Annotated in this window: 414 protein-coding genes, 2 tRNA genes, 3 pseudogenes and 1 riboswitch (2 of these 420 only partly in view); of the genes and pseudogenes, 254 read left to right on the top strand and 165 right to left on the bottom strand. The window is 71.8% G+C overall.

The window, feature by feature from the left end; translation table 11 throughout:
* Positions 1 to 83, top strand: the final stretch of a protein-coding gene (gene guaA / locus OG956_RS13700) for a glutamine-hydrolyzing GMP synthase (RefSeq protein WP_330338266.1). Its footprint begins 1,498 nt before the window's first position; the window shows 83 of its 1,581 coding nt (coding positions 1,499–1,581); its start codon lies off the left edge, out of view; its stop codon occupies positions 81 to 83.
* Positions 84 to 100: 17 nt separating this feature from the next.
* Here the strand turns inward: guaA and OG956_RS13695 are convergent, their stop codons facing one another.
* On the bottom strand, positions 101 to 574 hold the full coding sequence (locus OG956_RS13695; RefSeq protein WP_330338265.1) for a pyridoxamine 5'-phosphate oxidase family protein: 474 nt from the start codon (positions 572 to 574) through the stop codon (positions 101 to 103).
* Between the two features lie 139 nt (positions 575 to 713).
* Between OG956_RS13695 and OG956_RS13690 the strand changes: the two genes are divergently transcribed.
* The 3 genes from OG956_RS13690 to OG956_RS13680 all read left to right on the top strand — a co-directional run bounded on the left by OG956_RS13690 (position 714) and on the right by OG956_RS13680 (position 3,885).
* Positions 714 to 1,508, top strand: coding sequence for a class II aldolase/adducin family protein (locus OG956_RS13690; protein WP_330338264.1), 795 nt, complete (start codon positions 714 to 716; stop codon positions 1,506 to 1,508).
* Positions 1,509 to 1,874: 366 nt separating this feature from the next.
* Positions 1,875 to 3,152, top strand: coding sequence for a hypothetical protein (locus tag OG956_RS13685; RefSeq protein WP_330338263.1), 1,278 nt, complete (start codon positions 1,875 to 1,877; stop codon positions 3,150 to 3,152).
* Positions 3,153 to 3,360: 208 nt separating this feature from the next.
* Positions 3,361 to 3,885, top strand: a complete 525-nt coding sequence (locus tag OG956_RS13680; RefSeq protein WP_330338262.1) for a DoxX family membrane protein — start codon at positions 3,361 to 3,363, stop codon at positions 3,883 to 3,885.
* Between the two features lie 363 nt (positions 3,886 to 4,248).
* Here OG956_RS13680 and OG956_RS13675 read toward each other — a convergent pair whose 3' ends face one another.
* Positions 4,249 to 4,458, bottom strand: a complete 210-nt coding sequence (locus OG956_RS13675) for a hypothetical protein (protein ID WP_330338261.1) — start codon at positions 4,456 to 4,458, stop codon at positions 4,249 to 4,251.
* Positions 4,445 to 5,923, bottom strand: coding sequence for a PspC domain-containing protein (locus tag OG956_RS13670; RefSeq protein WP_330338260.1), 1,479 nt, complete (start codon positions 5,921 to 5,923; stop codon positions 4,445 to 4,447). Before OG956_RS13670 ends, OG956_RS13675 begins: the two co-directional genes overlap by 14 nt.
* Positions 5,924 to 6,097: 174 nt before the next feature.
* On the opposite strand from OG956_RS13670, the gene OG956_RS13665 reads away from it, so the two are divergent.
* Positions 6,098 to 7,420, top strand: coding sequence for an ATP-binding protein (locus OG956_RS13665; RefSeq protein ID WP_443065558.1), 1,323 nt, complete (start codon positions 6,098 to 6,100; stop codon positions 7,418 to 7,420).
* Entirely contained in the window at positions 7,417 to 8,160 is a 744-nt protein-coding gene (locus OG956_RS13660; protein WP_330338258.1) for a response regulator transcription factor, read from the top strand. The genes OG956_RS13665 and OG956_RS13660 overlap by 4 nt, the downstream gene beginning before the upstream one ends.
* Positions 8,161 to 8,188: 28 nt before the next feature.
* Here the strand turns inward: OG956_RS13660 and OG956_RS13655 are convergent, their stop codons facing one another.
* Positions 8,189 to 9,256 carry a C40 family peptidase gene (locus OG956_RS13655; protein WP_330338257.1) on the bottom strand — a complete coding sequence of 356 codons (1,068 nt, stop codon included), beginning with the start codon at positions 9,254 to 9,256 and terminating at the stop codon, positions 8,189 to 8,191.
* A 428-nt stretch (positions 9,257 to 9,684) separates the two neighbouring features.
* On the opposite strand from OG956_RS13655, the gene OG956_RS13650 reads away from it, so the two are divergent.
* A complete protein-coding gene (locus OG956_RS13650) occupies positions 9,685 to 10,038 on the top strand; it encodes a hypothetical protein (protein ID WP_330338256.1) in 354 nt (117 codons plus the stop codon).
* Here OG956_RS13650 and OG956_RS13645 read toward each other — a convergent pair.
* The gene (locus tag OG956_RS13645) at positions 10,016 to 11,005 is read right to left on the bottom strand and encodes a tellurite resistance/C4-dicarboxylate transporter family protein (RefSeq protein WP_330338255.1); all 990 of its coding nucleotides are present in this window, start codon (positions 11,003 to 11,005) and stop codon (positions 10,016 to 10,018) included. The two genes, OG956_RS13650 and OG956_RS13645, sit on opposite strands and share 23 nt — an antisense overlap.
* Positions 11,006 to 11,318: 313 nt before the next feature.
* Positions 11,319 to 12,464, bottom strand: coding sequence for a C40 family peptidase (locus OG956_RS13640; protein ID WP_330338254.1), 1,146 nt, complete (start codon positions 12,462 to 12,464; stop codon positions 11,319 to 11,321).
* 7 nt (positions 12,465 to 12,471) lie between these two features.
* A riboswitch (cyclic di-AMP (ydaO/yuaA leader) is annotated at positions 12,472 to 12,640 on the bottom strand.
* A 210-nt stretch (positions 12,641 to 12,850) separates the two neighbouring features.
* Here OG956_RS13640 and pcrA point away from each other — a divergent pair.
* The gene (gene pcrA / locus OG956_RS13635) at positions 12,851 to 15,331 is read left to right on the top strand and encodes a DNA helicase PcrA (protein ID WP_330338253.1); all 2,481 of its coding nucleotides are present in this window, start codon (positions 12,851 to 12,853) and stop codon (positions 15,329 to 15,331) included.
* Between the two features lie 59 nt (positions 15,332 to 15,390).
* Here pcrA and OG956_RS13630 read toward each other — a convergent pair whose 3' ends face one another.
* Positions 15,391 to 16,914: a M23 family metallopeptidase gene (locus tag OG956_RS13630; protein WP_330338252.1), complete on the bottom strand. Its 1,524-nt coding sequence runs from the start codon at positions 16,912 to 16,914 to the stop codon at positions 15,391 to 15,393.
* A 239-nt stretch (positions 16,915 to 17,153) separates the two neighbouring features.
* Positions 17,154 to 18,005 carry an esterase/lipase family protein gene (locus OG956_RS13625; protein WP_330338251.1) on the bottom strand — a complete coding sequence of 284 codons (852 nt, stop codon included), beginning with the start codon at positions 18,003 to 18,005 and terminating at the stop codon, positions 17,154 to 17,156.
* Positions 18,006 to 18,229: 224 nt separating this feature from the next.
* Here OG956_RS13625 and OG956_RS13620 point away from each other — a divergent pair, with 224 nt between their 5' ends.
* The gene (locus OG956_RS13620) at positions 18,230 to 18,652 is read left to right on the top strand and encodes a cobalamin B12-binding domain-containing protein (RefSeq protein ID WP_330338250.1); all 423 of its coding nucleotides are present in this window, start codon (positions 18,230 to 18,232) and stop codon (positions 18,650 to 18,652) included.
* Between the two features lie 320 nt (positions 18,653 to 18,972).
* Here OG956_RS13620 and OG956_RS13615 read toward each other — a convergent pair whose 3' ends face one another.
* Positions 18,973 to 20,634, bottom strand: a complete 1,662-nt coding sequence (locus OG956_RS13615) for a DUF5691 domain-containing protein (protein WP_330338249.1) — start codon at positions 20,632 to 20,634, stop codon at positions 18,973 to 18,975.
* A 285-nt stretch (positions 20,635 to 20,919) separates the two neighbouring features.
* Positions 20,920 to 22,278 (bottom strand): SWIM zinc finger family protein, encoded by a 1,359-nt coding sequence (locus OG956_RS13610; RefSeq protein WP_330338248.1) that lies wholly within the window; start codon positions 22,276 to 22,278, stop codon positions 20,920 to 20,922.
* Between the two features lie 132 nt (positions 22,279 to 22,410).
* Here OG956_RS13610 and OG956_RS13605 point away from each other — a divergent pair, with 132 nt between their 5' ends.
* The 8 genes from OG956_RS13605 (at position 22,411) to OG956_RS13570 (ending at position 36,003) form a co-directional block, all read left to right on the top strand.
* Positions 22,411 to 23,529 (top strand): ATP-binding protein, encoded by a 1,119-nt coding sequence (locus OG956_RS13605; RefSeq protein ID WP_330338247.1) that lies wholly within the window; start codon positions 22,411 to 22,413, stop codon positions 23,527 to 23,529.
* Positions 23,526 to 26,468 (top strand): DUF5682 family protein, encoded by a 2,943-nt coding sequence (locus tag OG956_RS13600; RefSeq protein ID WP_330338246.1) that lies wholly within the window; start codon positions 23,526 to 23,528, stop codon positions 26,466 to 26,468. Before OG956_RS13605 ends, OG956_RS13600 begins: the two co-directional genes overlap by 4 nt.
* 19 nt (positions 26,469 to 26,487) lie before the next feature.
* Entirely contained in the window at positions 26,488 to 27,651 is a 1,164-nt protein-coding gene (locus tag OG956_RS13595; RefSeq protein ID WP_330342830.1) for a VWA domain-containing protein, read from the top strand.
* Positions 27,652 to 27,768: 117 nt separating this feature from the next.
* Positions 27,769 to 28,797, top strand: a complete 1,029-nt coding sequence (locus OG956_RS13590) for a hypothetical protein (RefSeq protein ID WP_330338245.1) — start codon at positions 27,769 to 27,771, stop codon at positions 28,795 to 28,797.
* Positions 28,798 to 29,068: 271 nt separating this feature from the next.
* The gene (locus OG956_RS13585) at positions 29,069 to 31,192 is read left to right on the top strand and encodes a hypothetical protein (protein ID WP_330338244.1); all 2,124 of its coding nucleotides are present in this window, start codon (positions 29,069 to 29,071) and stop codon (positions 31,190 to 31,192) included.
* A gap of 424 nt (positions 31,193 to 31,616) precedes the next feature.
* A complete protein-coding gene (gene sucC / locus OG956_RS13580) occupies positions 31,617 to 32,795 on the top strand; it encodes an ADP-forming succinate--CoA ligase subunit beta (RefSeq protein WP_330338243.1) in 1,179 nt (392 codons plus the stop codon).
* Positions 32,796 to 32,822: 27 nt separating this feature from the next.
* The gene (gene sucD / locus OG956_RS13575) at positions 32,823 to 33,707 is read left to right on the top strand and encodes a succinate--CoA ligase subunit alpha (protein ID WP_330338242.1); all 885 of its coding nucleotides are present in this window, start codon (positions 32,823 to 32,825) and stop codon (positions 33,705 to 33,707) included.
* A gap of 352 nt (positions 33,708 to 34,059) precedes the next feature.
* Entirely contained in the window at positions 34,060 to 36,003 is a 1,944-nt protein-coding gene (locus tag OG956_RS13570; RefSeq protein ID WP_330338241.1) for a cell division protein PerM, read from the top strand.
* A 67-nt stretch (positions 36,004 to 36,070) separates the two neighbouring features.
* Here the strand turns inward: OG956_RS13570 and OG956_RS13565 are convergent, their stop codons facing one another.
* Positions 36,071 to 37,015: a hypothetical protein gene (locus tag OG956_RS13565; protein WP_330338240.1), complete on the bottom strand. Its 945-nt coding sequence runs from the start codon at positions 37,013 to 37,015 to the stop codon at positions 36,071 to 36,073.
* Positions 37,016 to 37,319: 304 nt separating this feature from the next.
* Here OG956_RS13565 and purN point away from each other — a divergent pair, with 304 nt between their 5' ends.
* Both purN and purH read left to right on the top strand, forming a co-directional pair.
* A complete protein-coding gene (gene purN, locus OG956_RS13560) occupies positions 37,320 to 37,958 on the top strand; it encodes a phosphoribosylglycinamide formyltransferase (RefSeq protein WP_330338239.1) in 639 nt (212 codons plus the stop codon).
* A complete protein-coding gene (purH, locus tag OG956_RS13555) occupies positions 37,955 to 39,523 on the top strand; it encodes a bifunctional phosphoribosylaminoimidazolecarboxamide formyltransferase/IMP cyclohydrolase (RefSeq protein ID WP_330338238.1) in 1,569 nt (522 codons plus the stop codon). The genes purN and purH overlap by 4 nt, the downstream gene beginning before the upstream one ends.
* 74 nt (positions 39,524 to 39,597) lie before the next feature.
* On the opposite strand, the gene OG956_RS13550 is transcribed toward purH, so the two are convergent.
* From OG956_RS13550 to OG956_RS13535, 4 genes are all read right to left on the bottom strand, one after another.
* The gene (locus OG956_RS13550) at positions 39,598 to 40,077 is read right to left on the bottom strand and encodes a hypothetical protein (protein WP_330338237.1); all 480 of its coding nucleotides are present in this window, start codon (positions 40,075 to 40,077) and stop codon (positions 39,598 to 39,600) included.
* Between the two features lie 124 nt (positions 40,078 to 40,201).
* Positions 40,202 to 41,734 (bottom strand): protein kinase domain-containing protein, encoded by a 1,533-nt coding sequence (locus OG956_RS13545; RefSeq protein WP_330338236.1) that lies wholly within the window; start codon positions 41,732 to 41,734, stop codon positions 40,202 to 40,204.
* Positions 41,731 to 42,477 (bottom strand): FHA domain-containing protein, encoded by a 747-nt coding sequence (locus OG956_RS13540; RefSeq protein ID WP_330338235.1) that lies wholly within the window; start codon positions 42,475 to 42,477, stop codon positions 41,731 to 41,733. The genes OG956_RS13545 and OG956_RS13540 overlap by 4 nt, the downstream gene beginning before the upstream one ends.
* A 149-nt stretch (positions 42,478 to 42,626) precedes the next feature.
* On the bottom strand, positions 42,627 to 43,229 hold the full coding sequence (locus OG956_RS13535) for an RDD family protein (RefSeq protein WP_330338234.1): 603 nt from the start codon (positions 43,227 to 43,229) through the stop codon (positions 42,627 to 42,629).
* Between the two features lie 250 nt (positions 43,230 to 43,479).
* On the opposite strand from OG956_RS13535, the gene OG956_RS13530 reads away from it, so the two are divergent.
* From OG956_RS13530 to OG956_RS13515, 4 genes are all read left to right on the top strand, one after another.
* Positions 43,480 to 44,334: a bifunctional methylenetetrahydrofolate dehydrogenase/methenyltetrahydrofolate cyclohydrolase gene (locus OG956_RS13530; protein WP_330338233.1), complete on the top strand. Its 855-nt coding sequence runs from the start codon at positions 43,480 to 43,482 to the stop codon at positions 44,332 to 44,334.
* On the top strand, positions 44,324 to 44,788 hold the full coding sequence (locus OG956_RS13525; RefSeq protein ID WP_330338232.1) for a DUF3017 domain-containing protein: 465 nt from the start codon (positions 44,324 to 44,326) through the stop codon (positions 44,786 to 44,788). The genes OG956_RS13530 and OG956_RS13525 overlap by 11 nt, the downstream gene beginning before the upstream one ends.
* A gap of 376 nt (positions 44,789 to 45,164) precedes the next feature.
* A complete protein-coding gene (locus tag OG956_RS13520; protein ID WP_330338231.1) occupies positions 45,165 to 46,514 on the top strand; it encodes a helix-turn-helix domain-containing protein in 1,350 nt (449 codons plus the stop codon).
* A gap of 475 nt (positions 46,515 to 46,989) precedes the next feature.
* A complete protein-coding gene (locus tag OG956_RS13515; RefSeq protein ID WP_330338230.1) occupies positions 46,990 to 47,979 on the top strand; it encodes a malate dehydrogenase in 990 nt (329 codons plus the stop codon).
* Here the strand turns inward: OG956_RS13515 and OG956_RS13510 are convergent.
* On the bottom strand, positions 47,976 to 49,427 hold the full coding sequence (locus OG956_RS13510) for an MFS transporter (protein WP_330338229.1): 1,452 nt from the start codon (positions 49,425 to 49,427) through the stop codon (positions 47,976 to 47,978). The genes OG956_RS13515 and OG956_RS13510 overlap by 4 nt on opposite strands.
* A gap of 127 nt (positions 49,428 to 49,554) precedes the next feature.
* Here OG956_RS13510 and OG956_RS13505 point away from each other — a divergent pair, with 127 nt between their 5' ends.
* The gene (locus tag OG956_RS13505) at positions 49,555 to 50,487 is read left to right on the top strand and encodes a LysR family transcriptional regulator (protein ID WP_330338228.1); all 933 of its coding nucleotides are present in this window, start codon (positions 49,555 to 49,557) and stop codon (positions 50,485 to 50,487) included.
* A gap of 23 nt (positions 50,488 to 50,510) precedes the next feature.
* Here the strand turns inward: OG956_RS13505 and OG956_RS13500 are convergent, their stop codons facing one another.
* Positions 50,511 to 51,170 carry a DUF2637 domain-containing protein gene (locus OG956_RS13500; protein ID WP_330338227.1) on the bottom strand — a complete coding sequence of 220 codons (660 nt, stop codon included), beginning with the start codon at positions 51,168 to 51,170 and terminating at the stop codon, positions 50,511 to 50,513.
* Positions 51,171 to 51,646: 476 nt separating this feature from the next.
* On the opposite strand from OG956_RS13500, the gene OG956_RS13495 reads away from it, so the two are divergent.
* From OG956_RS13495 to OG956_RS13475, 5 genes are read left to right on the top strand one after another with little or no spacing between them, the layout of a single operon-like run.
* Positions 51,647 to 53,167 carry an aldehyde dehydrogenase family protein gene (locus tag OG956_RS13495; RefSeq protein ID WP_330338226.1) on the top strand — a complete coding sequence of 507 codons (1,521 nt, stop codon included), beginning with the start codon at positions 51,647 to 51,649 and terminating at the stop codon, positions 53,165 to 53,167.
* Positions 53,168 to 53,216: 49 nt separating this feature from the next.
* A complete protein-coding gene (locus OG956_RS13490; protein WP_330338225.1) occupies positions 53,217 to 54,749 on the top strand; it encodes a GMC family oxidoreductase in 1,533 nt (510 codons plus the stop codon).
* Positions 54,746 to 55,843 (top strand): quaternary amine ABC transporter ATP-binding protein, encoded by a 1,098-nt coding sequence (locus OG956_RS13485; RefSeq protein ID WP_330338224.1) that lies wholly within the window; start codon positions 54,746 to 54,748, stop codon positions 55,841 to 55,843. Before OG956_RS13490 ends, OG956_RS13485 begins: the two co-directional genes overlap by 4 nt.
* Positions 55,843 to 57,789, top strand: a complete 1,947-nt coding sequence (locus OG956_RS13480) for an ABC transporter permease (RefSeq protein ID WP_330338223.1) — start codon at positions 55,843 to 55,845, stop codon at positions 57,787 to 57,789. The genes OG956_RS13485 and OG956_RS13480 overlap by 1 nt, the downstream gene beginning before the upstream one ends.
* A gap of 1 nt (position 57,790) precedes the next feature.
* A complete protein-coding gene (locus tag OG956_RS13475; RefSeq protein WP_330338222.1) occupies positions 57,791 to 58,747 on the top strand; it encodes an ABC transporter substrate-binding protein in 957 nt (318 codons plus the stop codon).
* Between the two features lie 6 nt (positions 58,748 to 58,753).
* On the opposite strand, the gene OG956_RS13470 is transcribed toward OG956_RS13475, so the two are convergent.
* Positions 58,754 to 59,476, bottom strand: a complete 723-nt coding sequence (locus OG956_RS13470; protein ID WP_330338221.1) for an isocitrate lyase/PEP mutase family protein — start codon at positions 59,474 to 59,476, stop codon at positions 58,754 to 58,756.
* A gap of 46 nt (positions 59,477 to 59,522) precedes the next feature.
* A complete protein-coding gene (locus OG956_RS13465; protein WP_330338220.1) occupies positions 59,523 to 60,023 on the bottom strand; it encodes a carboxymuconolactone decarboxylase family protein in 501 nt (166 codons plus the stop codon).
* Positions 60,024 to 60,069: 46 nt separating this feature from the next.
* On the opposite strand from OG956_RS13465, the gene pdxR reads away from it, so the two are divergent.
* Positions 60,070 to 61,491, top strand: coding sequence for a MocR-like pyridoxine biosynthesis transcription factor PdxR (gene pdxR / locus OG956_RS13460; RefSeq protein WP_330338219.1), 1,422 nt, complete (start codon positions 60,070 to 60,072; stop codon positions 61,489 to 61,491).
* 27 nt (positions 61,492 to 61,518) lie between these two features.
* On the opposite strand, the gene OG956_RS13455 is transcribed toward pdxR, so the two are convergent.
* Both OG956_RS13455 and rocD read right to left on the bottom strand, forming a co-directional pair.
* A complete protein-coding gene (locus OG956_RS13455; protein WP_330342829.1) occupies positions 61,519 to 62,346 on the bottom strand; it encodes a DMT family transporter in 828 nt (275 codons plus the stop codon).
* Positions 62,347 to 62,433: 87 nt separating this feature from the next.
* Entirely contained in the window at positions 62,434 to 63,687 is a 1,254-nt protein-coding gene (gene rocD / locus OG956_RS13450) for an ornithine--oxo-acid transaminase (RefSeq protein WP_443065557.1), read from the bottom strand.
* A 235-nt stretch (positions 63,688 to 63,922) separates the two neighbouring features.
* Here rocD and OG956_RS13445 point away from each other — a divergent pair, with 235 nt between their 5' ends.
* Complete coding sequence (locus OG956_RS13445; RefSeq protein ID WP_330338217.1) at positions 63,923 to 65,368, top strand: glycine hydroxymethyltransferase; 1,446 nt, start codon at positions 63,923 to 63,925, stop codon at positions 65,366 to 65,368.
* Between the two features lie 36 nt (positions 65,369 to 65,404).
* Here the strand turns inward: OG956_RS13445 and OG956_RS13440 are convergent, their stop codons facing one another.
* Positions 65,405 to 66,070, bottom strand: a complete 666-nt coding sequence (locus OG956_RS13440; protein WP_330338216.1) for a hypothetical protein — start codon at positions 66,068 to 66,070, stop codon at positions 65,405 to 65,407.
* 181 nt (positions 66,071 to 66,251) lie between these two features.
* Between OG956_RS13440 and trpS the strand changes: the two genes are divergently transcribed.
* Both trpS and OG956_RS13430 read left to right on the top strand, forming a co-directional pair.
* Positions 66,252 to 67,319 (top strand): tryptophan--tRNA ligase, encoded by a 1,068-nt coding sequence (gene trpS, locus OG956_RS13435; RefSeq protein ID WP_330338215.1) that lies wholly within the window; start codon positions 66,252 to 66,254, stop codon positions 67,317 to 67,319.
* A 182-nt stretch (positions 67,320 to 67,501) separates the two neighbouring features.
* A complete protein-coding gene (locus OG956_RS13430; RefSeq protein ID WP_330338214.1) occupies positions 67,502 to 68,071 on the top strand; it encodes a 2'-5' RNA ligase family protein in 570 nt (189 codons plus the stop codon).
* Positions 68,072 to 68,093: 22 nt separating this feature from the next.
* Here the strand turns inward: OG956_RS13430 and OG956_RS13425 are convergent, their stop codons facing one another.
* Positions 68,094 to 68,828, bottom strand: coding sequence for a decaprenylphospho-beta-D-erythro-pentofuranosid-2-ulose 2-reductase (locus OG956_RS13425; protein ID WP_330338213.1), 735 nt, complete (start codon positions 68,826 to 68,828; stop codon positions 68,094 to 68,096).
* A gap of 148 nt (positions 68,829 to 68,976) precedes the next feature.
* Between OG956_RS13425 and OG956_RS13420 the strand changes: the two genes are divergently transcribed.
* Positions 68,977 to 69,903 carry a YihY/virulence factor BrkB family protein gene (locus OG956_RS13420; RefSeq protein ID WP_330338212.1) on the top strand — a complete coding sequence of 309 codons (927 nt, stop codon included), beginning with the start codon at positions 68,977 to 68,979 and terminating at the stop codon, positions 69,901 to 69,903.
* On the opposite strand, the gene OG956_RS13415 is transcribed toward OG956_RS13420, so the two are convergent.
* Positions 69,851 to 71,065, bottom strand: coding sequence for a D-alanyl-D-alanine carboxypeptidase family protein (locus tag OG956_RS13415; protein ID WP_330338211.1), 1,215 nt, complete (start codon positions 71,063 to 71,065; stop codon positions 69,851 to 69,853). The genes OG956_RS13420 and OG956_RS13415 overlap by 53 nt on opposite strands.
* Before the next feature lie 91 nt (positions 71,066 to 71,156).
* On the opposite strand from OG956_RS13415, the gene OG956_RS13410 reads away from it, so the two are divergent.
* Together OG956_RS13410 and OG956_RS13405 are read left to right on the top strand one after the other, a co-directional pair.
* A complete protein-coding gene (locus OG956_RS13410) occupies positions 71,157 to 71,396 on the top strand; it encodes an SCO4848 family membrane protein (RefSeq protein ID WP_330338210.1) in 240 nt (79 codons plus the stop codon).
* Between the two features lie 252 nt (positions 71,397 to 71,648).
* Entirely contained in the window at positions 71,649 to 73,193 is a 1,545-nt protein-coding gene (locus tag OG956_RS13405) for an ABC transporter substrate-binding protein (RefSeq protein WP_330338209.1), read from the top strand.
* Here the strand turns inward: OG956_RS13405 and OG956_RS13400 are convergent, their stop codons facing one another.
* The 8 genes from OG956_RS13400 to OG956_RS13365 form a co-directional block, all read right to left on the bottom strand.
* Positions 73,194 to 73,802, bottom strand: coding sequence for a Uma2 family endonuclease (locus tag OG956_RS13400; RefSeq protein ID WP_330338208.1), 609 nt, complete (start codon positions 73,800 to 73,802; stop codon positions 73,194 to 73,196).
* Between the two features lie 90 nt (positions 73,803 to 73,892).
* Positions 73,893 to 74,639, bottom strand: a complete 747-nt coding sequence (locus tag OG956_RS13395) for a TetR/AcrR family transcriptional regulator (protein WP_330338207.1) — start codon at positions 74,637 to 74,639, stop codon at positions 73,893 to 73,895.
* A gap of 39 nt (positions 74,640 to 74,678) precedes the next feature.
* Positions 74,679 to 75,089 (bottom strand): VOC family protein, encoded by a 411-nt coding sequence (locus OG956_RS13390; RefSeq protein ID WP_330338206.1) that lies wholly within the window; start codon positions 75,087 to 75,089, stop codon positions 74,679 to 74,681.
* Positions 75,090 to 75,192: 103 nt separating this feature from the next.
* The gene (locus OG956_RS13385) at positions 75,193 to 75,972 is read right to left on the bottom strand and encodes a succinate dehydrogenase iron-sulfur subunit (RefSeq protein WP_330338205.1); all 780 of its coding nucleotides are present in this window, start codon (positions 75,970 to 75,972) and stop codon (positions 75,193 to 75,195) included.
* Complete coding sequence (gene sdhA / locus OG956_RS13380; RefSeq protein WP_330338204.1) at positions 75,972 to 77,726, bottom strand: succinate dehydrogenase flavoprotein subunit; 1,755 nt, start codon at positions 77,724 to 77,726, stop codon at positions 75,972 to 75,974. Before sdhA ends, OG956_RS13385 begins: the two co-directional genes overlap by 1 nt.
* 19 nt (positions 77,727 to 77,745) lie before the next feature.
* Complete coding sequence (locus OG956_RS13375; RefSeq protein ID WP_330338203.1) at positions 77,746 to 78,228, bottom strand: succinate dehydrogenase hydrophobic membrane anchor subunit; 483 nt, start codon at positions 78,226 to 78,228, stop codon at positions 77,746 to 77,748.
* 5 nt (positions 78,229 to 78,233) lie between these two features.
* The gene (gene sdhC / locus OG956_RS13370) at positions 78,234 to 78,614 is read right to left on the bottom strand and encodes a succinate dehydrogenase, cytochrome b556 subunit (protein ID WP_330338202.1); all 381 of its coding nucleotides are present in this window, start codon (positions 78,612 to 78,614) and stop codon (positions 78,234 to 78,236) included.
* A gap of 124 nt (positions 78,615 to 78,738) precedes the next feature.
* The gene (locus OG956_RS13365) at positions 78,739 to 79,293 is read right to left on the bottom strand and encodes a 2-oxo-4-hydroxy-4-carboxy-5-ureidoimidazoline decarboxylase (protein ID WP_330338201.1); all 555 of its coding nucleotides are present in this window, start codon (positions 79,291 to 79,293) and stop codon (positions 78,739 to 78,741) included.
* A 155-nt stretch (positions 79,294 to 79,448) separates the two neighbouring features.
* On the opposite strand from OG956_RS13365, the gene OG956_RS13360 reads away from it, so the two are divergent.
* From OG956_RS13360 to OG956_RS13350, 3 genes are all read left to right on the top strand, one after another.
* Positions 79,449 to 81,101 (top strand): beta-N-acetylhexosaminidase, encoded by a 1,653-nt coding sequence (locus OG956_RS13360; RefSeq protein ID WP_330338200.1) that lies wholly within the window; start codon positions 79,449 to 79,451, stop codon positions 81,099 to 81,101.
* A 90-nt stretch (positions 81,102 to 81,191) separates the two neighbouring features.
* Positions 81,192 to 81,755, top strand: coding sequence for a hypothetical protein (locus OG956_RS13355; RefSeq protein WP_330338199.1), 564 nt, complete (start codon positions 81,192 to 81,194; stop codon positions 81,753 to 81,755).
* Positions 81,756 to 81,917: 162 nt separating this feature from the next.
* Positions 81,918 to 82,304, top strand: coding sequence for a hypothetical protein (locus OG956_RS13350; RefSeq protein WP_330338198.1), 387 nt, complete (start codon positions 81,918 to 81,920; stop codon positions 82,302 to 82,304).
* Between the two features lie 116 nt (positions 82,305 to 82,420).
* On the opposite strand, the gene OG956_RS13345 is transcribed toward OG956_RS13350, so the two are convergent.
* Positions 82,421 to 85,033: an FG-GAP-like repeat-containing protein gene (locus tag OG956_RS13345; protein WP_330338197.1), complete on the bottom strand. Its 2,613-nt coding sequence runs from the start codon at positions 85,031 to 85,033 to the stop codon at positions 82,421 to 82,423.
* Positions 85,034 to 85,425: 392 nt separating this feature from the next.
* Here OG956_RS13345 and OG956_RS13340 point away from each other — a divergent pair, with 392 nt between their 5' ends.
* The 4 genes from OG956_RS13340 to OG956_RS13325 all read left to right on the top strand — a co-directional run bounded on the left by OG956_RS13340 (position 85,426) and on the right by OG956_RS13325 (position 89,111).
* Positions 85,426 to 86,067: an RNA polymerase sigma factor gene (locus tag OG956_RS13340; protein WP_330338196.1), complete on the top strand. Its 642-nt coding sequence runs from the start codon at positions 85,426 to 85,428 to the stop codon at positions 86,065 to 86,067.
* A gap of 231 nt (positions 86,068 to 86,298) precedes the next feature.
* Positions 86,299 to 87,078: a hypothetical protein gene (locus tag OG956_RS13335; RefSeq protein ID WP_330338195.1), complete on the top strand. Its 780-nt coding sequence runs from the start codon at positions 86,299 to 86,301 to the stop codon at positions 87,076 to 87,078.
* A 291-nt stretch (positions 87,079 to 87,369) separates the two neighbouring features.
* Positions 87,370 to 88,032: an RNA polymerase sigma factor gene (locus OG956_RS13330; RefSeq protein ID WP_330338194.1), complete on the top strand. Its 663-nt coding sequence runs from the start codon at positions 87,370 to 87,372 to the stop codon at positions 88,030 to 88,032.
* On the top strand, positions 88,032 to 89,111 hold the full coding sequence (locus OG956_RS13325) for a hypothetical protein (RefSeq protein ID WP_330338193.1): 1,080 nt from the start codon (positions 88,032 to 88,034) through the stop codon (positions 89,109 to 89,111). Before OG956_RS13330 ends, OG956_RS13325 begins: the two co-directional genes overlap by 1 nt.
* A 209-nt stretch (positions 89,112 to 89,320) precedes the next feature.
* On the opposite strand, the gene OG956_RS13320 is transcribed toward OG956_RS13325, so the two are convergent.
* Positions 89,321 to 90,160 (bottom strand): L,D-transpeptidase family protein, encoded by an 840-nt coding sequence (locus tag OG956_RS13320; protein WP_330338192.1) that lies wholly within the window; start codon positions 90,158 to 90,160, stop codon positions 89,321 to 89,323.
* A gap of 79 nt (positions 90,161 to 90,239) precedes the next feature.
* Between OG956_RS13320 and OG956_RS13315 the strand changes: the two genes are divergently transcribed.
* From OG956_RS13315 to leuE, 3 genes are all read left to right on the top strand, one after another.
* Positions 90,240 to 91,820, top strand: a complete 1,581-nt coding sequence (locus OG956_RS13315; RefSeq protein ID WP_330338191.1) for an acyl-CoA mutase large subunit family protein — start codon at positions 90,240 to 90,242, stop codon at positions 91,818 to 91,820.
* Between the two features lie 90 nt (positions 91,821 to 91,910).
* Positions 91,911 to 92,492, top strand: coding sequence for a Uma2 family endonuclease (locus OG956_RS13310; RefSeq protein WP_330338190.1), 582 nt, complete (start codon positions 91,911 to 91,913; stop codon positions 92,490 to 92,492).
* 48 nt (positions 92,493 to 92,540) lie between these two features.
* Positions 92,541 to 93,191 (top strand): leucine efflux protein LeuE, encoded by a 651-nt coding sequence (gene leuE, locus OG956_RS13305; protein ID WP_330338189.1) that lies wholly within the window; start codon positions 92,541 to 92,543, stop codon positions 93,189 to 93,191.
* A gap of 7 nt (positions 93,192 to 93,198) precedes the next feature.
* Here the strand turns inward: leuE and OG956_RS13300 are convergent, their stop codons facing one another.
* Positions 93,199 to 94,569, bottom strand: coding sequence for an FAD-dependent oxidoreductase (locus tag OG956_RS13300; RefSeq protein ID WP_330338188.1), 1,371 nt, complete (start codon positions 94,567 to 94,569; stop codon positions 93,199 to 93,201).
* A 69-nt stretch (positions 94,570 to 94,638) separates the two neighbouring features.
* Here OG956_RS13300 and OG956_RS13295 point away from each other — a divergent pair, with 69 nt between their 5' ends.
* Complete coding sequence (locus tag OG956_RS13295) at positions 94,639 to 95,289, top strand: TetR/AcrR family transcriptional regulator C-terminal domain-containing protein (RefSeq protein ID WP_330338187.1); 651 nt, start codon at positions 94,639 to 94,641, stop codon at positions 95,287 to 95,289.
* Positions 95,290 to 95,324: 35 nt separating this feature from the next.
* On the opposite strand, the gene OG956_RS13290 is transcribed toward OG956_RS13295, so the two are convergent.
* From OG956_RS13290 to OG956_RS13275, 4 genes are all read right to left on the bottom strand, one after another.
* Complete coding sequence (locus OG956_RS13290) at positions 95,325 to 96,275, bottom strand: class I SAM-dependent methyltransferase (protein WP_330338186.1); 951 nt, start codon at positions 96,273 to 96,275, stop codon at positions 95,325 to 95,327.
* 101 nt (positions 96,276 to 96,376) lie between these two features.
* Positions 96,377 to 97,519 (bottom strand): acyltransferase family protein, encoded by a 1,143-nt coding sequence (locus tag OG956_RS13285; RefSeq protein WP_330338185.1) that lies wholly within the window; start codon positions 97,517 to 97,519, stop codon positions 96,377 to 96,379.
* Between the two features lie 99 nt (positions 97,520 to 97,618).
* Positions 97,619 to 98,953, bottom strand: coding sequence for an alpha-2,8-polysialyltransferase family protein (locus OG956_RS13280; protein WP_330338184.1), 1,335 nt, complete (start codon positions 98,951 to 98,953; stop codon positions 97,619 to 97,621).
* Positions 98,950 to 99,927 carry a glycosyltransferase family 2 protein gene (locus tag OG956_RS13275; protein ID WP_330342828.1) on the bottom strand — a complete coding sequence of 326 codons (978 nt, stop codon included), beginning with the start codon at positions 99,925 to 99,927 and terminating at the stop codon, positions 98,950 to 98,952. Before OG956_RS13275 ends, OG956_RS13280 begins: the two co-directional genes overlap by 4 nt.
* A 198-nt stretch (positions 99,928 to 100,125) precedes the next feature.
* Between OG956_RS13275 and OG956_RS13270 the strand changes: the two genes are divergently transcribed.
* From OG956_RS13270 to OG956_RS13255, 4 genes are read left to right on the top strand one after another with little or no spacing between them, the layout of a single operon-like run.
* Positions 100,126 to 101,448 carry a DUF6716 putative glycosyltransferase gene (locus tag OG956_RS13270; protein ID WP_330338183.1) on the top strand — a complete coding sequence of 441 codons (1,323 nt, stop codon included), beginning with the start codon at positions 100,126 to 100,128 and terminating at the stop codon, positions 101,446 to 101,448.
* A 41-nt stretch (positions 101,449 to 101,489) separates the two neighbouring features.
* Positions 101,490 to 102,719 carry an N-acylneuraminate cytidylyltransferase gene (locus OG956_RS13265; protein WP_330338182.1) on the top strand — a complete coding sequence of 410 codons (1,230 nt, stop codon included), beginning with the start codon at positions 101,490 to 101,492 and terminating at the stop codon, positions 102,717 to 102,719.
* 13 nt (positions 102,720 to 102,732) lie between these two features.
* Positions 102,733 to 103,671 carry an N-acetylneuraminate synthase family protein gene (locus OG956_RS13260; RefSeq protein ID WP_330338181.1) on the top strand — a complete coding sequence of 313 codons (939 nt, stop codon included), beginning with the start codon at positions 102,733 to 102,735 and terminating at the stop codon, positions 103,669 to 103,671.
* A gap of 38 nt (positions 103,672 to 103,709) precedes the next feature.
* Entirely contained in the window at positions 103,710 to 104,876 is a 1,167-nt protein-coding gene (locus OG956_RS13255) for a hypothetical protein (protein WP_330338180.1), read from the top strand.
* A gap of 99 nt (positions 104,877 to 104,975) precedes the next feature.
* Here OG956_RS13255 and OG956_RS13250 read toward each other — a convergent pair whose 3' ends face one another.
* On the bottom strand, positions 104,976 to 105,653 hold the full coding sequence (locus tag OG956_RS13250; RefSeq protein WP_330338179.1) for a class I SAM-dependent methyltransferase: 678 nt from the start codon (positions 105,651 to 105,653) through the stop codon (positions 104,976 to 104,978).
* A 234-nt stretch (positions 105,654 to 105,887) separates the two neighbouring features.
* On the opposite strand from OG956_RS13250, the gene OG956_RS13245 reads away from it, so the two are divergent.
* From OG956_RS13245 to OG956_RS13210, 8 genes are all read left to right on the top strand, one after another.
* Positions 105,888 to 107,123, top strand: coding sequence for a M20 family metallopeptidase (locus OG956_RS13245; protein ID WP_330338178.1), 1,236 nt, complete (start codon positions 105,888 to 105,890; stop codon positions 107,121 to 107,123).
* A gap of 310 nt (positions 107,124 to 107,433) precedes the next feature.
* On the top strand, positions 107,434 to 108,492 hold the full coding sequence (locus tag OG956_RS13240; RefSeq protein WP_330338177.1) for a BMP family lipoprotein: 1,059 nt from the start codon (positions 107,434 to 107,436) through the stop codon (positions 108,490 to 108,492).
* A gap of 235 nt (positions 108,493 to 108,727) precedes the next feature.
* Entirely contained in the window at positions 108,728 to 110,254 is a 1,527-nt protein-coding gene (locus tag OG956_RS13235) for an ABC transporter ATP-binding protein (RefSeq protein WP_330342827.1), read from the top strand.
* Entirely contained in the window at positions 110,251 to 111,378 is a 1,128-nt protein-coding gene (locus OG956_RS13230) for an ABC transporter permease (RefSeq protein ID WP_330338176.1), read from the top strand. The genes OG956_RS13235 and OG956_RS13230 overlap by 4 nt, the downstream gene beginning before the upstream one ends.
* The gene (locus OG956_RS13225; RefSeq protein WP_330338175.1) at positions 111,378 to 112,664 is read left to right on the top strand and encodes an ABC transporter permease; all 1,287 of its coding nucleotides are present in this window, start codon (positions 111,378 to 111,380) and stop codon (positions 112,662 to 112,664) included. Before OG956_RS13230 ends, OG956_RS13225 begins: the two co-directional genes overlap by 1 nt.
* On the top strand, positions 112,661 to 113,065 hold the full coding sequence (locus OG956_RS13220) for a cytidine deaminase (protein ID WP_330338174.1): 405 nt from the start codon (positions 112,661 to 112,663) through the stop codon (positions 113,063 to 113,065). The genes OG956_RS13225 and OG956_RS13220 overlap by 4 nt, the downstream gene beginning before the upstream one ends.
* A 75-nt stretch (positions 113,066 to 113,140) precedes the next feature.
* Positions 113,141 to 114,424 carry a thymidine phosphorylase gene (locus OG956_RS13215; protein ID WP_330338173.1) on the top strand — a complete coding sequence of 428 codons (1,284 nt, stop codon included), beginning with the start codon at positions 113,141 to 113,143 and terminating at the stop codon, positions 114,422 to 114,424.
* 34 nt (positions 114,425 to 114,458) lie between these two features.
* Positions 114,459 to 114,845, top strand: a complete 387-nt coding sequence (locus tag OG956_RS13210; protein ID WP_330338172.1) for an STAS domain-containing protein — start codon at positions 114,459 to 114,461, stop codon at positions 114,843 to 114,845.
* Here the strand turns inward: OG956_RS13210 and OG956_RS13205 are convergent.
* Both OG956_RS13205 and OG956_RS13200 read right to left on the bottom strand, forming a co-directional pair.
* On the bottom strand, positions 114,729 to 115,739 hold the full coding sequence (locus OG956_RS13205; protein WP_330338171.1) for a sigma-70 family RNA polymerase sigma factor: 1,011 nt from the start codon (positions 115,737 to 115,739) through the stop codon (positions 114,729 to 114,731). The two genes, OG956_RS13210 and OG956_RS13205, sit on opposite strands and share 117 nt — an antisense overlap.
* Positions 115,740 to 115,864: 125 nt before the next feature.
* On the bottom strand, positions 115,865 to 117,145 hold the full coding sequence (locus tag OG956_RS13200) for an MFS transporter (protein WP_330338170.1): 1,281 nt from the start codon (positions 117,143 to 117,145) through the stop codon (positions 115,865 to 115,867).
* Positions 117,146 to 117,208: 63 nt separating this feature from the next.
* Between OG956_RS13200 and OG956_RS13195 the strand changes: the two genes are divergently transcribed.
* Positions 117,209 to 118,171, top strand: a complete 963-nt coding sequence (locus OG956_RS13195; protein ID WP_330338169.1) for a LysR family transcriptional regulator — start codon at positions 117,209 to 117,211, stop codon at positions 118,169 to 118,171.
* 18 nt (positions 118,172 to 118,189) lie between these two features.
* Here the strand turns inward: OG956_RS13195 and OG956_RS13190 are convergent, their stop codons facing one another.
* Complete coding sequence (locus OG956_RS13190) at positions 118,190 to 118,951, bottom strand: alpha/beta hydrolase (RefSeq protein WP_330338168.1); 762 nt, start codon at positions 118,949 to 118,951, stop codon at positions 118,190 to 118,192.
* A gap of 144 nt (positions 118,952 to 119,095) precedes the next feature.
* Here OG956_RS13190 and OG956_RS13185 point away from each other — a divergent pair, with 144 nt between their 5' ends.
* Positions 119,096 to 120,283, top strand: coding sequence for an adenosine deaminase (locus OG956_RS13185; RefSeq protein ID WP_330338167.1), 1,188 nt, complete (start codon positions 119,096 to 119,098; stop codon positions 120,281 to 120,283).
* A 156-nt stretch (positions 120,284 to 120,439) separates the two neighbouring features.
* Positions 120,440 to 120,808 carry an ATP-binding protein gene (locus OG956_RS13180; RefSeq protein WP_330338166.1) on the top strand — a complete coding sequence of 123 codons (369 nt, stop codon included), beginning with the start codon at positions 120,440 to 120,442 and terminating at the stop codon, positions 120,806 to 120,808.
* Positions 120,809 to 120,900: 92 nt separating this feature from the next.
* On the opposite strand, the gene OG956_RS13175 is transcribed toward OG956_RS13180, so the two are convergent.
* The 5 genes from OG956_RS13175 to afsQ1 all read right to left on the bottom strand — a co-directional run bounded on the left by OG956_RS13175 (position 120,901) and on the right by afsQ1 (position 124,742).
* Positions 120,901 to 121,101 (bottom strand): PspC domain-containing protein, encoded by a 201-nt coding sequence (locus tag OG956_RS13175; RefSeq protein WP_330338165.1) that lies wholly within the window; start codon positions 121,099 to 121,101, stop codon positions 120,901 to 120,903.
* Positions 121,102 to 121,222: 121 nt separating this feature from the next.
* Positions 121,223 to 121,786: a VanZ family protein gene (locus tag OG956_RS13170; RefSeq protein ID WP_330338164.1), complete on the bottom strand. Its 564-nt coding sequence runs from the start codon at positions 121,784 to 121,786 to the stop codon at positions 121,223 to 121,225.
* A gap of 75 nt (positions 121,787 to 121,861) precedes the next feature.
* Entirely contained in the window at positions 121,862 to 122,479 is a 618-nt protein-coding gene (locus OG956_RS13165; protein ID WP_330338163.1) for a hypothetical protein, read from the bottom strand.
* The gene (locus OG956_RS13160) at positions 122,476 to 124,068 is read right to left on the bottom strand and encodes a HAMP domain-containing sensor histidine kinase (RefSeq protein ID WP_330338162.1); all 1,593 of its coding nucleotides are present in this window, start codon (positions 124,066 to 124,068) and stop codon (positions 122,476 to 122,478) included. Before OG956_RS13160 ends, OG956_RS13165 begins: the two co-directional genes overlap by 4 nt.
* Entirely contained in the window at positions 124,065 to 124,742 is a 678-nt protein-coding gene (gene afsQ1 / locus OG956_RS13155) for a two-component system response regulator AfsQ1 (protein WP_106980762.1), read from the bottom strand. The genes OG956_RS13160 and afsQ1 overlap by 4 nt, the downstream gene beginning before the upstream one ends.
* 242 nt (positions 124,743 to 124,984) lie before the next feature.
* On the opposite strand from afsQ1, the gene OG956_RS13150 reads away from it, so the two are divergent.
* On the top strand, positions 124,985 to 125,761 hold the full coding sequence (locus OG956_RS13150) for a SigE family RNA polymerase sigma factor (protein WP_330338161.1): 777 nt from the start codon (positions 124,985 to 124,987) through the stop codon (positions 125,759 to 125,761).
* 126 nt (positions 125,762 to 125,887) lie between these two features.
* Here the strand turns inward: OG956_RS13150 and OG956_RS13145 are convergent, their stop codons facing one another.
* A complete protein-coding gene (locus OG956_RS13145; protein ID WP_330338160.1) occupies positions 125,888 to 126,520 on the bottom strand; it encodes a uridine kinase family protein in 633 nt (210 codons plus the stop codon).
* A 128-nt stretch (positions 126,521 to 126,648) separates the two neighbouring features.
* On the opposite strand from OG956_RS13145, the gene OG956_RS13140 reads away from it, so the two are divergent.
* A complete protein-coding gene (locus OG956_RS13140) occupies positions 126,649 to 127,050 on the top strand; it encodes a hypothetical protein (protein WP_330338159.1) in 402 nt (133 codons plus the stop codon).
* A 100-nt stretch (positions 127,051 to 127,150) separates the two neighbouring features.
* Here the strand turns inward: OG956_RS13140 and OG956_RS13135 are convergent, their stop codons facing one another.
* From OG956_RS13135 to deoC, 3 genes are read right to left on the bottom strand one after another with little or no spacing between them, the layout of a single operon-like run.
* Positions 127,151 to 128,065 (bottom strand): aldehyde dehydrogenase family protein, encoded by a 915-nt coding sequence (locus OG956_RS13135; protein WP_330338158.1) that lies wholly within the window; start codon positions 128,063 to 128,065, stop codon positions 127,151 to 127,153.
* Positions 128,058 to 129,494 (bottom strand): aldehyde dehydrogenase family protein, encoded by a 1,437-nt coding sequence (locus OG956_RS13130; RefSeq protein WP_330338157.1) that lies wholly within the window; start codon positions 129,492 to 129,494, stop codon positions 128,058 to 128,060. The genes OG956_RS13135 and OG956_RS13130 overlap by 8 nt, the downstream gene beginning before the upstream one ends.
* Before the next feature lie 5 nt (positions 129,495 to 129,499).
* Positions 129,500 to 130,459 carry a deoxyribose-phosphate aldolase gene (gene deoC, locus OG956_RS13125; protein ID WP_330342826.1) on the bottom strand — a complete coding sequence of 320 codons (960 nt, stop codon included), beginning with the start codon at positions 130,457 to 130,459 and terminating at the stop codon, positions 129,500 to 129,502.
* A 191-nt stretch (positions 130,460 to 130,650) separates the two neighbouring features.
* On the opposite strand from deoC, the gene OG956_RS13120 reads away from it, so the two are divergent.
* Entirely contained in the window at positions 130,651 to 131,364 is a 714-nt protein-coding gene (locus tag OG956_RS13120) for a PH domain-containing protein (protein WP_330338156.1), read from the top strand.
* 203 nt (positions 131,365 to 131,567) lie between these two features.
* Here the strand turns inward: OG956_RS13120 and OG956_RS13115 are convergent, their stop codons facing one another.
* The 3 genes from OG956_RS13115 to OG956_RS13105 form a co-directional block, all read right to left on the bottom strand.
* Entirely contained in the window at positions 131,568 to 133,199 is a 1,632-nt protein-coding gene (locus OG956_RS13115; RefSeq protein ID WP_330338155.1) for a phospho-sugar mutase, read from the bottom strand.
* Positions 133,200 to 133,301: 102 nt separating this feature from the next.
* The gene (locus OG956_RS13110; RefSeq protein WP_330338154.1) at positions 133,302 to 134,126 is read right to left on the bottom strand and encodes a purine-nucleoside phosphorylase; all 825 of its coding nucleotides are present in this window, start codon (positions 134,124 to 134,126) and stop codon (positions 133,302 to 133,304) included.
* A 99-nt stretch (positions 134,127 to 134,225) separates the two neighbouring features.
* Positions 134,226 to 134,663 carry a gamma-glutamylcyclotransferase gene (locus tag OG956_RS13105; protein ID WP_330338153.1) on the bottom strand — a complete coding sequence of 146 codons (438 nt, stop codon included), beginning with the start codon at positions 134,661 to 134,663 and terminating at the stop codon, positions 134,226 to 134,228.
* A gap of 96 nt (positions 134,664 to 134,759) precedes the next feature.
* On the opposite strand from OG956_RS13105, the gene OG956_RS13100 reads away from it, so the two are divergent.
* Together OG956_RS13100 and OG956_RS13095 are read left to right on the top strand one after the other, a co-directional pair.
* Positions 134,760 to 136,208: an NAD(P)H-quinone dehydrogenase gene (locus OG956_RS13100; protein WP_330338152.1), complete on the top strand. Its 1,449-nt coding sequence runs from the start codon at positions 134,760 to 134,762 to the stop codon at positions 136,206 to 136,208.
* Between the two features lie 166 nt (positions 136,209 to 136,374).
* Positions 136,375 to 137,301 carry a DeoR/GlpR family DNA-binding transcription regulator gene (locus tag OG956_RS13095; protein ID WP_330338151.1) on the top strand — a complete coding sequence of 309 codons (927 nt, stop codon included), beginning with the start codon at positions 136,375 to 136,377 and terminating at the stop codon, positions 137,299 to 137,301.
* 243 nt (positions 137,302 to 137,544) lie between these two features.
* Here OG956_RS13095 and OG956_RS13090 read toward each other — a convergent pair whose 3' ends face one another.
* Positions 137,545 to 139,317: an acetyl/propionyl/methylcrotonyl-CoA carboxylase subunit alpha gene (locus tag OG956_RS13090; RefSeq protein WP_330338150.1), complete on the bottom strand. Its 1,773-nt coding sequence runs from the start codon at positions 139,315 to 139,317 to the stop codon at positions 137,545 to 137,547.
* Between the two features lie 392 nt (positions 139,318 to 139,709).
* Here OG956_RS13090 and OG956_RS13085 point away from each other — a divergent pair, with 392 nt between their 5' ends.
* Positions 139,710 to 140,270 (top strand): hypothetical protein, encoded by a 561-nt coding sequence (locus tag OG956_RS13085; RefSeq protein WP_443065556.1) that lies wholly within the window; start codon positions 139,710 to 139,712, stop codon positions 140,268 to 140,270.
* On the opposite strand, the gene OG956_RS13080 is transcribed toward OG956_RS13085, so the two are convergent.
* The 4 genes from OG956_RS13080 to OG956_RS13065 form a co-directional block, all read right to left on the bottom strand.
* Positions 140,242 to 140,859: a Maf family protein gene (locus OG956_RS13080; RefSeq protein WP_330338148.1), complete on the bottom strand. Its 618-nt coding sequence runs from the start codon at positions 140,857 to 140,859 to the stop codon at positions 140,242 to 140,244. The two genes, OG956_RS13085 and OG956_RS13080, sit on opposite strands and share 29 nt — an antisense overlap.
* A 52-nt stretch (positions 140,860 to 140,911) precedes the next feature.
* Positions 140,912 to 141,040 carry a morphogenic membrane protein MmpB gene (gene mmpB, locus OG956_RS13075; RefSeq protein WP_330338147.1) on the bottom strand — a complete coding sequence of 43 codons (129 nt, stop codon included), beginning with the start codon at positions 141,038 to 141,040 and terminating at the stop codon, positions 140,912 to 140,914.
* 102 nt (positions 141,041 to 141,142) lie between these two features.
* Positions 141,143 to 141,352 carry an acyl-CoA carboxylase epsilon subunit gene (locus tag OG956_RS13070; protein ID WP_330338146.1) on the bottom strand — a complete coding sequence of 70 codons (210 nt, stop codon included), beginning with the start codon at positions 141,350 to 141,352 and terminating at the stop codon, positions 141,143 to 141,145.
* 9 nt (positions 141,353 to 141,361) lie between these two features.
* Entirely contained in the window at positions 141,362 to 142,945 is a 1,584-nt protein-coding gene (locus OG956_RS13065) for an acyl-CoA carboxylase subunit beta (protein ID WP_330338145.1), read from the bottom strand.
* Between the two features lie 111 nt (positions 142,946 to 143,056).
* Here OG956_RS13065 and OG956_RS13060 point away from each other — a divergent pair, with 111 nt between their 5' ends.
* Together OG956_RS13060 and OG956_RS13055 are read left to right on the top strand one after the other, a co-directional pair.
* Positions 143,057 to 143,917 (top strand): biotin--[acetyl-CoA-carboxylase] ligase, encoded by an 861-nt coding sequence (locus OG956_RS13060; RefSeq protein WP_330338144.1) that lies wholly within the window; start codon positions 143,057 to 143,059, stop codon positions 143,915 to 143,917.
* Positions 143,918 to 144,302: 385 nt separating this feature from the next.
* Positions 144,303 to 145,409: an adenylate/guanylate cyclase domain-containing protein gene (locus OG956_RS13055; protein ID WP_330338143.1), complete on the top strand. Its 1,107-nt coding sequence runs from the start codon at positions 144,303 to 144,305 to the stop codon at positions 145,407 to 145,409.
* Here the strand turns inward: OG956_RS13055 and OG956_RS13050 are convergent.
* Positions 145,406 to 145,978 (bottom strand): hypothetical protein, encoded by a 573-nt coding sequence (locus tag OG956_RS13050; protein ID WP_330338142.1) that lies wholly within the window; start codon positions 145,976 to 145,978, stop codon positions 145,406 to 145,408. The two genes, OG956_RS13055 and OG956_RS13050, sit on opposite strands and share 4 nt — an antisense overlap.
* Before the next feature lie 181 nt (positions 145,979 to 146,159).
* Here OG956_RS13050 and OG956_RS13045 point away from each other — a divergent pair, with 181 nt between their 5' ends.
* The 3 genes from OG956_RS13045 to hutH all read left to right on the top strand — a co-directional run bounded on the left by OG956_RS13045 (position 146,160) and on the right by hutH (position 149,814).
* Entirely contained in the window at positions 146,160 to 146,954 is a 795-nt protein-coding gene (locus OG956_RS13045) for an enoyl-CoA hydratase/isomerase family protein (protein ID WP_330338141.1), read from the top strand.
* An 87-nt stretch (positions 146,955 to 147,041) separates the two neighbouring features.
* Complete coding sequence (locus tag OG956_RS13040; protein WP_330338140.1) at positions 147,042 to 148,187, top strand: GGDEF domain-containing protein; 1,146 nt, start codon at positions 147,042 to 147,044, stop codon at positions 148,185 to 148,187.
* Positions 148,188 to 148,275: 88 nt separating this feature from the next.
* On the top strand, positions 148,276 to 149,814 hold the full coding sequence (gene hutH / locus OG956_RS13035; protein ID WP_330342825.1) for a histidine ammonia-lyase: 1,539 nt from the start codon (positions 148,276 to 148,278) through the stop codon (positions 149,812 to 149,814).
* A gap of 57 nt (positions 149,815 to 149,871) precedes the next feature.
* On the opposite strand, the gene OG956_RS13030 is transcribed toward hutH, so the two are convergent.
* The 3 genes from OG956_RS13030 to OG956_RS13020 are packed head-to-tail and all read right to left on the bottom strand — an operon-like array spanning position 149,872 to position 150,496.
* Entirely contained in the window at positions 149,872 to 150,054 is a 183-nt protein-coding gene (locus OG956_RS13030; protein ID WP_330338139.1) for a hypothetical protein, read from the bottom strand.
* Complete coding sequence (locus OG956_RS13025; RefSeq protein ID WP_330338138.1) at positions 150,051 to 150,173, bottom strand: hypothetical protein; 123 nt, start codon at positions 150,171 to 150,173, stop codon at positions 150,051 to 150,053. Before OG956_RS13025 ends, OG956_RS13030 begins: the two co-directional genes overlap by 4 nt.
* 17 nt (positions 150,174 to 150,190) lie before the next feature.
* A complete protein-coding gene (locus tag OG956_RS13020) occupies positions 150,191 to 150,496 on the bottom strand; it encodes a hypothetical protein (RefSeq protein WP_330338137.1) in 306 nt (101 codons plus the stop codon).
* A gap of 109 nt (positions 150,497 to 150,605) precedes the next feature.
* Between OG956_RS13020 and OG956_RS13015 the strand changes: the two genes are divergently transcribed.
* From OG956_RS13015 to OG956_RS12995, 5 genes are all read left to right on the top strand, one after another.
* On the top strand, positions 150,606 to 150,950 hold the full coding sequence (locus OG956_RS13015) for a hypothetical protein (protein ID WP_330338136.1): 345 nt from the start codon (positions 150,606 to 150,608) through the stop codon (positions 150,948 to 150,950).
* A 222-nt stretch (positions 150,951 to 151,172) separates the two neighbouring features.
* Positions 151,173 to 152,420, top strand: coding sequence for a L,D-transpeptidase (locus tag OG956_RS13010; protein ID WP_330338135.1), 1,248 nt, complete (start codon positions 151,173 to 151,175; stop codon positions 152,418 to 152,420).
* 156 nt (positions 152,421 to 152,576) lie between these two features.
* Positions 152,577 to 154,028 (top strand): ABC transporter permease, encoded by a 1,452-nt coding sequence (locus tag OG956_RS13005; protein WP_330338134.1) that lies wholly within the window; start codon positions 152,577 to 152,579, stop codon positions 154,026 to 154,028.
* Positions 154,029 to 154,073: 45 nt separating this feature from the next.
* Positions 154,074 to 154,757 carry an ABC transporter ATP-binding protein gene (locus OG956_RS13000; RefSeq protein WP_330338133.1) on the top strand — a complete coding sequence of 228 codons (684 nt, stop codon included), beginning with the start codon at positions 154,074 to 154,076 and terminating at the stop codon, positions 154,755 to 154,757.
* 302 nt (positions 154,758 to 155,059) lie between these two features.
* Positions 155,060 to 158,290: a S8 family peptidase gene (locus tag OG956_RS12995; protein WP_330338132.1), complete on the top strand. Its 3,231-nt coding sequence runs from the start codon at positions 155,060 to 155,062 to the stop codon at positions 158,288 to 158,290.
* Positions 158,291 to 158,357: 67 nt separating this feature from the next.
* Here the strand turns inward: OG956_RS12995 and OG956_RS12990 are convergent, their stop codons facing one another.
* Positions 158,358 to 159,269, bottom strand: a complete 912-nt coding sequence (locus OG956_RS12990) for a helix-turn-helix transcriptional regulator (RefSeq protein ID WP_330338131.1) — start codon at positions 159,267 to 159,269, stop codon at positions 158,358 to 158,360.
* Positions 159,270 to 159,438: 169 nt separating this feature from the next.
* Here OG956_RS12990 and OG956_RS12985 point away from each other — a divergent pair, with 169 nt between their 5' ends.
* A complete protein-coding gene (locus OG956_RS12985; RefSeq protein ID WP_330338130.1) occupies positions 159,439 to 160,479 on the top strand; it encodes an NAD(P)-dependent alcohol dehydrogenase in 1,041 nt (346 codons plus the stop codon).
* Positions 160,480 to 160,568: 89 nt separating this feature from the next.
* Here the strand turns inward: OG956_RS12985 and OG956_RS12980 are convergent, their stop codons facing one another.
* Positions 160,569 to 161,285: a Type 1 glutamine amidotransferase-like domain-containing protein gene (locus OG956_RS12980; RefSeq protein WP_330338129.1), complete on the bottom strand. Its 717-nt coding sequence runs from the start codon at positions 161,283 to 161,285 to the stop codon at positions 160,569 to 160,571.
* 337 nt (positions 161,286 to 161,622) lie between these two features.
* Positions 161,623 to 162,741, bottom strand: coding sequence for a hypothetical protein (locus tag OG956_RS12975; RefSeq protein WP_330338128.1), 1,119 nt, complete (start codon positions 162,739 to 162,741; stop codon positions 161,623 to 161,625).
* A 150-nt stretch (positions 162,742 to 162,891) separates the two neighbouring features.
* Here OG956_RS12975 and OG956_RS12970 point away from each other — a divergent pair, with 150 nt between their 5' ends.
* On the top strand, positions 162,892 to 164,046 hold the full coding sequence (locus tag OG956_RS12970) for a cystathionine gamma-synthase (RefSeq protein WP_330338127.1): 1,155 nt from the start codon (positions 162,892 to 162,894) through the stop codon (positions 164,044 to 164,046).
* 56 nt (positions 164,047 to 164,102) lie between these two features.
* On the opposite strand, the gene OG956_RS12965 is transcribed toward OG956_RS12970, so the two are convergent.
* The 3 genes from OG956_RS12965 to OG956_RS12955 form a co-directional block, all read right to left on the bottom strand.
* Positions 164,103 to 164,351 (bottom strand): hypothetical protein, encoded by a 249-nt coding sequence (locus tag OG956_RS12965; protein ID WP_330338126.1) that lies wholly within the window; start codon positions 164,349 to 164,351, stop codon positions 164,103 to 164,105.
* 34 nt (positions 164,352 to 164,385) lie between these two features.
* The gene (locus tag OG956_RS12960; RefSeq protein WP_330338125.1) at positions 164,386 to 164,889 is read right to left on the bottom strand and encodes a sigma factor-like helix-turn-helix DNA-binding protein; all 504 of its coding nucleotides are present in this window, start codon (positions 164,887 to 164,889) and stop codon (positions 164,386 to 164,388) included.
* A 162-nt stretch (positions 164,890 to 165,051) separates the two neighbouring features.
* Positions 165,052 to 165,558 carry a MarR family winged helix-turn-helix transcriptional regulator gene (locus OG956_RS12955; protein ID WP_330342824.1) on the bottom strand — a complete coding sequence of 169 codons (507 nt, stop codon included), beginning with the start codon at positions 165,556 to 165,558 and terminating at the stop codon, positions 165,052 to 165,054.
* A gap of 162 nt (positions 165,559 to 165,720) precedes the next feature.
* Here OG956_RS12955 and ilvA point away from each other — a divergent pair, with 162 nt between their 5' ends.
* On the top strand, positions 165,721 to 166,950 hold the full coding sequence (ilvA, locus tag OG956_RS12950; protein ID WP_330338124.1) for a threonine ammonia-lyase: 1,230 nt from the start codon (positions 165,721 to 165,723) through the stop codon (positions 166,948 to 166,950).
* Between the two features lie 112 nt (positions 166,951 to 167,062).
* Here the strand turns inward: ilvA and greA are convergent, their stop codons facing one another.
* Both greA and OG956_RS12940 read right to left on the bottom strand, forming a co-directional pair.
* Entirely contained in the window at positions 167,063 to 167,560 is a 498-nt protein-coding gene (gene greA, locus OG956_RS12945) for a transcription elongation factor GreA (RefSeq protein ID WP_330338123.1), read from the bottom strand.
* Positions 167,561 to 167,750: 190 nt separating this feature from the next.
* Complete coding sequence (locus OG956_RS12940) at positions 167,751 to 168,149, bottom strand: DUF4307 domain-containing protein (protein WP_330338122.1); 399 nt, start codon at positions 168,147 to 168,149, stop codon at positions 167,751 to 167,753.
* A 115-nt stretch (positions 168,150 to 168,264) separates the two neighbouring features.
* On the opposite strand from OG956_RS12940, the gene mca reads away from it, so the two are divergent.
* Both mca and OG956_RS12930 read left to right on the top strand, forming a co-directional pair.
* On the top strand, positions 168,265 to 169,146 hold the full coding sequence (gene mca, locus OG956_RS12935) for a mycothiol conjugate amidase Mca (RefSeq protein ID WP_330338121.1): 882 nt from the start codon (positions 168,265 to 168,267) through the stop codon (positions 169,144 to 169,146).
* Positions 169,139 to 169,390, top strand: a complete 252-nt coding sequence (locus tag OG956_RS12930) for a hypothetical protein (protein WP_330338120.1) — start codon at positions 169,139 to 169,141, stop codon at positions 169,388 to 169,390. Before mca ends, OG956_RS12930 begins: the two co-directional genes overlap by 8 nt.
* Positions 169,391 to 169,718: 328 nt before the next feature.
* Here the strand turns inward: OG956_RS12930 and OG956_RS12925 are convergent, their stop codons facing one another.
* Positions 169,719 to 170,126: a hypothetical protein gene (locus OG956_RS12925; RefSeq protein WP_330338119.1), complete on the bottom strand. Its 408-nt coding sequence runs from the start codon at positions 170,124 to 170,126 to the stop codon at positions 169,719 to 169,721.
* A gap of 116 nt (positions 170,127 to 170,242) precedes the next feature.
* On the opposite strand from OG956_RS12925, the gene OG956_RS12920 reads away from it, so the two are divergent.
* From OG956_RS12920 to OG956_RS12885, 8 genes are all read left to right on the top strand, one after another.
* On the top strand, positions 170,243 to 170,905 hold the full coding sequence (locus tag OG956_RS12920; protein ID WP_330338118.1) for an ArsR/SmtB family transcription factor: 663 nt from the start codon (positions 170,243 to 170,245) through the stop codon (positions 170,903 to 170,905).
* Positions 170,906 to 171,367: 462 nt separating this feature from the next.
* Complete coding sequence (locus OG956_RS12915; RefSeq protein WP_330338117.1) at positions 171,368 to 171,529, top strand: molybdopterin cofactor-binding domain-containing protein; 162 nt, start codon at positions 171,368 to 171,370, stop codon at positions 171,527 to 171,529.
* A 263-nt stretch (positions 171,530 to 171,792) separates the two neighbouring features.
* A complete protein-coding gene (locus OG956_RS12910; RefSeq protein WP_330342823.1) occupies positions 171,793 to 172,245 on the top strand; it encodes a nucleoside deaminase in 453 nt (150 codons plus the stop codon).
* A gap of 214 nt (positions 172,246 to 172,459) precedes the next feature.
* Complete coding sequence (locus OG956_RS12905; RefSeq protein ID WP_330338116.1) at positions 172,460 to 174,496, top strand: thioredoxin domain-containing protein; 2,037 nt, start codon at positions 172,460 to 172,462, stop codon at positions 174,494 to 174,496.
* 217 nt (positions 174,497 to 174,713) lie between these two features.
* Positions 174,714 to 175,982: a glycosyltransferase gene (locus tag OG956_RS12900; RefSeq protein ID WP_330338115.1), complete on the top strand. Its 1,269-nt coding sequence runs from the start codon at positions 174,714 to 174,716 to the stop codon at positions 175,980 to 175,982.
* Positions 175,979 to 177,625, top strand: coding sequence for an ArnT family glycosyltransferase (locus OG956_RS12895; RefSeq protein WP_330338114.1), 1,647 nt, complete (start codon positions 175,979 to 175,981; stop codon positions 177,623 to 177,625). The genes OG956_RS12900 and OG956_RS12895 overlap by 4 nt, the downstream gene beginning before the upstream one ends.
* Positions 177,622 to 178,791 carry a glycosyltransferase family 2 protein gene (locus OG956_RS12890; RefSeq protein WP_330338113.1) on the top strand — a complete coding sequence of 390 codons (1,170 nt, stop codon included), beginning with the start codon at positions 177,622 to 177,624 and terminating at the stop codon, positions 178,789 to 178,791. The genes OG956_RS12895 and OG956_RS12890 overlap by 4 nt, the downstream gene beginning before the upstream one ends.
* A complete protein-coding gene (locus OG956_RS12885; protein WP_330338112.1) occupies positions 178,788 to 181,187 on the top strand; it encodes a galactose oxidase early set domain-containing protein in 2,400 nt (799 codons plus the stop codon). The genes OG956_RS12890 and OG956_RS12885 overlap by 4 nt, the downstream gene beginning before the upstream one ends.
* Positions 181,188 to 181,232: 45 nt before the next feature.
* On the opposite strand, the gene OG956_RS12880 is transcribed toward OG956_RS12885, so the two are convergent.
* The 3 genes from OG956_RS12880 to trhA all read right to left on the bottom strand — a co-directional run bounded on the left by OG956_RS12880 (position 181,233) and on the right by trhA (position 183,642).
* On the bottom strand, positions 181,233 to 181,964 hold the full coding sequence (locus OG956_RS12880) for a Mut7-C RNAse domain-containing protein (protein ID WP_330338111.1): 732 nt from the start codon (positions 181,962 to 181,964) through the stop codon (positions 181,233 to 181,235).
* Between the two features lie 33 nt (positions 181,965 to 181,997).
* Positions 181,998 to 182,642 (bottom strand): TetR/AcrR family transcriptional regulator, encoded by a 645-nt coding sequence (locus tag OG956_RS12875; RefSeq protein ID WP_443065555.1) that lies wholly within the window; start codon positions 182,640 to 182,642, stop codon positions 181,998 to 182,000.
* A 286-nt stretch (positions 182,643 to 182,928) separates the two neighbouring features.
* Complete coding sequence (gene trhA / locus OG956_RS12870) at positions 182,929 to 183,642, bottom strand: PAQR family membrane homeostasis protein TrhA (RefSeq protein WP_330338109.1); 714 nt, start codon at positions 183,640 to 183,642, stop codon at positions 182,929 to 182,931.
* A gap of 318 nt (positions 183,643 to 183,960) precedes the next feature.
* On the opposite strand from trhA, the gene OG956_RS12865 reads away from it, so the two are divergent.
* On the top strand, positions 183,961 to 185,781 hold the full coding sequence (locus OG956_RS12865) for a phosphoenolpyruvate carboxykinase (GTP) (protein WP_330338108.1): 1,821 nt from the start codon (positions 183,961 to 183,963) through the stop codon (positions 185,779 to 185,781).
* 177 nt (positions 185,782 to 185,958) lie between these two features.
* Positions 185,959 to 186,135 (top strand): hypothetical protein, encoded by a 177-nt coding sequence (locus OG956_RS12860; RefSeq protein ID WP_330338107.1) that lies wholly within the window; start codon positions 185,959 to 185,961, stop codon positions 186,133 to 186,135.
* Positions 186,136 to 186,227: 92 nt separating this feature from the next.
* On the opposite strand, the gene OG956_RS12855 is transcribed toward OG956_RS12860, so the two are convergent.
* Together OG956_RS12855 and OG956_RS12850 are read right to left on the bottom strand one after the other, a co-directional pair.
* Positions 186,228 to 186,671 carry an SCO4983 family protein gene (locus tag OG956_RS12855; RefSeq protein ID WP_330338106.1) on the bottom strand — a complete coding sequence of 148 codons (444 nt, stop codon included), beginning with the start codon at positions 186,669 to 186,671 and terminating at the stop codon, positions 186,228 to 186,230.
* A gap of 99 nt (positions 186,672 to 186,770) precedes the next feature.
* Positions 186,771 to 188,234 carry a DUF2079 domain-containing protein gene (locus OG956_RS12850; RefSeq protein ID WP_330338105.1) on the bottom strand — a complete coding sequence of 488 codons (1,464 nt, stop codon included), beginning with the start codon at positions 188,232 to 188,234 and terminating at the stop codon, positions 186,771 to 186,773.
* A gap of 255 nt (positions 188,235 to 188,489) precedes the next feature.
* On the opposite strand from OG956_RS12850, the gene rfbA reads away from it, so the two are divergent.
* Entirely contained in the window at positions 188,490 to 189,422 is a 933-nt protein-coding gene (rfbA, locus tag OG956_RS12845) for a glucose-1-phosphate thymidylyltransferase RfbA (RefSeq protein WP_330338104.1), read from the top strand.
* A gap of 29 nt (positions 189,423 to 189,451) precedes the next feature.
* The gene (rfbC, locus tag OG956_RS12840) at positions 189,452 to 190,096 is read left to right on the top strand and encodes a dTDP-4-dehydrorhamnose 3,5-epimerase (protein WP_330338103.1); all 645 of its coding nucleotides are present in this window, start codon (positions 189,452 to 189,454) and stop codon (positions 190,094 to 190,096) included.
* A 182-nt stretch (positions 190,097 to 190,278) separates the two neighbouring features.
* Here rfbC and OG956_RS12835 read toward each other — a convergent pair whose 3' ends face one another.
* Positions 190,279 to 190,704 carry a hypothetical protein gene (locus tag OG956_RS12835; RefSeq protein ID WP_330338102.1) on the bottom strand — a complete coding sequence of 142 codons (426 nt, stop codon included), beginning with the start codon at positions 190,702 to 190,704 and terminating at the stop codon, positions 190,279 to 190,281.
* On the opposite strand from OG956_RS12835, the gene OG956_RS12830 reads away from it, so the two are divergent.
* From OG956_RS12830 to OG956_RS40230, 3 genes and pseudogenes are all read left to right on the top strand, one after another.
* Positions 190,699 to 190,950 (top strand): hypothetical protein, encoded by a 252-nt coding sequence (locus tag OG956_RS12830; protein ID WP_330338101.1) that lies wholly within the window; start codon positions 190,699 to 190,701, stop codon positions 190,948 to 190,950. The genes OG956_RS12835 and OG956_RS12830 overlap by 6 nt on opposite strands.
* A 170-nt stretch (positions 190,951 to 191,120) precedes the next feature.
* Positions 191,121 to 191,793: pseudogene (locus OG956_RS12825) on the top strand (dTDP-glucose 4,6-dehydratase); the annotation flags it as partial.
* Between the two features lie 101 nt (positions 191,794 to 191,894).
* On the top strand, positions 191,895 to 192,224 hold the full coding sequence (locus OG956_RS40230; protein ID WP_443065554.1) for a sugar nucleotide-binding protein: 330 nt from the start codon (positions 191,895 to 191,897) through the stop codon (positions 192,222 to 192,224).
* Positions 192,225 to 192,529: 305 nt separating this feature from the next.
* Here the strand turns inward: OG956_RS40230 and OG956_RS12815 are convergent, their stop codons facing one another.
* Positions 192,530 to 193,117: a tetratricopeptide repeat protein gene (locus OG956_RS12815; RefSeq protein WP_330338100.1), complete on the bottom strand. Its 588-nt coding sequence runs from the start codon at positions 193,115 to 193,117 to the stop codon at positions 192,530 to 192,532.
* Positions 193,118 to 193,318: 201 nt separating this feature from the next.
* On the opposite strand from OG956_RS12815, the gene OG956_RS12810 reads away from it, so the two are divergent.
* Positions 193,319 to 194,455 carry a glycosyltransferase gene (locus OG956_RS12810; protein WP_330338099.1) on the top strand — a complete coding sequence of 379 codons (1,137 nt, stop codon included), beginning with the start codon at positions 193,319 to 193,321 and terminating at the stop codon, positions 194,453 to 194,455.
* Between the two features lie 82 nt (positions 194,456 to 194,537).
* On the opposite strand, the gene OG956_RS12805 is transcribed toward OG956_RS12810, so the two are convergent.
* From OG956_RS12805 to OG956_RS12795, 3 genes are all read right to left on the bottom strand, one after another.
* Positions 194,538 to 195,812, bottom strand: coding sequence for a glycosyltransferase (locus OG956_RS12805; protein WP_330338098.1), 1,275 nt, complete (start codon positions 195,810 to 195,812; stop codon positions 194,538 to 194,540).
* Between the two features lie 52 nt (positions 195,813 to 195,864).
* Positions 195,865 to 196,440 carry a tetratricopeptide repeat protein gene (locus OG956_RS12800; protein WP_330338097.1) on the bottom strand — a complete coding sequence of 192 codons (576 nt, stop codon included), beginning with the start codon at positions 196,438 to 196,440 and terminating at the stop codon, positions 195,865 to 195,867.
* A 497-nt stretch (positions 196,441 to 196,937) separates the two neighbouring features.
* A complete protein-coding gene (locus OG956_RS12795; protein WP_330338096.1) occupies positions 196,938 to 198,149 on the bottom strand; it encodes a pyridoxal phosphate-dependent aminotransferase in 1,212 nt (403 codons plus the stop codon).
* A gap of 217 nt (positions 198,150 to 198,366) precedes the next feature.
* Here OG956_RS12795 and OG956_RS12790 point away from each other — a divergent pair, with 217 nt between their 5' ends.
* Both OG956_RS12790 and OG956_RS12785 read left to right on the top strand, forming a co-directional pair.
* Positions 198,367 to 199,362 (top strand): hypothetical protein, encoded by a 996-nt coding sequence (locus tag OG956_RS12790; RefSeq protein ID WP_330338095.1) that lies wholly within the window; start codon positions 198,367 to 198,369, stop codon positions 199,360 to 199,362.
* Between the two features lie 242 nt (positions 199,363 to 199,604).
* On the top strand, positions 199,605 to 200,438 hold the full coding sequence (locus OG956_RS12785) for a trypsin-like serine peptidase (RefSeq protein WP_330338094.1): 834 nt from the start codon (positions 199,605 to 199,607) through the stop codon (positions 200,436 to 200,438).
* Here the strand turns inward: OG956_RS12785 and OG956_RS12780 are convergent, their stop codons facing one another.
* On the bottom strand, positions 200,439 to 202,052 hold the full coding sequence (locus OG956_RS12780) for an N-acyl-D-amino-acid deacylase family protein (RefSeq protein WP_330338093.1): 1,614 nt from the start codon (positions 202,050 to 202,052) through the stop codon (positions 200,439 to 200,441).
* 19 nt (positions 202,053 to 202,071) lie between these two features.
* On the bottom strand, positions 202,072 to 203,340 hold the full coding sequence (locus tag OG956_RS12775; RefSeq protein WP_330338092.1) for an amino acid deaminase: 1,269 nt from the start codon (positions 203,338 to 203,340) through the stop codon (positions 202,072 to 202,074).
* A gap of 106 nt (positions 203,341 to 203,446) precedes the next feature.
* On the opposite strand from OG956_RS12775, the gene OG956_RS12770 reads away from it, so the two are divergent.
* From OG956_RS12770 to OG956_RS12750, 5 genes are all read left to right on the top strand, one after another.
* Complete coding sequence (locus OG956_RS12770; RefSeq protein WP_330338091.1) at positions 203,447 to 204,541, top strand: sugar kinase; 1,095 nt, start codon at positions 203,447 to 203,449, stop codon at positions 204,539 to 204,541.
* Complete coding sequence (locus OG956_RS12765; RefSeq protein WP_330338090.1) at positions 204,538 to 205,314, top strand: IclR family transcriptional regulator; 777 nt, start codon at positions 204,538 to 204,540, stop codon at positions 205,312 to 205,314. Before OG956_RS12770 ends, OG956_RS12765 begins: the two co-directional genes overlap by 4 nt.
* Positions 205,311 to 205,721, top strand: coding sequence for a RidA family protein (locus tag OG956_RS12760; RefSeq protein ID WP_330338089.1), 411 nt, complete (start codon positions 205,311 to 205,313; stop codon positions 205,719 to 205,721). Before OG956_RS12765 ends, OG956_RS12760 begins: the two co-directional genes overlap by 4 nt.
* A gap of 105 nt (positions 205,722 to 205,826) precedes the next feature.
* Positions 205,827 to 207,347 (top strand): GntP family permease, encoded by a 1,521-nt coding sequence (locus OG956_RS12755; RefSeq protein WP_330338088.1) that lies wholly within the window; start codon positions 205,827 to 205,829, stop codon positions 207,345 to 207,347.
* Positions 207,348 to 207,420: 73 nt separating this feature from the next.
* Positions 207,421 to 208,062: a hypothetical protein gene (locus OG956_RS12750; RefSeq protein WP_330338087.1), complete on the top strand. Its 642-nt coding sequence runs from the start codon at positions 207,421 to 207,423 to the stop codon at positions 208,060 to 208,062.
* A 60-nt stretch (positions 208,063 to 208,122) separates the two neighbouring features.
* On the opposite strand, the gene OG956_RS12745 is transcribed toward OG956_RS12750, so the two are convergent.
* A complete protein-coding gene (locus tag OG956_RS12745) occupies positions 208,123 to 209,838 on the bottom strand; it encodes a chitinase (RefSeq protein ID WP_330338086.1) in 1,716 nt (571 codons plus the stop codon).
* 360 nt (positions 209,839 to 210,198) lie between these two features.
* Between OG956_RS12745 and OG956_RS12740 the strand changes: the two genes are divergently transcribed.
* The 14 genes from OG956_RS12740 to OG956_RS12675 all read left to right on the top strand — a co-directional run bounded on the left by OG956_RS12740 (position 210,199) and on the right by OG956_RS12675 (position 221,334).
* Positions 210,199 to 211,029, top strand: coding sequence for a hypothetical protein (locus tag OG956_RS12740; protein WP_330342821.1), 831 nt, complete (start codon positions 210,199 to 210,201; stop codon positions 211,027 to 211,029).
* A gap of 57 nt (positions 211,030 to 211,086) precedes the next feature.
* Positions 211,087 to 211,794 carry a Flp pilus assembly protein CpaB gene (gene cpaB / locus OG956_RS12735; RefSeq protein WP_330338085.1) on the top strand — a complete coding sequence of 236 codons (708 nt, stop codon included), beginning with the start codon at positions 211,087 to 211,089 and terminating at the stop codon, positions 211,792 to 211,794.
* 12 nt (positions 211,795 to 211,806) lie between these two features.
* Positions 211,807 to 213,039, top strand: a complete 1,233-nt coding sequence (locus OG956_RS12730) for an AAA family ATPase (protein WP_330338084.1) — start codon at positions 211,807 to 211,809, stop codon at positions 213,037 to 213,039.
* Between the two features lie 7 nt (positions 213,040 to 213,046).
* On the top strand, positions 213,047 to 213,424 hold the full coding sequence (locus OG956_RS12725) for a TadE/TadG family type IV pilus assembly protein (RefSeq protein WP_330338083.1): 378 nt from the start codon (positions 213,047 to 213,049) through the stop codon (positions 213,422 to 213,424).
* Position 213,425: 1 nt separating this feature from the next.
* Positions 213,426 to 213,767 (top strand): TadE/TadG family type IV pilus assembly protein, encoded by a 342-nt coding sequence (locus OG956_RS12720; protein ID WP_330338082.1) that lies wholly within the window; start codon positions 213,426 to 213,428, stop codon positions 213,765 to 213,767.
* Positions 213,768 to 213,783: 16 nt separating this feature from the next.
* Complete coding sequence (locus OG956_RS12715; protein WP_330338081.1) at positions 213,784 to 215,121, top strand: CpaF family protein; 1,338 nt, start codon at positions 213,784 to 213,786, stop codon at positions 215,119 to 215,121.
* 5 nt (positions 215,122 to 215,126) lie between these two features.
* On the top strand, positions 215,127 to 216,071 hold the full coding sequence (locus OG956_RS12710; RefSeq protein ID WP_330338080.1) for a type II secretion system F family protein: 945 nt from the start codon (positions 215,127 to 215,129) through the stop codon (positions 216,069 to 216,071).
* A 13-nt stretch (positions 216,072 to 216,084) separates the two neighbouring features.
* Positions 216,085 to 216,975, top strand: a complete 891-nt coding sequence (locus tag OG956_RS12705; protein WP_330338079.1) for a DUF5936 domain-containing protein — start codon at positions 216,085 to 216,087, stop codon at positions 216,973 to 216,975.
* Between the two features lie 7 nt (positions 216,976 to 216,982).
* On the top strand, positions 216,983 to 218,425 hold the full coding sequence (locus OG956_RS12700) for a sensor histidine kinase (RefSeq protein ID WP_443065553.1): 1,443 nt from the start codon (positions 216,983 to 216,985) through the stop codon (positions 218,423 to 218,425).
* 14 nt (positions 218,426 to 218,439) lie between these two features.
* Positions 218,440 to 219,192: a response regulator transcription factor gene (locus OG956_RS12695; RefSeq protein WP_330338078.1), complete on the top strand. Its 753-nt coding sequence runs from the start codon at positions 218,440 to 218,442 to the stop codon at positions 219,190 to 219,192.
* 125 nt (positions 219,193 to 219,317) lie between these two features.
* On the top strand, positions 219,318 to 219,515 hold the full coding sequence (locus OG956_RS12690; RefSeq protein WP_330338077.1) for a Flp family type IVb pilin: 198 nt from the start codon (positions 219,318 to 219,320) through the stop codon (positions 219,513 to 219,515).
* On the top strand, positions 219,512 to 220,096 hold the full coding sequence (locus OG956_RS12685; RefSeq protein ID WP_443065675.1) for a pilus assembly protein TadG-related protein: 585 nt from the start codon (positions 219,512 to 219,514) through the stop codon (positions 220,094 to 220,096). The genes OG956_RS12690 and OG956_RS12685 overlap by 4 nt, the downstream gene beginning before the upstream one ends.
* 34 nt (positions 220,097 to 220,130) lie before the next feature.
* Complete coding sequence (locus OG956_RS12680; protein ID WP_330338075.1) at positions 220,131 to 220,712, top strand: hypothetical protein; 582 nt, start codon at positions 220,131 to 220,133, stop codon at positions 220,710 to 220,712.
* Between the two features lie 7 nt (positions 220,713 to 220,719).
* Positions 220,720 to 221,334 carry an OmpA family protein gene (locus tag OG956_RS12675; protein ID WP_330338074.1) on the top strand — a complete coding sequence of 205 codons (615 nt, stop codon included), beginning with the start codon at positions 220,720 to 220,722 and terminating at the stop codon, positions 221,332 to 221,334.
* Positions 221,335 to 221,352: 18 nt separating this feature from the next.
* Here the strand turns inward: OG956_RS12675 and OG956_RS12670 are convergent, their stop codons facing one another.
* The gene (locus OG956_RS12670; protein WP_330338073.1) at positions 221,353 to 221,562 is read right to left on the bottom strand and encodes a hypothetical protein; all 210 of its coding nucleotides are present in this window, start codon (positions 221,560 to 221,562) and stop codon (positions 221,353 to 221,355) included.
* Between the two features lie 1,002 nt (positions 221,563 to 222,564).
* On the opposite strand from OG956_RS12670, the gene OG956_RS12665 reads away from it, so the two are divergent.
* The 5 genes from OG956_RS12665 (at position 222,565) to OG956_RS12645 (ending at position 226,412) form a co-directional block, all read left to right on the top strand.
* Positions 222,565 to 222,996, top strand: a complete 432-nt coding sequence (locus tag OG956_RS12665) for a hypothetical protein (protein ID WP_330338072.1) — start codon at positions 222,565 to 222,567, stop codon at positions 222,994 to 222,996.
* 5 nt (positions 222,997 to 223,001) lie between these two features.
* Positions 223,002 to 224,888 carry an alpha/beta hydrolase gene (locus OG956_RS12660; RefSeq protein WP_330338071.1) on the top strand — a complete coding sequence of 629 codons (1,887 nt, stop codon included), beginning with the start codon at positions 223,002 to 223,004 and terminating at the stop codon, positions 224,886 to 224,888.
* Positions 224,889 to 224,980: 92 nt separating this feature from the next.
* A complete protein-coding gene (locus tag OG956_RS12655; RefSeq protein WP_330338070.1) occupies positions 224,981 to 225,472 on the top strand; it encodes a hypothetical protein in 492 nt (163 codons plus the stop codon).
* Between the two features lie 269 nt (positions 225,473 to 225,741).
* Positions 225,742 to 226,023: an Arc family DNA-binding protein gene (locus tag OG956_RS12650; RefSeq protein WP_330338069.1), complete on the top strand. Its 282-nt coding sequence runs from the start codon at positions 225,742 to 225,744 to the stop codon at positions 226,021 to 226,023.
* Positions 226,020 to 226,412 (top strand): hypothetical protein, encoded by a 393-nt coding sequence (locus tag OG956_RS12645; RefSeq protein WP_330338068.1) that lies wholly within the window; start codon positions 226,020 to 226,022, stop codon positions 226,410 to 226,412. The genes OG956_RS12650 and OG956_RS12645 overlap by 4 nt, the downstream gene beginning before the upstream one ends.
* Positions 226,413 to 226,563: 151 nt before the next feature.
* Here the strand turns inward: OG956_RS12645 and OG956_RS12640 are convergent, their stop codons facing one another.
* Positions 226,564 to 227,193 (bottom strand): hypothetical protein, encoded by a 630-nt coding sequence (locus OG956_RS12640; RefSeq protein ID WP_330338067.1) that lies wholly within the window; start codon positions 227,191 to 227,193, stop codon positions 226,564 to 226,566.
* A gap of 418 nt (positions 227,194 to 227,611) precedes the next feature.
* Here OG956_RS12640 and OG956_RS12635 point away from each other — a divergent pair, with 418 nt between their 5' ends.
* Entirely contained in the window at positions 227,612 to 228,055 is a 444-nt protein-coding gene (locus tag OG956_RS12635; RefSeq protein ID WP_330338066.1) for a hypothetical protein, read from the top strand.
* A gap of 479 nt (positions 228,056 to 228,534) precedes the next feature.
* Here the strand turns inward: OG956_RS12635 and OG956_RS12630 are convergent, their stop codons facing one another.
* The gene (locus tag OG956_RS12630; protein WP_330338065.1) at positions 228,535 to 228,699 is read right to left on the bottom strand and encodes a hypothetical protein; all 165 of its coding nucleotides are present in this window, start codon (positions 228,697 to 228,699) and stop codon (positions 228,535 to 228,537) included.
* Positions 228,700 to 229,845: 1,146 nt separating this feature from the next.
* Here OG956_RS12630 and mycP point away from each other — a divergent pair.
* From mycP to OG956_RS12610, 4 genes are read left to right on the top strand one after another with little or no spacing between them, the layout of a single operon-like run.
* Positions 229,846 to 231,108 (top strand): type VII secretion-associated serine protease mycosin, encoded by a 1,263-nt coding sequence (mycP, locus tag OG956_RS12625; RefSeq protein WP_330338064.1) that lies wholly within the window; start codon positions 229,846 to 229,848, stop codon positions 231,106 to 231,108.
* 1 nt (position 231,109) lies between these two features.
* Positions 231,110 to 231,541, top strand: coding sequence for a hypothetical protein (locus OG956_RS12620; RefSeq protein WP_330338063.1), 432 nt, complete (start codon positions 231,110 to 231,112; stop codon positions 231,539 to 231,541).
* Between the two features lie 36 nt (positions 231,542 to 231,577).
* Positions 231,578 to 232,138: a hypothetical protein gene (locus tag OG956_RS12615; protein WP_330338062.1), complete on the top strand. Its 561-nt coding sequence runs from the start codon at positions 231,578 to 231,580 to the stop codon at positions 232,136 to 232,138.
* Positions 232,135 to 233,838 (top strand): hypothetical protein, encoded by a 1,704-nt coding sequence (locus tag OG956_RS12610; protein WP_330338061.1) that lies wholly within the window; start codon positions 232,135 to 232,137, stop codon positions 233,836 to 233,838. Before OG956_RS12615 ends, OG956_RS12610 begins: the two co-directional genes overlap by 4 nt.
* 699 nt (positions 233,839 to 234,537) lie before the next feature.
* Here OG956_RS12610 and OG956_RS12605 read toward each other — a convergent pair.
* Positions 234,538 to 234,906, bottom strand: a complete 369-nt coding sequence (locus OG956_RS12605) for a DUF192 domain-containing protein (RefSeq protein WP_330338060.1) — start codon at positions 234,904 to 234,906, stop codon at positions 234,538 to 234,540.
* Positions 234,907 to 235,065: 159 nt separating this feature from the next.
* Here OG956_RS12605 and OG956_RS12600 point away from each other — a divergent pair, with 159 nt between their 5' ends.
* Positions 235,066 to 235,938 carry an LLM class flavin-dependent oxidoreductase gene (locus OG956_RS12600; RefSeq protein ID WP_330338059.1) on the top strand — a complete coding sequence of 291 codons (873 nt, stop codon included), beginning with the start codon at positions 235,066 to 235,068 and terminating at the stop codon, positions 235,936 to 235,938.
* Between the two features lie 67 nt (positions 235,939 to 236,005).
* On the top strand, positions 236,006 to 236,521 hold the full coding sequence (locus tag OG956_RS12595; protein ID WP_330342819.1) for a GNAT family N-acetyltransferase: 516 nt from the start codon (positions 236,006 to 236,008) through the stop codon (positions 236,519 to 236,521).
* A gap of 12 nt (positions 236,522 to 236,533) precedes the next feature.
* Here the strand turns inward: OG956_RS12595 and OG956_RS12590 are convergent, their stop codons facing one another.
* Positions 236,534 to 237,043: a DinB family protein gene (locus OG956_RS12590; RefSeq protein WP_330338058.1), complete on the bottom strand. Its 510-nt coding sequence runs from the start codon at positions 237,041 to 237,043 to the stop codon at positions 236,534 to 236,536.
* A 52-nt stretch (positions 237,044 to 237,095) separates the two neighbouring features.
* Here OG956_RS12590 and OG956_RS12585 point away from each other — a divergent pair, with 52 nt between their 5' ends.
* From OG956_RS12585 to OG956_RS12565, 5 genes are all read left to right on the top strand, one after another.
* Complete coding sequence (locus OG956_RS12585; RefSeq protein WP_330338057.1) at positions 237,096 to 237,881, top strand: methyltransferase domain-containing protein; 786 nt, start codon at positions 237,096 to 237,098, stop codon at positions 237,879 to 237,881.
* A 973-nt stretch (positions 237,882 to 238,854) separates the two neighbouring features.
* Entirely contained in the window at positions 238,855 to 239,628 is a 774-nt protein-coding gene (locus OG956_RS12580) for an isoprenyl transferase (protein ID WP_330338056.1), read from the top strand.
* 345 nt (positions 239,629 to 239,973) lie between these two features.
* Positions 239,974 to 241,299 carry a PhoH family protein gene (locus tag OG956_RS12575; protein ID WP_330338055.1) on the top strand — a complete coding sequence of 442 codons (1,326 nt, stop codon included), beginning with the start codon at positions 239,974 to 239,976 and terminating at the stop codon, positions 241,297 to 241,299.
* Positions 241,300 to 241,697: 398 nt separating this feature from the next.
* Positions 241,698 to 242,393: a transglycosylase SLT domain-containing protein gene (locus OG956_RS12570; RefSeq protein ID WP_330338054.1), complete on the top strand. Its 696-nt coding sequence runs from the start codon at positions 241,698 to 241,700 to the stop codon at positions 242,391 to 242,393.
* A gap of 133 nt (positions 242,394 to 242,526) precedes the next feature.
* Positions 242,527 to 243,861, top strand: coding sequence for an AI-2E family transporter (locus OG956_RS12565; RefSeq protein WP_330338053.1), 1,335 nt, complete (start codon positions 242,527 to 242,529; stop codon positions 243,859 to 243,861).
* Here OG956_RS12565 and OG956_RS12560 read toward each other — a convergent pair.
* The 4 genes from OG956_RS12560 to OG956_RS12545 all read right to left on the bottom strand — a co-directional run bounded on the left by OG956_RS12560 (position 243,817) and on the right by OG956_RS12545 (position 246,277).
* Positions 243,817 to 243,996: a hypothetical protein gene (locus tag OG956_RS12560; RefSeq protein WP_330338052.1), complete on the bottom strand. Its 180-nt coding sequence runs from the start codon at positions 243,994 to 243,996 to the stop codon at positions 243,817 to 243,819. The two genes, OG956_RS12565 and OG956_RS12560, sit on opposite strands and share 45 nt — an antisense overlap.
* Positions 243,997 to 244,319: 323 nt before the next feature.
* Positions 244,320 to 244,862, bottom strand: a complete 543-nt coding sequence (locus tag OG956_RS12555; RefSeq protein WP_330338051.1) for a hypothetical protein — start codon at positions 244,860 to 244,862, stop codon at positions 244,320 to 244,322.
* A gap of 314 nt (positions 244,863 to 245,176) precedes the next feature.
* Complete coding sequence (locus OG956_RS12550; protein ID WP_330338050.1) at positions 245,177 to 245,719, bottom strand: alkyl hydroperoxide reductase; 543 nt, start codon at positions 245,717 to 245,719, stop codon at positions 245,177 to 245,179.
* 3 nt (positions 245,720 to 245,722) lie between these two features.
* Positions 245,723 to 246,277: a peroxiredoxin gene (locus OG956_RS12545; protein ID WP_330338049.1), complete on the bottom strand. Its 555-nt coding sequence runs from the start codon at positions 246,275 to 246,277 to the stop codon at positions 245,723 to 245,725.
* Between the two features lie 133 nt (positions 246,278 to 246,410).
* Between OG956_RS12545 and OG956_RS12540 the strand changes: the two genes are divergently transcribed.
* A complete protein-coding gene (locus OG956_RS12540) occupies positions 246,411 to 247,415 on the top strand; it encodes a hydrogen peroxide-inducible genes activator (RefSeq protein WP_330338048.1) in 1,005 nt (334 codons plus the stop codon).
* Positions 247,416 to 247,523: 108 nt separating this feature from the next.
* On the opposite strand, the gene OG956_RS12535 is transcribed toward OG956_RS12540, so the two are convergent.
* The 3 genes from OG956_RS12535 to OG956_RS12525 are packed head-to-tail and all read right to left on the bottom strand — an operon-like array spanning position 247,524 to position 251,073.
* On the bottom strand, positions 247,524 to 249,866 hold the full coding sequence (locus OG956_RS12535) for an FtsX-like permease family protein (RefSeq protein WP_330338047.1): 2,343 nt from the start codon (positions 249,864 to 249,866) through the stop codon (positions 247,524 to 247,526).
* Complete coding sequence (locus tag OG956_RS12530) at positions 249,863 to 250,552, bottom strand: ABC transporter ATP-binding protein (RefSeq protein WP_330338046.1); 690 nt, start codon at positions 250,550 to 250,552, stop codon at positions 249,863 to 249,865. The genes OG956_RS12535 and OG956_RS12530 overlap by 4 nt, the downstream gene beginning before the upstream one ends.
* Positions 250,549 to 251,073: a PadR family transcriptional regulator gene (locus OG956_RS12525; RefSeq protein ID WP_330338045.1), complete on the bottom strand. Its 525-nt coding sequence runs from the start codon at positions 251,071 to 251,073 to the stop codon at positions 250,549 to 250,551. Before OG956_RS12525 ends, OG956_RS12530 begins: the two co-directional genes overlap by 4 nt.
* Before the next feature lie 303 nt (positions 251,074 to 251,376).
* On the opposite strand from OG956_RS12525, the gene OG956_RS12520 reads away from it, so the two are divergent.
* The gene (locus OG956_RS12520; RefSeq protein ID WP_330338044.1) at positions 251,377 to 253,755 is read left to right on the top strand and encodes a transglycosylase domain-containing protein; all 2,379 of its coding nucleotides are present in this window, start codon (positions 251,377 to 251,379) and stop codon (positions 253,753 to 253,755) included.
* Positions 253,756 to 253,899: 144 nt separating this feature from the next.
* Here the strand turns inward: OG956_RS12520 and OG956_RS12515 are convergent, their stop codons facing one another.
* The 7 genes from OG956_RS12515 to OG956_RS12485 form a co-directional block, all read right to left on the bottom strand.
* A complete protein-coding gene (locus OG956_RS12515; protein ID WP_330338043.1) occupies positions 253,900 to 254,328 on the bottom strand; it encodes a hypothetical protein in 429 nt (142 codons plus the stop codon).
* A 195-nt stretch (positions 254,329 to 254,523) separates the two neighbouring features.
* The gene (locus tag OG956_RS12510; protein WP_330338042.1) at positions 254,524 to 254,829 is read right to left on the bottom strand and encodes a hypothetical protein; all 306 of its coding nucleotides are present in this window, start codon (positions 254,827 to 254,829) and stop codon (positions 254,524 to 254,526) included.
* 14 nt (positions 254,830 to 254,843) lie between these two features.
* Positions 254,844 to 255,029 (bottom strand): hypothetical protein, encoded by a 186-nt coding sequence (locus OG956_RS12505; protein WP_330338041.1) that lies wholly within the window; start codon positions 255,027 to 255,029, stop codon positions 254,844 to 254,846.
* A 73-nt stretch (positions 255,030 to 255,102) separates the two neighbouring features.
* Positions 255,103 to 259,305 (bottom strand): hypothetical protein, encoded by a 4,203-nt coding sequence (locus tag OG956_RS12500; protein WP_330338040.1) that lies wholly within the window; start codon positions 259,303 to 259,305, stop codon positions 255,103 to 255,105.
* Between the two features lie 739 nt (positions 259,306 to 260,044).
* A complete protein-coding gene (locus OG956_RS12495) occupies positions 260,045 to 262,135 on the bottom strand; it encodes an ATP-binding SpoIIE family protein phosphatase (protein WP_330338039.1) in 2,091 nt (696 codons plus the stop codon).
* 258 nt (positions 262,136 to 262,393) lie between these two features.
* Positions 262,394 to 263,122, bottom strand: coding sequence for a cytidylyl-2-hydroxypropylphosphonate hydrolase (fomD, locus tag OG956_RS12490; RefSeq protein ID WP_330338038.1), 729 nt, complete (start codon positions 263,120 to 263,122; stop codon positions 262,394 to 262,396).
* Positions 263,123 to 263,206: 84 nt separating this feature from the next.
* The gene (locus OG956_RS12485) at positions 263,207 to 264,592 is read right to left on the bottom strand and encodes a class II fumarate hydratase (protein ID WP_330338037.1); all 1,386 of its coding nucleotides are present in this window, start codon (positions 264,590 to 264,592) and stop codon (positions 263,207 to 263,209) included.
* Between the two features lie 78 nt (positions 264,593 to 264,670).
* Here OG956_RS12485 and OG956_RS12480 point away from each other — a divergent pair, with 78 nt between their 5' ends.
* Together OG956_RS12480 and OG956_RS12475 are read left to right on the top strand one after the other, a co-directional pair.
* Positions 264,671 to 265,471 (top strand): helix-turn-helix domain-containing protein, encoded by an 801-nt coding sequence (locus OG956_RS12480; protein ID WP_330338036.1) that lies wholly within the window; start codon positions 264,671 to 264,673, stop codon positions 265,469 to 265,471.
* A complete protein-coding gene (locus OG956_RS12475) occupies positions 265,464 to 265,703 on the top strand; it encodes a DUF397 domain-containing protein (protein WP_330338035.1) in 240 nt (79 codons plus the stop codon). The genes OG956_RS12480 and OG956_RS12475 overlap by 8 nt, the downstream gene beginning before the upstream one ends.
* On the opposite strand, the gene OG956_RS12470 is transcribed toward OG956_RS12475, so the two are convergent.
* Positions 265,666 to 267,336 (bottom strand): fumarate hydratase, encoded by a 1,671-nt coding sequence (locus OG956_RS12470; RefSeq protein ID WP_330338034.1) that lies wholly within the window; start codon positions 267,334 to 267,336, stop codon positions 265,666 to 265,668. The genes OG956_RS12475 and OG956_RS12470 overlap by 38 nt on opposite strands.
* A gap of 167 nt (positions 267,337 to 267,503) precedes the next feature.
* Here OG956_RS12470 and OG956_RS12465 point away from each other — a divergent pair, with 167 nt between their 5' ends.
* Both OG956_RS12465 and OG956_RS12460 read left to right on the top strand, forming a co-directional pair.
* A complete protein-coding gene (locus OG956_RS12465; RefSeq protein WP_330338033.1) occupies positions 267,504 to 268,220 on the top strand; it encodes a DUF1707 SHOCT-like domain-containing protein in 717 nt (238 codons plus the stop codon).
* A gap of 173 nt (positions 268,221 to 268,393) precedes the next feature.
* Positions 268,394 to 268,771 carry a WhiB family transcriptional regulator gene (locus OG956_RS12460; protein ID WP_330338032.1) on the top strand — a complete coding sequence of 126 codons (378 nt, stop codon included), beginning with the start codon at positions 268,394 to 268,396 and terminating at the stop codon, positions 268,769 to 268,771.
* A gap of 91 nt (positions 268,772 to 268,862) precedes the next feature.
* On the opposite strand, the gene glpX is transcribed toward OG956_RS12460, so the two are convergent.
* Entirely contained in the window at positions 268,863 to 269,897 is a 1,035-nt protein-coding gene (gene glpX / locus OG956_RS12455; RefSeq protein ID WP_330338031.1) for a class II fructose-bisphosphatase, read from the bottom strand.
* Positions 269,898 to 270,025: 128 nt separating this feature from the next.
* Between glpX and OG956_RS12450 the strand changes: the two genes are divergently transcribed.
* Positions 270,026 to 270,553, top strand: a complete 528-nt coding sequence (locus OG956_RS12450) for a DUF4245 domain-containing protein (RefSeq protein ID WP_330338030.1) — start codon at positions 270,026 to 270,028, stop codon at positions 270,551 to 270,553.
* 65 nt (positions 270,554 to 270,618) lie between these two features.
* Here OG956_RS12450 and OG956_RS12445 read toward each other — a convergent pair whose 3' ends face one another.
* The 3 genes from OG956_RS12445 to xseA all read right to left on the bottom strand — a co-directional run bounded on the left by OG956_RS12445 (position 270,619) and on the right by xseA (position 272,789).
* Positions 270,619 to 271,209, bottom strand: a complete 591-nt coding sequence (locus tag OG956_RS12445; RefSeq protein ID WP_330338029.1) for a malonic semialdehyde reductase — start codon at positions 271,207 to 271,209, stop codon at positions 270,619 to 270,621.
* A gap of 144 nt (positions 271,210 to 271,353) precedes the next feature.
* Entirely contained in the window at positions 271,354 to 271,584 is a 231-nt protein-coding gene (locus OG956_RS12440; protein ID WP_330338028.1) for an exodeoxyribonuclease VII small subunit, read from the bottom strand.
* Entirely contained in the window at positions 271,581 to 272,789 is a 1,209-nt protein-coding gene (gene xseA, locus OG956_RS12435; protein WP_330338027.1) for an exodeoxyribonuclease VII large subunit, read from the bottom strand. The genes OG956_RS12440 and xseA overlap by 4 nt, the downstream gene beginning before the upstream one ends.
* 93 nt (positions 272,790 to 272,882) lie before the next feature.
* Between xseA and OG956_RS12430 the strand changes: the two genes are divergently transcribed.
* A complete protein-coding gene (locus OG956_RS12430) occupies positions 272,883 to 273,899 on the top strand; it encodes a 4-hydroxy-3-methylbut-2-enyl diphosphate reductase (protein ID WP_330338026.1) in 1,017 nt (338 codons plus the stop codon).
* Positions 273,900 to 273,928: 29 nt separating this feature from the next.
* The gene (ppgK, locus tag OG956_RS12425; RefSeq protein ID WP_330338025.1) at positions 273,929 to 274,675 is read left to right on the top strand and encodes a polyphosphate--glucose phosphotransferase; all 747 of its coding nucleotides are present in this window, start codon (positions 273,929 to 273,931) and stop codon (positions 274,673 to 274,675) included.
* 28 nt (positions 274,676 to 274,703) lie between these two features.
* Here the strand turns inward: ppgK and OG956_RS12420 are convergent, their stop codons facing one another.
* Complete coding sequence (locus OG956_RS12420) at positions 274,704 to 275,099, bottom strand: DUF6542 domain-containing protein (protein WP_330338024.1); 396 nt, start codon at positions 275,097 to 275,099, stop codon at positions 274,704 to 274,706.
* Between the two features lie 338 nt (positions 275,100 to 275,437).
* On the opposite strand from OG956_RS12420, the gene ychF reads away from it, so the two are divergent.
* The 3 genes and pseudogenes from ychF to OG956_RS12405 form a co-directional block, all read left to right on the top strand.
* Positions 275,438 to 276,526 (top strand): redox-regulated ATPase YchF, encoded by a 1,089-nt coding sequence (gene ychF, locus OG956_RS12415; RefSeq protein WP_330338023.1) that lies wholly within the window; start codon positions 275,438 to 275,440, stop codon positions 276,524 to 276,526.
* An 84-nt stretch (positions 276,527 to 276,610) separates the two neighbouring features.
* Positions 276,611 to 276,889 carry a type II toxin-antitoxin system Phd/YefM family antitoxin gene (locus tag OG956_RS12410; RefSeq protein WP_330338022.1) on the top strand — a complete coding sequence of 93 codons (279 nt, stop codon included), beginning with the start codon at positions 276,611 to 276,613 and terminating at the stop codon, positions 276,887 to 276,889.
* A 19-nt stretch (positions 276,890 to 276,908) separates the two neighbouring features.
* Positions 276,909 to 277,037, top strand: a pseudogene (locus tag OG956_RS12405) (Txe/YoeB family addiction module toxin); the annotation flags it as partial.
* Between the two features lie 173 nt (positions 277,038 to 277,210).
* Here OG956_RS12405 and OG956_RS12400 read toward each other — a convergent pair.
* Positions 277,211 to 277,810: a hypothetical protein gene (locus OG956_RS12400; protein WP_330338021.1), complete on the bottom strand. Its 600-nt coding sequence runs from the start codon at positions 277,808 to 277,810 to the stop codon at positions 277,211 to 277,213.
* A gap of 232 nt (positions 277,811 to 278,042) precedes the next feature.
* Here OG956_RS12400 and OG956_RS12395 point away from each other — a divergent pair, with 232 nt between their 5' ends.
* The 8 genes from OG956_RS12395 (at position 278,043) to OG956_RS12360 (ending at position 287,127) form a co-directional block, all read left to right on the top strand.
* The gene (locus tag OG956_RS12395; protein ID WP_330338020.1) at positions 278,043 to 278,594 is read left to right on the top strand and encodes a hypothetical protein; all 552 of its coding nucleotides are present in this window, start codon (positions 278,043 to 278,045) and stop codon (positions 278,592 to 278,594) included.
* A gap of 102 nt (positions 278,595 to 278,696) precedes the next feature.
* Positions 278,697 to 280,409, top strand: coding sequence for a phosphorylase family protein (locus tag OG956_RS12390; RefSeq protein ID WP_330338019.1), 1,713 nt, complete (start codon positions 278,697 to 278,699; stop codon positions 280,407 to 280,409).
* Positions 280,410 to 280,418: 9 nt separating this feature from the next.
* Positions 280,419 to 283,379 (top strand): DEAD/DEAH box helicase, encoded by a 2,961-nt coding sequence (locus OG956_RS12385; RefSeq protein ID WP_330338018.1) that lies wholly within the window; start codon positions 280,419 to 280,421, stop codon positions 283,377 to 283,379.
* Positions 283,376 to 284,602 carry a hypothetical protein gene (locus OG956_RS12380; RefSeq protein ID WP_330338017.1) on the top strand — a complete coding sequence of 409 codons (1,227 nt, stop codon included), beginning with the start codon at positions 283,376 to 283,378 and terminating at the stop codon, positions 284,600 to 284,602. Before OG956_RS12385 ends, OG956_RS12380 begins: the two co-directional genes overlap by 4 nt.
* A gap of 158 nt (positions 284,603 to 284,760) precedes the next feature.
* Entirely contained in the window at positions 284,761 to 285,810 is a 1,050-nt protein-coding gene (locus tag OG956_RS12375; protein ID WP_330338016.1) for a YihY/virulence factor BrkB family protein, read from the top strand.
* A gap of 215 nt (positions 285,811 to 286,025) precedes the next feature.
* A complete protein-coding gene (locus tag OG956_RS12370; RefSeq protein ID WP_330338015.1) occupies positions 286,026 to 286,397 on the top strand; it encodes a phage holin family protein in 372 nt (123 codons plus the stop codon).
* A complete protein-coding gene (locus tag OG956_RS12365; RefSeq protein ID WP_330338014.1) occupies positions 286,394 to 286,855 on the top strand; it encodes a DUF3618 domain-containing protein in 462 nt (153 codons plus the stop codon). Before OG956_RS12370 ends, OG956_RS12365 begins: the two co-directional genes overlap by 4 nt.
* 5 nt (positions 286,856 to 286,860) lie before the next feature.
* Positions 286,861 to 287,127, top strand: coding sequence for a DUF4235 domain-containing protein (locus OG956_RS12360; RefSeq protein WP_330338013.1), 267 nt, complete (start codon positions 286,861 to 286,863; stop codon positions 287,125 to 287,127).
* 94 nt (positions 287,128 to 287,221) lie between these two features.
* Here the strand turns inward: OG956_RS12360 and OG956_RS12355 are convergent, their stop codons facing one another.
* Positions 287,222 to 288,202, bottom strand: a complete 981-nt coding sequence (locus tag OG956_RS12355) for an SMP-30/gluconolactonase/LRE family protein (protein WP_330338012.1) — start codon at positions 288,200 to 288,202, stop codon at positions 287,222 to 287,224.
* Between the two features lie 165 nt (positions 288,203 to 288,367).
* Here OG956_RS12355 and OG956_RS12350 point away from each other — a divergent pair, with 165 nt between their 5' ends.
* The gene (locus OG956_RS12350; RefSeq protein ID WP_330342818.1) at positions 288,368 to 288,808 is read left to right on the top strand and encodes a MarR family winged helix-turn-helix transcriptional regulator; all 441 of its coding nucleotides are present in this window, start codon (positions 288,368 to 288,370) and stop codon (positions 288,806 to 288,808) included.
* On the opposite strand, the gene OG956_RS12345 is transcribed toward OG956_RS12350, so the two are convergent.
* Positions 288,771 to 290,012 (bottom strand): serpin family protein, encoded by a 1,242-nt coding sequence (locus tag OG956_RS12345; RefSeq protein ID WP_330338011.1) that lies wholly within the window; start codon positions 290,010 to 290,012, stop codon positions 288,771 to 288,773. The genes OG956_RS12350 and OG956_RS12345 overlap by 38 nt on opposite strands.
* A 109-nt stretch (positions 290,013 to 290,121) precedes the next feature.
* On the opposite strand from OG956_RS12345, the gene OG956_RS12340 reads away from it, so the two are divergent.
* The 6 genes from OG956_RS12340 to OG956_RS12315 all read left to right on the top strand — a co-directional run bounded on the left by OG956_RS12340 (position 290,122) and on the right by OG956_RS12315 (position 296,752).
* Positions 290,122 to 291,342: a DUF4190 domain-containing protein gene (locus OG956_RS12340; RefSeq protein WP_330338010.1), complete on the top strand. Its 1,221-nt coding sequence runs from the start codon at positions 290,122 to 290,124 to the stop codon at positions 291,340 to 291,342.
* Between the two features lie 167 nt (positions 291,343 to 291,509).
* Entirely contained in the window at positions 291,510 to 292,262 is a 753-nt protein-coding gene (locus tag OG956_RS12335) for a GntR family transcriptional regulator (RefSeq protein WP_330338009.1), read from the top strand.
* Between the two features lie 378 nt (positions 292,263 to 292,640).
* Positions 292,641 to 292,832 carry an SPOR domain-containing protein gene (locus tag OG956_RS12330; RefSeq protein WP_330338008.1) on the top strand — a complete coding sequence of 64 codons (192 nt, stop codon included), beginning with the start codon at positions 292,641 to 292,643 and terminating at the stop codon, positions 292,830 to 292,832.
* 30 nt (positions 292,833 to 292,862) lie between these two features.
* Positions 292,863 to 293,294: a (deoxy)nucleoside triphosphate pyrophosphohydrolase gene (locus tag OG956_RS12325; protein WP_330338007.1), complete on the top strand. Its 432-nt coding sequence runs from the start codon at positions 292,863 to 292,865 to the stop codon at positions 293,292 to 293,294.
* A gap of 140 nt (positions 293,295 to 293,434) precedes the next feature.
* Positions 293,435 to 293,869, top strand: a complete 435-nt coding sequence (locus OG956_RS12320; protein WP_330338006.1) for an ATP-binding protein — start codon at positions 293,435 to 293,437, stop codon at positions 293,867 to 293,869.
* 297 nt (positions 293,870 to 294,166) lie between these two features.
* A complete protein-coding gene (locus OG956_RS12315) occupies positions 294,167 to 296,752 on the top strand; it encodes a SpoIIE family protein phosphatase (protein ID WP_330338005.1) in 2,586 nt (861 codons plus the stop codon).
* 9 nt (positions 296,753 to 296,761) lie between these two features.
* Here the strand turns inward: OG956_RS12315 and OG956_RS12310 are convergent, their stop codons facing one another.
* A complete protein-coding gene (locus OG956_RS12310; RefSeq protein WP_330338004.1) occupies positions 296,762 to 298,336 on the bottom strand; it encodes a hypothetical protein in 1,575 nt (524 codons plus the stop codon).
* A gap of 63 nt (positions 298,337 to 298,399) precedes the next feature.
* Here OG956_RS12310 and OG956_RS12305 point away from each other — a divergent pair.
* Positions 298,400 to 299,449 (top strand): annotated as a pseudogene (locus tag OG956_RS12305) (hypothetical protein); the annotation flags it as partial.
* A gap of 316 nt (positions 299,450 to 299,765) precedes the next feature.
* Here OG956_RS12305 and OG956_RS12300 read toward each other — a convergent pair.
* From OG956_RS12300 to OG956_RS12285, 4 genes are read right to left on the bottom strand one after another with little or no spacing between them, the layout of a single operon-like run.
* Positions 299,766 to 300,536, bottom strand: coding sequence for a succinate dehydrogenase/fumarate reductase iron-sulfur subunit (locus tag OG956_RS12300; protein WP_330338003.1), 771 nt, complete (start codon positions 300,534 to 300,536; stop codon positions 299,766 to 299,768).
* On the bottom strand, positions 300,533 to 302,464 hold the full coding sequence (locus OG956_RS12295) for a fumarate reductase/succinate dehydrogenase flavoprotein subunit (protein WP_330342817.1): 1,932 nt from the start codon (positions 302,462 to 302,464) through the stop codon (positions 300,533 to 300,535). The genes OG956_RS12300 and OG956_RS12295 overlap by 4 nt, the downstream gene beginning before the upstream one ends.
* Before the next feature lie 18 nt (positions 302,465 to 302,482).
* A complete protein-coding gene (locus OG956_RS12290) occupies positions 302,483 to 303,304 on the bottom strand; it encodes a hypothetical protein (protein ID WP_330338002.1) in 822 nt (273 codons plus the stop codon).
* 21 nt (positions 303,305 to 303,325) lie between these two features.
* Positions 303,326 to 303,616, bottom strand: coding sequence for a hypothetical protein (locus OG956_RS12285; protein WP_330338001.1), 291 nt, complete (start codon positions 303,614 to 303,616; stop codon positions 303,326 to 303,328).
* A 315-nt stretch (positions 303,617 to 303,931) separates the two neighbouring features.
* Here OG956_RS12285 and OG956_RS12280 point away from each other — a divergent pair, with 315 nt between their 5' ends.
* The 7 genes from OG956_RS12280 to OG956_RS12250 all read left to right on the top strand — a co-directional run bounded on the left by OG956_RS12280 (position 303,932) and on the right by OG956_RS12250 (position 314,863).
* A complete protein-coding gene (locus OG956_RS12280) occupies positions 303,932 to 306,064 on the top strand; it encodes an ABC transporter family substrate-binding protein (protein ID WP_330338000.1) in 2,133 nt (710 codons plus the stop codon).
* 152 nt (positions 306,065 to 306,216) lie between these two features.
* The gene (typA, locus tag OG956_RS12275; protein ID WP_330337999.1) at positions 306,217 to 308,133 is read left to right on the top strand and encodes a translational GTPase TypA; all 1,917 of its coding nucleotides are present in this window, start codon (positions 306,217 to 306,219) and stop codon (positions 308,131 to 308,133) included.
* Positions 308,134 to 308,676: 543 nt separating this feature from the next.
* On the top strand, positions 308,677 to 309,711 hold the full coding sequence (locus OG956_RS12270) for an ABC transporter permease (protein WP_330337998.1): 1,035 nt from the start codon (positions 308,677 to 308,679) through the stop codon (positions 309,709 to 309,711).
* A gap of 57 nt (positions 309,712 to 309,768) precedes the next feature.
* Entirely contained in the window at positions 309,769 to 311,577 is a 1,809-nt protein-coding gene (locus tag OG956_RS12265; protein WP_330337997.1) for an ABC transporter substrate-binding protein, read from the top strand.
* An 87-nt stretch (positions 311,578 to 311,664) separates the two neighbouring features.
* Positions 311,665 to 312,645 carry an ABC transporter permease gene (locus OG956_RS12260; protein WP_330337996.1) on the top strand — a complete coding sequence of 327 codons (981 nt, stop codon included), beginning with the start codon at positions 311,665 to 311,667 and terminating at the stop codon, positions 312,643 to 312,645.
* 10 nt (positions 312,646 to 312,655) lie between these two features.
* Positions 312,656 to 313,720, top strand: coding sequence for an ABC transporter ATP-binding protein (locus tag OG956_RS12255; RefSeq protein WP_330337995.1), 1,065 nt, complete (start codon positions 312,656 to 312,658; stop codon positions 313,718 to 313,720).
* Positions 313,721 to 313,744: 24 nt separating this feature from the next.
* Complete coding sequence (locus OG956_RS12250) at positions 313,745 to 314,863, top strand: ABC transporter ATP-binding protein (protein ID WP_330342816.1); 1,119 nt, start codon at positions 313,745 to 313,747, stop codon at positions 314,861 to 314,863.
* Positions 314,864 to 315,041: 178 nt separating this feature from the next.
* On the opposite strand, the gene OG956_RS12245 is transcribed toward OG956_RS12250, so the two are convergent.
* The 6 genes from OG956_RS12245 to OG956_RS12220 form a co-directional block, all read right to left on the bottom strand.
* Positions 315,042 to 315,782, bottom strand: coding sequence for a class I SAM-dependent methyltransferase (locus tag OG956_RS12245; protein WP_330337994.1), 741 nt, complete (start codon positions 315,780 to 315,782; stop codon positions 315,042 to 315,044).
* A 226-nt stretch (positions 315,783 to 316,008) separates the two neighbouring features.
* Positions 316,009 to 317,067, bottom strand: coding sequence for an ABC transporter ATP-binding protein (locus OG956_RS12240; RefSeq protein WP_330337993.1), 1,059 nt, complete (start codon positions 317,065 to 317,067; stop codon positions 316,009 to 316,011).
* Positions 317,068 to 317,086: 19 nt separating this feature from the next.
* On the bottom strand, positions 317,087 to 318,112 hold the full coding sequence (locus OG956_RS12235; protein ID WP_330337992.1) for an ABC transporter ATP-binding protein: 1,026 nt from the start codon (positions 318,110 to 318,112) through the stop codon (positions 317,087 to 317,089).
* A gap of 11 nt (positions 318,113 to 318,123) precedes the next feature.
* Positions 318,124 to 319,107, bottom strand: coding sequence for an ABC transporter permease (locus tag OG956_RS12230; protein WP_330337991.1), 984 nt, complete (start codon positions 319,105 to 319,107; stop codon positions 318,124 to 318,126).
* Between the two features lie 95 nt (positions 319,108 to 319,202).
* Positions 319,203 to 320,990: an ABC transporter substrate-binding protein gene (locus OG956_RS12225; RefSeq protein WP_330337990.1), complete on the bottom strand. Its 1,788-nt coding sequence runs from the start codon at positions 320,988 to 320,990 to the stop codon at positions 319,203 to 319,205.
* An 80-nt stretch (positions 320,991 to 321,070) separates the two neighbouring features.
* Positions 321,071 to 322,102 (bottom strand): ABC transporter permease, encoded by a 1,032-nt coding sequence (locus OG956_RS12220; RefSeq protein WP_330337989.1) that lies wholly within the window; start codon positions 322,100 to 322,102, stop codon positions 321,071 to 321,073.
* 464 nt (positions 322,103 to 322,566) lie between these two features.
* On the opposite strand from OG956_RS12220, the gene OG956_RS12215 reads away from it, so the two are divergent.
* Genes OG956_RS12215 through OG956_RS12195 form a run of 5 tightly spaced genes read left to right on the top strand, consistent with a single transcriptional unit; the run spans position 322,567 to position 328,174 of the window.
* Positions 322,567 to 324,201 (top strand): peptide ABC transporter substrate-binding protein, encoded by a 1,635-nt coding sequence (locus OG956_RS12215; protein ID WP_330337988.1) that lies wholly within the window; start codon positions 322,567 to 322,569, stop codon positions 324,199 to 324,201.
* A 6-nt stretch (positions 324,202 to 324,207) separates the two neighbouring features.
* The gene (locus OG956_RS12210) at positions 324,208 to 325,128 is read left to right on the top strand and encodes an ABC transporter permease (RefSeq protein WP_330337987.1); all 921 of its coding nucleotides are present in this window, start codon (positions 324,208 to 324,210) and stop codon (positions 325,126 to 325,128) included.
* Positions 325,121 to 326,101: an ABC transporter permease gene (locus OG956_RS12205; RefSeq protein WP_330337986.1), complete on the top strand. Its 981-nt coding sequence runs from the start codon at positions 325,121 to 325,123 to the stop codon at positions 326,099 to 326,101. The genes OG956_RS12210 and OG956_RS12205 overlap by 8 nt, the downstream gene beginning before the upstream one ends.
* A 35-nt stretch (positions 326,102 to 326,136) precedes the next feature.
* Positions 326,137 to 327,129 (top strand): ABC transporter ATP-binding protein, encoded by a 993-nt coding sequence (locus OG956_RS12200; RefSeq protein ID WP_330342815.1) that lies wholly within the window; start codon positions 326,137 to 326,139, stop codon positions 327,127 to 327,129.
* Complete coding sequence (locus tag OG956_RS12195) at positions 327,104 to 328,174, top strand: ABC transporter ATP-binding protein (protein ID WP_330337985.1); 1,071 nt, start codon at positions 327,104 to 327,106, stop codon at positions 328,172 to 328,174. Before OG956_RS12200 ends, OG956_RS12195 begins: the two co-directional genes overlap by 26 nt.
* Positions 328,175 to 328,284: 110 nt before the next feature.
* On the opposite strand, the gene OG956_RS12190 is transcribed toward OG956_RS12195, so the two are convergent.
* Positions 328,285 to 330,429: a S9 family peptidase gene (locus OG956_RS12190; protein ID WP_330337984.1), complete on the bottom strand. Its 2,145-nt coding sequence runs from the start codon at positions 330,427 to 330,429 to the stop codon at positions 328,285 to 328,287.
* Between the two features lie 164 nt (positions 330,430 to 330,593).
* On the opposite strand from OG956_RS12190, the gene OG956_RS12185 reads away from it, so the two are divergent.
* The 8 genes from OG956_RS12185 to OG956_RS12150 all read left to right on the top strand — a co-directional run bounded on the left by OG956_RS12185 (position 330,594) and on the right by OG956_RS12150 (position 338,357).
* Positions 330,594 to 330,788 carry a hypothetical protein gene (locus tag OG956_RS12185; RefSeq protein ID WP_116147688.1) on the top strand — a complete coding sequence of 65 codons (195 nt, stop codon included), beginning with the start codon at positions 330,594 to 330,596 and terminating at the stop codon, positions 330,786 to 330,788.
* A gap of 91 nt (positions 330,789 to 330,879) precedes the next feature.
* Positions 330,880 to 331,737 carry an N-acetyl-1-D-myo-inositol-2-amino-2-deoxy-alpha-D-glucopyranoside deacetylase gene (gene mshB / locus OG956_RS12180; protein ID WP_330337983.1) on the top strand — a complete coding sequence of 286 codons (858 nt, stop codon included), beginning with the start codon at positions 330,880 to 330,882 and terminating at the stop codon, positions 331,735 to 331,737.
* Positions 331,734 to 332,150, top strand: a complete 417-nt coding sequence (locus OG956_RS12175) for a DUF6113 family protein (protein ID WP_330337982.1) — start codon at positions 331,734 to 331,736, stop codon at positions 332,148 to 332,150. The genes mshB and OG956_RS12175 overlap by 4 nt, the downstream gene beginning before the upstream one ends.
* A gap of 160 nt (positions 332,151 to 332,310) precedes the next feature.
* Entirely contained in the window at positions 332,311 to 334,725 is a 2,415-nt protein-coding gene (locus OG956_RS12170; protein WP_330337981.1) for a hypothetical protein, read from the top strand.
* A 159-nt stretch (positions 334,726 to 334,884) separates the two neighbouring features.
* Complete coding sequence (locus tag OG956_RS12165) at positions 334,885 to 335,814, top strand: ABC transporter ATP-binding protein (protein ID WP_330337980.1); 930 nt, start codon at positions 334,885 to 334,887, stop codon at positions 335,812 to 335,814.
* Entirely contained in the window at positions 335,811 to 336,551 is a 741-nt protein-coding gene (locus tag OG956_RS12160) for an ABC transporter permease (protein WP_330337979.1), read from the top strand. Before OG956_RS12165 ends, OG956_RS12160 begins: the two co-directional genes overlap by 4 nt.
* On the top strand, positions 336,548 to 337,732 hold the full coding sequence (locus OG956_RS12155; RefSeq protein ID WP_443065552.1) for a sensor histidine kinase: 1,185 nt from the start codon (positions 336,548 to 336,550) through the stop codon (positions 337,730 to 337,732). Before OG956_RS12160 ends, OG956_RS12155 begins: the two co-directional genes overlap by 4 nt.
* Positions 337,733 to 337,742: 10 nt before the next feature.
* Positions 337,743 to 338,357 carry a response regulator transcription factor gene (locus OG956_RS12150; protein ID WP_330337978.1) on the top strand — a complete coding sequence of 205 codons (615 nt, stop codon included), beginning with the start codon at positions 337,743 to 337,745 and terminating at the stop codon, positions 338,355 to 338,357.
* A gap of 4 nt (positions 338,358 to 338,361) precedes the next feature.
* On the opposite strand, the gene OG956_RS12145 is transcribed toward OG956_RS12150, so the two are convergent.
* Complete coding sequence (locus OG956_RS12145) at positions 338,362 to 339,228, bottom strand: transglutaminase-like domain-containing protein (protein ID WP_330337977.1); 867 nt, start codon at positions 339,226 to 339,228, stop codon at positions 338,362 to 338,364.
* 718 nt (positions 339,229 to 339,946) lie between these two features.
* Positions 339,947 to 341,017, bottom strand: coding sequence for a GNAT family N-acetyltransferase (locus OG956_RS12140; RefSeq protein WP_330337976.1), 1,071 nt, complete (start codon positions 341,015 to 341,017; stop codon positions 339,947 to 339,949).
* A 140-nt stretch (positions 341,018 to 341,157) separates the two neighbouring features.
* On the opposite strand from OG956_RS12140, the gene fdxA reads away from it, so the two are divergent.
* Positions 341,158 to 341,478 carry a ferredoxin gene (gene fdxA, locus OG956_RS12135; protein WP_014674796.1) on the top strand — a complete coding sequence of 107 codons (321 nt, stop codon included), beginning with the start codon at positions 341,158 to 341,160 and terminating at the stop codon, positions 341,476 to 341,478.
* Positions 341,479 to 341,610: 132 nt separating this feature from the next.
* On the top strand, positions 341,611 to 342,708 hold the full coding sequence (locus tag OG956_RS12130; protein ID WP_330337975.1) for a bifunctional succinyldiaminopimelate transaminase/glutamate-prephenate aminotransferase: 1,098 nt from the start codon (positions 341,611 to 341,613) through the stop codon (positions 342,706 to 342,708).
* 135 nt (positions 342,709 to 342,843) lie between these two features.
* Here the strand turns inward: OG956_RS12130 and OG956_RS12125 are convergent, their stop codons facing one another.
* Both OG956_RS12125 and OG956_RS12120 read right to left on the bottom strand, forming a co-directional pair.
* A complete protein-coding gene (locus OG956_RS12125) occupies positions 342,844 to 343,260 on the bottom strand; it encodes an ATP-binding protein (RefSeq protein ID WP_330337974.1) in 417 nt (138 codons plus the stop codon).
* 287 nt (positions 343,261 to 343,547) lie between these two features.
* Positions 343,548 to 344,540, bottom strand: a complete 993-nt coding sequence (locus OG956_RS12120) for a heavy metal transporter (protein ID WP_330337973.1) — start codon at positions 344,538 to 344,540, stop codon at positions 343,548 to 343,550.
* A gap of 97 nt (positions 344,541 to 344,637) precedes the next feature.
* Here OG956_RS12120 and dapE point away from each other — a divergent pair, with 97 nt between their 5' ends.
* Both dapE and OG956_RS12110 read left to right on the top strand, forming a co-directional pair.
* Positions 344,638 to 345,717 carry a succinyl-diaminopimelate desuccinylase gene (dapE, locus tag OG956_RS12115; RefSeq protein WP_330337972.1) on the top strand — a complete coding sequence of 360 codons (1,080 nt, stop codon included), beginning with the start codon at positions 344,638 to 344,640 and terminating at the stop codon, positions 345,715 to 345,717.
* 104 nt (positions 345,718 to 345,821) lie between these two features.
* Positions 345,822 to 346,580, top strand: a complete 759-nt coding sequence (locus tag OG956_RS12110) for a TIGR00730 family Rossman fold protein (protein ID WP_330337971.1) — start codon at positions 345,822 to 345,824, stop codon at positions 346,578 to 346,580.
* Between the two features lie 39 nt (positions 346,581 to 346,619).
* Here the strand turns inward: OG956_RS12110 and folP are convergent, their stop codons facing one another.
* Complete coding sequence (gene folP / locus OG956_RS12105; protein ID WP_330337970.1) at positions 346,620 to 347,480, bottom strand: dihydropteroate synthase; 861 nt, start codon at positions 347,478 to 347,480, stop codon at positions 346,620 to 346,622.
* Positions 347,481 to 347,616: 136 nt separating this feature from the next.
* Here folP and OG956_RS12100 point away from each other — a divergent pair, with 136 nt between their 5' ends.
* From OG956_RS12100 to OG956_RS12090, 3 genes are read left to right on the top strand one after another with little or no spacing between them, the layout of a single operon-like run.
* Positions 347,617 to 347,973, top strand: a complete 357-nt coding sequence (locus OG956_RS12100; RefSeq protein WP_330337969.1) for a DivIVA domain-containing protein — start codon at positions 347,617 to 347,619, stop codon at positions 347,971 to 347,973.
* Positions 347,970 to 348,560, top strand: coding sequence for a DNA-3-methyladenine glycosylase I (locus tag OG956_RS12095; RefSeq protein ID WP_330337968.1), 591 nt, complete (start codon positions 347,970 to 347,972; stop codon positions 348,558 to 348,560). Before OG956_RS12100 ends, OG956_RS12095 begins: the two co-directional genes overlap by 4 nt.
* Entirely contained in the window at positions 348,553 to 349,221 is a 669-nt protein-coding gene (locus OG956_RS12090; RefSeq protein ID WP_330337967.1) for a GNAT family N-acetyltransferase, read from the top strand. Before OG956_RS12095 ends, OG956_RS12090 begins: the two co-directional genes overlap by 8 nt.
* Positions 349,222 to 349,230: 9 nt before the next feature.
* Here the strand turns inward: OG956_RS12090 and OG956_RS12085 are convergent, their stop codons facing one another.
* The gene (locus OG956_RS12085) at positions 349,231 to 350,034 is read right to left on the bottom strand and encodes an enoyl-CoA hydratase/isomerase family protein (protein ID WP_330337966.1); all 804 of its coding nucleotides are present in this window, start codon (positions 350,032 to 350,034) and stop codon (positions 349,231 to 349,233) included.
* Between the two features lie 372 nt (positions 350,035 to 350,406).
* On the opposite strand from OG956_RS12085, the gene OG956_RS12080 reads away from it, so the two are divergent.
* Positions 350,407 to 350,574, top strand: coding sequence for a DUF3117 domain-containing protein (locus OG956_RS12080; RefSeq protein ID WP_018544333.1), 168 nt, complete (start codon positions 350,407 to 350,409; stop codon positions 350,572 to 350,574).
* A gap of 87 nt (positions 350,575 to 350,661) precedes the next feature.
* Here the strand turns inward: OG956_RS12080 and OG956_RS12075 are convergent, their stop codons facing one another.
* Entirely contained in the window at positions 350,662 to 351,357 is a 696-nt protein-coding gene (locus OG956_RS12075; protein WP_330342813.1) for an O-methyltransferase, read from the bottom strand.
* A gap of 238 nt (positions 351,358 to 351,595) precedes the next feature.
* Between OG956_RS12075 and sigE the strand changes: the two genes are divergently transcribed.
* From sigE to OG956_RS12050, 5 genes are all read left to right on the top strand, one after another.
* On the top strand, positions 351,596 to 352,306 hold the full coding sequence (gene sigE / locus OG956_RS12070; protein WP_330337965.1) for an RNA polymerase sigma factor SigE: 711 nt from the start codon (positions 351,596 to 351,598) through the stop codon (positions 352,304 to 352,306).
* Positions 352,303 to 353,352, top strand: coding sequence for a zf-HC2 domain-containing protein (locus tag OG956_RS12065; protein WP_330337964.1), 1,050 nt, complete (start codon positions 352,303 to 352,305; stop codon positions 353,350 to 353,352). The genes sigE and OG956_RS12065 overlap by 4 nt, the downstream gene beginning before the upstream one ends.
* A 648-nt stretch (positions 353,353 to 354,000) precedes the next feature.
* Positions 354,001 to 355,869 (top strand): trypsin-like peptidase domain-containing protein, encoded by a 1,869-nt coding sequence (locus tag OG956_RS12060; protein WP_443065674.1) that lies wholly within the window; start codon positions 354,001 to 354,003, stop codon positions 355,867 to 355,869.
* 84 nt (positions 355,870 to 355,953) lie between these two features.
* The gene (locus tag OG956_RS12055; protein ID WP_330337962.1) at positions 355,954 to 356,415 is read left to right on the top strand and encodes a sec-independent translocase; all 462 of its coding nucleotides are present in this window, start codon (positions 355,954 to 355,956) and stop codon (positions 356,413 to 356,415) included.
* Positions 356,416 to 356,662: 247 nt separating this feature from the next.
* Positions 356,663 to 357,328: a hypothetical protein gene (locus tag OG956_RS12050; RefSeq protein ID WP_330337961.1), complete on the top strand. Its 666-nt coding sequence runs from the start codon at positions 356,663 to 356,665 to the stop codon at positions 357,326 to 357,328.
* 50 nt (positions 357,329 to 357,378) lie between these two features.
* On the opposite strand, the gene OG956_RS12045 is transcribed toward OG956_RS12050, so the two are convergent.
* Positions 357,379 to 359,982, bottom strand: coding sequence for a DUF6185 family protein (locus OG956_RS12045; RefSeq protein ID WP_330337960.1), 2,604 nt, complete (start codon positions 359,980 to 359,982; stop codon positions 357,379 to 357,381).
* Between the two features lie 180 nt (positions 359,983 to 360,162).
* Between OG956_RS12045 and OG956_RS12040 the strand changes: the two genes are divergently transcribed.
* Positions 360,163 to 360,567, top strand: a complete 405-nt coding sequence (locus tag OG956_RS12040; protein ID WP_330337959.1) for a hypothetical protein — start codon at positions 360,163 to 360,165, stop codon at positions 360,565 to 360,567.
* A gap of 57 nt (positions 360,568 to 360,624) precedes the next feature.
* Here the strand turns inward: OG956_RS12040 and OG956_RS12035 are convergent, their stop codons facing one another.
* The 3 genes from OG956_RS12035 to OG956_RS12025 are packed head-to-tail and all read right to left on the bottom strand — an operon-like array spanning position 360,625 to position 363,701.
* Positions 360,625 to 361,758: an Mrp/NBP35 family ATP-binding protein gene (locus tag OG956_RS12035; RefSeq protein WP_330337958.1), complete on the bottom strand. Its 1,134-nt coding sequence runs from the start codon at positions 361,756 to 361,758 to the stop codon at positions 360,625 to 360,627.
* 43 nt (positions 361,759 to 361,801) lie between these two features.
* Positions 361,802 to 362,416, bottom strand: coding sequence for a DUF1003 domain-containing protein (locus tag OG956_RS12030; protein ID WP_330337957.1), 615 nt, complete (start codon positions 362,414 to 362,416; stop codon positions 361,802 to 361,804).
* Positions 362,400 to 363,701 (bottom strand): magnesium transporter MgtE N-terminal domain-containing protein, encoded by a 1,302-nt coding sequence (locus tag OG956_RS12025; RefSeq protein ID WP_330337956.1) that lies wholly within the window; start codon positions 363,699 to 363,701, stop codon positions 362,400 to 362,402. Before OG956_RS12025 ends, OG956_RS12030 begins: the two co-directional genes overlap by 17 nt.
* 238 nt (positions 363,702 to 363,939) lie before the next feature.
* Here OG956_RS12025 and OG956_RS12020 point away from each other — a divergent pair, with 238 nt between their 5' ends.
* Complete coding sequence (locus OG956_RS12020; protein WP_330337955.1) at positions 363,940 to 364,689, top strand: hypothetical protein; 750 nt, start codon at positions 363,940 to 363,942, stop codon at positions 364,687 to 364,689.
* A 318-nt stretch (positions 364,690 to 365,007) separates the two neighbouring features.
* On the opposite strand, the gene OG956_RS12015 is transcribed toward OG956_RS12020, so the two are convergent.
* Both OG956_RS12015 and OG956_RS12010 read right to left on the bottom strand, forming a co-directional pair.
* Positions 365,008 to 365,523 carry a hypothetical protein gene (locus OG956_RS12015; protein ID WP_330337954.1) on the bottom strand — a complete coding sequence of 172 codons (516 nt, stop codon included), beginning with the start codon at positions 365,521 to 365,523 and terminating at the stop codon, positions 365,008 to 365,010.
* Between the two features lie 24 nt (positions 365,524 to 365,547).
* Complete coding sequence (locus tag OG956_RS12010) at positions 365,548 to 366,672, bottom strand: magnesium and cobalt transport protein CorA (protein WP_330337953.1); 1,125 nt, start codon at positions 366,670 to 366,672, stop codon at positions 365,548 to 365,550.
* A 484-nt stretch (positions 366,673 to 367,156) separates the two neighbouring features.
* On the opposite strand from OG956_RS12010, the gene OG956_RS12005 reads away from it, so the two are divergent.
* Positions 367,157 to 367,741 (top strand): suppressor of fused domain protein, encoded by a 585-nt coding sequence (locus OG956_RS12005; RefSeq protein ID WP_330337952.1) that lies wholly within the window; start codon positions 367,157 to 367,159, stop codon positions 367,739 to 367,741.
* A gap of 41 nt (positions 367,742 to 367,782) precedes the next feature.
* Here the strand turns inward: OG956_RS12005 and OG956_RS12000 are convergent, their stop codons facing one another.
* On the bottom strand, positions 367,783 to 368,982 hold the full coding sequence (locus tag OG956_RS12000; protein WP_330337951.1) for an MFS transporter: 1,200 nt from the start codon (positions 368,980 to 368,982) through the stop codon (positions 367,783 to 367,785).
* 147 nt (positions 368,983 to 369,129) lie between these two features.
* On the opposite strand from OG956_RS12000, the gene OG956_RS11995 reads away from it, so the two are divergent.
* The 3 genes from OG956_RS11995 to OG956_RS11985 all read left to right on the top strand — a co-directional run bounded on the left by OG956_RS11995 (position 369,130) and on the right by OG956_RS11985 (position 371,401).
* Entirely contained in the window at positions 369,130 to 369,771 is a 642-nt protein-coding gene (locus OG956_RS11995; RefSeq protein WP_330337950.1) for a DUF6758 family protein, read from the top strand.
* Between the two features lie 104 nt (positions 369,772 to 369,875).
* On the top strand, positions 369,876 to 370,733 hold the full coding sequence (locus OG956_RS11990; protein WP_330337949.1) for a PHP domain-containing protein: 858 nt from the start codon (positions 369,876 to 369,878) through the stop codon (positions 370,731 to 370,733).
* Positions 370,734 to 370,795: 62 nt separating this feature from the next.
* Positions 370,796 to 371,401 carry a MarC family protein gene (locus tag OG956_RS11985; protein WP_330337948.1) on the top strand — a complete coding sequence of 202 codons (606 nt, stop codon included), beginning with the start codon at positions 370,796 to 370,798 and terminating at the stop codon, positions 371,399 to 371,401.
* Positions 371,402 to 371,446: 45 nt separating this feature from the next.
* On the opposite strand, the gene OG956_RS11980 is transcribed toward OG956_RS11985, so the two are convergent.
* Positions 371,447 to 371,599 (bottom strand): hypothetical protein, encoded by a 153-nt coding sequence (locus OG956_RS11980; protein WP_330337947.1) that lies wholly within the window; start codon positions 371,597 to 371,599, stop codon positions 371,447 to 371,449.
* A gap of 208 nt (positions 371,600 to 371,807) precedes the next feature.
* On the opposite strand from OG956_RS11980, the gene OG956_RS11975 reads away from it, so the two are divergent.
* Entirely contained in the window at positions 371,808 to 372,713 is a 906-nt protein-coding gene (locus OG956_RS11975) for an NYN domain-containing protein (protein ID WP_330342812.1), read from the top strand.
* Positions 372,714 to 372,722: 9 nt separating this feature from the next.
* On the opposite strand, the gene OG956_RS11970 is transcribed toward OG956_RS11975, so the two are convergent.
* Both OG956_RS11970 and OG956_RS11965 read right to left on the bottom strand, forming a co-directional pair.
* On the bottom strand, positions 372,723 to 373,640 hold the full coding sequence (locus OG956_RS11970; protein ID WP_330337946.1) for an alpha/beta fold hydrolase: 918 nt from the start codon (positions 373,638 to 373,640) through the stop codon (positions 372,723 to 372,725).
* Positions 373,641 to 373,800: 160 nt separating this feature from the next.
* The gene (locus OG956_RS11965; RefSeq protein ID WP_330337945.1) at positions 373,801 to 376,290 is read right to left on the bottom strand and encodes a DEAD/DEAH box helicase; all 2,490 of its coding nucleotides are present in this window, start codon (positions 376,288 to 376,290) and stop codon (positions 373,801 to 373,803) included.
* 406 nt (positions 376,291 to 376,696) lie between these two features.
* Between OG956_RS11965 and OG956_RS11960 the strand changes: the two genes are divergently transcribed.
* A complete protein-coding gene (locus OG956_RS11960; RefSeq protein WP_330337944.1) occupies positions 376,697 to 377,434 on the top strand; it encodes a ferritin-like fold-containing protein in 738 nt (245 codons plus the stop codon).
* A 129-nt stretch (positions 377,435 to 377,563) separates the two neighbouring features.
* On the opposite strand, the gene OG956_RS11955 is transcribed toward OG956_RS11960, so the two are convergent.
* The 4 genes from OG956_RS11955 to OG956_RS11940 form a co-directional block, all read right to left on the bottom strand.
* Complete coding sequence (locus OG956_RS11955; RefSeq protein ID WP_330337943.1) at positions 377,564 to 377,824, bottom strand: hypothetical protein; 261 nt, start codon at positions 377,822 to 377,824, stop codon at positions 377,564 to 377,566.
* Between the two features lie 170 nt (positions 377,825 to 377,994).
* Entirely contained in the window at positions 377,995 to 378,222 is a 228-nt protein-coding gene (locus OG956_RS11950; RefSeq protein WP_330337942.1) for a DUF3107 domain-containing protein, read from the bottom strand.
* Between the two features lie 138 nt (positions 378,223 to 378,360).
* Positions 378,361 to 379,002, bottom strand: coding sequence for a TetR/AcrR family transcriptional regulator (locus tag OG956_RS11945; protein ID WP_330337941.1), 642 nt, complete (start codon positions 379,000 to 379,002; stop codon positions 378,361 to 378,363).
* 156 nt (positions 379,003 to 379,158) lie between these two features.
* Entirely contained in the window at positions 379,159 to 379,383 is a 225-nt protein-coding gene (locus tag OG956_RS11940) for a hypothetical protein (protein WP_330337940.1), read from the bottom strand.
* Positions 379,384 to 379,649: 266 nt separating this feature from the next.
* On the opposite strand from OG956_RS11940, the gene OG956_RS11935 reads away from it, so the two are divergent.
* The 13 genes from OG956_RS11935 (at position 379,650) to OG956_RS11875 (ending at position 396,310) form a co-directional block, all read left to right on the top strand.
* Entirely contained in the window at positions 379,650 to 380,633 is a 984-nt protein-coding gene (locus OG956_RS11935) for an alpha/beta fold hydrolase (protein WP_330337939.1), read from the top strand.
* A 7-nt stretch (positions 380,634 to 380,640) separates the two neighbouring features.
* Positions 380,641 to 382,215, top strand: a complete 1,575-nt coding sequence (locus tag OG956_RS11930; RefSeq protein ID WP_330337938.1) for a DUF3152 domain-containing protein — start codon at positions 380,641 to 380,643, stop codon at positions 382,213 to 382,215.
* Between the two features lie 56 nt (positions 382,216 to 382,271).
* Positions 382,272 to 382,367 carry an Ms4533A family Cys-rich leader peptide gene (locus OG956_RS11925; protein WP_330337937.1) on the top strand — a complete coding sequence of 32 codons (96 nt, stop codon included), beginning with the start codon at positions 382,272 to 382,274 and terminating at the stop codon, positions 382,365 to 382,367.
* 193 nt (positions 382,368 to 382,560) lie between these two features.
* Positions 382,561 to 384,279, top strand: coding sequence for an ABC transporter substrate-binding protein (locus OG956_RS11920; protein ID WP_330337936.1), 1,719 nt, complete (start codon positions 382,561 to 382,563; stop codon positions 384,277 to 384,279).
* A gap of 4 nt (positions 384,280 to 384,283) precedes the next feature.
* The gene (locus OG956_RS11915; RefSeq protein WP_330337935.1) at positions 384,284 to 385,312 is read left to right on the top strand and encodes an ABC transporter permease; all 1,029 of its coding nucleotides are present in this window, start codon (positions 384,284 to 384,286) and stop codon (positions 385,310 to 385,312) included.
* Positions 385,309 to 386,307, top strand: a complete 999-nt coding sequence (locus OG956_RS11910; RefSeq protein ID WP_330337934.1) for an ABC transporter permease — start codon at positions 385,309 to 385,311, stop codon at positions 386,305 to 386,307. The genes OG956_RS11915 and OG956_RS11910 overlap by 4 nt, the downstream gene beginning before the upstream one ends.
* Positions 386,304 to 387,896, top strand: a complete 1,593-nt coding sequence (locus OG956_RS11905) for an ABC transporter ATP-binding protein (RefSeq protein ID WP_330337933.1) — start codon at positions 386,304 to 386,306, stop codon at positions 387,894 to 387,896. Before OG956_RS11910 ends, OG956_RS11905 begins: the two co-directional genes overlap by 4 nt.
* 258 nt (positions 387,897 to 388,154) lie before the next feature.
* A complete protein-coding gene (locus OG956_RS11900; RefSeq protein ID WP_330337932.1) occupies positions 388,155 to 389,906 on the top strand; it encodes a DUF3492 domain-containing protein in 1,752 nt (583 codons plus the stop codon).
* Positions 389,907 to 390,721: 815 nt separating this feature from the next.
* Positions 390,722 to 391,801, top strand: coding sequence for a hypothetical protein (locus tag OG956_RS11895; protein WP_443065673.1), 1,080 nt, complete (start codon positions 390,722 to 390,724; stop codon positions 391,799 to 391,801).
* A gap of 520 nt (positions 391,802 to 392,321) precedes the next feature.
* Complete coding sequence (locus tag OG956_RS11890; protein WP_330337931.1) at positions 392,322 to 393,281, top strand: NAD-dependent epimerase/dehydratase family protein; 960 nt, start codon at positions 392,322 to 392,324, stop codon at positions 393,279 to 393,281.
* Positions 393,269 to 394,018, top strand: coding sequence for a spherulation-specific family 4 protein (locus OG956_RS11885; RefSeq protein ID WP_330337930.1), 750 nt, complete (start codon positions 393,269 to 393,271; stop codon positions 394,016 to 394,018). Before OG956_RS11890 ends, OG956_RS11885 begins: the two co-directional genes overlap by 13 nt.
* 63 nt (positions 394,019 to 394,081) lie before the next feature.
* Positions 394,082 to 395,260 (top strand): adenylyltransferase/sulfurtransferase MoeZ, encoded by a 1,179-nt coding sequence (gene moeZ / locus OG956_RS11880; protein ID WP_330337929.1) that lies wholly within the window; start codon positions 394,082 to 394,084, stop codon positions 395,258 to 395,260.
* A gap of 390 nt (positions 395,261 to 395,650) precedes the next feature.
* Positions 395,651 to 396,310, top strand: coding sequence for an NADPH-dependent FMN reductase (locus OG956_RS11875; protein ID WP_330337928.1), 660 nt, complete (start codon positions 395,651 to 395,653; stop codon positions 396,308 to 396,310).
* Between the two features lie 219 nt (positions 396,311 to 396,529).
* Here OG956_RS11875 and OG956_RS11870 read toward each other — a convergent pair whose 3' ends face one another.
* The 4 genes from OG956_RS11870 to OG956_RS11855 form a co-directional block, all read right to left on the bottom strand.
* On the bottom strand, positions 396,530 to 396,946 hold the full coding sequence (locus tag OG956_RS11870) for a hypothetical protein (protein ID WP_330337927.1): 417 nt from the start codon (positions 396,944 to 396,946) through the stop codon (positions 396,530 to 396,532).
* Between the two features lie 1,218 nt (positions 396,947 to 398,164).
* Entirely contained in the window at positions 398,165 to 399,721 is a 1,557-nt protein-coding gene (locus OG956_RS11865) for an alpha/beta hydrolase (protein ID WP_330337926.1), read from the bottom strand.
* A gap of 134 nt (positions 399,722 to 399,855) precedes the next feature.
* Positions 399,856 to 401,400 (bottom strand): alpha/beta hydrolase, encoded by a 1,545-nt coding sequence (locus OG956_RS11860; protein ID WP_330337925.1) that lies wholly within the window; start codon positions 401,398 to 401,400, stop codon positions 399,856 to 399,858.
* A 73-nt stretch (positions 401,401 to 401,473) separates the two neighbouring features.
* Positions 401,474 to 404,443 carry a lysylphosphatidylglycerol synthase domain-containing protein gene (locus OG956_RS11855; protein WP_330337924.1) on the bottom strand — a complete coding sequence of 990 codons (2,970 nt, stop codon included), beginning with the start codon at positions 404,441 to 404,443 and terminating at the stop codon, positions 401,474 to 401,476.
* Between the two features lie 186 nt (positions 404,444 to 404,629).
* Here OG956_RS11855 and OG956_RS11850 point away from each other — a divergent pair, with 186 nt between their 5' ends.
* From OG956_RS11850 to nudC, 5 genes are all read left to right on the top strand, one after another.
* On the top strand, positions 404,630 to 405,016 hold the full coding sequence (locus OG956_RS11850; protein ID WP_330337923.1) for an MGMT family protein: 387 nt from the start codon (positions 404,630 to 404,632) through the stop codon (positions 405,014 to 405,016).
* A gap of 257 nt (positions 405,017 to 405,273) precedes the next feature.
* Positions 405,274 to 408,756, top strand: a complete 3,483-nt coding sequence (locus tag OG956_RS11845) for an ATP-dependent helicase (RefSeq protein WP_330337922.1) — start codon at positions 405,274 to 405,276, stop codon at positions 408,754 to 408,756.
* A gap of 221 nt (positions 408,757 to 408,977) precedes the next feature.
* Positions 408,978 to 412,655 carry an ATP-dependent helicase gene (locus OG956_RS11840; RefSeq protein WP_330337921.1) on the top strand — a complete coding sequence of 1,226 codons (3,678 nt, stop codon included), beginning with the start codon at positions 408,978 to 408,980 and terminating at the stop codon, positions 412,653 to 412,655.
* Positions 412,656 to 412,708: 53 nt separating this feature from the next.
* Positions 412,709 to 414,112 carry a dipeptidase gene (locus OG956_RS11835; RefSeq protein ID WP_330337920.1) on the top strand — a complete coding sequence of 468 codons (1,404 nt, stop codon included), beginning with the start codon at positions 412,709 to 412,711 and terminating at the stop codon, positions 414,110 to 414,112.
* Positions 414,113 to 414,254: 142 nt separating this feature from the next.
* The gene (nudC, locus tag OG956_RS11830) at positions 414,255 to 415,199 is read left to right on the top strand and encodes an NAD(+) diphosphatase (protein ID WP_330337919.1); all 945 of its coding nucleotides are present in this window, start codon (positions 414,255 to 414,257) and stop codon (positions 415,197 to 415,199) included.
* Between the two features lie 107 nt (positions 415,200 to 415,306).
* Here the strand turns inward: nudC and OG956_RS11825 are convergent, their stop codons facing one another.
* Positions 415,307 to 415,549 (bottom strand): mycoredoxin, encoded by a 243-nt coding sequence (locus OG956_RS11825; RefSeq protein WP_330337918.1) that lies wholly within the window; start codon positions 415,547 to 415,549, stop codon positions 415,307 to 415,309.
* A gap of 181 nt (positions 415,550 to 415,730) precedes the next feature.
* Between OG956_RS11825 and OG956_RS11820 the strand changes: the two genes are divergently transcribed.
* From OG956_RS11820 to OG956_RS11800, 5 genes are all read left to right on the top strand, one after another.
* On the top strand, positions 415,731 to 417,983 hold the full coding sequence (locus OG956_RS11820; protein WP_330337917.1) for an ATP-dependent DNA helicase UvrD2: 2,253 nt from the start codon (positions 415,731 to 415,733) through the stop codon (positions 417,981 to 417,983).
* 163 nt (positions 417,984 to 418,146) lie between these two features.
* Positions 418,147 to 418,467: a hypothetical protein gene (locus OG956_RS11815; RefSeq protein WP_330337916.1), complete on the top strand. Its 321-nt coding sequence runs from the start codon at positions 418,147 to 418,149 to the stop codon at positions 418,465 to 418,467.
* 172 nt (positions 418,468 to 418,639) lie between these two features.
* The gene (locus OG956_RS11810; protein WP_023546912.1) at positions 418,640 to 419,008 is read left to right on the top strand and encodes a WhiB family transcriptional regulator; all 369 of its coding nucleotides are present in this window, start codon (positions 418,640 to 418,642) and stop codon (positions 419,006 to 419,008) included.
* On the top strand, positions 419,005 to 419,328 hold the full coding sequence (locus OG956_RS11805; RefSeq protein ID WP_330337915.1) for a hypothetical protein: 324 nt from the start codon (positions 419,005 to 419,007) through the stop codon (positions 419,326 to 419,328). The genes OG956_RS11810 and OG956_RS11805 overlap by 4 nt, the downstream gene beginning before the upstream one ends.
* Positions 419,329 to 419,464: 136 nt before the next feature.
* Complete coding sequence (locus OG956_RS11800) at positions 419,465 to 419,677, top strand: hypothetical protein (protein WP_330337914.1); 213 nt, start codon at positions 419,465 to 419,467, stop codon at positions 419,675 to 419,677.
* 196 nt (positions 419,678 to 419,873) lie between these two features.
* Here OG956_RS11800 and OG956_RS11795 read toward each other — a convergent pair whose 3' ends face one another.
* Both OG956_RS11795 and OG956_RS11790 read right to left on the bottom strand, forming a co-directional pair.
* Positions 419,874 to 421,343 carry an ABC1 kinase family protein gene (locus OG956_RS11795; protein WP_330337913.1) on the bottom strand — a complete coding sequence of 490 codons (1,470 nt, stop codon included), beginning with the start codon at positions 421,341 to 421,343 and terminating at the stop codon, positions 419,874 to 419,876.
* The gene (locus OG956_RS11790) at positions 421,336 to 422,568 is read right to left on the bottom strand and encodes a TOMM precursor leader peptide-binding protein (protein WP_330337912.1); all 1,233 of its coding nucleotides are present in this window, start codon (positions 422,566 to 422,568) and stop codon (positions 421,336 to 421,338) included. The genes OG956_RS11795 and OG956_RS11790 overlap by 8 nt, the downstream gene beginning before the upstream one ends.
* A 395-nt stretch (positions 422,569 to 422,963) precedes the next feature.
* Between OG956_RS11790 and OG956_RS11785 the strand changes: the two genes are divergently transcribed.
* From OG956_RS11785 to OG956_RS11770, 4 genes are all read left to right on the top strand, one after another.
* Positions 422,964 to 423,560: a M48 metallopeptidase family protein gene (locus tag OG956_RS11785; protein ID WP_330337911.1), complete on the top strand. Its 597-nt coding sequence runs from the start codon at positions 422,964 to 422,966 to the stop codon at positions 423,558 to 423,560.
* 129 nt (positions 423,561 to 423,689) lie between these two features.
* The gene (locus OG956_RS11780) at positions 423,690 to 425,435 is read left to right on the top strand and encodes a TerD family protein (RefSeq protein WP_330337910.1); all 1,746 of its coding nucleotides are present in this window, start codon (positions 423,690 to 423,692) and stop codon (positions 425,433 to 425,435) included.
* 12 nt (positions 425,436 to 425,447) lie between these two features.
* A complete protein-coding gene (locus tag OG956_RS11775) occupies positions 425,448 to 426,128 on the top strand; it encodes an AIM24 family protein (protein WP_330337909.1) in 681 nt (226 codons plus the stop codon).
* A gap of 17 nt (positions 426,129 to 426,145) precedes the next feature.
* Entirely contained in the window at positions 426,146 to 426,901 is a 756-nt protein-coding gene (locus tag OG956_RS11770; RefSeq protein ID WP_330337908.1) for an AIM24 family protein, read from the top strand.
* 55 nt (positions 426,902 to 426,956) lie between these two features.
* Here OG956_RS11770 and OG956_RS11765 read toward each other — a convergent pair whose 3' ends face one another.
* Together OG956_RS11765 and OG956_RS11760 are read right to left on the bottom strand one after the other, a co-directional pair.
* Positions 426,957 to 427,478: an NUDIX hydrolase gene (locus tag OG956_RS11765; protein WP_330337907.1), complete on the bottom strand. Its 522-nt coding sequence runs from the start codon at positions 427,476 to 427,478 to the stop codon at positions 426,957 to 426,959.
* Positions 427,475 to 428,935 (bottom strand): zinc-dependent metalloprotease, encoded by a 1,461-nt coding sequence (locus tag OG956_RS11760; RefSeq protein ID WP_330337906.1) that lies wholly within the window; start codon positions 428,933 to 428,935, stop codon positions 427,475 to 427,477. Before OG956_RS11760 ends, OG956_RS11765 begins: the two co-directional genes overlap by 4 nt.
* Positions 428,936 to 429,127: 192 nt before the next feature.
* Here OG956_RS11760 and OG956_RS11755 point away from each other — a divergent pair, with 192 nt between their 5' ends.
* The 4 genes from OG956_RS11755 (at position 429,128) to OG956_RS11740 (ending at position 432,327) form a co-directional block, all read left to right on the top strand.
* Complete coding sequence (locus OG956_RS11755) at positions 429,128 to 430,249, top strand: SDR family oxidoreductase (RefSeq protein ID WP_330337905.1); 1,122 nt, start codon at positions 429,128 to 429,130, stop codon at positions 430,247 to 430,249.
* A gap of 133 nt (positions 430,250 to 430,382) precedes the next feature.
* Positions 430,383 to 430,844 carry a molybdenum cofactor biosynthesis protein MoaE gene (locus OG956_RS11750; protein ID WP_330337904.1) on the top strand — a complete coding sequence of 154 codons (462 nt, stop codon included), beginning with the start codon at positions 430,383 to 430,385 and terminating at the stop codon, positions 430,842 to 430,844.
* A gap of 161 nt (positions 430,845 to 431,005) precedes the next feature.
* Positions 431,006 to 431,179: a hypothetical protein gene (locus OG956_RS11745; protein ID WP_330337903.1), complete on the top strand. Its 174-nt coding sequence runs from the start codon at positions 431,006 to 431,008 to the stop codon at positions 431,177 to 431,179.
* Between the two features lie 50 nt (positions 431,180 to 431,229).
* The gene (locus OG956_RS11740; protein ID WP_330337902.1) at positions 431,230 to 432,327 is read left to right on the top strand and encodes a YlbL family protein; all 1,098 of its coding nucleotides are present in this window, start codon (positions 431,230 to 431,232) and stop codon (positions 432,325 to 432,327) included.
* A gap of 117 nt (positions 432,328 to 432,444) precedes the next feature.
* Here the strand turns inward: OG956_RS11740 and OG956_RS11735 are convergent, their stop codons facing one another.
* Complete coding sequence (locus OG956_RS11735; RefSeq protein ID WP_330337901.1) at positions 432,445 to 432,987, bottom strand: PPA1309 family protein; 543 nt, start codon at positions 432,985 to 432,987, stop codon at positions 432,445 to 432,447.
* A 163-nt stretch (positions 432,988 to 433,150) separates the two neighbouring features.
* Between OG956_RS11735 and OG956_RS11730 the strand changes: the two genes are divergently transcribed.
* The 6 genes from OG956_RS11730 (at position 433,151) to OG956_RS11705 (ending at position 441,247) form a co-directional block, all read left to right on the top strand.
* Positions 433,151 to 436,057 (top strand): UPF0182 family membrane protein, encoded by a 2,907-nt coding sequence (locus tag OG956_RS11730; RefSeq protein WP_330342810.1) that lies wholly within the window; start codon positions 433,151 to 433,153, stop codon positions 436,055 to 436,057.
* Between the two features lie 41 nt (positions 436,058 to 436,098).
* A tRNA-Met gene (locus tag OG956_RS11725) sits at positions 436,099 to 436,172 on the top strand.
* A 203-nt stretch (positions 436,173 to 436,375) separates the two neighbouring features.
* Positions 436,376 to 438,187, top strand: a complete 1,812-nt coding sequence (locus OG956_RS11720; RefSeq protein ID WP_330337900.1) for a tetratricopeptide repeat protein — start codon at positions 436,376 to 436,378, stop codon at positions 438,185 to 438,187.
* Between the two features lie 76 nt (positions 438,188 to 438,263).
* Positions 438,264 to 438,337, top strand: a tRNA-Met gene (locus tag OG956_RS11715).
* Positions 438,338 to 438,675: 338 nt separating this feature from the next.
* Complete coding sequence (locus OG956_RS11710; protein WP_330337899.1) at positions 438,676 to 439,956, top strand: ricin-type beta-trefoil lectin domain protein; 1,281 nt, start codon at positions 438,676 to 438,678, stop codon at positions 439,954 to 439,956.
* A gap of 91 nt (positions 439,957 to 440,047) precedes the next feature.
* Complete coding sequence (locus tag OG956_RS11705; protein WP_330337898.1) at positions 440,048 to 441,247, top strand: glycoside hydrolase family 64 protein; 1,200 nt, start codon at positions 440,048 to 440,050, stop codon at positions 441,245 to 441,247.
* 93 nt (positions 441,248 to 441,340) lie between these two features.
* On the opposite strand, the gene OG956_RS11700 is transcribed toward OG956_RS11705, so the two are convergent.
* From OG956_RS11700 to hisN, 3 genes are all read right to left on the bottom strand, one after another.
* Positions 441,341 to 441,757 (bottom strand): Fur family transcriptional regulator, encoded by a 417-nt coding sequence (locus OG956_RS11700; protein WP_330337897.1) that lies wholly within the window; start codon positions 441,755 to 441,757, stop codon positions 441,341 to 441,343.
* A gap of 157 nt (positions 441,758 to 441,914) precedes the next feature.
* A complete protein-coding gene (locus OG956_RS11695) occupies positions 441,915 to 442,310 on the bottom strand; it encodes a CBS domain-containing protein (protein ID WP_330337896.1) in 396 nt (131 codons plus the stop codon).
* A 149-nt stretch (positions 442,311 to 442,459) separates the two neighbouring features.
* Positions 442,460 to 443,260, bottom strand: a complete 801-nt coding sequence (gene hisN, locus OG956_RS11690; protein ID WP_330337895.1) for a histidinol-phosphatase — start codon at positions 443,258 to 443,260, stop codon at positions 442,460 to 442,462.
* Between the two features lie 209 nt (positions 443,261 to 443,469).
* On the opposite strand from hisN, the gene OG956_RS11685 reads away from it, so the two are divergent.
* Positions 443,470 to 444,078 (top strand): TetR/AcrR family transcriptional regulator, encoded by a 609-nt coding sequence (locus OG956_RS11685; RefSeq protein WP_330337894.1) that lies wholly within the window; start codon positions 443,470 to 443,472, stop codon positions 444,076 to 444,078.
* A 250-nt stretch (positions 444,079 to 444,328) separates the two neighbouring features.
* On the opposite strand, the gene OG956_RS11680 is transcribed toward OG956_RS11685, so the two are convergent.
* The 5 genes from OG956_RS11680 to OG956_RS11660 all read right to left on the bottom strand — a co-directional run bounded on the left by OG956_RS11680 (position 444,329) and on the right by OG956_RS11660 (position 448,523).
* Positions 444,329 to 444,931 carry a hypothetical protein gene (locus OG956_RS11680; RefSeq protein ID WP_330337893.1) on the bottom strand — a complete coding sequence of 201 codons (603 nt, stop codon included), beginning with the start codon at positions 444,929 to 444,931 and terminating at the stop codon, positions 444,329 to 444,331.
* A gap of 10 nt (positions 444,932 to 444,941) precedes the next feature.
* Positions 444,942 to 445,265: a DMT family transporter gene (locus OG956_RS11675; protein WP_330337892.1), complete on the bottom strand. Its 324-nt coding sequence runs from the start codon at positions 445,263 to 445,265 to the stop codon at positions 444,942 to 444,944.
* A gap of 90 nt (positions 445,266 to 445,355) precedes the next feature.
* On the bottom strand, positions 445,356 to 446,366 hold the full coding sequence (gene rsgA, locus OG956_RS11670) for a ribosome small subunit-dependent GTPase A (protein ID WP_330337891.1): 1,011 nt from the start codon (positions 446,364 to 446,366) through the stop codon (positions 445,356 to 445,358).
* 9 nt (positions 446,367 to 446,375) lie between these two features.
* Positions 446,376 to 447,692, bottom strand: a complete 1,317-nt coding sequence (gene aroA / locus OG956_RS11665; RefSeq protein ID WP_330337890.1) for a 3-phosphoshikimate 1-carboxyvinyltransferase — start codon at positions 447,690 to 447,692, stop codon at positions 446,376 to 446,378.
* 108 nt (positions 447,693 to 447,800) lie between these two features.
* Complete coding sequence (locus OG956_RS11660) at positions 447,801 to 448,523, bottom strand: M50 family metallopeptidase (RefSeq protein ID WP_330337889.1); 723 nt, start codon at positions 448,521 to 448,523, stop codon at positions 447,801 to 447,803.
* A 49-nt stretch (positions 448,524 to 448,572) separates the two neighbouring features.
* On the opposite strand from OG956_RS11660, the gene OG956_RS11655 reads away from it, so the two are divergent.
* From OG956_RS11655 to OG956_RS11610, 10 genes are all read left to right on the top strand, one after another.
* The gene (locus tag OG956_RS11655) at positions 448,573 to 449,388 is read left to right on the top strand and encodes an SOS response-associated peptidase (RefSeq protein ID WP_330337888.1); all 816 of its coding nucleotides are present in this window, start codon (positions 448,573 to 448,575) and stop codon (positions 449,386 to 449,388) included.
* 1 nt (position 449,389) lies between these two features.
* Positions 449,390 to 450,016, top strand: coding sequence for an alpha/beta hydrolase family protein (locus tag OG956_RS11650; RefSeq protein ID WP_330337887.1), 627 nt, complete (start codon positions 449,390 to 449,392; stop codon positions 450,014 to 450,016).
* A 256-nt stretch (positions 450,017 to 450,272) separates the two neighbouring features.
* On the top strand, positions 450,273 to 450,968 hold the full coding sequence (gene sigR, locus OG956_RS11645; RefSeq protein ID WP_330337886.1) for an RNA polymerase sigma factor SigR: 696 nt from the start codon (positions 450,273 to 450,275) through the stop codon (positions 450,966 to 450,968).
* A complete protein-coding gene (gene rsrA, locus OG956_RS11640; protein WP_330337885.1) occupies positions 450,965 to 451,267 on the top strand; it encodes a mycothiol system anti-sigma-R factor in 303 nt (100 codons plus the stop codon). The genes sigR and rsrA overlap by 4 nt, the downstream gene beginning before the upstream one ends.
* 119 nt (positions 451,268 to 451,386) lie before the next feature.
* The gene (locus OG956_RS11635) at positions 451,387 to 452,697 is read left to right on the top strand and encodes an HD-GYP domain-containing protein (protein WP_330337884.1); all 1,311 of its coding nucleotides are present in this window, start codon (positions 451,387 to 451,389) and stop codon (positions 452,695 to 452,697) included.
* Positions 452,694 to 453,986: an HD-GYP domain-containing protein gene (locus OG956_RS11630; protein WP_330337883.1), complete on the top strand. Its 1,293-nt coding sequence runs from the start codon at positions 452,694 to 452,696 to the stop codon at positions 453,984 to 453,986. The genes OG956_RS11635 and OG956_RS11630 overlap by 4 nt, the downstream gene beginning before the upstream one ends.
* Before the next feature lie 100 nt (positions 453,987 to 454,086).
* The gene (locus tag OG956_RS11625) at positions 454,087 to 455,094 is read left to right on the top strand and encodes a tetratricopeptide repeat protein (RefSeq protein WP_330337882.1); all 1,008 of its coding nucleotides are present in this window, start codon (positions 454,087 to 454,089) and stop codon (positions 455,092 to 455,094) included.
* 87 nt (positions 455,095 to 455,181) lie between these two features.
* Complete coding sequence (gene def, locus OG956_RS11620) at positions 455,182 to 455,832, top strand: peptide deformylase (RefSeq protein ID WP_330337881.1); 651 nt, start codon at positions 455,182 to 455,184, stop codon at positions 455,830 to 455,832.
* Between the two features lie 292 nt (positions 455,833 to 456,124).
* Positions 456,125 to 457,210, top strand: a complete 1,086-nt coding sequence (gene cyc1 / locus OG956_RS11615; protein ID WP_330337880.1) for an epi-isozizaene synthase — start codon at positions 456,125 to 456,127, stop codon at positions 457,208 to 457,210.
* On the top strand, positions 457,207 to 457,790 hold the start of the coding sequence (locus OG956_RS11610; protein ID WP_330337879.1) for a bifunctional albaflavenone monooxygenase/terpene synthase. 814 nt of this gene lie beyond the right edge of the window; 584 of the gene's 1,398 nt are visible here — the first part of the coding sequence; its start codon is at positions 457,207 to 457,209; its stop codon lies beyond the right edge, outside the window. Before cyc1 ends, OG956_RS11610 begins: the two co-directional genes overlap by 4 nt.

Below are 457,790 nucleotides of genomic sequence, written 5' to 3'. Positions count from 1 at the left end.
GGATCACCAACGAGGTCCGCGACGTCAACCGCGTCGTCCTCGACGTGACCTCCAAGCCGCCGGGGACCATCGAGTGGGAGTAGGCCCCGGGCGCGTGTGATCAGGTGCGCCTGATCGTGCGCAGGGGCTCGCCGGGCGTCCAGACCTGGACGACCAGATACCGGTCGTTCTCGACGCGGGTCCGCACGACCTCCGTCAGCTCGGCACGGAAGAGGTGGAACGGCTCCGGCGGTTCCACCTCTTTCGCATAACCGGACTTCCGCTCGCCCTCGACCTCGAGCGCCCGCCCCGCGATCCGTACGTCACCGCCGCCCATGTCCGTGCCCTCGCCCGGGTTCGCCTGCAGCGCGAAGCGCGGATCGCGGCGCAGGTCGAGGGCCTTGAGCGAGTCCGCCATCATGCCCAGCCACAGCTCGCCGTCGCGGAAGTCGGCCTCCAGGCCACTGGTGCGCGGCGAGCCGTCCTTGCGGAGGGTGGCGAGGACGTGGTGGCGGAACGCGCGGAAGCGCTGCTCGACGAACGCGGCCAGCTCGGGTTCGACGGTGGTGAAGAACGCCCAGTTCGCAGGAATCATGGGAGCAGTGTCCACGGCAAACCGGACATCCCCTGTCGTGTATTCGTCGCGTACGTCATCTTTACAAAAGAGACCTGCCCTTTTGCGCTGACCGACGGTAACTTCCGGCGCGTACAGCAATTCCAGCGCTGGAGGACCTATGCACGGGCCCAACCCGCCCCTGCCGCTGCCCACCGACCAGCTGCGGTTCGCCATGCCGCCGATGTTCGAGTCGGTCGAGGACGAGCGCCGGCACCGCAAGGAGCGGCTCGCCGGCGCCCTGCGGATCTTCGGGCGGGCCGGGCTCGAGGACGGGGTCTCCGGGCACATCACCGCCCGCGACCCGGAGTTCTCCGAATGCTTCTGGGTCAACCCGTTCGGAATGCCGTTCCGGCACGTCACCGTCAGCGATCTCGTCCTCGCCAACCAGGACGGGCAGGTCGTCGAGGGCCGCTACCACGTCAACCAGGCCGCCTTCACCGTGCACGCCCAGGTGCACGCCGCACGCCCGGACGTCGTCGCCGTCGCCCACTGCCACTCCGTGCACGGCCGCGCCCTCGCCGCCCTCGGCGAGCTGATCGACCCCATCACCCAGGAGAGCTGTGCCTTCTACGAGGACGTGGCCCTCTACGACGCCTACTCCGGCGTCACCGTCGACGTCGAGGAGGGCCGCCGGATCGCCGGGGCGCTCGGCTCCCGCAAGGCGCTCGTGCTGCGCAACCACGGGCTGCTCACCGTCGGCGACTCGGTGGACGCCGCCGCCTGGTGGTTCCTGTCCATGGAGCGCTCCTGCCAGGTGCAGCTGACGGCGAAGGCGGCCGGCCGCCCCGTCCTCATCGACCACAAGCTGGCCGTCGCCACCCGGGAACAGCTCGGCGGCGACCTGGTGGCCTGGATCAACTACCAGCCCCTGTGGCAGGACATCAGCCGCAGCGAACCGGACCTGCTCAGCTGAACCCCCGGCGCGCGCACTCGAACCCCCCTCGGCACCTCGCGATGCTCCGCGGGCCGTTCGCTCGCTTGAACCGGTCCGAGGTCTCGGCTGAACCGGTCCGAGCTCTCGGCCCAGTCGATGCGCACCGGGGTGCCGTCGAAGGCCCGGGTCCCGTCCCGCCGGATGATCTCGGCCATACGGAACATCCCGCGGCCGGGTCAACACGGCGGCCCGCACTTCACCCGCCGTGACCCGGCCCGGACGCCGTGCGCGCCCGCCGTAGGGCACAATGCGCTCTCAGCGCAGGGGAGTCGCACGGGCGGCCGGATCCTCCACCGAGGGCCCGCCGGCCGTGCCGGACGGTTGTGGGGAAGGCGGGCGCCGGTCGTGGCGGTGCAGGACGCGAGACAGGGCATGGACACCGAGGGTGTCCACGAGGGCGGCTGCACCTGCGGGGACTGTCCGCACGGCGTCCGGGAGGGACACCGGAGGGCCGTCGCCGCGTTCCTGCGCCGACGCGACGAGTTCGCAGCCGGGCAGGGCCTGCCCGCGGCGGTGGCGCACTCGGCCTCGGCGTCCCGCCAGTGGGTCTCCGAGGAACTGACCCAGCGCGCGGAGGCCGTCGCCGAACGCGGCCGCGCCCAGGGCGAGGCCTGGCTCGCCCGGCTGTGGCTGCGCACGGTGTACGTCGTGTGGGGCGCGGTCCTCGCACTGCTGCTCGGCGAGGTGCTCACCGCGGGCGGCGGCTGGTCGGGCGCCCGCACCGCGGCCCTGGCCGCCGCGCTGGTCGTCGCCGGCGTGCTCACTGCCGCCTCCTGGTTCCACCGGTCCCGTGGCGGGGCGCTGGCCCCGGTGATCGGCGAGGACAACCGCATGTCCACCTCCCGTACCGTCGCCGCCTGCTGGGTGCTGTTCGTCGGGTACTCCGTCCTGCTGCTGGCCGCCCGGCTGGCCGCCGCCTCCGACCACGCCGAACGCGACGCGCTGATCTCGGGCCTCGGCCTCGCGCGCGGCGCGGGCGTGGTGACCGTCCTCGCCGTGGTGTGCGGCATCGCCGTTCTGGTCCGCCGGGTGGTCGGCCTGCGCATCCAGGCCCAGCGGCTGCAGAAGCTCCCGGCACACCGGCCGCGCGCCGCCGACCTGCTCACCGACGACTCCGGCCGGGGCGCCTTCACCGACATCCAGTACGTCGCGATCAGCGCCGTCGCCCTGCTGTTCGCCGCCGTACGGCTGGCCCGCCGCCCCGACCAGCTGCCCGACCTGCCCTGGGGGCTGGGCGTGGTGGTGCTGATCTCGGCCGCGACCTACCTGGCCGGCAAGTACGCCGAGGGCGGCCGCCCGGTGATCCTCTCCGTCGTGCGCGCCCGCGAACCCGGCGACCTGGACGGGCCGATCCGCACCGGCGACGACATCGAGATCCGCGGCGCCGGCTTCGTGCCGCCCGGCGCCCACAGCGCCGACCGGCTCTCCCGCATGGTGGTCCGCATCGGCACCGTCGACGTCCATGTCCCCCTGGTCCCCGTCACCGGCGGCTTCCGCAACCCCACCGACACCGTCCTCACCGTCCCCGTCCCGGCCGAGGTCGAACCCGGCGCGGTGGAGGTACAGGTGGTCACGGCGGCGGGGGTGGCCAGCAACCGGTGCATTGTTCAGGTGACGGAGTGACGGGGGGACGGGGTTGACGGGGTGATGGGGTGGACGGGGCGGCTGGGTGACGGAAGCGGTGTCCGATGCCTCCCTTCTCCCTTCGGCGCCCCTTCCTCAGAGGAGCCGATATCCGGAAAAACGCCCGGGTTCGGATTGAACTGCGCCGCGTCGTCGTACGTATGGTCAAGTGAGGGGCGGCACGGCAGGCGAGAGGCGGCGGGCGACGATGACTCACAGTATGCGGACGGACACCGACATGGACCGGCTGAACGGCCGCGGCCTGCGTGACACAGCCACCCACTACGCCCTCCTCCCGCTGCGGATCTTCCTCGGCGTCACCTTCATCTACGCGAGCCTGGACAAACTCACCAGCAGCTCCTTCCTGAAGTCCGGCGGTGCCGGATCCATCGGCGAAACCATGCGTTCGGCCCGCGACTCCGCCGCCATCCCGGCCCTGGTCGACCTGGCGCTGAAGGCCCCGGTCGGCTTCGGCTACGCCATCGCCCTCGGTGAACTGGCCGTCGGCATCGGCACGCTGCTCGGTCTGCTCGGCCGGCTGTCCGCGCTCGGCGGAGCGCTGATCTCGTTCAGCCTGTGGATGACGGTCAGCTGGGCGACGACCCCCTACTACTACGGCAACGACCTCGCGTATTTCATGGCCTGGATTCCCCTGATCCTCGCCGGTGCCCCCTATCTCTCGGTGGACGCTGCCTGGCGCGCCCGCCGCCGACGGCACCTGGGCGGCTACTGACCGCCGGGTATCCGGGCGGCCGCTGAGCGCCGGCGTGCCTGCCCGCTCCGGCCCCATCACCCTCGCTGCCGGACACGCCGCCCGCCCATCCCGGCGCCGGCCCATGGCGCGGTCGCCGTGATCGCCGTGGTCGCGGGGTCGCGGGGTCGTCGGCGGGAGTAGCCCGCGGGGCAGAGCGGCGCCGCCGTGGGCTGTACCTCGCTGCGGCGCGGCCGCACACCGCCCCGCGCCTTGGGCGCCCGCCGTTGCAGCGCGCCGTCGAGGCTCCAGCACCCTGCACAGCCATCGGACCTCGCACCTCGGGCTCGGGTTCTCGGGCCTCGGGTTCTCGCGCCTCGCGTTCTCGGGTCTCGGGCCGGCCGCCTACCCGCTCTCGGTGTCGCCCCGTCTGCGTATGCCCCTGGCCACCGCCGCTGTCGCACCGGCGAGGAACAGGCCGCCCACGACCAGCGGAACCACCGCGAACCACGGCGTCTCCCACAGGCCGCCGGCGTCCCCCGCGTAGACCACGCCGGTGGCGGTGAGGAACAGGCCGGCGACCAGCTTCCCGGGCTGGAAGTCATGACGCAGCACGGCTGACCTCCACCTGTCCCAGACCGACCTTCAGCGTGAGGTCCAGCGTGCCCGTGTCCTTGGCGCCCTTGGCCGGCGTCAGCGTCACGTTCCTGAGCCTGCGCGGCTGCACGTCCACGTCCTTCCTGTTGTCCCCCGGCAACCGGATGTCGCCGACACCCACCTCGATGCTCATCCGCACGATCGCGTCCGCCGGCACGACCACTTTCAACTGCCCGGCGCCCACATGGGCGTCCGTCGCGACCGTCCGGCCCCGGCCCGGACGCACCCGGCTCAGGTCCAGCGTCCCGCGGCCGGTGCCGAGGTCGTACGCCGGCCGTACCTGTGCCGCCGCGGAGGGAGCCCAGGAGGTGTCTCTCCAGTGGGTGGTGATGTCCTTCGGCAGGGCCGCCGTCCCGGCGAGCAGGGCCGCCGTGACGATCGCCAGCAACACCGTCCCGGCTCCCGTGCGCCCCAGGAACGCGCTGACCACGAGGCCCAGGCCGAACACCGCCAGCGCGCACGCCAGGCCGGTCTGCAGACTGGTGCCCAGCGGGTGCGTGTCCCAGGTCAGTCCGGTGCCCAGGCCGCCCGCCACCAGGGCGAGCAGGAACACCCAGCCGCCTATCCAGCGCGGGCCGCGCGGTCTCGGGGGAGCCGGGGGCCTCGGCTGTGTCGAGTCCTGGTGGCCGTGGTGCGTCCAAGGGGTGGCGATGCCGACGTCGAGCACCGAGGTGACATCCCGGGCGCGGGCGTCGGCGGGTCCCCACAGATAGCCGGTGCCGCCGACATGCGTGCCGTCCTTGACGATCGGGTCCCGCCACCAGGAGGGGTAGATGTCGACGACCGGCGGCGCCTGTGCCTCCGGCGGCGCGTCGGCGGCGGCCTGGGCGGCGAGCGGATCGGGGTCGGGGGCGCCGCGGCGCCGCGACCAGTACCCGGCGGCCGCCAGCAGCAGGGAGAGCACCACGGCGAAGGCCAGCACCCCGCCGTTTCTCAGCATGGTCAGGAAGATTCCGCAGCCGACCAGGGCGAACAGCACGGCGGCGAGCGCCTGGCCGTCGACCCGGCCGGTCAGCAGCTTGCGGACCTCGTTCTCCTCCTCGTCCTCGTACGGCACCAGCAGCCACGCGAAGCCGTAGAAGATGAGGCCGATGCCACCGGTCGCGGACAGCACGGCCAGAGTGATCCGGAAGATCACCGGGTCCATGTCGGTGTGCCGGCCGAGACCCGCGCACACGCCCGCGATCATCTTGTGCCGGTGGTCGCGCCGGAACCGCCCGGGGGCGTCGGTGTCGGTTCGCTCCTGATCCTGATCTCGGCCCTGGTCCTTGTCCTGCTGCGGTGCGTGGGTGCGTGGGCCGGCGCCGGCCGCTCCCGATGTCCTCGTCGCGGCGGACGCGGCATCCGTCGGTCCGGTGCCCGGGGCCGGGCGCGGGCCGGAGCCGGGTCCCGGACCCGTCGCGGCGTGCTCGTGATCCGTCATGCGTCCATGGTGACGGGCGCGGCGGCGCCGCGGCAGTCGGGACGACCCTGGGCGAACCCTGAAATCGGCCCCGAGACGGTCCGGGGAACCCGTTCGAGCCGCGCCCGGCCGCCCCGGCGGACGTGCCCCGACCCGGCCCCGAGGAAGATCAGGGGCGTCTAGGGGCCGACCCTGATGCCTGGCCCCGCCGGGCATGTGACCATCGTTGGCATGCCGGAAGCCGCAAGCCTCCCAGTCGACGACCCGCGGCCGCCGCGCAAGCTCTACCGCAGCAGCGACGGACGCTGGCTCGGCGGAGTGGCGCGGGGCCTCGCCGGGCATCTCGGACTGCCCGTGATCTGGGTGCGGCTCGCCTTCGTCGGCCTCTTCATGGCCAACGGCCTGGGCGCGTTGCTGTACGCGGCGTTCTGGTTCTTCGTCCCGCTCGGCGTCGGCGGCGTCGGTGCCCACAAGCCGCCGGCAGCCGCGGAGACCGTGGCCGGCGGACGGCGCAGGCTCGTGGCCCGCAAGCCGGACCGCGGGCAGATCGTCGCGCTGCTGCTGATGGTCATCGTGTCCATCGTGTTCGTGGGCAGCGTGAACCTGACCAGCGCGGCCAAGGCGTATCTGCTGCCCGCCGTCCTCGTGGCGGCCGGTGTCGCCCTCGTCTGGCGTCAGGCGGACAACGCCCGCCGGGCCCGCTGGGTCGAGGTCGGCCGGCGGCGGCGCACCCTCACCCTGGTGCGCGCGGCCGCCGGCGTCGTCCTCGTCACGGCCGGCGTCTCCGCCGTGTTCTGGCTCCAGGGCTCGGCCGCCCACCTCGGCGCCGTCCTCCAGGCCGCGCTCGCCGTCCTCGTCGGCATCACCCTGCTCGCCGGTCCGTATCTGGTCCGGATGACCCAGGACCTCTCCGAGGAACGTCTGATGCGCATCCGCGCCCAGGAGCGCGCGGAGGTCGCCGCGCATGTGCACGACTCGGTGCTGCACACCCTGACCCTGATCCAGCGCAACGCCGACAACGCGAACGAGGTGCGCCGCCTCGCCCGCGCCCAGGAGCGCGATCTGCGCACCTGGCTGTACAAGCCGGAGGGCACCGGCAAGGACGAGGCCGACGAGCCGGACACGGTCGCCGAGGCGGTGCGGCGCAACGCCGCCGAGGTGGAGGACAAGCACGGCGTGCCCATCGAGGTCGTCGTGGTCGGCGACTGCCCGCTGGACGAGAGGACCGGCGCGCAGATGCAGGCGGCGCGCGAGGCGATGGTGAACGCCGCCAAGTACGGTGGCGAGGGCGGCGCCGTACAGGTGTATGCCGAAGTCGAGGGGAGGACGGTCTTCGTGTCCGTGCGCGACCGGGGTCCCGGCTTCGATCTCGACTCGATACCCGCCGACCGCATGGGCGTCAGAGAATCGATCATCGGCCGCATGGAGCGCAACGGCGGCACGGCCCGGCTGCGGCCGGTGCCGGGCGGCGGCACGGAGGTCGAGCTGGAGATGGAGAGGGCGGAGAAGACGTCATGAGCGACGCGACCGAGGCGAACGGCACGGCGGGAACCCCCGGGGCGCCCGGGACCGGGGCTGCCGACGGCGGCGCGGGCGGACGGCGCGTGCGGGTGGTGCTGGTGGACGACCACCGGATGTTCCGCACCGGCGTCCAGGCCGAGATCGGGCAGACCGCCGAGACCGGCGTCGAGGTGGTCGGCGAGGCCGCGGACGTCGACCAGGCGGTCACGGTCATCACCGCGACCCGGCCCGAGGTGGTCCTGCTCGACGTCCATCTGCCGGGCGGCGGCGGGGTGGAAGTGCTGCGCCGGTGCGCGCCGTTGATGGCGGACCCCGAACGGCCGGTCCGCTTCCTCGCGCTGTCGGTGTCGGACGCGGCGGAGGACGTGATCGGGGTGATCCGCGGCGGCGCCCGCGGCTATGTCACCAAGACCATCACCGGCACCGACCTGGTCGACTCCATCTTCCGGGTGCAGGAGGGCGACGCCGTCTTCTCCCCGCGGCTGGCCGGGTTCGTCCTGGACGCCTTCGCCTCCACCGACGCCCCGCCCGTGGACGAGGACCTGGACCGCCTCACCCAGCGCGAGCGGGAGGTGCTGCGGCTGATCGCCCGTGGCTACGCCTACAAGGAGATCGCCAAGCAGCTGTTCATCTCCGTGAAGACGGTCGAGTCCCATGTCTCGGCGGTGCTGCGCAAGCTCCAGCTGTCCAACCGGCACGAGCTGACCCGCTGGGCGACGGCCCGCCGGCTGGTCTGACCTCGCCGGGCCCCCTACAGGGTCGCCCTCAGGCCACCCGGGTCGCCCCCGCGAACGGCATCAGGTCGACCGGGGCGAGCCGGACCGGCGCCGAGGGGTTCGGGGCGTGGATGATCTGCCCGTTGCCCACATAGATGCCGACGTGGCTGATCCCGGAGTAGTAGAACACCAGGTCGCCCGGACGGAGTTCGGAGCGGGAGACGCGTCGGCCCGCGTTGATCTGGGCGTAGGTGGTGCGGGGCAGGGAGATGCCGGCGGAGCGGTAGGCGGCCTGGACCAGGCCCGAGCAGTCGAAGGCGTTCGGGCCGGCCGCGCCCCACACATAGGGGCTGCCGAGCTTGGCGTAGGCGTAGGCGATGGCCTCGGCGGCGCGCGCGTTCGGCGCCGCGGCCGACCCGGCCTGTTCCAGCGCGTCCCGGGCGCCCGAAGCCGAGCGGGAGGCGCGCCCCGGCGTGGTGCCGCCCGCGCCGGTGACCTCGGTGCGCTCCCGCGGACTCAGGCGTGCCAGCAGCCGCCGGGCCTCCGCCAGCCTGCCGGTGACGGTCTTCTTCTGCCGCCGCAGCTCGGCCTGCCGGGACCGCAGCGACGCCAGCTCGACGCGGGCGGCGCCGCGCAACTGCTCGATCTCCCGCAGCTGTTCGCGCACCCGGGACACGGCGGCGGACTCGCGGTCACCGGCCCGCTCCGCGAACGCGGCGTTGTCCAGGTACCGGTCGGGGTCGCCGGACAGGGCCAGCTGCCAGGCCGGAGCGAATCCGCCCTCGCGGTACTGCGCCGCCGCGATCGAACCGAGCGCGTCCCGGGCCGCGTTGAGCTTCTGCTGCTTGCGCGCGGTCTCGTCGCGCAGCGCGTTCAGCCGCCGCTGCGCGGCGTCCGCCTGCTCCTTCGCGCCGTCGTACTTCTCGGTCGCGGCCTCCGCCTCCTGGTACAGCTTGTCGACCTTGGCCTTCACCTGGGCCGGCGTCAGCTGCGGCTCGGCGTGTCCGGTGCCGTCGAACCCCGTCGCGGTGGCCGCGCCGGCCAGGGCGAGGGTGGCGGCCGTCCGGGCCGTATGGCCCCCGATCGAGCGTTGCCGGGGCTTGCGATGCGCTGCCACCTGGACCGTCACGTCCTTCCGTACGACTCGCAGGACCGAGGGACCGTGCGTCCGGCGGCGGCCCGTACAGGGGGAGCGGGCCACCGCCGGACCCTTCTCGGCGGTGGTGGCCGACGGCCGCCCCTGGCCCGGGCGGCGGTGGGGTGTCGGTCACCTGGAGGAGGACGCTAGGCCTGTCTGTGACGAGTTGGTAACGCGGTGTACGGAACTGGTCCCGGCGGACCGGGAAGTGACCGTATGTGACCGCATCGTCGTGCCGCGCCGGTCGCCTTCACGCAGCGTGGTGACCGAAGCGCGGAAAGCGGGACGGACGGGAGCCGTGGGGTGCTATGGGGCGCATATATGCAAGATCGTTCAGGCGGCGTCCGGTCGCTCGAGCCGGGGGCCGGTGACAGGACGCTTCGGCGCCCCTGGCTAGGCTCCGGCCCATGGACGCACTCATCCATCTCTTCGTCGGCCTGCACATCATCGGCATCGCCGCACTGCTCGGCGGTTTTCTCACTCAGATGAAGGCGATGGGCCAGGGCACGGCCCGGTTCGTGCCCGGGATGCTGCACGGGGCGCTGACCATGCTGGTCACCGGCGTGGCCCTGGTCGGTCTCAACCAGGCCGACGACCATCACGTCAACACCATCAAGATCGGCGTCAAGCTGGCGCTGCTGATCGTGATTCTCGGCCTGGTCTATGTGAAGCGCGACGAGGAGCGGGTCGACAAGGGAGTGTTCGGCCTGGTCGGCGCCCTTACCGCGGCGAACGTCTTCATCGCCGTCCTGTGGACCTGACGCTCGTCCCGCCGCCGGCGCCACGGGCCGCGAGCAGCGCACCGGCGGCGACCACGAGCCACGCCGCCACCGCAACCCACAGCAGCAACCGTCCCGGCCAGGTGAGCCAGGTGACGCCGACCGCGCTCGCGACGGACAGCACGGCCACCGCCGTCATCCCCATCGGGAACACCGTCGCCCAGCGCAGCAGGTGACAGCCGCGCCGGGGCCGCACCGCCTCGGCGGCCACCAGCACGGCGTACCAGGCCAGATCCAGCACCAGCAGGACCACGGTCACGGTGCGCAGCACGCCGCGGTCGTCGGCGTTCCAGAGGTACAGGCCCGTGTCCCCGGCCATGAGCAGTCTCGCTCCGGCCAGCGCCGAGATCCCGAGTGCACCGCCCGCGATCCAGTGGTCGCCCGCCCCCTGAAGCACCTGCCGTCCGTCGAAGCGGGTCAGTGCGGCGCCGTAGAGCACCAGACCCAGCCAGAACACCACCAGCGCCGTGTGCGCCGGCCAGGCCGTGCGCTCGGCCGCGGCCAGGGTCGCGGCCAGTACGGCGAGCCCCTGCGTGGCCACACAGCACAGGAACACCGAGCCCGGCATGCGCCGCCCCCAGCGCCGTACGACCAGGAACAGCAGCACCGGGCAGAGCAGCGCGGCGAGGGCCAGCAGGGCCTCGGCGGTGGTCCGGGCGCCCGCGGCCGACATCCGGGTGCCGAGCACCGTGGTCGCGGCGACGGAGGTGAGCGCGCCCGGACTCTCCGCCTCGGCCATCCAGTGCCGCGGCTCGGCGACCAGCCGCAGCACGAAGGCGGCGGCCAGCGCGATCCAGGCGACCCAGGCCAGCGCCAACACCGCCCGGGACACGGTCTCGGCACCGGTCAGATGCAGGCCGATCGACAGGATGCCGGTCGCCATCACCGCGGACCCGGCCGCGGGGGACCGCTCCGCCCACCACGCACGCAGACCTGAGATGCCGGGCATGTGCCGATGCTAGGGAGGCGTCGCGCTCCGGTTCGGCAAGGGCACGCGCGCGTGAAGGGGAAAGCCGGCACGCGCGCGCACCGCGCGTGGAGGCGACAACCCGGGCCACCCGCGCGTGCAGGTGAAGACACCGGCCGCGCGCGTGGATGGAATGTCCCGTACACACACGCGTGGGTATCGCAAAACGCCTGTACGCGCGCGTGGGCGTCGGAAAACGCCTGTATGCGCACGTAGGCATCGCAAAACGCCCGACGCACGTGTGGGCATCCGAAAACGCCCGTACGCGCGCGTGCGGTGAGCCCGGCCGGCCCGGTCAGCCGGGGCGGACCACGCTGTGGATGATCGACTCGCCGCCGTAGTAGATGGACTCCTCGCGGACGTACGCGCCCGGCTTCGGGGCGTGGATCATCATGCCGTTGCCTATGTAGACGCCGACGTGGCTGATGTCGTCGTAGAAGAAGATCAGGTCACCCGGCCGGGCATCGGCCAGCGAGACCGTGGTACCCGCGCCGACCTGGTCGTACGTGGTGCGCGGAAGCGTGACGCCGGCGGCCTTCCAGGCGGCCTGGGTGAGGCCCGAGCAGTCGTAGGAGTCCGGGCCGGTGGCGCCCCACACATAGGGCTTGCCGAGCTGCGCGCGGGCGAAGGCCAACGCCTTCTCGGCCTTCGTGTCGTACGAGCTGGACGCCGTGGACCCCGCCGAGCCGGAGGCGGACGCCGTGGACGAGGACGAGTCGGCCTGCTGCCGGGCCGCCTGCTGCTTCGCCAGCTCCGCCGCCCTGCGGGCCGCCTCCTGCTGCTTCTCCCGCTCGATGGCGGCCAGCCGGGCCTTCTCCTGGGCCGTCAGCGTGGCCAGCAGCTCGCGCGCGGAGGCCAGTTTCCGCTGCACGGTGGCCTTGGCGGTGCGCAGATCGCGCTGTGACGCGTCCAGCGTGCGCAGGCTGTCGGAGGCCTGCCGCCGCTCCTTCATGGTCGCGGCCTGCTCGCCGATGTAGGCGTCGACCGCGCGCTTCTCCCGTGAGGTCAGCCGGTTCATCAGCTGGCTCTGGTCGAAGTAGTCCTGCGGGTCGTTCGCGAGCAGGAAGGTGGCCGTGCCGGGAGCGGCGGCGCCGGTGCGGTACTGGGCGGCGGCGAAGGAACCCAGCTCCTCGCGTGCCTTGTTGAGGCGCTCGGTGCGCCGGGCGAGCTCGTCGCGCAGGGCGTCGACGCGTCCCCGCTGCCTGCCGGTCCGCTCCTTGGCCGCGTTGTACTTCTCGGTCGCCGACTCCGCCTGGCGGTAGAGGTCGTCGACCTTCTTCTCGACCTCCTCCAGGCTGGGCTTGGCGTGATCGGTTCTCGGGGCGGCCTCGGCGGTCTGCGAGAACACGGCCATGGAGGTGAGGGCGGCGGTGGCGAGGGCGGGGGTGCGGAGGCCCGCGCCAGAGGTCCCGCCGGGGCGCGGCTTGCGGTGCGACGCCAAGGGAGGCGACTCCTTCCAATGGGCCGCCTACCGGGTTAGCTGTCGGGTTCGGGCGGTGGTTCGGAAGGGTTGCCCTACGGCGTCGTCCCCTCGGGAGTCGGCCGATTCACCCCGGGATCGGTTGGGTCCCCGGCTCCGCGCGCCGAGGGGCGCGCCGGACTCGGCGGAGGCCGCGCACGCGGCCTGACGGCAACCTAGCCAACTCGTGTGACTACTGTGAAGGTTGGTGCGTGATATGTCCGATACATTTTTGTGATCCGCCGCCGGGATCGCCGCCCCGTCATCGGGTGATTCCGCAGCGTGAGGGACATGTCGTACCGCCTGTGACCGTCGTCTTTACGGGACGGCGACCAGTTGTCGGTGGCGCGCCCTAGACTCGTAGAGCGATGAGCAGCCTCTTTGACGACAGCTTCCTGGCGGACCTCCAGGCCCCTCGCGGGCACGAGGAGGAGCCCCCGCCGCCGCCCGAGGACGATCACGCTCCGGAGCCGGTTCCGGACGATCTGTTCGGCGGGAAGTTCGACGCGCCGCCGGACCGGGACACCCACTACCGCGACGGCGCCCCGCGCCCCGCCCTCGACTCGGCGGCCCTGCTGGAGGGGCTGAACGACAACCAGCGCGCCGCCGTCGTGCACTCCGGCTCCCCGCTGCTCATCGTCGCCGGCGCCGGCTCCGGCAAGACCCGCGTCCTGACCCACCGCATCGCCTACCTGCTCGCCGAGCGGCACGTGCACCCGGGCCAGATCCTCGCGATCACCTTCACCAACAAGGCCGCGGGCGAGATGAAGGAGCGCGTCGAGCAGCTCGTCGGCCCGCGCGCGAACGCGATGTGGGTGATGACCTTCCACAGCGCCTGCGTGCGCATCCTGCGCCGCGAGAGCAAGAAGCTCGGCTTCACCTCCAGCTTCTCCATCTACGACGCCGCTGACAGCAAGCGCCTGATGGCCCTGGTCTGCCGCGACCTGGACCTCGACCCCAAGCGCTTCCCGCCGAAGTCGTTCAGCGCGAAGATCAGCAACCTGAAGAACGAGCTGATCGACGAGGAGGACTTCGCCGCCCAGGCCACCGACGGCTTCGAGAAGACCCTCGCCCAGGCCTACGCGCTCTACCAGTCGCGGCTGCGCGAGGCGAACGCGCTCGACTTCGACGACCTGATCATGACGACGGTCAACCTGCTGCGCGCCTTCCCGGACGTGGCCGAGCACTACCGCCGCCGCTTCCGCCATGTCCTGGTCGACGAGTACCAGGACACCAACCACGCCCAGTACGCCCTCGTCCGCGAGCTGGTGGGTACGGGCGAGCACGACGAGGACACCCCGCCCGGCGAGTACGACATCCCGCCCGCCGAGCTGTGCGTCGTCGGTGACGCGGACCAGTCGATCTACGCCTTCCGCGGCGCCACGATCCGCAACATCCTCCAGTTCGAGGAGGACTACCCGAACGCGACGACGATCCTGCTGGAGCAGAACTACCGCTCCACGCAGACCATCCTGTCCGCCGCCAACGCGGTCATCGAGCGCAACGAGTCCCGCCGCCCGAAGAACCTGTGGACCAACGCCGGCCAGGGCGCCCGCATCACCGGCTACGTCGCCGACAACGAGCACGACGAGGCGCAGTTCGTCGCCGACGAGATAGACCGCCTGGTCGACGCGGGCGAGGCGAAGGCCGGCGATGTCGCCGTCTTCTACCGGACCAACGCCCAGTCCCGTGTCTTCGAAGAGGTCTTCATCCGCGTCGGCCTGCCCTACAAGGTCGTCGGCGGCGTCCGCTTCTACGAGCGCAAGGAGGTCCGGGACGTCCTCGCCTACCTGCGCGTCCTCGCCAACCCCGAGGACTCGGTGCCGCTGCGCCGCATCCTGAACGTGCCCAAGCGGGGCATCGGCGAGCGCGCCGAGGCGATGATCGACGCCCTCGCCCAGCGCGAGAAGATCAGCTTCCCGCAGGCGCTCAAGCGCGTCGACGAGGCGTACGGCATGGCCGCACGCTCCACGAACGCCGTGAAGCGGTTCAACACGCTCATGGAAGACCTGCGCACGATCGTGGAGTCCGGCGCCGGTCCCGCGACCGTCCTGGAAGCCGTGCTCGAACGCACCGGCTATCTCGCCGAGTTGCAGGCCTCCACCGACCCGCAGGACGAGACCCGCATCGAGAACCTCCAGGAACTCGCGGCCGTGGCCCTGGAGTTCGAGCAGGAGCGCGGCGAGGGAGAGGCCGGCACACTCGCCGACTTCCTCGAGCAGGTGGCCCTGGTCGCCGACTCCGACCAGATCCCGGACGGCGAAGAGGGCGAGGGCGTCATCACCCTGATGACCCTGCACACCGCCAAGGGCCTGGAGTTCCCGGTCGTCTTCCTCACCGGCATGGAGGACGGCGTCTTCCCGCACATGCGCGCCCTCGGCCAGACCAAGGAGCTGGAGGAGGAGCGCCGCCTGGCGTACGTCGGCATCACGCGCGCGCGTGAGCGGCTCTACCTCACGCGCTCGGCGATGCGCAGCGCCTGGGGGCAGCCGTCGTACAACCCGCCCTCCCGCTTCCTGGAGGAGATCCCGGCCACCCATGTGGACTGGAAGCGGACAGGAGCGGCGGCGCCGGTGTCCTCCGGCCCGGCCGCCGGGATCGCGGCCTCGCTGTCCTCGTCCCGCTCGCGTTCGTCCGCGTCGGGCGCGTCCGGGTTCGCCACCCGGCGCACCGCGGAGAAGCCGGTGGTCGCGCTGGCCGTCGGCGACCGGGTCACGCACGACCAGTTCGGGCTCGGCACGGTCGTCGCCGTGAAGGGTACGGGCGCGAACGCCGAGGCGACGATCGACTTCGGTGACGCCAAGCCCAAGCGGCTGCTGCTGCGGTACGCGCCGGTGGAGAAGCTCTAGACACGCGTGAGCCCCGCCGGTCGGGCGGGGCTCGCCGGTGCGACCCGGACCGGGGTCGCTCAGGTCGGGTCCAGGCCGTGGCTGCGCAGCCACGGCAGCGGGTCGATGGCCGCCCCGCCTGCGGGTCGCACCTCGAAGTGCAGGTGCGGTCCGGTGGAGTTGCCGGAGTTGCCGGAATAGGCGATCGGCTGGCCGGCCTTGACGGACGTCCCGGCGGGGACCCGGTAGCTGGACAGATGGCAGTACCAGGTCTGCGTGCCGTCCTTCGCCGTCACGATCATCATGTTGCCGTAGGCGCTGTTCCACTTGGTGGAGACGACACCGTCGGTCGCGGCCATCACCGTGGTGCCGTACGAGACCGGGAAGTCGATGCCCGTGTGCACGGACATCCAGTTCACACCGGCCTGGCCGAAGTAGGCGCTCAGCCCCTTCTGCAGGACCGGCAGCGCGAACTTGGGGCGCAGCCGCTCCTTGAGTGCGGCCGCCGCGGCCGCCTTCTTCTGCTCCAGCTCCTGCTGGTTCTTCAGGTCGATCCGTTCCTGCGTCCGGCTCGCCCGGTCGGCGAAGTCGTGGGCGCCCGCGGACAGCGTCGTCAGCTGGCTGTCCAGCCTGCTGTTGGCGACCGACGGCTTCACCGCGTGCGCGTCCGAGGCGGAGGCGGTGGTGTCCTGGCCGCCGTCGGTCAGCGTGCCGACCGAGGCGGCGGCGATCCCGGCGACCCCCATCACACAGGCCGAGGGCACGGCGACGGTCAGCAGCGCCGAGCGCTTGGCGGGCGTACGACGGCGGGAGCGCGCGGCGCCGCGCGAGCCGGCCCGGGGCGCCGGCTTCGCGGCGGCCTCCGCCTCGTCCTCGGGCAGACCGGTCACGGCGGGCAGTTCACCGGTGGCGCCCGACTCGTCGTCAACGGGGTGCTGTTCGCCGAACGCGGTGTCCTCGTACGGCGCGTCGTCCTCGTACGGCGCGTCGTCCTCGTACGGAGCCTGCGGGAAGGCCGCGGTCTCCTGCGGGTCGCCGACCTGGCCGTAACCGGCGGTGGTCTGCAGGCCGAACGGTTCGGCAGCCGGCTCGGGCTGGGCCGGTACGGCGTGCCCGCCGGAGTTCCACTGCGTGGCGTCGTACGCGCCCGACTCGAAGGTCTGTGTGTCCCACGCCCACTGCTGGGTCGGCTCGGCGACGCCGGACGGGTCGGGCTGCAGCCAGGCACTCGCGTCCCACTGGCCGCTGACGTCGTTGCCCGTGGCCTGCGCGGGCACCGTCCAGGCGGTGGTGTCGTAGCCGCCGGTGTCGTAGGCGGCGTGCTGCTGGGCCGCGTACGGGTCGTAGCCCAGGCCCTGGCCGGTCTGCCACTGGGTGCTGTCGTACGCGCCGGTGGTGTGCTCGCCGGGCATGCTGCCGAAGAGCGGGTCCGTGGAGACGGTGGCGGTGCCGCCGGCAAAACCGGTGGCGTCGTACCCGCCGTACGTGGTGAAGTCGCCGTAGGGGGGCTGCTGCGTGCCGTACGGGGTGTCGTAGTGCGCGGCTGAGGCGTCGGAAGCCGGGGCCGGGGTGGTCATGGTCCCCGACGGGTGACGGTCGTTCACCAACTTCTCTTTCGCCTCGACAACAGGGGCTGCCAGAGCAGTGCGGCGACTGTACCCGCCGGTACCTGGGCGCGACAATCTTCAGCTGGTTTCGCGCCCGCCGGAAACGGGCATTCGGCGGTGTTTCGGGGACGCCGGGCACGAGTTTGGCCGAGGGTTCGATTGCTGTTCGACATTTGGCGACTGTTCGTCACCGGTCCGTCACGCGTCGGTTGCCGTTCGTTTCGCCCGCTGCCGCGTCACGCCACCGTCAGGCCGTCGGCGATCCGGTCCCCGGGAGCAGCGGCTTCGAGGGCCTCGCGTATTCCGGCCGCGACGGCGGGGTGCACGGGCAGGGCGAGATGCCCGATGCCGGTCACCCGGACGTTCTGCGCATCCAGGTCGGGGTGTTCCAGGCAGGCCGACTCCAGCGGCACCATCACGGAGTCCAGGTCGCTCCAGAAGCTGACGAACCGCGTACGGCAGCCGGGCGCAGGCCGGGCCAGCTCCTCGATGACCTGTGAACCGGGCCGCATCTGGCGGACGATCGGATGGGCGTTGGCCAACGGCACCGCGCTGGTACCCGAGTGCGGTGTACCCAGCGTGACCAGGGTGCGCACCCGCAGGTCACCGCCCAGGCACTGGACGTAGTAACGCGCGATCAGGCCGCCGAGGCTGTGCCCCACGATGTCCACCCGGTCGCTGCCGGTGCGCTCGCAGATCTCCTCGACATGCCGGCCGAGCAGCTCGGCGGCGGCGCGTATGTCGCAGGTCAGCGGGGAGTAGTTGAGCGAGACCACCCGCTGCCTGCCGTGCTGGGCGAGGTTGCGGCGCAGGAACACGAACACCGAGCGGTTGTCGATGAAACCGTGCAGCAGCACCACCGGCGGACCCGAGCGGACCGGCAGCTGGGCGGTGCCGTCCTGGGCCGGCAGGGCGGGGGTGCTGCGCTCCTGGGTGAGACCGGTGGGATACAGCAGGAGATGGCCGGCCAGGATCGCGGCTTCCAGGGCGGTCGCCTTCAGCAGCGCCACGGAGATTCCAGCGATTCTGCCGGGCCACAGGCGCCGGCAGAGCGGGAGAAAGAGTGGCAGTACCCCGGTGACCTTCATGGGCCGACCTCCTGTCGGCACGCCGGGGACGGCTCTATCCCCCGTGTGCCCTCATGTCCCACCATGTGATTTCCCCCTCGCTGCGCACCGTAAAACTGCCGGTTGCGGGATGCTGGAGATAACGTTCGTTCACTTGACGACGGGTGGCGGAACGCGCCAAAAGTGCGGTACTTGTCGTTACGGACGGAAGCGATCGCTTCCGTGGTCGTTTGATGGAGGCAGTGATGGGTGTGGCAGCCGGTCCGATCCGCGTGGTGGTGGCCAAGCCGGGGCTCGACGGCCACGATCGCGGGGCCAAGGTCATCGCGCGTGCCCTGCGCGACGCCGGTATGGAGGTCATCTACACCGGACTCCACCAGACGCCGGAGCAGATCGTGGACACCGCCATCCAGGAGGACGCCGACGCGATCGGCCTGTCCATCCTGTCCGGCGCGCACAACACGCTGTTCGCCGCGGTGATCGACCTGCTCAAGGAGCGTGACGCCGAGGACATCCTCGTCTTCGGCGGCGGCATCATCCCGGACGAGGACATCCCGCCGCTGAAGGAGAAGGGCGTCGCGGAGATCTTCACGCCCGGCGCGACGACCGCGTCGATCGTGGAGTGGGTACGGGAGAACGTACGCCAGCCGGCTGCCTCCGGCGGCTGAGCGGGTTCGTGCGGCGGCTGAGTGGGTTCGTGCGGCGGCTGCGCGGGTTCGTGCGGCGGTCGAGCGGGTGGCCGGGGCGGCAGAGCAGGGGTCGCCGACGGTTGACCGGATGCTCTGGGCGCTCCGCCGGGCCGCGCGGCGCCATGCCGCCTGCAGCTCGGCGTCAGGCCGCGCGCAGCGGGTGCCTTCCGCGGTCGAGTGGATGCCCGCGGCGATCGAGCGGGTGTTTCCGGCGGGTGAGCCTGCGGTCCGTTGAGCGGGGGCCAAGGCGCCCGCGGATGCCGGTCCGCGCGCCCCGTCCGGCTTGAACGGCCCGGTCCTCAGCCCTCGGGCGGGTTCCAGGCGGCGGCCGGTGCCAGTTCGGCGGCCATCTCCGCCCTGAGCCGCAAGGTGGTCACCAGTCGCTGGAACGCCTCCGCCCAGTAACCGCCGGCGCCCGGCGCCGCGTCCTCCCGCTCGTCGGGTATCGCCAGCAGCGCCTCCAGCCGGCCGGCCTCCGCGGGATCCAGGCAGCGTTCGGCCAGACCCATCACACCGCTGAAGCTCCACGGGTAACTGCCCGCGTCCCGCGCGATGTTGAGCGCGTCCACGACCGCGCGGCCCAGCGGCGCGGACCAGGGCACCGCGCAGACCCCGAGCAGCTGGAAGGCCTCCGACAGGCCGTGCGTGGCGATGAACCCGGCCACCCACGCCGCCCGTTCCTCCGGCTCCAGGGCCGCCAGCAGCTTCGCGCGCTCCGCCAGCGACACCGCGCCCGGCCCGCCGGCCTCCGGCGCCGACGGCGAACCCAGCAGCGCCCTCGACCACTCGGTGTCCCGCTGCCGTACCGCCGCCCGGCACCAGGCCGCGTGCAGCTCGTCCCGCCAGCCGTCCGCAACCGGCAGCGCCACGATCTCCCGCGCCGTCCGCCCGCCGAGCCGTACCGGCCATGTGCTCAGCGGCGCCGCTTCCACCAACTGCCCCAGCCACCATGACCGTTCCCCTCTGCCCGCGGGAGGTGTGGCCACCACACCGTCGCGCTCCATGCCGGAGTCGCACTCGAGCGGCGCTTCCACCGCGATCGCAGGCGACGGCCCGGTGCGGTCGAGGGCCACACACGCCTGGGCCCGTACGGCCATGCGCGCGGCCAGCGCGGAAGCAGGCAGTGCCGACAGCAACTCGGCCGCCGTCGCCCGCACATTGCGGCTGCGGTCGCTCAGCGCCTGCTCCAGGAACGGCTCGTCGGCGGCGGACAGACCGGTGCGCAGCGAGTCGAGGAACATCAGCCGGTCCTCCGCCCGCTCCGTCGGCCAGGTCGAGGCCAGCAGCTCCCGCGCGAGCGCGGGCGTACGGCTGCGCAGCGCGCCCAGCAGGGCCACGCGCTCGGCGAACAGCCCCTCCTGCCACAGCCGGCGCACCCCTTCGACGTCCTCGGGGCCGGGCAGTGCGGCGCCGCCGCCTGGGGAGGCACGCAGCGCGAAGCGCCATTCCGGGTTCAGCCGGGCCAGCCACAGGGCGCGGGGGCCCGCGAACGCCAGCGCCGCCGGGCGCAGGTCCGTACGGCCCCGGGCCGCGTCCAGCAGGGCGGGCAGCGCCTGCGGCGGCGCCGCGTACCCGTGCGCGTTGGCCGCCGCGAGCCACTGCGGGAGCAGCTCCACGAGGTCCGGTGTGCTGCTCCGGCGGCCGGCCGATCCGCCGCCGGAACGGTCGGCGAGCAGCATGGCGAGTCTGCGGGCCGCCGCGGCGGGCAGGGCCGGGCGCGGGTCCTCGGGCGCCGGTTCGGGCCGGCGCGCGGCTCGCGCGGGCCGCAGCCCGGCCCGCCGCCGTACGGTCGCCACGGCGGCCGCGTCCAGCAGCGCCAGGGGCGCCGCCCGGCCCGACCCGGCGTACGGCACCGGGCGCCGGTCGGTACCGAGGAGGGCGGTGGTGACCAGGTCCTCCCAGGAGATCGCCGGAGCCGTGGCCTGCACGTCGGCCGAGGCCGTCCTGTCCGTCCCGTTCATCGCGTTCCCTTCCTTGCGCGCGTCCGAGGGTAGGTGCCGGTGCCGTCGCTCGGGGGCAGGCGGCCGGCTTCCCTGCTGTGTCCCAGGGGCGCCGGTGCTGTCGTCCGGGGGCAGGGCGGTCGTTTTCCCTGCGTGTGTCCGAGGCGTTGGCGGTGCTGTCGTTCGAGAGCGGTCGTCTTGCCTGCGTGTGTCCGAGGGGAGGTGCCGGTGTTGTCGTTCGGGGGCAGGCGGTCGTCTGCCCTGGTTTGTTCGAGGGGCCGGTGCTGTTCTTTCGTGGTGGAGCGGTCAGCACAGGAGCACCGGCTCGCCCGGGCCCTCCGGCCAGGCCGTGAGGGGAGTGAAGCCGCGGTGGCCGCACTCGCCGAAGACCTTGAGCGGGGCGCCGCCGGACAGGGCGACCAGCCGCCACAGGCCGGGGCGGGAGCGGGCGGCCCGGGTCAGCGGCAGGGCGGAGTCCGTGTCGGCGTCGGCCAGCTGCCACTGGTCGCCGTCCGGGACCGGCACCACGCGGTCCAGCGTCACGGGGACCGACTCCAGCCAGGGGTCGTCACGCAGGGCCGCGCCGTAGCGGGCCGCCGCCTCCGCCGTGCTCGTGCCCGGTGGGCGGAACGCGGCCGGCGCGGGCGGGGCGAACCGCTCACCCAGCACGGAGCGGGACTGACCGGCGCCGGGATAGGCGGACAGCTCCGCGTCCAGGGCCAGGCCGACCGGCAGGTGCAGCTCCGGAGCCCGGCCGGCCGCGCCGTAGGAGAGCAGCAGCCGGGTGCGGCCCGAGGCGGCGCCGTGCAGCCATATCCGGCGGGTCGTCAGTTTCGCGTCCACCGTGTCGTACTGGGCGAGGACCAGCCAGCGGTCGCGCACCGGCGCACCGTCCGCCGCGGTGGGCAGGCCCAGCCGGGAACGGACGGTGGCCGCGAGAGCGTCCGGCAGCTGGGCGCGGCGCAGCCAGCCCTGGTCGAGCAGGTGCAGCAGAGCGCACTCCTCCAGCAGCCGGCCCGGCCAGCCGGCGCCGGATGCCGGGATCGCACCCAACTCCCTGACCCGCGCGGCCAGTCCGGGCGCCTGCGCGTCGACCATGCGGGCCGCCGTCTCGTCCCACAGGCCGTACCCCGCCTGCTCGGCCGCGGCCAGCCCGCCGCGCAGCAGGTCCGCGAGGCGCTGCTCCAGCTCGGTCGCGCCCGCGGTGACCCGCTCGGCCCGGCGCTCGGCCCGCCGCCGCGCCGCCTCCGGATCGGCCTGCCCGCCGCTTCCCGAACCCCCGTCGCCGCGGGCCTGCTGGGACTCGGAGCGTCTGCGTCTGCCCGCGAGCCACTGCTCGGCCCACTCCGGCGGCTCGGCGGAGGCCGGCACCGCGCCGTCGCCGCCCGCCCACAGCAGAAGCAGTCCGAGCGCGTGCTTGCACGGGAACTTACGGCTCGGGCAACTGCACTTGTACGCCGGGCCGGCCGGATCGGCCAGATCGACCACCGTCTGGTACGGCCTGCTGCCGCTGCCCTTGCACAGCCCCCACACCGTCCCCTCTCCGCTGCCCGTCTCCGACCACGGCCCCGCCGTGCCGAGCTTGCCTCCCGCTGTGCGGGACGCGGCGTCAGGCGCCAGTGCCAGCACCTGTTCCGCGGTCCAGCGCACCCCCTGCTCAGTCATGCCTCCGACGGTAGGTCCCGCCACTGACAATCCGTCCGGTGTGGGCGTCTGCGCAGGTCAGAGCGATTGTCAGTGGCGTGGTGCACGGTGGATGCCAGATCCGAACCGGCCGAGCTGGAGGGGGCCTCAGCCATGACCGTGTCCATGGACGCCACGTCCGTCGAACAGCACAGCAACGCTTTGCGGCCGCACGCCGAGCACGCCTTCGCCGACGAACTCGCCGCGCTCGCCGCGCAGGACGACCGGCCGCGCCCGGCGCGCTGGAAGCTGTCGCCGTGGGCCGTGGCGACGTACCTGCTCGGCGGCACCCTGCCGGACGGCACGGTGATCACACCGAAGTACGTGGGCCCGCGCCGGATCATCGAGGTCGCCGTCACCACGCTCGCCACCGACCGCGCCCTGCTCCTGCTCGGCGTGCCCGGCACCGCGAAGACCTGGGTGTCGGAGCATCTGGCGGCCGCGGTCAGCGGCGACTCCACCCTGCTGGTGCAGGGCACGGCCGGCACGCCGGAGGAGGCCATCCGCTACGGCTGGAACTACGCGCAGCTGCTGGCGCACGGACCGAGCCGGGACGCCCTGGTGCCCAGCCCCGTCATGCGCGCCATGGCGGAGGGCATGACGGCCCGCGTCGAGGAACTGACGCGCATTCCGGCCGACGTGCAGGACACGCTGATCACGATCCTCTCCGAGAAGACCCTGCCCATCCCCGAGCTGGGCCAGGAGGTGCAGGCGGTGCGCGGGTTCAACCTGATCGCCACCGCCAACGACCGGGACAGAGGGGTCAACGACCTCTCCAGCGCCCTGCGCCGCCGCTTCAACACGGTGGTGCTGCCGCTGCCGGAGAGCGCCGACGCCGAGGTCGACATCGTCACCCGGCGGGTCGAGCAGATCGGCCGCTCCCTCGACCTGCCGGCCGCGCCCGACGGCATCGAGGAGATCCGCCGGGTCGTGACCGTCTTCCGCGAGCTGCGCGACGGCGTCACCGCCGACGGCCGCACCAGACTGAAGTCGCCCAGCGGCACGCTGTCCACGGCCGAGGCGATCTCCGTCGTCACCAGCGGACTTGCCCTGTCCGCGCACTTCGGCGACGGCGTGCTGCGGCCGGGCGACGTCGCCGCCGGCATCCTCGGCGCCGTCGTGCGCGATCCGGCGGCCGACCGGGTCGTCTGGCAGGAGTACCTGGAGACCGTCGTCCGCGAGCGCGAGGGATGGACGGACTTCTACCGCGCGTGCCGGGAGGCCGGCGCATGACCGACGACGCTCGCCGGCCCGGGATCCACCACTCCGGGCCGCTCCTGCTGGGCGTGCGGCACCACGGGCCCGGTTCCGCCCGGGCGGTGCGTAGCGCTCTGGACGCCGCCCGGCCCGCTGCCGTCCTCGTCGAGGGGCCGCCCGAGGCCGACGCGCTGATCCCGCTCGCCGCCGACCCCGGCCTGCGGCCCCCGGTCGCCCTCCTCGCCCACGCCGTGGACGAGCCGGGCCGCTCGGCGTTCTGGCCGTTCGCCGAGTTCAGCCCCGAATGGGTGGCGATCCGCTGGGCCGTGGAACACGGCGTCCCGGCCCGCTTCATCGATCTTCCGGCCACCCACACGCTGGCCTGGGAACCGGAGGACGCCGAGGCCGGGTTCCCCGCCGACCCCGGCTCGCCCGCCGGACCCGCAGCACAGGGGACCGAGCCGGAGCGGCGGCACGCCGACGCCGGCGGGAAGGGCGAGGACAGCGAGGAGAGCGGGGTGGCCGACGCCGGGCGGAAGGGCGAGGACAGCGGGGGAGCCGGCGCCGGGCGGGAAGGCGACACCGACCGGAACGCCGGTGCCGGACGGGAGGGTGACACCGAGCGGCACGCCGACAACGGCCGGGCACCTGCCGAGCAGGTGCGGGTCGACCCGCTGGCCGTGCTCGCCGAAGCCGCGGGGTACGACGATCCCGAACGCTGGTGGGAGGACGTCGTCGAGCACCGGGGCCCGGCCGACCGGGACCCCCTCGCCCCCTTCGCCGCCCTGGAAGAGGCCATGGGCGCGCTCCGTGAGCGGTACGGCACCGGCGGGCACTCCCGGGACCTGGTCCGCGAGGCCCACATGCGGCTCCGGCTGCGGGCCGCGCGCAAGGAGTTCGGCGAGGAGGTGGCCGTCGTCTGCGGGGCCTGGCATGTGCCCGCACTGCGCGAGAGGACCACCGTCACCGCCGACCGGGCGCTGCTGAAGGGGCTGCCCAAGGTCAAGGCCGATCTGACCTGGGTGCCGTGGACCCACCGCAGGCTCGCCCGGTCCAGCGGATACGGCGCGGGCATCGACTCGCCGGGCTGGTACGGCCATCTGTTCCACGCCCCCGACCGGCCGGTCGAGCGGTGGCTGACCCAGGTGGCGCGGCTGCTTCGGGAGGAGGACCGGATGGTGTCCTCCGCCCATGTCATCGAGGCCGTCCGGCTCGCAGGGACGCTGGCGGCGCTGCGCGGCCGCCCGTTGCCGGGGCTGAGCGAGACCACCGACGCCGTGCGCGCGGTGATGTGCGACGGCTCGGACGTGCCGCTGGCGCTGGTGCGCGACCGGCTGGTGGTCGGGGACGTCCTCGGCGAGGTCCCGGAGTCGGCCCCCGCGGTGCCGCTGCAGCGCGACCTGGCCCGGCAGCAGCGTTCCCTGCGCCTCAAACCCGAGGCGCCGGAACGGGAGTTGGAGCTGGACCTGCGCGGTGACACCGACGCCGGCCGCAGCAGGCTGCTGCACCGGCTCCGGCTCCTCGGTATCGGCTGGGGCGAGCCCGCGCGGTCTCGGGGGAGCACGGGCACGTTCCGGGAGACCTGGCGGCTGTGCTGGGAGCCGGAGCTGTCGGTGCGGGTGGCCGAGGCGGGGGTCTGGGGGACGACCGTGCTGGGCGCGGCGCAGGCCAAGGCCGAGGCGGACGCGACGGCCGCAAGCACCCTCGCCGACGTCACCGCGCTCGCCGAGCAGTGCCTGCTCGCCGGGCTGCCGGATGCCCTGCCCGTGGTCATGCGGGTGCTCGCCGACCGGGCCGCGCTCGACACCGACGTCGGCCATCTCGCCCAGGCCCTGCCCGCCCTGGTCCGCGCCCTGCGCTACGGCGACGTGCGCGGCACCGGCACCGGCGCGCTGACCGGCGTCGCCGCGGGCCTCGCCGAACGCGTCTTCGTCGGCCTGCCCCCAGCCTGTACCTCGCTCGACACGGACGCGGCGCAGGAGATGCGCGCCCATGTGGACGCGGTGCACACGGCGGTGAGCCTGCTGACCGAGACACCCGCCGGGGCACGCGGCGGTGCGGGGCCGAGCAGAGGAACGGGCGCGGGCACCGGCACCGGGGCGGGGGCGGATGCCGGCTCGGGGGCGGGCGAGCGTGCCGGTGGCGCGCGTGGTGCCGAGGACGGCGGAGCTGGTCCCGACGTCACCCTCGGCCTGGGGGCCGGTGCCGGTGCGGAGGGTGCGGACGGTCTCTTCGGCCCCGGTGCCGGGGCGGTTGCCGGTGGTGCCGGTCGCGGTGCCGGGCGGGGGGATCTGCGGGACCGGTGGCGGGGAGTGCTGCGGACCTTGTCACTGCGCGACACCGTGCCCGGTGTGCTGCGGGGGCGCGCGGTGCGGTTGCTGTTGGACGACGGTGGGCTGGGGCCCGAGGAGGCGGCGCGGCTCATGGGGTTGGCGCTGTCGCCGGGGACACCGTCCGCCGACGCGGCCGCCTGGATCGAGGGGTTCGTCGGCGGCGGGGGCGGGCTGCTGCTGGTGCACGACGAGCGGCTGCTCGGGCTGGTGGACAGCTGGCTGACCGGGGTGTCGGCGGAGGCGTTCACCGACGTACTGCCGCTGCTGCGCCGCACGTTCGCGGCGTACGACCCGGGGGTGCGCAGAACGCTCGGCGAACTGGTCCGGCGCGGGCCCGGCTTCCGGGCGTCCGGCGGGGCAGCGCACGGCACGGTCACACCCGGCTTCGCCCCCGAACCGGACGCCGAACGCGCCGACGCCGTACTCCCGGTGCTGAGCCTGCTGCTCGGACTGGAGGACCCGGCCGCGTCCGAGCCGGCGCAACGAAACACCGGCGAGCGAGCCCCGGCCCTGCGTGACTCGGTTCTGCGTGACTCGGTGCTGCGTGGTCCGGCCGGTGGGAGTGGCTCGGTAGAGAGGAGGCGGGCCGGGCGGGTTGGGGCCCGTGGGGGCGTGATCGACGACGACAGCTTGCGGGGGTGAGGGCATGACGGACGAGGCGATGGCGGTGGGCGGCGCCGATGCGGCGGCGGAGCGGCTGCGGCGGTGGCGGCTGGTGCTCGGCGGCGACCAGGCAGACGGCACCGGATGCGCGCTGTCCGGCAGGGACGCGGCGATGGACGGCACGCTCGCCGCGCTCTACGGCAGGGGTGACAAGTCGCAGGCGGGGCGGGACCGTTCGGCGGGGCTCGGCGCCTCCGCGCCGTCCGTGGCGCGCTGGCTCGGGGACATCCGCACCTACTTCCCGTCCTCCGTGGTCCAGGTCATGCAGCGCGACGCCATCGACCGGCTCGGCCTCGCCTCCCTGCTGCTGGAACCGGAGATGCTCGAGGCGGTGGAGGCGGACGTCCATCTGGTCGGCACGCTGCTGTCGCTGAACAAGGCGATGCCGGAGACGACGAGGGAGACGGCGCGCGTGGTCGTGCGCAAGGTCGTCGACGACCTGGAGAAGCGGCTCGCGAACCGCACCCGGGCCACCCTCACCGGTGCCCTCGACCGCAGCGCGCGGATCGCCCGCCCGCGCCACCACGACATCGACTGGAACCGCACCATCACGGCCAACCTCAAGCACTATCTGCCCGAGTACCGCACGGTCGTGCCCGAACGGCTCATCGGATACGGGCGGGCCGCGCGGTCCGTGAAGAAGGAGGTCGTGCTCTGCATCGACCAGTCGGGGTCGATGGCGGCGTCCGTGGTCTACGCGTCCGTGTTCGGTGCGGTCCTCGCTTCCATGCGGTCGATCAGCACCCGGCTGGTCGTCTTCGACACGGCGGTCGTCGACCTCACCGACCAGCTCGACGACCCTGTCGACGTCCTCTTCGGCACCCAACTGGGCGGCGGCACGGACATCAACCGGGCGCTGGCCTACTGCCAGTCGCAGATCACCCGGCCCGCCGAGACCGTGGTCGTGCTGATCAGCGACCTCTACGAGGGCGGGATCAGGGACGAGATGCTCAAGCGGGTGGCGGCGATGAAGGCGTCCGGAGTGCAGTTCGTGGCGCTGCTCGCCCTGTCCGACGAGGGTGCGCCGGCGTACGACCGGGAGCACGCGGCCGCGCTCGCCGCACTCGGCGCACCCGCCTTCGCCTGTACGCCCGACCTGTTCCCCGAGGTCATGGCGGCCGCACTGGAGAAGCGGCCGCTGCCGATACCGGACACGGCGTGACGCCGGTCATGAAAGGGCAGGGAAAGGGGACATGACTACCCATCGGTAACAGGGGGCTTGCGCGGCCTCGGGCGGGCCGTGCGAGGATCGGCGGAGCCCGTGTCGTACCGAGCCAGGATGTCCAGCTCCTTGACCTTCCCAGCAGCCCTCCTCGGCACCACCGTGCGCGTGCTGCGTACGGCGGCCGGGCGGCGTGCGCTCCACCTGGTGCTGCTGGTCGGCGGGCTGTTCGCGCTGGGCTTCCTCTGCGGCGAGCAGGCGCACGCGGCCGACGGAAGCACGCTTCCGGCGCAGGTGACCTCTGCTGCGGGACGGCCCGGGCCGAGCGGATACACGGACCCGGCGCGGGCGGCACACGCCGTCCGCGCGGCAGGCGCGCAACCGTCCGTCCATGGCGCGGGTGCGGTGCAGGCCGTGCAAGGCCCGGGTGCGGTGCAGGTCGTCCATGGCGTATCTGCGGCGCGGGCGGTTCGCGCGGTGCGGCCGGTGCGGACGGTCGGTGAGCGGCTCTCCGGTCCTGTCGTCCGCAGGGTCGGCCTGCGGGCAGCCATCCCCGTGCACGCCGTCGGCTCGGTGCGTGATTCCGTGCGCGAGGTGCTCACCGTCGTCTCCGGGTCCGTCGAGGAGGCGGCCGGCCGAGCCGTCTCCGGGCAGCCCCGGACCACCGCACCCACGCTGCCCCTGCCCGACCTCGCTCCCGTCACGGACGTGCCCGTCCAGGCGGCGCCGGAACCGGCGTCCGTGCCGCCCGGCAAGCAGGGGGACGCCGACGCGGTGGTGTCCGCTCCGGCGGAGGAGAGGGAACGGCACGCAGGTGCCGGGGGTCGTGCGGTCGTCGGCGCACCGGTACCGGCCGTCGCGTACGGCCCGGGGGACACGGAGGTGCGGCAGCCGGTGGCGTACACCGGCGCGCGGCACGACTCCGTCGCCGCCGCGGGTGGCCCCGAGCGGCCCGCGCCGACCGGGGACCCGGACGGCGTGCTGGGCAAGCAGGCAGCTGACGGCAGCGCGCCTCGGCACGGGGACGCGCACGCGGTGACCCCCGGCGACCGGGGGTCGCTGCGGCTCGCGTCCGGCGCCACCGCGGGCGTCGACGCGCCCCGCACCCGGGAACGGCACCGGGACATCCCGGTCTTCCCCGGCTAGGCAGCAGGGCCGACCACCCCGCCACACCCCGTGGCGCGGGGCGGCACCGGCCCGCCGGCCGTCCGGCCCACCTCGCTGATCCGGGGGATCCGTGGCCACGGCAGCCCTTCATCACGGCACCGTGCTCACCCTCACCCCATCCGTGTTCGCGTCATGCGGTTCCGCCCTCTGCGTCCACGTGATCAGCGCACAGCGGGCTCCGGACGGCCCCAGCCGATTCCAGTCGATTTCCAGCCGTTTCCGGCGTTCTTCAAAGGACTTGACGCACGCAATGAACAAGAACATCCGTCGTTCGATCGTGATAGCCGCCGGTGTGACCGGTGCGTGGGCGCTCGGCCCGGCCGTCGCCAGCGCCGACGAACTGTCCACCGGCTCGGTGTCCGTTCCGGATGCGGGCAGCGACTCGGTCGCCGGCACGGTCGACGGCGTCCTCACCGGCGTCCACGACACCGTCTCCGGCGTCCAGAACGCCGTCGGGCACACGGTCTCCGGGCTGACCGGCGCGTCCGACACGTCCGGCGTGTCCGGCACCTCCGGCTCGATCGCCTCCCTTACGTCCACCGTCTCGAGCACCACTGCATCGAGCACCACGGCCCAGGCCACGCAGCCCGCGAAAACGGCGGCGCACACCGCGGCCGGCGTCACCGGCACCGGCGCGCAGGCCCGCCGCTCCGCCGGTGCCGAGGTCCCGGCCGCCGCGAAGATCCGGGGCGCCGAGGCCGTCCGGGGCGCTCAGGCGGCCCGCAGGGCGCAGGCCCGTGTCCAGGCCGACGGTACGCAGGTCACGGTCCACGCCGACCGGGTCTCCGGCAACGCCGCGCAGGCCGCCTCGGGCGCCTCCCACGCCGTCCTCCACGCCGTCACCCACGACGCCCAGGACGTGATCGACTATCTCTTCGGACCGCTGTCCTCCTTCGCCCCGGAGGTGGAGGAGGCCCTGGCCGCCGCCCAGACCAAGCTCCAGGCCACCCAGACGGCCGCCCGCCTCAAGGCGCAGGGCGTCGAGGGCGCCGTACGGACCACGGCGCAGCGGACCGTCGCCGGTGCGCAGGGCCGGACCGCGGGCACCGCGAACGCCGTCGGCGGCACCACCGCCGGGGCGACCGGCGCGGCCGAGGCCTCGGTCGCCGGTGTGCCCGGGCGGATCACCGGTACGGCCGCGGGCGTCGAGGAGCGGGTCGTCGGCACGGTCCGGACGGTGCCCGGTGCGGTCACCCCGGTGGTGGACGCGGCGGTGGACGAGACGGCCGCCGAGGCCGTCCCGCCGGTGGCCGCCACGGCGGTGAACGGCGCGGCGCCCGTCGCCGGGCAGACGGTGACGGGGACGCGGGGCACGGCCGTACACGCGGCGACGGGCGCGTACGACGCGGCCCAGGGCGCCGTCTCCGGCGTGCACGCGGTGGCCGGGGGCGCCGCGGGCGGGGCGCTGGGCGTGGCGGAGGAAGCGGCATGGGGTGGCTACGGGACCGCGCAGGACGCCGTGTCCGGCGGCTACGGGACCGCCGGGGCTGTCGGCCACCGGGTGCACGGGGTCGCCGAGGGCGCCGTCGGTGGCGTGCGGCCGGTGGCCGCCGGTGCGGTGGTGTACGCCGACGGGCCCGCCGGGCAGGTCGCGCAGGACGCCGCGGACGCGGTACTGCCGCCGGCGGCCTCCGAAGCCGTGCACGGAGTCGTGCCGGTCGCCGGACGGGCCGGCGCCGACGCCGGTGCCCTCGGTCACGGCGCGGCCGACGGCATCCGCTCCTTCACGACGGGCACCGCCGCCGCAGCAGCGCCGCTCGCGCACGGCGTGACCGCGCGGGCCGACGCCTTCGCGGGCGACCTGACCCCCGGGGCCGGCACCTTGGCACAGGACGTGACCGCGCAGACCACCGCCTTCGCGGACGACCTGACCCCCCGGACCGGCCCCTTGGCACACGACGTGGCCGGGGAGACCACCGCCCTGGCGGACGGCGTGAGCGCGGAGACCACCGCCCTCGCGGGCGGTGTGACCGCGCGGGCCGACGCCTTCGCGGACGGGGTGACCGCCCGGACCGTCCCTTTCGCGGACGGCGAGACGGCCCGGACCACCACCTTCGCGCAGGGCGTGACCGCCCGGACCACCCCCTTCGCCGCAGGGCTCACCGGCCGGGTACCGGCCTTCGCCGCCGGAGTCGCCGGTGCGGCCGGGCCGATTGGTGAGGGGGCCGGCGGCTTCGCGTACGGCCTCGGCGGGACGGTCCGGGACGCCGGTGTCCCGCTCGCCGGGCATGCCGTGGGCGGGGCCGAGGGGGTCGCCCGTGCGGCCGTACCCGCGTACCTGCACGAGGCGTACCAGGACGTCCACGCGGACGTACCCGCGGACCACCCTTACGGGGTGCAGGACCCCGGGCAGGGCATGCGGTACCAGGGCTGAACGCCCTCAACCTCTCCGCGGGGTGTCCGGAGCCGGACGGCCGAATGCCGTCGGCGCGTCCGGCCGGGGGCCCGCGGCACGGGCGGGTGGTCCCCATTGGGGTGGGGATCAACCGCCCCGGCCCCGGATCCACCGGGGCCGCCCAGAGGCCTCACCGGGTCAACCCCAGCCCGGTGAGGCCTCGCACACCCGCCGATCGCGGCACGCCGTGCCAGCAAAACCGGCATCATGTGACAGGTATCACCGCTCGGGTGTGACCCTCGATTTAGGGAGCCCCCGCAAGCGGCGATAACCTGCGAGACGGACATGCCGCGCGCTCGGACACCGTGTGCGCCTCCCTTGTGACAAGCGGACGTCACGTTGCCCTTCGCGGCACGCCCACGCATCCAACGAACCGCGAGATCACTGATAGGGACGGAAGCGCGTGGACCTGTTCGAGTACCAGGCGAGGGACCTCTTCGCCAAGCACGATGTACCGGTGCTGGCCGGTGAAGTCATCGACACGCCTGAGGCGGCGCGCGAGATCACCGAGCGTCTGGGCGGCAAGTCCGTCGTCAAGGCGCAGGTGAAGGTCGGTGGCCGCGGTAAGGCCGGTGGCGTGAAGCTGGCCGCCAGCCCGGACGAGGCCGTCGCCCGCGCGACCGACATCCTCGGCATGGACATCAAGGGCCACACGGTCCACAAGGTCATGATCGCGGAGACGGCCCCCGAGATCCTCGAGGAGTACTACGTCTCCTTCCTCCTCGACCGCGCCAACCGCACCTTCCTCTCCATCGCCTCCGTCGAGGGCGGCATGGAGATCGAGGAGGTCGCGGCCACCCGCCCCGAGGCCGTCGCGAAGATCGCGATCGACGCCATCGACGGTGTGGACAAGGCCAAGGCGCAGGAGATCGTGGCCGCCGCCAAGTTCCCGGCCGAGGTCGCGGACAAGGTCGCGGACGTCCTCGTGAAGCTGTGGGACGTCTTCATCAAGGAAGACGCCCTGCTCGTCGAGGTCAACCCGCTGGCCAAGGTCGCCTCCGGCGACGTCATCGCCCTCGACGGCAAGGTGTCGCTCGACGACAACGCCGAGTTCCGTCACCCCGAGTTCGAGGCGCTCCACGACAAGGCCGCGGCCAACCCGCTCGAGGCCGCCGCCAAGGAGAAGAACCTCAACTACGTCAAGCTCGACGGCGAGGTCGGCATCATCGGCAACGGCGCCGGTCTCGTCATGAGCACCCTGGACGTCGTCGCGTACGCCGGTGAGAAGCACGGTGGCGTCAAGCCCGCCAACTTCCTGGACATCGGCGGCGGCGCCTCCGCCCAGGTGATGGCGAACGGCCTGGAGATCATCCTGGGCGACCCGGACGTCAAGTCCGTCTTCGTGAACGTCTTCGGTGGCATCACCGCCTGCGACGAGGTCGCCAACGGCATCGTGCAGGCCCTGAAGCTGCTGGAGGACCGCGGCGAGAAGGTCGAGAAGCCGCTCGTCGTCCGCCTCGACGGCAACAACGCCGAGCTGGGCCGGAAGATCCTCACGGACGCCAACCACCCGCTGGTGCAGCGCGTCGACACCATGGACGGCGCGGCCGACAAGGCCGCCGAGCTGGCCGCCGCCAAGTAAGCACGAGGACGAGGACTCAACACCACCATGGCTATCTGGCTCAACAAGGACAGCAAGGTCATCGTCCAGGGCATGACCGGCGCCACCGGCATGAAGCACACCAAGCTCATGCTCGGTGACGGCACGAACGTCGTGGGCGGCGTGAACCCGCGCAAGGCGGGTCAGACCGTGGACTTCGACGGCACCGAGGTACCCGTCTTCGGCACCGTCAAGGAGGCCATCGAGAAGACCGGCGCCAACGTCTCCGTCATCTTCGTGCCGGAGAAGTTCACCAAGGACGCGGTCGTCGAGGCCATCGACGCCGAGATCCCGCTGGCCGTCGTCATCACCGAGGGCATCGCCGTGCACGACACGGCGTCCTTCTGGGCGTACGCCGGCAAGAAGGGCAACAAGACCCGCATCATCGGCCCGAACTGCCCCGGCATCATCACCCCGGGCCAGTCGAACGTCGGCATCATCCCGGGCGACATCACCAAGCCGGGCCGCATCGGCCTGGTCTCGAAGTCGGGCACGCTGACGTACCAGATGATGTACGAGCTGCGGGACATCGGCTTCTCCACGGCCGTCGGCATCGGTGGCGACCCGATCATCGGCACCACGCACATCGACGCCCTCGCCGCGTTCCAGGACGACCCCGAGACCGAGCTGATCGTGATGATCGGTGAGATCGGCGGTGACGCCGAGGAGCGTGCGGCCGCGTTCATCAAGGAGAACGTGACCAAGCCGGTCGTCGGCTACGTCGCGGGCTTCACCGCGCCCGAGGGCAAGACCATGGGTCACGCCGGCGCCATCGTCTCCGGCTCCTCCGGCACCGCACAGGCCAAGAAGGAGGCCCTGGAGGCCGCGGGCGTCAAGGTCGGCAAGACCCCGACCGAGACGGCGAAGCTGGCCCGCGAGATCCTGGGCGGCTGAGCTTCCTGACAGCGTCCGGCCTCTGAACCGACGCCCGGCAGGCCCGTTCCCCGCGGTGGGGACGGGCCTGCCGCCGTTCCACCCGGGGCCGCACCGTGCCACCGCCCCGCCTCCGGCCGCCTCGCCTCCGGCCGGCCCAGCTTCCGTCGCCCCGCCTCCGGCCGGCCCAGTTTCCGTCGCCTCGGCTCCCGTCGGTTCAGCACCCACCGGTCCGGACTGAGTCCGCGTCAGCGGCCGGGCCCGGCCGCGGTGTCGTCGTTCACCCTGCCGAGCGAAATAGAACATAAAACTATATTGAGCGACACTTCGGAGGCTCACCTGTTACCACGGGATATCGGGTGTCATTGGGAGCATGGCGTGCGTGATCCTGAAGACCGCTCGCCAACCGTCGCTGTCACCTCTGCTGACCCGGATGCGGGACCGCGAGCCCGGGCTGGCCGCGAGCCTGCTGGGCGGTGCCGTCGCGGCCGGGCTCGGGTTCGGCTCGTTCGCCGTGCTGGTGATGGTGCTGTGGGTCAGCTCGCCGTATCCCGACAGCGGGCCCAGCGGCGCGCTGCACATCGCCGCCGCGCTGTGGCTGCTGGCCCACGGCGTCGAACTCCTGCGCACCGACACGCTTTCCGGCACACCCATGCCGGTCGGGGTGACCCCGCTGCTGCTCATGCTGCTGCCCGTGTGGCTGGTGTACCGGGCGGCCCGGGTCGCGGTGGACGCGCCCGAGGACCCCGACGGCCCGCCGCCCGTGCCGGCGCAGACGGCGTGCACGGGCGTCGTCCTCGGCTACCTCGGCGTCGGCTGCGCGATCGCGCTGTACTGCTCGGGCGGCGAACTGCGGCCCCAGTGGCTCTGGGTGACAGCCTGTCTGCCGCTGGTCGCGACCGGCGCGGCGGCGGCCGGGGTGTGGGCGGCGTACGGCTGTCCGCGCGAGCCGGTGCTCGGCGCGCTGGCGGTACTGCCGGGGTCGGTGCGGCGGCTGGTGTTCGGCGGGGACGAACGGGCCCGGCTCGGTACGGCCGTACGGGCCGGCGGCGCCGCCGTGGCGGTGCTCCTCGGCGGCGGGGCGCTGCTGCTCGCGGTGTCGCTGGTGTGGCACGGCGGCGCGGCGCGGGCGTCCTTCCTCCAGCTGACGGAGGGGTGGACGGGACGGTTCGCCGTCCTTCTGCTCGGCGTCGCGCTGATCCCCAACGCGGCGGTCTGGGCGGCGTCCTACGGGCTCGGCACCGGCTTCTTCCTCGGCGCGGGTCACCCGGTGGACCCGTTCGCCTCCCATCCGGCGCCGCTGCTGCCGCCGTTCCCGCTGCTGGCGGCGGTGCCGGACGCCGGCGCCGGGACACCGCCGAACTGGGCGGCGGCACTGGTGCCGGTGGCGGCAGGTGTGACGGCGGGGTGGTTCGTGGCGCGGGGCGCGGTGAAGCGGCCGGCGCCGGGCGCGACGGCGTCGGCCCGCTGGTCCGCCTCCCGCACCGCCGGGGTCATGCTGCTCACGGCCACGCTCTGCGCTACGGCGTTCGCCCTGCTCGCCTGCATGGCAGGCGGCCCCCTGGGCGTCTCGGCGCTGGCCCGCTTCGGGCCGGTGTGGTGGCAGGCCGGGGGAGCGGTGGGGGCCTGGACGGCCGTGTCCGGGATGCCGGTGGCGCTGACCGTACGGTTGTGGCGCGTGTGGAGGCTGCGGAAACCGGGCGGGGACATCCCCTCGCAGGGGGCGCGGACGGGGGCGGCGGCGAGCGCCGGTAACCCGAAGGCTCACGGGAAGGCCGGTGACCCGGCGACGACCAAGGACCCGGCGAAGACCAAGGATGCGCTGAAGACCGAGGACGCCGTGAGGGCCAAGGACCCGGCGAGGGCGAACGACGCGGTGACGGCGGAGAACGAGGCCGAGCCGCAGAGCGGTGCCAGGCCCGGGCGCGACACCGGGCCGGCGGACCCGGGCGAGGCCGAGGAGGCGGGCCGGGCGGCCGACGGGAGCGGCGAGCCCAGGGGCACGCACGCGGACAACGGCACGCAGGGCAACGGCACGCAGGGCAAACGCACGCGGCCGGGCGGCGGCAAGGACGCGGACACGGGCAGCAGCTCCACCGCCCGACCGCAGACCATGACCGAGGACGACGAGTCGTACGACGCCCTCCCGGCCGACGACGCGTTCCCCTCGGACTGGCACGACGACCTGGCCCGCGCCTCCCGCTGGGCGGCCCTGCGGAAGGCCGCGGCCACACCCGAGCCGCCGGCCCCCTGGCCAGGCCCCGGCCTCACCGAGCCCTCGCCGGGCGCCCCGGAACCCCCTGACACGGCCGGTTGACCGGCTGACCGCCCGCATCCCTGCCGCATCTCACGGCGCCGGCGCGCGGCCCGGCGCCCGGTGGGCCTCAGCTGTTCCCGGTCCCCAGCACCCCGCGCAGCTCCTGCGGCAGCAGCCGGTCGCAGGACTGTTTCGCCTCGTGGGTGAGGGCGTCGTTCACGCAGGTGTAGTAGTCGCGGTAGACGAACTGGACCGTGAAGGTCGACGCCACCAGGACCAGGGCCAGACCCGCGGTGACCAGCCCGCCGACCGCCGCCGTCACCTGGGGACGGGCCGGAGCCGCCGCCGGCGCGGGCGCCGGGGTGTCCGGGTCGGGCCGGCGCGGCTTGGCGCGCAGGGCGCTGGCGCCCCAGTACACGGCCAGCGCGCCCAGCAGCAGGGCTACGTACGGCCAGCTGAACAGGGCGAAGAAGACGGCCCACATGCCGGATAGCAGGGCGTAGCGCGCGCGGCGCTGTGCGGGGTCGGTCGGGTCCCAGCGCATACCGGATCCGGCCGGTCCGCCGGGGCCGCCCTGCGGACCGCCGCCGGGCCGCTCGCCGAAGCCACCCGGCCGTTCACCGAAGCCGCCGGGGGAGCGGCCGGGCTGGCGGTCGCTCCACTGGCTGCCCCACGGGGAGCCGCCCTGCCCCTGGCCGGAGCCCTGCGACCCCTCGGGGTGGCGGGGCCGCCACGGCTGGTCCGGCGTGCCCTCGGGCGGCGGCGCGAAGGGATTGTCGTCCTGAGACCCACCGGGCCCGCCGGCTCCGCCGGAACCCGGACGCCCACCGGCGCCGCCCTGTCCGCCAGGCCCACCGTGTTCTCCAGGCCCACCAGGACTGCCATACCCGCCGGAACCGCCGGCCCCGCCGGAACCGTCAGGTCCACCCTGCCCCTGCCCGGCACCTCCCTGCGCCCCCGCTCCCGTCTCCGTCGGCGGCGCCGGGCGCTCCCGCAGCAGCGCGAAGCCGCGCTCGCCTCCCTGGGACGGAGTCGGCGGGAACGTGCGGAGTCGCAGGCTGCGATCGGGCATGAAAAGAGCGTCTTCCCCTAGGCGAATACGGCAGTGAACACGGCAGTCCTCATTGGGCTCCACCCCGACAACGTGTCGTACCGCCACCGCGTTCCCGAGGCCGCCCTCCGTGATTCCCTGCGAACGCTACCTTCCGGCCACGCCCCCGTCCCGTGGGGGTCTTCCCGTGTGCCGGTATCGTTGCTGACGGTCGGCCGCTTCGTAGACTTCCCTGTATCGAGGGGCGCGAAGCATTCGTATGAATGCACAAAGCGAGGAGCCAAGCGCCGGCCGGTACCGTCGCCACCCGAGAAAGGGCCCCACAGTGGCCGCCACCCCCGCTGGCCCAGCGGTCAAGCGCCTCGTCGTGCTGGTCTCCGGATCCGGCACCAACCTGCAGGCGCTCCTGGACGAGATCGAGCGCACCGGAGCCGAGCAGTACGGCGCCCGGATCGTCGCCGTAGGGGCCGACCGAGAGGGCATCGAGGGGCTCGCCCGCGCCGAGCGGGCCGGGCTGCCGACCTTCGTCCGCAAGGTCAAGGACTACGGCAGCAGGGAGGCGTGGGACGCCGCCCTCGCCGAGGCCGTGGCCGGGTACGAACCCGACCTCGTCGTCTCCGCCGGGTTCATGAAGATCGTGGGCAAGGAGTTCCTCGCGCGCTTCGGCGGGCGGTTCGTGAACACCCATCCCGCCCTGCTCCCCAGTTTTCCCGGAGCCCACGGCGTCCGCGACGCGCTCGCGTACGGCGCCAAGGTCACCGGCTGCACCGTCCACTTCGTCGACGACGGCGTCGACACCGGCCCGATCATCGCCCAGGGCGTGGTCGAGGTCCGGGACGAGGACGACGAGAGCGCGCTGCACGAGCGCATCAAGGAAGTCGAGCGAAGGCTGCTCGTCGAGGTCGTGGGGCGGCTCGCCCGCAACGGCTATCGCATTGAGGGACGAAAGGTAGTTATCCAGTGACCGCCACCGCCGAGAGCAACAAGCGGCCGATTCGCCGGGCGCTCGTCAGCGTCTACGACAAGACCGGGCTGGAAGACCTCGCGCGCGGCCTGCACGAGGCCGGCGTGGAGCTGGTCTCCACCGGGTCCACGGCCGGCCGGATCGCCGCCGCCGGCGTCCCCGTCACCAAGGTCGAGGAGCTGACCGGCTTCCCCGAGTGCCTGGACGGCCGGGTGAAGACCCTGCACCCGAGGGTGCACGCCGGCATCCTCGCCGACCTGCGCCTGGACAGCCACCGCGAGCAGCTCGCCGAGCTGGGCGTGGAGCCGTTCGACCTCGTCGTCGTCAACCTCTACCCCTTCCGCGAGACCGTCGCCTCCGGGGCGAGCGACGACGAGTGCGTGGAGCAGATCGACATCGGCGGTCCGTCGATGGTCCGCGCCGCGGCCAAGAACCACCCCTCCGTGGCCGTGGTCACCAGCCCCGAGCGGTACGCCGACGTGCTCGCGGCCGTGAAGGACGGCGGGTTCGACCTCGCCGCCCGCAAGCGCCTGGCCGCCGAGGCCTTCCGGCACACCGCCGCCTACGACGTGGCCGTGGCCTCCTGGTTCGCCTCCTCCTACGCGCCGGTCGACGAGTCGGGCTTCCCCGACTTCCTCGGCGCCACCTACGAGCGCAAGAACACCCTGCGTTACGGCGAGAACCCGCACCAGGGCGCCGCGCTGTACGTCGACGGCACGGGCGGCCTCGCCGAGGCCGAGCAGCTGCACGGCAAGGAGATGTCGTACAACAACTACACGGACACGGACGCCGCGCGCCGTGCCGCGTACGACCACGACGAGCCCTGCGTCGCGATCATCAAGCACGCCAACCCCTGCGGCATCGCGGTCGGTTCGGACGTCGCCGAGGCGCACCGCAAGGCGCACGCCTGCGACCCGGTCTCCGCGTACGGCGGTGTCATCGCCGTCAACCGGCCGGTCAGCAGGGAGATGGCCGAGCAGGTCGCGGAGATCTTCACCGAGGTCATCGTCGCCCCGGACTACGAGGAGGGGGCCCTGGAGGCCCTCACCAAGAAGAAGAACATCCGCGTTCTGAAGGCGCCGGGCGCGCCCTGCAACCGGGTCGAGGCCAAGCAGGTCGACGGCGGTGTGCTGCTGCAGGTCACCGACCGCCTCCAGGCCGACGGCGACGACCCGGCCAACTGGACGCTGGCCAGCGGCGAGGCGCTGAGCGAGGACGAGCTGAAGGAGCTGGCCTTCGCCTGGAAGGCGTGCCGGGCCGTCAAGTCCAACGCCATCCTGCTCGCCAAGGACGGCGCCTCGGTCGGCGTCGGCATGGGCCAGGTCAACCGCGTCGACTCCTGCAGGCTGGCCGTCGAGCGGGCGGGCGAGGAGCGCGCCCGGGGCTCGTACGCGGCCTCCGACGCCTTCTTCCCCTTCCCGGACGGCCCGGAGATCCTCATCGCCGCCGGTGTCCGGGCGATCGTCCAGCCGGGCGGTTCGATCCGTGACGAGCAGGTCGTCGAGGCCGCTCGGAAGGCCGGCGTGACCATGTACTTCACGGGCACCCGCCACTTCTTCCACTGATCACCGCCCGCACGGCGAGGCGACGGCCTCCGGCCCTCCCCCGAGGGAGCCGGAGGCCGTCGGACCGTGCGGGGTCAGCAGGGGCGCAGCGACCAGATCGGGTCCCACGTCGCGGTGCCCGCGTCGTAGGCCGTCGAGGTCCAGCGCACGCTGCCGTCCCGGTTGTAGAAGCGGGCGACCGTGCCCGGCGTCTGGTTGTTGGTGTAGGGGCCGTCGCCGGTCCAGTTGGAGAGGGTCCAGGTCTGGCACTTGTAGAAGTCGAACTTGGTGCCCCGGACGATCATGCAGAGGTGGCCGTAGGCGCAGTCCAGGTCCTTCCTGGCGGCGAGCTTCGGGGCCTTGGTCAGGGTGAGGCCGTCGTAGCGGACCCGGCCGGCGGAGACCGAGAGCGGCTTCGGGTGGCCCGCGAGGACCTGGTCGGCCACCTGCTGGACGCCGGTGACCCGGGTGCCGTCCGGTCCGGCGGCGGTCGCCGCGACCGTGGAGCCGGCGAGCAGGGCGGTGGCCGCGACGAGCAGCGCGGCGGGCTTGACGATGTTCACGTGTTCCCCCATGTGAACGAAGGTGTCGGTCGCCCCGCCGGGACGCCGTCGCCTGCCCGGCATTGCCGGCGTTCCCTGCGGAGTGGTCCCACCGTCCCAGCCGTACCGGTGCGCCGGTACCTCGGAAGTCTCAGGGTCACGTCCTTCCCGGCGGCGTGTACTCCTTCAGGTAGTGGGCGACACGGGCGCAGTAGGCGCGGTACTTCGGGGGAACGCCGCCGGTGGCGTTCACCTTCGAGTACGACGTCCGGTAGGCGGCGGCGATCAGGACCCGCTTGTCGCCGGGCAGGCCGGGTTTCAGCCGGGCGTCCATGAAGCACAGGTAGCGGCCCATGGCCGGGATGGAGACGGAGGGCGACAGCGGTGGCGTGGGGGTCGCGGACGCGGGTACGCCGTTGTCCTGGATCCACCAGCGCAGCACGGACGGGGTCCAGCGGGCGATGCCGTACTCCTGGTTCCCGGGATCGGAGAGGTCCGGGTCGAAGTCGCTCTCGGCCTTCAGCATCGCGGCGATGAGCGCGGGAGTGACCTCGGGCTGGGAACAGTCGTGTGCGGCGTCGACGATGAGCTTGCGGTAGGCGGCCGGTACGCCCTTGTCCGTGCGCAGTTCGGAGGCGCCGTACGAGGCCAGGGCCTTGTCGTCCGTGCCGCCGGCGTCGGGCCACGCGCCGATGCCGTAGCCGAGGGCCGTCACGGCGGCGATCGTCAGGGCCGCGCCCGCGACGAGCGTCCGCCGGCGTCGGCGCCGCCGGAGCAGCCGGGGCAGGCGGGGCGGGCGGCCGGTGCCGGCGGCCGCCTCCACCCGGCGCAGCAGCTCCTCGGTGCCGAGGCGCGCCGCGTGCGTGCGGGCCAGGCAGTCCCGCACGATCTCCCGCCAGACGTCCGGGAGTTCGGGGGAGAGGCGTAATGCGTCCGTGCCGCGCGCGTAGGCGGCGGCCGCGTCCCGGCGGGCGGTAGGGGTGGCGCCGGACAGCGGGAAGGAGCCGGTGAGGACGAGATGGGCGAGCACGCCGAAGGCCCAGACGTCGGCGGACGGGCGGATGCGGCGGCCGCGTTCGCCGATCTCCGACCAGAGCAGCTCGGGCGGGGTGTAGTCGGGCGTGGAGAAGGCGGGGGTGTAGGCGTGGGTGCCCTCCAGTTCGGCGGCCATGTTGAAGTCGGCGAGCCGGGCCGAACCGTCCGCCATCAGCAGCACGTTGGCCGGTTTCAGGTCCCCGTGCACCCAGCCCGCCCGGTGCAGCTGGGCCAGCCCCTCGCAGATCTGGGCGAGCAGGGCGGGCCCGGCCCCGGGGCGGGGCGCGGCGGCGAGCAGCGCCGCCAGGGAGCTCTCGGCCCGCTCCAGCACCAGCACGGTGGCGCCGTCGAGTTCGGGGCGGCCCGGGTCGTCGACGACGAGGGACTCGTACATCCGGATCAGCCGCGGCCGGCTCAGCCTGCGGTGCAGGCGGACCTCGCGCTCGATGAGGTCGCGCAGATGGGCCAGCTGGCGCGGGGTGCCGGTGCCGGTGGGCAGGAACTTCAGCGCCGCGGTCGCCGGCAGCTCCCCGGAGTCCTCGGTGCGCCGGCCCGCGTACACGCTGCCGAAGGCGCCGGTCGCGATCGGTTCGCGCACATCCCAGACGCCGACCCGGTAGCCCCGGGGCACCGGAACGGCGTACGGCTCGGTCACCGGGCCGCCCGGCTCACGGACCCGGACAGCACGACCAGGTCGTCCTCCCGTACGAGGTCGAAGCGGAGGGCCAGGGAGACCAGGGACTCCTTCTTGCCGTTGAGGCGCGGACCGGTCTCCGCGGTCTCCGGGCCGGGCTTGAGCCGCAGCTTCACGGCGAGGTAGTCGATGTTCCACTGCACCGAGGCGCGCGAGGCGGCCGGCCAGGCGGGGCGCAGCCGGTCGACGACCTGGTCGACGGTGGGCAGCGGGGCGTGCGGGTCGCCGCGCAGCCGGGGCTCGCACAGGGCGGCCAGGACGGCGAAGTAGCGCTTGGTGCGGTCGACGGAGAAGGCGGGCGCGGTGGTGTCGCCGTCCGGTCCGGCGCCCTCGCGCAGGTAGTCGTGGCGCGGCGCCCACACCTCGACGGTCAGCAGGTCCCCGGCGGCGGGCAGCACGATCCGGGAGAACTCGAACGGGACGGGCGCGTCCAGCCGGCCGGGCCCGACCTTGATGTGCTCGCCGGCGCCCTCGGGGTTCTCCACGACGTACGTCTGCCGGGCGGAGAGGTTGCTCAGTATCCAGAACGCGCCCTGCGCGCAGAGTTCGCCGGCCCGGCGGGAGACCCCGTCGTGCGGGATCGTCAGACCGTTCTCCGGCGCCCGCCCGAAGCTGAGGCGTTCACCGGGGGCGAGCCGGATCTGGGCGGTGCGGTCCTGTCGGTCCTCCGTGGTCGGCGGAGGTACGACGATGATGCTGTACAAGGCGCCTCTCCCCGTGCCTGACGGCCCCCTGGGCCCGAACGGCCACCGCAGTCAGGTTAGGGGGACACACCGGGGCCGTGCCTCCCCTGGACGGGTGAGACACGGCCCTCGGTGGTGGAATGGCGCGAACTGTGCCGTCGCGCGTGCGCTCACTGGTCCTTGACGACGATCGAGCCGCACACCTTGTCGGCGAACGTCTGCCGCTTGGCGTCCCACGCCGGCCACAGGTAGCCGAGGTAGCAGGGCAGGCTGTCCAGGAAGTGGGCCAGCTGCCGCACGAACGCCATGCCGCCGCCGAGCGGCTGACCGGTGTCCTCCTTGAGCGTGCGGGTGCCGATCGCCTTCTTGCCGATGGTCTGGCCGGTCTTGCCCTCCTGCACCACCTGGTAGACGAAGAGGGCGACCAGGCCGAGGAAGCCGACGATCGACAGGATCGGCGTGGCCTTGGCGCCGAGGATGATCACGCCGTACGGCACGGCGAACAGGATGGTGTCGATCAGCCTGCTGAGGAAGCGCTGCCCCCAGTTCGCGTACGTCGGCTGCGTGCCGTAACCGGGGTAACCGGGGTATCCGGCCTGCTGGGGGAAGCCGGGGTAGCCGGCCTGCGGCGCCTGCGGGTAGCCGTAGCCCTGCTGCGGCGGGACGCCGGGGGGCTGCGGGGTGCCGTAACCGGGCTGGCCCTGCTGCGGGTAGCCGTACGGCTGCTGGGGTTCCTGGGGCTGGCCGTAGGGGTTGGGTGAGCCGAAACTCATGGCGTGTTTCCTCCGTTGCTCTGCGGGGACGACGCGGAAGGAACGGAGGAACATCAGGATCTGAGCGGTTTGCCCCCCAACCAGACCGCGGTACTGCGTCGCTCATCGTCACGGTAAAGGCCGAATCTTGTCCAGTTGGCGGCGTGAGCTGTTGTGCAAGTGCAACATCCTTGATCACACGGCGGGCGCCGGGAGGGCGTCCGGCCACCCGGATTGGAACCGGGAGGCGGTCATCCGCGAGGATGGGGGTATGACCGCCCAGATTCTCGATGGCAAGGCCACCGCAGCCGCGATCAAGTCCGATCTGACCGCCCGCGTGGCGGCGCTGAAGGAGAAGGGCGTCACGCCCGGCCTCGGCACGATCCTGGTCGGGGACGACCCCGGCAGCCAGAAGTACGTCGCCGGCAAGCACCGCGACTGCGCGCAGGTCGGCATCGCCTCCATCCAGCGCGAGCTGCCCGCCACCGCCACCCAGGAGGAGATCGAGGCGGTCGTCCGGGAGCTGAACGAGGACCCGGCCTGCACCGGCTACATCGTCCAGCTGCCGCTGCCCAAGGGCATCGACGAGAACCGCATCCTGGAGCTGATGGACCCGGCCAAGGACGCCGACGGCCTGCACCCGATGAACCTCGGCCGGCTCGTGCTGAACGAGCCCGCGCCGCTGCCCTGCACCCCGAACGGCATCCTCTCCCTGCTGCGCGCCCACGGCGTGGAGATCAAGGGCGCCGAGGTCGTCGTGGTCGGCCGCGGCGTGACCATCGGCCGTCCGATGCCGCTGCTGCTCACCCGGCGCAGCGAGAACGCCACCGTGACGCAGTGCCACACCGGCACCCGCGACCTGTCCGCCCACCTCAGGCGCGCCGACATCATCATCGCGGCGGCCGGCTCCCCGCACCTGATCCGCGCCGAGGACGTCAAGCCGGGCGCCGCCGTCCTGGACGTCGGCGTCTCCCGCAACGCCGAGGGCAAGATCGTCGGTGACGTCCACCCGGACGTCACCGAGGTGGCCGGCTGGATCTCCCCGAACCCCGGCGGCGTGGGCCCGATGACCCGGGCGCAGCTGCTGGTCAACGTGGTCGAGGCGGCGGAGCGCAGTGCCGGCTGAGGGCGCCCGGGCGGGGGCGTTCACCCGCGGTACGCACGGCGCCGGGGAGCGGCCGGAGCGGACCAGCCGCCGCTTCCCGCGGATCACCAGGGACACGGCGCGGCCGGAGGGCGGCGGCCGGGCCGCCTCCGGTGACGCCCCGGCCCCGGCGCGGCAGTGGCCCCTGCTGGTCGTGCTCATCGGGGTGGCGGCCGGCCTGCTGCTGACCGCCCTCGACCTGTTCCGCGCCGGCACCCTGCTGGCGGGCGCCGCCCTGCTGGCCGGAGCCGTGATGCGCTGGACGCTGCCGAGCGTCGGCATGCTCGCGGTCCGCTCCCGGTTCACGGACATCGCCACCTACGGCATCCTCGGCCTCGCGATCGTCCTGCTCGCGATGATGGCCCAGCCGAACCCGTGGCTGCAGATCCCGTTCCTGAAGGACCTCCTGCACGTCACGCTCAGCAACAGCAAATAGCGCAACGGCACGCCGCCGGTGGCCCGCGCCTCCCCCAGGGACGCGGGCCACCGGTGCACCCCGTACTCCCGCTGCCGCCGACGGTACGGCCGCCCGCCCCAGGTACTGGTGCTGACCACCCCGGGCAGCTGACGCGGCGGTTCGCCCTCTCCCCCGAGGAAGGGCGAACCGCCGCCGGGGGAACAGCCTTCCGCCCAGGAACCGCCTGTTCAACGCCTGTCCTGGCGCTGTGGCACGGAAGTGACCGTTCCGCTACGGAGTCCGCGCGCTCCGTCCGTGCACCCGCGCGCCCCCACCGCGGGAACTGGGTTCCTTAGGCGGTGCATCCTTGTGGGTAGCCAGGACGGGGAAAGCCGGGGGAGAGCAGGGGGAAGCGATGCCTCGTTGGAAAGTCCTGCCCGAGGAACTGGACCCGCAGATCAGGGAGTTCACCAGCCAGATGCGGCGGCTCGTGGACCGCAGCGGGCTCAGCGTCGCCGCACTCGCCGATCGCACGGGCTACAGCAAGACGTCCTGGGAGCGCTACCTGGGCGGCCGGCTCCTGGCGCCCAAGGGAGCGGTCGTCGCGCTCGCCGAGGTCACCGGCGCCAGTCCCGTGCATCTGACGACGATGTGGGAGCTGGCCGAACGCGCTTGGAGCCGGGCCGAGATGCGGTACGACCGCACGATGGAGGCGATCCGCATCGCCCAGGCGCGGGCCGCGCTGGGGGAGTTCGGCGCGGCGGAGGCGACCGGCGGCCCCTCCGGCCGCAAGGCCGACGGCGCCGGCTCGGTCCCGGGCGTCGCCGGCCCGTCCGGCATCTCCCCGACCATCCCCACCCAGCCGACGGCCCCGGACGCCGACGCCCGGGACGCCGGGCCGCGGGACCGGGTGGGCCCGGGTGGGCGCGGGGCGAGCGATGGCTCGGTGCGGGGCGACGGCTCCGGACCGGGGCGGAAGGCGGGTGAAGGCTCCCGGCGCGGGTCGGCCGACGGTGCGGGACGCGGGGCCGGCGAGGCGTCCGGCTCCGGGGGCAACTCGTGGGGGCTGGCCGGGTATCGGGGGCCGTCCAGGGCGAGCGGCCTACCGGGCGCCGACGCGGCCGGGGGTGCGGAGGCCGGCGCAGGCGCCGTGAACGGTGTGCGGCCCGGCGTGCCGTCCGGCGGACCGGGCCAGACCCCGACCGTCTCGACGCCGTACGACGGCGGGCCCGAGGCGCCCCGCGCCGCCGGGGGCACCCCGGCCCCGGGGAACGCCGTACGGCAGCGGGTGATCATGTTCCTCGCGGGGCTGGTCGGTGTCGCCGTCGTCATCGGCGCCGTCTTCTTCCTCACCGACCGCGGCGGCACGAAGCACCGGACCGCCGCCAGGTCGACGGCCCCGACCGCCGCCGCGCACACGAGCCCGCCGCCCGGCGTCCGGTGCACCGGCTCCGCCTGCGACGGAAAGGACGCCGAGGCCATGGGGTGCAGCGGCGAACTGGTGACCACCGCCAAGACCGCCGTGCTCGGCACCACCACCCTGGAGGTCCGCTACAGCAAGGCCTGCGGCACCGCCTGGGGCCGGATCACCGGAGCCGCCGCGGGTGACCGGGTGCAGGTCGTCGCCGGGAAGGCACGGCAGAGCGGACAGACCTCCGGGGCCGGCGACACCATCGCGTACACCCCCATGGTCGCCGTGCGGAACGCGGCGGAGGCGAAGGCCTGCGCCACGCTGGCGTCCGGCCGCACGGGCTGCACGAAGTAGCGCCGACGGGGAGCGGAGAACGGGGCGCCGGCGGGGAGGGGAGAACGGAGAGCGGGGAGCCGAGAACGGGGAGCGGAGAACGGGGGGCAGGAAGCGGGGAGCGGGGCGCGTCGGCCGGGATCGAGGGGCCCGGAGCGGCGTGTGGAGAGCTCCGGAAACCGTGGGGGTGAATTTCGCGCGGGACGCGCATGGCGGGCCGGATTCTGGGCACGCGGCCCATAACCCCCCACGGGAGTCCGGTCAACCGGTACCCCCCACCTGGCGGCCGCCTCCGTCCTCTCCCCCTCTCCCGGACGGGCGGTCGCCTGTTGGTATCGGCACGTGTCCGACTTGTGGGGTGATCCACACGGCCCCGGACGTCTCGCATGCCGGATGCGCGATAGCCTGACCGCTGGATCGATCTCTTGACGCCAAGAGATCGATCATCCGCCCGGGGCAGGGACGCCCCACCGCCAGCTGTCATACGGAGAACGCCATGACCCGCACTCCCGTGAACGTCACCGTCACCGGCGCGGCCGGCCAGATCGGTTACGCCCTGCTCTTCCGCATCGCCTCCGGCCAGCTGCTCGGCGCGGACGTGCCGGTCAAGCTGCGCCTGCTGGAGATCACCCCGGCCCTGAAGGCCGCCGAGGGCACGGCCATGGAGCTCGACGACTGCGCTTTCCCGCTGCTCCAGGGCATCGACATCACCGACGACCCGAACGTCGCCTTCGACGGCGCCAACGTGGCCCTCCTGGTCGGCGCCCGCCCCCGCACCAAGGGCATGGAGCGCGGTGACCTCCTCGAGGCCAACGGCGGCATCTTCAAGCCGCAGGGCAAGGCCATCAACGACCACGCCGCGGACGACATCAAGGTCCTCGTCGTCGGCAACCCGGCCAACACCAACGCGCTCATCGCGCAGGCCGCCGCGCCGGACGTACCCGCCGAGCGCTTCACCGCGATGACCCGCCTGGACCACAACCGCGCGATCACGCAGCTCGCGAAGAAGACGGGTTCGTCGGTCGCCGACATCAAGCGGCTGACCATCTGGGGCAACCACTCCGCCACCCAGTACCCGGACATCTTCCACGCCACGGTCGCCGGCAAGAACGCCGCCGAGGTCGTGAACGACGAGAAGTGGCTCGCCGAGGACTTCATCCCGACCGTCGCCAAGCGCGGCGCGGCCATCATCGAGGCCCGCGGCGCGTCGTCGGCCGCCTCCGCCGCGAACGCCGCGATCGACCACGTGCACACCTGGGTCAACGGCACCGCCGAGGGCGACTGGACCTCCATGGGCATCCCGTCCGACGGCTCCTACGGCGTTCCGGAGGGCCTGATCTCCTCCTTCCCGGTCACCTGCAAGGACGGCAAGTACGAGATCGTCCAGGGCCTGGACATCAACGAGTTCTCCCGTGCCCGCATCGACGCGTCGGTGAAGGAGCTGGAGGAGGAGCGCGAGGCGGTGCGCTCCCTGGGCCTCATCTAGGAGTTCCGCAGGTCGGGCAAACGCTCGGCATCCCGCTGTCGGGGGTGCCGGGCGTTGCCGTGTCCGGCCCCCTGGCGGCTCACTCGCGCAGTGCCCCGCGCCCCTTCGGGGCGCCTGCCGTACCCGGCCACCACCAGCGCCGTGGCCGCCAGCACCACCACCCCCACCGTTCGCAGCGCAGGCCCCATGCCGTGCGGCAGGTCGGTGTGGGCCGACAGGACCGTTCCCGTGACGGCGACGCCCAGGGCCGCGCCCGTCTCCCTCGCCGTCGTGCCGAGACCGGAGCCGAGGCCGGCCTGGTGGGGCGGAAGCGAGGTGACCACGCCGACCGTCAGGGCCGGGATGGACAGTCCGGCGCCGGCCGAGATGACCAGCAGCCAGCAGACGAACACCGGGTAGGGCGTGCCCGCGTCGGCGGTGGACGCGCCCAGCAGGCCGAGGCCGATCAGGGCGAGACCGGCGCCGATGACCGCGCGGGGGCGGCCGGCCCAGCGGGTGGCCAGCTTCTGCGCGGCGGCCATCCCGAACACCAGCGGCAGGATCGCCACCCCGGTGACCGCCACCCCGAATCCCTTGATCTCCTGCAGATACTGCGAGTTGACGAAGAACAGGGAGAACAGGCCGAAGAAGCAGGTGGCCGTGCCGAGGGAGGCCGCCCTCAGGCGCGGGGAGCCGAAGACGCGCGGGTCGAACAGCGGCGAGGGCGCACGCAGGGCGTGCCCGGTGAAACCGGCGATCAGCAGGGCGCCCGCGGCGAAGGCGCCGAGGATGCGCGCGGAGCTCCAGCCGTACGTCGGGCCCTCGATGATGCCGAACAGGACCGCGACCAGGCCCGCGGTGAGCAGCAGCGTGCCGAGCGGGTCGGGGTTTCCGGTGGTGCGTTCGGTGCGGGGGACGGTGAGGGCGACGGCCACGGCGAGGGCGGCGGCCAGCGGGATCATCACCGCGAACAGGGCGCGCCAGGTGAGGAACTGCCCGGCCAGGCCGCCGCCCAGGTTGCCGGCCGCGCCGCCCAGACCGATCGACAGCGTCCAGGCGCCCATCGCGCGGGCCCGGTGCTCGGGCGCGGACAGCCGCATGAGGAGGGAGAGGGTGGCCGGGGTGATCAGGGCGGCTCCGGCGCCGGACAGGCCCCGGCCGGCGATCAGCACGGGCGGGGCGGAGGCGAGCGCGCTGGTGGCGGCGCCCGCCGCGAACAGGGCGAGGCCGGCGAGCAGGGCGCCCTTGCGACCGTACCGGTCGCCGAGCGCGCCGGCCGGGACGAGCAGGCCCGCGAAGACGATGACGTAGGCGTCGACGGTCCACAGGATCTCGGTGTGCGAGGGGTGCAGCGCCGACGAACTCAGCTGCGGTATCAGGAGGTTGATGGCGGCGACCATGCTCTGCGCGACCAGGACGCAGGCGCACAGCGCGAGCAGGGTGGGGCGTTTCAGGGCGTGCGGGGGCACGGCTCCTCCGGGAGCTGGACGGTGGGTGGGAAGGTGCGCCTTCGGGCCGATGCGCCCGGGCGCGCTCTCACCGTAGGCTCGCCACCGACCTGCACTCCAGTGCAACCTTCGCAAGGGATACCTGCACATGACGCATTCCACCGGGCTGGACCTGAATCTGCTGGTCGCGCTGGACGTGCTGCTGGAGGAGCAGAGCGTGCAGGGCGCCGCCCAGCGGCTGCATCTGTCGGAGCCCGCGATGAGCCGGACCCTCGGCCGCATCCGCAGGGCGCTCGGCGATCCGATCCTGGTGCGCGCCGGCCGGCGGATGGTGCCGACCCCGCACGCTCTGGCCGTGCGGGCCGAGGTGAGCGCGGTGGTGGAGCGGGCGCGGGCCCTGTTCGCGCCGGGCCGGGACGCCGATCTGCGCACGGTGACCCGCACCTTCACGATCCTTGGTCACGACGCGATGGCCGCCACCCACGGCGCCGCCCTCTTCGCCCGCGCCGCCCGCGAGGCGCCCGGGATCCGGCTGCGCTTTCTCACCGAGAGCCATGTGGACGCGCCGTACCTGCGCCAGGGCACCGCCGATCTGGAGGTCGGGGTGATCGACACGACCTCGCCCGAGGTGCATGTGGAGACGGTGTACGAAGAGCGCATGCTGGGCGTCGTACGGCCCGGACACCCGCTGCTGGAGGGGGAGCTGACGCCCGAGCGGTTCGCCGGTGCGGCGGGGCACCTCGTCGTCTCCCGGCGCGGCAGGCAGCGCGGGCCGATCGACGACGCCCTGGCCGAACTCGGCCTCGCCCGCCGGGTGGTGGGCACCGTCGGCAGCTTCCCGGCCTCGCTGTTCGTGCTGCGCGAGACCGACCTGATCGGGCTGATCACCTCCTACGGCCGCTCCATGGCCGACGCCCTCGGCCTGGTCGTCTTCGACATCCCGCTCCGACTGCCGCTCGCCGAGGTGGGCTTCGCCTGGCACCCCCGGCACGACGCCGACCCCGCCCACGCCTGGCTGCGGCAGTGCGTACGGGAGCTGATGACCGAGACGTCACGCGGCGTCCCCGGTCAGCACACCTAGGCGGGGACGGCGCGTGGCGTCCGTCAGCGGTTTCCGTCCTTGGGCGGCAGCCCCGGATCAGGGCGGGTGGCATGCCGCGGCCGGCTCCTGGTGGAGATCTGGCCGACGAGCTCCCAGAAGCACACCAGCGCGGTGACCGGCGGGATCCCGAAGATCACTAACGAGAGCAGCGCATGGGACGAGTGGCTGACGCACAACACCACGGCCATCGCGGACGCGGCCAGCACGATGCACCAGGACCGCCGCGCGCTCCGGCGCTGGGCGGTGGCCCGCACGACCGAGAGCGCCGCCACGAACCACGGCCCGTACACCATCAGCGGCCAGCACTCCGCCAGGCGTGTGGGCAGCACCGACGAGGCGATTCCGCGCAGCTGCCCGTAGGAGTAGCAGACGGACCAGGCCAGCATGCCCGCCGCGCACAGCGTGACCGTCCCGATCAGCAGCGTGACGTGGGTGAAAGGCCGGCTGCCGTCGGGCAGATGGGACTGGCGCAGCCGGTGGCGGCTGCTCCTGCGCGGAGCGGGAATGTCCAGCGGGGTGGGGACGGGGTTCACGGTGGTCGGCGCGGACAGCATCTGGGCCAGTTCCTCGACCGGGTCCCAGTCGTTCTGCGCGATGCCCGGATCCGGAACGGTGCTCCAGGCGTGGTCGTAGAGACCGGCGGCCTGCTGCATTCTGTCCATCGGTAAATCCTTCCGCGGCCGGCTCAGGATGCCGTGTACAGATCTGTCATGGTCCGCCGATATTCCTTTTCCATCGTATTGATTCTCTTCAGGAAATCGTCGAGCAGGTCGGAGCAGGATGCGGGATCCGCTTCGCCGCCCGGGTACAGAGGGGTTGTCCGATCATCGTTGCTCGCGTGCCAGTCCAATCGCATCACGGTCGCTTAACGATGATCGGCGGAGGAGGGCTTTGGGGCATTCGGGGGAATCGGGGTAACCCGGAAGGGGGGTAATTGCATTCTGTAAATATTCAGGGAGGGTGGAAATTAAATGTTCGGTCCGTCGATGATCGGGGCATGCGCTGATGTGATGCCGCGCACTTTTGGTCGTCGATTGCGCATGCGGCGCGCCGGTCCTGGGCAGGCGGCGACGGTCCCCGAGCGTGACACGCCTGTCACCCAGGGGCATCGATCAGGAACGGAAGGCAACACCGAGCAATGGCGGACAGAACCGAACGACACCCCCAGGCGACCATCCACGCGGGAGGCGAGTGGCTGCCGGCGATCTCCGGCGCGACCCGCGAGATCCTCGACCCCGCGGACGCCCGGCCGTTCGCCGTGGTCGCCGAGGGCGACGAGAAGGACGCCGAGCGCGCGGTCGCCGCCGCCCGCCAGGCCTTCGACCACGGCCCCTGGCCCCGCACCCCGGTCGCCGAACGCGCCGCCCTGCTGCGCCGCGTCGCCGGCCTCCTCGTCCGCGACCGCGAGGAACTCGGCCTGCTGGAGAGCCGGGACGCGGGCAAGACCGTCGAGGAGGGCCGGATCGACATCGACTGCGTCGCCGACGCCTTCCGCTACTTCGCCGACCTGGTCGCCGCCGAGGCGCCCGGCCGGGTCGTGGACGCGGGCTCGCCCGACATCCACAGCGTCGTCGTGCACGAGCCGGTCGGCGTCTGCGCGCTGATCACCCCGTGGAACTACCCGCTTCTCCAGGCCAGCTGGAAGATCGCCCCTGCCCTCGCCGCAGGCAACACCTTCGTGATCAAGCCCAGCGAGATCACCCCGCTGACCACGGTCGCGCTGATCGAGCTGCTGGAAGAGGCCGGCCTGCCCGCCGGCGTCGCCAACATCGTCACCGGCCCCGGCCACACCGTCGGCGCCCGCCTCGCCGAGCACCCCGGCGTCGACCTGGTCTCCTTCACCGGCGGCCTGGTCAGCGGCACCAAGGTGGCCCAGGCCGCCGCCCCCACCGTGAAGAAGGTCGCCCTCGAACTCGGCGGCAAGAACCCCAACGTCGTCTTCGCCGACGCCTGCGCCACCGAGGAGGGTTTCGACACCGCCGTCGACCAGGCCCTCAACGCCGCCTTCATCCACAGCGGCCAGGTCTGCTCGGCCGGCTCCCGGCTCATCGTCGAGGAACCGGTCCGGGACCGCTTCGTCGCCGAACTCGCCCGCCGCGCCCGCCGGATCAGGCTCGGCCGCGGCACCGAGGACGGCGTCGAGTGCGGCCCGCTCGTCTCCGAGCAGCAGCGCGCCAAGGTCGAGGCGTACGTCGCCTCCGCGCTCGCCGAGGGCGCCGTACTGCGCTGCGGCGGCAAGCGCCCGGAACCGTCACCTCAGCGCCCCGGGACCGGCTACTTCTACGAGCCGACCGTCCTCGACGCCTGCCACCGCGAGATGAAGGTCGTCCGGGAGGAGGTCTTCGGCCCGGTCCTCACCGTGGAGACCTTCCGCACCGAGGACGAGGCCGTCCTCCTCGCCAACGACACCGAGTACGGCCTCGCCGGCGCCGTGTGGACGTCCGACCCCGGCCGGGCCCGGCGCGTCGCGGCCCGCCTGCGCCACGGCACCGTCTGGATCAACGACTTCCACCCCTACCTGCCGCAGGCGGAATGGGGCGGCTTCGGCAGGAGCGGCACCGGCCGCGAGCTGGGACCCGCCGGGCTCGCCGAGTACCGCGAGACCAAGCACGTCTACCAGAACCTCGCGCCCAAGCCGGTGCGCTGGTTCGCCGGCTGAGCCCCCTGCCCCCGGCTTCCCCGGAAACACCCCCTGGAGTAGTACCCCCATGTCCCACACCCCCCACGTCTACGACTACGTCGTCATCGGCGGCGGCACCGCGGGCTCCGTCATCGCCTCCCGCCTCACCGAGAACCCCGACGTCACCGTCGCCGTCATCGAGGGCGGCCCGAGCGACGTCGGCCGCGACGACGTCCTCACCCTGCGCCGCTGGATGGGCCTGCTCGGCGGCGAACTCGACTACGACTACCCGACGGTGGAGCAGCCGCGCGGCAACTCCCACATCCGGCACAGCCGCGCCCGCGTCCTCGGCGGCTGCTCCTCCCACAACACCCTCATCTCCTTCAAACCGCTGCCGTCCGACTGGGACGAGTGGGAGGAGGCCGGCGCCAAGGGCTGGGGCGCCGTCCCCATGGAGGCCTACTACGCCCGCCTGAAGAACAACATCGTCTCCGTCGACGAGAAGGACCGGAACGCCATCGCCCGCGACTTCGTCGACGCCGCCCAGGCCGCGCTCGGGGTACCCCGCATCGAGGGCTTCAACCGCAAGCCGTTCACCGAGGGCGTCGGCTTCTTCGACCTCGCCTACCACCCCGAGGACAACAAGCGGTCCTCGGCCTCGGTGGCGTACCTGCACCCGGTGATGGACGAGCGCCCCAACCTGACGATCCTGCTGGAGACCTGGGCGTACCAGCTGGAGATCACCGACGGCCGGGCCGAGGGCGTCCACGTGCGCACCAAGGACGGCGAGGAGCTGCTGGTCCGCGCCCGCGGCGAGGTCGTGCTGTGCGCGGGCGCCATCGACTCGCCGCGCCTGCTGCTGCACTCGGGCATCGGCCCCCGCGCCGACCTCGAGGCCCTCGGCATCCCGGTGGTGCACGACCTGCCGGGCGTCGGCGAGAACCTGCTGGACCACCCCGAGTCGGTCATCGTCTGGGAGACCCACGGGCCGATCCCGGAGAACTCCGCGATGGACTCCGACGCGGGCCTGTTCGTGCGCCGCGACCCCGGACACGCCGGACCCGACCTGATGTTCCACTTCTACCAGGTGCCCTTCACCGACAACCCCGAGCGCCTCGGCTACGAGCGCCCGCGCCACGGCGTCTCCATGACCCCGAACATCCCCAAGCCGAAGAGCCGCGGCCGCCTGTACCTGACCAGCGCCGACCCGTCCGTCAAACCCGCCCTCGACTTCCGGTACTTCACCGACGAGGACGACTACGACGGCCGGACCCTGGTCGACGGCATCCGCATCGCCCGCGAGATCGCCAGGACCGAGCCGCTCGCGGGCTGGCTCAAGCGCGAGGTGTGCCCCGGCCCCGAGATCCAGGGCGACGCCGAACTGAGCGAGTACGCCCGCAAGGTCGCGCACACCGTCTACCACCCCGCCGGCACCTGCAGAATGGGCGCCGCCGACGACGAACTCGCCGTGGTCGACCCCGAGTTGAAGATCCGCGGCCTCGAAGGAATTCGTATCGCCGACGCGTCCGTCTTCCCGACCATGACCGCCGTGAACCCGATGATCGGGGTGCTCATGGTCGGGGAGAAGGCCGTCGACCTGATCGGAGGTGACGTCCGATGACCCTCACCGTGCCCACCCGCAAACCGCCCACCACCGACGCCCCGGTGTTCTCCGTCCACGGGCTGTGGAAGGTCTTCGGCCCCAAGCCGGACCGGATACCCGCCGACCCCGAACTGGCCGCGCTGGAACCAGCCGAGCTGCGCACCCGCACCGGCTGCACGGCGGCCGTCCGGGACGTCTCCTTCGACGTGCGCAAGGGCGAGGTCTTCGTCGTCATGGGCCTGTCCGGCTCCGGCAAGTCCACCCTGGTGCGCTGCCTCACCCGCCTCATCGAACCGACGGCGGGCACCATCTCCATCGACGGCGAGGACGTCCGCGCGATGGACCGGGCCCGGCTGCGCGCACTGCGCCGGCACCGCGCCGCCATGGTCTTCCAGCACTTCGGCCTGCTCCCGCACCGCACGGTCCTCGACAACGTGGCCTACGGCCTGCAGATCCAGGGCGTCGGCAAGGCCGAGCGGCGCGCGCGGGCCGCCGAGGTCGTCGCCAAGGTCGGCCTCGAGGGCATGGAGCACCGCCGCCCCGGCCAGCTCTCCGGTGGCCAGCGCCAGCGGGTGGGCCTGGCCCGCGCCCTGGCCGTCGACCCCGAAGTGCTGCTGTTCGACGAGCCGTTCAGCGCCCTCGACCCGCTCATCCGGCGCGACATGCAGGACGAGGTGGCCCGCCTGCACCGCGAGGAGGGCCGCACGATGGTCTTCATCACCCACGACCTCTCCGAGGCCCTCAAACTCGGCGACCGCATCGCCCTGATGCGCGACGGCAGGGTCGTCCAGCTCGGCACCCCGGAGGAGATCGTCGGCTCCCCGGCCGACGACTACGTCCGCGCGTTCGTCCGCGACGTACCGCGCGAACAGGTCATGACCTGCCGTACGGCCATGCGCCCGGCCGCCGCCGAGGACCCGGAGAACGGCCCCGCGGTCCGCCCCGAGGCGACGGTCGCCGAGGCGATCGAGGCGGTGGCCCGCGCCGGCGCGCCCGCACGGGTGATGGACGAGGGCCGGTGCCTGGGCGTGGTCGACCACGAGCAGCTGCTGCGAGTGGTCTCCGGCGTGGCCACCCTGCCCTCCCCCCGCACCAGCCCGGAGGCCGTCTGATGGCATCGCTCACCGTCCCGGCCTCCCGTACCGGCACACCCCGCGTCCTGAAGAGCCGTACCGCGGGCAAGCTCCTCCTGCTCGCCCTCTTCGCCGCGGTCCTGGCGCCCTGGGCCGCCGGCCACTGGCCCGGCGCCGCCTGGCCCCACGACCTGACGGTCAGCGTCACCAAGCCCCTCACGAGCGCCAGCGACTGGGTCATCGACCACCGGGACAGCCACCCGCTGTTCCTGTACTTCTTCGGCTACATCAGCAACGCCGTCGTCCTCGCCGTACGCGCCGTCTACCTCACCCTCCTCGCCGCGGGCTGGCCCGGCGTCACGGTCCTCGGCGCCCTCGTCGCCTGGCGGGTCGCCGGCCCCCGCCTCGCCGCCGGCACGGCGGTCGCCTTCCTGGCCTGCGGCGCCCTCGGCATGTGGGTCCCGACCATGCAGACCCTCGCCCTGATGGTCGTCGCGGTCCTCGCCTCCGTGGCCGTCGGCGCGCTCCTCGGCCTCGCCGCCGGCCTGTCCGACCGCATGGACCGCGCCCTGCGCCCGGTCCTGGACACCATGCAGGTGCTCCCCGCGTTCGCCTACCTCCTCCCCGTCGTCCTGGTCTTCGGCATCGGCGTCCCCGCGGCCGTCCTCGCCACCGTCGTGTACGCCGCCCCGCCGATGGCCCGCCTCACCGCCCTCGGCCTGCGCGGGGCCGACCCCGAGGTCCTGGAGGCGGTGGAGTCGCTCGGCGCGACCCGCCGCCAGCGGCTGCTGACCGCCCGCATCCCGCTGGCCCGGGCCGAACTCCTCCTCGGCCTCAACCAGACGATCATGATGGCGCTGTCCATGGCCGTCATCGCCTCGGTCATCGGCGCCGGCGGCCTCGGCGACCGCGTCTACCAGGCGCTCGCCTCGGTCGACGTCGGCCAGGCCCTCGCCGCCGGCATCCCCATCGTGCTGCTGGCGATCGTCCTGGACCGCGTGACGGCGGCGGCCGGAACGGCGGACGACTCCGCCGCCCGCCCCAAGACCATCGGCTGGGTCTACGCCCTCGCCGTGACCGCGGCCGCCGCCCTGGCCGCCCGGCTCCTCGGCCGCCTGGACTGGCCGTCCGGCTGGACGCTGGACATCGCCGCACCGGTCGACCGCGCCGTCGACTGGATGACCAACCACCTCTACTCCGGCGTCCCGGTCGTCGGCGGCACGGCCGACTGGGCCGGCCACTTCACCACCTGGGTCCTCGACCCGGTGCGCGGCGGCCTCGAGTGGCTGCCCTGGTGGTCGGTGCTGCTGATCGTCGCCGCCCTGGCCTGGACGATCGGCACCTGGCGCACCGCGCTGACCGCCGTCCTCGCCATGGCCGCGATCGGCGTGCTCGGCGTCTGGCAGCCCGCCCTCGACACGCTCTCCCAGGTGCTGGCGGCCGTCGTCGTGACGCTGGTCCTCGGCTTCGCGACCGGCATCGCCGCCGCCCGCAGCGACCGCGTCGAACGCGCCCTGCGCCCGGTCCTGGACGTCTTCCAGACCATGCCGCAGTTCGTGTACCTGATCCCGGTCGTCGCCCTGTTCGGCGTGGGCCGCGCCCCCGCCGTCGCCGCGGCCGTCGTCTACGCCCTGCCGGCCGTCGTCCGGATCACGGCGCAGGGCCTGCGCCAGGTCGACCCGGCCGCGCTGGAGTCGGCGCGCTCGCTCGGCGCGACCGGCCGGCAGCAGCTGTGGCAGATCCAGCTCCCGCTCGCCCGGCGGTCCCTGCTGCTCGCCGTCAACCAGGGCGTGGTCCTGGTCCTCGCCGTCGTCATCATCGGCGGCCTCGTGGGCGGCGGCGCCCTCGGCTACAACGTCGTCCTCGGCCTGGCCCAGGGCGACCTGGCGACCGGTCTGGTGGCCGGCGCCGCGATCGTCTGCCTGGGCCTGATGCTGGACCGGGTGACCCAGCCGACCGGGCGACGCGCGAAGAAGGGAGCCTGACATGCGACGCCGTACGACCACCGCCGTGCTGGGCTCGCTGGTGCTGCTGACCGCGACCGGCTGCGGCGCCGCCGACATGACCAAGCAGGCGTCGCCGTTCGCGAACGCGGGCGGCACGAAGTCCGTGACCCTCTCCGTGCAGTCCTGGGTGGGCGCGCAGGCCAACGTGGCCGTCGCCCAGTACCTCCTCCAGCACGAGCTCGGCTACCACGTGGACACCGTCCAGGTCGACGAGGTGCCCGCCTGGGACGCGCTCAGCCAGGGCCGGGTCGACGCCATCCTGGAGGACTGGGGCCACCCGGACCAGGAGAAGCGGTACGTCGAGGACAAGAAGACGATCCGGCGGGCCGGCGGCCTCGGGGTGACCGGACACATCGGCTGGTTCGTCCCCGCCTACCTCGCCAGACAGCACCCGGACATCACGGACTGGAAGAACCTCGACAAGTACGCCTCCCTCTTCCGCACCGCGGAGAGCGGCGGCAAGGGCCAGCTGATGGACGGCTCCCCGTCGTACGTCACCAACGACAAGGCGCTGGTGAAGAACCTCAAGCTGGACTACCAGGTCGTCTTCGCCGGCTCCGAGGCCGCCCAGATCACCCAGATCAAGCAGTTCGCCAAGGAGAAGAAGCCCTTCCTGACCTACTGGTACGCACCCCAGTGGCTGTTCGAGAAGGTCCCGATGACGGAGGTGAAGCTGCCGCCGTACAAGGAGGGCTGCGACGCGGACGCGGCGAAGGTCGCCTGCGCCTACCCGCACACCCCGCTGCAGAAGTACCTCAACGCCGGCTTCGCCCGGTCGGGCGGCAAGGCGGCGGCCTTCCTGAAGAAGTTCCGGTGGACCACCGAGGACCAGAACGAGGTCTCCCTGATGATCGCCGACCAGAAGCTGTCCCCCCAGGACGCCGCGAAGAAGTGGGTGGACAGCCACCCCTCCGTGTGGAGGAAGTGGCTGCCCTGAACGCCCTTATTCCCTGAGGGCGTCGGCGATGTCCCGGAGCGCCGCGGCGGCGCGCCGCTGGAGTCCCGGGCCGAAGGTGACGCGAGTGGCCCCGAGTTCGCCGAGCCCGGCGGGCGAGGGGCCGTCGCCGTCCAGGCGGGCCAGCATGTTCAGCGGGCCCTGGATCCCGGCCCGCAGCAGGGGCAGCACGCCGGTGGGGGCGAGGATCGGATAGACGCAGTCCGCGCCCGCCGCCACGTACAACGCGGCCCGCTCGATGGCCCGTCCGGGATCCTTGTCGCCGAGCGCGAACGTGTCGACGCGGGCGTTGACGAACAGCCGGTCGGCGGCGGCCGAGCGGACCTCGGCGAGGTACTCGGCGTGCTCGCGCGGGTCCTTCAGGACACCCCCGGCGGAGTCCTCGAGGTTGCAGCCGACGGCCCCCGCCTCCAGCAGCCGCTCCACCAGCTCCTTCGGCGCGAGCCCGTAGCCGTCCTCGACGTCCGCCGACACCGGCACCTCGACCGCCCGCGTGATCCGGGCGACCGCGGCGAACATCTCGTCGGCGGGCGTGTCCCCGTCCTGCCACCCCAGCGCCGCGGCCACCCCGTCGCTGGGAATGGCCAGCGCCGGGAAGCCGGCCCCGGCGAAGACGCGCGCACTGGCCGCGTCCCAGGGGCCCGGCAGGATCAGCGGGGCGCCCTGGGGGCGGTTGCGGTGCAGTGCGCGGAACGTGTCCGCCTTGCTCACGGCCGGCCCCCTCGCGGGACGCGGCGGTGAGCCGGCCGGGTCCGGCTCACCCGTGCTGCCCGGGCTGGTAGTGGCCCGGGGCCATCCGGGTGGCCACGCCGAACCGGTTCCAGGCGTTGATCACCGCGATCGCGGCGATCAGCTGGGCCAGCTCGGCCTCCTCGAAGTGCTTGGCGGCCGTCTCGTACACCTCGTCCGGGACGAAGCCGTCGGTCAGCACGGTGACCGCCTCGGTCAGCTCGATCGCCGCCAGCTCCTTCTCGGTGTAGAAGTGCCGCGACTCCTCCCACGCGCTGAGCTGCACGATCCGCTCCACGCTCTCCCCGGCCGCGAGCGCGTCCTTGGTGTGCATGTCGAGGCAGAAGGCGCAGTGGTTGAGCTGCGAGGCGCGGATCTTGACCAGTTCGTACAGCTTGGGGTCCAGCCCCTGCTTCGCCGCGGCGTCCAGGCGGACCATCGCCTTGTAGACCTCGGGGGCGTGCTTGGTCCAGGCCAGGCGCGGGGCCTGCTCGGCGGCGTACTCGGTGTTCTCCGGTGCAGTGGTCATGCCTCGACCCTAGGAGCGAGGCAGCCCAGGAGTATGGTCCATTTCCATGGCGGAATCCTGGGCCACTCTGGGCGTCGACCTGCATCTGGAACCGGCCGGCTCCGGCGGGCTGCGCCGCGGCCTGACCGACGCGCTCCGGGAGGCCGTACGCACCGGCCGGCTGGCCCCCGGCACCCGGCTGCCCTCCTCCCGCACCCTCGCCGCCGACCTCGGCATCGCCCGCAACACCGTCGCCGAGGCCTACGCGGACCTGGTCGCGGAGGGCTGGCTCACCGCCCGGCAGGGCTCCGGCACCCGGGTGGCGGAGCGGGCCGCCGCGGCAGCGCCGTCCCCCGCGACCGCCCGGGGCGCGGACGGCAGCGGTCCGGCCGCCCGCCGCCCGGCGCCGGCCCGCCCCCGGTACAGCCTGATCCCCGGCGCCCCCGACCTCGCCGCGTTCCCGCGCACCGAGTGGCTCAGGGCCGCCCGCCGCGCCCTCGCCGGCGCCCCGTACGACGTCCTCGGCTACGGCGACCCCCGCGGCCGCCCCGAACTGCGCGCCGCCCTCGCCGGCTACCTCGCGCGGGTGCGCGGCGTGCGCACCGACCCGGACCGCGTGCTCATCACCTCCGGTTTCGCGCACGCCCTGCGGATCACCGGCACACTGCTGCGCTCGCGCGGCGTGCGCACGGTGGCGGTCGAGTCGTACGGCCTCGACGCGTACTGGAGCGTGCTCCAGGGGGCCGGGCTCGCCACGCCCGCGCTGCCGTACGACGAACTGGGCACCGATCCCCGGCAGCCGGGCGACGCCGGGGCGGTGCTGCTGACCCCCGCCCACCAGTTCCCGATGGGCACGCCCCTGCAGCCCGAGCGGCGGGCCGCCGTGATCGACTGGGCGCGGCGCACCGGCGGCCTGATCCTGGAGGACGACTACGACGGCGAGTTCCGCTACGACCGCCAGCCCGTCGGCGCCGTGCAGGGCCTCGACCCCGACCGGGTGCTCTACTTCGGCACCACGAGCAAGTCCCTGGCCCCCGGACTCCGTCTGGGCTGGATGGTCGTCCCGCCGTCCCTCGCCGAGGAGACGGCCGCGGCCAAGGGCGCCGCCGACACCGTGGGCGTCCTCGAACAGCTCACGCTCGCCGAGTTCATCACCTCCGGCGCGTACGACCGCCACGTCCGCTCGTCCCGGCTGCGCTACCGGCGCCGCCGCGACGCCCTCGCCGCCGCCGTCTCCGCCCGCGCCCCCGAGGTCACGGTCACCGGCATCGCCGCCGGCCTGCACGCGGTGCTGCGCCTGCCCGCGGGCATGGAGCAGTCGGTGGTCCAGGCCGCGACCTGGCAGGGCCTGGCCCTGCACGGCCTGTCCTTCCACCGCCACCCCGAGGCCGTCGCCGAGCCGCTGGACGCGCTCGTCGTGGGGTACGGCACCCCACCGGACAGCGCGTGGGCGGGCGCCCTGGACGCGCTGTGCCGGGTGCTGCCGTAGCCGCAGGGGGAAGAAAAGGGCGCGGCCTCAGCCCTCCTCGGCCGCCACCGGCGCCTCGCCGAAGCGCGCGAGCGCCAGCGCCCCCGCGACGGCCACCGCGAAGCCCAGGACCGCCAGCCAGGCCAGCCCCTCCCGGGTGCGGTCGCCGAGCCACACCACGCCCACCGCGGCGGGCCCGATCGTCTCCCCGATCACCATCCCGGCGGTCGCCGTGGTCACCGAGCCCCGCTGCAGGGCCGACGTCAGCAGCACGAACGCGGCGCCGCCCCCGACGAGCAGCGCGTAGGCAGCCGGGTTGGTCACCAGGTCCCCCGGCGCCAGGCTGCCGATCAGCCGGACCGACACCTCCACCACCCCGAACCCGAGACCGGCGCCGAGCCCGAGCAGCAGCGACCGCGCCCGCCCCGACAGCCGCCCGCCCGCGAGGGCCAGCAGCAGCATCCCGGCCGCCACGGCGAGCATCGCGTACCGCAGCGGGTCCGAGCCGCCCTCACCGCCCTCCGGCCCGGACGCCAGCCCCAGCATCGCGAGCCCGGCGCACACCACGGCCACCGCGCCCCACTCCGTGCCGCTCAGCCGTACCCGCAGCAGGCGGGCCGCCGCCACCGCCGTCACCGCCAGGCTCGACGCGAGGGCCGCGCCGACCGCGTAGATCGGCAGGGACCGCAGCGCCGCGATCTGGAACAGGAAGCCCAGCCCGTCCAGCGCCAGCCCGGCGAGGTACCGCCACTGCCGCAGCGCCCGCAGCAGCAGGGCCGCCTCGCCGCCCCCGCCGCCACCGGCCTGCCGCGCGGCCACCGCCTGCAACACCGTCGCGGTGCCGAAGCAGACCGCCGCGCCGAGGGCGCACACCATTCCGAAGAGCACGAAGTGACTGTAGGTGAGCGCGGGTCCGGCCGGTCCCGGCGATCCGTGCTCTTACCGTTCTCACGAGCCGGCGGCTCAGCCGGTCAGCACCGCCCGCAGCTGGTCGAGACCCCAGTCCAGGTCCGCCTCGGAGACGACCAGCGGCGGGGCGAGCCGCACGGTGGTGCGGTGGGTGTCCTTCGCCAGCACCCCGCGGTCCATCAGCCGCTCCGCCACCTGCCGTGCCGTACCCACCCCCGGCGCGATGTCCACGCCCGCCCACAGCCCGCGCCCGCGCACCGCCGTCACCGTGCCCGTCCCCGGCAGCGCCGCGAGCGCCCGGTGCATCCGCTCGCCCAGCTCGGCCGCCCGCGCCTGGATCTCCCCGGTGCGCAGCATCGCGATCACCTCCAGCGCCACCGCGCAGGCCAGCGGGTTCCCGCCGAACGTCGAGCCGTGCTCGTCCGGCCGGAACACCCCGAGCACCCGAGCGCTCGACACCACCGCCGACACCGGCACGATCCCGCCGCCCAGCGCCTTGCCGAGCACGTACACGTCGGGCGTCACGCCTTCGTGCTCACAGGCGAAGGTCCGCCCGGTCCGGCCGAGGCCCGACTGGATCTCGTCGGCGACGAAGAGCACGTTCCGCTCGCGGGTCAGCTCCCGGACGGCGGGGAGGTAGCCGGGCGGCGGCACGATCACCCCGTTCTCGCCCTGCACCGGCTCCAGCAGCACCGCGACCGTGTTCTCCGTCATCGCCGCCCGCATCGCCGTCAGATCGCCGTACGGCACGATCTCGAACCCCGGCGTGTAGGGCCCGAAGTCCGCGCGGGCCTCCGGATCGGTGGAGAAGCTGATGATCGTCGTCGTACGCCCGTGGAAGTTGCCGCCCGCGACGACGATCTTCGCCATCTCCGCGGGCACCCCCTTCACCCGGTAGCCCCACTTCCGGGCCGTCTTCACCGCGGTCTCCACCGCCTCGGCGCCGGTGTTCATCGGCAGCACCATCTCCATGCCGCACAGCTCGGCCAGCTGTGCGCAGAACGCGGCGAACCGGTCGTGGTGGAAGGCGCGGGAGGTCAGCGTCACCCTGTCCAGCTGGGCCCGGGCCGCCTCCACCAGCCGCGGGTGGCGGTGCCCGAAGTTCAGCGCCGAGTAGCCGGCCAGCAGATCGAGATAGCGGCGGCCCGTCACGTCCGTCATCCAGGCGCCCTCGGCGGTGGCGACGACGACCGGCAGGGGACGGTAGGTGTGCGCGCTGTGCGCGTCGGCGGCGGCGATCAGGTCTTCCGCAGCGGTCACGGCGGCCTCCCATGATGAGTGGAACCTCCTTCCTACCGTCGCTCGCATGGTGGACCGCGGAACCTGGCCGCGCGCCCCGCCCGGTAGGCTGATCAGCGGGCCGTGACTGGCGCGCTGGACCTTGCCGTCAGACTCCCGTCGTCCGCCCGAAGGGCGGGGCAGGCGGGAGTCTGACGGCAAGGTCCCAGGATGGGACGGACCATCGGGGAGCGGTCCGGCGGGAAACAGTGCCGTGCGCCTGGGCCGAACGTGAACGCTGTACGCACGCCGTCCGGAGGTCCTCATGCCAGAGCCCCTGTCCACCGAGTCCACCGCCTTCCGTGCCGCCCTCGACGTCGTCCGCGCCGTCGAGCCGCGCGTCGCCGACGCCATCGGCCAGGAGGTCGCCGACCAGCGCGCGATGCTCAAGCTGATCGCCTCCGAGAACTACGCCTCCCCGGCCACCCTGCTGGCCATGGGCAACTGGTTCAGCGACAAGTACGCCGAGGGCACGGTCGGCCGCCGCTTCTACGCCGGCTGCCGCAACGTCGACACGGTCGAGGCCCTGGCCGCCGAACACGCCCGCGAACTGTTCGGCGCCCGCCACGCCTACGTCCAGCCGCACTCCGGCATCGACGCCAACCTGGTCGCCTTCTGGGCCGTCCTCGCCGACCGCGTCGAGGCCCCGTTCTTGGAGAAGACCGGCGCCCGCCAGGTCAACGACCTGTCCGAGGCCGACTGGGCCGAGCTGCGCCAGGCCTTCGGCAACCAGCGCATGCTCGGCATGTCCCTGGACGCCGGCGGCCACCTCACCCACGGCTTCCGCCCGAACATCTCCGGCAAGATGTTCGACCAGCGCTCCTACGGCACCGACCCGGCCACCGGTCTCATCGACTACGACGCCCTGCGCGCCCAGGCCCGCGAGTTCAAGCCGCTGATCATCGTGGCGGGCTATTCGGCGTACCCCCGTCTGGTGAACTTCCGGATCATGCGGGAGATCGCCGACGAGGTCGGCGCCACGCTCATGGTCGACATGGCGCACTTCGCCGGCCTGGTCGCGGGCAAGGTGCTCACCGGCGACTTCGACCCGGTCCCGCACGCCCAGATCGTCACCACCACCACGCACAAGTCGCTGCGCGGCCCGCGCGGCGGCATGGTGCTGTGCGACGACTCCCTCAAGGACCAGGTGGACCGCGGCTGCCCGATGGTCCTCGGCGGCCCGCTGCCGCACGTCATGGCCGCGAAGGCGGTCGCCCTGGCCGAGGCCCGGCAGCCCGCGTTCCAGGACTACGCCCAGCGCATCGTCGACAACTCCCGCGCGCTCGCCGAGGGCCTGATGCGGCGCGGCGCCACCCTGGTGACCGGCGGCACCGACAACCACCTCAACCTGATCGACGTCGCCACCTCCTACGGCCTCACCGGCCGTCAGGCCGAGGCCGCCCTGCTGGACTCCGGCATCGTCACCAACCGCAACGCCATCCCGGCCGACCCCAACGGCGCCTGGTACACCTCGGGCATCCGCATCGGCACCCCGGCGCTGACCACCAGGGGTCTCGGCACCGCCGAGATGGACGAGGTCGCCGGCCTGATCGACCGGGTCCTGACGGCCGCCGAGCCCGGCACCACCAAGTCCGGCGCCCCGTCCAAGGCCGCGCACGTCCTCGACGCGAAGATCTCCGACGAGATCTCCCGCCGCGCCACCGACCTCGTGGCCGGCTTCCCGCTCTACCCGGAGATCGACCTCGGCTGACACCCCGGCTGACGCCTCGGCGGATCGCCCCGCGGATCAGAGGTCGATCAGCTCCTGACGCGGCTCAGGCGGCGGTCCGGCACTGCGCCGGGCCGCCGCGCGGCGGAGCAGCAGCGTCGCGGCGACCCCGGCGGCGAGCCCCGCCGCCGCCCACACCGCCCTGTCCCGCACACCGCCCGCGCCGTCGCCCGCGGCGGCCGGCGCCTCGCCGGGACCGAGGAGGCGGTCGCCCGCCAGCCGGTCGTAGACCCGCCGCGGCGCCCGGTGCCGGCGGATGTCGTCGTCCGTCACGTCCGGCGCGGGATCGGTGCGGACCCAGGGGGTGCCGTCCCCGGCCAGGAACAGCTGGTCCTGACGCAGCATCGCCACGTCCCCGCCCGGCGCCCGGTGCGTCTGCGGCCATCCTCCGACCCCGGTCAGCCCCCACAGCACGGTGAACCGCACCCGCGGATACCGGCCCCGCGTCCACTCCTCGGGCACCGGCTCGGTGTCGTCGCGCTCCGGCTCCAGCAGCTCGCGCAGCCGGTCGAAGCCGGCCTGACCGGCATGCTCGGCCTCGGTACGCCCGCCGGCCGCCACGACCACCGCCACGTCGGGCTGGTCCCGGCCGGCCGCCGCTGCCGCCCCGACCGCCGCCGTCACGCTCAGAGTCACCGCGAGGAGCACCGCAGCCGCCCCGGCCCGCGCCCGCCACCCCCGCATCCCGTCCCCCCGTCGTTCGCCGGGCACACCGGCGTGCCCCCCGGCAGCCTGCCCACAACCACCGGCCGGCCGCACCGATCCGCCATCCGGCGCCCCCTGTTACACCCCCGGTGACACATCGGATCGCCGCTGTTCCCGAGCCGTTCCTGTTCGAGCCCCGCGCTCTGCGAGAATAGGGGACATGGCCTCTGATCGCCCACCCGTCGCCCACCACCACCCTCAAGGGAGTGGCTCCGCCACGCTGCGTCCTTTGCGCGTGCTCTCCGGCATCCAGCCCACCGCCGGCTCGTTCCACCTCGGCAACTACCTCGGCGCCGTCCGCCAGTGGGTGGCCCTGCAGGAGACCCACGACGCGTTCTACATGGTCGTCGACCTGCACGCGATCACGGTTCCCCAGGACCCCGCGGAGCTGCGGGCCAACACCCGGCTCGCCGCCGCCCAGTTGCTGGCCGCCGGCCTGGACCCGGAGCGCTGCACCCTCTTCGTGCAGAGCCACGTGCCGGAGCACGCCCAGCTCGCCTGGATCATGAACTGCCTCACCGGCTTCGGCGAGGCCAGCCGGATGACCCAGTTCAAGGACAAGGCGGCCCGGCAGGGCGCCGAGCGCGCCTCCGTCGGCCTGTTCACGTACCCGATCCTCCAGGTCGCCGACATCCTGCTGTACCAGGCCAACGAGGTGCCGGTCGGCGAGGACCAGCGCCAGCACGTCGAGCTGACCCGCGACCTGGCCGAGCGCTTCAACGGCCGCTTCGGCGAGACCTTCGTGATCCCGTCGCCGTACATCCTCAAGGAGACGGCGAAGATCTACGACCTGCAGGACCCGTCGATCAAGATGAGCAAGTCGGCGTCCACGCCGAAGGGCCTGATCAACCTGCTCGACGAGCCGAAGACCACCGCCAAGAAGGTGAAGAGCGCCGTCACCGACACCGACACCGTGATCCGCTACGACGTGGAGAACAAGCCCGGCGTGTCGAACCTGCTCACCGTCTACTCCACCCTCACCGGCACGTCGATCGCCGAGCTGGAGCGGCAGTACGAGGGCAAGATGTACGGCGCCCTCAAGACCGATCTCGCCGAGATCATGGTCGAGTTCGTGACCCCGTTCCGCGAGCGCACCCAGCAGTACCTGGACGACTCCGAGACGCTCGACTCGATCCTGGCCAAGGGTGCGGAGAAGGCCCGTGCGGTCGCCGCGGAGACGCTCGCGCAGGCCTACGAGCGGGTGGGTTTCCTGCCGGCGAAGCACTGAGCCGCACGATCCGGCGCCGGGGCGCACGACCGTACGCATGTCCGGGTGGGCGGAGCGCTGCACATCACTTCCGCTGCGCCTGCCCACAGGACTTCCATGGCCGTACAGTCGATAGCCCACGGCCCGAACGTGACGAACGGGACGGCCCGTACAAGACGACAGACGCGACGACAGGAGACGACGTGGGGACCGTAACGATCGGCGTGTCGATCGCGGTCCCGGAGCCTCACGGCAGCCTGCTCCAGGAGCGGCGCGCGGGCTTCGGCGACGCCGCGGCTCACGGCATCCCCACCCACGTCACGCTGCTGCCGCCGACCGAGGTCGACGAGGCCGACCTGCCCGCCGTCGAGGCGCACCTCAGCGGGGTCGCCGCGGCCGGCCGGCCGTTCCCGATGCGGCTGTCCGGCACGGGCACCTTCCGGCCGCTGTCCCCGGTGGTCTACGTCCGCGTCGTCCAGGGCGCCGAGGAGTGCACCCTGCTGCAGCAGCGGGTGCGGGACGCCTCGGGGCCCGTGGCGCGCGAGCTGCAGTTCCCGTACCACCCCCATGTCACCGTCGCGCACGGCATCGACGAGGCGGCCATGGACCGCGCCTTCGAGGAGCTGGCCGGGTTCGACGCGCAGTGGCCCTGCACCGGGTTCGCGCTGTACGAGCAGGGCGCGGACGGGGTGTGGCGCAAGCTGCGGGAGTACACGTTCGGGGGGACCACGGTGCCTTCCCAGTCGGGGCCGTTGCGCAGCGCCGTCCCGTAGACCGGGTCCGCGCCGCGCCCTGTCACAGGGGCAGCCGCCGGAACAGCGCGCGCGGTGTGTGCCGCAGCGCCGCCATCACCACCCGCAGCACCCCCGGCACCCACACCGTCTCCGACCGCCTGCGCAGGCCGAGTTCGATGGCCGTGGCGACCGCCTCCGGGGTCGTGGACAGCGGCCCCCCGCCCCGGACGTGCCCGGGCCGTACGACCATCACGTGCACGCCCGTGCCGTGCAGGGCGTCGCCGAGGCCCTGGGCGAAGGCGTCGAGGCCGGCCTTGCTGGAGCCGTAGATGAAGTCGGCGCGTCGGGCCCGCTCGCCGGCGACGGAGGACAGGACCACGAAGGAGCCGTGTCCCTGGGTCTGCAGCGCGCGACCGGCGACCAGGCCGGCCGACACGGCCCCGGTGTAGTTGGTCTGGGCGACGTGGACGGCGCGCAGCGGGTCCCGCTCGTCGTGGGCCTGGTCGCCGAGGACGCCGAAGGCGAGCAGCACCAGGTCGACGTCGCCGTCGGCGAACACCTTGCCGAGGACCGTCTCGTGGGACGCGGGGTCGAGGGCGTCGAAGGCGACGGTGCGGGTGTCGGCGCCGAGCGCCCGCAGGCTCTCGGCGGCCTCCTCCAGGGCCGGTGACGGGCGGCCCGCCAGCCACACCGTGCGGGTGGAGCGGGCGATCAGCCGGCGGGCGGTGGCCAGCGCGATCTCGGACGTGCCGCCGAGGACGAGCAGGGACCGGGGGAGACCGTGGGCATCCTTCACGTCAGCTCCTTGGTGCGGCGGTGTCTCCGGCATGTCGGTGACCGTATCGCCCGGATACAGGTGATGTGTTACTTAACATTCGCCCGCTCCACACAACGGGTGATTAGTGGGATGTCATACGAGCGTGTCGCGGGGGCAATGACGGATCGTGGACTGGCTGAAGAGACTCCCCGGCATCGGGCCGCTCGTCGCCCGGCTGACGGAGACGCACGCCTGGCACTGCTACGAGCGGCTCGACCGGGTGAAGTGGACGCGGCTGGCCGCCGCCATGACGTTCGTCAGCTTCATCTCCCTGTTCCCGCTGCTGACCCTGGCCGCCGCGGTCAGCGCCGCCACGCTCGGTCCCGACCGGCAGAAGACGGTCGAGCACAAGATCGCCCAGCAGTTCCCCGGCGTCCTGTCCAGCCGGCTGGACATCACCTCGCTCGTCGACAACGCCGGCACCGTCGGCGTCATCGCGGGCGCCGTGCTGCTGTTCACCGGCGTCAACTGGGTCGCCCAGATGCGGGACTGCCTGCGCGCGGTGTGGGAGCTGCCCGACCAGCAGCAGAACCCGGTGGTGGCCAAGGCCAAGGACGCGGGCATCCTGCTCGGCCTCGGCGGGGCGCTGCTGGTCACGCTCGCCGCGTCCATGTTCGCCTCGGCCGCCGTCGGCGTGGTCTCCCGCCGGCTCGGCCTGGCCGCGTACGGCTGGGGCAGCGTCCTGTTGCAGGTCGCCGCGTTCGCCGTCGCCGTCCTCGCCGACTTCCTCGTGCTGCTCTACGTCCTGACCCTGCTGCCCGGGGTCGAGCCGCCGCGCCGCCGCCTGCTGGTGGCCGCCCTCCTCGGCGCGGTCGGCTTCGAACTGCTGAAACTGCTGCTCAGCGGCTACATTCAGGGAGTCGCCGCGAAGAGCGTGTACGGCGCGTTCGGCGTCCCCGTGGCGCTGCTGCTGTGGCTCAACTTCACGGCGAAGCTGGTCCTGTTCTGCGCCGCCTGGACGGCCACGGACAACGCGGACGCGCAACCGGCGGGCGGCGGCGTCACGGACGCGGGCGGCGGCGCATCAGGTCAGGCAGCGGCCACCGGCGGTTGATCAGGAACACCGCGCCGGCCAGCAGCACCAGCGCCCCGCCCGCGATGGCCGCGGCGGTGCCGACGCCCCGGGAGCCGGGCCGCGCGGTGGAGCCCGCCACCGGCCTGGCGCCGGGGCCGTCCCTGCCTTCGGACTTCCCGTCGGAGGCGCTGGGAGCCGGGCTCGGCAGGGCGCTCTTCGGCGGCACCAGCTCGCCCACCGGAGTGACCTTGCCGTCCGCCCGGAAGCCCCAGTCGAGCAGCTTGGCCGCCTCCTTGTAGACCTCGTTGTGCTCGGGCCTCTCGGGGTGCATCACCGTGACGAGCAGCACCTTGCCGCCCCGCTCGGCGACGCCGGTGAAGGTGGCGCCCGCGTTGGTGGTGTTGCCGTTCTTCACGCCGGCGATGCCCTGGTAGACGGGCACGTCGGTGTCGCCGCTCAGCAGCCGGTTGGTGTTCCGGATCTCCCGGCCGCCGAAGCTGGCGCGCACGGTCGAGCAGTAGTCCCGGAAGTCCTTCTTCTGCAGCCCGGACCGGGCGAACAGCGTCAGGTCGTACGCCGAGGACACCTGGCCCGGCTCGTCGTAGCCGTCCGGCGAGACCACGTGCGTGTCCTTGGCCTGCAGCTCCTCGGCGTGGGCCTGCATGTCCTCGACGGTCTGCCGCACATTGCCGTTCATCGCCGACAGCACGTGCACCGCGTCGTTGCCCGAGCGCAGGAAGACCCCGAGCCACAGATCGTGGACGGTGTAGGTGTGGCCCTCCTTTATCCCGACCACGCTGGAGCCGTCGCCCATGCCCGCGAGGTCGGACGGCGCCACCTTGTGCGTCTCGTTCTTGGGGAAGCGGGGCAGCAGGGTGTCGGCGAACAGCATCTTCAGCGTGCTCGCCGGCGGCAGCTCCCAGTGCGCGTTGTGCGAGGCGAGCACCTGGCCGGACTCGGCGTCGGTGACGATCCAGGAACGGGCGGTGATGTCCTTGGGCAGCACCGGGACGCCCGGCGCCAGTTCGACCTGGGTGCCGGGCTGCCCCAGCCGGGCACCGCCCACGGTCGACATGTGCGCCGGGGGCGTGGCCGTCGGGGTGGGGGCGGCGAGGGCGACGGGCGCGGTGGCGGACAGGGACAGGAGGGTGGCCGAGGTGATCAGCAAGGATCGCCGTCCGGTCTTGTTCGGGGCGGGCACGATCGGAAACGTATCCCTTGCGGGCTGTGCAGTCCCATGACGCACCTCATCCCCGAGACGCAGCCGACCGGCGACCGGCGATACTGTTCCCATGAAGCTCAGCCGCCCGGTCTCCTGGTTCCTGCTCGCCTTCGGGGTGTGGTCCTGGGTCATCTGGGTCACTTTCGTCAAGAACCTGGTCAAGGACAGCAGCGGGCTCGCCTTCCACGACGGTCACCCGACCGCGTACTTCTGGGTCCATCTGCTGCTGGCGGTCGTCTCCTTCGTATGGGGGACGGTCATCGGGGTCATCGGGTTGCGCGGTCTGCGCGCACTGCGCCGGACGTCATAGCCCGACCCGGAGAGGCCGGCCGGCAGGCACGCGAGCCGGCGAGGACGCGACCCCAGTCCTGTGAAGACGCTGTGAAACCCGGGGGAAACAACGCCTCGGTAAGTTCTTGCACATCAGGCCAGAAAGCCCTTCCGCTGGCTGAAACAGGTGTGATTAGGTGAGCCGCGCCACTAGGGGAGTGGCGCTTTCGTGCTGGCCAGGGGTAGGGCCTGTGAGGGGCCTGGGGAGGGCACCACCATGCGATCTGTTCGCATGCGCGTTCTCGTGACACTGCTCGTGCTCGCGGTCGTGGGAATCGGCGGCTGGCAACTGCTGCCGTCGCAGAGCGACAAGAACAAGACCATCACGGTCGGTACGACGGACGCCGTCACGGACCTCGACCCGGCAGGCGCCTACGACGCCGGTTCCTGGGCCCTGTTCAGCAACGTCTTCCAGTCGCTGCTGACCTTCGAGCCGGGCGGCGTGGAGCCGGTCCCGGACGCGGCGAAGAGCTGCGCCTTCGAGGGCAGCGGACTGAGGACGTACCAGTGCACGCTGCGCTCCGGGGTCACCTTCCCGAGCGGGCGCGCGATGACGGCCGAGGACGTGAAGTACTCCTTCGACCGGGTCAAGAAGATCAACTCCGATGTCGGCCCGGCGTCGCTGTTCTCCGACCTCGCCTCGGTGACCGCCGACAACGCGACGACCGTCACCTTCCATCTGTCCTCCGCGGACGCCACCTTCCCCTCGAAGGTGGCCACGGGCGCCGGGTCGATCGTCGACAAGGAGGCCTACCCGGCCGACGCCCTGCGCAAGAGCACCACGGTCGACGGCACCGGCCCGTACACGCTGGCGTCGTACGCCAAGGACCAGAAGGCCGTCCTGAAGCCGAACGCCCGCTACAAGGGCTATCTCACCGGCACCGGCCGCCCGGTCGAGCTGCGCTACTACGCCGACTCCGCCAAGCTCGACGCCGCGTGGAAGGCCGGGCGGGTCGACGTCGCCACCCGGACGCTGCCGCCGGACATGCTCTCCCAGCTCAACCCCAGCGACCCCGACAACCGCGTCAGCGAGTCCGACAGCGCCGAGACCCGCAACCTCTACCTCAACACCCGCGCGAACTCGCCGCTGCACGACGTACGGGTGCGCCGCGCCATGGCCTGGCTGATCAACCGCGAGGAGCTGGCCAGCACGGTCTACAAGGGCACGGTCGACCCGCTGTACTCGCTCATCCCGACCGGCATCACCGGCCACACCACCTCCTTCTTCGACGACTATCCGACGCAGAGCGTGAAGAAGGCGCGCGAGCTGCTCACCCAGGCCGGGGTAGGCCTGCCGGTGCGCTTCACCTTCGGCTACGGCATCGGCCGGGGCGCCGGCAAGGAGGAGGCCGCGGCGCTGAAGCGGCAGCTGGAGACGGGCGGCCTGTTCAAGGTGGACGTCCAGGGCTACGAGTGGACCGACTTCCAGAAGCGCTGGGCCGCCGGGAAGATGGACGCGTGGGCGGTCGGCTGGGTGGCCGACTACCCCGACCCCGACACCTTCGGCGCCTCTCTCGTCGGCACCGGCTCCACGATGAGCACCGGGTACAGCAACAAGCTGGTCGACCATCTCATCCTGGGCAGCCGGCAGTACGCCGACCGCAGCCGGGCCGCGAACGACTTCCGGGACATCCAGGCGGACGTCGCCCAGGACGTCCCGCTGATCCCGCTGTGGCAGCGCAAGGAGTACGTGGTCAGCACCGAGGACGTGGGCGGCGGCCAGTACCTGGACGACGGCACCGGCGTCTTCCGCCTGTGGCGCCTGACCTGGATCTGATCAGCCGGCCTTCTTCTGCCCGGCCCTGAGGATGTGCTCGACGTCGAGACTGACCTTGGCGCCGAGGGAGTCGGGCAGGGTGACGGTCTCGCCGGGGGCGTGGGGACGGTGGTTCTCGTATGTGTCCCCGGCGGGGTCCGTGAGAACGTGCACGCGCTGATGCTTGCGGTCCACGATGACGTAGACCGGGACCTTGGCCTCGGCATAGGCACCGACCTTGGTGCGAAGGTCGGCGCGGTAATTGCTGGACGTGACCTCCAGAACCAGGCGGAAGCAGACGGGGTCGTAGCAGTTGTTCTCGACGTAGTGGTCCCGGTAATCGGCGTCGACCAGGGAGAGGTCGGGGATCGCGTAGTCCTCGGCCCCCGTCGGCAGCCAGAGGCCGATTCCCTGGATGAGCCTCGATTCCGCCCCATGGAGACCGGCAGCCATGAAAGGCGCCATAAGGTCGGTCAGGGCATCGCCATGTGGTCCGTCAGGGGGCGGGGACACGAGGATCTGGCCTCCGATGATCTCGACGCGGTAGCCCGGGTTGCGCTCCATGAGCCGGTTGGCCTCTGCGATCAGCGGACGCTCGCCATGGGGCCGCTCGACGGCTGCTGCGGACATCAGGTGCCTCCCGTGGGCCGGTGTCGAGAGCATCATCGTAGGCAGCCGGAACCCGAGGTGTCCCGTTCCGGCGCGTTCACCCGAAAGCGATCATTCGCCCTCCCGACCCCTGCGCCCGGGATCCGGCAGCACCCTGGTCATGCCGGGCAGGAAGTCCGTGAACAGCTCGTGGATCTCCAGGACCAGGGGGCGCAGCACCCGGAACCGGGCGAGCGCCACCCCGCGGGCGGTCAGCCGGGCCCCGCGCCGGGCCAGCCGGTAGCTGCGCTCGCGGCCCGGCGTCCGGTCGAAGATCCAGTACAGCACCAGCCCCATCTGCGCCAGCCACATCAACTCCGGGAGCACGTCCTTCAGTTCGGCCGGGACCTTCGCCCTGGACCCGGCCAGCACCTCCCGGTGGACGGCGATCGCCTGCTCGCGGGCGTGCTCGCTCTCCGGCGAGAAGGGGCTGAGCGGGCTGTCGGGGTCGGCGGCGTTCTTGAAGAACTGCACGGCGAACTCGTGGTACGGCCGGGCGATGTCGAGCCAGACGGTCAGCACGCCCGCGAGCCGCGCCTCGAGATCGGTCTCCCGGTCCAGGACCTCGCGGACCGCCGCCCGGTGCTCGGCGGCGATCCGGTCGTAGAAGCCCTGGATGAGGTGTTCCTTGCCCTCGAAGTAGTAGTAGGCGTTGCCGACGGAGACCCCGGCCTCCTGGGCGATGGCCCGCATGGTGGTCTTGTCGTACCCGCGCTCCTGGAACAACCGCATCGCGGTCTCGAGGATCAGCGCGCGGGTCTGCTCGGACTTGCTGCTGGGGGAGCCGGCCGCCTTCGGGCCGTCGTTCTTCGCGGGCACGGTGCCGAGCCTAACGAGTGGCCCGCGGGCCTTCCGCCCTCAGCCCTGGCGGCCCAGCTCCGGGCGCCTGGTGTAGTCCGTGAGGCCGAGGACGTTGCCCCACGGGTCGGCGATCTCCACGGTCCAGCCGGTGGCCACCGGGAACACCCCGTCCAGCGGCTCGATCCCGGCGGCCGTCAGTTCACGTGCCGCCGCCCGCGCGTCCGGCACCTCCAGCCAGATGCGCGGCGCCGGCCAGGGCGGTGTGCGCTGTCCCAGCTCCTCCTCCAGGCGCAGCAGGATCCCCGGCGTCTCCGCACCGACCTTCAGCAGCGCGATCCCGCCCTCGTCGAACCGGAACCCCACCCGGAACCCGGCCCGCTCGTAGAACTCGACGGCCTTCCCGAGGTCCCCGACGGGGAGCAGGACGTTGTCGAAGCCGAGCAGCTCGTAGGACGCTTCGTCTGACATGTCGTCAGATTAGAGCCGGGCGGCATGGAAAACCGGGCAAAAACGCCCGAGGGCCCCGCTTCCGGAGGATCGGAAGCGGGGCCCTCGGGAACGGCCGGGATGCTCAGTAACGGCGCGTGATGAGCGCGCGCTTGACTTCCTGGATCGCCTTGGTGACCTCGATGCCGCGCGGGCAGGCGTCCGTGCAGTTGAAGGTCGTACGGCAACGCCACACGCCGTCACGGTCGTTGAGGATCTCCAGGCGCTGCTCGCCCGCCTCGTCACGGCTGTCGAAGATGAAGCGGTGCGCGTTCACGATCGCGGCCGGGCCGAAGTACTGGCCGTCGTTCCAGAACACCGGGCAGGACGACGTGCACGCGGCGCACAGGATGCACTTGGTGGTGTCGTCGAAGCGCTCGCGGTCCTCGGGGGACTGCAGCCGCTCGCGCGTCGGCTCGTTGGTGTCCCTGGTGACCAGGAACGGCATCACGTCCCGGTACGCCTGGAAGAACGGCTCCATGTCCACGACCAGGTCCTTCAGGACCGTCAGGCCCTTGATGGGCTCGATCGTGATCGGCTTCTCGGGGTTGATGTCCTTGATCAGCGTCTTGCAGGCGAGGCGGTTCTTGCCGTTGATCCGCATCGCGTCCGAGCCGCAGATGCCGTGGGCGCAGGAACGGCGGAAGGTGAGGGTGCCGTCGATGTCCCACTTGATCTTGTGCAGGCCGTCGAGGACACGCTCCTTCGGGTCGATCTCCAGCTGGAAGTCTTCCCAGGACGCCTCCGCCGAGACCTCCGGGTTGAACCGGCGGACCCGGAAGGTGACCGTGATGTAGGGGGAGTCGGCGAAACCGGGCTCGGGCTTGCCGGCCGCCTCTTCCTTGTCCAGAACAGGGGTAGCCATCAGTACTTACGCTCCATCGGCTGGTAGCGGGTCTGGACGACCGGCTTGTAGTCGAGACGGACGGTTTCCGAGCCGTCGGCGCCGACCTCGCGGTACGCCATGGTGTGGCGCATGAAGTTGACGTCGTCGCGGTTCGGGTAGTCCTCGCGGTAGTGACCGCCGCGGGACTCCTTGCGGGCCAGGGCCGACACCGCCATGACCTCGGCCAGGTCCAGCAGGTTGCCCAGCTCGATGGCCTCCAGCAGGTCCGTGTTGAACCGCTTGCCCTTGTCCTGGATCGCCACGTTCTTGTAGCGCTCCTTGAGCTCGGCGATCTTCTCCACGGCCGTCTTGATCGTCTGCTCGGTGCGGAACACCATGACGTTGGCGTCCATGGTCTCCTGCAGCTCACGGCGCAGGTTCGCCACGCGCTCGTTGCCGGTGGAGGTGCGCAGCCGCTCGATCTGCTCGACGACGAAGGACTCCGGCGCCTCGGGCAGGTCGGCGTAGTCCGCCTTCGCCGAGTACTCGGCGGCGGCGATGCCGGCGCGGCGGCCGAAGACGTTGATGTCCAGCAGCGAGTTGGTGCCCAGACGGTTGGCGCCGTGCACCGAGACGCAGGCGACCTCGCCGGCCGCGTACAGACCCGGGACGACGGTGGTGTTGTCCGCCAGGACCTCGCCCATGACGTTCGTCGGGATGCCGCCCATCGCGTAGTGCGCGGTCGGCTGGATCGGGATCGGGTCCGTGTACGGCTCGATGCCGAGGTAGGTCCGCGCGAACTCGGTGATGTCCGGGAGCTTGGCGTCCAGCTGCTCCGGCGGCAGGTGCGTCAGGTCCAGGTAGACGTGGTCGCCCTCGGGACCGCAGCCGCGGCCCTCGCGGATCTCCGTGTAGATGGAGCGGGACACGACGTCGCGGGACGCCAGGTCCTTCATGACGGGAGCGTACTTCTCCATGAAGCGCTCGCCGTCCTTGTTGCGCAGGATGCCGCCCTCGCCGCGGGCGCCCTCGGTGAGCAGGATGCCCATGCGCCAGATGCCGGTCGGGTGGAACTGGAAGAACTCCATGTCCTCGAGCGGCAGACCCCGGCGGTAGACGGCGGCCTGGCCGTCACCGGTGAGGGTGTGCGCGTTGGAGGTCACCTTGAAGAACTTGCCGCAGCCGCCGGAGGCGTAGATGACGGCCTTCGCCTGGAAGATGTGGATCTCGCCGGTCGCCAGCTCGTAGGCGACGACACCGGCGGAGCGCTTGACCCCGTCGACCTCGGTGATCAGCTGGTCCAGGACGTAGAACTCGTTGAAGAACTCCACGCCCTCCTTGACGCAGTTCTGGTACAGCGTCTGGAGGATCATGTGGCCGGTGCGGTCCGCGGCGTAGCAGGACCGGCGGACCGGGGCCTCGCCGTGGTTGCGGGAGTGACCGCCGAAGCGGCGCTGGTCGATGGTGCCGTTCGGGGTCCGGTTGAACGGCAGGCCCATCTTCTCCAGGTCGAGGACGGCGTCGATGGCCTCCTTCGCCAGGATCTCGGCGGCGTCCTGGTCGACCAGGTAGTCACCGCCCTTGACCGTGTCGAAGGTGTGCCACTCCCAGTTGTCCTCCTCCACGTTGGCGAGCGCGGCGGCCATACCGCCCTGCGCGGCGCCCGTGTGGGAGCGGGTGGGGTAGAGCTTGGTCAGCACGGCGGTGCGGCTGCGCTTCGTGGCCTCGATGGCGGCGCGCATGCCCGCGCCGCCGGCGCCGACGATGACGGTGTCGTACTTGTGGATCTTCATGATTCTCGCAGCCCCGTGCCTAGCGGATGTTCGGGTCGAAGGTGAAGATCACCAGCGTGCCCAGCAGGATGGTCCACACCGTGGCGGTGTACAGCAGGGCCTTCAGCCACATGCGGGACGCCGGCCGCTCGGCGTAGTCGTTGATGACGGTGCGCAGGCCGTTGGCGCCGTGCAGCATCGCGAGCCACAGCATCAGCAGGTCCCAGACCTGCCACCAGGGGGACGCCCAGCGGCCCGCCACGAAGGCGAAGCCGATCTTGGAGACGCCGCCGTCCAGCACGAGCTGGATCAGCAGGTGGCCGATGACCAGGATCACCAGCACGATGCCGGACAGGCGCATGAACAGCCACGCCGCCAGCTCGAAGTTGCCCCGGGTCGACTTCGGGGACTTCTTGGTGCGCTTGCGCGGCGCCTCGATCAGCGGGGCCGGGTTGTCGACGGAGTAGCCGGCGGTCCCCTCGACGGGGCCGACTCCGGAAGCGGGGGTTTCAGTCGTGGACATCGGCGTCAGCTCCCAAACAGGACACGGGCGGCGTGGCCGAGGACCGGGTAGATCGCTCCGAGCATCAGCACGATCCAGACGCCCATCACGGCCCAGAACATCTGCTTCTGGTAGCGCGGGCCCTTCGACCAGAAGTCGACGGCGATGACGCGCAGGCCGTTGAGCGCGTGGAAGAGGATGGCGGCGACGAGGCCGTACTCCAGCAGCGCGACGATCGGCGTCTTGTACGTGGCCACGACCTTGTCGTAGGCCTCGGGGGACACACGCACGAGAGCGGTGTCCAGCACGTGAACGAACAGGAAGAAGAAAATGAGGACGCCGGTGACTCGGTGAGCCACCCAGGACCACATTCCTTCCCGGCCGCGGTACAGCGTTCCAGCCGGCACGGAAGAACCCTCCGGGAGCGGGGACTAGGGCCGCGCCGGCTTCGGTGTCGGTCGGGCCCGGCCGGGTACGGTCCACCGGCCCCCAGCATCGTAGCGAGGCCCCGCGCCGTGCTTTACGGGGGGCCTACCTGGTGTGATCAAATTGGCACCGGATGGGGGAGCGGCGGTGCGGGACCGCGCCGCCGAGGGAGGCCGACAGCCTCGCCCCCGCCACGCGGCGCAGCTCGTCGGCCGCTATGACCCGCTCCTCGTCGGGATCGTTCGCCAATCGTGACCGGATGGCCTCCAGGATCCGGTCCAGGCACTCGCCCGGCGGGGCATCGCCCAGATAGATGACGAACGCGTGCCCGAACCGGGCCTCGTAGGCCGCGTGGGCCGCGCTCAGCGCCATGTGGGCGGCCGAGTAGGCGTCCGCCGGCAGCTCGGGAAGGGTCTCGCCCGCCAGGGCCTGCGCCAGCTCCGCCGGCGGCAGGTCGTACGCCGCCTCGTCCGCCGCGGCGAGCAGGGAGCCCAGGTCCGGGTAGGGGCGGTGGTCCGCGACGCGGTGCGCCCAGCGCAGGCTGCGCAGGCAGTGCAGCAGGAGCGCGCGGGCCTCGTCGGCGGGAGCCGCGTTGAAGGCGTCGAGGGGCTTGGGGATCGAGGGAAGGCGGTGGGCGGCCAGCGTGGGTCCTCGCGTCACTGTGTGGCGTGGCAGGGGATGCTGTGAAATGTGTGTCGTCAGGTTATCGAGAGTGGTCACTGTGTGTCGCTGAGGTACCGGAAATTCACCCGGACGGAAGAGTTTCGGAGTCTGCGGATGACGGTTGACGGGCGGACCGGTCGTACGTTGGCGGGATGACCCAGCACAGGCGCCGTGCTCCGGCGCACCAGGTGACGCGGAAGCGGGCGGTGGTGGCCGCCGCGGTCGTCGGGACCGTCGCGCTCGGCACGGGGATCGGCGTATGGGCCTCCTCGGGCGGCGGCGGGCCGGACGGAGGCGCGGCGCCGCCGCGGACGTCGTCCGGCCGGGTGGCCGGCACCTCCCCCGGCACGGCGGCCACGCCCCCGGCCGGCACCGCCCGGACCTATCCGCTGTCCCGGGCGCCGCGGACGATCCCCGCCGTGCGCTCCCACACGGCGGCCCGCGGACCCGGCTGGACGCCGCGGAAGGCGGACCGGGTGGTCGTCAGCGACGGCGAGCTGGCCGACGAGGGCCGGCTGATCGCCGGCGAGCTGGGGCTCACCTACGCCGGCGAGAAGGACGACGTGCGGGCGGGCGACGTGCGGCTCGCGCTCGGCGGCGGCGGGAACCAGGAGTCGTACACCATGACCGTCCGCGACGGGCGGGTCGACATCAGCGGGCCCGGCGAGGCCGGCGTCTTCTACGGCACCCGCACCCTGAAGCAGGAGGTCCACGGCGGCGGCACGGCCCCGGAGGGCGTCGTGCGCGACGAGCCGGCCAAGCCCGTGCGCGGGTTCATGCTGGACATCGCCCGCAAGCCGTTCTCCGAGACCTGGATCGAGGACCGGATCCGCGAGCTGGGGGACCTGAAGTTCAACGAGCTGGGGCTGCACTTCTCCGACGACCAGGCGTTCCGGATCGAGTCCAGCACCCACCCCGAGATCGTCTCCCCGGACCACCTGACCAAGGCGCAGGTCAGGAGGATCGTGGCCCTGGCGAACAGCCGGCACATCACCGTCGTGCCCGAGCTGGACTCGCCGGGGCACCTGGGCGCCGTCCTCGCCGCCCACCCCGACCTGCGGCTGCGCAACGCCGGCGGGGTCGTCACCAAGGGCGCGATCGACATCTCCAAGCCCGCCTCCGCCAAGCTCGTCGACGACCTGCTGAACGAGTACGCGGGCCTGTTCACCGGCAACCAGTGGCACCTGGGCGGCGACGAGTACCAGGCGCTCACGGTGAAGGACCCGCAGGCCTCCTACCCGCAGCTCGCGGCCGCCGCCCGGCAGAAGTACGGCACCGGCGGCACCGTCGCCGACCTCACCACCGGCTGGCTCAACGACCGCGCGAACACCGTCCGCGCCCACGGCAGGACCATGCGGGCCTGGAACGACGGCTTCTACCGCGGTACGTCCGTGCAGGCGGCCAAGGACCTGCAGGTCGCGTACTGGACCGGCAAGGAGATCGGCGCCCGGCAGCCGGAGGAGTACCTGAGCGCGGGCCGCAAGGTGCTCAACTACAACGACGAGTTCCTCTACTACGTCCTCGGCCAGCCGCAGACCTTCGTCTATCCGACCGGGCAGCGGATCTACCAGCAGTGGAACCCGCGGGTGCTGCGCGGCACGACGGCCGTCCCGGCACGGTACGACGGGCAGATCCTCGGCGGTTCGTTCGCGGTGTGGTGCGACGTCCCCGACGCCCGGACGGAGGCCCAGGTCGCGGCCGGCATCCGGATGCCGCTGCGGGCCACCGTGCAGAAGCTCTGGTACCCGGGCACGCCCCCGCTGTCCTGGGCCGGCTTCCGGAACCTCGCGAACCGGCTTGGCTGAAAAGCTACTGTGACACTCCCGCGCCGTCTCACGCAGTAAAGGGAAGTGCGGGCTCCGTAACGGTCGGCGCCCCGGCGAGGGAGACATTTCATGAGCCTGGTGGAACTGATCGCACAGGCCGACGAACGTGGACTGGCCGCCGGCGGGCTGGCTTGTTTGGATCGGTGCCTGCCGCTGCTCGGCGCCGACGACGAGGTGCTGCGGCCCCTGTGGGCGAGCCTCGCCGACGGCGCCGACTGGGCGCCGGGCCTCGAGAAGGCGCGCGCCGCGGTCCCCGCCGGGGAGCCGGACAACGAGGCCGCGCTGCTCGCCCGCCGCATGCTGGACGCGGCCCCGGCCGAGCGCACCGCCGACGCGGTACGGCAGTGGGCCGACGCCTGCTCGGTCGCCTCCCTGCGCATCCACCGGCTGCTCGACCCCGCGGCGGAGGGCGCCGCTACGGACGGCATCGACGCCGGGCGCGCCGGCGACACGGCGGACCTTCCTCCCCTGGTCGCGGCGGAGCTGCGGCGCCAGACGGCGGTGCTGGAACTGCTGGCCGCGCACGGGGCGCAGGGCCTGCGCCGCGCGCTGGACCTGTCGACCGAGGGGCGGCGGGTGCTGCGGGCGGTGGTGTCCCGCCGCGAGCGGAACGAGTCGGGTACCGGGGGCTGAGCGCCCCGGCGGGCCCGCGCCGGTCAAACCCCCTGCCGTGCGCGAGTCCTGTGACTGTCATGCGGTGGATGTGGGGCCCTTCCGCACGTTCGGCGAAACACCCGGGATCCCGGTGACGCCTGAGCGGGCCGCCTCGCTTTTCCCTATGTGACAGCCCAGTACGTGACAGCACAGCAGGAGACCAGGCCGCACGCCGCGGCGAAGCCCGTGCGGTGGGCCGCGGACGTGGTGGCGACGATGCGGGAGGGCGCCCGGATCCGGCTCGACTACTCGGCGCAGAGCCTGTGGCGGCTCGACCGGATGATCGAGGAGATACGCCGCGAGGGACCGCCGTACGCCGCCGTCGAGAGCGTGCTGCGCGGCTTCGGCGCCTACGCGGGCGAGGTGATCGTCCGCCAGAGCGGCGCCGAGTGGTGGTCGAGCGGCGGCGACCACTGGGTGCGCACCCCCGACGGCCGCCTGTGGGACCCCCTGGACGAGGCCCGCCGCGCCTACGAGGGCCACGGCTCGCTGCGCCTGCTCTGCCGTGACGCGACCGGCTCCCGCTGACCGGCCGGGACACCTGACCGACCGGCCCCCGCCGAAGCGACCGGCTCCCGCCGAAGCGACCGGCTCCCGCCGAAGCGGCCGGGACCCGCCGGCGCGGCGGGTCCCGGCCGGGAGCGTCACGGCGTCAGGCTCGAGCCGAGGGCCGCGGCGGTGGGCGTGCCGAGGGTCGTCCTGCCGAGGACCGCGGTCTGCGCGTAGCCGAGGCCGGAGCTGTTGCTCGGCAGGTACATGAGGATGCCGTCGCCGCCGTCCTCACCGCCCGCGCCGAACGTCAGGTCGGCCCGGCCGTACCCGGACACGTCGGTCAGCGACACCGCCGTACCGAGCTGGTCGCCGCTCTCGGTGGAGCCGGGGACGCCCGAGGTGTCCTGCGAGATCCCGGTCGCGCCGGTGCCGGTGATCCCGGTCGCGCTGCCCTTGAGGAGGAGCACCTGGCCGGCGTTGGCGCGGTTCACGCCGTCGCGGGTGATGTCCTCGTTCGGCACGCCGGCCAGCACGTCGGGGTAGCCGTCGCCGTTGTAGTCGCCGGCGGAGACCGACCAGCCCATGGCGTCGCCGTCCTCGGCGGCGCCGGGCACCCCGCTGGTGTCCTGGTCGATCGTCTTCATGCCGGTGGTGGTGAAGCCGGTGGAGGCGCCGAGCAGCATGGTCACCTGGCCGCCCTTGTAGGCGCCGGACTCCGAGGTGTACGGCTGGCCGATGACGATGTCGTCGTAGCCGTCGAGGGTGAAGTCGGCCGCGGCGATCGAGCGGCCGCCCTTGACGCTGAGCACGCCCTGCTTGGCCGGTCCGCTCGCCGAGCCAGCGAACCGGACCACCCGCGAAACCCCGCCCGCGTCACGGTAGTTGAGGGCGACATCGGTGTATCCGTCCCGGTTGAAGTCACCGGTGGCGGCGTCGAGGTAGGCCACGGAGCCGGTGGCCGTGGTGAGGGTGCCGGAGGTGGTGGCGCCGCCGGTCAGCCGGACGTTCCAGCTGCCCCCCTTGCCCGTGCCGGCGCTGAACACGTCCGCCTTGCCGTCGCCGTTGAAGTCGCCGACCGCGACCGTCGAGCCCAGCTTGGCTCCGGTCGCCGTGACGCTGCCGGAGGTGGTGTACGAGAAACCGGTGTCGAGGGCCGGGCCGTACATGACGGTGACCGAGCCCCGGTCGGCGTGGCCGCTGGTGTCGTCCTCGCCGGGGGAGCCGATCGCGAGGTCGGCGTAGCCGTCGCCGTTGACGTCGCCCCAGGCGGTCGCGGCGCCGAAGCCGTCACCGCTCTCGCTGGAGCCGGGCACGCCCGGGCTGTTCTGGGTGAGGGTGATCTTCCTGGCCGTGACCGGGCCGTTCACGCCGCCCGGCACGACCGTCACCGAGTTGGCCTTCGGGGTGCCGGCGACCAGGTCGGGCAGGCCGTCGCGGTCGACGTCCGAGGTCGGCAGGGCGTGCGAGACGCCGGGCGTCTTCGCGAGCGTCGCGATCAGGGACAGCTTCTTGTAGAGGCTGTCGCCGGGGCACAGCGTGGAGTTGGTGTCCCGGTGGCCGAAGACCCGCGGCAGCGTGATCTGCTGCCCCTGCGGGATCAGGTTGCCGTCCTGGCCCTTGGGGCTGCCCGAGGTCAGCGTCACCTTGCCGGTCGGGTCGATGCCGTACATCCCGAACTTCCACGCCACGATCCGCGCGATCGAGTCCAGCGCGGCCCGCGAGGGCTGGGCGGTCATGTAGTTGCCGATGTAGGAGATGCCGACCGTGTTCGTGTTGAAGCCGATGTCGTGCGCGCCGACGACCGGCAGGTCCATCCCGCCGCTGCGGCCCTCGAAGATCTGCCCGCAGCGGTCGACGACGAAGTTGTAGCCGATGTCGTAGTAGCCGCGGGAGAAGTGCTCCTGCTGGATGGTGCGCATCCGGGCGCGGGAGTCGGCGCAGGAGAGGGCGTTGTCGCTGTCCACGCCGGTGTGGTGGATGACGGCGGCCTTGATCTCCGTGCCGTAGCTCGGCGTGCCGTCGTAGTCCGTGGACGCGCCCCACTCGGCCTGCGTGATGATCGGCGGCTTGGCGACCGTGGACGGCCGCGGCGCGGGGACCGTGCTGGTCGGTGTGGGGGAGACGGTCGCCGACGCGGAGTCCGTCGGGGACGGGGTGGTGGACGCCGAGGTGGAGCCGGCCGGCGTCGGCGTGTCCGCCGGTGTCTGCGTCGGTGTCTGCGCCGGAGTGTCCGTCGCCGGGGCGGAGGCCGAGTCGGTCGCCGTCGGGGTGACGTCCGCCGCGAACGCGGCCGGCTGCGGGCCGCCCGCCGGGTCGGTGCCGGGGTCGAGGAGCCTGACGTCCATGCCCTTCGGCTGGCCGCCCGCCTCGCTGCCGTCGGCGTTGACCAGACGCACCTGGACGCCGTCGGAGTCACCGGTCCACAGCGAGGCCGTGCCACCCCGCGCGGCGCCGGCGCGCGCGGCCTCCGCGCCGTCCGCCTGGTACGGGTCCTCGGGCAGCTTCTGCCAGCCGGACCACGTGCCGCTCGCCCGGTCGCGGGTGCGCACCTCGGGCGTGCCCTTGGCCTTGGCGTGGGCGTCGTCCCAGGTCAGCAGCAACGCGCTGAACCGGTCCGTGTCCTTCTGGCCGAGTCCCTCACGGCCCGCGCCGCGGCTCTCGAGCTTCAGCGTGTGGACGGCCGCCTTGCGGCTCTGCCCCTTGCCGCCGGACTGCGCCGCCGGGTCCGCCATCGCATACGTGACGATGCCGGCACCGCTCAGCACGACCGCTCCGGCCGTCAGCCACGCCCGTCTCCTCAGACTCAGCGGTTTGTACGCACGGGTCCTGCGAGGACTCACTTATCCCACCCCTAGACAATGAACACGATGGCACCACCAGTCACAGGCGCCACTTACACAGCGCACAGCCCTGTCCGAACATCACCGGACCGGTTCAGCCGGCCGCCAACCGGCGTACGAGGAAGGCGGATTGCCCGCTTCCAGGCGCCCTGGTCCGGTGCGCACCGCCGGGCGGAGCGGACCGCCGCCTGTGACACATCTGTGCGTCCCGGCGCTGATCATCGTGGGACATGGAGCACGTGCGGCCGTGTCGCACGACGTGGACTCGGTGCGCGCGCGGGCACGGGTCCTGGGCTGGGTACGGACGAGGACGGTTCTTGGGCCACGGAGGGGAACCCCGCCGCCGGCAGGCGTACGACGGGGAGCTGGGCGCGGCCGTCGCGCGGGCCCAGGCCGGCGACGAGTCCGCCTTCGCGGTGGCCTACCGGCTGGTGCAGCCCGGCCTGCTCGGCTATCTGCGCGGCCTGGTCGGCGACGACGCCGAGGACGTGGCCTCCGACGCCTGGCTGGAGATTGCCCGCGACCTCGGACGCTTCAAGGGGGACGGCGCCGGCTTCCGCGGCTGGACCGCGACCATCGCCCGGCACCGGGCCCTGGACCACCTGCGCCGCCTGCGGATACGGCCGCAGGCCGCGCCCCTGGAGCAGGACGCGCTGAACGTTCCCGGCCCGCTGAGCACCCACGACCAGGCCCTGGAGACGCTGTCCACCGAACGGGCGCTGGAGCTGGTGCGCAGCCTGCCGCGCGACCAGGCCGAGGCCGTCCTGCTCCGGGTGGTCGTCGGCCTCGACGGCCCCGCCGCCGCACGCGTCCTCGGCAAACGCCCCGGCGCCGTCCGCACGGCCGCCCACCGCGGACTGAAACGTCTCGCCCGCCACCTGGGCATCCCGGACCCGGCGCAGGAGCACGGCAGGTCCGCCACGGACGACGGCCCCCGGACGCCGGGGGAGCCGGCATGAACGGCAGCGCGTGGGAGCCGTATCCATAGGGGGCGGCGATGATCCCCCGGGCCCGTACGGGGTCGGGGAGCGCGAACGATCCCCGGTGGGGCGGCTGTGCGAGGTCCGGGCGAGCCGCCGGTCCCGGGGCCCCGGCGCGGGCCGGGGCCGCCCTTGGAGCCGGGCCTTTCACGAGGGCCGGGAGGAGACCGTGTCCCGGCGATGGTACGGCGGACGAGAACAGGGACGAGCATGGGTGAACGGCACAGCGGCGACGGAACCTCGGGACGCCGGCGTGCGCACCCCGGCGGCGCCCGCTCCGCCCCCGACCACACGCACGGGGACCCGGCATTCGAGGCACGGCTCGGTGCGGCCCTGCGCGGCGGCGGTGTCGACGCGGAGGCCGAGCGCCGGGCCGTGGCCGCCTTCCGCGCCGCCCGCGAGACGACGGCGCCCCGCGCCCGCACCCGGCGCCGGGACGACTGGCGGCCCGCGGCGCCGGGGCGTGCGCGGCTGTCGTGGAAGGCCGCGCTCTCGGTGACGCTGGCGAGCCTCACGCTGGGCGGCGTCGCCGTCGCCGCGATCGGCTCCGCCGCATCCGGCCACCGCGGCCACCCGGACACCCCGCGCCCGGCCCGCCCGTCGACGAGCGTCTCACTCCCGCCGGCCGCCCCCGGCGCGTCCACCGGAACCGGCGGCGGGGGATCCGGCACGCCCTCCCCGCGCCCGCACCATCCGGCCACCGCCCGGGACACGGTCGCCCACTGCCGTACCTACGAGCGGGCCGGGCGGCGGGGCGGCGCGCTGGACTCGACGGCCTGGCGGCGGCTCGTCGCCGAGGCGGGCGGCGAGAACAACGTCGCCGCCTACTGCGCGGCCGCGGTGGCGCACGCCACAACCGGAAACGGTCAAAACCAGGGAAAAATCGGCAAATCGGGCAAGTCGAACGCCAACTCGGGGACGAGCAACGGGACGTCCAAGCCGACCCCGACCGCGGGAGCCCCGAAGGCGAAGGCGACGAACGGCCGCTGACCGAACCCCGGGCGCCGAAAGCGGCCGCAGCCCGGGAAAGGCAACGGCCGGGGCCGCCACCCCCCACAGGAGAGGCCCCGGCCGTCGCGCGGTCGGGCCGCGCACGGCCCGTACCTTCTACAGCGCCGTGCGTGGCTTTTCTGTCACACCCGGCCACCGCCGGTCCTCACCCTGCGCACATCCGTACCCGGTCACGAGTTAGTTGCATCTTCTACGGACATGGACGAAGAGCGGTTTCACGCCGTAACGTGCCTTTCGCGCCGACCGGGAAACAGGCGTAAAGGGAGTCAGGTGCTGGGGGACGACGCGGAGCTGACCGCCGCGGTGCGATCGGCACAGGACGGGGACGAGACCGCGTTCCGTACTGTGTACCGCGCGGTGCATCCACGGCTGCTCGGATACGTACGCACACTGGTCGGTGATGCCGACGCCGAGGACGTGGCCTCGGAGGCCTGGCTGCAGATCGCCCGCGACCTCGACCGGTTCAGCGGAGACGCGGACCGGTTCCGCGGCTGGGCCGCGCGGATCGCCCGCAACCGCGCCCTGGACCACATACGCATGCGCGGCCGCCGCCCGGCCATAGGCGGCGACGAGACGGAACTGACCGGCCGGCCCGCCGAGTCCGACACGGCCGGCGAGGCCATCGAGGCCCTGACCACCGACAGGACCCTCTCCCTCATCGCGCGGCTCCCGCAGGACCAGGCCGAGGCGGTCGTCCTGCGCGTGGTGGTCGGCCTCGACGCCAAGAGCGCCGCCGAGACCCTCGGCAAACGCGCCGGCGCCGTACGCACCGCGGCGCACCGCGGTCTGAAGCGGCTGGCCGAGCTGCTCGGCGACGATCCGGAATCGGCGGGCGTGCTCGGCGCGCTCCCATCCCAGCGAGAACCGCGCCGCGGCGCGGTGTCGTCCGCAACTGTGACGGATACGCGTGCGCGGACGCAGAAGGACATGTGATGGCCGACGAGCAGTACAAGTGGCTGGACCGTGAGACGGCGGAACGCCTGCTGCGCGGTGAGTCGCTGGAAGCCGTCGACGCCTCCGCCCGTGACCAGGCCGAACGTCTCTCCGCTGCGCTCGGCGCGCTGTCCGCGGAGGCGGCCCCCGCGCCCGGTGAACTCCCCGGTGAGCAGGCCGCCCTGGCCGCGTTCCGCAAGGCCCGCGAGGCCGCCGACGCCGAGCGGACCGCCGCCCGTGCCTCCGGCTCGCGCGTCCACGGCCGCGACGCGGGCCTCGTCCGCATCGGCGGCCCGGCCCGTACCGGAATCCCGGCCCGCCGCCCCCGCTGGGCCCGGCCCGTGCGCCTGGCGCTCGCCGCCGTGGTGGCCGTGGGCACGGTCGGCGGGGTCGCCATGGCCGCCGGCACCGGGATCCTGCCCACGCCGTTCGCGCCCGAGCGCCCCGGACCCGCCGCGTCCGTCTCCGCCGACGGCACCTCCGGCGCCCCGCTGTCCCCGGCCTCGCCGCAGGGCACCCCGGGCACGTCCCCGGGGCCCGGCGCGCCGAGCGGCAGCGCGGGCGCCGGCCGCGGCGGCTCCGGCGAGGCCGCGGGACCCGACGACCGCACCGGTACGAACAGCCCCTCGGGCTCCGGCGCCCCCACCGGCACCTCCGGCAACCGGTGGAAGGACGCGACCGCCGCCTGCCGCGACCTCAGGGCCGGCAAGGAACTCGACTCCGCCCGCCGCCGCGCCCTGGAGAACCTGGCCGGCGGCAGCTCCCGGGTGAGCGGATACTGCAAGGCCGTGCTGGCCACCGCCGGTTCCGGCGAGGACGCGACGGGCGGCGACAAGGGCGCCGCGAACGGCGGCGGCGGAAACGGAAACGGCAAGGACAAGGGCAAGGGCGGCGAGAACGGCCAGGGCGGCGACGACGAGGGCAACCCCGGCCACGGCGGCGACGGCCACGGCAAGGGCCAGGGCGGCGGCAAGGGCCAGGGCGGCGGTCAGGGCAACGGCAAGGGCCACCACGCGGTCGCGCCCGCCCGCACCACCACCCTCGGCCCGACCCCCAGCCCGACCTACACAGCGCTCTGACCTGCGCGTTCCCCGTCCCCGAAAAATTCTCCGCGCGGGGTGTGACGTTTTTGGAGCCCGGTACGCAGTACTGAGTGAGCCGACTGGTCATCGGCCGTCGCACTGAGCCGGGGTTCCCCCCGTACCCGCGGCTCGTGCACCTGGCGCGGGCGGGACACGTTCCCCCGGTCCCGCCCGCGCCCCGCAATCCCCCGTCGCCCGTGGGCGCGTCACCAGTGGACGACGACCTTGTCGCCCACCCGCACCTGAGCGAACAGCTCGGCGATCACCGTCTCGTCCCGCACGTTCACGCATCCGTGCGAGGCCCCCGCGTAACCGCGCGCCGCGAAGTCGTAGGAGTAGTGGACGGCTTGGCCGCCGCTGAAGAACATCGCGTACGGCATCGGCGAGTGGTAGAGCGTGGACACCCAGTCGCGCGCCTTCCAGTAGACGTGGAACACACCCTCCCGGGTCGGCGTGTACTGCGCCCCGAACCGGACCGCCGTCGTCGACAGCGTCCGCCCGTCGACCATCCAGCGCAGCGTCCGCGTCGTCTTGTCGATGCACAGGACGCGCCCGGTCATGCAGCGCGGATCGGGCGCGCCCGCGGGCTGACCGCCCATCAGGTACAGCTCCCAGGTCCCCGGCGGGTGCGTCATGGCGACCAGCCGCTGCCAGGTGACGGTGTCGGTGCGCCCGGTCCGCGGCAGTCCGCGCTTGCCCTGGAAGCCGCGGACCGCCTGCTCGGTCAGATCGTCGTACGACCCCGTCGGGCCGTCGAACAGCCAGTCCAGCTGGCGCAGCCGGGCCTGCAGCTCCCGCACGCCCGGGCCACTGTCCCCGCGCGCCCACAGCACCCAGGCGGGCGCGGCGGGCGGCCGCTGGGCCGTCCGGGTGGGATCCGCCGGCCGGCTCGCCGGGGCCCCGGTCGAGCCGCGGGCCGGCGTCGGGGCGCGCACGGGCGCCGGGGGTTTCCCGTCGGCGCCCGCGGGCTGCACGGTGCAGCCGCAGAGCGCGGCGAGGGCGGCGGTCGCGGCGAGCACGGCGGCGGGCCTTCCCGATTTCCTCATGCCCGGATGCTTCCCAGCGTGACCGCCGCCGAACGACGGGGCATGGTGAGGGGTGACAGGACGTACCGCGGAGGCCTCCATGACGCGTGAGTCGGAGTCGGGACTGCCCATCGAGCCGGTCTACGGGCCGCAGGCTCTGCACGGCTGGGACCCGGCCGGGAAACTGGGCGAACCGGGCACATACCCCTTCACCCGAGGGGTCTACCCGACCATGTACACGGGCCGCCCGTGGACCATGCGCCAGTACGCCGGCTTCGGCACGGCGGCCGAGTCGAACGCCCGCTACCGGCAGCTGATCGCCCACGGCACCACGGGCCTGTCGGTCGCCTTCGACCTGCCCACCCAGATGGGCCACGACTCCGACGCGCCCCTCGCGCACGGCGAGGTCGGCAAGGTGGGCGTCGCGATCGACTCGATCGACGACATGCGGGTGCTGTTCGACGGCATCCCGCTCGACCAGGTCTCGACCTCGATGACGATCAACGCCCCGGCCGCCCTGCTGCTGCTCCTGTACCAGCTGGTGGCGGAGGAGCAGGGGGCCCGCGCCGACCAGCTGACCGGCACGATCCAGAACGACGTGCTGAAGGAGTACATCGCGCGGGGCACCTACATCTTCCCGCCGAAGCCCTCCCTGCGGCTGACGGCGGACATCTTCAAGTACTGCACCGCCGAGATCCCGAAGTGGAACACGATCTCCATCTCCGGCTACCACATGGCCGAGGCGGGCGCCTCGCCCGTCCAGGAGGTCGCGTTCACGCTCGCCGACGGCATCGAGTACGTGCGTACGGCGGTGGCGGCGGGCATGGACGTGGACGACTTCGCCCCGCGCCTGTCCTTCTTCTTCGTGGCCCGTACGACGCTGCTGGAGGAGGTCGCCAAGTTCCGTGCCGCGCGCAGGATCTGGGCCCGGGTGATGCGGGAGGAGTTCGGCGCGCGGAACCCGAAGTCGCTGATGCTGCGCTTCCACACCCAGACCGCCGGGGTCCAGCTGACGGCCCAGCAGCCGGAGGTGAACCTGGTCCGGGTCGCCGTACAGGCCCTGGCCGCGGTGCTGGGCGGCACCCAGTCCCTGCACACCAACTCCTTCGACGAGGCGATCGCCCTGCCCACGGACAAGAGCGCGCGCCTCGCCCTGCGCACCCAGCAGGTGCTGGCCCACGAGACGGACGTGACGGCGACGGTCGACCCCTTCGCCGGGTCGTACGCGGTGGAGCGGATGACGGACGACGTCGAGGAGGCGGCCGTCGACCTGATGCGGCGGGTGGAGGACCTGGGCGGCGCGGTGGCGGCGATCGAGCGGGGCTTCCAGAAGTCCGAGATCGAGAAGAACGCGTACCGCATCGCCCAGGAGACCGACTCCGGCGAGCGGGTGGTCGTCGGGGTCAACCGCTTCCAGCTGGACGAGGAGGAGCCCTACGAGCCCCTGCGCGTCGACCCGGCCATCGAGGCGAGGCAGGCGGAGCGGCTGGAGAAGCTCCGGGCCGAGCGGGACCAGCGGGCGGTGGACGCGGCGCTGGACGCGTTGCGGAAGGCGGCGGAGGGCGAGGACAACGTCCTGTACCCGATGAAGGAGGCGCTGCGGGGGCGTGCGACGGTGGGGGAGGTGTGCGGGGCGCTCCGCGCGGTGTGGGGGGCTTATGAGCCGTCGGAGGTGTTCTGAGCTGGGCGGTTACTTCGTATGGGTGATCATGGGCGGAAGGCGCCCGCGTCCGGTTACGCTCGTGGAGAGTGCTCCTGAAAGGAGGTTGCCGTGGCTGTGATAGAGCGCGAGATGACGATCGAAGAAGCCGCCGACCGTGTCTCCAGCTGGCTGCCCGGACACCGCGTCGAGATCCTTCGAGGGAGCATCATCGTGACGCCGCCGCCGGATGGCCCGCATCAGGGGACCATCTTCGAGGTCGGTTATGAGATCCAGCGGGCAGGGGCGAAGGAGGCGGGCCTTAGGGTCCGTCCCGGTATCGGCCTGTGGCTGCCGACAGGACGCGCTGACTATGCGATCCCGGACCTGTCCGTTGTGGAGGCCGACTACGCAGACGCGTTGGTCGGGAAGAACTGTTACTCACCGCACGTCTTCCGCATGGTGTTGGAGGTGACCTCCTCCAATTGGACGGAGGACACGGCGAACAAGGTCGAGATCTACGCGGAGACCGGCATTCCTGTCTACCTCGTAGCCGACCGCAAGCACGACGAGGTCCTCCTCTACGTAAACCCGGTCGACGGCAAGTACCCCGACCCCCTCCGCTACAAGCGAGGCCAGTCCGTCCCCGTCCCCGAGTCCGTCGGCGTCTCTCTCGACCTCCCCGTCGACACCCTCCTCGACGGCGACGACTGACCGCCGCGCCGGACCGGAGTGTCGTACCCCCGTGCGACACTCCTTTCCATGTTCGGTGTGATCGATCTCCCCACCTATCTGGCAGGACTCGTCCTGATCGTCCTGCTGCCCGGCCCCAACTCCCTCTACGTGCTGTCCGTGGCCGCCCGGCGCGGTGTGCGGGCCGGTTACACCGCTGCCGCGGGCGTGTGGTGCGGGGACACCGTGCTGATGACGCTGTCCGCCGCCGGAGTCGCCTCCCTGCTGAAGACGAACGCGCTGCTGTTCGGGATCGTGAAGTACGCCGGCGCCGGGTATCTGACCTGGCTGGCGATCGGCATGATGCGGGCCGCCTGGCAGATGTGGCGGACCCGGAGGGAGAAGGCGGTCGACGAGGACGCCTCGTCCACCGCCGGGTACGAACGGCCCTTCCGGCGGGCCCTCGTCGTCAGCCTGTTCAACCCCAAGGCGATCCTGTTCTTCGTCGCCTTCTTCGTGCAGTTCGTCGACCCGGACTACGCCTGCCCCGCCCTGTCCTTCGTCGTCCTCGGTGTCTTCGCCCAGCTGGCCAGCTTCCTCTACCTGAGCGCGCTGATATTCGGCGGCACGCGCCTCGCCGCCGCGTTCCGGCGCCGCAAGCGGCTGTCGGCGACGGCCACTTCGGTGGCGGGCGCGCTGTTCCTCGGCTTCGCGGTGAAGCTGACGCTGGCCAGCGCCTAGGGAGGGCTCAGACGCCGATCCCGGCCAGGTAGGCCCGGGCCCCCTCCGCCGTGTCGCCCGCCCAGCCCACATAGCCGTCGGGCCGCACCAGGAACACCCCCGGGCCGTACGACTCGGGAGCGGCGGGCAGCGCCCGTACACCGGCGCCGGAGGCCTGCGCGCCCAGCAGCGTCCAGTGCGGCCCCCGGAACGCGTCGAAGAGGCGTACGCCGTCCACGGTGCCGTCCGGCGCCCGGTCGCCCGCCCGGACACCGGCGGGGCGGGTCCGTGTCTCCACGCTCAGCGACGACTCCCGGTAGTCCAGGCCCAGTTGGACCGTCGCCCTGCCGCGCCGGACCTCCCCGCGGTGCACGCCCGTGGACAGCTCCAGCATGGCCGCCGCGTTGGCCCGCCGCTCCTCCTCGTAGGTGTCCAGCAGCGCCTCGGGCGCCCCGCCGCGCAGCACGGCGCCCAGCTTCCAGCCCAGGTTGTAGGCGTCCTGGACGCTGGTGTTCAGGCCCTGGCCGCCGGCCGGGGAGTGGACGTGGGCCGCGTCGCCCGCGAGGAGGACCCGGCCGGCCCGGAAGCGGTCCGCGAGGGCGGCGCGCGGGCGGAAGTCGGAGGACCAGCGCAGGTCGGTGACGTCCTCGGGCAGCAGGTGCGTGTACGCGGCGAGGAGCTTGCGGACGCCGTCCAGGGTGAGGTCGGGTTCCGTGCCCTCCGGCAGGCGTGCCTGCAGCTGGAACTCGTCCGTGCCGGCCAGCGGGCACAGGGCGACGCCGGTGCCGTCCGCTCCCGGGAACGTGTGCCAGTGGTCCCGGTCCAGGCCGCTCAGCCGCACGTCCGCCACCAGGAACGGCGCCGGGTCCACCGTCTGCCCGGCCATGCCCACGCCCACCGCCTGCCGGACCGCCGAGCGTCCGCCGTCCGCTGCGACGACGTACGCCGCGCGGGCGGTCGTGCCGTCGGCGAACCGCACCGTCACGCCCTCGGCGTCCTGCTCCAGACCGGTCGCCTCGCGGCCGAAGGCGACCTTCCCGCCCAGCTCCAGCAGCCGCGCGTACAGGATCTCCTGCGTGCGCCACTGCGGGACCATCAGCGGCTCGGTGTACGGCGTGCCCTCGTCCGCCTCGATGCGGTCGAACACCGGCTGCTCGCCGGCCCGTTCGCCGTCCTTCCAGATCGTCCGCGGCGGGTAGGGGCCGCCCGCGGCCCGGATCGCGTCGACGACGCCCAGGTCGTCGAAGACCTCCAGGGTGCGCGGCTGCAGCCCCTTTCCGCGCGAGCCGGGGAACAGACCCGCCGACCGCTCCACCACCAGGGCCTCCACCCCGCGCCGCGCCAGGTCGACGCCGAGGGCCAGACCCGTCGGACCCGCACCCACGATCAGAACATCCATCGCATTTCTCCTTAACGCCGTTAAGTGCCGACGCCGACGAGGATTCCTTAACGCTGTTAAGCTGTCAAGGTGAGTCCCGAGAAACGCGCACCCCTGGACCGCCGGCGCGTCGCCGGCACCGCGCTGCGGCTGCTGAACGAGGTCGGTCTGGAGGGGCTGACCCTGCGCGCCATCGCCAAGGAGCTGGACGTCAAGGCGCCCGCCCTGTACTGGCACTTCAAGGACAAGCAGGCGCTGCTGGACGAGATGGCGACCGAGATGTACCGGCGGATGGCCGCCGGTGCCGCACTCGACCCCGCCGACACCTGGCAGGAGCGGCTGCGGAAGACCAACCGCGGACTGCGGGCCGCGCTGCTCGGCTACCGGGACGGCGCCAAGGTGTTCAGCGGCTCACGCTTCACCGGCACCGAGCACGCCCCCGCGCAGGAAGCGAACCTGCGGCTGCTGACGGACGCCGGCCTCACCCTCGCCCAGGCGGTCCACGCCGGCCGCACGACGTACGCGTACACGATCGGTTTCGTCACCGAGGAGCAGGGCGTGCGGCCCCTCCCGGACGAGCGCCGGGAGGGGTACGACATCGAGGACCGCGCCCGGCGGATGGCCGCCTTCCCGCTCGCCGCCGAGGCCGGACGGCTGCTCTTCGACGGCTACGACGAGCAGTTCGAGGAAGGACTCGCGCTCGTGATCGCCGGAATCGGGGCGCGCTACGGCGCGGGCTGAGCCGCTCCTCGGCGCGGGATCGGCTCAGCCGCCCCTCAGCGCCGGGCGGAGCGCGCCCTGCGGATCGCCCGGGTGACCACCGGCGGCAGCAGGTCCGCAGCGACCCGGCGCACCCGGCTCCGGCCGCGGCGCGCCGCCGGGCGGGCCGGCGGCGCGGCGGGCGCCGGGGTCTGCAGCGGGGGCAGCGGCGGCGCCACCGGTTCGGGCTCCGGCTCGGCGACCGCCTGCGCGTGCTTGGACGGCGGGAACTCCGGCGCCCGCATGCCCTTCGACTTCAGCCGGATGATCCGGTGCCCGGCGGCCTCCTGGACGCTCAGATGGCAGTCGGACCGCTCCCGCACCATCGCCAGCAGCTCCTCCTGCACGGGCTCCGGGTCGCCCCAGGTGCCGTACAGCTTCTGGGTGCTCAGGCAGACCGGGCGCAGGCCGCGGTTGAGCACGGCCTCCCAGGCGGCTATGGAGACCCCGGGGGTGTGCTCGGAGCGGAAGTCGTCCAGGACGACGATCCCGTCGGGGAGCAGCAGATCGCGGGCGGCCCCGATGTCGCCGTGCACGTGCTCGTACAGGTGGGAGGCGTCGATGTGCACGAACCGGCAGGAGCCCGGCTCGACCTCGGCGGGCACCAGCGAGCTGGGACCCTGCAGCACGCGGGGGAGTTCGTCGTGGAAGGAGAGGTAGTTCTCCTCGAACACCCGCCGGGTCAGCGTGGCGTAGGACTTGGCCGCCTCGGCCTGGTTGGCGTCGTCGGGGGCGTCGCCCTCGAACAGGTCGCACACGGTGTACCGCTCGCCGGGCTGCTGGTGGCTGCCGAGGAAGATGGCGCTCTTGCCCATGTAGACCCCGACTTCCAGCAGATCACCCCGCATCCCGGAGTCTTCCTGCCGGTTCAGGAACCAGCCGAAGAGCACCTGGTCGAGCACCGGGAACCAGCCGGGCACGTCGTCGAGGCGGCGGGGCGGGCGGGTCGTTTCCTGGATGGTGGCCATGCGGGGTGGCGCTCCCTCGGTACGGCGTCTGTGGGATCCCTGCGGAAAGCCTGTGGGGTGGCGGTGGCGAGGGCTCTACCGTGCCTGCCCGAGGGCCCGGTTCAAAACCCAGGACGAGGTGAACGGCTGCCCAACTTCCGGTCCTTCAGCGCCCGCTTCAGCCGGGGACCGAGCGGCCGCTCCACGAACCGGTGGATCAGCCAGGCCGACAGCAGCATCCCGGCCACGGTCACCGCCAGCGTCGGCCACGCCGGCAGGCCGAGCCCCCGGTGCAGCACCCGGATGACGAACCAGCCGAGGTGCTCGTGGACCAGGTGGAACGGGTACGTCAGCGCGCCCGCCGTCACCAGCCAGGGCCAGGAGGCCCACCGGGTCCAGCCCACCGCCACCGCGGCGACGGCGGCGAAGGCGGCGGTGACGACCAGGACGACGACGTACGGGTCTCGGTGCGGATGCGGTCCCCACAGCCCCTGGGTGGCCGCGCTCTGCGCGAGCAGCCAGGACATCGCGACGACGCCCCAGGCGAGCAGGTCGCCGCCGAAGCGGTGGATCAGATACAGCGCGAGACCGCCGACGAAGAAGGGGGCGTACTCGGGCATGACCACCTGGTTCAGCAGTGCGTCGCCCGAGGAGCGGCACAGGACGGCCGCCGTCGTCCAGACGGCGGCGAACAGCACGACCCGGCGGTAGGTCACCCCGCGCAGGACGACGAGCAGCGCGAACAGCACGTAGAAGCGGACCTCCACCCACAGCGTCCAGCACACGCCGAGGACCCGGGTCGCGCCCATCGGCTGCTGCAGCATCGTCAGGTTGACGAGGAACTCGTCCAGGCGGACCGGGCGGACCACCACCGGCAGGGCGATCGACGCCGCCGTGACCAGCAGCAGGGCCACCCAGTAGGCGGGGTAGAGGCGGGCGACCCGGGAGCGGAAGAAGTCGCCGAGGGTGCGGCCCCAGCTGCTCATGCAGATCACGAAACCGCTGATGACGAAGAAGAACTGCACACCGAGGTTGCCGTAGACGGCCGCCCGGGACAGCACGGGGAAGAGGCGGGCCGGACTCGCGTGCCAGGACGCGGAGACCGTGCCGCCGCGCCCGGTGTAGTGGTAGAGGCAGACCATCAGGGCGGCGACGAGCCGCAGGCCGTCCAGCGCGAGCAGCCGGCCGCGCGGTCCATGTGCGGGGGCCGTTCCGCGGGTGGGGGGTGCGGGAACGGCGGCGAGAGCGGGGGATGAAACAGCCATGGTGCAAGGCGCCTTGCCGGAACCCGGCGCCTCACACCATCGACCGAGCCGTCCGGCCGACTGTTCGTCAACCTGTCAGCGGCCGTTCACCTGAGAGGGTCAGCGGCGCACCGAGTTGCGCAGACTGCGCGCCTTCTTCGCCATCCGGCGCACCGTCGCGTTGCGCGGGATGAACGCCAGCTGCGCGGGCACCCCGCCGGGCAGCGCCAGCGAGGACAGCCGCCGGCGCTTGAAGTAGCGCATGGTGTGCTGGTTCAGGTTCGCGGCGAGCCAGGTCTCGGCGTGCCCGCGCAGCCTCGGGTGGATCTTCGGCTGCATCGCGAAGCCCACCGCGCCGATCAGCGCGCCGAGCGCCGCCACGTCCGTCCCGGCGCGCTGCTCGGTGACCGCGGCACGGTCGCCGAGGTCGGGCAGCAGCGCGTCCACGATGGTCACCGGGATCCGGTTGCTGTTCTCGTACGGCGTCAGCTGCTCCAGCAGCAGCTCCGTGCCGACGCGGGCGACCGGCAGGCCGTACAGCGCCTGCGCCGTGAGCAGGGCGGTGGAGAAGCAGCCCACGACCAGCGCCGGACGCATGCGCTGGTACAGCACCTCGGCGAGGACCGGGGTGTCGAGCACGGTCAGCTCCACCTTCAGCCGCTCCGCCTCCTGCTCCAGCAGCCGGGTGAAGCGGGCCGGGGCGGACGGGTGCGGCTTGAACACCACCTTGGTGTGGCCGAGCGCGGCGGCTCCCTTCAGCATCCGCACATGGAGCTTCTCCTCCTGCTCGGCGGTGAGGATCTCCAGCGCCGACAGGTACTGCCCGAGCAGCAGCGCGGGCTCCTCGATCCCGGGCAGCTCATCGCCCACCGGCGCCAGTTCGGCGAGGACCTTGGTGAAGGCGGCGGTCGGCACCAGCTCGCCGGGCACGCCGAACTCGGTGAGCAGCAGCGGCTTCAGACCCGGGACCAGGTCCAGGTGCAGCACCCGGTCCACGCGGGTGCCGACCAGCGGGTCGATCTTGTTGCGGGTGGGGCCGTAGCTCATCAGGCCGTCGGCGTAGACGGTCACCGGGGCGCCGGTGAAGATCTGCGCGAGGCCCAGCGCGGGGTTCACCTGGATCGACTCGACGGCCAGCTCCACGTCGTCGTCGGCGAGCCGCCACTCGTGGCGCAGGAAGCGTTCCCACAGCGGCAGATCGTCCCCGCGGGGCGTCCAGCCGCCGGGGTGGAACGGGAAGATGGTCTCGTTGTACGAGATCACCTCGTCGAACCGGTCGCGCAGCCGCTCGAAGCCGGGCGCCTCGTCCAGCGCGGGCGTGGTCTCGGGGGTGGCCGCGTTGTTGCAGACCAGCAGGATCCGCCGGTCGGCCGGGCGGAAGCAGCCGGAGTCCAGGGCGGCGGCGAGCGTGGCCGTGCCGTACAGCGTCGACGCCTGGAAGATCTGGGTGGTCACGCGGCGGCCCCCGCGGGAGCGGGACGGCGGCGCAGCCGGCGCAGCTTGGTGGCGCGCTGGAGGTCCATGGAGTCCAGCGCCTCGTCCAGTACGTCCTGCGGCATGCGCCGCAGGGCCGCGGCACTCATGGATTTCAGTTTCTTCGCCACCGCGGGCTCGAACCTTTCGATGGATCCCAGATGATGGGAAATGATGGCGCAATAGGTGCGGACGGCCTTCGGCAACAGCTGTTCGGCGTCCCGGTCCTGGGCGGTTTCCGCGATGACCTGATCGAACGCGCGAATGAAGTCGAGTTGCCGTACGTCGCCGATCTGGGTGAGCGAGGAGGCCACCCCGCGCCGGTAGAACACGCCGAGCAGGCTCACCGCGGCGAAGGATTCCGCCTCCCGGTGCAGCTTCCAGATCCACGGCCGGTCCTCGGCCGTGCGCAGTCCGTCGGTGAAGTGCAGCAGCCCCTTGTCCACCAGCCGGCGGTGGTAGACCCCGGCCCACGCGAACGCGTAGTCCACGGACGTCGACCGGTCGGTGGGCAGGATCGCCTCGCGCGGGTCCATCACCACGTTCCGCCGGCCGACCGGCACCCGGTTCACCGTGCGCGACCGCGCGGTGCACTGCACATGGTCGGTGCGGACGAAATCGCAGCCCAGGTCCTCGATGGCCGTCACCAGCCGCGCGAAGTAGCCCGGGGCGAGCCAGTCGTCGCCGTCCAGGAAGGTCAGGTACTCGCCGCGCGCCCGGTCGATGCCGGTGTTGCGGGCGGTCGCGAGCCCCCCGTTCTGCTCGTGCCGGACGAGGACCGCCCCGGGCAGCTCGCGCTCCGCGCGCGCGAGAATCTCTGGCGTCCCGTCGCGGGAACAGTCGTCGACGAGAATGAATTCGAAGTCCTCACGCGCGTTCGCCTTCAGGCTCCTGAGCGTGTCGGGCGCGTATTGCTGCACGTTGTAGAACGGCACGATGACGGAGAGCTTGACCACGGCTTGAACGTTAGGACGAAGCCCGTCATTCGTCTTGACCGTCCGCTTGATGCGGAGTGAACGGCACGTGGCGAAGCTGTGAACCGGACGCTTTTCCGGCCTTCCCGCGGCCCGATTCGCCATTCGGCGATGTGCTGTTAACCGTTTGTTGCATTCGGGTTGGGCGGAACCTCGGAATGGCTTCCTAGCGTCTTCGGCGTGCCAGCAAGTGCTACGAAGTCCCTGCGGGTCGCCGTCCTCGCCGATTCCGACACCCGGTGGAAGTGGGGCGCGCTCACCGCGCAGCGCCTCGCCCCCACGGACGCCGGGATCCGGCTCGACGGCTACCTCCTGCGGGGACGCGCCACCCCGACCGCCCGTCAGCTGAAGGAGGTCGGCGTCCGGGCGGACTCCCTGCGTGAGGTCACCGGCGTCGAGTTCCTGCGCGCGATGGGCGACTCCGGCGAGGACCCGTACGACATCCTCGTCCTCGCGCTCGTCGGCGGCGGCGTCCAGGCGATGCTGCACGGACTGCGCGCCGCCTGGGCGGGCGCCGGCAAGCGCCCCGTCGTCGTCACCGGATACGTCGGTGTCGTCTACGAGAAGCTCGCCGACGGACTGCTGCTGCGGCACGGCGCGGACCTCGTCCTCGCCAACTCCCGCCACGACGCGGACCGGTTCCGGGCCGTGTACGAGGGCGTGGGCGCCGACGCCTCCGCGGTCACCGAGGTCGCCCTGCCCTTCCTCGGCGGGGCGCCGTACACCGGCGAACACGAGCCGTACACCGTGGTCTTCGCGGCCCAGCCGTCCGTCCCGGACAGCCGCAAGGACCGCACGTACCTGCTGAACCGGCTGATCGAGCACGCCCGCAGGCACCCCGAGCGCGAGGTGCTGCTGAAGCTGCGCTCCAAGCCGGGCGAACACACCACCCACATCGAGGAACTGCCGTACCAGAAGCTGGCGCAGGGCAAGGACCTGCCCGCCAACTTCCGCCTGGTGTACGGCCACATGGGCGAGGTGCTGGACCGCACCGACCTGCTGGTCACGGTCAGCTCCACGGCCGCCCTGGAGGCCCTGCATCGCCGCATCCCCACGGTGATCCTGACCGACCTGGGCGTGCGCGAGGTGCTCGGCAACCACCACTTCACCGGCTCCGGCTGCCTCGCCTCCTGGGACCAGCTCGACGCCGGGCACCGGCCGGCGCCGGACGAGGAGTGGGTGGCCCGGCAGGGGGTCGCCGCCGACGGCTCGTACGAGAGGGCCTTCGACGCCGCCCGCGAACGCATCGCCAAGCTGCTCGACCGCCCCGGCGGCCTGCCCCCCCTCACCCCCTACTACACCCCCGAGACCGCGCCCGGCTATCTGCCCGGCATCCTCGCCCGGCACCACCTCGGCCCCGACGGCGTCCCGCTGCCCGGCGCGCCCGCCGCCGACAAGGAGCCCGGACCGGTCCGCCAGATCGTGCGCCGCGCCGCGCGCGGCGCCTACCGCCACGGCGTGCAGCGGGTCGCCCCGGTGATCCGGCGGATGGGAGAGCTGTGACCACCCTCCAAGGCTTCCAAGGGACCATCCAAGGAGACCCCATGTCCAACCCGGAAGCGGGCCGAGGCGCGACGGTGCGCCGCGTGCTCGCGGTGATCCCCGCCCGCGGCGGCTCCAAGGGCGTGCCCGCGAAGAACCTCGCGCCCGTCGGCGGCGTCCCGCTGGTGGCCCGCGCGGTCCGCGAGTGCCGGGCCACCCGGCTGGTGACCGACGTCGTCGTCTCCACCGACGACCAGGCCATCGCCGCCGCCGCCCGGGAGGCCGGCGCCGAGGTCGTGCTGCGGCCCGCCGCCATCGCCGGGGACACGGCGACCTCCGAGGCCGCGGTCCTGCACGCCATGGACGCCCACGAAGCCCTGCACGGCGCGCCCGTCGACGTGGTCCTGCTCGTGCAGTGCACCAGCCCCTTCATCGTCCGCGAGGACATCGACGGGGTGGCCGGCGCGGTCGTCGAGAACGGCGCCGACACGGCCGTCACCGTGGCGCCCTTCCACGGCTTCATCTGGCGCGAGGCCGACGCCGAGTCCGAGGGCGGGGTGGGGGTCAACCACGACAAGTCCTACCGCCCGCGCCGCCAGGACCGCCCCCAGGACTTCCTGGAGACCGGCGCCGCGTACGCGATGGACGCGGCCGGCTTCCGCGAGCACCAGCACCGCTTCTTCGGCCGTACGGAACTCGTGCGCACCGACCCCGCGCGCGTGCTGGAGATCGACGACCCGCACGACCTCGCCCGCGCCCGCGCGCTGGCCCCCCTCTTCGACGCGGACCGCCCCGGTTCGCTGCCCACCTACGACGACATCGACGCCGTAGTCCTCGACTTCGACGGCACCCAGACCGACGACCGGGTGCTGATCGACTCCGAAGGACGGGAGTTCGTCTCCGTGCACCGCGGCGACGGACTCGGCATCGCGGCCCTCCGCCGGAGCGGCCTGAAGATGCTGGTCCTGTCCACGGAACAGAACCCTGTGGTGGCCGCCCGCGCCCGGAAGCTCCAGCTCCCGGTGCTGCACGGCATCGACCGCAAGGACCTCGCGCTGAAGCAGTGGTGCGAGGAGCAGGGCATCGCGCCGGAGCGCGTGCTCTACGTCGGCAACGACGTCAACGACCTGCCGTGCTTCGCCCTCGTCGGCTGGCCCGTGGCGGTCGCGAGCGCCCACGACGTCGTACGCGGCGCCGCACGCGCGGTCACCACCGTTCCCGGCGGTGACGGCGCGATCCGAGAGATCGCCAGCTGGATCCTCGGCCCCTCTCTCGATTCCCTCCCCAAGTAAGGACATCTCCCTGATGAGCACCAACTCCCGTCTGCGTACGTTCGGTTCCCGCGAGGTCGGCCCGGGCAAGCCCGTCTACATCTGCGGCGAGATCGGCATCAACCACAACGGTGAGCTGGAGAACGCGTTCAAGCTGATCGACGTGGCCGCCGCGGCCGGCTGCGACGCGGTCAAGTTCCAGAAGCGCACCCCGGAGATCTGCACCCCGCGCGACCAGTGGGACATCGAGCGCGACACCCCCTGGGGCCGGATGACCTACATCGACTACCGCCACCGCGTGGAGTTCGGCGAGGACGAGTACCGCCAGATCGACGAGTACTGCAAGGAGAAGGGGATCGACTGGTTCGCCTCCCCGTGGGACACCGAGGCCGTCGCCTTCCTCGAGAAGTTCGACCTGCCCGCCCACAAGGTCGCGTCCGCGTCCCTGACCGACGACGAGCTGCTGCGCGCCCTGCGCGCCACCGGCCGCACCGTCATCCTCTCCACCGGCATGTCGACCCCGAAGCAGATCCGCCACGCGGTCGAGGTCCTCGGCTCCGACAACATCCTCATGTGCCACGCCACCTCGACCTACCCGGCGAAGGCCGAGGAGCTGAACCTCCGCGTGATCAACACGCTGGAGAAGGAGTACCCGAACGTCCCGATCGGCTACTCCGGCCACGAGACCGGCCTGCAGACCACGCTGGCCGCGGTCGCCCTGGGCGCCGTGTTCGTCGAGCGCCACATCACCCTCGACCGCGCCATGTGGGGCTCCGACCAGGCCGCCTCGGTGGAGCCGCAGGGCCTGGAGCGCCTGGTCCGCGACATCCGCGTCATCGAGGCCTCCCTGGGCGACGGCGTCAAGAAGGTCTACGACTCCGAGCTGGCCCCGATGAAGAAGCTGCGCCGTGTCGCCGGTGTCGTCGCCGAGGCGGAGATCGCGGCGGCGGCGGGCGAGCCGGTCACGGTCTGAGTGTTCTGATCCCCTTACGACGGGACGGTCGTACGCCGATGAGCCCCCGCGCCGGTCACGCCGGCCACCCTCCCCGCACGCTCGCCTTCGTGGAGAGCCCGGTCCAGCTGCTGAACGTGCTGGAGTGGGCGCACCTGCACGGACTGCGCGGCGCCGAGCAGGACCCGCTGCCGGGCTCCGGCCCGCTGCCTTCCGTGCCGGCGCAGCTGCGGCGGACGGCGGCCGGCGACCGGGCACCGGCCGGCGCGGACCTCACGGTGGTCGTCCTGTCTCCGACCGACCCCATGACCCGGGGCCAGCTGCGCCGTATGGCGGACCTGGCCCGGGACGAGGGGTACCGGGTGCGCTGGGAGGACGCGCGCGGCGGCACGGCCGCGCCGTTCTCGACGATCGGCGGCCTCGCGGGCCCGCTGCGCAGGGCCGGCCGGATCGTCATGGGAGACCCGTTCTCCCGGTACGTGCAGCTGCTGCTGACGATCACCCGGGCCCAGGACCTGGTCGTGGTCGACGACGGCACCGCGACGATGGAGTTCGTCGCCCAGCTCGCCCGCGGCGAACGCCTGGTGCGCTGGCACCGCAAGGGCGGCCGCCCCGGCGCGAGGGACCTGCTCTTCGCCCCGGTGTCCTCCTCGGCCCGCCGCCGGCTCACACCGAGCGCGCGCCGCAGGGTGGAGATCTTCTCCTCCATGCCGGTGACCGAGGCCCCGGACGGGGTGACGGTCACCGCGAACGACTTCTCCTGGACCCGGGCCCGCTTCGGGCCGCCGCGCATCTCCAAAGGCGCGGACATGGTGGGCACGTCCCTGGTGGAGACGGGAGTCGTGGACGGCGAGGCCTACCTGGAGGCGGTCCGCCACCTGTCCAAGACCCACGGCGCGACACGCTACTTCGCGCACCGCAGGGAGAGCGCGGAGAAACTCCACCGGCTGGCCGCCGAGACCGGCCTGGAGATCGTCCGCCCCGATCTCCCCCTGGAACTGATCGCCCGCCGGGGCCCCATAGGCCGTACGGTCCTCAGCTTCCCCTCCACGGTCGTCCACACCCTGCCGCTCGCGCTGGCGGGCACCGGGGTGCGGGTCGCGGTGTGCGACATCGACCCGACCTGGCTCACGGAGAACGCGTCCCCGCGAGCGCAGGGCTTCCTGTCGGGCGTGACGGGCACGGCCCGCGACGTACACCGCCTGGCGGCGGTGAGCCCGGCCTGACCAGGCCCCAGCGGGGTCAGAGGCTGAGCCCGCAGTACCCGCGCCGCCGACGGCGAGGGCCGAACCCGCGCAGCCGGCGCCACCGCCGGCAGCGCGGGCTCAGCTCTTGCGGGCCAGGACGAAGGCGCGGGCCCGGGTCTCCTCGCCGGCCGGCTCGCGGCGGATCGTCGCCACCAGTTCCAGGCCCGCCTCCGTCAGGAACGCGGTGATCTGCTCCGGGGTGCGCCAGTAGTAGTCGAGGTCGATCTCGTGGCCGAAGCGCTCCGGCAGGTGCAGACTGCCGGGCGCGTCGGTCGTCTGGAAGGCGAGGAGGGCGTGCCCGCCGGACTGCAGGGTGCGGTGGAATTCGGCGAACGCCGCGGGCAGGCGGTCGTCGGGCACGTGGATCGTCGAGTACAGGGCGAGGATGCCGCCCAGGGTGGCGTCCGGCAGGTCCAGGGACGTCATGGAGCCGATGTGGAAACGCAGCCGCGGGTAGCTCTCACGGGCGAGCGCCACCATGGCCGGGGAGAGGTCGACGCCGAAGGCGGGGACGCCCAGCTCGTCGAGGAGCGCGGTGACATGGCCGGGGCCGCTGCCCAGGTCGGCCACGGGGGCCGTGCCGTGCCGGGTGACCAGCTCGGCGAACGCGGTGATCACCGTCCGGTCCAGGGGGTGCCAGTCGCCGGCCGGGAACTGCGCGGCGTAGTCCTTGGCGATCGCGTCGTAGGAGGCGCGGGTCGTGCGGAGGAAGGGTTCGGTCGCGTCGGCGGGCAGGTTCTCGGTCGCGTCGGTCACGACTGCGGACCCTAGCGGGAGGGAGGCCGCGCTGTAGTCCGGTTCGTGGACATGGCGAGCGTGACTGCAGCGAGGCGTGGTATCCGTGGAAGGAGGAAAGAAGGGTTCTACCCATCAGTGTCCGCCGCCATGCGTCCGCCGGTCAGATTTTATTCCCCTAACGGGCTGAACTTTTGTTGATCGAGGGGTACTTGATCAGCCGGGCGTCCTACCCTTCAGAGGGTGAAGCAATTGATGTCCCTAGAGTCCGAGGCCGGCCTCGCGGGGGATGTGCTCCCCGGCGTGCTGAGCGAAGCCCTGCACGCCGAGCTCGTCGCCTTCCGTCGCGACCTGCACATGCACCCCGAGCTGGGCAATCAGGAGTTCCGTACGACCGCCGCGATCAAGGAGCGGCTGGAGGCGGCCGGACTCCGGCCCCGGGTGCTCGCCAAGGGCACGGGACTCGTGTGCGACATCGGCCCGGGGGAGGGCGCGCGGTCCTCCCTCCCGCTGCTGGCGCTGCGCGCGGACATCGACGCCCTGCCCATCCCCGACACCAAGGACGACTGCCCGTACCGGTCGACCGTCCCCGACCGGGCGCACGCCTGCGGCCATGACGTGCATACGACCGTCGTGCTCGGCACCGGGCTCGTCCTCGCCGACCTGCACGCCAAGGGCCTGCTGCCCCGGCCGGTGCGGCTGATCTTCCAGCCCGCCGAGGAGGTGCTGCCCGGCGGCGCGCTGGACGCCATCGAGGACGGGGCCCTCAAGGGGGTGGAGCGGATCCTCGCCGTGCACTGCGACCCGCGGCTGGACGCCGGGAAGATCGGGCTGCGGCACGGAGCGATCACCAGCGCGTGCGACCGGCTGGAGATCGCCCTGGACGGACCCGGCGGGCACACCGCCCGGCCGCATCTGACCACCGACCTCGTCACCGCCGCCGCCCGCGTCGCCGTCGACGTGCCCGCGCTGATCGCCCGCCGCGTCGACACCCGCGCCGGGCTGGTCCTCACCTGGGGCCGGATCGAGTCGGGCCACGCGCCGAACGTGATCCCGCAGCACGCCGAGCTGTCCGGGACCATCCGCTGCCTGGACCTGGAGGCCTGGCGGCAGGCCCCCGACATCGTGCACGCGGCCATCGACGAGGTCGCCACCCTGCACCGCGCCAAGTCCGAGATCACCTATGTGCGCGGGGTGCCGCCGGTCGTGAACGACCGCGAGTCCACCGACCTGCTGCGCCGGGCCATGGCCGCCCGCCGCGGCCGGGACTCCGTCGAGAGCACCGAGCAGAGCCTGGGCGGCGAGGACTTCTCCTGGTACCTGGAGCAGGTTCCCGGCGCCATGGCCCGCCTCGGGGTGCGGCGGCCGGGCGACCGGATCGTACGCGATCTCCACCAGGGCGACTTCGACGCCGACGAGCACGCGATCAAGGTCGGCGTGGAGATGTTCACGGCGGCGGCCTTCCTGGAGCCCAACGGCGCGCAGGGCTGAGGCCCGCCCTCCGCGCAGCGCCCCCGGAGTGCGCCCCCGGCGGGGCCCGGGGGCGTTTCGGCGGCGTGCGCAACACGGTCGTAAGCCATTCGTGCACGCTCCGCAACACCGCGCGCGACGGGTCGAGAGCGCGAGTTCAGGCGCTGTTTGCCTCGAATCGATAACGGCTTCGAGAGGGGGTTTTTTGCGACATCTACGCGCGTTACGATGCCGCGAAGCCGACGCCGCCGGGGCGTTCCGGCTCGAGCACTGGCATGGTGCTCACATCAAGCGCCGACACGGCGCTCAGGTCAGGTGAAGGAGCCTTCCCGTGCGCCGGGTAGCCAAGATCTCCGCTGCGTGTGCCGCCACCGCAGCCCTCGCACTGACTGCCACCGCGTGTGGCAGCACGTCCTCCGACAACAACGCCTCCTCCTCCGCCTCCTCGGGCGGCGGCAAGGGCATCAAGATCGGCCTCGCCTACGACGTCGGCGGCCGTGGTGACCGCTCGTTCAACGACTCCGCCGCGCGCGGCGCCGACAAGGCCAAGAGCGAGTTCGGCGGCTCGATCAAGGAGCTGACCGCCAAGACCTCCGACACCGAGGCCGACCGCGAGCAGCGGCTGTCGGACCTGGCGGACGCGGGCTACAACCCGATCGTCGCCGTCGGCTTCTCCTACGCTCCGGCCGTGACCAAGATCGCCGCGAAGTACCCGAAGACCAGCTTCGGCATCGTCGACTCGGTCGTGAACGCCAAGAACGTCGACAGCATCACGTTCACCGAGGAGCAGGGCTCCTACCTCGCCGGTGTCGCCGCCGCGCTGAAGACCAAGAAGGACCACGTCGGCTTCATCGGCGGTGTCGACGTCCCGCTGATCAAGAAGTTCGAGGCGGGCTACGTCCAGGGCGTCCACGACACCAACCCGAAGGTCAAGGTCCAGGTCCAGTACCTGAGCCACGGCTCGGACACCTCCGGCTTCTCCAGCCCCGACAAGGGCAAGGAGGCCGCGCAGGGCATGCTGGACAACGGCGCCGACGTGATCTACTCGGCCGCCGGCTCCTCCGGCAACGGTGCGATCGAGGCCGTGCACGGCGCCAAGGGCGCGTGGGCCATCGGTGTGGACTCCGACCAGTACAACATCCCGGGTCTGGCCCAGTACAAGAGCTCGATCCTGACCTCCATGGTCAAGAACGTCGACGTCGGCGTGTACGACTTCATCAAGTCCGTCCACGACGGCAAGCCGCTGGTCGGCCTCAACACCTACTCGCTCGCCAAGAACGGCGTCTCGCTGTCCACCAGCGGCGGCTTCATCAGCGACATCCAGCCCAAGCTGGACGCCGCGAAGAAGAAGATCGTCGACGGCCAGATCAAGGTCAAGACGACCCCGTGACCCGACCGGTGCGGCCGACCGCCGACCAGGCGGTCCGGACGCACCGCCGGACCTGAGGCTCGGCGCGGGGGCGGCTTCCTCCAGCCCCCCGCCGAGCCATAACAATGTGTCAACTCTACGCGTGTAGCGTGGAGTTGCCGCGCTAGCGTCGCCGACGCCCGCCACCTCCCCCCGCAGCCCCTTTCCCCGAGGAGAGTGCGCCATCAACGCGTCCAGCCCTCCCGCTGCCGTCGAACTGCGCGGCATCACCAAGCGCTTCCCCGGCGTCGTCGCCAACCGCGACATCGACATCACGGTCCGCACGGGCACCGTCCACGCCCTGTGCGGCGAGAACGGCGCCGGCAAGTCCACCCTCATGAAGATCCTCTACGGCATGCAGCAGCCGGACGAGGGCACCATCACCGTGAACGGCGAACAGGTCGTCTTCCACAACCCCGGCGACGCCATCGCCCGCGGTATCGGCATGGTGCACCAGCACTTCATGCTCGCCGACAACCTCACCGTGCTGGAGAACGTCGTCCTCGGCGCGGAGAAGCTGTACGGCATCGGGAACAGGGCCCGCGCGAAGATCAAGGAGATCTCCGACGCGTACGGCCTGAACGTCCGCCCGGACGTGCTGGTGGAGGAGCTGGGCGTCGCCGACCGCCAGCGCGTGGAGATCCTCAAGGTCCTCTACCGCGGCGCCAAGACCCTCATCCTCGACGAGCCCACCGCCGTGCTCGTGCCGCAGGAGGTGGACGCGCTCTTCGACAACCTGCGCGAGCTGAAGTCCGAGGGCCTCACCGTCATCTTCATCTCCCACAAGCTGGGCGAGGTGCTGTCGGTCGCCGACGAGATCACCGTCATACGGCGCGGTACGACGGTGGGCACGGTCTCGCCCCAGGGCACCACCCCCAAGCAGCTCGCCGAGCTGATGGTCGGCAGCGAACTGCCCACCCCGGAGACCGAGGAGTCCACCGTCACGGACGTCCCCGTGCTCAAGGTCGAGGGGCTGCACCTCGCACAGACCGACCTCGAGGGCATCGAGCGCATCATCCTGGACCAGATCTCCTTCACCATCCACCGGGGCGAGGTCCTGGGCATCGCCGGCGTGGAGGGCAACGGCCAGTCCGAGCTGGTCGAGGCGATCATGGGCATGCGCCAGCCGGACGCCGGCGTCGTCACGCTCGACGGCGCCGACATCTCCCACGCCGCCACCCGCGACCGCCGCGAGGCCGGCATCGGCTACATCCCCGAGGACCGCCACCGCCACGGCCTGCTGCTGGAAGCCCCGCTGTGGGAGAACCGCATCCTCGGCCACGTCACCGAGAAGCCCAACGCGCGCGGCCGGCTCCTCGACATCAAGGCGGCCCGCGCCGACACCGAGCGGATCGTGCGGGCGTACGACGTCCGCACCCCCGGCATCGACGTGACCGCGGCCTCGCTGTCCGGCGGCAACCAGCAGAAGCTGATCGTCGGCCGCGAGATGAGCCACGCCCCCAAGCTGCTCATCGCCGCCCACCCCACCCGGGGCGTGGACGTCGGCGCCCAGGCGGCCATCTGGGACCACATCCGCGAGGCCCGCCGCGAGGGCCTGGCCGTGCTGCTGATCTCCGCGGACCTGGACGAGCTGATCGGGCTCTCCGACACCCTGCGGGTGATGTACCGCGGCCGCCTGGTCGCCGACGCCGACCCCGCCACCATCACCCCCGAAGAGCTGGGCTCCGCCATGACGGGTGCGGCCACCGGCCACCTGGAGCACACAGAGGACGACGAGCGATGAACAAGCTGACCTCACGGATCGACAAGGAGCGGCTGCTCCTCGGGATCGCCGCACCGCTGCTGGCGGTCGTCGCCGGTATCGTCGTCACCGCCCTGGTGATCCTCGCGACGGGCAAGAACCCGGGCCCCGCCTTCAACGACATGGTGACCTACGGCTTCGCGAGCGACAGCCAGGTCTACATCCTGAACAAGGCGACGACGTACTACCTGGCGGGTATCTCCGTGGCCATCGGCTTCCGGATGAACCTGTTCAACATCGGCGTCGACGGCCAGTACCGGCTTGCCGCGTTCTTCGCCGCCGTCCTCGGCGGCGCGCTGACCCTGCCCGGCTGGCTCTCCATCCTGCTGATCCTGCTGGGCGCCATGGCGACCGGCGCCGTGTGGGCCGCCATCGCCGGTGTCCTGAAGGTCACCCGGGGCGTCAGCGAGGTCATCTCGACCATCATGCTGAACGCGATCGCCACCGCGATCATCGGTTACCTGCTCCAGCCCGGGAAGCTGGCCAAGCTCTACCAGGGCGGCACGGTCGTCGCCACCAAGCCGCTCCCGTCGGCCTCGCACTTCTTCCTCATCCACACCGGCCCGGCGGGCGACCTCGACGGCTTCATCTTCCTCGCCGCCGCCGTCGGCATCGCGTACTGGTTCGTCCTCGGCCGCACCCGGTTCGGCTTCGACCTGCGCACCGTCGGCCAGTCCGAGAGCGCGGCCGCCGCGAGCGGTGTGTCGGTGAAGAAGATGGTCGCCACCAGCATGGTCATCTCGGGCGCGGTGGCCGGTCTGATCGGCATGCCGACCCTGCTCAACGAGAGCTACCAGTACAGCAACGACTTCCCGACGGGCATCGGCTTCACCGGCATCGCCATCGCGCTGCTCGGCCGCAACCACCCGATCGGCATCGCGCTCGGCGCTCTGCTCTGGGGCTTTCTGGAGCGCACCACCAACCACCTGGAGTTCCAGGGCTACGACAAGGAGATCCTCGGCGTCATCCAGGGCGTGATCGTCCTGTGCGTCGTGATCGCCTACGAGGTCGTACGGCGCTACGGCCTCAAGCGCCAGCAGCAGAAGGTCGGCGCCGAACTCGCGGCCCAGGCCGCCGCCCCGACGAAGAAGCAGGAGGTGGCGTGATGACTGCCACGATGACCGACGCGCCGCCGCCCGCGGCGCCCAAGGCGGCGGGCGCGCCGCAGCGCTCGGGCCGCTCCTTCGGCCAGCTCCTCCTCCTCGTCGCGGGGGCGCTGCTGCTCCTGGCCGCCGTCCGCCTGATCACCGGCTCGAACCAGCTCGACTCCGCCGGCCAGGTCGGCGCCGCGCTCGGCCTCGCCGTGCCGATCGGCCTCGCCGGCCTCGCCGGCCTGTGGTCCGAGCGGTCCGGCGTGGTCAACATCGGCCTCGAGGGCATGATGATCCTCGGCACCTTCGGTGCCGGCTGGGTCGGCTGGCAGTCCAGCCCCTGGCTCGGCCTGCTGTGCGGCATCGGCTTCGGTGTCCTCGGCGGCCTGGTGCACGCCGTCGCCACCGTCACCTTCGGCGTCGACCACATCGTGTCCGGTGTCGCGATCAACCTGCTCGCGCTCGGCGCCACCCAGTACCTCGCCAAGCTCTTCTTCACCGACGGCGCGGCGGCGAACGCCGGCGGCAACCCCAAGCAGTCCCCGCCCGTGGACTCGCTGCCGCAGGTCACCGTGCCCGGTCTGTCCGACGGCCTCGCCTCGGTCGAGAAGCACCACTGGTTCCTGGTCTCCGACCTCGCCGGCATCATCGGCGGTCTGATCACCAACCTGTCCGTGATCACGATCCTGGCCGCGGTGCTGTTCGTCGGCAGCTGGTGGCTGCTGTGGCGCACCCCGTTCGGTCTGCGGCTGCGGTCCTGCGGCGAGAACCCGGTCGCCGCCGAGTCGCTCGGCGTCAACGTCTACACCTACAAGTACGTCGCCGTCGCCGTCTCCGGCGGCCTCGCCGGGCTCGGCGGCGCCTTCCTGGCGCTGGTCACCTCGCACACCTACCTCGAGGGCCAGACCGGCGGCCGCGGCTACATCGGCCTCGCGGCGATGATCTTCGGCAACTGGCGTCCGGGCGGCCTCGCGATGGGCGCGGGCCTGTTCGGCTACTCCGACGCCCTGCAGCTGCGCAACGGCGGCACGACCGTGCACGCGCTGCTGCTCCTGCTGGTCATCCTGCTGGTCGCCCTGGCAGGCTGGAAGCTGTACCGCAGGACCCTGTGGCAGGGCGGGATCAGCCTCCTGGTCGCCGCGCTGGTGCTGGTCTGGTACCTGGTCACCGACGAGGTCCCGAGCGACTTCGTGGGCGCCACCCCGTACGTCGTCACCCTGCTGGTGCTGTCCCTGTCGGCGCAGCGCCTGCGGATGCCGAAGGCGGACGGCATGCGCTACCGGAAGGGCCAGGGCAAATGACCCGGGACACGGCCGACTTCGACTGGGAGGCGCTGCGGGCGGTGGCGCGCGAGGCGATGGCCCACGCGTACGCCCCCTACTCCGGCTTCCCGGTCGGCGTGGCGGCCCGGGTCGACGACGGCCGCACCGTCACCGGCTGCAACGTGGAGAACGCCTCCTACGGCATCGGCCTGTGCGCCGAGTGCGGCCTGGTCTCCGACCTGCAGCGCACCGGCGGCGGCCGGCTCACGCACTTCACCTGCGTGGACGGCACCGGCGGCCTGCTCGTGCCGTGCGGCCGCTGCCGCCAGCTGCTGTACGAGTTCGGCGGCCCGGACCTCCTGCTGGACACCCCCCAGGGCGTCCTGCCGCTGTCGGAGATGCTTCCCCAGGCCTTCGGGCCCGGGCACCTCTCCTCGTAACTCCCGTACGGCCCCCCTGCCCCGCTCGCAGGGGGGCCGCACACTTCGCACCTCCCGGAAGGAACCACACCCGCCATGGCCATGGACGCCATCTCCGTCATCCGCACCAAGCGGGACCGCGGCGAGCTGACCGACGAGCAGATCGACTGGGTCATCGACGCGTACACCCGCGGCGAGGTCGCCGACGAGCAGATGTCCGCGCTCGCCATGGCGATCCTGCTCAACGGCATGAACCGCCGCGAGATCGCCCGCTGGACCGCGGCCATGATCGCCTCCGGCGAGCGCATGGACTTCTCCTCGCTGTCCCGCCCGACCGCCGACAAGCACTCCACCGGCGGCGTCGGCGACAAGATCACGCTGCCCCTGGCGCCGCTCGTGGCCGCGTGCGGCGCCGCCGTCCCGCAGCTGTCGGGCCGGGGCCTCGGCCACACCGGCGGCACCCTGGACAAGCTGGAGTCGATCCCCGGCTGGCGGGCGCTGCTCTCCAACGAGGAGATGCTGTCCGTGCTGGAGGACACCGGCGCGGTGATCTGCGCGGCGGGCGACGGCCTGGCCCCGGCGGACAAGAAGCTGTACGCGCTGCGGGACGTGACGGGCACCGTCGAGGCGATCCCGCTCATCGCCTCCTCGATCATGTCGAAGAAGATCGCCGAGGGCACCGGTTCGCTGGTGCTGGACGTGAAGGTGGGCAGCGGCGCCTTCATGAAGACGCTGGACGACGCCCGTGAACTGGCCACCACCATGGTCGGCCTCGGCACCGACCACGGCGTGAAGACCGTCGCCCTCCTCACCGACATGTCCACCCCGCTCGGCCTGACGGCGGGCAACGCCCTGGAGGTCCGCGAGTCGGTGGAGGTCCTGGCGGGCGGCGGCCCGGCGGACGTCGTGGAGCTGACGCTCGCCCTGGCCCGCGAAATGCTGGACGCGGCCGGGCTGAAGGACGCCGACCCGGCGAAGGCGCTGGCCGACGGCTCGGCGATGGACGTCTGGCGCCGGATGATCGCCGCGCAGGGCGGCGACCCGGACGCGCCGCTGCCCACGTCGAAGGAGCAGCACGTGATCAAGGCCCCGGCCTCGGGCGTGCTGACCCGCCTGGACGCCTACGACATCGGCATCGCCGCCTGGCGCCTGGGCGCCGGCCGCGCCCGCAAGGAGGACCCGGTGCAGGCCGCGGCGGGCGTCGAGATGCACGCCAAGCCGGGCGACTCGGTGACCGAGGGCCAGCCCCTGCTGACGCTGCACACCGACACCCCGGAGCGCTTCGCGTACGCCCTCGAGGCCGTGCAGGGGTCCTACGACATCGCGGCCCCGGGCACCGGCTTCACCCCGTCGCCGGTGGTCCTGGAACGCATCGCCTGACCGGGCACGCGCCCCGAAGGCCCCGGCGGCGCCGATGAGTTCCGCCCGGCCCGCCGGTCTACCGCACGTGAACGCCGAGGAACCCGCCGTGCTCGTGCTGGCCGGCCCCGTCACCCGGGAGGAGGTGGCGGGGCTGTGCGAGCGGGTGCGGCTGCTGCTCGCGCGCGGCCGGAGCCGGGTCGTCGTGTGCGACGTGGGCGGGCTCGGGCCGCCGGGACTGGCCGTCGTGGACCTGCTGGCCCGGCTGGAGCTGGCCGCCCGCCGGGCCGGCGGGCGGATCCGGCTGCGGGACCCCGGCCCCGCCCTAGCCGCCCTTCTCGACCTCGTCGGACTCCGCTTCCAGATGGAGCGGCAGCCCGAACAGCGGGAACCAGCGCTTGGTGTCGAGGAAGCAGTGGAAACCGGTGATCCGGCCGTCTGACAGCTCCAGCACCTGTACGGCCCACGGGCTGAAGCCGCCCCGCTCCGGGTCCGGCTTGTAGTGCGCGAACCCCGGCAGGCCGTTGACCTGCACCGGCAGCAGCCGCGAGCCGGCGCAGGAGGCGCCCAGGGTGGTCATGAACCCGGTGATGTCGGCCGGGCCGCGCAGCCACAGGTCGAACGGCGGCATCGTCATGACGGCGTCCTCGTGCAGCAGCGCGGTCAGCGCCGTCATGTCGTACCCCTCGAAGGCCTGGACATAGCGCTCGAGGAGTTTCTGCTGCTCCTCGTCGAGCGGGTCGGACACCGCGCCCTGGGGGCCCGCATCGCGCTCGGCGAGGGTGGCCCGCGCCCGCTGCAGCGCGCTGTTGACCGAGGCCACCGAGGTGCCCAGCAGCTCGGCGACCTCGCTCGCCTTCCACGCCAGCACCTCGCGCAGGATCAGCACCGCCCGCTGCTTGGGCGGCAGTTGCTGCAGCGCCGCCATGAACGCCAGCCGGATCGACTCCTTCGCCACGGCCGCCTCCGCCGGGTCGTCGACCGTCGGCAGCACCCGCGCGTCCGGTACCGGCTCCAGCCAGGTGTTGTCCGGGCGGGGGGCCAGCGCCGCCTGGGCCAGCGGGGTCGACTCGGTCAGGTCCATCGGCCGCGCCCGCTTGTTGCCCGCCGTCAGCATGTCCAGGCACACGTTCGTCGCGATCCGGTACAGCCACGAGCGGAGGCTGGAGCGGCCCTCGAACGTGTCGTAGCTCCGCCAGGCCCGCACCAGGGTGTCCTGCACCGCGTCCTCGGCCTCGAAGGAGGAGCCGAGCATCCGGTAGCAGTAACCGGTCAGCTCGGTCCGGTGCTTCTCCAGTGCGACGTCGAGGTCCGCCGCCGCCGTGCCGTTTCCCATCGTCCACCCACCCCTGCGGCCGTCCCTGCGGCGCCTCTTCGCGCCCCAGCACTTGGAAGCTACCGCAGGGCACTGACAATGGCCCCCCGAGTCGGGAAACGTGCAGGTGAGAGCGGGGGCGCGGCTCAGTGCGCGTGCGCGGCGACCGTGCGCCGGGCCGCCACCGAGCCGAGCACCGTGATCGTCACGACCCCCACGACCGCCAGCAGGCCGACCCCGACCGTGCCGGCCCAGCCCGCCGCCCGGAACGCCGTCGCGCCGACCGTGCTGCCGGCGCTGGAGCCGACGTAGTACATCGACTGGTACAGCGCCGAGGCCTGCGCGCGGCCCCGGGTGGCCGTCTTGCTGACCGCCGACGACGCCACCGCGTGGCCCGCGAAGAAGCCCGCCGTGATCAGCACCAGGCCCAGCAGGACCAGCGGCAGCGACGGGGCCAGGGACAGCAGCAGGCCCGCCGCCGTCGTACCGCCCGCCAGGTACAGCGCGCCCCGGCGGCCGAGCCGGCCCACCAGCCGGCCCGCCGTGGACGCCGACACCGTGCCCACCAGGTAGACCAGGAAGATCGAGCCGATGACGCCCTGCGGCAGACCGAACGGCTCGCCCGTCAGCCGGTAGCCGATCACCGTGTACACACCGCCGAACACCGTCATGAACAGCGCGCCGATCGCGTACAGCCGCCGCAGCAGCGGGTCGGCGAGGTGATCGCGGACCGTGCCGAGCAGCACGCGGGGCCGCAGCGAGCCCGCCGTGAAGTGCCGCGGCGCCGGCAGCAGCAGCCGGAAGGCGACCGCGCAGGCCACTGCGACCACGCCGATCACGCCGACCGCGGCCCGCCAGCCCCACTCCTGGGCCACCCAGCCGGTGATCACCCGGCCGCTCATGCCGCCGACGCTGTTGCCTGCGACGAACAGGCCGATCGCCGTCACCAGCGCCTTCGGCCGCACCTCCTCGGCCAGATAGGCCTGCGCCGAGGCCGGCAGCCCGGCCAGCGCCGCGCCCTGCACCGCCCGCAGCACCACCAGCACGCCGAGCGACGGCGCGAACGGCACCAGCAGCCCGACGCCCACCGCGACGGCCAGCGAGGCCGTCATCACCGTACGGCGGCCGAAGCGCTCCGACAGGGCGCTCATCGGCAGCACGAACAGGGCGAGCCCGCCGGTGGCGGCCGCCACGGTCCAGCTCGCCTCGCTCGCCGCGACCCCGAACTCCCCGGAGATCAGCGGGAGCAGGGCCTGCGTGGAGTACAGCAGGGCGAAGGTCGCGACTCCGGCGAGGAAGAGGGCGAGGCTCATCCGGCGGTAGCCGGGCCCGCCCGGAGTCATACGGGAGTCGGCGGCGGGGTCGGCGGCGGTGACGGACGTGACGGCGTCCACGCTGGTGGACGCCCCGGTACTGGCGGGAGTCATGACTCGACCGTAGGTACGGCCGGTCTCATCCGTCCAATGCATGGATTCGCCATAATCGTTCCCATGGCGCATCAGCGAAGCTCACAGACTCGCCTGTCACCGAACAGTGACACAGAAGACATGTCCGGGATGGCGCGGGTGCTGGCGCCGCGCCTCGCGTACTTCGCCGGAGTGGCCCGCACCGAGCACGTCACCCGGGCCGCCCTGGAGATGAACGTCCCCCAGTCCACCCTCTCCCGCGCGATGGCCCGCCTGGAGCAGGACCTGGGCGTCGACCTGTTCGCCCGGCACGGCCGCACGGTCTCCCTGACCCCGGCCGGCCGCACCTTCCTCACCTCCGTCGAACGCGCCCTCGCCGAGATCGAGCGGGCCGCCGAGGAGGTGCGCGCCGACGCCGACCCGGCCAGCGGCAAGGTCGCCTTCGGCTTCCTGCACACCATGGGCGCCGAGACCGTCCCCGGCCTGCTGCACGCCTTCCGCGAGGACCACCCGCGCGTCCGCTTCAGCCTGGTCCAGAACTACGGCGAGGCGATGCTGGAGCGGCTGCGGGCGGGGGAGCTGGACCTCTGCCTGACCTCCCCGGTGCCGGACGCCCCGGACCTGGTCGCCCGCCGCCTGGACGAGCAGAAACTCCGCCTGGTCGTGCCCGCCGACCACCGCCTGGCCGCCCGGCGCCGCGTCCGCCTCGCGGAGGCGGCCGAGGAGACCTTCGTCACCCTGGAACCCGGCTACGGCCTGCGCCGCATCTTCGACTCCCTGTGCCGCGAGGCCGGCTTCCGCCCCAGGGTCGCCTTCGAGGGAGAGGAGGCGGAAACCCTGAGGGGTCTGGTCGCGGCGGGCCTGGGAGTCGCCCTCCTGCCCCCGCCGACGGTTCCGCGGCCGGGGGTCGTGGAACTCACCGTCACGGCCCCCAGGGCGGTCCGCGAGATCGGCGTCGCCTGGCTCGCCGACCGCCCGGACACCCCGCCGGTGGCGGCCTTCAAGAAGTTCCTGCTGTCGAGGAGGGGCAACCTGCTGCCGGCATGAGGCGGGCCGCTTCGGGCCCTACCGCTTCAGCGACTTCCCGAACCCCGCGGCGAGCGGCATCCGCAGACCGATCGGCGGCGGAGCCGCCAGCGCGTCCTCGACGGGCCGGGACACGGAGTGCCCGAACAGCGCCCCCATCACGAAATCGACGGCCAGGCAGGCGACCTCGTCCCGGTGCCCGTACAACCCGTGTCCGTCGGAGTGCACTTCGAACCGGCACACCTCCCGGTTCGCCTTCTTCGCCCGCGCGGCGAACCGGAACGACAGCTCGGGATCGGTCCGCTGGTCGTTCGTGCCGTGCACGATCAGCACCCGCCGCCCCGCGAGCTGCCGCACCGGCTCGGCGGGCGCGGCCACGTCCTCCTCCGGCAGCCAGGGGGCGATCGCCACCACCGAGTTGACGGCCTCGTGCCCGCCGGCCCGCAGCGCCGCCCGGCCGCCCATGTCCACCCCGACCAGGCACACCGGGACATCGCCGTAGCGCCGTACGACCTCGTCGGCCGCCCACTCGGCGTCCGCCGCCGGATGCGCCTCGCTGCCGTTCCAGCCCCGGTACCGGTACTGGACGGGATGGACGGCCAGCCCCTCCGTCCGGCCCGCGCGGGCGAGCCTGCGGCCCAGGGAGCGCAGGGCGAGCGCCGTCCGCACGGGGGACGGCCTGCGGGCGGAGACCTCCTCGCCGCCGGGGAGCAGCAGCACCGCTCCGCTCACCGCCGTCGGCACCGGTCCGACCGCCTTCCCCAGCCCGGCCGTTCGGACCGGCGTCGCTTGCTGTCCCATGACAGAACAGTGTCAGAAGAGGCGGTGTACGAAACCCGTACTCGCGGTCACCGTTGCGTATCGACGGGAAAGCGCCGGAAAGCGCTGTGAAAGAGCTGCCGCGTTCACCGCGTCCTCTACGCGCGTAGGCGTTACAGTGCGGAGATGACGAGCCAGACCGCACCGACCGGGACCCAGCCGGCGACCGTCCCGGCGCACGTGCCGACGCCGGACCAGATCCGCCGGGCGCCCAAGGTTCTGCTGCACGATCACCTCGACGGCGGGCTCCGCCCGGGAACCGTCGTCGAACTCGCCCAGGAGACCGGCTACTCCGGCCTGCCGGAGACCGACCCCGACAAGCTGGGCATCTGGTTCCGGGAGGCCGCCGACTCCGGCTCGCTGGAACGGTATCTGGAGACCTTCCGGCACACCGTCGGCGTGATGCAGACCCGGGACGCGCTCGTCCGGGTCGCCCGCGAGTGCGCCGAGGACCTCGCCGAGGACGGGGTCGTCTACGCCGAGGTGCGCTACGCCCCCGAGCAGCACCTCGAGGAGGGGCTCGGCCTCGAAGAGGTCGTCGAGGCCGTCAACGAGGGGTTCCGGCAGGGCGAGCGGCTGGCCAGGGAGAACGGGCACCGGATCCGCGTGGGCGCCCTGCTGACCGCCATGCGGCACGCGGCCCGCTCCCTGGAGATCGCCGAACTCGCCAACCGCTACCGGGACTCGGGCGTCGTCGGCTTCGACATCGCCGGCGCGGAGGCGGGCCATCCGCCCACCCGGCACCTGGACGCCTTCGAGTACCTCAAGCGGGAGAACAACCACTTCACCATCCACGCCGGCGAGGCCTTCGGGCTGCCGTCCATCTGGCAGGCGCTGCAGTGGTGCGGCGCCGACCGGCTGGGGCACGGGGTGCGGATCATCGACGACATCGAGGTCCACGAGGACGGTTCCGTCTCGCTCGGGCGGCTGGCGTCGTACGTCCGCGACAAGCGGATCCCGCTGGAGCTGTGCCCCAGCTCCAACCTGCAGACGGGCGCGGCGCCCTCCTACGCCGAGCACCCCATCGGGCTGCTGCGCCGGCTGCACTTCCGGGCCACGGTGAACACCGACAACCGGCTGATGTCGCACACGACCATGAGCCAGGAATTCGAGCACCTCGTCGAGGCGTTCGGTTACACACTCGACGACATGCAGTGGTTCTCCGTCAATGCGATGAAATCAGCGTTCATTCCTTTCGATGAACGACTCGCGATGATCAATGACGTCATCAAGCCCGGATATGCGGAACTGAAATCCGAATGGCTGTTCCAGCAGACGGCCTCGACCAGCGGTTCTGTCGGCCCGAAAGGCTAGTGACGCCTGGGATCCGAGCACGGAATGCGGACGCGCTTTCACAAGGCGTCCGCATTTCGGTGTTTGCGGGGGGCGGGTCGGCATGTTTACGGTCGTGGACCGCTCGGATCGTTTGTGATCTCCGTCTCCGCATTCAAGTTCAAGGACGCATTCACCATGAAGCAGTCTGCTGCCAAGACCCTCGGTGTCGCCGCTCTCGGCGCCGCCTTCGCCGCCGTCGGCGCGGGCGCGGCCAACGCGGCCCCGGCCGTCCCGGACGCCGGCCAGGCCACGCAGGCCCTGGGCGGCGTCGCCCGGACGCTGCCGGCCGAGAACGTCTCCAGGGCGGTGCCGGGCGCCACCGAGGCCCTCACCCAGGGGCAGGGTGCCGTGGGGTCCGGGCTGGCCGCCGCGCAGCCGGCCGTCAAGAACGTGCTCGCCAAGGGCCCGACCGCGCCGGTCGCCCGGCTGCTCGGCGGACTGCCGCTGCACCACACCGGTCTGCCCACGCACGGCGTGCCGCTGAACGGGCTCCCGCTCGGCTGACACCGCCGGCCGAGGCCGTACGGCCGTACGACGCGCCGCTGGGGCGCCCCGCAGCAGTCCGGGGCGCCCCAGCGGGGTTCGCGCGCGTGTCCTCACCAGGCGGTGCGCGCCTTGTCCTCGGACGGCAGCAGGATCCACAGCGCTATGTAGACCAGGAACTGCGGGCCCGGCAGCAGGCAGGACAGCAGGAAGATCACCCGCATCGTCGTCGCGGAGGTGCCGAAGCGCCGTGCCAGCGCGGCGCAGACGCCGCCGATCATGCGGCCGTGGGTGGGGCGGGCAAGGGCGGACATGGCGACTCCTCCGTGGTCGTCGGCTCGCTCGGGAGCCGGGGCCGGGGCGCCCCGGCGGCGCCCCTCGACTGTCTTCCGACTGATGTCCACGATAGGGAGACGAAGCGGGCGAAGCGTCGCTCTAGGGGGCGATCCCGACCCTGGGAATCGTCGGGGTACGCCCCTGAGGCAGCTCCTCCGGCACGGTGACGGACGGCTCCGCCGGGCCGCCCGGCCGCATCTCGCGGCGGCGCAGCCGGGCGCGGACCGCCGGTACGACGGCCAGGTGGGCCAGCGCCACGCCCACGGTGTTCAGCAGCAGCGAGTCGACGTCCACCACCCTGCCGGGCACACCGGTCTGCAGCAGGGCGATGCCGGTGGAGACCAGGGCGCCTGCCGCGGTCGTACGGACCAGGGAACCGAGCGGGGAGGCGTCGAGCCTGCCGTGGGCCATCGGCAGCAGCACGCCCAGCGGGGCGAGCAGGGCCAGGCCCTCGCCGAGAGGTCTGAGGGCCCGCGGCCAGCCCAGGGCCAGGTCGGCCCGGATACCGGCGAGGGGGTGCACGTTGGCGGGCGCCACCCAGGGGACGTCCAGCGGCCGCAGCATCAGCCAGGCGACGAGGGCGAGGTGGGCGACGAGGAGGACACCCCCCGTCACCCGGACACGGATCGCGGCGCTGCCGCCGATGGAGCCTTGACGCTGCACGAAACCCTAGACGCACCAGCGGCCACAGTCGGTTCCGCGCAGGCGCGGTCCGGGTGCGCGGCCTGCCCGGAGCCGCTACCCGCCCTCGACCTCGCTGGACGGCGGCACCGCGTTGCCCGGACGGTCGCGGACGTCGTCCGTGCAGGCGTAGCGGCGCAGCGCGCCGGTACCGGGGCCGCCCAGGACGACCGAGCCGTCGCCTTCCGTGGCGGCCGAGTCGGACAGGGTGCACACCAGCTGGGCCAGGGCGTAGGAGGTGAGCCGGGACGGGGCCGTGCTCAGGTGCAGGGCGTCCTCCGGCTCCCCGCGGCCGGGGCCGCGCACCGTCACGCCGCCCGGCACGTACGTCGTGTAGCCCGCCGAGCGCTCGGCCGCGGACGGGGACGCGGCGAGCTGGTCCAGCAGGCCCTGGGCCACGATCACCCGGCGGCGCGCGTCCGGGGTGCCCACCGGGACGCGGACCGTCCGGTCGACGGCCACCAGCGACGCCCCGCACAGCAGGAAGACCTGCACGGGCACGCCCTGCGCGGACTGGGTGGCCAGGTCGGGCCCGGCCAGCGTGCACGGCACCCGGGACGGCGCCGCCCCGAAGTCGGTCGGCACCTGGGTGGCGCGGATGCCGCAGCCGGTGAGCAGCAGGCCCAGGAGGGGCAGCGCCAGCAGGCGTCGTGCGGCCGGGCGTCGTACGGTCATGACCCCTCCTTTCCGGGACCGCGGTCGCTGTCGGACGTGTCGTTCCTCGCCGTCTCGCCGGCCTCTTCCGTCAGCCGGGAGGCGTCCCGTGGCAGCCGCAGGGTGAACACCGCTCCGCCGTCGGGCGAGTTGGCGGCGGTGAGCCGGCCGCCGTGGATGCGGGCGTTCTCCATGGCGATGGACAGGCCCAGCCCGCTGCCCTCGGAGCGCGGCCGGGAGGCGCTCGCCTTGTAGAAGCGGTCGAAGACGTGCGGCAGGACGTCCTCGGGGATGCCGGGCCCGTGGTCGCGGACCTGGATCACCAGGTCCTCGTCGGCCACCCGGACCGACACCCGCACCGGCGATCCGCCGTGCTTGAGCGCGTTGCCGATCAGGTTGGCGAGGATGACGTCCAGGCGGCGCGGGTCGAGCCGGGCGTGGATGCCGCGCTCGGCGTCCAGCTCGACCGCGTCCAGCCAGGCGCGGGCGTCGATGCAGGCGGTGATCTGGTCGGCGATGTCGACGTCGTCCAGGACGAGCCGGGCGGTGCCCGCGTCGAAGCGGGTGACCTCCATCAGGTTCTCGACCAGGTCGTTCAGCCGCCGCGTCTCGCTGACCACCAGCCGCACCGCGGGCTCGATCATCGGGTCGATGCCGCCGGACTCGGAGTCCAGCTCCTCCTCCAGCACCTCCGTCACCGCGGTGATGGCGGTCAGCGGAGTCCGCAGCTCATGGCTCATGTCGGCGACGAACCGGCGCGAGGCCTCGTCCCGGGCGGCCATCTCCGCCACCCGCTTCTCCAGCGCCTCGGCCGCGTTGTTGAACGTCCGGGACAGATCGGCCAGTTCGTCGGTCCCCGACACCCGCAGCCGCGTGTCCAGCCTGCCCTCGCCGAGCCGTCGCGCGGCCACCCCCAGCCGGTGCACCGGCTTCAGCACGGTCGTGGCGGCGGCCTGTGCGAGCAGCGCGGCGCCGATCAGCGCGAGACCGGTGGCGATGCCCAGCGACCAGGCCAGCGAGTTGAGGTCCTTCGCCTCCGGCTCCAGCGACTTGGCCATGTAGCCGGTCGGACCGCCGCCGATCACGCGCGTGCCGGCCACCAGATACGGCGTGCCGTGCTGCACCACCCGCTGCCAGTACAGGTGGTACGGCTCCTTGTTGCTGTCGGTGACCTTCTGCCGCTTGTTCACGGCGGCACGCAGCGACCTGGGCACGTCCTCCAGCGAGAAGCCGTTGATCCCGCCCGAGTTGCCGTACACCGGTCTGCCGTCGGCGTCCTGGCCGACCAGGAGCACGCTGAAGTGCTGGCCGCCGGCCGCCATCTGGCCCGCCGCACGCTGGAGTTGGTCCTGCGTGGGGTGCGCGGGCAGGGCGCCCGCGCGGTTCTGCATCTCCTGCCGGAAGTCGTGCAGCACCGCGTCCTGGGCGCGGGTGAGCACCGCCTCCCGGTTCAGCCAGTAGGCGATGCCGGACGCCGACACGGCGGCCGTGAGGGCCACCAGCGCGAAGACGACGACCAGCCGCAGCCGCAGACTGGTGAACCTCAGCCGCGACAGACTTCCCCTGCGCCGCGCGGACCAGCCGCGCAGCCCCCCTTGCGTGTCGGTCACTGAGGCGCGTCCAGGCGGTAGCCGACACCACGGACGGTACGGATCAGGGTCGGGGACGACGGCACGTCCTCGACCTTGGCGCGCAGCCGCTGCACACAGGCGTCCACCAGGCGCGAGTCGCCGAGGTAGTCGTGCTCCCACACCAGCCGCAGCAGCTGCTGCCTCGACAGCGCCTGACCGGGCCGCCGGCTCAGCTCCAGCAGCAGCCTGAGCTCGGTCGGGGTCAGCTGCAGGTCCTCGCCGTTCTTCGTCACGGTCATCGCCGACCGGTCGATGACGAGGTTGCCGAACGTCGCCGAGTCGCTGGACTCGCGCTCCCCGCGCCGCAGCACGGCCCGGATCCGGGCGTCCAGCACCCGGCCCTGCACCGGCTTGACCACGTAGTCGTCGGCGCCGGACTCCAGCCCGACCACCACGTCGATGTCGTCACTGCGCGCGGTCAGCAGGATGATCGGCAGCTGGTCGGTGCGCCGGATACGCCGGCACACCTCGAAACCGTCGATGCCGGGCAGCATCACGTCCAGCACGATCAGGTCGGGCCGCTGCTCGCGCAGCAGCTTCAGACCGTCCTCTCCGCTGGCAGCGGTCGCCACCCGGTGTCCCTGGCGCGTCAGGGAGAGCTCCAGGGCCGTGCGGATGGCGTCGTCGTCCTCGATCAGCAACAGGGAAGGCACGGGCTCATTCTGGCCCATGGACGGCCCGTCGTACGACCCGCGGGCACCGGGTCCTGCCTGCCACCACCCTCTGTGCCCCTCCTGTGACGCGGCCGGGCCGGACCCCTGTGACAGGTCTGTGACAGTCGGCGGACACGGCGATGAAGTCGCCCCGGCAGTCTTTTGGGCACGGGCCGGACGGGGGAACCGCAGCCGGCCCGGCAGGACCGAATCACCGGAAGTACACCGACGGGGAGCGCGAGATGAACACGCTGCACAGCATCAGCACCAGCGCAGTGGTCACGCGTCTGCACGATGTGCACCGGGGATCCGAGAAGTCCGGTGCCGAGGGGGGTCCCTCCCGCGCGAGCGTGTTCGAGCGCGGGGGAGGGCGGGGGTGCGCTCGCGGCACCGGGCGTCAGCCCGCCGGGTTCATGACGGTGGTTGACGCGCACACGGGGGAAGCACACGGGGGAAGCGCGTACAGGGAGGACTCGGGGGAGCAGCGCCGTTCCCTGACGGAGGCGGAGTTCACCGCCTACGTCCAGGAGCGCCGCGCCTCCCTGTACGCCACCGCGTACCACCTGACCGGGGACCGCTTCGAGGCCGAGGACCTGCTGCAGAGCGCGCTGTTCTCGACGTACAAGGCGTGGGAGCGGATCAGCGACAAGGCGGCGGTCGGGGGCTATCTCCGCCGCACCATGACGAACCTGCACATCAGCGCGTGGCGCCGCCGCAAGCTGAACGAGTACCCGACCGAGGAACTGCCGGAGACGGCCTCCGACACGGACGCGATGCGCGGCACCGAGCTGCGCGCGGTCCTGTGGCAGGCGCTGGCCCGGCTGCCCGAGCTCCAGCGCACCATGCTGGTCCTGCGCTACTACGAGGGCCGTACGGACCCGGAGATCGCGGACATCCTCGGCATCAGCGTCGGCACGGTGAAGTCCAGCATCTGGCGGTCGCTCCGCCGGCTGCGCGAGGACGAGGTCCTCAGCTTCGGCCGTGACGAGGAGAACGCCTTCGGCGAACTGGTCGCCTGAAGGCCAGGGGTCACCGGGGGGTGACCCGAGGGGGGAAACGGGGGAAACGGGGGGCTCGGGGGAGCGAGGAGCGGGACTGGAGGGTCGGGGGGACCGTCCAGTCCCGTTTCTGTGTCCGCTCCCGTTTCACGCCACCGTCTGCCGGCGCACCTGCCGCCCCACCGCTGCCGCGAGCCGCCCCAGTGCCTCGTCGCGGTCGCACGGATGGGCGCCCAGCGACACCTGACGGGCGACGATGGACCGCTCCGCGCGCATCAGCCGCCAGCCCCGGCGCAGCAGGAACGGCACCGACTTGCGGCCCTCCTTCAGATCCCGCAGGAACCGCCGGCGGAAGGTGACGACCGGCCCGCGGGTCAGGCACAGCGCGTCCGCCAGCACGCCCCGCTCCCGGCAGCGCTCGACGATCTCCGCGGCGAAGATGCCCTCCGCGATGAACACCGGGGTACGGCCGATGTGCAGCGTCTTCTCGCCGGTACGGGCGCTCAGCGCGATGTCGTACACCGGCACCGGCGTCGAACCGGTCGCGCACAGCCGCGTGATGGCCTCGACCGCGACGTCCGCGTCCCACGACTCCGGGTGGTCCCAGTCGATGTCCGAACTCCCCTCCACCAGGGGCAGAGTCGGGTCGCCGGCCTCCTTGTAGAAGTCGTCCAGACGCAGGACGGGAAGTCCGGAACGGGCGGCGACGAGGGACTTGCCCGAGCCCGAGGGGCCGCACAGCAGCACGACACGGGCGGGAGACGGGGGATGAAGGCTCACGGAACACCAGTTTGTCGTATGGGGAACGGCCTGCCGACCCCGCGGGTCGGCTTTTGAGCGTGACTCCCGCCTCAACTACCCTACGTGCCGACAGCATTACCCTCAGCACCAGAAGGCGGCACCCGGCGATGGCCCGACACACCTCTTCCCAGCATCCCGTCGCACAGCGTGCCCTGATCGCCCTGGCGACCGCCGGAGCGGCCCTGGGCGCGGGCGCGGCGACGGCCCACGCGGACACCGCCCCGGTCCTGGACGTGCCGTGGCGCCCGACCTCCCTCGGGAAGACCGACCCCCAGGCCGGCCTGGCCGCCGCCACCGGCGCCGTCCGCCATGTCACGGGCCCGGTGGCAGGCCTCAAGCCCAACCCGCTGGCGGGCACGGGCGTCGACCCCCTGAACAACGGGATGGGCACCCAGGTGGCCGACTTCAAGCCGGTGGGCTCCCGGATGCTGACGGCCCCGGTGGCGGAGGCGCAGTCGCTGGGTGCGGTGCCGCTGGTGGGGCAGACGCTGGGCGCACTGGGGCACTGAGGCGCCCCGGAAGGGTGCGAAAAGGGGGCGCGGGGAACTGCGCCTCGGCCACGGGCGACCCGTGGCCGGCGAAGCGCCGCAGTTCCCCGCCCGGACCCCGTCAGTACGAAGAACCGCCGGCTCCCAGCGACCCCGTCGGGTGCCACACCGTCTTCGTCTCCAGGAACGCCGTCATCCGTTCGATGCCCGGCGTCTCGAAGTAATCCACAGCCTGTGGACGCAGAACGCGCTTGAGGTTGTCGGCCGCGGCGATCTCCAGCTCCTTGGCCAGTTCCTCGTCCGCACCCGCGAGATCGATCGCGTTGACGTCCTGGTGCGCGGCCAGCGGGGCCGCGATCTCCGCGGTACGGCCGGACAGGACGTTGACCACGCCGCCCGGCACGTCGGAGGTGGCCAGCACCTCGGCCAGGGACAGGGCCGGCAGCGGCGCCTTCTCGCTGGCCACCACGACGGCGGTGTTGCCCGTGGCGATCACCGGAGCGACGACGGAAACCAGCCCGAGGAGCGACGACTCCTGCGGGGCCAGTACGGCGACCACACCCGTCGGCTCGGGGGAGGACAGGTTGAAGAAGGGGCCCGCGACCGGGTTGGCGCCGCCGGTCACCTGGGCGATCTTGTCGGTCCAGCCCGCGTACCAGACCCAGCGGTCGACGGTCGCGTCCACGACCCCGGCGGCCTTCGACTTCGACAGCCCTTCGGCGTCGGCCACTTCGCGGACGAACTGGTCCCTGCGGCCCTCCAGCATCTCCGCGACGCGGTACAGGACCTGGCCGCGGTTGTACGCCGTCGCCCCGGACCAGCCGCCGAACGCCTTGCGCGCCGCCACGACCGCGTCACGCGCGTCCTTGCGGCTCGACTGCGGTGCGTTGGCCAGCCAGTTGCCCTTGGGGTCCGTCACCTCGTACACCCGGCCGCTCTCGGAACGCGGGAACTTCCCGCCGACGTACAGCTTGTAGGTCTTGAAGACGCTCAGGCGCCGCGCGGCGGAGCCGCTGATTGATGCGTGATCAGACATCGAGGTACGCCTCCAGGCCGTGGCGGCCGCCCTCGCGGCCGAAGCCCGACTCCTTGTAACCGCCGAACGGCGAGGTCGGGTCGAACTTGTTGAACGTGTTGGACCAGACGACACCGGCGCGCAGCTTGTTCGCGACGGCCAGGATCCGGGAGCCCTTCTCGGTCCAGATGCCCGCCGACAGGCCGTACTGCGTGTTGTTCGCCTTGGCGACCGCCTCGTCCGGGGTGCGGAAGGTGAGGACCGACAGCACCGGGCCGAAGATCTCGTCACGGGCGATGGTGTGCGCCTGGGTGACGTTCGTGAAGAGCGTCGGGGCGAACCAGTAGCCGGAGGCGGGCAGTTCACAGGCCGGGGACCAGCGCTCGGCGCCCTCCGCCTCGCCCTGCTCGGCGAGTGCGGTGATCCGGGCCAGCTGCTCGGCGGAGTTGATCGCGCCGATGTCGGTGTTCTTGTCCAGCGGGTCGCCGAGGCGCAGGGTCGACAGCCGGCGCTTCAGCGCGTCCAGCAGCTCGTCCTGGATCGACTCCTGCACCAGCAGGCGGCTGCCCGCGCAGCAGACCTGGCCCTGGTTGAAGAAGATGCCGGTGACGATGCCCTCGACGGCCTGGTCGATCGGGGCGTCGTCGAAGACGATGTTGGCGCCCTTGCCGCCCAGTTCCAGGGTGAGCTTCTTGCGGGTGCCCGCGACGGTCCGCGCGATCTCCTTGCCCACGGCGGTGGAGCCGGTGAAGGCCACCTTGTTCACGTCCGGGTGCGCGACGAGCGCGGCGCCCGTGTCGCCGTAGCCGGGAAGGATGTTGACGACGCCCCTGGGCAGTCCGGCCTGGCGGCAGATGTCCGCGAAGAACAGGGCGGACAGCGGGGTGGTCTCCGCGGGCTTCAGCACGACCGTGTTGCCGGTGGCGAGCGCCGGGGCGATCTTCCAGGCCAGCATCAGCAGCGGGAAGTTCCACGGGATGACCTGGCCCGCGACGCCCAGCGGCCGCGGATCCGCGCCGAAGCCCGCGTGGTCGAGCTTGTCGGCCCAGCCGGCGTAGTAGAAGAAGTGCGCGGCGACCAGCGGGAGGTCGGCGTCGCGCGTCTCCCTGATCGGCTTGCCGTTGTCCAGCGTCTCCAGGACGGCCAGCTCGCGGCTGCGCTCCTGGATGATCCGGGCGATGCGGAACAGGTACTTGGCGCGCTCGGAGCCGGGCAGCGCCGACCACTTCTCGAAGGCCTTGCGGGCGGCCCGGACGGCGCGGTCGACGTCCTCGGCGCCGGCCTGGGCGACCTCGGAGAGGACCTCTTCCGTCGACGGGCTGACGGTCTTGAACACCTTGCCGTCGGCCGCCTCGGTGAACTCGCCGTCGATGAACAGGCCGTAGGAAGGGGCGATGTCGACGACCGAGCGGGACTCGGGCGCCGGTGCGTACTCGAACACGGAAGCCATGATGATCAGTCCACCGTCACGTAGTCGGGGCCGGAGTAGCGGCCGGTGGCCAGCTTCTGGCGCTGCATCAGCAGGTCGTTCAGCAGCGAGGAGGCGCCGAAGCGGAACCAGTGGCTGTCCAGCCAGTCCTCGCCCACGGTCTCGTTCACCAGGACCAGGAACTTGATCGCGTCCTTGCTGGTCCGGATGCCGCCGGCGGGCTTCACGCCCACCTGCACCCCGGTCTGGGCGCGGAAGTCGCGCACCGCCTCCAGCATCAGCAGCGTGTTGGCGGGGGTGGCGTTGACCGCGACCTTGCCGGTGGAGGTCTTGATGAAGTCGGCGCCCGCCAGCATGCCGAGCCAGGAGGCGCGGCGGATGTTGTCGTACGTCGACAGCTCGCCGGTCTCGAAGATGACCTTCAGCCGGGTGGACTGACCGCAGGCCTCCTTCACGGCGACGATCTCGTCGTACACCTTCAGGTACCTGCCGGCGAGGAACGCGCCGCGGTCGATGACCATGTCGACCTCGTCGGCGCCGGCGGCGACGGCGTCGCGCACGTCGGCCAGCTTCACTTCGAGGGCGGCGCGGCCGGCCGGGAAGGCGGTGGCGACCGAGGCGACCTTCACGCCGGAGCCGGCGACGGCCTCCTTGGCGACGGCCACCATGTCGGGATAGACGCAGACGGCCGCCGTGGCCGGCGTCGTGCGGTCCGTGGGGTCGGGGCGGACCGCCTTGGCGCCGAGCGCCCGGACCTTGCCCGGGGTGTCCGCGCCTTCCAGCGTCGTCAGGTCGACCATCGAGATGGCGAGGTCGATGGCGTACGCCTTCGCGGTGGTCTTGATGGAACGGGTGCCGAGAGACGCGGCGCGCGCCTCCAGGCCGACCGCGTCGACGCCGGGCAGCCCGTGCAGGAAGCGGCGCAGCGTGCTGTCGGACGCGGTGACGTCCGAGAGGGCGTGAGCTGTGGGTGCGGTAGTGGGCATGGTCACCAGACGAGCATATCTACGCGCGTAGCGGATGTATAGCCCCCGACGGCGGATCCGGGCGCATCTCACGTCCGGGTCACCGGAAGCGGAACGGGCCACTCGCCTCCGCCGGAGTGCGGAGATCACGGATGAGCGCCGGTTGCGGGGCAGGTGGCGGCGCGGCCGCCGGTGTCGTGCAGACTTGGCCCATGACCACCCCCGACCACCAGTCACCCGCGTCACAGCCGCCGGCGTCCGGAACCAAGGACCGGGTCTACCGCTCGCCCCTGGCGCTGATCGGCGGCGTACTGCTGCTGCTCGTCATCGGCTGGCTCGGCTTCGACGCGCTGTTCCAGGGACACGGCCGTACGCCGTGGCTGGCGCTGGCCGCGCTGATCCTGATCGTGCCGCTGGTGATCGCCTTCACGCTCCGCCCGGCGGTCTTCGCGGGCGAGGACCGGCTCCGGGTGCGCAACCCGTTCCGGGTGATCAGCCTGCCCTGGGGCGAGGTCGCCTCGCTGCGCTCCGGATTCTCCAACGAGGTCCTGGCGAAGTCCGGCGCCAAGTACCAGCTGTGGTCCATCCCGGTGTCGCTGCGGGCCCGCAAGAAGGCGGAGATGCGCAAGGCCCGGGCGGCGGCGGAGGCGGCGCGGGGCGCGGACCCGGCGCGGCGCGGCTTCGGCGGCATGCGGGGCGCGGGCGGAATCGGCGGCATGGGTTCCTTCAGCGGCGCGGCCACGGCACCGTCCGGTCCTACCCGCGCCGAGGGCGACCAGGTCATGGACGAACTCCGCGAACTCCTGGAGCGCCGGGGCGACGCGGAACCGGCCCAGGGCGAGGTCACCGTGCGCTGGGCCTACGAGGTGATCGGCCCCGCGGCGGCGGGCGCGGTACTGCTGGCCATCCTCCTCGCCCTGGGATAAGGGCCGGCCGGGCCGGGGCTTCCTCCGCAGCGGCCCGGGCCGCCCGGTTCGCGGAAGCGCGACACCGCCCCGAAGCGGGCGGCCCCGGCGGTTGCTCCCCGGCGTACGGGAAAGGCTGCTCCGCGGTGTACGGGACTCCCCGGCGTACGGGAAAAGGGGCGCTCCCGAAGGAGCGCCCCCAGCCCTGCCCGCGTCCCCGCGTCTCAGATGCCGGCCGCCGCCGACAGGTCACGCTTGAGCGCGTCGAGGAGTTCCGTGGCGTGGGCGCGGGCGGCCGGGAGGGCGGCGTGGTCCGGGACCGGGACCACGACCTCCAGGTAGCACTTCAGCTTCGGCTCGGTGCCGCTCGGGCGGACGATCACCCGGGCGCCCTCGAGGGCGTACCGCAGCCCGTCCGTCGGCGGGAGCCGGTCCGTGCCCTGCGAGAGGTCCTCCGCGCGGACGACGGCCAGACCCGCCAGCCGGGCCGGCGGCTGCTCGCGCAGGCGGCGCATCGCACCGGCGATGAGCGAGAGGTCCTGGACGCGGACCGAGAGCTGGTCGGTGGCGTGCAGCCCGTGCTCCACGGCGAGGTCGTCCAGCAGGTCGAGAAGGGTACGGCCCTCCTCCTTCAGCTGCGACGCCAGCTCGGTGACGAGCAGGGCGGCGGTGATGCCGTCCTTGTCGCGCACGCCCTCGGGGTCCACGCAGTAGCCCAGGGCCTCCTCGTAGCCGTAGCGCAGGCCGTCCACGCGGGCGATCCACTTGAAGCCGGTCAGGGTCTCCTCGTACGGCAGGCCCGCCTTCTCGGCGACACGGCCCAGCAGCGAGGAGGAGACGATCGACTCGGCGAACACCCCGGTCGCACCGCGCCGCACCAGGTGGGCGCCGAGCAGTGCGCCGACCTCGTCACCGCGCAGCATCCGCCAGTCCTCGCCGTCCCTGACGGCCACGGCGCACCGGTCGGCGTCGGGGTCGTTGGCGATGACCAGGTCGGGGCCGGTCCGACGGGCCTGGGCGAACGCCAGGTCCATCGCGCCCGGCTCCTCCGGGTTCGGGAAGGCGACCGTCGGGAAGTCCGGGTCCGGCTCGGCCTGTTCGGCGACCAGGACCGGCTCGGGGAAGCCGGCGCGGGCGAAGGCGGCGAGCAGGACGTCCTTGCCGACGCCGTGCAGCGCCGTGTAGACCGTGCGCGCGGTGCGGGGGGACCCGGGGGCCAGGACCGCGTCCGTACGGGCCAGGTACGCGTCCAGCACCGCATCGTCCAGGGTCTCCCAGCCGGCCTCGGGCCGGGGCACGTCGTGCAGGCTCGCGATCGCGTCGATCTCGGCGGCGATCTCCGCGTCGGCGGGCGGCACGATCTGGGAGCCGTCGCCGAGGTAGACCTTGTAGCCGTTGTCCCGGGGCGGGTTGTGGCTGGCGGTGACCTCGACGCCCGCGACCGCGCCGAGGTGCCTGATCGCGAAGGCCAGGACCGGGGTGGGCAGCGGGCGGGGGAGTACGGCGGCGCGCAGGCCGGCGCCGGTCATCACGGCGGCGGTGTCGCGGGCGAAGTCGGCGGACTTGTGGCGGGCGTCGTAACCGATGACGACGAGTCCGCCGGTCCGGCCGTTCTTCTTCAGGTAGGCGGCGAGGCCTGCGGCCGCCCTGATGACGACGCTGCGGTTCATGCGCATCGGGCCGGCGCCCAGCTCGCCGCGGAGGCCTGCGGTGCCGAACTGGAGGGTGCCGCCGAAGCGGTCCGACAGTTCCGCGACGTCACCGGCCTCGATCAGCTTGGCCAGTTCGTCCCGGGTCTCCGGGTCCGGGTCCTCGGCGAGCCATGCGCCGGCCTTGGCCATGAGATCGTCGTGCACCTTGGGATCAACCTCTCCTAGTCGTCGCCGGGGGCTCCGCCCCCATACCCCCGTCTGCGCGTCACCGGCGGCCCGCTCGCGCGGTCCGGTGGCAGCCGCTTCCTACAGCTTCCCCAGCACCTGGCCCAGCAGCTCGCCCATCCGCGCCGCCGAGTCGCGGCCCGCCTGGAGGACCTCCTCGTGGTTCAGGGGCTCGCCGGTCATGCCCGCGGCCAGGTTGGTGACCAGGGAGATGCCGAGGACCTCGGCGCCCGCCTCGCGCGCGGCGATGGCCTCGAGGACCGTCGACATGCCGACCAGGTCCGCGCCGATGACACGGGCCATGCGGATCTCGGCCGGGGTCTCGTAGTGCGGGCCGGGGAACTGCGCGTAGACGCCCTCCTCCAGGGTGGGGTCGATCTCCTTGCACAGGGCGCGCAGGCGCGGGGAGTACAGATCGGTCAGGTCGACGAAGTTCGCACCGACGATCGGGGAGGTGGCCGTCAGGTTGATGTGGTCGCTGATCAGCACCGGCTGGCCGGGGCGCATGCCCTCGCGCAGGCCGCCGCAGCCGTTGGTGAGGACCACGGTCTTGCAGCCGGCGGCCACGGCGGTGCGCACGCCGTGGGCGACGGCGGCCACGCCGCGGCCCTCGTAGTAGTGCGTGCGGCCCAGGAAGACCAGTGCGCGCTTGTCACCGAAGGAGTACGAGCGGACCTTGCCGCCGTGCCCCTCCACGGCCGGCGGCGGGAAGCCGGGCAGCTCGGTGACCTGGAACTCGGCGTCGGGGGCGCCCAGGGCGTCGACGGCCGGCGCCCAGCCGGAGCCCATCACGAGGGCGACGTCGTGGGTCTCGGCGCCGGTGAGGGCGCGCAGGCGCGCGGCGGCGGCGTCGGCGGCGGCGTAGGGGTCGCCCTGGATGTCGTCCGGAAGAAGAGATGCGTTCACGTGCACGAGGGTAGCCGCTCTTCGCCTACGCGCGTAGATGACAGACGTCACGGGATTGCATCCGTTTCCTTGTTGGTTCCGACGAACCGCCCCGCGCGCTCAGCAGGGCCGCTTGCGCAGCTCCATCACGTAGTCGTGCGGCGCCCCGGCCGATTCCGCCGCGTCGGCGATCTCGCCGAGGTAGCGGGCCGACGGCAGGCCGCCCTCGTAGGCGTTGAGGACGTAGGTCCAGGCCGTCTCCTCGCCGTCGAGGGTGTGCACGCGCACGCGCACCCGCCGGTAGAGGTCGAGGCCCACGCCCTCCCACCGGTCGAGGGACTCCTCGTCCAGGGGTGCGATGTCGTACAGGCCGACGAAGACCTGCGCGAGCGGGTCCTCGACGATCGTCGCCAGCGCGCCCTCCCAGCCCAGCTGCTCGCCGCCGAACGTCAGCCGCCAGCCGTTCAGCCAGCCCGTGGCGCGCAGCGGCGAGTGCGGGGCGCGCTGGGACATCAGGCGCGCGTCGAGATTGCCGGCGTACGCGGCATAGAGCGACATGGAGAGAGGGTACGGCAGGGAAAGTCCCCGTCACTCGCGCCCCGTACGACACTCGTGTGCGCCCCCGGGCAGTAGCACCTTGAAGGGTGCGGGACAATGGAGTACGTGACTCGGATCGTGATCATCGGTGGCGGACCCGGCGGATACGAAGCGGCCCTGGTGGCCGCCCAGCTCGGTGCGGAGGTGACCGTCGTCGACTGCGACGGTCTGGGCGGAGCGTCGGTGCTGACCGACTGCGTGCCGTCGAAGACCCTTATCGCTACGGCCGAGGTCATGACGACCTTCGACTCCTCGTACGAGGAGCTGGGGATCATCGTCGCCGACGACACCCCGCCGCTGGAGCAGGCGGCCCGGGTGGTCGGTGTGGACCTCGGGAAGGTCAACCGGCGGGTGAAGCGGCTCGCGCTCGCCCAGTCGCACGACATCACCGCCTCCGTCACCCGCGCCGGCGCCCGGGTCATGCGCGGGCGCGGCCGGCTGGAGGGCATGCAGGCCCTCGACGGGTCCCGGAAGGTCGTCGTCACCGCCGCCGACGGCACCGAGGAGACCCTCACCGCCGACGCCGTCCTCATCGCCACCGGTGGTCACCCGCGCGAGCTGCCCGACGCCAAGCCCGACGGCGAGCGCATCCTGAACTGGACGCAGGTCTACGACCTCACCGAGCTGCCGGAAGAGCTGATCGTGGTCGGGTCCGGCGTCACCGGCGCCGAGTTCGCCGGCGCCTATCAGGCCCTCGGCTCCAAGGTCACGCTCGTGTCGTCCCGGGACCGCGTGCTGCCCGGTGAGGACCCGGACGCCGCCGCCGTGCTGGAGGACGTCTTCCGGCGCCGCGGCATGAACGTCATGGCCCGCTCCCGCGCCGCCTCCGCCAAGCGGGTCGGCGACCGGGTGGAGGTGACGCTGGCCGACGGCCGGGTCATCGGCGGCACGCACTGCCTGATGGCCGTCGGCGCCATCCCGAACAGCGCGGGGCTCGGCCTGGAGGAGGCCGGGGTCAAGGTGCGCGACTCCGGGCACATCTGGACCGACAAGGTGTCCCGTACGACCGCTCCCGGCGTGTACGCGGCCGGTGACGTGACCGGAGTCTTCGCGCTCGCGTCCGTCGCCGCCATGCAGGGACGCATCGCCATGTACCACTTCCTCGGCGACGCGGTGGCCCCGCTGAACCTCAAGACGGTCTCCTCCAACGTCTTCACCGACCCCGAGATCGCGACGGTCGGCTACACGCAGGCCGACGTGGACGCGGGCAAGATCGACGCGAGGGTCGTCAAGCTGCCTCTGCTGCGCAACCCGCGCGCGAAGATGCAGGGCATCCGGGACGGCTTCGTGAAGATCTTCTGCCGGCCGGGCACGGGCATCGTCGTCGGCGGCGTGGTCGTCGCGCCGCGCGCCTCGGAACTGATCCACCCCATCTCGATCGCCGTCGACAACAATCTGACGGTCGAACAGATCGCGAACGCGTTCACGGTGTACCCCTCCCTTTCGGGGTCGATCGCGGAGGTGGCCCGGCAGCTGCACACCCGCAAGACCGGCGCGGAGGCCTGACGGCCGGATCCGGCATCCCGCCGGTCACGGGGAGTCGCCGCGTGTGCGTTCGGCATAGTCGGGGAGGATAGGTCCTATACCACTTCCCGACCTGCCATGCGAACAACTTCTGTTATTCGGCGCAAACTGCTGAAACCAGACGGTCGCTGGGGTTACTGTCAGTTTCGTGTTCGCTGCTGAACGTCGCCAACTGATCCTCGAAATGGTGCGAGCGAACGGTGCCGTGTCGCTCCGTGAACTCGCCCGCGTCGTCCAGACCTCCGAAGTGACCGTACGGCGGGACGTGCGGGCACTGGAGGCAGAAGGACTCCTCGACCGCCGGCACGGCGGTGCGGTACTGCCCGGTGGGTTCACGCGGGAGTCGGGCTTTCCGCAGAAGTCGCATCTCGCGACCGCCGAGAAGACGGCCATCGCCGACCTCGCGGCGGGCCTCGTCGAAGAGGGCGAGGCCATCGTGGTCGGCGCGGGTACCACCACGCAGGAGCTGGCCCGCCGGCTCGCGCGGGTGCCCGGCCTCACGGTCGTCACCAACTCCCTCCTCGTCGCCCAGGCGTTGGCCCATGCCAACCGGGTGGAGGTCGTGATGACCGGCGGCACCCTGCGCGGCTCCAACTACGCCCTGGTCGGCTCCGGCGCCGAGCAGTCCCTGCAGGGGCTGCGGGTGTCGAAGGCCTTCCTGTCCGGGAGCGGGCTGACCGCCGAGCGCGGGCTCTCCACGTCCAACATGCTCTCGGCGTCCGTCGACCGGGCCCTCGTCCAGGCCGCCGCGGAGGTCGTGGTCCTCGCCGACCACACCAAGCTCGGCACCGACACGATGTTCCAGACCGTGCCGACCGACCTCATCACCCGCCTGGTCACCGACGAGCCGCCCGGCCACGACGACCGCGCCGCCACCGAACTGCAGGCGCTCGCCGACCAAGGGGTGCAGATCGCCGTGGCCGGGACGGGGAACTCTGCGGGGGGTGAGCAGGCCCCGGCGCGACGAGCTCCGCTGCCGGGGCCGAGGAGGGGGGTCACGCTTCGCTCGGGCGCGGGGTTCGGGGAGCCCACCGGGGCCGAGCGGGGCCGGGTTGCCGATCTGCGGCGGCGCTAGGTCCTGTCGTCAGACTCCCGCCGTCCGCCCGGAGGGCGGGCCTCGCGCCCGCTGCGGAGCAGCTGGTGCATGCCGTAGGTGCGTGCTCTGGGGGTCCCCCCGGCCGAAGGCTGGGGGAGGGAGTGTGACGACAGGGCCTACTAGGTGCCGAGTGCCTGATCCAGCACGCCCGCTGCGCTGAAAGCCGGACGCCCGGCAGACCGACCGAGGCCGGTCCACCGGGCGTCACGGTGAAGCGTGGCGTCAGTCCTTGATCTCGCAGATCGCGGCGCCGGAGGTGACGGAGGCGCCGATCTCGGCGTTCAGGCCCTTGATGGTGCCGGCCTTGTGCGCGTTCAGCGGCTGTTCCATCTTCATGGCTTCCAGGACGACGATCAGGTCGCCTTCCTTGACCTCCTGGCCCTCCTCGACCGCGACCTTGACGATCGTGCCCTGCATGGGGGAGGCGAGGGTGTCGCCGGAGGCGACCGGGCCGGACTTCTTGGCCGCGCGGCGCTTGGGCTTGGCGCCGGCGGCGAGGCCGGTGCGGGCCAGGGACATGCCCAGGGAGGCCGGCAGGGAGACCTCCAGGCGCTTGCCGCCGACCTCGACGACGACGGTCTCGCGGCTGGTGTCCTCCTCCGCCTCGGCGTCGGCCGGGGCGGTGAAGGGCTTGATCTCGTTGACGAACTCGGTCTCGATCCAGCGGGTGTGGACCGTGAACGGAGCCTGCGAGCCGGTCAGTTCGGGGGCGAACGCCGGGTCCTTGACCACCGCGCGGTGGAAGGGGATCGCGGTGGCCATGCCCTCGACCTGGAACTCGTCCAGGGCGCGCGCGGCCCGCTGAAGGGCCTCCTCGCGGGTGCGGCCGGTCACGATCAGCTTGGCCAGGAGGGAGTCCCAGGCCGGGCCGATCACACTGCCGGCCTCCACACCCGCGTCCAGGCGGACGCCGGGGCCCGAGGGCGCGTCGAACCGCGTCACCGTGCCGGGCGCCGGGAGGAAGTTGCGGCCCGGGTCCTCGCCGTTGATGCGGAACTCGAAGGAGTGGCCGCGCAGCGGCGGGTCGTCGTAGCCGAGCTCCTCGCCGTCGGCGATGCGGAACATCTCGCGGACCAGGTCGATGCCGGAGACCTCCTCGGTCACCGGGTGCTCCACCTGCAGGCGGGTGTTGACCTCCAGGAAGGAGATCGTGCCGTCCTGGCCGACCAGGAACTCGCAGGTGCCCGCGCCCTCGTAGCGGGCCTCCTTCAAGATGGCCTTGGAGGCGCGGTACAGCTCGGCGACCTGCTCCTGGGACAGGAACGGCGCCGGGGCCTCCTCGACCAGCTTCTGGTGGCGGCGCTGCAGCGAGCAGTCACGGGTGGAGACGACGACCACGTTGCCGTGCTTGTCGGCCAGGCACTGGGTCTCCACGTGTCGCGGACGGTCCAGGTAGCGCTCGACGAAGCACTCGCCCCGGCCGAAGGCGGCGACCGCCTCGCGGACCGCGGACTCGTACAGCTCCGGGACCTCCTCCAGGGTGCGGGCGACCTTCAGGCCGCGGCCGCCGCCGCCGAAGGCGGCCTTGATGGCGATCGGCAGGCCGTGCTCCCGGGCGAAGGCCACGACCTCCTCGGCGCCGGAGACGGGGTCCGGGGTGCCGGCCACCAGCGGGGCGCCGGCGCGCTGCGCGATGTGCCGGGCGGCGACCTTGTCACCGAGGTCGCGGATGGCCTGCGGCGGCGGGCCGATCCAGATCAGGCCGGCGTCGAGCACCGCCTGGGCGAAGTCGGCGTTCTCCGACAGGAAGCCGTACCCCGGGTGGACGGCGTCCGCGCCGGACTCGCGCGCCGCGTTCAGGATCTTGTCGATGACCAGGTAACTGGTGGCCGGGGTGTCACCGCCCAGGGCGAACGCCTCATCCGCGGCGCGGACATGCAGAGCGTCCCGGTCCGGGTCGGCGTAGACGGCCACGCTCGCGATCCCGGCGTCCCGGCAGGCCCGGGCCACGCGGACAGCGATTTCGCCACGGTTGGCGATGAGCACCTTGCGCACGATTGAGGCTCCCTCCTTGAAACAAGCCGAGTTTAGGGACTGCCGACACGGCACTTCGACCCGTCCCCAATGGTGAGCTTGCCCACACGGAGCGTGATGCGAGGCTCGCTCGACCCGCGAAAACCCTTGTCGCACCGGTCGTACGCAGGGGTCCTCCGGGAAACCCTAGCCCCGTCATGTGGTCAAGGTCTCTGTGAGAGCGTGCTGCGGCCCACTCTGTTTCTTTGTCGAGTCCCTACGAATGGCCCAATGATTCTTTGCTGGCGCGCGAACCCTTGTCCCCGGGTTTACCCGTTAGTAGCGTTCGCGATGGCCTGAACATACCTGGGGTAACACGTATCTGGCTCGAGAGTGGGTGGGGACCGGTGGTGCGCAGACCGGTGGCATGGGTCGTGGCGATCGTCCTTCTGGGGGAGGCGGTCTTCATCGCGGCGCTGAACTGGTTCCTCGGCATGGTCGTCGACCGCCAGGAGATGTCCCTGGCCGGCCTGGACTCGCACGTGATGGCGACGTCCTCGAAGGCCGGCGGGATCGTCTTCGGCCTCTACTTCGCGCTGTGCGCGCTGGTGGCCGCCCTGGTGGCGATACGCGACCGCGCCCCCGCGGGCTTCGGCCGCGTGCTGCTGATCAGCGTGGCGGTCGTGCACGGCCTGCTGGGCGCCTTCGCCTGGGGCCTGGTCGGCTGGACGGCGTTCCTGTTCATGGTGGTGGTGCTCGGCCTCGTCGTCCTGCTGCTGATGACGTACGACCGCGACGCCGGGCCGCAGCAGACCGCGCCGGGCGGAGCGGCGGACCCGGGCGGCGACCCGGAGGCCGAGACCGAGCCGGCCCCGGCCCCGGCGGCCGTACCCGCGCCCCGTGCGGACGAGCCGCAGGACGGGGACGGCGGGGACGACGAGCCGCAGGACTCCGTGCCCGCCCAGGTCACTCGGCCGCTGACCACAACTCCGTGATGCCGACGCCCAGTTCCGCCAGCAGCCTGCGCACCAGGGGCAGGCTGATGCCGATCACGTTGCCGTGGTCGCCCTCGATGCCCTCGATGAACGGCCCGGAACGGCCGTCCAGGGTGAAGGCGCCGGCGACGTAGAGGGGCTCGCCGGAGGCCACGTACGCGGCGATCTCCTCGTCGCTGGGCTCGCCGAAGCGGACCACGGTGGAGGCGGTCGCGGACACGTACCGCTTGGCCCGCGTGTCCCAGATGCAGTGACCCGTCTGGAGGGTCCCGGCACGCCCGCGCATCCCCTTCCAGCGGGCGGTCGCCTCCTCGGCGTCGGCGGGCTTGCCGAGGGCCTGTCCGTCCAGCTCCAGCACCGAGTCGCAGCCGATCACCAGGGCGCCCTGCACCTCGGGCTTGGCCGCCACGACCGAGGCCTTCGCCTCGGCCAGGGCGAGCGCCAGCTCCGCCGGAGTGGGGGCGGTGACGGCATCCTCGTCGACCCCGCTGACGATCACCTCGGGGTCGAGGCCGGCCTGCCTGAGGAGGCCCAGCCGGGCGGGGGACTGCGATGCGAGCACGAGTCGCCTGCGGCGCGTAGCGGTCATGCGGCCAGGTTAGCGGCGTAGCGCCGGTCGGCTCACCTCGCCTGCCGTGCCGTCAGCGCAGGCCGATCACGAGCATCGCCAGGACCATCGCCAGGGCCATCAGGAAGCCGAGCCGCCGGAGCATGTGCTCCGTCTCGCGCAGTTCTTCCGGCGGCTCGTTCTCCGGGTCCGACCACAGCATTCGTCCAGCGTGCGGCGTGGCGCCGGGCGGGCGCCTGAGTACGGGTACTCAAATGGCGCCCGGCCGGCTCGCCGCACGCCTGGCTCGGCCGGGCGGCGCGCCTCAGCTCGGCCAGTACGTGCGGGTCCAGGACGCCGGCCCCGGCTGGGGCAGGCGGGCCGCCGCGATCCGCGACGGGTCCGACCAGGCGTCCCGCGGGCCGGTCGCGCCGGGCGGCTGGGCCGCTGCCGCCGCGGCGCGGGCGCGGACCACCGCCAGGGCGGCGGCCAGCTCCTCCGGGGTCGGGTTGCCCCGTACGACTTTGATCGTCACAGCGGCTCCTTACAGGGGGATGTTGCCGTGCTTCTTCGGAGGCAGGGATTCCCGCTTGGTGCGCAGCTGACGCAGGCCGCGCACGATGTGGGAGCGGGTGTCGGACGGCATGATCACCGCGTCGACGTAGCCACGCTCGGCCGCGACGTAGGGGTTGAGGAGGGTGTCCTCGTACTCCTGGATCAGCCGGGCCCGGGTGCCCTCGACGTCCTCCGCCTCGGCGATGGTGCGGCGGTGCAGGATGTTGACCGCGCCCTGGGCGCCCATCACCGCGATCTGGGCGGTGGGCCAGGCCAGGTTGAGGTCGGCGCCCAGGTGCTTGGAGCCCATGACGTCGTACGCGCCGCCGAAGGCCTTGCGGGTGATGACCGTGATGAGCGGGACGGTGGCCTCCGCGTAGGCGTAGATCAGCTTGGCGCCGCGGCGGATGATGCCGGTGTGCTCCTGGTCGACGCCCGGCAGGAAGCCGGGGACGTCGACGAAGGTCAGCACCGGGACGTTGAAGGCGTCGCACGTGCGTACGAACCGGGCCGCCTTCTCGGAGGCGTCGATGTCCAGGCAGCCGGCGAACTGCATCGGCTGGTTGGCGACCACGCCGACCGGGTGGCCCTCGACCCGGCCGAACCCGGTGAGGATGTTCGGCGCGAACAGGGCCTGCGTCTCGAAGAACTCGCCGTCGTCCAGGACGTGTTCGATCACCGTGTGCATGTCGTACGGCTGGTTCGCGCTGTCCGGGACGACGGTGTCCAGCTCGCGGTCCTCGTCGGTGACGGCGAGGTCCGCCTCCTCCGGGAAGACCGGGGGCTCGGAGAGGTTGTTGGACGGCAGGTACGACAGCAGCTGCTTGACGTACTCGATGGCGTCCTTCTCGTCGCCGGCCATGTGGTGGGCCACGCCGGAGGCGGTGTTGTGGGTACGGGCGCCGCCCAGCTCCTCGAAGCCGACGTCCTCGCCGGTGACGGTCTTGATGACGTCGGGCCCGGTGATGAACATGTGGCTGGTCTGGTCGACCATGACGGTGAAGTCGGTGATGGCGGGGGAGTAGACCGCGCCGCCCGCGCACGGGCCGACGACCAGGCTGATCTGCGGGATCACGCCGGAGGCGTGCGTGTTGCGGCGGAAGATCTCGCCGTAGGCGCCGAGGGACGCCACGCCCTCCTGGATGCGGGCGCCGCCGGAGTCGTTGATGCCGATGACCGGGCAGCCGGTCTTCAGCGCGAAGTCCATCACCTTGACGATCTTCTGGCCGTAGACCTCGCCGAGGGCGCCGCCGAAGACGGTGAAGTCCTGCGAGAACACGGCGACCGGGCGGCCGTCCACCGTGCCGTACCCGGTGACCACGCCGTCGCCGTACGGGCGGTTCTTCTCCAGGCCGAAGTTGGTGGAGCGGTGCCGGGCGAACTCGTCCAGCTCGACGAAGGAACCCTCGTCGAGGAGGAGTTCGATCCGCTCACGGGCCGTCAGCTTGCCCTTGGCGTGCTGTTTTTCGACGGCGCGTTCCGAGCCGGCGTGCGTCGCTTCCTGGATACGGCGCTGGAGGTCCGCGAGCTTGCCCGCGGTGGTGTGGATGTCGATCTCTTCCGGCTCGGACATCGGGATCGCGGCTCCCTGCCTGCTCAAAAGGGGGGACGGTTACTCATCCGTAGAGTAGTGCTGGGGCGGTGGGTCGGCAGTGCGGCGTTTCCCACACCTAGGGTGACTTGCATGACGCCGCAGAATGCATCCGATGACAGCCGTTGGTCCGACCTGGAGCGTCCGCCTCTGAACGCCGCCGCGCTGCGGCGTGCGCTGGTCCGGGAGGGCGGCCTGTACACCGAGGTGGACGTGGTGCAGCGCACCGGCTCCACCAACTCCGACCTCGTCGCCCGGGCCGCCGCCGGGAAGGCCGGTGAGGGGGCCGTGCTGGTGGCCGAGGAGCAGACGGCGGGGAAGGGGCGGCTGGACCGGCGGTGGACGGCGCCGCCGCGTTCGGGTCTGTTCTTCTCCGTGCTCCTGCGGCCGGCCGAGGTACCGGTGGCGCGGTGGGGGTGGCTGCCGCTGCTCACCGGGGTCGCCGTGGCGACCGGGCTGTCGCGGGCCGCGGGTGTGGACACGGCCCTGAAGTGGCCCAACGACCTGCTGGTGACCGTGGGCGGGCAGGAGCGCAAGGCCGGGGGCATCCTCGCCGAGCGGGCCGGGGAGGGCGGTGTGGTCATGGGCGTCGGCATCAACGTCACGCTGCGGGCCGACGAGCTGCCGGTGCCGCAGGCCGGGTCGCTGGCGCTGGCCGGGGCGGTGGGGACGGACCGGGATCCGCTGCTGCGGGCGGTGCTGCGGTCGCTGGAGGACTGGTACGGGCGGTGGCGGTCGGCCGGGGGGGATCCGTCGGTCAGCGGGCTCCAGGAGACGTACGCGGCGGGGTGCGCGACGTTGGGGCGGACCGTGCGGGCCGAGCTGCCGGGGGAGCGGTCGGTCGTGGGGGAGGCGGTGGCGGTCGACGGGGACGGGCGGCTGGTCATCGCGACGGAGGCCGGGGTGCGGGAGCCGGTGGGGGCGGGAGACATCGTGCATCTGCGGCCTGCGTAGGGGTATGGCCGGGGCCGCGGCGGTCGGGCGCGGCCGTGTGGGCAGGGATGCCCGCGGCGCCTGTGCGGCTTCGGTGGGGGGTGCGGGTGGCGCCTCCTGTCGTTTCGGGGTCGGGGCCGCGCCGGGGGGTGCCGTCCTCGGTCGGGCGCCTGCCGGGGTCGGTGGGCGGGCGGTGCTTGACGCCCGCCGCTGCGGGCGGACACCCCCCGACACGTCCCCTTCCCGCCGTGGGCGGCTGCCGCGCCCCGAGGGCGCGGGGATCGGTCAGGCGCAACGGCCCGGACCTGGACCACCGGCTGAACCCGACGGAGTGAGCTGGCGCACACCTGCCGTAGAGTTGAGGCCGGTCGGAACGTGACCGCGGCAGATCGGAAGGGCAGCAGGCGTGACCGTCGACGACACGGGCTCCGGCGAGGGCGCGGACGCCGCCGACTCCGGCGAGGACCCGCTGGCCCTGCGCCTCGAGCAGCTCATTCTGGGCGCCGAGCGCCGCTACACGCCGTTTCAGGCGGCCCGCAGCGCTGGTGTGTCCATGGAGCTGGCCTCGCGGTTCTGGCGGGCGATGGGGTTCGCGGACATCGGGCAGGCCAAGGCGCTGACCGAGGCCGATGTGCTCGCCCTGCGCCGGCTCGCCGGTCTGGTCGAGGCGGGGCTGCTCAGCGAGGCCATGGCGGTGCAGGTCGCGCGGTCCACGGGGCAGACCACCGCCCGGTTGGCCGAGTGGCAGATGGATTCCTTCCTGGAGGGGCTGACCGAGCCGCCTGAGCCCGGGATGACCCGCACCGAGGTGACGTATCCGATCGTGGAGCTGCTCCTGCCCGAGCTGGAGGAGTTTCTCGTCTATGTGTGGCGGCGGCAGCTCGCCGCCTCGGCCGGGCGGGTCGTGCAGTCGGCCGACGACGACGAGATGGTGGACCGCCGGCTCGCCGTCGGCTTCGCCGATCTCGTGGGGTTCACCCGGTTGACGCGGCGGATGGAGGAGGAAGAGCTCGGCGAGCTGGTCGAGGCCTTCGAGACCACGGCCGCCGACCTGGTCGCGGCGCGTGGCGGGCGGCTCATCAAGACCCTCGGTGACGAGGTGCTGTACGCCGCCGATGACGCGGGTACCGCCGCGGACATCGCGCTGCGGCTCGTCGAGACGCTGGCGAACGACGAGACGATGCCGGAACTGCGGGTCGGCATGGCCTTCGGCACGGTCACCACCCGGATGGGTGATGTGTTCGGCACGACGGTGAACCTGGCCTCCCGGCTGACCTCCATAGCGCCCCGGGACGCCGTGCTGGTGGACAGCGCCTTCGCCGAGGAGCTGATCCGCACCGGCGAGGCGCCCGCCTCGGAGGCGGAGGCGGCCGAGGCCGCGGCGGCCGCCGAGAAGGAGGGCGAGGAGCCGCCGACGTACCGGTTCGCGCTCCAGCCGATGTGGCAGCGGCCGGTGCGTGGGCTGGGCGTGGTCGAGCCCTGGCTGCTCACCCGTCGCGACGCGCAGGCCTAGGTCCTGCCCCCGAGTACGTTCACGCACAGGCCCAGGACCGGGACGCACAGGCCGCCGGGGCCCTGGGCCGGTGTGCTCGGGCTCGGTGCGGGGGTGGTCGGCGCCGGGTGCGTGGTGGGTGCGGGGGCCGGGCGTGGGGCGGATGCCGTGGGCCGCGGTGTCGTCCCGGGCGGTGGGGTTCGGCTCGTGGGCGCGCTGGTCGGTGCCGTGCCGGCCCCGGGGGCTGTGGTGGGCGCGGTCGGTCGGGGGGTGGTGGCCGGCGATCCGGTGGCGAGTGGCGTGGGGCCGCTGCCGCCCATGACGGAGGTCGCGGACGGGCGTGCGGTGGGGGCGGCGGAGAGCGTGGCGGTGGTGTTCGCCGCGTGGTCCGTGGCGCCGGCGCGGGGTTCCGCCTCCGCCGTGCCGGGGGCGCCGACGCCCGACTCCGGTGCGACCCGCACCAGGCTGAGCACCCCGGCCGCGAGGGCGAGACCGCCGGCGGCGAGGACGATCTTGCGGGGGCGTGGCTTGCGGTGGCGTCCGCGGCGTGGGGCGGGCTCGCCGGTCGCCTCGTCCGGTATCGGTGTCATGGTTTCCCCTCCCCGCAGTGGCGGACGCACGCTATGCGGTGCTGTGGGCGATGTGGGCCGAGACGGCCGGGATGTCACTCGAACGGGTGTAGCCCCCTGGACTTTCCCGGGGTCGGGTACGACTGCGATGATCGGGCCGGAAGTGCGTTAACCCGCGTTAACACGTGAGCCGGAGGGTGTCATGAGCGAGGAGCGGTTCGGGGAGTTCGTGCTGGTGCGGCGGCATGGGTATGTCGCGGAGCTGGTGATGGACCGGCCCAAGGCCATGAACGCGGTCTCGACGGAGATGGCCCGCTCCCTGACGGGTGCGTGCGCGGCGCTGGCCGCCGACCGGGACGCGCGCGTGGTGGTGCTGACCTCGTCCCATGAGCGGGCGTTCTGCGTCGGGGCGGACCTGAAGGAGCGGAACTCCTTCAGCGACGCGGACCTGCGGCGGCAGCGGCCGGTGACGCGCGCGGCGTACACCGGGGTGCTGGAGCTGCCGATGCCGTCGATCGCGGCGGTGCACGGCTTCGCGCTGGGCGGGGGGTTCGAGCTGGCCCTGTCCTGCGACCTGATCGTGGCCGACCGCACGGCGGTGGTGGGGCTGCCGGAGGTGTCCGTGGGTGTGATCCCCGGCGGCGGCGGCACGCAGCTGCTGCCGCGCCGGGTCGGGGCGGCGCGCGCGGCCGAGCTGATCTTCTCCGCCCGGCGGGTGGAGGCGGCGGAGGCTGCCGAACTCGGGCTCGTGGACCGGCTGGTGGAGGAGGGCCGGGACCGCGAGGAGGCGCTGGAGCTGGCTGCCCGCATCGCCGGCAACTCCCCGGTCGGCCTGCGCGCCGCCAAGCGGGCGCTGCGGCTGGGGCACGGGCTGGATCTCCGGGCCGGCCTGGAGGTCGAGGACGCGGCCTGGCGGACCGTGGCCTTCTCCGGGGACCGGGCGGAAGGCGTGGCGGCGTTCAACGAGAAGCGCAAGCCGCAGTGGCCGGGGGAGTGACCGGCCCCGGCCCGGTGGCCGTGCCGTCATCCATCTGATCGCCCCATCAATGTCCCGAATACCCCGGATCCTCCCTAACCTGGAGTAATGGCTGAGGACAAGCGGCTGGCCGCAGTCGTGGCGCTGGCTCAGGGGATGGCGGCGGCGCGCACCCCGCGGGACTCGTGGCAGGCCGCCGCGCGGGGCGCGTGCCGTGCGCTGGACGGCAGCTTCGCCGCGCTGTCGGTGTGGGAGCGGGAGCTGGGCCGGCTGCGGGTCCTCGCGAACGTGGGGGACCGGCGCCCGGACGAGGAGGAGTTCCCCGAGTCCGAGGCCTATCCGGTGCACCAGTTCCCGGAGATCACCGAGTTCCTGCACGAGCGGTGGGCCGGAGGGCGCGGGCCGAACGCGTGGGTGGAGACGGCCGAGGGGACCGCCGCCGGCACCCCGGGGTACTTCCATCAGCGGGTCGCCGCCCTGCGCCGCCGGGGCCGGGGATGCTGTGTGGTCGCGCCGGTCGTGCTGCACGGCCGGGCCTGGGGGGAGTTGTACGTCGCCCGTGCCGTCGACGCTCCCGTCTTCGACCGCGGTGACGCCGACTTCGCCACCGTGCTGGCCGCCGTCGTCGCCGCCGGGCTCGCACAGACCGAGCGGCTGGAGGAGGCCCGCCGGCTGGCGTACACCGACGCGCTCACCGGACTCGCCAACCGCCGTGCCGTGGACGTGCGTCTGGGGGAGGCCGTGGAGCGGCACCGCAGGGAGGGCGTGGTCGTCAGCCTGGTGGTGTGCGATCTCAACGGGCTCAAGCGGGTCAACGACACGTTCGGGCACGCCGTCGGCGACCGGTTGCTGGAGCGCTTCGGCTCGGTGCTGTCGCTGTGCGGGGCGATGGTGCCGGGAGCGCTGGTCGCGCGGCTCGGCGGGGACGAGTTCTGTCTCCTGGCCGTCGGGCCGCCCGCCGACGACGTGGTCAAGGCGGCCGATGAACTGTGCCGCAGGGCGGGGGAGTTGGAGCTGGGCGAGGGGGTGGCGTGCGGGGTCGCCTCCACCGACGACCCGATCGGGGAGGTGCAGGACGCCCGGCGGCTGTTCCGGCTCGCCGACGCCGCCCAGTACCGGGCCAAGGCGCTGCGCGCGGACCGGCCGGTGGTCGCGGGCCGGGAGGGCCCGGGGGATCCGGTCCTGCGGCTGGCCGACGAGCCGCCGCACCCGGCGGCCGCCGAGCGGCGCCGGTTCCGCGGGCGGCGGCCGTGAGGCGAAGGCCACATCCCGAGGTAAGGGTCAACCCCGCTCCCCACTAGTGACATCGTCGCATTCAATGCGTACGCTCCTGAATATGGATATGCACACTGTGGTGGTGGGGACGTCGGGTGTCACGGCGTCCGACGTGCTCGCCGTGGCGCGCGGCGGTGCCCGTGTCGAGCTGTCGGCGGAGGCGGTGGCGGCCCTCGCGGCGGCCCGCGAGATCGTGGACGCGCTGGCGGCCAAGCCGGACCCGGTCTACGGCGTCTCCACCGGCTTCGGCGCCCTGGCGACCCGGCACATCAGCCAGGAACTGCGCGCCCAGCTGCAGCGCAACATCGTCCGCTCGCACGCCGCCGGCATGGGGCCGCGGGTGGAGCGGGAAGTCGTACGGGCCCTGATGTTCCTGCGCCTGAAGACCGTCTGCTCCGGGCACACCGGCGTCCGGCCCGAGGTCGCGCAGACCATGGCCGACGTGCTGAACGCCGGGATCACCCCGGTCGTGCACGAGTACGGCTCCCTCGGCTGCTCCGGCGACCTGGCCCCGCTGTCCCACTGCGCCCTGACCCTCATGGGGGAGGGCGACGCCGAGGGCCCCGACGGTGTCGTACGGCCCGCCGGTGAGCTGCTCGCCGAGCACGGGATCCAGCCGGTCGAGCTGCGCGAGAAGGAGGGCCTGGCCCTCCTCAACGGCACCGACGGCATGCTCGGCATGCTGATCATGGCCCTCGCCGACCTCGACACCCTCTACAAGTCCGCCGACGTCACCGCCGCCCTCAGCCTGGAGGCGCTGCTCGGCACCGACAAGGTGCTCGCGCCCGAGCTGCACGCGATCCGGCCGCATCCGGGACAGGGCGCCTCGGCCGCCAACATGCTGGCCGTGCTGAAGGGTTCGGGTCTGACCGGGCATCACCAGGACGACGCCCCGCGGGTCCAGGACGCCTACTCCGTGCGCTGCGCCCCGCAGGTCGCCGGCGCCGGCCGCGACACGATGGCCCACGCCCGGCTGGTCGCCGAGCGCGAACTGGCCTCCGCCGTCGACAACCCGGTCGTCCTGCCCGACGGGCGGGTGGAGTCCAACGGCAACTTCCACGGCGCGCCCGTGGCCTATGTGCTCGACTTCCTCGCCGTCGCCGCCGCGGACCTCGGCTCCATCGCCGAGCGCCGCACCGACCGGCTGCTGGACAAGAACCGCAGCCACGGCCTGCCGCCGTTCCTCGCCGACGACGCCGGTGTCGACTCCGGGCTGATGATCGCCCAGTACACGCAGGCCGCGCTGGTCAGCGAGATGAAGCGGCTGGCCGTACCGGCGTCGGCGGACTCCATCCCGTCCTCCGCCATGCAGGAGGACCACGTGTCCATGGGCTGGTCGGCCGCGCGCAAGCTGCGCACGGCCGTGGACAACCTGACCCGGATCATCGCCATCGAGCTGTACGCGGCCACCCGCGCCATCGAGCTGCGCGAGGGCCTCACCCCGGCGCCCGCCTCCCGGGCCGTCATCGAGGCCGTGCGCGCCGCCGGAGTGCAGGGTCCGGGCCCGGACCGGTTCCTGGCGCCCGACCTCGCCGCCGCCGACGCGTTCGTGCGCGGCGGGCACCTCGTCGCCGCGGTGGAGGCGGTCACCGGCCCGCTGCAGTGACGTCCCGGCACGACGGCAGGGGCCCCGCCGTGCGCGGGGCCCCTGCCTGCTGCCGTGTCACTTCAGCCTGGCCCGCCGGGCCTCGACGCCCTCCGGCGACGTGTGCATCGCCTCCTCGAACGCGCCCTCGTCGAGGTCCTCCAGGGAGGTCGGCCGGGCCGCCGGGGTCTTCTTCTCGTCCTGTGTCGCCGGACGATCGGTCCGGGCCGCCGCGTCGGCCGGCGGAAGGCCGCTCGTCACGCGGGCCGGCGGCCGGCACGCGGCACCGGCCCCACCGTGTATCCGGGGACCTCGCCGTCGGTGGTGACCAGCTTCTTCAACTCGGCGGCGCCGAGCGCTTTCGCGGCCGTGACCGTCAAAGGAGCGTCAAGGGAAATCAGAAGCCCATGCGTTCGCGGCGCACCGAATAGACCACGAAACCGGCGCCCAGACCGAGGAAGAGGGTGCCGCCGACGAGGTACGGCGTGGTGTCGGGGCTTCCGGTGTCGGCGAGTTCGGGACCGTCCTCGTCGGCTGCCGCCGTCACGGCCCTGGCCTGCTGCGTCAGATGCGTGGCGGAGGTTTCCGCGTTCGCTCTCGCCGAGGTGTCCTGTGACGCGTTCGCGGACGGGACGAACCACAGGGCGCACAGCAGGGTGCCCGCGGCGGTGGCGGTCAGCAGCGGACGGCGAGCGGATGACACGGAATATCGATCCCCTTGTGACGCTGGCGAATTGGCCGTGGGCAGCGATGTTAGTGAAAGACGCGGGTCACAGGAAAGTCACGGGGGGTTTCGGCCGTACGCTCCCGCCATGAACGCTGAAGAGACATCACGGTTTGTACGGCTTCGGGTGGAGCTGGTGCTCGAGGTGCAGGACGAGGACCAGCTGAGCAAGGCCGCGCTGCGCCGGATCGCCGCCGATCCGGCGCTGCCGCCGGCCGAGCGGACGCAGGCCGAGGGAGCTGTGACGGAAGACACCGCGGAGGCCCTGGCCTATCTCGTCGACCCGTTCGACCTGGTCAGCGAGGTGCCCGGGGTGGATCTGCAGCAGGCGTCCTGGTCGAGCGAGCGGGTCGACTACGACCCGGACTCGCCCGAGTGGGAACTGGACGAGGATGATGAGGAGGACGGCGAGGAAGAGGACGGCATCGGCTGAGCGTCCCGGGGGCACCCAAGACCCCGGACGGCAACCGCCGTCCGGGGTTTCGTCGTCTCAGAGGACGCACGGACCGGCTCCCGCACCACCCGCACGCCCCTGGACGTGGTGTGCCCCACAGATCCAGGGGAGGGGGAACGGGGCGGTACGGACGTAGCGTTGAACGTTCTCACGGGGAAACTCGGGGTTTTCGGCGAATCGGCAACGATGGAGAAGCGTGTGATGACGGACAGTAAGCGGCGCAGGGGCCTGATGGCCGCGTCCGCTCTGCTCGGCGGTGTTCTGGCCCTCACCGGCTGTTCCGGCGGCGGCGACGCCAAGGCGTCCGACAACGGGAAGGGCTCGCAGGCCGAGGCCGACGCGGCGGCGGCGAAGAAGTCCTCCGAGGCGCAGATCACGGTCTCGCCGAAGGACGGCTCCGACAACGCGTCGATCAACAACTCCGGCATCGTCACGGTCAGCAAGGGCACCCTCACCGGCGTCACCCTCACCACGCAGGACGGCAAGGCCGTCGCCGGGCAGCTCTCCGCCGACAAGAAGAGCTGGAAGCCCAGCGTGCAGCTGGAGCGCTCGACCACCTACAAGGTCGCCGCGGAGGCGAAGGACTCGCAGGGCCGCACAGCCCACGAGAACGCCACCTTCACCACGGTCGCCCCGGCCCACAGCTTCATAGGCACCTTCACACCGGACGACGGCGCCACGGTCGGCGTGGGCATGCCCGTCTCGATCAACTTCGACAAGGCGATCACCAACAAGGCCGCCGTCCAGAAGGGCGTCACGGTCACCTCCAGCAGCGGCCAGGAGGTCGCCTGCCACTGGTTCAACGCCAACCGCATGGACTGCCGCCCGGAGCAGTACTGGAAGGAAGGCTCCACCGTCACCCTCAAGCTGGCGCTCGACGGCGTCGAGGGCGCGCCCGGCATCCACGGCGTCCAGCAGAAGACGGTCACCTTCCACATCGGCCGCAACCAGGTCTCCTACGTCGACGCGAAGACCAAGCAGATGAAGGTCACGCAGGACGGCAAGGTCGTCAAGACCATCCCGATCTCCGCGGGCGCCCCCGACCACACCACGTACGAGGGCCAGATGGTGATCTCCGAGAAGTTCACCCAGACCCGGATGAACGGCGCGACGGTCGGCTTCAAGGACTCCGACGGCAAGGGCGAGTACGACATCAAGGACGTGCCGCACGCCATGCGCCTGACCACCTCCGGCACCTTCATCCACGGCAACTACTGGGGTGCGCCCTCCGTCTTCGGCAACGTCAACACCAGCCACGGCTGCGTCGGCCTGCGGGACGTCAAGGGCGCCGGCGACCCGAACACCCCGGCCGCCTGGTTCTACAGCCACTCCCTGATCGGTGACGTGGTGGTCGTCCAGAACACCGGCGACAAGACGGTCGCCCCGGACAACGGCCTCAACGGCTGGAACATGAGCTGGGCCCAGTGGAAGGCCGGTTCGGCCGTCTGACAGCCCGTCCACAGCTTCGCCGGTGCCGCCCCCGCGAGGGCGGCACCGGTGTTTCCGGGGACCGCCGAGCCTTCGCCGGCGCGCCCGTGAGCCTTCTCATGCATCTCTTATTCCGGCCTTAGCGTGTCGTCAGGGTCCGTCCCTAGCTTGCAGGCCATGTTCTTCACCTACCTGAGGCGCGAACTGCGCCGCCGCAGAAAGGCGGCCCTCGTCGTCGCCTCCGGCCTCGCGCTGGGCATCGCGCTGGTCATCGTGGTCAACTCCGTGTCCAGCGGTATGGGGAAGGCCCAGGACAAGGTCCTGCAGTCGCTGTACGGCCTGGGTACGGACATGACGGTCACCAAGGCGGCCACGCCGGCCGCCGCCGGGTCCCAGCAGCCCCGCTTCCAGTTCGGGGCGCGCGACAACGACGACAAGTCCACCCAGAGCAGCGACCGGGTGCGGGTGCAGGGCTTCACCACCCTCGCCTCCTCCACGGTCGCCGAGGTCGCCGGGCAGAAGGGCGTGTCATCGGCCGTCGGCGGGCTCAGCCTCAACGTGTTCCGGGTCAGCGGCCAGTTCACCCGCGGCCAGTTCCAGCAGAGCGGCGGCGCCGGAGGGTTCCAGCGGGGCGGCGCCACCGGCGCGCCGCAGGGCGAGGTCAAGGGCGGCGGCGCCGACTTCGGCCTCAACCAGTTCACGGTGTTCGGCACCGACGTCACCCATACCGGGATCGGCCCGCTGACCTCCTCGAAGATCACCAGCGGCCGTACCTTCAGGACCACCGAGACGAACGCCGAGGTGGCCGTGGCCGACTCGGCGTACGCCAAGGAGAAGAAGTACAAGGTCGGCTCCACCGTCACCATCAAGGGCACCAGGTTCACGGTGATCGGCATCGCCACCGCGAACAGCGGCGACTCGGCGGCCAACCTGTACATCCCGCTGAAGCAGGCGCAGACCCTCGCCGACGAGAAGAACAAGATCACCACGATCTACGTCAAGGCGACCGACTCGCAGCAGATCGACAGCGTCAAGAGCGCCATCCAGAAGAACGTCGCCGGTACGACGGTCACCACCTCCGCCGACCTCGCCAAGACGGTCTCCGGCTCCCTGTCCACCGCCTCCTCCCTCGCCACCAAGGTCGGCAAGTGGCTCTCCATCGCGGTGCTGGTCGCCGCGTTCCTCGTCGCCGGGCTGCTCACCTCCTCCGCGGTCTCCCGCCGCGTCCGCGAGTTCGGCACGCTGAAGGCGCTGGGCTGGAAGTCGGGCCGGGTGACCCGGCAGGTGGTCGGCGAGGCCATGGTCAACGGCCTGGTCGGCGGCGTCCTCGGCATCGCCCTCGGCCTCGCGGGCGCGTACGCGGTGACGGCGGTCAGCCCGACGCTCCAGGCCCAACTGGGCTCCACGGGAGGGGGCTTCGGCGGCGGTCCCGGCGCAGGCGGGGACTTCGGGGGCCCCGGCCGCGCGGCGGCGAAGACCCTTCAGGTCGCTCTCACGGCTCCGGTCAGCGTGACGACGATCGTCCTGGCAGTGGGACTCGCGGTGGCCGGCGGCCTCATCGCGGGCGCGTTCGGCGGCTGGCGCGCCTCACGCCTGCGCCCGGCGGACGCACTGCGCCGCGTCGAGTAGCCGGCGTCGGCGCGCCCCCCGAACCCCACCCACCCAGGAGCCACCATGTACGAACTCAGAAACGTCACCAAGCGCTACACCAGGGGCAAGGACACCGTCCACGCCCTCGACGGCGTGGACCTGGCCATCGGCGACGGGGACCGGCTCGTCATCCAGGGTCCCACCGGCGGCGGAAAGTCCACCCTCCTGCAGATGCTCGGCGGCCTCGACCGGCCCACCTCCGGCGAGGTCGTGCTGGACGGCACCGACCTGGCCGGGCTCAGCGAGGCCCGGCTGACCAGGGTCCGCAGCGAGAACATCGGCTTCGTCTTCCAGTCCTTCAACCTCATCCCCACGCTCACCGCCCAGGAGAACGTGGAGACGGCCCTCGTCCCCCTCGGCATCAAGGCCGGGGAACGCCGCGAACTCGCCGCGGAGGCCCTGCACTCCGTCGGGCTCGGCGAACGCCTGCACCATCTCCCCGGCGAGATGTCCGGAGGCCAGCAGCAGCGCGTCGCCATCGCCCGGGCCGTCGTCAAGAAGCCCAAGGTGCTGCTCGCCGACGAACCGACCGGCAACCTCGACGAGGGCATGCGGGACGAGATCATGGACGTGCTCGAACGCCTGTGGAAGGCGCACGGGTTGACCTTCGTCATGGTCACCCACGACTCCGCGATCGCGCGGAAGGCCCCGCGCCTGGCCACCATCCGCAAGGGCAGGATGACGGTGAGGGAGAACGCCGGCGCCTGACGCCTCAACACCGCCCGCGGTCCGCCCACTTCGCGGTTGTGTAACGGTGGCCCGCAGGCGGCGTAACAGTTTCCCGTCACTCTTTCTTACCGTCCTCTCATCTGTTGAGCCGTCTGATCACCCCCCGGCATACTGCGTGATCCCGGGGGGTTGTCGTATATGCGTACGAGTCCACCCCCCGGCCGGGTGAACGGGGAATTCACCCGGTACCTCATCTCCAGGGGGAGAACTTGCGCAGACAAGTGAAAAGGGCTGCCGCGGCCACCGTGGCCACGGCCGCAGCCGTCGCTCTCGCAGCGGGTATGACCAGCCCGGCGTCGGCGAAGCCCGCGGAGCGCACCGCCGCCTCCGCGCTCATCGCGAAGACCCATGTCACCCTGATCACCGGAGACCGCGTCGCCCTCGACGCCAAGGGCCGGATCGTCGGCCTGCAGCGGGCCAAGGGCCGCGAGCACATACCCTTCCAGGTCCGCCGGACCGAGGGCCACACGCTGGTCGTCCCGGTCGACGCGGCCCACCTGGTCGCCTCCGGCACGCTGGACCAGCGCCTGTTCGACGTCACCGAACTGAACAAGGCCGCCACCCGCCGGGCCCAGAAGGACGGCCTGAAGGTCATCGTCGGCTACCGCGGCTCCGCCGCCTCCGCCAAGGCCGGCGTCCGGAACGCGAGTCATCTGCGGCGCAGCCTGAGCGCCCTCGACGCCGACGCCGTGCAGACACCGGTCAGGGACACCGCCGCGCTCTGGCACGCCGTCACCGACGGCGGCCGGGCCGCCTCCGGCATCGCGCACGTCTGGCTCGACGGCGTCCGCAAGGCCTCCCTCGACAAGTCCGTGCCGCAGATCGGCGCGCCGGTCGCATGGAAGGCCGGCTACACCGGCAAGGGCGTGAAGGTCGCCGTCCTGGACACCGGCGTGGACACCAGCCACCCGGACCTCAAGGACCAGGTGATCGCCTCCAAGAACTTCACCTCCGCCGCCGACGCCACCGACCACTACGGGCACGGCACCCACGTCGCCTCCATCGTGGCGGGCACCGGCGCCAAGTCGGGCGGCAAGTACAAGGGTGTGGCCCCGGACGCCAGGATCCTCAACGGCAAGGTGCTGGACGACACCGGCTCCGGCGACGACTCCGGCATCCTCGCCGGCATGGAGTGGGCGGCCTCGCAGGGCGCCTCCGTCGTCAACCTCAGCCTCGGCGGCTACGACAGCCCCGGCATCGACCCGCTCGAGGCCGAGGTCAACAAGCTCTCCGCCACCAAGGGCATCCTGTTCGCGATCGCCGCGGGCAACGACGGCCCCCAGTCGATCGGTTCACCGGGCAGCGCGGACGCCGCACTCACCGTCGGCGCCGTCGACAAGAAGGACAGGCTCGCCGACTTCTCCTCCACCGGCCCGCGGATCGGCGACGGCGCGATCAAGCCCGACGTCACCGCCCCCGGCGTGGACATCACCGCCGCCGCGGCCAAGGGCAGCGTCATCGACCAGGAGGTCGGCGAGAAGCCCGAGGGCTACCTGACCATCTCCGGCACCTCGATGGCCACCCCGCACGTCGCCGGCGCCGCCGCGATCCTGAAGCAGGAGCACCCCGACTGGGGCTACGCCGAGCTGAAGGGCGCGCTGACCGGCTCCGCCAAGGGCGGCAACTACACGCCGTACCAGCAGGGCGCGGGCCGTATCGCGGTGGACAAGGCCTACCAGCAGACCGTCATCGCCGACCCGGTGTCGGTGAGCTTCGGCGTGCAGCAGTGGCCGCACACCGACGACAAGCCGGTCACCAGGAAGGTGACCTACCGCAACCTCGGCGACAAGGACGTCACGCTCACCCTGAGCAGCACCGGCCTCGACCCCAAGGGCCACGCGGCGCCGGCCGGCTTCTTCACGCTCGGCGCGACCCGGCTGACCGTGCCGGCGCACGGCAAGGCCTCCGTCGCCCTCACCGCCAACACCAAGCTGGGCGGCACCCTCGACGGCGCCTACTCCGCGTACGTGACCGCGACCGGCGCCGGCCAGACGGTCCGCACGGGCGCCGCGGTGCAGCGCGAGGTGGAGTCGTACGACGTCACGCTGAAGGTCGTCAACCGGGGTGGCAAGCCCGCGAAGTACTACACCGCCGACCTCGCCGGCCTCTCCGGCCTCGGGAGCGGCACGGACGTGAGCCCGTACGACCCGTCCGGCACGGTGAAGGCGCGCCTGCCCAAGGGCACCTACATCCTCAACTCGGCCGTCTCCGTGGACAAGGACGGCGTCAAGGGCGTCGACTGGATCGCCCAGCCGTCGCTGACCGTCACCAAGAAGCAGACCATCACGATCGACGCGCGCAAGGCCCGGCCGGTCGACATCACCGTCCCGGCCACGGGCGCGACATCGCAGTTCGCCTGCCCCGGCTACCAGATCACCAGCGGCGACGCCACCTACACCTACAGCTGGTTCCTCGACTCGTACAAGAACTTCCGCACCGCCCACATCGGTCCGAAGCTGCCCGCCGGCCGGCTGTTGCAGCAGTGGGACGCCCACTGGACCAAGGGCGCGAGCGAGGAGTACGACGTCACCTCCGGCGGCCCGGTCCGGCAGCTCGCCACTGGCTACACCAAGCACTACAAGGCGAGTGAACTGGCCACCGTCAAGGCCCGCCTCGGTGCCTCCGCAGGCGGCAAGACCGGCTCGATCAGCGCCGTCGGCTGGCTCCCCGACAGCGTGGGCGCCTCCTCCATCGACATCGCGCAGAAGCTGCCCGGCACCCGCACCCTGCACCTGTCCACGGCCGGCGGGGTCCTGTGGAACCTGGACTTCACCCAGTACGGCGGCAGGGACCAGGACGGATTCCCCATCGCCGACGCCGGATACTCGGTCGGGGAGTCCTCCTTCAAGGCCGGTCACAGCTACACCAGGACCGTGAACACCGCCGTCTTCGGCCCGCACGTCGGCAAGGACCTCGGCCTGTTCCGCGACGGCAACGACATCTACGGCTCGCTGCCGCTGTTCGCCGACTCCGTCAGGCACCCCGGGTACTCGGAGTTCACCTCGGTGCGCACGACCCTGTACCGCGACGGCACCAAGGTCGGCTCCAACGAGGACCCGCTGCTCGGCGACGCGACGTTCAAGGTCCCGGCCGGGGACGCCGCGTACCGGCTGACCACCTCGGTCACCCGCTCGGCGAAGGTCGCCCGGGCGTCCTCGCGGATCGACGCCGCCTGGACCTTCCGCTCCAAGAAGGTCTCCGGCGCCGTCCAGCTCCCCGCCTCCGCGCTGCACTACGGCGCCGCGACCGGCCTGGACAGCACGGTCCCGGCCGGGCGGACGGTCACCTTCCCGGTCACCGTCGAGGGCGCCGCAGCCGGCGGCAACCTCAAGTCCCTGACCGTGTACGTCTCCTACGACGGCAAGACCTTCAAGAAGGTCGACGTCCGCGGCGGGAAGATCACGGTGAAGAACCCGGCGAAGGGCAAGTCCGTCTCCTTCCGCTCCGAGATCACCGACAAGAAGGGCAACACGTCGAAGATCACGATCTACGACGCGTACTTCGGCAAGTGAGCCGCAGCGCCCGCCGCGTGAGGTGAGGGGCACCCGGAGCACGGGCTCCGGGTGCCCCTCACGGCTGTCAGGACGAAGGCACCGCGCGGGCCGCGTCCGTGCCCCAGCTGGCCAGCAGCCGCAGGGAGTCGGCGGACGGCGAACCCGGCTCGGCGTGATACGTGACCAGGGACTGCTCCGAGTCGTCCGTCAGCCGGAACGACTCGAAGTGCAGCGAGAGGTCGCCCACCAGCGGATGGTGCAGACGCTTGAGGCCGTGGTTCTTCTCCTTGACGTCGTGCGTCGCCCACAGCCGGCGGAACTCCTCGCTCTTGACCGAGAGCTCACCCACCAGCGCCGACAGCTTCGGGTCGTCCGGGTGGCAGCCCGCGTCCATGCGCAGGGCGCAGACGATGTCGATCGCCTTCTGCTCCCACTCGACGAACAGCTCCCGGTAGTCCGGCCGCAGAAACGTCAGCCGCGCCCAGTTCCGCTCCGCCGGCGGCAGCTCCGCCCAGTCGCCGAAGAGCGCCGCCGCCATGCGGTTCCAGGCGAGGATCTCCGCCCGGCGCCCCACGACGTACGCCGGCACGCCGTCCATGGTGTCCAGCAGCTGCCGCAGCGCGACGCGGACCTGCTGCTGCCGTGCCGCGGGCTTCTTCTTGTGCGACTTCGGCTTGGCCAGATGCGTCAGATGCGCGTGCTCGGCGTCCGACAGCCTCAGCGCCCGCGCGATCGCGTCCAGCACCTCCGCCGAGACGTTCCGCCCGTTGCCCTGCTCCAGGCGCGTGTAGTACGCCACCGACACGCCGGCCAGCTGCGCCAGCTCCTCGCGCCGCAGCCCCGGCACCCGCCGGCGCCGCCCGAACTCCGGCAGGCCCACGTCCTCCGGCTTCAGCCGGGCCCGCCGGCTGCGCAGGAACTCGCTCAGCTCGGCCCGCCGGTCCAGTGCGTGCCCTGCGGTGGCCATGGCTTCCTGCGCCGAGTCCCTTCGTTCCATACGTCCAGTATTCCTGGTGGTACGCGCGTGAGCCTGACCCCGCCAGTGGTAGGCACGGCGGTCGTACGCAACAGCGTGGTCTGGGTGAGCCTCGCGGACCGGGGCAGGCTGGACCGCGTACCCGGCCGGAAGGCGGCTGGGCACGGACCACCTGCTAGGAGAACCCGGCATGACCACTGTTGCTGCGTACGCCGCCCCCGCCGCGAAGGCTCCGCTGGAGCGGACGACCATCGAGCGACGCGCGGTCGGCGAGTTCGACGTCCTGATCGACATCAAGTTCGCCGGCATCTGCCACTCCGACATCCACCAGGCCCGCGAGGGCTGGGGCGAGGCGATCTTCCCGATGGTCCCGGGCCACGAGATCGCGGGCGTCGTCTCCGAGGTCGGCCCCGGTGTGACGAAGTTCGCCGTCGGCGACCGCGTCGGCGTCGGCTGCATGGTCGACTCCTGCCGCGAGTGCGAGAACTGCCGCAACGGCCTGGAGCAGTTCTGCGTCAAGGGCATGGTCGGCACGTACAACGCCGTCGGCAGGGACGGCAAGCCCACCTACGGCGGCTACTCCGAGAAGATCGTCGTCGACGAGAACTACGTCGTGCGCATCCCGGACGGCCTGTCCCTGGACGTGGCGGCCCCGCTGCTGTGCGCCGGCATCACCACCTACTCGCCGCTCAGGCACTGGAACGCCGGCCCCGGCAAGAAGGTCGCCGTCGTCGGCCTCGGCGGCCTCGGCCACATGGCCGTCAAGATCGCGCACGCGATGGGCGCCGAGGTCACCGTCCTGTCGCAGTCCCTGCGCAAGAAGGACGACGGCCTGAAGCTGGGCGCCGACCACTACCACGCCACCAGCGACCCGAAGACCTTCGAGGAGCTGGCCGGCACCTTCGACCTGATCCTCTCCACCGTCTCGGCGCCGATGGACTTCGGCGCACTGCTGTCGCTGCTGAAGGTGGACGGCGCGCTGGTGAACGTGGGCGCCCCCGAGGAGCCCATCTCCCTCAACCTGTTCTCGGTGATCGGCGGCCGCAAGACCCTCGCCGGCTCGATGATCGGCGGCATCGCCGAGACCCAGGAGATGCTCGACTTCTGCGCCGAGCACAACCTGGGCGCCGAGATCGAGCTGATCAGCGCCGGCCAGATCAACGAGGCGTACGAGCGGGTGCTCGCCAGCGACGTCCGCTACCGCTTCGTGATCGACACGGCGACGATCTGATCCAGGACCGGTGAGGCGGCGGGCCGGGGTGCGGCACGGCGCAGCCGAGCGGCGCGGCTCAGCCGAGCGGCGCTGCCGGACGCCGGGTCCTACTCGACGGGGAACGACTCCCCGGCGCGGTGGGAGCGCACGAGGACGGCTCCGCCGCCGCCCGGCCGTACGACGTGGGCGCGGCCCGTCCCCGTCACCCGGGCCCGGCCGTCCGCCACCTCCAGCAGGGTGTTCTCGTCCACGGCGACCCCGTACGGCGCCGCGCCCCGCGCGACCACCGCGATCAGCCGGGGGAGCGTCCCCCACTGGGCGGCGTGGACGTCCACCGCGAACGGCACCAGCCCGAGTCCCGCCCGGGTCTCGACCTCCGCCAGGTCCTCCCCGGTCTCCTCCGGGCACACCGGCACCCCGTCCACCAGCCAGCCGCCGACCACGGCGTGCCGCGCGGCCACGGCCGCGCCGGCGGAGAACCCGGCGTACGGCATCCCGCGCTCGCCGAGCAGCTCCGGCAGCCGCCGCAGGCAGCCGGCGAGCGCCTCCTGGTACGCGGGCGTCAGCCCGCCGCACACCAGCAGCCCGTCGATGCCCTCCAGCGCGGCCTCCGGCTCGAACCGGCCGCCGAGCGGCACGAGCAGCGGCACCGGCGTGTCCGCCCCCGCCTTCCGCAGCGCTCCGGCATACCGCTCGAACTGCGCGGCCCCGTCCCCCTCGTCGACGATCAGGCACCCGATCCGCCGGTCCCCTCCGGCCGCGCGGACGAACGGCTCGTACACCTCCGCCGTGTCCCAGCCGCCACCGATCAGGAACGTGCTCATCCGGTTTCCTCCCCCTCACCGTCCGGCTCCGTCGCCGCGAACGGCGAATGTACGGGACAGGGGCCGCCGCCGTCGCCGGAATTACCCGGCACCGCCGCCCGCCACCGGGACCACCGCGCCCCGGACCCCCACCGGGCCACCGCGCCCTGGGCCCCCACCGGACCACCGCGCCGTGGGCCGTCACCGGGGTCACCGCGCCCCGGACCTCCACCGGGCCACCGCGCCGTGGGCCGTCACCGGGGTCACCGCGCCCCGGACCTCCACCGGGCCACCGCGCCGTGGGCCGTCACCGGGGTCACCGCGTCCCGGACCGTCACCGCGCCGGGCTGGGCCGGGATCAGCCCGGGAGGCCGGCCGGGGTGCCTCCGTTCGCCTCGTAACCGGCCACCGCCAGGGCGCGGTAGAGGGCGAACTCGGCGGCCGGGTCGGCGGACAGCGCCCAGGGCAGCGCGCCGACGTGCCCGTCGACGTGTATGAGCTGGTGCATGGCCTCGTGCCAGCGCTCGGCGCGGACCAGGAAGAAGATCAGCAGATGGCGGACGTGCGCGAGCATCGGGTCGTCGGGGCGGGCCGAGTGCACCGCGTGCAGGGCGCCGTGCATCGCCTTGGTGACGACCTCGCTCTGGTAGAAGCCCGCCACCAGGTTCACCTCGGGGAGGTGCTCGAAGACGGCGAACAGCGGCAGCGCGGCGAGCAGCGAGCCCTCCGGGGCGCGGGCCGCGGCGGCCTCCGCGAAGGCGTACGCCTGCTCGCGCGAGCCGTGCCACTTCTCGCAGCAGTAGTGCAGGGCGGCCAGATGCGCGCCCATGTGCTGCGGGGCGCGGTCCAGGATCTTCAGCCACAGCTGGTCGAACTCGGCCTGGGTATAGGCCAGTCCACGGGCGATGGACAGCTCGACGATGTACGGCACCGGGTCGCCGGGGGCCGCCAGCGCGGCCTGCGCGCAGACGTCCCGGGCCTCCTCCATGATGATCCGGAACTCGTCCGTGCCCGGCGTCGACGTCCGCCAGGCCTGCTGCACCAGGAACTCCGCGTAGACGGCGGTGCAGCCCGGGTCCTTGGGCTGCTCGGCCCGCCACACCCGCAGCCACTGGCCGCCCGGCGTCTCGTGCACCCCGCCGGGCCGCTGCTGCAGCTCCAGCGCGGCCGCGCCCGCGAAGGCCTGCACCCGCTGCCAGCGCAGCTCGCCCGCCGTCTCCGTGCCGGCCAGCAGCTGGGAGGCCGCACGATAGTCCTGCGTGCGCTGCACCAGCTCCAGGACGTCCAGCAGGTCGGGGTCCGGGCCGGGCACGCGCACGTCCAGCTCCTCCTGGCGCACGAAGCCGTACGCCGCCGGATCGGCGGCGTCCGGGTGTCCCGGGGGAACCTGCTGGATCACCCCGCGCCTGCGCCGCACGACCGAGAGCAGCACGAAGCTCAGCATGAGCAGCGCCATCAGCAGCCAGAGAATCGCCATGCCCCAAGCGAACCAGACGCCGCCGGCACTTGGCCAACCTCGCCGCGGGCCTGTGGACAACTCCGGTCCCGATCATGACAACCCTTCCTTCGGCCCCGCATCCGCCCGGCGGGCGTCAGCATCCGGCCAGGCGCACTACGCTCGGTGCACATGAGCGACAGGCACATCAGTCAGCACTTCGAGACCCTCGCGATCCACGCGGGCAACACCGCGGATCCCCTCACCGGCGCGGTCGTCCCGCCGATCTACCAGGTCTCGACCTACAAGCAGGACGGCGTCGGCGGGCTGCGCGGCGGCTACGAGTACAGCCGCAGCGCCAACCCCACCCGCACCGCCCTCGAGGAGAACCTCGCCGCGCTGGAGGGCGGCCGCCGCGGCCTCGCGTTCGCGTCCGGACTGGCGGCCGAGGACTGCCTGCTGCGCACGCTGCTCAGCCCCGGCGACCACGTCGTCATCCCCAACGACGCCTACGGCGGCACCTTCCGCCTCTTCGCCAAGGTCGTCTCCCGCTGGGGCGTGGAGTGGTCGGTCGCCGACACCAGCGACCCGGCCGCGGTACGGGCCGCGATCACCCCGAAGACCAAGGCCGTCTGGGTGGAGACCCCCTCCAACCCGCTGCTCGCCATCACCGACATCGCGGCCGTCGCGTCCGTCGCCCACGACGCGGGCGCCAGGCTCGTCGTCGACAACACCTTCGCCACGCCCTACCTGCAGCAGCCGCTGTCGCTCGGCGCGGACGTCGTCGTCCACTCCCTGACCAAGTACATGGGCGGCCACTCGGACGTGGTCGGCGGCGCGCTGATCGTCTCCGACCAGGGCCTCGGCGAGGAACTGGCCTACCACCAGAACGCGATGGGCGCCGTCGCCGGCCCCTTCGACTCCTGGCTGGTGCTGCGCGGCACCAAGACCCTCGCGGTGCGCATGGACCGGCACAGCGAGAACGCCGAGAGGATCGCCGAGATGCTCACCCGGCACCCGCGCGTGACCAGCGTCCTCTACCCGGGCCTGCCCGAGCACCCCGGCCACGAGGTCGCCGCGAAGCAGATGAAGGCGTTCGGCGGCATGGTCTCCTTCCGCGTCGAGGGCGGCGAGCAGGCCGCGGTCGAGGTCTGCAACCGCGCCCAGGTGTTCACCCTCGGCGAGTCGCTCGGCGGCGTCGAGTCCCTGATCGAGCACCCCGGCCGGATGACCCACGCCTCCGCGGCCGGCTCCGCCCTGGAGGTCCCCGGCGACCTGGTGCGCCTGTCCGTGGGCATCGAGAACGTCGACGACCTGCTCGCCGACCTCCAGCAGGCCCTGGCCTGACCGCCCCGCGCGTCCGTCCCCCCCCGTCGACCCGTCGGCCACCGGCAGCCTTGTGCTCACCACCCGGTGATCGGCGGAGTCGTCTGGGAGGGCGGTGTCGTCCACGGGTGCACCCGGGCGGCCCACACGCTGAACGCGACGGCCGCGGCGCAGGCCAGCAGCCACAGCACCCGGCGGACGAACTGCCTGCGCCGCAGCAGGCGCTCGCCGCGGCGCACGGCCTCCGCGTACAGGTCCGGCGGCATCGGCGCCGGGGCGTTTTCCATGATCTGCCGCGCGGCGGCCTCCCGTTGCGGCCGGTTCACCGTGGCCTCCTTGTGCGCTCGGCGTGCCGCCCCCTCATGACGGCGCCACCTCCCGGCCCGCCGTGCGCGGCCTGGGCGGGCTCGGCGGGTGGAGGAGGCCGGCCGTCGCGCGGTCGCAGATGGTGTGCACGCGCTCCGCGGGCAGGCCGAGCAGGGCCGCCGCCTGTTCCTCGGCGACGCCTTCGTACAGGCGCAGCACCAGGATCAGCCGTTCCTGCGGGGTGAGCGCGGCGAGCGGGCTGCGCGGGTCCGGGCGGGCGCGGCCGAACGCGCCGTACCGGTGCCAGGCCGTGCGCGCGAAGCGGGTGGCGAGGTACTGGCGGGCGCAGTCGTACGGATCCTCGCCGTGCAGCCGGTCCCAGCGGGCGTAGGTGTGGGCGAGCGCGAGCGTCAGCAGGCGCCGGGCGCGCGGGTTGGCGTCGGGGGCCTCCGCGGTCATCAGCGTGGCGGCATGCAGCAGACGTCCGGCCGCGCCCGCGACGAACGCCTCGAACTCCCGGGCCCGGCGGGTAGCTCGGGACACCTGCCGATCACGCACCGCGCCTCCCCCTCGAGGGACCCCGTCCGGTACGGGAAAGGGTGAACCGCGTACGACACAGGACCCGGTCTCATATGAGGCCAGCGGCGGCCCGGGGTCAAGACTCGGGACCCGTACCGTCCGCACGAGCGGCGCCGCGGCGCCCGAGGCGGCCGCCGTAGCTCAGGACGCCGGGGGCTGTTCCGCCGACGGGGTGCCCTGCACCGACATCCGCGCGGACAGCGCGCGGTTGAAGCGGGTCAGGAGCGTGCAGAAGTGCTCGCGTTCCTCCGGCGCCCAGTCCTGCGTCAGTTCGGCCATCAGCTGGCGCCGCGAGGAGCGCACCTCCTCCAGGCGGGCCGCCCCGCGCGGGGAGAGCTGAAGGACCACCGCGCGCCCGTCCTCGGGGTGCGAGGTCCGCTTGACGAGCCCGGTGTCGACCAGCGGAGCCACCTGCCGGGTGACCGTGGAGGAGTCGATGCCCATGCTCGCCGCGAGCGCCTTGACGCCCATCGGGCCTTCCCGGTCGAGGCGGTTGAGCAGCAGATACGCCGCGCGGTCCATGGAGTTCCGCACCTGCCCGACCCCGCCGAGCCGCGTCTGTTCGGCACGGCGGGCGAACACCGCCACCTCGTGCTGGAGGGTGTCGAGAAGACCGGTGTCACCGACGGTCGTCATGTCCATCGACATTTCAGGTGTTGTGGGCATGGCCGGAGGCTCGCTTCATGAAGGGCTGCTGGTTGGGGGACAGGGTACGCGGCTCGGCGGCGGGCCGTACCGGCGCTGCACAAAGCCGGTCTCGGAGCTTGGTCACACCAGCCGTCCGCGAGCGCGGACTGCGATGCTGGAGTCATGAGCTACCGCACGGCTGACTCCTTGCGTTCCGTCACCCTCGACGACGTGCGAGGGGCGCAGAAGATGCTCTCGGGCGTGGCCCGCACCACCGCCATGGAGGGCAGCCGGCACCTGTCCCAGCTGGTCGGCGCGCCGGTGCAGCTGAAGTGCGAGAACCTTCAGCGGACCGGCTCGTTCAAGCTGCGCGGCGCCTATGTGCGCATCGCCGGGCTGCTGCCGGAGCAGCGGGCGGCCGGGGTGGTGGCGGCGAGCGCCGGGAACCACGCGCAGGGCGTGGCGCTGGCCTCCTCGCTGCTCGGCGTGCACTCCACCGTGTTCATGCCGAAGGGCGCCCCACTGCCCAAGATCAGCGCCACGCGCGACTACGGCGCCGAGGTGCGCCTGCACGGCCAGGTGGTCGACGAGACGCTGGCGGCCGCCGAGGAGTACGCGGCCGAGACCGGCGCGGTGTTCATCCACCCCTTCGACCACCCGGACATCATCGCCGGTCAGGGCACGGTCGGCCTGGAGATCCTGGAGCAGTGCCCGGAGGTGCGCACGATCGTCGTCGGGATCGGCGGCGGCGGGCTCGCGGCCGGGATCGCGGTGGCGGTGAAGGCGATCCGGCCGGACGTCACCGTCGTGGGCGTCCAGGCGGAGGGCGCGGCGGCCTACCCGCCCTCGCTGGCCGCCGGGCACCCGGTGTCGGTGCGGAACCCGGCGACGATGGCCGACGGCATCAAGGTGGGGCGGCCCGGCGTGGTGCCGTTCGGGCTCGTCCGGGACCTGGTCGACGAGGTGCGCACGGTCAGCGAGGACCAGCTGTCGGCGGCGCTGCTGCTGTGCCTGGAGCGGGCCAAGCTGGTCGTGGAGCCCGCCGGGGCGAGCCCGGTCGCGGCGCTGCTGGCCGCGCCGGGCGCCTTCGAGGGCCCGGTCGTCGCCGTGCTCTCCGGCGGGAACGTCGACCCGGTGCTGATGCAGCGGGTGCTGCGGCACGGCATGGCCGCGCAGGGCCGCTACCTGGCGGTCCGGCTGCGGCTGACGGACCGACCGGGCGCGCTCGCCACGCTCCTCGGGGTGCTGTCGGCGGTGGACGCCAACGTCCTCGACGTGAGCCACGTACGAACCGATCCGCGGCTCGGGCTCACGGAGGCGGAGGTGGAGCTGCACCTGGAGACCAAGGGCCCGGTGCACTGCGCCGAGGTCGGCCAGGCCCTGCGGGACGCCGGTTACACGGTCATGGAGTAAAGGCCCCGGCCCGGGCGGGGGCGCCTCGCCGACGGCCCCGGACACGGCGAAGCCCCCGGTGTCCGGCACAGGCCGGCGGACACCGGGGGCCCGAGGTCACAACGGGTGGGGGTCAGCCCGAGTACGGCTCGGCCTTCAGGATCCTCACCGAGGCCTTCTTGCCGTTCGGCAGTTCGTACTCCGCGTCCTCGCCGACCTTGTGGCCGATGACGCCGGCGCCCAGCGGGGACTGCGGCGAGTACGTCTCGATGTCGGCGCTCGCGTACTCACGGGAGGCGAGCAGGAACGTCAGCGTGTCGTCCTCGTCACCGTCGAAGGCGATCGTGACGACCATGCCCGGCGCGACGGCACCGTCCGCGGCTGGCGGCTCGCCCACCTTGGCGTTCTCGAGAAGCTGGGTCAGCTGGCGCACGCGCAGCTCCTGCTTGCCCTGCTCCTCCTTGGCCGCGTGGTACCCGCCGTTCTCGCGCAGGTCGCCCTCCTCGCGCGCGGCCGCGATCTTGGCGGCGATCTCCGTGCGCGCAGGACCAGTAAGGTACTCAAGCTCGTCCTTGAGCTTGTTGTACGCCTCCTGGGTCAGCCAGGTGACGTTCTCGCTGGTCTGGGTCACAGGGTGCTCCTCGTCGGTACTGGGAATACAAAGCATCGCCCTACCCAGAAGAATGTTCCCTCTCGGGTGGGCGAAACCACGAGCCTAACAATTCAAGGCCGGAAGGGGGAGGACATAAGCCATCACACTCGCATCAACGCAGGTCAGCGTCTACGTATTCCGGGTGAAGCGGGGAGTGTCCGGTCCCGGGTCAGCCGGTATGGCAGCCGAGCAGCTCGGCCGTGGTGCCCTTCGCCGTCGTACGCAGCGTGACGACCTTGTCGATGCGGGTGGCGGGCCCGGTGAAGCGGAAGTCGGCCCGGCCCACCTCGGAACCGTCCGCCGCCTGGGAGCGCAGGGTGCAGTAGCCCGCGGCGCCGGAGTCCTTGTGGACCTCCAGATGCACCTTCACCGCGTCGTCCGTGGCGTCGAAGGCGATCACCTGGGCGCTGATCCTGCTCTCCACGACGTAGTGGTAGGCGAAGTAGGCGACCAGTGCGAGCAGGGCGGCGGCGAACACCGCGCCGGCGATCCTGAGCTTGTGGTCGGCACGCTCGTCCGAGGAACGGCCGTAGCGGCCCTCGGGCAGTCGCGTGCTCGCCGTACTCATGATCGTCCTCTCCGCAGGGACCGGTCCCGGAATTATTCGCCCCCCGATTCCGTCACTATAGAAGCCGCCGATCGCGCCGGGACCACGGGGCGCCGACATGACCGAGGATTGAGTCTTGACTGACCAGCTGCGACTGATGGCCGTTCACGCGCACCCCGACGACGAGTCGAGCAAGGGCGCGGCCACCATGGCGAAGTACGTGTCCGAGGGGGTGGACGTGCTGGTGGTGACGTGCACCGGCGGAGAGCGCGGATCCATCCTCAACCCCAAGCTGCAGGGCGACGCGTACATCGAGGAGCACATCCACGAGGTGCGCAAGAAGGAGATGGACGAGGCCCGGGAGATCCTCGGGGTCAAGCAGGAGTGGCTGGGCTTCGTCGACTCCGGCCTGCCGGAGGGCGACCCGCTGCCGCCGCTGCCCGAGGGCTGCTTCGCCCTGGAGGACGTCGACAAGGCGGCCGGCGAGCTGGTGCGCAAGATCCGCGCCTTCCGCCCGCAGGTGATCACCACCTATGACGAGAACGGCGGCTACCCGCACCCCGACCACATCATGACCCACAAGATCTCCATGGTGGCGTTCGAGGGCGCGGCGGACACCGAGAAGTACCCGGAGGCCGAGTACGGACCCGCCTACCAGCCGCTGAAGCTGTACTACAACCAGGGCTTCAACCGCCCCCGCACCGAGGCCCTGCACAACGCGATGCTGGAGCGCGGCCTGGAGTCGCCGTACGGGGAGTGGCTCAAGCGCTGGAGCGAGATGGAGCGCACCGAGCGCACGCTGACCACGCACATCCCCTGCGCGGACTTCTTCGAGATCCGCGACAAGGCGCTGATCGCGCACGCCACGCAGATCGACCCCGACGGCGGCTGGTTCCGCGTCCCGATGGAGCTGCAGAAGGAGGTCTGGCCGACGGAGGAGTACGAGCTGGCGAAGTCGCTCGTCGACACTTCCCTCCCCGAGGACGACCTCTTCGCGGGCATCCGGGACAATGCCTGACATGAGCGCAAGCGTGAGCCTGGCAGTGACGCACCTCGTCCCCCTCGCCGACCTCGACCAGAACAAGGTCACCCCCGGTGTCCTCGGCTTCATCGTCTTCGCGGTGATGGCCCTGGCCGTGTGGGGCCTGATGAAGTCGATGAGCAAGCACATGAACAGGGTCGACTTCAAGGAGCCCCCGGAGCCCGGGGCCGAGCAGGACGAGAAGTCCGGCACGGCCGACTCCGCGGCCCGGCGGGGCTGACCAGAACCCGGCGCGCCGCCGGTACCGCCACCCCCGTGACCTCCCGGCGTGGCGGTCCGGCGTCATGCGCGGGCGCCACGCCTGCCGGCCGTCCTCCGGGCTGACCCGCGCTCCGGCAGCGGGCGTGCGCCGGGACGTACTCGGCCGGCTTCTCGTCCCGCAGGGAGTGGCAGGCGAACAGCTCCAGTGCCTCGTCCCCCCGTTCCCCCCGTTCCCCCCTTCCCCCCTTCCCCCCCCTTCCCCCCCCGTCCCCCCCGTCGCCTCGTCGGCGCGGGCCGGCGCCGACTGCGCTCTCTGCCGGGGGGCCTGGGCCGGCGGTCGTCCCAGGTCAGCCGTTGTCCGGGCCCCCGCCTCTGTCGCTCAGCGCCGGTCGCCCCGCCCACCGGCCCATCGCCAGCCACACGCACGCCCCCGCCAGCGCGCCCTCCGCCGGCGCGCACAGCAGCGCCTCGGCCAATGGGGCGCCCGTGCCCGCCGTCGTTATGTCGAACCAGGCGTCCAGCACCGCCACCGACGCCGTCGCCGAGGCCGTCAGGCGGGCTCTCGCGTCGCCGCGCAGGCCGAGCAGGGCCGTGGCCGCGCACCCCGCCGTCATGAGGACGTCGAGGCCGACCCAGGCGACCTGCCAGTGGTCCACCTCGGTGCTGCCCGGCAGGGTCACGGCCAGGACCACCGTCCACGGCACCAGCAGAACCGCCGCCGCGCCCAGCAGGACCAAGGGCCACCTCTTCCGCATGGCTCCCCCCTCACGTCTCTCCGACTGCCTCCACCATAGACTGCAGAGAAATCTCTGCAAAGAAAATTCGGCAGATCTCGGGGGCTTCTCGGGGTTCTCAGGGTTACCGTGGCGGCATGACCGACGGCCTGCCCGAGATGACCAGCCTGGAGCGCACCGCCCTCTACAAATCCCTCGGCAACCCCCTGCGCCGCCGGATCCTCGACTACCTCGGCCGGCACGGCCAGGCGAACTCCACCGTCCTCGCCCGCGAACTCGGCGAGAGTTCGGGCACCACCAGCTACCACCTGCGCAAGCTCGCCGAGCAGCGGCTCATCGAGGAGATCCCGGAGAAGTCCGGCGGGCGCGAGCGCTGGTGGCGGGCGCTGCCCTTCCGGCACACGACGCCCGACCCGGCCACGATGGCCCCCGAGGAGTACCAGGCGGCCGCCCGACTCGCCCGGCTGAAGATCGATTTCGACACCGCTCTGTACCGCCGCGCCCATGAGGAGTACCGCGGCCCCGAGGGCTGGGCCCAGGTCCAGCGCCACGGCACCTGGCTGACCAAGGCAGAACTCCTCGAGTTCATGCGCGAGTACCAGGCACTGCTGGAGCGCTACGGCCACCCGCGCGAGGAGGCCCCCGAAGGCGCACGCCCCGTCCTCATGCGCTTCTACGCCGTCCCGGAGCCGGGCGGCACCGACGGCTCCGAGCCGGGCGGCACCGACGGCTCCGGGCCGGAGAGCGGCGTCGCCCCCGAGCCGCTGGACGAGCGGAAGGGTGCACCCGCGGGAGCCTGAGGCGTCCGTGAGCCGTCCCCCGAACGATCCTGCGCCGTCCGGCGAACCGGGGCCCGGCGCCCGCCCCCGGACCCGGCGCCGCCACCCCGTTGGCCTCGCCTCTGCCGCCTCGCGCCGTCACCCCGCCCCTCGCGCCCTCGGGCCCGCTCCCTCGCGCCGTCACACCCCCGGCCCTCACACCCCGGCTCACCCAGCGGTCACATCCCCCAACAACCCCCTCTTGTAGGTGTCTACAAAGACCCGGTCCCGGCCCAGCCGATGTCTCATGGCTTCCACCCCTGGCTGACTCCGCTCCGGTGGCGGTGTACTCCTCACACGGGCTGAACGAAGCAAGGGATGGTGCCGTGGACTTCCTCCGACCCGCCACCTGGGCGGACGCGCTGGACGCTGAGGCTCGGCGTCCGGGCGCGACGCCGGTCGCGGGCGGAACCGGCGTGACGACCGGCATCAGCAGCACGGGACGTGCGCAGGGCGATCACCTCGGACGCCGTCGCCGGGCGGATCCACGGCGGTTCCGCACAGGGGATCGGCCTCGCCCTCATGGAGGAGACCGAGGCAGAGGACGGCCGCATCCGCGCCCCGTCGTCCAGCCGCCCACCGTCTCCGTCGCTCCGGCGATCGTGAACGCCGTCCGCGACGCGACGGGGCTGCAGCCGGCCCGCGTTCCGGCCGCACCGGAGCGCACATCTGCGGCCTCGGACCGTGAACACCCCCGCGGACGCGCCGGCCGAGCCGGTCTCGAAGCGGCAGCCGCGGGGTAAGCCAGTCACCCCGGGCGTGAGGCCCCGCACGGGAAGAGCCCTCGGGACATCCCACCCTCTCCGAAAGAAGTGATCGTGACAGCGCAGACCCAAGAAGAGAGCATCCAGGACCTCGAGCGTGTCTGGATGGACGAGGCGATCCGGCTGGCCACCACCAGCGTGGCGAACGGCGGCGGTCCGTTCGGCGCCCTGGTCGTCAAGGACGGCGAGATCGTCGCCCTCGGGAACAACCAGGTCACCGCGACCCTGGACCCGACGGCGCACGCCGAGGTGAGCGCGATGCGCGCCGCCTGCAGAAAGCTGGACGCCTTCTCGCTGGAGGGCTGCACTCTGATCACCTCGTGCGAGCCGTGTCCGATGTGTCTCTCCTCCGCGCTGTGGGCGCGGGTCGACCGGATCGTCTACTGCGCCGACCGGCACGACGCCGCGGCCGCCGGTTTCGACGACCGCAAGTTCTACGACCTGTTCGAGAAGAAGCCCCAGTCGATGTGGCCGACCCGGGTCGAGCAGCTGGACCTGCCGCACCGGACGGCCCCGTTCGACGCGTGGCTGGCCAAGGCCGACCGCATCGACTACTGACTCCGGGTCACCAGCGTGCCGCCATCCGGCCCGGGTACGGCCGGCCACCCGCCCGGGGGACGCCCAGTCGTACCCGGGCCGGATGCGCGCCGGGCGCCGGCCCACCGCAGGTGCGCGGTGCCGTTCAGCGAGCGCACGGGCCCGCCCCCGCACCCTTTCCGGCGCCCCGGTGACCGAGGCACGCGGCGGGGCCGGCATGCGGGAGGATGGAGGCATGCCGAATCGACTGGCCCGTGAGACGTCCCCCTATCTCCTCCAGCACGCGGACAACCCGGTGGACTGGTGGCCCTGGTCGGCCGAGGCCTTCGAGGAGGCGCGCAGGACGGACCGGCCCGTCCTGCTGAGCGTCGGCTACTCGAGCTGTCACTGGTGCCACGTCATGGCCCACGAGTCCTTCGAGGACCGGGCCACCGCCGACTACCTCAACGAGCACTTCGTCAGCGTCAAGGTCGACCGCGAGGAACGCCCCGATGTCGACGCCGTCTACATGGAGGCCGTACAGGCCGCCACCGGGCACGGCGGCTGGCCCATGACCGTCTTCCTCACCCCGGACGCCGAGCCGTTCTACTTCGGCACCTACTTCCCGCCCGCGCCCCGCCACGGCATGCCCTCGTTCCGGCAGGTCCTGGAGGGCGTCCGGCAGGCCTGGAGCACCCGCCGCGACGAGGTCGCCGAGGTCGCCGGGAAGATCGTGCGCGACCTCGCCCAGCGGGAGATCGTCCGGCACGGCGACCGCGCGCCCGGCGAGCCGGACCTCGCCCAGGCGCTGCTCGGCCTGACCCGCGAGTACGACCCGCAGCGCGGCGGCTTCGGCGGGGCGCCCAAGTTCCCGCCCTCCATGGTGCTGGAGTTCCTGCTGCGGCACCACGCCCGCACCGGATCCGAGGGCGCGCTGCAGATGGCCCAGGACACCTGCGAGCGCATGGCCCGCGGCGGCATCTACGACCAGCTCGGCGGCGGCTTCTCCCGCTACTCCGTGGACCGGGACTGGGTCGTGCCGCACTTCGAGAAGATGCTGTACGACAACGCCCTGCTCTGCCGCGTGTACGCCCACCTGTGGCGGGCCACCGGCTCCGGCCTCGCCCGGCGCGTCGCCCTGGAGACCGCCGACTTCCTCGTGCGCGAACTGCGCACCCCCGAGGGCGGGTTCGCCTCCGCGCTCGACGCCGACAGCGACGACGGCACGGGCCGGCACGTCGAGGGCGCCTACTACGTGTGGACGCCCGAGCGGCTGCGCGCCGTCCTCGGCGAGGCCGACGGCGACCTCGCCGCCCAGTACTTCGGCGTGACCGACGAGGGCACCTTCGAGCACGGCCAGTCCGTCCTCCAGCTCCCGCAGAGCGAGGGCGTGTTCGACGCCGGGCGGATCGACTCCATCCGCGACCGGCTGCTCGCCGAGCGCGCCCGCCGCCCCGCGCCCGGCCGGGACGACAAGGTCGTCGCCGCCTGGAACGGCCTCGCGGTCGCCGCGCTCGCCGAGACCGGCGCCTACTTCGACCGGCCCGACCTGATCGAGGCCGCCGTCGCCGCCGCCGACCTGCTCGTGCGCGTGCACCTGGACGAGCACGGCCGGCTCGCCCGCACCAGCAAGGACGGCCGGGTCGGCCCCAACGCCGGGGTGCTGGAGGACTACGCGGACGTCGCGGAGGGCTTCCTCGCCCTCGCCTCCGTGACCGGGGAGGGCGTCTGGCTGGACTTCGCCGGGCTGCTCCTCGACCACGTCCTCACCCGATTCGCCGACCCGGACACCGGCGCCCTCTACGACACGGCCGCCGACGCCGAGCGGCTCATCCGCCGCCCGCAGGACCCCACCGACAACGCCACCCCGTCCGGCTGGACGGCGGCGGCAGGCGCCCTGCTGGGCTATGCCGCGCACACCGGTTCCGAGGCGCACCGGACCGCCGCCGAACGGGCGCTCGGCGTGGTGCGGACGCTCGGACCGCGCGTGCCCCGGTTCATCGGCTGGGGCCTCGCCGTCGCCGAAGCCCTCCTGGACGGCCCCAGGGAGATCGCCGTCGTCGGACCCGGCCTCGCCGACGAGCGGACGGCGGCCCTGCACCGTACGGCACTGCTCGGTACCGCCCCCGGCGCCGTCGTCGCCGCCGGCGCCGCGGAGAGTGACGAGTTCCCGCTGCTCGCCGACCGGCCGCTCGTGTCCGGTGAACCGGCGGCGTACGTCTGCCGTAACTTCACCTGTGACGCGCCGACCACCGACCCGGAACGGCTGCGCGCGGCGCTGAACGCGCACTGAGCAGCGCGGACAGCCGGCCGGCGGGACGTCCGAACTGTTCGGAACTGGGCCGGTGTTCGGATACGTCCCGCTACCGGCGGCACCGTTCCGAAACACGCTATTTATCGGAGCAGCTCCCGCGCTTCACAGATCCCCCCTAGTGTCTCCACAACGAGTCGACGGGTGATCACTCACCGTCGCCCGCACAGGGGGAAATCGGGGATCTGGGGGGATCTTTTTGCTCACGTCTGTCTTCATCGCGGCCGTCTCACTGGCCCTGTTCTGGATGGCGGCGTTCACTCTGTGGTGGCAGATGCACGCCTGGCGCACGCCCGAGGTGCTGGCCTCCACCAGGTTCGGCAGGCCGGACGGCGGGGAACACCTGTCGTTCTCCCTGCTGCTGCCGGCCCGGCACGAGCAGGCGGTGCTGGACCACACCATCCAGCGGCTGCTGGAATCCACGCACGCCGACTTCGAGATCGTCGTGATCGTCGGGCACGACGACCCCGAGACCACGCAGGTGGCCGAGCGGGCCGCCGCACGGGACGCGCGCGTGCGCGTCGTCGTCGACACCCACGAGAAGAAGAACAAGCCCAAGGCCATGAACACGGCGCTGCCGCACTGCCGCGGCGACGTCGTCGGGGTCTTCGACGCCGAGGACCAGGTCCACCCCGAGCTGCTCGCCCACGTCGACCACGCCTTCCGCACGACCGGCGCGGACGTGGTCCAGGGCGGCGTGCAGCTCATCAACTTCCACTCCAGCTGGTACAGCCTGCGCAACTGCCTGGAGTACTTCTTCTGGTTCCGCTCCCGGCTGCACCTGCACGCGCAGAAAGGGTTCATCCCGCTCGGCGGCAACACCGTCTTCGTGCGGACCGGCGTCCTCAGGGAAGCGGGCGGCTGGGACCCGGACTGCCTCGCCGAGGACTGCGACCTGGGCGTCCGGCTCTCCAGCGCCGGCAAGAAGGTCGTCGTCGCCTACGACTCCGACATGGTCACCCGCGAGGAGACCCCCGGCACCCTGATGTCGCTGCTCAAGCAGCGCACCCGCTGGAACCAGGGCTTCCTGCAGGTGTACCGGAAGAAGGACTGGCGGCAACTGCCGGGATTAGGGCAGCGGCTGCTCGCCCGGTACACCTTGATGACCCCGTTCATGCAGGCCTTCTCCGGTGTGATCATCCCGCTCAACGCGGCCGTCGCGCTCTTCCTCGACGTGCCGGTCGGGGTTGCCTTCCTCACCTTCCTGCCGCTGGTCACCGCCGCCGTCACCTTCGTCTTCGAGGTGGTCGGACTGCACGACTTCGGCAAGCAGTACGGCCTGAAGGTCCGCCTCGTCCACTACGTGAAGCTCATCGTGGGCGGCCCCTTCTACCAGGTCCTCCTGGCCGGCGCCGCGATCCGCGCCGTATGGCGCGAGCAACGCGGCCGCAACGACTGGGAGTTGACCACGCATGTCGGCGCGCATCTCACCGCGGCCGAGCCCATCCGAGAGGACGTTCCCGCGTGACCTCCACACTTCCCGCGGTGACCGGAGCGAAGGTCCCCGCGCAGCGCCGGCCTGCGCCCGAAACGCCCACGGCCGGCCGCACACAGCCGCCGATGCGACTGCGCTCCTCCCGCGCCGACCTGCTGCTCTGCGGCGCCCTGCTCACGGTGATCCTGGTCGTCCAGGGCTGGAACATCGCCGCCTACCCGACCCTCAGCGACGACGAGGGCACCTACCTCGCCCAGGCCTGGGCCGTCCAGCAGGGCCGGGGCCTCGCCCACTACACCTACTGGTACGACCACCCGCCGCTCGGCTGGATCCAGATAGCCCTGCTCGGCCGGCTGCCCGCGGCGGTCAGCCCCGGGTTCATGACCGTCGGCACCATGCGGATCACGATGCTCCTGATCAGCGGAGTCAGCGCGGTCCTCGTCTACGTCCTCGGCCGCCGCCTCGCGCTGCCCCGCTGGGCCGCCGGACTCGGCATGACCCTCTTCGGGCTGTCCCCGCTCGCGGTCGTGCTCAGCCGGGAGATCTTCCTCGACAACATCGCCGTGATGTGGCTGCTGCTGGCGTTCTGCCTCGCCGCCTCGCCCAGCCGCCACCTCTGGCACCACTTCGGCGCCGGTGTCGCCGCCGCGACGGGCGTGCTCACCAAGGAGACGATGCTCGTCGCCCTGCCCGCCCTGTTCGTCACCATGTGGCGGCACAGCCACCGCGACACCCGCAAGTTCGCGCTCACCGGAGCCGTCACCGCGTGCGCCCTGATCGGCCTCGCCTACCCGCTGTTCGCCCTGCTCAAGGGCGAGTTGCTGCCCGGCCCCGGACACGTCTCCCTGTGGGACGGCATCACCTACCAGATGTCCCGGCCCGGCTCCGGGTTCATCCTGCACCCGGGCTCCGGCTCCTACGGCGTCCTGCACGCGTGGCTGTACTACGACCGCGTCCTGCCCCTCGGCGGCCTCGCCGCGGCCCTGCTCCTGCTGCTCGCCCGGCGCTGGTCGGTCACCGCCCGCGCCCTCGCCGGACCCGCGCTGACCGTCGCGCTCCTCACCGCGGTCGCCCTGCGCCCGAACGGCTACCTGCCCGCCATGTACGTCATCGGCGCCCTGCCCTTCCTCGCCCTGGTCCTGGCCGCCGCTGCCGCCTCCGTCGCGCACGCGGTCATGACCAGGCGGCGCACGGAGACCGAGAAGCGGTACCTCACCGGCGGCCGGTACGCGCTCGCCGCCGTGCTCGTCCTCGCCGCCGGCGCCTACGTCGTACCGCACTGGTACGACGGCGACCGCACCGCCGTCACCGCCGACGCCAACAAGCCCTACCGGCAGGCCGCCCACTGGCTCGGCACGAAGGTGGCCGACCCCGAGGACACCCGTGTCCTCGTCGACGACGCCCTCTGGCTGGACCTGGTGCACGCCGGGTACCGGCCCGGACCCGGCGCCATCTGGTTCTACAAGGCCGACCTCGACCCGGCCGTCACCAAGACCCTGCCGCACGGCTGGAAGGACGTCGACTACGTCGTCGCCTCACCGACCGTCCGCCGCGACGCCAAGGACCTGCCCACCGTCCGGGCGGCCATCCGGCACTCCGCGCCGGTCGCCACCTTCGGCGCCGGACCCGACCGCATCGAGATCCGGCGCATCCAGGCCGCGGGAGGCGCGCGATGAGCGAGCACACCGTCCCGGCACAGGGCCTCGACGCCGTGGAGGTCCCCGAACCCGGCGCCGTCACCATCGTCGTACCGACCTTCAACGAGTCCGCGAACATCCGGCAGCTGCTGCACCGGATCACCGAGTCGGTGCCCGCGCGGCTGCCCTGCGAGGTCCTGTTCGTGGACGACTCCACCGACGACACCCCCGAGGTGATCCGCGCCGCCGCCCGGGACTGCCCGTTCCCGGTGGCCGTGCTGCACCGCGAGGAGCCCGTCGGCGGGCTCGGCGGGGCGGTCGTCGAGGGGCTGAGGGCGGCGACCGCGGAGTGGATCGTCGTCATGGACGGCGACTGCCAGCATCCGCCGTCCCTCGTACCGGAGTTGGTGGCCACCGGCGAGCGGACGAACGCCGGACTCGTCGTCGCCTCCCGGTACATCGAGGGCGGCAGCCGGGCCGGGCTCGCCGGCGGCTACCGGGTGGCCGTCTCCCGCGGCGCGACCTGGCTCGCCAAGGCCCTCTTCCCGCGCACGCTGCGCGGCATCAGCGACCCGATGAGCGGCTTCTTCGCGATCCGGCGCAGGGCCGTCACCGCGGAGGTCCTCAAGCCCCTCGGCTACAAGATCCTGCTGGAGCTGGCCGTCCGCGGCCGCCCGCGCCGGGTCGCCGAGGTGCCGTTCGTCTTCGAGGAGCGGTTCGCGGGCGAGTCCAAGTCCACCGCGCGGGAGGGCCTGCGCTTCCTGCGCCACCTGACGGGCCTGCGGACCGCGTCCCCGGCCGCCCGCATGGTCGGCTTCGGGCTGATCGGCGCCAGCGGATTCGTGCCGAACCTCCTCGGACTGCGGGCGCTCACCGCCGCCGGCCTCCACTACCTGCCCGCCGAGATCCTCGCCAACCAGCTCGGGGTCGCCTGGAACTTCCTGCTCATCGAGCAGTTGCTGTTCCGCGACCGGCGCGCGCACCGCCGCTGGTGGGACCGGCTCGGCCGGTTCGCGCTGCTCGCCAACGCCGACCTGGTGCTGCGCATCCCGCTGATCGCCCTCCTCGTCGGCCGGTTCGGCATGGGCGCCCTCCCCGCCACCGCGCTCGCCCTGGTCCTGACGTTCGTCCTGCGCTTCGCGGGCACCGAGGCGCTGGTCTACCTCCCCCGCCGCCGGGGGAGCCGAGCAAGGAGAGCCGTGTGAGAGACAAGCACCGCAGACGGACCGCGCTGGCCGGGGTGGGCGCCCTGACCGCCGGGCTGCTGCTGACCGCGCCCCAGCCCGCCGAGGCGGCCAACCTGATCAAGAACCCCGGCTTCGAGACCGCCGGCAGCGACGGCATGCCGTACTGCTGGGAGAAGTCGGGCTGGGGTGACAACGACTTCACCTTCCAGAGCACCTCGGACGCGCACTCCGGGGCCGCGGCCATGAAGGTCACGCTGACCCGCCGCGTCGACGGCGACCGCAAGGCGATGATCACGGAGTCGGCGGACTGCGCGCCGGGAGTGAGCGCCGGCAAGCAGTACGACCTGGGGCTCTGGTACAAGACCACCACCCCCGACGCCAACATCACCCTGTTCCGGCACGACACCACCGCCGGCTGGCAGTACTGGACCGACCTGAAGACCCTGGACATGGCGTCGGCCTGGACGCGGGCCACCGTCCGCACGCCCGAGGTCCCCGCCGGCACCGACCGCATCACCTGGGGCGTCTCCGTCTACGGCACCGGATCGGCGACCACCGACGACTACACCATGGACCAGGTCCCCGACCCGCTCCCGCCGGCCCGGTGCACCGGTACCGCCGACCAGTGCGCCAACGGCAGCTGGTCGGTCCTGCCCACCCGGAACCCGGTCCGCTCCATGCACTCCGTCGTCCTGAACAACGGCAAGGTGCTGCTGATCGCCGGCTCCGGCAACAGCGAGGAGAACTTCGGCGCGGGCACCTTCACGAGCGCCGTGTACGACCCGGCGAACGGCACCTACAAGGTCATCCCGACGCCGAAGGACATGTTCTGCGCCGGCCACGTCCAGCTCCAGGACGGCCGGGTGCTGGTCCTGAGCGGCAACAAGGCGTACCCGGTCGTCGGCGGGCACGGCTACGAGGGGTTCAAGGACTCGTACATTTTCGACCCGAAGACCGAGACGTACACCAAGACCAACGACCTGAACGACGGCCACTGGTACCCGTCGGCGACCGAGCTGGGCAACGGTGACGTCATCACCTTCGGCGGGCTCCGGGAGGACTCCACCGGCTCGGTGACGGCCGAGCGGTTCAGCGACGCGCAGCAGCAGTGGCTGCCGCTGTGGCAGGTCAACCAGACCTGGTCGTACTGGGGCCTGTACCCGGCGATGATCCTCATGCAGGACGGCCGCCTCTTCTACACGGGCAGCCACGTCTTCGGCAACAACATCCCCGGCACCGGCTCGGCGGTCTACGACTACGGCGCCAACACGATCACCCAGATCCCCGGACTGCAGCACAAGGACGAGCGCGACCAGTCGGCGAGCGTGCTGCTGCCTCCCGCGCAGGACCAGCGGGTCCTCACCATCGGCGGCGGCAACATCGACTCCAACCCGGACGCGAACCGCCTGACCGACCTGATCGACCTCAAGCAGCCCAACCCGTCGTACGCCGCCGGGCCGCCGCTCCCGCAGGGCACGGTCGACCTCGGCAACGGGCCCCAGCCGGAGACCGGCAACCAGGGCAAGATGTACGTCTCCGCGGTCCTGCTGCCCGACGGCAAGGTGCTGGAGACCGGCGGCGCCCTGCACAACCGGGCCAACCCCGTGTACGAGTCCTCGCTGTACGACCCGGGCGCCGACACCTTCGACCCGGTGGCCGCCGACCCCGAGTCCCGCGGCTACCACTCCTCGGCGTTCCTGCTGCCCGACGGCCGCGTGATGGCGACGGGCGACAACCCCGGCAACGGCAGCTGGAACCACAACGTGTCGATCTACACCCCGCCGTACCTCTACAAGGGCACCCGCCCGACGATCACCTCCGTGATCGACCAGGAGTGGAAGTACGGCGACACCCAGCGGATCACCGTCGACCGCCCCATCGCCAAGGCGGAGCTGATCCGTCCGGCGGCGGTCACCCACTCCTCCGACCCGAACCAGCGGTTCGTGGACCTGCCGCTCAGCGTGGACGGCAGCAACGTGGACCTGAACGTCACCAACAACCCGAACATCGCCCCGCCCGGCTGGTACATGCTCTTCGCGGTCGATGCCAACGGGGTGCCCTCGGTCGCCCGGTGGGTCCACCTCACCGGCCCGTCGGCCCTGACCGCCGCCTCCCCGCACGTCCACGCCTTCGCCGACGCGCTGTCCGGCAAGGTCTCCGGGCCGGGCAGGAAGCGCACCGCACAGCAGGTCAGCCCGGCCCTCTCCGGCTGCGACCGGCACTACGGCTCGGCCAACGTGTGCGTCCCGACGGTGTTCCCGCCGGAGGTGAGGAAGACGACGGCGGCCCGCTGCGCCTGGCTCCGGAAGAACGACTACGGCCGCCTGAAGGTGAACGGCTCCGGCGACCCGCGGGGCCTGGACCGCGACCGGGACGGGGTGGCCTGCGGGAAGGGAGACGCCGGGCGCCGCTGAGGAGCAGCGCGCCGAGGGCGGGCCGAGCGGCCCGGTGCACCGTGCTCAGTCGCCCTCGGCGCGCATGCTCAACGCCCGCTCCACGACCGCCTCCAGCTGTTCGTGATGCGCGCCCTTCCAATAGGCGCGGCCGCACTCGGTGCACTGGGCGAAGACGTCGTAGGTGCGCTGGGTGCCGTGCTCGAGCTGGTCGGCGACCTCGTCCTTCGTGGCCTCCCTCAGCAGGCCGTTGCAGGCGGTGCAGCGGGTCCACGGGTGCAGGTCGGGGGCGAAGCGGTCGAGGACGTCGTGCAGTTGGTCGTCGGGCCGGGTGCTGTAGACGAAGGCGCCGGCGAAGAGCTCGCGGCGGCGCAGCAGGCCCCGGTCGCGGCTGAGCATCACCCGCTGCTCCGCCGCCGAGCGGGCGGCCAGCGCCGCGTCGCCGATGTCGGTCGATTCGTACGCCGTGTCCACGCCGAGCAGGCGCAGCCGGCGGGCGAGCGTGCCGAGGTGGACGTCGAGGAGGAAGCGCAGCGGGGCGCCGGGGACCCGCTGCGGGCGCCGGACGGGCCGTACGCTCACCGTCTCGCCGGCCCGCGGGAGGTGGGACACCGGCACCTCGCGGCCGTCCACCACCAGCGCGCCGACCTCGGTCAGCGGGACGCCGAGGGACTCGACGACATGGCCGAGGGTCGAGACGCCGTCCGTGGCCAGGGGTGTGGCGCCGGCACGGCGGGCGGCCGGCACGAACAGGTGCAGCGCGGGCGCGACTTCGACGCGGATCTCGGGGCCGTTCATCCCGTCAGCATCGCACGCCGGACCGGCCCGGCCTCAGCGGTTTTCCCCCGCGGTCTTCCCCGGCAGGCCGTGCTCCAGGACGTCCAGGGCCCGGTTCACATGGTCGCGGAGGTCGCCCTGGAAGTCGTTCTCCGCCCAGTACATGGAGGCCTCCATCAGGCCGCCGATGAGGGACATGGCGTAGACGCGCACCTCGAGGCTCTGCGGGTCCAGGCCGGTGCGCTCGCCGAGGACCTCGCGCAGCAGGGTCCCGGTCCGCGACATGCTCTCGAACATCCGGGAGCGGACGGCGGGGACCTGGGCGCCGAGGTGCGTCCGCAGCCGGACCACCTCGGGCTCCTCCGCGAGGCTCGCGTCGAGGGCGAGGTGCATGACGTGCCGCAGCGAGTCGATCAGCGGCTCGTCGGCGGGGCGGGCGCGCAGTTCCTCGCCCATCAGCGGGTCGTACTCGTCCGAGAGGACGATGTCCTCCTTGGTCGGGAAGTAGCGGAAGACGGTCGACGGCGACACCTCGGCCCGCTCGGCGATCTGCTCGATGGTCGTGGCGTCGTAGCCCTGCTCCCGGATCAGGCCGTACGTCGCGGCGCGGATCGCCTCCCGTGTCTTGATCTTCTTGCGTTCCCGCAGGCCGAGCTGGGGCCGGCCGGCGGGGGAGAGGGGGGAGCGTGCTGCCGTCATGGTGGTCATTGTCGGGCATCCTCCGGCACCGCGACCACGCCGGGCCCGCCGGCCCGCGAGCAGGGCGGCGACGCCGCAGACGAGCAGCACGACGCCCATGCCGTGGCGCGCGGCAGCATCCCTGCGGGTGAGTGACAGTTGCCGTGAAATGCTAGTGACTCTGAAAAACTGGCTACTGTCAATGCCGGTGTCGGGGGCTCGCCGTCGTAGCGGAACCCTCTTCGGCCGCATGTGAAAGGCCGCGGCGTCGACGCCGCGGCCCGAGGAGAAAAGTGCAGGTAACTGTCTATGTGTGCTGGTACGCCACCAGCGAGATCCCCACGTAGTGCACCACGAACGCGGCCAGGGTGAAGGAGTGGAAGACCTCGTGGAAGCCGAACCAGCGCGGTGACGGGTTCGGGCGCTTGATGCCGTAGACGACGCCGCCCGCGCTGTAGAGCAGGCCGCCGGTGACCACCAGGACCAGGACGGCGATGCCGCCGGTGCGCAGGAAGTCGGGCAGGAAGAAGACGGCCGCCCAGCCCATCGCGATGTAGCAGGGCGTGTACAGCCAGCGAGGGGCGCCGACCCAGAAGACGCGGAAGACGATGCCGGCGGCCGCCGCGGCCCAGATGCCCCACAGCAGCCACTGGCCCTTGGCGCCCGGCAGGAGCAGCAGGGTCAGCGGGGTGTAGGTGCCGGCGATGATCAGGAAGATGTTGGCGTGATCGAGGCGGCGCAGGACGCCGTCCATCCGGGGGCTCCAGTTGCCCCGGTGGTACAGCGCGCTGACGCCGAACAGCAGGCAGGCTGTGAGGACGTAGATCCCGCAGGCTATGCGGCCTCTGGGGGAGTCGGCGAGCGCGGTGAGCACGAGGCCCGCGATGAGCACGGCCGGGAACATGGCGAGATGCAGCCAGCCGCGCAGCCTGGGCTTGACCGGGTGCGGCAGAGAGAGCGCCGTGGGGCCGCGGCCGTCGGCCGGCGTCTCCGTGGGCGCGTCGGGGGCGGACGCAGTCATGCGGGGCATGGTACCTACGCCACCGTAAGTCGGGTGTGAGAGCGGGACTTGGCCGATCGAAGGTCGATCGAACGCAAAAAGACCTTCAGGTGACACAAACCTGGACGTAAAGGGAACGCAAACAGCCCTGGAAACCGTGGTCTTCCTCACTTCGCTCACCTGTGACCTCCCCTGGACATATGGGCACTGTGGGCGGATGATCAAATGAGTGCGGTCGGCACCGGATGAGCACCCCCGTGAAGCGTCCGGGTCGCAGCCCCCACGGGGCAAAGGACAAAATCCCTCACAAGGGCATAAATCCCTCACTTAGGAGCAACCGTGGCGCGCGACAACTCGGCTTCCACCGTTCCCACCAACCACCAGGAACTGATCTCCTGGGTCGACGAGATCGCCGAACTGACGCAGCCGGACAGGGTCGTCTGGTGCGACGGGTCGGAAGCGGAGTACGACCGACTCTGCGAAGAGCTCGTCGCCAAGGGCACCTTCAAGAAGCTCGACCCGATCAAGCGCCCCAACTCCTACTACGCGGCCTCCGACCCGACCGACGTCGCACGCGTCGAGGACCGGACCTTCATCTGCTCCGAGAAGGAGGAGGACGCCGGACCGACCAACAACTGGAAGGCCCCCGCCGAGATGCGGGAGATCTTCACCGGCGAGAAAGGCCTGTTCCGCGGCTCCATGCGGGGCCGCACCATGTACGTCGTCCCGTTCTGCATGGGCCCGCTCGGCTCCCCGCTCTCCGCGATCGGCGTGGAGATCACCGACTCCGCGTACGTCGCCGTCTCCATGCGCACCATGACGCGCATGGGTCAGGCCGTCCTCGACGAACTCGGCGACAGCGGCTTCTTCGTCAAGGCCGTCCACTCCCTCGGCGCCCCGCTGGAGGAGGGCCAGGAGGACGTTCCGTGGCCGTGCAACTCCACCAAGTACATCTCGCACTTCCCCGAGGACCGCGAGATCTGGTCGTACGGCTCCGGCTACGGCGGCAACGCCCTGCTCGGCAAGAAGTGCTACGCGCTGCGTATCGCCTCGGTCATGGCGCGTGACGAGGGCTGGCTCGCCGAGCACATGCTGATCCTCAAGCTCACCCCGCCGCAGGGCGAGTCCAAGTACGTCGCCGCCGCCTTCCCGAGCGCCTGCGGCAAGACCAACCTCGCCATGCTGGAGCCCACGATCTCCGGCTGGACCGTGGAGACCATCGGCGACGACATCGCCTGGATGCGCTTCGGCGAGGACGGCCGCCTGTACGCGATCAACCCCGAGGCCGGCTTCTTCGGCGTCGCGCCCGGCACCGGCGAGCACACCAACGCCAACGCGATGAAGACCCTCTGGGGCAACGCGGTCTTCACCAACGTCGCGCTCACCGACGACGGCGACGTGTGGTGGGAGGGCATGACCGAGGAGCCCCCGGCCCACCTCACGGACTGGAAGGGCAACGACTGGACGCCCGCCTCCGGGACCCCGGCCGCCCACCCCAACGCCCGCTTCACCGTGCCGGCCTCGCAGTGCCCGATCATCGCGCCCGAGTGGGAGGACCCCAAGGGCGTGCCGATCTCCGCGATCCTCTTCGGCGGCCGCCGCGCCAGCGCCGTACCGCTCGTGACCGAGTCCTTCGACTGGAACCACGGCGTCTTCCTCGGCGCCAACGTGGCCTCCGAGAAGACCGCCGCCGCCGAGGGCAAGGTCGGCGAGCTGCGCCGCGACCCGTTCGCCATGCTGCCGTTCTGCGGCTACAACATGGGCGACTACATGGCCCACTGGGTCGACGTGGCCAAGGACAAGGACCAGTCCAAGCTGCCGAAGATCTACTACGTCAACTGGTTCCGCAAGAACGACGAGGGCACGTTCGTCTGGCCCGGCTTCGGCGAGAACTCCCGCGTGCTGAAGTGGATCGTGGAGCGCCTGGAGGGCAAGGCCGAGGGCGTCGAGACCCCGATCGGCGTGCTGCCGGCCAAGGGTGCGCTGGACACCGACGGCCTCGAACTGTCCGACTCCGACCTGGACTTCCTGCTCACCGTCGACAAGGAGGTCTGGCGCGAGGAGGCCGCCCTGATCCCCGAGCACCTCAACACCTTCGGCGACCACACCCCGAAGGAGCTGTGGGACCAGTACCACGCGCTGGTGGAGCGCCTGGGCTGAAAAGCCCGTCGAAAAGACTCCACGGCCGGTCCGGATGCCCTGACCAGCGATCGTCACGACCGGCCGTGGTGACAACACCGAGGGCCCCGCACGAGGGAAAGTGCGGGGCCCTCGTGCCGTGCTTCGGCTTCCGGCTCCTCGGGTACCCGGCTCTGACCAGGGAAGGAGGGATGGGGGATGGCAGGCGGCGATGACTTCTACTCGCAGGATCGTCCGGAGAATCCGCAGCTGGCGGAGGACCGCCCGCGCGGCGGCGGCCCCGAGAGCCGGCCGAGGACCGGTCACCGGCACACATGGGTGTGGTGGCTGGTCCTGGCGGCGGTGATCCTGATCCTTTTCTTCATCTTCATCTGAGGAGGGAAGAAGGGGTCAGGAGGACTGTGGCGCCCGGTCCGCGCGCCGCTGTGGGTGCACGCGGACCGGGGCCGATCTGGGCCCCTGCGGGGTCAGGCGGTGGCGCTCAGCTCCTTCGCCCCCGCCGATGCGTCGTGCTCCGGCTCGGCCAGTGCGCCGGCGTGCGCGTCCATCCGCTCGGCCGCGAGGATCGCCGCCGCCGTGTCCGCACGCGAGGCGGCGACCACGAGCGCACGGCCGGCGAGGGCGTGCGCGCGCTGGTGCAGCGCCACGGGGTCACCGGCGGCGGACGGCGCCGCCCGCAGCGGGCCGTGCCCGCCGCGGAGCCGGCCCACCTGTTCGGCGAGCCGCTCGGCAGCGGTGTCCAGCTCGTGCGACGGCGTCAGCCCGCGCAGCTCGTCGGTCACGGTGAGCAGCGCGGCGAGGTGCCCGGCGAGCTGGATGTCCAGCTCCTCCTCGCGCGACCGGTGGGGGAATTCGGAGGCGGAGCCGGCCCTCGTGCTGTGGACCGACTTGGTGCGGATCGGTTCGTACATGCGGGATGGCCTCCTGTGCTCTGACAGGAAGCCATCCTAGCTTGGATTTCGTCTAAAGTTGAGTCGGGCCAGGGAAAGGAATCTCCGGGACCCTTTCCGCTACGGCCGGCCCGAGCCCCTCGGCGCCGTCCGGCGGTGCAGCAGCATGTAGCCGTCCTGCAGGGACACCAGCTCGTATCCGTGGGCGAGGTCGGCTGCCAGGTGCTGCTGCTCCTCCTCGACGCTGAGCGGCTGGCCCGGCCACGCTCGCTGTTCGGGCGGCACCTCGGTGTCCACCATGACCCACTGGGGATCGGGACGGCTGCCAGGGGCGCCGTAGAGACCGACGCTCGTGCGGTCGGCGAGCTGGGGTACCAGATGGTCGGAGGCCTGGACCGTGACGCCGTCGGGGATCATGGCGATCAGGCGACGGGCGACGGTGACGCGAGAGTCGGTGCGCCAGGTCTCGGGCTGGGCGATCTCGAAGAGGGGGAAGCTCGGAAGGATCATGAGGGTGATCGCGGCGGAGGCCGCGAGGTAGCGGCGCAGGCCGCGCCCGCTCGTCCCGCGTCGCACCAGGGCGTCGACGAAGGCTGCGAAGACGATCGGCATCAGGACGAGCGAGTAGTGGAAGCTGGTCCCCCAGTGCAGGCCGTTGTTCGACGCGAAGCGCCACACCAGCGTGGGCAGGGCGATCCACAGCAGGGGCGATCGCAGCGCCAGGAACAGGGTGGGAGCCAGCATGAGGACGAACGTCGTCACCTTGGGCAGGGGGGTGAACAGGCCGATGGTGCCCTGGTAGAGCACATGCGGCAGACCGCCCGAACTGCCCTCGGCCACCCCCTGGCCGCCCGCGTCGGAACCCTGCAGCAGGGACCAATAGGCGAAGGACCCGCCGGGGTTGAAGGCCGGCAGGATCACGAACAGGGCCAGCGCGGTCCCGGCAACGCCGGCCACGGCTGTGAGCGTTCCGAGCCTGCGGTTGCCTCGCCGGGCGATGACGAGGCCGATGACGAGAACCGTGAGCCCGAGGTCCTCCTTCACCAGCAGCAGGGGCAGGGCCCAGCATGCCGCGGCGGTCAGCCGGCCGTTCCCGAGGGCGGTCAGCGAGAGCGCCAGGAGCGGAGCGGCGAACGCCACTTCGTGGAAGTCGTAGCCGACCGCACTCGCAATTCCCCAGGAGAGCCCGTAGCAGGCACCGATCACCGCGCCGGCCACGGAACCCAGGGCCCGTCGCGCCCAGAGAGTCAGCGGGACGACGCTCACGGCGAGAAGTGCGGCCTGGACGGCGAGGAGTGTCTCGGCGTGTCGCCAGACCAGGTAGAAGGGTGCCACGAGCGCCAGGATCGGGGAGAAGTGATCCCCCAGGACGGGAAAGTCCTGGCCCTTCACCTCGGAGACCGGCAGATGTCCTTCCGCGTACGAGCGCACGACCTGTTGGAAGATCCCCAGGTCGTAGCTGCTCGTGAGCATCTGCTGGTGGAGCCGCAGCGACACCGCCGCGTACATCACGAACAGCGCTCCCGCCAAGGCCCAGACCCACCATGTGCCGTCGAAGCGGCCTTTGCGCGGTGGTCCGGCCACCCCCGTTTTCTCGTAAGCCTGTTGTTGCGCCGGAACCGTCGCGCCGTTGGCGAGTGGTGTTTGCATCGGGACCCCTCGGGAAACTGAGACTGGCGGCCATCAAGATGCCAGCCCTGTGCGGCATTTGGACTCGACCGAACTCCCGTGTGCCAAGAATCCACCGAATGGCCGACCGTCGGTCGTCGCTTTTCGACGTCTACGCCGTCCATCGCGTGTAGAGGTGGCGCCGATAGGCAATCCACCTATGGTGCTGCCATGCGCGGAATTCTCCTGGCCGGGGGTACCGGCTCGCGACTGTGGCCACTGACCCGCTCGGTATCGAAGCAACTGCTGCCGGTTTTCGACAAACCGATGATCTATTACCCGCTTTGCACACTGGTGATGGCCGGTGTGCGTGAGATCCTTGTCCTCACCACGCCCGAAGACCAGTACCAGTTCCGCCGCTTGCTCGGCGACGGTCGTCAATTCGGCCTGCGGCTGGAGTACATGGCACAGGAGCGTCCGGAGGGTATTGCCCAGGCCTTCCTTCTGGGAGCCGACTTCATCGGCGACGAATCGGTGGCCCTCATCCTGGGCGACAACATCTTCTACGGGAGTGGCCTGGGTACCCGGCTTGCCCGCCACGACGACGAATTCAAGGGCGGGAGGGTGTTCGCCTACCAGGTCGCCAACCCCTCGGCCTACGGCGTGGTGGAGTTCGACGAGGCGGGCCGGGCGCTGTCCATCGAAGAGAAACCGGCCCGGCCGAAGTCCCGCTACGCCGTGCCCGGCCTTTACTTCTACGACCATCACGTCGTGGAGATCGCCCGTGGTCTGCGACCCAGCGCCCGGGGCGAGTTGGAGATCTCCGACGTCAACCGTGTCTATCTGGAAGCCGGGACGCTGCAGGTCACCCGGCTGGACCGGGGCACCGCATGGCTGGACACCGGGACCTTCGCTTCCATGATGCAGGCGTCGGAGTTCGTCCGGGTGATCGAGGAGCGCCAGGGCCTCAAGGTGGGGTGCGTGGAGGAAGCGGTGTGGCGTGCCGGCCTGATCGATGACGACCGGCTCCGGGAACTGGCCCAGCCTCTGCTCAAGAGCGGGTACGGCCACTATCTGCTGGGGCTGCTGGAGGACTACCGGCATGTCGTCCTGCCCCAGAGAAGCAGCGGATCGCACTACCGGGAACCGCTCGGCCGACCCTGAGCCGGTTGCGAGCTGAAAGGAGCATTCACATGCAGCCACTTGGCATCGAAGGGGCCTGGGTGGACACGCCCGAGGTGTTCACGGACACCAGGGGCAGATTCCATGAGTGGTTCAAGGGGGAACGGTTTCTTGATTCCACCGGCCAGGGGTTCCGACTCGCGCAGGCCAACTGCTCGCGGTCCGTTCTCGGCACTCTCCGCGGCATCCACTACGCATCGGTCCCACCGGGCCAGGCCAAGTTCGTCACCTGTGTCAGCGGCGCCGTCCTCGACGTGGTGGTCGACATCCGCACCGGTTCTCCGAGCTTCGGAAAATGGGAAGCGGTCAGGCTCGACGACACGACGCACCGCTGCGTCTATATCTCGGAAGGCCTGGGCCATGGCTTCATGGCTCTGGAGGATAATTCAACCGTCATCTACCTCTGTTCAGAGGGATACGCGCCGCACCGGGAATACGGGATCAACCCGCTCGACCCCGATTTGGCCATCGCCTGGCCCGAGGAACTGGCCCCGCGCCTTTCCGGCAAGGACGCCGCCGCGCCAACGCTGGAGGAAGCGGGGCGCCTGGGCCTCCTGCCGTCCTTCGAGGACTGCATCGCGTATCGCAGCGGGCTCGTCAAAGGAATCCGCGAGGAAGACACGGTGGAAGCAGGTTCATTGAGGCCGCACGGGTGATCTCGGCGCAAGTCGCGGTGTGACGCTGACCATTCAGTTGCCGCGAGTACTAAGAATGGATTTGTCCGTAGCCAGAGGCGACGCGACGCGCATGCGAAAAGCGCACTGGTGCGCCCGCTTGCGGTCTGACTCCCTCCCAGTTACTGAGGAAGGTTCTCTTGAACCGTAGAACGATCCGAAGTTCACGCCTGAGGTCCACCACGCTGGTGTCCGCAGGCGTTCTCGCGGTGGCGCTCAACGTTGGGCAGAGCTCGGTGGCCATCGCGGACGCGATCCACCGGTCGGGTTCTGTGTCCCAGGCGACCAGCAGTACGCACGAAGAAACGGCCGGCGGCTGGGGCGGCCGTGACGGCCATGACGGCAAGCCCGGCAAGCGGGGTCCGCAGGGTCCGCAGGGTCCGCGTGGCCCGCGTGGTCCCCGGGGCTTCCAGGGTCCGCAGGGTCCGCAGGGTCCGCAGGGCGCGCAGGGCGCGCAGGGTGCTCAGGGCGCGGGCGTCCAGGGCCCGCAGGGTGCTCAGGGCGCGCAGGGTGCTCAGGGCGCCCAGGGCGCTCAGGGCGCGCAGGGTGCTCAGGGCGCGCAGGGTGCTCAGGGCGCAAGCGGCGTGCACACGTACTACAAGAGCGCCACTGTCGACGAGAACGTCCACCACGTGGAAGTCTTCTGTGACACCGGCGATGTGGCCACCGGCGGCGGATACGAAGCCACTGGCGCCAACATCTCGATCAACAGGCCCCTCCCTGTCGGTCCTAACGGAACCATTCCCAGCGGATGGCAGGCCGGCACCCCGGCTACCGTGGCCGCGCCTCCTGGCACCGCCACCATCACCGCGTTCGTGGTCTGCAACGCCCATTGATCCCACGGCGAGCGGCGGTACCGTGCGGGTCGACCGCTCCCCATGGGAACCAGTGACGGTGCCCCGAGGCTTCGGCCTCGCGGGCACCGTCCGCTTTGTGCCCGCGCCCGCGGCCCGGCGTCCGGGGCTCCGATGCCGGACGCCGGGCAGCACGAAAGACTCGGACATCCATGCGCATCCTTGTGACCGGCGGTGCTGGATTCATCGGTTCGGAATTTGTCCGCCAGAAACTGGATTCGGATCCGACAGCGCGTATCACCGTCCTCGACAAACTTACCTATTCGGGGGTCGTGGCCAACCTGGCACCGGTGGCGGAACACCCCGGCCACACCTTCATCCGGGGCGACATCTGTGACCCGGACGTGGTCGACCAGGTGACGGCAGGCCAGGACGCGGTGGTCCATTTCGCAGCCGAGTCGCACGTGGACCGGTCGATCGACGGGGCAGGCCCGTTCGTCCGCACCAATGTGATGGGCACTCAGGTGCTCTTGGACGCGGCCCGCCGGCACGGTGTCGGCCGCTTCGTCCACGCCTCCACCGACGAGGTGTACGGCTCGATCAGCGAGGGCTCATGGACCGAGGGGTGGCCTCTGGCGCCCAACTCCCCGTACCCCGCCTCGAAAGCCGGCTCCGACCTGCTCGCGCTCGCCTACCACCGCACTCACGGACTGGATGTCGTGATCACCCGGTGCTCCAACAACTACGGGCCGTACCCGCTGTTCATCACCAACCTCATCGACGGGAAGCCGGGTCCCCCTCTACGGAAACGGCCGCAACATCCGCGACTGGGTGCACGTCTCCGACCACTGCCGGGGCATCGACCTGGTCCTGCACGGCGGCAAGGAGAAGGCCGAGCCGCGATGACCACGAGCCGGCCGGTGACCGGTGCGCGCGGGCTGCTCGGCCAGGACGTGCCGGCATAACCGGCCGATCCCGACCCCGGGGTGACGGCACTGGGCAGGGACAGGCTCGACATCGCCGACCCGACAGCCGTCGGCGCCGCAGTCAGCGTGCGCCGGGCGGTCGTCGACTGTGCCGCCTGGACGGACGTCGACGGCGCCGAGGGAATCGAGGCGGCGGCCACAGCCACGAACGGCACGGACGTCCGTTCGACACCCTCCAGCGTCGCGTCCCGTGAGACGCGTCGACGGGTACCGTCAACGCATACGGGGCCCCACGGGCGAGGGAGCGGGCGGTCGTCGAACTACTCCCGCGCACCGGCTACCTCGTGCACACCGCCTGGCACTACGGCGCGCACGGTCCGGACTTCGTGACCACCGTGCTCGAACGTGCCGCTCGCGCGAGACCTTGGACGTGGTGGCCGACCAGCACGGTCAGCCGACCTGGTCCCGGGCGCTCGCCGGCAGCCGGCCGCCCTCGGCCGCGCCGCGCTGACCGGACGGGCGCCGGCCGGCATCTGCCACGGCACGGCGGCAGGCCGGCCGTTCGCCCGGCCTTCGGTGTCCCTCGGTCGGGGCGAAGGCGCCCGAGTCCACCGCGGCGGCACCATTACCCGGCGCCCATGGCAGGCGCCCGGCGGAACCTCTGGTCCGCCGGGCGCCTGCCGGGCGCCGGTCACTCATCGGCTCACGGCGTCCCGGAACTCTTCCGGCACCTGCGAGAGCGACTTGCGATCGGCGGCGACCGCCCGACGGAACGCGGCCTCGGCCTCGCTCTTGCGGTGATTCACCGCAAGGAGCTGACCCAGTTGCAGATGGATGTTCGCTGCCTTGGGATCGATGGCGGCGGCGCGCTTGAGGAGTTCGATGGCCCGGTCGGGATCACTCGTTCTCAGCATGAACGCCTCGCTGTAGAGGGCGGACATGAAGTGGGGATCGGATTCGAGCGCCTTGTCGAACTCTGCCCGGGCATCCGTCGTCCTCCCGGACTGCTGATCGATGAGCCCGAGACCGTACCAGGCGCGTTTGTTGCTGGGATCCAGTTCCAGAACGCGCCGGAAGTCCTGGGCGGCCCCAGTGGAATCCTGCTTGATCTGGCGCTGAAGGCCCGACCTCAGCAGCGCGTCCACGGACATCGCGTTCCGGGTCCCTGAAGCGGCCTTGGATTCAGACGGCTCGGCCGACGGGGAATGGATCGCCCAGACGGTCACCCCGGTGGCAACCGTCGCCGTCGCGGCAAGCCCTGCCCACAATTTCGTACGTTTCACTTGGTCACTTTTCGTGGAAGATGGCGGACGGATGGAGTTGGCCTGTCTCAGGTCGTCGGCACCGACGTTACGAGGCGCCACCGACCGTGCTGCCGTAGGCAGGCGCCGGCAGCGTTCAGACCACTCGAATGCACGAGTCCTCAAAATGGCTCGCGGCCCGGCCTCTTTGCATGGGTCTCATCGGCTGGATTGGATGGGGCCGTGAAGTCAACGGTCTGTCTCAACATGATCGTCAAGGACGAGGCCCCGGTGATCCGGCGTTGTCTCGAATCCGTACGGCCCCTGATCGACACCTGGGTCATCGTGGACACCGGCTCGACGGACGGCACGCAGGACATCGTCCGCGACGTCTACCGCGACGTGCCCGGCGAACTGTACGAACGGTCCTGGAAGGGTTTCGACGGCAGCCGTACCGAGGCGATCGAACTCGCTCGTGCCGATGCGGACTACCTGCTCTTCATGGACGCCGACGACGTCATGGAGGTGGCTCCCGGCTCTCGCATGCCCGAGCTGACGCTCGACGCCTACCGGCTCAACGTCAGAAGCGGGCGCTACACGTACCGGCGCCGGGCCCTGGTCTCGACCCGGCTGCCGTGGCGGTACGTCGGTGTTGTGCACGAGTATCTCGAGTGTGGTGCGCAGTACAGCCTCGGGAACCTGGAGGGTGCCACCATCGTCGTCGTGGGCGGCGGGGGACGCAGCAGGGCGAAGAGCCCGCGGGAGAAGTACCTGGAAGATGCCGAGGCTCTCCAGCAGGGCCTGGTCAAGGAGCCGGACAACAGTCGCTATGTGTTCTACCTGGCCCAGAGTTGGCGCAGCGCCGGTGAGTTCAAGAAGGCGATCGAGGCATACGATCGCCGGGCGGGTATGGGCGGCTGGGCCGAGGAGGTCTTCTGGTCCCGCCTCTACGGCGCACAGCTGGCCGAGAAGCTGGAGCGGCCGCCGGCCGAGGTGATGGACCGCTACCTCGGTGCGCACGAGAGCCGTCCCACCCGCGCCGAGGCACTCGGTGAACTGGCGCGCTGGTGCCGCCTCAACGGGCAGCGGTGGCCGCTCGCCCACCTGTTCGCACGGCAGGCGGCACGCCTTCCCTATCCGGAGAACGACCAGTTGTTCGTCGAGTCCGACTGGTACGACTGGCGCGCACTCGACGAACTCGGGGTGTCCGCCTACTGGGTGGGGGAGTACGAGGAAGCGGAGGACTGCTGCGAACGCCTGCTGGCGGGGAACAAGTTGCCCGCCGAACATCGTGACCGCGTGCTCCAGAACCTGGAGTTCTCACGACGCCACCTGCGCTCGGGGCAACTCGTCGCTGCCAGGCAACGCGTCGGCGTCTGAAGCGGTGTGAGTCCGGCCCGCAGACGTCGAAGGCGCCCGGTGGAACCTCACGGTCCACCGGGCGCCCACTGTTTCGGACGGCCTAGACGAGCAGCTTTCCGCCGCACCGCGCGGCGCCGTCCTTCATCGCGATGAGGTTGGCGACCACGTACGAGATGTTGTTCTGGGCGTGCCACTCGCTCGGGAAGTAGGTGACCAGCCGCGACGACTGGAACCGGGCCTCCAGGTCCGGCACGAGGGCGCGGTACTGGTCGTCCGTGTAGTACCAGAACGAGTTCTCGTTGTAGTAGGCGACGTGTGTCGGGTCCTGGTGGGCCCCGCGGCCGTCGGAGCTGGGCGTCATGGTGAGGAGCATGCCGCCGGGCGCCAGCAGCCGGTACAGCTCGTTGATCAGCGGCACCTTCGCAGGCACGTACTCGAGGAAGTCCACCGCCCGAATCAGGCCTACGGAGTCGTCGGGCAGGTCCAGCCTCCCGGGCAGGGCCGCAACGATGTCGACACCGTGTCCGGGGCGCTGGTCCACGCCGACGTAGCCCGGTGGCTTCCGCTGGGCCGCGCCGAGGTCCAGCGGGATCAGTCCGCGCCGGTAGGTCCAGGCGAGGGCGTTGGCCTCGATGTACTTGTCGTACAGGGCGATCGTCTCGCGCTGGATGTGCGCGTTGATATCCGGGTCGCTCTGGGTGTTCCCGGGGTGGACCCGCTGGAGGTAGAGGCAGCGGTTGATGTGGTGGAAGTCGCCGAGGTGGAAGAGGCGGCACATCAGGTCCTGGTCGTCCAGAACCGTGCGCTCGGCGTCGTACCCGCCGGCCTTCTCGTACATCTCCTTGCGGAACGCCCGCACGTGGTTGGGCGCGTACCAGATGTAGGCGACGTTGTGCGGCGTCGGCGCGAGGGAGACCACCTGCAGCAGCTTGCGGCCGTCGACGTTCACCTCCTCGTACTGCCAGCCGAACGTCTCGTCGAAACGGCTGTCGTCCCGTCCCCCGTCCTCGGTGATCTGCGCGGTGTTGCTGTAGACGAAGACAGCGTCGGGATTCTCGTCGAACGCCTTGCCGAGCTCCGCCAGGCACGACTTCGCCAACAGGTCGTCGTGGTCGAGTTCCACGAGGATCTCGCCGCGCGCCAGTTCACAGGCCCTGCGCTTCGCAGCCCCCACGCCCTCCACGCCGTCCGCGATCTCGACGTGTACGCGGTCGTCGGGCCGCTCCGGCCGCCATCGGGCGCCGTTGTTGAGCAGGACGATCCACTCCCAGTCCGAACAGGTCTGCGCCTGCAGGGTTGCCAGGCACTCATCGAGGAAACGGGGCCGGTGGCTGGGGGTGAAGACGGAGAACCTCGGTGTCTCGGTCGACGTCATCTGTTGCTCCCTGCTTGGCTCGATGTCGGTGAGAGGGGTGTGGAGTCGGGAGTCACCGGAATTCCGCCGGCACTTGAGAACGCAGTGAGGGATCTTCCGCGATCGCACGACGGAACTCGGCCGCGGCGTCCTTGGGGCGCTTCTGCCGCGCCCGGATTCGTCCGAGGTGCAGATGTGCCGCACCCGCCTTGCGGTTACCGGCAATGACACGCTTCAGGAGTTCACCGGCCCGGTCGGGATCGCTCGACTCCAACAAAAGCGCCTCGTTGAAGAGAGCCGACGCGAACGCCGGGTCGGTCTTCAGAGCCTGGTCGTAGTCGGCACGGGCATCGGCCGCCCTGCCGGCCGTCTGCGCCATGACCCCCAGGTTGTACCAGGCGTACTTGTTCTGCGGGTCCAGCTCCAGAACACGTCGGTAGGTACGGTCGGCCCCATCGGCGTCGTGATGCTCCTGCTGCGCAATCCCGGCCTGCAACAGGAGATCGGCATCCTGCAGGTTCCGGCTCGCTGATGAAGGGGCCTTGGAATCCGGGGGCGCTGCCGAGTACGACGCAATGGCCCAGGATGTTACGCCGGTGGCCACCGCGGCCAGAGGAAGGAGCCCCACCAACAATTTCCTACGTTTCATCTTGTCACATCTCGTGGAATTGTGAGAGACGATGGGGTGTCGAAGTCCAAACCCCGTCATTTCCGCCGACGTTACGAGGCAGTGGTGGTGCGGCCGCCGTTTTACGGCTGCTTGGGGTGAGCAGTCCACCCGAATGTACGCGTCGCACGCACGAAGAACGGCGCCCGGTCCGCGCCTCGCTGCTCTTGTACGGGGACCGGGGATGCCGGGAAGGGCTCAGTGGACCACGACGAGGGCGCGACCGGCGGTGGCGTGGGTCCGCTCGCTCGGGGCGCCGGCCGGGGCTCGAGCGGTGCCGTGGCGTGGGCCGGCGTTGGCGGACAGGGCCGCGAGGTGACCGACGAGCGGGTGTCCAGCTCCTGCTCGCGCGAACGGCGGGCGCAGTCCGCTGCGGCGCCGGCCATCCGGCCTCCTGTGCGCCGGGAGCAAGCCGCGCCGGCTCGGATCCTGCCCGAGCCGAGTCGGATCACCGAAACGGGTCTCCGGCGCCCGGTCCGCTACGGCTGGCTGTAGCCGTCCAGGAAGTTGCCGATCCTGGTGATCGCGTCGCGCAGGTCGCCGACCGTCGGCAGGGTCACCACCCGGAAGTGGTCCGGTTCGGGCCAGTTGAAGCCCGTTCCCTGGACGACCATGATCTTCTCCCGGCGCAGCAGGTCCAGGACCATCTGCCGGTCGTCCTTGATCTTGAAGACCTGCGGGTCGAGGCGCGGGAAGAGGTACAGCGCGCCCTTGGGGCGGACGCAGCTCACGCCCGGGATCTGCGTCAGCAGCTCGTACGCGGTGTCCAGCTGCTCCTTCAGCCGTCCGCCCGGCAGCACCAGGTCCTTGATCGACTGGCGTCCGCTGAGCGCGGCGACCACCCCGTGCTGCCCCGGCATGTTGGCGCACAGGCGCATGTTCGCCAGGATCGTCAGGCCCTCGATGTAGGAGTCGGCGTGCGCGCGCGGGCCGGAGATCGACATCCAGCCGACCCGGTACCCGGCCACCCGGTACGCCTTCGACATGCCGTTGAAGGTGAGGGTGAGCAGATCGGGGGCGATCTTCGCGGTCGGAGTGTGCGTGGCGCCGTCGTAGAGGATCTTGTCGTAGATCTCGTCCGAGCAGACCAGCAGGTTGTGCCGGCGGGCGATGTCGGTGAGGCCCTTGAGCACCGCCTCGTCGTACACCGCGCCCGTGGGGTTGTTCGGGTTGATGATGACGATGGCCTTGGTGCGGTCGGTGACCTTGCGCTCCACGTCGGCCAGGTCCGGCATCCAGTCCGACTGCTCGTCGCAGCGGTAGTGCACGGCCGTACCGCCGGAGAGGGACACGGCGGCCGTCCACAGCGGGTAGTCCGGGGCCGGTACGAGGACCTCGTCGCCGTCGTCCAGCAGGCCCTGCATCGCCATCACGATCAGCTCGGAGACGCCGTTGCCGATGAAGACGTGCTCGACGTCCGTCTCGATGCCGAGGGTCTGGTTGTGCATGACGACCGCGCGGCGGGCGGCCAGCAGGCCCTTGGCGTCGCCGTAACCGTGCGCGGACGACACGTTCCGGAGGATGTCCTCCAGGATCTCCGGGGGGCACTCGAAGCCGAAGGCGGCCGGGTTGCCGGTGTTGAGCTTGAGGATGCGGTGACCCGCCGCCTCAAGCCGCATGGCCTCCTCGAGAACCGGGCCCCGGATCTCGTAACAGACGTTGGCGAGCTTGGTCGACTGGATCACCTGCATGCCGCGAGCTTACGGCCCGGTAACGGCTCATGGCTCGTGTTTTCCGACACGTGAGACACGGCGAATTGCCCGGATATCGCCGACGGCTGTCTCAGGAGCCACTTGCGTCCCTAAAATGCGGTGCCGCTCCGTCGCGCCGGCCTCGGCCGTACGGCGGGGTCGCCCGGGGGGCGGGCCTGGTGGCGGCGTGTGCACAGCGAGGCGGAGTGGGGCGGGGATGCACGAGGAGACGGGCATGGACGGCGGACACGCACCGGGCGACGCGCCCCGCACTCCGCCGAACGGGTACACCGCGAACACACCGGCGCCGGTTCCGCCGAATGCGTACGACGCCGAGTCGACGCGGGTGATGCCGGGGGCGGCGGGGCACGGCTCGCCGGTCCCGGTTCCGTCGAGCGGGTACGACGCCGGGCCCACCCAGGTCCTGCCGGGCGCGGGGCACGGTTCGCCGGCCTCGGTTCACACCGCCCAGGTCCCGGTTCCGTCGGACGGTCACACCGGCGAGCCGTCGGTCCCGGCGCCGGCGAGCGGGTACGACGCCGAGCCCACCCAGGTCCTGCCCGGCGCGGGGCACGCTTCGGCGGTCTCCGGTGCGCCGAACGTGTACCTCCCTCAGGCCCCCGCCGCTCCGACGTACGACGAGTACGCCGACCCCGCCGCCGCCCACGGCTGGAGCAGCGCCTACGAGAAGACCAGCGAGCTGCCCCGGCTGACCGAGCCGGTTCCGCCGGGCGAGGGGCGGGCCGCGCGGCGGCGTGCCGAGCGGGGCACGGGCGGCCGGCGCCGGGTGGCGGCCGTGGCCGGGGCGCTGGGCGTGGCCGGCGCGGTCACGGTGATCGCCGTCATGGCGGGCGGCTCGGATTCCCCCGCGCCGGACGGCTCCGGCCCGGCCCGCGGCGGACGCGTGACCGTCGGCGACTCCCGTACCCCGAGCGGCAGCACGGACGCCGGTTCCCCGGCCGCCGCCGCCCCGACCTCGGCGGTCGGCGTGTCCGTGGGCCGGTCGTCTTCGTCGTCCGCGTCGGCCACGTCGTCCCCGTCATCCACGTCTTCGTCCGCCCGCGGGGCCCAGTCGCCGACGGCCGGCGGCCCGACCGCCACGACCTCCGCCCCGGCTCCGGCGACGTCCAGCGCGCCCGCGCCCACCCCGACGGCCTCCTTGACCGCTTTCCCCGGCCGGGGTCACGGCCGCGGTGGCAAGCACGGTCAGTGACGACGAGCGGGGTGGTGACCCGTTCAGGCCGATCCCTTCGCCTCCCTTCCTTTCCCCCGCCCTCCTCGCCCCGCCCTCAAAGCTCCCTCCACGCCCACCAGTTGCCCCACAGAGGGAAACCCCTACGCCCCGCCCCACGTCCTTGTCCCCACCCCCCTCCCGCGCTGACAATGCGCATGACAAACGACGAGCGGGCGGCCGGAAGATCTCCGGTCGCCCACGTCGTAAGAGGGGACCCCCACATGAACAAGCCTCTCCTTGCCGCGCTGTCCTCACTGGCCCTGGCCGGGCTGGGCGCCGCCCCCGCGGTCGCCGCGCCGCACGTGGCCAAGCCGGCCGCGGTGACCGTCTCCTACGCCGGCACCGTCGCGCTCAGCAACTGCTCCGGCTCGGTCATCCGCTTCCCCAGCTCCGCCGACACCGACCCGGCGCTCGTGCTCACCAACGGCCACTGCCTGGAGACCGGCTTCCCCGACCCCGGCGAGGTCATCACCGGCCAGTCGTCCAGCCGTGGCTTCGGCCTGCTCAACGCCTCCGGCAGCAGGGTCGCCACCCTGCGCGCCAACCAGGTCGTCTACTCGACCATGACGGACACGGACGTCACCATCTACCGGCTGACCACGACCTACGCGCAGATCAAGAGCGCGTACGGGATCAGCCCGCTCACCGTGAACGACACCCACCCCACCGCCGGTACCGCCATCAAGGTCGTCTCCGGTTACTGGAAGCGGACGTACAGCTGCAGCGTCGACGGGTTCGTGTACCGGCTGAAGGAGGGCGGGTGGACCTGGAAGGACTCGGTCCGCTACACCTCCTCCTGCAACACGATCGGCGGCACCTCGGGCTCGCCGGTCATCGACACCAGCACCGGCAAGGTCGTCGCCGTCAACAACACCGGCAACGAGGACGGCGAGCGCTGCACCGAGAACAACCCGTGCGAGGTGGACGAGAGCGGCAACGTCACCGTCCGTCAGGGCATCAACTACGCCGAGGAGACCTACCAGATCCCGGCCTGCTTCACCACGGGCAACAAGCTGAACCTCAGCGCCTCGGGCTGCGTCCTGCCCAAGCCCTAGCTAGCGGACGCCCGTGCGGCGGACGGACCGGCCCGCGAGCACGTCCGTCCGCTTGCCGTCCTCGATGGCGAACCGGCCGTCGACCAGGACGTACGGGATCCCGGTGGGCAGTCGGCGCGGCTCGGCGAAGGTCGCGCCGGGCGCCACCGTCTCCGGGTCGAACAGCACCAGGTCCGCCCGGTACCCCTCGCGCACCAGCCCCCGGTCCGGCAGCCGCAGCCGGGCCGCGGGCCGGGAGGTGAGGTGGGCGACGCACTCCTCCAGGGACAGGATCCCCAACTCCCTCACGTAGTGGCCGAGATAGCGGGGGAAGGTGCCGTAGGCGCGCGGGTGCGGCTTGGCGCCCCGGAGGATGCCGTCGGAGCCGCCCGTGTGGGCGCGGTGCCGCATGATCGCGCGGACGTTCTCCTCGTGGCCGACGTGCTGGAGGATCGTCGTACCGAGCCGGTCCTCGACCAGCAGGCGGCGGGCCGTGTCCCACGGGTCCTCGCCGCGCAGGTCCGCCGACTCCCGTACGGTACGGCCCACATGCTCGCCGAGTGCCGGGTCGGTGACGCCGGAGATCTCGATCGTCTCCCACTGCACCGGCACGCCATGGCAGCCGTCCGAGCCGGCGACCTCAAGCTCGTGCCGGATCCGCGCGGCCGTCGCCGGGTCGGCGAGCCGGGCCAGGACCTCCTCGGGGCCGCCCTCGCTCGCCCAGCTCGGCAGCAGCGCGGCCAGGGTGGTGCAGCCGGGGGTGTACGGGTAGGTGTCGAGGGTGATGTCCGCGCCCGCGTCGAGGGCCTCGTCCAGCAGGGCCAGCAGCTCGGGCGCCCGGCCCTCGTTCACGCCGAAGTTCAGCGTCGCGTGGGTCAGGTGCAGCGGGCAGCCGGCCTCCCGGGCGACGGCGATCGTCTCGGCGTACGCCTGAAGGGCGCCGGCGCCGTAGGAGCGGTGGTGCGGGCAGTAGTAGCCGCCGTACGCCGCCACCACCCGGCACAGCTCGGTCAGTTCGGCGTCCGGGGCGTACATGCCCGGCGGGTACGTCAGCCCCGCGGACAGCCCGACCGCGCCCTGTTCCAGCCCCTCCGCGACCAGCCGCCGCATCCGGTCCAGCTCCTCGGCGGTGGCCGGGCGGTCCTCCCAGCCGACGACGAGCGCGCGGACCGTGCCCTGGGGGACGAGATAGGCCGCGTTGACGGCGATGCCCCGGTCGAGCCGGTCCAGGTACTCGCCGACCGACCGCCAGTCGATCCCGACGTCGTCGCCGTACCCGTTCCAGCCGGTGACCGCCCGGCGGACCTCTTCCAGCGTGCGGTCGTCCACCGGCGCGTACGACAGCCCGTCCTGGCCGACGACCTCGAGCGTGACGCCCTGCGCGGCCTTCGCGCTGTGGTCGGGGTCGCGCAGCAGGGCGAGGTCGGAGTGGGCGTGCATGTCGATGAAGCCGGGGGAGAGGACCAGGCCCTCCGCGTCCAGCTCCCGCATGGCGCGCGGGCGCTGGCAGCCGGCCGCGGCGGCCTCCTTGACGATGGAGACGATCCGGCCGCCGTCGACCACCACATCGGCCCGGTACGACGGTTCGCCGCTGCCGTCGACGACGTCGGCGTCCCGGATGACGAGTTGTTCCACGGCCGGTACCTCGCGGGCTCTAGAAGAAGGTGCGGATGTAGTCGACGACCGTGCCGTCCGCCTCGGTCACGGGGATCAGCTGCCACTTGTCGAACGACGTGCACGGGTGCGACAGGCCCAGGCCGACCCAGTCGCCGACCTCGAGGTCCGCGCCGGGATCCGTGCGCAGCCAGGCGTGCTGGTCGGACAGGCCGCTCACGGTGATGCCGTCCGCCGGGCGCTCCACGTCCCCCCGGCGTACCGCCTGGGCGGTCGGCAGGTCCAGGTCGTGGGCCGCGTCGCGCTTGCCCGCGTTGGCGAAGGCCTGCTCGGGGGTGGGCCGGGAGACCACCTGCGCCCACAGCCGGAACGCGGGCTCCAGCGCCCCCTCCTCCGGAACGCGGTTGAAGGGGGTGATCCTGCGGTAGTGCCCGTCGTCGTGCGAGACGTACGCCCCCGAGCGCAGCAGCTTCAGCACCGGGCGGGACAGGGCGGGGATCTCCGCGAACACCTCGGCCACCGCGTCGAACCAGGCGCTGCCGCCCGCGCTCACCACGATCTCCTCCGCGTCCTTCAGGTGCCCGGCCCCGTCGACGGCGACGGCGAGCGCGACCAGCCGCCGCAGGTACGACCGCACCCGTTCCGGATCGGCCTTCGGGACCTCGCCCTCGTACCCCGCGACGCCGACGAGCCGCAGCGTCCGCGTCCCGGCCACCGCGCCGGCGACGGCCAGCGCCTCCGCCTCCGTGCGCACACCGGTCCGCGCGCCCTCGCCGGCGCCCAGCTCCACGACGACGTCCACGGGCCGTGCGGCGCCGCGGAGCGCGGAGTCCATCAGCTCGACGCCGCGCACGGAGTCGACGTAGGCGACCAGCCGGAAGCCGGGGTCGGCGGCCAGCTCGGCGGCGATCCAGCGGAGCGCGGCGGCGTCCACGAGTTCGTTGGCGAGGAACACCCGCCGGATGCCGAACGCCCGGGCGACCCGCACCTGGTGGGGCACCGCCAGGGTGATGCCCCACGCGCCGTGTTCGATCTGGCGGTGGAAGAGCTGCGGGGCCATGGAGGTCTTGCCGTGCGGGGCGAAGGCGAGGCCGTGCCGGGCGATGTAGGTCTCCATGAGCGCCAGGTTGTGCGCGAGGCGCTCGGCGGAGAGCGTCAGGACGGGGGTCGGGAAGCCGTCCGTGAAGAGGTTGCGGCGCTGGGCGGCCAGCTCGCCGACGGTCAGACCCTCGGCGTCCGGCGGGAGGCCCTTGAAGCGGTGGTCGACGCGTTCCCCGGCCAGCCGGGCGAGCGCTTCGCTGCTGCTCATGGAGCCCCTCTCCTGCCGTTGCATGCTCTGCAACGGTCATTGCACATCGTGTCGCCTGGTGTCTAGCATCTCGCCGGGACCGGGTCAACGGATGCCTCGCCCGGACATGCGGACAGGAGCCATCATCAACGACACTGCTGGCGCCGGGAACAGCGCGGCCCCGGACGTCGTGGACGTGGTCGCGCTCGGCGAGTCCATGGTCGCCTTCCTGCCCGGCCGGCCGGGCCGCCTCGCGGACGTGCCCTCCTTCGAACGTGCGGTCGGCGGCGCCGAGTCCAACGTGGCCTGCGCGCTGGCCGCGGCCGGGCACACGGCCCGCTGGGTGAGCCGCGTGGGCGCGGACGGGTTCGGCACGCACGTGGTCGAGCGGATCGCCGGGTACGGCGTCGACGTCGCCTCCGTGACCCGGGACCCCCACCGTCCGACCGGCGTCTACTTCCGCACGGCCGGCGACCGCGGCACGGGCGCGCACGAGGTGGCGTACTACCGCGCGGGCTCGGCGGCCTCGGCGATGTCCCCGGACACCGTGGACCTGGCGGCCGTACGGGCGTGCCGGGTGCTGCACCTGTCGGGGATCACGGCGGCGCTGTCCGGCGACTGCCTGCGGCTGGTGTACGAACTGACGGCACCAGGGCCGTCCCGCCCGCTGGTCTCCTTCGACGTCAACTACCGGCCCGCGCTGTGGCCCGGCGCCGACGGGCCGCGCGTCCTGCTGGAACTGGCGCGCCGCGCGGACGTCGTCTTCGTCGGGGACGACGAGGCGCGGGCCGCCTGGGGGCTGCACGGCGGTGCGGCCGTCGTGGAGGCGCTGCCCGAACCGGCGACCGTCGTGGTCAAGTACGGCGCGGGCGGGGCGGCGGCGTTCGACAGGGACACCGACGGCATGGCGGACGCCGGCGGCACCGCGACGATCGTGCGGGCCCCGAAGGTGGACGTCGTCGCCCACGTCGGCGCCGGCGACGCCTTCGCCGCCGGGTTCCTCTCCGGCACCCTGCGCGGACTTCCCGTGCGGGACCGCCTGCGCCTCGGCCACCTCTTCGCCGCCGCGGCGCTCACCGCCCCCGGCGACCTGGCCGCGCCCCCCGCCCGGGACCACGCCGACCGCCTGACCGCCCTGGACGACACCGCGTGGGAGAGACTTCGACTCGCCCCCGGCTGGACGCAGGCCGCGCGGGCCACGGAGGAGGCGAACACCCCATGAGCCAGACCGTCGACCGCGCCCTGAGCATCCTGCCGCTCCTGGCCGAGGGCCCCGCCGACCTCGGCCAGGTCGCCGACCGCCTCGGCGTGCACAAGTCCACCGCCCTGCGCCTCCTGCGCACCCTGCACGAACACGGCCTGGTCTACCGCCAGTCCGACCAGCGCTACCGCCTCGGCGCCCGCCTCTTCGCCCTCGCGCAGGAGGCGATGGAGAACCTCGACATCCGCGAGATCGCCCACCCCCACCTCGTACGGCTGGGCGAGGCCTGCGGGCACACCGTGCACCTCGCGGTGTACGAGGAGGGCGAGGTCCTGTACATCGACAAGGTGGACAGCCGCTACCCGGTCCGCATGTACTCGCGGATCGGCAAGCCCGTCGCCATCACGGTCGCCGCGGTCGCCAAGCTGCTCCTCGCCGACCTGCCCGAACCCGAGCGCCGTGCCCTCGCGGAGAGGCTCGAATACCCCGCGTACACGCCCCGTTCCACCCCCGACGCCGCCGCGTTCCTGCGGGAGCTGGAGAAGGTGCGCGAACAGGGCTGGGCCGCCGACCTCGGCGGCCACGAGGAGTCCATCAACTGCGTCGCCGCCCCCATCCGCGGCGCCGACGGCCGGGTGGTCGCCGCGATGTCGGTGTCCGCGCCGAACGTGGTCGTCACCGCCGAGGAACTCCTCACCCTGCTCCCGCAGGTCCGCCGTACCGCGGACGCGATCAGCGGCGAGTACTCCGGAAGAACGCCCGTGACGGACCCCACGAAGGACCCCACCGCATGACCGACAAGATCGCGCTCACCCCGAAGACCCACACCACCCCGCCCGCGAAGTTCTCCCACGGGGTGTGCAAGGGGAACATCCTCCAGGTCGCCGGCCAGGTCGGCTTCCTGCCCGCCGAGGAGGGCAGGCCCCCCACGCCGGCCGGCCCCACCCTGCGCGAGCAGACCCTCCAGACCCTCGCCAACGTCAGGGCGATCCTGGAGGAGGGCGGCGCGACCTGGGACGACGTGATGATGATCCGCGTCTACCTCACCGACGTGGACCACTTCGCCGAGATGAACGAGATCTACAACGCCTACTTCGAGGAGCAGGGCCTCACCCAGCCGCCCGCCGCCCGGACCACGGTCTACGTCGGTCTGCCGGCCGGCCTCCTCATCGAGATCGACGCGCTCGCCGTACTCGGCTGACGCTCCCCCAACTTCCGCACGGCCTGCACGGCACGGTGCCCCCTCGGGTGCCGTGCCGCGATCCCCCCTGCCCGAAAGCACCATGGACTTACGAAGAGGCCCCCTATGTCCTTGCTCGCCCCCGTGGCCGCCGCCACGCCCGCCGCCCCACCCCACACCGGCGGCCTGCTCCTTCTCGTCGACGGCACCCCCGGACTCCTCACCATCGCCGCCCTCGGTGTCGCGCTCCTGCTCTTCCTGATCATGAAGGTACGGCTGCAGCCCTTCGTCGCCCTGCTCACGGTCTCCATAGCCGTCGGCCTGCTCGCCGGCCTCTCGGTCACCGAACTCTTCGGCACCGTCCAGCGCTCCGACGCCGTCTCCACCATCGAGTCCGGCATGGGCGGCATCCTCGGGCACGTCTCGATCATCATCGGCCTCGGCACCATGCTCGGCGCGATCGTCGAAGTCAGCGGCGGCGCACAGGTCCTGGCCCAGCGTCTGCTGGCCCTCTTCGGTGAACGCCGGGCGCCGCTCGCCATGGGCCTGACCGGCCTGATCTTCGGCATCCCGGTCTTCTTCGACGTGGGCATCTTCGTCCTGGCGCCGCTCGTCTACGCGGCGGCCAAGCTCCCCCAGGACCCCGACGAGCCCCGTCCCGGGGGGACCCCCACCGGCAGGTCGATCCTCCTGTACTGCCTCCCCCTGCTGGCCGGCCTCTCCATGACCCACGCCTTCCTGCCCCCGCACCCCGGCCCGGTCGCGGCCGCCGGCCTGCTGCACGTCCAGCTCGGCTGGGTCATCCTCATGGGCGTCGTCTGCGGCGTCCCCGCGGTGCTGGCCGCCTGGGGGTACGCCGCCTGGGTCGGCAGGCGCGTCTTCGTCGCCGTACCGCAGGACATGGCCGAGGCGGCGGAGGAGGCGAAGCGGGCGGTGGCCGAGGAGCAGCGCGCGCAGGGCGTGCAGCCGCAGGAGCACCCGGTGCCGCTGGCCACGGTCCTCGCCATCATCGGCACGCCCCTGATCCTGATCCTCGCCGCGACCTTCTCCTCGATCGCCCTGGACCCGTCTCCCGCCCGCTCCGTGCTGGAGTTCTTCGGCAACCCCTTCGTGGCCCTCACCCTCGCCCTGCTGCTGGCCTCCTACCTCCTCGGCATCCGCCGCGGCTGGTCCCGCACGTCCCTCGAGGCGGTGTGCACGTCGTCGCTGAAGCCGATCGGCAACATCCTGCTGGTCGTGGGCGCGGGCGGGGTCTTCGGCGCCGTACTGAAGGCCAGCGGGGTCGCCCAGGCCCTGTCGGACACCTTCCACGGCGTCGGCCTGCCGGTGATCGTGCTGTCGTACCTGATCTCGCTCGTCCTGCGGGTGGCCCAGGGCTCGGCGACGGTGGCGATCGTGACGACGGCGGGCATCGTGGCGCCGCTGCTGACCGGGGACCACCACTCCCCGGCCTTCGCGGCCCTCGTCATCATGGCCATCTCGGCCGGCTCCGTCTTCGCCTCGCACGTCAACGACGGCGGCTTCTGGATGGTCGCCAAGTACTTCGGCATCAGCGAACGCGACACGCTGCGCACGTGGACGGTCCTGGAATCGGTGCTGTCGGTGGCGGGGTTCGCGGTGGCGGCGGTGGTGAGCACGTTCGTGTGAACGGGACGTGAGTGATTCCGGGGACGGGCGGGCTGACTGGTTCCGGCACAGGGAAGTCGTCCATACTGCCGCCGTGGAGCAGCGCATAGGAGCGAGCAGCAAGCCGTCCGAAGCACAGCCGTTGAAGGCCGAGCCCGTGACGGGCGCCGGTTTCGATCCGGCGTTCATCCCCGGGATCACGGTTCCGGCGCAGGGCGAGCCGGAGGAACCGGCGGACGCGGTGCCGGGCGGGGACGGGACGCCGGCCCGGCCTCAGGACGCGGCGGCGCCCGAGGGTTCCGCGCTGTCCGGGGAGTCCGCGGACAGCGCACAGGCCACGGACGCCGACGAGGCCGCGGACGGCGACGGCCCCGACGACGGCCCTCACGGCGGTCCGGTCTTCGAGGCCTCCGACCGCCGCGCGAAGATCGTGGCCGACCGCAAGGGCGTACGCCTGCGCCTGGACGAGGAGGCCTGCGAGTTCCGCTGGGACGAGATCGCCGCGGTCGAGACCGAGTCCCCGCGCTTCGGCAAGCGTTTCACGATCACCGTCCACACCCCGGACCGGCGCTGGTACCCGATCGAGATCGAGGCGGCGTCGCGGTCCCGTTTCAAGGAGTGGGACGACCAGCTGGACGCGGTGCTGGACGCGTACTTCGAGGACGAGCCCGCCAAGGACGAGCCCGCCGAGGACAAGGCGGCCGGCGGCGACGCCTCCGGTGACGACTCCGCCTGACACGGCGGCGACGCCCGGGCCCCCTCCGGGCCCGGGCGTCGTCATCCGCGGTGCCTCACCTCACGGCAGCGCGTGCACATGGGCGCCGACCGCGTTCGACCACGCGTTGCCCGCCGACGCGTCCCAGTTCGTCGACCAGGTCATCGCGCCGCGCAGGTCGGGGTAGGTCCTGGACGGCTTGAACGAGCCGCAGTTGGTGCCCGCCGTCAGGCAGTCCAGGGCGTTGTCCACCACGGTCGGCGAGACGTAGCCGCTGCCCGCCGCGCTCGTCGACGCGGGCAGGCCGAGGCCCACCTGCGAGGCGGCGAGGCCGCCCTGGAGCTGGATGCAGGCGAGAGCGGTGAGGAAGTCGACCGAGCCCTGGCTGTAGACCTTGCCGTCGCAGCCGAGCATCGAACCGCTGTTGTAGTACTGCATGTTGACGACCGTGAGGATGTCCTTGATGTTCAGGGCCGTCTGGAAGTAGGAGTTCGACGTCGACTGCATGTCGATCGTCTGCGGGGCCATCGTGATGATCAGGGACGAGCCCGCCTTCGACGACAGGGTGCGCAGGGCCTGTGTCATGTAGGTGGCGTTGAGGCCGTTCTCCAGGTCGATGTCGACGCCGTCGAAGCCGTACGTCTGCATCAGCGAGTACACCGAGTTCGCGAAGTTCGCCGCGGAGGCCGAGTCGTTGACGGACACCGTGCCGTTCTGGCCGCCGATGGAGATGACGACCTTCTTGCCGGCCGCCTGCTTGGCCCTGATGTCCGCCTTGAACTGGTCGACGGTGTAGCCGCCCAGGCCGGAGGAGTCCAGGCTGAAGGTCACGGCGCCCGGCGTCGAGGTGGCGTCGGCGAAGGCCACGGCGATGATGTCGTACGCGGAGGGCACGTCGGACAGCTTCTGCACCTTCGCGCCGTTGTTGAAGTTCTGCCAGTAGCCGGTCACGGCGTGCTTGGGCAGGGCGCCGCCACCGCCGCTGCTGCCGCCGGAGGCCGTCGTGCCCGTCACCGCCGCCGACTTCGCCGACTCGCCTGCCGCGTTCGTCGCGGTCACCTGGAAGGAGTACGACGTCGACGCCGACAGGCCCGTCACCGTGGCGGACGTTCCCGTCACCGCGGTCACCTTGGCGCCGTCGCGGTAGACGTTGTAGCCCGTCGCCCCCGACACCCCGGTCCAGGACAGCGACACCGACGAGGACGTCGTACCGGAGACGGACAGGCCGGCCGGCGCGGCGGGGACGGTCGGGGCCGGGTCGCCGCCTCCGCCGCCGTCGGGGCCGTAGACCGAGACGTCGTCGGCGTAGTAGGCGGCCTGGCCGTACCAGCCGTGCGTGTAGACCGTGACGGACGAGGTGGACGCGCCGGTGGTGAACGTCGTCGACAGCTGCTTCCAGGACGTCGTGTCCGGCGTCCAGGTCGACACGTCGGTGGTGCCCGTGCCCGTCACGCCCAGGTACGAGTAGCCGCCCTGCACCCACGCGCTCAGCGTGTACGTCGAGTTGGGCTTGACCGCGACCGTCTGGGTGCACTGGGCGTTGTCCTGGCCGGCCGGGGTCGCCTTGAGCGCGGAGGAACCGGAGTGCACCGGGGAGGAGACGGTCGTCCCGCTGCCGGCCGTGCACGTCCAGCCGGTGAGGCCCGACTCGAAGCCCGCGTTCCTCACGTTGTTGACGTCCGCCGCGGAGGCCGGGGCCGCGGCGAGCCCGGCGACGGACAGGGCCAGGGCCGTGGCGGCGGACCAGAGGGTGATTCGCCGTGCGCGGGGTCTGGGTATGCCTGGTGCAAGGTCCACTGGGGCCTCCGGTGGGGGAAGTGGGGTGGGGGCGAGCGTGCCTTGGGAGGTGAGGGGGAGATGCGGTGGCCACCGTCGGGCTCCAAGTTGGTCCAGACCAATCCGGGTGTCAAGAGGTCCAGACCAAAACCGTTTCCGTATCGCCGCTCAAGCTGTCCGGATTTGGCGGGAGTTGTGACCAGAGAGTTCCACGCGAGCTTCACAAACGCTGTTCTCCGGTCATACGGCCGTGGTTACAGTGCTCACGTAGTCACGCAGTGAAGTCGTCCCGGCGCACAGGAGTGACCTTCCGGTGGGCCGGCGGATGGGAAGAACGGGGAGCTGCGCGTGCCCACTGCCATTGCCGTCACCAGTGCCGACATGGCACTGCCGGCGCAGGACGAACGGACCGTGCCGGCCGTCGTGCTGGACGGCCTCGACCAGCGCCCGCTGGAGCACGCCCTCCTCGAACTCCACACCCTCACCGAGCAGTACGGCTACCTGATCGTCCTCTGCTCGGCCGCCACCCCCGAGCCCGTCGTACGCCGGCTGCACACCCTGCGCTCACTGCTGGAGAGCGACCGCATCGCCGTCTTCCGGCCCGCACTGCCGCCGCTCGCCGTCGCCGTGCTCGCCCGGCAGCTGCGCCAGCTCGCCTCCTGCGACCTCAGCCCCGGCGTGCTCGCCTCCGCCGGCCGGCTCCTCACCCACTACCTGCACGCCGGAGCCGTCCTCGGCTCCGTCGCCAAGCTGGACCGGGTGCCGGTCGGCCTGAAGGCGCACGCCAAGTCCTGGATGCCCGGCAGCCAGTTCGCCGTGCTCGCCCACCCGGAACCGCAACTCGTGCGCATCGCCCCCGGCGCCACCCTCAAGGGACCGGAGTTCCACACCTGGATGCTCGTCGCCAAGGGGCAGCAGGGGCACGGCGACTGGGTCGCCGGGCTCGCCGGGCAGTGGAGCGTGCACGGGCTGCGCGAGGTCCCGCTGCCCGCCGAGTCCCCGGTGTGGTGGGGCACCGGCCGCATGACCGAGTTCTGCAGCCACCTCGCCGACCTGTCGGTGCTCTACCAGCTCGTCACGTCGGTACGGCAGACCGCCTGCCACTGGTGCGGCCTGGACGTCATCGGCGACCGCTGCGTCTTCTGCTCCGCCACCCCGCCCGGGTACGAACCCGCCCCGCCCCGCGCCCTGGAACAGCGCACGCCCGCCTGACCCGCCCCGTACGTTCCCAGCCCGCTCGACCGATTCCCCAATGAGGTTGCACGGTTCATGAACTCCCGTCAGCGCCGCGGCGTGATACTGCTGATCCTGTCGGTCCTGTGCGCTCTCGGCGCGTTCGCCGGCGTGCTGTCCGTCGTCCACGACGTCGACTCCAAGGTCGGGCCCGAGGTCGGCGCCTACCGGGTGAAGTCCGACGTGAAGCCGTACACCGCCCTGGACGCGGGCCAGTTCGAGAAGATCAGGATGCCCAGGCGCTGGCTGTCCGGCAACGCCGTCACCGACCTGCGCCAGATCCAGGGCAAGATCGCGGTGACCACCCTGCGCAAGGGCTCCCTGCTGCAGACCGACATGATCGTCGACCAGCCCGCCCTGCAGCCCGGACAGCAGGAGGTCGCCATCATGATCGACGCGGCCACCGGAGTCGCCGGGAAGATCACACCGGGCTCGCACGTCAACGTTTACGCCACCTTCGCCGGGAAGAAGGAGGGCGACCCGGACCAGTCGAAGATCATCGTCACCGACGCCCGGGTCCTCGACGTCGGCCAGATCACCGCCCTCGACCCCGACCAGAACAAGAACCAGCAGCAGCCCAGCGAGGCCGTCCCCATCACCTTCGCGCTGTCCACCCTCGACGCCCAGCGCATCACCTACGCCGAGTCCTTCGCCCAGCGCGTCCGGCTCGCCCTGGTGGCGCCCGGCAGCGAGACCAGCGTCCCCGACAAGGACCGCACCTACGAACTCGCGACGGACAAGTGAGAGGCGGCCCGCATGCCCACCAGGATCCTCCCGGCCGGCACGGACCCGGACGCCGTCCGCTCCCTGACCACCCTGCTCAGCCAGCTCCCCGACGCCGAACCCCAGCCACCGGTCACCGACTCCACCCAGCTCGTCGACACCCTCGCCCGGCTCGCCGCCGAGTCCGTCGACGAACTCCCCGAGGTGGTCGTCGTCCACGAGCGCATCGGCCCGGTCCCGGCCCTGGAGCTGATCCGCGAGGTCGCCCTGCGCTTCCCGGCCGTCGGCGTCATCCTCGTGACCACCGACACGAGCCCCGGCCTGTTCTCCGCCGCCATGGACTCCGGCGCCCGCGGCCTGGTCGCGCTCCCGCTGTCGTACGAGGAACTCGCCAGCCGCGTCCAGGCCGTCGCCCAGTGGTCGACGGGGGTACGGCGCCACCTCGGGCACGGCGCCGAGCTGTTCGCAGGGGCGGGCGGCACGGTCGTCACGGTCAGCGGCGCCAAGGGCGGCGTCGGCGCGACCCTGGCGGCCGTCCAGCTGGCCCTGGCCGCCCAGGCCTCCGGCCGGCCGACGGCCCTGGCCGACCTCGACCTCCAGACCGGGGACGTCGCCTCCTACCTGGACATCCAGTTCCGGCGGTCCGTGGCCGACCTGGCCGCCATCACCGACATCTCGCCCCGCGTCCTCGCCGACGCCGTCTTCCGCCACGACACCGGACTCGCCGTGCTCCTCGCCCCCGCCGAGGGCGAACGCGGCGAGGAGGTCACCGACCGCGCCGCCCGCCAGATCGTCAGCGCCCTGCGCTCCCGCTACGAGGTGGTCGTCGTGGACTGCGGCGCCCAGCTCAGCGGCGCCGGGGCCGCGGTGGTGGAGATGGCCGACACCGCGCTGCTGGTCACCACGCCGGACGTGATCGCCGTACGCGCCGCCAAGCGGACCGTGCGGATGTGGGACCGGCTGCAGATCCGCAAGGCCGAGGAGACGACGGTCGTCGTCAACCGGCACACCCGCGGCACGGAGATCCAGCCGCCGCTGGTGCAGCGCATCACCGGGACCGCGCTGGCACGCACCGCGATTCCGGCCAATTTCAAGGAACTTCAAGCCGTCGTGGACGCCGGGCGGGTCCACGAACTGGACAGCAGGAGCACGGTCAAGCAGGCCCTGTGGGCGCTCGCCGGAGAGCTGGGACTGGTGAAGGCGGCCGAGGGGGCGCACCGGGGCAGCGGGCGCGGCCCGGGCGGATTCCGGCGGCGGAAGGAGTGAGCGCGCCATGACGAGGCCGGACGGAGACCGCGGACAGGTCAGCATCGAGTTCCTGGGGATGACGCCGCTGATCATCCTGACGCTGGTGCTGCTGTGGCAGGCCGTGCTCGTGGGGTACACCTTCACGCTCGCCGGGAACGCCGCGGACGAGGCCGTGCGGGCGGGGACCGCGGTGCCGCCGGGCGCGCGGCCGGCGGCCTGCTCGGCGGCCGGCCTCAAGCACCTGTCGGCGGCGTGGCGGGGGAGTGCGGCGGTGTCCTGCGGCGGCAGCGGCTATGTCACGGCCGACGTCAGGCTGCACGTCCCCGTGCTCTTCCCCGGGCTGATCGACTTCCCGGCCACCGTCACCGGCCACGCCGGCGCCGTCGAGGAGGCGAAGCACTGAGATGCCGTACCGCCGTGCCCGCGACCGGGGCCAGGTCGCCATCGAATACCTGGGGTTCATCCCGGTGCTGCTGATCGTCGGCCTCGCCGGCATCCAGATCGGGGCCGTCGCCTACGCCGCCGAACAGGCCGGTACGGCGGCCCGGGCCGGGGCGCGGGCCGCCTCCCTGCGGCAGGACGCCCAGCAGGCCTGCGCCGAGGCGGTCAGCGGAGCGCTCACCGTGACCTGCTCGTCCGGCGCCGGAGGCGACACCGTCACCGTCACCGCACGGGTCCGCATCCCCAGGGTCGTCTGGGACTTCGGCGACGCCACCAAGACCGCGACCATGCCGCTCGACCACTGACCGAGGAGGTGCCGACATGAGCCTGCGCGCACGCATCACCACCCCCGAGGAGCACGGCAGCCGGGGCGAGGACGGGCACCTGGTCGCCTCCTACCGGGCCAAGCTGCTTCAGGAGATCGACCTCGCCGAGATGAGCGCGCTCGCCGCCGCCGAGCGCAGGGCGCGGCTGGAGCGGGTGCTGGGCCACATCATCAGCCGCGAGGGCCCGGTGCTGTCCACCGTGGAGCGCGCGCAGCTGATCCGCCGCGTGGTGGACGAGGCACTCGGCCTCGGCATCCTCGAGCCCCTCCTCGAAGACGCCTCGATCACCGAGATCATGGTCAACGGCCCCGACGCGATCTTCGTGGAACGCGGCGGCCGCGTCGAGCAGCTGCCGCTGCGGTTCGTCTCCGCCGACCAGCTGATGCAGACCATCGAGCGGATCGTGTCCACCGTCAACCGCCGGGTGGACGAGTCCAACCCCATGGTGGACGCCCGGCTGCCCTCCGGCGAGCGCGTCAACGTCATCATCCCGCCGCTGTCGCTGACCGGCCCCATCCTCACCATCCGCCGCTTCCCGCGCTCCTTCACCCTCCAGGAACTGGTCTCCTTCGGCTCGCTCGACGAGCACATGGTGTACCTGCTGGCGGGACTGGTGCAGGCCAAGTTCAACATCATCGTCTCGGGCGCGACGGGCACCGGGAAGACCACCCTGCTGAACGCGCTGTCCGGGCTGATCCCGTCCCACGAGCGCATCATCACCATCGAGGACTCCGCCGAACTCCAGCTCCAGCAGGCCCACGTGGTCCGCCTGGAGTCGCGGCCCCCGAACGTCGAGGGCAAGGGCCAGGTCACCATCCGCGACCTGGTCCGCAACTCGCTGCGCATGCGGCCCGACCGGATCGTCGTCGGCGAGGTCCGCGGCGGCGAGTCCCTCGACATGCTCCAGGCCATGTCCACCGGCCACGACGGCTCGCTGGCCACCGTCCACGCCAACAGCGCCGAGGACGCCCTCACCCGGCTGCAGACCCTCGCCTCCATGTCCGACGTGGAGGTGCCCTTCGTGGCCCTGCACGACCAGATCAACAGCGCCGTCGACGTCATCGTCCAGCTCACCCGGTTCGCCGACGGCGCCCGCCGCATCACGGAGATCGCCCTGCTCGACAGCCACGGCGGGGAGCCGTACCGGATCGCGACCGTGGCCCGCTTCGACGCCCAGCCCATGACCCCCGACGGCCGCGTGTACGGCAGCTTCCGGTACTTCCCGCTGCCCCGCCGCACCGCCGACCGCCTCTACATGGCGAGCCAGCCCGTCCCGCAGGCCTTCGGAGTCGCCCGCAGCGCGGACGAACTCGCCACCCGAGAAGCCAGGTAGGCCCCATGGAACTCCACACCCTCGTCCAGCTCACCACCGGTGTGACGCTGCTGACCTGCGTCCTGGCGGTGGCCGGAGTGCACGCCTACGCCTCGGGCCGGGCCCGGCGCGCCGCCCTCGTGGACCGGCTCACCCACACCGGCCCCGCCCCGGCCACCGGCCGCAGACGCCGCTTCCGCGACCTGGACCGGCGGCTGCGCCGCACCCGCCTCGGCCGCCGGCTCGAACTGCGCCTCGCCGCGACCGGACTGGACGTCACCCCGGGTGAGTTCTTCGCCACCATGCTCACGGCCGTCGCCGCGCTCTGGCTGATCGGCCAGGCCACCCTGGCCCCCTTCTTCGGCCCGCTCGCCGGCCTCCTGGGCATCTGGGCCGCGGTGCAGTTCCTCAACTGGCAGCGCCAGAAGCGCATCGAACGCTTCATCGGCCAACTCCCCGAACTCGCCCGCATCCTGGCCAACGCCACCCAGGCGGGCCTCGCCCTGCGCACCGCGATCGGCATGGCGGCCGAGGAACTGGAGGCCCCCGCGGGCGAGGAACTGGCCAAGGTCGCCGACCAGCTGGCCCTCGGACAGTCCCTGGACGACGCCCTGGGCGAGCTGGCCGACCGCCTCCCCTCCCGCGAACTGGTCGTCCTGGTCACCACCCTGGTGCTGTCCAACCGCGCCGGCGGCCAGGTCGTCTCCGCCCTGCGCAACCTCACCGAAACCCTGGAGGAACGCAAGGAGACCCGGCGCGAGATCCGCACCCAGCTCAGCCAGGTGACCATGACGTCGTACGCCGTCCCCGTCCTCGGCGTCGGCGCGCTGTTCCTGATGAACGGCGTGAAGGACGGCGCGCTCGCCCGTATGACCGGCTCGCCGGTCGGCCAGGCCTGCGTGCTCGTCGCGTTCGCGATGTACGCCGTCGGATTCGTCCTCATCCGGCGCCTGAGCCGGATCGACGTGTGAGGGAGGCGGCCCGGTGACCGGATTCCTGCTCGCCCTGCTGATGGGCCTCGGCGTCTGGGGCGCCTTCGCCGGCGTCCGCATGTACCGCGCGGACGCCAAGCTCCCCGGCGACCTCGCCGTGGCCCTGGAGGTCGGCGCCACCCGCACCGGCGCGGTCGGCTCGGTCGTCGACCGCATGGGCATGCGCTACGCCCCCGCCGTGCTGCGCCTGATGGGCCCCCGCCTGGTCGCCAAGTACCGCCGCAGGATCGACCTCGCGGGCAACCCCGGCGGCCTGACCATCGACCGCTACGCGGCCCGCCGCGCGGTGTACGGCGCACTGGGCGCGGTCGGCTGCCTGGTGTTCCTGCTGCGGGGCCAGTGGTTCGTAGCTCTGCTGCTGCTCCTGTTCGGCGCCTTCTGGACGGAGGTCGGCATCTGGTCGGCGATCCGGGTCCGCAAGGACGTCATCGAGCGCACCCTGCCGGACTTCCTCGACGTGCTCGCGGTGGTGGTGAGCGCCGGCCTCGGCTTCCGCCAGGCCCTGGACCGCGTGGCCTCCCGCTACGAGGGACCCTGGGCGGACGAACTGCGCATCACCCTGCGCCAGATGGACCTCGGCATGAGCCGCCGCCAGGCCTTCGCGGAGCTGCGCAGGAGGAACGACTCCGAGCAGGTGGCGATGTTCGTGACCGCGCTGCAGCAGGGGGAGGAACTGGGCGCGCCGATCGTCGACACCCTCGTCTCCCTGGCGAAGGACATGCGCCGCACCGACGCCCAGAACGCCCGCCGCAAGGCCGCCCGCGCGGTGCCCAAGGCCACGCTGATGATCACCACCTTCATGGTCCCGGCCACGATGCTGCTGCTGGGCGCCGGCCTGATCCTCGGCTCCGGCGTGGACTTCGGCTCGCTCACGGGGAAGTGAGGCGGACGTGACGGTGGCGGGCCTGACGCGACGCGGCACAGGAGGGCTCTCCGGTGCCGCGGGCCGCCTGCGCGCGGCCGTCGCCCGGGCCGTACGCCGCCGGGGGACGACCGGCGCAGCGGACCCCGGCACCGCCGTACCGGTGGGAGGGCTCCAGGCCGCCTGCGCGGCGGGCGGCTCGCGCGCGGCGGAACCCTCGGAGAAGCTCCAGATCCGCGCCCTGCAGGCCATGTGCCGCCAGGTCTTCGGCTTCCGCCTGGCCATGATCGCCCTGGCCGCCCCCGCAGCACTGCTCCACGCGGCCCCGGGCCTCGGCGTTCGCCTGGTCGGCGCGGCCGTGGTCGTCACCTCCATGGTGTCCTACGTCCTCTTCCGCGACTGGGAACGCTTCGGCCCCCTCCTGCTCCGCCACCCCAGCCTGCTTGCGGCCGACACCCTCTTCGCGTCCTTCCTCCTGATCTCCGCCGGCCCGGACACCACCCTCGCCTACGTCAGCGTCTGCACCCCGCTCCTCGCCGGCCTCCTCTACAGCTGGCGCGGCGCGGCCTGCTTCGCCTCCCTCCAGTCCCTGATCCTGCTGCTGGTCCACGCCACCCTGAAGGCCGACCGGCACGCCCCGGTCGCCGAGGCGCTCCTGCTGCCCGGCCTGTGCGTGATCTCCGGCGCCATGGGCTCCACCCTGCGGGGCCTGATGCTCCGCTTCGGCGCCGCGACCCACGCCCTGACAACGGTTCAGGCCCGGCTCGCTGCGGCGGAGGCGGTGAGCGCGGAACGCGCCCGGCTGGCCCGCGAGATGCACGACTCCGTGGCCAAGACCCTGTACGGCGTGGCCCTCGCCGCGGACGGCCTGGCGGCCACGGCCTCCTCCGCCGCCCCCGACCCCGACCGCATCCGCCGCCAGGCGGAACTGGTCGCCCGCTCGGCACGCCGGGCCGCCGCGGAGTCCCGGGACCTCCTGGCGGACCTGCGCCGCGAACCGGCCGATCACCCGGAGACGCAGCCCCTGTGGCAGCAACTCGCCCAGGAGCTGGCCCGCTTCACGGCCCGCACCGGCCTCCGTGCGACCCACCACTGGCCCACCGGTCCGGACGCCCCCCTCCCCGCGGTGCCACCGTCCCTGGCCCGCCCCCTGCTCTCCATCACCGCGGAGGCGCTGGAGAACGCCCACCGGCACGCGTCCGCGACCCGGGTCGAGGTACGAGCGGCGCTCCACGGAGACCTCCTGCGCCTCACGATCCACGACGACGGCCGGGGCCTCCCGCCGGACACCACCCTCGAACACCTCCGCGACGCCGGCCACTTCGGCCTGCTCGGCATGGTCGAGCGGGCCGCCCAGATCGGGGCCCGCATCCGCATCGGCCGCGGCGGCCACGCACGGGGCACGGAAGTCCGCGTGGAACTCCCGCTGTCGGCCCTGAACCGCCCCGACCCCGCACCCCGGGAAGCCTGAGAGGAGGCCGGATCATGCAGCACACCCACCCCTGGCCGGCGTCACCGGCGCCGGCCGCACCGCCGCTGCGGCTGCTGGTGGCCGACGACAACCCGGTGGTCCGGGCGGGCCTGACGGCCCTGCTCTCGGGCCGCGAGGACACCACGGTGGTGGCGGAGGCGACGGACGGCCGCGAGGCGTACGAGGCGGCCCTGCGGCACCGCCCGGACGTCGTCCTCCTCGACGTCCGCATGCCCGGCGTCGACGGAATCTCCGCATTGCCGCACCTGGTACGGCTGGCGCCGGTCATGATGCTCACGTACAGCCACGAGACGGAGACCGTACGGGAGGCACTGCGGCTGGGGGCAGGGGGATACCTGGTGCACGGCGAGTTCACGACCGAGCAACTGGTGCGCGCGGTACGGGACGTCCGGGAGGGGCGGCCGCATGTGACGCCGGGCGCGGCGAAGGCGTTGCTGACGGAGTTGCGGGGGAGTGCGAGTGCACAGCCCGAGCGTCAAGTAGCCGATTTTTTGGGGGAAACCACCCCTCACCCCCTTTCGCAAATGCAATCATCCGTGGGAAAGTCGTTCCGTTCACGTTTCCGGCTGAGCACGAGGGAGGCGGAGATCATGGACCTCATCGCGTCCGGCATGACCAACCAGCAGATCGCCGCCGCCTGCTTCATCTCCGAGAAGACGGTCAAGAACCACATCAACCGCATCTTCGCCAAACTCCAGAGCACCAGCCGCTCCCAGGCGGCCGCGAAGTGGCTGGGGGTGGCGTGAGGTGGGCGCGTGGGGGAGCGCGTGGTTGGGGGAATGGGTCCGGGGTTGGGTCCTGGGGCCCTCGGGAGGGCGCCGTGTTCCGGCCTACGTTGTCCGGATCGGAGGCGAACCCGGAGGGGACCACCATGAGCAACTGGTTCAACACCACCGTCGCGTATCTGCAGGCCCGCGTCGCCCGCAGCGACAAGGGGCAGACCGCGGTGGAGTACCTCGGCATCATCGCGGTGGTGGTGGCGATCGTGTTGGCGATCACGGGCACGAGCATCGGACAGTCGATCTACGACGCGATCACGAACAAGATCGCCGAGGTCACCGGCGGCTGAATCCTCCACACCGCGACGCAGGGCAGGCCTTCCCCATCTACATCACGGTGGTGGCGGGCCTGCTCTTTCTCGCGTTGGCCTACCTTGCGGTCGGCCAGGCGTCAGTGAACCGGAGCGGCGCACAGACGGCGGCCGACGCGGCGGCGCTCGCGGCGGCGCAGAACGAGCGCGACCAACTCACGGCCCAGTGGGTGAAGGTGCTCGCCGACCCCACCAAGTGGCAGGACATCTTCGAGGGCCGCGTGACGTTCGACGACCCCTGTGGGCGTGCGGGCCGACTCGCCGCGCAGAACGATGCCGCGCTGAGTGACTGCTTTGCGCCGGGGCTGCTGAAGTGGCGTGTCGACGTGCGGACCAACAAGTCCGTCGGGCGGTCCGTCGTACCGGGCTCGGAGAACTACAGGTCGAAGGCCTCCGCCACGGCCGAGATCGAGCCTCTCTGCAACCCTCCCGACGCGGGTGGCGGCGGCGACGCCCCGCTCCAACTCACCTGCAGGGACAAGGTCTGGCACCTCGAGCCGGATGACACGACGGGGCTGCCGAAGCCCGAAGACCTCTTCGACGTCCACCTGGCCGACTGACGAGCGAACGACCAATGACGAAGGAAGCGGAGCGATGAGCATGCGGTTCACTGCGAGGGCCCGCAAGGGGATGGTCGCATTGGCCGTTGCGGCTGGTCTGGCCGTCGGCGTGGCCGGTTGCGGTGGAGGCGGCGGGGACGACAAGAAGCCGGACCATTCGGCGTCCACCTCGAGGACGGGCGGCTCCGGTCCGAGTACTCAGGAGGGGCAGTCGGAGCAACCGCTGGCCGAGTTGAAGGGGTCGGCCGGGCTGCTCCTCCAGATCGCCTCCGCTCAGCGCGACTCCGGCGGATTCGTCACCGTCAACGGCACACTGAAGAACGACGGGGCCCAGACCGTCGTCATCCCCTCCGCCCTGAGCGGCAACGAAACCGAGATCATCAAGAACGGCAGATCCCTGGGCGGGGCCACGCTGGTCGACCCGCAGGGCAAGAAGCGCTACTACGTGCTGCGGGACACCGAGGGCCGTCCGCTGACGACCACGGGCTTCTCGACACTCAAGGCCGGCGACACCTTGGCCGTCTTCATGCAGTTCCCGGCCCCTCCGGCGAACACGTCCGAGGTGGAGTTCCAACTCCCCACCTTCACCTCCGCCACCATCAAGATCTCCGGGTGAGGCCGAAGTGACCACGCCCCGCCTCGCTCTCACCCTCACCGCCGCCGCCCTCCTCCTCACCGTCACCCCCGCCCGGGCCGACGACACCGACCCCAGCCAGCCCCCGGACACGGCGCCCTCCGCCGCGGCCCCGGTGAAGATCGATCCCAAGGACCCCGACCTGAAGCTCCCCGAGGGCGCCACGCTGGCCGCGCCGAAGGTGCTGGACATCAAGTCGGTCGTGGAGGACCAGAGCGGCGACGAACGCCGGGAGGACACCAACGCCGACGTGACCTTCGCACTCCAGGCGGAAGTCCTCTTCAGCAAGGACAGCGCCAAGCTCGGCGACGAGGCCAGGTCCCGCATCGCCACGATCGCCGAGGAGATCAAGAAGCAGAACGCGACGCAGGTCCGCGTCTTCGGCTTCACCGACAACCTCGGCTCCGCCGCCCACGGCGACGTCCTGTCCAGGCAGCGCGCCAACGCCGTACAGGCGGTCCTCGACCAGGACCTGAACGCCCCGGACATCACCTTCGAGGTCCGCGGTTACGGCGAGCAGTACCCCATCGCCGACAACTCCACGGAGGAGGGTCGCCGGAAGAACCGCCGCGTGGAGGTGTCGTTCCCGCGCACGCAGGGATGACCCGGGTGAGCGCGCCTGCTAGACGGCGCCGCTGAGGTACACCTGGTCCCGCTGGGCGTCGATCGGATGCACGGCGATGATCAGCCAGTCCAACTCCCCGTCGCACACCGTGCATACCGGCCCTTCCGTGACGTCGGCCAGTGTCTCCGGCTCCTTCAGACCGAGATGGGCGAACGGGGTGGTCGGGGTGTGCCCCTTTCCCGAGGTGACGGGGGCATCCCGGTGCAACAGGGGGCTCTCGAGATCCAGCTCCGGATGAAGGCGCGGGTGTCGGACTTGGGCAGCGTGAAGGCGAGCAACACGTTGTCGTCCTGGAACCCTCTCTGGTAAGCGGCTCTGAGGTCGGCGGCCCGCGCCGGAATCGTCACGTTCATAGACCGGGCAACCTGCGTAGGCGTCTTCCCCGGCACCCAGTACGGAATCCGCTTCCCACGTCCCGACCCACGCACCGAGGAGTCCGGGTCAGGAGACGAACAACTCGCCAGAGCGCACAGCAGCGCGGCGCACAGAACACCCAGGAGCACGGACCTGCCCGTGCGCGCGTACCTCACCGGGCGTCCCCGTTGCGACCGATGTCCGTACGCGTGCCGTCTCGTCCGGGATCGACGGGGGCCGGAAGCGACCCCGACCCGGTGCCCCGACGCAGAGGCCGTAGTGCTGCACCGTACACGGATGCCCCACGGAACATGGACGACTACCTCCGCCGCGCTGGACGACTCTCGATCTGGACGCGCACAGGATGATGCACGACACCACCGCGCTGCGTGACGTGGCCGCGGAGGAAGTCGCCAGATCGTCCTTGTGCCGGAGCCACAGTTCGCCTCAGGTCTCGGGCCTCGGGGGCTCAGCGACTCCCAGAGCCGCCGCAGTTCGAGGTGGCATGTTCCGGAAGGACGGTTCCGGCAGGACGGTCCCGTTCTCGGCCGCCGTTGGCTGTTCGGCGGGATGCGCGCCAGATCTAGTCGCTTTTTGGCCAATTGATGCCGCGCGGCAGCCGCCATGCAGGAATCGTTCCTGCTCCGACCATGCGCCCCTCAGCCGACTGGCGACTGCGCGATCTGGCGGCGAACACCCAGACAGGGGTGATGACTGATACGGAACGGTCGATCACAGAAAGTAGCTAATGTCCTCCTCGGTCGGCGCAGCAGTGCGGCAGCGCACTGAACTCCGACTCGACAGCGCAGGAGAGACGCGGGGAGGTACCGCGCATGATGGGGGAAGGGCCGGCGCGTGGGATTTGACTGGGACAGGGCCGTGGGTGTGCCGCCCCGCACCGGCAAGACCGCGCCCACCCGCCCGCAACCGGCGAGCGTGAACGGCGCGGGCGGCAGCCGGGATGCCGACCTGCGGATCAGCAAGACACCCTGGACCAGCGCGGCGCGCGTGGCGGACGGACTGCACTCCGACACCGGCAACGGTCTGTCCGACCTCAGGGAGACCGGCATCGGCACGGCGGCCGGAGCCGTGGGCTTCGAGTGTCCGGCCGCGCTGAACGAGGTGCGCGCCACCTGGGAGGCTCGGCTCACCGCCGTCCGGGACGAGTGCGGTCGGCTGCGCGAAACCCTGGCCGCGACCGGGAAGCACTTCGGCGAGGTGGACCATCACGTCGCGGGCCGCGTGGGCGGTGTTCCCGTCGGCAGCACCCCGAACTGGGCCCGGTGAGGCCGGTGTCCACATGGCAGCACCTTCGTGACCTGAAGCTGTCCCAGTACCGCGACGCCGCCGGCGGCTGGGGCAAGGTGAGTCACCGCGCGGACGCCGCCCGGCTCCGCACCGACCGGGAGATGACGATTCCGGTCCGTTCCACCCAGAAGGGGGAGACGGCCACCCGGGCAGCCGGCGAACTGGACCGCCTCAGCCGTAACTACCAGTACATCCACAGCGAGTGCGGGCTGATCCGGACGACGCTGGAGTCCCTCGCCGCTGACCTGGAAGGACCTCAGCGCAAGCTGAAGCAGGCCCTGGAAGACGCCGAGGCGCTCAAGTTCACGGTGAACGGCGACGGTTCGGTGACATACCCGCCACCTGTCTCGAAAGACGGCACCCTGGCACCGGTCCCTCCCGGGACGCACCCTCCAGGAAAGTCGTCGGCAGAACCTCTCATGCCGTTGGCGCCGGGCGCGGGCGGTGGTACGGCGCGAGCGGGCGCGTCCGTCCCCTGTCTGCCGGGCGACGGCGAAGGCGGCGGCAATCCGAACAAGGCCATGGCCGAGGACGTCGCCGAACGCATCGCCGGCGCGGTGCGAGAGGCGAGCGAGATCGACGCGCGCTATGCGTCCGTGCTCCGCAAGCTCAAAGCCCCGGCCGGGCTGGACGTCACCGACGACATGCTGATCGACGCGGCCGAGGACATGCGGACCGTGCGGAAGACCGTCGCCGGTCACCTCGACGAGAGGAAGATCCCCCGCGGAAAGTCTCCCGCCGAGAACAGGAAGTGGTGGGACAGCCTCACCGACGAGCAGCGCGACGAGTACGCGACCCTCTTTCCCGCCACTGTCGGCGCGCTCGACGGCCTGCCGTCCGAGGTGCGCGACACCTCCAACCGCATCGTGCTGGCTGAAACCCGGGCACAGCTCACGCAGGAGTACGAGCGACTCGGCCCCGAGCCACCGCAGTACGTCCAGGGCGGCGACACTCCCGCCGCCGTCGTCAACCCGGCCTGGCAGCAGTGGCAGAGAGCCGGCGGCGCGCGGGTGCGGGACATGCTCAAGGGCATGAACGACATCCAGGCCCGGCTGGACGCGAGCGGCGTACCCGGCCCGAACGGCAAGCCCGGCCTACCGCAGGCGTACCTCCTGAGCTTCGACACCAAGGGCCTCGGACACGCGGTCATCGCCAACGGCAACCCGGACACGGCGGACAACACGGCCGTGTACGTGCCGGGGACAGGCGCGCGGCTGGCGAATGCCGGCGGTGACATCAAGCGGATGACGGACACCTGGCAGGAGGCCCACGCGCAGGCCCCCGACAAGACGACATCCACCATCACCTGGATCGGCTACGACGCCCCGCAGAACATCCTCACCGATTCCCCTTCACCGAGCTACGCCCACGACTCGGCGCCCAAACTCAACACCTTCCTGGAGGGACTGCAGACCGCCCGCAGCGGCTCGCACGTCTGCACGTCGTCGAGCCATACGACGGTCATCGCCCACAGCTACGGCACCACCGTCGTCGGTGCGGCCACCAAGGAACACCACATCGCCGCCCACGACATCGTGGTCGCCGGCAGCCCGGGCATGCTGGTGGGCGACGCGAGCGATCTGGGCGTAGGCAGCGACCACCTCTGGTCCGAGGCAGCCCGCGACGACCCGGTGCCCTACATCGGCCGCCAGTTCCTGGGCGGGGAGAAGTGGGGCGTGCAGCACTACCACGGGGTTCCCTACAACGCCGGTTACATCACCACGATTCCGTCCGACGAGGCGTTTGGGGGACACCGGATGGATGTGGATACGAGCGGGCACAGCGGTTACTGGGATGAGGGGTCGATGTCCTTGAAGAATCAGGCGCGGGTAGTCGTAGGTCAGTACGACCTAGTTAAGGAAGAAAAGTGAACCCGAGTAGGAAGCTGGCCCGACGGCGTCGACGCTCTTTCGCCGCAACGGCCATTGCCGTGCCCCTCCTCCTGACGGGATGCTCCAAAAACGTGAACAACAATGATGGGGCCGGTGCCGAAAACGGTCCTAAGCCGACGATTCTGGCCGTGGAAAAGGCCAGGGCGCAGACCAATCATCTCTCCAGCCTGATCCTCGACATGATCGGAATCAAGGAAGGGAAAGTAACAGAAGGGGGCGCCGGTGTTTCCCTTTGCGACAATGATCCCGATCACTTCTACCGTATGCGCCACCCGTGGTCGATCTACCAGGTGTCCGAAGGTAAACTGAAGCAGGGATTCGAGCGCTTGCGTAAGCATCTTCCCCAGCGCGGCTGGAAAATTGTGGATTACGGCCCGAATAGCAGCAAGGCCAAGGTCCTTGAACTCACAGCCGACTCAAGGAACGAGCCTTACTCGATGAACGCGGTGCTTGTGGTGTCCACTCCAACTCACTCTCACGAATCAAACCCCAGGATCGAGGTCACCGTCGTCTCCGCCTGCTTCCGTGCCCCCAAAGGCACAGACCTCGGCAAGGAGTACTGACGCGGGGCGCCTGCACGATGCTCAATCCATCTCGACGCCCACCTGCCCCACCCTGCTATGACCCCCGTCCCGCCCCTCCAGCGCATGGGCGCGACCGCAGGCGAGGCAGGCCCAGGCGGCCTGGACTCGGCTCCGCTGCCTATGTCGACGTCTGTCCGGGCGGCGCGCGCCAACGCCGTACAGGCCGTCCTGGACAAGACCTGGGCGACCCTGATGCCGGATGGCCAATCAGCGCGGCGTTCGGCGTATACGTGACGTATACCGGCGGCATGGCCGATGTCATGATCCGTGTCCCCGCCGAAGTCCGTGACCAGCTCGCCGCCGTGGCGGAGGCACGGGGCACCAGTCTGCGTGCCCTCATGCGGGAAATAGCAACTCAGACACTGACTCCTGAGCAGATCAAGGCACGGGCCGATCGCACCCGCGCCCTGCTCGCCGAGCGGTTCGGGCATGACGTGACGGATGAGGAATCCGCCGAGATGCGGCGCAAAATGCGGGAAGCCACCGCTGCTCACCGGGCCGCACTCGCGGAGGCGGAGTCGTCCCGTTGAACCGGATCGAACACTATGTCCTCGACAGTCCCACACTGCTGGTGATGGGCGGCAACAAACAGGTGTCCGGGCTCATCCACGCCGCTGCATCCAGCGACGACGTCCGTCTGTGGGCGCCGATCCTGTGCCCCGTCGAGGCGGAGCGTGAGCGCCCAGGCATCGTTGCCCACGTGGGCGTGCTGCTGGACGTGATTCACGTCGTCGACGACGACTTCGCGATGGCAGCGACCGTCGCGGAGCTGCTTGGAGGCGGTGTGGCTTCCGGCGTCGCGGCGGCCGTGCACGTGGCGCGACCTAATCTCATGCTCCCGGACGGGGCGCTGGTGGCCACCGTCGCGCCGGAAGCCTATGCCAGGCTCGGAGTCGGCGTCATGGACCTGAATCGCTGACCGTGTGGAAGGAGGGTGTGCCCCATCGGACGGGTGTCTCTCTCGCGCAGCGCCGCAGCCTGTTGACCCCCCTCCGAGTCGCGCCACGCGCCCGAGCCGCTGATGCCACTTGCCCGACAGCATCCGCAGCACAACCCACGCCGGCGGCCTCTCACTTGTGGAGCTGCACCGGCGCCACCGGGTCCGGCAGGGTGGGCTCGTCCGGGCCGTCCAGGGGAGTGCCCGAGGGGTACCGGACGCAGTCCTCGGTGTGTGCCTCGACGTCGAGGCGCCCGGCAGGGTACGCCTCGACGGTGACCCTGTCGCCGCTGTCCGTGGGCTTCATGCTGAGCCACAGCCGGAAGCGTGAGTTCTCGTAGTCGGCGACCTCCCAGCCGCGCCGTGTCAGTTCCCGGCGCGCGCGATGCATCGCCGAAACGGCCTCGGCACGTGAGACTCCCTTGAGCGACCATCCGGCGCGGACCTTGACCACGCCGGGAGGGCTCCCCGGAGAATCGGCCAGTTGTTCCGACAGATGCTTCAACCCCCTGTACTGGCAGCCGTACCCGTCGGCTTCGAACCCTCCGGCGGTGCCGAGTTCGGCCGTTGGCAGGTCGAGTGCGTCGTACATGGCCTGGGTGTGACCGTCCAGCCGAGTGGCCGTGGTCGCCGGGTCCGCCACCGGATACGGCTTGCCGTCCCACAGCCGCAGGAATCCCACGATCCCGAGCATGGTCAGCCCCACTGCCGCCGCACCGGTGATCACCGGACGCCATGCGATGCGGATGTGCTTCGCTGTCATGAACGGCATCGTGCTGCCCGCTCACCGACGCCGGCATGAGTAGGCGTACTCAACCCCCTCCTTCCGCGCACTCAGGGGAGGTCTCGCGGGACCGGCTCTGCGCAGCGATCTCTGTCGCGGTGACGTCAATGGGTCCGGTAGGGACCTGAACTTGGCACTACATTCCGGCCAACTGCACTCCGCAGGACTGCCCTGATTACGTGCGGCCTCAAGGTCACGGCTATCGTGCTGGAGTTGCTTCTGTTACGGACGGAGAGATCACCGGCACTGTCGGCAAGTGTCGAAGTGCTGACTGCATAGGGGGAGCGGAGTGACCGGGGGAACGGGGGATCCGCAGGCGACTGCCGCTGCGGTGCAAGCGGCCGCTACGGCGATGGCGGCGTCCGGTATCGGGCCGATCGCAGGTGTCGGTGCCGTCATGGCCCAGCAACTGCGCGTCGAGGTCGAGACGTTGACGGCCTTCAGGAACCGGGTGAACGACCTCCTGGCCCGGTTGGAGAAGTCCAAGGCCGCGCCGCACCGGATCGCGGACGGCACGATGCCGACGGGACGGCTGGGCGACTTCGACGAAGCCCACGCACTTCACGGCGCCTACACCCAGGTGCATGCGCAGTTGGAGAACCTGTCCAAGATGCTGGCGCTGCAGATCGAGGGGCTGATGGTCACGGTCGACGCGTCGAAGGCCAACTACCACAATCTCGACTCCGACGTACGGGACCGCCTGCACCGCATCCGTGTCGAGGCCGACAAGCTCGCTGCTGAACAGGCCCGGCCCGGATCGGCGGGACATGCCGGCGGGACGCACGGAGCAGGCAACGGCGCGCACGGCGCAGCGCAGGACTCGCAGGCGGGTGGCCTGTGAGGTCCGTGGCGATGCGGCAGTGCGACGGAATGGTCCCGGCAGGGAAGGCGGTGTGGCTCCATGTCTGACTTCGCCGGCCGCATGTGGGAGACGATCAAGCAGGAGCGGTTCCTGGTCCAAGACCCCGAGCAGTTGTGGGCCATGGTCGAGCCGGCCGACGGACCGACGGTCAGCGGACTCGGTGAGCTGCTGACGGAGGCCGCCAAGACGATCAAGGAGATCGGCGGTGACCTGCTGACCCACAGCATGGCGGTCCAGTGGGAAGGAGCGGGTGGCGAGGCGTTCCGGTCCTGGTGCCACCAAACAGCGAAGACCACACTGAGTCTGGGCGATTACAGCGAGAACGCGGGCAAATGGCTGGGCCACGCGGCGGACACCTTGCACGAGGTCAAGCCGCAGCTTGAGAAGCTGCGGAACCAGAGCGCCGGCGCGCGCTCGGTGCTTGACGCGCATGCGGCCAAGGCGACGGACGTCGGCAATCACGACGGCGGCCCGTCGGACTCCGCGGTGACGAAGGCCAGGACCCAGTACGCCAACGCCCGTGCAGAGGCCGGCGGGCTGATGATGAAGCTTGCCCAGTCGTACACGGCGTCGACGGAGCAGATCAACTCGCTGGAGGCGCCGAAGTTTCCGGAGCTGCCCAAACAGTTCGTACCGACCAAGTTCGCCGATACGACGCACGTCTCCGCCCCGACCACACGCCAAAGCCCAGGACCAGCGACGGTTAGCGGAGCGAAGCCGCACAGCTACGAGAGCCCCGTAAGCTACCGTTCCGGCGGGATCGGCCCGGTGCCTGAGTCGTCCACGGCGCATCGCCTGAACGACCACGTCGATGTCCCCCATCACGTGCCGCCGAACACGCGCATTGACGTGCCGAACACGGTGATCGACAGCACAGGAACTCTTCCGCCTGCCCCGACACTGCCCTCCGCCCACTCAGTGCCGACAACTGGGCCGGGCGGCCCGGACGTGAGGACACCGTCGCCGACAGGCGTACTCCCACCCTCGTTCGGTGCTGGCACAACGCTGCCACCGGGTGTTCGGGGAGGCGGCGAGCGCCCCGTGTACACGGGCCGGGGCTCAGTGCCCACGCCCTCGGGCCCTGGCACCCCTGGGAGCCCGGGCACTCCGAGAAGCGGGCCGTTCGGCCCGGGAGTGAGGGGGAGCGAGCCCGCCCCCGAGAGCGGGCCGCTCAGCCCTGCCCCCGCCCGAGGCACCAACGGCATCACAGGCGGCCGCCCGGTCTCACCGTCGACGGGACGGCCCGCTGGTGCGATTCCGCGAGGCAACGTCGTGGGCAGCGCTCCGAACCAGCAGCAGCCCCCAAGGGGCCGTGGCGCCGTGCCTGGAAGCGCTACTGCAAGGACGACGTCATCCCGCGGCGGGAACTCCGCGGTGAACCGCGAGGGCGCACCGAGGGGGCGCATGCCTGCCACGTCCAACGGCATCCTCGGTGGGAAGCCCAGACCATCTCGCGAGCGTGGGCGGGCAGGGACCACCTCCCGGGACGTACGGTCCGTAAGCGAAGCAGCCGAGGAGCCGCTGCCGCGCGGTGGTGGACGACCGCGCGGTGCTTCCACCTCCGCCGGGAAGCGTGACGACCGCTCCGCTCGCGCCAGGCGCGTCGGCAGCAGCGAGACCGTCCAGGCTGAAGACAGGGAGCACCAGGCAGAGGAGAAGATGAACCGACCGCTCCCACCGCCCCTGCCCAAAGGGCCCGATGGAGACCTAGGACGAGAAGGATGACCACACGCAGCCGCAGCGGACGGGCCAGATGGCACAGCCGGGCCGTGTCCGCAGCCGCGGGGGCCTTGCTGGCGAGCATTGCTGTTACTCCTGCGCTCGCGGACACCGTCCGCGAGCGGCAGTGGTACCTCGATGCCATGCATGCCGATGAGATGTGGAAGACCAGCACAGGCAAGGGCATCACGGTCGCGGTGATCGACACCGGGGTCCAGGCTGACATCCCTGACCTGCGGGGCCAGATCGTGCCCGGCAAGAACTATTCCAGGTATCCCGGGAACGAACGCACTGACTACGACGGCCACGGCACCACCATGGCCGTCCTGATTGCGGGGACTGGCGCCCGTGGCCCCGCCACCGGATCCTATGGCCTGGCCCCAGGGGCGAAGATCATGCCGATCCGCATCCCGGACTTCATCGAGCAAAGCCGCGCCGACGGTAACCCGGACGATTTCCCCGCCTACATGGCCAAGGCCATCCGGTTCGCGGCCGATTCAGATGCTCAGATCATCAGCATCTCCCAGGGAAGCACCGCGAACTCCAAGGAACTGACGGACGCCGTCGCCTATGCACTGTCCAAGGGAAAGCTGATCTTCGCTGGTGTGGGCAACTATGGCGATGGGCTCAACGAGGTGAACTATCCGGCGGCTACTCCTGGTGCGGTGGGCGTCGGAGCGATCGACAAAAACGTCAAGGCGACGAAGGAGTCCGAGCACGGACCTCAGGTCGATCTGGTCGCGCCGGGCCAGGACATCATCGCAGCCTGCCTCGGCGGTACGGAACTCTGCAATTCACACGGCACCAGCGACGCCACCGCCCTCGCCTCCGCCTCCGCCGCCCTCATCTGGTCCAAGCACCCCAACTGGACCAACAACCAGGTCCTGCGCGTCATGCTCAACACGGCGAGCAAGCCGACAAGCGGCAAGGCGCGCACCGACTTCCTCGGCTACGGCGCCGTCCGCCCCCGCATCGCGCTGACCCAGCCCGGTGACCCCGGTCCGGCCGACGTCTACCCGCTGCCTGACTTCAAGCAAGCGGCATCCAAGACACCCGATGGGTCGGCCACGACATCCACCAAGGGCGACAGCAGCCCGGCGCCGGCAGCATCCGCATCCAAGAGCGGCGGCTCCGCACTGCCATGGATCCTGGGCGGCACCGGAGTTGTCGTGGTTGCCGGTGGGGCCGTCGCCGCCGGGGCGGTACGCAGGCGCCGACGTGCAGCGACGCCTGCCCCGGCACACGGAACCGTGCCGCCGGCGCCGGGGCAGACCCCGTGGTACGGAGACAGCAACTACGGGGGAAGGTTCTGAGATGGGGTGGGACGAGTGGGAGCAGTTGAAGGCCGACGCGCTGGCCCGTCGGCAGAACGCGATGCGGCTGGACAGCACGGCGGGCACCGGCGCTTCGAGCGCGCCTGACCTGAAGACGAACAAGGCGGGGAAGGGCGCTGCAGTCAAGGCCTTGCAGGGTGAGATACCGCAGGACACGGACAAGGCCGGCAGCCACGCCGACGAGTCCACCTCCGCGGCTGTGCGGGAGCTCAGCGGCTGGGAGACCGGTGCCGGGCTCAAGGACGCCCATGCGGAGTGGCAGTTGCAGGTCAAGAACCTGAAGGCGCGCTTGGCCCAGGACCAGGCGGCGCTGGAGGGTAGCCATCAGTATCTCCAGTACGTCGATTACGACGTCGGTAGTCGGACGGCGCAGATCGATGCGGGGCCGCACGTCCCAGGGCGCAAGGTCTAGGACATCGGGGAAACGGGGGCTGGGGGAAGGATGGGCATGCTCAGCTATCAGGACGTAGTGACGGCCAGACTCGGCACTCTGTTGACGGCGGCAACCGACTGGGAGGATATGGCCGGCGGCTTCGGGGAGCTGGAGACCCTCTATGCCGCGAAGGTGGAGTCGGCCGCGACCGAGGACACGGCAGGTCTCACTGCCACGGCCATGGCCGCACAGTTGGCGGCCACTCGCCGGCAGTTCATGGACGCCCAGACAGAAGCCCGCGCCATCGCCTCGATCCTTCGGGATGCCCATCAGCAGCTGTCCGCACTGATCGGCCACGTGAAAGACGTCGTCGAGCAGGTGAAGGCGGACCACATGACCGTCAACAGCCAGGGCGAGGCGGTCTATGACTTCAGCAAACTCACCCCGATGCGGCACGACGAGGACTACCCCAAGTACGTGTCCCAGGCGAAGGACGCCGAAGCGGCCTGGACGAAGAAGATCAAGGACGCCGTACAGAAGGTGGATGACGCCGATCAGGGCTCAAGCTCGCGCTCCACGAGGCAGCCGGCATCAAGAGCTGGATCCAGCGCGCGCTGGACCCCGTCAACGGGATGATCCACACCTTCAACGGCTCCGCTGTTGGTGACATCGAGGTGTACGAGGCCCGTGAGGCCAAGCAGTATGCCGACCGGATCCTGAACGGCGGCAAGCTGGAAGGCGACGACCTGAAGGAGTGGCAGCGCCTGATGCGCGACAACTCCCATGACAGGGTCTTCAGCCAGACCCTCCTCAGCTCCCTCGGTGCGGACAAGACCCTCAAACTCACCAACAAGATCAACGACCTGGCGTACTTCGACGACACCAAGGACAAGAACGCCTATCTGCAGATCAACGGAGGCATGGCCGACTCGCTGGCAACCGCCACCCAGGTCCCGGACTTCCGGGACACCAGCGGCAAACGCCTGCCCTTCGGGTCGAAGGGGTACAACGAGGCCTTCGACAACTGGCTGACGACCGACGACGCCCAGTTCTACATCAAGCTCGGCAACGACCTGAGGGAACACGGCACCGACAAGTACGCCCTCAAGGTCGCCGGCGAAAAGATGGAGATGGTCACCAAGGGGCACGGCCAGCAGGTGCGCGGCTACCAGAGCCTGGTGACGCTGATGCAGCAGGGACACGGCTACTCCCCGCAGTTCCTCTCCGACGTCACCGACGGCGCGATCGCCGCAGAGAAAGACCATCCGAATATCTGGGACCTCTACGGCAGTTTCAGCAGCAAGACTGGCGACGGCTGGTTCGCCGACGACCCCGTGGACGGTGCCCTGGGCATCATGAGCCACGACCCGGAGGCAGCCGCCGCTTATCTCGACCCGCACGCGGGCGGATCTGACGACCGTCTCCACTACCTCCTCAAAGACCGAGACTGGAAGGTCGTCAACACCACTGACTGGCAGGGAAACCGCGAAATCGACTCAGCCGATGTGCAGGACGCGGACGATCGCCGGGGACTGGGTGATGCCCTGACTGCGGCGGCCACAGGTATCGATCCGCACGGCTCCCGCCCGGAGGCACCGACACCGCACACGGACGTCAACAACAGGGTGTTCGTGCACGCGCTGGACATCCTGTCCAAGCAGGGAGACGACATGCCGGCGTCCTTGCGCGACGACATGGCGAAAATTTTGGCCAATCACGGTCACGAGACCTATGTGGCAATGAGCGACCCGAGCGGCAGGCGCCATCCTGATGTCGGCCCCACGTTGGATCAGAAACAGGTCATGGAAATGACCAAGCAGATCTCCCGGAGCCAGCACTCCTATGGTCTGCTTCATGAGGGGATGAACTACGCCATCATGGATGACATCCACGACCGCTCGCGACGGCCGGAGGACACCCTCAGCTCGGCCGGATACGCCGTCGGATTCATGGAGGATGCCCGCTATGCCGCACTCAAGGACGCTCAACACGACTACACATGGGACAAGGCGTGGAGCTACCACGCTTTGGGTGGGGCGCTGAACTTCATCCCGGTTTACGGAGACGCGGCTCAGCGTGGAGCGGACGTGCTCACCAGTGCCTGGATCATGGATGAGCAAAAACATCAGGCCGACAAGCTGACGAGTGACAGCCAGCAGACCTACTACCTGCGGCGGAACCAGCTCAACTCCATCGCCGATCAGTGGTACTCGGTTAACTCCGGCTGGGCGTCCAGCCACCCGGGGTATTCATCCGACGACGGTGTCTACAAGCAAATCGAAGGCTGGGCCAATGATGGCGGCGCCCAGTTCCGTGGGATGGCGGGTATTCACTGATGGTGAAAGCGTGGCGCAGTGTGCATGTGGCTTTTTGTGGAGTTTTTGCATTCGCTCTGACGGGCTGCAGTAAAGCGCAACCCAGTATTCCGGGCGATTTCTGCCACGTTACCGTTGATAAATCGGTCCTCGCGCCACTGGTTCCGAACGGAGACGACCTGACGCAGAAATACACGCCCTTCCAATCGCATCCCGGAGCGCAGTGTGACCTGAGCGTAGACGGGCGTGGCGTCCTGTCTGTCTCTGTGAACCGATGGGATCGAGCGCCCGACCCGACCGACTGGAACAAGGTGGCGTCGCCGTACAAGTACGGTGCTCAGCGCAAAGTGGCGTTCCCAGGGCACGCGTCGATCGGAAGTGACCGCGCCGTGGTCGAGGCAACGTGTAAGACGAGGACTGCATACGTGTCCGTTGTGGTGGACTTCTGGGGCGACCGCGTCGAGGATACTCCCTCGGGCTACAAGAAACTTCTCCGCTTCGTCAACGACTTCGTTCCTCGCCAAACAAAGAATTTGCACTGCACTGATTAGTCGGCGGAGCATACGGGCCGATGGCAAAGTTCTTCCACCGTGGCGCCGGTTCGCCGAACAACAACGCACACCTCTCTGTTTCGAGAAGCGGGAGATGACGGAGCCCCTCCAGAACGCTGTTCTCGGCGTGGGGTGGACCTGGCGCGGGCCGGTGCCCTCGGCGGAGGCCTCAATCAGTCACCACAGTGACGCGAACGCCCTCCCCCAGCCCCCACCCCGCCATAACCCCCGCCTCCGCCTCCAGTACATGCCGGGACCGCAGGCGGGGCAGGCCCAGGCGGTTCGGTTTCATCGTGTGGACGGCGATGACGGTGAGGGTGCGGTCGAGGTAGGCGACGTCGATGGGGATGCGCATGCGGAAGGTGTGTACCGCGTTGGCGGGGGACAGGAGCAGGGCGCCCTCGATCGAGTCGCGGCCCAACAGCCCTTTCGTGCGGGCCCGGTAGGAGGTCGCGATCTCCAGGGGGACGGAGACCGCGGCCCCGCCCCCGCTGCCGTGCACGACCAGCCGGCCCCGCCCGTCCCGCCACCGCGCCATACGCAGGCCACCTCCCCGGTGACTGTACCCGTGGGGGCGCGGGGAACGCCGGTCACCGGCGGCCGCAAAGGACCGTCAAGGGCTGCAACAGGCCGGAACGGGCCGTGGAAGGCCGTATAAGGAGTTGTCCTGCCTGTCCTCGCCGACTACGAAGAACCCATGACTGGACTCGGTGTCGTCTTTCGCCCCCAGCTTCCGCCCGAGCGGCTGAAGGCGGTGGCTCGTGTGGCGGACGAAGCGGGGCTCGAGGAACTGTGGTTGTGGGAGGACTGCTTCCGGGAGGGCGGGATCTCGACCGCTGCCGCGGCGCTGGCCTGGACCGAGCGGGTGCGGGTCGGGGTCGGGCTGTTGCCGGTGCCGCTCAGGAACGTGGCGCTCACCGCGATGGAGGCCGCATCCCTGCACCGCATGTTCCCGGGGCGTGCGACCGTCGTGGTCGGGCACGGGGTGCAGGACTGGATGGGGCAGGTCGGCGCCCGTCCCGCCTCGCCGCTGGCGCTCCTGGGCGAGCATCTCGACGCCCTGCGCGCCCTGTTGGCCGGCGAACGGCTCACCGTGCGGGGGCGGTATGTGTCCCTGGACGACGTCGGGCTGGACTGGGCGCCGGAGCGGCCGGTGTCCGTCCTCGCCGGTGCCACCGGGCCGCGTACGCTCCGGCTCTCCGGCGCCAAGGCGGACGGCACGGTCCTCACGGCAGCCAGCTCCCCGGACGACGTGCGGCGGGCCCGGCGGCTCATCGAGGAGGGGCAGAAGGAGGCGGGGCGCGGCGAGCGTCACCAGGTCGTCGTCTATCTGCTCGCCGCCACGGGCGATGACGCCGAGGCCAGGCTGCGGACCGAACTCGCCGCCGAGGGGCTGGAGCCGGCCACGGATGTCGGTGTGGCCGGTGACGCGGACGCCGTGGCCGCGGCCGTACGACGGCTTGCCGGGGCCGGCGCCGACACGGTCGTGCTGCAGCCGACGGGTGACGAGCCCGACCCTGAGGGGTTCGTGCGGTTCGCGGCCGAAGAGGTACGCCCCCTGCTGAGCTGAGAGGGGCGGGGCGTTGTCAGTGGCGGCTGTCACACTCCCTCTCATGACCGACCCCATGACCGACGCCATGGCCGATCCCGAGACCCATCCCGTCGCCGGCGAGCGTGACGAGCACGGTGACGTGGGCCTCCGTGGCGTCACGGACGACGACCTGTACGTCTTCCTCGCCTACGAGCACGACCCGGAAGCCGTCCGGCGGTCGAGATTCACCCCCCGGCCGCGGGACGCCTTCCTCACGCACTGGCGCACACGCGTCCTCGGCGATCCCGACTGCCTCGTGCGGACCGTCACCGTGGACGGCGAGGCGGCGGGGCACGTCGTGTCCTGGACGGCGGACGACGGGCGCCGGTACGTGGGCTACTGGCTCGGGCGGCCGTACTGGGGGCGCGGCGTCGGCACCCGTGCGCTCGGCATGTTCCTCCGGCTGGAACGCGTACGCCCGCTGTACGCCGACCCCTTCCACACGAACACGGCCTCGGTCCGCCTGCTGGAGAGGCACGGCTTCGAGCACGCCGGCACCGTACGGCACGGTACCGACGAGCACATCCTGCTGGTGCTCGGCGGGCCGAAGGGCACCGCATGACCTCGATCGTGGTCAGCCCGAGCTCATGACAGGCGGGTGGTCGCCGGTCGCCCCGTCGGTCAGTTCGCGCAGGATGTCCATGTGGCCGGCGTGCCGGGCGGTTTCCTCGATCATGTGGACCAGGGTCCAGCGGAGGCTGACCGTGATGTCGCGCCAGGACGGGCTGCCCTGGGCGTCCAGGGGCAGCCGGGTGATGACGGTGTCGGCGGCGGCGCGGGCGCGGCCGTAGAGGGCGACGATCCGGTCGGTCGTGTCCTCGGGGGTGACCAGCATGTCGTCGTGCGGGTCGAACCACAGCGGCTCGGGTTCGCCGCCGAAGGTCTCCACGAACCAGCCGTACTCGACGGAGGCCAGGTGCTTCACCAGCCCGAGCAGGCTGGTGCCGCTCGGGGTCATCGGCCGGCGCAGCTGCTCGTCGTCGAGGCCGTCCAGTTTCCAGAGCACGGCGTCGCGGTGCCGGTCCAGGCTCGTGTGCAGGGTCTGCTTCTCTCCGGCGAGGTACGTCGGCGTTGGTGTCGTCATGCGGGCGGAAAATAGCAGGCCGTGCGGACGGCGCCCTGGGACCATGGCGGGCATGGCGGAAAACCGTTCGTTCGACGAACTCGTGGCCGAGGGCGCGGCCGTGCCGACCGAGGGGTGGGACTTCTCCTGGTTCGAGGGGCGGGCCAGCGAGGAGCGGCCCTCGTGGGGGTACGCCGTCTCGGCGGGGGAGCGGGTAGCCGGCGCCGAGGCCATGCTGGACATCCAGACCGGCGGCGGCGAGGTGCTCGACTTCGTCCTGGCCACCGCGGCCCCGGCCCGGCCGGTGCTGGCCGCCGCCACGGAGGGCTGGCCGCCGAACGTGGCCAAGGCGACCGCGCTGCTGCGGCCGCGCGGGGTCGTGGTGGTCGCCGCCCCGGACGACGCGCCGCTGCCGTTCGCCGACGAGACGTTCGGCCTGGTGCTCAGCCGGCACCCGGTGCGGCCGTACTGGGACGAGATCGCCCGGGTGCTGCGACCGGGCGGCACGTACTTCGCCCAGCATGTCGGGCCCGCCAGCGTCGTCGAACTGGTGGAGTTCTTCCTCGGGCCGCTGCCCGAGGACGTACGCTCGGGCCGGGATCCCGAGCGCGAGCGGGCCGGGGCCGAGGCGGCCGGCCTGGAGGTGGCCGGGCTGCGCGCGGAGCGGCTGCGGATGGAGTTCCACGACATCGCCGCCGTCGTCCACTTCCTGTGCAAGGTGGTGTGGATGGTCCCGGGCTTCACGGTGGAGGCGTACGAGCCCCGCCTGCGCGCGCTGCACGAGCGGATCGAGAAGGAAGGCCCGTTCGTGGCGCACAGCACCCGGCACCTCTTCGACATCCGCAAGCCTCCCCGCTGACGGCTCGGCAGGCCCCGTCGCTCACAGCTCCGCAGGCCGACCCGCTCACGCCTCCGTAAGCCGCCCCCTGACGGACCCCCGTAGGGCCGCCCGCAGGGGCGCCCGCCGTGCCGACGGTGTCCACATCGTTATCCGCTGAGGTTCACAGCGGCCTCAGTCGTCACATAAGTTCAGACCAAGGTAATTCGCGTCGGCAAACCCGCGCGGCCGGTACCGCGCAGTGGAGGGGGCTGCGCGGTGCCGTGAAGCCGAACGATCTTGCACTGCCCCTGCGGTGGAACCGTCAAGTCACCGTTCGCTGACCGGTTAGCCCATCCGGGGGACACCGGGGCGACGCGCCGACACGTCCGCAAGACGGCGCAAAACTTTCGGATTCCTCTGAATCGGGCCGAATCTGGCTGGTTCTGCCTGAGAATCCGCTGTGAATCGGCCATGAGACGCCCCTGAATCCTGCCTTCCGCGCCCATCGGGGCGTTGCCGGGTGACTGCGGAGCGTAGTTGTCTGCCGTCGATGCACCCACCATCCCTCACGAAGGGTTATGGTGGAAACCCCCCCTCGGGCCGGTCCGTCTCCCCCCCACGGACCGGCCCGTTTTTCGTCCCAGCCATCGGTGGGGCCGGTTCGTCCCGGCCATCGGCGGGGCCCGTTCGGCGGGGCCCCTTCGGCGGCGCCGTCCGGCAGGCCGTCTGGCAGGCCCGTTCGGCGGCACCGCCCGCCAGGCCCGCCCGGCGGCAGGCCCGCCCGCCAGGCCCGCCCGGCGGCACCGCCCGCCAGGCCCGCCCGGCGGCACCGCCGCGGCGGGAAACCGGCGGGAACCTCCGGGCCCCGGTCCGGCGTCCCAGTCGAAGGGGTCAAGTCCCCGACCCCCAGGCCCAAACCCCGAGCCAGAGCCGAGCCCGCGGCGGGGGTAGGCTCAACGGCTCCGGCACCCACCGCACCCCCCATCCCGCCGCCAAACCCCCGGAGGGCCCCGTGAACCTGCGCGACAACCTGCGCAGCCTGCTCGTCAGGCTCTACGCACGCCGGGTGGAGGGCCACCTGGACCACACTCAGGTGCCCAAGCACATCGGCGTCATCATGGACGGCAACCGCCGCTGGGCGAAGGCGTCCGGTTCCACCACCGTCCACGGCCACCGTGCCGGAGCGGACAAGATCGAGGAGTTCCTCGGCTGGTGCACCGAGACCGACGTCGAGGTCGTCACCCTGTGGCTGCTGTCCACGGACAACTTCGACCGGCCGCAGGAGGAGCTCGTCCCGCTGCTCGGCATCATCGAGGACGTCGTGCGCACGCTCGCCGCCGACGGCCGCTGGCGCGTGCACCACGTCGGCACCATGGACCTGCTGCCGGCCGGGATGCAGCGCACCCTGAAGGAGGCCGAGGAGGCCACCGCCCACATCGACGGCATACTCGTCAATGTCGCGATCGGGTACGGCGGGCGGCAGGAGATCGCCGACGCCGTGCGGTCCATGCTGCTCGACGCCCACGACAAGGGCGTCACCATGGAGGACCTGGCCGAGTCCGTCGACATCGACATGATCGGCCGTCATCTCTACACCGGCGACCAGCCCGACCCCGACCTGGTCATCCGCACCAGCGGCGAGCAGCGGCTGTCCGGTTTCATGCTGTGGCAGACCGCGCACTCCGAGTACTACTTCTGCGAGGTCTTCTGGCCCGCGTTCCGCAAGGTCGACTTCCTGCGCGCCCTGCGCGACTACGCCGCACGTCACCGCCGGTACGGCGGCTGAACCGCACCCCGTGCCCCGCCGGCTACCGCTCCGGCGGGGCTTTCGCATACCCGGATACTCGCGGACGTAACCAGGAGTTCACCGGCACGCCGGTGGCCGCTTTTGCATGGCGGTGCATGTTCGAGGGCATAAGCCAGTCAGGTCGACACCCGAACCACGGGTGTCGGATCTCAGCGGGCGGCACGGGGCCGTCCGCCCGGGAGGCCCTTTGCACCAGCCCGATCGTGCGGTCACGGCACGGACGAAGAGGCAGGGGGCCGGTTCGCGGCCCGCGCAGGGCGGCCGTCGACCGGTCCAGCTCTTTCTCGTCGCTCCCCGACCTCATCCGAGGGGGTACGTCCTTCCGTGGTGACCAGCACAAAGCGCCACAAGCCAGACCGGCGCACCTACGTTCTCGACACCAGCGTCCTGCTGGCCGACCCGAACGCCCTGACCCGCTTCGACGAGCACGAGGTCGTGCTCCCCATCGTGGTGGTCACGGAACTGGAGGCCAAGCGGCACCATCCCGAGCTCGGCTACTTCGCCCGCCAGGCCCTGCGCCTGCTGGACGACTACCGGGTGAAGAACGGTCGCCTCGATGCCCCCATCCCGATCGGGGAACTGGGCGGGACCGTCCGTGTCGAGCTCAACCACTCGGACCCCAGCGTGCTGCCCACCGGCTACCGCCTGGGGGACAACGACTCGCGCATCCTCGCGGTCGCCCGCAACCTGCAGGCCGAGGGGTACGACGTCACGGTCGTCTCGAAGGACCTGCCCCTGCGGATCAAGGCGTCCTCCGTCGGACTCCTCGCCGAGGAGTACCGCGCCGAACTCGCCATCACGGAGAACTCCGGCTGGACCGGAATGTCCGAACTGACGCTCTCCGGCGAGCAGGTGGACATCCTCTTCGAGGAAGGGCACCTGTACGTCCCCGAGGCCGCCGAACTGCCCGTCCACACCGGCCTGACCATCCACTCCGAGCGCGGCAAGGCACTCGGTCGCATCACGGCGGAGGGCAACGTCCGCCTGGTGCGCGGCGACCGGGAGGCGTTCGGCATCAAGGGCCGCAGCGCCGAGCAGCGCATCGCGCTCGACCTGCTGCTCGACCCGGACGTCGGGATCGTCTCGATGGGCGGCCGGGCCGGCACCGGCAAGTCGGCGCTGGCGCTGTGCGCCGGCCTGGAGGCGGTCCTGGAGCGCCGCCAGCACCAGAAGGTGATGGTGTTCCGGCCGCTGTACGCGGTCGGCGGGCAGGAGTTGGGCTATCTGCCGGGCAGCGAGGCGGAGAAGATGAGTCCGTGGGCGCAGGCCGTCTTCGACACGCTGTCCGCGGTCACCAGCCGCGAGGTCATCGAGGAGGTCACCGCGCGCGGGATGCTGGAGGTCCTCCCGCTCACCCACATCCGGGGCCGCTCGCTGCACGACGCCTTCGTGATCGTGGACGAGGCGCAGTCGCTGGAACGGAACGTCCTGCTGACCGTTCTGTCCCGGATCGGCGCCAATTCACGGGTCGTTCTCACCCATGACGTGGCGCAGCGGGACAATCTGCGCGTCGGCCGCTACGACGGCGTCGTCGCCGTGGTGGAGAAGCTGAAGGGACACCCGCTCTTCGCGCACGTCACGCTGACCCGGTCCGAGAGGTCCCAGATCGCGGCGCTTGTGACCGAAATGCTGGAGGACGGCCACATCTGACCCTCCTCGCACGGCAATTGGCGCCGTCCGGCAAAGCCCCAGAGCCTAGCCGGGCGGCGCCTCGGTATGTGGAGCTTTTCGGAAATCCCCTGGGCCAAACGGGATGTGAGCTTTCACACGCAACACGGAATTGCCTCCCGGCGTCCGGTTACGGCAGAGTCTCAGTCCTGTCAGGCCCCGCATACGACACATCTGTACCCCCAGCGGTACAGCACCACAGAAGCATCAACTTCATAGAGTTCGTCGTATGCCGCCCGCGCACCACGCGGCCGCTCCCCGCAGGGGGAGTTGCCCACCGGGCCCGTGCCTCCCGTGACCCCGCAGTTGGGAGGCCAGTGTCAGGGGCACGATTGCGTCCGCCAGGGTCACCGAAGCGGGCGATGCTGGAAGGAAACCGTGTGAGCCGGATTTCGGTCCGGGGATTCGCAGTGGCCTCGGCCACCGCGGTCACCGCCGTCGGAAGCGTCGTCGGAGTTGCCTCGGGCAGCGTCGCGCAGAACAACGACGCCGAGCCGACGGCCGCCGACACCACGCTCCTCGCGGACATACCCGCGGGCCAGCAGGCCCAGGTGCAGTCCGCGTCGCTGACGCAGCAGGCCGACGCCCAGGCCATCGCCGCGGACACCAACGCCAAGAAGGACGCCGAGGAAGCGGCCCGCAAGGCCGCCGCCGAGACCGCCATCGCCAAGAAGGCGGCGGCCGAGAAGGCGGCCAAGGAGGCCAAGGAGCGCGCCGCTGCGAAGGCGGCGGCCAGCCGCGACAGCGCCCGCGCCTCCTCCAGCTTCCCGGTCCAGAGCAGCTACACCGTCGCGCAGATCCAGGCGATCGCGCGCCAGATGGTGGCGGCGGACCAGTTCCAGTGCTTCAGCAACATCGTGGACCACGAGTCCAGCTGGAACTACCAGGCGACGAACGCCTCCTCCGGTGCCTACGGCCTCTTCCAGGCCCTGCCCGCCGGTAAGTACGCCTCCGCGGGCGCCGACTGGCGGACCAACCCGGCAACCCAGATCAAATGGGGCCTCAACTACATGAACGAGCGGTACCACAGCCCCTGTGGCGCCTGGTCGTTCTGGCAGGCCAACCACTGGTACTAGGCCGCCCTCTCAACCTCGCGCAGCCCCTCCCCGTCCTCAGGGGAGGGGCTTTCGCGCTGTACGGTCGTACCGGATGCCTCCAGGGGGAGGAGTGGTGGCGAGCACGCGGGGACGCGGGGGAAGAGGACGGATCATGTCGCGAGTGCCAGGGTGGCTCGGCAAGCTGGGAGCCGGTCTCACCAGGATCAGCGAGCGCCTGAACGAGCGGCGCGCGGAGGTGGAGCGAGAGCACGCACCGGCCCCGGACCCCTCGGACGCCCCGCAGCCCGCGCCGCGGTCCGCCGCCCCGGACGCCGCCGAGGCCGTCGTACCGCCCGTCCGCCGGCCCGCGCCGCCGGCCGGGCCCCGCCCCGACCCCGCCGAGGCCGTGCCCTGGGGGGTGCGGGTCGCGGCCGAGGCCGGGTGGCGGCTGCTGGTCCTCGCCGGCACCCTCTGGGTCCTGATGCGGATCATCAGCGCGGTTCAGCTGGTGGTGTTCGCCTTCGTCATCGCCCTGCTCGTCACCGCGCTGCTGCAGCCGACGGTCGCCCGGCTCACCCGCCGCGGGGTGCCGCGCGGCCCGGCCACCGCGCTCACCGCGATCAGCGGGTTCGTGGTCATAGGGCTGATGGGCTGGTTCGTGACCTGGCAGGTCATGGAGAACATCGACACGCTCTCCAACCAGATCCAGTCCGGCATCGACGACCTGCGCGACTGGCTGCTGAAGAGCCCCTTCCACGTCACCGACAAGCAGATCAACCAGATCGCGAAGAACCTGCGCGAGGCGATCGGCGCCAACACCGACCAGATCACCTCCGCGGGCCTGGAGGGCGTTCAGGTCATCATCGAGGCCCTCACCAGCATCCTGCTGGTGTTCTTCTCGACGTTGTTCCTGCTCTACGACGGCAGGCGCATCTGGGAGTGGTTCCTGAAACTGGTGCCCGCCGCGGCCCGCCCGGGCGTGGCCGGCGCCGGCCCGCGCGCCTGGAGCACGCTGACCGCCTACGTCCGCGGCACGGTCCTGGTCGCCCTGATCGACGCCATCTTCATCGGCATCGGCATCTACTTCCTCGATGTGCCGATGGCCGTCCCGCTGGCCGTGTTCATCTTCCTGTTCTCCTTCATCCCGCTCGTCGGCGCGGTCGCCTCCGGCGCGCTCGCGGTGATGGTGGCGCTGGTGACCCAGGGCGTCTTCACGGCCGTCATGACCCTGGTCGTCGTCCTCGCGGTCCAGCAGATCGAGGGCCATGTGCTGCAGCCGTTCATCCTGGGCCGCGCCGTCCGCGTCCACCCGCTGGCGGTCGTCCTCACGGTCGCGGCCGGCGGCATGGTGGCCGGCATCGGCGGCGCGGTGGTCGCCGTACCGCTGGTGGCGGTGACGAACACGGTGGTGGGGTATCTGCGCGTGTACTCCGAGGAGGTGGCCGCGAGCCAGAGCGAGCCGTCAGCCGTAGAGGGCGACCATGGAGGCGAGCAGCAGTCCGGCTGAGGCCGCGAGCGCCGGGATCCGGTAGCGGCTCCACGCGGCGAGCGCCAACGCGTACGACCAGGCTCCGCCCGCGAGGGCGACGGCCCACCAGCCGGCCGTCGCGTGCGCCGCCGAGAGGGGGATCGGCGCCAGCACGAGCGTCGGCGCGCACCCAGTCGTTCTCGACGGTCTCGTAGGCGCCGGGGAAGCAGCTGTGGTCCTTCTCCACCAGGCGCGGGTAGCCCATGAGGACGACCGGCCTTCCGTGCCGGGGTTGAACGAGAACCGGAAACCCCCCGCCGACTTGACCGTCCCGCATGCACTCCAGGACGGCGTTCCGTCCGGGACGGAGGCGACGACCTTGGAACCGGCCGGGGTGTGGAGTCGCAGAACGATTTCCACGCCCTTTCAAGGCGCAACAAGGCGGGACTCCACGCCGCGATGCGTGGAGTCCCGGTTCACGGTTCGCGCGGCACCTGCTAGTTGCAGTTCGTGCTGTCCTGGACGTTGTTGACGAGCAGGGGGGCCGAGCTGGAGGTGGTCGAGCTCATCAACGAGGTGACCGTGCCGCAGCCGCCGTGATTGCGGTAGACGGGGCCCGCGTACTGGGAGTAGACGCCCGAGTCGCTCGCGCAGCCCTCCGCGATGTAGTTCGAGCAGAGCTTGATCTTCATCCACTTGGCGCCGGAGGCGTTGTTGTCGAGGATGGCGCACGTGGGGGCGTCGTTGCTCGCGGGGTTGCTTCCCTTCACGTACACGAAGAGAGTCGCGAAACGCGTGGCGTCGGGCAGCTGGTCCGCCTTGTAGAGGGCGTAGCCCGTACCGCAGACCGTCGCGCCTGCCGCGGCGGCGGTGGGCTTGGCCGCTGCGATCGCCCTCGTGTACTGGTCGGCCTTGGCCGAGATGCTGGGCACCGGCCGGTCGGCGGCGGCGACCTGCGGAGCGGTCACGCCGAGGATGCCCAGGCCGGCTGCGGCTGCGGCGAGCACGGCCCGCGCCGGGACATGGCTGCGTACTGACATGGAGTCCCCCTGCAATGCATGGGTGCAACCGCCGCCGAAACGCGCTTCGGTGGCGGAGAGTGTGGTCAGCGCGAGCCAACCAGATCGTCTCCCCAGCTGTCGATCACCTGTGCGACGACGATATGGAGAGACGAATTCCGGTATGACACTACGCGTGTGGACCTTCCTCGCCCGAAGGGAGAAACCGGGCAATCCCGCGGCCTCTTGTTCACTCGCGGTCCGCGGGCCCGCGCGAGTCAGTGGTACATGTCACGTGCGCAAAGGAGCGGCCCCTGCCCGGGGTTGGGCAGGGGCCGTGATGCGCCGGGGCGGGGTTACCCGGCCGACTCGGCCAGCACCGCCTCCGCGTCGAGGGTGACGCCGACCGCCTGGATCACCGAGGCGATCTTGAAGGCCTCCTGGACGACCTCGCGCTCGACGCCGGCCTTGCGTAGCACCTGCTCGTGCGAGTCCAGGCACATCCCGCAGCCGTTGATCGCGGAGACCGCGAACGACCACAGCTCGAAGTCGGCCTTCTCGACACCGGGGTTGCCGATGACGTTCATCCGCAGACCCGCCCGCAGGTTGCCGTACTCGTGGTCCGACAGCAGGTGGCGCGTCCGGTAGAAGACGTTGTTCATCGCCATGACGGCGGCGGCCGCCTTGGCGGCCTGGTACGCCTCCGGCGTCAGGTTCGCCTTCGCCTCCGGCTCCAGCTCACGCAGCACGATCGGGGACCGTGAGGCGATGGCGGTCGCCAGCACCGTGCCCCACAGCGCCTGCGCGGGCAGGTCGGAGTTGCCGATGACCGAGCCCAGGTTGAGCTTCAGGTCCTTGGCGTAGTCCGGGAGGCGGGACTTCAGCGAGTCGAGCGACATGGGTCACTCACCAGCCAGCAGCGCGACCGGGTCCAGGGTCTCGTCGCCCTTGTTCCAGTTGCAGGGGCACAGCTCGTCGGTCTGCAGGGCGTCCAGGACCCGCAGGACCTCCTTGGGGTTACGGCCCACGGAACCGGCGGTGACCATGGTGAACTGGATCTCGCGGTTCGGGTCGACGATGAAGACGGCGCGCTGCGCGAAGCCGTCCTCGCCCTCGATGCCCAGGTCGCGCATCAGCTCGTGCTTGGGGTCCGCCATCATCGGGAACGGCAGGTCGGTCAGGTCCGGGTGGTCCTTGCGCCAGGCGTGGTGGACGAACTCGGAGTCGCCGGAGAAACCGAGGATCTGGGCGTCGCGGTCGGCGAACTCGTCGTTCAGCTTCCCGAACGCGGCGATCTCGGTCGGGCAGACGAAGGTGAAGTCCTTCGGCCACGCGAACACGACCAGCCACTTGCCCTCGTAGGACTTGTGGTGGATCTGCTCGAACTCCTTGCCCTTCTCCAGCGAGACGCAGGCGGTCAGTTCGAACTCGGGGAACTTGTCACCGACAGTGAGCACACGCTCTCCTTGCAGCGAGGAAGGACCCCTCGTGAGGGTCCATCCCATGGGTTGGACGTCGCCGATGGTGGCACAGGGTGCATTGATTCGTGAAATAGCTACAATCGGTCGAGTTGATCGGAGGTAGCTATCAGTGACCGTGAGTAATGGAAAGCGGAGGCAGCCGAGCCTCGCGCAACTGCGTGCCTTCGCCGCCGTGGCCGAGCATCTGCACTTCCGGGACGCGGCGGCCGCCATCGGGATGAGCCAGCCCGCCCTGTCCGGAGCGGTCTCGGCGCTGGAGGAGACCCTCGGGGTGACCCTCCTCGAGCGTACGACGCGCAAGGTGCTGCTCTCGCCCGCCGGCGAGCGGCTCGCCGTGCGGGCGAAGGCGGTGCTGGACGCGGTCGGGGCACTGCTGGAGGAGGCCGAGGCGGTCCGGGCGCCGTTCACGGGCGTCCTGCGCCTCGGGGTGATCCCCACGGTCGCGCCGTACCTGCTGCCGACCGTGCTGCGGCTGGTCCACGAACGCTATCCGCACCTCGACCTGCAGGTGCACGAGGAGCAGACCGCCAGCCTGGTCGACGGCCTGAACTCCGGCCGTCTCGACCTGCTGCTGCTCGCGGTGCCGCTCGGCGTGCCCGGAGTCGTCGAACTCCCCCTGTTCGACGAGGACTTCGTGCTGGTCACCCCGCTCGGCCACCGGCTCGGCGGCCGCGAGGGCATCCCCCGCGAGGCACTGAAGGAGCTGAACCTGCTCCTCCTGGACGAGGGCCACTGCCTGCGCGACCAGGCCCTGGACATCTGCCGGGAAGCGGGCCTGGGATTCAAGGGGGCGGGGCGAAGCCCCTCGGTTGGGGGTGGTGGCGGGCGACGGGAGGGCGCGCCGGTCACCACCACGGCCGCCGGGCTGTCCACGCTGGTCCAGCTGGTCGCGGGCGGCCTCGGCTGCACGCTGCTGCCGCGTACGGCCCTGAAGCTGGAGACGACGCGCAGCAGCCAGTTGCTCACCGGGTACTTCGCCGAGCCGGCCCCGAGCCGGCGCGTCGCCTTCGCCATGCGCGCGGGCGCGGCACGCTCCGCGGAGTACGAGGAGCTGGCTGCCGCGCTGCGCGGGGCGCTGGGCGCGCTGCCGGTCCGGGTGCTGGAAGCGCCTTGAGGGGCGCGGGGCTGTGTCCGATGTGCGGCTCCGCCGCGCGGGCGCGACCAGCCCCCACCGGCCCGCAGCCGCGTGTCCTCCCGCACCTCCCTCCCCGAAGCGGCGCGGCTATTCCGTACGCAGCCCCTCCGGCCGCATCATCCGTACCAGCGGCGGCAGGCTGAGCAGGGTCACCGCGAGGACCACCGCGGCCCCGGCCCCCGTCATCGCCAGCAGGCTCGGCCAGTCCACGCCGACCGACGCGCCCGCCATCTTCAGCAGCACCGTGCCCAGCGTGAGCCCCACGGCGGCGGCGAGCAGCAGGCCGAGGGCGATCGGGATCGACGTCTGCCACAGCACCGACAGGCTCAGGGTGCGCCGCCGGGTGCCGAAGGCGACCAGCGAGGACAACAGCTTGCGCCGCTCGCGCAGTTGCTCCAGCTGGGAGACGAGCAGGCTCAGCCCGATCAGCGTCAGCACGCAGACGGCGCCGACGGACGTGCCGGTGCGGATCGAGGTGAACTTCTGCGACCGCTCGGTGGACGCCCACACCATCGCGTCCGCCAACGGGTCGATGCGGGCCGCGGTGTTGCGGACGTACTCGTGCACGTCCGGCACCGTCTCGTCGAGCCTGAGGTACACCGACCCGGTCAGTACGCCGGCCATGCGGCCGGACAGCGCGGCCGGGGTCATCAGCACCTCGCTGTCCGCGATGCCGTTCGGCCCCTTGATCGCGCGGGCCTGCTTCAGCCCGTGCGGCACGGTCCACCGGATGTCGGGCCCGCGCCCCACAGGGTCGCTCGTGTTGAGGTGCAGGCTGCGGCCCGGCCGGACGAGCGCGTCCACGGCGGAGTCCCGTTCCCCGCCCTTCGCCACGAAGGCGTCCCCGTCGCGGCAGGACGGCAGATCGGCCACCGTGCGCAGCGCGGCGCAGCTGCCGACGGTGAGGTCGACGCTGTTGGCCGGGCCCTTGTCGGGGCTCCAGCGCCCGTCGCCCAGTTCGGTGCTGCCGAGCGCGACGGCCTGGCGGACGCCCTTCGTCGAGCCGAAGGCCTGTGTGGCCGGCGCGAAGGGGATGCCCCGCGAGAGGTTGACCTGCATCTGCCACTGACTGGGGTCCTGGTGGGTCTGCTTGGTGTAGTCGCCCTGGATGCCCGCGAACAGCATCTGCAGCGCGATCGCACCGGCCACCGCGACCGCGATGCCGTTCACCATGCGCGCCGCCGAGCCGCTGTTCAACTGCAGCCGCCGTACGGCCAGTTGCCAGGACACCCCGCCGCGTCCGAGCCGGGCCACGACGGCCTCGACCACCCACGGCAGCAGCGCGGTGACGCCGACGAGCAGCAGCAGGACGCCGCCGATCACCAGGTACTCGTTGAAGGCGCCGTTGTCGCGGCCCTGTCCGATCATCGGCGCGAGGCAGGCGATGCCGCCCAGCGGCAGCAGCAGCCGCCACGACAGCCGGCGGCGGGCGGGCCGGGCCGTACGGACCACGCCCAGCGGCTCGATCACCACCCCGCGCAGCGCGAACAGCGTCACCAGCACCGCCGCCGCCGGAACGGCGAGGGCGACCAGCGCGGCCAGTGCGGGCGAGGGGTCGAGGTAGTCGGGGAACACGCTGATGTCCATGATCTCGACCGAGCCCGCGAACTGCCGGCCGAGCAGGAAGAAGCCGGTGCCGAAGACCAGCCCGACCAGGGACCCGGCGAGCGCCTCGCCGGCCGCGATCCGCCGGGTCATCCCGCTGTCGGAACCCACCAGCCGCAGCGCGGCCAGCCTGCGGTCGCGCCGCTCGCCGCCGAACCGCACGGCCGCGGCGATGAACACGGCGACCGGCGTCAGCAGCACCACGAAGACGACCAGCACCAGCAGGATCAGCACCGGGTCGAATCCGTCCCGCTGGGCCGCCGGCTGCGGCCCGAAGTGGGTGATGCGGGCCGTCCGCCAGCCGTTGATGCGCGGGGCGAGGTCCTTGGCGCCGGCGTAGTAGGCGAGTTCCTGGGAGCCGACGAGTCCGCGTTCGGCGATGGTCCCGACGATCCGGTACGGCAGCCGCTCGCGCAGCAGCTTGCCGTCCGCGGAGCCGAGCAGGCGCTTCAGTGCGGGGGAGACGACCATCTCGCCCGGCGCGGGGTACTTGGTGAGGCCCGGCGGGAGCGGGGCGCGCGGACCCTCGGGCTCCACCAGCCGGCCGCGCACGTCGCTGCCGCGGAAGGTGCCGTCGGCGTCGGAGATCACCAGGGTGTTCGCGCCCTTGGGCTGGTAGGCGCCGTAGGTGTAGTCCCGGCGGTCCTGGTTGCGCTGGTCGCGGACCGCGAGCGCGTTCGGGATCGCGGTCGTCAGCAGCAGCAGCGCCACGCCGAGGCCGACGCCGACCGCCGTCAGCAGCACCCGGATCCACCCCTCGCGCCCGCCGGTGAAGGCGAACCGGACGCCCATGCGCAGATCGCGGGACCACTGCCGCGCGTTCATATCGCGCGCTCCATGTCCCGGGACCTGCCGTCGCGTACGACGATCTCGCGGTCCGAGTACGCGGCCACCCGGGCCTCGTGCGTGACCAGCACGACGGCCGCGTTGGTGGAGCGGGCCGCGTCGGTCAGCAGCTCCATCACGCGCTCGCCGTTGAGGGAGTCGAGCGCGCCGGTCGGCTCGTCGGCGAAGATCACGCGGGGCCCGGTGACCAGCGCCCGCGCCACCGCGACGCGCTGCCCCTGGCCGCCGGAGACCTCGCCGGGCCGTTTGTCCTTCAGGTCGTCGACCTCCAGGCGTTCCATCCAGCCCAGCGCCGCCTTCTCGGCCGCCCTGCGGGACGTGCCGTTCAGCCGCAGCGGCAGGGCCACGTTCTCGGCGCAGGTCAGCTCCGGCACCAGCTGGCCGAACTGGAAGACGAACCCGAACTCGGAGCGCCTGAGCGCACTGCGCTGGGCGTCGCTCATCCCGGTCAGCTCACGGCCGTCGTAGGTGATGGACCCGGAGTCGGGCGGCACGATGCCGGCGAGGCAGTGCAGCAGCGTCGACTTGCCGGAGCCGGAGGGGCCCATCACGGCGACGACCTCGCCGGGGTGGATGGAGAACTCGGCGCCGTCGAGGGCGACGGTGGGGCCGTAGGCCTTGTGCAGGTCCTCGGCGGCGAGCAGGGAGCCGGCGGGAGCGGTCACCGGGCCACCTCCGCGCGGAGCTTGTCCAGGCGGGCCGCCGTCAGCTCCAGCCAGCGCAGGTCGGCCTCCAGGTGGAACAGGGCGTGGTCGCAGATCAGCTGGTCCGCGAGGTCGCCCTTGCGCTTGCGGTCGGTCAGGATCCGCATGCTGCGCAGGTGCTCGGCGCGCTGGGCGTCGAGGATGGTGGCGGCGTCGCGGTGGGTCAGCAGCGCGAGGACGACCTTGGTGTACAGGGTCGACTGGAGGTATTCCTCGGGCTTCTCCGGGGTCGCGAGCCAGCGCTCGACGTCGGTGATGCCGGCGTCGGTGATGGCGTACCGCTTGCGCTCGGGACCGCCGCCGGCCTCGATGCCGTCGACTTCGACGAGGCCGTGCTTCAGCAGCCGCGACATCGTCGAGTAGACCTGGCCGTAGTGCAGCGGCCGGTCGTGACCGAACTTCTCGTCGAACGCCCGCTTCAGGTCGTAGCCGTGGCGCGGGCCGGACTCCAGGAGTCCCAGAAGGGTGTGACCGATGGACATGCAGCGCACTCTACACACGGTGTATACGCCGGATGTATACGCGGAGTGTGGAGATCATGGCCCGGTGTACCGCCGCGCAGGTGGCGGCCGATTGTCACGGTTGTGGAACAGGCGGGAAGGCGGCGGGCTTTTCCGGGTTGTTGCCGTCGCCGGGGCAACCTCCCGGCCTCCAGATCCGTCGGTTCCCTTGGAGCAGGTGCTGATTCTCACGTCCGTAAAAGAACGGATCGGACGTCCTTTGTCATATAGGCGGATGTTAGCTTTCGGAGCTGACCCCGAGACGGAAGCGGAGCGAAGGGACTCATGGGACGAGCGGAAGAGAGACGAGCGCGACAGCGCGGTGGCCGCCGCGCGGCGCCCAGGCGCCGCCGTTCCGCCCCCGCGGGCGGCGCCACGCCCGCGCCCGGCGGCAGCGCCGGGCCCGCCCCGGGCCGCAGGGCCGCCGGCAAGGCCGCCAAGCCGCCCAAGGGCCGCATACGCCGCCTCTTCCCCTGGAAGAAGATCCTCGGCACGTTCTTCGGCCTGTGCCTGCTCGGCATCGGCGGCTTCATCGCCCTGTACATGATCGTCGACGTCCCCCAGGGCAACGCCGCCGCCAAGCAGCAGAGCAACATCTACAAGTACAGCGACGGCTCGATCATGGCCCGCGTCGGCAAGACCAACCGCGAGAGCGTGGACCTGTCGAGGGTGCCCAAGGACGTCCAGCACACCTTCGTCGCCGCCGAGAACAAGACCTTCTACACGGACTCCGGCATCGACCTCAAAGGCCTGGCCCGCGGTCTGTACAACACGGCGATGGGCCGTGGCGCCCAGGGCGGCTCCACGATCACTCAGCAGTACGTCAAGAACTACTACCTCAACCAGAACCAGACCGTCAGCCGCAAGCTGCAGGAGATGGTCATCTCCTTGAAGGTCGACCAGAAGATGAGCAAGGACCAGATCCTCGCGGGCTACATCAACACCAGCTACTACGGCCGGGGCGCCTACGGCATCCAGGCCGCCGCGCAGGCCTACTACCGCGTCGACGCCGACAGGCTCTCGGTCGCGCAGGGCGCCTACCTCGCCGCCCTCCTCCAGGCGCCGAGCCAGTACGACTGGGCCGTCGCGACCGACACCGGCAAGAAGCTGGTGCAGGCCCGCTGGAACTACGTCCTGGACAACATGGTCAAGCAGCACTGGCTGGACCCGGCCAAGCGGCAGGCCATGACGTTCCCGTACCCGAAGGAGCCCAAGGCGGCACCGGGCCTCGACGGGCAGAAGGGCTACCTGGTCGATCTCGCCAACCAGCAGCTCGAACAGCAGCTGATGCAGCAGGAGAACATCACCCGCTCCCAGGCGGAGGCCGAGGTGGTCGACCGCGGCTGGACCATCACGCTGAACATCGACAAGAAGAAGCAGGCCGAGCTGGAGCAGGCCGTCAAATCCCAGCTGACCGGCAACCTGCACCCGAAGAAGCGCAAGGCCGACGCCAACGTGCAGGCCGGTGCGGTGTCGGTGGACCCCAAGACCGGCAAGATCCTCGCCCTGTACGGGGGCGAGGGCCTCTTCAAGCACTGGACCGACAACGCCACCCGCCGGGACTACCAGCCCGCCTCGACGTTCAAGCCGGTCATCCTCGCCGCCGCCCTCGAGAACAACGCCACCACGCAGGACGGCCGGCCCATCACCGCCAACACGGTCTACGACGGCACCAGCGGCCGTCAGGTCGTGGACCACGGCAGCAAGGTCGGCTTCGGCCCGCCGAACGAGGACGATCACGACTACGGCCCCATCACCGTCCAGCAGGCCATGAACAACTCCGTGAACTCCGTCTTCGCGCAGATGGGCGTGGACGTGGGCATGAAGAAGGTCATGAGCACGGCCCATCAGCTCGGCATGGACACCACGGGCATGGACCCGGTGCCCGCCCAGACCCTCGGCTCCATGGGCGCCAGCCCGCTGGAGATGGCCGGGATCTACGCCACCCTCGCCAACCACGGCGACAAGGTGACGCCGAGCATCCTCAAGTCGGCCGAGCAGAGCACCCGTTCGGTCCGGGTCCCCGACCCGGTCGGCGGTCAGGTGATCAGCCGGACCGCCGCCGACACCGTGACCTCCGTGCTGACCGGCGTGGTCGACGACGGTACGGCCAGGGAGCACGTGGCCGACAACCCGCTGCGCGACGGCCAGCAGGTGGCCGGCAAGACCGGAACCTCCGACGAGGACAAGTCCGCCTGGTTCACCGGCTACACGCCCGACCTGGTCACCTCCGTCGGCCTCTTCGGCGAGGACGCGAAGAGCAAGGCACACGTCTCCCTGACGGGCGCGGGCGGCCTGCTCAGTCCCACCGGCGGCCCCGGCCGCGTCAACGGCGGTGGCTACCCGGCGCAGATCTGGGCGGCGTACACCTTCAGCGTCACGAGCAAGTCGAAGTTCGACCTGGACACCACCCAGGGCGCGGCCGTCCAGCCGACACAGACCCCGACCCACAGCCAGACCCCGTCCCAGACGCCGTCGCACACGCCGACCAGCAAGCCGCCGACCAGTTCCGCGCCACCGTCGAAGACGCCGACGCAGACGCCGACCCGGACCCCCACGCAGACGCCGACGCAGACCCCCACGCAGACGCCGACGCAGACGCCGACGGGCGAGATCACCCAGGACCCGATCGACCCGGGCGGCGGCCGGAACTTCGGCCAGTAGGCAGTCGGAACGCACACGTGAGGGGCGCCCGGGACATTCCCGGGCGCCCCTCACGTTCTCGACGATGCCGTCGATCCGCTGTGCCCCGAGCCGGTGCTCGGGGCAGGAGCCGCGGACGGCGTACGGGTGACGGCGGAGCAGACGTCAGGAGACGATGGCCGAGCAGTAGTTCAGCTGTTTGGAGCCGTCGTATCGGGCGACCTCGATGCCGAGGTCCCAGATCCCCTTGCTGCCCGCGGCGATGGACGTGTCGAACTCCTTGTAGGTGCCGTAGCCGTCGTAGTCCGAGTGCCAGGGGTAGTACCCCTTGGAGCCGTCGGCGTAGTACGCCACCGCGCGGATGCTCGCATGGTCGCCGTCCGGGAGCTCGTCATAGACCTTGAGCGTGATGGACGGCACCGACTTCTGGCCGACGCCGCGTTGCCACCCGCTGGTTGCTATGGAACCGCTGGCACCCTTGGTGTTGCACGTTCCGTAGTAGGTGCTGCCCGCGGCGTGCGCGGGAACCGCCCCGAGCCCCAGAGCGATACCCAGGCCGGCCGCGAGCATGCCGAACTTCGCTTTGATAGCCATGCAATTACCTCCAGAAAAAAACCAGATCAGTGTGTGATCATTTTCTACAGCGTGACCGGAGAAACGGTCAACGGGATTTATCTCCGGTGTCTTCGCTGCACAGCAGGACGCATCCGAAGAATGCGCCGATGAGCTTCTTCCGGGTGCAGAGGCGGTGTATTCCCGACGGTCGCGCCGCGCACCCGCGCCTTTCTCTCACCTGGCGCTCTCACGCTCACGGCGGCGCGACCGCCAGGTGTGGCGAGGCTTGTCGAGTACGCCTGTCGCTTCCGCGATCGCCCGAACGGCGGAGGTGTACACCGCCGCTTCGAAGAAGTCGCTCACCATGAACCGGTCGGTGTACCGGAATGCCGTTCCGAAGAAGACTGCCGCGGCGCAGCAGTAGAGGGCGGCCCAGAAGCCACGCCGTCGGTTCAACGGGTAGACGAGCAGCGGAATTACTGGCCATGCATAAGCTGCGCCCAGGAACACGACGGACAGCGTGATGATGAGGAGTTTCACCTGTTTCTCCGGCCCTACCAGGCGCCGGATTCGTACATGCCGACCACGGTGAGGAGGCCTGCGGGAAAGAAGATGAGAGCCGCCGCGAACAGCCACCCCATTTTCCAGGACGTGTTGTCGGCGATCTTCACGCACAAGATCACGACCAGTGACACGTAGAGGAACAGCGGGATGAATATGAAGCTGAGGCCTGATCCCACGCTGTCTCTCCCTGTTGAGACCCCGGGGCCGAACCGAGTCGGGAGCGGCCCCGGGGAATTGGATCACCCATGGTCAGGGTGTCAGATTATCAGTGAAATTCGTGCCCGGGTCGTCGCAGTGGACGACGCTTGTCGGACGGTTTCCAGGGCCGTCTCCGTAAAGGGGAACCGGCGGCTGGACGCCCCAGGGATTACCGCCGCTGCCACGGTCCGAGGCGCCGCAGGTACCGTAGGCGTTTCCCTTTTCGAGCGGCACGGGGACGTTTGAGAAGTTTCTCCAGTCCCCTCCCCTGATTCTGGTGCTCGAGGGGTGTCCCAGATTGTCTGTCATCTTGTCGTCGATGTACAGGTACAGATCGGGCATGTAGCTCTGGTAGACGATGCCGTTTGAGGGCGTGGCATCACGATCGTCCTGTTGGTGGGCCGGCTTGACGCTGCCGTCGGCGCAGAACGCGGCCGCGATGTCCTGCCAGATCGGCGGAGCGTTGCCGATCAGCGATCCCCACATGTTCTTATTCCAGTCGCCGGTGTTCTTGAAGAACATCGAGTAGATGTCTCCGGCGAACTGGCGCACGCCGTAGTTGGTGTCGGGGCTGGAGTTGATCTTGTCGACCCATGCCTTGACGTTGTCGTTGATGTACTTGTGGCCGATCATGGCCCGGTAGCCGTGTACGCCGCCGCCGATCGCCCGGAAGTCAACGCACGTGTGGTCCGCGTTCAGGCGCGCACCCCGGAAGTGCGGGAAGTAGGCCTGCCCCGGTGTGTCACCGTCTGTGTACGGGTGGGACGTCATGACGTTGCCGTATTCGAGCGCGTCCTGGGTGGTGTAGTCGATGTCCGGCTTCGGGATGCCGTAGTCGGCCTCGATGCCCTTCATGATGCTGGTCACGAAGGTGGGGAGGTGGGCGTTGCCGACACGAACCCTGTAGTTCGAGCCCTCGCTGCCCGGAATGATCTTCCCGTTGCCGTCGGTGACGAAGGTCACGACGACATCGCTCTTGATCTTGTAGCTGTTGTTCCCCTGGTACGCCTGGCTCGCGGGCAGCGACGGGTTGGGCCGCTGATTGGCCATGCCCATCCAGACAGGGATCGACATGGCCGGTGCCGAGCCGTCGGCATTCGGTGTGTAACCGCCGGCCTTGATGTCGTCGGCCCAGACCTTGGCCGCGTCCCAGGTCTTCTGGCCGGTGCAGTCCTCGGACACCCCGCCCGTGCACCGAGGCCAGGAGATGAGGCCCTGTGTGCGCACCGACGGGTCGTCGTTGTCCCACAGGTGGCCTTCGTCGGCGCGGCCCAGCGCCCACTCGTACAGCGACTTCATGGAGCGCAGGGGGGTGTCGATCTCGTTGGCCACCGGCCAGTTCTGGTTGAGCTCCTGGTTCGGGTCGAAGACCGCGGCCGCGGTCAGGGTGCGCCGGACGAACGTGCCCTTGACGGGCTGGAAGGCCATGGCGCCGAAGGCGATGTCGTCGTCGCCGGTGCCGTCGGGCGTGAAGTTCGACAGGGTCACGCTCGGGGTGGAGGTGAACTTGTAGGCGCCCAGGGACACCCACTTGCCGTTGTTGCCGTTCTGGTCGACGTAGCGGTCGTAGGGACCACCGGACGCCCCGTTGACGACGTAGTGCGCCCGCTTGGTCTGGGCGCCGGTGTCGGGGATGTAGGCCCAGACCTGGGCCAGGTCCATCTTCTCACCGAGCGTCCACTTGGCGTCGATGTCCATCAGGCCGTCGGGGCCGCCGAGATGGTCCTCGTCACGGGTGTGCGTGTACCAGTAGTGACCGCCGTAGCCGCCGCCGATCTGGTGCAGGTCGGCTCTCGCCTCGTAGTGGGTCCCCAGCGTGTCGGGGTTGAACGTGAACTGGAAGGCGCCGGACGAGGTGGCCTGGCCGCAGTCGCTCCATGTCTCGGTGGTGTTCGGGACGGTGGCGACGACATGCGAGCCGGTCGGTTCACCGGAGCAGACGGCCGCACCGTTCTTGAGGCGGTAGCCACGCCCCGGCTCCGGGATCTCCGTCTGGTACTTGATCAGTTCGTGCCCGCACTCGGTGGCACAGTTCTTCTTCCACGCCACATTGGGCTTGTTGAACCAGAACTGCTTGTAACAGTTTTCCGTGCCGCAGTTCGGCGGCTTGGTCGGGTCACAGTTGTTGTCGGTGTTGCAGAAGGTGACCAGCGGCGGCGAGACCTGGCTGCGTGCGGGCGTGGTGTTCCACCAGGCCGGCCGGAAGCCCGCCGAGGAGAATCCGGGGTCGCCCTTCCAGTCCTGGCGGCCGTTGGTGGCGTAGGAGTAGCCGGTGTCGATGGACCAGGCGGCCCAGCCCATCACCTTCTCCTCGTACGGCCAGTCCTGCGGGTGCGCGGCGTCATGGTTGGCCTCGGGGCCGTCCACGTCCGTGTCCATGAACGGGTGGTTCCAGCTGTTCTTGTAGAGCGGGTTGGCCGGGTTGTTGTACCAGCCGAGCCCCCAGTGCCCGTCGTTCTTCGAGGCGTCGGAGGGCGGGTTGAAGCCGAGGTTGTAGTTCCACACCGCGGTGAACCAGTTCTCGACGTAGGCCGGGTCGTCGTTGTTGACGGTGATCGTCTGGCCGGCCTTGTGGACCTCGTTCCACTTGTCGGCGAGGATCTTCAAGGAAGCGGCGATGTTGGTCGCGTAGTCGACGGCGACGGCCATCTGCACAGCCTGCTTCAGGCTGGTCTCGTGCGGCTTCTCGTGTCCGGCCAGGCGCATGCCGTCGGTGACCTGTCCGACGCCGTAGCCGCAGTCGGACTTGTCCCAGTTGATGCTCCAGTACGACTCAGGGTTCCCCGGGTCGATCTTGTGTCCGTAGTAGCCGTCGACCGCCGCCAGCGGACTGCCCATCTGGCCGGGAATGGCACCGGATTCGGCCTGCCACAGGTTGGACTCCTGGGCCATGATGCCGAGCATCACGTTGGCCGGGATCCGCGCGTCCTTCGGTCCGGTCAGGGTGGGCGCGGGGAACAGGCCCTGCGGGTCGATACTGCTCATGCCGGTCTGGTTGCGGTACCCGCCCTGCCGGATGGAGCCGGCGTGCAGTTTGCCGCGTACGGCCATGTCGACGGCCCACTCGACCTGGTTGGGGGTGGGCTGAAGAGCCTGCGCCTTGACGTCGTTGCGGGAGATGGCGCACCAGCGGTCGGGGTCGGTGGGGTCGTGCGACACGTTCGCGCCCCCGATCCGTTTTTTGAGCCGCGTGTGCTTGCCCGCGGCCGTGCGGGGGCTGCCGCCGGAGGTGAGGGCGGGCGACAAGCCGTCGCCGCCGGCGGAGTTGGTGACGGCGGCGACCTTCTGGCTGATCTTCTCACCGGTGGTGGTGGCGGTGGAGGTGACCGTCACCGGCGTGTCCGGCACAAGGGCGCCGGGCGCCTGTGCCGGGGTGGACTGCGCGGCGGGTTCGGTCTTGCCGAAACCCTTGCCGGCGTTCTTGACCCGCTCGATTCCCGCTCGGACACCGGGAGTGAGGACGGGGTCGACGGCCAGCCGTCCCTGACTGGAGATGTCCGTGTCAGCCGGGGCGTTGACGCGGGTGATCCCGCTACCCGCGGTGTCGGAGGTGCTGACGGGATGGCCGGTGAGGAACACCTGCGCGGCCCCGCCGCGCTTCAGGTCGAGGTCGCCGAGCCTGCCGCTGGCGATCGTGGCAGCCGCGTCGCCGTTTCCGCCCCACACCCTGGCACGCGCCCTCGTGGCGCCGTCGCGTTCGACGAAGGCGACTTTTCCGCCTCTGACCGGGTGGAGGTCGAAGGCCACCCCGCTCGTGGTGAGCAGATTGCTGACCTTGCCGGAGCGGTCGAGACGGACCAGTCGGCGGCCCAGGGCGGCGACCACGCCATTCTTGACCGGGACGGCGCTGGTGATCTCCCCCTTCGCCGCGGCTTTGCTGATGGTCTTGCCGGCGGTGTTCACCGTCATGACCCGGGTCATGGTCCTGGCCGCGTCGTTCATGTCGCGGAACGCGGTGAACGCCGCGGTGTGCGTGCCCGGATCACACGACGGGTCGAAGTACGCCAGCGATGCGGTGAACGACAGCTTCGTCACCTGGCCGGTGCTGAGGTTCACGACCGCCGCGAAGGCGCCGCCCTGCATCAGGTCCGGCTTGTTCGTGAACGTGCGCGGCGCGTACACGGCAGCGACATGGTCGTGATCCATGACGCACTGGTTGCCGATCCAGGTGTCCGCGGGCATGCCCGGCTCCGAGAGGACCGCCGCGGTCTTCCACTGGTACGCCTTCGTGCTGTCGGCGACCAGGATGTGCAAGCCGTCGCTGTCGGCCGCTGCCGTAACGGCACGGTCCGCGGAGGTCCGCCATCCCTTGCCAAGGGTGTGGTCGGGGTCGCTGACACCTCCGCGTCGTGCCGACTCGCCTGTGCTTGCACTGGAGTTCGGCTTGGGGACGGCGGCGGCGGGCAGGGCTTGCAGCAGCCCGCCAGTGAGGGCGGCCGAAGTCAGCGTGGCGGCCGCGGAAATGAGCGTTCGTCTTCTGCGTCTCAAGAGAGACTTCCCCGTTTCTCGTTGAATGGGTTCCCCGCCTGGACGACCAGGTGTGGGTGGGCCTGCCCGCTCCAGGGGAAGTGGTCAGGGGATGGGCGGGACGCCTTGGGGAGGCGAGGGAGGGCGTCCAGGACCGACGAACCACCGCTTCTGAGACACAACTCGATCCCCCACGTGCCAGTGCATACGGCTGGGGGCGACACGGAGTGCGGTGTGCGGAAGTCCCCCTGGATGTTCACGCGCTCAGGAGGCTCGGAGTGGTCAAGTCCGGGTCACCGGTCGCGAGGTCACCCTATCCAAGGCATGGACACGCCAGGCAAGGGGCTTGAACGATGCATGTCTGGAACCCTGTGGCGCGAGACACCGGCAGCCGGAGCGAGGGCCACTCAAGTCAGCGGCCACACTGTGGAGCTACTGTGACCAGCAAGTGAAGCGGCCTGGCGGTGACTTCGGCAAAAAGTGGCTGGTTTTCGCCGCTCAGGGTCAGCTTCCGCCGTGGCGGCCCTCAGCCCCGGTTCAACTCGAACCACACCACCTTGCCGGTGCTCAGCCGGGTCGCGCCCCAGCGCCGGGCCAGCCTGTTCACCAGGTACAGGCCGCGCCCGCCCTCGTCCGTCGCCCGCGCCTGCCGCAGCCGCGGCAGCTGCGGCACGTCGTCGCCGACCTCGCAGCGCAGCACATCGGTGCGCAGCAGCCGCAGCGTCACCGGCCGCGACGCGTACCGTACGGCGTTCGTCACGACCTCGCTGACCAGCAGCTCCACCGAATCCGTCAGGTCCTCCAGGTCCCAGCGGGCCAGCGCGCGCCGGGCCAGCCGGCGGGCCTGGCCGGGAGCCGTCTCCTCCGGGTCCAGCTGCCAGTACGCGACATCGCTCGGCGCGATCCCGTCGAAACGCGCCGCGAGCAGCGCGATGTCGTCGTCCCGGTCGCCCGGCCCGAGCATGTCCAGCACCTCGTCGCACAGGGCTTCCAGCGGCGGCGGATGGTCCGGCCCGGTCAGCTGCGCGGTCGCGGCGAGCTTCTCCCGCAACTGCTCTATGCCGGTCCACACGTCCCGCAGCCGGGACTCCACCAGCCCGTCCGTGTACAGCAGCAGGGTCGCCCCGGCGGGCGCGTCCAGCTCCACCGCCTCGAAGTCCACCCCGCCGACGCCGATCGGCGCGCCCGGCGGCACCCGCAGCACCTCGGCCCGCCCGCCCAGGTGCAGCAGCACCGGCGGCGGATGGCCGGCGTTGGCGATGGTGATCCGGTGCGTCACCGGGTCGTAGACGGCGTACAGGCACGTCGCCATGCGGTCGGTGCCGAGCCGCTGCGCCTGCTCGTCCAGGTGGTGCAGCACCTCCTGCGGCGGCAGATCCAGCCCGGCCAGCGTCTGCGCGGTCGTCCGCAGCTGGCCCATGATCGCCGCCGAGGTCATGGAGTGGCCCATCACGTCACCGACGACCAGCGCGACCCGGCTGCCGGGCAGCGGGATCGCGTCGTACCAGTCGCCGCCCACCCGCGCGGTCTCCGCGGCCGGCAGATAGCGCGAGGCCAGCCGCACGCCCGTCGGCCGGGGCAGGGTCTCGGGCAGCATGGTGCGCTGCAGCTCGTCGGCGATGTACGCCTCCCGGCCGTACAGCACCGCCTTGTCGATGCCGAGGGCGCTGTGCGTGGCCAGCTGCGCCGCCACCAGCAGATCGTCCGCCTCGAACGCGAGCCGCTCCGGGCGGCGCAGGAACAGTGCCGCGCCGATCACCCGGCGCCGCCCGCGCAGCGGCGCGAGGATCGCGTGCTGCCCGGACGGCACGACCGCCTCGCCTCCGTCACCCAGCAGCTCGGGCAGCGCGGCACGGGCCGCGGGCGCGTCGGCGAACACCGGCCGCACCCCGCGCAGCACCTCGTTCAGCGCGCCGCCGGGGCGCACCTCGCACAGCTCGGTCGTCAGCGCGGACAGCTCGGACAGCGGGCTCGGCTCCGGCTCCGGGTCGAACGCGGGCGGCAGCAGCACCCCGTCGGTGTCCCGCTCCTCCGGGATCCGGTCGGTACGGCGCAGCCGCAGCACCACCGGACCGGTGGGCCGCTCGTCGCCGACCGGCAGCGGGTCGCGCAGATACACCAGGATCGCGTCCGAGAACGTCGGCACGGTCGCCCGGCACAGGCCCATCACGATCTCGTCCAGATCGAGGCCGCGCGCGATCCGCCGGGTCGCCGCGCCCACGAATCTCAGCCGGTCCCCGTCGCGCCGCATCGGCAGCGGCCGGCCCGGCGGCAGACCGCGCCCGGTACGGCGGTCTCCGCCGCCCGGCCCCCGCTCCTGCTCGGCGCCGGGCTGCGGCGGGATGACCTCCGGCGCGGGCCGCGGCCGGTGGGCGTCGGTCTCGGTGGTGGCGGGCTGGGAGTGCTCGGGGCCGTTGACTGGGGGCTCCTTCCCCTTGCCGTCCTTTCCGTGGCCACAGCCGGTGGCCGTACCCGGACCGGAGGGCGCTCCCTCCGCCCGGGTCTGCACCGGTAAGGCCGGGGCGGCTGCCGGTGTCGGGGTACGCAGCAGCGCCCCGCGGCCCTCCGCGGGGTCGGCGCCCTGGGCGCGCTCGAAGGAGGTGGGCTGCTCCGTCACGCGTGTCGCATCCATCCGTACGGCACTGCGCGCCGGGCGCGCAGTTGCTCCCGCAGAAGTCCCGATACCCGCAATACGTGCCCCAGGAACGGAATTACCGCGTGCTCAGAGGTGGTTCCTGTGCCGCCACCGGTCGCGGTGGTCACGCCGTCGTACCCCTCGCTCACGTCCTGCCGCCCCTCGGTGACGATCGGTCAAGCCCGGCCCATGCCCCGGAAGTTGCTCTTGTGCGCCCACCCGTCTCCCGGCCACCGCCCCTCAACGACGGCGCTGCGCGCCGACCTTGTCTAACATAGTTGCGGACGACGATCCTACGTTTCGGAGAGAAGGTACCGCCCAGGACGGATCCGGGCGCCAGTGCTGCCAGCCGTCCGAGAACGGCGCCCCCCAGGACTCGATCACCTCGACCGCGTCCCGCCCGGCCGCCCGGACCCGCTCGGCGGTGGCCGCGTCCATCAGCCCGTCCCGCTGCGCCTGCGCGAACTCGTCCTCGTCGCGCCAGTGCCAGGTCCGGTCCGGATGCACCGAGATGTCCAGGAAATAGTCCTCGGAGTCCACGCCGCCCGCCCAACGGGCCAGCGGCCGCTCCAGATTGACGTACCAGTTCTTGAACCGCCAGCCCGGCTCCCAGAACAGCCACACCGACCAGGGCCGGCCGGGCTGCGCCAGCTTCAGCACCCCGGTGCCGAACCAGCGGTCCCGCTGCACCGAGCGCGGCTTGGTGTAGCGCGACCGCAGCGGCTCCAGATGCACCGGCGTGCCGTCGGCGAGGACCGGCTTCACGCACTCGGTGCCGGGGGCCATCCACACGGCGAGCAGGTCGGCGTCGTCGCGCACGACGGTCACGGGCCGGGCGATGTGGATGTGCTCGCCGGCGTTCTGCCGGTAGCGCCACAGGATCTGGGTGCCCGGAGCCCAGGCCGCCGCAGGTCCCGGCTTCGTCGTGCCGGCTCCGTCCATGTGTGTCATCGCTCCGTCGTCCGCCATGAACAGATATTAGGTGCCGCAGGCATCCGACGCTGCGGTACGCGTCACCCTCGCGTGCCGGTGGCCGGAAAGGTTCCCTGCTGGTCACGGGTGTGTCATCCGCAGGACATCCAGCGCCTCGTCGAGCTGCTCCACCGTCAGGTCGCCCCGCTCGACGTACCCGCTCTCCAGCACGACCTGCCGGATCGTCTTGCGTTCCGCGAGCGACTTCTTGGCGACCTTCGCGGCCTCCTCGTAGCCGATGTACTTGTTCAGCGGGGTGACCACGGACGGCGACGACTCGGCGTACTCGCGGGTCCGCTCCCGGTCGGCGGTGATGCCGTCCACGGTCCGGTCGGCCAGCAGCCGCGAGACGTTGGCCAGCAGCCGGATCGACTCCAGCACGTTCTTGGCGATGACCGGAAGCATCACGTTCAGCTCGAAGTTCCCGGACGCGCCGGCGGTGGCGATGGTGGCGTCGTTGCCCACGACCTGCGCGGCCACCATCAGCACGGCCTCCGGGATCACCGGGTTCACCTTGCCCGGCATGATGGACGACCCGGGCTGCAGGTCGGGGAGGCGGATCTCGGCGAGCCCGGTCCGCGGTCCCGACGCCATCCACCGCAGATCGTTCGCGATCTTCGTCAGCCCGACGGCGATGGTCCTGAGCTGCCCGCTGGTCTCCACGATCCCGTCCCGGGCGCCCTGCGCCTCGAAGTGGTCCCGGGCCTCGGTGAGCGGCAGCCCCGTGACGCGGGCGACCTCCTCGATGACGGCCGCGGAGAAACCGGGCGGGGTGTTGATGCCGGTGCCGACCGCGGTACCGCCGAGGGGGAGTTCGGCGAGGCGGGGCAGGGACGCCTTCAGCCGCTCGACGCCGTGGCGGACCTGGGCGGCGTACCCGCCGAACTCCTGGCCCAGCGTCACGGGAGTGGCGTCCATCAGGTGGGTCCGCCCGGACTTCACGACGTCGGCGAACTCCTCCGACTTGCGGGAGAGGGAGGCGGCGAGGTGCTCCAGGGCGGGGATCAGGTCGTGGGTGACGGCGGCGGTGGCGGCGATGTGGATCGAGGAGGGGAAGACGTCGTTGGACGACTGCGAGGCGTTGACGTGGTCGTTCGGATGCACGTCGCGGCCCAGCCGCTCGCTCGCCAGGGTGGCGATCACCTCGTTGGCGTTCATGTTGGAGGACGTCCCCGACCCGGTCTGGAACACGTCGACGGGGAAGTGCTCGTCCCACCGCCCCTCGGCGACCTCGGCCGCGGCCTCCTGGATCGCCTCGGCCACCTCCTTGTCGACCACACCGAGCTGCGCGTTCACCTTCGCGGCGGCGCCCTTGATCCGGGCCAGCGCTTCGATGTGGGCCCGTTCGAGACGCTGGCCCGAGACGGGGAAGTTCTCCACGGCGCGCTGGGTCTGGGCACGCCACTTGGCGGCGGCGGGGACGCGGACTTCTCCCATGGAGTCGTGCTCGATGCGGTAGTCGCTCATACCACTTACAGCGATCGGGCACGCTCCAATGTTCCCGCTCGTTACGCTGAGTGAGTGACCGGTTGCAAGGGGGTGTCTGTGGGGACGGCGTACGGCGACTGGCTCCGGCAGCAGCGGGAGGCGTCCGGACTGACGCAACAGCAGCTGGCGGAGGCGGCGATCATGTCGCGGACGCACATCGCGCACATCGAGGCGGGGAGGAGGGTGCCGTCCAGAGAGGACGCGCGGAGGCTGGACCAGGTCCTGAACACCGGGGGCGCGTTGACCAGTTTCCGGCCGGGGGAGGAGCGGAGGCCGGTGGCGCCCTACTTCGAGGCGGCGCGGGAGCTAGAGCAACAGGCGTCGGTGATCCGGGAGTTCGCCTTGTCGTTCGTGCCCGGGATCCTACAGACGGAGGCGTACGCGGACGCGGTACTGCGGGACGCGTCGTACCCGCCGCTGGTCAAGGAGGAGCGCGCGAAGGACGTGGCCGCACGGCTGGAACGGGCGCGGGTGCTCGAGGATCCGCGCACCCCGATGGTCTGGGCGATGCTCGACGAGGTGGTGCTGCGACGCCCGATCGGCGGACCGGAGGTGATGGCGGGTCAGATCGCACACCTGGTACGGCTGACGCAGGCCGAGCGGATCCGGCTGCACATCGTGCCGCTCGCGCACGGGGGACACCCGCTTCTCAACAGCATGGTGACCCTGATGTGGTTCGAGGACCAGCCTCCGGTGGCCTACGAGGAAGGGGCCTTCTCCGGCACGCTGCACGACGAACCGGCCCTGGTTCAGCGCATCCAGGCCGCCTACGCTCTCGTGTTGGGAGAAGCCCTGCCGCAGAAGGAGTCACTGGCCCTGATGCGGTCGATCGCGAAGGAATACGGCGACGATGACTGAGCAGCACATAGTTCCCGACGCGTCCACGCTGAAGGGGTGGCGCAAGTCCTCCTACAGCGGCGGCAACTCGGGCAGCTGCCTCGAGGTGCTCGACCACCACCCCCACGGCCTCCCCGTGCGGGACTCCAAGGCCCCGCACGGTCCGGCCGTCGTCTTCGACCGGTCGGCCTGGTCGTGGTTCGTGACCTGGGTCGTTACGCCAGCCCCGGCCCCCGCACCGGAATCGACGTGAACGTCGGCTGAGGGGCCGGATCCTGGAAGAAGTCGTTGCCCTTGTCGTCCACGACGATGAACGCCGGGAAGTCCTCGACCTCGATCTTCCAGACGGCCTCCATGCCCAGCTCCTCGTACTCCAGGACCTCGACCTTCTTGATGCAGTCCTGGGCGAGGCGCGCGGCCGGGCCGCCGATGGAGCCGAGGTAGAAGCCGCCGTGCTTGGCGCACGCGTCGGTGACCTGCTTGCTGCGGTTGCCCTTCGCCAGCATCACCTTGGAGCCGCCCGCCGCCTGGAACTGCTCCACGTAGGAGTCCATGCGGCCGGCCGTCGTGGGACCGAAGGAGCCGGAGGCGTAGCCCTCGGGGGTCTTGGCCGGGCCGGCGTAGTACACCGGGTGGTCCTTCAGGTACTGCGGCATCTCCTCGCCCGCGTCCAGCCGCTCCTTGATCTTCGCGTGGGCGATGTCGCGGGCCACGACCAGCGGGCCGGTCAGGGACAGGCGGGTCTTGACCGGGTACTTGGTCAGCTCCGCGAGGATCGTCTCCATCGGCTGGTTCAGGTCGATCTCGACGACGTCGCCGGACTCGTCGAGGTGCTCGTCCGTCGTGTCCGGCAGGAAGCGCGCCGGGTCGGTCTCCAGCTGCTCCAGGAAGACGCCCTCGGGGGTGATCTTCGCGAGCGCCTGGCGGTCGGCCGAGCAGGAGACGGCGATGGCGACCGGGCAGGACGCGCCGTGCCGGGGCAGGCGGACCACGCGCACGTCGTGGCAGAAGTACTTGCCGCCGAACTGCGCGCCGATGCCGATCTTCTGGGTCAGCTCGAAGACCTTCTCCTCCAGCTCCTTGTCCCGGAAGCCGTGGCCGAGCGGCGAGCCCTCGGTCGGCATGTTGTCCAGGTAGTGCGCGGAGGCGTACTTGGCGGTCTTGAGGGCGTACTCGGCGGACGTGCCGCCGACGACGATCGCCAGGTGGTACGGCGGGCAGGCGGCCGTACCGAGCGAGCGGATCTTCTCCTCCAGGAACTTCATCATGGAGGCCTCGTTCAGGACCGCCTTCGTCTCCTGGTACAGGAAGCTCTTGTTGGCGCTGCCGCCGCCCTTGGCCATGAACAGGAACTTGTAGGCGCCGCCGTCGGTGGCGTACAGCTCGATCTGGGCGGGGAGGTTGGAGCCGGTGTTCTTCTCCTCCCACATGGTGAGCGGAGCCATCTGCGAGTAGCGCAGGTTCAGCTTGGTGTAGGCGTCGTAGATGCCGTGGGAGAGGTGCTTCTCGTCCTCACCTTCGGTGAGGACGTTCTGGCCGCGCTTGCCCATGACGATCGCCGTGCCGGTGTCCTGGCACATGGGCAGCACACCGGCCGCCGCGATGTTCGCGTTCTTCAGCAGGTCGAGGGCGACGAACTTGTCGTTGGCGCTGGCCTCGGGGTCGTCGATGATGCGGCGCAGCTGCGCGAGGTGGGCCGGGCGCAGGTAGTGCTGGATGTCGTGGATGGCCTCCTCGGCCAGCTTGCGCAGCGCCTCCGGCTCCACCTTGAGGAACGTCCGCCCGTCCGGGCCCTCGACGGTGGAGACGCCCTCGGACGTCACCAGCCGGTACGGGGTGGTGTCCTCTCCCTGGGGGAGCAGATCGGTGTACGCGAACTCAGGCATCTCAGCCCATTCCTCACTCTGACGGACGGCCGCCCGCCGACGCTGGCGGGCCTCACCAGCCTAGAACCTGCCGCCGACACGGAACCTGTGAGGTAAGGCTCAGTCGGACACGCCGGGTTTTCCACAGCCCCTAGTCGCGATCTATCGCGTTTCGGTACGCTGTCGCCGTGGACCTTCAGAAGCAGACCGAAGCACCTGTCTCCGAGCTGCGTGCCTCGGACGCCGACCGTGACCGCATCGCCGGGATTCTCCGCGAGGCCCTGGCCGAGGGGCGGCTGACGGCCGACGAGCACGCGGAGCGCGTCGAGGGCGTCCTCGCCGCCAAGACGGTGGGCGAGCTGGACGTCTTCATCCGGGACCTGCCCGCCGCCCACCAGCGTCCCGCGCCCGCCTACACGCCCGTGCCGCCCCGCCCGACCCCGGGTGCGATACCGCACGAGGCGGACGCCAACGTGGTCGCCGTGTTCAGCAGCGCCGTGCGCCGGGGCCGCTGGCGCGCCGGCCGCAGGATCCACGCCTACTCGGTCTTCGGCAGCGTCGAGATCGACCTGAGCGAGGCGATCTTCGAGTACCAGCAGGTCGTGATCAAGGCCGTCTCCGTCTTCGGTGACGTCCAGATCCGCGTCCCGGAGAACGTGTCGCTGCGCGGCACCGGAGGCGGCGTCCTCGGCAACTTCGAGGTGGACACCCTGGACTCGGTGGACTCCCAGGCCCCGGTGGTCTACGTCGACGGCTGGGCCGTGCTCGGCAACGTCGAGGCGCGCCCCAGGCGGGGCAAGCGCGTGGCGGACATCCTTGACCGGGTGCAGGACAAGGTCGAGCGGAAGCTGGAGCGGGTCCAGGACAAGGTCGACAGGAAGCTGCGCAAACACCTGGGGTATTGACGCTCGCGAATCCACAGGTGAACGGAAGGCTCCGCTCCTGCGGCGCCGCCCCGGTGGGGCGTGAACGCGCCGCCGTGCGCCCCCGAGTGCCAACGCTGTGCATAGGCGCGCGCACAGCGGGTAGGGCTTGCTGCATCGTCTCTCGCTCGCGAAGCCGTCGTCAGGAGTAGACCGTGCTGCAACCGCCGCATTCGTCCCTGCAGGTAGCCGCCGTTCCGGCCCAGCGGGTGCCAGCGCGAGACCGGGACCAAGACGCTCCCTGGCACACCGAGGCCGTGTGCCGGCGCGACGAGGCGGGCCTGTTCTTCGCCCCGTCCAAGGAGCCGACCGCCGCCCGGCTCTCCCGCGAAGAGGCGGCCAAGCGCGTCTGCGCCCGCTGCCCGGTGATGGTGGAGTGCCGCGAGCACGCCCTCCTCCAGCCCGAGCCGTACGGCGTCTGGGGCGGCCTCACCGCGGCGGAGCGGCGCGTGGTCCTGGCCCGGCGCCGCCGCCGGGAGATGGAGCTGAAGAAGGCGGCACGGGCTACGGCGGCCAACCGCATAGCGGGTTAGCAAGCGGACGACGGGGCGCCCCCTCCGCACAGGGGGCGCCCCATCGCCTCCGAACCGCCGGCCGCCGTGCTGAACCGCAGGCCGTCGTGGGCTACTTGGCCCGGTCGAAGTCGATCGCGCTGTAGGCCCGCAGCTTGCTCAGCCGGTGCTCGGAGTAGATCCTGCGCACCGTCCCCGACTTCGACCGCATCACGATCGACTCGGTCAGCGCGGTCTCCGACCGGTACTGCACACCGCGCAGCAGCTCGCCGTCGGTGATCCCGGTGGCGACGAAGAACACGTTCTCCCCCGAGACCAGGTCGTCCGTGGTCAGCACCCGGTCCAGATCGTGCCCGGCGTCGATCGCGCGCTGCCGCTCCTCGTCGTCCTTGGGCCACAGCTTGCCCTGGATCGTCCCGCCCAGGCACTTCACGGCGCAGGCCGAGATGATGCCCTCGGGCGTGCCGCCGATGCCGAGGAGCAGGTCGACCCCGGTGCCCTCACGCAGCGCGTAGATGGAGCCCGCCACATCGCCGTCGGAGATCAGCTTGATGCGCGCGCCGGCCTCCCGGACCTCCCTGATCAGTCTCTCGTGCCGCGGCCGGTCGAGGATGACGACGGTGACGTCCTCCGGCGTGGCCTTCTTCGCCTTGGCGATCCGCTTGATGTTGACGGCCACGGGCGCGTCGATGTCGACGAAGTCGGCGGCCTCGGGGCCGGTGACCAGCTTGTCCATGTAGAACACCGCGGACGGGTCGAACATGGCGCCCCGCTCGGCGGCGGCGAGCACGGCGATCGCGTTCGGCATGCCCTTGGCCGTCAGGGTGGTGCCGTCGATCGGGTCGACGGCGATGTCGACCTCGGGACCGGTGCCGTCGCCCACGTGCTCCCCGTTGAAGAGCATCGGGGCCTCGTCCTTCTCGCCCTCGCCGATGACGACGACGCCGTTCATCGACACGGTGGAGACGAGGGTTCGCATGGCGCGCACCGCGGCGCCGTCGGCGCCGTTCTTGTCACCGCGCCCCACCCAGCGGCCGGCCGCCATGGCGGCGGCTTCGGTCACTCGGACGAGCTCGAGGGCGAGGTTGCGGTCGGGAGCCTCGGAGGGAACGTCCAGCTCGGACGGCAAGTGATGATTTTCGGTCATCGGAGCGCACCTTTCTGATACGACGACGGCCGGATGAGGGTGTTGGTCCCCGACTCTATCGTTAGGCAGACAAAATGAGCAGGGGGCCCCACGGATGAGCGCTTGGGGCACCTGCGACCATAGGGGGCGTGGCAGGTTCGAACGGCAAGCAGAAGACGGCCCGGGACATGATCCTCTCCCTGGCCCTGATCGGCATCGCGGCGGCGGTCGTCTACTTCCTCACCATCCCGCACGACGATCACGCTCCCGACCTCAAGCGGGTCGACTACCGGGTCGAGCTGCTCACGGCCCGCCGTGCGGCGAGCTACCCCGTGGCGGCACCCGAGGGCCTGCCGAGTACCTGGAAAGCGACCTCCGTACGCTTCCAGGGCGAGAACGGCGACCGCTGGCACCTCGGCTTCCAGACCCCGGACAGCCAGTACGTGCAGATCGAGCAGTCCACGCAGAAGCCGGCCGACTTCATCGACGAGGCCAGCCAGGGCGCGTCGGCGACCAAGCAGACCGAGACGGTCGGCGGCCGTACCTGGACCCGCTACACCGGCGGCCGCTACGACGCCCTCGTGCTGAACGGCACGCCCGGCTCCACCACGGTGGTGGCCGGCACGGCGTCCTTCACGGAGCTGACGAAGATGGCGGCGGCGCTGAAGATGCAGTGAGCCACGCGGCACACGCGCGAGAGGCCCCCGGCGATGCCGGGGGCCTCTTCGTGCCGCGGATCCGCTCAGACGGTGGTGACGACGTCCTCGTACGCCAGGCGCGGCGAGCGCGGGAACCAGGCGTCCGGGCCGGGCTTGCCGATGTTGACCACCATCAGCGGGGTGTGGTCGTCGTCCAGGAACTCCTTGCGGACGCCCTCGTGGTCGAAGCCGGTCATCGGGCCGGCGGCGAGGCCCGCGGCGCGGACGCCGACGATGAAGTAGGCGGCCTGCAGGGCGGCGTTCAGCGCGGCGGCGCCCTCGCGGGCCGGACGCTCGCTGAAGAAGACGTCCTTGGCCTGCGGGAAGTGCGGGAAGAGGGCCGGCAGCTCCTCGTGGAACTCGTTGTCCGCGGAGAGGATCGCGACCAGCGGGGCGGTGGCCGTCTTCGGCTGGTTGCCCTCGGCCATGAGCTTCACCAGGCGCTCACGGGCCTCGGGGGAGCGGACCAGGGTGATGCGCAGCGGGCTCTGGTTGAAGGCGGTGGGGCCGTACTTGACCAGGTCGTAGATCGCCTGCACCTGCTCGTCGGTCACCGGCTCGCCGGTGAAGGTGTTCGCGGTACGGGCCTCACGGAACAGCAGGTCCTGGGCGGCGGGGTCAAGAACGAGAGACATGCGTGAACTTCCTAGGTGGCGTCGTGATCCGACGTACCGGACCGCGGTCCGGATGGACTGACGAGGACGACACTACGACAGCTAAGTTCAACCTTCAACAAAATGCGGCCGGCAGTGGTTCGCTTCACAGCCGGATGCCGGCCCCTACTCCGCGTCCTCCTCCCCGTCCCCCTCCTCCTCGGCCAGCGCCGCGTCCAGCCGTGCCCGTGCCCCCTCCAGCCAGCGCCGGCACACCCTGGCCAGTTCCTCGCCGCGCTCCCACAGGGCCAGGGACTCCTCCAGCGTCGTACCACCCGCCTCCAGGCGCCGTACGACCTCGATCAGCTCGTCCCGCGCCTGCTCGTACGAGAGAGCCTCGTCCACCTTGCTCGTCATTCGCCCACCTTCACCGTGAATTCACCCTCGGCGACCCGCGCACGCAGGGCCTCGCCGTCCGTCACCTCGTCCGGGCCGCGCACCACGTGCCCGTCGGCCTTCTGCAGCACCGCGTAGCCCCGCTGGAGCGTCGCGGCGGGGGAGAGCGCCACCACGCGCGCGTGCGTGTGCGTCAACTCCGAGTCCGCCCGGTCCAGAAGATGGCCGAGGGTCCGCCGGCTCCGCTCCACCAGGGCCGCCACATCGTCGGCGCGCTCGTCGATCATCCGGTGCGGATCCTCCATCGACGGGCGGGCCAGCGCGTGCGCCAGCCCCCGCTCCTCCCGCTCGACGAACGCGTTCACGCAGCGCCGGGCCCTGTCCCGCAGCATCCGCACCCGCTCGAACTCCTCGCCCACGTCCGGCACGACCTTCTTGGCCGCATCGGTCGGGGTGGAGGCGCGCAGGTCGGCCACATGGTCCAGCAGCGGGTTGTCCGGCTCGTGCCCGATCGCGGAGACGACCGGCGTACGGCACGCGGCCACCGCCCGCACGAGCTGCTCGTCGGAGAACGGCAGCAGGTCCTCCACGCTGCCGCCGCCCCGGGCGACGATGATCACATCGACGTCCTCGATCTCGTCCAGCTCCTTCACCGCCTGCACGACCTGCGGCACGGCGTGCACCCCCTGCACCGGGACGTTGCGCACCTCGAAGCGGACGGCGGGCCAGCGGTGCCGGGCGTTCTCCAGCACGTCCCGCTCCGCGGCGGAGGCGCGACCGCAGACCAGCCCGATCAGCTGCGGCAGGAACGGCAGCGGCTTCTTCCGCTCCGGCGCGAACAGCCCCTCCGCCGCGAGCGCCTTCTTCAGCTGCTCCAGCCGGGCCAGCAGCTCACCGACGCCGACCGGCCTGATCTCGGCGGCGCGCAGCGAGAGCTGGCCCCTGGGGGCATACCACTCCGGCTTCGCCAGGACGACGACACGGGCGCCCTCTCCCACCACGTCGGCGACCGCGTCGAACACCTGCCGGTAGCAGGTCACGCTCACGGAGATGTCGTACGACGGGTCCCGCAGCGTCAGGAACACCACCCCGGCGCCGGGCCGCCGCGACAACTGCGTGATCTGCCCCTCGACCCAGACCGCCCCGAGCCGGTCGATCCACCCCCCGATCAGCCGGGAGACCTCACCGACGGGGAGCGGGGCTTCGGGGGTGGTCTTTGCAGCCATGGGCTCGAGAGTAACGGGGCGTACTGACAAGGGGGTGCGCCGCCGGGCCCGCGCGTGGCCGGGTAGCCCGGCGCCGCCGAACGCACCCTTACGATGGGACGCATGACCGCTTCGCCTGGCCGCCGTGTCCTGCTCGCCGCCCCCCGTGGCTACTGCGCCGGTGTGGACCGCGCCGTGATCGCCGTCGAGAAGGCCCTCGAACAGTACGGGGCCCCGATCTACGTCCGGCACGAGATCGTCCACAACAAGTACGTCGTGCAGACCCTGGAGAAGAAGGGCGCCATCTTCGTCGAGCGGACGGAGGAGGTGCCGCCCGGCAACATCGTCATGTTCTCGGCGCACGGCGTCGCCCCGGTCGTGCACGAGGAGGCCGAGCGCGGCCGGCTCGCCACCATCGACGCCACCTGCCCGCTGGTCACCAAGGTCCACAAGGAAGCCGTCCGCTACGCCAAGGAGGACTACGACATCCTCCTGATCGGCCACGAGGGCCACGAGGAGGTCATCGGCACCTCCGGCGAGGCCCCCGACCACATCCAGCTCGTCGACGGTCCCGGGGACGTCGACAAGGTCGAGGTCCGCGACCCGTCGAAGGTCGTCTGGCTGTCCCAGACCACCCTGTCCGTGGACGAGACCATGGAGACCGTCGACGCCCTGAAGACCAAGTTCCCGGGCCTGGTCTCCCCGCCCAGCGACGACATCTGCTACGCCACCCAGAACCGCCAGCTCGCCGTGAAGCAGATGGGTGCCGAGGCCGACCTGGTCATCGTCGTCGGCTCGCGCAACTCCTCCAACTCCAAGCGCCTGGTCGAGGTCGCCAAGCTGGCCGGCGCCCGCGAGGCGTACCTGGTGGACTTCGCCGACGAGATCGACGAGGCCTGGCTGGAGGGCGTGAACACGGTCGGCGTCACCTCCGGCGCCTCCGTCCCCGAGGTCCTCGTCGAGCAGGTGCTCCAGTGGCTGGCCGAGCGCGGCTACGGCGACGTGGAGATCGTCAAGGCCGCCGAGGAGTCCATCACCTTCTCCCTGCCCAAGGAGCTCCGCCGGGACCTGCGCGAGGAGGCCGCCGCCCTGGTCGCCGAGCGCGGCGGAAGCGGTGCGACCGGGGCGTGACTGTCAGTGGTCCGTCGTAACGTGGTGCCATGCAGATCTTCGGCGTGGACATCGGCGGGTCCGGCATCAAGGGCGCTCCTGTGGACCTGGAGAAGGGCGACCTGGCCCAGGAGCGCTGCAAGGTGCTCACCCCGCACCCGGCGACGCCCGACGGCGTCGCCGACGGAGTCAAGCAGGTCGTCGACCACTTCGGCTGGACCGGCCCGGTCGGCGTGACCTTCCCCGGAGTGGTCACCGGCGGCGCCACGGTCCGTACGGCGGCGAACGTCGACAAGAGCTGGATCGACACGGACGCGCGCGCCCTGTTCGGCGCCAGGCTGGGCGGGCTGCCGGTGACGGTCGTCAACGACGCGGACGCGGCCGGCGTCGCCGAGATGCAGTTCGGCGCCGGCCGGGACCGCAAGGGCACGGTCATCCTGCTCACCTTCGGCACCGGCATCGGCAGCGCCGTCTTCGTGGACGGCGTCCTCGTCCCGAACACGGAGCTGGGCCATCTGGAGCTGAAGGGCCACGAGGCGGAGAAGAAGGCCTCCAGCAAGGCCAAGGACGACCACGGGCTGAGCTGGGAGCAGTGGTCCCGCCGCGTCCAGAAGTACCTGGCCCATGTGGAGATGCTGTTCTCGCCGGAGCTGTTCATCATCGGCGGCGGGGTCAGCCGCAAGTCCGACAGGTTCCTGCACCTCATCGAGGGCGTCAGAGCCGAGATCGTCCCCGCCCAGCTGCTGAACAACGCGGGAATCGTCGGCGCGGCGATGAGAGCGGCCCAGCAGGCGTAGCGGGCGCCGGGCCCCGGCACCGCGGGTTTCAGGTACGGCGCCGCCGCCGTACCCACCGCACCCGCCGGACGAGCACGATCACGGACGCGGCCAGCGTCCCGCCGTACAGCCAGCCGGCCTGCGTGGCGAGCCCGGTGAACAGCCCCATCAGCCGGCCGAGCAGCCCCCCGCCGCCCGCGGACACGGGGACCAGCCCCACGGCGAACGCAATGGGCAGGACCACCGGCGCGGTCAGCACCTCCGCGTCCCGCACCCACAGCGCGGTCAGGACGCTCACCGGCACGAACAGCACGCCGTACACGGTCAGGGCGCCATGGAACAGCAGCGCGTCCAGAAAGCCGAGCAGGAGCATCCCGAGGATGCAGAACAGTCCGCTGCCGAGCCCGGTGAGCCGGGGGTTCGGCGGCCGCGGCCCGGGCGGCACGGGCCCCGGCACCCGCGGCTGCCGTCCCTGCCCCGCCGCCCCGCCCTCGCCGCCCGGCCCGTGCCGGGCCTGCGGCGGCAGCGGAGCGCGCTGCTGCGGCGTTCCGCGTCGCGGTCCGTCGTTCGGGGGTCGCGTTCTGTGTTGCTCCACTCGACCAACTTAGGTCTGTTTATGTGCCGAATAGGCCATCAGACACGCCGAGGGGGTAGAGGTTGGCCAGGCGTTCGAAGCTCCCGTGAGCCGCCCGGCGCGGACGCCGTAAACTGGTGGATCGGCCAGTGTCGGTCTGAAGGCCCCTGGCGCCCCTCCTGGCCCACTCACCCACGGGAAGTCGCAACGTGTCGCTCACGATCGGAATCGTCGGCCTGCCCAATGTCGGCAAGTCGACCCTGTTCAACGCCCTGACCAAGAACGACGTGCTGGCGGCCAACTACCCGTTCGCCACGATCGAGCCGAACGTCGGCGTGGTCGGCGTCCCCGACGCCCGCCTGGCCAAGCTGGCGTCGATCTTCTCCTCCGAGCGCATCCTCCCGGCCACGGTCGACTTCGTCGACATCGCCGGCATCGTGCGCGGCGCCTCCGAGGGCGAGGGCCTGGGCAACAAGTTCCTCGCGAACATCCGCGAGTCCGACGCGATCTGCCAGGTGATCCGCGCCTTCAAGGACGAGAACGTCGTGCACGTCGACGGCAAGGTCTCGCCGAAGGACGACATCGAGACGATCAACACCGAGCTGATCCTCGCGGACCTGCAGACCATCGAGAAGGTCCTCCCGCGTCTCCAGAAGGAGTCGCGCATCAAGAAGGACGTGGCCCCGAAGGTCAAGGCGGTCGAGGAGGCCAAGGAGATCCTGGAGAAGGGCGACACGCTCTTCGCCCACGGCATCGTCCAGGGCAGCGAGCGCGCCGAGCTCCTCCACGACCTGCACCTGCTGACCACCAAGCCGTTCCTCTACGTCTTCAACGTCGACGAGGACGAACTGGTCGACGAGGACTTCAAGAACGAGCAGCGCGCCCTGGTCGCCCCCGCCGAGGCGATCTTCCTCAACGCCAAGCTGGAGGCCGACCTCGCCGAACTGGACGAGGAGGAGGCCCTGGAACTCCTCCAGTCCGTGGGCCAGGACGAGCCCGGCCTCGCCACCCTCGCCCGCGTCGGCTTCGACACCCTCGGCCTGCAGACCTACCTCACGGCCGGCCCCAAGGAGTCCCGCGCCTGGACCATCAAGAAGGGCGCCACGGCCCCCGAGGCGGCCGGCGTCATCCACACCGACTTCCAGAAGGGCTTCATCAAGGCGGAGGTCATCTCCTTCGACGACCTCGTCGCCGCCGGCTCGGTCGCCGAGGCCCGCGCCAAGGGCAAGGCCCGCATGGAGGGCAAGGACTATGTGATGCAGGACGGGGATGTGGTGGAGTTCCGGTTCAACGTGTGAGCGGATGAGCTGGCACCACGCCGACGGCCTGGCAAAACTGCAGGTCAGATGGGGTCGACCCGTTCGGGGTCGACCCCTCGTTGTGTGCCGGTGCTGGAAGCCCGCAAGGCGCTCTTTCCGCTGATCGAGAAGGTCAACGACGATCACGAGGCCATCGAGATCGTCTCCAAACACGGCAATGCCGTGCTCGTCTCAGCCGAGGATTACGCAGCGCTGCGAGAGGGCTCGTACCTGCTGCGCTCACCTGCGAACGCACGGCGACTGCTCAAGGCGTACGAGAATGCCCTGGCCAACATCAACGTGTCCGAGCGGGAGCTGATCGACCCCGACTCGCCCGATGCGGCACACGAGGGTGCTACGTGAGGCTCGTCTTCGAAGACCGGGGCTGCCCGAGCCGCTCAAGTACCACCTGCCCGGAGCGTGGTCGCGGCGGATCGACGACGAGCACCGTCTTGTCTACCTGGTCACTGACCGGGAGATCATGATCCGCGCAGCGCGCTATCGCTCCTGACCATTGCGCCGTCCGTGCTGGATTGCGCCGCGTAGGGTGCCAAGGGGCGTCTGAGCCCCCTTGTGCCGGGACGCCCACTCCCGAGCTGGGATCGTGCTGGAATGGCTCTCTCCCGAGCGGGTGTCCCTGCGCCTGCACAGCAGCGGGTTCACGGGCGGTGTCGCCACTCGGCGTCAACTGCCCAAGGAGCGCAGGATGCTGAACGCAATGAGAACAACGGCAAGGAAGATCACTACACGTAGGCAGGACAGGGCGCGCGCATCCCGTGCGGCCTGTACGTCTCGCGCATGTGCCGCCTCCTCGAGTTCCTGTTCGAGTTCCTGCCGGCCGTCTTGCCAACCCTCCTGGTAGGCGTCTCTGACCTGCTGTTCGTAGTCTTGCTCCTGTCCGTGCCAGTCGGCCCGGTCCTGGGCGTACTGGTCTCGTGCGTCTTGGAGTTCCTCTTCGAGTGCGGCGATCCGGGACTCGTAGCTGTCCCGAAGTTCGTCGATCCGGGACTCGTAGCTGTCTCGAAGTTCGTCGATCTGCTGTTGGTCCTGGTTCTGCAGGGCGAGGAGAGTGTCTGTCAGCTCCTGGCGAGCAGTGTCCAGCTCTTCGTGGTGCCGTTGTCGCAGGTCATCCAGCTCCCGGGCGTGCAGCTCCCGTTGGGTTTCCAGCTCCTCCTCGTGCCGTCGGCGTTCGGCTTCCAAGTTCTCTTCGTAGCGCTCGCGGAGCGTGAACAGATCCCGCTCGAGCCATTCGTCCGCTCCGTTTCCTCCGCCATGAACGCTCATGCTTCCCCCGGACCTGTTACACCGTGTCTGTGTCAGGCGATAGTGCAGGCACGGAGGCGCCCGTGGCAGGGGGTTGGAGAGAGCTGGAAGGCCCTGCGGCTGAAACGCCGCATCGACGCGGTCGCCTCCGCCATGATTTCCAGGGCGCGCAGTCCGGGGACGTCGGCCGGTCTCTCGGGCTTCCGCGATGTTCGGGCGGGTTGGGCGGTCGAGTACCGGCGGGGGGAGAACTGTGGCAATCAGGGGGCACATCACGGTCGGCGAGTTGCTCCTCGGCGAGTACCAGGTTCTCAAGGAGGAGCAACGAGCGCGCATCGGGTTCCGTGACAATCTGCTGTACGCCAGTCTTGGTTCGATGGCCGCCGTCGTCGCGGCTGTCATAGGGGGAGGACCGCACCTTCAGCTGCTGCTCCTGCTTCCGCCGGTGTCACTGTTGCTGGGCTGGACATACCTGGTGAACGACCAGAAAATCTCCGCCATTGGCCGATACATACGCGAGGAGCTCACGCCGCGACTTACGGCACTGACGGACAGCCAGGAGTCCGAACCGATCTTCGGATGGGAAACGGTGCACCGCAGTGACCGCCGCAGGACATCGCGCAAGTGGCTGCAGTTCGCCGTGGACCTGCTCACCTTCTGTGGGACCTCCATGGCAGCTGTCGTGGTCTTCTGGGCGATGGGCCCCGTAGAGGTCGCCCTCCTGACGGTGTCCCTTGCCGAGGTGGCAGGGATCATCGTTCTGGCCGTTCAGATCGCGCTCTACGCAGAGTTACGGACCACATGAATGAGACCACGACGGTCCTTGAGGCAACGGCCATCGCCCGGCGTGGAACTTCTCCTACGATGCGATGCCGAAACAGCAGGCACTGCTGGCAACGGGGGACTTATGGGGGAGACAGATGCTCCCGAGGGGACGATCGTCGTCCTGACGGCCATCGGGGTGGAGTACGAGGCCGTCCGTGAGCACGTGGTCGCGTTGCAACCGCGTTTGGAAAATGGCCTGCTCTTCGAGGTCGGTTGGCTCAACGGCACGTCCTGGCGGGTGGCTCTGGCCGAGATCGGTGAGGGCAACCAGGGAGCGGCGGTCTTCGCTGAACGGGCCATTGCTCTGTTCCGCCCGCACGCCCTTGTCCTCGTCGGGGTGGCCGGGAGGCTGAAGCCGAGCGTCCGGCTGGGAGACGTCGTCTTCGCGACCAAGATCTACTCGTACCACGGCGGCAAGGAGGAGAAGGGGGAATTCCTGGGCAGGCCCGAGGCGTGGCGGCCGGACCACACGCTGGAGCAGTTGGCCCGGGCCGTCGGCAGGGGACGCTCGTGGCTGGCGTCGTCGGCCGAGGAGGGCACTGACGGCCCTGCGGTCCATTTCAAGCCCATTGCCGCGGGCGAGATCCTCGTCAACGACGACGAGTCCGCGGTCCGGGACTTTCTGCGGCGCCACTATGAGGACGCTGTGGCCATCGAGATGGAGAGCGGGGGGATCGCCCGTGCAACCCAGCTCAACACGGGTCTCCGGACGATGATCGTACGCGGCATCAGCGACCGGGCGGACGGCACCAAGTCGGCCACGGACGGCGAGGGATGGCAGCGGATCGCCGCTCGCAACGCGGCCGCGCTGGCCGTCGCGGTTCTCCGCCGGCTGCCGGCGCCCACGAGCCGTCAGGACAGGTCGGTCGCAGCCGCCCCGGGGAAGGTCCTCCTCGTTTCCTCCCCCGCCCCCTCGGCATCGACACGCACCACCGCGGGATGGCACGGGGGCGCGGAGATCAAGTGTGGTGACCGGCGCTACCTGCTGCACGCGGACCTGCTGACGGAGATCCGTTCGGCGGACGGCACGCTGGTATGGCGTCAGGCAGTCGCCCGCCAACTGTCACCCGAGCCGAAGCAGGAGGCCCGCTACGTCTGGTTACGCCAGACCGAGGCACGTGCCGGGATCCGGCCGGGGCGGGCGGGCGGTGAGGCTCTCGTCCGCGAGAACCGGATTCTCGGCCGGTTGCGTGCGCGCCCAGGCCTGCCTCAGGCCGGGCTGGTCGTCGCGGAGGGCGACACCACGACGCTCGTCCTCTCCTGGCCTGTGGCACCCCGGTCGGGAATTCCGTCCCCGACCCTTGACCGAGCGATGGCGTTCGGGGACCCGAGACTCTTCGACCTGCTCACCGGCCTTGCCGGGATGTGCCTCGCGCTCGGTGAACTGCACCGCGAGCGCCTCTCCCACCGGTGCCTCAGCCCCTCCGCGATCGTCGAGAACGGTCCGGGCCGGTGGGTACTGCGCGACCTCGGGCTCGCCGCGCACGATCCGGTTCCCGGTGAAGGTCCACGGCTGTATCAGGCGCCTGAGCAGCGGCAGCGCTCCAGCCTTCCGGCAGCGGCCGGGACACGGACCGACGTCTACCAGCTCGGTGCCGTGGCCTATCACCTGATCACCGGTCGACCGCCTGCCTCCGGCACCCCTCTGCCGCTGCGGGCCTACACCCCGGACCTGCCCGAGCTCCTCGAGCGAGCGGTGCTGGCCGCTCTGGCCGACGCACCCACCGACCGGCCAGACCCCTACCGGCTGCGGAAAGAACTCCTCCGTGCGCGTGACGCCTACTCCCGGCCCTGAGGAGCGCGAATGTCCTACCGCACTGTCGAACTGCCCGGCCCGCTCACCCTTGTGCCCGGCAGATCACTGGACCTTCACACACGTCAGAAGGCCCTTGACCACCCCCGTCTGCCGCGCGACGCCGAGAAGCTCGTCGCGGACCTCAATGCCCGTGCCGACGGCATACCCGTGAGGATCGTGGAGCCCCGGCGGGCCGGTGGCGACCGGAGCCTGCTCCTCCACGGCAGTGGTTACGTAGCCCAGCTCTACCTCACCAACCGCGCAGACGCCTACAGCATCGCGCGGATCGATCCACTGCGAATGCGAGACTTCTCCCGGCTGGCCGAGAGCTGCCTGCTGGTGCATCCCACGCGCTGGCAACTGTGCCGCGACTACCGGCAGATACCGCAGAACTCCGATGCGCACTGGCAGCGGCTGCTGAAGGAATGGGAGCGGGCCGTCGAAAGTGTCGCCATCGAACGGGGAGCCACGCCCATTCCTGAACACCACGCGGACTTCCTGGACATCGTCGACCGCGTGATCGACGCCACCCGGACCATCTCGTCCGAGAGCGTCTCGTCCACGCCGCCGTATCCCTATCGCTCCGTCGCCGCCACCGGCGGGCAACGGCAGGGCACCCGGGCCGTGTACGAGTTCCGGCTCGCCGGAGAGGCCAGGCCGGAAGAGGGGGCGTTTGTGCAACTACGGGGGCGGCCCGAGCTCCGCGGGCAGGTGACCCGCTGCCCGGCGGCCGGTGACACGGCCACGATCCGCTTCGACCGGCCGGTGGACTTCAGGAGGCTCGACCCGCAAGGGGAACTGGTCGTGACGCCCGGCACAGCCGTCTTCGACCGGCAGCGCGAGGCGGTCGCCCTGCTCCGCGACGGCCACGCGCGCTCGCCCCGGCTCCTGGATGCGCTGGTCGACCACCGGGTGGGCAGGCTCAGACCGGCTCCCGCCACTCCCGCGGGGGAACTCGACCCGGACCAGCTCGACGCGTTCCGCAAGGCGCTGGCCGTCGAGGACCTGCTGCTGGTGCAGGGGCCACCAGGCACGGGCAAGACACGTACGATCGCCGAGATCGTGGGTGCGGCGGCCGGCTCGGGCCGGCGTGACGGTCCTGTCCTGGTGACCTCGCACACCCACCGCGCGGTGGACAACGCGCTCTCCCGCCTCCCCTCCGGTCTCGTGACGGTGCGGGTGGGCAACGAAGGAAGGGTCACCGAGGAAGGCAGACCCTTCCTGCTGGAACGCCAGGCCGCCGACCTGCGCGAGGAGATCCTCCGGAGCGTCGGTCTCAGGCTGGACGAGTACGCGGACATCGGCAACGCCGAGCACTGGGCCCGCGAGCTGGGCAGCCGTCTGGAGGACCTGGACGTGTCGCTGCAGGAGGCAGCGCGGGCACGGGACGCCCACGCAGCGGCACGTCGCGACGCAGGTGGCCCGGCACAGCTGCGCGTCGAGGCGCTGGGCGCCGAGCACCGGCGCCACGAACAAACGGCGGCACGCCTTCGACGGCGCGTCGACCGTCTCGCCGGGGCCCGGTCACGCGCCGCACGGTATGGCGCCCGCCGGCTGACGGGCTTCCCGTTCCGGATGCTTGAGCATGTGCTGGGCCGGCGTCTCGCCACGGCCCGCAGCAGGGTCCTGGAACAGGAGCAGCTCGTACAGGGCGTGGCAGAGGAGCTGGCTGCGGCTGAGCGCGACCTCGATGTCATGACGAGAGACCTTCCCTCGGTACGGGCGGCCCGAGTGGTCATGGAACAGGCCGAGCGGCTCGCCGCCGACACTCTCGACCGAGCCGTCACCGCCGCTCGTGCCGCCGTCGGCGCCGTGCCTGCCGCCGAGGTGCCACCGGCTGTCCCACGCCGCCCCACCCCCGCGGAACTGGGCGCCCTGCGGACCTGGCTCGATGAGCACCTGCCGCTGCTCGCCGCCCGCGGGCAACTCCTGAGGGACTGGCACGAGGAGGTCTCCGGGGCGGTCGACCAGCTGTATCCCGAGCTGATTCGCTATGCGCATGTCGTCGCCGCCACCTGCATCGGCGTGGCGTCGCGGGCCGAGCTGTCCGGCATCGACTTCTCCCTGGCCGTCGTGGACGAGGCCGGGCAGATCGGCGTGACCGATGCTCTCGTACCCCTGGTCCGGGCCCGGCGGGCCGTCCTGGTGGGCGATCACCAGCAGCTCCCCCCTTTCCTCGACTCGGAGGTGGAGGCGTGGGGAAGGGACCTTGGAGACCCGGCGGTTAAGGCGTTGCTGTCCCGGAGCGTGCTGGAGATCCTGATGCCGGGCATGCCGGACGATCACCGTGTGCTGTTGACCCGTCAGCGGCGTATGCCGTCGGTGATCGCCGACTTCGTCTCGGGGGTCTTCTACGACGGCAAGCTGCGCACGGAGGTGCGCAGGGACCACCGCGACCCGCTGTTCCGGACACCGATGGCCTTCGTCGACACCTCGGGCCTGCCCATCGGCCGTAGGAAGGAGCGGCAGGGACGCTGCTCGGAGCGGTTCGGTCAGCGCGGCTACATCAACGAGGTCGAGTGCGAGCTGCTCAGCGAACTTGCCGCCCTCTACGACGGCCGGGGCACAGAGTGGGCCGTCATTGTCCCCTACCAGGCGCAACGGGCCGAGATCACGGCGCGGCTCACCCGGATCGTCGACCCGGACCGCGTCGGCCTCAACGTGGGTACCGTCGATTCCTTCCAGGGCGGTGAGCGCGACGTGATCCTCTATGGATTCACCCGCAGCAATCGCGACGGCCGTGTCGGGTTCCTGAAGGAGCTTCGCCGGGCGAACGTGGCCTTCACCCGTGCCAAGCAACAACTGGTCCTGGTAGGCGACCTGTCGACGCTGACCGCAGCACGCGACACGGGCTTCCGTCAGCTGGTCCGCTCCCTGGAGACGCATCTTCGGCAACGGGGCGAGATCCGGCCGTACCAGGAGATCCGCGACCGTGTGACCGCACTCGGTGAGGCGAGAGGACGGATGTGAGCCCGCAGAACCGGTTCATGCCCTATCCCGAGACACGGGCGCTGGAGTACGTCGCCGATGTGCTGCGTGCCGTGCCGACGCGGATCCACCGTGTTCTGTGGCCCGTCTGGTGTGTGGAGATTCGGTCCGAGGTCACCGAGGGCGAACCCTACGAGCTGATCGACCGATTTCTTGAGAAGGCCGTCGCGACGGCCGGACTCGACCGCACGGAGGACCTCGCCGCCTTCCTCGCCCTGGAGCCCCAGCTGGTTGAGCAGGCCCTGCGGTTCCTCGACGCCATAGGGCACATCAGGCACTGCGACGACGGACGGATCCAGCTGACGGAACTCGGCCTGCGGTCCGTGAGGGACGACCTTCGGTACACGGCGACCAGTGAGGATCACCGCAATCTGTACTTCGACGGCCTTGCCAGCCGTCCGCTGACCAGCCTCTACTACGACGAGCGCAAGGTCACCTACCTTTCCCCCGCACAGGCACAGAAAGAGACACATCGTCGCGACGGTACGTGCCCCTACCTGCTTCCCATCCCGCGGGGCTTCCGGCGGGAAGCGCTCAGGGAGCTGGCGGCCGGTCCCGAGCGTGAGCTCTACAACCTGCCGCAGCGCATCGAGAACCCGCAGATCGAGGCCGAGGAACTGATGTACATGCCGACGTACGTCGTCCGCGCGGCCGACGCCGACGGGACACCGCGGCACTTCGTCTTCGCCCAGGCCGCCGGCGAGGCGGACGGGGAGCTGACCGCCGTGTGCGAGGACACTCCGGACGTCGTTGCCGCGCTGGAGGAGGAAGAGGCCGATGCGGGCCGCGACCAGGAGTTCCGTGACAGGGCGTCCGGCTGGCTCAGCCGACGCGGACTGGCACAGTGGTGTCCCGTCAAACGGCGGAGCGGAGACTGGCGCGTCACCCTTCCTGCCGGGTGCTTCGAACCGGGCGGCCCGATGCCACTGTCCAAACTGGGCTCGTATGTGGTGCTCGGCGACTCCTTCTTCCACGTTTGGTGCGAGGACGAACGGGTGCGCCGAGCGGCTCTGCTGGACACCATGGACGCCGTGCTGTCCGTTCGCAGCACACCCGATTCCGACGCCGTGGCCGCGCGGGTCGAGCGGATTTCCCGCCGGCTCGCCCTGAGCGCGGTGGGCGTCGAGGACCTACGGCGCATTGCCGCAGAGAGCGGCATGCACGCCTTGGCGAACCAGCTGGGCCGGTCCGGTTCCGCCACCTGAGCTTCCGGCCCGGCGCCTGTCCGGCAACTCGTACATGATCTCCGAAGCGGTACGGCGCTCGGCTCCGGGGGCGCCGGTCCACTGCCCCATGGTCCGCGGCGGCGCCCGCAGGGCGATGCGGACCGTTGCGCTCAGGGCGCGGTGGGTACTCGGCGGGCATGGTGAGGTTGCATCTTCCAGGGCGTAAGGATCATCGTGGCAGCGACGAGGCGCCGGGGCCCGAAGAAGCGGGGCCGGGGCCCGAGGTGGAGGGGGCCGCGCCGGACGCGCCGACGGAGCTGCCGATGCGGTCGTGGGGCGCGGTGCTCAGAGGGAGTCTGAAGGAGTTCAAGGACGACGAGCTCACGGACCGTGCGGCGGCGCTGACGTACTACGGGATCCTGTCGCTGTTCCCGGCGCTGCTGGTCCTCGTCTCGATCCTCGGTCTCACCGGCAGGTCGACCACGGACAAAGTGCTCAGCAACGTCCAGAAGCTCGCGCCGGGATCGGCCAGGGACGTCCTCACCGGCGCCGTGAAGCAGCTCCAGGGCAGCGCGGGCATCGGCTCGGTGCTGGCGGTCGTGGGCCTGGTGCTGGCGGTGTGGTCGGCGTCCGGCTATGTCGCGGCGTTCATCCGGGCCGCGAACGCCGTCTACGACATGCCCGAGGGCCGGCCGGTGTGGAAGGTCCTCCCGGTACGGGTCGGGCTGACCGTCGTACTGCTGGTCCTCGCCGTGATCAGCGCGCTGATCGTGGTCTTCAGCGGTGGCCTGGCCCGTCAGGCCGGCTCCGCCCTCGGCATCGGGAGCACCGCGCTGACGGTGTGGTCGATCGCCAAGTGGCCGGTGCTGGTGGCCCTGGTCGTCCTCATGATCGCGCTGCTGTACTGGGCGAGCCCGAACGCCAAGGTCAAGGGCTTCCGGTGGATCACGCCGGGCAGTTTCCTGGCCCTGGTGATCTGGATGATCGCCTCCGGCGCCTTCGCCTTCTACGTCGCCAACTTCGGCTCCTACAACAAGACCTACGGCACCATGGCCGGCGTCATCGTCTTCCTCGTGTGGCTGTGGATCGCCAACCTGGCGATTCTGCTGGGGCTGGAGTTCGACGCGGAGACCGTGCGGCAACGGGCGATCGCCGGGGGGCTGTCACCGTACGAGGAGCCGTACACCCAGCCCCGTGACACCCGGAAATGGGACGAGCAGGACCGGCGGCGGCTGGGGGAGGGCTGACCGGTCCGCGAAAGAGCGCCGGGCGTCGGCGGCCCTGTGAAACGGCTGTCCTGGACCGGCGCGTTCGGGGTACCCGCGTCCACGCATGCGGCCGGAGCGGCCCGACGCCGCCCGGCCGGGATCCATCGGGAAGACGGGAGGTGATCGTCGTGTCGCGAGTTCAGCCACCCCCTGCCGGAACCGGCCGGGACGCGGACCGCGCCGGGACGGAGCCGGTGAGCGAGCTGGTGCAGCGGGCGTCGCAGCAGCTGACGGAGCTGGTGCGCGGCGAGCTGAGGCTGGCGCAGGCGGAGATGAAGGAGAAGGGCAAGCGGTACGGCAAGGGCGGCGGCCTCTTCGGAGGCGCCGGAGTCGCCGGCTTCCTGACCTTGCAGGCCCTGGTGGCCACGGCGATCGCGGCGCTCGCGGTGCCGCTGCCCGTGTGGGCCGCCGCGCTGATCGTGACCGCCGTGCTCGGCGTGATCGCCGCCGTGATGGCCCTGTCAGGGAAGAAGCAGGTCAGCCAGGCGGCCCCGCCGACGCCCGAGAAGACGATCGAGAACGTGAAGTCCGACCTGGCCGAGATCAAGGAGAGTGCGCACCGATGACCCAGCCCCCGCACGACGAGCAGACCGCTTCCAGCCCCGAGGAACTGCGCGAGCAGGTCGAGCAGACCCGCGAGGAACTCGGGCGGACGGTCCACGCGCTGAGCGCCAGGACCGACGTCAAGGCCCGCGCCCAGGAGAAGGCCGCCGAGGTCAAACAGCAGGCCGCCGTCAAGGCCGGCGAACTCAGGGCCAAGGCCGCCGACGTCGCGCACCAGGTGCAGGACAAGGTGCAGGACAAGGTGCCCGACCCGGTCAAGGACAAGGCGGCCGAGGCCGCGGGGCAGGCCCGGGCCACGGCGGCCCGGGCCGGGCAGGTGTGGGAGGAGAAGGCGCCGGAACCGGTACGGCGCAGGGCCGCCGTGGCGGCGCGCACGGCACGGGACAACCGCGCCTGGCTGCCGGCGGCTCTCGCCGTGGCCGCCGTCGTCTGGCTGGCGTGCCGCCGCCGGAAGGGATGAGGCCGGTGAAGGTCTCGAAGATCGCCTACAAGCCGGTCGGCCTCGCCCTGGGAGCCGTCAGCGGCATGCTCGCCGGGGCGGTGTTCAAGCAGGCGTGGAAGGCGCTCGGCCACGACGAGGACGCCCCTGACGCCACCGACGAGGACCGCACCTGGCGCGAGGTGCTGCTCGCCGCCACCCTGCAGGGGGCGATCTTCGCCGGCGTCAAGGCCGCCGTCGACCGCGCGGGCGCCACCGCGACCCGCAGCCTGACCGGCACCTGGCCCGGCTGAGGACGCCAACGCCGAGTCGGCCGACGGCCCCGCACCCCGCTGACCTGCCCTGCGGCCCCGCCGTCCGGCCGGGCCGACCGGCCCCGCGGCCCCCTCACATCCCCGTCACCCGTGCCACCGTGAACGGCGCAGCCGGTGTCCCCGGGCCCATCGGGCCGCCCTTGTCGAACTGGGAACGGACGACGAGGAGGCCGTGGGGGGTGTGGGCCAGGGTCGTGGGGATCTGGAGGGCGGGGTCGGTCAGGGTGCGGGTGAGGCGGGCCTCGGCGCCGTCGGGACTCAGGCGCCAGCGGGTCAGGGTGTTGCTCCTGTTGTGGGCCGCCCACAAGGTGCGGTGCGCCAGCTCCAGGCCGTCGCCGTTCACCAAGTCGCCCCCGCGCAGGGCCACTTGACGTACCGACCCATCGGTCACGTCGACCCGGTACAGGCCTCCGCCGGTCATGTCGACGACGAACAGCAGGCGTCCGGTCGGGTCGGCGACGATCCCGTTGAGGGTGTACGCGGCCGGCGTGTGCGGCGGTACCGCGCCGCTCAGGTCGAAGCGGGGGGCCAGCGGTGCGCGGCCGCCGCGGGCCACCTCGGCCGGGGTGATCCGGTAGATCACCGGCCGCACGCTGTCGGTGGCGTACGCCGTGCCGTCCGCGGTGATCACGAGGTCGTTGAGGAAGGGCTGGTCGCGCTCCGGCACCTCGAAGCGGGCCAGCAGGCAGCGGTCGCGCAGGTCGTAGACGTCGATTCCGGCGGTGTGGTCGATGACCCACAGGCGGCCCGCCCGGTCGGCCTTCAGCCCGTTGGCCGTCGTACGGCCGTCCGCACCGGCGGGCAGGAAGACCTCGGCGGCCCGGCTGCCGGCGGCGGCCCGGTAGATGGCGCCGGTGGTGAAGGAGCCGACGAACGCGTCGCCCGTGCGCGGGTCGAGGGCGATGCCCTCGGGATAGGCCCGGTCGTCGGGGAGGGTGAAGGCGGTCGAGATGCGGGGCCGGGCGGTGGCCGCGGCCGCCGCGGGTGCGGCGAGGGCCACGGCGGTGGCCGCGGCGCCGGTCAGGAAGGTACGGCGGTGGATCGAACGGGACACGACAGGTGCCTCTCGATTCGGCTGCTCACTCAGGGACGAACGCCAAGCTATATTAGAGTTCTAATCATCACCAGTGGATTAATCAACGGCAGTGATCTAATCATGGGACCCCGTTCGCCAGGCTGCCGGCGTTCGCCAAGGCATTAACCTGGCCCGGTGACCTCCATGCCCGCTTCCGAGCGCCTCGGCTCCCACCTCAAGCGGGCCGAGCAGGCCCTCAACGCCACCAAGACAGCGGTCCTCAAGCCCGCGGGCCTGACCGTCGCCCAGTACGCCGCGCTGCTCCACCTCTCCGACAACCCGGGCATCTCCGCGGCGGCCCTGGCCCGGTTGTGCGGAGTCACCCCACCCACCATGAACACGGTCCTGAAGAACCTCCAGGACCGCGATCTGATCACCCGCCGCCCGCACGAGTGGCACAGGAACGTCCTGGAGACACGGCTCACGGACGAGGGACGCGCCGTCCTGGCCGAGGCCGACACGGCCGCCGTACGGGTCGAACGGGCCCTCGCCGCGGAGTTCACCGACGCCGAGCGCGACGCCCTGGCCGGGCTGCTGGCCCGCTGCGTCAGAGTCCTGGAGGAACAGCGCCCGGGAAGCTCGTGACGGGCTCCGGCGCCGGATCCGTCACCCAGCCCGCCACCAGCACCAGCCGCGACTCGCGGTCCACGGCGAGGAAGCCGAAGGGGCGGTCGAAGACGGCGCGCACGACGGTGGTCTCGCAGCGGTACTGCGGCGGGGCGCTGCCGTACACCTCCGCGGCCGCCGTCACCGCCGCCGCCCGGAAACCCAGCGCGCCGAACTGCGCCACCGCCGACTGGCGGGCCTGGTCCACGGCGAGCGGCCGGCCGGTGATGCCGGGGAAGTGGCCGCGGCCGGCGTCCATGGCCGCCGACAGGCCGAACAGCCCTGCCAGGGCCAGCAGATCGTGGTCGGCGCGCACCTCGAACGCCACCGTCCGCACGTCCAGCGTCAGCGGCTGCGGCGCGACCGCCGGTTCCCGTTCGACGTACAGGCCCGGCCCCACGTGCCCGTACGGCAGCGAGCCGCCCCCGGTGACCGGCAGCGCGCGCTCCACGATCCCCGCGCCGGCCGCGAGCACCTGACCGGGCGTCATGCGTTCCTCTCCGAGCACCAGATGGACGTCGACGCCGTTGTCGCCGGGCACCGTCAGGGCCGTGACGAATCCGTCCGGCGTCCCCGCCACGCCCACCCGGTCGGGGCGCGGGCCGCGCCGGTGCAGCCCGTGCAGCGCACGGCCCTGCCAGGGACCGCTGTCCGGCCTGAACGGCAGCTCGGTGAACGGCTGCCGCCACGTGGTGCGCAGCGCGAGGGCGCCGGCCAGCACCATCCGCGTGTCCCGGGTCGGCGTCACCGGCATGCGCTCGACCAGCCCGCCGGTCCGCTCGGCCGCCCAGACGTTTAGCCGCTGCTGCGCGGTGACGGGGTCGTCGCCGAACACGCCGTGCGTCCCGGCCGGCAGCCCGGCCCGCCACTCCTCGCGCAGGTCGAGCCCCTGGTGCGTCCACAGTCCGAGCGCCGCGTCCAGACCGGGCACCGACGCGAGGGCCGCCAGCAACTGCCGTGCGGCACCGGCCGCCTGACCGGCGGGCACCCCCACGGCCTCGGCCAGCTCCGCCCGCGCCGGGTCCGCCGCCCCGTCGGCCAGGAAGGCCAGCAGGGGCCAGACTCCGGCCGCCGAGAAGACGGTGCCGCCCGGCGCGGCCGTCGCCCATCGCCTCGTGAGCCCGTTCACCGCCCGGACGACCGTCTCGCCCACCCGGTCCCCGGTCAGGGTGTCCACCCTCATTCCGCCCCCGTTCGTGCCCCGCTTACCATGCGCCCAGTCGTACGACAGCCCGGCCACCGGCCGTTCAACCGGTCCGTGCCGCCGCCCCCTCTTCAGGAGCACGCTACCGGTGTCCATACCGCCGCCTTCCGGCTCCCACCGGCCACAAGGGCCGTATCAGCCACCCCGGCCGTACCCGCAGGGGCCGTTCGCCCCGCCGCCGTACGGCGAAGGACCGGGCGGACCGCCGCAGGGCGGGCGGCCGGGCGGGCCGTGGGGGGTGCCGCCGTACCAGCCGTGGGCGCAGGGCTACACCCCCTTCAACCGGCCGGCGCCCGTCAACGGGCTCGCGATCGCCTCCCTGGTGCTCGGCGTGCTGTGCTGCCTGCCGGGGGTGGGGCTGGCGCTCGGGCTGGTTGCGCTGCGGCAGATCCGCCGGCGCGGCGAGCGCGGCACCGGGCTTGCCGTCGGCGGCGCGGTGCTGTCCGGGATCGGACTGCTGCTGTGGGTGCTGTTCTTCGCCAGCGGCGGCGCGTCGGAGTTCTGGCAGGGGTTCAAGGAGGGCGCACGCGACCGCTCGAGCATCTCGCTGGTCAAGGGCGAGTGCTTCAACGCGCCCGGAGGTGCGCTCAGCGGCGAGACCGACGGCGTCGGCACGGTGCCCTGCGCCCGCGCGCACGACGGCGAGGTGTTCGCGTCCTTCCGGCTCACCGGCAGCGGTTACCCCGGCGAGGAGAAGGTCGCCGGCATGGCCGACGAGCGCTGCTGGAGCCTGCGGGACGGCTACGCGATGGACAGCTGGGCGGTGCCCGGCGACGTCGACGTGTACTACCTGACCCCGACCGGGAAGAGCTGGGCCGCCGGGGACCGCGAGGTCACCTGCGCGTTCGGCAGCACCGAGGAGGGCGGCCGGCTGACCGGCTCGCTGCGCAACGACGAGACGGTCCTCGACGCCGACCAGGTGGCCTACCTGAAGGCGGCGCACGTCCTCAACGCCGCGCTGGAGACCGCCCCCAGCACCGAGGACGCGGGCGACGACCTGCCCGGCCACAAGCGGTGGGCGGGCCGGGTCTCGGCGGCCCTCGGCGAACAGGCCCGGATGCTGCGGGCGCACGACTGGCCGGCCCGTGCCCGGCGGCAGGTCGCCGACCTGGCCGCCGGTCTCGACACGGCGCGGGCCCAGTGGGCGAAGGCGGCGCGGGCCGAGGACGCGGACGTCTTCCGCGACCGGTACGACACGGCCCTCCGCCTGATCGAGCCGGGCCGCGGGGTCGCCGTGCGCAAGGCCCTGGGCCTGGCCACGGTCCCGCCGCGGGGTGACGACGGCGCCGACACGAGCGCCCAGGTGTGAGCGCACCCGCCGGAGCGCATCCATGGATACGGGGGCAGGTCCACGGCTCTGCCGGCAGGCCTCCGGCCCCGTGTCATCACATCGAGTGATTCTCTGGCCTTTACTTGCACGGCACAACCCACGGTTGCCAGTCTGTTGCTGTCTGTACAACCTGATGGGAGCGTCCAGTGACTTTCGGTGAGCAGCCGGCGTACCTGCGCGTCGCGGGTGATCTCCGCAAGAAGATCGTCGACGGTTCGCTGCCGCCCCACACCCGCCTGCCCTCACAGGCCCGCATCCGCGAGGAGTACGGCGTCTCGGACACGGTCGCGCTGGAGGCCCGCAAGGTGCTGATGGCCGAGGGCCTGGTCGAGGGCCGCTCCGGCTCCGGGACGTACGTCCGCGAGCGGCCGGTGCCCCGCCGGGTCTCCCGCTCCGGATACCGCCCGTCCGGCGGCGCCACGCCCTTCCGGCAGGAGCAGGCCGACGCCTCGGTGCGGGGCACCTGGGAGTCCAGCAGCGAGCAGACCGAGGCCGGCGCCGTCATCGCCGAGCGGCTCGGCATCAAGGCGGGCGACCGGGTCATGCGCACCAAGTACCTGTTCCGGGAGGCAGGGGAGCCGATGATGCTCTCCACCTCCTGGGAGCCGCTCGCCGTCACCGGCCGCACCCCGGTGATGCTCCCCGAGGAGGGTCCGCTGGGCGGCATGGGCGTGGTCGAGCGCATGCGCGCCATCGACGTCATCGTCGACAACGTCACAGAGGAGGTCGGCGCCCGCCCCGGCCTCGCCGAGGAACTGCACCTCCTCGGCGGCGTGCCCGGCCATGTCGTCCTGGTCGTCCACCGCACGTACTACGCCTCGGGCCGCCCGGTGGAGACGGCGGACGTGGTGATCCCCGCGGACCGGTACCGGGTGGCCTACCACCTGCCGGTCAGGTGAGCGCCGGCCCCGCCCGGCGCGTCGCCTGCGCGCCCCCTGAGTGAGGTAGCGCACACCCTTGTACGCCGCACGGGTGAGCGGAGCGGACCCGGAGCCCCCGGCCGGGCGGCAACGGCCGCTGCGATTCGGCCGTTTTCCCAGGTGACCACGGGTCACACGGATGCGCCCGCGCATCGCCGCCGCGGCGCTCACGACGGCGCGTTCAGTTCTGTGCGCCCCCTGCGTTCTGGCTGGTTGCATACCTCTTTGTGAAAAGGCGTGTTCGCTGCGTAAAGGTTGGGCGTACGCTCGGGCATATGCGTATTGCGGTTTCCTTAGGCGGGGCTCGAGGAAGCGGGTGGGGCGGTGCGAGAGGGAGCGACTCGGGTGGTGGGGACCATGAGTGAGGGGACGGTCTCCCTGCCCTGGATCGTGATACGGCAGGACGACAACGGCAATCGCTACCGCGTCGGCCGGTACGCGACCCGCGCCGAGGCCCAGAAGATCGCCGACAGCCTCGACGACCGTGGGCACAAGCAGATCTACTGGGTCGAGCGCATCGGCCAGAACGGGGACGGCACCCGCAACTGACCCCGCGCGCCCTCCCGTAGGCTCCGCCCCATGACCTCCGAGACACCCGGCACGCCGACGACGGACCGGATCGTGGTGGTGGGAGCCGCCCTGCTCGACGGCGGCCGGCTGCTCGCCGCGCGCCGCAGCGCCCCCGCCGATCTGGCCGGACGCTGGGAACTGCCTGGCGGCAAGGTCGAACCGGGCGAGCGGCCCGAGCGCGCCCTCGTGCGCGAACTGCGCGAGGAACTCGGCGTCGACGCCGAACCGGTCGAGCGCGTGCCCGGCGAGTGGCCGCTGCGCGCGCCGTACGTCCTGCGGGTGTGGACCGCCCGCCTGCGCCCCGGCTCACCCGCACCGAAGCCCCTCCAGGATCATGACGAACTGCGCTGGCTGACCCCGGACCGGCTCTGGGAGGTCGACTGGCTCGACCAGGACGTCCCGGCCGTCGAGGCGGTGGCCGGCCGATGGGACGCCGGGTGAAGACCGACACCCCGTCGAGCCCTTGAGCACCGGTGCCCCCTCGGAGCACTCCCTACGCCGTTCGTGCCACTGTGCGCCCGCCTGTACGGTACTGCCCCCGGGATATCGGGTATGTGCCCATTAACCCCACGAAACCGGACATGGGTGGGGGCTCGCTGGCCTGGGAAGTGATCGGCGTGATCGACACCGATGGCGACTGCGCCGAGTGGACGTTTCCCGCGGAACCGGGCGCCGTGCGCACCGCCCGGGCCGCGGTCCGCGGCCAGTTGCACGGCTGGGACCTCGACTGCCTCGCCGACCTCGCCGCGTTGCTGGTCAGCGAGCTGGTCACCAACTCGCTGCGGCATGCCACCGGTCCCATCGGCGTCCGCCTCGTACGGCCCGCGCAGAGCGGCGACGCGCTGCTGGTGGAGGTCTCCGACCCGCTGCCCGACCCGCCGCGCGAGCGGATCGCCCGCGACGGGGACGAGAGCGGGCGCGGGCTGCAACTGGTCGCCGGATCCTCGCTCCGCTGGGGCACCCGGCCCGGCGCGAGCGGAAAGACCGTCTGGTTCGAACTGGCGGTGCCGGGGTGAGCCGGAAGCACCCGGGGAGCACAGGGGGGTACGGCAGGCGGCGGGTGGACCGGCGTGCGCTCCGCGCGCGCGGCCGGGTCCGGGGTGCGTGGTTCGACGGCCTCTTCCTTGGTTAGATTCGACGGCCTCTTCCTTGGTTAGAAGAGTGGAAGTGTTGTCACGGAGCGGTCCGAAAAGCATCTGGACCGAGCTGTGATCGTGAACACCGTGTCGTGCGGCGCCGTAGTGCTGGATACTGCGGGCAGCCGCCTTTCGGTGTCCGGTGCCGGGCGCGGTGAGCTGGAGGGGACGGTTCGCGTGAGCGAGATACCAGCGAAGGCCACGGAGTCCGAGGACCCGTCGGACGGCGCGACGCACCTGGCCGCCGAGGCGGCCGTGCCCGGCGACGCCATGTGGCAGAGCAGTCCGCCCGGTTCGATGTACGACTACATCAGGGTCGCGTCCTTCTCCATCGGCCCCGGCGGGCTGGTCGACCAGTGGAGCCTGCGCGCCGAGCAGCTCTTCGGCATCCCGGCCGCGCGCGCCGTCGGCATGGATCCGATAGAGGCCTTCATCGACCCCGACCTGCGCGAGCGCGGCCAGCGCAAGATGGCCGAAATCCTGGACGGGCGGGAGTGGACCGGAGTCGTGCCCTTCCGGATGCCGGACAAGGCGGACGGCACACGCGGCGAGGAGGGCCTGGCGGAGGTCTACGTCATGCCCACCCGGACCGCCGAGGGCGAGAAGGCCGCCGTGTGCATCGTCGTGGACGTCCGCACCCTGCGCCGCATAGAGACGGATCTCGCCGCCTCGCAGGCCATTTTCGGCCAGTCGCCGTTCGGATTCCTGCTGATCGACACCGATCTGAGGGTCCGCCGGGCCAACGAGCGGTTCGCCTCCATCTTCGGCGGAACCCCGGACGACCACCGGGGCAAGGGAGTTCACGACTATCTGCCGCGCGGCGAGGCCGAGCGGGTCGCCGCCACCCTGCGCCGGGTGCTGGAGACCGGCCAGTCCATCACCGACATGCACGTCACGGGGTACGTCCCCGGCTCCGAGGAACGCCGGCACTGGTCCGTCAACCTCTACCGGGTGCACAGCGGCAGCGGCCGGCCCATCGGCATCGCCTGGCTCGGCACCGACATCACCGCCCGCCGGGCAGCCGCCCGCGAGGCCGCCAACGCCCGCCGCAACCTCGCCCTGCTCAACGAGGCCGGCGCCCGCATAGGGAACTCCCTCGACCTGGAGACCACGGCCCGGGAACTCCTCGACGTCGTCGTCCCCGGCTTCTGCGACCTCGCCACCGTCGACCTCTACCAGGGCCTGCTCACCGGCGACGAGACCCCGCCCGGCCTCGCCGACGGCAGCGCCGAACTGCGCCGGGTCGCCTTCGCCAGCGCCGTGTCGGACGCGCCGTTCAGCGGCTCCGGGGAATCCGTGGCGGTCGGCGCGGTCCACCACTTCCCCTTCAACTCGCCCTGCGCGGACGCCCTGCGCACCGCCCGGCCGCGGGCTGTGCCGCCCGAGGAGGGCGGGCTGGTGCAGTCCACGCTGGCCGTGCCGATGGTCGCCCACGACACCGTCGTCGGGCTCGCCCAGTTCGCCCGCACCAAGGGCAGCGAGCCGTTCGGCGACCGGGACCGGGACCTGGCGGTGGAACTGGCCGCGCGCGCCGCGGTCTGCATCGACAACGCGCGCCTGTACCGCCGGGAGCACGAACGCGCGCTGATCCTGCAGCGCTCCCTGCTGCCGCCGGGCGACCCCGAGGCCTCCGGACTGGACATCGCCTGCCGCTATCTGCCGGGCAACGCGGCCACGGAGGTGGGCGGCGACTGGTTCGACGTCATCGAACTGCCCGGCCACCGCACGGCGTTGGTCGTGGGCGACGTGATGGGGCGCGGCCTGCGCGCCGCCGTCGCGATGGGCGAACTGCGCACCGCCGTACGGACGCTGGCGCTGCTGGACCTCGAACCCGCCGAGGTGCTCTCCGCGCTGGACGAGATCGCGCGGGGGCTGGGCACGCCCGGCGGGGTGCAGCAGGCGACGCGTACGGCCCGGCAGCCCAGGGACGCCGACCTCTCCGAGGTCTACCTCGCGACCTGCGTGTACGCCGTCTACGACTCGGTGACCAGGCGCTGTACGTTCGCCAACGCCGGCCATCTGCCGCCGGTGCTGGTCGAGCCCGGGGAACCGGCGCTGATGCTGGACGTGCCGCCCGGCATGCCGCTCGGGGTGGGCGGCGAGCCCTTCGAGGAGGTCGAGGTCGAGCTGCCGGAGGGCGCGCTGCTGGCCCTCTACACCGACGGCCTGGTCGAGTCCCGCGACCATCCGCTGGACGAGGGCCTGCAGGCGTTCGTCGGCGCGCTCACGGACCCGTCCCGCCCGCTGGAGGACGTCTGCGACCACGTCCTGAGCACCCTCGACACCCACCACGGCGAGGACGACATCGCGCTGCTGATGGCCCGGGTGCAGGGGCTGCCCGCCGAGTCCGTCGGGGACTGGACGCTGCCGCGCGAGCCGCGGAGCGTGGGCCGGGCGCGCGAGTACGCCCGCGGGCAGCTGCTGAGCTGGGATCTGGAGCCGCTGGTCGACACCACGGAGCTGCTGGTCAGCGAGCTGGTGACCAACGCGCTGCGGTACGGCGAGGGGGAGATACGGCTCCGGCTGCTGCTGGACCGGACGCTGGTGTGCGAGGTGTGGGACAGCGGGCTGGTGCAGCCTCGCCGGCGGCGTGCCCGGGACACCGACGAAGGGGGCCGGGGGCTGCAGCTGGTGGGGCTGCTCAGCGCGGCATGGGGATCCCGGCGGACCCCGCGCGGCAAGACGGTGTGGTTCGAGCTGCCGCTGCCCGGCGCCGAGGCAGGACTCACCGACCCGGCGGAGGCCCTGCTCAGCCTGTTCTGACCGGCCCCGCTACGCGGGTGGCCGCAGACGGTGGCGGCCCCTGGTCTCCGGCCCGCCGAAGCTCGCCGGCGGTCCGCCGTCCGGGTCCTCGGCCAGCAGGATCCCGCCCACGATCGCGGCGGCCAGGCCGGGCGAGTCGCCGTCGGCGCTCGTGCGGGGGTTGCCGTGCGCCCGTACGTCGCGCTCGGCCAGGTCGCGGGCCTCGCGGGCCAGCGAGTCCGCCCGGTCGGCGCGGCCCGCGCCGAGTTCCCGCTCCGCCTCCGCCAGGCGGACCCGGGCTTCCGGGCCGACCACGCCCCGGTGCACGGTGACGAAGTCCTCCGCACCGGTGACGCTGCCGCGCGCCACCAGGAGCGCGGCGGCCGCCGGGGCGCCGGTGCGGCCCGTGCCCAGCCGTTCCACCGCCCGCGCGATCCGGCGCAGGGCGTCCAGCGGGTCGTACGGGCCCGCCGTCAGCTCCCGGCGCACGGACGCCAGGACGGCGTCCGCGTGGGCCAGCCGGGCGTGCAGCTCACCGCTGGTCAGGGGCCCCTGCACGGCTCCTTTCCGGGCCACCGCGATCTCCGCCTCCGCACCGGTCAGCGCGGCCGGTACCAGCGCCGCCGCCTCCCGCAGCCGTGCCGCGTGCCGTTCCACGCCCGTCACCAGGACGTCGGCCTGTGCCACGGCGCCCTCGGCGGCCCGCAGCTGCCCGGCGGCCCGCCGGTCCTCGCCCGTGTCGGCCGCGTGGCGGGCCTCGCCCAGCCGCGTGGTGGCGAACATCAACCGGTCCTTGGCCTGTTCCAGGTATCCGGTGACGGGCTCGGCGGCTGACGGCGTGCAGCGGTCGCGCAGCCCGCCGAGGGCGTCCCCGGCGGTCACCGTCCGCCCGGCCAGCTCCCGGAACCGTCCCTCGGCCGTCACCAGCGCCCCGGCCAGCCCCGGTCCCTGAAGCTCCCGCAGCCCGTCCAGCGCGGGGACCGCCGCGTCCAGCAGGCGTCCCGCCTCCGCGCACCGGCCGACCACGCCGACCAGCGCCTGCCGCCGGGCCGCGGCGTCCTCGGGCAACCCCTGCTCGTAGCGCCGCCAGATCGCGCACGCCGCCGCCAGCTCGGTCTCGGCGGCCCGCAGGGCGCGCACGAGGGGCTCGGTGTCCGGCTCCGCGAACCGCGCCCGGACGAAGGAGAGTTCCTCCCGGCTGGTGCGGACGCAGTCGTCGGCCAGGACCAGCGCGGCGCGGGCCTGCCGCTCGGAGTCGGCGGGGGAGGGCGCGGGCGGGGCGGGGGAGACGGCGCCGGGGGTCGTCCGGGTGCGGGCGCGGCGGGTGCGGCGCAGATACCCGTATCCGGCCAGGGACACGGCGGCGACCGCCGCGATCAGGGGCAGCGCGTAGTCGGCGGTGGACGTCCCGCCGTCCCGCTGCGCGGCGGCGTCCGCGGCGATCCCGGCGGGCGCCGCGGGAACCGGATCTCCGGCACCGGCCGTCATCACCGGCAACACCAGCCACCCGACCCCGGCCACGACCCCCAGCACGGCGTGCGCCACCCGCACCCGTATGTGCGCCTTGGCGTGCCGGGGCCGGCCCCGGATCAGGGAGGACGTCACATTTCGGAGCGTATGGGCAGGCAGGCGGCTCCGCGAGCGGGGTGGATACGGGCGGGGGACGGGATGAGCAGTGAGCCGGAAACGGACACCGCGAGCGGTGTGCGGCGGAAGCGCGCCTGGCTCCGCGCACTGCGGCGCACGGCCGTCGCCCTCGTCCTCCTCCTGCTCCTTCCCACGCTCGCCGCGGAGACCGCCCTGCGCGTCGAGTACAGCGGCACCCCCGAAGGGGGCACCCGCTCCCGCGGCCGCGACGCCGTCTGGCTCGGTCACGCCTGGATCGACGGCCGCAAGACCGACGCCGACGTCACCGCCCTCGTCCGCCGCCTGCGGCACACCGGCATCCGCGACCTGTACGTCCACGCGGGCCCCCTGGAACACGACGGCACCCTTCCCGAGTCGGCCTACCCGAGGGCGCGTTGGCTCATCGCGACCGTGCACCGCAAGGCGCCGCGCATCCGCGTCCAGGCCTGGCTCGGCGACGAGGTGGCCCCCGAGAAGCCGTACGCCATGCACCTGGAGCGCCCGGCGACCCGCGCCGCCGTCGTCGAGTCCACCCGGCGGATCCTCGCCGCCGGTTTCCAGGGCGCCCACTTCGACCTGGAGCCCCTGCACTCCGGCGACCGGAACTACCTCGCCCTCCTGGACGCCCTGCGCCGCGTCACCCGCGCCCGCCACGCCGTGCTCTCCGTCGCCGCCCACCAGATCGATCCGCTGCCGGCGTTCCACTCCGTCTGGGGTGCCGTCACCGGACACCCCAAGTGGTGGTCGCAGCGGTATTTCGGCCAGGTCGCGCGCCGGGTCGACCAGATCGCGGTGATGTCGTACGACACCATGCAGCCGCTGCCGAGCCTGTACGGCGGCTATGTCGCCCAGCAGACCTCGCTGGCCCTGGAGGTCACCCCGGAGTCCACCGACCTCCTGATGGGCCTGCCCTTCTACCACGAGAACCGCATCGGTCACCGGGCCGGCGCCGAGACCGTCCCGGCCGCCGTACGCGGCGTACGGCTCGGCCTGTCCCGCACCGACGCCGGCCGGGCCCGGTTCGGCGTCGCCCTCTACGTCGACTTCGCCGCCACGGAGGCGGACTGGCGGGCGTACGAGGAGGACTGGGTCCGCGGAGACCGCCGTAGCATGAACGACATGCACATGTTCTTGGTGGCGGCGGCCGTGCTCGCGGTGGCGTTCATGGCGGTGCTCGGCGTCCTGGCCGTCGCCGGGGTGTGGGTGCCGCCGGTGGCCCGTCGCCGGGTGCTGCGGCAACGGCTGTGGGGGTACGGGGCGCTGGTGAACGCGGCCGGGCTGGGCCTGTTCATGTTCCTCGGGCCCCTCGCCGACGCGGGGCTGGCGCTCCTGCCGGCCCTCGGCTGGTGCCTGTGGATGGGGGGAATGGCGGTCCAGCTCCTCGCCCAGCGCCCCGGACGCCCCGCTCCTACGAAGACCGCCTCCTGATCTTCGAGCCCAGCCACACCAGCGGGTCGTACTTGCGGTCGACCGCGCGCTCCTTCAGCGGGATCAGGGCGTTGTCGGTGATCCTGATGCCCTCGGGGCAGACCTCGGTGCAGCACTTGGTGATGTTGCAGTAGCCGAGTCCGTGCTCGTCCTGGGCGGTGCGCTTGCGGTCCAGGCCGGTCTCGGCGGCCGCGTCCAGCGGGTGCATGTCGAGTTCGGCGATGCGCATCAGGTAACGCGGGCCCGCGAACGCCGTCTTGTTCTCCTCGTGGTCGCGGACGACATGGCAGGTGTTCTGGCACAGGTAGCACTCGATGCACTTGCGGAACTCCTGCGAGCGGTCCACGTCCTCCTGCATCATCCGGTACTCGCCGGGACCGAGGCCGGGCGGCGGCACGAACGACGGGACCTCCCTGGCCTTCTGGTAGTTGAAGCCGACGTCGGTCACCAGGTCGCGGACCACCGGGAAGGCGCGCAGCGGGGTGACCGTGATGGTCTCGGACCGGTCGAAGACCGACATGCGGGTCATGCACATCAGGCGGGGCCGGCCGTTGATCTCCGCCGAGCACGAACCGCACTTGCCGGCCTTGCAGTTCCAGCGCACGGCCAGGTCCGGCGCCTGGGTGGCCTGGAGGCGGTGGATGATGTCCAGGACCACCTCGCCGTCGTTGACCTCGACGGTGAAGTCCTCCAGGCCGCCGCCCTCGGCGTCGCCCCGCCACACCTTGAAGCGGGCCTCGTAGCTGGTCACTCGTACAGCTCCTCTTCGGCGAGGTACTTGACCAGCTCCTCCTTCTCGAAGAGGGCGAGCAGGTCCGGGCGGATGGGGTCGGTGGTCTCACGGGTGAGGCGGATCTGGCCGCGCGCGGGATCGGTCGCCGCGAGTCCGCCGGTCGGGTCGGCGAGGGTGCACAGCAGGTTCACGTTGCGCCACTTGCGGTCCATCGTGGGGTGGTCCTCGCGGGTGTGGCCGCCGCGCGACTCGGTGCGCTCCAGGGCGGCGCGGGCCACGCACTCGCTGACCAGCAGCATGTTCCTCAGGTCCAGCGCCAGGTGCCAGCCGGGGTTGAACTGGCGGTGCCCCTCCACCCCGGCCCGGCGGGCCCGCGCCCGCAGCTCGGCGAGCCTGTGCAGGGCCTGCTCCATCTCGCCCTCGCGGCGGATGATGCCGACCAGGTCGTTCATGGTCTGCTGGAGTTCCTGGTGCAGGGTGTACGGGTTCTCCGGCGGCCCCGCCTCGCCCTCGGTCTCGGCGGAGAAGGGGCGCAGCGCCTCCGCGGCCGCCGTGTTGACCTGGGCCTCCTCCACCGGCGGGCGCTGGTACGCCAGCCCCTGCGCGTACTCGGCCGCGTGCCAGCCCGCGCGGCGCCCGAAGACCAGCAGGTCGGAGAGCGAGTTGCCGCCGAGCCGGTTGGAGCCGTGCATCCCGCCGGCCACCTCACCGGCCGCGAACAGCCCGGGCACCCCGCGTGCCGCCGCGGTGTCGGAGTCGACCGCGATGCCGCCCATCACGTAGTGACAGGTCGGCCCGACCTCCATCGGCTCCGCGGTGATGTCGACGTCCGCCAGCTCCTTGAACTGGTGGTACATCGACGGCAGCCGGCGCCGGATCACCTCGGCCGGCATCCGGGTGGACACGTCCAGGAAGACCCCGCCGTGCGGCGAGCCCCGGCCCGCCTTCACCTCGGCGTTGATGGCGCGCGCCACCTCGTCGCGGGGGAGCAGCTCCGGCGGGCGCCGGTTGTGGTCCGGGTCGTCGTACCACCGGTCGGCCTCCTCCTCCGACTCGGCGTACTTCTCCTTGAAGACGTCGGGGATGTAGTCGAACATGAACCGCTTGCCCTCGGAGTTCCTGAGGACACCGCCGTCGCCGCGCACCGACTCGGTGACGAGGATGCCCTTCACCGACGGCGGCCAGACCATGCCGGTCGGATGGAACTGCACGAACTCCATGTTCAGCAGCGTCGCGCCGGCGAGCAGGGCGAGGGCGTGCCCGTCTCCCGTGTACTCCCAGGAGTTCGACGTCACCTTGAAGGACTTGCCGATGCCGCCGGTGGCGACGACCACGGCCGGAGCCTCCAGGACGAAGAAGCGGCCGGTCTCGCGCTCGTAGGCGAAGACGCCCGAGACGCGGTTCCCGTCCTTCAGGATCCGGGTGACCGTGCACTCCTGGAAGACCTTCAGCCGGGACTCGTAGTCGCCGGTCTCCTTGAAGTCCTCCTGCTGCAGGGCGACGATCTTCTGCTGGAGGGTGCGGATCAGCTCCAGGCCCGTGCGGTCGCCGACATGGGCGAGGCGCGGGTACTCGTGGCCGCCGAAGTTGCGCTGCGAGATACGGCCGTCCTTCGTGCGGTCGAACAGCGCGCCCCAGGTCTCCAGCTCCCACACCCGGTCCGGGGCCTCCTTGGCGTGCAGCTCGGCCATCCGCCACTGGTTGAGGAACTTGCCGCCGCGCATGGTGTCGCGGAAGTGCACCTGCCAGTTGTCGTGCTCGTTGGCGTTGGCCATGGCCGCGGCGATGCCGCCCTCGGCCATCACGGTGTGCGCCTTGCCGAACAGGGACTTGCAGATCACCGCCGTACGGGCGCCCCGCTCGCGCGCCTCGATCGCGGCCCGCAGCCCGGCGCCGCCGGCACCGACCACGACGACGTCCCACTCCTGCCGGTCCACCACGGACATCAGACGGTTCACCTGTTCCTAGAAGAAGCGCGGGTCGGCGAAGACCCCGGACGCGACGAGATAGACGTAGAAGTCGGCGAGCGCCACGCTCAGCAGCGACGCCCAGGCCAGCTGCATGTGGCGGGCGTTGAGCCTGCCCACGAACTGCCACGCCCGGTAGCGCACGGGGTGTGCGGAGAAGTGCTTGAGCTTGCCGCCGACGATGTGCCGGCAGGAGTGACAGGAGATGGTGTAGGCCCAGATCAGCGCGATGTTGACCAGGAAGACCAGGGTACCGAGGCCCATGTGGCCCCAGTGCTCGTGCGTGTCGCGGAAGGACAGCACGGTGTCGTACGTCAGCACGCCCGCGACCAGGATCGCCGCGTAGAAGAAGTACCGGTGGACGTTCTGCAGGATCAGCGGGAAGCGCGTCTCACCGGTGTACTTCCTGTGCGGCTCGGCCACCGCGCAGGCCGGCGGGGACGCCCAGAAGCTGCGGTAGTACGCCTTGCGGTAGTAGTAGCAGGTGAGGCGGAAGCCCAGCGGGAAGATCAGGATGATGATCGCCGGGGAGATCGCCCACCAGGCGCCGAAGAGATCGGCGTTCGGGCCCGCGGGCATGTTCTTGCAGTTCTGCGCCAGACACGGCGAGTAGAACGGCGAGACGTACGGCGCCGAGTAGTAGTGGGCGTTCGCGAAGGCCCGCCAGGTCGAGTAGACGACGAAGGCCAGCAGACCGGCCGCGGTGACGGCGGGCGCCAGCCACCAGCGGTCGGTCCGCAGGTGCGGGGCGGTGATCGCGGCGCGCGCACCGGTCCGTACGCCGCCGCTGTTCTGTTGGGGTTCCGTACCAGTGGCCAAGGCGGGCTCCGGTCTTCGGGATCAGGGGGCGTGGCGGTCGCGGGCGCCCAGACCCTCGTCGTCCGTGTCCGTCCACAGGCTCAGGTCGTAGGGCGCGTCGGAGATGGTGACGAGGTCGGGGCGGCGGGGTGCGTCCGGCGCGGCGGCCGCCTCGCGCAGCAGTGCCACGCTCTCCCGCAGATGGTCGGCGTCCAGCCGGACCCGGCGCATCTCCAGGCCGCCGCTGCCGAGCTGGTGCTCCAGGCGCCCCAGCGACCGGTACAGGTCGTCGAGAGAGCGCTGGACCGAGGTGATGTCGTCGTGCACGGACATGGCTTGCCCTCACTTCCGCGGGTCCGGCGGGCCCTGAGCGGCGACGTTCATGCGCCTTGGAGTGTTGCGCGTCACACCTGCCCATGTGAAGGCGTGTGCAGCGATTGGCGGAGGCGTGCGGATGCATCACCGGTGGCGTTACGCCACACGGGTGAGGCTGCCGCCCGTCGTCGCCGTGTCTCCCGCGCCGGCCGGATCCTTTCCTCTTCAGTGGGCCGCATAGATCTGATCAGCTCCATATACCGCCAAAGGTGATCAGCTCCATATTCCGACAAATGTGAGCATAAAGCCCGCGGCTTCCCGGAGGTAGCAGAGATGTCCCACGACGGAGTCGGACCGCGCGCCGTCAGGCGATCGGTCGCCTTCCTGACCGCGGGCGCGCTCGCGGTGCCGTTCCTCGCCGGGTGCGGCTCCGACGAGAAGGTCAGCAAGCCCCTGGCCGGGCAGGACATCGCTCCGGCCGCCCGCGGCCTGGTCGTCGATGGCGGCACTCTGAAGTGGGCCCTCGACGCCGTTCCCGCGACGCTGAACACCTTCCAGGCGGACGCGGACGCCGGCACCACCCGGGTCGCCCAGGCCGTCCTGCCCTCGATGTTCCGGCTGGACCCGAGCGGCCGGCCGGTGCCCAACCCCGCCTACCTGGAGTCGGCCAAGGTCATCGAGACCGAGCCGCGCCAGGTCGTGCTGTACAAGCTGAACCAGCAGGCCGTCTGGAGCGACGGCCGGGCGATCGGCGCCGCCGACTTCGCCGCCCAGTGGCGCGCCCTGTCCGGGAAGAACAGCGCCTACTGGACGGCCCGCAACGCCGGCTACGACCGCATCGAGAAGATCGAACGCGGCGCCGACGACCGGCAGGTCCGGGTCACCTTCTCGCGGCCCTACGCCGACTGGAAGTCGCTGTTCTCCCCGCTGTACCCGAAGCAGGTCATGGGCAGCCCGGGCGCCTTCAACGACGGCGCCCGCCGCAAGCTGCAGATCACCGCCGGGCCCTTCACGGTGGAGAAGGTCGACACCGCCAGGAAGGACGTCGTCCTCACCCGCAACCCGCGCTGGTGGGGCAAGCGCGCCAAGCTGGCCCACATCGTGCTGCACGCCGTACCCCGCGACCAGCGGGTCGCCGCGCTCGCCGACGGCAGCGTCGACATCGCCGACGTCGAACCCGGCGACGCGAAGCGGATCGGCCTCGCCGCCCACGGCGCCCCGAACCCGGTGCAGGGCTCCGGCAAGACCTCCGTGAAGAAGCTGCGCTCCTGGGCGCTGGCGCACGGCCTCGGCGCCGAGGAGGCCGAGGCCGGCGGGAAGAAGCTGCGCAAGGACATCGTCCGGTACCTGGACGAGCAGCAGGCGCTGCACGACGTCGTCGTCCGCAGGTCGCTGGAGCCCGCCTACACCCAGCTCGCCCTCAACGGCTCCCAGGGCCCCCTCGCCGACGAACGCGTCCGCAGGGCCGTCGCCCGCGCCCTGGACCGCAAGGAGCTGGCCAGGCTGGTGCTCGGCCCGCTCGGGCTGCCCGCCGTCCCGGTCGGCAGCCACCTCGCCCTGTCCGGGCAGCCCGCCTACGCCGACAACAGCGGCGCGCTCGGCGGCCAGGACACCAAGGAGGCTCAGGCGCTGCTCACCGACGCCGGCTGGGTGCCGGGCGGCCCCGTCAAGCAGCCGGACACGGCACAGGAGCAGCAGAAGAAGAAGGGCCAGAACGCCGCCGGTCCCGAGCGCGACAAGAACAGCGGCGACACCGAGGAGGGGGACGGCAAGAACCGCGGGCGCGGGGACGAGGGCGACCGGCATCTGGCGCAGGAGGGCCGGCACGGCGGCGCTCAGGGCGCGTACGCCCCGCAGGGCACGGCCGCGCCCGCCGCCGTGGTGCAGCCGCTCGCCAAGGACGGCAAGCCGCTGCTGCTGCGCTTCGTGCTCCCCACGGGCCCCGGCTCCGAGACGCTGAAAGCGGTCGCGGCGCGGATCTCCGCCATGCTGGAGCGGATCGGCATCCGCACGACGATCACCAAGGTGCCGGACGCGAGCTTCTTCAAGGACCACGTCGCCTCCGGCGACTACGACCTCGCCCTGTACTCCTGGCCGTCCTCGGCGTTCCCCGCGACGGACGACCGGCCGGTGTACGCCAAGCCGGCGCCGGCGGCCGACGGCTCGGTGAACGTCGAGCAGAACTACACCCGGGTCGGCACCGACCAGGTCGACCAGCTCTTCGACGAGGCCGCCACGACGCTGGACGAGGACGAGGAAGTGTCGCTGATCCGCAAGGCGGACTCCCGGATCTGGGCGGCGGCCGGCTCCATCCCCCTCTACCAGCGGCCGCAGCTGGTGGCGGTGCGGAAGAACCTGGTCAACGCCGGGGCCTTCGGATTCCAGACCCCGGTCTACGAGGACATGGGCTATCTGAAGAAGGGCGTGAAGCAGGGCGCGGGGGCCACGGCCGGCCCCACGGGATGACCTTGGCGGGGCCGTGGTCACACGGCCCGGCGGAGCCGACCGTCCCGGGGCCACGTACCATGGGGTGAGGCCGTGGCGTGTCAAGCCCGGCAGGGCCCGCGTAACGCACACGTACGCGCAGGCTTTCCTCAACCCCGGGAGTTCGCCGCACTATGGCTGTGTCCATGACACGTCACGACATCCGCAACGTCGCCATCGTCGCCCACGTCGACCACGGCAAGACCACCATCGTCGACGGCATGCTGAAGCAGGCCGGCGCGTTCGCCGCCCACCAGCTCGACCAGGTCGACGACCGGGTCATGGACTCGAACGACCTGGAGCGTGAGAAGGGCATCACGATCCTCGCCAAGAACACGGCGGTCAAGTACCACCCGAAGGACGGCGGGGACCCGGTCACCATCAACATCATCGACACCCCCGGCCACGCCGACTTCGGCGGCGAGGTCGAGCGCGGTCTGTCGATGGTCGACGGCGTCGTGCTGCTGGTGGACGCCTCCGAGGGCCCGCTGCCGCAGACCCGCTTCGTGCTGCGCAAGGCGCTGCAGGCCCGGCTGCCCGTCATCCTGTGCATCAACAAGACGGACCGCCCGGACGCCCGGATCGACGAGGTCGTCAACGAGACCTACGACCTCTTCCTGGACCTGGACGCGGACGAGGACCAGATCGAGTTCCCGATCGTCTACGCCTGCGGCCGCGACGGCGTCGCCTCGCTGACCAAGCCGGACAACGGCACGGTCCCCGCCGACTCCGACAGCCTGGAGCCGTTCTTCTCCACGATCCTGGAGCACATCCCCGCGCCGACGTACGAGGAGGACGCGCCGCTCCAGGCCCACGTCACCAACCTCGACGCCGACAACTTCCTCGGCCGTATCGCGCTGCTCCGCGTCGAGCAGGGCGAGCTGCGCAAGGGCCAGACGGTGGCCTGGATCAAGCGCGACGGCTCCGTGCAGAACGTGCGGATCTCCGAGCTGATGATGACCGAGGCGCTCACCCGCAAGCCGGCGGAGAAGGCCGGCCCCGGTGACATCTGCGCCGTCGCCGGCATCCCGGACATCATGATCGGCGAGACCCTGGCCGACCCGGAGAACCCGATTCCGCTGCCGCTGATCACGGTGGACGAGCCGGCGATCTCCATGGTGATCGGCACGAACACCTCGCCGCTGGTCGGCCGGGGCGCCACCGGCAAGGGCGCCGACAACAAGGCGGCCGTCAAGGACCGCAAGGTCACCGCCCGTCAGGTCAAGGACCGCCTGGACCGCGAGCTGATCGGCAACGTCTCGCTCCGCGTCCTGGACACCGAGCGCCCGGACGCCTGGGAGGTGCAGGGCCGCGGTGAGCTGGCGCTCGCCATCCTCGTCGAGACCATGCGCCGGGAGGGCTACGAACTGACGGTCGGCAAGCCGCAGGTCGTCACCAAGGAGGTCGACGGCAAGGTCTACGAGCCGGTCGAGCGCATGACGATCGACGTGCCCGAGGAGCACATGGGCGCGGTCACGCAGCTCATGGGCGTCCGCAAGGGCCGCATGGACAACATGTCCAACCACGGCTCCGGCTGGGTGCGCATGGAGTTCGTGGTGCCCTCGCGCGGTCTGATCGGCTTCCGCACCGAGTTCCTGACGCAGACCCGCGGCACCGGCATCGCGCACTCCATCCACGAGGGGCACGAGCCCTGGTTCGGCCCGCTGCAGACCCGTAACAACGGCTCGCTGGTCGCCGACCGCGCCGGCGCCGTCACGGCGTTCGCGATGACGAACCTTCAGGAGCGCGGCGTGCTCTTCGTGGAGCCGGGCACCGAGGTGTACGAGGGCATGATCGTCGGCGAGAACTCGCGCTCCGACGACATGGACGTCAACATCACCAAGGAGAAGAAGCTCACCAACATGCGGTCCTCCACGGCCGATGTGACCGAGTCGATCGTGCCGCCGCGCAAGCTCTCCCTGGAGCAGTCGCTGGAGTTCTGCCGTGACGACGAGTGCGTCGAGGTGACCCCGGAGGCCGTTCGCATCCGCAAGGTCGTGCTCGACCAGCGGGAGCGGGCCCGCGCCGCGAGCCGCGCCAAGCACAGCTGATCAGCCGGCAACCGAGCCCGGGCGCCCCCAGCATGGGGGCGTCCGGGCTTTTTGCAACCCGATTTTGTGGTGCGTATGTCCGGCATGCGGAGATCGCTGACCGATACCCATGTAACAAGTCCGTTTCGCGCCTTCTTCGCTCGAACAGTTTGTCCAGATTTTGGAAGGTCTAGCAGTGAGCTGTGACTGAATTGAGATCTACGGGCAGTGGTCGGTGGTGGACCCATGGCAGATAGTTAGCCGCGTAGCGCTCGGGTCAATGGGTCTCGCGCTGTGGGGACAGCGCACGACTCACGAGCACCAGGGGGTGTCTGACCCTCCGTCAGGGGTGTCGGAGGGAAGACGGAAACCCTCTCCGTTCGGTGAACACGTGAAGTCATGAGGAGGAACCCCCATGCGCGCCGTCACACACACCAGGTGGGTCGGTCCGTCCATTCCAGCGGTGTGAATCGGCTGTAGAACTACGCGCGTCCCCCTGCGGTTTCGCGCGTACTCGGCATACCCGGGCACCACTCACACTCATACCTGTGAAACGGACGAACCGTGACAAGTCCTATCGACATTGAGGGCGGCGGGACTTCGGTCGTCGTCGACGGCGAACCAGGGCCGGAGGCGAAGAGCGAAGCCGTCAAGCTCGAGGGCCGGTCTCCCGGCCAGCTGATGTGGCTGCGCTTCAAACGCGACCGCACGGGCGTGATCTCGGCCTACGTCGTGGGCTTCTTCTTTCTGATCGCACTGCTCGCCCCGCTGATCGCCAAGCTGTACGGGAAGAACCCCTACACGGTGTACGCGGACGAACGCCCGGAACTCTTCGACAGCGCAGGCGTTCCGGTCCAGCCCAACGGCGGTATCAGCAGCGACTTCTGGTTCGGCCTCGAACCCGGCAACGGCTACGACGTCTTCACCAAGCTGATCTACGGCATCCGCACCTCGCTGATGATCTCGGTCGCCGTCACCATCGCGGTCGTGGTGACCGGCATCCTGCTCGGTGTCGCGGCCGGCTATCTCGGCGGCAAGGCCGACTACTTCATCGGCCGTGTCATCGACTTCCTGCTCGCCTTCCCGGCGCAGCTGTTCTTCATCGCCAGCATGCCGGTCGTGGTGTCGCTGTTCGTCAGTCCCCGCGACGAGACACCCACCTATGTCCGCGTGGTGGCCCTGATCCTCGTCCAGTGGTTCCTGGGCTGGATGGGTCTCGCCCGTATCCTCCGCGGCACCGCACTCGCCCTGCGGGAACGGGAGTTCATCGAGGCGGCCAAGGTCAGCGGAGCCTCGCCGTGGCGGATCATCCGCAAGGAGATCCTGCCGAACATCGTCACCCCGCTGCTGGTGCAGGCGACGTACATGCTGCCCAACTTCGTGACGGCCGAGGCCGGTCTGTCCTACCTGGGTGTCGGCATCGTCGAACCGACGCCGGACTGGGGGCAGATGTTCTCCAAGGCGTCCACCGAACTGGTGATGCAGAACGACATCACCTACATGTTCTTCCCCGGCGTATCGATGATCATCTTCGTCGTCGCGTTCAACCTGCTCGGGGACTCGGTCAGGGACGCCTTCGACCCCAAGACCGCGCGCTGACCGCAGTACGTCAACCACACGGAACGTCAGTTTCAAGGATGGGTGGGAAATTTCGTGATGAGTAGGGGCGGACGCCACGTCTACAGCACGCTCTCCGTGCTCGCCGCCGGAGCCCTCGTGCTCACCGGTTGCAGCAAGGGCGGCAGCGACACCGGCACCAACGACAAGAAGGACCAGCAGGACGCCAAGCGGCAGCAGGCGTCGATCAAGTTCGGCGGCGCCGCGGACTCCACCGGCCCCGCGGCCGCCGTGCCCGGTGCCAAGTCCGGCGGCACCATGGAGGTGCTGCAGCGGGACTCGTACGCGCACCTCGACCCGGGCCAGATCTACGTCTCCGACGAGATGTCCGTCGCGCAGCTTCTGCACAGAGGCCTGACCGGCTACAAGACCATCGGCAACGACGGTCACCAGCACGAGGTGGTCGGCGACCTCGCCACCGACTCCGGCACCACCTCCGACGGCGGCAAGACCTGGAAGTACACGCTGAAGGACGGCATCAAGTTCCAGGACGGCAGCCCGATCACGTCCAAGGACATCCGCTGGAGCATCGAGCGGCTCTTCGCGCCGTTCATCAACCAGGGCCCCACCTACGTGCAGCAGTGGCTCGCCGACACGCCCGGCGCCACCTACCGCAAGCTGCTGCCGGGCGGCCCGTACAAGGGCAAGCACCTGCCCGACTCCGTCCTGTCGACCCCGGACGACAAGACCATCGTCTTCCACTTCAAGAAGCCGCACGCCGACCTGCCCTACGCGCTGGCCATGGCCGGCTACGCGGTCGTCTCCCAGAAGGGCGACACCAAGGAGCGGTACGACAAGAACCCGGTGGTGACCGGCCCGTACAAGATCCAGTCGTTCAAGTCCGGCAAGTCGATGGTGCTGGTCAAGAACCCGAACTGGGACCCGAAGACGGACCCGATCCGGCACCAGTACGTGGACCAGTTCAACATCACGTTCAACCAGCAGTTCGAGACCTCCACCAAGTCCCTGCTCGCCGACAGCGGCCCCGACCAGACCGGCGTCAGCTTCAACAACCAGGTCGACGCGGGCAACCTCTCCCAGGTGCTGCGCGACCCGAAGATGAAGTCGCGCACGGTCTCCGGCTACCAGCCGTACGTCGGCCAGATGAACATCAACATGAGCCACCCGGCCATGAAGGACAAGACGGTCCGCGAGGCCATCGCCTACGCGCTGCCCATCACCCCGTTCGTGCGCGCCTACGGCGGCAACGACGCCATGGAGGTCGCGGGCGGCCTGCTCTCCCCGACCGTCTCCGGCTACAACGCCTCCTTCGACCCGTGGGGCAAGAAGAAGAACCCCGGCGGTGACCCGGCGAAGGCGAAGGAGCTGCTGAAGAAGGCCGGCAAGCTCAACATGAAGCTGACCTTCGGCTACATCAACACCCCCGAGGGCCAGCAGTACTCCACGGCCATGGCGGCGGGCCTGAAGAAGGCCGGCTTCAACGTCCAGCGCCAGGAGATCCCGGCTGAGACCTACTACGACCAGGTCTCCAAGCTGAACAACAACTACGACATCTTCCACACCGCGTGGGGCGCCGACTGGCCGTCCGCCTCGACCGTGATCCCGCCGCTGTACGACGGCCGCGTGATCGCCGACGGCGCGCAGAACTACTCGCAGGTCAACGACCCGAAGATCAACAGCGAGATCGACCGGATCAACACGATCACCGACCCGGTCAAGGCCGCGGCCGAGTGGGAGAAGCTGGACGAGTACATCGTCAAGGACGTCGTCAACGTCGTCCCCACCGCGTACTACAAGCAGGTCCAGATCGCCGGCTCCAAGGTCGGCGGCCTCGTCTACGACGACGTGATCGGCGGCATCGACCCGCGTCGCCTCTACATCAAGTAACCGTCCCCCGCCGGTACCCGGCGCGCCCCCACCGCGGGGGCGCGCCGGGTACCGCCCAGGCCGCCGACGTCTGAGAGCTGCCCCGACATGCTGCGCTTCCTCGTCCGCCGGATCATCGGTGCCATCGTCATTCTGTTCCTGCTGAGCATCGTCACGTTCGTGCTGTTCTTCGGGGTGCCCCGGGATCCCGCGCTGATGATGTGCGGCAAGACCTGCAACCCGGACGCCATCGCGAACATCCACCATGTGCTCGGCCTGGACAAGCCCATCACCGAGCAGTACTGGATCTTCCTGCACAACCTCGTCATGGGCAGCAGCCAGTTCGCCCAGGGCCCCTGCCCCGCCCCCTGCTTCGGGTACTCGTACCACACCAACGAGCAGGTCTGGGGCACCCTGATGGACCGGCTGCCCACCACCGTCTCGCTCACCCTGGGCGCGGCCGTGTGCTTCCTGATCGTCGGTCTCGGCACCGGGCTGCTCGCGGCCTGGCGGCGCGGCACGCTGATCGACAAGACGGCCACCGCGGGCGCCATGGTGGTCAGCTCGCTGCAGATCTACTTCCTCGGCCCGCTGGCCCTGGCGATCCTCGTCTACCAGACCCACTGGTTCGACAAGCCCGCCTACAACGAGTTCACCCACGGCCCCGCCAGCTGGTTCACCGGCCTGATCATCCCCTGGGTGGTCCTCTCCACGATCTTCGCCGCGCAGTACACCCGTATGGCGCGCTCCTCGATGATCGAACAGCTCCAGGAGGAACACGTCCGCACCGCCCGCGCCAAGGGCATGTCCCGCGCTTACGTCTTCTTCCGCTACGCCTGGCGCGGTTCGCTGATTCCGATCGTCACCATCTTCGGCATCGACCTCGGCTCGCTGTTCGGCGGCGCCATCATCACCGAGTACACCTTCTCCCTGCCCGGCCTCGGCAACCTCGCCGTCCAGTCCGTCTTCTTCAGCGACCTGCCGCTGCTGCTCGGTGTGATGCTCTTCTCCGCCAGCATGATCCTGCTGTTCAACATCATCGTCGACGCCGCGTACGCCTTCATCGACCCGCGCGTGCGGCTGTCCTAGGAGCACTGTCGTGACCACTCTGACCAAGGAAGCCGGTGCTCCGGTCCCGGCAGATGCAGCCCCCCTGCTCTCGGTGCGGGACCTGCACGTCAGCTTCAAGACCGAGGACGGCGTCGTACGGGCCGTGGACGGGCTCTCCTTCGACCTGGAGCGCGGCAGGACGCTCGGCATCGTGGGGGAGTCCGGCTCGGGCAAGTCGGTGACCAACCTGACCATCCTCGGCCTGCACAACCCCATGTTCACCACGGTCGAGGGGGAAATCCTCCTGGACGGCCAGGAGCTGACCACCGCGCGCGAGTCCGAACTGGAGAAGCTGCGCGGCAACAAGGTCGCCATGATCTTCCAGGACCCGCTCACCGCGCTCTCCCCGTACTACACGGTGGGCCGGCAGATCGCCGAGCCGTTCATGAAGCACACCGGCGCCTCGAAGAAGGCGGCCTGGGAGCGGGCGGTGGAGATGCTCGGCAAGGTCGGCATCCCCAACCCCAGGGAGCGGGCGAAGGACTACCCGCACCAGTTCTCCGGCGGCATGCGCCAGCGCGCGATGATCGCCATGGCGCTGGTCTGCGACCCCGACCTGCTGATCGCCGACGAGCCCACCACCGCCCTCGACGTGACGGTCCAGGCGCAGATCCTCGATCTGCTCAAGGACCTGCAGCAGGAGTTCGGGTCCGGCATCATCTTCATCACCCACGACCTGGGGGTGATCGCCGACATGGCCGACGACATCATGGTGATGTACGCGGGCGGCGCGGTGGAGCGCGGCACGGTCGACGAGGTGCTCAGGTCCCCGCGCCACCCCTACACCTGGGGCCTGCTGAACTCGATGCCGCGTCTGGACTCCGACCTCGGCGCCCCGCTCTCCCCGATCCCCGGCACCCCGCCGTCGCTGCTGACCCCGCCCTCCGGCTGCCGCTTCCACCCCCGCTGCAGCTATCCCGAGCGGGTCGAGGGCCAGGGCCGCTGTGTGCGCGAGCGCCCGCTGCTGGCGCCGGACCGGGCCTCCGCGTGCCATCTCACGGAGGAGCAGAAGCGGACCATCTTCATCGAAGAGATCAAGCCCCGGCTGGGCTAGGAGGACACGGTCATGGCAGAGGAGATGACAGGGGAGAACGTCCTCACGGCCCCGCGCGAGCAGAGCGGAGGCACGGGCGGCGAGCCGCTGTTGCAGGTATCGGGGCTGAAGAAGCACTTCCCGGTCAAGGGCGGCTTCCCGATCCGGCGCACGATCGGCGCCGTGCAGGCCGTGGACGGCGTCGACATCACCGTGCACGCCGCGGAGAGCTTCGGCCTGGTCGGCGAGTCCGGCTGCGGCAAGTCGACCACCGGCCGGCTGATCACGCGCCTGCTGGAGCCGACGAGCGGCAGCATCACCTACCGCGGGCAGGACATCAGCTACGCCACGCGCAAGGAACTCGCCCCGATCCGCTCCGAGATCCAGATGATCTTCCAGGATCCGTACTCGTCGCTGAACCCGCGGCAGACGGTCGGCAAGATCATCTCGGGCCCGATGGAGATCAACGGCATCAACCCGCCCGGCGGCCGCGAGAACCGCGTCCGCGAGCTGCTGGAGATCGTCGGCCTGAACCCCGAGCACTTCAACCGCTTCCCGCACGAGTTCTCCGGCGGCCAGCGCCAGCGCATCGGTGTCGCCCGCGCGCTGGCGCTGGAGCCGAAGCTGATCGTGGCGGACGAGCCGGTCTCCGCGCTGGACGTCTCGATCCAGGCGCAGGTGGTCAACCTGCTGCAGAAGGTGCAGCGGGAACTGGGCATCGCATTCGTGTTCATCGCCCACGACCTGGCCGTCGTCCGGCACTTCTCGCAGCGCGTGGCGGTGATGTACCTCGGCAAGATCATCGAGGTGGGCGACCGCGACTCCATCTACACCCGGCCGCGCCACCCGTACACCCACGCCCTGCTGTCCGCGGTCCCCGAGGTGAACCTGTCGGAGGAGGACACGGGTGGCCGCGAGCGGATCCGCCTGGCCGGCGACGTCCCGTCCCCCATCTCCCCGCCGTCCGGCTGCCGGTTCCGCACCCGCTGCTGGAAGGCACAGGACAAGTGCGCGACGGAGGAACCGCCGCTGGTCCGGATCTCCGGCAACCACGAGGGCCACCTGACGGCGTGCCACTTCCCGGAGGACCCGACGACCGAGGCCCGGGAGGAGGACATCGTCCTGGACCCGGCGCTCGCGGCGCTGGAGGAGAACGCGGACTAGGCGGCGGCGCCGGGCGGGCCGCCGGGCGGGGACTGCGGGCTGGGCCCTGTCGTCAAACTCCCTCCCCCAGCCTTCGGCCGGGGGCCCCTGGAGCACGCACCTACAGCATGCATCAGCTGCTCCGCAGCGGGCGCGAGGCCCGCCCTCCGGGCGGACGGCGGGAGTTTGACGACAGGACCTAGGCGGGCCGGGCCACGGTGATGATCTCGGGGCTGGCGGGGGTGACGGGACCCCGCTCCCAGTCGCCGTACTGCTCGGTGACCGTCAGCCCCGCGTCGGCGAGACGGTCCGCCAGGGACTCCCGGTCGAGGAACCGCAGGACGCTGCGGCACACCCGCGGTGCCGGCCAGCCGTCGCAGTCGTACGTCTCCGTGAACCGCACCCGGCCCCCGCTGAGCCCGCCGTCCTGGACCTCGTGCCACACCCGCACCGGCGACCCGTCCCCGGCGGTGATCTCGTACACCCGCTCCGGCACCCACCGCTCCCAGGCCCGGGCGTCCGGGTTCCGGGTCTCGAACACGAACCGCCCGCCGTCCTCGAGGGCCGCCCGCGCCCCGCGCAGACAGCTGCGGATCTCCTCGTCGCCGACCAGCTCCTGGAAGGCGTGCCCGGTCATGACGACCAGGTCGAACTCGCCGTCCCATAAACGGGTCCGCATGTCCCCGAGCACCCACTCGACGTCCGGCTCGGCGCGCCGCGCCTGTACGAGCATGGCGGGGGCCGGATCGAGCCCCATCAGCCGGCCCCGGTGCCCCTCGGCCCGCGCCCGCCGCAGCAACCGCCCGGTGCCGCAGCCGATGTCCAGCACCGAGCGGGCCTCGCGCACCAGACCGAGGTAGAAGTCGTCACCCGGCCCCCAGGGATTGAGGCGGTCGTAGAGCGCGGCAAGCGTCAGATCGGTGAACACGTGATCTACCACCGCGGCAGTCTGACACAGAGTGTTGAACGACGCGTCAGTTTCCGGCCCAGTTCTTGAGGGACTCTCAACTCTTATGCGGCGGCAGCGAATTGCCCGGACAGGCCGAAGGCCCACACCTTGGGGAGGCATGGGCCTTCGTCCCCTGGAAGCGGACGTTCAGGGCTCGGGTCAATGGGCCGGTGAAAGTCCGTTCCGCGAGGGGCGGCTGACGGAAAAAAGGGGTGTGTCAGGCCGCTGCCTCGGGGTCCTTGGAGAGGGTCTCCCCGGAGAGCCGGGGAGCCGGGACCGTCTCCTGCGTCTCAGGGTAGTGGCACGCCGTCAGGTGGCCGGGCTTGTTGCCCTCCACCTGCACCAGCGGGGGCGCCTCCGACGCGCACTTCTCCGTCGCCTTCCAGCAGCGGGTGCGGAACCGGCAGCCGGAGGGCGGGTTGATCGGGGACGGCACGTCGCCGACGAGGCGGATGCGCTCGCGCGGCTCGGCGTCCACCGTCGCCTCGGGTACGGCGGACAGCAGGGCCCGGGTGTACGGGTGGCGCGGGTTGCCGTACAGGTCGTCGCGGTCGGCGATCTCCACGATCTTGCCGAGGTACATGACCGCGACGCGCTGCGAGAAGTGCCGGACGATCGCGAGGTCGTGGGCGATGAAGACGAACGCGATGCCCAGTTCCCGCTGTACCTTCTGCAGCAGGTTGACCACCTGCGCCTGGATGGAGACGTCCAGTGCGGAGACCGGCTCGTCCGCCACGATCAGCTTCGGCTCCAGCGCCAGCGCCCGGGCGACACCGATGCGCTGGCGCTGGCCGCCGGAGAACTCGTGCGGGAAGCGGTTGAAGTGCTCGGGGTTCAGGCCGACGATCTCCAGCAGCTCGCGGACGCGGTTCTCGCGGCCGCCGGGCGGGTTGATGCCGTTGATCTCCATCGGACCGGAGATGATCTTGCCGACCGTCTGCCGCGGGTTCAGCGAGGCGTAGGGGTCCTGGAAGATCATCTGGATCTCGGAGCGGATCGGCGCCAGATCCTTGCGGCCCGCGTGCGTGATGTCCTGCCCGCGGTAGGTGATCCTGCCGCCGGTCGGCTCCAGCAGGCGCGTGATCAGCCGGCCGGTGGTCGACTTGCCGCAGCCGGACTCGCCGACCAGGCCCAGGCTCTCGCCCTCGGACACCTGGAAGTCCAGCCCGTCGACGGCCTGCACCGCGCCGACCGTACGGCGGATCGGGAAGCCGCCCTTGATCGGGAAGTGCTTGGTCAGCCCGGAGACGTCCAGGAGGGGGTTCGTGTTGCTCATGATCGTGAAGTCCCGTCCGTCAGTTGTGCCGGGTCGCGGCGAAGTCGGCGAAGAGTTCCCGCTTCTGGTCCGCCGTCAGGTGGCAGGCGGAGCCCCGGCCGTCGAGCACCTTCAGCAGCGGGCGCTCGGTCGAGCACAGACCGCCGGCGACCTTCTCGGCGAACGCGCAGCGCGGGTGGAAGCGGCAGCCGGAGGGCGGGTTGAGCAGCGAGGGCGGGGAACCGGGGATCGGCGTCAGCGGCACGTCCACCGGACCGTCCAGGCTCGGCATCGAGTTGAGCAGGCCCACGCTGTAGGGGTGGTCCGGGGTGCGGAGCACCTCCTCCTTGGTGCCGCGCTCCACACACCGGCCGCCGTACATCACCAGCACGTCGTCCGCGATGTCCGCGATGACGCCGAGGTCGTGCGTGATGAAGATGATGGCCGTGCCGAACTCCTGCTGGAGGTCCTTGAGCAGGTCCATGATCTGGGCCTGGACCGTCACGTCGAGGGCCGTGGTCGGCTCGTCGGCGATCAGCAGCTCGGGGTCGCAGACCAGCGCCATGGCGATCATCGCGCGCTGGCGCATACCGCCGGAGAACTGGTGCGGGTAGTCGTCCACGCGGGTCTCGGGCTGGGGGATGCCGACCCGGCGCAGCATCTCGATGGCACGGTCCCGGGCCTCCTTCTTGGAGCAGCCGGTGTGCTTGCGGTACGTCTCGGCGATCTGGACGCCGACCTTGTGGTACGGCGAGAGCGAGGCCAGCGCGTCCTGGAAGATCATGGACATCTTGTTGCCGCGCAGCTTCTCCAGGGTGCGCTCGGAGGCGCTGAGAAGCTCCTGCCCGTCGAGCAGGATCTCGCCCTCGAGGGCGGTGCGCTCACGGTTGTGCAGGCCCAGGATCGCGAGGTTGGTCACCGACTTGCCGGAGCCCGACTCGCCGACGATGCCGAGGGTCTTGCCCTTCTCCAGGTCGAAGGAGAGCCCGTCGACGGCCTTGACGACGCCGTCCTCGGTGGAGAAGTGCACGCGCAGGTCGCGGACGGAGAGGAAGGGGGTGCTCATCTTGTCTCTCCTTAGGCGAGGCGGACGCGGGGGTCGATGAGGGCGTACACGGCGTCGACGACGATGTTGAACACGACGATCGCGCCGGCCGCCACCAGGGTGACACCGAGCAGCATCGGCAGGTCCATGTCCTTCACGGCCTTCACCGAGACGGCGCCGATGCCGTGCAGGCCGAAGGTCTGCTCGGTGATGACCGCGCCGCCGAGCAGCGAGCCGAGGTCCAGGCCGAGGATCGTCACGATCGGGCCCATCGCGCCGCGCCAGGCGAAGCGGAAGAACACCGTGCGCTGGGACAGGCCCTTGGCCCGCGCGGTGCGGACGTAGTCCTCGCTCAGCGTCTCGACCAGCTGGGAGCGGGTCATCCGGGTGTAGTTGGCGGTGAAGATGATCGCCAGCACGAACCACGGCAGCAGGAACCCGGTGAACCAGGACACCGGGTCGTCGGTGAAGCCGGAGTTGTCGTTCGGGCGGGCGAAGATGTGCCACTCGTCGGACAGGTAGAACATCGCGACGATGCCGACGATGTAGATCTGCAGCGAGGAGCCGATCAGCGAGGCCGAGGAGGCGATCTTGTCCAGCGCCTTGCCCTGCTTCACGGCGGCGATCATGCCGGTGCCCACACCGAAGACGAAGAAGACGACCGTGCTGCCCAGGGCCAGCGAGAGGGTGGTCGGGAAGCGGTCCATGATGATGCCCGTGACCGGCTGGCGGTTGATGAACGAGTAGCCGAGGCAGGGCGCGTTGCAGTGCCCGTACGAGGCGTAGTCGCGGCCCACGAAGACGCCCTCGAGCCAGTGCCAGTACTGCACCGGCAGCGGATCGTCGATCCCCAGGTTGTGCTTGACCAGCGCCAGAGTCTGTGGCGTGCAGACCTTGCCGCAGGCGACCCGGGCGGGGTCACGCGGAGCGACGTAGAAGAGGAAGAAGGTGATGGCACTGATGATCAGCAGGATCACCGCTGCGCCGAGTGTCCGGCGGACAAGAAAGCGGAACATGGCGATGGGATTCCCTGGGCGACGCCGTGGTGGGGGCGGAGGGGGACGGGCGGGGCGCCGGTGTGCGGCGCCCCGCCCCTGGACTGGCTGGGGCGTCAGGCCTTCACGTACAGCTTGTACATGACGAACGCGGAGAACAGCGGGTCGAACAGCGCGCCGCCGACCTTCGAGCCGTGCAGGTAGAACCGGCGCTGGAAGGTTTCGGGGATGATCGGCGCCAGCTCGGTCATGATCTTCTTGTCCAGCGCCTCCCACGCCTTGCCGGCCTTCGCCGGGTCCGCGATCACGGCGTTCTTCTTGATCGCGTCGTTGACCCAGCCGACGTTCAGCTGCGAGACGTTGTTGGAGCCGTTGCCGATCGTGCCGCCGTCGAACAGCGGCTGCATGACCGTGTAACCGGTCGGCCAGTCCGGGGACCAGCCGAACCACATCACGTCGAACTGGTTGTTGATCTGCTGGACCTGGTCGTAGTAGCTGGTGGAGTCCACCGGCTTGACGACCGGGTCGAAGCCCGCCGCCTTCAGGGCGTTGACGATGACGACCTTGGTCTTCTCGTAGGCGTCGTTGCCGCCCTTGGGGTAGGTGTAGACGATCTTCTGGCCGAGCTTGCCGGCCTCCTTCAGCAGCGCCTTGGCCTTCTCCGGGTCGCCCTGCGGCTTCTTCAGCTTGCCGTAGACGTCCTGGTGCTCGTAGCCGAGGATGTCCGGGCTGATGATGGAGGTCGCGTAGTCACCGGCGGCCTGGCCGCCGTAGATGCGGCGGATCTGCTCCAGCGGCCAGGCGTAGTTGAGCGCCTGGCGCACCTTCGGGTCGGTGATGCGCTTGCAGTTGATGGCGTAGTAGTACAGACCGCTCAGCAGGCCGTTGATGGTGCGCTGCTTGAGCTGCGGGTCGTTGAGGACCTTCTGCAGGCGCTCGGCGGGGACACCGCTGTACGCCATGACCGCGTACTGGTCGTCGCCGCTCTCGGCGATCAGACGGTCGGTGGCCGGCAGCGCCTCGTAGCCGAACTGGAAGGTGAAGCTGTCCGGGTAGGCGTTGCGGATCGCGTCCGTCGCCGGGTCCCAGTGCGGGTTGCGCACCAGCTTCAGGGACTTGTCGACCGAGTGCTGGGCGATCTTGTACGGACCGGCGGAGACCGGGTCCTTGTCGTACTTCTCCTTGGTGTCGTGGCTCACCGGCACGGCGCCGTAGGAGTGCATCGCCAGTGTGAAGTTGAGGTCCGGGCGGGCCTCCTTCAGCTTCAGCGTGATGGTCTTCTTCGCCTTGTCGGTGACGATCGAGTCCAGGTGCTTGCCGCTGAACGGACCCTTGTACTTCGACCGGAAGTCGCTGGTGCCGACGAGCGCGCTCTGGACGTACATCGCGCCCTCGGTGGTGAAGCCGGCGAAGCCGCGCTCGATGCCGTGGCGGACGTCCTCGACGGTCAGCTCGCTGCCGTCCTCCCACTTCAGACCGTCCTTCAGGGTGAAGGTCCAGGTCTTGCCGTCGTCCGACATGGTGCCGGCGTCGGTGGCGAGGTCGCCGACCAGCTTCATGGAGCCGTCGGAGGCGATCTTGTAGCCGGTCAGGGCGCGGACGTAGAGGTTCGCGATGGTGGAGTTCCACGCGAAGTAGATCCGCTGGGGGTCCAGGTGGGAGAAGTCGTCCGGGCCCAGGCCGATGATGTTGCCGCCCTTCTTCGCGCCCGGGATCTCGGGAGCGGGGCCGGTCGAGTCCTCCTTGGTGCCGACGGTGACGTGACCGGTGTACTTGGTCGCGCCTGCGTGGGAGCCGGTGCCGCTGTTCCCGCCACCTCCGCCACTGCTGCACGCGGAGAGGACCATGGAGCCGCCGGCCGCGACCGACGTGGCGATGACGAAGTTTCTGCGGGAAAGGGACATTTTTTCCTGCTTTGGTCGAGGACGGATACGAACTGCTCCGGCGGGCCCCGTCGCCCGGGCCGGAAGAGGGAGGGGGAGATTCAGCGCCCGGCCTTGGGGTCCAGCGCGTCGCGCACCGAGTCGCCGAGGAGGTTGAAGGCGATCACGAAGATCACCATCGTCAGGCCCGGGAAGAGCAGGTACGTGATGTCGTCCTGGTAGGTCTTGGACGCGTTCTGGACCATCACGCCCCAGTCGGGGGTCGGGTCCGACAGGCCGACGCCGAGGAAGGCGAGACCGGCCTCGACCGTCACGTACATGGGAAGCGCCAGGGTCGCCTGGATGAGGATCGGCGTCCACAGGTTGGGCAGCAGTTCCTTGAAGATGATCCGCGCCGGCGAGGCGCCGGTGACCTTCGCCGCCTCCACGAACTCCCGCTCGCGCAGGGCGAGTACCTCACCGCGCAGCAGTCGCGCGATCGGCGCCCAGCCGAACGCCGTCATGACGGTGATCAGGGAGACGACGGTGAGCCAGGTCGGGGTGGCCTCGTCCGGTGCGACCAGGATCGTGAGCATCACCGGGAAGAAGCCGATGAAGAACAGCGTCTGCGGGAAGGCCAGCAGGATGTCGATGATCCGGCCGACGATGTAGTCGGTCTTGCCGCCCAGGTATCCGGCGGTGATGCCGATGAGCACGCCGAAGAAGGCCACGAGCACGGTGGTCGCCGTCGCGATCAGCAGCGAGTTGCGGATGGCGTACAGCAGGAAGGTGAAGACGTCCCGGCCGAGCTGGGGGTCGATGCCGAACCAGAAGTCGCCGTCGATGCCGCCGTTGGGCTTGACCGGGAATCCGAAGTCGTTGAGCAGGCTCGGGTCGTTCTGGCCGTACGTCGTGTACGGATCCTTCCCGTACACCTTGGCGATCAGCGGCGCCGCGATGCCTATGACGAAGAAGAAGATCACCACGAAGGCGGATATGACGCCCGTCCGGTCCCGCTTGAAGCGGGTCCAGGCCAGCCGTCCCGGAGAGCGGCTCTCGGTGCCCTTCGGGGTGCCGGGCGTGGCCGATGGGGCGCTGTCTTCTTTGGTCACCTCGAGCGGGGCGGCCGGGGAAGGGGATGCGGGGGTGGTCATGATGCTCCGTGCCTTGTGGGTCAAGGCTCCGCAGGGCGCTCCCCTACGGGCTACGCCGGACTTTTTCAACGCAATTCATGCAGGGTCAATAAATTCTGGTCCGCCTTGGTTGCGTCTTTACGTTTTTTACTCGAGCTTGGTCGCTCCGTAGCTACGCGGGTAGCGTGCCGTGATCGATTCGTGCTTCACATCCGGCTTTCCGGGCTAATCGGTCAACAAGTTCGTTATGCGGACGCCAGGGTGTCGACATGCGTACATCACCCCGTCTGAATCCAACGTTTCGGCATCGTTGTCCGAAGATCTGTTGCACGCTTGGTCAAGATCGTCCGCGTGTCCTCCCGTGACCGTCCGTGCCCGGACGAACGCATCCCTCCAACGGCCCCTCACCTCGCCGGTCCGCATGCGGAATGTGACGTATAGACAGATAGTGACCGGTATCAGCAGTGATCGCGGAGGAGGCAGCCATGGGCGGAGTCGCCCGCGCCCGATGGACCGCCTGCGCCCTCGCCGCCGGGCTGCTCGCCGCCGGGCTGCTCGCCACCGGATGCGGGGACAGCGCGGGCTTCGGCGGCGCCGGGGTGCTGACCTCCTCCTGGGGCGACCCGCAGAACCCGCTGGAGCCCGCGAACACCAACGAGGTGCAGGGCGGCAAGGTCCTCGACATGATCTTCCGGGGGCTGAAGAAGTACGACCCGAGGACCGGCAAGGCCCAGAACTGGCTCGCGCGGTCCATCGACACCACGGACTCGCGGAACTTCACGATCCGGGTGAAGGACGGCTGGACCTTCTCCAACGGCGAGAAGGTGACCGCCCGCTCCTTCGTGGACGCCTGGAACTACGGCGCGAGCCTGAGGAACAACCAGAAGAACGCCTACTTCTTCGCCTACATCGACGGCTACGACAAGGTCCACCCCGACACCGGCGCCCAGAGCGCGGACACCCTGTCCGGGCTGAAGGTCACCGGCCCGCTGACCTTCACCGTCCGGCTCAACCAGAAGTTCTCCAGCTTCCCCGACACCCTCGGCTACGCCGCCTTCGCCCCGCTGCCCCGCGCCTTCTTCACCGACCACGCCGCCTGGCTGAAGAAGCCGGTCGGCAACGGGCCGTACCGGATCGAGTCCTACGCCAGGGGCTCGGCGATGAACCTCAGGAGGTGGGACGGCTACCCCGGCCCCGACAGGGCGCGGAACCTCGGGGTGACCCTGCTGGTCTACACCGACAGCAACACCGCCTACACCGACGTGCTGGCCGGCAACCTCGACCTGGTGGACGACGTGCCCGCCACCCAGCTCAAGAACGTCCGGACCGACCTGAACGGCCGCTACATCAACACGCCGGCCGGCATCCTGCAGACCCTCGCCTTTCCCTACTACGACCCCCGGTGGAACACCAGCGGCGCGCGCAAGGTCCGCACCGGCCTGTCCATGGCGATCAACCGCCGGCAGATCACCGAGACCATCTTCCGGGGCACCCGCACCCCGGCCACCGACTGGACCTCCCCGGTCCTCGGCACGGCCGGCGGCTACAAGCCCGGACTGTGCGGCCACGCCTGCGACTACGACCCGGTCCAGGCCAGAAAGCTCATCCAGGAGGGCGGCGGGATCCCGGGCGGCCGACTGAAGATCACCTACAACGCGGACACCGGCTCCCACAAGCAGTGGGTGGACGCGGTGTGCAACTCCATCAACAACGCCCTCGGCGACGACAAGGCCTGCGTCGGCAACCCGGTCGGCACCTTCGCCGACTTCCGCAACCAGATCGGGCAGCACAAGATGACCGGCCCCTTCCGGGCCGGCTGGCAGATGGACTACCCGTTGATCCAGAACTTCCTGCAGCCGCTGTACTACACGGGCGCCTCCTCCAACGACGGAAAGTGGTCGGACAAGCAGTTCGACCGGCTCGTCGACCGGGCCAACGCCGAGACCGGCCAGGCCGCGGCCGTCCGCCTCTTCCAGCAGGCCGAGGAGGTCGTCCGCGACAACATGGCGGCCATCCCGCTCTGGTACCAGAACGGCAGCGCCGGCTACACCTCCCGGCTCTCCCACGTCGCCCTCGACCCGTTCAGCGTGCCGGTCTACAACGAGATCAAGGTCGGCTGAGCGGTCATGGGACGCTATGTCGCGCGGCGGCTGCTGCAGATGATCCCGGTGTTCATCGGGGCCACCCTGCTCATCTTCCTCATGGTCAACGTGATGGGCGACCCCGTGGCCGGCCTGTGCGGCGAGCGGGCCTGCGACCCGGCGACCGCCGCCCAGCTCAAGCGGGAGTTCGGCTTGGACAAGCCGCTGTGGCAGCAGTACGCGACCTACATGGGCAACCTCTTCACCGGAGACTTCGGCACCGCCTTCAACGGCCAGAAGGTCACCGAGCTGATGGGCACGGCCTTCCCCGTCACCGTCCGGCTGACGATCGTCGCCATCCTCTTCGAGATCCTCATCGGCGTGTCGCTCGGCGTGCTGACCGGCATGCGGCGCGGCCGGCCCGTCGACACCGGGGTGCTGCTGGCCACCCTGGTGGTGATCTCCGTGCCCACCTTCGTCACCGGCCTGCTGCTGCAGCTGCTGCTGGGGATCAAGTGGCAGTGGATCAGCCCGTCCGTCCGCTACGGAAGCTACGACGAGCTGATCGTGCCCGGCCTCGTCCTCGCCTCCGTCTCCCTCGCCTACGTCACCCGGCTGACCCGCACCTCCATCGCCGAGAACAAGCGGGCCGACTACGTCCGCACCGCGATCGCCAAGGGCCTGCCCCGGCGCCGGGTCGTCGTCCGGCACCTGCTGCGCAACTCGCTGATCCCCGTGGTCACCTTCATCGGCGCGGACGTCGGCGCGCTGATGGGCGGTGCGATCGTCACCGAGCGGATCTTCAACATCCACGGCGTCGGCTTCCAGCTCTACCAGGGCATCCTGCGCCAGAACACCCAGACGGTCGTCGGGTTCGTGACCGTCCTCGTGCTGGTCTTCCTCGTCGCCAACCTCCTCGTCGACCTCCTGTACGCCGTACTCGACCCGAGGATCCGCTATGCCTGAGCAGCCGCACGAGCCCGAGGGCGCGATCGCCGGGACCGGCATGGGGGGTGCGATGGACCTCGGTGCGAGCGAGGCCACCACGCTGGAGCGGGCGCCGGGCGGCCCGGCGGGCACCGGACCCGCGGGCCGGCCCCGGTCCCTGTGGTCCGACGCCTGGCGGGACCTGCGCCGCAACCCGGTCTTCGTGGTGTCCGCCGTGGTGATCTGCTTCCTCGCCCTCATCTCCCTGTGGCCCTCGGCGATCGCCTCCGGCAGCCCCCTGAAGTGCGACCTCGCCCGGGCGCAGGACGGCGCGGGCCCGGGCGCGCCCTTCGGGTACGACGGCCAGGGCTGCAACGTCTACACGCGCACGGTGTACGGCGCCCGCACCTCCGTCACGGTGGGCGTGCTGGCGACGCTCGGGGTGGCCGTCCTGGGCTCGGTGCTGGGCGCCCTGGCCGGCTACTTCGGCGGCGTCTGGGACTCGGTCCTGTCCCGGATCACCGACATCTTCTTCGCCATCCCGGTCGTCCTCGGCGGCCTGGTCCTGCTCTCGGTGGTCACCAGCAACACGGTCTGGCCGGTCATCGGGTTCATGGTGCTGCTCGGCTGGCCGCAGATCGGCCGGATCGCGCGCGGCGCGGTCATCACCGCCAAGCAGAACGACTACGTCCAGGCCGCCCGTGCCCTCGGCGCCTCCGACTCCCGCATCCTGCTGCGCCACATCGCGCCGAACGCCGTGGCGCCGGTGATCGTGGTGGCGACCATCGCGCTGGGCACGTACATCGCCCTGGAGGCGACGCTGTCCTATCTCGGCGTGGGCCTCAAACCGCCCAGCGTCTCCTGGGGCATCGACATCTCCGCCGCCTCCCCGTACGTCCGCAACGCCCCGCACGCCCTCCTGTGGCCCTCGGGCGCCCTGGCCGTCACGGTCCTGGCCTTCATCATGCTCGGCGACGCGGTCCGCGACGCCCTCGACCCGAAGCTGAGGTGAGGCACGTGGTGACGGAGGCTCCGGACGAGCGCGGGGTGCTGCTCGAAGTGCGGGACCTGCACGTGGAGTTCCGGACCCGGGACGGGGTCGCGCGGGCCGTCAACGGGGTGAGTTACGAGGTGGACGCGGGGGAGACCCTGGCCGTGCTCGGGGAGTCGGGGTCGGGGAAGTCCGTCACCGCGCAGGCCGTGATGGGGATCCTCGACATGCCGCCGGGGCGGATCACCGGCGGGCGGATCCTCTTCCGGGGGCGGGATCTGCTGGGGATGAAGGAGGAGGAGCGGCGCAGGATCCGGGGGGCCGGGATGGCGATGATCTTCCAGGACGCCCTGTCGGCCCTCAACCCCGTTCTGTCGGTGGGCGACCAGCTGGGCGAGATGTTCGTCGTGCACCGCGGGATGTCCCGGAGGGACGCGCGGGCCAGGGCCGTGGAGCTGATGGAGCGGGTGCGCATCCCGGCCGCCGCCCAGCGGGTGCGGGACTACCCCCACCAGTTCTCCGGCGGCATGCGCCAGCGCATCATGATCGCCATGGCGCTGGCCCTGGAGCCGGCGCTGATCATCGCCGACGAGCCGACGACGGCCCTGGACGTCACCGTGCAGGCCCAGGTCATGGACCTGCTCGCGGAGTTGCAGCGCGAGTACCGCATGGGGCTCATCCTCATCACCCACGACCTGGGTGTCGTGGCGGACGTCGCCGACCGGATCGCGGTGATGTACGCCGGGAAGATCGTGGAGTCCGCGCCCGTCCGCGACCTCTACAAGGCGCCGGCCCACCCCTACACCCGCGGTCTGCTGGACTCCATCCCGCGCCTGGACCAGAAGGGTCGTCAGCTGTACGCCATCCGGGGCCTGCCGCCGAACCTGATGGACATCCCGCCGGGCTGCTCCTTCCACCCGCGCTGCCCGCTGGCGAGGGACGTCTGCCGCACCGACGAACCCCCGCTGTACCAGGTCTCCGAGGTCCGCGGCAGCGCCTGCCACTTCTGGAGGGAGTGCCTCGATGGCCGCGACGACCTCGGCGACTGAGCCGGTCCTCGACGTGTCCGGGCTCGTCAAGTACTACCCGCTGACCCGGGGGGTGCTGTTCCGGAAGCAGATCGGCGCGGTGAAGGCCGTCGACGGCGTCGACTTCACCCTCGGTAAGGGCGAAACCCTCGGCATCGTGGGCGAGTCGGGCTGCGGCAAGTCGACGGTCGCCAGGATGCTGTGCAGCCTGGAGCGGCCGACGGCGGGCACCATCCGGTTCAAGGGGGAGGACATCACCCGCCTGTCCGGCCGCGCGCTGAAAGCCGTCCGCCGCAACATCCAGATGGTCTTCCAGGACCCGTACACCTCCCTCAACCCCCGGATGACGGTCGGCGACATCATCGGGGAGCCGTTCGACATCCACCCCGAGGTCGCGCCCAAGGGCGACCGCCGCCGCCGGGTCCAGGAGCTGCTGGACGTGGTCGGCCTCAACCCGGAGTACGTCAACCGCTACCCGCACCAGTTCTCCGGCGGCCAGCGCCAGCGCATCGGCATCGCCCGGGGGCTGGCGCTGCGCCCGGAGGTGATCGTCGCCGACGAGCCGGTGTCCGCGCTCGACGTGTCGGTGCAGGCCCAGGTCGTCAACCTGCTGGCCCGGCTGCAGTCGGAGTTCGACCTCTCCTACGTCTTCATCGCGCACGACCTGTCCGTCGTCCGGCACATCTCCGACCGGGTCGCCGTCATGTACCTGGGCCGGATCGTGGAGACCGGCCGGGACGCCGAGATCTACGACCACCCCACGCACCCCTATACCCAGGCGCTGCTCTCGGCGGTCCCGGTCCCGGACCCCGAGGCGCGGGAGCGCCGCGAGCGGATCATCCTGAGCGGAGACGTGCCGTCGCCGACGAACATCCCCTCCGGCTGCCGCTTCCGCACCCGCTGCTGGAAGGCGCAGGAGCGCTGCGCCCGGGAGGTGCCGGCGCTCGCGGTGCCGGCCGCGTTCCGGGGCACCTCCGGCCCGGCGGCCCACGCCTCCGCCTGTCACTTCGCGGAGGAGAGACGGGTGGTTCCGGCGGAGGGCACCCACGGCAACGGGCCGGGGTGACATGGTGCACCCCGGCCCGTTCACGGCACCCGCACGGCCGTACGCTGATCAGTCTCCCGCGTCCGTATATCGGTGCCGATTCCGTGAAGTTGCCCGCGCGTTAACGCGGTTCACGGTCGGTTGCCCGGTTGCGGCAGCGAGCGCCGGAGGAAGTCCAGCTGCAGTTTGAGCAGGTTCTCGGCGACGGTCTCCTGCGGGGTCATGTGCGTCACCCCGGACAGCGGCAGCACCTCGTGCGGGCGGCCCGCGGCGAGCAGGGCGGAGGACAGCCGCAGCGAGTGGGCGACGACCACGTTGTCGTCCGCCAGCCCGTGGATGATCATCATCGGGCGGTGCGGCTCGGCCGGGTCGACCAGGCCCGCGTCGTCGATCACCGAGTTGCGGCGGTAGACCTCCGGCTGCTCGCCCGGGTCGCCGAGGTAGCGCTCCTGGTAGTGGGTGTCGTACAGGCGCAGGTCGGTGACCGGGGCGCCGACGACCGCCGCGTGGAAGACGTCGGGGCGGCGCAGCACCGCCAGCGCCGCCAGATAGCCGCCGAAGGACCAGCCGCGGATCGCCACCCGCTCCAGGTCCAGCGGGAACCGGTCGGCGAGCGCGTGCAGCGCGTCGACCTGGTCCTGCAGGACGGTGGCCGCCACCTCGTCCCGGATCGACTTCTCCCAGGCCGGCGAGCGCCCCGGAGTGCCGCGGCCGTCGGCCACGATCACCGCGAAACCCTGGTCGGCGAACCACTGGGAGGTCAGGTGGGGGTTGTGCGCGGCGACCACCCGCTGGCCGTGCGGGCCGCCGTAGGGGTCCATGAGGACGGGCAGGGGAGTGTCACCGTGGTAGTCCCGTGGCATAAGCACGGCGCACGGGATTTGGCGTGCGCCCCCCAGGGTGAGTGTCACGCGGGGGGACAAACCAGGATCTTCGGCGTACGACCGGACAGTCGCCGCCGGTTTTCCGTCACGCAGCACCTGGACACGGGAGCCCGGGGTGTCGAGCGTCGCGGACACCAGCACGGTCACGTTCCCGGCGCGCACGGCCGTGTGCACGCCGGGCTCCTGCGACACGCGCTCCACGCCGAGTTCGTTGACGCGGTACACGTGGACCTCGCCGACCTCGGACGCCTCCGCCTCCGCGCCCGCCGAGGCGGAAACCAGCACGTCGTCGGCGCCCACGTCCAGCACCGCCCGGATGTGCAACTGACCGCTGGTCAGAGGCCGTTCACCGACCGTCAGCACCCGCGCGCCGCCCTCGTCCGCGATCCGGACGAGCTGCCCCTCGGGGCTCCAGCAGGGCACTCCGGCGAACAGTTCAAGCCAAGTTGGATCTTCGTCCGCGTGCACCATGCGCGTCGCCCCGGTCTCCGGGTCCACCGCCAGGAACAGCTGGCTGCGCTGGTCCCGCGCCTGCACCAGCAGCAGCGGCGCACCCGCCGCTGACCAGTGCACTCGTGCCAGATACGGGTAGCGCGAGCGATCCCACGCCACCTCCGTGCGCTCCCCGTCGAGGCCCAGCACGAACAGCCGTACGTCCGCGTTCGCGGTGCCCGCCGCCGGGTAGGCGATGTCGCGTGGCTCACGCTCCGGGTGGGCCGGGTCGGCGATCCACCACCGCCGCACCGGCGTGTCGTCCACCCGCGCCACGAGCAGCCGCTGCCCGTCCGGCGCCCACCAGAAGCCCCGTGAACGCCCCATCTCCTCGGCCGCGATGAACTCCGCGAGCCCGTAGGCGACCCGGCCCGGACCGTCCGCGGGCTCCGGCTCGGCGAGCGCTCGGTCGCCCTCTCCCTCGGCCCCCACCACCCGCAGCGCGCCCTGCGCGACGTACGCGATGTGCCGGCCGTCGGGGGAGGGGCGCGGGTCGATCACCGGTCCGGGGACCCGGAGTTCGCGCGTCGTGCCGGCCCGCAGCTCGGCCGTGAACAGCCGCCCTGACAAGGCGAAAGACGCCAGTTCCACGGCCGTGTCGGTGGCATATCCGACGATGCCGGCGCCTCCCTCGCGGCTGCGCTCCCGGCGCGCCCGCTCTTCCGGGGAGAGCTCTTCGCCGGCGCCGCCGAGGAGGGCGCCGGGATCCGCCGCGAGGCGCTCCTCGCCGCCCGGAAGATCCATGACCCACAGGGAGTTGGCCCGGTCGGTGCCGGAGCCGGAACGCAGGAACGCGACACGCGCGCCGTCGGGTGCCACCGTGAACGCGCGCGGCGCGCCGAGGGTGAACCGCTGGGTCCGGGCGTATCGACGGGGGAAGGAGTCGGACTCGGTCGTCATACCCCGACCATATTGGCCATGCGCCCCCTTGTGCGGCCGTGCGCCGCGCGATGCGCGAGTACGGATAGTTATGATCACTACCGCTGTGTGGGTATCAACCTGCTGGCGTCTGCATGGATTTGATCAACTGATCTGGATCTGGCGATCTTTGGAGGTGAGCCGCCGTGGCACTCTCGATTTCGGCGGTGGTGCTGCTGGCGATCATCGTCTTCCTGCTCATCAAGAAGTCGGGACTGAAGGGCGGCCACGCCGTCGTCTGCATCCTGCTCGGCTTCTACCTCGCCTCCTCGACCGTCGCGCCGACCATCAGCCAGCTGACGACCAACGTCGCCAGCATGATCAGCAGCATCAAGTTCTGACATCCCGTCCTGCCGTTAACCATCGGCTTCCCCCCAAGCCGTCGCCGGACGGCTCCCGACGCGCCGGCCGCCGGGATCGTAGGGTGGCCCCATGACGGAACTGCCTGCCCGGCGGCTGCTGCTCGTGCACGCGCACCCGGACGACGAGTCGATCAACAACGGCGCGACCATGGCCCGGTACGCGGCCGAGGGCGCCCATGTGACGCTGGTCACCTGCACCCTCGGGGAGCGGGGCGAGGTCATCCCGCCGGAGCTGCGGCATCTGGCCGGCCCCGCGCTGGGCGCGCACCGGCGCGGAGAGCTGGCCGCGGCCGTACGCGCGCTCGGCGTGACGGACGCCCGGCTGCTCGGCGGGGCGGGGCGGTACGGCGACTCCGGGATGATGGGCATCGCCGACAACGACGACCCCGGGTGCTTCTGGCAGGCCGACGTGGACGAGGCCGCCGGGCATCTGGTGGACGTGATCCTCGAGGTGCGGCCCCAGGTCCTGGTGACGTACGACGACAACGGCGGCTACGGCCACCCGGACCACATCCAGGCCCACCGCGTCGCCATGCGCGCCGTCGACCTCGCGGCCGAGCGCGGCCACCGCATCGCCAAGGTGTACTGGAACCGCGTTCCGCGCTCCGTCGCCGACGCCGCCTTCGCCCGCCTCCAGGACGAGCTGCCCGCCCTGCCGTTCGACAAGAGCGGCAGCGTCGCCGACGTGCCCGGCGTGGTCGACGACGCGCGGGTCACCACCGCCGTCGACGGCACCGCCTTCGCCGCCGCGAAGGCCGCCGCGATGCGCGCCCACGCCACCCAGATCGAGGTGGCCGAGCCGTACTTCGCGCTCTCCAACGAGCTGGCCCAGCCGCTGTTCACCACCGAGTACTACGAACTGGTGCGCGGCACGGCCGAGCCCGGCGAGACCGACCTGTTCGCCGGCGTCGAGGAGGCGGCGGAATGAGCGCGAACGGACCCGGCTCGCTGCTCGCCCAGCCGCTCGGCCGGCCCTCGGCCGGCCGGATCGCCGCCTACCTGGGCCTCCTCGTGCTCGGCGCCGTCGTGGGCCTCGCCGGTGCCCTCGTGCAGGCCGCCTGGTTCCCCGGCGGGCTGCTGCTGGCCCTCGCGGGCGCGGCCGGGCTGTTCCTCGGCGGCGCGTACGCCACCGGCGGGCGGGGCGGGGCGGTCGCACCGGTGGTGGGCTGGATCGTCACCGTCATCCTGCTCACCACCGCGCGCCCGGAAGGCGACTTCCTGTTCGGCGCGGGACTCGGCTCCTATCTCTTCCTGCTCGGCGGCATGGCGCTCGCTGTGATCTGCGCCACCGTCGGCGCCGGGCGGCAACCCCGGAGCGGCGCCGCCCGACTTGGCAAGTGACGTACCACTTCGCCGTAGGACGCGCGTGCGAGTCCGGTGTGGGTTTCCTCGGCGGTCATGGGATAAGCGGCAGAAGTGGCCAGTATGGTGGTGCGCGCCGCCGAGCCGCCCGAGCTAGTTGAGGTCGAACGGGCGGCGAAGCCAACTGGGAGAACCTGCCTTGAGTCGTGAAACTGACACTCCGTCCACCGGGCCCAACGGGCGCGGCGGAGCCGCGTACCCCTCCGGCACGCCGCCGTACGGGACCCCCATGGCTTCCGGCGACGGTACGGACGCGGGCCGTCCGGGCACGCGTCCGGCGGAGAAGAAGACCGAGACCACGCTGACGACCCGGATCCGGATCAACATCCCAGGGTCCCGGCCCATTCCGCCGGTCGTGGTGCGCAAGCCCGTCGCGGAGAGCGCCGCCGCCGGGGGCGAGGCGCCCGCCGCCGACACCCGGCCGGCGGCCGACCGCACGGCGGCTCCCGCCGCCGAGGCCCCGGCCGAATCCGGGGGCCAGGCGGAGGAGAAGACCAGCGACTGGTTCGCGCCACGCAAGTCGCCCGCCGCCAAGGGCGGTCCGGGCGGCGACGGCACGAACGGGGCCGGAATGTCCGGTGGTTCCGGTTCGGCCGGAAGTGCGTCGGGCACCCGTCCGAGTGGACCGGACGCACCGGGTACGGCCGGTACCACCGGCGCACGCTCCGGTGGCAGCCGGCCCGGTGGCGGTCGCCCCGGCGGCGTGGTCGGCTCCATGAGCGTGCCGGGCGCCCGCTCCGGCGCCACGAACGGCAAGGGCCTGCCCGGCGCCACCGGCGGCCCCATCGCCCCGGGACACGGCGGCGGCACCGGCTCCTTCGACGTGACCGAGGTCCTGAACGCGGGCTCGCTCGGCAACGGCTCCCGCTCCGGCGGCTCAGGCGGCTCAGGCGGCGAGCCGCGCCGCGACGACCTGCCGTACTTCGCGGAGAACGCCGACCGGGACGGCTTGGCCGGTTCCGGCGCGAGCGGCTCCGACGGCTACGACGGCGGCGCCGGTGCGGGCCGGAACGGTTTCCCGGGCACCGGCTCGAACGACCACGACGGCCGCGGCGCCGCGGCGGGCAGCGGCCCGGCCGGCGGAGCCGGCGGCCCCGGCGGTCCCAGCGGCTTCAACGGACCGCACGGCCACGGCGGCACCGGCGGCCCGCAGGGCCCGGCCGGCCCCACCAGCGGCCCGGTCACGGGCGACGGCCTCCTCGCCCCCTCGGGCGGCGAAGCGTTCGACGGCGGCCCGCTCGGCGGCGGTTACGACGCGCCCGGCGGCCAGGGCCCCAAGCCGCCGCGCAGCGCCCTCGCCGACCTCGCCGACCTCGAAGGCCCGGCACACCCCGGCGGCCCCGGTGCGCACAGCGCCGGCCCCGGCGGGCTCGGCCCGGGCGGCGGGCTCAGCGACGACACCGCGATCCTCACCCCGCAGAAGCCGGCCCCCGAACCGGGCACGCCCGGCTACCGTCCGGCCGACAACATCTCCGGGCACACCGTCACCAGCGGCATCCCGGTCGTCCCCGGCGCCGCCCAGTACGGCGGCCCCTCGTCCGCCGGCCCGGCCACGCCGGCCGCGTCCCAGTCCGCCGGCGCCCCCAAGGCGCAGGCCAAGCCGAAGAAGAAGGGCCGCAGCAAGCTGGTGCTGCTGGGCGTCGGCGTGGTCGTCGTCGCGGGCGGCGCCTACTGCGCCGGACTGCTGATGAACCGCACCGACGTGCCCAAGGGCACCACGGTCCTCGGCCTGGACATCGGCGGCGGCACCCGTGACGACGCCGTCAAGAAGCTCGACGACACCTTCGGCGGCCGGGTCAACAAGCCCCTCAAGCTCGACGTCGGCGGCAGGACGGTCAGCATCACCCCCGAGAACGCCGGGCTCCAGTTCGACTTCCAGGACACCGTGAGCAAGGCCGCGACCAGCGACTACAACCCGGTGCACGTCATCGGCTCGCTCTTCGGGCAGAAGCGGGTGATCGAGCCGTCGATGCCGGTGGACGAGGAGAAGCTCCAGGCCGCGCTGCAGCAGGCGGGCGGCGGCTCGGGCTCGGTCGTCGAGGGCGGCATCGACTTCAAGCCCGGCCGGGCGGTCGCCGTCTACGGCAAGCCGGGCAAGGCCATCGACGCGAGCCGGTCGGCCCAGGCGATCGAGCAGGCCTACCGCACCCTGGTCGAGACGAACACCGCGACCCCGGTCACCGTCCCCACCACCACCAGGCGGCCGACGGTGTCGAACGCCGAGGTCGACCGCGAGATGAAGGAGTTCGCGGAGCCGGCGATGTCGGCCAAGGTGACCGTGTCGGCGGGCGCCGGGCACGTGGTGCTGATGAGCCCGGAGAAATCGCTCTGGAAGTTCCTCAGGGTGGTGCCCACCGCGGACGGCAAGCTGGTCGACAAGCCCGACCTGAACGCCCTGAAGCAGCTCTACGGCGGGGCCTTCGACGGCGTGCTCATCACCCGCGGCAACAACAAGAAGACGGCGGTCACCCCGCAGGACGTCTACGTCGCCCTGCGCCAGGCCCTGATGAGCAAGACCAACCGGGTCGCGGTCATCCAGACCAACCCGAGCTGACGGGGACAGGCGGAAGAAGGGGTCGCCCCGCGACACCGGGCGCCCCCTTCGCCGTACCCTCACCCGGCCCGGTCACCCGGTCCGTATGACATCTGTCATCCGGCACTCAGGACCCCCGACACTGCCCCGCGCCCGGCCCCCGCCGCGACCATGGACGCCATGACGACAACTGCGGCACCGGCCACCACCACCCCGGTGGTCGGCTTCGACCAGGTGACCAAGACGTACGGGAGCGTCCGGGCCGTCGACGGGCTCTCGCTCCGGCTGTACCCGGGCGAGACCGTCGCCCTGCTCGGCCCGAACGGGGCCGGCAAGTCCACCACCCTCGACCTGCTCCTCGGTCTGAAGCACCCCGACAGCGGCACGGTGAGCCTGTTCGGCGGCGCACCCCGTGACGCGATCGTCGCCGGGCGGGTCGGCGCCATGCTGCAGAGCGGCGGGCTGATGGACGAGGTCACCGTCGAGGAGCTGGTGAAGCTGTCCTGCGCGCTGCACCCGAAGCCGTACAAGGCGGCCGACGTGATGGCCCGGGCGGGCATCGCGCAGATCGCCGACCGCAAGGTCAACAAGCTCTCCGGCGGCCAGTCCCAGCGCGTCCGGTTCGCGCTCGCCACCGCCGGCGACAGCGACCTGATCATCCTGGACGAGCCGACCACCGGCATGGACGTCGCCGCCCGCCAGGCCTTCTGGGCCACCATGCGCGAGCAGGCCGACCAGGGCCGTACCGTCCTGTTCGCCACCCACTACCTCGAAGAGGCCGACGCGATCGCGGACCGGGTCCTGGTGCTGCACCGCGGGCGGCTCCTCGCCGACGGCACCGCCGCCGAGATCAAGGCCAAGGCGGGCGCCCGGCGGGTCTCCTTCGACGTGGAGGGCGAGATCGACGAGGCCGCCCTGCGCGCCCTGCCCTTCCTGACGTCGATCGACGTGTCGGGCCAGACCGTCCGCATCCAGTCGTCCGACGCCGACGCCACCGTGCACGCCCTGTACGGCCTCGGCGTCTACCCCCGCAACCTCGAAGTCGCCGGGCTCGGTCTGGAGCAGGCCTTCGTCGCCATCACGGAGGCCGAGGAGGCCAAGCAGTCGTGAACGCCCTGATCAAGCTGGAACTGGCCCGCGCTTTCCGGAACAAGAAGTTCCTGTTCTTCTCGGTGCTCTACCCCTCGATCCTCTTCCTGATCTTCTCCAGCAGCTCCGGCTCCACCTCGAAGGTCGACGGCACCGGCCTGACCGTCGCCACCTACCTGATGGTCTCCATGGCCTCCTTCGGCGCGCTGACCGCCGTCCTGATGGGCAACAGCGAGCGCATCGCCAAGGAGCGCGAGAGCGGCTGGGTACGGCAGCTGCGGCTGACCTCGCTGCCGGGGCGCGGCTACGTCCTCGCCAAGACGGCCGGCGCCGCCGTGGTGAGCCTGCCGTCGATCGTCGTGGTGTTCCTGGCCGCCGCCGTGATCAAGCACGTCCACCTGGACACCTGGCAGTGGGCCGCCCTCACCGGGGTCATCTGGGCCGGCAGCCTCGTCTTCGCCGCGCTCGGCGTCGCCATCGGCTACCTCGCCTCCGGGGACGCGGTCCGCCCGATCACCATGATCGTCTACTTCGGCCTGTCGATCCTCGGCGGCCTGTGGATGCCCTCCACCACCTTCCCCAAGACGCTGCAGGACATCGCGAAATGGCTGCCCACGCACGCGTACGCTGCACTGGGGCGGTCGATCGAGCAGAGCCAGGCCCCGCACGCCACGGACGTCGCCGTCCTCGCCGTCTACTTCGTCCTCTTCGCGGGCGGCGCGGCCTGGCTGTACCGGAAGGACACGCTGAAGGCGTGAGCACGATGACGGAAGCCCAGCAGGCCCCCGAGCGGCGGCCGGAGCACCAGGTGCGGATCGGCCAGGGTCCGCGCAACCGGCGCGAGGTGGTGGTCAAGACCCTGTGGATCGGGGTCTGGCTGGTCTTCCTCAGCTCCCCGGTCAGGGACCTGGCCTCCGGCCGGCACACCACGGGCGCCACGGTCGCCGGCGCGCTCGGCCTCGCCGCCTTCGTCACCGCCTACCTCACGCTGGTCTTCCGGAACATCGGCCGGCGCTTCACCCCCCGTGTCGTCCTCTCCCTGCTCGCGGTACTTGCCGTCCTCGCCCCCCTGCTGACGTACGGCCTCGGGGAGGCGTGGCTCGGCCTGTTCATCTACCTGTCGGTCGCCTGCGGGGCCACCCTGCCGGTCCGGGCCGCGTTCTGGGCGATCCCGGCGGCGACCGTGATCATGTACCTGGTCGGAGTGCGCTGGGGCGTGAAGCCGGACGAGAGCCTGCTCCTCGTGCCGCTGATCGGGTTCGCGATGGTCGGCGTCGGCCAGCTCATCCGTACGACCGTCGAGCTGCAGAAGGCGCGGGCCACCGTCGCCCACCTCGCCGCGAACGAGGAGCGGCTGCGGCTCGCCCGGGACCTGCACGACCTGCTCGGCCACTCGCTGTCCCTGATCACGCTGAAGAGCGAGCTGGCCGGCCGGATGCTGCCCGGCCATCCCGACAAGGCGGCCCGGCAGGTCGCCGACATCGAGCAGGTCAGCCGGCAGGCGCTGGTCGACGTGCGGGAGGCCGTCACCGGCTACCGGCGTCCCCGGCTGGCCGCCGAACTCGCCGGCGCCCAGGTCGCCCTGACCGCCGCCGGCGTCGTCGCCGAGGTCCCCGCCGAGCCCGACCTCACCGGCGTCCCCGAGGAGTCCGAGTCGGCGCTCGCCTGGGCGCTGCGCGAGGCGGTCACCAACGTGGTCCGGCACAGCGGCGCCGAGAAGTGCCTCGTCCGGCTGACCCGGCGGCAGACCCTGGACGGCGCGATGCTCGAACTCTGCGTCGAGGACGACGGATCCGGCGGCGCCGGCGGCATCCCGGGCAACGGTCTGACCGGGCTGATGGAGCGGCTGGAGAAGGCCGGCGGCACCCTGGAGGCGGGCCGGATCAAGCGCGGTTTCCGGCTCGTCGCCCGAGTCCCGGCGGCCCCTGCGGGGACGTAGGATCCGGGGCATGACGAGCACGATCAAGGTCCTGCTGGCCGAGGACCAGTCGATGGTCCGCGAGGCCCTGGCCGCGCTGCTCGGCCTGGAGGACGACATCGAGGTCGTCGCCCAGGTCGCGCGCGGTGACCAGGTGCTCGCGGCCGTCGGGGAGCACGGCGTGGACGTGGCGCTGCTCGACATCGAGATGCCCGGCTGCACCGGCATCGAGGCGGCCGCCCGGGTGCACCGCGAGTTCCCGCGGGTCAAGCTGGTCGTCCTCACCACCTTCGGCCGCCCCGGCTATCTGCGCAGCGCCATGGAGGCGGGCGCCGACGCCTTCCTGGTCAAGGACGCCCCGGCCGCGCAGCTCGCCGAGGCGATCCGCAAGGTGCTGGCCGGCGAGCGGGTCATCGACCCGACGCTCGCCGCCGCCGCGCTCGCCGAGGGCGCCAATCCGCTCACCGAGCGCGAACGCGAGGTGCTCCGCGCGGCCGCCGACGGCTCCACCAACGCGGAGCTGGCCGAGACCCTGCATCTGTCCCAGGGCACGGTCCGCAACTACCTCTCCACGGCCATCCAGAAGCTGGCGGTGCGCAACCGGGCGGAGGCGGTGCGCACGGCACGGGAGAAGGGCTGGCTGTGACGGCTCAGTTGAGCATCGCCCGTGCGGTGTGCGCCTGCTGCCGTATCTTCTGCGCGGACGACTCGTCCACCACCTCGATCAGGTCGGCGTAGTACTCCAGCTCTTCCGCGCCCGAGGCGAACTCCCCGCGCTGTACCAGGAGCTGACCCCGTTCGTAGCGCAGCCGGGCCGGGTGGGCGGGCACCAGCAGCGCCAGTTCCACGGCCCACAGGGCGACGTCCGAGCGCTCGGGGCGGGCGGCGGCCCACGCCCGGATGTTGTTCAGGATCCGCTGGACGATCTCCAGCGGCGCCGCGGGCCGCAGCATCGAGGCGTCCAGCGGCGCCCCGGTGGCCCCCACCACCAGCATCTCCGCGTCGCTCCCGGTCAGCACCCGGCCCCCGTCGAACGGATCGGCCAGCACCTGCTCCTCCGGCGGCCCGAAGCCCACCACGAAGTGCCCCGGCAGCGCGACCCCGTACACCGGGGCGCCCGCCCGCCGCGCGACCTCCAGCCACACCACCGACAGCAGGATCGGCAGCCCGCGCCGCCGGCGCAGCACCTGGTGCAGCAGGGAGGACTCCAGGCGCTGGTAGTCGCCGGGCGTGCCGTGGAAGTCGTGGCGCGCGCCGAGCAGCCGCTGTACGGCCTCCGCCCAGGCGCCCGGTCCTCCCGGCCGGTACGGCAGCTCGCCCGCGAGCCGGTCCAGCTCCAGCTGCGCGGCGTCGATACCGGCCTCGTCCAGCGAGCGGTCCGCTCCGGCGCCGATCAGCAGGCACAGCGCCGCCAGGTCCGGCCGCTCGGACCGGGCCTCCTCGGCGAACCTCCGGCACAACTCGGCCGCCCGCTCCGGCGGAGGCGGATACGGCGGCGGCAGATACGGGGGACGCATGCCAGGCTCATGCCCTTTCGAGACGGTTTCTACGACCGTTCCGGCCCGGCAGACCGGGCGGACCGTACGCCGGTGGCCGGTGGCCGGTGGCCGGTGGCCGGGGGCCGGGGGCGCGGGGGCCGGGGGCGCGGGGTGCGGCGGCTCGTGCGGCCCGGGCGAGTATCCGGTCGCATCGCCCCGCACGCCCGGCCCTTGCGTTCGGTGGAGACGGCCGGTGCGCCGGGGCCGGCGGACGCGCCCGCGCCTCGGCCGGCGTGCCCGGCGTGGCCGGCCGGCGGGTCCCGGTGCCCGGCCGGCCGTGCTGCCCGGCCCGGGTTCTCGTCGGCCTCGCACGCCGGATACCGGTGGTGGCCGGGCGGTGCGACGGCGCGGGGTCCGCCGGCCGGCGCGTTGTCCTCGGCGGCACGAGCGGTCGGCCGCTGCTCGTCGCGCACCGCAAGGCGGGCCTGTGGCTGCCGGGCCTGCGGACACGTCGAACCGGGTGAAGATCCTTGGCCCGCGGTGGTCCGCGAATGCCGTGCCCCCGTGTGCGTCCGGTGCCCCGGCCCGGCCCTGCGGGCCGTGACCGCCGTGCCGTCGCCCGGCGTCCCGGGGTGCGCGGCGCCGAGACGCCGTCGAGGACGCCGGCCGGTCCTCGCCGTCCGGTCCGCCGGATCCATGCCGGCGCAGGGCCCGGCACCCGGACGGGCCATCCCGCTCCCCGCCGTCCCGCCGGCTTTCACCGGACGTCGTCCGAGGGCTCGGCCGGCTCCCGGTCCTCGGTCTGCGCGTCCGCCGGGGCGGGCCCGTCGGGCTCGGCCGGGGCCCGGTAGTAGTGGTACGCGTGGTGCGGGGTGAAGCCGAGTGCGGCGTACAGGGCGCGGGCGCCCTCGTTGTCCGTCTCCACCTGGAGCCAGGCCGCCGAGGCGCCCTCGTCCAGGGCCCGGCGGGCCAGCGCGGCCATCACCTCCGTGGCGAGGCCCTCGCGGCGCCGGCCGGGGTCCACCTCGACCGCCGCGAAACCGGCCCAGCGCCCGTCCACGACACACCGCCCGATCGCCGCCGGCGGCTCGCCCCCGGCGCCCGGCACCGTCGCGAACCACACCGACGGACCCGCGCCGAGCACCCTGAGGGCCACCTCGCCGACCCCCTTGCGCCGGTACCGGGCGAGCCACGCCTCGTCCGCCTCCCGGGACAGCACCACACCGGCGCCCTCGGCCCGGTCCGCGACCGGCGCGAGCCCACCGGTCCACAGCTCGGCGGTCACCTCCCGCACCCAGCCGCGCCGCTCCAGCTCCGCGCACAGCAGTTCCTGCGTGCCTTCGGCGCCGGTGGCCGTCTGGACGTAGGCGGGCAGGCCGCGCTCGCCGTACCAGCGTCGTACGGCCGCGAGGGCCTCGTCGAGGGGGAGGCCCGGGTCGCCCAGCGGCAGCACGCTGTTGGCGCGCCGCGTGAACCCGCCGGCCGCCCGCAGCACCCACTCGCCCAGCTGCTGCGTCCGAAGCGGCTGCCAGCCGCGCGAGGCGACCCGCGCCAGCTCCTCGTACGACGCGGCGGGCCCGCGGCGGCGCGCGGGAGCCGCCGGCACCACCTTGCCCGCGACCAGGGCGGACTCGGCGATCCGGACACTCCGCCCGTCGCGCCGTGTGATCATGAGCACGCCTTCATCCCATGATGTGAGAACTCCGACCGTGTCGGTGAACTTCTCTTGTGCCGCACCAGGTTCGCTCAAGCGCCGTACCGAGACACGTTTCCCCACGTCAGCAGGGGTGATTCGGACTTCAAGGCGTCCTGTCGCCGAGATTTCCACTGGTCAGTTCACCCCTCCTGTTCGGATCATGCTCCGGAACGGAGATACTAGGGGCGGGCATCGACGACGCCGCGCTCCCGCGCGCCAGGCGGCGGAGCCTGAGGAGGCCCGCCAGCGCCCTATCGAGGAGGAACGACAGCGTGACCTACGTCATCGCGCAGCCTTGTGTCGACGTCAAGGACAAGGCGTGCATCGAGGAGTGCCCGGTCGACTGCATCTACGAGGGCCAGCGGTCCTTGTACATCCACCCGGACGAATGCGTCGACTGTGGTGCCTGTGAGCCGGTCTGCCCGGTCGAGGCGATCTTCTACGAGGACGACGTCCCGGAGGAGTGGAAGGACTACTACAAGGCGAACGTCGAGTTCTTCGACGAGCTCGGCTCGCCCGGCGGTGCCAGCAAGCTGGGGCTGATCGAGCGCGACCACCCCTTCGTCGCCGCGCTGCCGCCGCAGGGCGAGTGACCGTCTGAGCGCCAAGCGGCCGCCCGCCACGCAGCGACGCGCCGCCTCGGTCCCGTACGGCCCGATCACCCCGATCAGCGCCGCACGGGACCGAGGCGTTTGCCGCACCGTACGAAAGTGAGCCTGATTCCCGTGTCCGCAGTCTCCGACCGGCTCCCCACCTTCCCCTGGGACAAGCTGGAGCCGTACAAGAAGACGGCCGCCGCGCACCCCGACGGGATCGTCGACCTCTCCGTGGGCACCCCGGTCGACCCGGTGCCCGAACTGATCCAGAAGGCCCTGATCGACGCGGCCGACTCCCCGGGCTACCCGACCGTCTGGGGCACCCCCGCACTGCGCGACGCGATCACCGGCTGGCTGGAGCGCCGCCTGGGCGCCCGTGACCTCACCCACCGCCATGTCCTGCCGGTCGTCGGCTCCAAGGAACTGGTCGCCTGGCTGCCCACCCAGCTGGGCCTCGGCCCCGGCGACAAGGTGGCCTACCCGCGCCTCGCCTACCCCACCTACGAGGTCGGCGCCCGCCTCGCCCGCGCCGGCTACGAGGTGTACGACGACCCGCGCGACCTCGACCCCACGGGCCTGAAGCTGCTGTGGCTGAACTCCCCGTCCAACCCGACGGGCAGGGTCATCCCCCAGCAGGAGCTGACGGACATCGTCGCCTGGGCCCGCGCCCACGGCGTCCTGCTGTTCTCCGACGAGTGCTACCTGGAACTGGGCTGGGAGGCCGACCCGGTCTCCGTCCTGCACCCGGACGTCAACGGCGGCTCCTACGACGGCATCGTCGCCGTCCACTCCCTGTCCAAGCGCTCCAACCTGGCGGGCTACCGCGCCGCCTTCATCGCCGGCGACCCGGCCGTGCTGGGGCCGCTGCTGGAGATCCGCAAGCACGGCGGCATGATGACCAGCGCACCGACGCAGGCGGCCGTGGTGGCGGCGCTCGGCGACGACGCCCACGTCCACGAGCAGCGCGAGCGCTACGCCGCCCGCCGCGAGGCCCTGCGCGCCGCCCTGCTCGGCCACGGCTTCCGGATCGAGCACAGCGAGGCCAGCCTCTACCTGTGGGCCACCCGCGACGAGTCCTGCTGGCAGACGGTCGCCCACCTGGCCGACCTCGGCATCCTCGTGGCCCCGGGCGACTTCTACGGCACGGCGGGCGAGAACTTCGTCCGCGTGGCCCTGACGGCGACGGACGAACGCATCCAGGCGGCGGTGTCCCGCCTGGCGGCATAACAACCGCCGCGCCTGCCATCGCCGCGCCTGCCACCGCCGTGGCTGCGCGGCGGGGCGATGCGGAAAACCGAAGGCGACGGGGTCCAGGGGAACACCCTGGACCCCGTCGCCGTCGTGCTCAGCGGCAGCGGACCGTCAGCCGCCCAGCGGCAGCCCCTTGACCGGCAGCTTCGGCAGGCCGCCCTTGGTCACGTGGCCCGTGGCGCCCCCGACGACGTCCCCCGCCGCCCCGGCGGTGTCGCCCGCGGCCTTCTGCGCCACCGGCGCCGCCTTCTTCACGGCGCCGCCGGCGCTCTTGGCCGCGGCCGGCACCGTCTGCTCGACCGCCTTGCCGCCCGTGTGGCCCGCGAGAGAGGTGACGTGCTGCGCGGCACCGTCGACGGTGCTGCCCGCGTGCGCGGTGTCCAGGGCGTTCAGGCCACCGAGGTTCGGGACCGCCGCCGGCAGGTTCGTGGCCGCACCGGCGGAGCCGGCCGCACCGACCCCGGCTGCCGCTCCCGCTGCGACGAGCAGCGCGGCACGGGCGATCCGGCGGGTCAGAGGGAGGGACATGATGCTCCATTCGACGGGAGTGAACGGTGTCTGTGTCCGGGCCCGGGACCGGGCTCGGACGCCGTGACTACCGCTCGAAGCCCGCGAAGGTTGCGGACGCCCCGGGTAAAGAATGGATAACGCATCGCATTATCGGGTGTGGATAAAAGCGGGCAAAGAACGTTCGCGGGGAATTCCGCAGAATCCTTACGGCCCTTGATTCCAAGGGGTTCTTGGCGCCGCCCGCCATGCCACCCGTACGGCGGTCGACAGCGGCGCCGCAGAACCCTCAGGGGTGAGCGTCCGCACTACTGTCCGGTCACGATCCGGACGACGTCCGCGGACCGCGCCGCACCGCCGGCCCCCTCGGCGGCCACCGGCTTCCACGAACCCCCGCCGCTCTCCGCGGTCCACTCCCGGCCCTCGTACGACACCCGCCGGATGTGCAGCGCCGAGGAGTTGGCCACCGCCCACTGCGCCAGCTGCCAGCCCCGCTGGCGCCGGCCGCGCCCGGTCGCGTCCGCCTCGGCGCCCTGCGGCACCGGCACGGTCACGGTCCGGCCCTGGGCCGTCGCGGTCACGCTCGGCGACGGAGACGGCGACGGCACCGGCGTGCCGCCCACCTGCGCCCCGGTCTCCTGCAGCGCGTCCCGCCCGAAGTCCCGTACCAGCGCGGCCCGTACCGCGTCCGGGCCCGTCGCCGAGGCCGTGGCGGCCGGGCGCCCGTCGCAGGTCAGCGTGGCCGCCGCACGCCCGGTCAGCGCCGCCGCGAGCAGCGCGGCGTCCGGCTCGTGCTTGGCGTACGCCTCCGGGTAGCCGCTGCGCTGCACCTCCTGGGCGGCCCTGGTCAGCGGCAGGTCGGTGTAGTGGGGCACCTTGGCCAGGTGCGCGTAGAAGATGCCCGCCGCGTACGTGGGGTCCATGATCTGCCGCTGGGTGCCCCAGCCCTGCGAGGGCCGCTGCTGGAACAGGCCGAGCGAGTCGCGGTCGCCGTGCGCTATGTTGCGCAGCCCCGACTCCTGCAGCGCGGTGGCCAGCGCGATCGTCACGGCCCGCTCGGGCATGTTGCGCCCGGTGCCGACGGCCGCGATCGTCGCCGCGTTCTCCGCCTGCTCCGGCGTGAACTCGTACGACTTCTCGTCACCGTCGGCCGAGACCACCTTGCAGCCGCGCGCTCCGCCGCCTCCGGTGACGTACTGCACCACGAGGTACGCGGCGACTCCGCACAGGACCAACAGGGCCGCGGCGTAACGCAGGAGGCGGCCGCGGCGTTCGGGACGGGTGGGGGACGGCTCTGACACGCGTATCAAGGTACTGGAGCTCCGACGGACCCTCACCGCGGGTTGTCGGACAGCGCTTGCCACCGGCCACCGCGACCGGCGCGCTAGGGTCGAGGCCATGGCCGACACCTCGCTTGACCTCACGCTCGACGCCGCCGCGCTCACCGCCCAACTGGTGGACTTCCCTTCCGAGAGCGGCACCGAGAAGCCGCTCGCGGACGCGATCGAGCACGCGCTGCGCGCCCTGCCCCACCTGACGGTCGACCGCTACGGCAACAACGTGGTCGCCCGCACGGACCTGGGCCGCGCCGAGCGGGTGATCCTGGCCGGCCACATCGACACCGTCCCGATCGCGGACAACGTGCCCTCGCGCCTGGACGACGACGGCGTGCTGTGGGGCTGCGGCACCTGCGACATGAAGTCGGGCGTCGCGGTGCAGCTGCGCATCGCGGCGACGGTCCCCGCCCCCAACCGGGACATCACCTTCATCTTCTACGACAACGAGGAGGTCGCCGCCGACCTGAACGGCCTCAGGCACGTGGCCCTGGCCCACCCCGAGTGGCTCCAGGGCGACTTCGCGGTCCTGCTGGAGCCCTCCGACGGCGAGGTGGAGGGCGGCTGCCAGGGCACGCTGCGGGTGCTGCTGAAGACGAAGGGCGAGCGCGCCCACTCCGCGCGCGGCTGGATGGGCTCCAACGCCATCCACGCCGCCGCTCCCGTCCTGGCCCGCCTGGCCGCGTACGAGCCGCGCCACCCGGTGATCGACGGCCTGGAGTACCGCGAGGGCCTGAACGCGGTCGGCGTCTCCGGCGGCGTGGCGGGCAACGTCATCCCCGACGAGTGCGTGGTGACCGTCAACTTCCGCTACGCCCCCGACCGCACCGAGGAGGAGGCCGTCGCGCACGTCCGCGAGGTGTTCGCGGACTGCGGCGTGGCGGAGTTCGTGGTCGACGACCACAGCGGCGGCGCCCTGCCCGGCCTGTCCCACCCGGCCGCCGCGGCCTTCATCGAGGCGGTGGGCGGCACCCCGCGGCCCAAGTACGGCTGGACGGACGTCTCCCGCTTCTCCGCGCTCGGCGTCCCGGCGGTCAACTACGGCCCCGGCAACCCCCATCTGGCCCACAAGCGGGACGAGCGGGTGGAGACGGCGAAGATCCTCGCGGGCGAGGAGCGCCTGCGGAACTGGCTCACCGCGTGAAGGCGCCGCACGGCGCATCGTGTGCCGGACATGCGCAGGTCCCCCCTGCGTAACCGGCGTGGATCTACGCTGAGGTGGAACCACCCGCAACGGAGGGAGCGCACATGCCTACCGGCAACCCCGAGGGGAAGAAGATTCCGCCGGACGAGCAGCGGCTCGGACCGGTCCTCCGACGGCGTGGACAGGTGACCCCCAGCACGACCGACCAGCGCCTGCTGGACGAGCGCGCCCCCACGGACTGGGTCCACACCGACCCCTGGCGGGTGCTGCGCATCCAGTCGGAGTTCATCGAGGGCTTCGGCACCCTGGCCGAACTCCCGCCCGCCATCAGCGTGTTCGGCTCGGCGCGTACGCCGGTGGACTCGGCGGAGTACGACGCGGGGGTGCGGCTCGGCCGGGGCCTGGTGGAGGCGGGCTGGGCCGTGATCACCGGCGGCGGCCCCGGGGCCATGGAGGCGGCCAACAAGGGCGCGTGCGAGGCGGGCGGCGTCTCGGTGGGCCTGGGCATCGAGCTGCCCTTCGAGCAGGGCCTGAACCCGTACGTCGACATCGGCCTGAACTTCCGGTACTTCTTCGTCCGCAAGATGATGTTCGTGAAGTACGCGCAGGGTTTCGTGGTCCTGCCCGGCGGCCTCGGCACCCTCGACGAGCTCTTCGAGGCCCTGACCCTGGTCCAGACCCAGAAGGTCACCCGCTTCCCGATCGTCCTCTTCGGCAGCGAGTACTGGGGCGGCCTGGTGGACTGGCTGAAGAACACGCTGGTGGCCCAGGGCAAGGCGGCGGAGAAGGACCTGCTGCTCTTCCATCTGACGGACGACGTGGCGGAAGCGGTGGCCCTGGTGTCGAAGGAGGCGGGCCGCTAGCGCGGGGCGCGGGGCGCCGGGGGGCTCGCTCCCTGGCGCCTAGGCGAGACCACGCCGAGCGACCGCGGGGGGCCGGTGCCCGGCGATCGACGCCACCATGTCCAGCACCTGCCGGGTCTCGGCCACCTCGTGCACCCGGTACACCTGCGCCCCGAGCCACGCCGACACCGCCGTGGTCGCCAGCGTGCCGATCAGCCGTTCCTTCACCGGCCGGTCCAGCGTCTCGCCGACGAAGTCCTTGTTGGACAGCGACACCAGCACCGGCCACCCCGTGGCGGCCATCTCGTCCAGCCGGCGCGTCGCCTCCAGACTGTGCCGGGTGTTCTTCCCGAAGTCGTGCCCGGGGTCGATCAGCACCGACTCCCGCGGCACCCCGAGCGCCACCGCCCGCTCGGCCAGACCCAGGGTGACGTCGAGGATGTCGGCCATCACGTCGTCGTACGTCACCCGGTGCGGGCGCGTACGCGGCTGCACGCCCCCCGCGTGCGTGCACACCAGCCCGACCCGGTACCGCGCGGCCACCTCCGCGAGCCCGGGGTCGACGCCGCCCCACGCGTCGTTCAGCAGATCGGCGCCCGCCTCGCACACCGCCTCGCCGACCTCGGCCCGCCAGGTGTCCACGCTGATGACCACGTCCGGGAAGCGGCGCCGCACCTCCGCCACGAAGCCGACCGTGCGCCGCGCCTCCTCCTCGGCGGTGACCTCCTCGCCGGGCCCGGCCTTCACCCCGCCGATGTCGACGATCGCGGCGCCCTCGGCCACGGCCTGCTCCACGCGCGCGAGGGCCGGCTCGTCCCGGAACGTGGCCCCCTGGTCGTAGAAGGAGTCCGGAGTCCGGTTCACGATCGCCATGATCACCGGCTCGTGGGGCCCGAATTCCCGCCTGCCCAGCCTGAGCATCCGCTGTGACCTCTCCTAGTACGTCCCGCTGTACGGCCGCCTGTGACCCTAACTGTCAGACTCGCATGGCACGATCGGAGCCTGACAGATTCAGCGTCCGGAACAACGACCGGCACGGACCGTGGGGACCCTGGCGATGGTGATGTTCTTGTTCCTGGTCGTCGCACTGGCCGTCGTGGTCGCCGCGGTGACCCTCGCCGTGGTGGGCGGCGGCGGCAGCGGCCCGCTGCCCGAGGCGGCGCCCGAGCGGCTGCGGGACTCGCTGCCCCCGGACCGCCCGGTGGACCGCGCGGACGTGGAGAGCCTGCGTTTCCCGGTCGCCCCGCGCGGCTACCGCATGGCGGACGTCGACGACGCCCTCGGCCGGCTCGCCGCCGAACTCGCCGAGCGGGACGCCCGCATCGCCGACCTGGAGTCGGCGCTGGCCGGCGCCAGAGCCGCGGCGGCCCACGCCCGCCCGGACGACCGCGACCACCCGGAGGGCCGGCGATGAGCGACGGCGCCGCCCTCGCCGGACCCGATGGCGCCCTGCGCTGCCCGTGGGCCCTGTCCACCGCGGACTATGTGGCGTACCACGACGAGGAGTGGGGCCGCCCGGTCCACGGCGACGACGCCCTCTTCGAGCGGATCAGCCTGGAGGCCTTCCAGTCGGGCCTGTCCTGGATCACGATCCTGCGCCGCCGCGAGGGCTTCCGCGCCGCGTTCGCCGGCTTCCGCATCGAGAAGGTCGCCGCCTTCACGGACGAGGACCGGGAGCGGCTCCTCGCCGACGAGGGCATCATCCGCAACCGCGCCAAGATCGACGCCACGCTCGCCAACGCGCGTGTGCTCGCCGGCTGGGCCGAGGGCGAGCTGGACGCGCTGATCTGGTCCCACGCCCCGGACCCGGCCGCCCGCCCGGCCCCGAAGACCCTCTCCGACGTCCCCGCCGTCACCCCGGAGTCCACCGCCCTGTCCAAGGCGCTGAAGAAACGCGGCCTCAGATTCGTCGGCCCGACCACCGCGTACGCCCTCATGCAGGCGTGCGGCCTGGTCGACGACCATCTGGAGGCCTGCGTGGCCAGAGGCGCCCGTGCCTGACCCCCGGTCCGCGTCCCTGTCCGGGCCCCGGACCCTGGCCGGCATCCTGGACGCCGCGGCCCGCGGCAGCTTCCCGGCCCCGGACGGCGGTGTCACCGTCGTACCGCAGCCGAGCCACCGGGACGCCGGAGTCATCGCGTTCACCGCGCACTCCGTGGTGTTCACCGACGAGGACCCGGACTGGGTGCGCGCCTCCCTCGCGTCCCTCGACTGCGACGTGCTGGCCGCGGCGATGAACCCCCGCTTCCTCGCCTCGTTCCTGGCCCGCACGGGCCGCACCATGGACTGCGTCGACCTGCTCACCGTGGCCGGCTCCCTGCCCGGCGAACCCCCGCTGGAGCTGCGCGAGCTCGGCGACCCGGACCATCCGCGGGTGCGCAGGGCCCGCGAGCACCGGGACGACGTCCGCGTCTGGGCGGCCGACGGGGGAGTGGTCGTCCTCGGCCGGGGCGTCGCCGGGCGCTGGGAGACGGCGGTGGAGGTCGACGAGGACGTACGGCACCGGGGGCTGGGCCGGGCCCTGGCCACGGCCGCCCGGCACCTGATCCCGGCGGGTGAGTGGGTCTGGTCCCAGCAGTCCCCGGGAAACGCCCGCAGCGTACGCGCCTTCCAGGCGGCCGGTTACCGCCCGGCGGGCGCGGAGGCCCTGCTCACCCCCTAGCCCTGCGTGTCACCGGCCGAGGTACTTCGGCTTCTCCTTGTTCACGAAGGCCTGCACCGCGATGGCGTGGTCCTCGGACTGCCCGGCCCGGGTCTGCAGCTCGTCCTCCTTCTCCAGGGTCTCGGCGAGGGAGTGCGTGAGGCCGTAGGCCACCGCCTCCTTGATCGCCGCGTACGCCACCGTCGGGCCCTCGGCCAGCGCCCGCGCCGTCTTCTCCGCCTCGGCGAGCACCTCGGCCGCGGGCACCACCCGGTTGGCGATGCCCAGCTCCAGCGCGTCCTGGGCGCTGATGCTGCGCGGGAAGAGCAGCAGGTCCGCGGCGCGGCTCGGGCCGATCACCCGGGGCAGCGTCCAGGAGATCCCGGAGTCGGCGGTCAGGGCGACGCCGGCGAAGGAGGTGTTGAAGGAGGCCGTGTCGGCGACCACCCGGTAGTCCGCGGCGAGCGCGAAGCCGAAGCCGGCCCCGGCCGCCACCCCGTTCACCGCGGCGACCACCGGCTTGGGCGCCCCGGCGAGGGCGCGGACGATCGGGTTGTAGTGCTCCTTGACCGTGCGCATCGTCTGCCCGGACCCGGTCTCCCGGTCCGCCGCGAGCAGCCCGATGTGCTCCTTGAGGTCCTGGCCGACGCAGAACGCCCGGTCCCCGGCCGCGGTCAGCAGGATCGCCCGTACGGCCGTGTCGGCGGCCGCGGATTCCGCCGCCTCCCGGAGGGCGGCCTTGGCCTGGATGTTCAGCGCGTTCATCGCCTCGGGGCGGTTCAGCGTGATCGTCGCGAGCCCGTCGCTCACCTCGTAGAGCACGGTGTCGGCCATGGGACATCCCCTCCGGTTCGCCGGTGACGTACCGCGCGGTACGTCCGTGTACGAAGGACAGCATGGCGGAGATCGCCGCCCGTGCGCCGGACGCTGCGTGTGACCTGCGTCAAAGAAAACCGGAGCGGAGCCGGCGGGCGGATTTCGGGTGCGGGGGCGCAGTATCGCAGCCACATCCCCGAATTGGGTGGTTTTGCTCGCGCGCGTTGCCCAAGCGATGCCGACTGATGTTGGTCATCGGGTCCTGCGATGCGGGATAATGGCTGGGAAGCAATGTGTTCGATGCCGGTGTCGCGTGTCCGTTTCGGAACCGCGGGTGCCCTCGGAGGGTTCCCGGCAGACGATGAGCTGGTTTCAGGAAGGGGAACGAGCATGGCGGCCATGAAGCCGCGGACGGGCGATGGCCCGCTCGAGGTGACCAAGGAGGGGCGGGGCATCGTCATGCGCGTTCCGCTCGAAGGCGGCGGTCGACTCGTCGTCGAGCTGACCCCTGACGAGGCCGAGGCGCTCGGCGACGCCCTCAAGAAGGTCGTCGTCTGACGTCCCAGCGATCCTGTCCTTCCGGCTGCCCCGGCATCGTGAGCGGTGCCGGGGCAGCCGTGCTTCCGCTCCTCCGCCGCCGCCCGCTCACCGCTTGACGGCGCACAGCAGCCCGTCGCCCACCGGCAGCAGCGACGGCACCAGCTCCTGGCTCTCGCGCACCGCGCGCAGCAGTTCCCGCAGCCGCAGCACCTCCGTCGGCTGCGGTCCCGAGTCCACCGTGCGGCCGCCCGCGAAGACCCCCTCGAAGACCACGAGGCCGCCCGGCCGGAGCAGACGCAACGATTCAGCTAGGTAGTCCAGGTACTCCAGCCGGTCGCCGTCGCAGAAGACGAGGTCGTAGCCGGCGTCCGCGAGCCGGGGCAGCACGTCCAGGGCGCGGCCCGGGATGAAGCGGGCCCGGTTGCTGGCGAAACCGCAGGCGCGGAAGGCCTGCCGGGCGAACTGCTGGTGGTCCGGCTCCGTGTCGACCGTGGTGAGCACGCCGTCCGGGCGCATGCCGTGCAGCAGATGGATCCCGGACACCCCGCAGCCCGTGCCGATCTCCGCGACCGCCTTCGCGTCCACGGAGGCGGCGAGCAGTCGCAGCGCGGCGCCCGTGCCGGGCGACACCGAGCGCAGCCCGGCCTCGCGGGCCCGGTCGCGGGCCCAGCGCAGCGCGTCGTCCTCGGCGACAAAGGCGTCGGCGAACGCCCAGCTCGTCTGCCGGTTGCCGGTAATGACCCTCTCCTGTCCCGTGGTTGCCTGGGCGTGACTGTATCCGTTGGCGTCGGGAACCCGCAGATGGGACCGGGCGTTTAGAAGGGTGTGGGGGCGACCCGGGACGCGAGGGGGGTAAGCCGGGGTGCACGAGGCGGATCAGGACACCGAGCAACTGTTGACGCAGCCGCATCAGCGCGTATCAAATTCTCGTAAAACCGCTTATCCGGAGCTAACGGGCGAGGTGGCTATGGTAGGGGCTCCACTGGACACCACCAGAGCCGACAGGGGAGGTGCGGCTGCGCCCGGAGACCGGGGTGGAGTGCTGCGGCGCTTCCTCGGGTCGGCGGGCAGGCCGAGATCCGTGACCGACACCGCTGCCGACCACCACGCCGGTTTCGCCGCAGGCGAGGCCCAGACCGCGACCTTCTCCACCGACGCGGACGGGCAGGCGTGGACTCCGCCCACGTGGGAGGAGATCGTCAGCACGCACAGCGGCCGGGTGTACCGGCTGGCCTACCGCCTGACGGGCAACCAGCACGACGCCGAGGACCTCACCCAGGAAGTCTTCGTCCGCGTCTTCCGCTCCCTGTCGACGTACTCGCCGGGCACCTTCGAGGGCTGGCTGCACCGCATCACCACGAACCTCTTCCTGGACATGGTCCGGCGCAAGCAGCGCATCCGCTTCGACGCCCTCGGCGAGGACGCGGCCGAGCGCCTGGCCAGCCGCGAGCCCACCCCGCACCAGGTCTTCAGCGACGCCCACTTCGACGCCGACGTGCAGCAGGCCCTGGACACCCTGGCCCCCGAGTTCCGCGCCGCCGTGGTGCTCTGCGACATCGAGGGGCTGTCGTACGAGGAGATCGCCGCGACCCTCGGCGTGAAGCTCGGCACCGTCCGCTCCCGTATCCACCGTGGCCGTTCCCAGCTCCGCAAGGCCCTGGCGCACCGTTCCCCGGAGGCCCGCGCGGCCGAGCGGCGCTCCTTCCTGGCCCGTGTCCCCGCTCTGGGGGGAGGGGGCGCGACGGCGTGAGTGGTTCCCGGCCCAAACCTGCGGAGGCGCACCTCGCAGAGCAGCACCTGGGAGACCGGCTCTCCGCCCTGGTGGACGGAGAGCTCGGTCATGAGACGCGTGAGCGTGTCCTCGCGCACCTGGCCACCTGCGCCCGGTGCAAGGCGGAGGCGGACGCCCAGCGCCGGCTGAAGAACGTGTTCGCGGAGGCGGCACCGCCGCCTCCCTCGGCGAGCCTGCTGGCCCGTCTGCAGTGCCTGCCCGAAGGAGGCGACCCGGACGGCGACGGCATGTCGCCGCCGGGGGGACTCCTCGGCGGCTCCGGTGACGGCGCGAGCACCGGGGGAGCCCCCGGCGCCCTCGGGGTCTTCGGCGTGAGGCGCGGCGAGCGCTTCGCGTTCGGCTACGTCCCCGCGCGCCCGCACGGCGCCGGCCGACTCCCCGCGCTGCCCGCCGCCGAGGAGCGCGGCTTCCGCATCCACCCCGTCGGCCGCCCGGACGACGGCCGCTCCGCCTCGCGCGGTCTGCGGTTCGCGGTCGCCGCCGCCGGCGCGGTGTCCCTGGCCGCGGTGGCCCTCGGCGGTGTGACCACGGCCATCCCCGGCGACACCGGCGTGGACGCCCGGGGCGGCTCGGGCACCGGCAGCAATGTGGTCCCGGCCCGCTCGGCGGGCACCGGCGCGGGCTCGGGCACGACCGCGCCCGAAACCCAGCAGCGCCGCCGGGCGCTGGGACCGCTGCTCGCCCAGGGCGGCGCCCAGCGCGGCTCGTCGGCGGACGCTGCGCCCACCTCGATGTCCGCGCCGCTGGTCCCCGGCCTGCCCACCCCCGACGGCGGCAGGGCCGTCACCGACGGCCTGCGCGCCCTGAACGCGCCGATGATGGCCGGTGCGGCCGCCGTCTCCCCGCTGATACGTCCGCTCGACAACACCGTGGTCTACCCGCTCACCGCCTGGTCCACGGTCCCCGGCGCGATCGGCTCCGGCCTGCCGCCCGCCCCCGCTCCCGACACCACCGCCCCCACACCGCCCGCAACCACCGCCCCCACGCCGGGTCACACCCCCTGACCGGCCACTACGCCACGGCCCGCGAAGCTGGTTGAATCCTGTGCGTTCCCGCGGCGACGCCCCCGGGAACGCAGTCGACGTTCCGCGCGCGCCGCTCCTGCGGAGGCCGCGTCCAGCCGTGGGGAGACCATGACCGAGGCCAGCCACGCCCCTTCGGACCACACCTCGAACACGCCGCCGGCCTCCACGGACCCGGTGAAGCCCGCAGACCAGGAGGAGCGGACGGCCGGCACGGGAGCGGCTGATCAGCCGGCGGAGAGCGGGGCCACGGGCGATCCGGCGAAGGGCGAGCCGGACCGGGAGGGCTCGTCATCGGCGGCCTCCGGGCCGGCGGGGCTCGCATCGGCTGAAGGAGAGTTGACGCGTCCGTCGGCCGCTGCGCACCCCGCACGGACTGCTGAAGCGGACCAGGCACCGGCGCAGAACGCCGAGACGGCAACGTCTGGGCCCCACAGGACGGAGACCGAGGGGGCCGGGTCGGCAGGCGCCGGGGTGGACGCCGGGCCTGGGCCTTCCGGGACGGACTGGGCCGCGGGAGACGCCGGGGTGGGTCGGGCCGGCTCGGGAGACGCCGGGGTGGACGCCAGGGTGGCTCGGGGCGGCTTGGGAGACGCCGGGCTGGCGCAGGCCGGATCGGCAGGCTCCGGGGTGGAGCGGCCCGGGGCGGAGTGGGTCGGCGGAGACGTCGGGGCGGCCGGAGCCGCCGGTGGGGACTTCGAACTGCCCAAGCCGGTGTCGGAAGCCACGGCCAGTACATCGGAAGCGACGGACAGGTCAGGGGCGGACGGAGTCGCCACGGATGCCGTGTCGTCCCAGCCGGGGGACGGCGCCTGGGCGGCCCCCACCGGACGCCCCAAGCCGTTGCACGACCCCGACCCCTACAGCACCCCGCCGTACGGCGAGCCGGGCCCCTGGGCGCCCGCACCGCCCGTACAGCACCCGGCTGCCCGGAGCACGCCCATGCCCGCCCCCACGTCCCCCTCGGGCACCGCACCCGCGACCCCCGCCACGGCACCGGGAGCTCCCACCCTCCCCATCCCGTCCCCCGGTGCCCCGCCCCATGGAACTCCCGCCCCCGGCGCACCGGCCCCCGGTACCGCAGCCACCGGCGTTCCGGCCCCTGGCGCCCCGCCCCACGGCACCCCCGCCCCCGGCGCACAGCCCTCCAGCGCACCGGCCCCCGGCACCGCACCCGCCGGCGCTGCCACCCCCACCCTCGACGCCCTGATCACCGCCACTTCCACCCCCACTTCCACCCCCCTCCACCCCCAGCCCGCCCCGCACCCCCCAGCGGCATCGGAAGGGCGTTACGACCCCTGGGTTGCCGCGTTGTCTCATGACCGGCGCTTGCAGGGGCCTCTTCAGCAAACCGGGGCCGGGGTGCTGACGGAGCAGCGGCGGAGGCGGCGGGGGAGGCGGTTGCTCGTGGCGTGGAGTCTGGTGATCGCCGTGGTGTCCGGAGGGATCGGCGGGGTCGCCGGGGCCTGGGTCGAGCGGGCGCGGTCGGAAGGCGAGGTGCGGCTGCCGCAGCCGGGGCGCGTGCCGGCGGGGCGGGCGCCGGACAGCGTGGCCGGGATAGCCGCGCGTGCGCTGCCCAGCGTCGTCACCCTGCACGTCAGCGGTACCGACCAGGCGGACACCGGCACCGGCTTCGTGCTCGACACCCAGGGCCACATCCTCACCAACAACCACGTCGTCGCGCCCGCCGGATCGACGAGCGGCGCCGTCTCGGTGACGTTCAGCAGCGGGGACACCGTCAAGGCGAAGATCGTCGGCCGCGACAGCGGTTACGACCTCGCCGTCGTCCAGGTGCACGGTGTGCGCGGACTCGCCCCGCTGCCCCTGGGCAACTCCGACGACGTCCGGGTCGGCGACCCCGTCGTCGCCATCGGCTCCCCCTACGACCTCGCCAACACCGTCACCTCCGGCATCATCAGCGCCAAGGAACGGCCCATCACGGCCGGCGGGGAGAAAGGCGACGGCAGCGACGTGTCGTACGTCGACGCGCTGCAGACCGACGCCCCCATCAACCCGGGGAACTCCGGCGGCCCGCTCCTCGACTCCCGGGCGCGGGTGATCGGCATCAACTCGGCCATCCGTTCCGCCGACGGCGGCACCGACCCGCAGAGCGGCCAGGCGGGCTCCATAGGGCTCGGCTTCGCCATCCCCGTCAACCAGGCCAGGCGCGTCGCCGAGGAGCTGATCGAGGACGGCCACGCCACCCACCCGGTGATCGGGGTCACACTCGACATGGCGTACACCGGCGACGGCGCACGTATCGACAGCCACAGCGCGGGCGGCGGCCCCGCCGTGCGCACGGGCGGCCCCGGTGACCGGGCCGGGCTCGCGGCGGGCGACGTCATCACCGCGGTCGACGGGCAGCGCGTGCACACGGCCGAGGAGCTGATCGTGAAGATCCGCGCCCACCGGCCCGGCGACCGGCTACGGCTGACGGTCCGGCGCGACGGCACGGACCGGGAGATCCGGCTCCGACTGGGCGCGGCGGCGCAGAACTGACGCACGTCTCATTGCGGGACGGTACCGGTCGGACGGGAACGCCGGGTACCGTTGAGCGACCGAGGACATCGCAAGGAGCGTCAGGTGTTCAATGACATAGGGCCAATGGAGCTGCTGACGATCATCGTCATCGCTGTGCTCGTGTTCGGTCCGGACAAGCTCCCGAAGGTCATCCAGGACGTGATGCGCACGATCCGGAAGATCCGCGAGTTCTCGGAGAGCGCCAAGCAGGACATCCGCAAGGAACTGGGCCCGGAGTTCAAGGACTTCGAGTTCGAGGACCTCAACCCCAAGACGTTCATCCGCAAGCATCTGGACAGCGACGAGCTGGGGCTGAAGGAGATCCGCAACGGCTTCGACCTGAAGAAGGAGATGGCCGAGGTCACGGACGCGGTGAAGAGCTACGACACCGATGTACCGGCGTCGCCCGCGTCCTCCTCGTCGTCGTCGTCGTCCGTCGTGCCGGCAGCGCGCGTCGACATGGCCAAGAAGTCCGGGGAGCCGGGGCAGGACGACCGCCCGCCGTTCGACGCGGACGCCACCTAGCGGGCCCTCGCGCGCCGGCCGCCGACACGCGCGCGCGGGCGTACGCCGCGCACGTGACGCGTTTCATAACAGGCACCCGTCGCACACGGCCTGAACAGGCCGTTCGCGCGACCCACGCATCCAGCGCCTGCCCTGCGCCTGTCACCGGTGTGGATATGCTGCCGAGTTGTTGTGCGGACCGGACGAGTACGCCCGAAGGGGGGCGGGCCACCGCTGGTCCGACGAGAGCGAGGAGGCGTCCGGGCAGATGGAGACGACGAGTCGGGTGGGCGCACAGGCGCCGGTCGCGGAGGGCGCGCAGCAGTCCCCCTCCGCCCGGCGCACGGTCGACGGTTATCTGCAGGCTCCCTTCCCGTGGTACGGCCTCGACGAGGCGTTCACCGGACCGCGCTGGCTGATGCAGGTCGGCACGACGGCCGACGGCGCCGTCGAGCACGGCTCGATCGGGCACGGCGACGAGCCCTCCGTCCGGTGCGAGGCCGTCGCCGCCGGCGAGCCGCGGGAGAAGTTCGCGGTGGTCGTCACCGTCGCCGCGCAGCCGTCCCGCAGGAGCGCCGACGGCACGGGGCTGCTGGAGGCCACGTCGGTGTCCTCGGCGGCGTGGCTGGCCGGGGTGGGGCTGCTGTCGTTCACCTGGCCGGGGCAGATGGACCACAGCCTCCGGGACGACTGGCTGGAGCAGCAGACGGAGACGGCGTGGGCGCTGGCCGACGATCTTGAGGGGCCGGAGTGGAGCCGCCTCTCCCTCCCGGTGGACGGGGTGGCGTCCTCTTTCTATTACCGGGAGTCCGAGTTCGGCTGGGTGCTCGCCGGCTCCACCGAGGCGGGCGTGCACCTGGGGGCGTACGGGCGGGGAATGAGCGCTTACGGGCTCGGATTCTCGGTGATCAAGGACATCGCCGCTTACGCGTAGGGGCACGGGACCCGGGGACGGCCGTTCCGGGTCCTGTCCGGCAGGGCCGCTCAGCGTGTCAGGTGGTACCAGATCGTGATGGCTGCCCCGAGCTGGACGAGGAGCCAGGCGATCTGGCCCGACAGGCCGCGCAGCTGGTAGATCGACACCAGCAGGGCGAGAGGGCTGGGCCAGTACTGCCGCTCCGCCCGGAAGGTCGCCATGTCCATCCAGAGGCTGGTGAGCGTCAGAACGCTGAGCAGGAGCACGCTGTACAGGGTGAGCTGGCCGGGATCCGTGTCGGTGATTCTTCTGAGCAGAGTGGCCAGCAGCACCGGCACGCTGTAGGCGGCTGTCAGGATCCACGCACGCACCTGGCTCCGGCGACCCGGCAGCAGACGCCACAGCGCCCCGAAGGTGAAGCCGGCGCCGGCCCACGCCAACTGATAGAGGAACAACTCCGCGACGACATCCGGGATACCGGTGAGGCCGTACAGAATCTGCGTCGAGGCGAAGGGATCCCTCGCCTCGAAATACAGGAGAAGGCCGGTGGCCGGAATTCCGAACCAGAAGGCAAGACGCGCGGCGCGGAGCGCGTTGTGCCACCAGTGCCCCTCTGGCCCCCACGCCAGGGCGACGTCCAGTACGGAAATCCTCTCGGGCGGCTCGATCCCTTCGCACCCCTCGACCAGCCACTCACGCAGCCCGTGCAGTTCGGCTTCCAGTTCCTGGCAGGTGACATCGTCGGCCCTGCCCTGGTCCAGCAGGTACATCCGGTGGTTCACACCACGGTATGCGTGGGCTTTTTCCAGCAGTTCGCATCGGTGCTCCTCGGTGCCCAGCCGCTGCACGCGGAAGCAGTCGCCCAGCATGCTCAGGACGGACCACCGGCGCCCCACGGCGAGGACGGCGTACAGGGAAAGGATGTTCAGCAGCAGCCAGATGCCGTAGAACGCGTTGGCGCCGGCGAATCTGGCGGCTCGCAGCCCGACGAAGAAGGCGAACATCGAGGTGATCAGCAGCAGATCCGGATTGCTCGGTCCGAGTGCGAAGGGCTCGGCTCGGGTGCCGCCGTCCGCCCGGGCGGGTCTGTTGCGAAAGTGCAGCAGGGCCAGCAGCGCGACGCCCGTCAGCACCCAGCTGTAGGCGACGAGCCAGACGAGGTCGGTGAAGAAGAAGCCCTCCAGCAGGCCGTCGATGTAGCGGTGGTACGGGGTGGGGTCACGGGGCTCGGCGAGCCAGTGGACGCGCACCCAGGTCCGCTTGCCCACCCACAACGCGTATCCGAGCAAGACCCCGGCCAAGACCGCCAGCAGGGCGCCGACCGCTGCGACGCACCGGCCCGGTGCCCGGTCCCACTGCGCGGCCCAGCGCCCGCGCACGAAACCTCCTTCGAGGGCGAAGCGCCAGGCCCAGGCGGCCATCGCGGCCATCCACAGCCACACGGTCGCCAGGCCCAGGACGACGAGTCCGGTCCGGCCGACGGCCGTTGCCGTCTTCGGTTTCAGGCCCTCTGGAAGTCCGAACGCGTCGTGCACCAGGACCACGAACAGGCCGGCGGCCGCGACCGCACACACGGTCCCGATGACCGCACGCGCCTGACGGCGCTGGATCTCGGAGCGGGTCGGCGCGTCAGGCACCGCACCGCGGGCGGGCGGTGACACGCCGCGGCTCCAGGGACGTGCGACGAGGATCAAGGCCACGCCGGCGGGGATGAAGAGAAGGGCGTGCGACCGAGGTGAGAGGTGGCTCTGTGAGGCCAGCAGCAGGAGCGTCAGGGCGATGGCCGCGCTGAGAACGGCCCACTGCAGCATCGTCTGGACAGGGCTCAAGTCGCCCGTGCCGGCGGCGACGCGCGCCCTCACCTGCTGCGCGCCCGGTGCCTCCGGCACCGTTCCGCGCCCGGCGACCGCGTCCGCGCGTCTGGTGCGCAGCGCGGCCAGGACGATCACGATCGAGGCGCCCACCCACCAGGAGGCCACGCCTGCCGTGCTCAGGGCGGACCGGCCGAGCTCCTCGGCCAGGGTGCGTTGCCAGGGCAGATCAACCGCGACCGCGACCTTCCCGGGGACCTGGTTCTTCCACACCAGGTCGTCCTCGCTGGACGACCAGGCCTGTTCCGAAAGGTCGTTGAAACGAAGGCCGCCCAGATCGGCGTCGATCTCGCTCCAGCGGATCGTCTGGAACGTCGGCGGCCTCAGGTAGATCGTCCATGTCTTCCCTTGGGGCATGATCTCCCAAGGGCCCACATGGACGCTGTGCATCTCCTGGGAGATCCAGGTGTACGCGACGTACCGCACCGTGACGTGATCACCCTTGGCGGTCACCACGGGGTCGTAGGGGTGCCATTCGTTCTGGTCGCCGGGAGGCCTGTCGCCACGCAGCAGACATCGCATGGCCTGGCGGTACTGAGGGGATCTCTCACTGAACGTCAGATGCCGTGCGAGCCGCCACTTCCGCGGAACGCTCACCGTCATGTCCGAGGTGACGAGGGGATAGGTGCGCTTGTGCTCGTCCAGGCGGATCGTGGCGTGGACGGTGCTGTCGCGCAGGCCGTCCGACGGGCAACCGGCACCGGTGCTCCGCTGCTGCGCCTGGGCGGTGCCGCACCCGCATCCGCACACCACCAGCACGATGAGCGACAGCAGCCGCCACCACCACCGAATCATCGCCATCGCAGCGACCCCTCTCCGTGTCCCGCGGCGAATCTAGGCAGGGTGCTCTGCCTGTCATGCACAGACACACTGCGGGAGGCCTCAGGCATACCCCATCGGACGTGCCGTTGGCATTTGCGGGTCTTTGTCCGGGGACCGACAATGGAAGCCGGTGACCGTCAGCCGATTGACGGAGGAACCATGACCGAATCCAGAGTGGCTCCGGCGAGAAATCCGCTGCCCTCCTTCGAGGAAGCCGAAGGACTCGGGCCCCAGGACGCGGAGTTCGTCAAGGACCTCGTGGCGGTACTGGAAAAGCACGGCAATCTGAACCGTTTCGGCCTGTGCCTGCTGCACGACCACTTTCCGCTCGCCGCGGACGAGGTGCTGGTGGAGACGAACGACCCCCGGGCGCGCACGCTGCACGCCCATGTGGAGAAGGCGGACGCGACACGGCACGCCAAGGCATCGCAGTGGCGGTTCGTGCCGCACGCCGGCCGCGAGGCGGGTGCGGAGCCCGGCGAGGCCTCGTATGCGGAGATCATGCTGTGCACCAGGCTCGACCTCTGCCCCGGGCACGGGCAGGACCGGGACCACCGAGCCTGAACACGGCGAAGGGGCGGCCGGTAGCCCGTGGGCGGCCGCCCCTTCGGCAGTTGCCTGCTAGAACTTGTTCTTCGGCGTGATCCCCAGCGACAGCCCCGACAGACCCCGCTGGCGGCCCCCCAGCTTCCCGGCGATCGCCTTCAGGGCGCTGCCCGCCGGGGAGTCAGGGTCGGTCAGGACGACCGGCTTGCCCTCGTCGCCGCCCTCGCGGAGGCGGACGTCGATCGGGATGCTGCCGAGGACCGGGACCGTCGTACCGGTCGTACGGGTCAGGCCGTCGGCGACCAGCTGGCCGCCGCCCGTGCCGAAGACGTCGACCATCTCGCCGCAGTGCGGGCAGGGCAGGCCGGACATGTTCTCGACCACGCCGACGATCTTCTGGTGGGTCTGCACGGCGATGGAGCCGGCCCGCTCGGCGACCTCGGCCGCCGCCTGCTGAGGGGTCGTCACGACCAGGATCTCGGCGTTCGGGATCAGCTGGGCGACGGAGATCGCGATGTCGCCGGTGCCGGGCGGCAGGTCCAGGAGGAGGACGTCGAGGTCGCCCCAGTAGACGTCCGCGAGGAACTGCTGGAGCGCGCGGTGCAGCATCGGGCCGCGCCAGACGACCGGGGCGTTGCCCGGGGTGAACATGCCGATGGAGATGACCTTCACGCCGTTCGCGGACGGCGGCATGATCATGTTCTCGACCTGGGTGGGGCGGCCGTCGGCGCCCAGCATGCGCGGCACCGAGTGGCCGTAGATGTCGGCGTCCACGACACCGACCTTCAGGCCGTCGGCGGCCATGGCCGCCGCCAGGTTGACCGTCACCGAGGACTTGCCGACGCCGCCCTTGCCGGAGGCGACCGCGTAGACGCGGGTGAGGTTGCCGGGCTTGGCGAAGGGGACCTCGCGCTCGGCCTGGCCGCCGCGCAGGGCCGCGGCCAGCTCCCTGCGCTGCTCGTCGCTCATCACGTCGAGGGTGACGTCGACGCGGGTGACGCCCTCGACCCGGGAGACGGCCTGGGTGACGCGCTCGGTGATGGTCTCGCGCATGGGGCAGCCGGAGACCGTCAGGTACACGGTGACCGCGACCGCGCCGTCCTCTCCGATCTCCACCGACTTGACCATCCCCAGTTCGGTGATGGGGCGGTTGATCTCGGGGTCGTTCACCGTCGCCAGTGCCTCGCGCACCGCGTCTTCCGTAGCCATGAGAACGATGGTACGGCGCGCCGAGGGGCGTCCGGGATGCCCCTCAGCGGTCGTCTGTGTCACGTCCCGGCGACCGTTCCGACCGTTCTGCCGGGAATACGACATGGCCGGGATGCCCGTCGTGCCGTCGCCGCTCGTCCAGCTCCTTGACGAGGTCCTGCAGCTCGGAGCGGATCCAGTCGCGGGTCGCGACCTCGCCGAGGCCCAGGCGCAGCGCGGCGATCTCCCGGGTCAGGTACTCGGTGTCGGCGATGGACCGCTCGTTCTGCTTGCGGTCCTGTTCCAGGTTGACCCGGTCCCGGTCGTCCTGCCGGTTCTGCGCGAGCAGGATCAGCGGCGCGGCGTAGGAGGCCTGCAGGGACAGCACCAGCGTCAGGAAGATGAACGGGTACGGGTCGAACCGCAGATGGCTGGGCGCGGTGATGTTCCACGTCAGCCACACGAAGATGACGACCGTCATCCAGACGATGAAGCGCCCCGTGCCCAGGAAGCGGGCGATGCGCTCCGACAGCCGCCCGAAGGCCTCCGGGTCCCACTCGGGCAGCACCCGGCGCCGCGGCGGGCGCGGCTGGTCCAGCCGGGGCGCGCGGGGCCGCGTGGCGGCCGTGGCCCCCACGGGGTGGCGTTCACGGGTCGCGGTGTCACGCTCGGGAGCCATGGCTGCCCACCCCCTCGTTGTTCTCGTCGTTCAGATGGAACTCCGTCTCCCGCCAGTCCACGGGGAGCATGTGGTCCAGCACGTCGTCCACGGTGACCGCGCCGAGCAGCGCCCCGGACTCGTCCACCACGGGCGCGGCGACCATGTCGTACGTGGCGAAGAACCCGGCGATCAGGCGCAGCGCCGCGTCCGGGGCCAGCGGCTGCAGATCGGTGTCGACGATCGAGCTGACCAGGTTGTACGGCGGCTCGCGCAGCAGCCGCTGGAAGTGGACGGTGCCCAGGTACTTGCCGGTCGGCGTCTCGTCCGGCGGCCGGCAGACGTAGACCTGGGCGGCGAGCGCCGGGGACAGGTCGGGGTTGCGGACCCGGGCGAGGGCGTCGGCGACGGTGGCGTCCGGGCGCAGCACGATCGGCTCGGTGGTCATCAGACCGCCGGCCGTGTGCTCCTCGTACGACATCAGGCGGCGCATGTCGGCCGCGTCGGACGGCTGCATCAGGCTCAGCAGCCGTTCCTTGTCCTCCTCGGGCAGCTCGCCGAGCAGGTCGGCGGCGTCGTCGGGGTCCATGGCCTCCAGGACGTCCGCCGCGCGCTCCTCCTTCAGCTTGCCGAGGATCTCGATCTGGTCGTCCTCCGGCAGTTCCTCGAGCACGTCGGCCAGGCGGTCGTCGTCCAGCGCGGCGGCCACCTCGGCGCGCCGCTTGGGGGAGAGGTGGTGCAGCACGTTGGCGAGGTCGGCGGGGCGCAGCTGCTCGAAGGTGGCGAGCAGGCTCTCGGCGCCCTGGCCGTGCTCCTCCAGGGAGAAGCCGGTGACCGCCGACCACTCGACGGTCAGCGTCTCGCCCTTGGCCCGCCGGAAGGCCCCGCCCTTTCTTCCCTTGCGGACGAAGACGCGGTCGACCTCCCAGTCGCGGCGGGCGGGCAGCTGCTGCACGGACAGGTCGAGGACGGTGACCTCCTCGCCGGTCTCCGCGAGCGTCACCCGCCGGTCCAGCAGCTCGCCGAAGACCAGCCGCTCGGTGGGCCGCTGCTCGAAGCGCCGGACGTTCATCACGCCGGTGGTGATGACCTGCCCGGACTCGATGCCGGTGACCCGGGTCATGGGCAGGAAGATGCGGCGCCGGGTGGCCAGTTCGACGACCAGGCCGAGCAGCCGTGGGGGCCTGCGGCCCACGCGCAGCATCACGACCAGGTCGCGCACACGGCCCACCTGGTCGCCGTTCGGGTCGAAGACGGGGACCCCGGCGAGGTGCGAGACGAAGATCCGGGGGGCGCCGGCTGCCATGGCTGTGCTTCCTCTGCTGACGTGGCTCAGGAATCGCCCAGTGTTCGGGTGTTCCGCTCTCTTTGTGGATTGATCGCTGAATTGCTCGGATTTGCCCGCTCGGGTGCGCTTCAGGCTAGCCCGTACCGGTCGGATACGCCCTGGTGGAGGGTCCGGACGGACTCGCTCCGCCGGGCGGCCGAGGCACCGGTACGCTGCGGTCCACCGCTCAGGAACCGTCAGAAAGGCGACCTCACCTGTGACTGCGACTCCCCAGGGCCGTACCCGCCGGGCCGCGCTGGTGGCCGCGATCTGCGCCGGCGCCGTCGCGGGCGCGGCGGTGCTCACCGGGTGCGGCGGCGAGGATCCGGACGCGGGGACGAACGGCGTGGGCAAGCTGCCCCCCGACAGCATCCAGGCGAAGACGCGGGCCGCGGCGTCGGCGGCGTCCGCGGTACGGCTGTCCGGCACGGTCGTCACCAGCGGCCGTACGTACACGCTGGACATGCGGCTCAAGGACGACGGCGGCACCGGGTCGGTGACGTCGAAGGGGGCGACCTTCAAGCTGCTGCGGGTGGGCAGGCAGCTGTATCTGAAGGCCGACGCGGACTTCTGGAACGAGGCCGATGGCAAGGACGGCGGCGACGGCGCGGCGGCCAAGCTGGACGGCAAGTACGTCAAGGTGCCGCAGGGCGACCCCGCGTACAAGAAGTTCAGCGGCTTCACGGACAAGGACGTCCTCCTCGACGGACTGCTCACACTGCACGGTTCACTGGCGACGGACGGGCACCACGACGACGCGGGTACCCGCACCATCCGCATCACCGGCGACAAGGGCTCCGGCGGCAGCCTCGACGTCTCCCTGGAGGGCAGGCCGTACCCCCTCCGCCTGGTCCGCGCCGGCGGTGCGGGGACCCTCACCTTCTCCGACTGGGGCAAGGACTTCGCCGTGACCGAGCCCGCGAAGGGCGAGACCGTGGACTACGGCCGGCAGCTCCCGGCGTCCTGACGGTGCCGCCGGGCTTCCGGCCGGCCGGGCCCGGTTCTGCCGCCGGCCGGGTCCGTGCGGGCCGAGCGCCGTGTGCGGCGGACCGAAACCGACTGGAGGCGGGCCCAGCACCGCTTGCGGCGGGCGAAACCGGCCCAGGGCGGGCCGAGCGACCGTCGCGGCGGACCGAAGCGGCCGGCGTCGCTCGCCACCCGCACTCCTTCCGCGCCGCCAGGGTGATCAGCCTCCGCGGCGCGGCCGGGGGTCTCCCCGCTTCCCAGGGCAGTGGAGAAGGTCCTCAAGGCGGTGGAGGACGTGCCGGACCTCCCGGCCCCGGCGTCAGCGACGCTTTCGGCGCTTCATCAGCAGTCTCGGCAGACCCGCGGGCACCGGCTTCCGCGTGGTCGCCGGTGTCGCGACCGGCTGCTCGGCCAGGCTGCCGTCGGGCAACGGCGCCACGGGCCCCGCCGGAGTCAGGCGCAGCACCCGGCACTCGCGGGCCCAGCGCGCCGGCATCGCCTCGCCGTCGGGGGCGTTCAGGCGCTTGCCCTTCAGCTCGGCGACGGCCGCCTCCCACTCCTCGGAGCCGGAGCGCAGCTCGGAGACGGTCACGGGGAACGTCACCAGCCGGCCGCCCTTGTCCTTGCTGCGCACGGTGACCTCGGCGGACCCCCCGTCGACCAGCCCCTCGAGCGGCTGCTCGCCGGGCCCGTCGCCGACCAGGCACACCGCGCCGTCGTGCCACACGTGCCACAGCGCACGCGCGGCAGCGGCGCCCGCGCCCTTGACCCAGACGAGGCCGGACTTCTTCGAGGCCTCCTCGACGAGGGCCCGGTCGAGCAGCTCACGTGTCATGCGCCCAGCCTATCCAGCTCCCGGTCACAGCCAGCCGTTGCGCTTGAGCACCCGGTGGATGCCCACGCACATGGCGACGGTGACGCTCAGGACCAGGGGGTAGCCGTACTTCCAGTGCAGCTCCGGCATGTAGTCGAAGTTCATGCCGTACACACCGGTCACCATCGTCGGCACGGCGATGATCGCGGCCCAGGCGGTGATCTTGCGCATGTCCTCGTTCTGCGCGACGGACGCCTGCGCCAGGTTCGCCTGGAGGATGGAGTTGAGGAGCTCGTCGAAGCCCAGCACCTGCTCCTGGACCCGGGCGAGGTGGTCGGCGACGTCCCGGAAGTACTTCTGGATGTCCGGGTCGATCAGCCGCATCGGCCGCTCGCTCAGCAGCTGCATGGGCCGCAGCAGCGGCGCCACCGCGCGCTTGAACTCCAGCACCTCGCGCTTGAGCTGGTAGATCCGCGCCGAGTCCACACCGCGGGACACCCCGCCCTTGCGGCCCGGCGAGAAGACCTCGGTCTCCACCTCGTCGATGTCGTCCTGCACGGCGTCGGCGACCGCGATGTAGCCGTCCACGACATGGTCGGCGATGGCGTGCAGCACGGCCGAGGGGCCCTTGGCGAGCAGCTCCGGGTCGTCCTGCAGCCGGTGCCGCAGCGCCCGCAGCGAGCCCTTGCCGCCGTGCCGGACGGTGATGAAGAAGTCCCGGCCGGTGAAGCACATGACCTCGCCGGTCTCGACGACCTCGCTGTTGGCGGTCAGCCGGTCGTGCTCGACGTAGTGGATGGTCTTGAAGACGGTGAAGAGCGAGTCGTCGTAGCGCTCCAGCTTGGGCCGCTGGTGCGCCTGCACCGCGTCCTCCACCGCCAGCGGGTGCAGCCCGAACTCGGTCGCGATACCGGCGAATTCGGCCTCGGTCGGCTCGTGCAGGCCGATCCACGCGAAGCCGCCGTCGCGCCGCACCAGCCGCATCGCCTCCTGCGGGCTGAGCGGCCCCGCGCTCGTCACCCGGCGGCCGTCGCGGTAGACGGCGCAGTCCACGACGGCCGAGGACGTGGCCGGGTCGCGGGTGGTGTCGTACGACGACGGGCCGGTCTCCTTGCGCAGCGAGACGCGGGACGGACGGACCACGGCACGCAGATCACGGATCATCGACATGGGCAGGCTCCTTCGCGACAGGCAGCGAAAGACCGCGGGCGACGGCTGGAACTACCCGGAATGGGGACGTCCTGACTGCGGATGTTTGGCACGTCCACAAAGCGGGGAGCACCGCACCGTCGCGGTGGCGACTTCGCTACTGATGCAGAACTGTGGCGATCCGACGGATCACACGATCAGTCGGACCGGGCAAAGCGATACGAAGCGCTCTTCCGAAGGGCGACACGCACGGGAAGGCAGCAGCAGCCAGCCAGAAACCAGCCAGTGACTACATCAGCGGGCGGAAGAGCGAGTGGTACTGCACGGTCGACTTCGATCCATGACAGCCCCACCTCCTCCGGCCGGTCCCTCGTAAGGGAGTCTCAGGTGCCGGGACTTGACGGCATGCTCGGCATGCTGTCCCGAACCACCGGCTCAGCGTAGCAGCCGCCCGAAGTGTCAAGGCGCCGCTTTGCCCGCTACTGACGAGTTCTATGCTCACCGCATGGTTGATGTTCTTCCTCTGGTCGAGGCACGGCTGACCACCGCGCTGGGCGAGCCGGACGCCCGCGCCGCCGTCACCTTCCTCGGCACGGACCGCATCGAGGTGCTCCGGTTCCAGGAGGGGGACGTCCTCAGGTACGCCACCCTCGGCATGTCCGCGCACCCCATGACCGACCCCGCCGCGATGCTCGCCGACCCGGTCAGGGGCCCCCGCGCCGAGCTGGTGCTCTCCGTCCGCGCGGGCCGCGCCGACACGGACAAGGTGCTGCGCCCGCTGGCCGTGCTGGCCGCGTCCCCGCAGGTCGAGGGGGTGATCGTGACCCCGGGCGCCTCCCTGGACGTGGGTGAGCCGCTGTGGCCCGGCGCCCCCTTCACCTCGGTCCTGGTGGGCGAGCCCGGCGGCCTGGTGGAGGATCTGGAGCTGCAGGAGCCGCTGGAGCCCGTGCGGTTCCTGCCGCTGCTGCCGATGACCCCGAACGAGGCCGCCTGGAAGCGGGTGCACGGCGCCCAGGCCCTCCAGGAACGCTGGCTGGGCAACGGGACGGACCTGCGCGACCCGGCCCGCCGGTCCGTCCCGCTCGACTGATCCCGCAGTGACCGATCTCACCAACGCGAGCGCCGGCCCGGTCAGTTGGCGAAGACGGTGACCGAGTCCTCGGTGGCGTGCGCCGTCGCGTGCGCGGCCGCCTCGTGGGCGAGGGCCCGGCGCCGTACGGCCACCACGAGCGCGCCCAGCAGCGCGGTGAGGGCCGCCACCAGGAACGGCACGTGGATGTCGCTCCACTCCTGAAGCTTCGGCGCGAGGTAGGGAGCGGCGGCGGCCGCGAACCAGCGCACGAAGTTGTACCCCGCGCTGGCCACCGGGCGCGGGGCGTCCGACACGCCGAGGGCCAGCTCGGTGCAGACGGTGTTGTTCACGCCGATGAAGGCGCCGGACAGCACCGTGCAGACGATCGCGGCGGTGTGGCCGCCGTACCCGAGGACCAGGACGTCCGCGGCGAGCAGCACCAGCGAGCCGCCGAGCACCTTCAGCGAGCCGAACCGCTCCTGCATGCGCGGCGCCACGATCACGGAGAAGACCGCCAGCAGCACACCCCAGGCGAAGAACACCGCGCCGGAGCGGTACGGGGTCATGTCCAGCACGAACGGCGTGAAGGCCAGCACCGTGAAGAACGTGTAGTTGTAGAAGAAGGCCGAGACCGCTGCCGAGGCCAGACCGCCGTGGCCGAGCGCCCTGACCGGGTCCAGCACCGAGGTCCTGCGGGCCGGCTTGGGCTGCTCCTTCAGGAACGCCGTGATGCACAGGAAGCCGATCGCCATCAGCGTGGCCGTGCCGAAGAAGGGGTAGCGCCAGCTCAGGTTGCCGAGGACGGCGCCGAGCAGCGGGCCGCAGGCCATGCCGAGGCCGAGCGCGGACTCGTAGAGCAGGATCGCCGCCGCGCTGCCCCCGGCCGCCGCGCCGACGATCACCGCGAGCGCGGTGGAGACGAACAGCGCGTTGCCGAGTCCCCAGCCCGCCCGGAAGCCGACCAGCTGGCCGACGCTGCCCGAGGTGCCGGCCAGCCCCGCGAAGACGACCACGAAGGCGAGGCCGAGCAGCAGCGTCCTGCGGCCCCCGATGCGGCTGGAGACGAAGCCGGTCAGCAGCATCGCGACCGCGGTGATCAGGAAGTAGGAGGTGAAGAGCAGGGACACCTGGCTGGGGGTGGCGTGCAGGCCCTGCGCGATGGACGGCAGGATCGGGTCGACCAGGCCGATGCCCATGAAGGCGACGACGGAGGCGCCGGCCGTGGCCCAGACGGCCTTCGGCTGCCGCAGGAGTTCCATGTTCTCTCCGCTCTCTCCAACAAGTTAGCTCCGCTAATTAGTGTAAATTACACTCATTGTTCGATCCCGTTGCCCGCGGAAGGCCGTTCCCTCCGGACGGGTGATCGTCCTTGACGTGGGCGGGCCGGGGTAGGACCGTGGAGCCCTATGAGGGGCGAACCCAGTTGCCCGAGGTGCGGTGGCCGGGTCAGGGCGCCCGGTCTCTTCGCCGATGCGTGGCAGTGCGATGTGCACGGACCGGTGTATCCGCTGCAGCCCGTGATCCCGCCCAGCGTCGAGGCCCTCGCTGCGGTCGTGCACCGCACGCACGTTCCGCTGTGGATGCCCTGGCCGCTGCCGGTCGGCTGGCTCTTCACGGGCGTGGCCTACGCGGGCGACGACCGCAGCGGCGGCCGCGCCACCGCCGTCGCCTGCTCCGGACCCGGCCCGCTCGGCGGCCCTGGCGAACTCATCCTCGTCGCCGAGGAGCTCGGCGTCGGCCTCGGCGCCCGGTACGCGGGCATCGACGGCCCGGACCCGGGGTCGTACATGAACGTGGAGAAGCCGCCCCAGGCCAAGGTGCTGGCCGCGGGCCGGCCGACCCCGCTCTGGCACGTCTACCGCACCCCCGACGACCGGGCCGTCTTCGCCGGCGAGGCGCTCGGCATGTGGCTGTGGGCGGTGATCTGGCCCGAGCAGGCTGGCCTGCTCATGTACGACGAGCTGGTGCTGACGGATCTGCGGGAGGCGGGTGCGGAGCTGGATCTGGTGCCGTGCGGAGCGCTGTCGCCGCGCTTGCTTCGGCCGTGACGGTTGCAGTAAAGGGCGCTCGATGGGTTCGGGTGTGACAGCCGGGCTTCAAAACACCGGTATCCTTAGGTGTCCCCTTCCGTCCGTCCTCGCCTGGAGTCTGCGTGCGTATCGATCTGCACTGTCACTCCACGGCCTCCGACGGTACGGACACCCCGGCTGAGCTGGTGCGCAAGGCGCGGGCTGCCGGGCTGGACGTCGTCGCGCTGACGGATCACGACACCACCCGTGGGTACGCCGAGGCGGTCGCCGCGCTGCCCGAGGGGCTCACCCTGGTCACCGGGGCGGAGCTGTCCTGCCGGATCGACGGCGTCTCGATGCACCTGCTGGCCTACCTCTTCGACCCCGAGGAGCCCGCTCTGCTCGCCGAGCGCGAGCTGGTGCGCGACGACCGGGTGCCGCGGGCCAAGGGCATGGTCGCCAAGCTGAACGCGCTGGGCGTGCCGGTCACCTGGGAGCAGGTCGAGCGGATCGCGGCCGGCGGTTCCGTGGGGCGCCCGCATGTCGCGACCGCGCTGGTGGAGCTGGGGGTCGTACCGACGGTGAGCGACGCGTTCACCGAGGAGTGGCTGGCGGACGGCGGCCGGGCCTACGTCGAGAAGCACGAGACCGACCCCTTCGAGGCGATCCGGCTGGTCAGGAACGCGGGCGGGGTGTGCGTGTTCGCGCACCCGGCCGCCGCCAAGCGCGGGCGTACGGTCCCCGAGGCGCGGATCGCGGAGATGGCCGAGGCCGGCCTGGACGGCATCGAGGTCGATCACATGGACCACGACGCCGACGCCCGCGACCGGCTGCGCGGCCTGGCGAAGGACCTGGACCTTCTGGTCACCGGCTCCTCGGACTACCACGGTAGCCGCAAGGACGTCGCGCTGGGCGCGTACACGACCGACCCCGAGGTGTACGGGGAGATCACACGGCGGGCGACCGGGGCGTTCCCCGTCCCGGGCACCGGCGGAGCCTGAGGCCCTCGGCGGCCTTCCCGCGCCCGTAGTCCACCCGTTCCAGCAAGGCCAGTACTTCCCCCATGTTCGACATCGCCGTCTTCGGCTCCCTGTTTCTGACCCTTTTCGTCATCATGGATCCCCCTGGGATCACCCCGATCTTCCTCGCCCTGACCGCCGGCCGTCCGGCCAAGGTGCAGAAGCGGATGGCCTTCCAGGCCGTGTGCGTCGCGGGCGGGGTCATCGCCACGTTCGGCGTCCTGGGGCACCAGATCCTCGACTACCTGCACGTCTCCGTGCCCGCGCTGATGATCGCGGGCGGTCTGCTGCTCCTGCTGATCGCGCTCGACCTGCTCACCGGCAAGACCGACGAGCCGAAGCAGACCAAGGACGTGAACGTGGCACTCGTGCCGCTGGGCATGCCGCTGCTGGCCGGGCCGGGCGCGATCGTGTCCGTGATCCTGGCCGTGCAGAAGGCGGACGGCGTGTCCACGCAGATATCGGTGTGGGCCGCGATCCTCGCCATCCACGTCGTGCTGTGGCTGGTGATGCGGTACTCGCTGCTGATCATCCGGGTCATCAAGGACGGCGGTGTCGTCCTGGTGACGCGGCTCGCGGGCATGATGCTCTCCGCGATCGCCGTCCAGCAGATCATCAACGGGATCACTCAGGTGATCCGGGGGAGCTGAGCGCGCGTCTCGGCTCCCCCGGAAAGCTTGAGTGGGACTACCCCGTTACGAGGCCGGGGTCTCGGCCGGGCGGATCCACAGACGCTGCCCGATGGCGGCGGCCTGCTGAACGATCCGGTTGACGGAGGCGGCGTCCACGACGGTGCTGTCCACGGTGGTGCCGTCGACCTCGTCGAGTCGCATGATCTCGAAGCGCACAGGCTTCTCCCTTCGTCTGGTCATCCTCCTGCGGAGAACTACTTGGCGGACCGGACGTGTCCCCGGTCTCGTAGAGAGTCAACGTGCTGCGTGTTACGAACATTCCCTACGCTAATAAAATTTTTCGAACGTCTAATGACTGAGCGGTAAGCGGGCCGACGGAGGACCGACCGGGAGCGGTTGTGTTCACAGCGTGACCGCCGGGACAATGGAGGCGATGAACGACGACCTGGCCGCCCTGGGCGCCCGCATCGACCGCACGAACGAGCTGCTGGAACGCATGCTCGCCGAGGTGGCGAAGACGCCCTCCACCCACGCGATCTTCGTCGACGCCGGGTATCTGTACGCGGCCGCGGGCCGGCTCGTCGCGGGCACCGAGGACCGCCGGGCCTTCGACCTCGACGCCGAGGGACTGATCGACGCGCTCATCGACCGGGCCCGCCAGGTCTTCGCCGACAGCCGTCTGCTGCGCGTCTACTGGTACGACGGCGCCCGCCGCCGCATCCACACCGCCGAGCAGCAGAGCATCGCCGAACTCCCCGACGTCAAGGTCCGCCTGGGCAACCTCAACGCCAACAACCAGCAGAAGGGCGTCGACTCGCTGATCCGCGGCGACCTCGAATCACTGGCCCGGCACCGCGCGATCAGCGACGCCGCCCTGCTCGGCGGCGACGAGGACCTGGTGTCGGCGGTCGAGGCCGCGCAGGGCTACGGCGCCCGGGTCCACCTGTGGGGCATCGAGGCGCCCGAGGGCCGCAACCAGGCCGAGCCGCTGCTCTGGGAGGTCGACAGCCAGCGCACCCTCGACCTCGAGTTCTTCAAGCCGTACGTCTCCCGCCGCACGGCCGCCGCCTACGACGCCGTCGGCGGCGCCCGCCCCACCCGCGACGACGTGCGCTTCGTCGGCGCGCAGATCGCCGCGAAGTGGCTGGTCTCCCGGGGACGCGAGACCCTCGTCGAACTGCTCCCCGGCCATCCCTATCTGCCCGGCTCGGTCGACCAGGACCTGCTGGTCGAGGCCGAGGGCCTGCTCCAGTACTCCCTGCGCGGCCAGGCCGACCTGCGCCGCGCGCTCAGGGACGGCTTCTGGGAGCACCTCCAGGCGCAGTTCTAGCGGGCAGCACTAGCGGCGGTACGTGCGCCGTTCGCTGCTCCCGCTCCCGCTCTCGCTCCCGGGGCCGTCCCAGAAGTCGGCGAGTGCCTGGGCCGTGGCGAGGGGCCGGTCGGTGTTGGGGGAGTGCTCGGCGCCCTCGACCACCGTCCGCCGTGCGCCGAGCCGCGCCGCCATGTCGTCCAGCAAGGGCAGCGGCCAGGTGTCGTCCCGCGCGCCGGACAGGACGTGCATCGGCAGCGGTACGGTGGCCAGTTCCGCCACGCGGTCCGGTTCCGTGCACAACTGGCGCCCGGTCGCGATCAGTTGGGCGGGCCTGGTGCCCAGCCAGCGGCGCCGCAGGTCGTCCCGGTCGTCCAGCCCGCTGTCGAGCGCGTGCGTCACGGTGTCCTCCGGCGCCTCCATCGCCTGGATCGCCTCCCACACCTCCGGCATGCCCATCACCGCGAGCGCGTCCCGCAGCAGTTTCACCCGCTGCTGCTGGGGCTCCGAGATCTGCGCGGGACCGGAGGACATGAGGGTGAGCGAACGGAAGGGCGCGTGGTCGAGCAGTACGGCGGCCCGTGCGATCTGCCCGCCGAGCGAGTGCCCGAGCAGATGCACCGGCTCTCCGAGCGCCTCCGCCTGCGCGAGCACGTCCCGCGCCAACTCCTCCTGCGCGTACGCCGATTCGTCGGTCTCGGGGCCGTCCGACTCGTACTGGCCGCGCCCGTCGACGGCCACCGTCCGGTACCCGCGCCGGGCCAGCGGCACATGCAGCGGATTGAAGTCCTCCTTGCTCCCGGTGAACCCCGGCAGCAGCAGCGCCACGCCACGTGGCTCGACCCCTTCGGCCACGGGAGCGTCCACGACGGCGAACTCCCCCCGCACGGTGGGCAGAAAGTACGCACGGGCACCCGGAGGCGGGGCGAAGGTGGCGGGTCTGCTCATGGGGAGAGGTTATCGGGCGAGGCCGGGAGGCGCCGGGGCGTGCGGAAGGGCAGCGGTGGTGCGCGGGCGGCGGTACGTGGGCGGAGACGGAAACGCGAGGGCCCGGTCCAGGTGAGTGGACCGGGCCCTCGCGTGCGTCCGTCGGTGACCGTGTGCCGGATCAGCCTTCGGCAGCCTCGACGACCGCCGTCGCCTTGCGCGTGCGACGGCGCGGCTTGGCCTCCGGCTCCTCGCTGGCCTGCGCCGGGATCTCCGCGGCGACGGCCTTGCGGGCCCGGCGCGCCTTGGGCGCGGCCACCTCGGCGTCCCCGTCCGCCTCGACGACGGCAGCGGCCGTCTTCCGGGTGCGGCGGGGCTTGGCCTCGGCCTCGGGGGCGTCGGTCGTCTCCGGGGCGGCGGCGGCCTTCTTGCGGGTGCGGCGGGGCTTGGCCTCGGCCTCGGTCGCTTCCGTGGTGGCGGCCGTCTTGCGCGTCCGGCGGGGCTTGGCCTCGGCTTCCGCGTCGGCCGGTGCGGCCTCGGTGGCGGCGGCAGCCGTCTTGCGGGTGCGGCGGGGCTTGGCTTCCGTGCCTTCGGCGGTGTCCGCGGCCGTCTCGGCGGCGGCGGCCGTCTTCCGGGTGCGGCGGGGCTTGGCCTCGGCCTCGGGGGCGTCGGTCGTCTCCGGGGCGGCGGCGGCCTTCTTACGGGTGCGGCGCGGCTTGGTCTCCGCCTCGGCGTCGGCCGGGGCCGTCTCGGTGGCGGCGGCTGCCGTCTTGCGGGTGCGGCGCGGCTTGGCCTCCGTGCCCTCGGCCGTGGCGACGGCCGTCTCGGCGGCCGGCTCGGCCGTCTTGCGCGTACGGCGGCGCGGCTTCGCCTCCGCGGCCTCCACGGACGCCTCGGCCTGGGGCTCGGCGGCCACAGGGGCCGTCTCCGCCACGGGCGCGGGGGCCGCGGGGGCCGTCTCGGTGACGGCCGGCTCCGCCGACTTGCGGGTACGGCGGCGGCGCGGCTTCTCGGGCGTCTCCGGGGTCTCCGACAGGGCCGGGCCCTCCACCGTGTCCACCGTCTCGACGGCTGCATCGGCGACCTGAGCGGTCTCGGCGGCCTGGACCGCCGTCACCGGCTGGGCCGACGCTCCGCCGCGCGTACGGCGACGTCGGCGCAGCGTGCGCTGCTCCCCGGCCTGCTCGGTAACCTCGCCGGCGCCGGACTCGGCGGCCGGCGCCGCGGTGGTCGCGGTCGCGTCGAGCGGGGCCCCGCCGCGGGTGCGGCGGCGCCGGCGCGGCGTACGGGCCGTACGCTCGCGCTCGCCGGCGGCGGACTCGGGACGGCCGTCCCGCTCGCCCCGGCCACCGCGGCCGCGACCGCGGGCGCCACGACCGCCGGTCTCGCCGAGGTCCTCCAGCTCCTCCGCGTCCAGACCGGCACGGGTCCGCTCCGAGCGCGGCAGGATGCCCTTGGTGCCCTCGGGGATGCCGAGGTCGGTGTACAGGTGCGGGGAGCTCGAGTACGTCTCCACCGGGTCGTGGAAGTCCAGCTCCAGCGCCTTGTTGATCAGCTGCCAGCGCGGGATGTCGTCCCAGTCGACGAACGTGATCGCCGTACCCTTCGCGCCCGCGCGGCCCGTGCGGCCGACCCGGTGCAGGTACGTCTTCTCGTCCTCGGGGGACTGGTAGTTGATGACGTGGGTGACGCCCTCGACGTCGATGCCGCGCGCGGCGACGTCGGTGCAGACCAGCACGTCGACCTTGCCGTTGCGGAAGGCGCGCAGCGCCTGCTCGCGGGCGCCCTGCCCGAGGTCGCCGTGGACCGCGCCGGCGGCGAACCCGCGGCGCTGCAGCTGCTCGGCGATGTCGGCGGCCGTGCGCTTGGTCCGGCAGAAGATCATCGCCAGCCCGCGGCCCTCGGCCTGCAGGATGCGGGCGACCATCTCCGGCTTGTCCATGTTGTGCGCGCGGTAGACGAACTGCTTGATGTTCGCGACCGTCACGCCCTCGTCGTCCGGGGCGGTGGCGCGGATGTGCGTGGGCCGCGACATGTAGCGGCGCGCGAGGCCGATGACCGCGCCCGGCATCGTCGCCGAGAACAGCATGGTCTGCCGCTTGGCCGGCAGCATGTCGATGATCTTCTCGACGTCGGGCAGGAAGCCCAGGTCGAGCATCTCGTCGGCCTCGTCGAGGACCAGGCACTTGACGTGCTTCAGGTTCAGCTTCTTCTGGCCCGCGAGGTCGAGCAGCCGGCCCGGCGTGCCGACGACCACGTCGACGCCCTTCTTCAGGGCCTCGACCTGCGGCTCGTAGGCCCGGCCGCCGTAGATCGCCAGCACCCGCACGTTACGGACCTTGCCGGCGGTCAGCAGGTCGTTGGTGACCTGGGTGCACAGCTCGCGCGTGGGAACGACGACGAGCGCCTGCGGGGCGTCGGTGAGGGCCTCGGGGGCGGCGCGTCCGGCCTCGACGTCGGCGGGGACGGTGACGCGCTCGAGGAGCGGAAGACCGAAGCCCAGCGTCTTGCCGGTGCCGGTCTTGGCCTGGCCGATGACGTCCGTGCCGGAAAGGGCGACGGGGAGGGTCATCTCCTGGATGGGGAAGGGAGTGATGATGCCGACGGCCTCCAGGGCCTCGGCGGTCTCGGGAAGGATCCCGAGGTCTCGGAATGTGGTAGTCAGGGTCATGCCTCTTCTGTGTGCGCGGCGCGAGGCGAGCGCGGGGGTCATGTGCGACCGTGCCGGGGACGTCGGCTGCCGTACGGGCGAGCCACTCAAGGCAAGCCGTATGACACGGGACCTCTGCCGACGCTCTAGCGCTCGTACCGCTGAGGGTGTCCCTCCGGTCGTCGTACGGACTGTGCCGTACGGCCACGGAGGGCTGTCGGGTCGGAGCCGATCGGGCCACCGACCGGGCATCCTCATACGTGCGGCCTGTGCGGAGCCGTCGAGCATCGTCGACGCACTCCTGCAGGCGCATTACCACCATACCCCGGATTCGCGCACATGCGATGGCCGATTTGGTCACGTCATGGTGGTCACACTGATCCGACGGGGCTCTCCGGCGCCACGCGAGCGGGCTATTGTGCGCCTCATGACTAGCTCTGACAAGCCTGAGAACGAGTCCGCCGCACCCGCCGGCGTCGCCGCCAAGGACTGGGCGCAGGCCTCCGCCGACCCGCAGTACCGCGCCGCCGTCGTGGATCTGCTCGGCGCGCTCGCGTACGGCGAGCTCGCGGCGTTCGAGCGGCTCGCGGAGGACGCGAAGCTCGCGCCCACGCTCGCGGACAAGGCGGAGCTGGCGAAGATGGCCTCGGCCGAGTTCCACCACTTCGAGCGGCTGCGGGACCGCCTGACCGAGATCGGCGAGGAGCCGACGGCGGCGATGGACCCGTTCGTGGCCGCGCTGGACGGCTTCCACAAGCAGACCGCGCCCTCGGACTGGCTGGAGGGCCTGGTCAAGGCGTACGTCGGCGACTCCATCGCCAGCGACTTCTACCGCGAGGTCGCCGCGCGCCTCGACTCCGACACGCGCGAGCTGGTCCTCGCCGTCCTCGACGACACCGGGCACGCCGGGTTCGCGGTGGAGAAGGTGCGCGCCGCCATCGACGCCGACCCGCGCGTGGGCGGCCGGCTGGCGCTGTGGGCACGGCGGCTGATGGGCGAGGCCCTGTCGCAGTCCCAGCGGGTGGTCGCCGACCGGGACGCGCTGTCGACGATGCTCGTGGGCGGGGTGGCCGACGGGTTCGATCTCGCGGAGGTCGGGAAGATGTTCTCGAGGATCACCGAGGCGCACACGAAGCGGATGGCCGCGCTGGGCCTCGCGGCCTGAGAGGCGGGTGCGCTCTGCGGGGGTGGGCGTGGGGAGTCGCGCGGCTGCGGGTGCGTCTTGGCTGCTCGCGCCCACGCGGCGAAGCCGCACTTCGAGCAGGGCCCCGCGCCCCTGACGGCTCGGCTTCGCCTACGCCGTCAATGATCGTCGGCGGAGGGGGCGGAGCAGGAGCGACAGGGACGCCGTCGAGATGATCGCGGCGCCCACGAGGCTCAGCCAGGCGGCGTCGGTGCCGAGGGCGGTGTGGGTGACGAAGTCGCCGAAGAGGGCGCCCGCGACGCCCGTGCACAGCACCAGCGGGCGGGCCGGCAGGCGGTGGGACAGCCGGTACGCCGCCGCCGACGCCAGGACGAGACCGAGCACAGCCGATCCGAGTGCTTCCAGGATCATCTCCGGGTCCCTCCCACGGCGCGTCTGCCTTGACGGTCGTCGTGCGTCCTACCCGTGACCTGCGGAGTTCAATCCCCCGCTGTGGAGGAGTTGTGCTCCGCTTGTGTGCACCTTCCACGCGAAAGGGCCCGGCGGCTCGCGGCCGCCGGGCCCTTGTGCATGATGTCCGCCTACAGCGCGCCGAAGCCCACCTTGCGGACGGTCGGCTCGCCGATGTCCACGTACGCGAGGCGGTCGGTCGGGACCAGGACCTTGCGGCCCTTCTCGTCCGTAAGGCTCAGCAGCCCCGTCTTCCCGGCCAGCGCCTCGGCGACCACACGCTCGACCTCCTCGACGCTCTGAGCGCTCTCCAGAACGATCTCGCGGGGCGCGTGCTGCACGCCGATCTTGACCTCCACGGCTATGTCCCTCCGACGGTCACTGATGTGCGCGATCTTCCGCGCCCTACTTCAGCACACATTAGCCCGGTGAGGGGACGTACACGCTCCCGGCCGGAACGCCATCAGCGAACAGCCGCCGGAGCCCGTACGCGCGCGTCAGTGGTGTTCGCTGCCGTGCAGCGGGAAACCCGCGATGCCCCGCCAGGCCAGCGAGGTCAGCAGCTGCACCGCCTGGTCGCGCGGCACGCTGCGGTCGCTGTGCAGCCAGGAGCGGGCCACCACCTGGGCGAGACCGCCGAGCCCGGAGGCGAGCAGCATCGACTCCGCGCGCGACAGGCCCGTGTCCTCGGCGATGACGTCGCAGATCGCCTCGGCGCACTCGTTCGTGACCTTGTCGACGCGCTCGCGCACCGCGGGCTCGTTCGTCAGGTCCGACTCGAACACCAGCCGGAACGCGCCGCCGTCGTCCTCCACGTAGGCGAAATAGGCGTCCATGGTCGCCCGGACGCGCTGCTTGTTGTCGGTCGTCGAGGCGAGCGCGCTCCGCACCGACTGGATCAGCGACTCGCAGTGCTGGTCCAGCAGGGCGAGGTAGAGGTCGAGCTTGCCGGGAAAGTGCTGGTAGAGCACCGGCTTGCTCACACCGGCCCGCTCGGCGATGTCGTCCATCGCCGCGGCGTGGTACCCCTGAGCGACGAAAACCTCCTGGGCGGCGCCCAGCAACTGGTTCCGTCGGGCTCGGCGCGGCAGACGAGTGCCACGCGGGCGTGCCGCCTCAGTTTGCTCGATGGCTGTCACGCCGCCTCCCAAAGTCGTCCATTTCGCGGTGTCGCCGCGCGGCCATCGTACTTTTCGGTAACCGTGCTGTGCGCGGTGCGAGCGCAGAATTTCACGTACCGGACGGCCGCGGAAGCCGCAGCGGGGTGCTCGTGGGCCCGTGGGAGTCGGCCGAGGTCAGCGGTAGTCGTCCTCGTCGAGCGCGACGACGCGCGCCTGTTCGACCAGATCGGCCTCGTTCGCCCGGTCGGGATCCACGGCCGTCAGGGGGTCGTCGCGGTCCGGCGCGATGTCGGCGTGCTGCTCGGCGGCGTCCACCTCGTTGGCTTCGACGCCGATCTCCGGGGCCGTCTCGGCCTCCAGGTCCTCGATCGTGTCGGGTTCGGTGGGGTCATAGGCCATGGTGGGCTCCCTTTCTACGAACGTCCCTGGAAACAGCAGGGGCCACATACGGGTGCCCTCTGACGAGCCTAGGAGACAGCAGATCCGGACGCCATGCCGTCTCGCCCGTTCGCAGCCCCTGTTCGCCGACGGCGGTTTTTGTCCGCCGCCGGCTCCGGTCTGTCACTTCTGTTCACCTCCACCTGTGACGCTTGACCATTACCTGTCACGGCGCCTGTGACGGCGAACACATGAACCGTGACGTGATCACCTCGTAACATTGCCGCATGTCTTCGACCGAGTCGCCGTCCGTATCGGCCGCCAGCGTCCTTCCCAGGGTGGCGCCCGTCCGGGTCGGCGAGGGCGAGCGGCTGCGTTCCGTGAGGCTGCCCGGAGTCACCCTGGCGATCCGTTCCCGCCGTCCCGCCCGCGAGGGCCTGCCGCCCGCCCTGTACGTGCACGGGCTCGGCGGTTCCTCGCAGAACTGGTCGTCGCTGATGGCCGAGCTGGACGACGTCGTCGACAGCGAGGCGGTCGACCTGCCGGGCTTCGGCGACTCCCCGCCCCCGGACGACGGCAACTACTCGGTCACCGGGCACGCGCGCGCGGTGATCCGCTATCTCGACGCGTCCGGCCGCGGCCCGGTCCACCTGTTCGGCAACTCGCTCGGCGGCGCGGTCACCACGCGCGTGGCCGCCGTACGGCCCGACCTGGTCCGTACGCTCACGCTCGTGTCACCCGCCCTGCCGGAGCTGCGCATCCAGCGCACGGCGGCGCCGACCGCGCTGCTCGGCGTGCCCGGGGTGGCCGCCCTGTTCACCCGGTTCACCAGGGAGTGGACGGCCGAGCAGCGGATGCGCGGCGTCATGGCGCTCTGCTACGGCGACCCCACGCGCGTGTCGCCCGAGGCGTTCCAGCACGCCGTGGCGGAGCTGGAGCGGCGGCTGCAACTGCCGTACTTCTGGGACGCGATGACCCGTTCCGCGCGCGGGATCGTCAACGCCTACACACTCGGCGGACAGCACGGGCTGTGGCGCCAGGCCGAGCGCGTGCTCGCGCCGACCCTGCTGATCTACGGCGGCCGTGACCAGCTGGTCGGCTTCCGCATGGCCCGCCGGGCCGCCCGCGCCTTCCGCGACTCCCGCCTGCTGTCCCTGCCGGACGCCGGGCACGTGGCGATGATGGAGTACCCGGACGTGGTGGCCACGGCGTTCCGTGAACTCCTCGCGGACACCGCGAAAGCCGCCGCCGACGCGGGCACGAGGAGCTGAGGCCGGCGTGGGACGCCACAGCCGCCGCGGACCGGCCCCGAAGAACACCTCCACGGACACGGCCGCCCGGCCCACGGACCAGCGGGACTCCCGCGCACCCGGCACCGCCGCGCCCGCGGCCCGCGCCGACCGGCCCCTGCTGCCGGGCCAGCGCCCCGCACCGACGCCGGAAGGCCCCGCGGCCGCGCACGGTGTCCCCAGGCTTCCGGACGGGACGCCCGCGCACGGTGTTCCGAGGCTTCCTGACGGTACGCCCGCGCACGGTGTCCCAAGGCTTTCCGAGGGGACTCCTGCGCACGGGGTCCCCGGGTTCCGTGGGGGTGCTCCCGCTCGTGGTGGGCATCCCGAGCAGCGGGAAGCGGGCGGCGGCTGGGGGGAGTTCGCGGGAGCGGCCGGACCCGGTGCGGTGTTTCCGCGGCAGCGGTCGGCGGGACCGGGCGCCGTGCCCGGTCCTCGGCAGGAGTACCTTGACGCGTTCGCCGACGGCCACGACGGCCGCCGCGGCGGTGCCGGCCTGGACGACGACGTGAACGTCTTCGCGCCCCGCGCCCCCCGCCCCGGCGGGCCTGGCCCCACCGAGGCGCACCCGGCGAACACGCCGAGCACGCGGAGCACGCGGAGCACGCCGGAGGCGGACGGCGGTGACGGAGTCGCCGTCGGCCCGCCCGCGCAGCGCTCGCGCGGCGGCGCCCCGGCAGGCGCCCGGGGAACCGGGCGGGCGACCACCACGGACGCGCAGTCGCCCGACGGCACGGGCACCGCCCCGGAAACGGCACCCGGCCAGGACCGGCGCGGCCCCGCACGGGCCTTCACCGGCGTCGCCGCGGCCGCCATCACCACCGTGCTCGCGGTGGTCGTCGCCGGCCAGGTGACCGGCAAGCACGACACCGGCGCCGCACAGGCGCGGTCCGCCACCGGCCAGGCCCGCGCCGCACGCACCCCGGCCGGGGCGGGCCCGTCGGCCTCGCCGGGCACGGTGACGCTGTCGTACGAGCAGGCGATGGACCGGAAATACCCGCTCAGCCCGACACTGAAGGGCTCGGGGAAGTTCGGCACGGTGCCCGGGTTCGACAAGGCCCCGGGCAAGGGGCAGAAGTACACCTACCGCGTCGACGTCGAGCAGGGGCTGGGCCTGGACGGCAGGCTGTTCGCCGAGGCCGTGCAGAAGACGCTGAACGACGACCGCAGTTGGGCCCACGGGGGTGCCCGTACCTTCGAGCGGATCTCCTCCGGCAAACCCGACTTCGTGATCACGCTGGCCAGCCCCGGCACGACCGCCACGTGGTGCGCGAAGTCCGGTCTCGACACCACGGAGGACAACGTCTCCTGCGACTCGGCCGCCACCGAACGCGTGATGATCAATGCATACAGGTGGGCCGAGGGCAGCAAGACATACGGGGACGAAATCCACGCCTACCGGCAGATGCTGATCAACCACGAGGTCGGTCACCGTCTCGGCCACGGTCATGTGACCTGCCAGAAGAACGGCGAACTCGCACCCGTCATGCAGCAGCAGACCAAGTTCCTCGACCATGACGGAATCCACTGTCTGCCCAATCCCTGGCCTTACCCCGGGAGTTGACAGACGCCGCTCATGTCACATTGACATGAGCGGCGAGGTCGTACATATTTCTGCGCATGTGGTCTAGTCATGCCGCCCAGGAGAGCGCAGCCATCGAGCTGGCGCTCATCGGCGTGACCGCGCTCTGCGTGGCCGACATCCACTGTCGCTGACGCCGCCGCCCTGGCGCTCGCGTCGCGATTCTCTCTGTTCTTCCTCCGTCCGTGACCTCGTCACGACGTTTTCCGACGACCGGCGCCGGGGCCGACATCTGCCCGCAGTCGTCTCACTCCTCGTCCACATGTCTCACTGATCGAGAAACCCTCGATCAGTTTCCTCACGTCACCCCGAGAGGTCGTCATTCCGATGCGTCAACCGTCCCTCATAGCGCGCCGCGTGGCAGCGGCATCCGTCAGCCTGGTCGTGGCAGCGGGCGCCGCCGCCTGCGGCCCGAAGGACAACGATGCCAAGGGCTCCGGTGGCGACTCCGCGCCCCACAAGGGCGGCACCCTCACGGTGCTGAACTCCGAGCCGCAGACCGACTTCGACCCGGCCCGCCTCTACACCTCCGGCGGCGGAAACGTCCCTTCACTGGTCTTCCGCACCCTCACCACCCGCAACCGGGCGAACGGCGCGGCCGGCGCCAAGGTGGTCCCCGACCTCGCCACCGACACCGGCCGCCCCAGCAAGAACGCGACCGTCTGGACGTACACCTTGAAGAAGGGCCTCAAGTACGAGGACGGCACGCCGATCACCTCCGCCGACATCAAGTACGGCATCGAGCGCTCCTTCGCCCCCGAACTCTCCGGTGGCGCGCCCTACTTGAGGGACTGGCTGGTCGGCGCCGCCGACTACCAGGGGCCGTACAAGGACAAGAAGGGCCTCTCGGCGATCGAGACGCCGGACGCGCGGACCATCGTCTTCCACCTGAACAAGCCCGAGGGCGAGTTCCCGTACCTCGCCACGCAGACGCAGTTCACGCCCGTCCCGAAGAGCAAGGACACGGGCACCAAGTACGAGGCGCACCCGGTCTCCTCCGGCCCGTACGAGGTCGTCAGGAACGACAACGACGGCGAGCACCTGATCCTGAAGCGCAACCCCTACTGGTCGCCGGCCGTCGACGACCAGCGCAAGGCCTACCCGGACACGATCGACGTCCGCTCCGGCCTCGACTCCTCGGTGATCAACCAGCGGCTGTCCGCGTCCCAGGGTGCGGACGCGGCCGCGGTCACCACGGACACCAACCTGGGTCCGGCCGAACTCGCCAAGGTCAGCGGTGACAAGGAACTGGCCGCGCGTGTGGGCACCGGCCACTTCGGATACACGAACTACATCGCGTTCAACCCGACCGTGAAGCCCTTCGACAACCCGAAGGTGCGCGAGGCGATCGCCTACGCCGTCGACCGGTCCTCGGTGGTCAACGCGGCCGGCGGCAGCGCGCTCGCCAAGCCCGCCACCACCTTCCTGCCGGACCAGAAGTCCTTCGGCTACACGCCGTACGACCCGTTCCCGGCCGGCGCGTCCGGCAACCCGGCCAAGGCGAAGGACCTGCTCGCCGAGGCGGGTTACAAGAACGGGCTCACCATCACGCTGACCCATTCCAACGCCAAGGACTTCGAGACCAGCCCGGAGATCGCGACCGCCATCCAGGACGCCCTCAAGAAGGCCGGGATCACGGTCCGGCTGCAGGGCCTGGAGGACAACGACTACCGGGACAAGATCCACAGCGTGAAGACCGAGCCCGGGTTCTTCCTCGCCCACTGGGGCGCCGACTGGCCCTCCGGCGGACCCTTCCTCGCCCCGATCTTCGACGGCCGGCAGATCGTCAAGGACGGCGCGAACTTCAACACGGGCCTGCTCGACGACAAGTCGGTCAATGCCGAGATTGACGCGATCAACAAGTTGACCGACCTTGACGCGGCCGCCAAGCGCTGGGGCGCCCTCGACAAGAGGATCGGCGAGAAGGCCCTCGTCGTGCCGCTGTTCCACCCGGTCTACAAGCGCCTGTACGGCAAGGACGTCAGGAACATCGTCATCAGCGACTGGACCGGCGTGCTGGACATCTCCCAGGTCGCGGTGAAGTAGCGCCGTGGGCGAGGCACTTGTCGCCGTCGAGACCGCCGGGACGCAGTCGTCCGTCCCGGCGGGCCCGGGGGCCCGCCGGTTCTGGCGGCGGCTGCGCGCGCAGCGCGCCGCCCTGGTCGCCGCGGCCGTCGTCGCGCTGCTCGTCCTGGTCGCGCTCGCCGCGCCGCTGCTCACCGCCCTGGAGGGGCAGGACCCCACCACCTACCACCCGTCCCTGATCGACTCCGCGCGCGGGGGCGTGCCCATCGGCTCCCTCGGCGGTATCGGCGCCGACCACTGGCTGGGCGTCGAGCCGCAGACCGGCCGCGACCTGTTCGCCCGGCTCGTCTACGGCGCCCGGGTGTCGCTGGGCGTCGCGTTCGCGGCCACGGTGGTGCAGGTCGCCATCGGGGTCGCGGTCGGAGTGGGCGCCGCGCTCGGCAACCGATGGGTTGATCAACTGTTGAGCCGGGCCACGGACATCATCGTCGCGATGCCGCTCATGATCATGTCGTTGGCCCTGCTGGCCGTCGTGCCGGCCGGATTCCCGCGGCCCGTCCTGGTCACGCTGGTCATCGGCCTGATCGCCTGGGGCAACATCGCCAAGATCGTCCGGGCCCAGACGCTCTCCCTGAAGGGGCTCGACTACGTCCTCGCCGCCCGGCTGAGCGGCTGGGGCGCCTGGCGCGTCGCCCGCCGGGAACTGCTGCCCGGACTCGCCGCGCCCGTCATCACGTACGCCGCGCTGCTGGTGCCCACGAACATCACCGTCGAGGCGGCGCTGTCGTTCCTCGGCGTCGGCGTGAAGCCGCCCACCCCCTCCTGGGGGCAGATGCTCACCGCCGCGGACGTCTGGTACCAGGCGGCGCCGCAGTACCTGCTGCTGCCGGCCGGCGCCCTGTTCGTCACCGTCCTCGCCCTCACCGTCCTCGGCGACGGCGTGCGCACCGCGCTCGACCCGCGCGCCGCCTCCCGCCTGCGGGTCGGCACCGGCCGCAAGGACCCGACCGCACCCGGGAAGCCCGGGAAGCCCGGGAAGGAGGCCACCGCATGAGCGGCTTCGGCGGATTCCTGCTGCGCCGCGCCGTCGGCGTCGTGGTGACCCTGCTCGCCATCTCGGTGATCGTCTACGTCGTCTTCTACGTCACCCCCGGCGACGTCGCCCAGATCACCTGCGGCCCGCGCTGCTCCCCGGCGCAGGTGCACCAGGTCGCCCGGCAACTGAACCTCGGCGACCCGCTCTACCTGCGTTACTGGCACTTCCTGCAAGGGCTCCTGGCCGGACAGGACTTCTCCACCGGCACCTCGGTCGAGCACTGCGCCGCGCCCTGCCTGGGGCAGTCGTACCGCACCGACCAGCAGGTCCTGGACATCATCCTGACCAAGCTGCCGGTCAGCCTCTCGCTCGTGCTCGGCGCCATGGTCGTGTGGCTCGTACTGGGCGTCGGCACCGGTGTGCTGTCCGCGTGGCGGCGCGGCCGCGTCTCCGAGCGCGTCCTGACCGCGATCACCCTCGCGGGCACCGCCACGCCGGTCTTCGTCATCGGCCTGGTGCTGATGATCGTCGTCTGCGGCGAACTGCAGTGGCTGCCCTTCCCGCAGTACGTGAGCCTCACGGACGACCCCGAGCAATGGGCGTGGAACCTGCTGCTGCCCTGGCTCTCGCTCGCCCTCATCGAGGCGGCGGCCTTCGCCCGCCTCACCCGCGCCGCCATGCTGGAGACCCTCGCCGAGGACCACATCCGCACCTTCCGCGCGTACGGCGTCGCCGAGCGCTCCATCGTCGGCCGGCACGCCCTGCGCGGCGCCCTGGCGCCCGTGATCGCGCTGAACGCCAACAACGTCGGCTCGGCCGTCGGCGGTGCCGTCCTCACCGAGACCCTCTTCGGACTGCCGGGCATCGGCCAGGAGCTGGTGCACGCGGTGACCGTCGTGGATCTGCCGGTGGTCGTCGGCATGGTCCTGGTCATCGGCTTCTTCGTGGTCCTCGCCAACGCCGTCGCGGACGTCCTGTACGCGGTGGCCGACCGACGGGTGGTGCTCTCATGAGCCTGGTGGACGTCACGGACCTCACCGTCGGGTTCGGCCCGCTGCGGGCCGTCGACGGCCTCTCCTTCAGCCTGGCCAAGGGCGCCGCGCTGGCTCTCGTCGGCGAGTCCGGCTCCGGCAAGTCCACGGTCGCGGGCGCCCTGCTGGGCCTGCACCGCGGCACCGGAGCCCGGGTCACCGGCACGGTCCGCGTCGCCGGCACGGACGTGCAGGCCGCCACGGAGGAGGAGCTGCGGCGGCTGCGCGGCGCCGGGGCCGCGATGGTGTTCCAGGATCCGCTGTCCTCACTGGACCCGTACTACGCGATCGGCGACCAGATCGCCGAGGTGTACCGCGTGCACGCGCGCGTGTCCCGCCGTACCGCACGCGCGCGTGCGGTCGAGGTGCTGGACAGGGTGGGAATTCCCGGCGCGGCACGGCGGGCACGGTCCCGCCCGCACGAGTTCAGCGGCGGCATGCGCCAGCGCGCGCTCATCGCCATGGCCCTGGCCTGCGAGCCGGACCTGCTGATCGCCGACGAGCCGACCACCGCCCTCGACGTCACCGTCCAGGCGCAGATCCTCGACCTGCTGCACACGCTGCGCGAGGAGACCGGCATGGGCCTGCTGCTCGTCACCCACGACGTGGGCGTCGCCGCCGAGAGCGTGGACGACGTCCTCGTCATGCGGCACGGCCGGGTCGTCGAGCACGGCCCGGTCGGCACGGTCCTCGCGGCGCCCGCCGATGCGTACACCCGTGAGCTCCTCGACGCCGTCCCGCGTGTCGACGCCCGCCGCACCGCCTCCCAGGCCGCCGAGGAGGTCGTCCTGGAAGCCACCGGGGTGAGCCGCGTGTTCGGGCGCGGCAAGCGGGCGTTCACGGCCGTGGACGGCGTCTCGCTGACCGTCCGCCGGGGCGAGACGCTCGGCGTGGTCGGCGAGAGCGGCAGCGGCAAGACCACGCTCGGCCGCATGCTCGTCGGACTGCTCGCGCCGACCGCCGGCGCGATCCGCTACGAGGGCCGCCCGCACACCGGCGTGAACCCGGCCGTGCAGATGGTCTTCCAGGACCCCGTGTCCTCGCTCAACCCCCGCCGCAGCGTGGGCGAGTCCATCGCCGACCCGCTCCGCGCGCGCGGCGACCGCGACGAGCAGCGCATCCGGGAGCGCGTGACGGAACTGCTGGAGCGCGTGGGGCTCGACACGGCGCACTACGACCGCTACCCGCACGAGTTCAGCGGCGGCCAGCGCCAGCGCATCGGCATCGCCCGCGCACTCGCCGCCGAACCACGCGTCATCGTCTGCGACGAGCCGGTCTCCGCGCTCGACGTCACCACCCAGGCCCAGGTGGTGGAACTGCTCGGCGAACTCCAGCGGGAACTGGGCCTCGCCCTGGTCTTCATCGCCCACGACCTCGCCGTCGTACGGCAGGTCAGCGACCGGGTCGCGGTGATGCGCCAGGGGCGGATCGTCGAGCACGGGCCGGCGGACGAGGTGTACGACAGCCCGCGCGAGCCGTACACCAAGCAGCTCCTCGCCGCCGTACCCGCGCTCGACCCGGAGCTGGCGGCCCGGCGGCGCGCGGCCCGGCGCGCACCGGCCGTGGCGTGAGACGGGCCGCGGACCGCGCCGCGAGCCCGCCCGGTCCCAGCCCCGCCCGAGGCGTAACGTTTCGTGCACGGACGACGACGCCCTGAACCCCTAGCGCGGTGGAACGCGACCCGCACGCGAAAGTTACGACCGTTCACCCCTTTTGGTGGCGCGATGGACAACCGTCCGTCGCGCCACCGCCTTGTCCGCTTACGTTCGTCCCGCTGCGAGCCGCCGGGACAACGGCGGCTCACCGGACGGGAGATCGGGGGTGCACACGTGCGCATCGGACTGCTTACGGAGGGCGGCTACCCGTATGTGAGCGGTGACGCCGGACTCTGGTGCGACCGGCTCGTGCGCGGGCTCCACCAGCACGAGTTCGACATCTACGCGCTCAGCCGCAGCCGAAGCCAGGAGGACGACGGCTGGGTCCCGCTCCCGCCCCACGTCGGCAGGGTGCGCACGGCGCCGCTGTGGACCGCGGAGGACGACGCGTGGCGGAGCGGTCCGAAGGGCGTCCGTGGAGGCGCGGCGGCGCGAGACGGGCGGGCCTACGGGCGGCGCGCGCGCCGGCGCTTCGCCGAGTGCTACGGAGAGCTGGTCGGAGCGGTCAGCACCGGGACCGAGACCTCCTCCCAGGAGGCGTCCGCCGATCTGGCGGACCGTTTCGGCACGGCGCTGTACGGGCTCGCCGAACTCGCCCGCGAGGAAGGCGGCCTCGTCGGCGCCCTGCGCTCGGACACCGCCGTACGCACCCTCGAACGCGCCTGCCGCGCGCCCGGCGCGCTGCGCACGGCGCGCGAGGCGCGCGTACCCGATCTGCTCACCGTCACCGCACACCTCGAACGCGCCCTGCGCCCCCTCTCCCTCGACTGGTACGGCGACGACGGGCTCGGCGCGGCCGACCTCTGCCACGCCACCGCCGGCGGCTCCGCGGCCCTGCCCGGGCTGCTGGCCCGGCACTTCTGCGACGTGCCGCTGCTCGTCACCGAGTACGGCGTGCAGCTCCGCTCGCACTACCTGGCCCTCGGCCCCGACACCGCCGCACCCGCCGTGCGCGCGCTGCTCGGCGCCTTCCACAGCCGGCTCGCCGCCGAGGTCTACCGGCGCGCCGAGATTCTCACACCCGGCAACGCCCACGCCCGCCGCTGGCAGGAACGGTGCGGCGCCGACCGGGCCCGGATCCGCACCGTCTACCCGGGCATGGACGCCACCCGCTTCGCCGAGGTCGGCGAGGCCCCGGACCGTGCCGCCCCGGACACGCTGGTCTGGGTGGGGCGCGTCGAACCCGCCAAGGACCTGATCTCGCTGCTGCACGCCTTCGCCGAGGTGCGCAAGGAGGAGCCCAAGGCGCGCCTGAGGATCATCGGCGCGCCCGCCGGACCCGACGGCGCGTCCTACCTCGGCCACTGCAGGGCGCTCGCCGCGCAGCTCTTCCCGGACGAGGCCGAGGGTGTGCACGCCGTCGGCGACAACCCGGTGTCCTTCGAGGAGATCGGCGCCCCCGAGGCGCCCACGCTCCCCGAGGCGTACGCCGGCGGAGCCGTCGTCGTGCTGTCCAGCGTGGTCGAAGGCTTCCCGGTCGGCCTGATCGAGGCCATGTTCTGCGGCCGGGCGACGGTGTCCACGGACGTGGGCGCGGTGGTGGAGGTCATCGGCGGCACAGGGCTCGTCGTACCCCCGCGCAATCCGCGGGCGCTCGCCGAGGCGTGCGTGGCGTTGCTGCGCGACCCCGAGCGCCGTGAGCGGCTCGGCGCCGCCGCACGCGCCCGTGCGCTCGAACTGTTCACCGTCGAGCAGAACATCGCGGCATTTCACGGCATTTACCTGCAGATCGTCTCGCGCTGCCCGGTCCGCCGGGTCGTCCTCGACGAGGCCGGCGAGCCACGGCCGTTCGCCAGCCCCGCCGAGTCCCACGTCGCCGGCCGCTGGACCGGCCCCACGGCCCGCGTACTCCCGCGGGGCCTCCCCGGCTGGGCCACGGGCACACCGGTACGCGCCACACCGCTGGCCACCGCGGAGGGGGCGTGATGGGGGTTCGGGACGACCGCAGCGAGGGCCGCGACGACGCGCGTGGGGTGGGGCGCGACGACGCGCGTGGGGTGGGGCGCGACGACGCGCGTGGTGTGGGGCACGGTGCCGGGCACGGTGTCGAGCGCCGTCTCGGGCGTGGCGTGGTGGGCGAGTGGGGCGTGGTGGGGGAGCCGGGGGCGCTGGGGTTGGGGGTGCCGGGAGGGCTGGGCGCGTTGGGTGCGGGGGTGCCGGATGCGCTGCGATCGGGTGCGCCGGACGCGTCGCGGCCGGGGGTACCGGGTGGGCTGGATGCGCTGGGCGCGAAGGTGCCGGGTGGGCTGGACCGGCCCGGGATGCCTCGGGGCGGCGAGCCCTGGGGCGCTGGGGCGGGGGAGCGGCTCGGGGAGGAGGACGGCGGCGAAGGCGGAGGCTTGTGCGGCGAGGACAGCCTGTCCGGTGAGGAGGCCTGGTCCGGCGAGCACGGCCTGTTGCGCAAGGAAGGCGTGACCAGCGAGGAGGGCCTGTCCCGCGACGAGGGCCTGTCCCGTGAGGAGGGTCCGTCCCGTGAGGAGGGCCTGGCCCGTGAGGAGGGCTCGCCCCGCGAGCAGGTTTCGTTCGGTGAGACCTCGCCGGAGGGACAGGGGCGTGGGCGTGGCCCCGAGCGGAGCCGTCGGCGTGAGGCCGGCACCGTTGCCGCGGGCGCCGGCGTGAGCCTTGCGGCGCAGGCGGGACCGGACGAGAAGAGGCCGGGGCAGGCCGGTGACGGGGATTCCGGCAGCTCGGAGCCTGACCGGCGGCGCATCGCCGCACCCCGGCGGGGAGCCGCCGACCCCGTGAAGGCCCTGCTGCACCGGCACCGTGAGCTGTGCGAGCGGGCCGTGGACCCCTTGGAGATCGCCGCCGGGCTGGAGGCGCACGGCGTCACCGACCGGACCGCCGCCCGTTTCCGCCACCGCGACGTCTTCTCGCTCGCCGAGGAGCTGTACGCGCGCGTGCCGCGAGGCGCCGAGCAGCGCCCGGAGCCGGAGGCCCTGCCCGTACCGCGGGTCCGCGCCGGCTGGGTCCTGCTCGCGCTGCTGCCCGGCACCCTCGCCGTGGCCACCGTCGCCGGACTGCGCCTCACCCACGGCGAGCCCCGGCTGCTCGCCGTCGCCGCCGGCGTCATCGCCGTGGGCCTCGCCACACGTGCCGCGCTGCACCACGGCCCCCTCGCCGCCGCGCCCGGCACGCGCGCGTGGCGCACCGCGAACGCCACGCGCGCGTGGACCCTCTGGCTGCTCGGGTACGCCCTTTTCGGCGACGGCCTCCTCACAGCCGTGGTGACGGGCGGCCCCGACGCCCCGCCGACCGGCGCCCCGGATGGCCCGTGGCCCACGGCCGTCGCGCCCGTCCTGGCCCTCGTCCTGGCCTGCGCCCCGGCGGCCTGCTGCGCCCACCTGCTCATCGCGGGCGCCCGCCGCAGGCTCGTCGGCAGCCGGGGTCTGGAGGACTTCACGGCCGCCGTCACACCGCTGCTGTTCGGCACGTTCACCCTGTACCTGGGCGCGCTCACCGCGCTGCTCCTGGTGTGCGCCACCGTCCTGCACGCACCCGCGGCCTACCCGCAGACCCTCGCCCTGGGCTCCCTGCTGCTGCTCGCCCGCCTGCTCGTCGTGCACCGCCACCGGCACGCCCCGGCAGTGGCGCTCGGCGCCGCGGCGGCCACGGAGGCGATGGCGCTCGCCCTGCCCCTGGCCGGAAGACTGCCGGGCTGCGCCGTTCTCGCGACTCCCGTGCAGGCCGTGGTGGACGCCTGGGGGGTGGGCGCCCTTCCGGCCCTCACCTGCGGTGCCGCCGCGCTGGCTCTGCTGTGCCACGCGACCCGCATCCTCACCCAGGCCATGGCACACGCGCCCACGGGAGTCCCCGAATGACCGTCCGCCGCCGGCCCGGGTCACCGCCGGAGGCGACCGCACCACCCGTTTTTGAAGGAGAAAGCCAGATGACCACCTCCCGCCCCGGAGCGTCCGGGGCCCCCGGATCCGCCGGTGCGTCCCCAGCCGCAGCAGGCGCAGGCGCCGCCGGGACCGCCGGAGCCGGAGTCCGGGGAACCACCGGGTCCGCCGGCACCGTGAGAACCGGCGGACCCGCCACATCGTCCTGCCCCACGGCACTGCCCTGGCCGGCCGCACCCTCCCGGCCCACCGCGCCGTACCAGGCCGGCGCAGGGATGCGCGCCGAAGGACACAAGGCCGGCGCACGTCGCGTAGGCCCCGGGAGGCACACCGCGCCTGCCGGTCGAGCAGCCACCCGCGGCCATGGTCGCGCCGTCGGCGGCACCTTCGGCCACCCGGGCCCTGCGAGTCCCCCGAGCCCCTCCGGCCACATCGACCACCGGCCCAGCCCCCACGGCCCAGCCGGCCACACCGGCGCCTACACCCCGGGAGCCGCCCGATGAGGGTCCTGCTGATCGGAGCCAACGGATACATCGGCCGCTTCGTCGCCGACCGCCTGCTCGCCGACCCGGCCGTCCAGCTCACCGCGCTCGGCCGCGGCGACGACGCCGACGTCCGCTTCGACCTCGCCACCGGCAGCCCCGGCGCACTCACCCGCTTCCTCGACGCGGTGCATCCCGGCGTCGTCATCAACTGCGCCGGCGCCATCCGCGGCGGTGCCCGGGAACTGACCCGGCACAACACCGTGGCCGTCGCCACCGTCTGCGAGGCCCTGCGCCGCAGTGGCTGCGGGGCCCGGCTGGTGCAGATCGGGTGCGGCTCCGAGTACGGACCGAGCCAGCCCGGCTCCTCCACCGCCGAGGACGCCGTACCGCGCCCCGGCGGCCCGTACGGCGTGAGCAAGCTCGCCGCGACCGAACTGGTCCTCGGCTCCGGCCTGGACGCCGTCGTGCTGCGGGTCTTCTCTCCGGCCGGCCCCGGCACCCCGGCCGGCTCCCCGCTGGGCCGGCTCGCCGAGGCCATGCGCCGCGCCATGCAGTCCGGCGACGGCGAACTCAAGCTCGCCGGGCTCGGCGTACAGCGCGACTTCGTCGACGTACGCGACGTCGCCCGCGCCGTGCACGCCGCCTCGCTCTCCGCCGCGCAGGGCGTGATCAACATCGGCTCCGGCCGCGCCGTCCGGCTCCGTGACGCCGCCGCCGTCCTCGCCCGCGTGGCCGGATACGGCGGCACCCTGCACGAGCTCGACGCCCCGCCCGGACCGCTGCGCAGCGCCATCGGCCACCCCCGCGGCGACGCCGACCACGCGGCCCCGGTGGCGTACCCGTACCCGGACGGCTGCGGCAGCTGGCAGCAGGCCGACGTGCGCACCGCGCGCGACCGGCTCGGCTGGCGGCCCCGCATCAACCTCGAGGAATCCCTGGCCGACATCTGGATGGAGGCGGCATGCCGCATCTGACCAGCACCACCGCGGGCGCCACGAGCACCGGCCTGCGCACCGCCCTCGGCATCCCCGGCTACGCCCACCCCCTGGTGGCCCCCGCCCAGTGGGAGGAACTCGCCCACCCGGGCGTCCCCTTGGACTGGGTGGTCCTCGACGTGGCCCAGGGCCCCGGCGCCCGCCCCGACCCGCACTGCCTGGAGGCGGCGGGCCGCCTGCGGGGCGCCGGCGTCCGTGTCCTCGGTCACCTGGACCTCGTCCACGGCGCCCGCGCCTTCCCCGAGCTGATCTCCGACGCCCACCGCTACCTCGACTGGTACCGGGTCGACGGCTTCCTGCTGGACCGTTGTCCCACCGAGCGGACCCTGCTCGCCGACGTCCGCCGCGCCGTCACCACGCTCCGGGCGATCAGTGACACCGCCCACATCGTTCTCGGCCACGGCAGCCATCCGCACCCCGGTTACGCGGAGAACGCCGACCAGCTGGTGACCTTCTCCGGCGCCTGGTCCGACTTCCGCTGGTCGCAGGTGGCCGAGTGGACCGCCGACTATCCACCGGACCGCTTCTGCCACTTCGTGCATGGCGTGCCGCGCGGCCACCTGGAGGAGGCGCTGCGCATCGCCCGCTGGCAGGGCGCCGCGACGATCTACTTCACCGACCACACGGACCGCGGCGGCCGCGCCGACCCGTGGGAGACGATGCCCGGCTACTGGGACGAAATCGTCTCGCGCATCGGAACAGGTGTCTCGGAATGAAGAAGGCCGTGGCAGTGTTACGGGGAGAACAACTGTAGTGATTGACCGACCAACGGAGTCCCCGTGTCGCTGCCACCCCTGGTCGAGCCAGCTCCTGAGCTCACCGTAGACGAGGTCCGCAGGTACTCCCGCCACCTGATCATCCCCGACGTGGGCATGGACGGGCAGAAGCGGCTGAAGAACGCCAAGGTGCTCTGTGTGGGCGCCGGCGGCCTGGGCTCGCCGGCGCTGATGTACCTGGCCGCCGCGGGCGTGGGCACCCTCGGCATCGTGGAGTTCGACGAGGTCGACGAGTCGAACCTGCAGCGCCAGATCATCCACAGCCAGTCCGACATCGGCCGCTCCAAGGCGGAGTCCGCCCGGGACACCGTCAAGGGCATCAACCCGTACGTGAACGTGGTCCTGCACGAGGAGCGGCTCGAAGCCGACAACGTGATGGACCTGTTCAGCCAGTACGACCTGATCATCGACGGCACGGACAACTTCGCGACCCGCTACCTGGTCAACGACGCGTGCGTCCTGCTGAACAAGCCGTACGTGTGGGGTTCGATCTACCGCTTCGACGGCCAGGCCTCCGTCTTCTGGTCCGAGCACGGCCCCTGCTACCGCTGCCTCTACCCGGAGCCCCCGCCCCCCGGCATGGTCCCCTCCTGCGCCGAGGGCGGCGTCCTGGGCGTGCTGTGCGCGTCCATCGGCTCCATTCAGGTCAACGAGGCCATCAAGCTCCTGGCCGGCATCGGCGAGCCCCTGGTCGGCCGCCTGATGATCTACGACGCCCTGGAGATGACCTACCGCCAGGTCAAGGTCCGCAAGGACCCCAACTGCGCGGTCTGCGGCGAGAACCCGACCGTCACCGAGCTCATCGACTACGAGGCCTTCTGCGGGGTCGTCTCCGAGGAGGCCCAGGCGGCTGCCGCCGACTCCACGATCACTCCGAAGCAGCTCAAGGAGTGGATCGACGACGGCGAGAACATCGAGATCATCGACGTCCGCGAGCCGAACGAGTACGAGATCGTCTCCATCCCCGGCGCCCGGCTGATCCCGAAGAACGAGTTCCTCATGGGCACCGCCCTGGAGACCCTGCCGCAGGACAAGAAGATCGTCCTGCACTGCAAGACGGGTGTCCGCAGTGCGGAAGTCCTCGCGGTTCTGAAGTCCGCGGGCTTCTCCGACGCCGTCCACGTCGGCGGCGGCGTCATCGGCTGGGTCAACCAGATCGAACCGCACAAGCCGGTCTACTGATCAGGGGTCTCGCTGGCCAGCGGGACTGACGAAGCCCACGGCTCCGACCAGCTCAGATGCCGTGGGCTTCTGTCGTTGTTGGTTGACGTTGGCTGACCTCGGACGGCCCCACGACGGCCCAGGTATGAGTCCTTGCAGAGGTGCGGCCTTGCACAGCGAGTGACCCTATGCGCTGATCGGGTGGCCTAGGCGTGCGTTGACTTCGTCGATGGCCCGGAGGTGGCCTGCCGGCACCGACCGCGCACCACCTCTCGCAGGGGCCGAACCATCGTCCCTGACCGGCTCGGGCCCGTCGGTTCCCGGCCCTGTCGCGTGACCGCCGCTGGACAACCACACTGGTCGGTGGGGCACCCTCTCGGAGGCGCTTGCCCGCGACGGAAGGACGGACCCATGCCCACGGAGACGCTTCCCGGCCCGCTGCGATTCCTGGTCTTCGGCGCGGCCCTGCGGGTCGATTCGACCAACGCCCGCCTCGCCTCCCTCGTGGCCCGGCTCATCTCCGACACCGGTGCCGCCGTCGACCTCGTCACCATGCGCGACTTCGACATGCCCTTGTACGACGGAGACATGGAGGCCAGCGAAGGACTGCCGCACGGCGCCCTAGCCCTACGCGACCGGCTTGAGCAGAGCGACGCCTTCGTCATTTCCTCGCCTGAATACAACGCCTCCGTGCCGGGAGTGCTGAAAAACGCGATCGACTGGGTCTCGCGTGTCCGGCCGCAGCCGTTCAAGACCAAGCACGCGCTGCTCGTCTCCGCCTCGCCGTCGCTGGTCGGCGGCAACCGCGGCTTGTGGGCTCTGAGGATTCCCTTGGAGCACCTGGGCACCCGCGTCTACCCGGACATGTTCAGCGTGGCCAACAGTTACAAGGCCTTCGCCGATGACGGAACACTGGCCGACCCGGGGCTCCAGCAACGTCTCACCGAGACTGTGTCGGGTTTCCTCAGCCTCGTCGAAGCGGACGTGCGCTACGTCTGCCTCGAACGCCGCTGGTACGAATTCCTGGGCGACCGTACCGAGGCGGCCATCACCCAGCGGGCCGAAAAGTGATGCCGGGGACACCTCAAGTTCAGGTCCTTGTGGGCACCGGCTTGAGACCCCGACGCCACCACCGCTTTAGGAGTTCGATCTGGGCTGAAACTCCTTCGGCAGGACCACCCGGCTTGGGAGTACTGGCCGTTCGCGTGTGTCTACCTCTGCCGCCGTCCGCCGCTGTTGATGTCGGCGGTGGATGTCGACTCCTGGGTAGGGGCACGTCCACGCGAGATCTCAGCGGGGCGAGATGCTAGGTGAGGCTCCGTCCAGGCAGTGGTCGTGTGCGGCTTTCATGGAGGGATACGACGCGCTCAGAGCTATCCGACTGCCCGGAGCGTCGACTTCGCAGACGTATCCCCCTGGGCCTGCAGCTGTCTTGACGTGCAGCATTACTTCGTAGGAGGAGATGTGCACGGTGCGATTTGACCCCGCTGGGATGACTCCTAGGCTGTGCTCCTCCGCGCATTCGTTGTCCCCGTCGCCGGCACACCAGAAGATGCGCACTGGGTTCGATGTGCTGTTCACCAGAGCGATCGGATCGACGTTCTCGGGGTCGGTCGGATCAGGGTTGCAGCCAGCGATAGCGAGTGCAGCCAAGCCCAGCAGGATCATGGTAGCAAAGCGGGCAAAACGGCTGTTCGGCAGGTCCACTGGCTCTCCGGGGGGCGTCGTACGAAGCCGCACCGTATCCCAAGACCGCCGCCCCAGGACCTCAGCCTGGGAAGCTGAGAGCTTTTGGAAGCGGTTTGGGAGCTGAGCTGGGCGAACGGTCGGCGCGGTCCGCCGGACTCGGCTGCTTGCACCGTGATTCCCCGCTGTTCCCCGCCCGCTCTGGTGTGGCTGTGGTGCAGCGTGTGGCAACGCTTTAGCTTTAACTGCGGTGCCGCCGACTCTAACTTGGCGGTGCACTCTGACGGCTTGTATCAGCCTGGCTGGTTGAGCTGTCGAGGGGCGGCTCAGCAAGTGAAGTCGATCGACGAAGCAGAGCAGGCAAGTTTAGAAACGTGAGCTTGATCAGCTCGACCAAACGTCGCTCGCTGAGCCTGTCATCGTGGCGCAACTGTAGAGCGCCGACCGTGCCGACCCCTAGTAAGGAGCTAGCGACGACGATGGGCACAGTCCGTGGCGGCGCCAACGAACCAGCGGTGATCGTGGTGGCCGTGATTGCAATGAAGGCGATCAGATAGAACGAGCCGCTGAGCCAGGGGCCGCGATGTTGCGGCCCAGTCTGCCTCGCTGACTCGCGATGTGCTCTCAGGACATCTTCGACGTTCGAGCCCCTGATCTCGCGCACCCGGCCACGACGGTCGATTGTGAAGTGGCACCCTTCCACACCACAGACCCCCTGCTTATTGCGCTGTAGCGCTCGATCTAGAGGAGTGTGTGGGTTGACAGCCCCAACCTGGTGGCCGTGGCAGTAGCGCGGACGCCGACGTCTCATCGGGCCATGGTGCCGAGTCCCTTGGCACAGCACCAGATCGCGTCGGCTGCAAACAATCTTGAAAACCGTCGTGGCGCAAGCCACCGTGGGTTCAAATCCCACACCCACCGCGCACGTGAACGGCCCCTGACCAGGCGATACGGTCGGGGGCCGTTGCGTTGCGCGGAGCCCGCTCGGCACCGTGGTTCCCCGTGGCTTCCCGCACGATCGGGCACGGGTGGGGCACGGACCCCCTTGAGGCCCTGCCCGGGTAGCGGTGATCAGGAGCCGGTCTACTGATCCACCCCGCCGGCCGACCAGCACGGCACCAGAAGCCCACGGCCCTGCCCAGCGCGGACGTCGTGGGCTTCTGCCGTTCCCGGCCGCCGGTGACCGCCCTCGGGCGGCGCCGGGGCAGGTCCGTGGGCGGCGCCAGGGCTCTGTTCGCGTCAGGAGCAGACCGTGCCGTCCTTCGGCACCGTGCCGTTCAGCAGGTAGGCGTTCACCGTCGAGTCGACGCAGTCGCTGCCGTTGCCGTACGCCCCGTGGCCCTCGCCCTTCCAGGTCAGTTCGATGCCGACGCCCTTGCCCAGCTCGTCGGCCATTCTGCGGGCGCCCTCGTAGGGTGTCGCCGGGTCGCCGGTGTTCCCGACCAGCAGGATCGGCGCCGCTCCGGGCGCGCTGACCTGCGGGGTGGTGTACTGGCCCGGTACCGGCCAGTCGTGGCACCAGCCGGCGGTGTCCCAGCCGAGGAAGTCCCCGAACACCGGCGAGATCTCCTCGAAGCGCGCCAGCCGCCGCTTCGTCTCGGCGAGCGTCGGCCGCTCCTTCTCGTCCAGGCACGATATGACCCGCTGGGAGTGGGACGTCGTGCCGTAGCGGCCTGCCGAGTCCCGCTCGTTGTAGTCGTCGGCGAGCGCCAGCAGCGCTGAGCCGTCGCCCTTCTCCGCGGCGTCGAGGGCAGCGGTCAGCCTCGGCCAACTGGACTCGCTGTAGAGCGGAAGGACGATTCCGGTGACCGCGAGGGTCTCGGTCAGCTTCCGCCCGGACGACGTCGGCAGGGGGCGCGCGTCGATCCGTTTCAGCAGGGCCGCGATCTGTCGGGTGCCCTGCACGGGATTCCGGCCGGTGGACTTGAGGTAGTCGTCCAGCGCCCGCTGGAAGCCACGGGTCTGGTTCTCGGCCTGGCCCACCGTGTCCGCGGTCGGGTCGACCACCGCGTCGAGGACCATCCGCCCCACCCGCTCCGGGAACAGGTGGGCGTACACGCCGCCGAGTTCGGTGCCGTAGGAGATGCCGAAGTAGTGGAGCCTGGCGTCGCCGAGGACCTGGCGCATCAGATCCATGTCGCGGGCGGTGTCCGTCGTGGACACATGGGTCAGCAGCGCACCGGCGGCCTTCTGGCAGCCCTTGCCGAAGCCGGCGGCGTCCTGGAGGAACGCCTTCTCCTCCTCCGGGGTGTCCGGCGTGGCGTCCACGTCCTCGGCGGCCTCGATCTGACGGTCGCTGCGGCAGCGCACGCCTCCGCTCGCGCCCACTCCGCGCGGATCCCAGCTCACCAGGTCGTAGCGCTCATGGAGCTTGGAGACCGTGCTTGCGTAGTACGGCATCATCTCCAGGCCCGAGCCGCCGGGGCCGCCGAAGTCGAACAGCAGGGAACCGGCGCGGTTGCCTCCGGTCGCCTGCGCGCGGATCAGCGCCAGCCCGATCGTCGTACCGTCCGGCCGGGACCAGTCCAGTGGCACCTTGAGGGTCGCGCATCGCCACTCGCCGCCCGGTGCGGGGGAGTCGCCCCGGGCCGCGCAGCGGTGCCAGTCGAGGCGCTGGGAGGTGAGGGAGGCGGGCAGGTCCGTCGCCGGAGCCGGCGGGGGAGCGGCGCTCGTCGTCCTGCCGGGGCCGTCCCCGTGTTCCTTGGCGTCGCCGCCCCCGCCCGACGAACCGCCGCCGCAGCCGGCCACCAGCAGCGCCGCGGCCAACGCGGCCGTCCACCGCAGAAATCGCCTCATGGGCACCCCCCTCACAGGCCCGTCGCATCGTCCCGCGCCGGGCGTTCACGCCATGGTAGGCACAGGGGACGGAGCCCGGGGCGGCCTGTGGATAACCGCCTGACCAGTGGTTTTGCGGTGATGGAGGGCGGGCGTCAGGAGCAGACCGTGCCGGCCTTCGGTTCCCGTCCGTCCAGGAGGTAGCCGTTCACCGCGCTCTGCACGCACCGGTTCTTGCTGTCGTACGCACCGTGCCCCTGGCCCTTGTACGTCAGCTCGACGGCCACCCCCTTGCCGAGTGCCTCGACCATCTTCCTCGCGCCCTCGTACGGGGTGGCCGGGTCGCCGGTGTTGCCCACCACGAGAATCGGCGCGGAACCGGGGGCGCTGACGTCGGGGTGATCGGCGGCGCCCGCCACGGGCCAGTCGGTGCAGCTGAGCATCCCCCAGGCCAAGAAGTCCCCGAACAGCGGGGAGGCGGCGCGGAACTGGGGCAGCTTCTGCTGGACCTGGCCGGCGGTGTACCGCTGCTTCTCGTCGGCGCAGTTGATGGCGATGTTCGCGGCGGTGATGTTGCTGTACTCGCCGTTCTGGCTGCGGCCGTTCATGGCGTCGGACAGCAGCATCAGGACCCTGCCGTCACCGGAGTAGGCCTGCTCGAGGCCCTCGGTGAGGTACTCCCAGAAGTCCTTGGAGTACAGGGACTGCGCGATGCCGTTCGTCGCGGCGGTCTGGGTGAGCGGGCGCGGCGGAATACCCGGAATCGGCCTCTTGTCCAGGCTGTTCAGCAGTCTCGCGATGCGGTTCTTCACGTCCTGCGGGGTGGAGCCGACCGGGCATTCCGTCGTCCTCGAGGTGCAGTCCTCGGCGAAGTTGTCCAGTGCGAGCTGGAAGCCCTTGGCCTGCCCCAGCGCGCTCTGCTCGGGGTCCTGCGTGGGGTCGACGACGGCGTCGAGCACGGCCCGGCCGACGTGCCGGGGGAACAGGTGGGCGTACACGCCGCCGAGTTCGGTGCCGTAGGAGATGCCGAAGTAGTGCAGCTTGGCGTCGCCGAGGACCTGGCGCATCAGGTCCATGTCGCGGGCCGCGTCGGTGGTCCCCACGTGCGGCAGGATCTTCTTGGAGTGCGCCTCACAGGCCGCGTTGAACTGCTTGGTGCGCTGCAGCAGCGCGGCGCGCTCCGCACTGTCGTCGGGGGTGGCGTCCTGCTGGAAGTACTCGTCCAGCTGGGAGTCGCTCTCGCACTTCACCGGCGCGCTGCGGCCCACCCCGCGCGGGTCGAAGCTGACCAGGTCGTAGCGGGTGCGCAGGGTCTCGTAGTCCGAGGCGAACGCGGGCAGCGAGCTGACGCCGCTGCCGCCGGGGCCGCCGAAGTTGAACACGAGCGAGCCGATCCGCCGGCTCGCGGGGCCGCTGGCCCTGGCGCGGATCAGCGCGATGCCGATGGTGTCGCCCTTCGGCTTGCTCCAGTCCAGCGGCGCCCGCATGGTGGCGCACTGCCAGGTGCCGCCGTGGGGCAGTGGCGACGGGGCGCTGCCGCCGCCCTCGGCCTCGGACGGGGCCGGGCAGTCCTTCCAGTCCAGCTTCTGCGTCGCGAGGTCGCCGTCCTGAACGCCGTTGCCGCATCCGGTCAGCAGGCCGGACAGCAGCAGGGCGGAGCCGGCCAGGGCGGCGGCACGCAGCCGGGAGGGGTTCGCCATGCTCCCATCCTGAGGGCGCGCACGCCGGGGCGCGCGGGGCGCGGGCCGTACGAGGTACGTCCGCCGCCTGCCGTTACAGGGCTCCCTTGCGGGTGAGCTGGTTGAAGGCGAGCCAGCCCGGCAGCACCGGCAGCCACAGGGTCAGCAGGCGGTACAGCAGGACGGCCGGGGCGGCGACTTCCTTGGGCAGCCCGACGGCGATCAGGCCGACGGTCAGGGTCGCCTCGACGGCGCCCACGCCGCCCGGTGTGGGCGCGGCGGAGCCGAGGGCGTTGCCGGCGAGGAACACCACCGCGACGCTGGCGATGCTGAGGGAGGCCGAGCCGTGGCCGAACGCGCGGATGGAGGCGTCCAGGCACATCACGAAGCAGAACGTCAGCAGCAGGATGCCGCCGATGCCGGTGATCAGTTTCTGCGGCCGCTGCAGCACGTCGAGCATGCGGGGCACGACTCCGGCGAAAAGCGAGCGCACGCGCGTGACGACGAATTTCCGCAGGAACGGCACGGACGTCACGACGAGCACCAGCACCGCCACCGTCAGCAGGCCGGCGATGACCGTCCGGGACGGCGACAGGGACGGCGTCTTCTCGGTGCCGGTGAGATAGCCGAAGGACAGCAGCATCAGGATGTGGAAGCCGAGCCCGGCCAGCTGCGAGGCGCCCACGCTCGCCACCGCGAGCCCCGGACGGATGCCCGCGCGCTGCAGATACCGCGTGTTCAGGGCGACGCCGCCGACCGCCGCGGGTGCGACGATCTTCACGAACGAGCCGGCCACCTGGGCCGCCACGGCCCGCAGGAACGGCACCCGCTCGGGCACGAACCCGAGAAGCTGCATCGCCGCCGCCACGTAGCTGAGCGCCGAGAAGAGCACGGCCGCCACGACCCAGCCCCACTGGGCGCCCGCGATGAGCGGCCCGAACTCGATGTGCGTGAGCTGCGTCAGCAGGAAGTACGCGCCGATGGCGCCGGCGATGAAACTGATCAGTGTGCGCGGCCGCACCCGCTCCAGCCGGGCCGGCTCCACCGGCGCCTGCGGCCTGATCCGCAGCACCTCGTGGCGGATCTGCGTGAGCAGGTCCTCCTCACGCGCTTCCTCCAGGGCCTCGTCGATGGCCCGCTTCTCGGCCCGCGCCTGCGCGCGTACGGCCTTCTTGTCGGCCTTTCTGAGGGCGTCCGCGCCCTGCGCACCGGCTTCCTGGTTCTGCGCACCGGCTTCCTCCGGGCGCGTCTGCTTGGAGTTCCGGGAGGCCTCCAGGACTGCCTCGCGCTCGCGCTGGGCCTGTTCCCGGGCCAGTTTGCGCAGGGTCGCGCGCGTGGAGCGCGTCAGCGCGATCGGCTGGAGCAGCGGCAGGCAGTCGGCGACCGCGTCGGGTCCGAGTACACGGACCGCCGAGGCCACCGCCCGCTGCGCGCCCACCCGCAGGGCGAGCGTCGTGACCAGCTGCGCCACGTCCATGCGCAGCAGCAGCTCGCCGGCCGCGATCTCGCCGCCGCGCAGTTCGGTGAGGATCACATTGCCGGAACGATCCACCAGGATCGCGTCACCCGCGAGCCTGCGGTGGGCGATGCGCCGCGACTGCAGCGCCCGCACCTGCTGCCAGGTCTTGTGCAGCAGCTCGTCGGTGATCTCCTCGTCGGCCAGCGAGTCCAGCGTGCGCCCGCCGGTGTGCTCGTAGACGAGCATGACGGCGTCGGGACCGAGCTCGGACGTGGCGATCAGCTTGGGCGCGTTGGCGCCGGCCGCGATGGCCGCGTACGCCAGCAGCGCCTCCTGTTCCAGCGCTTGGCGCAGCGACTGGAGGCTGGAGCGGGTGGCGAAGCCGCGCAGGGTGAGATTGCGCCACGCGCGGTAGAAGAAGCCCTGGGCCTGCTGTTCCCGGTCCACGACCGTGACGTCCAGCGGCGGCCCGTCCTCCAGGGTGACGAAGTAGCGGCGGCCGCGGTCGCCGTTCTCCGACTCCACGGCCTCCTCGCGGGCCGCGCTGACCGGGCGGAAGCCGACGTGCCGCAGGCCCGCCATGAGCGTCTGCCCGGTGGGGCGCACATTGGGGGAGCCGACCGCGTACAGCGTGCCGTAGGCGACGGTCCAGCCGATCAGCACCGTCAGGATGATCGAGAACGGGGTCGTGTAGCCGGTGACCAGCATCGAGAACGCGTCGAGCAGCAGGACGATCCACAGCACCGCGCGCCATCTGGGTCTGCGGGACATGCCGACGGCCGTCATATAGGCGATGACGGGCGCCAGATAGCCGTGCACGGGATCGGTCAGGGCGTGCAGGTCACTCGGGGAGGGCTGGGTGAGCGCCTCCTGGATCGAGCCCGGGGCGGCGCGGGCGACCCACAGGTCGGTGGCGAGGGTCACCCCGTGGGCGAGGACCGCGGCGAGGACGCCGTCGGCGATGCGCAGACCGTCGCGTTTGATCAGCCGTTCGATCGCGAAGGCGACCGGCACGAGCAGGATCGCGATGCTGGACGCCAGCCCCGCGATCTTGATGAGCAGGTCGGGGGCCTGACCGGTGCCCTTGTTGATGTCCTGTTCGAAGCCCGAGGTGGTGCCGTGGGCGAACGCGGCGATCGCGAGCAGCACCGCGATGGCGAGCACGCCCACCAGGAGCCGCATGAGATCGGAGGGGCGGTGCACGCGCGCGGGGAGCAGCGGTTCGTCGCCCTCCACGGCCTCCGCATGCGGATCGCCCTCCACGGCCTCCGCGTGCGGATCGCCGTCCTGGCCCGGACCGCGATCGGGAGGCGCGTTTTCCGGCACGGACGAGCCCTTGGCGTCACCGTCGGCGTCGACCTCGGTGCCACCGTCGGCGTCGCCACGGGCACGCGCGCGCGTGCCGTCGTCCTCGCCGGACGGGTCGTACGCAGGCGTGCGCGAGCCGTCGTTGTCCGCGCTTTCGCGCGGGCGTGTGCCGTCGTCGGTGCCGGTGCGCGGACCGGTGTCCTGCCGCGCGTCGCCACTGCTCCCGGCCGCGTCGGGGCGCGCGGCGGCGTCAGGGGTGCCCGCCGCGCCTTCGGGGTGCACGCCCTGCTGCTTCATGGTCTCTTCTTGGTCTCGTATCACCAGTCACCGCCCGCACGATGGTGGCATGCCTGACCGGCACACGCGGGCATCAGGGTGCGGATGCGCGGGCGCACAGTCTGCCCCACGCGCCGTGCGGGGGCGAGAGGGCCGTTGCCCGCGGTCCCCGCGTCGATGTCGGTGGGGTGCGGCAGGATGGGGCGAATGAGCGAGCAGAGCCCTGCCCACGACACGCGCGAGGAGCACGCGGATGCCCTTCCGGAGTACGCCGAGCGGGTCCTCGAGGCCGCCGAGCGGATCCCGCCGGGACGGGTCATGACGTACGGCGACGTCGCCGAATGGCTCGAGGAAGGCGGGCCGCGCCAGGTCGGCCGGGTGATGTCGCTCTACGGCGGCGCCGTTCCGTGGTGGCGGGTCGTCCGGGCCGACGGGGTGCTGCTGCCCGGCCACGAGCTGCGCGCGCTCGCCCACTACCGCGCCGAGGGCACGCCGCTGAAGGAGGCGGCCGAAAGCGCCGAGGGGCATCTGCCGCGGCTCGACGTGCGGCGGGCCCGGTGGGACGGCGGGGCGAGTGCGGAGGGTCACACCTGACAGCTTCCGCCATCCGATGCCCTCGACGAGAGCCGCTAGCCCATTCGGGTGACGCCGGGGACTTCCGTGACATGACGTACGTTCGAGGGATGCGGGACTCGCGTGGCTCCAGCGCCCCGAGGGAAGAAGCGGAAGCCCTGCTTCCGTCCGGTGCGGCGGCGTAGCGTCGGCTGCACGCGTCCCGCTCACCCCGCGGCCACCGTCACGCGCGCGTGACCGCCCGCCCACCAGCACGCACACCAGGACCGGCCGATCACGTGAGCTCCTCCTCCACCGCCAGGCGACTGCCGCACCCTCCGGTGCGGCAGGGGAGCCGTGGCGCGTACCGGCTGGTCCGGACCCCGCCGGCCACGGCGGCTCCCCCTCGTCTGGACGCGGCACAGCGCGCCGTGGTTGACCACCGCAGCGGCCCCCTCCTCGTCCTCGCCGGACCCGGCACCGGCAAGACGACCACCCTCGTGGAATCCGTCGCCGCACGCATCGCCCGCGGCGCCGACCCCGAGCGCATCCTGGTGCTGACCTTCAGCCGCAAGGCCGCCGTCGAACTGCGCGACCGCATGGCCCTGCGCATCGGCGCCGCCCGCGCGCCCCGGGCGACCACCTTCCACTCGTACTGCTACGCGCTGGTGCGCGCCCACCAGGACAGCGGCCTGTTCGCCGAGCCGCTCCGGCTGCTCTCCGGCCCCGAGCAGGACGTCACCGTCCGCGAGCTGCTCGCCGGGCAGCCCGACCTGCAGCGGCTCGGACTGGCGCATGTGCGCTGGCCCGACGAGCTGCGCGCCTGCCTGACCACGCGCGGCTTCGCCGACGAGGTACGCGCGGTCCTCGCCCGCAGCCGGGAGCTGGGCCTGGGCCCCGAGGCGCTCGACGCCTTCGCCCGCCGCATCGGCCGCCCCGACTGGCGCGCCGCCGCCGCGTTCCTCGCCGAGTACCTCGACGTGCTCGACATGCAGGGTGTGATCGACTACGCGGAACTGGTCCACCGCGCGGTCCTGCTCGCCCGCCGCCCCGAGAACGCCGTACGGCTCGCCGCCCAGTACGACGCGGTGTACGTCGACGAGTACCAGGACACCGACCCCGCCCAGGTCCGGCTCCTGCACGCACTGGCCGGCGACGGCCGTACCCTGCTCGCCTTCGGCGACCCCGACCAGTCGATCTACGCCTTCCGGGGCGCGGACGTGAACGGCATCCTCGACTTCCCTGCGGCCTTCCCGCGCGCGGACGGCCGTCCCGCCCCCGTCGAAGTGCTGCGCACCTGCCGCCGCTCCGGCGCCGCCCTGCTGGCCGCCACCCGCCGGATCACCCAGCGCATGCCCCTGCCCCGGCTGCCCGCCGACGAGGTCCGCGCCCACCGCGAGCCGGCCGCCGTACGGGACGGGGGCCGCGTCGAGGTCTACACGTACCCGACGGCCGGTACGGAGCTGGACAACATCGCGGACATCCTGCGCCGCGCCCACCTGGAGGACGGCGTCGCCTGGAGCGACATGGCCGTCCTGGTCCGGGCCGGCTCCCGCAGCCTGCCAACCCTGCGCCGCGCCCTCACCGCGGCCGGCGTCCCGCTGGACGTCGACGGCGACGACCTGCCCCTGCGCCACGAGCCGGCGGTGGCCCCCCTGCTGACGGCCCTGCGCGCGGTGGCCACGGCGGAGGCGCGGCGCCACGAGGAGCACACGATCGCGGCCGGCGCCGAGAGCCAAGGCTCGGCCGACGAAGCCGAGGACGCCGAAGAGGCGGCCTCGGAAGCGGAACCGGAACGGGAGGCATCCGCCTCCGAACAGGCCACCGCCTCGGACACCGCCCCCGGGATCCCCGCCCCCCAAGACGGCGCCGAGCAGGAGGACACCGCCGAATCGGCCCCGGACTCCTCGTGGCTCGACACCGAGACCGCGCTCACCCTGCTCGCCTCCCCCCTGGCGGGCATGGACCCGGCCGACCTGCGCCGCCTGGGGCGTGCCCTGCGCGAGGAGGAACGCGCGGCCGGGAACCCGCTGCCGCCCCCGTCCGACGTACTGCTCGCACGGGCGCTCGCCGAACCCGAACGCCTCGCCGTGCATGACCCGGCGTACGCGCGCGGGGCGCAACGCCTCGGCGCGCTGCTCCGCAAGGCCCGCGAACGCCTCGCGGGCGGCGGTACGGCCGAAGAGGCGCTGTGGGACCTGTGGGAGGGCACGCCGTGGCCCGCCCGTCTGGAACGGGCCGCCCGGCGCGGCGGCGCGGCCGGCCGCAACGCCGACCGGGACCTGGACGCCGTGTGCGCGCTGTTCGCCACCGCCGCCCGCGCGGAGGAGCGCACCGGAGGCCGCGGCGCGCTGAACTTCCTGGAGGAGATCGAGGCCGAGGACATCGCCGCCGACACGCTCACGCACCGCGCGGTACGCCCCGACGCCGTCCGCCTGATGACCGCGCACCGCTCCAAGGGCCTCGAGTGGCGGCTGGTCGTCGTCGCCGGCGTCCAGGAGGGGCTGTGGCCCGACCTGCGCCGCCGCGGCTCCCTCCTGGAGGCCGACCGCATCGGCCGGGACGGACTGGCCGAACCGCTCCCGCCGGGCGCACTGCTCGCCGAGGAGCGCCGGCTGTTCTACGTGGCCGCCACGCGCGCGCGCGAACGCCTTGTCGTCACCGCCGTGAAGGCGCCGGCCGACGACGGCGACCAGCCGTCCCGCTTCCTCACCGAGCTCGGCGTCGAGCCGAAGGACGTCACCGGCCGCCCCCGCCGCCCGCTGTCGGTGGCCGCGCTCGTCGCCGAGCTGCGCGCCACCACCGTCGACCCGCGCGCGTCCGCGGCCCTGCGCGAGGCCGCCGCCCGCCGCCTGGCCCGGCTCGCCGCCCTCACCGACGAGGACGGCCGCCCGCTGGTGCCGTCCGCGCACCCTTACCGCTGGTGGGGCATGTACGACCCGACCGAGAGCAAGGTGCCGCTGCGCCACCGCGACCGGCCGGTCGTGCTCTCCGGCAGCGCCCTGGACCAGCTCGCCAACACCTGTGCGCTGCAATGGTTCCTCGGCCGCGAGGTGAAGGCCGACGCCCCGGCCACCACCGCGCAGGGCTTCGGCAACGTCGTCCACGTCCTCGCCGACGAGGTCGCCTCCGGCCGCAGCCCGGCCGACCTCGACGTCCTCATGGAACGCCTGGACTCGGTGTGGAACGCGCTCGCCTTCGACGCGCCCTGGAAGTCCCGGCAGGAGAAGGACAACGCGCGCGCGGCGCTCGAACGCTTCCTGAACTGGCATGTGCTGGACCGCGCCGGACGCACCCCGGTGGCGAGCGAGCAGGACTTCGACGTCACCCTCGAAGCGGGCGACTACCAGGTCCGCATCCGCGGCCAGATGGACCGCGTGGAGACGGACGGCGAGGGCCGCGCCTACGTGGTGGACTTCAAGACCGGCAAACAGGCCCCCAGCGCCGCCGAGGTCACCCGCCACCCCCAGCTCGCCGTCTACCAGCTCGCCGTCCGCGAAGGCGCCGTCGACGAGGCCTTCGACGGCGTACGGCCCGAACCCGGCGGCGCCGAACTGGTCCACCTCCGACAGGGCGCCGCCCAGCGCGACGGCGGCGAGAGCCTGCCCAAGGTGCAGACCCAGGAGCCGCTGTCGGGGGAGTGGGTCGGCGAACTGCTGGCCACCGCCGCCGGCAAGGTCCTCGACGAGCGGTTCACGCCGAACACCGGCCAGCACTGCACGCACTGCGCGTTCCGCGCCTCGTGCAGCGCCCGGCCCGAGGGGCGGCACGTGGTCGAGTGAGGGCCTGCGGCGCCGTACCGCACCCGGCACCTGGGTGACGTCCCGCACGTACCGCACCAGAGCCTCCGGTACCCGGTGACGTACCGCACCAGCGGCCTCCCGCGCCCGGGTGACGTACCGCACCACACGGGACCGCACCATACGGGTTGACCTGCGCTTCTTCCTCCGCGCCGGGTGTATGCGTCCTCGGCTGTCAGTGGCCGCCGCTAGCCTCTTTCGACATGCCCGCCCGTATCACCGACCCCGAGCAGCTCAAAGAGCTCCTCGGCATCCCGTTCACCCCGGAGCAGACGGCCTGCATCACCGCGCCGCCCGCCCCGCAGGTGATCGTGGCCGGAGCCGGTTCGGGCAAGACCACCGTGATGGCCGCGCGCGTCGTCTGGCTGGTCGGCACCGGCCAGGTCGCCCCCGAGCAGGTCCTCGGCCTGACCTTCACCAACAAGGCGGCCGGTGAGCTGGCCGAACGCGTCCGCAAGGCGCTGATCAAGGCCGGCGTCACCGATCCGGACGCCCTCCCGTCACCCGACCGCCATCCCGCGACGGCGGCGCCCGGCGCCGACTTCTTCCGGCCGGACCCGGACAACCCGCCGGGCGAGCCGCTGATCTCCACGTACCACGCCTTCGCCGGCCGCCTCCTCACCGACCACGGCCTGCGTCTCGGCCTGGAGCCCACCTCCCGGCTCCTCGCCGACGCCACCCGCTACCAGCTCGCCGCGCGCGTGCTCCGCGAGGCCCCCGGCCCCTACCCCGCGCTGACCCGCTCCTTCGCCGACCTGGTCAGCGACCTGCTCGCCCTCGACTCCGAACTCGCCGAGCACCTCGTCGAGCCCGAGGAACTGCGTGCCTGGGACGCGGATCTGCTGCACACCCTCCAGGGCGCCAAGCTCACCAACGCCGACCTGCGCAAGGTCCCCGAGACGGCCGCCGCCCGCCGCGAACTGGCCGACCTCGTCCGCCGCTACCGGACGGCCAAACGCGAGCGCGACCTGCTCGACTTCGGCGACCAGATCGCCCTGTCCGCCCGCCTCGCCCGCATCCCCGAGGTCGGCCGGCTGCTGCGCGAGGAGTTCCGCGTGGTCCTCCTGGACGAGTACCAGGACACCTCCGTGGCCCAGCGCGTCCTGCTGGCGGGCCTCTTCGGCGGCGGCACGGGCCATGCCGTGACCGCGGTCGGCGACCCCTGCCAGGCGATCTACGGCTGGCGCGGCGCCTCCGTCGCCAACCTGGACGACTTCCCCGCGCACTTCCCGCACGCCGACGGCCGCCCCGCCACCCGGCAGGCGCTCAGCGAGAACCGCCGCAGCGGCGGCCGCCTCCTCGACCTCGCCAACGGTCTCGCCGAACCGCTGCGCGCCATGCACGCGGGCGTGGAGGCCCTTCGCCCGGCCTCCGGCGCCGAGTACGACGGCATGGTCCGCTGCGCCCTGCTGCGCACCCACGCCGAGGAACTCGACTGGCTCGCCGACTCCATCGCCCACCTCGTGCGCACGGGCACACCCCCCGGCGAGATCGCCGTGCTGTGCCGTACGGCCACCGACTTCGCCGAGATCCAGGGCGCCCTCGTGGCCCGGGACGTCCCCGTCGAGGTGGTCGGCCTGTCCGGGCTGCTGCACCTGCCCGAGGTCGCCGACCTCGTCGCGGTCTGCGAGGTCCTGCAGGACCCGGGCGCCAACGCCTCCCTGGTGCGTCTGCTGACCGGACCACGCTGGCGCATCGGCCCCCGCGACCTCGCCCTGCTGGGCCGCCGCGCCCGCCTGCTGGTCGCCCACGCGCGCGTGGACGGCGCCGACGACCCGGACCGCCGGCTCGCCGCCGCCGTCGAAGGCGTCGATCCGGCCGAGGTGATATCGCTCGCGGACGCCCTCGACACCTTCCTCGAAGCGCCCATGGACGCCGAGGCGGACGACGACGGGCTGCCGTTCTCGCCGGACGCGCGCGTGCGCTTCGCCCGCCTGGCCGCCGAGCTGCGCGACCTGCGCCGCTCGCTGTCCGACCCGCTGATGGACGTGCTCCACCGCGTCCTCGCCGTCACCGGCCTGGAGGTGGAGCTGTCGGCGTCCCCGCATGCCCTGGCCGCACGCCGCCGCGAGACGCTGTCCAACTTCCTGGACGTCGCCGCCTCCTTCGCGGCGAGCGACGCGGAGGCCACCCTCCTCGCCTTCCTCGGTTTCCTGCGCACCGCCGCGCAGTACGAGAAGGGCCTCGACAACGCGCTCCCGGGCGGCGAGAACACCGTCAAGGTGCTCACTGCCCACAAGTCCAAGGGCCTGGAGTGGGACGTCGTGGCGGTTCCCGGCCTGGTCAAGGGCACGTTCCCCAGCGCGCAGGGCCGCGAGAAGTGGACGGCGCAGGCAAAGGTGGTGCCGCACGCCCTGCGCGGCGACAGCGACACCCTGCCCGACGTCGACAGCTGGGACGCGCGCGGCATGAAGGCCTTCCACGAGGCCATGAAGGACCACCAGCACACCGAGGAACTCCGCCTCGGCTACGTCACCTTCACCCGGCCCCGCTCCCTGCTGCTCGGCTCCGGCCACTGGTGGGGGCCCAGCCAGAAGAAGCCGCGCGGCCCCTCCGGCTTCCTCCAGGCCCTGCACGACCACTGCGTCGCCGGGCACGGCGAGATCGAGGCCTGGGCGGAGGAGCCCGCCGAGGACGAGGAGAACCCCGCGCTGCACAGGGCCGGCGCCGACCAGGTGTGGCCGCTGCCGCTGGACGCCGACGCCCTGGCCCGCCGCCGCGCGGCCGCCGAGACCGTCCTCGCCCACCTGGACGCCCTCGCCGCCCCTGGCAGCGGCCGCCCGCCCTCCGCCCACGACACCGCCGTCCCCGACGACCCGGAGTGGCCCCCGCCCCCGGACGACGACCCCTACGACGACCCGTACGCGGACAGTGACACTCCGTACGGCGAAGCCGACTTCCCGTACGACGAGCAGCCGTACGCCGACGCCGGTTTCCCGTACGACGACCTGCCGTACGAAGAGGGCAGCACCGGCGTGCCGTACGGCGAGACCGCCGCCGGTGCCGACGAGGAACCGCCGTACGCCACGCCCGCCCCTGCCCCGGACGGCCCGGCCGAGCCGGAAGCCCGGAGCGCAAACCGGCCCACCGTCCCGCACCAGGCGCCCGCCCCGGGGCGCGGCGAGCCCCCCGCCGAGTCGCGACGCCCGGCCGGACTCACCCCTGAGGAGGCCCGTACCGTCGCCTCCTGGGACCGTGATCTGGACGCGCTGACCGGAGAGCTGCTGCGCGCCCGGCAGGCCGTCACCGAGGTCCCGTTGCCCGCCACGCTCACCGCGTCCCAGCTGCTGCGCCTGGCCGAGGACCCCGACGGGCTCGCACAGGAACTCGCACGCCCCATGCCACGCCCCCCGCAACCGGCCGCGCGCCGGGGCACCCGTTTCCACGCCTGGGTCGAATCCCGCTTCGAGGAACTGACACTGCCCCTGCTCGAGCCCGACGAGCTGCCCGGCAGCGACGCCGAGATCGCCGACGAACACGACCTGGAGGCGCTGAAGGAGGCATTCGAACGCACCGAGTACGCCCGGCGCACCCCCTACCGGGTCGAGGCGCCCTTCCAGCTCACCCTCGCCGGCCGTGTCGTACGCGGCCGCATCGACGCCGTCTACAAGCACGGCGACGGTGACACGGCCACGTACGAGATCGTCGACTGGAAGACCGGCCGTACCCGCAGCGCCGACCCGCTCCAGCTCGCCGTGTACCGGCTGGCCTGGGCCGAGCAGCAGGGCGTCCCGCCCGAGTCGGTCACGGCCGCCTTCCTGTACGTACGCACCGGCGAGGTGGTACGGCCGCAGGATCTGCCGGACCGGGCCGCGCTGGAGCGGCTTCTCGGCGACGGCACCGGAGCGGAAGACTCCGAAACGGCGCACCGTGTGGTCTGAGTGTGACGAACCGCCCGCCGAGGATGTCGGTGCGGGCCGATAGGCTCGTGAGCATGAGCCAGACCCCGGACAGCGCCGTCCGCACGTACATCGAACAGCACCGCGCCGCCTTCCTCGACGACCTCGCCGCATGGCTGCGCATCCCCTCCGTGTCGGCCCAGCCCGACCACGCCCCCGATGTACGGCGCAGCGCCGACTGGCTCGCCGCCAAGCTCAAGGAGACCGGCTTCCCCACCGCCGAGGTCTGGCAAACCCCCGGCGCCCCGGCCGTCTTCGCCGAGTGGCCCTCGGACGACCCCGAGGCGCCCACCGTCCTCGTCTACGGCCACCACGACGTGCAGCCCGCCGCCCGCGAGGACGGCTGGGACAGCGACCCCTTCGAACCGGTCGTCCGCGGAAACCGCCTCTACGCGCGCGGGGCCGCCGACGACAAGGGCCAGGTGTTCTTCCACACACTCGGCGTCCGCGCCCACCTCGCCGCCACCGGCCGCACAGCCCCCGCGGTCCACCTGAAGCTGCTGATCGAGGGCGAGGAGGAGTCCGGCTCCCCGCACTTCCGCGCCCTGGTCGAGGAGCACGCGGCACGGCTCGCCGCCGACGCCGTGGTCGTCTCCGACACCGGCATGTGGTCCGAGGACACCCCGACCGTCTGCACCGGCATGCGCGGCCTCGCCGAGTGCGAGATCCGGCTGTACGGCCCCGACCAGGACATCCACTCCGGCTCCTTCGGCGGCGCCGTACCCAACCCGGCCACGTCCGCCGCCCGCCTGGTCGCCGCCCTGCACGACGAGCACGCGCGCGTGGCCATCCCCGGCTTCTACGACGGCATCGTCGAGCTGACCGACCGCGAGCGCGAGCTGTTCGCCGAGCTGCCCTTCGACGAGGAGCGCTGGCTGGAGACCGCCAAGTCCCGAGCCACCCACGGCGAGGCCGGATACAGCACCCTCGAACGCATCTGGGCCCGCCCGACCGCCGAGGTCAACGGCATCGGCGGCGGCTACCAGGGCCCCGGCAGCAAGACGATCATCCCGTCCTCGGCCATGGTGAAGCTGTCCTTCCGGATGGTCGCAGGCCAGGACCCCGAGCACCTCGAGAAGGCCGTCCGCGCCTGGGCCGAGGAGCAGGTGCCCGCCGGGATCCGGCACGAGATCCACTTCGGTGCGGCCACCCGTCCGTGCCTGACCCCGCTCGACCACCCCGCGCTGCAGTCCGTGGTCCGCGCCATGGGCCGCGCCTTCGGAAAACCGGTCCGCTTCACCCGCGAAGGAGGCTCCGGACCCGCCGCCGACCTGCAGGAAGTGCTTGGCGCCCCGGTGCTCTTCCTGGGCATCTCCGTCCCCTCCGACGGCTGGCACGCCCCGAACGAGAAGGTGGAGCTGGACCTCCTCCTCAAGGGTGTCGAGACCAGCGCCTACCTCTGGGGCGACCTGGCCGAGCACTGGCGCACCGCGCCCTGACCGGCCGGCGCCGTACGGGAGGGCACCGTGCGCGGGGCACACTGGAAGGACCGTCCCGCCCGCCCGGCCCGGTGGCCTGCCGCCCACGTCCCGCCGAACCGCCCGCCGAACGAACCGCCGCACTGGGGGATTGGAAGCATCCGTGACCACCTGGACCGACGACACCGCCGACCGACCCATCTCGCTGACCGCCCCGAGCGGCATCGACCGCGCCGCCCACCACCGGCTCGACGAGGCCTGGCTCGCGGCGGCGTGGAGCCACCCCACGACCCGCTGCTTCGTGGTCTCCGGCGGCCAGGTGCTCATCGACGAGACACCGGACGGCCGGACCGAACTCGTCATGACGCCGTCGTTCGAGGCCCCGCTCACCGAGGCGCACCGCTACTTCCTCGGCATCGACGAGGACGGCGTCAGCTACTTCGCGCTGCAGAAGGACTCGCTGCCCGGCCGCATCGACCAGTCCGCCCGCCCCGCCGGGCTGCGTGAGGCAGGCCTGCTCCTCTCGGCCCGCGACATCGGGCTGATGGTGCACGCGGTCGGCCTGGAGAACTGGCAGCGCACCCACCGCTTCTGCTCCCGCTGCGGCGAACGCACGGTCATCGCCGCCGCCGGCCACATCCGCCGCTGCCCGGCCTGCGGCGCCGAGCACTACCCGCGCACCGACCCGGCCGTGATCATGGCCGTGACCGACGCGGACGACCGCATCCTGCTCGGCCGGCAGGTCCACTGGCCCGAGGGCCGCTTCTCCACGCTCGCCGGCTTCGTCGAACCCGGCGAGTCCATCGAGCAGGCCGTGCGCCGCGAGGTGTCCGAAGAGGTCGGCGTCACCGTGGGGGACGTGGAGTACGTGGCCAGCCAGCCCTGGCCCTTCCCCTCCAGCCTGATGCTCGGCTTCATGGCCCGCGCCACCACCACCGAGATCGACGTCGACGGCGACGAGATCCACGAGGCCCGCTGGTTCTCCCGCGAGGAACTCCACGACGCCTTCGAGTCCGGCGAGGTGCTGCCGCCCTACGGCATCTCCATCGCCGCCCGCCTGATCGAGATGTGGTACGGCAAGCCGCTGCCGACGCGCAGCTTCGTGTGACCCGCACTCCCGTCGCCCGCGGCAGGGCCGGAACACGACAGGGCGGCCCCTGATCAGGTCAGGGGCCGCCCTGCTCGGCTGCGCTCACCGCGGACACCCGCGGGGCGTCACGCCGCGAGCTTCTGCTTCACCTGGGCGAGCGACGGGTTCGTCAGCGTCGTGCCGTCCGCGAAGAGCACGGTCGGGACCGTCTGGTTTCCGCCGTTCGCCTTCTCCACGAAAGCGGCGGACTCGGGGTCCTGCTCGATGTTGATCTCGGTGTAGGCGATGCCCTCCCGGTCCAGCTGGCTCTTCAGCCGCCGGCAGTACCCGCACCAAGTGGTGCTGTACATCGTCACAGTGCCCTGCATGTCTCTCGCGCTCCTCAGGCAGCTCGGAAAGTCGTACGGGGAGGGAACGCACGCGAGCCGCCGGCCATTCCCACCCGGGGTATCCACGCCATCCGGCCGCCGACCGTTACGGACGGGGTTTCCTGCCACCCCGGGATATCCACAGGCCGCTGTGACGCCTGCCGCATTGGTACGACTATCCGTGCCCGCCTGTGGACAACCGGCACGGCAGTCCCGGGCGACCTGGCAGCATGGCCGTGTGACAGCAGCAACGCACTCCACCCTCTTCCCGCAGGCACCGGAATCCGCCGACGCGGTGCTCGACGGGCTCGACCCCGAGCAGCGCGCGGTCGCCACCGCCCTGCACGGCCCGGTGTGCGTCCTGGCCGGAGCGGGCACGGGCAAGACCCGCGCCATCACCCACCGCATCGCCTACGGCGTACGCGCCGGCATCCTCCAGCCCTCCAGCGTCCTCGCCGTCACCTTCACCAACCGCGCCGCCGGCGAGATGCGCGGCCGGCTCCGCCAGCTCGGCGCCCACGGCGTCCAGGCCCGCACCTTCCACTCCGCCGCCCTGCGCCAGCTCCAGTACTTCTGGCCGAAAGCCATCGGTGGCAGCATGCCCCGGCTCATCGACCGCAAGATCCAGCTCGTCGCCGACGCCGCCGCGAGCCTGGGCACCCGGCTCGACCGGGGCGAGCTGCGGGACGTCACCGCCGAGATCGAATGGTCCAAGGTCACCCAGACCATCCCCGCCGACTACCCGTACGCGGCCGCGAAGGCCGGCCGCGAGACCCCGCGCGACCCCGCCGAGATCGCCCACCTCTACGCGGCCTACGAAGACCTCAAGCGCGACCGCTCCGTGATCGACTTCGAGGACGTCCTGCTGCTGACCGTCGCCATCCTCCAGGACCGGCACGACATCGCCGACCAGGTCCGCGCCCAGTACCAGCACTTCGTCGTCGACGAGTACCAGGACGTCAGCCCCCTGCAGCAGCGGCTGCTGGAGCTGTGGCTCGGCGACCGCGACAACCTGTGCGTCGTCGGCGACGCCAGCCAGACCATCTACTCGTTCACCGGAGCAACACCCGACCACCTGCTCGACTTCCGCGCCCGCCACCCCGGCGCCACCGTCGTCAAACTCGTCCGCGACTACCGCTCCACCCCCCAGGTGGTCCGCCTCGCCAACGGCCTGCTCGCCCAGGCTCGCGGACGCGCCGCCGACCACCGGCTGGAACTGATCTCCCAGCGCCCCTCCGGCCCCGAGCCCGTCTACACCGAGTACACCGACGAGCCAGCCGAGGCCGAAGGCGCCGCCCGCCGCATCCGCGAGCTGATCGACGCGGGCGTCCCGGCCGCCGAGATCGCCGTCCTGTTCCGTACGAACGCCCAGTCCGAGACCTACGAGCAGGCCCTCGCCGACGCCGGCGTCCCCTACCAACTGCGCGGCGCCGAACGCTTCTTCGACCGGCCCGAGATCCGCAAGGCCGGCATCGCCCTGCGCGGCGCCGCCCGCTTCGGCGGCAACGACTCCCTGCTGAACGACGCCGTGGATCTGCCCTCCCAGGTCCGTGCCGTCCTGTCCGGAGAGGGCTGGACCACCGAGCCCCCGGCCGGCTCCGGCGCGGTCAGAGAGCGCTGGGAGTCCCTCGCCGCCCTGGTCAACCTCGCCCAGGACCTCGCCGCCGCCAGACCCGGCGCCACCCTCGCCGACTTCGTCGCCGAACTCGACGAGCGGGCGAACGCCCAGCACGCCCCCACCGTCCAGGGCGTCACCCTCGCCTCCCTGCACGCGGCCAAAGGCCTGGAATGGGACGTCGTCTTCCTCGTCGGCATCGCCGAGGGCATGCTGCCCATCAGCTACGCCCGAACGGACGAGCAGATCGAGGAGGAACGCCGGCTCCTGTACGTCGGCGTCACCCGGGCGCGGGAACGGCTGCATCTTTCCTGGGCGCTGTCCCGCTCGCCCGGCGGCCGGCCCAACCGCAGACCGAGCCGCTTCCTCGACGGGCTGCGCCCCGGCACCACCGCCACCGTCGGCCACACAGGCGCCGCCACCACCGGAGGCGTCGAGCACGGAACGGCCGGAAGCACCACCCCGGCCCCCCGGCGCGCCCAGCGCAGCCCCGCCCGCTGCCGGGTCTGCGGCCGCACCCTCACCGACGCCGGCGAGATGAAGCTGATGCGCTGTGAGGACTGCCCCTCGGACATGGACGAAGCACTCTACGAACGGCTTCGGGAGTGGCGTGCGGTTCAGGCCGAGCGCACCGGACAGCCCGACTTCTGCGTGTTCACCGACCGCACCCTCATGGCCATCGCCGAGGCGCGGCCGGAAAATCCCGCCGAACTCTCCCGCATCCCAGGGGTCCTCAGCCGCAAGCTGCGCAGCTACGGACCCGACGTTCTGGCCATCTGCGCAGGCCAAGACACCGGGGACGGAGACGAGGACGACTGATGCGAACTCGTCGAAAAAATAGTTTGCGCGGGCCCGGCAATCCCCATAGGTTCTAGGCACGGAAGCGGCGGCCTTCTCCAAGGCCCCGGTTCCGTGATGTACTTGCACATCCGAACGGACTGGCTCACCCCAGTCCCCAAGACGCCGAGAGGAGGCGAGTCCAGTGATCAGCATCAACACCAGCACCACCAGCACGGCCAAACTGACCGATCGCTCGGCCGTCTCCCTGTGCATGCTCGGCGCCTCCCACCAGGGCACCGGTCTGTCCGGCATTCGTGCCGTCCGTCCGGCGTCCTCCCACGCTCTCGCGGGCCTTCCCGTCCGTGAGCGCAATGAGCGACCGACCAAGGCACTGGAAGCGGTAGCGGCACAGGCGCAGGCCTATGCCTTTGCGGCGGCCGGTGCCGGATTCCGGAAGCAGACGACGCAGCACCACCTGATGTGGGCCTTCCGTGGGCCAGAACCCTGGAGTGATCCAGCCTGATCCGATCAGGCCGGCGCCTTCAGGGCCGCGGAACCCCATCCGGGATCCGCGGCCCTTCTGTTTTCCCCGAACGGGGACGACGGAGCGAAGGGGCCTCGGGACAAGAAAAGAACCCGGTACCAAGCCGACACCCGGTCAACCGGCCGGAACGACCAGACGAGGAAAACAGACCGTGCAACTCGAAGCGCACGCCCCGTCCGTACCGCCTTCGCAAACGATCCCCCCGCCCGGCCTCACGGAGGACTCCACCTTGACTCCCCTGACCGCGCTCACCGCGCTCGACGACGCCATCGAGAACCTCGGCGTACCCGTCCCCTGCCGCTCCTACGACCCGGAGGTCTTCTTCGCCGAGTCGCCCGCGGACGTCGAGTACGCCAAGTCCCTCTGCCGCACCTGCCCGCTGATCGAGGCCTGCCTCGCCGGCGCCAAGGAGCGGCGTGAGCCCTGGGGCGTCTGGGGTGGCGAGCTGTTCGTCCAGGGTGTCGTCGTCGCCCGGAAGCGGCCGCGTGGCCGCCCGCGCAAGAACCCGGTCACGGCATGAACACCGCAGGAACGATCGACCGCCCCCTCACGCACGACCCCCAGAAGCAGGCCCCGATGAAGCCGTCCACCAACGAGCCCGCAGGCTCCGCGACCGAAGACGTCACCACCACCGGCGCGACCGAAGCGCGCCAGAACAGGACCCGAGAGATGCAACTCATGCAAGAAGCCCTGGCTCGTGCGCATATGCACGAGCGACTCCATGACGCCGCGCGGGAACGCCGGGCCGTGCGCCTGGCGGTCGCCCAGCGGATGCAGCGCCGGGCCGAGCGCGCCTCGCTGCGCGCCCGGCGCGCGCTCGCCATGGCCGTCATGCAGTAACGATCACGCCAATCGAAGCGGTGGCCTCCCGGCGCGGGAGGCGAAGTCTTCGTGACGGGGGCCGGTCCGGCCGAACGGACCGGCCCCCGCGGTGCGTTGTGCGGCGATCGGCCACCTGCGGAGTTATGGTCGCCAGGTGACGAGTCTTCCCGGAGGAAGCGATCAGAGCGGCTCCACCCCGGAGCGCCGCATCCACGTCTGCGCCCGCTGCGGCACCCCCTCCGACGGCCCCCCGCCGGCCACCTGGACCTGCTCCGTGGAGAACGGCGTCCGCCAGTACTTCTGCGACACCTGCTCCAGACAGAACCTGAGAGCGATCGAGGGGCGGCTGGACTCGGCTTGGTGGTGAACCGACTTTCCGGGGGCCCCTCCCCCTCCCCCCCCGCCCCGCCCCCCACTTCACTTCCAAGGCACAGCGTCCCCCGATCCCGCGCACCCCGGATCTATCCCGCGCGCTCTGCATCCGCGGATCTCCGGATCTCCGGATCCCCGGATCGATCGCGCGCGCTCCGGATCCCCGGATCCCCGGATCCCTGGATCCGTGATCACGCCCCCGCCGCGGACTCCTCCTCGGGCAGCTCGGCGTCCGTGTCGTCGGTGACAGCGGTGATGTCGCTCACCTCCGTAACCTCCGTGACTGCCGTGGCCTCCGTGACCCCAGTGACCTCTGTCACGTCCGTGTCCTCGGAAACGAACCCCGGCAGCCACTCCTCCAGCTCTTCGCGGAGGCGTACCGTGGCGCCGAGCTGGCACAGGACGCCGATCGTGCTCAGGGTCACCCGGTGGATCAGCAGATAGGCCGGCGGCAGGTTGAGCCGCTTGCCCAGCTGGTACGCGGGGGAGCGCGGGTCGGCGATGCGGGCGGCCTGGTTGCGCATCCAGCCGCGGCTGAAGGTGAACGCCTCGACGCGCGCCGGTTCGATGATCGGCAGCAGGTAGTCGAGGACCGCGTCCGGATCCAGCTCTATGGACTCCTTCACGAAGCCTTCCTCGCAGAGGAGTTCGTAGACCGTCTCGGCCTCGCCGTCCAGCGTCATGCGCAACGAGATGCCGATCGGCAACGGCAGTCCGCCGGGCAGCCGGTCGACGGTGCCGAAGTCCAGGACGCCCAGGCGCCAGTCGTCCTCGCCGGCCGGGCCGCCGGGCAGCAGCCGGAAGTTGCCGGGATGAGGGTCGGCGTGCAGCAGGCCGGTGCGGGCCGGGCCCGAGAACAGGAACCGGGCCAGGAGCTGCCCGGCACGGTCCCGCTGCTCGGGGGTGCCGTCCGAGATGATCTCCGACAGCGGGATGCCGTCGATCCACTCGGTGACCAGCACCTGCTCGCACTGGTGCACGACGGCCGGGACCACCACGTCGGGGTCGCCCGCGAACTCCTCCGCGTGCGCGGTCTGGGCCTGGGCCTCCAGGTCGTAGTCCAGCTCCTCGGAGACCCGGTCCCTCAGCTCGGCGATGAGCGGCTTGATGTCCATGCCCGGAATCAGCGGCCCGAGCAGTCGGGCGAAACGGCTGAGTTGGCCGAGGTCGGAGAGCAGGGCCTCGCCGGCGCCCGGGTACTGCACCTTGACCGCCACCTCCCGGCCGTCGTGCCACACGGCCCGGTGCACCTGGCCGATCGAGGCCGCGGCGGCCGGCTTGTCCTCGAACTCCTCGAACAGATCGCGCCAGTCCTCACCCAGCCGCTCCGCGAGCACCCCGTGCACCGTGCGGGTCGGCATGGGCGGCGCCGCCTCCTGGAGCTTGGTCAGCGCCGCGCGGTAGGGACCGGCGATCTCCTCGGGTAGCGCGGACTCGAAGACGGACAGGGCCTGCCCGAACTTCATCGCACCGCCTTTCAGCTCGCCCAGCACCTTGAACAGCTGCTCCGCCGTGCGCTGTTGCAGTTCCCTGCCGACGATCTCCGCGGACTCGCCCACGATCCGCTTGCCCAGCCCCCAGGTGGCCCGGCCGGCGAAGCCGAGCGGGAGCGCGGCGAGCTTGGCGGTCCGGGTGACCGCCTTCCGGGGAAGATCAGACATGCGCCCTCCAAGTCACAGTCGGCCGCGCCGCGCCCGCTGTGCGTCGTGGCGTCGACGGCCGTCGCACCGCCATTGTCGCGCGTGCCGCGCCGTCGGTTGAGGAGTGCTCCCCTTCAGGTCTGTCCGCAGCGCCGCACCCGCATGCCGGATGCGGCCGTACCGGCCGGGTCCGCCAGTCCAGAGCAGGGCTGGAGACCTCCCAGCGAGTGCCGGTGCCGGACGGTGCGTGCCCGTCGAGGAAGGCGAGCGCGTGTGCCGCGGCCAGACCCGCGACCGCTGTGGCCAGCGTCACATCGCAGGCCTCGACGCGGCGCGACCTGGCGCACCGCCACTGGGCGGTCAGCCGGGGCCAGGCAGGATCCCGGTCCGTGCGGTCGAGGTGCAGGCAGCCGGCGCAGCCGGATTCACCGGGCAGGACGAGCGGCCCGACGACACCGGTGCCCTCGACGACGCCCGCGTACAGATGAGGTGTGCCGGAGGCCATGAGCGGCTCGGCGTCGGCCGGGTCGGGGGCATGCACGGCCACCTCGTCGCGGGGCGTGAGGATCACCAGGGCGTGCCCGGGGTCCGGGGCACCGGATCCGGGGAAGTGGGCGCCGGATCCGGGGGAGTGGGCGCGGCGCGGTGGGCGGTCGGGTGCCGCGCGGCGCACCGCGGCCCGGGCCGCGGTGTCCCGGCGCTCGCCGACCGAATCGGCGGGCAGCCCGCCCGGCGCCACGTCCCACGGTTCCACGCGGCCGGTGTCGCGCACGTCGACCTCGCCGACCCCGGCGCCCGACAGCACCGATGCCAGGAGTGCGCCGACCCGCCCCGCGCCCCGTACCTGCACGCGCAGGGCGCGGCGGGCGGCCAGCCGGGCGAGCGCGCCGCCCGGCTCGGCCGTGGTCAGGGACAGCGCGGCGAGGTCGGGGCGCAGCCGTCGCAGGGCGTCCGTCCTCTGGCGCAGCGCGTCCGCCGCGGGTCCGCCGCCGCGCGCGTCGTCGATCAGGCCTGCCCGGGTCAGCCGCTCCAGCAGGGTGTCGACCTGGCCGGCGGGGAGGTTCATGCGGCGGCCTTCCTCGCGCAGCAGCGGCAGCCCGCGTGTGCCGTTGAACAGCTCCAGGAGGTCGCGTGTCGCCGAGTCCATCGGCCCCAGTGTCAGGGCGTGCGCGGGCGTCATCCCGAACTGGACGGTGTCGCGGTCACGCCAGCCGCGCCGCAGGGCGGGTTTCACCACCGGATGCATGACGGTCCCCCGTATCCGTTGAAAGCATCCCGGAGCATCTGGAACGTCCGGAACTTCGCTTCGCCGGTGGAACCGGTCATGTTCCGCCGACGCCTGCCAGCATGCCCTGTCCGGGCGCCCGGTGCCGAGAGTTATCCACAGGCTGGGGGTATTCGTCGTACAAGCTGACGGGTGAGGAAGGTGGCAGGGCGAAGGGGAGAGGGCGCGAGGCCGGGCGGCAGGGTGATGTGGTCGACGTGCCCGTGCGGAGCCCGGTGAGCGGACCCGGTAAACCGGATAAACCGGATGTCCGGATCAGTCGCAGGAATCATAGGAATCAAACGCATGGTGGGGGTTCGGCATCGAACCGTTCCGGAGCCGGGACTTCGGCCGTATCCAGCGGGTAACGTCGGGGCGTGCCCGCCGACCCACTGCACCGCGCCGGAATGCCACAGCGCAGCACGACGAGCCAGCCGCCCGGCGGCTCGGGGGCGAGCGCGATCGAGGTCCGCAGGAGTTCCCGGCGCCGCCGGACGGTCTCCGCGTACCGCGAGGGCGATCGCACCGTCGTGCTGATCCCCGCCCGGATGTCGAAGGCGGAGGAGCAGCGCTGGATCACCGTCATGCTCGACAAACTCGCCGCCCAGGAGAGCAGGCGGCTGCTCGGCGACGCCGAACTGGCCCAGCGGGCCGAGCGGCTGTCGGCGCAGTACTTCGACGGCCGGGCCCGGCCCGCCTCCGTGCGCTGGGTCACCAACCAGAACACGCGCTGGGGTTCGTGCACCCCGGCCGAGGGCAGCATCCGGCTCTCGCACCGGCTGCAGGGGATGCCCGAGTACGTCGTCGACTACGTCCTCTGCCATGAGCTGGCCCATCTGCTGGTCCCCGGTCACGGCCCGGACTTCTGGCGGCTGCTGGAGGCGTACCCGCGCACCGAGCGGGCCCGCGGCTACCTCGAAGGGGTCGTCGCGGCGGACCGGCTGCCGCACGTGCCAGGGGCGCGCCGGCAGTGAGCCGCCGGCAATCCATCCGTCTCCGGGCGCGGTTGTGTACCGGGTCTGTACCGGTTGCGTCCGATCCCGCACCGAGCCGTTAGCCTGACGCGACGCACTCACATTCGGGATGGGGGACGGTCGTTACGCATGGCCAGGGAATTCCAACGCGGCCACAAGGCCAGGATCAGTGACCTCACGGCGGGCACCGATCTGTACGTAGGCGTGCAGATCTCCGCCCCCGGGCTGACCTTCGACATCAGCTGCTTCGGTCTGGACGCCGACGAGCGCCTCTCGGACGACCGGTACTTCGTCTTCTTCAACCAGCCGAAGTCCCCGGAGGAGTCCATCCAGCTGCTCGGCGCCCAGGCGGGCGACACCGAGTCGTTCCGGGTCACGTTGGACCGGATCCCGCCGCACATCCACAAGCTGTCCTTCACGGCGACCATCGACGGCGCCGGGCAGATGTCGCAGATCGCCCCCGGCTATCTGCGTATCGTCGCGGGCGGTGAGGAGGTCGCGCGCTACTCGTTCAGCGGCGCGGAGTTCTCCACCGAGCGGGCCGTGATGCTCGGCGACATCTACCTGAAGGACGTGTGGCGGTTCGCGGCCGTCGGACAGGGCTTCGACGGCGGACTGGAGGCGCTGCTGAAGAACTTCGGCGGCGAGGTGCTGGAGGAGGAGGCGCCCGCCGCTCCGCAGCAGCCGCAGCCCGGCGCCGCCCCCGGCTTCGCCCCGCCCGCCCAGGCCACGACCCCGCCCCCGTTCGCCGCACCGGCGGCCCCCGCTCCTGCCCCGGCGGCCCCCGCTCCTGCGCCCGCGGCTGACGTGCCTGCCCCGGCCCCCGCGCCGCAGCCCGCCCCGCAGGGCTTCACGCCGCCCGGCCAGACCCCGCCGCCGGCGCCCGCACCGGCGCCCAACGTGCACGCCGCGCCGACGGTCATCGCCCCCATGACCCCGCCCGCCGGCGGCACCGTCCACCCGCCGGCCCCGGCCCCCGCGCCGTACAACCAGCCGCCCCAGCAGCCCTACGGCGTCCCCGGCCCGCAGCAGCCGTACGGCCAGCCGCCCCAGCAGCAGTCCTACGGCGGCCCGCCGACCGCGCCGATGCCGCCCGGCTACGGCCAGCAGCCGCCCGGTGGACAGCCGGCCGCGCCCATGCCCCCCGGCTACGGGCAGACGCCCGGCCCGCAGCCCGGCGCCTACGCGGTGCCCCAGGGCGCCCCGCAGGGCGGCGCCGGCATCACGGCCGCGCTGCAGATGTACAAGGAGACCCCGACCGGGCAGCGCTGGACGCAGCAGAACAAGAAGCTCATGCGCGTCGACCTCGGCGTCGGCGGGCAGCCGGTGCTGGCCCGGCAGGGCAGCATGGTGCTCTACCAGGGCAAGGTCGACTTCGGCTACAAGGGCGCGGGCTTCGCCGGGCGGATCGTCGGCAACGCCACCGGCCAGGAGATGCAGCTGATGCGCTGCACCGGCACCGGACAGGTGTTCCTCGCCGAGAACTCCACCCATCTGCACCCCGTGGAACTGCAGGGCGACGCGATCTGCGTGTCCGCGGAGAACGTCCTCGCCTTCGACGAGAGCCTCCAGTACGAGGTCCGCCGCATCGAGGGGCACGGCATCCCCGGCGGCGCGCTGTTCACCATGCAGTTCCAGGGCACCGGCACGATCGTCGTCAAGACGCACGGCACCCCCGTGGTGCTGCCCGTCACACCGACCACCTTCGCCGACTGCAACGCCGTCGTGGCCTGGTCGGCCGCCTCCCAGGTGATCGTCTCCAGCCAGGTCCGCATGCGCCGCAACGCCTACCCAGGAGACACCGGCGAGAGCGTCAACCTCCAGTTCCGGGGCGCGCCCGGCAACTTCATCGTCGTCCAGCCCTACGAGGTCTAGAGGGAGCCCGTCATGAACCAGCCGCTCGCGGGCTTCGCCCCCGCACCCGTCACCGCCCGCATGGAGAACCACGGCAGCCACATGCTGAAGGTCGCCATGCAGACCGGAAACGACCTCCTCGCGCGCGTGGGGTCGATGGTCGCCTACGAGGGCTTCGTGCAGTACGAGCCCAACCCGCCGGCCGTCCGCCAGATCGCCCGCGACTGGATCACCGGCGAGGGCGCGCCCCTGATGAAGTGCTCCGGCGACGGACTGCTCTACCTCGCCGACTACGGCGCCGACGTCGTCGTGATCAACCTGGGCGGCGACGGCATCTCCGTCAACGCCACCAACCTGCTCGCCTTCGACGCCCACCTCACCTGGGGCGTGGAGCGCGTGAAGGGGCTCGCCAAGTTCGCCGGGCAGGGCCTGTGGAACACGAGGATCTCCGGGCACGGCTGGGTCGCGCTGACCTCCCGGGGCACGCCGATCGTCGTCGACTGCGGCGGCGGCGAGGACGAGACGTACGTCGACCCGGACGCACTCGTCGCCTGGTCGCCCAACCTCAAGGTGAAGGGCAAGCGCAGCTTCAAGGCGCAGTCGCTGATCGGCCGGGGCAGCGGCGAGGCCTACCAGATGGCCTTTTCCGGCCAGGGCATCGTCGTCGTCCAGCCCAGCGAGGACAGCACCGACCGTCTCCGGATCCGGGGCTGAGGGGGAGTCAGAGAACCATGCAGAGCCCGCTTTTCGCGTACAACGACCTCCAGACGCAGGAGCGCTGGGCGTTGCAGAACGCGCAGCTGCTCCGGGTCACCCTGGAGGGCCACGACGACATCCTCGCCCGCAAGGGCACCATGGTCGCCTACCAGGGCCTGGTCGAGTTCGACGCCGAGTACCGCAGCAACAGCCAGGCACGCGCGCGTGCGTACACCGGCGAGGGCCTGGACCTGATGCGCTGTCACGGACAGGGCACGGTGTACCTGGCCAACCTGGCCCAGCACGTGCACATCATGGACGTCGAGCAGGACGGGCTGACCGTCGACAGCTCCTACGTCCTCGCCATGGACTCCTCGCTGCACCACGAGGTCGTCGCCGTCGACAGCCTCTACGGCATCTCGGGCTCGGGGAAGTACCAGCTGAACATCACCGGCCGCGGCAGGGTCGCCCTGATGACGTCGGGCGCGCCGCTGCTGATGCAGGTCACGCCGGACAAGTACGTCAACTGCGACGCGGACGCGATCGTCGCCTGGTCGACCGGGCTGCGCGTGCAGATGCAGGCCCAGACGCACTCCTCCGGGGTGTGGCGCCGGCGCGGCAACACCGGTGAGGGCTGGGAGCTGAGCTTCATGGGCTCCGGGTTCGCGCTGGTCCAGCCCAGCGAGCTGCTGCCGCCGCAGAACGCCGTGATCGGGCAGGGCCTCGCCGCCCAGTTCGGCATGGGGCAGCACGGGGCGCGCGGGCAGAACCAGGGCAACGTCTGGAGCTGAGCGTCCGGCGGGCGAACGCGAGGGGCGACCAGAAAGCAGGTCGCCCCTTGCACGTTCAGAGCCTGGCGCGGGCCGCTTCCAGCAGGCGTACGACCGACTCGTCGGCCACGCCGGGCACCTCGGCGTAGGCGAACCAGCGCAGGTCGAGAGATTCGTCGCTGATCGCCTGGACCGCTCCGGGCGGTGCCACGGCCGCGTACTGCACGTCGAAGTGCCAGTGGCACGGCGCCGGGATGGGGTGCCGGTCGAGCCGCACCGGGCCACCGGTCAGCAGGGTCAGCCCGGCGATGCCCGACTCCTCGGTGGCCTCGCGCAGGGCCGCCGCCTCGAGGGAGCGGTCCTCGGGCTCGCAGTGGCCGCCCATCTGCAGCCACATCTGCAACTTCTTGTGCAGGGTCAGCAGCACCCGGCCGCGCGAGGGGTCGATCACCAGAGCGCTCGCCGTGAGGTGCCCGGCCTCGCAGGCCTTCCACATGCCGTCCGGGTGCGCCTGCAGGTGGTCCAGGTAGGCCTGGCGCAGCTCTTCCTGGTCCCCGTACTCCTTCAGCACGAGGACCGCGTCGTCGTGGAGGCTCACTCGGCGTCGTCGTCCTCGGCCTCGCCGTCGTCCTTCTTGCGCAGGTCCGGCTTGCCCGGGTCGGGCGTGGCCTGGGAACCGCCCGCGGCCTCGCCGAGCATCTTGTCCAGCTCGGAGAAGTCCAGCTGCTCGCGGTGGACGAAGCCGTCCGGGTCGTCCAGGTCGGTGGCCGTCGGCAGCATGTCCGGGTGGGCCCACAGGCCGTCCCGGCCGTCGGCCCCGCGCGCGTCCGTGAGCGAGGCCCACAGGCGGGAGGCGTCGCGCAGCCGGCGCGGGCGCAGCTCCAGGCCGATCAGCGTGGCGAACGTCTGCTCGGCCGGGCCGCCCGTGGCCCGGCGGCGGCGCAGCGTCTCGCGCAGCGCGTCCGCGGACGCCAGGCGCGGCTTCGCGGCCGCGTGGACCACCGCGTCCACCCAGCCCTCGACGAGCGCCAGAGCGGTCTCCAGGCGGGCCAGGGCCGCCTTCTGCTCGGGCGTGTCCTCCGGCTGGAACATGCCCTGCTGCAGCGCGTCCTGCAGCTGCTCGGGGTTCTGCGGGTCGAACTGGCCGACCACGTCCTCCAGCTTGGCCGTGTCGACCTTGATCCCGCGCGCGTACCCGTCGACCGCGCCGAACAGGTGCGAGCGCAGCCACGGAACGTGCGCGAACAGACGCTGGTGGGCGGCCTCGCGCAGCGCCAGGTACAGCCGGACCTCCTCCTGCGGCACGCCGAGGTCCTTGCCGAACGCCTCCACGTTGGCCGGGAGCAGCGCCGCCTTGCCGGCCGGGCCGAGCGGCAGGCCGATGTCGGTGGACCCGACGACCTCGCCCGCGAGCACGCCGACGGCCTGCCCGATCTGCGTGCCGAACATGGCGCCGCCCATCGAGCGCATCATGCCGATCAGCGGGCCCGCCATGGCCTGCATCTCCTCCGGCAGGACGTCGCCCATGGCCGCGCCGACCCGCTCGGCGACCGGGTCGACCAGCTCCTGCCAGGCCGGCAGGGTCGCCTCGACCCACTCCGCGCGGGACCAGGCCACCGCCGCGCCCGCGCCCGACGGCAGGGACGTCGCGTCGTCCAGCCACAGGTCGGCCAGGCGCACGGCCTCCTCGACCGCCCTGCGGTCGGCCGGGCCCACGCTCGCGTCCTTCGAGCCGTCCTGGGCGCCCTGGGCGACCGTCTGGCGGGCGATCTGCTTGGCCATGTCCCAGTTCACCGGGCCGCCCTCGTAGGAGAGCATCTGGCCCAGCTGCTGGAACGCGGCGCCCAGATCCGTGGGATTCAGCGACCCGAACATCGCTGCGAGCGGATTGTCGGCGCCGGGGCCGCCAAAGCCTCCGGCTCCGGGCAGGCCGCCGAAGCCGAACGGGTTGGCCGGTCCCTGCCCACCGCCGCTCTGCTGGTCCTTCTTCTTGCCCTCGTCGCCGTCCTCCGGCTCCTCCGGCGGAAGGCCGAAACCGAATGGGGTGTCACTCACGGGAATCCTCGGCTGGTAAGGCCGCCGGTCTCTCTCCGGCGGCGCGGCTGCCCGACAACACCACCCAGCGTAGACACCCGGACCCGATCGGGCCTCGGTGCTTCGCCCACGGCAGGCCTGCGGCAGGATGGATGCACCTGGTACGTACGCGTCACTCGCGCTCGTACTGAAGACAACCGCTGGAGACGCCCGGTGAGTTCCCCAGATCGTCAGGTTCGCGCAGCGCGAAACACCTCGGCCCCGTCCGCGGCTCCCGCCGTGCGCGGGCCCGTCGTCGCGGTCACCGGAGCCGCCCGCGGCGTCGGCGCCCTGCTCACCGAGCGGCTCGCCGCCTCCGAGGAGATCAGGCAGGTCGTCGCCATCGACGAGCGGCGCGGCGACTGCGCCGCCGCCACCTGGCACATCCTCGACGTGCGCGACCCCGCCATCGCGGAGAAGCTGCGCGGCGCCGACGTGGTCGTCCACCTCGCGCTCGACCTCGATCTGGAGACCGACCCGGCCGCCCGGACCGCTTACAACGTCCGGGGGACGCAGACCGTCCTGACCGCGTCGGCCGCGGCCGGCGTGCACCGGGTCGTGCTGTGCACCTCGGCGATGGTCTACGGCGCGCTGCCGGACAACGAGCTGCCCCTGTCGGAGGACGCCGAGCTTCGCGCGACCGCCGAGGCCACCGGGGTGGGGGACCTGCTGGAGATCGAGCGGCTGGCCCGGCGCGCGCCACGCGCGCACCCGGGGCTGAACGTCACCGTCGTACGGCCCGCCGTGCTGGTCGGCGGCACCGACACCGCGCTGACCCGGTACTTCGAGTCGCCGCGCCTGCTGGTCGTCGCCGGGTCCCGGCCCGCGTGGCAGTTCTGCCACGTCGAGGACCTGTGCAGCGCCCTGGAGTACGCCGTCCTGGAGAAGGTCGACGGGGAACTCGCCGTCGGCTGCGACGGATGGCTGGAGCAGGAGGAGGTCGAGGAGCTGAGCGGGATCCGGCGGATGGAACTGCCGTCGGCGGTCGCGCTCGGCGCGGCGGCCCGGCTGCACCGGATCGGCCTCACCCCGTCCCCGGCGGGCGACCTGGCCTACACCATGTACCCGTGGGTGGTCAGCGGCAGCCGTCTGCACGACGCCGGGTGGCGGCCGAAGTGGACCAACGAGGAAGTGCTCGCGGAACTGCTGGAGGAGGTCTCCGGGCGGCACACGGTCGCCGGACGGCGCCTCGGGCGCAAGGACGCCACGGCCGCCGGCGCCGCCGGGGCGACGGTGGCCCTGCTGGGCGCCGCGGCCGTCGTACGGCGCGCCCGCAAGGCCCGGCGGCGGGCCTGAGGCCACCACACGGCCGCGCCCGAGGGGACGACCCGTCGCACGGACGTCTCGTAGGAGGCTCCGAATCCATGCACGCGCGTGCATGGTGAATCTCGTATTCCCCGCTGTCACAGGCGTGCGGCACGATGGGGGCATGGCACACACGAACGAGCACCCCGGTGAGCAGGCGGCCCAGGATCCCATCAAGCTGATCGCCGTCCGCGAGACCGCCCTCTCTGTGGACGAGGTGTTCCAGGCTGTCGGGGACGCCGCCGCCGGAGGCATCGCCCTGTTCGTGGGAACCGTGCGCAACCACGACGGGGGCGCGGACGTGGACGCGCTCGGCTACTCCTGCCACCCCAGCGCCGAGGCCGAGATGCGGCGCATCGCCGAGAAGGTGGCGGCCGAGTATCCGGTCCGCGCGCTGGCCGCCGTGCACCGGGTGGGGGACCTGCGGGTCGGGGACCTCGCCGTGGTCGTCGCCGTCGCCTGCCCGCACCGGGCCGAGGCGTTCGACGCCTGCCGCAAGCTGATCGACGACCTCAAGCACGAGGTGCCGATCTGGAAGCACCAGAGGTTCTCCGACGGTACGGAGGAATGGGTGGGGGCCTGCTGAGGATCGTCACGCTTCGTGATCGGAGCGCTCCGTGTACATCACTTGGAGCACACGGACGACCCCGTGTTGCGTAACCGGCCCCCTCGCGTGAGCGTTGTCGGTGCGGACGGTTAATCTGCTCATCAGTCAGTCGCGGACACTCACAGCGTCGGGAGGTCGGCATGGGGGCGCTTGTCTGGCTGCTGATCCCGCTCATCGCCGCGATCGGCGGCGGGCTGTGGGGCAGTTGGGCCAACAGGACTCGCAAGGTGCGCGGTGACGGTCCCGAGCTGGACGGTTATGCCCGGTTCCGCGAGGCCATGGAGCGGTCCCACACGGGTGCCGGCGGGGTGTGACGAGGGTCCCCTGACGGTGCGCTGACAGAGGCGTCCCGTACTGTCGTGACATGCCACGCCGCACCGCGACGATGCTCGCCTCCACCCTGATGCTGATCGCGCTCCTGTGCGCGGGAGTGCTCATCCCCGCGCCGTATTCGGAGATGTCCCCCGGCCCGACCGTGAACACGCTGGCGGACCACGACGGCGAGCCGGTGCTGCAGATCTCCGGGCACAAGACGTACCCGACCGACGGCAACCTGAACATGACCACCGTCCGGGTGACCAGCGCGGACTTCCGCATGAACCTGGTGGAGGCGGTCTACGGCTGGCTCGACCACGACACCAAGGTCGTGCCGCACGACACGCTCTACCCGGACGGCAAGACCGAGCAGCAGTCCACGCAGGAGAACGCCGAGGAGTTCAGTCAGTCCCAGGAGAGCGCCAAGGTCGCCGCCCTGAAGCAGCTGGGCATCCCGGTGAGGTCCTGGGTGATCGTCTCCACCGTCGTCAAGGGCACCCCGGCCGAGGGCAGGCTGCACGCCGGCGACGTGATCAAGGCCGTCGACGGCACGGCCGTCAAGCAGCCCACCGACGTCGCCAAGCTGGTCACCAGGCACAAGCCCGGACAGAAGGTCGTCTTCACCGTCGTCCCCGCCAAGGACCAGGCCGCCGCCGTGAAGGCGCACAAGACGGCGACCACGACCCGGGACGTCACCCTCACCACGAAGACGTCCGACGACACCGGGCCCAAGCGGGCCATCGTCGGGATCTCCGCCGGGACCGACCACACCTTCCCGTTCACCATCGACATCAAGCTCGCCGACGTCGGCGGCCCCAGCGCCGGCCTGATGTTCGCCCTCGGCATCTACGACAAGCTCACCCCGGGCAGCCTGACCGGCGGCAAGTTCGTCGCCGGCACCGGCACCATCGACGACAACGGCACCGTCGGCCCGATCGGCGGCGTCGAGATGAAGACCGTCGGCGCGCGCGACAAGGGCGCCCAGTACTTCCTGACGCCGGCCGACAACTGCGCGGCCGCCGCCAAGGACACCCCGAGCGGGCTCCGGCTGGTGAAGGTCAGGACGATCAAGGACGCGCTGGACGCGCTGAAGGACATCCGCACCGGGAACGCCGCGGCGCTGCCGCAGTGCACCACCAAGGGCTGACCGGCACGCACGCGTGGCACGGCGGGGACGGGAACGCCCCGCCGGCCGGCACCGGACACGGCTGGGGGCGCCCCGTGAACACGAGGGGCGCCCCCATCGCCGTACCCGCGTGAGGACTCAGTCCTCGAACGTCGCCGTCAGGGCCTCGGCCAGGCCGGGCACCAGGTCCGGGCCGGTCAGGACCTCCGTCGGGGAGTCCTTCTCGCGCAGCCGCAGCGCCGAGTCGCGGCTGCCGTCGCGCAGCACCGCGACCGTCATGCGCACCTCCTGGCGCTCGGGGTGCTCGGCCACCCACTTGGTCAGCTGGGCCTCGCTCAGATCCTGCGGGACCTGCGCCTCGGCGGACGGCGGCAGCATCAGCCGCTCCACACAGAGTGCGCAGCCGGTCACCGCGTCGGGCCAGGCGATGGTGCCGAGGAACTCGTCGAGCGGCTTGCCGGCCGGGATCTCGTCCTGCTCGATCGGGGTGAGACCGGCGGACGCGGACTCGTCCTCGAGACCCAGCTGGGCCGCGAGCGCGGGTTCCTGGGCCCGCAGCCGCGCGGTGTCGACAAGGGCGAAGAGGCGAGCGGGCTGGTCCCAGCCGAGGCCGGAGACGTACTCGTCGATCTCGAGTACGGCCCGGGTGAGCGGGCTCGCTGCCATGGGAGTGTTGGACATGGTCACAATCCTGCCTCGTTCAGGGCCGGAATCGGGAACCGAGCAAACCGTGAGTAAGTTGCATAGGTGTGGGTCCGCGATCACGGGGGGCCACGGGCGGCCCGCGACCAGTCGGGCCTGACGGATCGACAGCGACTTCGAGGTGCGCACCTTGGCTTTCCAGATGCCGGACCGCGGCGGAGGCCCGACGGGGCCACGGATCAGAGCGGGCCGCCCGTCCCGGGGGGTACGGACCCTGCTCATGACACTGGGCGTCCTGGCCGTCCTCGGCATGGCGTTCACCATGTTCGCGGGCTTCTGGACGGACTGGCTGTGGTACCGGTCGGTGCACTACTCGTCCGTGTTCACGACCACGCTGTGGACCAAGATCGGCCTCTTCTTCGTCTTCGGCCTGCTGATGGCTCTCGCCGTGGGGGTCAACATCTGGCTCGCGCACCGCCTGCGGCCCCCGCTCAGCGCCATGTCCATGGAGCAGCAGAGCCTCGACCGCTACCGGATGGGCATCGCGCCGTACAAGAAGTGGCTGCTGCTCGCCGTCACCGCGCTCGTCGGGCTGATCGCCGGCGCCTCCGCGGCCGGCCAGTGGCGGACCTGGCTGATGTGGGTCAACGGCGTGCCCTTCCACCAGAAGGACCCCCAGTTCCACCTCGACGTCTCCTTCTACGCCTTCGACCTGCCCTGGTACCGCTTCCTGCTCGGCTTCGGCTTCGCCGCCGCCATCCTGTGCCTGATCGCCGCCGCGCTCACGCACTATCTGTACGGCGGGCTGCGCGTCACCAGCCCCGGCGCGCGGGCCACCGCCGCCGCGACCGGGCATCTGTCGGTGCTGCTCGGCGTCTTCGTCGCCCTCAAGGCCGTCGCCTACTGGCTCGACCGGTACGGCCTGGCCGTGAAGTCCAGCGACTTCAAGGCGACCGGCCAGTGGACCGGCCTGCGCTACGTCGACGCCAACGCCTATCTGCCGGCGAAGACGATCCTGTTCTGCATCGCCGTCATCTGCGCGCTGCTGTTCTTCGCCACGCTGTGGCGGCGCACCTGGCAGCTGCCGGTGATCGGCTTCGGCCTGATGGTCCTCTCGGCGATCCTGATCGGCGGGCTGTACCCGGCCATCGTGCAGAAGTTCCAGGTCGAGCCCAACGAGCAGGCCAAGGAAGCGCCGTACGTCCAGAAGAACCTCACGGCGACCCGCGCGGCGTACGGCATCGACGACACCAAGGTCACCGAGTACGACGGCAAGTCCACGGCCACGGACAAGGCCAGGCTGCGAGCGGACGCGGACGACGCGGCCAGCATCCGCATCATGGACCCGAACATCGTCTCGCCGACGTTCCAGCAGGCGCAGCAGATGAAGAAGTACTACGCCTTCCCGACCAACCTGGACGTCGACCGGTACCCCGCGAAGGACGGCGGCGGCGCCGGGGAGCAGGACACGGTCATCGGGCTGCGCGAGCTGAACCTGGACGGTGTCCCGAGCAACAACTGGATCAACGACCACTTCCGCTACACGCACGGCTACGGCGTGGTCGCCGCCAAGGGCACCGAGGCGGACGACCAGGGCCAGCCGGTCTTCACCGAGTCCGGCCTGCCGTCCAAGGGCGGCCTCGGCACGTACGAGCAGGGCATCTACTACGGCGAGAAGACCACCACCTACTCGATCGTCGGCGGACCGCAGAAGGAGGTCGACTACTCGAGGGACGACGGCACCGAGAAGACCACCAGGTACACCGGCAGGAGCGGCGTCAACCTCGACAACCCGCTCAACCGGGCCGCGTACGCGGTGGCGTTCGACGAGCCGCAGATCCTCTACTCCGGCGCGATCGGCAAGGGTTCGCGGATCCTGTACAACCGCACGCCCAAGGAGCGCGTGGAGGCCGTCGCCCCCTGGCTGACCATCGACGGCGACGCGTATCCGGCGGTCGTGGACGGCCACATCCAGTGGATCGTCGACGCGTACACGACGTCGAACGGCTACCCGTACTCCTCCCGTACGACCCTGGGCGACACCACGGCCGACTCGCTGACCGCCGCCAACGACAACCGCGCGGTGGTGGCCCAGCAGAACCAGGTCAACTACATCCGCAACTCGGTGAAGGCGACCGTCGACGCGTACACCGGCGAGGTCAGGCTCTACCAGTGGGACACCCAGGACCCCGTCCTGAAGACCTGGATGAAGGCGTTCCCGGGCACGGTGCGGCCGAAGAGCGCCATCTCCAAGGACCTGCTGGCCCATCTGCGCTATCCGCAGGACCTGTTCAAGGTCCAGCGCGAGCTGCTCACCCGCTACCACGTCACGGACGCGCAGACGTTCCTCACCGGCAGCGAGGTCTGGCAGGTCCCCGACGACCCGACCAACGACTCGGGCAGCGCGGTGCCGCCGTACTACCTGAGCATGAAGATGCCGGACCAGAACGCGCAGGCGTTCTCGCTGACGACGACGTTCACGCCGAACGGACGGGACAACCTCAGCGCGTTCATGGCGGTCGACTCGGACCCGGGCACCAGCGACTACGGCAAGATCAGAATCCTGAAACTGCCGACCAGCACGACGGCCGACGGCCCCCGGCAGGTGCAGAGCCAGTTCAACTCCCGCCCGGACATCGCCGAGACGATCAGCCTGCTCACCCGCGGGCATTCCAAGGTCGAGTACGGCAATCTGCTGACCGTGCCGCTCGACGGCGGACTGCTGTACGCGGAACCGGTCTACGTCCTCGGCGGCAACAAGCTGAAGTACCCCCTGCTGGGCAAGGTGCTGGTCACCTACAACGGCAAGACGGCGTTCGAGGACACCCTCGACCAGGCGCTCAACAAGGTGTTCGGCGTGGCGGGTTCGACCACCTCGCCACCGGACACCGGCACCGCCAACCCGCCGTCGTCCCCCAGCCCGTCCGTCCGGCAGGCCCTGGCCGACGCCCAGAAGGCCTTCGACGCGGGCCAGCAGGCCCTGAAGGCTCCGAACGGCCCGGACTGGACCGCGTACGACAAGGCCCAGAAAGACCTGAAGGCCGCGCTGAAGCGGGCCGCGGACGCGGAGGCCAAGGCCGGCAGGAACGGGACCGGGAACAGGAGTTGATCAAGAGCCCCCCGCGCCGTGATACGGTTGACAGGCAACGGCGCGGGGTGGAGCAGCTCGGTAGCTCGCTGGGCTCATAACCCAGAGGTCGCAGGTTCAAATCCTGTCCCCGCTACTGCAGTCGAAGGCCCGGATCCATGGGATCCGGGCCTTCGTGGTGTGCGAACTCATGTGCTGGGGGGAGGGACGGCCGCGCCGCCGTGGGGAGTTGAGCGGTCTGTGTTTGACTTGTCGTCCTGTGGGCATGTCGACAAAACGCTGAAGTGACCTCACGGGCTGCGGTATACCGGGTGTACCAAGGTTGCAGGTGGTGCGACGATGGACGTTATGGGGGACAAGGCAACTCTGTTCGAGTCAGGGCGATTTGTGCAGCCTTCCGGCGAGGAGCCCACCCGCGAGGAGCTGAGCGAGATGGGGGACGCCGCGGAGGAGGTGCGCCTCGGGCTGGCCGCGCAGAGCGGCGACACCGAGGCGGCGAGCGTCCTCGGAGCCCTGCTGCTGCGCCGCGGCGACCTCGACGGAGCCGAACCCCATCTGCGCGCCGCCACCGCGGCCGGTGACCGGGCGGCCGCCAACAACCTGGGCGTCCTGCTGCACCAGCGCGGCTACCCCGAGGAGGCCGCCGGCTGGTGGCGCGTCGCCGCCGTCGCCGGTTCCGCGGCCGCCGCGCACGCACTCGGCCGCTACCACCGTGAGCGCGGGGACGAACCCGCCGCCGAGTACTGGCTGCGCCAGTCCGCCGAGCAGGGCCATGTCCTCGGTGCGTACGCGCTCGCCGACCTGCTGGAGCACCGCGGGGACGTCGGCGCCGAGCACTGGATGCGGGCCGCGGCCGAGCGCGGGCACCGCGAGGCCGCCTACCGGCTGGCCCGCGCACTCGACCGGCGGGCCGGACGCGAGGAAGGCTCCGCGGCCGACAACGCTGTCGCCGAGGCCGAGCAGTGGTACCGGCAGGCCGCCGCACGCGGCCACCGGCGGGCCGCGCTGCACCTCGGCGCGATCCTGGAGAAGCGCGGGGAGCTGAAGGAGGCCGGGCGCTGGTACCTGACCTCCGCCAAGGACGGCGAGCCCCGGGCCGCCTGCGCGCTGGGCTTCCTGCTGCGCGACGCCGGGGACACCGAGAGCGCGGCCGTGTGGTGGCTGCGCGCCGCCCAGGAGGGCGACGGCAACGCGGCCAACGCGCTCGGCGCGCTGCACGCCGAGCGCGGCGAGACCCAGACCGCCGAGCGCTGGTACCGGGCCGCGCTGGACGCGGGTGACGACAACGGCGCGTACAACCTCGGCCTGCTCTGCGCCGAGCAGGGGCGCACCGCGCAGGCCGAGCAGTGGTACCGGCGGGCCGCCTACGCCGGTCACCGGGAGGCCGCGAACGCGCTCGCCATCCTGCTCCTCCAGGGCGGCGACGCCACCGGCGCCGAGCCCTGGTTCTCCAAGGCGGCCGAGGCGGGGAGCGTCGACGCGGCGTTCAACCTGGGGATCCTCTACGCCGGGCGCGGCGAGGAGGCCACGGCGCTGCGCTGGTACGAACGGGCCGCGGCCGCCGGGCACACCGAGGCCGCGCTCCAGGTCGGGATCGCCCGGCTGCGCGAGGGCGAGGAGCAGGAGGCCGAGCGGCATCTGCGGTGCGCGGCGGGCGGAGGCAGCGCGGAGGCGGCGTACCGGCTGGCGGCGCTGCTGGACGCGCGGCGTCCGCCGGAGCCGGCGCACGAACTGGGCGAGATCGTGCACGAGAAGACCGAGTGCGAGGAGTGGTACGAGCGGGCGGCGACCCAGGGGCACCGGCGGGCCCAGGTGCGGGTCGGGATGCTCGCGGCGGCGCGGGGGGACGTGGTGGAGGCGGCGCGGTGGTACCGGGCGGCGGCGGAGGCCGGGTCGCGCAACGGCGCCTTCAACCTCGGGCTGCTGCTGGCACGGGAGGGCAGCGAGCCGGAGGCGGCGGTGTGGTGGACGCGGGCCGCGAACGCCGGGCACGGACGGGCGGCGCTGCGGCTGGCCCTCGTCTACGCGCGTCGGGGAGAGCTGGCGGAGGGACAGCGCTGGGCCGACCGCGCGGTCGAGCTGGGTCCTGCCGAGGTCGCGGAGCGGGCGGGGCGGCTCCGGGACGCGCTGCGGGAGGAGCTGTCGGCCTGAACACGTGAGCCCTGCCACGTCACCGGTATCTGATTTGCCTCCGCCGACCCCTCTCACGTAATGTCGTGTTCACCGACGCGGGGTGGAGCAGCTCGGTAGCTCGCTGGGCTCATAACCCAGAGGTCGCAGGTTCAAATCCTGTCCCCGCTACTGAAGGCCGAGGGCCGGAATCCAGAGATGGGTTCCGGCCCTCGGCGTGTTCGCATGTCCGCGCCTTGTGCGGCCCGGCGCCTTAAGTGAGCTTTAAACAAGTCTTAAACCTCTTTCGGGCTCACTCTGTTACCCGAGGTAAGTACAGGTCGGACGGTATTCGGGGATGTCGCGTTCCGCTTGGCAGAGGTCGCGGTCCTGCGTATCGTCTGGCTTCGCCGACGGCCGTCCGCCGCAGTCAGAGAGCGCTCTCAGAACGTGTCTGCCCGCGCACTCCGCGCAGCGCCCGGCGCCGGCCGCGCACATCCCCCACGACGACGACAAGGTGAATCCACTCCATGGCCGCTCATCGCGCACGCAGATGGTCGTTAGGAGGGCTGGCGGTCCTGCTGTCCGCCGCCCTCGGCTGCGCCATCCTCATCAACACCTCCGACTCGGCGACCAACCGCGCGAACGCCGCCACCACCATGACGTGGTCCGACGACTTCGACGGAGCCGCGGGCAGCGCGCCCAGTTCGTCGAAGTGGACCCTGGAGACGGGCGGCGGCGGCAACGGCAACCACGAGTTGCAGTACTACACGAACAGCACGGACAACGCCGCCCTCGACGGCAACGGCCACCTGGTCATCACCGCCCGCAAGAACACGGACCCCGGCCTGCAGTGCTGGTACGGCACCTGCCAGTACACCTCGGCACGGCTGAACACGGCGCGCGCCTTCACGCAGAAGTACGGCCACTTCGAGTCCCGCATCAAGATCCCGCGGGGCCAGGGCGTGTGGCCGGCGTTCTGGATGCTCGGTGACGACCTCGGCAGCGCGGGCTGGCCCAACAGCGGCGAGATCGACGTCATGGAGAACGTCGGCAAGGAGCCCGGCACCGTCCACGGCACGATCCACGGCCCGGGCTACTCCGGCTCGGGCGGCCTCGGCGCCGCGTACACCCTCCCGAACGGCAAGGCCTTCGCCGACGACTTCCACGTCTTCGCCGTCGACTGGAGCCCGTCCGCGATCACCTGGTCCGTGGACGGCCAGGCGTACGAGACCCGCACCCCCGCCGACGTCGGCGGCAACAAGTGGGTCTTCGACCACCCGTTCTTCATCATCCTGAACTTCGCGGTCGGCGGTGACTGGCCCGGCAGCCCGGACTCCGGCACCTCCTTCCCGCAGACGATGACCGTCGACTACGTCCACGTCACCGCCTCGGACTCCGGCACCGGCACCGGTTCCGGCGGCACCACCCGCGTCGGCGCCATCAAGGGAATCGGCGGCATGTGCGTGGACGTCGCAGGGGCCAACGCCGCCGACGGCACCCCGGTCCAGCTGCACAACTGCACCGGCAACGACGCCCAGAAGTGGACCCTGGGCAGCGACGGCACCGTGCGCGCCCTGGGCAAGTGCCTGGACGTCCAAGGCGGTTCGCACGACGACGGCACGCCCGTCCAGCTCTACACCTGCAACGGCACCGAGGCCCAGCAGTGGACCTACACCGCCGCCGGCGACCTGACCAACCGCGGCGCCGACAAGTGCCTCGACGCCAAGGACGGTTCCTCCGCCGACGGAACCCGGCTGCAGATCTGGACCTGTTCGGGCAATCCCAACCAGAAGTGGTCCTTCGGCTGAGCCTCCCCCGCCGAAGCCCCACCCCCCACATGTCCCCCCGCGCGCACCGGCTCCCCTCCCGGGCGCCGGGGGCCCCGAAGGAGCACCCCTCATGGCACCTCGCCACCAGCGCAACCTCACCCGCCGCAAGATGCTGTTCGCCCTCGGTGGCGCGGCCGTGGCCGTCCCGGCGATAGCCGCCGTCGCCCCGTACGCCCTCGCGGGCCAGAGCAAGGACTCCGCGACCGCGGCGAGCGGCTCGCTCCCGGTCACCGTGGTCAACAACAGCGGGTCGTTCGACAACGGCTCGGTGCACCTGTACGTCGTCGGAAACGCCGACGGTAAGCAGGTGCGGCTCACCCCGGACGGCACCGTCGCCCCCGTGGCCCTCTCGGACAACGGCGCCGACGGCTTCACCGACTACGCGATCCCGCTCGCGAGCAGCGGCGAGACCAAGCTGTCCCTGCCCTACATGTCGGGCCGCATCTACGTCTCACTCGGCCAGAAGCTCAAGTTCAAGGTCGTGACCGACGGCAACGGCAACGCCGCTCTGCAGTACCCGGCCGGCTGGGTCACGTCGGACCCCAACTACGGCATCCTGCACGACTGCGCCGAGTTCACCCACAACGCGTCCGGCATGTTCTGCAACACCACGATGGTGGACATGTTCAGCGTTCCGATGAGCCTGCGCCTCACCGGCGACAAGGACCAGACGACGGGCGCCCTGCGCGACGGCGGCCGCGCCGCGGCCTTCGCGGAGGTCAAGAAGGTGGCCGAGTTCGCCCCTCTGGTCGTGGACGACACGCGGATCATCGCCCCCGGCCACGGCCTGGACGCGGGCATCTTCCCCAAGGACTACTTCGCCCCGTACATCGACGAGGTGTGGAGCACCTACACCGGCAAGGACCTCAAGGTCACCACGAACGCGGGCACGTTCACCGGCCGCGTCCGCGGCGAGCGCCTCACCTTCGACGGCCCGGCGTCGGTGTCCTTCGCCAAGCCCTCCACCCGTGACGTCCTGTTCTGCGACGGCAACCTCGCCGCCCCCAACGACGGCACCACCGGACCCGTGGCGGCGGTCCTGGGCGCGGCCTTCAACCGCTCCACCCTGCTGAGCAATCCCTCGCAGCCCACCACCGACCCGGCGGCCTTCTACCAGACCGCCCTGACCAACCACTACGCGAAGGCCGTCCACGCGGCCACCGCGGACGGCAGGGCCTACGGCTTCGCCTTCGACGACGTGGCGGACTTCGCCTCCTACATCCAGGACACGAATCCCTCGGCCCTCACCCTCACCCTGACGGCGTTCTGAGGCGGCGCGGACCCGCACGGGAAGCGACAGGACCAGCAGCACCGAGCCCCGGCGCCGCAAGGGCTGCCGGGGCTCGGTGGGTGGCCGGAAGGGTTACGCCGCCGCGCAGTCCGGGCACAGGCCGCGGTACGTCACCTCGACGTCCGACACCGTGAAGCCGAAGCGCTCGGTGTCGGGGAGGTCGGCGAGCGGGTTGCCCGTCGGGTGGACGTCGCGGATCGCGCCGCAGTGGGCGCAGACCAGGTGATGGTGCGGCCGGTGCGCGTTCGGGTCGTAGCGCTTGGCGCGCTTGTCCGTCGTGACTTCCAGCACCTCGCCGAGGGAGACCAGCTCGCCCAGCGTGTTGTACACGGTCGCCCGGGAGATCTCCGGCAGCTTCGCGACAGCCCGGGCGTGGACCTCGTCGGCCGTCAGATGGACGTGCTCGCCGTCGAGGACCTCGGCCACGACGCGCCGCTGCGCGGTCATCCGCCATCCGCGTCCACGCAGCCGTTCCAGAAGGTCGCTCATGGCTACCAGCCTAACAGCCGGCGGGACCAGGACGGGAACAGGTGTGATATTGGATTCGCGATGGACTTAGAGAACGTCCAAGGTAGGATCTGGGGCGCCGAGAAGCGGCTGCCGGGCCGGACCCCACGGTGCTCGGGGTCCGGCCCGTTCCGCATGCTCAGAGCGCGGGGGCGGGCTCGCGGGCCGGGGTCCAGCAGCGGATGATGTCGCGGACCGAGACGATGCCGGCGACCTCGCCGCGGTCGAGGACGACCAGGTGCCGGAAGCCGCCGTGGGTCATGGCGCGGGCGGCCTGCTCCAGGGTCCAGGTCGGGGCGGCGAAGACGACGTCGGTGGTGGTGTGGGCGAAGGCGCGTTCGGTGTCGGGGTTCTGGCCGAGGCCGACGGAGTTGAGGATGTCGCGTTCGGTGAGGATGCCGATGCCGCCGGCGTCCGGGTCGAGGACGACGGCGGCGCCGACGCGGCGGGCGGACATCAGGTTCGCCGCCTGGCGGAGTGTGTGGGCGGGGCCGACGGTGAGGATCACCGTGCTCATGGCGTCGCGGACGAGCATGGGTGGGGCCACCTCCTAGGAATCCGTGAAGCTCGTTCAAGGATTCACAAGTTCACAAGTGGGGGTGAGCCCAGACTGCCAGGTAAAGCAGGGGTCAACAAGAGGGCGCGCGTGGTGACTTGAGGGCGTGCCCGGGTTCGTCTCGTGGCTCAGTGGCGCTGGTTGAGATACCCCAGCAACTCGTCGTGCAGCAGGCCGTTGGACGCGGCGGCGTTGCCGCTGTGCGGGCCCGGGCGGCCGTCGAGGCCGGTGAAGGCGCCGCCGGCCTCCGTGACGATGATCGCGTTCGCGGCCATGTCCCACAGCGACAGCTCCGGCTCCGCGCACATGTCCACGGATCCCTCGGCGACCATCATGTACGGCCAGAAGTCGCCGTACGCGCGCGTGCGCCACACCTGGCGGGTCAGATCCAGGAACCCGCCGAGGCGGCCCTGCTCCTCCCAGCCGGAGAGGGAGGAGTACGCGAACGACGCGTCCGCGAGCCTGCCGACGCCGGAGACATGGAGGCGGCTCGCGGAGGTCAGACTGCGGCCGGTGAAGGCGCCGTGCCCCTTCGCGGCCCACCAGCGGCGGCCGAGCGCGGGGGCGGAGACGAGGCCGACGACGGGCTGGTAGCCCCCCTCCGCCGCCTCCATCAGGGAGATGAGCGTCGCCCAGACCGGGACGCCGCGGACGTAGTTCTTCGTGCCGTCGATGGGGTCGATCACCCAGCGGCGCGGGCCGGAGCCCTCCACGCCGTACTCCTCGCCGAGGACCGCGTCCCTGGGGCGGGCGCGCTGGAGCTGGCCGCGGATCAGTTCTTCCGCCGCCTTGTCCGCCTCGCTCACCGGCGTCATGTCCGGCTTGGTCTCGACCTTCAGGTCGAGCGCCTTGAAGCGGTCCATGGTGGCGGCGTCGGCGGCGTCCGCGAGGACGTGGGCGAGACGCAGGTCGTCGAGGTAGTCCGGCATGTAGGGAACGGTATCCGGCCCGCTCGTCACGGGGCCACCAGGGCGGGCGCAGCGCGGCGGAGCCGTGCGCGGGGGAGGGGGCGGGCCCACGGAGGCCGCGCGCGGGGAGACGACGCCCGTCGCCGCATGGCCGACAACCCTCCCGAACCCTTGACAGTGCATACAAGCGCGTCAAATCTGGGCGCAGAGCCGCTCCGCCCAGGGAGGCGATGATGCCCGCTGCCCGGGAGTCCCTACTGGACGCCGCCTGCACGGCGCTCGCGCGCCGGCCGTGGTCCGCGGTGCGGATGGTCGACGTGGCGGCGACGGCGGGGGTGTCCCGGCAGACCCTCTACAACGAGTTCGGCAGCAAGGAAGGGCTGGCCAGGGCGCTGGTGCGGCGGGAGGCGGACGGCTACCTCGCCGGAGTGGAGCGGGCGCTGGCCGGTCCGGGCGAGCCCACGGCGCGGCTCACCGCCGTCGCCGAGTGGACCGGCTCCGCCGCCCGGGACAACCCGCTGGTACGGGCCTTGCTCACCGGCTGCTGGAGCGAGCGGCTGCCCGCCCCGCCGCTCGCCGCCGTGCAGTCGGTCTCGTCGGTGCCGGCGCAGCGCCGCGCGGACGGGCCGCTGCCGACGCCCCACGACTTCGTGCGGATCGTCCGGGACCGCGCGGTCACCGCCCTCGCGGGTCCCGCCGCCACCCCCGCCGACGCCGCCGAACTGGCCCGCTCCTGCGAGCTGGCGGTCCGCCTCGCCCTCTCCTGCGTCGCGGCGCCCCCGGCAGAGGGCGGCATGGCGGACCTGATCCGCGCGGTCGCCCCGCGCCAGACGGTGTGATCCTCTCCGTACGGCCTCCGGCCGCCACGCCGTGTGATCCGTCTACCTACGGCCTCCGGCCGCCCGCGCGGTCGTCCCCACCGCCACGCCGTGTGATCCGTCTGCCTACGGCCTCCGGCTGTCCGCGCGGTCGCCGCGCCGCCACGCCGTGTGAACGGACTCGGGCCGTCCGCGCGGTCGCCCCGCCGCCACGCCGTGTCATCCGTCTCCGTGCGGCCTCCCCAGCAGGGCCGGCGGCCGGTGCACCCGCTCAGTACGGCCCGCCCCGGTAGTACCGGACGCCGTGCGGGCCGGCGCCGGCAGCGCGCTCGTGGGCTGCGTCCGAACGGTCGGAGGGAGCCGAGCGGCCCGACAGGGTGCGCAGGCGGTCAAGCCCGGCCAGCACCTCCGCCCGGTGGCCGGACTCCTTCATCCACCGGGGCAGGCGTGGGAACATCGCCTGCGTGGCGCCGGTCCCGCCCTCACGCAGCGCGGCGCCGACATAGGCGGCCAGCGCGTCGACGTGCTCCTCGTCGTACGCCCACAGAACGCGGCCCGCGCACCGCGTCTGGAGCCAGAGGGGCCGCCGGAAGAACGGGTCCTCCGTGCCGCCCAGCCGCACCCCGATCAGCGCGCCGTTCAGCCGCCTTGCCCGCCACTCGGCGATCGCGCCGCACCCGGGGCAGACGAGCCGGCGGGGCCGGAACCTCAGCTCGCCGTAGTGCTTGAGCGGGGGCAGACCGGGGCGCTGGACCACCTCCGCCCGCCCGCCGCAGCGGGGGCAGACGACCAGGATCCGGCCGGCGTACCGGGTGAGGTGCTGACCCCGGTCCCGGTGCCGGGCCGGGCCGCCGTGCCGCTGCTCGGAGTCCACGCGGCCGCCCTCAGTGCGCCGATCCGGACAGCTGCAGCCCGATCACGCCGATGATGACCAGGCTGATGGAGACGATCTTCAGCGTGGACACCAGGTCGCCGAGGAAGACCATGCCGTAGATCGCGGTGCCGGCCGCGCCGATGCCGGTCCACACGGCGTACGCGGGGCCGACGTCGAGTTTCCGCAGGGACAGGGTCAGCAGGCCGAAGCTGCCGAGGGCGAAGGACGCGAAGGCGATCGTGGGCCACAGGCGGGTGAACCCGTGCGAGAGCTTCAGGCACACGGCGAAGCCGGTCTCCAGCATCCCGGCCACGATGACCAGCAGCCACGCCATGTGGGGTCCTCCCGTTGATCCGGATCTCCGGCTCGGTGCGCGATTATGCACTTACCGAGCCGGGGCCCCGGCAAACAACGCGGAGGCCCGTCAGTCGCCCTCCTTGCGCTCCCGCGTGGCCAGCAGGCGGCGCAGCGAGTACAGGCGCGCCGGGTCCGCGTGGCCCTCCTCGACCCAGGCGTCCAGCGCGCAGTCCGGCTCGTCGTGGCTGCACGCGCGCGGACAGCCCTCCGTGCCCGGTTCGAGGTCCGGGAAGGCGTGGATGACGCGGGACGGGTCGATGTGCGCGAGGCCGAAGGAGCGGATGCCGGGGGTGTCGATGACCCAGCCGTCCGCACCGGACAGCGGCAGGGCGAGGGCGGACGTCGTGGTGTGGCGGCCGCGGCCGGTGACCGCGTTGACGTGCCCCGTCGTACGCCGCCGCTCCTCGGGGACCAGCGCGTTCACCAGCGTCGTCTTGCCCACGCCGGAGTGGCCCACGAACGCCGTCGCCCGGCCGGCGAGGTGCTCCCGCACCCGGTCCGCCGCGTCGCCGTTCTCCAGTTCCCCGCGGCTGGTGACGACGTGGGGGATGTCGAGCGCGCCGTACAGCTCCAGCAGTTTGTCCGGCGGGGCCAGGTCCGACTTGGTCAGCACCAGCAGCGGTTCCAGGCCGCCGTCGAAGGCCGCGACCAGGCAGCGGTCGATCAGGCGGGGACGCGGCTCGGGGTCGGCCAGGGCGGTGACGATCGCCAGCTGGTCCGCGTTGGCGACGACCACGCGCTCGTACGGGTCGTCGTCGTCCGCGGTACGGCGCAGCACCGACGTGCGCTCCTCGATGCGGACGATCCGGGCGAGGGTGTCCTTCTTGCCGGACAGGTCGCCGACCAGGGCCACCCGGTCCCCGACCACCGCCGCCTTGCGGCCCAGCTCGCGCGCCTTCATCGCCACGATCGTCCGGTCGCCGACCAGGCAGGTCAGCCGGCCGCGGTCGACCGTGAGCACCATGCCCTCCGCGGCGTCCTCGTGCTTGGGCCGGATGTGGGTGCGCGGCCGGGTGCCCCGGCGGCCGGGACGGCTGCGGATGTCGTCCTCGTCGGTGTGCTTGCCGTAACGGCGCATGGCGTGTCCCTACTGCCCGAGCATCCCGGTCCACAGCTCGGGGAAGTCCGGCAGGGTCTTGGCCGTGGTCGCCACGTTCTCGATCCGCACGCCCTCCACCGCGAGGCCGATGATCGCGCCGGCGGTGGCCATGCGGTGGTCCTCGTAGGTGTGGAAGACGCCGCCGTGCAGCGTGCGCGGGCGGATGTGCAGGCCGTCGGCGGTCTCGGTGACGTCACCGCCCAGCTCGTTGATCTCCTTGGTGAGCGCGGCCAGCCGGTCCGTCTCGTGCAGCCGCAGATGGGCCACGCCGCGCAGGGTGGAGGGGGAGTCCGCGAGGGCGGCGACCGCCGCGATGCCCGGGGTCAGCTCGCCGACGTCGCCGAGGTCCACGTCGATGCCGTGGATCGCACCCGATCCGGTGAAGACCAGGCCGTACTCGGTGAGTTCGCAGGAACCGCCCATCTCGGTGAAGATCTCCCGCAGCCGGTCACCCGGCTGGGTGGTCCGCTCCGGCCAGTCCGGGATCAGCACCTTGCCGCCGGTGACCAGGGCCGCCGCCAGGAACGGCTGCGCGTTGGACAGGTCCGGCTCGACCGTCAGGTCCCGGCCGAGCAGCGCGCCCGGTGTCACCCGCCACACGTTCGGCTCGCCGCCCGACTCCGGGGTGTCCACCTGGGCGCCGACCGCGCGCAGCATGTCCACGGTCATCCGGATGTGCGGCATGGAGGGGAGCGTCGCGCCGGTGTGCCGGACCTCGACGCCCTGGTTGAAGCGCGGGCCGGAGAGCAGCAGGGCGCTGACGAACTGGGAGGACGAGGAGGCGTCGATCGACACCGGTCCGCCGTCCAGGGCGCCGCCGCCGTGCACGGTCAGCGGCAGCGCGCCCCGGCCGTCGTCGTCGATCCGGGCGCCGAGCTGCCGCAGCGCGTCGATCACGCCGTGCAGCGGACGCTCGTACGACCGCGGGTCCCCGTCGAACCGGATGGGGCCGTCGGCCAGCGCGGCCACCGGGGGCAGGAAGCGCATCACCGTGCCGGCGTTGCCGACGTCGACGGTGGCCGGGCCGTGCAGGCCCGTCGGCAGCACCCGCCAGGCCTCGCCGGTGCCGTCCGGGCCGACCCCTTCCTCGATCTCCACGCCCATCGCGCGCAGCGCACCGGCCATGAGCAGGGTGTCGCGGGAGCGCAGCGGGCGGCGCACCCAGCCCGGCTCGGAGGCGAGGGCGGCCAGCACCAGGGCGCGGTTGGTGACCGACTTGGACCCGGGCACGTGGACCGTCGCGTCGACGGCTCCGCTCGCGTGCGGGGCGGGCCAGAGGGCGGTGTGTGCGGGGTTCTCGGTCATGCGCCCCACTTTAGTGGCTGGGGAGGACCGCAGATCTCGATCAAAAGCGGCGAAACCCCGATGAAAAAGAGGCGCGAACGGTCGTGTGCGAGGGCGCCCGCGCCGGTGTCACACCTCCAGCAGCCAGCGCCCACCGCCGATCAGCGAGCACAGCGACACCGCGTGGAACAGGAACAGCCACAGCCCCGCCGGCACATGCGTCAGCCGGGCCAGCTGATCGGCGTCCGAGTCCCCGGCCCCGCCGCCCGCCCGCTTGCGCTGCAGCTCGAACGGCGGCCGCACCCCGCCGAACAGCAGGAACCACACCACCGCGTACGCGAACGCGGCCTGCACCTGCGGTCCGGTCAGCCAGGACACCAGCAGGAAGGCGCCCCCGGCCAGCACCACGGTCAGCACGCCGTAGGCGTTGCGGATCATCACCAGCATCGCCACGAGCAGCGCGGTCGCCGCCCACAGCAGCAGCGTGATGCGGCCCGCCGCCAGCAGCGCGGCGCCGCCCAGACCCAGCAGCGAGGGGGCGGTGTACCCCGCTGCGGCCGTGAGGATCATGCCGAGCCCGTACGGCTTGCCCCGGCTGAGCGTGAGGCCGCTGGTGTCGGAGTGCAGCCGGATGCCGGTGAGCTGCCGGCCGGTGAGCAGCGCGATCAGCCCGTGCCCGCCCTCGTGCGCGATCGTGATCGCGTTGCGCGATATGCGCCACAGGGTGTGCGGGACGACGACGGCGAGCGCGGCCACCGAGGTGGCGAGGACCACCCACACCCCGGGGTCGGGCTGGGTGCCGGTGAGCCGGTCCCATATGTCGGGCAGCGCGGTGGCGGCGAGGCTGTCCATGTGTCCGAGTGGCTCCCTGTCCTTTACGGAGTCTGGCAGTGTGGCACGTATGTGCGGACGGTATGCATCGAGTCGTAGGCCCGAGGATCTCGCAGGAATCTTTGAAGTCGAGAAGTGGGATCCCGAGGAGACCCTGGAGCCGGACTACAACGTGGCTCCCACCAAGGAGGTCTACGCCGTCCTCGACCGCCCCCTGAAAGACGCGGACTCCCCGCGTCCGGTTCGCCAGCTGCGCAAGCTGAAGTGGGGACTGGTGCCCTCCTGGGCCAAGACGCCCGAGGGCGGCGCCCGGATGATCAACGCGCGCGCCGAGACCGTGCACGAGAAGCCCGCCTACCGCCGCGCCTTCGCGGCCCGGCGCTGCATCCTGCCCGCCGACGGCTACTACGAGTGGGTCACCGGCAAGCAGGAACGGGACCTGGAGGTCGAGGGGAAGAAGAAGCGGCCGCGCAAGCAGCCCTACTTCGTGCTGCCCGCCGACGGCTCGGTGTTCGCCATGGCGGGGCTGTACGAGTTCTGGCGCGACCGCACCCTGCCCGACGACCATCCGCAGGCCTGGTGGGTGACCTGCTCGGTGATCACCACGGAGGCGGAGAAGACCCCGCTGGCGGTGGCGCCCGCCGAGGGCCCGCACGCCCTCGCCGACATCCACCCCCGGATGCCGCTGATGCTCACCCCCGACCGCTGGGACGCCTGGCTCGACCCGGGCCGCACCGACCCCGACGACCTGCGCGAGCTGCTGGCCCCGCCGCCGCCCGGCCTGATGCGCGCCTACCCGGTCTCCACCGCCGTCAGCAACGTCCGCAACAACGGCCCGGAGCTGCTCAAGGAGCTTGCGGCGCCGGAAGAGGGCACACTCTTCTAGCGTGATCGAAATTGTCGAGACCGACGCCGGAACCGCCCGCATCACCTGGCACCGGGCGGCGGACCCCCGGCTGGTCCTCGCCGTGAGCCACGGCGCGGGCGGGGGCGTCGACGCCCGGGATCTGCAGACTCTCGCCCGGGTCCTCCCCGGGCACGGCGTCACCGTGGCCCTGGTGGAGCAGCCCTGGCGGGTCGCGGGCAGGAAGGTCGCGCCCGCGCCGAAGACCCTGGACACCGGCTGGCGCGGCATCTGGCCGGCGCTGACCGGGATGGAACTGCCCGTGATCTGCGGCGGGCGCAGCGCGGGAGCCCGGGTCGCCTGCCGTACGGCTGCGGAGCTGGGCGCGCGCGCCGTGCTCGCGCTGAGCTTCCCGCTGCACCCGCCGGGCAGGCCGGAGAAGTCCCGCGCGGCGGAACTGCTCGGCACCGGGGTGCCCACGCTGGTCGTCCAGGGCGGCAACGACCCCTTCGGCAGGCCGGAGGAGTTCCCCGAGGGGCCGTACCGGCTGGTCGAGGTGCCGTACGGCGATCACGGGTTCGCCGTCCCGAAGCGGGCGGAGATCACCCAGGAGCGGGCGCTGGAGATCGTCGCCGAGGGTGTCGTGGAGTGGGTCGCGTCACTCGGGTGACGGCCGGGAATGCCGTACGGCGGACCACTGTTGTGGCGGACAGAAGTGCTGAGGCCTCGGCACCGACGTCGTAGGAGAGGAAGTCCGCCGCATGGGTTCGACCATCTGCCCGAGCCGCAGGCGCAGCGCCGACCTGGACTGGACGGTGCTGCACGCGGCCAAGACCGCTCCTGTTCGAGGCGCGGCAGGCACGGGTCGTGTTCTATCCTCCGAATCGAGTGGGACCGCTCTCGGTCCTGCCCGGGATCTTGAGGAGGTGGGTCCGGTCACCGGTACCGACGCAGGGACCGACAACGGCCAGGCGGAGCAGCCCGAGGGCCAGGGCGTGAGCGCGGAGGCGACCGACGAGTCGACCGCGGAGCGCAGTGCGCGCTTCGAGCGGGACGCGCTGGAGTTCCTCGACCAGATGTACTCGGCCGCGCTGCGCATGACGCGCAACCCGGCCGACGCCGAGGACCTGGTGCAGGAGACGTACGCCAAGGCGTACGCGTCCTTCCACCAGTTCCGCGAAGGCACCAACCTCAAGGCGTGGCTGTACCGGATCCTCACCAACACCTTCATCAACTCCTACCGCAAGAAGCAGCGTGAGCCGCAGCGCTCCGCCGCGGAGGAGATCGAGGACTGGCAGCTCGCCCGCGCCGAGTCGCACATGTCGACGGGTCTGCGCTCCGCCGAGTCGCAGGCGCTCGACCACCTGCCCGACTCGGACGTGAAGGAAGCGCTCCAGGCGATCCCCGAGGAGTTCCGCATCGCCGTCTATCTCGCGGACGTCGAGGGGTTTGCCTACAAGGAGATCGCGGACATCATGGGGACACCCATCGGTACGGTGATGTCCCGGCTGCACCGGGGCCGCCGTCAACTGCGCGGCATGCTGGAGGACTACGCCCGCGAGCGCGGGCTCGTCCCCGCGGGCGCCGGGGAGTCGAACGAAGCGAAAGGTTCGGGCTCATGAGCTGCGGCAAGCCGCACGAGACGGACTGCAGTGAGGTCCTCGACCATCTGTACGAGTTCCTCGACAGTGAGATGCCGGACGTCGACCGCGACAAGTTCCAGCAGCACTTCGAGGAATGCTCGCCGTGCCTGGAGAAGTACGGCCTGGAGCAGGCCGTGAAGAAGCTGGTCAAGCGGTGCTGCGGCCATGACGACGTACCCGCGGACCTGCGTGCCAAGGTCATGGGGCGGATCGAGCTGATCCGCTCCGGCCAGACCGTGCCCGAGCACGACGTGACGGCGACGGCGCAGGAGAGCTGACCCGCCGGTCAACCCCCGCCGTCACCCGAACGTGCTAATCCTCAGGTCATAGGCCCCACACCCCCGGTCCCCGCCCTAGGCTCCGATGCCCGGGACAGGCATGGTCGGGGAGGGGCGCGATGGAGGCGGTACCGGCGCGAGCGCGCGGCTGTGTGGCCGCCGCCGCCCTGCTGGCGCTGCTCTGCCTGCTGCCGCTGCCGACGATACGCACCCCCTGGTGGGCGCTCGCCCTGCTCTGCGCGCTCTACGCCGGCTGCGAGCAGGTCGTCCGCCGCCGCTTCGGCGGCACCTTCTGCCCCGTGCTGCTCGCCGGGGCCTTCCTGCTGCCGCCGCCGGCCGCCGCGCTGGTCCCGCTGCCCGCGGCCCTGCTCCTGCCGGGCGGACAGCCGGGCGGAGACGGCCCCGCACCGCTGCGCCGCCTGTGGCGGACCGCGCGCCCCGCGCTCGCCGTGTGGGGCGCCGCCCGGGTGCACTGGGCGCTCGGCGGCCGGGACGCGGTCGTCGCCTCCGACTTCCCCTACGCGCTGCTGCCCGCCGGCGCGGCCGTCCTCGCCTTCTGCCTGGTCCTCACCGCCCTGGACGGCGGCATCCGCGCGGCCGCCCTCGGCGTCCCGCTGCGCCGGGCCTGGCGCGGGCTGCTGTCGCGCTCCCTCGCGCCGGTCGCCGTGCACGGGCTCGCCGGGCTGATGATGGCCGTGCTGTGGCGCAGCCCGTACGGCCCGCTCTCCGCGCTGCTCGTGCTGCTGCCGATGTGCGTGTCCTGGTGGATCTTCGCCCAGTACCACCGCGAACGCGCCGCCCACCAGGCCACCATCCGCGCCCTCGTGCAGGCCGTCGACATCAAGGACGGCTACACCCGCGGCCACAGCGAACGCGTCGGCCAGGCCTCCGTGATGATCGCCCGCGAACTCGGCATGGACGACGAGCGCGTGGAGGTGCTGCGCTTCGCCGGCATCCTGCACGACGTCGGCAAGCTCGGCGTCCCGACGCGACTGCTGCGCAAGGACGGCCCGCTGACCCCCGAGGAACGCCGGATCATCGAGCTGCACCCCGAGTACGGCCACGAGATGGTCCGTGGCATCTCCTTCCTCGGCGAGGCCCGCGCCGCGATCCTGCACCACCACGAACGTCTCGACGGCAGCGGCTACCCGTACGGCCTCGTCGGCGACCGCATCCCCGAGTGCGCCCGCGTCGTCGCCGTCGCCGACGCCTTCGACGCGATGACCTCCACCCGCTCCTACCGCCGGGCCCGGCCCGTCGCGGCGGCCGTCGCCGAACTCGAGCGGTGCGCGGGCACGCAGTTCGACCCGCGCATGGTCACCGCGCTCGCCCGCGCGCTGGGCCGCCACGGCTGGCACCCCACCGTCACCGCCGAGGAGACGTCCGGCGAGAGCGAGGGCCCGAGGGCGGTCACCGGGACACCCCGATGACCCCGCTGCGGCTCGTGCACGGCGCCGCCGCCCTCGCCGCGGCCGGCTCCCTCGCCGTCACCCTGTGGTCCGGGCTCGACGACCGCGGCGTCGCGCTCGCCTTCGGGGTGCTCGTCGTTCTGGGCGAGCTGACCCGCTGGAGCGACGCCGGGACCCGGCAGGCCGCCCCCGTCGCCACCGCGGGATCGCTGTCGTACGCCCTGCTCGGCGCGGACGCCGGACACCCCGCGCACCACGGCCCGGCGCAGGTCGTCACCGTCGTCCTCGCCGCCGCCCTGCTCGGCGCCGTCCCGCACATCTGGGCCGGGCGCACCCCCACCCTCGACCATCTCGCCCGCCGCGTGCTCACCGTCGGCTTCGCCGCCGTCTGCTTCCAACCCCTGTACGCCGAGGGCCTGTTCCCCGCCTGGGACGGCCCCGCCTACGCCTTTCTGCTGGTCGCGCTGCTCGGCCTGACCGCCCTGTGCGACGCCGTTCTGGCCGCCGCCCTCGCCCACGCCCGCACCGGCTGGCCGTTCGGCCCCCTGCTGCGCGAGGAGCTGCGCGGGCTGCTCGGCATCGGCTCCGCCGTCTGCGCGACCGGCGCGGTCATGGCGCTCGGGGTGGCCGTCGCCGGGCTGTGGGCGCTGCCCGTGTTCTGCCTGCCCCTGCTGCTCACCCAGCTGTCCCTGCGCCGGTACGCGGCCGTCCGCGCCACCTACCGGCAGACCATCGCCTCCCTCGCCCGCGCCACCGAGATAGCCGGCTGCACGCCCGCCGGGCACGCCCGCCGGGTGGCCGCGCTCAGCCTCGCGGTCGGCCGGGACCTCGGCCTGACCGGGCCCGAACTCACCGTCCTGGAGTACGCGGCCCTCATGCACGACATCGGCCAGCTCAGCCTGGTCGACCCGGTCCCGGCCGGCGCCACCGCGGACCTGCCGCCGCAGCAGCAGCGCAGGATCGCGCTGCTCGGCGGGGCCGTCGTACGGCAGACCGGGGTGGCCGCCGCCGTCGCCGTGGTGGTGGAGCGGCAGGCGGACCCGTACCGCGAACAGCCGCTCGCCGCCCGGATCGTCCGCGCCGTGAACGCCTACGAGGAGAAGACGCAGGACGCCGGCCCCGAGGGGCCGCTGCGGGCGCTGGAGGAGCTGCGTCTCGGCACCGCCGAGGACTACGACCCGGACGTGGTGGAGTCCCTCGCCCGGGTGCTGGCCCGCCCCTGGGCCTGGGGGGAGAGCGCGCCGGCGGCGGGCGACGGGAGACACACGGCACTGTCTGACCCCGCGCCCGGCTGGGTAACCCATGGGTAATGAGCGCCTTTCCCGGCGTACGTGGTTGGATGCGAGGGAGAGGGTGTCCGGGGGCACAAGCCAGCCCACTGTGCGGAAATGGAACTGGCAGGCGGGAATCGTGAGGATCTTCGGCAAGGGACGGCACCGGCCCTCCGCCTCCTGGCGGCAGGCCACCGACCGCGCGTTCACGCTGATCGGCGACGGCCGGTACGAGGACGCGGGCGAGCTGCTGACACGGGCCGCCGATCTGGAGCCCTGGCTGTCGGAGTCCTGGTTCAACCTCGCCCTGCTGCACAAGTTCCGGCACGACTGGGAGCAGGCGCGGGCCGCGGGACTCCGGGCGGTCGCCCTGCTGGACCGGGAGACCGGGGCGCCCGACTGGTGGAACGTCGGCATCGCCGCCACCGCCCTGCAGGACTGGCCGCTGGCCCGCCGCGCCTGGCAGGCGTACGGCCTGAAGGTGCCTGGGGGCACCTCCCGGCCGAAGGCTGGGGGAGGGGCCGCCGTGGCCGGGGAACCGGTCGGCATGGAACTGGGCAGCGCGGCCGTGCGGCTCTCCCCGGAGGGCGAGGCCGAGGTCGTGTGGGGCCGCCGGCTGGACCCGGCGCGGATCGAGGTGCTGTCCATCCCGCTTCCCTCGTCCGGGCGACGCTGGGGCGAGGTCGTGCTGCACGACGGCGTCCCGCACGGCGAGCGCACCACGTCCACCGGGCACGCGTACCCGGTCTTCGACGAGATCGAGCTGTGGGCGCCCTCGCCGGTGCCGACCTGGGTGGTGCTGCTGGAGGCGGCCACGGAAGCGGACCGGGACGCGCTGGAACAGCTGGCCGCCGACGCGGGGTTCGCCGCCGAGGACTGGTCGTCCTCCGTGCGGCTGCTGTGCCGGATGTGCTCGGAGTCGCGGATGCCGTCCGACGAGGGCGAGGGGCTGCAGCTGGACCCGCACGACCACAGCGAGCCGGGGCACCCCGGGCCGCTGGGGCACCGCACGGACGGGCAGCTGTGGGTGCCGGAGCGGGAGTGCGGGATCGCCGCGCCGGCTTCGCTGGTGCGCGGGCTGCTGGACGGGTGGGTCGCGGACAGCCCGGACTCGCGGGACTGGCGGGATCTCGAAGAGGTTTGCTGAGCCTTCGGTGACCGGCCGCCTTTAGGCTGTACCCCGAGACTTCTCACTCGGACTTTTCGCAGGTTTGCAGGAAGGCGTACGTCGGTCATGGCGCAGCAGGACACCGATCAGCAGCACGCGGGCGTGCTCCCCGTCGACGACGAGGGGTACGTCGTCGACACGGAGGACTGCGAGGGGCGCGAGAAGGCCTGGCGGGAGCGCGGGACCTCGCGGCCGATCACGGTCGTCGGCAATCCGGTGCTGCACACGGAGTGCAAGGACGTCACCGAGTTCGGCGAGGAGCTTCAGCAGCTGGTCGCGGACATGTTCGCCAGCCAGCGGACCGCCGAGGGCGTGGGCCTGGCCGCCAACCAGATCGGCGTCGACCGCAAGGTCTTCGTCTACGACTGCCAGGACGACGAGGGCGTCCGGCACGTCGGCGTGGTCTGCAACCCGAAGCTGGTCGAGCTGCCCGCCGAGCGGCGCCGGCTGGACGACAGCAACGAGGGCTGCCTGTCCGTACCGGGGGCGTACGCGCCGCTCGCCCGCCCCGACTACGCCGAGGTGACCGGCCAGGACGAGCAGGGCAACCCGATCAAGGTCCGCGGCACCGGCTACTTCGCACGGTGTTTGCAGCACGAGACCGACCACCTCTACGGCTACCTCTACATCGACCGGCTGTCCAAGCGGGACCGCAAGGACGCGCTGCGGCAGATGGCCGAGAACGAGCCACGTTATCCGGTGGTCGCCAACGACTAGCCGAGGCCTGGCGGTTGGGGCGCCCGGCCGGGGATCACCCCCGGTCGGGCGCCCTTTGCGTGGCCCTGGTTCGCTCGTCCGTGCGTCGTACAACCGATCCCTTCCATGCGCCTAATGATCCTTAATCGGTCACGCAAGAGGGGATTCTCAGCACCTTGGGGTAGTGAGTGGAGCAAATCCGTTCCCATGGCGGTCAGTTGTGGTGCTGAATGGAGTTGTGGGGATACACAACGGCGCACGCCCGGCATGACAGCAGGGGCGTGCGCTCCTGGCGGCGGAGAGGGGTTTGTACGTGCATGCTTTCCGACACGGCACCACAACGACGCCCACGGCGGTCGTAGTACCACCCTCACTGGCACTCCCGGTGATCGAGTCCGCCTTTCCTCGGCAACTGCATCCGTATTGGCCGCGACTGCAGGAGAAGACGCGGCTGTGGCTGCTGGAAAAGCGGCTCATGCCCGCGGACAAGGTGGAGGAACATGCCGACAGCCTGTGCTACACGGACCTCATGGCGGGCTACTACCTGGGCGCCCCCGACGAGGTCCTGCAGGCCATCGCCGACTACAGCGCATGGTTCTTCGTCTGGGACGACCGGCACGACCGGTACGTCGTGCACGGCCGGCCCGACGACTGGCGGCGCCTCAGGCACCGCCTGCACACGGCTCTCGACGCACCCCGGCACCATCTGCACCACCCGGACCCGCTGGTGGCGGGGTTCGCCGACAGCGTGCTGCGGCTGTACGGCTTCCTGCCGCGCACCTGGAACCAGCGGTTCGCCCGGCACTTCCACGCGGTGATCGAGGCCTACGACCGCGAGTTCCGCAACCGCACCGAGGGACGCATACCCGGCGTCGAGGAATACCTCGCCCTGCGCCGGCACACCTTCGCCCACTGGATATGGACGGACCTGCTGGAGCCGAGCGCCGGATGCGAACTCCCGGATTGGGTGCGGAAAAACGCGGCCTATCGCCGGGCCGCACTGCTCAGCCAGGAATTCGCCGCCTGGTACAACGATCTGTGCTCGCTGCCGAAGGAAATAGCGGGCGACGAGGTCCACAATCTCGGCATCAGTCTCATCGCGCACGAGAATCTGACGCTCGAGGACGCGGTGGACGATGTCAGACGGCGCGTCGAGGAATGCGTCAGTGAATTCCTCCGGGCCGAGCAGGAAGCGCTGCGATTCGCCGACGGTCTCGATGACGGCACCGTCCGGGGAAAGGAACTGAGCGCCGCCGTGCGCGCGTGCGTCGGCAATATGCGGAACTGGTTCAGCTCCGTCTACTGGTTCCACCACGAGTCCGGCCGGTACAGGGTGGACACCTGGGACGACCGGTCCACGCCCCCGTACGTCACGAACGAAACGGCAGGTGAGGAATGACCGTCGAGTCTGTGCAGCCCCAGCCCCCCGAGACCTCCCGGACCCCCGACGCCTCCGGGACCACCGCACTGCGCGAACCGCCGCTCGCCCCAGGCGCCGTCCCCGGCCTCGGACACGGCCTGAAGCTGGTCCGCGACCCGCTCGCGTTCATGGCCCGGCTCCGCGACCACGGCGACGTCGTACGCCTCAGGCTCGGCCCCAAGACGGTGTACGCCGTCACCACCCCGGCGCTCACCGGCGCGCTCGCCCTCAACCCCGACTTCAAGATCGACGGACCGCTGTGGGAGTCCCTCGAAGGGCTGCTCGGCAAGGAGGGAGTGGCCACCGCCAACGGCCCCCGGCACCGGCGCCAGCGGCGCACCATCCAGCCCGCGTTCCGGCTGGACGCCATCCCGGACCACGGTCCGGTCATGGAGGAGGAGGCGCACGCGCTGACCGAGCGCTGGCGGCCCGGCGAGACCGTCGACTGCACCTCCGAGTCCTTCCGGGTGGCCGTCCGCATCGCCGCCCGCTGCCTGCTGCGCGGCGAGTACATGGACGAGCGCGCCGAGCGGCTCAGCACCGACCTCGCCACGGTCTT

This window comes from Streptomyces sp. NBC_00557 (genome assembly GCF_036345995.1).
Lineage (GTDB): Bacteria > Actinomycetota > Actinomycetes > Streptomycetales > Streptomycetaceae > Streptomyces.
Note: the sequence above shows the minus strand (reverse complement) of the source record. Positions and strands in the feature narration are given on the sequence as shown.

Bases quoted from the DNA above. Each gene is read 5' to 3' on its own strand.
- OG956_RS13695 (WP_330338265.1), bottom strand. From the start codon at position 574: ATGATTCCTGCGAACTGGGCGTTCTTCACCACCGTCGAACCCGAGCTG.
- OG956_RS13690 (WP_330338264.1), top strand. From the start codon at position 714: ATGCACGGGCCCAACCCGCCCCTGCCGCTGCCCACCGACCAGCTGCGG.
- OG956_RS13680 (WP_330338262.1), top strand. From the start codon at position 3,361: ATGACTCACAGTATGCGGACGGACACCGACATGGACCGGCTGAACGGC.
- OG956_RS13670 (WP_330338260.1), bottom strand. From the start codon at position 5,923: ATGACGGATCACGAGCACGCCGCGACGGGTCCGGGACCCGGCTCCGGC.
- OG956_RS13665 (WP_443065558.1), top strand. From the start codon at position 6,098: ATGCCTGGCCCCGCCGGGCATGTGACCATCGTTGGCATGCCGGAAGCC.
- OG956_RS13660 (WP_330338258.1), top strand. From the start codon at position 7,417: ATGAGCGACGCGACCGAGGCGAACGGCACGGCGGGAACCCCCGGGGCG.
- OG956_RS13650 (WP_330338256.1), top strand. From the start codon at position 9,685: ATGGACGCACTCATCCATCTCTTCGTCGGCCTGCACATCATCGGCATC.
- OG956_RS13645 (WP_330338255.1), bottom strand. From the start codon at position 11,005: ATGCCCGGCATCTCAGGTCTGCGTGCGTGGTGGGCGGAGCGGTCCCCC.
- pcrA (WP_330338253.1), top strand. From the start codon at position 12,851: ATGAGCAGCCTCTTTGACGACAGCTTCCTGGCGGACCTCCAGGCCCCT.
- OG956_RS13625 (WP_330338251.1), bottom strand. From the start codon at position 18,005: ATGAAGGTCACCGGGGTACTGCCACTCTTTCTCCCGCTCTGCCGGCGC.
- OG956_RS13620 (WP_330338250.1), top strand. From the start codon at position 18,230: ATGGGTGTGGCAGCCGGTCCGATCCGCGTGGTGGTGGCCAAGCCGGGG.
- OG956_RS13615 (WP_330338249.1), bottom strand. From the start codon at position 20,634: ATGAACGGGACGGACAGGACGGCCTCGGCCGACGTGCAGGCCACGGCT.
- OG956_RS13610 (WP_330338248.1), bottom strand. From the start codon at position 22,278: ATGACTGAGCAGGGGGTGCGCTGGACCGCGGAACAGGTGCTGGCACTG.
- OG956_RS13605 (WP_330338247.1), top strand. From the start codon at position 22,411: ATGACCGTGTCCATGGACGCCACGTCCGTCGAACAGCACAGCAACGCT.
- OG956_RS13600 (WP_330338246.1), top strand. From the start codon at position 23,526: ATGACCGACGACGCTCGCCGGCCCGGGATCCACCACTCCGGGCCGCTC.
- OG956_RS13595 (WP_330342830.1), top strand. From the start codon at position 26,488: ATGGCGGTGGGCGGCGCCGATGCGGCGGCGGAGCGGCTGCGGCGGTGG.
- OG956_RS13590 (WP_330338245.1), top strand. From the start codon at position 27,769: ATGTCCAGCTCCTTGACCTTCCCAGCAGCCCTCCTCGGCACCACCGTG.
- OG956_RS13585 (WP_330338244.1), top strand. From the start codon at position 29,069: ATGAACAAGAACATCCGTCGTTCGATCGTGATAGCCGCCGGTGTGACC.
- sucD (WP_330338242.1), top strand. From the start codon at position 32,823: ATGGCTATCTGGCTCAACAAGGACAGCAAGGTCATCGTCCAGGGCATG.
- OG956_RS13570 (WP_330338241.1), top strand. From the start codon at position 34,060: ATGGCGTGCGTGATCCTGAAGACCGCTCGCCAACCGTCGCTGTCACCT.
- OG956_RS13565 (WP_330338240.1), bottom strand. From the start codon at position 37,015: ATGCCCGATCGCAGCCTGCGACTCCGCACGTTCCCGCCGACTCCGTCC.
- OG956_RS13550 (WP_330338237.1), bottom strand. From the start codon at position 40,077: ATGGGGGAACACGTGAACATCGTCAAGCCCGCCGCGCTGCTCGTCGCG.
- OG956_RS13535 (WP_330338234.1), bottom strand. From the start codon at position 43,229: ATGAGTTTCGGCTCACCCAACCCCTACGGCCAGCCCCAGGAACCCCAG.
- OG956_RS13530 (WP_330338233.1), top strand. From the start codon at position 43,480: ATGACCGCCCAGATTCTCGATGGCAAGGCCACCGCAGCCGCGATCAAG.
- OG956_RS13520 (WP_330338231.1), top strand. From the start codon at position 45,165: ATGCCTCGTTGGAAAGTCCTGCCCGAGGAACTGGACCCGCAGATCAGG.
- OG956_RS13515 (WP_330338230.1), top strand. From the start codon at position 46,990: ATGACCCGCACTCCCGTGAACGTCACCGTCACCGGCGCGGCCGGCCAG.
- OG956_RS13505 (WP_330338228.1), top strand. From the start codon at position 49,555: ATGACGCATTCCACCGGGCTGGACCTGAATCTGCTGGTCGCGCTGGAC.
- OG956_RS13500 (WP_330338227.1), bottom strand. From the start codon at position 51,170: ATGGACAGAATGCAGCAGGCCGCCGGTCTCTACGACCACGCCTGGAGC.
- OG956_RS13495 (WP_330338226.1), top strand. From the start codon at position 51,647: ATGGCGGACAGAACCGAACGACACCCCCAGGCGACCATCCACGCGGGA.
- OG956_RS13490 (WP_330338225.1), top strand. From the start codon at position 53,217: ATGTCCCACACCCCCCACGTCTACGACTACGTCGTCATCGGCGGCGGC.
- OG956_RS13485 (WP_330338224.1), top strand. From the start codon at position 54,746: ATGACCCTCACCGTGCCCACCCGCAAACCGCCCACCACCGACGCCCCG.
- OG956_RS13480 (WP_330338223.1), top strand. From the start codon at position 55,843: ATGGCATCGCTCACCGTCCCGGCCTCCCGTACCGGCACACCCCGCGTC.
- OG956_RS13475 (WP_330338222.1), top strand. From the start codon at position 57,791: ATGCGACGCCGTACGACCACCGCCGTGCTGGGCTCGCTGGTGCTGCTG.
- OG956_RS13465 (WP_330338220.1), bottom strand. From the start codon at position 60,023: ATGACCACTGCACCGGAGAACACCGAGTACGCCGCCGAGCAGGCCCCG.
- pdxR (WP_330338219.1), top strand. From the start codon at position 60,070: ATGGCGGAATCCTGGGCCACTCTGGGCGTCGACCTGCATCTGGAACCG.
- OG956_RS13455 (WP_330342829.1), bottom strand. From the start codon at position 62,346: ATGGTGTGCGCCCTCGGCGCGGCGGTCTGCTTCGGCACCGCGACGGTG.
- rocD (WP_443065557.1), bottom strand. From the start codon at position 63,687: ATGCGAGCGACGGTAGGAAGGAGGTTCCACTCATCATGGGAGGCCGCC.
- OG956_RS13445 (WP_330338217.1), top strand. From the start codon at position 63,923: ATGCCAGAGCCCCTGTCCACCGAGTCCACCGCCTTCCGTGCCGCCCTC.
- OG956_RS13440 (WP_330338216.1), bottom strand. From the start codon at position 66,070: ATGCGGGGGTGGCGGGCGCGGGCCGGGGCGGCTGCGGTGCTCCTCGCG.
- trpS (WP_330338215.1), top strand. From the start codon at position 66,252: ATGGCCTCTGATCGCCCACCCGTCGCCCACCACCACCCTCAAGGGAGT.
- OG956_RS13410 (WP_330338210.1), top strand. From the start codon at position 71,157: ATGAAGCTCAGCCGCCCGGTCTCCTGGTTCCTGCTCGCCTTCGGGGTG.
- OG956_RS13405 (WP_330338209.1), top strand. From the start codon at position 71,649: ATGCGCGTTCTCGTGACACTGCTCGTGCTCGCGGTCGTGGGAATCGGC.
- OG956_RS13400 (WP_330338208.1), bottom strand. From the start codon at position 73,802: ATGTCCGCAGCAGCCGTCGAGCGGCCCCATGGCGAGCGTCCGCTGATC.
- OG956_RS13390 (WP_330338206.1), bottom strand. From the start codon at position 75,089: ATGTCAGACGAAGCGTCCTACGAGCTGCTCGGCTTCGACAACGTCCTG.
- OG956_RS13385 (WP_330338205.1), bottom strand. From the start codon at position 75,972: ATGGCTACCCCTGTTCTGGACAAGGAAGAGGCGGCCGGCAAGCCCGAG.
- sdhA (WP_330338204.1), bottom strand. From the start codon at position 77,726: ATGAAGATCCACAAGTACGACACCGTCATCGTCGGCGCCGGCGGCGCG.
- OG956_RS13375 (WP_330338203.1), bottom strand. From the start codon at position 78,228: ATGTCCACGACTGAAACCCCCGCTTCCGGAGTCGGCCCCGTCGAGGGG.
- OG956_RS13360 (WP_330338200.1), top strand. From the start codon at position 79,449: ATGACCCAGCACAGGCGCCGTGCTCCGGCGCACCAGGTGACGCGGAAG.
- OG956_RS13355 (WP_330338199.1), top strand. From the start codon at position 81,192: ATGAGCCTGGTGGAACTGATCGCACAGGCCGACGAACGTGGACTGGCC.
- OG956_RS13335 (WP_330338195.1), top strand. From the start codon at position 86,299: ATGGGTGAACGGCACAGCGGCGACGGAACCTCGGGACGCCGGCGTGCG.
- OG956_RS13325 (WP_330338193.1), top strand. From the start codon at position 88,032: ATGGCCGACGAGCAGTACAAGTGGCTGGACCGTGAGACGGCGGAACGC.
- OG956_RS13320 (WP_330338192.1), bottom strand. From the start codon at position 90,160: ATGAGGAAATCGGGAAGGCCCGCCGCCGTGCTCGCCGCGACCGCCGCC.
- OG956_RS13315 (WP_330338191.1), top strand. From the start codon at position 90,240: ATGACGCGTGAGTCGGAGTCGGGACTGCCCATCGAGCCGGTCTACGGG.
- leuE (WP_330338189.1), top strand. From the start codon at position 92,541: ATGTTCGGTGTGATCGATCTCCCCACCTATCTGGCAGGACTCGTCCTG.
- OG956_RS13300 (WP_330338188.1), bottom strand. From the start codon at position 94,569: ATGGATGTTCTGATCGTGGGTGCGGGTCCGACGGGTCTGGCCCTCGGC.
- OG956_RS13290 (WP_330338186.1), bottom strand. From the start codon at position 96,275: ATGGCCACCATCCAGGAAACGACCCGCCCGCCCCGCCGCCTCGACGAC.
- OG956_RS13285 (WP_330338185.1), bottom strand. From the start codon at position 97,519: ATGGCTGTTTCATCCCCCGCTCTCGCCGCCGTTCCCGCACCCCCCACC.
- OG956_RS13265 (WP_330338182.1), top strand. From the start codon at position 101,490: ATGTCCAACCCGGAAGCGGGCCGAGGCGCGACGGTGCGCCGCGTGCTC.
- OG956_RS13260 (WP_330338181.1), top strand. From the start codon at position 102,733: ATGAGCACCAACTCCCGTCTGCGTACGTTCGGTTCCCGCGAGGTCGGC.
- OG956_RS13255 (WP_330338180.1), top strand. From the start codon at position 103,710: ATGAGCCCCCGCGCCGGTCACGCCGGCCACCCTCCCCGCACGCTCGCC.
- OG956_RS13245 (WP_330338178.1), top strand. From the start codon at position 105,888: ATGTCCCTAGAGTCCGAGGCCGGCCTCGCGGGGGATGTGCTCCCCGGC.
- OG956_RS13230 (WP_330338176.1), top strand. From the start codon at position 110,251: ATGAACAAGCTGACCTCACGGATCGACAAGGAGCGGCTGCTCCTCGGG.
- OG956_RS13225 (WP_330338175.1), top strand. From the start codon at position 111,378: ATGACTGCCACGATGACCGACGCGCCGCCGCCCGCGGCGCCCAAGGCG.
- OG956_RS13220 (WP_330338174.1), top strand. From the start codon at position 112,661: ATGACCCGGGACACGGCCGACTTCGACTGGGAGGCGCTGCGGGCGGTG.
- OG956_RS13215 (WP_330338173.1), top strand. From the start codon at position 113,141: ATGGCCATGGACGCCATCTCCGTCATCCGCACCAAGCGGGACCGCGGC.
- OG956_RS13210 (WP_330338172.1), top strand. From the start codon at position 114,459: ATGAGTTCCGCCCGGCCCGCCGGTCTACCGCACGTGAACGCCGAGGAA.
- OG956_RS13205 (WP_330338171.1), bottom strand. From the start codon at position 115,739: ATGGGAAACGGCACGGCGGCGGCGGACCTCGACGTCGCACTGGAGAAG.
- OG956_RS13200 (WP_330338170.1), bottom strand. From the start codon at position 117,145: ATGACTCCCGCCAGTACCGGGGCGTCCACCAGCGTGGACGCCGTCACG.
- OG956_RS13195 (WP_330338169.1), top strand. From the start codon at position 117,209: ATGGCGCATCAGCGAAGCTCACAGACTCGCCTGTCACCGAACAGTGAC.
- OG956_RS13190 (WP_330338168.1), bottom strand. From the start codon at position 118,951: ATGGGACAGCAAGCGACGCCGGTCCGAACGGCCGGGCTGGGGAAGGCG.
- OG956_RS13185 (WP_330338167.1), top strand. From the start codon at position 119,096: ATGACGAGCCAGACCGCACCGACCGGGACCCAGCCGGCGACCGTCCCG.
- OG956_RS13180 (WP_330338166.1), top strand. From the start codon at position 120,440: ATGAAGCAGTCTGCTGCCAAGACCCTCGGTGTCGCCGCTCTCGGCGCC.
- OG956_RS13175 (WP_330338165.1), bottom strand. From the start codon at position 121,101: ATGTCCGCCCTTGCCCGCCCCACCCACGGCCGCATGATCGGCGGCGTC.
- OG956_RS13165 (WP_330338163.1), bottom strand. From the start codon at position 122,479: ATGACCGTACGACGCCCGGCCGCACGACGCCTGCTGGCGCTGCCCCTC.
- OG956_RS13150 (WP_330338161.1), top strand. From the start codon at position 124,985: ATGAACACGCTGCACAGCATCAGCACCAGCGCAGTGGTCACGCGTCTG.
- OG956_RS13140 (WP_330338159.1), top strand. From the start codon at position 126,649: ATGGCCCGACACACCTCTTCCCAGCATCCCGTCGCACAGCGTGCCCTG.
- OG956_RS13135 (WP_330338158.1), bottom strand. From the start codon at position 128,065: ATGTCTGATCACGCATCAATCAGCGGCTCCGCCGCGCGGCGCCTGAGC.
- OG956_RS13130 (WP_330338157.1), bottom strand. From the start codon at position 129,494: ATGGCTTCCGTGTTCGAGTACGCACCGGCGCCCGAGTCCCGCTCGGTC.
- deoC (WP_330342826.1), bottom strand. From the start codon at position 130,459: ATGCCCACTACCGCACCCACAGCTCACGCCCTCTCGGACGTCACCGCG.
- OG956_RS13120 (WP_330338156.1), top strand. From the start codon at position 130,651: ATGACCACCCCCGACCACCAGTCACCCGCGTCACAGCCGCCGGCGTCC.
- OG956_RS13105 (WP_330338153.1), bottom strand. From the start codon at position 134,663: ATGTCGCTCTATGCCGCGTACGCCGGCAATCTCGACGCGCGCCTGATG.
- OG956_RS13100 (WP_330338152.1), top strand. From the start codon at position 134,760: ATGGAGTACGTGACTCGGATCGTGATCATCGGTGGCGGACCCGGCGGA.
- OG956_RS13080 (WP_330338148.1), bottom strand. From the start codon at position 140,859: ATGACCGCTACGCGCCGCAGGCGACTCGTGCTCGCATCGCAGTCCCCC.
- mmpB (WP_330338147.1), bottom strand. From the start codon at position 141,040: ATGCTGTGGTCGGACCCGGAGAACGAGCCGCCGGAAGAACTGCGCGAG.
- OG956_RS13065 (WP_330338145.1), bottom strand. From the start codon at position 142,945: ATGTCCGAGCCGGAAGAGATCGACATCCACACCACCGCGGGCAAGCTC.
- OG956_RS13060 (WP_330338144.1), top strand. From the start codon at position 143,057: ATGACGCCGCAGAATGCATCCGATGACAGCCGTTGGTCCGACCTGGAG.
- OG956_RS13050 (WP_330338142.1), bottom strand. From the start codon at position 145,978: ATGACACCGATACCGGACGAGGCGACCGGCGAGCCCGCCCCACGCCGC.
- OG956_RS13045 (WP_330338141.1), top strand. From the start codon at position 146,160: ATGAGCGAGGAGCGGTTCGGGGAGTTCGTGCTGGTGCGGCGGCATGGG.
- OG956_RS13040 (WP_330338140.1), top strand. From the start codon at position 147,042: ATGGCTGAGGACAAGCGGCTGGCCGCAGTCGTGGCGCTGGCTCAGGGG.
- hutH (WP_330342825.1), top strand. From the start codon at position 148,276: ATGCACACTGTGGTGGTGGGGACGTCGGGTGTCACGGCGTCCGACGTG.
- OG956_RS13015 (WP_330338136.1), top strand. From the start codon at position 150,606: ATGAACGCTGAAGAGACATCACGGTTTGTACGGCTTCGGGTGGAGCTG.
- OG956_RS13010 (WP_330338135.1), top strand. From the start codon at position 151,173: ATGACGGACAGTAAGCGGCGCAGGGGCCTGATGGCCGCGTCCGCTCTG.
- OG956_RS13005 (WP_330338134.1), top strand. From the start codon at position 152,577: ATGTTCTTCACCTACCTGAGGCGCGAACTGCGCCGCCGCAGAAAGGCG.
- OG956_RS13000 (WP_330338133.1), top strand. From the start codon at position 154,074: ATGTACGAACTCAGAAACGTCACCAAGCGCTACACCAGGGGCAAGGAC.
- OG956_RS12995 (WP_330338132.1), top strand. From the start codon at position 155,060: ATGACCAGCCCGGCGTCGGCGAAGCCCGCGGAGCGCACCGCCGCCTCC.
- OG956_RS12990 (WP_330338131.1), bottom strand. From the start codon at position 159,269: ATGGAACGAAGGGACTCGGCGCAGGAAGCCATGGCCACCGCAGGGCAC.
- OG956_RS12985 (WP_330338130.1), top strand. From the start codon at position 159,439: ATGACCACTGTTGCTGCGTACGCCGCCCCCGCCGCGAAGGCTCCGCTG.
- OG956_RS12980 (WP_330338129.1), bottom strand. From the start codon at position 161,285: ATGAGCACGTTCCTGATCGGTGGCGGCTGGGACACGGCGGAGGTGTAC.
- OG956_RS12975 (WP_330338128.1), bottom strand. From the start codon at position 162,741: ATGGCGATTCTCTGGCTGCTGATGGCGCTGCTCATGCTGAGCTTCGTG.
- OG956_RS12970 (WP_330338127.1), top strand. From the start codon at position 162,892: ATGAGCGACAGGCACATCAGTCAGCACTTCGAGACCCTCGCGATCCAC.
- OG956_RS12955 (WP_330342824.1), bottom strand. From the start codon at position 165,558: ATGTCGATGGACATGACGACCGTCGGTGACACCGGTCTTCTCGACACC.
- ilvA (WP_330338124.1), top strand. From the start codon at position 165,721: ATGAGCTACCGCACGGCTGACTCCTTGCGTTCCGTCACCCTCGACGAC.
- OG956_RS12940 (WP_330338122.1), bottom strand. From the start codon at position 168,149: ATGAGTACGGCGAGCACGCGACTGCCCGAGGGCCGCTACGGCCGTTCC.
- OG956_RS12930 (WP_330338120.1), top strand. From the start codon at position 169,139: ATGCCTGACATGAGCGCAAGCGTGAGCCTGGCAGTGACGCACCTCGTC.
- OG956_RS12925 (WP_330338119.1), bottom strand. From the start codon at position 170,126: ATGCGGAAGAGGTGGCCCTTGGTCCTGCTGGGCGCGGCGGCGGTTCTG.
- OG956_RS12920 (WP_330338118.1), top strand. From the start codon at position 170,243: ATGACCGACGGCCTGCCCGAGATGACCAGCCTGGAGCGCACCGCCCTC.
- OG956_RS12910 (WP_330342823.1), top strand. From the start codon at position 171,793: ATGGACGAGGCGATCCGGCTGGCCACCACCAGCGTGGCGAACGGCGGC.
- OG956_RS12905 (WP_330338116.1), top strand. From the start codon at position 172,460: ATGCCGAATCGACTGGCCCGTGAGACGTCCCCCTATCTCCTCCAGCAC.
- OG956_RS12890 (WP_330338113.1), top strand. From the start codon at position 177,622: ATGAGCGAGCACACCGTCCCGGCACAGGGCCTCGACGCCGTGGAGGTC.
- OG956_RS12880 (WP_330338111.1), bottom strand. From the start codon at position 181,964: ATGAACGGCCCCGAGATCCGCGTCGAAGTCGCGCCCGCGCTGCACCTG.
- OG956_RS12875 (WP_443065555.1), bottom strand. From the start codon at position 182,642: ATGACGGCAGCACGCTCCCCCCTCTCCCCCGCCGGCCGGCCCCAGCTC.
- trhA (WP_330338109.1), bottom strand. From the start codon at position 183,642: ATGACTGCGTCCGCCCCCGACGCGCCCACGGAGACGCCGGCCGACGGC.
- OG956_RS12860 (WP_330338107.1), top strand. From the start codon at position 185,959: ATGGCAGGCGGCGATGACTTCTACTCGCAGGATCGTCCGGAGAATCCG.
- OG956_RS12855 (WP_330338106.1), bottom strand. From the start codon at position 186,671: ATGTACGAACCGATCCGCACCAAGTCGGTCCACAGCACGAGGGCCGGC.
- rfbA (WP_330338104.1), top strand. From the start codon at position 188,490: ATGCGCGGAATTCTCCTGGCCGGGGGTACCGGCTCGCGACTGTGGCCA.
- rfbC (WP_330338103.1), top strand. From the start codon at position 189,452: ATGCAGCCACTTGGCATCGAAGGGGCCTGGGTGGACACGCCCGAGGTG.
- OG956_RS12805 (WP_330338098.1), bottom strand. From the start codon at position 195,812: ATGACGTCGACCGAGACACCGAGGTTCTCCGTCTTCACCCCCAGCCAC.
- OG956_RS12800 (WP_330338097.1), bottom strand. From the start codon at position 196,440: ATGAAACGTAGGAAATTGTTGGTGGGGCTCCTTCCTCTGGCCGCGGTG.
- OG956_RS12795 (WP_330338096.1), bottom strand. From the start codon at position 198,149: ATGCAGGTGATCCAGTCGACCAAGCTCGCCAACGTCTGTTACGAGATC.
- OG956_RS12790 (WP_330338095.1), top strand. From the start codon at position 198,367: ATGCACGAGGAGACGGGCATGGACGGCGGACACGCACCGGGCGACGCG.
- OG956_RS12785 (WP_330338094.1), top strand. From the start codon at position 199,605: ATGAACAAGCCTCTCCTTGCCGCGCTGTCCTCACTGGCCCTGGCCGGG.
- OG956_RS12775 (WP_330338092.1), bottom strand. From the start codon at position 203,340: ATGAGCAGCAGCGAAGCGCTCGCCCGGCTGGCCGGGGAACGCGTCGAC.
- OG956_RS12770 (WP_330338091.1), top strand. From the start codon at position 203,447: ATGCGGACAGGAGCCATCATCAACGACACTGCTGGCGCCGGGAACAGC.
- OG956_RS12765 (WP_330338090.1), top strand. From the start codon at position 204,538: ATGAGCCAGACCGTCGACCGCGCCCTGAGCATCCTGCCGCTCCTGGCC.
- OG956_RS12760 (WP_330338089.1), top strand. From the start codon at position 205,311: ATGACCGACAAGATCGCGCTCACCCCGAAGACCCACACCACCCCGCCC.
- OG956_RS12755 (WP_330338088.1), top strand. From the start codon at position 205,827: ATGTCCTTGCTCGCCCCCGTGGCCGCCGCCACGCCCGCCGCCCCACCC.
- OG956_RS12740 (WP_330342821.1), top strand. From the start codon at position 210,199: ATGGCACTGCCGGCGCAGGACGAACGGACCGTGCCGGCCGTCGTGCTG.
- cpaB (WP_330338085.1), top strand. From the start codon at position 211,087: ATGAACTCCCGTCAGCGCCGCGGCGTGATACTGCTGATCCTGTCGGTC.
- OG956_RS12730 (WP_330338084.1), top strand. From the start codon at position 211,807: ATGCCCACCAGGATCCTCCCGGCCGGCACGGACCCGGACGCCGTCCGC.
- OG956_RS12725 (WP_330338083.1), top strand. From the start codon at position 213,047: ATGACGAGGCCGGACGGAGACCGCGGACAGGTCAGCATCGAGTTCCTG.
- OG956_RS12720 (WP_330338082.1), top strand. From the start codon at position 213,426: ATGCCGTACCGCCGTGCCCGCGACCGGGGCCAGGTCGCCATCGAATAC.
- OG956_RS12715 (WP_330338081.1), top strand. From the start codon at position 213,784: ATGAGCCTGCGCGCACGCATCACCACCCCCGAGGAGCACGGCAGCCGG.
- OG956_RS12710 (WP_330338080.1), top strand. From the start codon at position 215,127: ATGGAACTCCACACCCTCGTCCAGCTCACCACCGGTGTGACGCTGCTG.
- OG956_RS12695 (WP_330338078.1), top strand. From the start codon at position 218,440: ATGCAGCACACCCACCCCTGGCCGGCGTCACCGGCGCCGGCCGCACCG.
- OG956_RS12690 (WP_330338077.1), top strand. From the start codon at position 219,318: ATGAGCAACTGGTTCAACACCACCGTCGCGTATCTGCAGGCCCGCGTC.
- OG956_RS12680 (WP_330338075.1), top strand. From the start codon at position 220,131: ATGAGCATGCGGTTCACTGCGAGGGCCCGCAAGGGGATGGTCGCATTG.
- OG956_RS12650 (WP_330338069.1), top strand. From the start codon at position 225,742: ATGGCCGATGTCATGATCCGTGTCCCCGCCGAAGTCCGTGACCAGCTC.
- OG956_RS12640 (WP_330338067.1), bottom strand. From the start codon at position 227,193: ATGACAGCGAAGCACATCCGCATCGCATGGCGTCCGGTGATCACCGGT.
- OG956_RS12635 (WP_330338066.1), top strand. From the start codon at position 227,612: ATGGCCCAGCAACTGCGCGTCGAGGTCGAGACGTTGACGGCCTTCAGG.
- OG956_RS12620 (WP_330338063.1), top strand. From the start codon at position 231,110: ATGGGGTGGGACGAGTGGGAGCAGTTGAAGGCCGACGCGCTGGCCCGT.
- OG956_RS12615 (WP_330338062.1), top strand. From the start codon at position 231,578: ATGCTCAGCTATCAGGACGTAGTGACGGCCAGACTCGGCACTCTGTTG.
- OG956_RS12610 (WP_330338061.1), top strand. From the start codon at position 232,135: ATGATCCACACCTTCAACGGCTCCGCTGTTGGTGACATCGAGGTGTAC.
- OG956_RS12605 (WP_330338060.1), bottom strand. From the start codon at position 234,906: ATGGCGCGGTGGCGGGACGGGCGGGGCCGGCTGGTCGTGCACGGCAGC.
- OG956_RS12600 (WP_330338059.1), top strand. From the start codon at position 235,066: ATGACTGGACTCGGTGTCGTCTTTCGCCCCCAGCTTCCGCCCGAGCGG.
- OG956_RS12595 (WP_330342819.1), top strand. From the start codon at position 236,006: ATGGCCGATCCCGAGACCCATCCCGTCGCCGGCGAGCGTGACGAGCAC.
- OG956_RS12590 (WP_330338058.1), bottom strand. From the start codon at position 237,043: ATGACGACACCAACGCCGACGTACCTCGCCGGAGAGAAGCAGACCCTG.
- OG956_RS12585 (WP_330338057.1), top strand. From the start codon at position 237,096: ATGGCGGAAAACCGTTCGTTCGACGAACTCGTGGCCGAGGGCGCGGCC.
- OG956_RS12565 (WP_330338053.1), top strand. From the start codon at position 242,527: ATGTCGCGAGTGCCAGGGTGGCTCGGCAAGCTGGGAGCCGGTCTCACC.
- OG956_RS12555 (WP_330338051.1), bottom strand. From the start codon at position 244,862: ATGTCAGTACGCAGCCATGTCCCGGCGCGGGCCGTGCTCGCCGCAGCC.
- OG956_RS12550 (WP_330338050.1), bottom strand. From the start codon at position 245,719: ATGTCGCTCGACTCGCTGAAGTCCCGCCTCCCGGACTACGCCAAGGAC.
- OG956_RS12535 (WP_330338047.1), bottom strand. From the start codon at position 249,866: ATGAACGCGCGGCAGTGGTCCCGCGATCTGCGCATGGGCGTCCGGTTC.
- OG956_RS12525 (WP_330338045.1), bottom strand. From the start codon at position 251,073: ATGTCCATCGGTCACACCCTTCTGGGACTCCTGGAGTCCGGCCCGCGC.
- OG956_RS12520 (WP_330338044.1), top strand. From the start codon at position 251,377: ATGGGACGAGCGGAAGAGAGACGAGCGCGACAGCGCGGTGGCCGCCGC.
- OG956_RS12515 (WP_330338043.1), bottom strand. From the start codon at position 254,328: ATGGCTATCAAAGCGAAGTTCGGCATGCTCGCGGCCGGCCTGGGTATC.
- fomD (WP_330338038.1), bottom strand. From the start codon at position 263,122: ATGGCGGACGACGGAGCGATGACACACATGGACGGAGCCGGCACGACG.
- OG956_RS12485 (WP_330338037.1), bottom strand. From the start codon at position 264,592: ATGAGCGACTACCGCATCGAGCACGACTCCATGGGAGAAGTCCGCGTC.
- OG956_RS12475 (WP_330338035.1), top strand. From the start codon at position 265,464: ATGACTGAGCAGCACATAGTTCCCGACGCGTCCACGCTGAAGGGGTGG.
- OG956_RS12470 (WP_330338034.1), bottom strand. From the start codon at position 267,336: ATGCCTGAGTTCGCGTACACCGATCTGCTCCCCCAGGGAGAGGACACC.
- glpX (WP_330338031.1), bottom strand. From the start codon at position 269,897: ATGACCGAAAATCATCACTTGCCGTCCGAGCTGGACGTTCCCTCCGAG.
- OG956_RS12445 (WP_330338029.1), bottom strand. From the start codon at position 271,209: ATGTCTCTCGTTCTTGACCCCGCCGCCCAGGACCTGCTGTTCCGTGAG.
- OG956_RS12440 (WP_330338028.1), bottom strand. From the start codon at position 271,584: ATGACGAGCAAGGTGGACGAGGCTCTCTCGTACGAGCAGGCGCGGGAC.
- xseA (WP_330338027.1), bottom strand. From the start codon at position 272,789: ATGGCTGCAAAGACCACCCCCGAAGCCCCGCTCCCCGTCGGTGAGGTC.
- OG956_RS12430 (WP_330338026.1), top strand. From the start codon at position 272,883: ATGGGACGCATGACCGCTTCGCCTGGCCGCCGTGTCCTGCTCGCCGCC.
- ppgK (WP_330338025.1), top strand. From the start codon at position 273,929: ATGCAGATCTTCGGCGTGGACATCGGCGGGTCCGGCATCAAGGGCGCT.
- OG956_RS12400 (WP_330338021.1), bottom strand. From the start codon at position 277,810: ATGAGCGTTCATGGCGGAGGAAACGGAGCGGACGAATGGCTCGAGCGG.
- OG956_RS12390 (WP_330338019.1), top strand. From the start codon at position 278,697: ATGGGGGAGACAGATGCTCCCGAGGGGACGATCGTCGTCCTGACGGCC.
- OG956_RS12385 (WP_330338018.1), top strand. From the start codon at position 280,419: ATGTCCTACCGCACTGTCGAACTGCCCGGCCCGCTCACCCTTGTGCCC.
- OG956_RS12375 (WP_330338016.1), top strand. From the start codon at position 284,761: ATGGTGAGGTTGCATCTTCCAGGGCGTAAGGATCATCGTGGCAGCGAC.
- OG956_RS12365 (WP_330338014.1), top strand. From the start codon at position 286,394: ATGACCCAGCCCCCGCACGACGAGCAGACCGCTTCCAGCCCCGAGGAA.
- OG956_RS12350 (WP_330342818.1), top strand. From the start codon at position 288,368: ATGCCCGCTTCCGAGCGCCTCGGCTCCCACCTCAAGCGGGCCGAGCAG.
- OG956_RS12345 (WP_330338011.1), bottom strand. From the start codon at position 290,012: ATGAGGGTGGACACCCTGACCGGGGACCGGGTGGGCGAGACGGTCGTC.
- OG956_RS12330 (WP_330338008.1), top strand. From the start codon at position 292,641: ATGAGTGAGGGGACGGTCTCCCTGCCCTGGATCGTGATACGGCAGGAC.
- OG956_RS12325 (WP_330338007.1), top strand. From the start codon at position 292,863: ATGACCTCCGAGACACCCGGCACGCCGACGACGGACCGGATCGTGGTG.
- OG956_RS12320 (WP_330338006.1), top strand. From the start codon at position 293,435: ATGGGTGGGGGCTCGCTGGCCTGGGAAGTGATCGGCGTGATCGACACC.
- OG956_RS12295 (WP_330342817.1), bottom strand. From the start codon at position 302,464: ATGTCCGTGGTGGACCGGCAGGAGTGGGACGTCGTCGTGGTCGGTGCC.
- OG956_RS12285 (WP_330338001.1), bottom strand. From the start codon at position 303,616: ATGTCCGTGCACGACGACATCACCTCGGTCCAGCGCTCTCTCGACGAC.
- OG956_RS12280 (WP_330338000.1), top strand. From the start codon at position 303,932: ATGTCCCACGACGGAGTCGGACCGCGCGCCGTCAGGCGATCGGTCGCC.
- typA (WP_330337999.1), top strand. From the start codon at position 306,217: ATGGCTGTGTCCATGACACGTCACGACATCCGCAACGTCGCCATCGTC.
- OG956_RS12265 (WP_330337997.1), top strand. From the start codon at position 309,769: ATGAGTAGGGGCGGACGCCACGTCTACAGCACGCTCTCCGTGCTCGCC.
- OG956_RS12260 (WP_330337996.1), top strand. From the start codon at position 311,665: ATGCTGCGCTTCCTCGTCCGCCGGATCATCGGTGCCATCGTCATTCTG.
- OG956_RS12250 (WP_330342816.1), top strand. From the start codon at position 313,745: ATGACAGGGGAGAACGTCCTCACGGCCCCGCGCGAGCAGAGCGGAGGC.
- OG956_RS12240 (WP_330337993.1), bottom strand. From the start codon at position 317,067: ATGAGCAACACGAACCCCCTCCTGGACGTCTCCGGGCTGACCAAGCAC.
- OG956_RS12235 (WP_330337992.1), bottom strand. From the start codon at position 318,112: ATGAGCACCCCCTTCCTCTCCGTCCGCGACCTGCGCGTGCACTTCTCC.
- OG956_RS12230 (WP_330337991.1), bottom strand. From the start codon at position 319,107: ATGTTCCGCTTTCTTGTCCGCCGGACACTCGGCGCAGCGGTGATCCTG.
- OG956_RS12225 (WP_330337990.1), bottom strand. From the start codon at position 320,990: ATGTCCCTTTCCCGCAGAAACTTCGTCATCGCCACGTCGGTCGCGGCC.
- OG956_RS12220 (WP_330337989.1), bottom strand. From the start codon at position 322,102: ATGACCACCCCCGCATCCCCTTCCCCGGCCGCCCCGCTCGAGGTGACC.
- OG956_RS12215 (WP_330337988.1), top strand. From the start codon at position 322,567: ATGGGCGGAGTCGCCCGCGCCCGATGGACCGCCTGCGCCCTCGCCGCC.
- OG956_RS12210 (WP_330337987.1), top strand. From the start codon at position 324,208: ATGGGACGCTATGTCGCGCGGCGGCTGCTGCAGATGATCCCGGTGTTC.
- OG956_RS12205 (WP_330337986.1), top strand. From the start codon at position 325,121: ATGCCTGAGCAGCCGCACGAGCCCGAGGGCGCGATCGCCGGGACCGGC.
- OG956_RS12195 (WP_330337985.1), top strand. From the start codon at position 327,104: ATGGCCGCGACGACCTCGGCGACTGAGCCGGTCCTCGACGTGTCCGGG.
- OG956_RS12190 (WP_330337984.1), bottom strand. From the start codon at position 330,429: ATGACGACCGAGTCCGACTCCTTCCCCCGTCGATACGCCCGGACCCAG.
- mshB (WP_330337983.1), top strand. From the start codon at position 330,880: ATGACGGAACTGCCTGCCCGGCGGCTGCTGCTCGTGCACGCGCACCCG.
- OG956_RS12175 (WP_330337982.1), top strand. From the start codon at position 331,734: ATGAGCGCGAACGGACCCGGCTCGCTGCTCGCCCAGCCGCTCGGCCGG.
- OG956_RS12165 (WP_330337980.1), top strand. From the start codon at position 334,885: ATGACGACAACTGCGGCACCGGCCACCACCACCCCGGTGGTCGGCTTC.
- OG956_RS12150 (WP_330337978.1), top strand. From the start codon at position 337,743: ATGACGAGCACGATCAAGGTCCTGCTGGCCGAGGACCAGTCGATGGTC.
- OG956_RS12145 (WP_330337977.1), bottom strand. From the start codon at position 339,228: ATGCGTCCCCCGTATCTGCCGCCGCCGTATCCGCCTCCGCCGGAGCGG.
- OG956_RS12125 (WP_330337974.1), bottom strand. From the start codon at position 343,260: ATGTCCCTCCCTCTGACCCGCCGGATCGCCCGTGCCGCGCTGCTCGTC.
- dapE (WP_330337972.1), top strand. From the start codon at position 344,638: ATGGCCGACACCTCGCTTGACCTCACGCTCGACGCCGCCGCGCTCACC.
- OG956_RS12110 (WP_330337971.1), top strand. From the start codon at position 345,822: ATGCCTACCGGCAACCCCGAGGGGAAGAAGATTCCGCCGGACGAGCAG.
- folP (WP_330337970.1), bottom strand. From the start codon at position 347,480: ATGCTCAGGCTGGGCAGGCGGGAATTCGGGCCCCACGAGCCGGTGATC.
- OG956_RS12100 (WP_330337969.1), top strand. From the start codon at position 347,617: ATGGTGATGTTCTTGTTCCTGGTCGTCGCACTGGCCGTCGTGGTCGCC.
- OG956_RS12095 (WP_330337968.1), top strand. From the start codon at position 347,970: ATGAGCGACGGCGCCGCCCTCGCCGGACCCGATGGCGCCCTGCGCTGC.
- OG956_RS12085 (WP_330337966.1), bottom strand. From the start codon at position 350,034: ATGGCCGACACCGTGCTCTACGAGGTGAGCGACGGGCTCGCGACGATC.
- OG956_RS12080 (WP_018544333.1), top strand. From the start codon at position 350,407: ATGGCGGCCATGAAGCCGCGGACGGGCGATGGCCCGCTCGAGGTGACC.
- OG956_RS12050 (WP_330337961.1), top strand. From the start codon at position 356,663: ATGGAGACGACGAGTCGGGTGGGCGCACAGGCGCCGGTCGCGGAGGGC.
- OG956_RS12045 (WP_330337960.1), bottom strand. From the start codon at position 359,982: ATGGCGATGATTCGGTGGTGGTGGCGGCTGCTGTCGCTCATCGTGCTG.
- OG956_RS12040 (WP_330337959.1), top strand. From the start codon at position 360,163: ATGACCGAATCCAGAGTGGCTCCGGCGAGAAATCCGCTGCCCTCCTTC.
- OG956_RS12035 (WP_330337958.1), bottom strand. From the start codon at position 361,758: ATGGCTACGGAAGACGCGGTGCGCGAGGCACTGGCGACGGTGAACGAC.
- OG956_RS12030 (WP_330337957.1), bottom strand. From the start codon at position 362,416: ATGGCTCCCGAGCGTGACACCGCGACCCGTGAACGCCACCCCGTGGGG.
- OG956_RS12025 (WP_330337956.1), bottom strand. From the start codon at position 363,701: ATGGCAGCCGGCGCCCCCCGGATCTTCGTCTCGCACCTCGCCGGGGTC.
- OG956_RS12015 (WP_330337954.1), bottom strand. From the start codon at position 365,523: ATGACACGTGAGCTGCTCGACCGGGCCCTCGTCGAGGAGGCCTCGAAG.
- OG956_RS12010 (WP_330337953.1), bottom strand. From the start codon at position 366,672: ATGTCGATGATCCGTGATCTGCGTGCCGTGGTCCGTCCGTCCCGCGTC.
- OG956_RS12005 (WP_330337952.1), top strand. From the start codon at position 367,157: ATGGTTGATGTTCTTCCTCTGGTCGAGGCACGGCTGACCACCGCGCTG.
- OG956_RS12000 (WP_330337951.1), bottom strand. From the start codon at position 368,982: ATGGAACTCCTGCGGCAGCCGAAGGCCGTCTGGGCCACGGCCGGCGCC.
- OG956_RS11995 (WP_330337950.1), top strand. From the start codon at position 369,130: ATGAGGGGCGAACCCAGTTGCCCGAGGTGCGGTGGCCGGGTCAGGGCG.
- OG956_RS11985 (WP_330337948.1), top strand. From the start codon at position 370,796: ATGTTCGACATCGCCGTCTTCGGCTCCCTGTTTCTGACCCTTTTCGTC.
- OG956_RS11975 (WP_330342812.1), top strand. From the start codon at position 371,808: ATGGAGGCGATGAACGACGACCTGGCCGCCCTGGGCGCCCGCATCGAC.
- OG956_RS11970 (WP_330337946.1), bottom strand. From the start codon at position 373,640: ATGAGCAGACCCGCCACCTTCGCCCCGCCTCCGGGTGCCCGTGCGTAC.
- OG956_RS11965 (WP_330337945.1), bottom strand. From the start codon at position 376,290: ATGACCCTGACTACCACATTCCGAGACCTCGGGATCCTTCCCGAGACC.
- OG956_RS11960 (WP_330337944.1), top strand. From the start codon at position 376,697: ATGACTAGCTCTGACAAGCCTGAGAACGAGTCCGCCGCACCCGCCGGC.
- OG956_RS11955 (WP_330337943.1), bottom strand. From the start codon at position 377,824: ATGATCCTGGAAGCACTCGGATCGGCTGTGCTCGGTCTCGTCCTGGCG.
- OG956_RS11940 (WP_330337940.1), bottom strand. From the start codon at position 379,383: ATGGCCTATGACCCCACCGAACCCGACACGATCGAGGACCTGGAGGCC.
- OG956_RS11935 (WP_330337939.1), top strand. From the start codon at position 379,650: ATGTCTTCGACCGAGTCGCCGTCCGTATCGGCCGCCAGCGTCCTTCCC.
- OG956_RS11925 (WP_330337937.1), top strand. From the start codon at position 382,272: ATGTGGTCTAGTCATGCCGCCCAGGAGAGCGCAGCCATCGAGCTGGCG.
- OG956_RS11920 (WP_330337936.1), top strand. From the start codon at position 382,561: ATGCGTCAACCGTCCCTCATAGCGCGCCGCGTGGCAGCGGCATCCGTC.
- OG956_RS11910 (WP_330337934.1), top strand. From the start codon at position 385,309: ATGAGCGGCTTCGGCGGATTCCTGCTGCGCCGCGCCGTCGGCGTCGTG.
- OG956_RS11905 (WP_330337933.1), top strand. From the start codon at position 386,304: ATGAGCCTGGTGGACGTCACGGACCTCACCGTCGGGTTCGGCCCGCTG.
- OG956_RS11890 (WP_330337931.1), top strand. From the start codon at position 392,322: ATGAGGGTCCTGCTGATCGGAGCCAACGGATACATCGGCCGCTTCGTC.
- OG956_RS11885 (WP_330337930.1), top strand. From the start codon at position 393,269: ATGCCGCATCTGACCAGCACCACCGCGGGCGCCACGAGCACCGGCCTG.
- OG956_RS11875 (WP_330337928.1), top strand. From the start codon at position 395,651: ATGCCCACGGAGACGCTTCCCGGCCCGCTGCGATTCCTGGTCTTCGGC.
- OG956_RS11865 (WP_330337926.1), bottom strand. From the start codon at position 399,721: ATGAGGCGATTTCTGCGGTGGACGGCCGCGTTGGCCGCGGCGCTGCTG.
- OG956_RS11860 (WP_330337925.1), bottom strand. From the start codon at position 401,400: ATGGCGAACCCCTCCCGGCTGCGTGCCGCCGCCCTGGCCGGCTCCGCC.
- OG956_RS11855 (WP_330337924.1), bottom strand. From the start codon at position 404,443: ATGAAGCAGCAGGGCGTGCACCCCGAAGGCGCGGCGGGCACCCCTGAC.
- OG956_RS11850 (WP_330337923.1), top strand. From the start codon at position 404,630: ATGAGCGAGCAGAGCCCTGCCCACGACACGCGCGAGGAGCACGCGGAT.
- OG956_RS11840 (WP_330337921.1), top strand. From the start codon at position 408,978: ATGCCCGCCCGTATCACCGACCCCGAGCAGCTCAAAGAGCTCCTCGGC.
- OG956_RS11835 (WP_330337920.1), top strand. From the start codon at position 412,709: ATGAGCCAGACCCCGGACAGCGCCGTCCGCACGTACATCGAACAGCAC.
- OG956_RS11825 (WP_330337918.1), bottom strand. From the start codon at position 415,549: ATGCAGGGCACTGTGACGATGTACAGCACCACTTGGTGCGGGTACTGC.
- OG956_RS11805 (WP_330337915.1), top strand. From the start codon at position 419,005: ATGAACACCGCAGGAACGATCGACCGCCCCCTCACGCACGACCCCCAG.
- OG956_RS11795 (WP_330337913.1), bottom strand. From the start codon at position 421,343: ATGTCTGATCTTCCCCGGAAGGCGGTCACCCGGACCGCCAAGCTCGCC.
- OG956_RS11790 (WP_330337912.1), bottom strand. From the start codon at position 422,568: ATGCATCCGGTGGTGAAACCCGCCCTGCGGCGCGGCTGGCGTGACCGC.
- OG956_RS11780 (WP_330337910.1), top strand. From the start codon at position 423,690: ATGGCCAGGGAATTCCAACGCGGCCACAAGGCCAGGATCAGTGACCTC.
- OG956_RS11775 (WP_330337909.1), top strand. From the start codon at position 425,448: ATGAACCAGCCGCTCGCGGGCTTCGCCCCCGCACCCGTCACCGCCCGC.
- OG956_RS11770 (WP_330337908.1), top strand. From the start codon at position 426,146: ATGCAGAGCCCGCTTTTCGCGTACAACGACCTCCAGACGCAGGAGCGC.
- OG956_RS11750 (WP_330337904.1), top strand. From the start codon at position 430,383: ATGGCACACACGAACGAGCACCCCGGTGAGCAGGCGGCCCAGGATCCC.
- OG956_RS11745 (WP_330337903.1), top strand. From the start codon at position 431,006: ATGGGGGCGCTTGTCTGGCTGCTGATCCCGCTCATCGCCGCGATCGGC.
- OG956_RS11740 (WP_330337902.1), top strand. From the start codon at position 431,230: ATGCCACGCCGCACCGCGACGATGCTCGCCTCCACCCTGATGCTGATC.
- OG956_RS11735 (WP_330337901.1), bottom strand. From the start codon at position 432,987: ATGTCCAACACTCCCATGGCAGCGAGCCCGCTCACCCGGGCCGTACTC.
- OG956_RS11730 (WP_330342810.1), top strand. From the start codon at position 433,151: ATGCCGGACCGCGGCGGAGGCCCGACGGGGCCACGGATCAGAGCGGGC.
- OG956_RS11720 (WP_330337900.1), top strand. From the start codon at position 436,376: ATGGACGTTATGGGGGACAAGGCAACTCTGTTCGAGTCAGGGCGATTT.
- OG956_RS11710 (WP_330337899.1), top strand. From the start codon at position 438,676: ATGGCCGCTCATCGCGCACGCAGATGGTCGTTAGGAGGGCTGGCGGTC.
- OG956_RS11705 (WP_330337898.1), top strand. From the start codon at position 440,048: ATGGCACCTCGCCACCAGCGCAACCTCACCCGCCGCAAGATGCTGTTC.
- OG956_RS11700 (WP_330337897.1), bottom strand. From the start codon at position 441,757: ATGAGCGACCTTCTGGAACGGCTGCGTGGACGCGGATGGCGGATGACC.
- OG956_RS11695 (WP_330337896.1), bottom strand. From the start codon at position 442,310: ATGCTCGTCCGCGACGCCATGAGCACGGTGATCCTCACCGTCGGCCCC.
- hisN (WP_330337895.1), bottom strand. From the start codon at position 443,260: ATGCCGGACTACCTCGACGACCTGCGTCTCGCCCACGTCCTCGCGGAC.
- OG956_RS11685 (WP_330337894.1), top strand. From the start codon at position 443,470: ATGATGCCCGCTGCCCGGGAGTCCCTACTGGACGCCGCCTGCACGGCG.
- OG956_RS11675 (WP_330337892.1), bottom strand. From the start codon at position 445,265: ATGGCGTGGCTGCTGGTCATCGTGGCCGGGATGCTGGAGACCGGCTTC.
- rsgA (WP_330337891.1), bottom strand. From the start codon at position 446,366: ATGCGCCGTTACGGCAAGCACACCGACGAGGACGACATCCGCAGCCGT.
- aroA (WP_330337890.1), bottom strand. From the start codon at position 447,692: ATGACCGAGAACCCCGCACACACCGCCCTCTGGCCCGCCCCGCACGCG.
- OG956_RS11660 (WP_330337889.1), bottom strand. From the start codon at position 448,523: ATGGACAGCCTCGCCGCCACCGCGCTGCCCGACATATGGGACCGGCTC.
- OG956_RS11655 (WP_330337888.1), top strand. From the start codon at position 448,573: ATGTGCGGACGGTATGCATCGAGTCGTAGGCCCGAGGATCTCGCAGGA.
- rsrA (WP_330337885.1), top strand. From the start codon at position 450,965: ATGAGCTGCGGCAAGCCGCACGAGACGGACTGCAGTGAGGTCCTCGAC.
- OG956_RS11635 (WP_330337884.1), top strand. From the start codon at position 451,387: ATGGAGGCGGTACCGGCGCGAGCGCGCGGCTGTGTGGCCGCCGCCGCC.
- OG956_RS11630 (WP_330337883.1), top strand. From the start codon at position 452,694: ATGACCCCGCTGCGGCTCGTGCACGGCGCCGCCGCCCTCGCCGCGGCC.
- def (WP_330337881.1), top strand. From the start codon at position 455,182: ATGGCGCAGCAGGACACCGATCAGCAGCACGCGGGCGTGCTCCCCGTC.